This is a genomic window from Pseudarthrobacter enclensis (genome assembly GCF_030811655.1).
GTDB lineage: Bacteria > Actinomycetota > Actinomycetes > Actinomycetales > Micrococcaceae > Arthrobacter > Arthrobacter enclensis_A.
In genome coordinates this window covers 1-336,947 of sequence record NZ_JAUSRE010000002.1, presented here as the reverse complement: position 1 = coordinate 336,947, position 336,947 = coordinate 1, and the positions used below count along the sequence as shown (strand labels likewise).

Below are 336,947 nucleotides of genomic sequence, written 5' to 3'. Positions count from 1 at the left end.
GCCGGTTCCACCCCGCCAACGCCTGGGCAGCGGGCAGGTACGCGGACAGCCAGGCCATCCCGTCCCGATCCGCCCGGAACTCCACCCGCCGGTCCGCCACCCCCTTGGCGTGCCGGGCTTCGATGCTCTCGGCGTGGTGGCGTTCCCGCCAGGTGCGGGCCTTGGCCCTGAACCGGTGCGCCGGCATCTGCCCGGCCGGGCAGCCCCGCGCCGCGTCCGGTGCATCCGGGTCCAGGAAATGCGCCTCCAACGCCGACGCCCCCACAGCATCAAGACACGCGCCCTCGTCCGCCATGGCCACCGCGTGGCCCCAGGACAGGGTCCCGGCCTGCAGCGCCGACAGGGTCCGCGGCAACTCCTTGACCAAAGCGTGCGACGTGGCCAGGAACGACGACGCCGCCCGCGGCCCAAGCACCAACACACACCCGATCTCCGCCGCGACCGCCATCTCCTGCCCCTGCACCGGCACCTCCGGCCCCGCAACAGCACACGCAGCATCCGCGTACACCACCGCCGCCTTGGCCTTCAACGCCGCAATCCCGGCCTCCACCCCACGGGCACCAGCCAGAATATCCAGGCAACCATCCGCCAAACCAGCCAACGGATCAGCCACCGAAAACGGCTCCGAACCAGAGCCCTCCACCTCCGCAACCAGCACGGCAAGGGCAGCACGCATCTCCGCCAACGCACTCACCACCGCCGCTTTCCCCATAAACCCATCATGACAAGGGGGTACGACAATCAAGAGCGGCCACAGAGAATTCAGCTCAGGCCGGCATCCCGCCCGCCAGCAGCTGCTCCAGCCCCTGTTTGAAGCCGGATCTGCCACCGTGGGCGGGATGCCGGATCTTTGGTACAGACAGGCCGCTGCGCTGCAGGCTGTGCTTGGCAACGTTGCCAACTGCCACGATGGAGCTGATCCCGAACATCTCCGCCAGCTCCTGCCAGAAGGGGGTGCCGAGCTTGGTTTCGGAGGGCCGGGGAGTGCGGTTGGACAAGGGCTTGCCGGGTTGGTGCGGGTGCCAGGGGAAAGCACTCCACAGCAGGGGCAGAAGCCCCACTTCTTCCAGGACCTGCCACAGCACCGTTGCCGTCGGCTCGGCAGCTACCCCTGCAGCTTCGGGCGGCAGCACGTACCCCTTGCCGGGGCCAAACAGTCCAAAGCTGTTGGCAGGTCCGCCGAGGATGACCCGGTTGGTGAAGGGCACACCGGTGATCCGCATGCCACGGAAGCCGGGGGCCTCCCCCACCAGCAGGACCGAGGGGCGCCGGTCCAGCATCTCCTGCAGGTAGAGTTCCAAGTTGTGCCGGCGCAGCGCATTCTCCGGAACGGCGTGATTGAAGAAATTGTTGGCGGCAGCTCCCGCGTCAACGGCCGCGAGCCGCTCAACAAAGTCGTGGACGGATTCAGTCACCCGAGTGCTCCCAGGCTGCGGACGCTACCAGCGCGGGTGGATGGCTTCCCGGAAGTAGTGGTCGTAGATCCAGCGGACGCCATCGTCGAACTCCTTGCCAATGCTGACGGCGGCTGCGGCGGCGTTGGCGCGCGCCTGTTCCACATTGCGCGCGCCCGGAATAACGGTGGTGACGCCGTCCTGCGCGGCGATCCAGGCGATGGCCGCCTGCGCAGTGGTGGCACCGGACGGCACCAGCTGTTCGAACTCTTTCACTGCCTTGAGGCCCAGCTCGTAGTCCACACCGGAGAAGGTCTCTCCGACGTCGAACGCTTCGCCCTTGCGGTTGTAGTTCCGGTGGTCGTTCTCCGCGAACGTGGTGTCCTTGGAGTACTTTCCGGACAGCAGTCCGGACGCCAGCGGCACGCGGGCGATAATGCCCACGCCTGCAGCCTTGGCGGCAGGAAGCACCTCGTCCAGCGGCTTGAGCCGGAAGGCGTTCAGGATGATCTGCACGGAGGCGGTTCCCTCGTGCCGGATGGCCTCAAGGGCCTCGTCGGTCCGCTCCACGCTGACACCGTAGTTCCGGATGGCGCCTTCGGACACCAGGGTGTCCAAAGCGTCGTACACCTCGTTGCTGCTGTACACAGGCGTGGGCGGGCAGTGCAGCTGGACCAGGTCCAGAGTGTCAGTGCCCAGGTTCTTCCGGGAACGGTCCACCCACTGGCGGAAGTTGGCCAGGTTGTAGTTTTCGGGGCGCTGCTCCATGCGCCGGCCCATCTTGGTGGCAACCGTGACGCCGAGGCCAGGCTGGTCCGCGAGGAACTTCCCGATTGCCTGCTCGCTCCTGCCGTCGCCGTACACATCGGCGGTGTCAAAGAAGGTGACTCCCGCTTCCACCGAGGCTGCGAGGATGGCCTGCGCCTGTGCCGGATCCACATTGCCCCAGTCCGCGCCGAGCTGCCAGGTACCGAGCCCCACGATGGAGACGTTCCGTCCGGTCTTGCCTAAAATCCGCTGTTCCATCCCCCGACTATATGCAACGATGCAACCCGGGGTCAGATCCGACTCCGGGTTGTTCCCGCACAAGCGGAAGTATGACCCTCGGGTGCCCTAGGAAGGAACCCGCTCCAGCTTGGGCACCAACCCCGCTTCCTTGAGCCCCAGGTAGATCCGGTCCCGCGCGATGGGCAGGGATGCAAACCGCACGCCCGTCGCGTTCCGAATCGCGTTGGCCAGCGCCGGAGCCACGGGGTTGAACGGGCTTTCACTCATCGACTTGGCACCCAGCGGCCCAAGCTTGTCATTGGTGTCCGCGAAGTACACCTCGCTGCGCGGCACATCCGCAAAAGTAGGAACGTGGTACTGCCGCAGGATGTCCGTGGTGACCTTCCCGGCGTCGTCCACCACCACCTCCTCATAAAGTGTGGCGCCGATGGCCTGCGCGATGCCGCCCTCGATCTGTCCGCGGCACTGGCGCGGGTTGACCACCACGCCGGCGTCGGCCGCCTGCACGCTCTGCAGGATCTTCAGCTCGCCGGTGCCGCGGTTCGCCGCCACCCGGAAGCCGTGCACGTTGAACGCCACGGAGCGCGGAGTGCCGCCCCAGCGCCCTTCCGCGGAAAGTTCGACGCCGGCATCCGCGGCAGCCTGCGCCAGCTCAGCCAATGCCACGGACTTCCCGTCGATCACCACGGCGTCGCCGTCGAGGACACATGCGGAGGCTTGCGTCTGCCGGATGCCCGCGGCAAAGGCCCGGATGCGGACAGCAAGTTCCTCCGCCGCGGCGAGGGTGGCCTTGCCGGCCACCACCGTGCCCGCGGAACCAAAGGCTCCGGTGTCGTGCTCCACCAGGTCCGTGTCCGACTGCCGCACCGCAACCTTGGCAGCCTCCGTGCACAGTGCCGTGGCAGCAAGCTGGGCATGGACGGTGGTGGTGCCGTTGCCGAACTCGGCGGTTCCGACATCGGCCTGGTACGTTCCGTCCGGCAGGAGCCGGACGTGGGAGTGGGCAAAGTGGCCACGCGGCGGCACCGTGTCGATCATCGACAGTGCAGCGCCCTCGCCCACCATCCAGTCGGGCCCCAGGTCATCAAGGCCCGCTTCCCGGTACCTCGCCTTCCCCCTGTCCAGCGCATCCCGGACCAGGTCCAGGCACTGGTCCAGCCCGTAGCTGCCGTAGTGGACATCCTCCTCCGGATCGGGCTGGGTGGACAGCATGTGGTCGCCCTCCCGGACCATGTTCCGCCGACGGAACTCCAGCGGATCCATCCCGATCCCGACGGCCAGCTCATCCATGGCGGACTCGATGGCGAAGATCATCTGGCTCAGCCCATACCCACGGAACGCGCCGGCCGGCACGGTGTTCGTATATACGGAGCGCGCGTCCACCTTTTTGTTGACGCAGTTGTACACCGCCAGCGATTCGCCGCAGCCGTGGAACATGACGCCGGGGCCGTGGATGCCGTAGGCGCCGGTGTTGGTAACCACGTCCAGCTCCAGGGCCGTCAGTTTCCCGTCCTTGCCGGCTCCGGCCTTGAGCTTGATGGTGAACGGGTGCCGGGTGGTGGTGGCGGTGAACTGTTCGGTGCGGGTCAGTTCCAGCTGGACCGGCCGCTGCAGTTTCAGGGCCGCGAGCGCCACGAGGTCCTCGGTAAGGACCTCCTGCTTCCCGCCGAATCCGCCGCCCACGCGTCCGGCCACCACGTGGACTTTGTCCTCGTCGAGCCCGAAGACCCGGCACAGTGTGCGGCGCACCAGGAACGGCACCTGGCTGGAGGTACGGACCCGGAGGCGTCCCTCGGCATCCACGGAGGCGACGGCGGCATGGGTTTCGAGGGCGACGTGCTGCACCCGCTGGGTTTGGTACGTCTGTTCGTGGATGAAGTCGGCGGCCGCGAAGCCGTTGGCCACGTTTCCCAGTTCAGAGTGCAGCTCAGCCACCACGTTCCGGTCCGGATGGGCGATTCGGGAGCGGGCAGCATCCTTGTCCCCATGGACCAGTGGAGCGCCAGATACCAGTGCGTCCTGTGGAGAAAAGACCGCCGGAAGTTCCTGGTACTCCACCTGCAGTGCGCGGACGCCTGCTTCAGCGGCGGCCACCGATTCGGCCACGACGGCGGCCACGCGCTGGCCGCGGAACCGCACCACGTCGTCAAGCACGCGGGTATCGTCCGGGTCGTCGGTGAAGAGCTCGTGCTGGGCCGTGGAGAACAGCTGGGCCGGGGCATCCTCATGGGTGAAGACTGCAACCACGCCCGGGACCTCCAGCGCCGCATCTGCATTGATGGACACCACCCGGGCGTGGGCGTGCGGCGAGCGCAGGACCTTCAGGTGCAGCAGTGCCTGCTGCTGGTCTTTCGGGACGTCCAGTGTGTAGCGGGCGGCCCCGGTGACCACGGCGCGGCTGGCCGGGGCCGGGACGTCATCACCCAGCCGGCCCGGCTCCGGACCCGGCTGTCCTTCCCCTGCGATGCCTGACCCTTGCCCGGCAGGATCGGGATGGCCGGCGCTCCCGCAGACGGCGTCGGCGATGGCGCGGTACCCGGTGCAGCGGCAGAGGTTGCCTTTGAGGTTCCGGGGAAGGTTCTCCTTCTGGTCGTCGTCGAAGGTCGCCGCCGTCATCACCATGCCGGCCGTGCAGAAGCCGCACTGGAAGCCCTGCCGTTCCATGAACTGCTGCTGGATCGGATGCAGCTGCCCATCGGCACCGTCCGGGGCGGCCAGGCCCTCGATGGTGGTGACCGCGCGCCCTTCGGCCCGGACCGCGGGGTAGATGCAGCTATGCACGGGCGTTCCGTCCACGTGGACGGTGCAGGCGCCGCAGTCGCCGCCGTCGCAGCCCTTCTTGACACCGGTGTTGCCCTGCTCACGCAGGAACGTGCGCAGGCACTGTCCGGGGCGCGGAGCAGCGTCAGCCGCAGCGCCATTGATCTCGATGGCCATGCTCAGGCCCCTTTCGAAAGTGTCGTGGCCCCGGATCCCGGCATCCTGGCGCTCCGTGGCGGCCAGAAGTCGCCGGACACAGCCAGGCCGGGCGTCCCTTCGGGCGATTCCAGCTCGGTGCGGATTTCCTCGGCAAGCCGGTAGGTCATGTCCCGGCGCCAGGCGGGCAGGCCGTGAACGTCGTCGTGGTAGAGCGCCGCCGGGATGGCGTCCTGCAGCGCGGAGGCCAGCCGGTCCGCGTCGGGGACTGTGTCAAAGCGCAGCTGCACGGGCCTCTTGGTGGCCGCGGTGACGGTCAGCACCAGGGAGGTGCCGCCGTCGAGCCGTCCAATCAGCAATGCCCCGGACCTTCCCAGGTTGCTCAGCGACAGGCGGCGGAACGCCACGCGGGCGGAAAGGGACGACGCCGGGAGCTGGACACTGCGGAGCAGCTCGCCGGGTGCCAGGCAGTTTGCCGCATCCCCGGTGATGAAGTCGGCCACGGGGACCGTGCGACTGCGGCCGCCGGGAGCGAGGATGGTGGCCACACCGTCCAGCCCGGCGCAGAGGGAGATAACAGGCCCCGCTGGCAACGACGTGCAGAGGTTCCCGCCCACGGTGGACATGTTCCATACCTTGAACGAGGCGACGAAGGAATCGCAGCATGCCCGGACCAGGGCCAGGGCTGGCCAAGTGTGGCCGGAGACCTGGGCTGAATCGGGAAGGCTGTACAACTCGGCGATGGTGCAGGTGGCGGCGAGCTCGATGCCGTCGCCGCTGACGGTGATGGGGGTCCAGCCGGCGTCGCCGAGGTCCAGCAGGCGTGTGAGCGGCCGGGGTCCGAAGGCGTAGCTGCCGTAGGAGAAGAGGACCGTTCCGCCGGCAAGCCACGCGTCGCCGTCGTGCCAATCTGCGGGGTCGGTGGTGCGGACCACCGCCTCGATGGTGTTCATGTCCATGCGATCTCCTGCGTGATGAAGTCTGTTGTCTTGAGGTCTTGGGGCGCCGTTGCCGGCGCGCTGTGGTGGATGGTGCCGGTGGTGTCGCGCAGCGGCAGGCAGCTGGCGGCGCGGTTGCGGGTGGCGATCAGTTCGGCGGTGACGGACACTGCCACTTCGGCAGGGGTGATGGCACCAAGGTCAAGTCCGATGGGTGAGTGCAGCCGGGCAATCCGTTCCGCCGGGACGCCTGCGTTGAGGAGTTCGTCGACCCTTTGCAGGTGGCTGCGGCGGGATCCCATGGCGCCCACATACGCGAGGTCCAGGGCCAGGGCGGTTTCCAGCAGGGGGACATCGAACTTGGGGTCATGGGTCAGGACGGCCGCAACGGTGCGGCTGTCCGTCCGTCCGCCGGCCGCTTCCGCTGCCAGGTAGCGGTGCGGCCAGTCCGTGACCACCTGGTCCGCCGCGGCGAACCGGGGCTGCGCCGTGAACGCCGGGCGGGCGTCCACGAGGGTCACGTGGTAGCCCAGCAGTTTGGCGGCCGGGACCAGGGCCGCGCCGAAATCGTTGGCCCCGAAAACCAGCATGCGGGGCGGGGCCAGGCGGGACTCCACCAGGATGGCCGGCCCCGCAAGCTGGCCGCCGCTCCGGTCCGAAGCGCACTGCCCTGGTTGCGGGAGCTGGACCAGGCCGGCCCCGCCGCTGCGCACAAGGGACTCCACCTGAAGCGCAGGTTCCCCACCCAGCAGCGATGCCAGCTTCGGCTCGGCGGCCAGGCGGAACGCCTCCGGATGGGGAAGTACGACGGCGGTGCCCCCCAGGCTGCCCAACCCGCGTACCAGCGCCACGGGTTGGTCCGGATCAAGTCCGGCGAGCTGCAGCAGGGCCGTCCGCAGTGGGTGGGCGGCATCGGCGGGCACGGGCTGGATATCGATGGCGAGCTCTCCCCCACAGCTGAGTCCGGCTGCGAACGCATCGGCGGAGCTGAAGCCGAAGATCCCGTGGCGCGGAACGTCGTCGTCCATTGCCTCCTGCGCGAGCGCCACCACAGCGCCCTCAACGCAACCGCCGGACAGGCTGCCCAGCACATCGCCGGACTGCGTGACCAGCATGGAGGTCCCCACCGGCCGGGGGACCGACCCGGATGCCCCCACGACGGTGGCCACGGCGAACCGCCGACCTTCGAGCCGGAGGACCCAGGGGCCCAGCGAAGGGATCAGGTCAAGCATGGCGGCGCTCCTTCTTCCGCAGCGGTGGTGTCCATTGTCGGTCCTGCCAGCCTGTCCTGCCAGGGGCCGGACCAGGTGTTGGTCCGGCCCCTGGCGCGGGGCTGTTGTTGATGATGCTCAGCTGCCCAGCAGGGTGTTGATGGGTCCGCGGGCGAAGTACACCAGGAACCCGGCGCTCACCACCCACATCAGCGGATGGATCTTCTTCGCCTTGCCCGATGCCGCCCCGATCACGGCCCAGCTCACAAAGCCGACGCCAATGCCGTTGGCGATCGAGTAGCTCAGCGGCATGGTCACGATGGTGAGGAAAGCCGGCAGCGCCACGGTGAACTTGGTGAACTTGATCTCGCGGATCTGGGCCATCATCATGGCGCCCACCACCACCAGGGCGGCGGCGGCAACCTCGAGCGGCACCACGCTGGTAAGCGGGGTGAGGAACATCGAGCCGAGGAACAGCAGTCCAGTGACCACGGAGGCCAGGCCGGTCCGGGCGCCCTCCCCGATTCCCGCTGCGGAGTCGATGTACACCGTGTTGGACGACCCGGAGGTGGCGCCGCCCGCCACCGCGCCGAAGCCTTCCACGATGAAGGCTGATTTCAGCCGCGGGAACGTGCCGTCCTTGTGGGCGACGCCGGCGCTCTTGGCCAGGCCGGTCATGGTGCCCATGGCGTCAAAGAAGTTGGTGAACACCAGCGTGAACACCAGCATGGTGGCGGCGAGCCCGCCGATCCGGCTGAACGAACCGAACAGGTCGAAGTGGCCTACGAGGCCCAGGTCCGGCGCCGATACCAGCCGGCCGGACAGGACGGGGGTGTTCAGGTGCCAGCCGCCGGGGTTGGTGGCGCTGGCTGGCCCCAGTTTCATGACGGCTTCGACGACGGCGGCGAGCACGGTGGTGCCGACGATGCCGATGAGCAGGCCGCCTTGGACCTTCCGGGCCACGAGGATGCCCATGGCAAGGAGGCCGACGACGAACACGAGCGTGGGCACGGAGGTGATGGAGCCGCCGTCGCCCAGTTGGACGGGCGGCCCGCCGGTGGTGGGGCGCACGAAGCCGGAGTCAACGAAGCCGATGAAGGCGATGAACAGGCCGATGCCCACGGTGATGGCGGCCTTCAGTTCCTTGGGAACGGCCCGGAAGATGGCGGTCCGGGCGCCGGTGACGCCGAACAGGACGATAAGGATGCCGTTGATGACCACCAGCCCCATGGCCTCGGGCCAGGTGACCTCGTGGATCACGGAGACAGCCAGGAAGGAGTTGATGCCCAGTCCGGCGGCGAGCCCGAAGGGCAGGTTGGCGATGAGGCCGAAGAGGATGGTCATGACGCCGGCGGTGAGGCCGGTGACCGCACCCACTTGGGATGCGGACAGCCAGCCGCCAGCGACGTCGGTGGGCGCATTGTCAGCGCTGAACCCGCCCAGGATGAGGGGGTTCAGGATGACGATATACGCCATGGTGAAGAAGGTGACCAAACCACCGCGGAATTCGCGCGCCAGGGTTGAGCCGCGACGGGTGATGTGGAAGAAACGGTCAAGGAAGGAGTTTGACGCCGGCAGTTTGGGCGTGCCGGGGGCCGGCCGGAGGGCGGGCGTACGTGGAGCCGCATGCTCCTCGTGGGAACGGTCCAGGATGGTCATCGAAGCCGCCGGGCCTAGTAGTCGATCCTGGATTCGAGCGTGTTCCAGGTGTTGAACGGCTCCAGCGGGGCCGGGGCCTGGGGATCGCCCAGCACCAGCTTGGAGACCGGCATCAGGGAATCCCTGTCCTGGTTTTCAAAGTATTCGTAGAAGACGGCGTCATCGAAGCCGACCGACGCGGCGTCGTGCCGGTCGGCGGCGTACACCACGCAGCTGACCCGCGCCCAGAGCGCCGAAGCCAGGCACATGGGGCACGGCTCGCAGCTGGTGTAGAGAGTGGCGCCGCTGAGGTCGAAGGTGCCCAGTTCGCGGCAGGCGGCGCGGATCGCCGTGACTTCGGCATGCGCGGTGGGATCGTTGTCCGCCGTGACGCGGTTGACGCCGTCGAACGTTTGTCCGTCCGCCGTGACGATCATGGCCCCGAAGGGGCCGCCGCTGTTGAGGACGTTGGCTGTTGCCAGCCGGATGGAGCGGGCCAAAAACTGTTCGGCCGTGACGGTGGTACTCATGATGCGACTTCCTTTTGCCGGGAAGCCTGACGCCGCGCAATACCAGTAGAACCAGGTGCGAACGGTTACCAGGCTTCAGCATGTGCTGTGAAGGTTAAGTTGCGCCTGGTAGATAGCCTCCCGTGCCCGGGTGCCCGCCTTTGGCAGAATCGAGATTAGCACCGCTTTGTGGCCAGCGCCATAGTTTTCTGGAAACTTAATTTCGCTATGTGAAATCCAGGTTTCGCGTTCTTCACGGCCGCCACTCTGGGCGCCGCAAACAGCGGCGTTGACGCAGGTGCGGAACGGCTGACAGCCGCGCTGGCCGCTGCTAGCGTGGCCGCATGACCCCGTCAAAGACGCCGCCCGAGGTTCTCGATATTGGTGGAATCGAAGTCCGGATTTCCAGCCCGGACAAGGTGGTATTCCCGGGGCCGGGGCTGACCAAGCTCGATTTGGTGCGGTACTACCTGGCAGTGGCTGACGGTGCCCTGCGTGGCGCGGGCGGCCGGCCCATGGTGCTCAAGCGCTTCCCGAAGGGCATCGACGCCGAGCCATTCTTCCAAAAACGCGTGCCGGAAAACCACCCTGCCTTCATCGATACCACCACGCTGCACTATGCATCAGGGACCTCGGCAGAGGAGGCCGTGATCCGGGATGCCGCCGGCCTCGCCTGGGTCATCAACCTTGGCTGCCTGGACCTGAACCCGCATCCGGTCCGGGCGGAGGACCTTGAGCACCCGGACGAGCTGCGGGTGGACCTCGACCCCATGCCCGGCGTGGACTGGCCGCAAATCGTGGATGCGGCGTACGTAACGCAGGAGGTCCTGGACAACGTAGGCCTGGTGGGATGGCCCAAGACCAGCGGGTCGCGCGGCCTGCACATCCTGGTCCGCATCGCGCCGGAATGGTCCTACCGTGATGTCCGCCTTGCCGCGGAAACCCTGGCGCGGGAAGTCGAAAACCGCGCCCCGGGCCTGGCCACGGCGCGCTGGTGGAAGGAGGAACGCGGCGAGAGCGTTTTCGTGGACTTCAACCAGAACGCCAAGGACCGAACAGTCGCGTCCGCTTATTCCGTGAGGCCCCTCCCGGATGCCCGGGTTTCAACACCGTTGACGTGGGAAGAGATGCGGACTGCCCGGCCTGGCCAATTCACGGTACCCACGGTGCTGCAGCGGTACGCGGACATCGGCGACCCCCACGACGGCATTGACGGCGCGGCGGGCAGGCTGGACGCGCTCCTGTCCCTGGCCGAAAGGCTCGGGCCCGCGGAAAAGGCCCCACGCAGCGGCAACGGATCGGGTCGGCGGCAGTCGCTGATGCCGCTGATCGAGGTTGCCAGGACCAGGACAAAGCCGGAAGCGCTGGCGGCGCTGGACGAATGGAAGTCGCGGCACGCCGACGTCGTACCGTCCCTCCGTCCGGCAGATGTCCTGGTTGACGGCATGCGGGGGTCCAGCTCACTCTGGTACCGGGTGCGGGTTAACCTGCAGCACGTTCCCGAAGCGGGGCGGCCGCCGCAGGAGGAGCTCATAGCGGACTACGACCCGTGGGCAGGCAGGCAATGGCCGGGGCGCCCCGGCTCCTGACGCGTTACTCCCACGCCCGTACCCAGTCCACGCGGACGGCACTGTCCTCGCCAAAGATCCGCTTCTGCGGATAGACCCCGACATTGAGAAGCAGATAATGGGGTGCGTTATTGTCCTGGGTAGGGTAGGACGAGACGCGGCGCCCATCGAAATAGATGTCATTCACGCCCGCCTTCCGGTGCACGCCATAGGTATGGTAGCCACCGGCCCAGCACCCCAGGACGCCTTTTGCCATCGCGGTTACCGGCGAGTGGTAGACGGTCGACATGTCCCCCGCCAGCGGTTCAGCGATGTCAATCTCGCCAGTGGCCGGAAAATTTTGTCCCACGGTCCACCAGGCAGGCCAGTTATTGATCCCGCCGGAGCAGGTTCCGGGGAAGAAGATCCGGGCCTCGACGTAGCCGGTGGTGTACTGGAAGCCCACGTGCCCCGGGACACCGTCCTTCGGATTAGTCGACAGCAGCGCGCCGGACTCAGCGTCCGACAGCTTAAGGACGGCGTTGCCGTTTTCGACCTTCACATTGCTGGCGCAGGTCTTGACCCCGTTCTTCATCGAGTCCGAAGCGCAATCCTTGAACCAGTACGGGGTCCAGACGGCGGTGTTCAGTACGTCGAATTCCTCATCGAAGACGAGCTTCCACGAGCCGGGAGGTCCTGCCGGGGCCGGCTCCGTACTGGCAACCACCGGCGCACCTTTGACGGAAGCGTCGCTTCCTGCGTCCCCGGCCTTCAGCCCATCGGGCTGGCCTGCTCCACCCGTTTGATCCTGGGCAGCGGAGGCAGCCGAACCGTCCTTCCCGGCGGTCACTTCCGGCGCCGGCCCAATTGCGCTGGAGCCCGGAGAGGGCGGCACCGCCCCGGCACCCGGCACCGGAGCGCTTTGTTCGCTGCCGGGCCCTGCAGAAGAGTCATCAACGGAACCCTGGCCCCGGATGGCGCTGGCCGACAGGCCTGCGAGGACCAAGAGACAGCAGAGGAACTGCAGCAAGCGGTCTCTGGCTTGGTGCATGGCTTTCCTTCCCTGCTCTTAGCGGAGGCCGGCCGGCCCCGGACTAAGCGCCAGGACATGGCTTGCTGCCTATCGTGCAAGGGTAAGGAGAACCACCGGCAGGCGTCGTGAGTAGCAACTACTCGCCTTTGTGGCTGCCGCCACCCGGGATGCTTTTCATGTACTCACATCCACAGGACGCGGACAGGGAGGGCTATTGCCCGGCCGCCCGGCCCCCAAAGACCGGAAGGGACTGGATCCAGCGGGAGAAACGGCCGCTGGAAGGACGGCGCTCCTCCGGCACGTGCAGGTCGGGATCAATTCCACCGCCAAGCGGGAGGTAGAACTCCGGGGCGGCGGCTCCTGCAGACGGCGCTGCCTGAGCGGGACGGCTGTCCTGCTGGTACATCGATACCTCCTAATTTCGCAATACGGAAAGCAATTTTTGCTTAGTGAAATTCTATTCCGCCTTTGGAATGACGGTCAATAGTCCCACCCGAGGATCTTCCGCCGTCGGCGGTCACAAAGCGGATTTTGAACCTGTGATGTACACCACCGGCATTCGGCGGTACGCTGTTATCCAACTCGTGGCGCACGTCACGTAACCTGGGAGCAGCAGGCAGGGTCGTAATGAGCTGGCATCAACGGATGCCGGCTCTTTTTTATTGGGTCGGCTCCATCGGAAACGCGCATGAAACGCGCGCTTAATTTCAGTGATGGAACCTAGGTTCCACCTACCGGAAGTTGGGAAAAGACCATGAGCAGCAAGATCATTCTCGGCAGCAACCAGTTCGGCAAGGCCGAGGTCCGGGTAGTCAAGATCACCCGCGACACGGACCGCCACCAGATCGAAGACCTCAACGTCACCTCGCAGCTGCGCGGCGACTTCGAGGCCGCCCACCTGGAGGGCGACAACAGCCACGTTGTGCCCACCGACACCCAGAAGAACACCGTCTATGCGTTTGCCCGTGAGGGCATCGGCTCCCCGGAAGCCTTCCTGCTTCGCCTCGGCGAGCACTTCACCTCGAGCTTTAGCTGGGTGGACGGCGGCCGCTGGGAAGCGGAGGCGTACAGCTGGAACCGCATCCAGGCCCACGGCAGCGAACACGACCACTCGTTCGTCCGCAATGGCCAGGAAGTCCGCACGGCAGTGCTGGTTCGCGACGGCGCTGCCGAGCACCTCATCTCCGGCCTGAAGGACCTGACCGTCCTGAAGTCCACCCAGTCCGGCTTCGTTGGCTACCCCAAGGACAAGTACACCACCTTGGCGGAAACCACCGACCGGATCCTTGCCACCGATGTCTCAGCCCGCTGGCGGTTCAAGGCCGGCACCGACTTCACGTCCTTCGATTTCAACAAGAACTACGACGACGTGAAGAGCCTGCTGCTCGAAGGGTTCACGGAAAACTACTCGCACGCCCTGCAGCAGACCCTTTTCGACATGGGCACCAAGGTCCTTGAGGCCCACCCCGAGATCGACGAGATCAAGTTCTCCATGCCCAACAAGCACCACTTCCTCGTGGACCTCTCGCCGTTCGGCCTCGACAACCCCAACGAGGTCTTCTACGCGGCGGACCGCCCCTACGGCCTGATCGAGGCCACGGTCCTGCGCGAGGACGCCGTAACCGCCGAAAACGCCTGGACGGGCATCGCCGGCTTCTGCTGAGCCAAAGCGGGGCGGCCGGCCTGCCGAAATCGAGGCTTCGGCAGGCCGGCCCACCCGCAAACCACCCCGCAGTTCCGCAACGCACAAGCAGTTCCGCAAAACAGCGCTACAGCAAAACTTCGACGTTAGCCAGACAAAGTTAGCCAGACGATGACGTCTGCCATGAACCAGGAAAGTCTGCCATGAACATCAGGAACAACCCGTCCCTTGACACCAACACAACAACCGGGGACGCCAAGCAACGGACCAAGCGCCCCATCACAGGACGGCCGGAAGACGAACGGCTGTCAATTGGCAGCAGCTTCGCCTACGGCTTCCAGCATGTCCTCACAATGTACGGAGGGATGATCGCGGTCCCACTCATCATCGGACAGGCAGCAGGCCTTGCCCCCGCCGACATCGGCATCCTCGTAACCGCGGCCCTCTTCATGGGCGGGTTGGCAACGCTCATCCAGACCCTTGGACTCCCGTTCTTCGGCTCACAGTTGCCGCTGGTCCAAGGCGTTTCCTTCGCCAGCGTCGCCACCATGCTCTCGATTGTCAGCAGCGGCGGTGGCCTCCCCGCCGTCTTTGGCGCCATTATTGCCTCTGCCGCCATCGGCCTGCTGATTGCCCCGGTTTTCTCCAAGATCGTCCGGTTCTTCCCACCGGTGGTGACGGGCACCGTCATCACCACCATCGGGCTGACACTGCTGCCCGTTGCCGCAAACTGGGCCATGGGAGGCAACAGCAAGGCACCCACCTACGGCAGCACGGCCAACATCGGCCTTGCAGCGGTAACCCTTGTCCTGGTCCTGGTCCTTAGCAAGGTGGGAAGCGCCACCCTGTCCCGCCTCTCCATCCTGCTCGCCATGGTTGGCGGAACCATCGTGGCGGTGGTCACGGGAATGGCGGACTTCTCGAAGATCGCCGACGGACCTATCGCCGCATTCCCCACCCCCTTCCATCTGGGTGCACCCACCTTTGAACTGGCAGCAATCGTCTCGATGGTGATCGTGGTCCTGGTCATCATGACCGAGACCATGGCGGACATCCTTGCCGTGGGCGAAATTGTGGGCACCAAGGTCGACTCCAAGCGCATCGCGGCAGGGCTGCGGGCTGACATGGTCTCGTCCCTTGTCGCGCCTGTATTCGGCTCCTTCCCACAAACCGCATTCGCCCAGAACGTTGGACTGGTGGCGGTCACCAAAATCAAGAGCCGGTACGTTGTGGCCGCCGGCGGCGTGATCCTGGTGCTGCTGGGCCTGCTCCCGGTCCTTGGCCGCGTGGTCGCCGCCGTACCCACCGCCGTCCTGGGCGGCGCCGGCATCGTCCTCTTCGGAACCGTTGCTGCCAGCGGCATCCGTACGCTGGCCAAGGTGGAATACCGCAACAACATGAACCTGATCATCGTGGCCGCCTCGCTGGGCTTCGGGATGATCCCGATCGTGGCCCCCACCTTCTATGACCAGTTCCCCTCCTGGTTCAGCACCATCTTCCACTCCGGCATCAGCTCTGCAGCCGTCATGGCCATTTTGCTGAACCTGCTGTTCAACCACCTCAAGGCCGGCAATTCCGACAACCAGTCCGTTTTCGTGGCCGGAACAGGCCGCGTGGTCAGGGCGGAGGACCTCCACTGCCTGGCCGAGGGCGACCGGTTTGAAAATGGCAAGCTCATCGACTGTGACGGCAACGAAGTCCCCATCCAGTCATCAGAGAAGGCATCAGAACACTGACTCTGCCCCCATGGGCCCACGCCGCCACGGTGCGGGTGTGGACGACGGCGGCCCCTCCCGAAAGGGAGGGGCCGCCGTCATGAGTGGTTGGGTCAGCCGATGCAGCGTGGCCGGGTCAGGTGCGGTTCAACTCGCGGGAGATGGCATCGGCGGCTTCCCGGAGGATGGGCACAGCTTTGTCGGCAAAATTCCCGTCGACGCGGGACACGGGGCCCGACACGGAAATAGCGGTGGGGGTAGGAGCGTTGGGCACCGCCATGGCGAAGCAGCGCACGCCAAGCTCCTGCTCCTCCTCATCGATAGCGTAGCCACGCTCGCGGATGAGCTTGAGGTCTGCCAGGAGTTCCTCCACGTCGCCGATGCTCTTGGAAGTGGGGGTGGGCATCCCGGCGCGGGCCACGATGCCGCGGACAGTGTCGTCGTCAAGCTGCGCCAGGATGGCCTTGCCGACGCCTGTTGCGTGGGTATGGGCGCGGCGGCCGACCTCCGTGAACATGCGCATGGAGTGCAGCGAGGGCACCTGGGCCACGTAGATCACCATGTCCGAGTCCAGCACCGCCATGTTGGAGGTCTCCCCCAGCCGGTCCACCAGGACCTTGAGCTGCGGCTGGGCCAAGGCGCCGAGCTGCTTGTTGGCACCTTCCCCCAAACGGATCAGGCGTGGGCCCAGGGCGTAGCGCCTGTTGGGCAGCTGGCGGATGTATCCGAGCGACACCAACGTGCGGAGCAGGCGGTGGATGGTGGGCAGCGGAAGGTCAGTCGAGGACGACAGCTCGCTAAGCGTGACGTCTCCGCCGGCATCGGTGATGAGCTCCAGCAGTTCGAAGACGCGCTCCACCGACTGCACCCCACCAGAGGCTTTTTCTGCCATTCCGTTGTCTCCTACGGCTCGGAATCCGACAACTCTTATCCGCATCGTGAAAAGAGTTGCTTAGAACCCCAACATACATCACGGGCCTTCCTGCCGCGCGACGGGGCGGTGCAGTCGCATTCGGAGGGGTTGTGTTTCCATAAGGTAGATAATAATATCCATAATACGAAAAACTTCGGAATCAGAGCAGCAGCCGGACAAGGCCTAAACAGGAGGACATTCAATGGCGAACCCCAGCCCCGGAAATTCGATCACCCTGCGCGTGGAAGCGCCGTCAAGCTTCAGCGCCACCAGCGAGCTTGCCGCAGCCGTCGGAGCCGCCGGCGCCGCCATCACCGCACTGGATGTCACCGAGTCCCACCACGAGACCCTGGTTGTCGACGTCACCTGCAACACGACGGACGATGCCCACGCAGCACGCGTCAAGGACGCCCTCAACGCCCTCGACGGCGTGACCGTCCAGCACGTCTCGGACCGCACCTTCCTGATGCACCTCGGCGGCAAGCTCGAAGTCGTCCCCAAGGTCCCCCTGCGCAACCGCGACGACCTCTCCCGCGCCTACACTCCCGGCGTCGCCCGCGTTTGCCTGGCCATTGCCGAGGACCCCGCCGCAGCCCGCAACCTTACCGTCAAGCGCAACACGGTCGCCGTGGTCACGGACGGCTCCGCCGTGCTGGGCCTGGGCAACATCGGCCCCGCCGCAGCCCTGCCGGTCATGGAGGGCAAGGCCGCCCTCTTCAAGCAGTTCGCCAACGTGGACGCGTGGCCCGTGTGCCTGGATACCCAGGACACCGAGGAAATCATCCGCACCGTCAAGCTCCTGGCACCCGTCTTTGGCGGCGTGAACCTCGAGGACATCGCCGCTCCCCGCTGCTTCGAAATTGAGGCCCGCCTGCGTGAGGAATTGGATATCCCCGTCTTCCACGATGACCAGCACGGCACAGCCATCGTGACCCTGGCCGCCCTGGTCAACGCCCTGCGCGTGGTGGACAAAAAGATTGAGGACGTCAGGATCGTGGTCTCCGGGGTCGGCGCTGCCGGCTCCGCCATCATCCAGTTACTCAAGGCCCAGGGCGCCCGGCACATCGTTGCCGCAGGCCGTTCCGGCGCCATCCACAAGGGCGAGGCGTACAACGATCAGCACCGCACCTGGATCGCCGAGAACACCAACCAGGAAGGCTTCTCCGGCAGCCTGCACGAGGCCCTGGTGGGTGCCGACGTCTTCATCGGCGTCTCCGCCCCAAACATCCTCGGCGAGGAGCATGTCGCCTCCATGGCGAAGGAGGCCATCGTGTTCGCAATGGCCAACCCCACCCCGGAGGTGGATCCGGCCATCGCCTCCCGGCACGCCGCAGTCGTGGCCACCGGGCGCAGCGACTTCCCCAACCAGATCAACAACGTCCTGGCCTTCCCGGGCCTCTTCCGCGGGCTCCTGGACGTCGGGGCCAGTGACATCACCCCTGACATGCTGGTGGCCGCGGCAGAGGCAATCGCAAACCGCGTGAATGATAATGAGCTCAATGCGAGCTACATCATCCCCAGCATCTTCGACCCGCACGTGACCGCGGACGTCGCGGCCGCCGTCGCGGCCGCAGCCCACGCCTCCAACGTTGCTACGGCTGCCGAACCGGCCGAATCCGCCGCGGAGCCGGCACTCGCCTCCGCCTGACCGACTGACTTCCAGCCAAAGGAAAGGACCAGAAATGGCCATCACCGTCACAGATCCCCGGCCGATCCCCCGCGCGGAGGAGATCCTCACACCCAAGGCTCTGGCCTTCGTGGAAGAACTCCACAACCGGTTCGCCGGCACCCGCAACGAACTCCTGGCGGCACGCGCCGCCAAGCGGCAGCGGGTTGCCGAGACCGGCAAGCTGGACTTCCTGCCGGAGACCCAGGACGTGCGCGACGGCGACTGGAAAGTCGCGCCCGCGCCCGCAGCTTTGCAGGACCGCCGGGTGGAGATGACCGGGCCGGCCTCGCCGGCGAAGATGGCCATCAACGCCCTCAACAGCGGTGCGAAGGTGTGGCTGGCGGACCTTGAGGACGCCAGCACACCCACCTGGGCCAACGTCATCGACGCCATCCTGAACCTCCGGGACGCCGCCCAGGGCACCCTCAGCTACACCTCGGATGAGGGCAAGGAGTACCGCCTGCGCACCGACGCTCCGCTCGCCGTCGTTGTGGCCCGCCCGCGGGGCTGGCACATGCAGGAAAAGCACCTCCTCATCAACGGCGAACCCGCCGTGGGCGCCCTGGTGGACTTCGGCCTGCACTTCTTCCACATCGCCAAGCAACTGGTGCTGAACGGACAGGGCCCGTACTACTACCTGCCCAAGATGGAAAGCCACCTCGAGGCCCGGCTGTGGAACGACGTCTTCGTCTTCGCGCAGGACTACCTCGGCCTTCACCAGGGCACCATCCGGGCCACCGTGCTGATCGAGACCATCCCGGCCGCCTTCGAGATGGACGAGATCCTCTACGAGCTGCGGGACCACGCTTCAGGCCTGAACGCCGGCCGCTGGGACTACCTCTTCAGCATCATCAAGTACTTCCGTGACGCGGGCGAGGAGTTCGTCCTGCCGGACCGCGCCTCCGTTGTGATGACCGCCCCCTTCATGCGCGCCTACACCGAGCTCCTGGTCAAGACCTGCCACAAGCGCGGCGCCTTCGCCATGGGCGGCATGGCTGCGGTCATCCCCAACCGCCGCCACCCGGAAGTCACCGCAGCCGCCTTTGAAAAGGTGCGTGCTGACAAGACCCGCGAGGCGAACGACGGCTTCGACGGTTCCTGGGTTGCCCACCCGGACCTGGTCCCCACCTGCCGCGAAGTCTTCGACTCTGTCCTCGGCGAGAAGCCCAACCAGGTGGACAAGCAGCGCCCGGAGGTTTCCGTCACCGCCGCGCAGCTGCTCGATGTCCAGTCCGCCGACGGCCAGGTCACCGAGGCCGGCCTGCGCCTGAACCTCTACGTGGCCGTCGCCTACACGGCAGTGTGGCTGTCCGGGAACGGCGCCGTGGCCATCCACAACCTGATGGAGGACGCCGCCACCGCGGAAATCTCCCGATCCCAGGTGTGGCAGCAGATCCGCAACAAGTCCATCCTCGCGGACACCGGCAACACGGTGACCAAGGAGCTGGTGGAGCGGATCCTCGGCGAGGAAACGGAGCGGCTGCGCACCGAGTTCGGCGACGAGGCCTTCCGCCGCTACTACCAGCCGGCCGGCGAACTGATCGCCGACATCTGCCTCTCGGACGACTACACGGACTTCCTCACCACCCCTGCCTACGAGCTGGTGGACTGAGATGGCTGCACCCAAACCCTCGCTCTCCGCAAGGGACCTCGCCTCCATTGACGGGCAGCTTGCCGCCACCGACCGGCTGCTGGAGCAGAACTACCCGGGCGACGACGGCTCCCGCCAGCCCGTGCACACGGTGTACGTGCCGGCGGACCGTTTCACGCCGTCGCTCGCTGCCGACTGGGGCGCCCAGGCAACGGCGGCCGTGAAGGCGCACGGCGGGTTCGGGAGACTCTGCGGACTGCTGGGCCAGGATGCCACGCTGGCACAGGCTGTTGCCCCGCGCGTGGATGCGAAGCTTTCCAGCGAGCCCATTGAGGACCTGCGCCTGGACTTTGAGGACGGCTTCGGGGACAGGGGCGACGACGCCGAGGATGCCGCCGCGGTTGCCGCCGCTTCCGCGGTGGCCACGGCAGTCGCTGCGGGGTCCGCTCCCCCGTTCATCGGCATCCGCTTCAAATGCTTCGAGGCTCCCACCCGGGCGCGGGGGCTGCGGACGCTGGACCTGTTCGTCTCAGGTCTCGCCGCCGCCGGTGAGTTGCCGGACGGCCTGGTCCTGACGCTGCCCAAGGTCACCACGGTGGCCCAGGTGCAGGCCATGGACTACGCCGTGTCCCGGCTCGAGGAAGTCCACTCGCTGCCCGCGGGCCGGTTGCGGTTCGAGGTGCAGGTGGAGACGCCGCAGCTGATCCTCGGCCCGGACGGCACGTCGCCGGTGGCCCAGCTGCCGCACGCCGTCCCCGGCAGGATCAGCGGGCTGCACTACGGAACCTACGACTACTCCGCGTCCCTGCAGATCTCCGCTGAATACCAGTCCATGGAGCACCCGGTGGCGGACTTCGCCAAGGAGGTCATGCAGCTGGCAGTGGCCGGCACGGGCATCCGGCTCTCCGACGGGTCCACCAACATCATCCCGGTGGGCGACAACGTGGAGAACGCCTGGCAGCTGCACGGCCGCCTGGTCCGCCGGTCACTGGAACGCGGCTACTACCAGGGCTGGGACCTGCACCCGGCCCAGCTGCCCAGCCGGTTCGCCGCCACCTACGCCTTCTACCGCCAAGGCCTGCCGGCCGCTGCCGCCCGCCTGCGCAACTACGTGGAACGGACCGAAGGCGGGGTCATGGACGAGCCGGCAACCGCCCGAGCCTTGGCCGCGTTCGTGCTCCGTGGCGTCCAGTGCGGCGCTGTGGGTGCCGAGGAAGTCCAGGCGCTTGCCGGCGTCGGAATTCCGCAGCTCACCGCACTGGCGCACCCGCGGCTGGCCATCACTTCCAACCCGTAAGCAAAGGATTCCTTCCATGGGCAAGTACTACTCCCCCAGCGGCGGACTGCCGCCGCAGACGCACCTCACCACCGAACGGGCCATCGTCACCGAGGCGTACACGGTGATCCCCAAGGGCGTGATGACGGACATCGTCACGTCCAACCTGCCGGGCTTCTCCAACACCCGGTCGTGGATCATCGCCCGTCCCATCTCAGGATTCGCCACCACTTTCTCCCAGCTGATCGTCGAAATCGGTCCCGGCGGCGGCGCGCCGAAGGCCGAGTTCGAGGCAGGGGTGGAAGGCGTCGTCTTCGTCACCAGGGGCAAGGTCAACCTCACGCTCGACGGCGAGCTCCACCAGCTGGAGGAGGGCGGCTACGCCTACCTGGCCGCCGGCGCGCAGTGGGGCCTGGAAAACGTCTCGGACGACGTCGTGTCCTTCCATTGGATCCGCAAGGCCTATGAGCGCCTCGAGGGTTATGAAGCCAAGTCCTTCGTCACCAACGAGAAGGACGTGGAGCCCACGTCCATGCCGGACACCAACGACGTCTGGAAGACCACCCGCTTCACGGACTCCGGTGACCTGGCGCATGACATGCAGGTCAACATCGTGACGTTCCAGCCCGGCGGCGTGATCCCGTTCCCCGAAACCCACGTGATGGAGCACGGCCTGTACGTCCTGGAGGGCAAGGCCATGTACCTGCTGAACAACGACTGGGTGGAGGTGGAGGCCGGCGACTTCATGTGGCTGCGCGCCTTCTGCCCGCAGGCCTGCTACGCCGGCGGCCCGGGCGAGTTCCGCTACCTGCTGTACAAGGACATGAACCGCCAGGTGAAGCTCACCTAGCCCTTTCCCCTTCGGGGACTGGCAGGGGCCGTTATGGAATTCCATAACGGCCCCTGCTTTTTGTGCTGCTGGTGCGGCTCAGGCGCCGGGGTTGAGGACCACCTTGATGCAGCCGTCTTCCTTCTTCTGGAACTTCTCGTACAGGGCCGGGGCACCGTCCAGGCCCGAACGGTGGGTGACCAGGTCCATGACACCCAGCGGATCGGCGTCGTCCTCCACGAGGGGAAGGATGTCATCGGTCCAGCGCCGCACGTTGCACTGGCCCATGCGTACCTGCAACTGCTTGTCGAACATCGTGAGCATCGGCATGGGGCTGGCAGTGCCGCCGTATACGCCGCTCAGGGACAGCGTGCCGCCCCGGCGCACCGCGTCGATGGAGGCGTGCAGGGCAGCCAGCCGGTCCACACCGCCGGTTTCCATGGCCTTCTGCGCCAGCTTGTCCGGCAGCAGCCCCAGCGCCTGGTGCGCGAACCCCGCCACCGGGGAGCCATGGGCTTCCATGCCGACGGCGTCAACCACGGCATCCGGGCCGCGACCGCCCGTCATCTCCCGGAGTTCATCACCGATCGCCTTGCTGTAATCGAGCGTTTCCACGCCGTGCCGCGCCGCCATCTCCCGGCGTTCCGGGACGGGATCGATGCCGATCACGCGGAAGCCGCGGTGCACGCCGATGCGGCCGGCGAACTGTCCCACGGGTCCGAGGCCGAACACGGCAAGAGTGCCGCCGGCCGGTACGTCCGCATACTCCACGGCCTGCCAGGCGGTGGGAAGGATGTCGGAGAGGAACAGGTAGCGCTCGTCCGGGAGTTCGCTGCCCACCTTGACGGGGCCGTAGTCGGCGTGCGGGACGCGGAGGAATTCGGCCTGGCCGCCGGGAACGGACCCGTACAGCTCGGAGTAGCCGAAGAGGGCAGCGCCGGATCCCTTTTCCTTGACCTGGGTGGTTTCGCACTGGGACTGCAGGCCCTGCTTGCACATGTAGCAGGAGCCGCACGAGATGTTGAACGGGACCACCACGCGGTCGCCCTTGCGGAGGTTTGTGACGCCGCTGCCCACCTCCTCCACAATGCCCATGGGCTCGTGGCCGATGACGTCGCCTTTGTGCATGTAGGGGCCCAGGACTTCGTAAAGGTGGAGGTCGGAGCCGCAGATGGCGGTGGAGGTGATGCGGACAATCGCGTCCGTCGGTTCCTGGATGACGGGATCGGGAACTTCTTCCACGCTTACCGACCGTTTTCCTTGCCACGTCAGTGCTTTCACAGTCTCCCTTTCGTCTGCTTTGCGCGGGGGGTTCTCCCCCGGCGGGGAAGGGCACCCGCGGGCACCCTTTCTTCGACGCTATCGGTTTTAAGGGAAAAAAGTAAGCATGCTGATCAAAAGCTTGTGGCACGCGCCGGCTGCTCCTAGCGTAGGAAGAGTCCAGAACGATCAGGAAAAGCACGTGAAAGAGGAACGCATGTCGCTGTACCAGCCGGAACCGGTCGAGATCTCCACCCGCATGCGCCCGGGTGAGTGGACAGAGGAAAGCCTGGCCCAACTGGTCAGCACCTACCGGACACGGGTGGAGGAAATGGGCGCGCCCGCGGCGGAGGTAGCCACCGACGTCGAACGGAACGACGACGGTTCCGTCAAGGTGACGGTGTCCTGGACCAAGCCCGCCATTGCCGGCAATGAGGACTCAGTGCCGGGCGGCCGGCCGCTGTGAGCGGAGGCTGACCTCAGGAGTCCGGCTGCAGAGCCAGCAGCCGGCCAATGGCACTTGAGGCCAGGTTTTGCAGCAGATCGCGCGGTCCTTGGTAGACCTCGACGGCGCCCGCCTCACGCAGTTGCCCGGCCTGGATGCCGCCGCAGGTAACCCCTATGGCCGGGATGCCCAGCGCCGCGGCGGCCTTCATATCCCAGACGGCGTCACCGACGTAGACGGCATTTCCGGCCTCCACCCCCACGGCTTCGAGGGCAGCTTCGAGGATGTCCGGCGCCGGCTTGCTTTCCTCCGCATCGTTTGCGCTGGTGGCAGCATCGAGGAACGCGTCGGCGTCCAGGACAGACCGCATGACCTGCAGGTCCCTTTCCCTTGCGGAGGAGGCGAGTGCGACGGCAAGGCCACCGGCGTGGCACTGGCCCAACAGGTTCTTGGCGCCGTCAAGGGCGCGCAGCGAGGGCCAGTGCGAGGCATAAAGCGCTCCATGGCTGGCCATGATGTCCTCGTCTTCATCACGGTCACGATCGGACGGCAGCAGATTGTCCACCAGCCGGGCGCCGCCCATTCCGACAAGTTGATGGATGGCCGCCATGGGCACGTCATGCCCGTACTGGCGGAACGCGCCCCACCAGGCGACGGTGTGGATGTAGGACGAGTCGATCAGCGTCCCGTCAACGTCAAAGAGGACCCCCGGCGAGGACCGCCAGGGGGTGTCGTAGCCTCGGACATCAGCCCACCGCTGCCCGTCGCACGTCAGGGGCCTTCTTGCGCCTGGCGGCCTCCTCCTTAGGGGAGTTGACCGGGCGTACACGTTCACGGATAACCGTGCCGGCGCCGTCCAGGCTCTTGTCCCGGATTAGGCCCGTACCGGCAATCTCGCGGGCCATCGCCACGCCGGCCACAGCTGCCCTTTTGGTGGGGAAGGTGACCGAGATGGCCATCAGGTTCCCGCTTCCGTCCATCATCCTGATCCGATAACCGCCGTCAGGGGCATCCACGAGCTCGAAAAATCCGGCCATAACTATCACTCCTCCGTCAATCACGGCATTGTGCTTGGGAGCACTCCATGAGGTTTTAGTAAGTATACTTATCTATCCTGCGAAGGAGAAGTTCGGCCCCTGGCCCGCGCCGCCTCAGCGCGAGTCCGCCCGTGCGGACGGAAGGGGGGTGTCACTTCGCCGTACCGTATCCTGATGGAGCTCCAGGGCGCTAGTCACAAGCGCGAAATGGCTGAATGCCTGCGGTGTGTTGCCCAGTTGGCGGCCTGACTTGACTCCCCATTCCTCACTCAGCAGCCCTACATCGTTGCGCAGTTCCAGCAGCCGCTCGAAGAGTTCACGGGATTCCTCATGGCGCCCGGCGCCCAGGAGCGCCTCCACCATCCAGAATGAACAGGCCAGGAAGACGCCCTCGTCGCCGGGCAGTCCGTCATCGCTCTCTTCCGGCTTGTACCGCAGCACGAACCCGTCCTGGGTCAGCTCCCGCTGGATGGCCTCGATGGTGCCGATGACCTTGGGGTCGTCGTTGGGCAGGAATCCCACCCTGGGAATCAACAGCAGGCTGGCATCCAGCTCGGGGCGGCCGTAGGACTGCACGAACGTGTTGCGCTTGGCGTCATACCCGTTGGCCATGATGTCTTCGCGGATCCGGTCCCGGAGCGCCTCCCAGCGTTCCACCGGGCCCGGCAGCCCGGATTCGCGGACGCCCTTCACCATCCGGTCCGCCGCCACCCAGGCCATGACCTTGGAGTGGGTGAAGTGGCGGCGGGGACCGCGCATTTCCCAGAGCCCGTTGTCCGGCTGGTCCCAAATGGTCTCCAGGTGTTCCATCAGTGCGATCTGCACATCCCAGGCCTCGTCCGTGTGCTTCAACAGCGAGTTCCGCGTCAGGGCAAGGCAGTCAAGGACCTCACCCCACACATCCAGCTGGAACTGCTCCGCCGCCGCATTGCCGATCCGCACGGGGACCGAGTTCTCGTAGCCTTTCAGCCACGGCAGTTCCATTTCCGGCAGCCGCCGTTCGCCGTGGATCCCATACATGATCTGCAGGTCGGCAGGGTCCCCTGCAACCGCACGGAGCAGCCAGTCCCGCCAGGCAGCCGCCTCCGCGGTGTAGCCTGCGGCGAGCAGCGCCTGGAGGGTCATGGCGGCGTCCCGGAGCCAGCAGTAGCGGTAGTCCCAGTTGCGCTGGCCGCCCGGCTGCTCGGGAAGCGAGGTGGTAATGGCCGCGACGATCCCCCCTGTGGGGGCGTAGGTCAGCGCCTTGAGCGTCACCAGAGAGCGGACCACCGCGTCCTGGTACTTCCCCCTGACGGTGCATTGCGAGGACCACCCCCGCCAAAACTCAAAGGTGCTGTCCAGTACTTCTTCTGCGTCCACCGTGACCGGGCGCCCCACGTGGCTGGGCGCCCACGTCAGCACGAACGGCACTTTCTCGCCTGCCTTCACGGTGAAGTCACTGATGGTGTGCATGTTCTCACCGTGCAGCGGTGCCGGCGTCACCAGGTAGACGGCGTCAGGACCCGCGATGGCGTGCAGGCCGCGCTTATCCTTGCGCACCCACGGAACGATGTGCCCATAGTCAAAACGCATGATCAGTTCACCGTGCATCCGAACGCTGCCGCTTAGGCCCTCCACGATCCGGACGATGTCCGCCACCGAATCGCGGGGCGGCATGAAATCGGTGACCCGCACCGTCCCCTCCGGGGTTTCCCACTCGGTGTCGAGGACCAGGCTGCCGTCCCGGTAGCTCCGGCGCGTGCAGGCACCTCCTCCTTCCGGGGCCAGCAGCCAGCGCCCGGCGTCGGGCGTGTCCAGGAGGGCGTTGAAGCACGCGGGGGAATCGAACCTGGGAAGGCAGAGCCAGTCGATGGAACCTTCCTTGCTGATCAGGCCCCCGGTATGGAGGTCGCCTACCACCGCATAATCTTCAATTCGCGCCATGACATTACCCTGCCACACGGTGCCCGGAACGGAAGGGGAAATGTGCGGGTGTAGCCTGAGCAAAATGGCAATCCATGTTGGCACCTCCGGTTGGAGCTACGACCACTGGGAGAACGTGCTGTACCCGCCGGGCCTGCCCGTCCGGGACCGTCTCCAGTGCTACGTGGCCGCGTTCAGCACGGTCGAGTTGAACGCGAGTTTCTACCGGTGGCCCCGCGATACCACCTTCGCTGGCTGGAACCGGCGCCTTCCACCCGGTTTCAGCATGTCCGTCAAGGCTCCCCGGGGGCTGACGCACGCCCGCAAGCTGTATTCGCCGGAAGTCTGGATAGAGCGGATCGCCACGTGCTGGCATGAACTGGGGGACAAACGTGCCGTGCTCCTGGTCCAGCTTCCTCCCCAGCTGGAGCGGGATGATGCCAGGCTGGACTACTTCCTGGCAGCGCTTCCGTCCTGGATCAGGGTGGCGGTTGAGTTCCGGCACCCCAGCTGGGACTGCCCGGAGGTGTTTTCCCTGTTGGAGCGGCACCGGGCGGCCTACTGCATCATGAGCGGCGCCAACCTTCCCTGTATCCTGCGCACCACCGCACCCTTCACCTACGTCCGGCTGCACGGGCCCGATCAGCAGCACCTGTATGGCGGCTCTTACTCGGACGAGGACATGCAATGGTGGGCTGACCGGATCAGGGAGTGGGACGGCGCGGGCATCGACGTTTACGCCTACTTCAACAACGACGGCGGCGGGAACGCAGTGCGGAATGCCCGGACCCTGCGGGGGATCCTGGGCACCGGCTGATCGCTGCGGCCGCCCTGTGGCAGAGTGGTCCCATGGACACGGCTCCGCAGAACCCAGCCCAGGACACGGCACGCCCAGCCCGGCAGAACGCGAAGGGCCACTACGCCCTTTCCGGAAGCCAGTTCTTCCGGCTGGCGCACCGATTGTCGGATGCGGTCAACGACGTGCGGATCCACCTCGCCAAGCGGTGGAAGTTCATGCCGCAGACCATCGCCTACCAAGGCTACGGTTCCACCACCCGGGTACGGGTGCTGGGGAGGGTACTGCTGACCCAGAAACCCCTGCCCGGGAGCAAAGCGGAGCACGAAGCGAAGAACGGCAACCAGAACATCCGGGGCTGGCGGGCCTTCACGGGCGTCCCGCTGCAGTATTCCGACGTCGAAATCACCATCGGGGGCATAGTCACCCACGTCACGGCGGACCGGGGCGGCCTGATCGATACCGAGGTGGAAGTGGAGCTGACCCCTGGCTGGCACACCGCCGTCCTGTGCGCCGAGGGGACCGAGCCGGCCGAGGCACTCATCCAGGTGATCGCCCCCGGCGTGGAATTCGGCATTGTCTCCGACATTGACGACACCGTGATGGTCACCGCCTTGCCCCGGCCCTTCCTGGCACTGTGGAACACGTTTGTGCTCAGCGAACGGGCGCGCATGGCCACCCCGGGCATGGCCGTGCTGCTGGACCGCCTGACTATTGAACACCCTGATGCCCCGGTGATCTACCTGTCCACCGGGCCCTGGAACGCCGCCCCCACCCTGGCACGTTTCCTGACGCGGAACATGTACCCGAAGGGCGCCCTGCTGCTGACCGACTGGGGGCTCACCCAGGACCGCTGGTTCCGCAGCGGCCAGGACCACAAGCACCGTAACCTCGAACGGCTGGCCAAGGAATTCCCGGACATGCGGTGGCTCCTGATTGGCGACAACGGCCAGCACGACGAAGCCATCTACTCCGCATTCGCGGCCGAAAACCCGGAGAAGGTTGCCGCGATTGCCATCCGGCAACTGTCAGTCAGCGAGTCGGTGTTCGCCGGCGGACACTCGGAGGACGGTGACCACACCACCTCCCGGGTGCCGTGGATCTACTCCCCGGACGGTGCCGGCATCGCAAAACAGCTCGCCATGCTGGACCTCCTCCGGGGCTGATCCGGCCGCGCTGGTTTGCTGCATTCCGCCAGCGCGCCCGGAGCCCGCAGCCCAGGCCCTACTAGGCGCTGGCGCCCAAGGCCGCGTCGTCGTCGGGCGCTTCAGTGCCCTCCGCACCTTCCTCGACCGGAAGATCCGGGACCACCGCCTGGGCGATGGCAAGGTCAGCCGCTGCGGCGAGGTCACGTTCTTCAATGAGCTCCTGGAACCAGAAGTAGGACGCCTTGGGCGTGCGCTCCAGCGTTTCGAAGTCCACGTGCAGGAGTCCGAACGGCTGGTTGTAGCCGGCGGACCACTCAAAGTTGTCCAGGAAGGACCAAACGTAGTATCCGAGCAGCTCCACGGACTCCGCCACCCCGCCGGGCGCCGTGGCGCGCAATGCCGTTTCGAGGTGGTCGGAGAGGTACTTCAGCCGGCGCTCATCCGGGATGAACCGGGTGTTGGTGGACTTGTCGCGGACGATGATGTCCTCGAAACTTGCCCCGCCCTCGGTGATGATCACGGGAGGCAGGTTGGGATACCGCTCCGCCATCTCCTTCAGGGCCACGGCCATGTACTCGGGCTTGACCGGCCAGCCGTACGCGGTGATGTCCGCTTCGGGCCAGGTCTCCACATGGAACGGTGTTGCGCCGCTGCCCGTTGCGCTGAGGTCGCTGCCCATGGCCTCCGCCATGCTTGACGGTACGGTGCCGCCGCCCGGTCCCGCCGCCACCTTGGTGGGCATGTAGTAGTTGAGCCCGTAGAAATCCAGGGGCTGGGAGATGATCTCCATGTCCTCTTCGGGGTGCTCGAAGGAACTGAAGAACTTGGCGGCACGGATCAGGTCGGGGTATTTGCCCGTGAGGACCGGGTCCGCGTAGAGCCGGTTCTGGCCAAGGTCCATGATTCCGGCGCTGATCTTATCCAGGGGGTTGATTGAATTCGGCACCATGGGTGAGTAGACGTTGGTCATCCCGATCTCCCCCGGCACCTTCGCGGCGCGCAGGGCCTGGACGGCGAGGCCGTGGCCCAGAAGCTGGTGGTGGACGGTGGGAAAGGCGCCCAGGGCCAGCTCCCTGCCGGGCGAATGCAGGCCAAACGCGTAGCCGTTCGCGCTCACGGTTGCCGGTTCGTTGATGGTGACCCAGCGGGCCACCCTGTCCCCGAAGGCCTCGGCCACCAGCGCGGCGTATTCGCCCAGCCGGTATGCCGTATCGCGGTTCATCCAGCCGCCCGCTTCATCGAGCTCCAGGGGTGTGTCCCAGTGATAGATGGTGGCCATGGGCGAGATTCCGTTGGCGAGGAGCTCATCCAGGAGCCGGTCATAGAAAGCCAGGCCGGCGCGGTTGGCCGGTCCCGTGCCGCCAGGCTGGATCCGCGGCCAGGCAAAGGAGAATCGGTAGGAGTCCACGCCCAGCTGTTTCAGGAGCGCCACGTCCTGCGGCATCCGGTGGTAGTGGTCCGTTGCCACCACCGGACTGTGGCCCTCCACGATGGCGCCCGGCCGGGCAGCGAATGTGTCCCACCCCGCGGGCCCGCGGCCGTCCTCATCCAGTGCTCCTTCGATCTGGAATGCTGCGGTTGCGACACCAAGAGTGAACCCCGCGGGGATGAGCGCTGCGAGGTCCTTGGCGGTGATGTGCATTGGGGTCCAGCCTTTGGTCACGGTGGTTAGGGTACGTCCCAGAATGTCACAGCGGAGCACTGCTGACGAGCAGCCGCTCCCAGCCCCGAATGCCGTGCACTACTGGGTCCCGAAAAGGAACTCCTTTGCGTGCCCCACTGCCTTGCGAAAGGCGTCATTGCGCAAGGTCACCAAGTGTTCGGTGTCTCCGTCGGACGGCTCCAGGTAACCGGTGAACCCGGGCCGCAGGACCCAGATGTCCCCTGCCGGCGGCAGGTAAAACACGCCAAAGGAACGCTGCTGCCGCTCATCTGCCGTCCACACGGGGACCACCGCCAGGGCCGCACCCGTGGCCGGGTTGATCCACTGTGCCCGCGGCAGCGGCTGTTCATGAGCCTCAGGGTCCAGGAAGGGCGCAGTTCCGGCACCCCACCGCTGCTCAAAACGCTCATGGAATGCCGGAATCAAGTGTGAATCGTAGCGCCGCCAGTCGCTCATGCAGTTTTCCGCCTCCTTGGATGAATGGCCGTGGTTTGGCCCTTGCCTTGTGGAGCGGTCCCGGACCGTTCAGGACCAGGGGCCGCTTTCCCACCGCACCGGAGTGACGCGAATGGGAGGTCCGGAGTGTCCGCCGGTGCTTCGGACTTTCCGGACCGGAATGACGGTGGGTTCCGCGGCCGCCAGCCTCCTGTCGTAATCGGCACGGCGGCTCGGGTCCCGGAGGACATTGAACGCCTGCATGATCCGGAGGAGTTCGTCGCCGTAACCGGGCTTGCCCTTTCCCGCCGGACCATCCGCTTTCGGTTCCGTGTCCATGTACGCCTGGCCGCCGTCCATGTCCGGGTGGTGGCTGCGCATGAGGGCCCGGTATGCATGGGAGATTTCCTGCCGGGTGGCCTCCCGGCCTACGCCCAGGATGGCGTAGTAATCGGGAACTTCGTTCATCCCAGCCTCCTGCTCCGTCCGCGCCCTTGCCGGAAGTCCGGGGGCGCGGACGGGAAAGCATACGGTCCTAGGTGCTGATCTGTTGCCGCTCGCCCTGCTGGGTCTGAATCTCAATCTTGCGCGGCTTGGCCTGCTCTGCAACCGGAATCCGCAGGGTCAGGACGCCCTGGTCGTAGCTGGCCTTGATCTTGTCGGTGTCCAGGGTGTCGCCCAGGATCAGTTGACGGCTGAACACGCCACGGGGGCGCTCCGAGGCCACCAGCTCGACATTGGGCTGGGTCGGGTCCTGGCGCTCGGCACGGACGGTCAGGACGTTCCGTTCGATGTTCAGGTCCAGCGAGTCCATCTTCACGCCGGGGAGGTCGAACGCCACGACGAATTCGCTTTCCTCCTGCCAGGCGTCCATGGGCATGGCAGCCGGGCGGGCTGCGGTTCCAAAGACCTGCTGCGTGAGCCGGTCAAGCTCACGGAACGGGTCAGTACGCATCAACATCATTTCCCACTCCTTCAGCTTCCAGGTGTTGGATCTGCGCTATCCACCTCCGCTAAATCTATGGTGGTGGATATAGATTTTTTATAGCACCTGTGGGAAACTGAAGCAAGACACCGGACGGAACGATTTTTGGGAGTCGACATGGCAGATCCCGCTGCAGGACGGGCGCCCCGCTCCCCCGGTTCACGGGCCCTTTACGCCATCTCGGTGGCAGCGGAGCTCACGGGGACGGGCCAGCAAAACATCAGGCTTTACGAAACAAGGGGACTGCTCACCCCGTCCCGGACGGCGGGCGGTACCCGGCAGTACAGCGACCACGACATCGCCGTGCTGCAAAGGATCGGCGAACTCCTTGAGGAGGGGTTAAACCTGGCCGGCGTTGCCAAGGTCCTGGAACTCGAGGCAGCGAACGTCAAACTGCACCGGGCCCTGGAACGCGCCAGGTCCCGTCCCCAGTGACCCGGGTTGCTGCCACAACCCGGGTCACCGCAGGCCTTCGTCCTGCGGAGCTCCTTCCTCTGACAGCTCTCCCGTGACCGGCTCACCGGGAATCCTCGCCGTCCGCCAGGTGTCCAGCGCGATGACTCCGCCCAGGATGAGCAGCGACAGGGAGAACGAGGCAAGGGTATCGGTGGGCCAGTGGTAGCCGAGGTAAAGGCGGCTTGTGATAGCAAGGGTGATCCCGATGCCGGCTCCAATGAATCCGAAGACGGCCGCGCGCGGGTTCCGGCGCCGCGAGAAGATCAGGTAGGCGCCGACCAACAGGAAGTCGCAGGCGCCCAGCACGTGGCCGGACGGGAACGAGAACGTCTGGTCCGCGCCGAACAGCATCTGGTCCACGGGCGGCCGGGAACGCTGGACGATATGGAGGATGATCTGCGAGACGATCACCCCGGTCAGCATCGCGGCGGCCAGCAGGATGGGGCGCCAGGCGTGCTTCGCCGCGAATCCCCAGATGAGGATCACCACCAGCACGATGATGGGCAGGGCGATGGGACCAAAGAACACCGCCAGGAATATCATGAAGGCGGTAGCTGCCGCTGAACGCGTGGTCAGCAGCCAGTTGTGCACGGGGGCGTCTGCGGCGGACAGGCCGCCGCCCTGGACAACGCTCACCAGCGTGGCGATAAAGAGTGCCAGTCCCACCACAGCCAGGATGATTGATGCGCGGTAGAGCCGGCGCCGGTCGGCAGGATCTATGTAGCGCTCCTCCACCACGAACTTCTCGTGGAAGGTATGCCACCTGCCGGTGCCACGCCGTGTGAGTGCGGACCCTGCTGATTTCTGTGCCAATGTGCTGCCCGTCCCTGCGCCCTGTTGTCGGCATGCAGTGTATGCGTGCCATGGTAAATGCCTAGGCTGAAGATTATCCCCGCCACGGGCCAATCACTCCATCGGGCGGCGGGAAACCCCAGAGTGCGCCCCGGGCGGGGGGCGCCTGCCTCCACCGACAGCACTTTGCCGGACTTGGCGACGGGCGGGGCAGCGGGCCGCGGGACGGGGAATCCGCCCAGCAATCGGCCAAAGCTTGCAGCAAAAGGATAGGAGCCGGAAGCGCACTGCTCCCGGCTCCTTGGATGATCCTTGGCGACTCCTGCGCCGCCCGCTTTATCCCTGGTTTGCCCCGGTGCCGGAGGCAGCGTCCACGTGGTTCCGCCAGCTGTGTTCGGGTTCAAACCCCAGCAGGCGCCGCGCCTTGTCAATGGACAGCATCGTTTCGTGCTCGCCCAGGTCCTTGGTCACCTTGACGTCAGGAAAGACCTCGGCCGCCAGTTCGGCGCTCGAGCGGCTCATGACGGTATCGGCATTGGCGATGATGAAGGCTTCGAATCCCGGCTTGGCGTTCTCCAGCGCCCGTGCCACGGCCTGGGCCCCGTCCCTGCCGTCGATGTAGCCCCACAGGTTCCACTTCCGCAGCGTTGCGTCCGCGTCGAATGAGGGGAATTTCTCGTAGTCGGCCTCGTCCATGACGTTGGAGAACCGCAGGCCCGTAATGCTCAGTTCAGGGTCCCACCGCGTCATCTCCACGGCCATTTGCTCCTCGAGGCGCTTAACCAGGGAGTAGGTACTCTCCGGCCGCGGCGGGTATTCCTCGTCCACCGGGATGTAGGGCGGGTCGATGTCGAACGGCAGCCCCAGCACCGTCTCGCTGGACGCGTACACCACGTTTTTGATGCCGGCGCGGCGGGCTGCCTGGAACACGTTGTATGTGGAGAGCATGTTGTTCTCGAAGGTGGCCGCGTCCGGAAGGATGCCCGGGGCGGGGATGGCACCCAGGTGCACTATGGCGTCGAACCCGTCATGCCGGTCATCGACGCCCAGCAGCGCGTCCACTACCTGCCCGTAGTTGCGCAGGTCCACCAGCAGCAGTTCCGGGCTGCGGGTTCCCTCGCGGTCCAAGGTGAGGACCTGGTGGCCATCGTCCGTGAGCCGGCGCACCACGGGCCGCCCCAGTTTTCCGTTTCCGCCTGTAACGGCAATTCTCATCAGTTTTTCCTTCTGTTGGAGTGCGTTCACGCTGGGATGTTTCGGTCAGGACGGGGGACGCGGGGCTGTTAGGAACTGTTCGACGGCGGCGATCGCCAGTGCAGTAATTCCTACTGGGTCACCGCTGCCGTTGACGGACACCAGGATGCCCCGGCCCGCGTACACCGAGACTACTTCATGCGTCTGCCGGTGGTAGAGGTCCAGGCGGCGCCGGAAGACGTCGATGGTGTCATCCGTGCGTCCCTGCTCGCGGGCACGCTGGTGCATCCGCTCCTCCAGTTCAGCATCCGGCGCCCGCAGTTCGATGACCGCGTCCAGTGCGTGTCCCTGTTCTGCCAGCATGGCGTCAAGTTCAGTGGCCTGTGTTGCTGTGCGCGGATAGCCGTCCAGCAGAAAGCCGTGCCGGGCGTCGCGTTCGAGGAGCCGGTCTTTTACCAGTGCATTGGTGAGGTGGTCCGGGACGAACCGGCCGCCGTCGAGGTACCTGGCAGCCTGGTTTCCCAGTTCCGTCTGCCGGTCGACGTTGCTCCGGAAGATGTCCCCGGTGGAAACTGCGGGGACGCCGAAGTGCCGGGCCAGTTGCCCGGCCTGGGTCCCCTTGCCGGAGCCCGGCGGCCCGATGATGAGAAGCCTGGTCATGTTCGCGTCCTTCCCAAGGCGGTCCCGCTTCATTGTGCCGCTTAGCCCCTCGCGGCGCCAGCATGCAGCGGTGCAGGCAGCGGCGGATATGACGCCGTGCCCCCGGCCTGGGATGTATATACTCTGGTTATCGGTTTAGCAGCAGGCCGTTGGAAAGTTCGTCGATCCAGCGACCATCACCGACTCCCCGCCCAGTTGCGGGGCGTTTGTGTGTTGCAGGCTCGTTTTGACCTGAACGAATGGCACCAAGAAACCGTGGCCAGCGAGTCAACAGCAAAAACCGATACATCCGTTACCGAGCACCTGCATGAGCTGGTGCTCAACAGCTCCGACGTGGAGGACTTCCTCACCGAACTGGCGCAGGTGTCCGCGCGCAACCTCTCCGAGCCCGGCGACGAAATGCTGTGCGCGATCACGCTGCAGAGGCAGCGGAAAGCAGCCACAATCGCCAGCAGCAGCCAGGAAGCCAAATCCCTTGGGCGGCTGGAGCACAGGTTCACCAAAACCCCCGGCCTGTTGGCCTCCATTGACCAGGAGACCGTCCACGCCCCGGACCTTGCGGAAGACGGCCGCTGGCCCGACTACGCAACAGCCGTCGTTGCCCAGGGCATCCGCTCGGTGGCGGCCCTTCCATTCCGGCTCGAAGGGGAAACCAAGGCTGCCCTGCTTCTGTATTCGCGCCGCGCCCACCGCTTCGAAGGACGCCTTTTGAAGTTTGCGGAGGATTTCGTCAGCCAGACGTCCCTGGCGCTCCGACTGGCGGTCCGGTTTGCGCACTACAGCGAGACGGCCGCAAACCTCCGCGCCACGCTGGAGTCCCGTACAGTCATCGACATGGCGGTCGGAATCATCATGGCCCAGAACCGGTGCAGCCAGCAGGATGCGTTCGGCATCCTTCGTGCGGCGTCGAGCACCCGCAACACCAAGCTGCACGACGTGGCGGCCGCTGTGGTGAATGCGCTGGGCCAGGGGCCGGCCCGGACACACTACGACGGCTAGGAGTGGCGGTCTCCGGCAGCGCGTCCCGCCGCCGGTAGACTGGGGCCAACTTTCGCCGGGGGGCTTGATGGAACAGCAGCGTGTTTGCCTTGTCGTAGAGGATAACGATGATATCCGCGGACTGATCGCAGTGGTCCTCTCGCGTGCCGGGTTCGCGGTGCGGGCAGTGGGCACGGGGGCGGAGGGCATTGCCGCCGCCGCTGACCCTGCCATTTCACTGGTCACCCTGGACCTGGGGCTGCCGGACATGGACGGGCACGTGGTGGCCCGCGCTATCCGCGCCCTCAGCGCAGCACCGCTGCTCTTCCTTACGGCCCGTTCGGAGCACGACGACGTCCTGGCCGGGATGGCCTCCGGGGCCGCCGGCTACCTCACCAAGCCCTTCCACCCACGCGAACTCACAGAGCTCGCGGAACAGCTCGTGGAGCCTGTCCCGCGTTCCCAGGCGCAGCATACAGCGGAGAATTCCCCCCGCTAGCGTCCGACGGCGGCGCGTGCCGCCGTCGGACGTTTTGCGTTTCCTACTTGGCCAGGAAGCCGAGCAGCGCTTCGTTGACCTCTGCCGCGTGGGTCCACAACAGACCGTGCGGAGCACCCTCGATTTCCACGTATTCAGCGCTGGGCGGCGCCTTGGCGAACAGCTGGCCCGTGGAGTCGATGGGCAGGATGTTGTCCGCGGTGCCGTGCACAATCAGGGCGGGCACGTCGATTTTGGGGATGTCCTGCCGGAAGTCCGTCAGCCAGGTGGGCTGGGCGGCAACAGAGGCAATGGGTGACGAGCTGACGGCCAAGTTCCAGCCCGCACTCATCACTTCCTGGCTCAGGCGGGGAGTGCCAAGGAAGGTATCGGAGTTGTAGAAGTTCTTGAAGAATTCGGTGAAGAAGGCGTAGCGGTCCGCCGTGACAGCTTCCATCAGGCCGCCCAACACGTCCTGCGGGACACCGCCGGGGTTGTCGCCGGCCTTCAGCAGGCAGGGCTCCAGTGAGCCGAGGAACGCCGGACGCGCCACCCTGGCGGAGCCGTAGGCGCCAAGGTAGCGGCCTACCTCGCCGGTGCCCATGGAGAAGCCCACCAGCACCACGCCGTTCAGGTCCAGTGTGGTGAGCAGGGAGTTGAGGTCTGCGGCAAAGGTGTCGTAGTCGTAGCCTCCGGCAGGCTTGCTTGATTTGCCGAAGCCGCGGCGGTCATAGGTAATAACGCGGTAGCCTGCGCCCAGGAGGGCCGCCGTCTGCTTTTCCCAGGATGATCCATCCAGGGGGTAGCCATGGATCAGCACGACGGGCCGGCCCGAGCCGTGGTCCTCATAGTAGAGCTCGATATCACTGCTGTTCTCTGTACCTACGGTGATGAAAGCCATCGGGGGCAAATTCCTTTCGAGACTTACCAATCCGGCAGGCAGAGCGCCATGCCCGTGCACTCCTACTCCAGGCGCGCCGGCTTCAGGGGAGCAGCCCTTTGAGCGACGACGGCGGCGCCCGACGAGGTGCGTCACTGCGGCAGATGTGACACTATATGCGCATGAATGCAGATAAGAATGCTTGCGCCCTTGGCGCGGACAGCCAGTATGTGGAGCTGGCGGTGGAGGTCTTCGCCATGCTGGCTGACGCCACCAGGGTGCGCATCATCCTGGCGCTCCGTGACGGGGAGATGGCCGTAGGCGCCCTCGCGGACGTGGTGGGCAAGTCCCCCGCCGCCGTCTCCCAGCATCTGGCGAAGATGCGGCTGGCCCGCATGGTGTCCACTCGGCAGGAGGGAACGCGGGTGCTGTACCGGCTGGAAAATGAGCACGCCCGGCAATTGGTGGCAGACGCCATCTTCCAGGCAGAACACGCCCTGGGCGGGGAGCCCGCCCACCACCGCCTCCTCGTCCACGAAGCCCAGCCTGCCCAGCCTGCCCAGAGGAGCGCCTCATGACCGGGTCACACCACGACGCAACGCACACGCATAGCCATCCCCATGGAGAGGACCACGGGCACGACCACGACCACGGGCACGCGCACGACCACGGGCACGACCACGGGCACGCGCACGACCACGGGCACGCGCACGACCAGGACCACGGGCACGGGCACGGGCACGACCACCCGCATGACCACGACCACCATCACCATTCAGGCTTCAAGGGGTGGCTGTTCGAGCTGTTCGTTCCGCATACCCACGACGCCGCCGATTCCATCGACGATGCCATGGAGGCCAGTACCGAGGGCGTCCGGGCGCTGAAGATCAGCATGTTCGTCCTGCTGGCCACCACGGTGCTGCAGTTCCTGGTAGTCCTGTTCAGCAGTTCCGTGGCCCTGCTCGCGGACACCATCCACAACTTCTCGGATGCCCTGACCGCGGTGCCGTTGTGGGTTGCGTTCATCCTGGGGCGCCGGCAGGCCACCCGCCGCTACACGTATGGCTACGGAAGGGCGGAGGACCTGGCAGGCCTGTTCATTGTGGCCGTAGTGGCACTGTCCGCCATCGTGGCGGGCTGGCAGTCTGTGGACAGGCTGATCAATCCCCAGCCGCTGCAGAACCTGGGCTGGGTGATGGCCGCGGGCCTTATTGGTTTCGCCGGGAACGAGGCCGTGGCCATCTACCGCATCCGGGTGGGCCGCAGGATCGGTTCGGCAGCGCTCGTGGCGGACGGCGTGCACGCCCGGACAGACGGCTTCACGTCGCTGGCCGTGGTGGTCGGTGCCGTGGGCGTCATGCTCGGCTTTCCCCTGGCAGACCCGATCGTGGGGCTGGTCATTTCCGCGGCCATCATGATTCTGCTGTGGGGCACAGTGCGCAGCATTGGGCGGCGGCTCATGGACGGGATCGAACCGGACCTCGTGGCCCGGGCCGAAGCCGCGCTTGGGCAAACCCCGGGCGTGCTTGCGGTCCAGCACCTGCAGCTGCGGTGGTCCGGCCACCGGCTGCAGGGCTCCGCGCGCATCGAGCTTGCTGACACCGGATTGTCGCAGGCGGAAGAGGTCCTTCACCGCGCCGAACACAGGCTCCGGCACGCACTGCCCAAGCTGGACCACATCCTCCTGGCTCCCGTCGTCAGCAGGCGGTAAAGCAGGAAGTGGCCCGCTGGTCCAGGACCAGCGGGCCACTTTCCGCCATTCGGGCAGCCTGCGCGGTTCAGGCTGTCGGGCTAGGCCCGGGCAGTCTTTCCGGGCAGCGCCAACTTGAAGACCTTGGCCCAGGACGAACCCACCTGCTTCAGCAGGGGACCGGTGGTGTACTTCAGGCCATAGCGCTGGCAGATCTCGCGAACCCTGGGCGCCACTTCGGCGTACCGGTTGGAGGGCAGATCCGGGAAGAGGTGGTGCTCGATCTGGTGGGAGAGGTTTCCGGTCATCAGGTGCATGAACTTGGAGCCGGAGATATTGGCCGAACCGATCATCTGGCGCACGTACCAGTCGCCGCGGGTCTCGCCATCCACCATCTCCTCCGTGAAGGTGTCGGTTCCTTCGGGGAAGTGGCCACAGAAGATCACGGCGTGCGCCCAGACGTTGCGGATGGCGTTGGCTGCGATCGTGCCGAAAAGGGCCTGCTTCGCCGACCCGGTGAGCATGGCGACCGCAGGGGTTGCCGCGTAGTCCTTGGTGAACTGAGTGATCACCTTCTTGCCCAGGGCCTTGAGGTCCTTGAGCAGGGCTTCCTTGGACTTGGTGCCTTCTTTATACTCGGTCAGTTCGAGGTCGTAGATGGCGATGCCCCATTCGAAGACTGGGGCCAGGATGGCGTTAAACAGCGGGTTGGCCAGGTTGATGGGCTTCCAGGGCTGCTGCTCGTCCATGCGCAGGAGGTTGTATCCGACGTCGTTGTCCTTGCCCACCACGTTGGTCCAGCGGTGGTGCAGGTCGTTGTGCGTGTGCTGCCAGGACCGCGAGGGGGTGACAAAGTCCCATTCCCACGTGGTCGAGTGGATGTCCGGATCGCGCATCCAGTCCCACTGGCCGTGCAGGATGTTGTGGCCCAGCTCCATGTTCTCCAGGATCTTGGCCAGGCTCAGCAAGGTGGTGCCGGTAACCCAGGCAGCTTTGTTCTTGCTGACCAGGAGGGCGGCCCGGCCGGAGATCTCGAGTCCGCGCTGGATCTTGATCATCCGGCGGATGTAGGCGGCATCTTCGGCGCCCCGCTTGGCAAGGACCTCGTCCCGGATGGCGTCGAGCTCGCGGCCCAGCTCCGCCACCTGCTCATCGCTGAGGTGTGCGGCAGCCGGCGGCCGCACCGTTGGGCTGCCCGATTCGGCGAGCTTCCCGGGCCGGGTTCTTGAGCTTCCCGCGGGGGTGACTTTGCTTGGGGTGATTACAGACATTCCGTGGTGCTCCTCAGATTTCGAGGTTTACGGGTCCGGCGGCTGCCGAGACACACGTTTGGATCAGTTGGCCGGGTTCGCCATGGATTTCCCCAGTCCGCAGGTCCCGGACCTGCCCGGCGAGCAGCGGCGTGAGGCAGCTGTGGCAGATGCCCATCCGGCAGCCGCTGGGCATCAGCACCCCGGCGTCCTCGCCGATGTCCAGAATGGGGGTGTCGCCGTCGGCCTGCACCTCACGGTCCGAGGCTTCGAAGGTGACCAGGCCGCCGTCGTGCCCTACGCCGGCGTTGAAGGTGGTGTTGAAGCGCTCGATCATCAGGTTGCCCGGGTCGCCGGCCACGGCGACCTCGGACCCCGGAGCCTTGGCAGCCAGCGCCCGCTTCCACAGCGCCTCCGCGTCATCCAGGAAACTGTCGGGACCGCACGCGTAAGCCGCCCGTTCCTTCCAGTCAGGGCAGATCGTGTCCAGCTCTTTGGTGCTGGAGAAGTCCATGCGGCCCTGCTCGCCGGTGTACCAATGTGCCAGCCGGAAGTTGGGGAACTGGTCCGCAAGCTCGGCCAGCTCCTCACGGAACAGGCTGTCCGCGGCGGTGCGGGCTGAGTGGACCAGCACGACGTCGGCATCCGGACGCCGCGGCACAAGCGTGCGGATCATGGACATCACCGGAGTGATCCCGCTGCCGGCGGTGATCATGAGGAGGGGGCGTGGATGTTCGGGGAGCACGAAATCACCCTGCGGCGGGGCCAGGAAGAGGACATCACCGGGCTTTGTGGTGCGTACCAGGGTGCCGGAGACCGCGCCGACGTCGGTCACCGTGATGGCCGGGTCCTTGCCGGCAGGGGCGCTGAGCGAGTAGGAGCGCCAGTGGCGTACGCCGTCGAGTTCGACGCCAATTCGCGCCCATTGTCCCGCCAGGTGCGCCTTCCATCCGCGGCCGGGGCGGAAGAAGATCGTTGCGGACTGGGCGGTCTCCTGGACCACCCGGGTGACCACGCCGCGCAACTGCCGGGCCGAGTAGACAGGGTTGAACAGCGCCAGGATGTCTTCCGGCGCCAAAGGGGTGGTAAGCACTGAGGCCGCCTGGGCCAGCTGACGTAGCCGGATCATACGGTTAAGCCTAAGGCGGTGTGAGCCATATTTCTCTCTCTCCGTCATATGACCGTTCCGCAGTCACACGCTAGTTGGTGGGCGCGAAGCCCCCACGCCGCACTCCTAAGAGTAACGGTTGGGTCTCACAAAAAGTTCCCGGCGTCGTTTCGGTTCCATCCCAGGGCGGGGGCCACGTACTGGGCGATGCTGCCCAGGAGCTTGGCGTTGAACTCCACGCCCAGCTGATTGGGAACGGTCAGGAGGAGCGTGTCCGCAGCCTGCACCGCGGTGTCGGCTGCGAGCTGTTCCGCCAGGACGTCCGGCGGGCCCACGTAGCTCTTCCCGAACCTGGCGGTCAGCCCGTCAATGACGCCCACCTGGTCGCGGCCGTCCCGGAGTGCGCTGCCGGCGAAGTAGTATTTGTCCTCTTCATCCACGATGGGCAGGACGCTGCGGCTGACCGAAACACGCGGCGTATGGGCATGGCCGGCCGCAGCCCACGCATCCCGGAACAGCTGGATCTGCTCAGCCTGGAGCTCATGGAACGGAACGCCGGTGTCCTCGGTAAGCAGCGTGGAGCTCATCAGGTTCATGCCGAGCTCCGCTGCCCACACCGCTGTCTTCCTGCTGCCGGCGCCCCACCAGATCCGTTCCGCCAGTCCCCGGGACTGGGGCTGGATGGGGAGGAGCCCGGTGCCGCCGCCGGCGTATCTTGGGTCCGCTTGGGCCACGCCGGCCCCGGTGATGGCTCTGCGGAAGACTTCGGTGTGGCGCCGCGCCATGTCCACGTCGGTCTCCCCCGGCCGGGGACGGTGGCCAAAGACCGCTGCACCCTCGCGGGCCGGTTCCGGTGAACCACGGCTGATGCCCAGTTGCAGCCTGCCGCCGCTGATGAGGTCCGCGGCCGCGGCCTCTTCGGCCATGTACAGAGGGTTCTCGTAGCGCATGTCGATGACGCCCGTGCCGATTTCGATGCGGCTGGTCCGGGCGGCAATGGCGGACAGGAGTGGGAACGGGGATGCCTGCTGGCGGGCGAAATGGTGAACACGGAAGAACGCGCCGTCCACGCCCAGCTCTTCAGCGGCAACGGCAAGTTCGATCCCCTGGAGCAGGGCATCCGCCGCCGTCCTGGTGCGGGAACCCTGGCCGGGACCCCAGTGGCCGAATGAGAGGAATCCGATGCGCTCCATACCTGCGCCAACTCTCCCGGGGGCGGCTACATTCCCGGCTGGCATGATGGCTGCGTGGGTATTCCGGGTGAAACGGTCAGCGTTTTCAAGACCATCGTGTTGTTCGTGCTGGCCGCTGCCGCAGAAATCGGCGGCGCCTGGCTTGTGTGGCAGGCCGTCCGTGAAGGAAAGGAGTGGTGGTGGGCAGGACTCGGCGTGGTTGCGCTGGGGGCCTACGGGTTCGTCGCCACCTTCCAGCCCGACGCCCATTTCGGCCGGATCCTCGCGGCGTACGGCGGCGTGTTCGTGGCCGGCTCCCTGGCGTGGGGCGTGGTTTTTGACGGTTTCCGGCCGGACAGGTGGGATATCGCGGGGTCCCTGGTCTGCCTGCTGGGCGTCGCCGTGATCATGTTCGCGCCCCGAAGTGGCAGTTAGCCGGCTGCCCTCCTGCTCCTGCTGGGCATGATGCCCAGCGGCTCCGCCGCCCTGCGGTGCCTGCCGGCGGAGCGAAGCATGCACAAAGCAGCTAGAACATCGGCAGGACGAAACCTCCCAATAGCGCCACCGCCCCGATCGCGGTCAGGCAACGGCCCAGCACCGCGGCTGTCCTGCCGGCTTCCTCCGGGACGGTGGTCTGCCACTGGGTTGGGCGCTTGGGGTGGTAGTAGACGGACAGGGTGTCCCCCACGGCCATATCCCTGATGTCATAAGGGGACATGGGAGCGTTGTGCACCTGGTGCTTCCGGTCGAACCAGCGGAACCCCACCCCGGTGGAGTCGGAGTACACCACGGCCTCAGCCACATCCCACGGGTGCACGAAGCGGCGGAGGAACCCGGCATAGAACAGCAGCCCGAGCCCCGCAGGCAGGCACAACCACGTGAGCACTTCCAGGATGGGACCTGCCATATCAAGCGCAGTGGGCATGACGTTGATGGTACATCGCAGGGACTGGTGGCTTCGGCACCTACTACGTACGCTGAAGGAGACCGGACCGGAGTAAGGGGAAGCCATGAATGACCAGGACATTTTGACGCACATCCAGGCCCTTGTTGAGGAGGAACACTCGCTGCGCGAGGGCTCGGGCGACGGACAGGCGCCGGACCAGGCGCGGCTCAAGTACGTTGAGGAAAGCCTGGACCAGTGCTGGGACCTCCTGCGCCAACGCCGGGCCAAGAAAGATTCAGGCGAAAACCCTAACGACGCCGAAGCCCGCCCCATCAGCGAGGTTGAGGGCTACCGGCAGTAGCTTCAGGGCCTGAGAGGGTTCCGCCGTCCCGGTCGGGGCAGCGGAACCCTCTTTGACCCTATGAACGCCGCTTTGCGCCTCCTTTAGCCGATGGGCTGCGGCATTTGCTCCACTACGTACTGCACGTCCAGCGACTCTCCCGTCACCGGATCCGTCATCTCCACCTTCCAGCTTCGGGCGAACTGGTTGACCCCGCCAGTCATCGCCACGGTGCCGGAAATCAGCACCGTGCCCGGGTGGTTGAGCCCGCGTTCAGCCAGCACCTCCAGCCAGTAGTCCGGCGTCAGCAGGGCCTCGAGGGAGCTGTCTTGGATGAGGGTATCTGGGGTGTCCCCCTGCCCTACCCAGCCCCGCAGCGAAATGCGGTCCAGATGGTCCCGCACATCCTCAAGCCGCCAGGCCTTGCGGCCCAGGACATCGGGGCTGGCGTTCTTGCTCCACGCAACGCCGTGTACTTCCAGCTCACGATCCGTGTGGTCGCAGGCGACCGTGAGGAGGACGTCGTGGTCAGTGATGACCAGCGCCCATTCCGCCTCACCGGACGTCCGTGCATGCTGGACAAAGACCTCGGACACCTGCTGCGCCAGATAGGGCGAGACGGGGTACATGGCGGGCGTCGTGGTGGGGCCGGGGACGCCAAGCTCCGCGAGTTCAGCGATGTGCGCCTGCACCTCATCCTGCTCACGTCCTGCGTACCCGGCGTTCAGGAGGTGCCGGACTTGCACGTTCTTGATGGTGCCGTCAGGAAGTTCAAAGCTGAGAGCCGTCATGGAGCCGTCCTTTTCGAGGGCCGCGGAGCCGGTGCACCGCGGGAAATTTAACAAACCGGAAACCGGAAACAGTCGCCAATGTACATCCAGTATGCGTAATGTATACATTTAACGCCAGCGTGACAGGCGTCACCTAGACAAATCCACTGTGGAGGACACAATGAGCAATTCTCCGGTTTCGGCTGCGGGCGCGGCGTCACAGCCAGGGCCGCCAATTCATCCCAAGGGCCTGTTCAAAGCCTTTGCGGCAAGCCTGACCGGCACGGCCCTGGAGTGGTATGACTTCGCCGTCTACTCCGCCGCGGCCGCGGTCGTTTTTCCCGTCGTTTTCTTTCCGTCCTCAGATCCCCTGACCGGCACCATCCTGGCCTTCTCCACCTACGCCGTCGGCTATGTCTCACGGCCCGTGGGCGGGGTGGTCTTCGGAAGGCTCGGCGACCGGATCGGGCGCAAGAAGGTCCTTGTTACCACTCTGATGATCATTGGCGTGGCCACAGTGCTGATCGGAGTCCTTCCGGGCTACGACAGCATTGGCGTTGCCGCCCCGATGATCCTGGTACTCCTGCGCTTCGCACAGGGCGTGGGCGTGGGCGGCGAGTGGGGCGGAGCGGTGCTGCTCTCCAGCGAGTACGGTGACCCGCAGCGGCGGGGTTTTTGGGCCTCGGCAGCGCAGGTAGGTCCGCCTGCCGGCAACCTGTTGGCCAACGGCGCCTTGGCGGTCCTGACCCTGATGCTCAACGAGGAGCAGTTCATCAGCTTTGGGTGGCGCATCGCATTACGTGGTGTCCGCGCTGCTGGTCGGATTCGGTCTGTGGATCCGGCTCAAGCTGGAGGACACTCCCATCTTCAAAGCGATCGAAGCCCACGGAGAACAGCCGGCCGCGCCAGTCCGGGAAGTGCTCACCAAGGAACTCCGACCCCTCATCGCTGCCATCCTCTGCCGGGTGGGCCCGGATGTGTTGTACGCACTGTTCACCGTCTTCACCCTTACCTACGGAATCCAGGTGCTCGGCTACGAACGCAATCAGGTGCTCACCGCCGTGCTGGTCGGCTCGGCCATCCAGCTGTTCATGATCCCCCTGGCGGGCGCAGTCTCGGACCGTTTCAACCGTCGACTGGTCTATGGCGTGGGCGCAGTGGCCGGAGCCGTGTGGACGTTCGTATTCTTCGGCACCCTCGGCGGCAACAACGAGCCAGTGCTGATCGTGGGCATCGTTCTGGGGCTGGCGGCACACTCCTTTATGTACGGGCCGCAGGCAGCCTTCATCGTGGAGCAGTTCTCACCGCGGTTGCGCTCAACGGGAAGCTCACTCGCCTACACGTTCGCGGGTGTCATCGGCGGAGCCATCGCACCATTGCTGTTCACCGTCCTGCTTTCACAGTTCGGTACTTGGATTCCGGTGGCAATTTACGTGGCGGTCGCGGCGGTCGTGACCCTCGTCGGCCTGACCTTGGGCCGGGACAACAACACAGTGGAGGACCAGGACTACCGCCTGCTGCTGGAAGGGACTGCGAAGTCCCTTGCGCCCGGCGAAGCAGCGCGCGTGTCCGGCGTGGGCGAAGCCCGATGATCAGGTGCGAAGGAGGATGTCCCGCGTCACCGCGAGGTGATGATCTATAGCCTCCTTGGCACCGGCGGAGTCGCCGGCCACCAGGGCATCGAGAATGTCCTGGTGTTCGGCGCACACCGCCTGGCGCCTGCTTCCCGTGCGGAACAGGGCAGAAACGCCCACGAGGATCTGCCGCACATGGAGCCTGCTGTACGTTCGTGAAATGAGTTCGTTTCCGGCAGCGTCGATAAGCTGCTGATGGAAGAGCGTGTCCAGGCGGATAAACTCGCGAGCGTCTTCCTGATCCACGTTGTTCGGAATTTGCGCCTGCTTCTGCAGGGTTTCCTGCATTTGCCTGGCGGGCACGCGATGCTCTTCAATGACAAGCTTGGCAGCATGGCTTTCCAGCACGCCACGAAGTTCCATGAGCTCGGAAATCTCCCGGCCGGTGACGACGGGGACGTATGCGCCCCGCTGCGGGATAAGCTCCACAAGACCGTCGGAGACCAGCAGCAGCAGCGCCTCACGAACCGGAGTGCGGGACACCCCGATGTCGGCGGCCAACTCCTGCTCATTCAGGAAGCGGCCCTGCAGTTCCGGGTCAGTCAGGACGTTTTCGCGCAAGTAGTCGTACGCCTTTTCGCGGCCGGATGCGGCCGAACCGGAAATTTTTACCATACATTATGTATACAACAGATCGGAGATCTTCCATGCGTATCGCAGTAGCCCAGATCATCAGCAGCGCCGACACCGCCGCCAACCTCGAGCTGGTCTGGGACTACGCTGCCCAGGCAAAGAATGCCGGCGCACAGCTGGTGGTGTTCCCCGAGGCGACGATGCGCGCCTTCGGCCACCCGCTCAAAGATATTGCCGAGCCTCTTGATGGCCCGTGGGCCGGCGAGGTCCGCAGGATCGCCAAGGAGCTGGAGATCACCATCGTGGCGGGTATGTTCACCCCCGGGAGGGACGGCCGCGTCCGCAACACGCTGCTGGTGACCGGCCCCGGAGTGGACACGTCCTACGACAAGGTCCACCTTTTTGACGCCTTCGGCTTTACCGAATCCAGGACGGTCGAAGCGGGGAAAGCCCCGGTGACGTTCGAGCTCGACGGCACCGTGTTCGGCCTGGCCACCTGCTACGACGTCCGTTTTCCCGCGCTGTTCACGGCCAACGCCAATGCCGGCGCACAGGTGAACATTGTGTGCGCATCGTGGGGCGCCGGCGAAGGCAAAGCCGAGCAGTGGGATCTGCTGGTCCGCGCCCGGGCGCTGGACAGCACCACGTTCGTCGTCGCCTGCGGGCAGGGCGACCCCGAAACCACGGGTGCAGGGCCCGCAGGAACAGCACCTACCGGGATCGGCCACAGCGCTGTCGTCACGCCCCTGGGAAAGACCGTGGTGGCCCTTGGTGGGAAGCCCGAGCTCGCCGTCGTCGACATCGATCCCTCGGCCGTGGAGGACGTCCGGGCCAAGCTGCCGGTGTTGGCCAACGCTCGCCGGTTCTAGGCCGGTGAGGCGCCGTTCATGGCGCGGAAACAGAAGGCAGAAGAGCGTACGACGGCGGATTTCACCTTTGGAAGGTCCTTCGCCCCGTCATTCCGGGGCAGTAGAGGGCACGACGGGCCTTGCCCTCGGCCGGCAGGAAGAAGCCGTTTACATTCCCGAAACATAGGCGATACGTGAACTTCACGCAGGAGCGATTTGTGTAACGTGCGCGCAACTTTAAGGGGCATTGGCTGAAACACATGGCGCCAAAAATGGAACCCGGGGGAAATGCCAAGGGGCCACACGGGCCCCGCACCTAATTCACGTTGCGAAGGGACCCACCGGTGGAGATCACTGCCCAACACGTCTGGCTGATGATTTCGGCCGCCATGGTACTGCTGATGACTCCTGGACTCGGCCTCTTCTACGGCGGTATGACCCGCGCCAAAGCTGCGCTCAACATGATCATGATGAGCTTCATCTCAGCGGGGATCGTCGGCGTCGTCTGGGTCCTCTGGGGCTACTCGATGACAACCGGCAACGGCGTCCTGGGGCTCTTCGGCAATCCCTTCACCAGTTTCGGCCTGCAGAACCTGATTGGCTCACCGGATCTCCTCAAAGCCGGTTACAGCGCTACCTTCGCCATTATCACGGTGGCCCTGATCAGCGGAGCCATTGCCGACCGCGCTAAATTCAGCGCCTGGGCCCTCTTCGTTCCCGTTTGGATTACCGCCATCTACTGCCCCCTCGCATACATGATCTGGGGTGGCGGCCTGATGAGCGCCGGCGGCGCTGTCACGGCAATGTTTGGCCAGGTCATCGACTTCGCCGGCGGCGCAGTGGTGGAAATCAGCTCAGGCACCGCGGCGCTGGTGCTCGCGGTCATCGTCGGGCAGCGTCACGGCTTTGCCAAGGACCCCAACCACCGGCCCCACAACATTCCGTTCATCATGCTCGGTGCGGCAATCCTCTGGTTCGGCTGGTTTGGTTTCAACGGCGGTGCCGCAACAAGCGTGGAACAGGCTGGGCTGATCTGGATCAACACCCTGGTTGCACCCGCCGCGGCCATGCTGACCTGGCTGATCACCGAGAAGATCCGCCACGGCCACCCCACCTCCCTTGGAGCTGCCTCCGGCGTCGTCGCCGGTCTGGTGGCCATCACCCCATCGTGCGCAAACATCAGCCCCCTGGCCGCCGTCGGCCTTGGCCTGGTGGCTGGCGCCGCATGCTGCATCTTCGTCGACCTCAAGTACCGGTTTGGCCTCGACGACTCGCTTGACGTAGTGGGCGTCCACCTTGGCGCCGGCCTTATCGGCACCCTGTCGCTGGGCCTCATCGCCCTTCCTGTCAACGGCCAGGGCGGCGGTCTCTTCTACGGCGGCGGCGTCCAGCAGCTCATCGCCCAGACAGCCGCCGTCGTCATCACCCTGCTGCTGTCCGGCCTCGGCACGGCTGTCATTGCCGGAATCATCCACAAGACAGTTGGGTTCCGAGTCAGCCGCGAGGCGGAAAGCGCAGGCGTGGACCTGTCCGAGCACGCAGAAACCGCCTACGCGTTCGGCGAGATGGGTTCCGGTTTCAGCACCCTGGGCCACATGCTGACACACCACACTGCAGCCTCCGCCCCGGCTGCTGCGGTCCGGGCCGAACAGCACGCCAAGGAAGACTCCTTCGCGTAAGTTACGGCCCTCCAGGTTCCGGTTGGACGGCGCCGGACAGCAAGGCCCGTCCAACCGGAGTCCACGGAGCCATTAGTCGCCAAGGATCTTGTAGAGGGCGCGGCGCGTTTCGTCCATCTTCTCCATGGCAGCCGCACGCTGCTCCTCCGTAACGCCCGCGCGGAACTGATGGATGGCGCCCATCAGCTTGACGATGCTCTGGTGGAAGTCCCTGTCCGCGCTGTCCGGTTCAGCATTCCAGGCGCTCTCCATCTCCTCGCCATGTTCCGCCACGTAGGCTTTGCCGGCGTCCGTCAGTGCGAACTCCGTCCCCCGGCCTTCACTGAGGGCCTCGATCAGGCCCTCGTCGACCAACTGCTGCAGGGTGGGGTAAATGGACCCCGGGCTGGGGCGCCACATTCCGCCGGTCTTGGCGGCGATGGTCTTGATCAGTCCGTAACCATTGGATGGCGCCCCCGCCAGGAGCGACAGGATAGCCGCGCGCACATCACCCCGGCCGGCGCGCCGGCCGCCCCTGCCGAAGCCGGGACCGAAACCCGGACCAAACCCCGGCCCGAAGCCCGGGCCAAAACCTGGTCCGAAACCAGGTCCAAAACCAGCGCCCCTGTGCCCGTGCGGTCCCCTGCGGCCCCTAGCCCGCTCAAACCGGCCCTTGCCGGACTCCGGGCCGTGATTCTTGTCGCCAAACATGCCGTTCATGGTGGCATCGTCCTTTCATCGCTCGTCTCGTCGCTGCTTCTTCAGCGATAGTTAACGATATGTCGGTAACTATCGCTTGTCTATGCCTTTGCGTGACCAAATCATGACCCTTCCGCATCTGGCCAGCCCCTCGGCAGGAGCGTATTCTGATCCCCTTCGAGGACGAGGGCCGAGGGATGGCGAAGAAGCGGAAGCGCAGGCGTCGCTTCAGCGCGGTCCTGGGCAGCATCCTGGGATTCGTGGCGGCAAGTGTGATGTGCGGGGTGTTGGTGGCCAGCCTGGTGGTTCCCGCCGTAGCCGCCGCGGGGATGGGCGTCAGTTCGTCCATTGGTTTCTTTGAGAGCCTGCCAGGGGACTTGACGGTCGCGCCCCCGTCCCAGGCCACGAAGGTCCTCACCTCCGACGGGCAGCAGATCGCCACCTTTTATGCGGAGAACCGCGTGAAGGTGCCACTTGACCAGATGTCGCCGTTTATCAAGGAAGCCATCGTTGCCATCGAGGACGGCAGGTTCTATGAACACGCGGGTGTCGATCCCCAAGGGATACTGCGGGCGCTGGTGTCCAACCTGACCAAGGGCGGCGAGCAGGGCGCGTCCACCATCACCCAGCAGTACGTCACGAATGTGCTGAACGAGGCGCAACTCTCCCAGGACCGGCCTGATGCAGTGGTCCTGAACGGGCAGAAGAACATTGGCGACAAGATCCGCGAGATGAAGCTGGCCATCAGTTTGGAGAAGAAGTACACCAAGGACCAGATCCTCGAGGGCTATCTCAACATTGTGTTCTTCAGCAACAACGCCTATGGGATTGAATCCGCTGCCCGCTACTTCTTCAGCATCAGCGCCAAAGACCTTACCCTTCCGCAGGCGGCCCTGCTGGCAGGTGTGGTCAACAGCCCCACCCTGTACAACCCGGTCACGAATCCGGACAAGTCCATCGGGCGGCGCAACCTGGTCCTGTCCGAGATGCTGCGCCTGGGAAAGATCACGCAGGCCCAGCACGATGAGGCGGTTGCCACCCCCATCCAGCTGAAGATCACGCCCCAGCAACAGGGCTGCGCCTATGCGTCCATGGCACCCTACTTCTGCGACTACATCTCGCATCTGATCCTGAACAACCCCGCTTACGGGCCCACGGAAACGGATCGGGAGCGGCTGCTGTACCGTGGCGGCCTCACCATCGCCACCACCCTGGACAGCAGGCTGCAGGCCGCCGCCCAGGCCCAGGTGGACGGGACCGCGGGCGCAAATCCGGACCGGTGGGCGGCCTCGCTGCTAAGCATCCAGCCCGGCAGCGGCAAGATCCTGGCGATGGCCCAGAACACGGTGTTCCTTCCACAACCGGGAAAGTTCGATACCAACCTGAACTTCAACGTGGATGCGAAAGACGCCCAAGGCAATGACCTGAACGGCGCCGGCGGGTTCCAGCCGGGGTCCACTATGAAGCCCTTCACATTCGCGGAATGGCTGAACGAGGGCAAGACCCTCACCGCAGAAGTTGATGCCTCACGCCGGGTCTACCCGTTGGGGTTCCCCTGGAAGGACAGCTGCGGAAAGGTACTGGGCGCCTACAGCACCGCGCAGGCGAACCCTGCCCTTGGTGCCGCCGACGACCTGCAGAATGCGGAGGACGGCTTCTATCGGCCCATGCCCGTCAACTACGGCCTGTACAACTCGATCAACACCGCCACTTTCGCGTCCGCCTCACAACTGGACTTCTGTGGCATCCAAAAGATGGTGGACGCTGTTGGCCTGCACAGCGGCCTGGACAGCAGCCCGGTCAACATGCACCAACTTGGCAACCTGCTGGGCGGCACGGGCGTCGCTCCCCTCACCCTGGCCAATGCCTTTGCCACCTTCGCCACCGACGGCCGCTACTGCGCTCCCATCGCGTTGGTCAGCATTACGGATGCAGCCGGGGCCAAGCTGCCGGCCCAGGCTTCCGACTGCCACGACGCCGTCAAACCGGACGTGGCCCGTGGCGTCAACTCGGTCCTGCAGGACGTCCTGAAGAAGGGCTCGGGCGTCTGGATCAATCCAAAGGTGCAGGACAAGCTTCCCACCGCAGCCAAGACCGGTACCTCCAATAACAACGGTTCCACCTGGGTGGTGGGATACACCACCGGCCTGGTCACCGCCTCCTTCTTTGGAGATGCACTGGAAGGCCAAAAACGGGCAGGGCAGAACGTGACCATCAACGGCACCTTCTACCCGAGCCTGGACGGATACATGATTGCCGGCCCGCAGTGGGCCAACTACATGCTCAAGGTGGCACCGCTTTATCCTGCGGCCCCGTTCGCGCCGCCTCCCGCTTCAATGATTGGTCCGAACCCCAATTACAGGCCGTAGTCCCCGCGCCTGCGCACGCCTGGCACGCCTCGCCGGAACCTTGCTCCTCAAGTCCATCCCGGCGTCGGGCGCTGACATGTACTGCAACGCATCGAGCGAACTCTTCGAGAAGGACAACGCCTAGCCGGCGCCCCTCCACAACCGTTTCCACCAGGTGCGCCCGTGCTCCGGCTCCGGCTCCGGCTCCGGAGGAACGTCCTCGACCCGGGTTGCCCGCCGGGTGCGCCAGCGTTCCACTTCTTCTTCCACGTCACGGGTTTTGGTGATGACGGGCGGGCCGCCCTGAAGCTGCCGTCGGGCATCGACAACGCGTCGGTTGAAGTCCTGCAGGATGTCGCGAACCTGCTGTTCCGTGTACTGCGCGTCCAGCTTTGCGTCGAGTTCGGCGTCCTCGCCACGGAGCAGGATGGCGGCCGGCCCGAGCCCACTGATGTTCTCCCGCTGGATCAGCCCCTTGACCCACCAGTCCGGATCGTAGCTCTCGCCGAGGCCGGGAATCGGTTTGCCGGCGTACTTGAGGTTGTCGAACTTGCCCTGGGCCATGGCATCCCGGACCAGGTATTCGGCACGGGCGGCGTCGCTGACCTTCCGGCGCTTCTCCCGCTCCTGCGCGTCCAGGGCGTCCAGCGCCGCTTCTTCCTCAGCGCTGATGCCGGCACCGCGGTATGACCGCACCTCGGCCGCCCGTTCGAGACGCTTTCGGAAATCCCCAGCGCCGGTGCCCATAGCCGCCACCGCCTTTCCTCGCTTGAACCCACCTTCCAGTATTCAGCGGCGGCCCGGCGGGTTCAACGCGCAAGGTGGGCGGACGACGGCGGGATGTCCCGCCGTCGTCCGCCCACCTGACGCTGTGGCAAAGGTTAGTGGATTGTGCGCCGTCAGGCGTTGGCGTGCTCGGCGAGGATGCGGTCGATCTGGCCGACCGCTTCCTTGAGGCCTTCCTCCATGCCCATTTGCATCATTTGTTCCAACTGCTCCTCCGACTCGAAGGTGGAAAGGATCGTCATCCGGGTCCGGCCGCCTACGGGCTCGAGGGTGACGGTGGCGTGGCTGACGCCGAGCTCCCCGGTGGGGTTGCCATCGCTGTCCGCGAAGCCGTCATTGAACTGCAGCTCCCGCGGGGGCTCCAGGGAGGTGAATTGCCACCAGCCGTGCGCTTTCTCCCCGTCGGGCCCGGTCATGTAATAGCCGGCGCGGCCGCCCGGGACGAAGTCGTGCTTGTAGAAGGTGGCGGGCCACGTTGGCGGGCCCCACCAGCGCTCCAGCTGCCGCGGATCTTCGAAGAGTTGCCAGACGCGTTCCACGCCGGCGTCGAATTCAGCAATGAGCGTGAGGGTCAGCGCCTCCGGATTCTTGTCCGTACTGATGACTGCCATGGCAATGCCTTCCTAATCTTCAGCGAGAATGCCGGCTATCCTAACGGCGCGCTGCCGCCAGATGTGTTCGTATTCGTCGAGCAGGCGGCGGGCTTTCTGCAGTCCTTCGTGGTTGCCGCGCACGATCTGCCCCCTTCCGCGCTTTTCCTTGGTGACCAGGGATGCGCGCTCCAACACCGCCACGTGCTTTTGGACGGCGGCGAAACTCATGGCGTAAAGGGCTGCAAGACCAGAGACGGAGTACTCACCTACAGTGACCCGGCGGACGATGTCCCGCCGGGTGGAGTCGGCGAATGCCTGGAAAAGGCGGTCCAGTTCGGTCTCGCTAAGCTTTTCTACAACCATTTGGTTGCACGTTATTCCGCGACTGCGTCCGTGTCAAGGGGGAACAGCTGGGACATTCGCAGGTCCGGCGCCGCCGTCGTTTCCGTCCGGCGGCCCTGCAGCGCTGCGGGCGGCAAGGAAACGCCCGATGCTAGGAGTCGAAGTGCGTCTGGACGGGCGTGCCTGACAGCTGCTCGATCAGGTCTTTGGCCACGTCCCGCAGTTTGCGGTTCCGGTTGCTGGACACCTTGGTGAGGATTTCCATGGCCTCCTCCTGGGAGCAGCGGTTCTGCGCCATGATCACGCCGCAGGCGAGATTAATGGCAGTCCTGCTCTCAAGGGCGGCTTCCAGGTCATCGGCGCGGTTTTGGGCGGTGTTGATACGCACGGAGAGGTGCAGCGTGTTGTGGGCGGCCGCAGCGAACCCCACCGCTTTGTCATAGACGTCTGCCGTGAAGGCCCGGGGCCTGGTGGCGAAAAAGTTCAAAGCGGCGCTGGCCTCAGGCGTGATTTCCAGTGGCACGCCCAACGTACTGCGGACGTCGTTTTCCATGAGTTTCCGGTTGTATGTAGTCCACCGCGGATCCGTAGAGACATCGTCAATCACCACAGGGGTCATCTCGCGAAGGGAGCGGATGCAGGGGCCGTCACCCAGGGCCTGCTCAACAAGGTCCAGTTCCACAGCCCTGGCACTGCTGCCGGCCGCAGTGGCGGGGCGACGCCGGAGTTTCAGGGTCACCGCGCACTCGATGTCATCCCCCGCGGCTTCAGAAACTGCTGCTGCCGCCAGCCCCGAGAGACCTGACAGAAACTGCACGGCATCCTCAGCGCCCACCAGAACCTCCTGAAGGTGCTGGACGGTCTCATTGTTGGCAGGATTCAGCATGGGCTTCACTATACGGACCGCCGGCCGTCCGAGTCAGCGCTGCGCTCCCGGAGATGAATTATTCGGGAGCCCTTGACCGCCTCCATACCGTAAACGCCCGCAGAAGCGTAGTGTCAAAGGTAGGAGATTTCGGGATTGCGTCACGTCCAGGGGTTGAATGCACCGGGCCACCCGCGCCAAGAGCGGCGGCCGCCAGCCGGGAATGGAACACCAGGCGCAATCAGGGATCGAGGCCCCATGGCCAGCCACCGTCCACAACATGGCGCCGGCAAGTACGCGGAGCTTCCAGCCGAAGCGGACTTAGTCCCGCCCGGCTCCTCGTTCCGCTCCCCAACTGTGCCCGTGCGGGGGAGCAGAGGCAGGCAATGAACGCCGAGTGGACCGGCGGCCCCGACCAACTCCTGGAGGCCGACGAGCAACGGAAGGACGTAGCCCGTCGTTTCCGTGCCTGCCAAATCCCCATGATCAAGCTGTGGACGTATTACTACGGCCTCGGCGGTGACGCGGACGAGGTATCCCTGGACGCCTACCTCAACGAGGCACTGCACCTTCCGGCCGCCCAGGTCGGGCTGATTGCCACCGCCATAAGGGAACTGTCTGCGGGTGGGGACGAGTGACCAAAGAAGATCCCTCCCGGGAGCCGGAGGGACCGATTCCGGAAGCAACGGAACTGTCGCTCCAGCAGCTGGTACTGGAAAGCCAGGACATCAGGGCCTTCCTCGCGGAACTGGCAATCCTGGCCAGTACGCGGTTGTCCGGCCCGGGGAACACCATCCACAGCGGCGTTACGGTCCTCCGCCATAAAAGGCCAGAGGCAATAGCGGCCAGCGATGGTGCCGCCAGGGCCCTGGACGAGCTGCAGAACGGATTCGGCCAGGGCCCGTGCCTCACCGCACTCCGCCAGGGGACGACCCTCCTTGTGCCGGACCTGGCCGTCGAAACGCGATGGGCCCCCTACATCCGGACGGCCGCACAGCACGGCGTGTCCTCGATTCTTGCCATTCCACTGGACCTCGCGGGTGACGCGGAAGCGGTACTGAACCTCTACTCCGGCCGGAGCAACGGGTTCGCAGGGGAAGACATTGCCACCGTGGAGACCTTTGCCATACAGGCCGCCAGTTCGCTGCGGCTGATCCTTCGGATCTCTCAGCTGAGCGAAGCGAGGAATGACCTGACCGCCGCCATGCAGTCACGCACAGTGATCGACATGGCCGTGGGCGCAATCATGGCCCAGAACCGCTGCGGTCGCGAGACCGCCTTCAGCATCCTCACGCGGGCCTCGAGCACCAGGAACGTCAAGCTCAGGGAAGTGGCCGCAACCGTTATCACCTCGATCTCCGGGGAAGACAGGATTACGGCCTACTTTGATGATTAGCGCCCCGGAGTGCGTGGCCCCGGTCACACGTGATGAGATTCACTCGCAATAAATGCCGTATTTGGTTGAGCGGGCTTATCCGCCACGGGCACTATGGATACGCAGGGCAACACCCGCCCTTGACATCCTGGTGACGCAACGAGGCCCACCGGTGAGCGCAGGCCACCGACCCCCGGAGCGGACAGGCCACCGCCGGACGTAAAGCCGGCTTGATACAGGAAAGTACTGAACAATGACGTTTAACACTGCCGAATCCGTGACGCTGAAGATCTGGGACCGCGCTTCCCTCCACGAGACCCTCGATTCCGCGGTCTCCGACCTCTCCTCGCGCCACAACACCACCACTTCCCGCATTGCAGTCCACTGCAGCGGGCCGAACACCTTCACGCTGAGCGTGCGCGGCGACGAGCCCGCACTGGCGCTGTAAGCAGCCCCCGCCAAAGGACGCGGACGACGGCGGGATCCACCCGGCGTCGTCCGCGTCCTTTTTGCTGCCCCGAAAGAAAAGTGACGACGATCATAGAAGTTACTGCGTGACGTTTCCCTTCCTGCCTGCGTCTTTACCTGGAGGAACTGTGACCAATACCTTGCAGGCAGCCATCCTGGCGGTCGACGGCGTCACCGACGTCTATCCCGCACGGAACCTGTGGCAGCGCCTTCCGGGTCAGGTGGCCTCACTGGTGCAGCCCAGCAACGGCGCCCCCGGGGACGCACAGCTCTTGGCCCCTGTTTGTCCCTCAACGGCGTATGTAGCGGACGAACCCATCGTGCGGATGCAGGAAAGGGCACGCCTACAGACCCGTGAGACCCTAAAGCTCCTGGTGGAAGCCGGATCACGCTGACCGTGGCGGCCGTCCCCTGCGCCTCGAACGGGAGCGTGGACCGGCGTAGCATTCGTCAGGTACGTACCGAACAGCGGAGGGCAGATGGGTACCCAGCAGAAGGCCACCAGGTTCCGTTTCGAGTCGCTGGCCCTGCCGGTGATCCAGGCACCCATGGCCGGCGGGCCCTCCACGCCGCAGCTGGCCGTAGCGGTCAGCGCCGCCGGAGGCCTTGGTTTCCTTGCGGCCGGATACCGGACGGCTGCAGCGATGCGGACAGACATCGAGGCTGTCAGATCGCAGACCAAGCACCCATTCGGCGTCAACCTGTTCGTACCGCAGCCCCCGGTTATCAGTCACGACGACCTGCAGCGATATGCCGCATCACTGGCTCCGGACGCTGAGCGGTTCGGCGTCAAACTGGGAGAGCCAAAGCATGATGATGACGACTGGGACGGGAAGCTCGAAGCATTGCTGGACCTGGCACCCCCGGTCGTTTCGTTCACCTTCGACTTTCCCGAATCCGGCGTGGTGGAATCGCTGAAACAGCGCGGCGTATATGTGATAGCCACTGTCACGGACCGCGAAGAAGCGCTCCGGGCACTTGCCGCCGGAGCGGATGCCCTGTGCGTGCAGGGCCCCGAAGCCGGTGGCCACCGGGGAACGTTCAAGCCGGACGGGCCTCCCCCGCTGGTGCCCCTCCACGGGATCCTCGGCGAGCTTTCCGACCTGGAGGTCCCCCTCATCGGGGCTGGGGGCATCGCAACTGCTGACCACACCCGGACTGCGCTGGCCGTCGGCGCCGTGGCGGTCCAGGCCGGGACGGCATTCCTGCGCGCCGCCGAAGCGGGAACCAAGCCGGTGCACCGGGCTGCCCTGGCGGCGCCGGACCACTTCACCACCACGGACGTCACCCGCGTCTTCTCCGGCCGCAATGCCCGCGGCCTGCACAACGAATTCATGCGCAGACATGATGGCGACGCCCCTTACGGCTACCCGGAAATCCACCACCTCACCACTCCCCTGCGTGCCGCGGCCGCGGCCGCAGGAGAGCCTGAGTGGCTGAACCTGTGGGCCGGCATCAACTACAGGCAAACCATGGAGGGCTCCGCGGTTTCAATCCTGAAAAGCCTCGCGCCCTAAGGCCTGGCCTAAATAGCTTGTCCCGCCGTCGCCGGTTCCTTAAAGCGCGACGGCGGGCCGACCCCTTGTGGGGGGCCGGCCCGCCGTGTGAGTTGGAAGCGCGGGTGGTGCTTTAGAGGGTGGCGGTGTCGATCACGAACCGGTACCGGACGTCCGAGGCAAGGACACGTTCGTAGGCTTCGTTGATCTTCTCGGCCGGGATGACCTCGATTTCGGCGCCCAGGTGGTGCTCGGCGCAGAAGTTGAGCATCTCCTGGGTTTCGCGGATGCCGCCGATCATGGAACCGGCGAAGGAACGGCGTCCGCCAATCAACGCGAAGGCGTTGACCGGAAGGGGCTCCGCGGGTGCGCCGACGTTTACCAGGGCGCCGTCGAGCTTGAGCAGGCCCAGGTAGGAGCTGATGTCAATCGAGGCGCTGACCGTGTTGATGATCAGGTCGAAGGAGCCGGCGAGCTCGGAGAAGGTGTTCTCGTCACTGGTCGCGTAGTAGTGGTCGGCGCCCAGCTTCAGGCCGTCTTCCTGCTTTTTCAGCGACTGGGACAGCACGGTCACCTCAGCGCCCATGGCGTGGGCCAGCTTGACGGCCATGTGGCCCAGTCCGCCGAGGCCGACGACGGCAACGTTCTTGCCGGGGCCGGCACCCCAGTGGCGCAGGGGTGAGTAGGTGGTGATGCCGGCGCACAGCAGCGGTGCGGCGACGTCGAGTTCGATGCCCTCGGGGATGGTCACGACGAAGTCCTCGGTGACCACCACGTGGGTGGAGTAGCCGCCCTGCGTGATGGTGCCGTCGCGGTCGACGGCGCCGTAGGTGCCAATGTTGCCCTTGAGGCAGTATTGTTCCTCGCCCTTCTGGCAGTTTGCGCATTCCTTGCAGGAATTGACCATGCAGCCAACACCGACGCGGTCGCCGACTTTGTGCTTGCTTACTTCTGCGCCGACCTCGGTGACGATGCCGGCGATCTCGTGGCCGGGCACCAGCGGGTACTGCTGCGGGCCCCAGTCACCGCGGACGGTGTGGATGTCCGAGTGGCAGATGCCGGCGAACTTGATGTCGATCATGACGTCGTGGGGACCCACTTCGCGGCGCTCGATGGTGGTAGCCACCAGGTCCTCCGTGGCGGACGGGGATGCATAAGCCTTGACGGTAGTCATGGTTCTCCTGTGATCTGTTGGGGGGACTTCTTAATGCTACCGGGGTTGTTCGGAACAGATCCGGGAAATGCTTGTTCCAAGGTGGCCCTGTTGTGCCTGGTCTTGCGAGTCCTACCCTCAGCAGGCCCAGTTGCCACAAGGCGCATGGCGGCAGAAAGCGGCTATGGCCGGAGCAGGACCTTGACGGCCCGGCGTTCATCCATGGCCCTGTACGCCTCGGCTGCCTGGTCCAGCGGGAGTTCGAGGTCGAAGACTTTTCCGGGTTCGATGTCACCGGCCAGGATGAGGTCGATCAGCTCGGGCAGGTACTGCCGGACCGGAGCGGGGCCGCCGTGAAGGTGCACGAGCGAGGAGAACAGCTCGCGGCCAGGCAGCGCCACGTCATGGGATACGCCCACGAAACCGACGTGGCCGCCGGCACGGGTGGCCTGGATGGCCTGCATCATCGATTCCTGCGTTCCCACGGCTTCGATGACAGAGTGCGCCCCCAGCCCGTCGGTGAGCTCCCTGATTTTCTGTACGCCCGCATCGCCGCGCTCCTCCACGATGTCGGTGGCGCCGAACTCGCGGGCCAGGGCCTGCCGGTCGGCATGCCGGGACATGGCGATGATCCGTTCGGCACCCATCTGCTTTGCCGCCAGGACCCCCAAAAGGCCCACGGCGCCGTCGCCCACCACCGCCACCGTCTTGCCGGGGCCCACCTCGGCCGCCTTGGCGGCGAACCATCCGGTGCCCAGGACATCGGATGCCGTAAGCAGCGATGGGATCTTATCGTCGTCAGGCGTGCCCGGGGTGGCCACCAAGGTGCCGTCCGCCAGCGGGACGCGCAGGTATTCGGCCTGGGCGCCGCCGACGCCCTGCCTGTGCACGCAGCCGGTCTGGTAGCCGGAGCGGCAGATCTCACAGGTGTTGTCCGAGGCAAAGAAGGACCCCACAACGAATTGGCCCGGCTGCACGTTCTTCACGTCAGCGCCCACGTCTTCGACGATCCCCACGTACTCGTGGCCCATGGGCCTGGGCTCGTGCAGGGTGTCGGCGCCACGGTAGGGCCACAGGTCCGACCCGCACACGCAGGCGGCAACAACCTTGATGACGGCATCCGTGGGCTGTTGGATGGCGGGCTTGCCACGGTCCTCGACGCGGACGTCGCCGGGGGCATGCATGATGGTTGCGCGCATGCTGGGTCCTCCAAAGGGTGAAAGGCTGAAAGCGGACTATCCCATCAAACCCGGCCCGGGAACCGTTAGCGAGGGTTCTGCTGAAACTGGTTCTGCTGAAACTGGTTCTGGCAGAACCTCCTTTGCGTTCTTCGCACCGACGTAACGTGTTCCCTATGGATAACCGAGCCGAGGTCCGGCAGTTCCTGTCCTCCCGCCGTGCGCGCATCACCCCGGAGCAGGCAGGCATCGAACCCTACGGCGGCCGCCGCCGGGTGCCGGGGCTGCGGCGCGATGAAGTGGCCCGCCTGGCAGGCGTCAGCGTGGACTACTACACGCGGCTGGAACGGGGAAACCTGAGCGGCGTTTCGGACAGCGTCCTGGATGCCATCGCCGGCGCCCTGGAACTGGACCGCGCCGAGCATGACCACCTCTACGACCTGGCCCGGGCGGCCAACACCTCGGGACGCAAGCGTGCGGCTGGTGCCGGTGCTTCGGCGGCCTCCAAGGTCCGGCCGGAACTGCAGTACCTCCTGGATGCCATCACGGAGGCGCCGGCCTTCATCGGCAACAACCGGCTGGACATCGTTGCCGCCAACACCTTGGGCTACGCCCTGTATTCGGACATGTACCGCAGCCCGTCCCGGCCGGCCAACCACTCCCGGTTCATCTTCCTGGACCCGCGTGCCCACAATTTTTATACGGACTGGGACCGGGCCGCCAACACCAATGTGGCCATCCTCCGCCGCGAAGCCGGGCGCAACCCCCATGACAAGGGCATCGCCGAACTCATCGGAGAGCTGTCGATGCGCAGCGACGAATTCCGCACGCTCTGGGCCGCGCACAACGTCCGCCGCCACTACGCGGGGACCAAGGTTTTCCGCCACCCCGTGGTGGGGCTGCTCGAGCTGAACTACCAGGTTCTGGGGCTGGAAGAGGACCCCGGCCATACCCTTACCGTTTATCCCGCAACCCCGGGCAGCCCCTCCGCCGAAGCCCTCAAGCTCCTGGCTTCCTGGGCGGCCACTGAAAACATCGCGGAGTCGGCGCAGGGACAGGTCCGCGCGTAAGGCTGCGCACCTGGGCCTGCCCATGCCGGCTCCACACGGCTGTGATACCGGGGCTCCGGGCGGGTAGTCCCTAGACTGGCAGATGGACGTTGATGCCAGGACTATTGCGAAGGAGCGAAAAGATGAGTGGAGTAGTTGTTGTAGGCGTGGATGCCAGCCCGTCGGCACGGAAAGCTGCGGAGGTGGCGCTGGGCCTGGCGGAATCCCTGGGCGCGTCACTCCATGTGGTCACCGCGTTTGAGAGCGAAAACTCCGAAACTTACGGTGTGGGCTCGGACAAGGTGAGGATCTCGAACGCTGACAGCTCGGAGATCGTGGCCAAGGATCTGGCCAACTCCAGGCCCGGGGTGGAAGTCACCCACTTCGCCGCCCGCGGCAAGCCGGCAGACTCCCTGATCAAGGAAGCCATCCGCCTGAACGCCCGGCTGATCGTTGTGGGCAACCGGAGGATGCGCGGCATCGGCCGGCTGCTGGGCAGCGTGGCCAACAGCGTGGCGCACAACGCCCCGTGCGACGTCTACATCGCGAACACCTACGAGGACTGACCCTCCCCCCTTCAAAGGTGGGCGGACGACGGCCGGAGGTCCCGCCGTCGTCCGCCCACCTTTTTGCCCAAGGGCTTTTCAGGCCCCGTATTCCTCGTCGGTGACATGGTCGAGCCAGGTGACCACCTGGCCGTTACTGTCCGCTTCCTGCATGGCCACGTGCGCCATGAAGCGGTCCGCCGTGGCACCGTGCCAGTGCTCTTCCCCGGGTTCGATGTACACCACGTCGCCCGGGCGGATCTCCTGGACTTCGCCGCCGCGGCGGGCCACCAGGCCGATCCCATCGGTCACGTAGAGGGTCTGGCCCTTGGGGTGGTGGTGCCAGGCGGTGCGGGCGCCGGGAGCGAACCGGACATGCGCGCAGCCGATGGCCGACTGCCCGTCAGGGTTCCGGATCCCATCGATCTGCACTGTCCCGGTGAACCATTCCTTGGGCCCGGCGCCCGTTTGGCCGCCGCTTTCGATGTATTTCATGCTCTCCTCCTGTTGGGTGGGTTCAGGGTCTAATGGGCCGGATGGTCATTGGGTTTGTCCCGTCCGGGCAAGCGTGGCCCGGGCGGTCTGGAACGCCAGGACCGCAGCGACGCCAAGGATGCCGGCGCCGGCGAGGAAGGTCCCGCGGTAGCCGGCGGAGTCGTACAGCACGCCGCCCACTGTTGACCCGACAGCGATTGAGGTCTGGACCACGGCCACCATCAGGCCGCCACCGGCCTCGGCGTCATGGGGCATGGCCTTCGCGATCCAGCTCCACCAGCCCACGGGCGCGGACGTGCCCAGCAGGCCCCATATCGCCAGAAGGACCACGACGACGGCGAACCAGTCGCCGGAGGGCACGAGGCCTGCCGCGATGGCCGCCATGAGCGCCGGAATGACTGCCAGCGTCCGGTACAGGCCCTTTCCGATGAAGCGGCCGATCAGCAGGGTACCCACGAATCCGGCCACCCCGATGACCAGGAGGACCAGGGACACCGAGGCCGCGCCCGCGCCTGTCACGGTCTCCAGGAACGGGCGGATGTAGGTGAACAGCACGAACTGTCCCATGAAGAAGGAACCGCAAGCAGCCATGCCCCAGGCGACAGGCGGGCTCCTGAAAGCGGCGAAAATGGTGAAGACGTTTCCGGCCGCCCCGGTGGGCCGTTCCGCTTTCATGGCAGGCAGGCTTCTCCACTGCCAAGCAAGGGCCAGCAGCGCCACCGGCACCAGGCAGAAGAACGCACCGCGCCATCCGATGATGGAGCCCAGGTAGCTGCCCAGTGGTGCAGCCACCACCGTGGCCAGGGCGTTGCCGCCATTGAAGATGGCCAGGGCGCGCGGCACCTGGTGGGCCGGTACCAGACGCATTGCGGTGGCGGCGGACATGGACCAGAATCCGCCGATGACCACGCCGATCAGTGCACGGCCGATCATGAAGACCAGGTATCCCGGTGCCAGCGCAACCAGGGCTCCGGAGACTGCCATGAGCGTGGTCAGTCCCAGCAGGAGCGTCTTGCGGTTCATACTGCCGGCAAGGGTGGACACCGACAGGCTGGTCGTCACAGCGAACAGCCCGGAAATCGCTATGCCCTGCCCCACCATCCCCTCTGAAACCTGCAACTCGGCGGCCATGGGCGTGAGCAGGCTGACGGGCATGAACTCGGAGGCGATCAGGGCGAACACGCACAGGGACATCGCGAAGACCCCTCCCCAATGCGCAGGGTGCTGCACTTCCGGTTTTGGTGGCGCGCTGGTAATGGTGACAGTTGTTTCGGTGGCCATGCCTCCATGAAACAGGGTGGTGGGAACACTAGCGAGGGCCCTGCTGAAACCGGTCTTGGCAGAACCCCTTTACGGACGCCTTAGAGCGACGGGGCCGCGGGCCTAGGCAGTGGTCCCCTGCTGCTGCATGTTCTGCGGGCTCTTTCGCAGGTCCTTTTCAAGTTCGGCCAGGCAGTAGTCCTTGAACCAGTGCCTGATGCGCAGCGGGAGAACCGGATAGGCAACGGCAAGGACGCGCCACGTGCGGTCGAACCTGCGCTGGTGGCGGTCGCTCCACGCAAGGCCGAAGTCCTGCCGCAACTGCCCCGGCAGGAGCCCTGCGGTGAGGAACCTGGCAGAGGGCATGATGGCGCGGTACCAGAGTGCGGTGTGCGTGGGAAACAGCAGGCCGCGTCCCACGCGCACGCCTTCTTCTTCCGCGCGGAGGGTTGAAAGCTGCTCCTCCCAGTAGCGGCGGAAGGCCGCGCGGTCCTCCGGCCACATCTCCGGTGGCAGCTGCAAAGCGGTGCCGATCCGCGCGTAGTCGCGGTACATTGCGTCGGCTGCGTCGTCGTCCAGCGGGCCGCGGATCTTCTCGACGATGGTCTGCGCGGTGTCATAAAGAGTGGCCGCCACCCAGAGCTGCAGTGCGGGGTCGTAGGCGCTGTAGCCGGCAGAGGACTCGTCTGCGGGACGGCGTACCGGCATATGTGCCTGGTTGACCCTGCGGCGGACTTCCCTGACCTGCTCCTCGGTTCCATAGACGATGCCGTAGACGTAGGTGAGTGTGCCCTTGAGCCGGTCTACAGGGCGCTGGGTGAAGGTACTGTGGGCAGCCACCCCGCGGCCGATTGCGGGTTGGGCGAGCTGCAGCAGGATGGCCCGTCCTGCCCCGGCAAGCAGGATGCCTTCGGCCCGGAAGTCGGCATCGCCCTGAACCATGTGAAAAGGGTACCGGAGGCAAAGGACGTGAGGACGGGCCCTTTGGCCCGTCCTGAGGTCCCGCACACCCCTCTGTTACAAGTGAGCCGGCTTACCGCTCCAGCAGGGACACGTCCCGGACCGCGCCCTTGTCCGCGGACAGTGCCATGGCGGCATAGGCGCGCAGGGCTGCGGACACCTGGCGGTCCCGGTCCTTGGGCTTGTACCCGCCGTTGACTTCCAGTTTCTCGCGGCGTTCGGCGAGGACCTCGTCGGAGACCTCCAGCTGCATGGACCGCTGGCTGATGTCGATGCTGATAATGTCGCCGTCCTCCACCAGGGCGATGGCACCGCCGGAGGCAGCCTCCGGAGAGATGTGGCCGATCGAGAGGCCGGAGGTGCCGCCGGAGAAGCGGCCGTCCGTGATGAGGGCGCACTTCTTGCCCAGGCCGCGGCCCTTGAGGAAGGACGTGGGGTACAGCATTTCCTGCATGCCAGGGCCACCGCGGGGGCCCTCGTAGCGGATAACCACAACGTCGCCCTCCTTGACCTGCTTGTTCAGGATCTTCTCCACGGCCTCGTCCTGGGACTCGCAGACCACTGCCGGCCCGGAGAAGGTCCAGATGGATTCGTCCACGCCCGCGGTCTTCACCACGGCGCCGTCAATGGCCACGTTGCCCCGGAGCACGGCCAGGCCGCCGTCCTTGGAGTAGGCGTGCTCCACGGAGCGGATGCAGCCTTCCGCGGCGTCGGTGTCGAGCGAGGTCCACTCGTTCGACTGGGAGAACGCGGTGGAGGACCGGACGCCGCCGGGGGCCGCGTGCCACAGGGCCTTGGCTTCCTCGGTGGCCTTGCCGCCGCGGATGTCCCAGTCGTCCAGCCAGCCGTCCAGGTCATTGGAGTGCACGGAGTGGACGTCCTTGTGCAGGAGGCCGCCGCGGTTCAGCTCGCCCAGCAGGGCCGGGATGCCGCCGGCGCGGTGCACGTCCTCCATGTAGTAGGTCTTGTCCTTGGCGACGTTCGGGGCCACCTTGGCCAGGCACGGTACCTGGCGGGACTTGGCGTCCATCTCGGCCAGGCCGTAGTCCACGCCGGCCTCCTGGGCCGCCGCGAGCAGGTGCAGGATGGTGTTGGTGGAGCCGCCCATGGAGATGTCCAGGGCCATGGCGTTGTCGAAGGCCTTCGCGGTGGCGATGGAGCGGGGCAGCACGGAGTCGTCGTCGCCGTCGTAGTAGCGCTTCACCAGCTCGACGACGGTGGCGCCGGCCTTCTCGTACAGCGCCTTGCGTGCGGTGTGGGTGGCCAGCACGGAGCCGTTGCCGGGCAGGGACAGGCCGATGGCCTCGGTGAGGCAGTTCATGGAGTTGGCGGTGAACATGCCGGAGCAGGAACCGCAGGTGGGGCAGGCGTTCTCTTCGATGAGGTTGATGTCGGCGTCGGAGATGGACTCGTCCACGGCGTCGGCAATCGCGTTCACCAGGTCCAGGGAGCGGACGGAACCGTCGGTCAGGGTCACCCGGCCGGCTTCCATGGGGCCGCCGGAGACGAAGACCACGGGGATGTTCAGGCGCAGTGCTGCCATCAGCATGCCCGGGGTGATCTTGTCGCAGTTGGAGATGCACACTAGGGCGTCGGCGCAGTGCGCGTTGACCATGTATTCGACGGAATCGGCGATCAGGTCGCGGGACGGCAGCGAGTAGAGCATGCCGGCGTGGCCCATGGCAATGCCGTCGTCAACGGCGATGGTGTTGAACTCGCGCGGCACGGCGCCGGCGGCAAGGATCGCGTCGGAGACGATCCGTCCCACAGGCGCGAGGTGGGTGTGGCCGGGAACGAATTCGGTGAAGGAGTTGGCCACTGCGATGATCGGCTTCCCGATATCGGAGTTGGCGACGCCGGAGGCGCGCAGCAGTGCGCGGGCGCCCGCCATGTTGCGGCCATGGGTGACTGTTTTAGAGCGGAGTGCAGGCATGCTTACCATCCTCTTGCCTTGGCGACGCGGACGGAAGACAGCGCTGCTACTAGTAGTGGGAGTACCAGAGTAATAGTATTTTACGATGAGTGATCCTGGGCGCCGAAAAGAACTTGGCCTTTTCCTACGGGCCCGGCGCGACCAGGCGCTCCGGGCCGACTATGGGTTGCCGCCGATCGGCCGTGCGCGCGACCGCGGGCTGCGCCGCGAGGAGGTGGCCTTCCTCTCCGGCGTCAGTGTCACCTGGTACACGTGGCTTGAACAGGGACGGGACATCAACCCGTCCCGCCAGGTCCTGGAGGCTGTGAGCCGCGCCCTGCATCTGTCGGGAACGGGCCTGGGCTATGTGCTCTCCCTCGGCGGGTACGCGTCCGCCGCGCCTGCCGGACCTGCCGCCGATACCGCCCCGCCCCACATCCAGCGGCTGATGGACGCGCTGGATCCCAACCCCTCCTTTGCACTGTTCCCGGACTGGCGGGTAGCCGGCTGGAACAAGGCCTATGCGGCGCTCTACCCCAACATCGCCACCGTGGCACCCGCGGACCGGAACCTGCTGTGGCTGGTGTTCACCGACCCCTACGTCCGCAACCTGCTGCCGGACTGGGAAACAACCAGCAAGAGGTTCCTTGCCGAGTTCCGGGCCGAGACCGGACAGCGCCTGGGTGACCCGGACATCCAGTACCAGGTGGAGCGGCTCAAGGAAGCAAGCCCCGAATTCCGGCAAGGCTGGGACCTTTACGACATCCTGGGCTTTGAGTCCCGCGAGCGCCTTTTCCACCACCCGGCGGTGGGAGTGCTGCAGCTGGAACACCACCAGGTGTCCCCTTCGGACCGGCCGGACCTGCACATCGTGGTGTACACCCCGTCCCCGGGCAGCGACGCGGCGGCACAGATGACGTCACTCATGGCGGCAAACGCCTAACCGGCGTCGGTGCCAAGATAAGCCAACGCCGCGGTAGCCTGCGCCTGCGTGGCCGTGCGAAGGGTGGGGTCCACGGCCGGCAGGAAGAACGGGGAGTGGTTGGCGGGGATGTCCGTGTCCACGGTCCCCGCTTCCACGGCCCGGCGGTAGACGTCGCGGGGCACGGAGCCGACAATCCAGTACACGTATGGAGTGCCGAAGGCGTCGGGGATGCGGCTGAAATCCTCGGAGGCCGTCTGCGGGGCGGTGCGGTAGACGGCATCCGCCCCGAAGGACCTGGTGAAGGCCGCCGTGACCCGGGCGTTGGCCTCCGGATCGTTGCTGGTCAAAGGGTATTGGTCGTAGTACTCGAACTCCGGTTCCTGCGGGGAGCCCGCTGCAGCGCACTCGCCCCGCACGATCCGCTCGATGGCGGCAATCATCTGGCTGCGGGTCGCGATGCTGTAGGTCCGCAGGTTGAGCAGCAGCTCCGCCCGGTCCGGGATGATGTTGGCCGTTGCACCGGCGTTCACCGAGCCCACTGTCAGCACCGCGAACTCCCCCGGAGTCGTTTCACGGGACACCACGGTTTGCAGGCGGAGGACGATCAAGGCAGCCAGCACCACCGGATCGACCGACTTATGCGGCATTGATCCGTGGGCGCCCCGCCCGTGGACGGTGATCCGGATCGAGTCACCGGCCGACAGCACCGGACCCGGCGTGGTGCCGATGGTTCCCGCCTCGGTGGGCATGACGTGCTGGGCCAGCGCAATGTCCGGCCGGGGGATTCCGGCGGCCAGGCCGTCGTCGAGCATTGCCTGCGAGCCTGCCGCCGTCTCCTCGGCCGGCTGGAACAGGGCAACGTAGGTGCCCTGCCAGGTGTCCCGGTGGTCGGCAAGGTATTTTGCGGCGCCGAGCAGGGCCACCACATGCATGTCGTGCGCGCAGGCGTGCATCACGCCCGGTTTGGCGGAGGCGTAGCGTGCCCCCGTCGCCTCAGCGACGGGAAGGGCATCCATGTCCGCCCGCGCCAGCACGCACGGACCGGCGCCGTTGGCAAGAACGCCAACGACGCCGGTGCCGCCGAAGTGCCGGACGTCAAAGCCCCAGCGGGCCAGGTTGTCCGCTGCCGCGGCGGACGTTTCGTGTTCGGCAAGGCCTAGCTCCGGGTTCCGGTGGAGCTGCTCGTAGAGCGGTATCTGCCAGGCCAGTTCCTGCCCGACGCCGTCCTGAAGGCTGTCCATAAGGTCCATGCGGGCGCTCCTCCCGGCCGGCGGCACCGGCCCTTGGGGTCACTTTAGGCCAGCACCCCCTGCCGCACCATGGCCGGCTCAAACTGCGCACCCGCGCCCGGGAATACCGGCACCTCGATCCGCGCGTGGGTGTGGACCTCGGTCACCGTGGCCTTGGTGTGGCGGGCGATCTGCTCCATGGTGGTCACCCACATGCCGTCCATGCCCTTCACCCGCTCGATCAGCTGCTCCAAGGCCACTGCCTTGGACGGCCGGCCGGAGATGAACGGGTGGTTGGTCAACACGAAGCAGCTGCCTTGGGAGTGGTGGGCCTCGGCCTCAAGCGTCCACATTTCCAGGACCTTGGCCGGACTCTCGATCACGCCGCTGCCGGTCACTCCCGGGTAGAAGGCGTACTGCTCCCAGTCGTCCAGGGTCCAGTCCACGGGGATCTCCACGATGTCCCGGGGATCATCGGCGGCGACGGCGAACCGGTAGGGGGCGTCGCCGTCGAGCAGGCTGGAATCGTAGAGGAAGCCGCGGTCTGCCAGCAGGCCCGGGGAGTGCCAGTTCAGCTCCCACCAGGGTGCCCTGTAGCCCACGGGACGGATACCGGCCACTTTGGCCAGCGCTTCCAGGCCGCGGTCAATGTAACCGGCCTCGGTGGCTGCGTCGATAGCCTGCATAGGTTCGTGCAGGTATCCGTGGTGGGCTACCTCGTGCCCGCCGTCCACAATGCGCCGCACGATGTCCGGGTAGGACTCGGCGGTAAAGCCGGGGATGAAGAAGGTGGCCTTGATGTCCTGGCGCTCCAGGATCTTCAGGAGCCGTGGTACCGCGATCCTGGGGCCGTAGGACTGGTGGGTCATCAGGGACATGCGCCGTGTGCTGGTGGGGTCGTGGGCGATGGTGCAGGACTCGGCGTCCACGTCGAAGGTGAAGGAGGCGGCGGCTTTGGCGCCGTCGGGCCAGATGACGGTGTGCAGGGGGTCCGCGATGGCGGGCTGGTTCACGGGAAATCCTTTCGGCGGGCGCAGGGCGCCCGCCAGGTTTCTGCAGGGAAGAGGAGTTGTGCCGCTTAGAGGGCGGGAAGGGCGGGCGTGGTGCCGGCCGGCTGGCCCTCGGTTTCAGCTGCCGCCCGGGGCTCGAGTGCGAGGTAGCGGATGTGCTGCCGCGGCCCGAGGATGGCGTACACGCCGGCGCTGGTCAGACCGCCGGCCAGCCAGGAGAGGTCCCAGCCGCCCAGGGCTACCGCGATGGGTCCCTGCATGATGGGGATCAGGCCGTACATGAACAGCCAGGTGGCGACGATGCCGGCCACGAGGGAGACGACGCCCGCCCAGTTGACACCGGGGAGCCGCTTGGTACCCACGGCGTCGAACAGGCGCTCGGGCTCGCCCGGCCAGCGCTTGTCCAGCCAGAAGTAGTGCACCAGCATGATCCCGCCCCAGGCGGCCACCCAGGCCACCAGGCCGATCAGCCAGGCGTCGAGCACCGCGGCGAAGTCCTCCTGGAAGATGAAGAAGACGACGGCGGCGAGCGAGAAGACGCCGACGAACAGGTTGAGCTTGCGGCGGCTGATGGAGATGTCCAGGGCCTGGGTGGCGACGGAGAAGGTGTAGATGTTCAGGATATTGGTGGCGATGGGGCCGTGGAGCACCATCAGCAGCACGGGCAGCGCCATGGCGCCGAAGTTGAGGACGATCAGCTTGCCGGGATCGATCTGCCCGCTGTTGGTGGCCAGGCTGGCACCAAGGACACCCAGCCACACCACGGGGATGAACTGGCCCAGCACGGAGGCCAGGTAGACCTTCTTCTTGGGGACGCTGGTGCTGACGAACCGGGAGTAGTCCGCGGCGTAGGTGAACCAGGTGATGCCCCAGCCGATGCCGATGGCGGTCATGACGGCGCTCATGGCCGCGATGCGCTCGGAGCCTTCCAGGATGGCGCCGGCAGGTCCGGCGTAGCCCCAGTCGATGTCCATGCCGAACCAGGCGACGGCGGACATGACGGCGAGGATAAGGATAGTGGGCGGCACGGTCCATTTCTCGAAGGCCGCGATGGCCTTGTAGCCGAACCAGGCAATGGCCACCTGGAGGGCCATGATGAAGGTGGCGACGCCGATCTTCCAGCCGTAGTTGGGGGCTTCGGGGTCAACCCAGCCGAGGGTTCCGAAGAGTGCCATGACAAGGTCCAGGATGATCCAGGTGTTGACTGCGCACCATCCGATGACCAGCAGGGCCTGGATGGCTGCCGGCAGGTAGTTGCCGCGGCGTCCGAACGCCGCCCGGGCCAGGACCATGCCCGTGGCTCCGGTCTTCTGGCCGAGGAGGACGAAGCAGCCAAAGAGCAGCATGCCGATCAGGTTGCCCAGCACCAGGACGGTGACAGTGTCCGCGAGCCCTAGTCCCAGCTGGATACCGAGTGCCCCCAGCACCCAGTTGATGGGTGCCAGGTTGGCGCCCGCCCAGATCCAGAACTGGCCGGATACCTTGCGTGTTCGTGCTGACTCGGGGATGGGCTGCAGCCAGGCTTCGTGGTCCACAACGCTGTGGTCCTGTACCGCCTGGCCAGGTTGGCCGTGCGTGGCTGTTGAAAGCTTTTCTTGCATGGGGGCCTCCGTGAGGTGGATAAGTACCAAAAGGCTATGTGGCCCTCATCACAAGGAACAAGATACGATCTGTCGAACAGATCCTCCTACTACGTTACGGAATGTCGTGTCAGTGTTTCTTGGCGAAATACTCGCCCATCCCGCCCTCGCCGCCGCCGATCCCGTAGTCCACCCCTTGGGCGCGGTGGCGGATGCGCAGCCCGTCCGCTGGGTCCATTCCAGCGAAGTCCTGGACATCGCTCCCCTGCTCCGGGGCGGGGAGCTGCTGCTGTGCGGCGGCATCACCCTGGCCACGGCCACGCCGGCCAAACGTGAAGACTATGTGCGCGAACTGGCCCAGCGCGGCATCGCCGCGCTCGCGATTGAAACCGGAGGCGCGTTGCCGGAGATCCCTGCCGACATGCTGCAGAAGGCGGAGGAGTTCGGCCTGCCCGTGGTGGAACTGCGCAAGGTGGTTCCGTTTGTGGGCGTGATGCAGGCCATCAACTCCATGCTGGTGAGCGAGTCGGTGGGGCACCTGCAGCAGGCAGACGCCGCCACGCGGGCCATGGCCGCGGAGCTGGCCCACGGCGCCTCGCTGGACAAGATCCTGGGCGTCCTTGCGGGCATCACCGGATCCGGCGTGAAGCTCACGTCGCCATGGGGAGTCACCATGGGCAGCGCCGTCCCCGAGGGCTGGCTTGGGAAACAAGGGGCGCGGGAGGATGACGCGCAGCCGGAAGAAGGAGCAGCGGACGACGGCGCCCCGGGCCGGGGCGGGCACCGCATCCCTTTTCCGGCGGCCGCCGGAGCGGTGATCAGCGTGGACATCCCGGTGCGGGGCGTCCTGATGGGCCGGTTGGAGGTGCAGGTCCCGGAGGACGCAGACACCGCGCTGGCGCGGGTGGCCGGTGAGCGTGCCGTGGACATCCTTGGGCTGGCACTGCTGCAGCACACGCCTCCCGGGCTGCACGCCCTGGCTGGGGCTGAACTGATGCGCGCCGTACTCAACGCGGCACCGGAGTGGCGGCTCGAGCAGCTGGCACCGGGCGCCGGCTTCCCCACGGATTCCCCCGTGGTGGTGGCGGCAATCCACGCGGCGTCCCCGCAGGAGCTGCGTGGCGCCGTCGAAAACTTCCTGAGTTTGCGGCGGATACCCTGCGCCGCCTACCTGGACGACGCCGAACTGGTGGTGATGATTGGGCTGCCCTGCGCCGATACCGCCGGTGAAAGGCGGCGGCTGTTGGAATCGCTGCAGGCCCTGGAGGGGGACCGGGATGCCGTGATCGCCGTCGGGCCGCTGGCCGGCGGAGTGGCGGAGGCGGCCTGGTCGCTGGCGGAAGCCCGCCGTGCCCTGGAGATTCGGCAGATCCGGCGCCGGAACGCATCGGCCCGCAGGCGGTACCCCGCCCGTGGGCTGGTGGTGATTGATGCTGGGGACGCCGCGGTGGAAAGCCTCGCCCTGACCTGCCTGGACGCCTCGGCACGCGATGCGTTCGTCAACCGGCAGCTTCGGGCCGTGCTGGAGCATGATGCGCAGCGCCAATCCCAACTCCTGGAAACCCTTCAGGTGTGGCTGGACTCCGGCTGTAACACAGCCCAGTCAGCCCGCGAACTGCATCTGGAACGGCAGTCCATGCATCACCGGCTGCAACGGATTTTCGAGTTGTGCGGCGGCGACCCGCGCGGCACGGGCCGGCTGGCGGCGCTGCACCTGGCGGCTCGGATGGCAGGGCTGCCCTGACGTCCCACCCGCCGCAGGGAGGGACGAAGGCCGTGCATTAGGCGCGGCCGTTCCCTACCGGGAAACGCCAGCCGCGGATCGAGGGTCAGTCAGAATTCGACGGTTTCGAACTCAAGCAGGTCGGCGCCGGTGGCCACCGGCTTGCGGTCGCCACCGTGCTGTTCGCCGGATTGGCGGTTGCGCCAGTTCTGGTAATCCTCTTCCGTGGACCAGGTGGTGACGACGAAGTAGCGGCTCTCGCCCTTGACCGGTCGGAGCAACTGAAAGCCCTCGAATCCCGGCTGGCCGTCGACGGCGTGCGCACGGCCCGCAAAACGCTGTTCCAGTTCGGGGCCCTTTCCCTCCGGGACGTGGATTGCGTTGATCTTTACAACAGACATGGTCGATGTTCCTTTCTGGGGCGGTTCGGTGCGGGGACAGGGCGGAAAGCAGCGGCTAAGGCAGGTCAGTCAGGCCGATCCCGGCGTCGTCGAGGCAGGGTGACCGTTTGCCGGCCGGGACTCCGGTTGAACGGAGGCAGGTGCATTGAGGCCCTTTCACGCCGGGGAGGGACCGCCATACGAAGCGCTGCATCTTGTTGTACAGGCCGAAGTCCAGGACCGCTCCATCCAGCTTGGGAGCGAGATCGTGGCTTACGCTGATGTCCAATTCGGGCTCCCCGGGCCCCGATTGGGTTTGGTCCCGCTCCCCAGGCATGATGCGGCAGCGCAGGGGCTTACGGGGCAGGGTCCGGGAAAAGTAGAGGCCCTGCTTCCGGCAGCCACCGCCGCCCAGGTAGCAATGAAGCGCCCCACCGAACACGCCCACCATTTCCAGGGCGGAGTCCGTCACGTAGAAGCGGCCGTGCCCCGGGATCTGGACGGTGGACAGGGTGGACAGGGTGGACAGGCCAGGGTCCTCCCGATTCAAGCCACGGGCCTTATCTGCATGCACCCGAACATTATCGCAAGGGATTGTTGGCCCCAAGGGGATTACGGTCCCCGCCGGCCGTGCGCCTGAAACCCGCTGCGCGGGTCCTACGATGGGCGCGGGGGCAAACGGATGGAACGGGGCGGGTGGAATTGTGCAGTCTGTGGAACTGGTTCTAACCCTTGTCCCGGTACTTGCTGCGGGCGCGGCCGGCATATCAGCCACCCTGCGCGCTCCGGGGCCGCGGGCCACCAGCGGACTGCAGCATTTCGCGGCCGGTGTGGTCATCGCGGCCGCAGCCCTGGAACTGCTGCCGGACGTGGTGCGCGAAAGCGGACTGGTCTCAATCGTCGGTTTCGCCGCCGGCATTGCCGTGATGTTCGGCATGCGCGCCCTCACTGGACGTCTTGAAAGACGGACCGGGGCCCGGCAGGCCTCCGGCCTTCCATGGGGGATGATCGGCGCGACAGCCGTTGACTTCTTTATCGACGGGCTCATCCTCGGGGCCGGCTTCACCGCCGGCGGCCATACCGGGGTGCTGCTGTCGATTGCCCTGGCCATCGAGTACCTCTTTGTCGGCTTGTCGTTGGCAGGGGCCCTCGGTACGGAAGCCCGGAGCGCAGTGGTTATTGCGGTCCCCGTACTCCTGTCGCTCCTCACCGTCGCCGGCACATTCCTTGGCCTGTGGCTGCTCGCCGGGGCCACGCCGGTAATACTGGCCGCAGTGCTGGCTTTTGGGGCCGTGGCGTTCATGTACCTGGCCACGGAAGAGCTCCTCGTCGAGGCGCACGCCCAGGGTGAAACCGCCGTCGGCTCAAGCGCTTTCTACATCGGCTTCCTCGCGGTGCTCATGATTGAACAAGCGCTACGCTGACCAGCCCCCATGGAGCGGGGAAAGCCTTGGCCTTCGAGCGTCAGTTTGCCGGCCTGCCACCGAGCCGGGTGGTCACCTTGGCGGCGGCGGCCACGCAGGCGTCGCCCAGGCTCTCGAACTGTTCCCTGGACACCCGGAATCGGGGCGCCGGAATGAGGACGGCGGCCACTACGTCACCGCGGTGGTCGCGGACGGGTGCGGCGACGCCCACCTCGTCCATGGACGATTCGCCGTAGTTCCCCGCCCATCCCCGCTGCGCAACATCCTGGAGCCGGGCTTCGTAAGCCGCCAGTCCGGCGTCGTCCAGTCCCGGGAAGGTGATGGTCCCGCTCCGCAGCAATTCGCGCACCCGCTCGGCCGGCAGCGTGGACAGGAACACCTGGACGGAGGCGCTCATGGCGTCCCGGTAGCGGGCGCCCAGCGGCGTGGTGTGCTTGATCTGGTGGTGGCTGGCGATCTGCTCCACGCAGATGGCTTCGTCCCCGTTCCACAGCATGAGGGCGCTGGTTTCCCCCGTCTGCTCGGTCAATTGCCGCAGCACGGGGTACGCCACCCGGCGTTCCTCCATCTCCGCCAGCAGCGGTCCGGCGACGGCGATGAGTCCCAGGCCCAGGCGGAACCGCTTGGTTTCCGGGTCCCGCTCCACCAGGTTTTCCTGCTCGAAGGTTGCCAGGATCCGGGAGACGCTGCTCTTGTGCATGCCCACGCGATTGGCGATTTCCGTGACCCCCAGCAAGGGTTCGTCCGCGGTGAAGGTGCGCAGGACGGCGATGGCGTTGACGACGACGGAGGCGCCTTTCGCGTCCTGCCCGCCGTTGGTGCCGGATCCGTTGCCGTTGCTGTCGGAGGTCTTTGCAGGAGTCATGGTGGACACCATCTTTCCCTATCGTCTGCGATAGACGCCGAAGGCGGCGCCGTTGTCCACGGCGCCGCCCCGGCTGTTCAGTTGCTTATGCCTCGATGATGTTGTGCTCGGGGCCGAACGGGAACTTGGTGATGTTCTCCACCGAGTTGTCCTCGCCGATGACCAGGATGTCGTGCTCGCGGTAGCCGCCGGCGCCGGGCAGGCCGTCGGCAACGGTAATCATGGGTTCCATGGAGACCACCATGCCGGGCTCAAGGACGGTGTCGATGTCCTCGCGCAGTTCCAGCCCGGCTTCGCGGCCGTAGTAGTGGCTGAGGACGCCGAAGGAGTGGCCGTAACCGAAGGTGCGGTTTGCCAGGAGGCCGTGGCTGATGTAGATCTCGTTGAGCTCGGCGGCGATGTCCTTGCAGACGGCACCGGGCTTGATAAGTTCCAGGCCGCGGCGGTGCACCTCGACGTTGATGTTCCACAGTTCCAGCGAACGCTCGTCCGGCTGGCCCAGGAAGAGGGTGCGCTCCAGGGCCGTGTAGTAGCCGGAGGTCATGGGGAAGCAGTTCAGGGAGAGGATGTCGCCCTGCTGCAGCTTGCGGGTGGTGGCCCAGTTGTGGGCGCCGTCGGTGTTGATGCCGGACTGGAACCACACCCAGGTGTCGCGGACTTCGCGGTGGGGGAACGTCCTGGCGATCTCGTGCACCATCGCCTCGGTGCCGATCAGGGCCACTTCGTATTCGCTGATGCCCTCACGGATCGCGTTGCGGATGGCTTCGCCGCCCAGGTCGCCGATGCGGGCGCCGTGCTTGATGACCTCGATTTCCTCGGCAGACTTGATCATGCGCTGGCGCATGGCATCCTGCGATACGTCGAGCAGCTGGGCGCCCGGGAAGGCTGCGGAGATCTTCTCGCGGGTCAGGCCGGGGAGGAAGTCGTCCTCGACGCCGATCCGGTTGGCCCTGACCCCGCGCTGGCGCAGGGCCTCCTGCAGGCCAAAGTAGAAGTTGTCGCGGCGCCAGTCGGTGTACACGATGTTCTCGCCGTAGGAGGTGCGCCACGGCATGCCGGCGTCGATGTTGGCGGTGACCGTGACCGAGTCGTCGGCGGTGACCACCAGGGCGTAGTTCCGGCCGAACGTGGTGTAGAGGAAGTCGGAGTAGTACTTGATGCCGTGGTAGCTGGTGAGGATGACGGCGTCCAGGTCCTTTGCGGCCATGATCCGGCGCAGGCCGCCCAGGCGGCGCTCGAACTCCGCGTCGGAGAACGTCAGCTTGCCCTTGGAGCCGATGTGGAGGACCTTGAGGCGCTCGAGTTCGGCGATGGAGGACGCGTTGTCAGCGGTGATGGTCACGGGTGTGCCTTTCTAATGGGTGCCGGCTGCTGTTGTGCAGCCGGTGTTGGTTTGCGTAGTGAGGTTGGCTTGTGGAGACCCCTTGGTCAGAGGTGCCTGAGTGGCTTCCGCGAGGTTTCGGCGGCAAACAGCACGGCCATCAGGGAGACAGCGGAGGCGGCGACGAGGTACCAGCCGGGGGCCAGCTTGCTCTGGGTCATGCCGATGAGCAGGGTGGCCATGAACGGCGCGGTCCCGCCGAACAGCGCGTTGGAGAGGTTGAAGCTGACGGCAAAGCCGCTGTACCGGACCTTGGTGGGGAACAGTTCGGCCAGGAAGCTGGGCAGCGTGCCGTCGTTGAGGGTGAGCATGCCGCCCAGCAGGATCTGGACCAGGACAATCACCAGGAAGTTGCCGGTGTCCAGCAGCATGAACGCCGGGACTGTCAGGAGCATGAACAGCACTGACGCGGTGATCAGCATCCGCTTGCGGCCGAAGCGGTCGGATGCGATGCCGGTCAGGAAGATGAAGCCGATGTAGCTGGCCAGGGCGATGGTGGTGGCGAGGAAGGACTCGGTGGGCCCAAAGCCCAGTTCCTCGGACAGGTAGGTGGTCATGAAGCTGAGGATGACGTAGAAGCCGACGGCGTTGAGCAGCACCGCCCCGCAGGCGATGATGAGCTGCTTCCGGTAGGTCCGGAACATGTCCAGCGCCGGCGCTTTGGGGGCGGACTCTTCCTGCTCAGCGAGTGCGCGGAAGGCCGGGGTGTCTTCGAGCTTGGTACGGATGTAGCGGCCGATCAGGCCCATGGGAGCAGCCAGGAGGAACGGCAGCCGCCAGCCCCACTCGTGCAGCTGGTCCGTGCTGAGCACCGAGCTGAGGAGTGCCGCGATCAGTGAGCCAAGGAGCAGGCCGGCAGCAGTGCTGGCAGGAACGACGGCGGCGTAGAGGCCGCGGCGGTTGGCCGGCGCGTATTCCACCAGGAAGGCAGAGGCCCCGGCGTACTCCCCTGCCGCGGAGAAGCCCTGGACCACGCGGACCAAGAGCAAGAGGACCGGGGCCAGCATGCCGATGGTTCCGTAGCCGGGAATGAGGGCGATGCAGAACGTGGAGACGGACATGATGACGATTGACAGGGACAGGGCCTTGCGCCGGCCCAGCTTGTCGCCGATATGGCCCCAGAAGAAGCCGCCCAGGGGACGGACGAAGAACGAGATGGCAAAGACGGCGAAGGTAGCCAGCAGCGCGGTCTGACGGTCCGCTTCGGGGAAGAAGACTGAGGAAATGACTGCGGCCAGGTAGCCGTACACCGCGTAATCGAACCATTCGACGAAGTTGCCGATGAAGCTGGCAGTGACCACCCGGCGTCGTAGGTCTTTGCTGGCCACAGCGCTGTCCGTGCCCTGGCCTGCCCGGCCCGAAGGGTTGGCGTCAGCGGCAACCACTCCTGCCCCGGGTGAGTTTTGTTCGGTACTCATGAAACCACCAATAAAAGTTGGAGTTGCACTGCTTGCAACGTGGTTGTTTCAAGATAGGCCGTGACGCGCAACACAGTCAAGAGTTTTCCGAAACGCTCTACAGCGCTATTTCCAACAGAAGGGCTCATGGCAGCGACCGGGCAGCATCCATCGAACGGCACGAAGTAGTTGCGTTTGAAGCAACGAGGTTGCTTTTTTCAGCAACGCGCGTCGTCTCTGCGGGTGGCGCTGTACCTTGCGAATTTCCGTGTGCAGTCCCCGGCCTTCCCACATACGGGCCAAAAGACACGGGCGAACACCCCCTGCATGCCCCATACTTCCCCCATGGACGACACCACGGCGGCGGACCGCCGAAGACCCGACAGAATCCTGCTCGCTCTGGTGGGCGTGGTGGTGGTGCTGGTGGTGGTGGCCCTGGCAGTGGTCTTCACCCGGGGCGGGCCTGCCCCGCTGGATGAGTCAAGCCCCGCCGGCGTGGTCCAGCGGTACAGCAAAGCAGTGATCGACGGCGACCTGACCGCCGCCGGGTCCTACCTCACCGAGGGTGCCAGGAGCCGGTGCAGTGGGAACTACCCGGGCGAGCCGAGGCCAGCCCGCGTGGTCCTGGTTTCGACGACGGAACGCACCGATTCAGCCACCGTGAGGGTTTCGATCGTGCATTCGTCCCAGGGCGGACCGTTCGGCCCGTCCGAGTACGAGACAGAAGACGCCTTCTCGCTCCTCAAAGTTAATGGGAAATGGATGATCGACCAGCCGCCCTACCCGCTGGTGGCCTGCGCCGTAGCGCCGGTGAAGCAATGAGCTCCCCCGCAGCCACCACAGCCCCCGCCCCGGCCGGCGGACTGGCAACCCTCCGCCGCTTGATCCTGTATGTCCTGCTGTTTGCCCTGGTGGTGATCGCAGCGTCGGGACTCAGCGGCCTGCTGGAGCGCCTCTTCCGCACCACGTCCACGCTGGTCTCCGGCGACGTCGCCGGACTGGCCCTGTCGCTGGCCTTCACCCTGATCGGCGGCCCGCTGGCGTTGCTGCTGTGGTGGTTCGTTTGGCGGCGGCTTGACGACGAGGCAGAGCGCAGGGCGCCAGGCTGGGGCCTCTACCTGACCGGAATGTACGCGGTCTCGCTCATCATCGCCACCACGTCGCTCCTGGATCTTGCCTCCTCTTTCATTGGCACGCAGGAAAGCCAGTGGCCGTCCCCACTGGCCAACGGAATAGTCTGGGCGGCGATCTGGTGGTGGCACCGGTGGATGTGGAAGCACCCCCGCAAGCCGTCATCGCACCTCGAGGACGTGAGGGCCGTCATCGGCTCCGTCTTTGGGCTGCTGCTGGGCGCCGGCGCTGCCATCGCCGCACTGAGCGTCCTCCTGGACATTGCGATCCGCGGTTTTACGGCAACGGCCGCCTTTGAACCCTGGTGGTTCGACGTCATCAGGTCCCTCATCTGGGCGGCCGGCGGAGCGGTGGTGTGGTGGTGGCACTGGTTCCGGGAGGGCGGCCGCAGGTTCCAGACCGGACTGGTGGACGTAACGATCATTGGCGTGGGCGTCTTCATGGCCGGCATCACCGCCCTGGGAGGGCTGGGCGTGATCCTGTTTGTCCTCCTGCGGCTGGCATTCGACCGCAGCGCCCCCATCAACGACCTGCTGGAGCCACTCGCCCCGGCCATCGCCGCCGTGGCCATCGGGGCACTGGTGTGGCGCTTCCACCGCACCGCCTCCGTCCACCGCTCCACCCGGACCCGGCGTGCCAGCCTCCTGGTCACGTCCGCGGCGGCACTGGCCGCAGCGGCCTCCGGTGTAGGGGTGGTGGTGAATGCGCTGCTGGCGGCCGCTGTCTCCCCGCTGGCCGGAGGTGCCACCCGGACCCTGCTCCTTGGCGGCCTCAGTTCACTGGCGGTGGGGGCACCGGTCTGGTGGCTGGCGTGGAAGCCCCGCCACCAGCCGCGGACCGCCGGGGACATTCCGCCGGGCCGCCGCGTCTACCTGGTGGCATTCTTTGGCGTCAGTGCCGTGGTGGCGCTCATTACCCTGCTCGTCATCGGCTACCGGCTCTTCGAGTACCTGCTGGGCGACGTTTCCGGCGGCAGCCTGCTGGACCGCGTCCGCGCACCGCTGGGCCTCCTGGTGGCGGCGGGGCTGGTGGCGGGCTACCACTTTGCCCTGTGGCGGCACGACCGCGCCCTGCTCGCAGCCGCAGCCCCCATCCGCAAGAGGGTCATCGAACGGATCACCCTGGTCAGTGGTTATCCGGCCGGCATCGTGAACCCCGAGGCCTTCGCGCGCGGGATCACGGAAGCCACCGGGGGCGCCAAGGTGACCACCTGGCTAAGGGCGGACGACGGCGGCCCCGGACTTCCGCCGTCGTCCGCCCCTTTGCCGGGGGTTGCGGAGGCCGTCACGCAGGTTGCGGCTGCCTTGGAGGGGGTCGCAGCGCAATACGTGCTGGTGCTCGCGGGACCTGGATCCCGGGTGGAGGTCATTCCGCTGGCGGCGGCCGGCAGCGCTGCCGTTAGCGGCAGCCCGGCACCTGGCCGGGTCCTCCGCCCCTAGCCGGCTGGCGGAGCCCCACCTAGCGTTGGTCCTGGCAAAGGAGGCAAGGAAACCTACCCGGCGCTGGCCGTTCTTCCCAGAGGTCCCGCCATCACGCTCTGCGGCTCCACGAACAGCCACTCTCTGGCCCGAAATTCAGGGCAAGGCCGACGCTCTCGCCACCTTCTTCAGTACTGTTTTCCCGCGTGCCGGAAGGTAGATCGAAAGGTGGCAGTGGGCCAGAGCAGCGCCGTTGCTCAAGATTTGCGAAGTTTATCCCGCCAGTGGATTAACCCTCTTCCCTGCGCCTCAGGCGGTCCCTAGGGTTGGCACACAGGTTTTGCCAAGGGGGACATATGAAAAGCTCGGCCGAAGGTCTTCAGGACACCACCAACCCGGATGCCCAGCAGGTTGCTGCGCCTGACCCGCTGGAGGGCCACAACGTGGCGGAGTGGACCTCGGACTGCCTTCTGACGCTGCGAAGCCCCATCCGCTTCACCCGCGCCGACTGGCCCTGAAGCCACGGCTGGCAGGGATCCGGCCTCCGGAACCCGGTGTCACTCGGCCGGTTCGATCAGTTCCGGCCCGTCATTCCGTACGCTGTTGACCCTGGTGCTGACCACCCGGGGCGTCAGGACGGGCTCGGGCAATGAGTCCAGCAGGTGCTGGATGTCGTTCTTGTCCGTCAGGTCCGGGTTCAGCCAGTCAGCAAAGCGGTCGCGGGGAATGATCACCGGCGACCTGTCGTGGACGTGCCCCAGCGCGTCCTGTGCGGTGGTGGTCAGGATGGTGCAGCTGAGAAGCCACCTGCCCGGGTCATCCTGGGGCACGGACGGGTCGGCCCACCACTCGTACAGGCCTGCGAAGCCCAGCACCGGTTCCTTCTCGGAGTACAGGTAGTTGGGAATCTTCTTGCCGTCCTCCGTCTTCTGCCACTCGTAGTAGCCGTCAGCGGGAAGAATGGCGCGCCTTTTCACGGCCGCCTTGCGGAACGAGGGCTTCTCCAGAATGCTCTCGCTGCGGGCGTTGATCAGTTTGTTGCCGATCTTGATGTCCTTGGCCCAGGACGGGACCAGGCCCCAGTGGGCCACGAGCAGGTGCCGCTCGATGGCGCCTTCGTCCAGCCGCTCGGCCACTATCGGAACCGGCTCCGTGGGGGCCACATTCCAACTGGGCGGGGGCGGGGTACCCTCGACTTCCTTGGCATCAAAGTAGCTCAGAAGGTCGCCGGTGGCCTTGGACATTACGTATCTGCCGCACATACGGCCATTCTGCCGGACGCGGCCCTGGTCAGCGGTTACCCCGGCCCGGCAGCATCATCCTGGGTGCAAAGGGGCGGGCCACCTGGACCACCGGTATGACCCCTGGGGGCCATGCGCCCAACACGGCCAGCGCACTGGTCCAGGTCGTTACCCGCCGTTTCAGGCCCGCCCGGCTCAGGGGTTAGCTGGAGGCTTCGCGCTCGATTTCCTCGGCGAGGTCGTCCACTTCTTCGGGCCGGACCTGGATGCCCGCTTCCTCGAAGCGTTCCTCAAGGACATGGCTGACGTCGTCCTGGACATGGCCCAGCTGAATGTCGTGCCGGACATCCTCGGCGATGGCCTCAGGCGTCTCCTCGTGGTCGGTTCCGGCCACGATCCCGTCGTTGCCGTCAAAGGGGTCGTTGGCGCCGCCGGCTTCGGAATCAGTCATACTCCATCGTTACCCTTCACCGTCCTTCAGTAAACGGGCGGAAGGAGCCTGGGTGGGCGTTCGACGGCGGCCGCTTCCCCCCGTCGTACACCCACCCACTGCCTCAGGAGACTTGGGCGAGGATGCCGTCGAGGCGGCCGAGGAGTCCCGTCCAGCCGTTGCCCATGCCCTCGATCGCGTGGCGGCCCATGGGGGTGTCGAGCTGGAAGCCTGCGTGCTCGAAGTGGAGGATGGTGGCGCCGTCCACCGGTTCCAGGCGCCAGGTGATGGTGGTGTCCAGCTGGCCTTCGGAGAAGAGGAAGCTGATGGAGGTGCCGGGGTCCACGGTGAGGACTTCGCACTGCTGCCGGCCCCAGGCGTCCATGTCCATGGTGAAGCGGTGGCCCACTACGGGGGCGATGTTGCCCGGCGCCCACCAGCGTGCCAGCAGCTCTGGCGTGGTCAGCGCCGCCCAGACCGCCTCCATGGGGTGGGCGTAGCGGCGTTCCAGCCGGATGGCGTTCTCGGTCATGATGGTTTCTCCTCGTCCAAAAGGTCTGCCAGGGCGTCCAGCCGCTGGTTCCAGTAGTGCTCGAAGTGCTTTACCCAGCCGCCGATCTCGGCCAGACCGGCGGGCTGGAGGTGGTACACCCTGTTCCTGCCCTGACGCTCTTCCCGGACCAGTCCTGCTTCGCGGAGCACTGCGAGGTGTTCGGATGCTGCCGGCCGGCTGAGGTCCAGCAGGCCGGTGAGTGCGCCGGCCGTCCTGGGACCGTGCCGGAGCTCGTCCAGGATGACGCGCCGGGCCGGGTTGGACACGGCGGCGAAGACATCGGGAAGCACCCCTAAAGTATACGTCGGATATTTCCGACGTATCAATCGTTGGCTGTTCAGGTATTGTTCTCGCGCTATGCAGGCGGGTCTAGCGGGGCCGCATCTGCCGGGTTTAGGCTGGCCCGATGTTGACTATCGGAACCCTTGTCCTCGGCGTCAACGACATTGCCGCCGCCACCAGCTTCTGGCATGACGCTCTCGGCTATGTCCCCCGGGAAGAAGGTGACGATACGTGGGTGACCCTTGCGCCGGCGTCGGGCCCTGGCGCGGTACTGTCCCTGATGCTCAGCGAAACCCCTGTGCAGGAGCACCCGCGGATCCACTTGGACCTGTATGCGGATGACCAGGAGGCGGAGGTGGAACGGCTCGTCTCGCTCGGCGCCAAGCGCGTCGACTGGGACATGTACCCCGAGGATCCCGACTTCGTGGTCCTCGAGGATCCGGACGGAAACCGGTTCTGCGTCATCGACAAGAGCCCGGAGTAGGGCGCCGCGGGAACACGGCCGCCGACCCCGCCGTTGGGATCCGTACCGTCACGATTCTGTGGCGGCAGCGACGGAAGGAACCTCATGGTCAGGGCTATCTGGAACGGGAAAGTCATCGCCGAGTCCGCGGACACCGTGGTGGTGGAAGGGAACCATTACTTTCCGCGCGACGCCGTCAACGCGGCCTACCTTCGGGAGAGCACCAAGAACACCTTTTGTCCCTGGAAGGGGACGGCCAGCTACCACACGCTGGAAGTGGACGGCGAGCTGAACGATGCCGCGGCCTGGTACTACCCGGAGCCCAAGGCGCGCGCCAGGCACATCGAGGACCGGATCGCGTTCTGGCGCGGCGTCACCATCGAGGAATAGCTGGACTGAAGCGGGCGACGGCGGGTGGGGACGGGGCGTCGTCCGCTTCAGTTTGCGGGGTACCGGCCGCGTTAAGCGCGGGGTAACGTGACGATCAGGTGAGCACCCATTCGAGGAGGAATTGGGACATGGAAGTCGTCACGATCGAAACGCCCCAGCTTGGTGACCGCACATACCTGGTCCACGACGGGGAGGTGGGTGTGGTCATCGATCCCCAACGCGACACCGACCGGGTAGACAAGGCTGTGGCGGATGCCGGGGTGAGGATCACGCACGTCGCGGAAACCCACATCCACAATGACTATGTGACGGGCGGCCTGCAGCTGGCCACCGCGCACAACGCTGCCTACCTGGTCAGCGCGGAGGACGACGTCCCGTACCAACGGCAGCCGGTTTCGGACGGTGACACCGTGCACGTCGGGCGGCTGGTCCTCAGAGCGGTGGCGACGCCCGGCCACACGCACCACCACCTTTCCTACATCATCACCGACGGTGACCGGCAGGCCGTGTTTTCCGGCGGCAGCCTGCTCTACGGCTCCGTGGGACGCACCGACCTGGTAAGCGCGGAAGACACCGAGCCGCTGACCCACCACCAGTACGCCTCGGTACGCCGCCTGGTGGAGGAAGCCGGAAAGGACGCTGGCCTCTACCCCACCCATGGCTTCGGTTCCTTCTGTTCATCAGGACCGGCCAGTGGAGCGGAAGCCTCCACCATCGGCGAGCAGCTGGCGGAAAACCATGCCCTCACAGACCCCGACGAAGAGCACTTTGTCCGCGAACTCATCCACAACCTCACGGCATACCCCTCCTACTACGCGCACATGGCTCCCATCAATATGGCCGGGCCCGCGGCGCCGGACCTGGAGTTGCCGGACTCGCTGGACGGGGATGAGCTGGCCTCCCGGCTGGGGCGCGGTGAGTGGGTGGTGGACCTGCGGAACCGCATCGCGTTTGCCGGCAACCACCTCAGCGGGAGCGTCAGCTTTGAATATGGCGACGGTACCCAGTTCACCGCTTTCCTGGGCTGGGTGCTCCCATGGAACGAGAAGCTGACCCTCGTGGGCGAGCGGCAGGACGTGGAGGACGCCATCCGGGATCTATCCCGCATTGGCATCGACAACCCGGACGCAGCCATCGGCGCCGGCCCCGCGGAAGTGGCACCGGGGGCGGCCACCTCCTGGTACGAGAGCGTGGGCTGGAAGGAAGTCCTGCAGAAGCCCGGGGATGACACCGTTTTGGACGTCCGGCGCACCGATGAGTTCCAGGACTCCCACATCCGGGACGCCGTGAACATCCCTGTTCACGAGCTGCTCCGGCGAATGGACGAAGTCCCTCCGGGGCGGCTCTGGGTGCACTGCGGCTCGGGATACCGCTCGGCTGTGGCGGCAAGCCTCCTCCAGCGCGCCGGCCGCGACGTGGTCCACATTGACGGGAACTTCCACAGGGCAGAGAAAGCCGGCCTTCCGGTGGTATACCCGAAGGGAGACTGACGACGACGGGTGGGCGCCCGCCGTCGTCAGCTTTGCCCGGCGCCCCCTTGTGGTCAGCACCAAAATTGCGAGAGGTGTCCGGTCAGGGCCTTGCCTTGGTTGTAGCCGGCCTGTGCAGCAGCCGGGCGCAGGGACAGGTTCATCGCGTTGGGCCCGAACATGTGCTCAGCTTCGCTGTCCGGGAAGATGGTTTCCACCCTGCTGCCGGCTGCCCGCAGTTCCTCCACCTGCGCTGACAGCTGCATGCCCCATTCCAGCGGCATCCGCGTTCTCCCCCCGAAGGGTGACAGCACCAGCACGCGTCCGCAGCCGGCAGCCAGGTCGGCGTTCTCGTTGCGCCGGTAGCCGCCGTCGATGTAGCTGTTGGTCCCAATCCGGTAGGCGGAGGCGCTGGAACAGCTCGCCGCCACGGCGTCCACCAGGGCCACGCCGCTGTGACAGTCAAAGACCACCGGTTTACCGGTCTTTGCGTCGACCGCAGTGATGAGCAGCTCGTGATCCGGCCATTCGGGTTTCGGCAGCCGTGCCGCGACGGCGGAGCGCCACCGCTCCGAGGCGTCAAAACCTTCGGCCAGGTCCAGGGCGGCCGCACCCATCCTCCGGCGCATGTCGGGCGCGTTCTCGGAGGCGGCGATGATCCTGCCGGTCCGCTCCAAATGGCTTGGGACCGGATTGCCGGCAGCTGCCGCTGCCGCCGGGTGGGGCCGTTGCGGGAGCGGTGCGTTAAGAATGGCGGCATAGAGTTTGGCCGGGGTGGCACCAGCGATCTGGGCGGCCGCGGTGGATCCGGCGGAGGTTCCGATGACGCGATCGGCGCCCGTCACGTCCAGGCCGGCATCGGCCAGGCCGGCGAGGATGCCGATCAGCCATGCGTTGCCTGTTGATCCGCCGCCGCCAAGGACGAGGGCGCGTTGGGAGGAGGCCTGTGAAGATGGTGTTGAGTTCATTGGGAGTCGCCTTTCGCGAATAGCCTGTTCGGCGCTCCCGGTGGCGGCTAGTTCAGTCGCGCGATCGTGGGCTGCGAGGGAGCACCCATTGCGGACACTGCGTTCATGGGTCTCACCTCCTGGGGACGGGTCACGATCAGGGGAATCCTGACACACCGGCCACGGGGTCCGCAACAGGTACAGGAAGGGGACGACGGCGGGTACCCGCCGTCGTCCGCCCACCCTGGCTTCTTTCCTAGACTTCGCCGCGCCAGCCGCCCGTTTCAGTGCCGCGGGACTCAAGGAAATCCTTGAACTTCCGCATGTCGGCCTTCACCTGCATCTCGTCGATCTTGAGTGCCGCGCCGGCCTTTTCAGTAACGGTTTCCGGCGCCCATTCGAAGTGGACCTTAACCTTCGTGTGGTTGGCATCCAGCGGCGTGAACCTGATGATGCCGGCGTGCGACTTGCCGTCGATGCTGCGCCAGGCGATCCGGTCGTCAGGCTCCTGGTCGACGATTTCCGTATCGAACTCCCGCCTGACGCCGCCCACGTTGGTGATCCAGTGGTTGGTGGTGTCCGTCAGTTGCGTAATCGACTCCACGCCGGACATGAATTTCGGAAAGGATTCGAACTGGGTCCACTGGTTGTACGCGGTCCGCACCGGGACGGCGACTTCAACGGTCTCTTCTACCTCTTGAACGTGTGCCATCTGCTGCCTCCTTCTATTGGACGGCCGCATCAGCGGACCGGCAAGGCTTGCCATCCTGCCGGTCAGGCAGCCGCCACCCTTGCACGATAAGTCCGCCCATCATCAGTGTCCAGACCTAAAAGCGGGAAGGGGTCGACGCCGGGCGGGTACCCGCCGTCGACCCCTTCCCGTTGGGTGCCTACTGGCTGAAGGGGATCTTTTCCCAGCTCAGGACGGCGCCTCCCTTGGCGTTGTTGCCGGCCACAGAGAAGCGGACGTAGTCCACGGCGTTGTTGGCGCCGTCCACGGTGATGCGCTTCAGGTTGTCCGCGGCGGGTGCGCCGTAGATATCCAGCCAGGGCGAGCCGGCGGCGAGGGGCTGGTTTGCCGTGAAGATGTGGCTGTCGCCGTTGATGAGGTAGACGGGAGCGTCGAAGCTATTGGTCTCCTCGACGATGGCCTGCACGACTTCCCGGAAGCCGGAGACGGTCTCCGGGTTGGCGGTGGCGTCGGCGAGGAGCGACGGATCGAACATGTCGGCCTGCTGCATCAGCACCACGGCGCGGTCGTTGCTGCGCCTGGCGTCCTCGAACGTCTGGTGGATCTGCGCGATGACGGCGTCCGTCCGGTGCTGCACCTCGGCCAACTGTTCCGGCGTCGGGGTGCTCTTGCCCAGCCCGGTCCACGGCAGGAGCGAATTGTTGCTGCCCTGGACGTTCAGGGCGGAGAAGGCCACCCGGTTCTTCTCGAAGCGGACATCCTCGGGGAGCCCCAGGTTCTCCTGCGACTTCACCGGCATGGTGGCGCCGAGGGTCTTGCCGGGTTGGTTGAAGAAGACCTCCCGGATCTTGGCCAGGCGTTCCAGGGGGTTGTAGGCGCCATTGTTGGTGCGGTGGCAGTCCACCCACTCGTTGTCCCCGGGCGTGTAGACCAGCGGGTGGGTGAAGGTGTCGAACTGGGCGCGGATGTAGGAGAAGTACTCGTCAGAGCAGAGGGAGGAGCCGTTCTTGATATCGCCCACGTGTGCTACAAACTTGAGGTCCTTGTCCGCGTTGAGGTCCTGGATGTGCGAGGGGAACTTGGCGATCTCGGCGGCGCCGTACGGGATGTCGCCGATGGCGGCGAAGGTGAAAGCCTGGTTGCTGTCGCTGGTGTTGTCCGCCGCGTGGGCTGATCCGGCGAAGGCGGGCTGGAACGCGAGGAGGCCGAACGCCAGGGTGAGTGCCGCCGTCGTGGTTTTCATTGTCTTTGAGGGCATGGGATGGTCCTGTTTCTCGTGGGCTCTGGGCTGGCGGTGAACTGGGCTGGGCCGGACCCGTATGTGCCGGGCTGGACTGTTCCCGGCAGGACCGGGGTGTAGGCGCAGCGGGCTGAGGCGTCGCGGGCGGCAAGGAGTCGCGGGCGTTAAGGAACTGTTGGAGGGCGGAAGGGTGCGTGAAAAGAATGCTCTGCCTGCCGTAACGGTTTGCGGCGCCACGGTGGCTGGCGGGTGAACGGGAAGGGACAACGAGCTCGCGCGTCAGCTGGGCAGAGCTCGTGCGTCTGCTGGGCGCGCCTGCGGTTCCGAACGTCAGCCGGCATGCCGACAGCGCCGGCACGTCGGCACGTCGGCACGTCGGCAGGACACACAGGACCGCCCCCGCGTGCCGCGGGCAACGCAGCTACTGGCTGCTTACGGGCGTCAATTTGCCACGCGCGGGTTTGATGCAGCGGCTACGAGGCCACGAGGAAGTCGACGATGACTGCCTCCAGCGGACTGCCTTCTTTTGGCAGGCAGCCGGTTTCGGGCAGGCAGCCCGGGGGCCAGAGTGTTGGTTCCCGGTCCGGTTGTTCGGCGTTGTAGTGACGGCCGGCTGGCGAGATCCAACCGGGTGGCTCATTCATGGCAGCCGGACCGGGGCTCCAGCCGCTCCAATGCTTGAGTCGATGGTGTTTGGGACACACCTGTCCGAGGTTGCTGATGCCGGTGGCGCCTCCGTGCTCCCAGGCTAAGAGGTGGTCCGCCTCATTGTCCTGGCTGGGGTTGCTGCAGCCGGGGAAGGTGCACTTTCCGTCGCGCATGCGCAACCACCGCTTGAGTGCCTCCGGGAGCCGGTAGCTGATCCGGCCAATTTCAAGCGGCGCCCCGTCGCGGGGGTCCACCAGGACGCGGTAGAACGAGCTGGCGCCTTCCGAAACGAGTGCGCGCGCCATCGATGCCGGGATGGGACCGTAGTTGTCGAGTTCGGCGGGTTCGTCCGTGGCACCGAGGAGGGAAAAGACCGGAACCGTGACCAGCACATCTGCCCTGAGGGATGGCACAGACCCGGCCAGCTCACCCGAATTCCCCAGCAGCAAACCGGCGGCCACATCGGCCCTGAGCTGGGTCAGGGTGCGCGGTTCATCAGGTCCCTGCAGTCCACGCGCCATGGCAGACGTCTTGTTCCAAATGGCAGACGCCGTGTCCGCAGCCAGGCAGAGCGAGATCCATGCCATCCCATCGCGGTCCGGCGAGTACTCCATCCGCCGGTCTTCAACCGACTTCGCGTGCCTGCTTTGGAGGGATTCCGGATGATGGCGCTCCCGCCAGGCACGCACCTTCCGGCGGAAGCGGGCCGGTGCCAGCTCCCCCGCGGCGGCACCCCTGGCCGCATTCGGTGCGTCCGGGTCCAGGAAGTGCGCCTCGAGTGCGGCAGCGGCGGGAGTGCCGAGACCGCTGGTTTCGTCGACGATGATCCGGGCGTGCTGCCATGAAATCTCCCCGGCCTGCAAGGCATCCAGTGCCGCCGGCAAGGCTGTGGTCAGCGCGTGGGCCTCCCCCAGCAGTGCTGCTGCGGCGCGTTCCCCAACAGTCAGCACGCAGGCGATTTCCGCGACCAGGCTCACTTCGCGCGCCGACGACTCATACGCGCTTTCCGCCGGCGCTTCCATGGCAGCCGCTGCTTCCGCATACTCGGCGAGCAGGCGCATTTTGACGGCTGCAGTGGCAGCTTCGATCCGGGCCACGACGCCCAGGCCGTCCAGGCGGGACCCGGTAAGTTCCCGCAGCGGATCATGACTGTCGACGCCGTGAGCACTATCCGCAGCTTCCGAAGAAACGCGCAGGACTCCGGTCAGTTCGTCCACCATCGCAGTCAGGGACGTGACGGCATCGGCCAGACCGGCCCCGCCTTTCGCATCCACAATCGCCCTGGTTTCCATAAGCACAGCCTGACACGAGGGTCTGACATTTTGAGTTCGCCGCCTATGGCCCCCGCACATGGGGTCCTCGAATCCGTGCTTCGTAGCGTTGGCAACGAATCCCGTCCGAGCGCTCTCGATGAGTCTTTCGGCTCTACCAGCCGCTCGAAGAAGATTTCGTGAGATGGTCTGGACTCTGGCCGTCTCAGAAATCCGAATTGAAAGCAGGAAGCGATGATGATTTCGGCTAAGACCCTCACCCGCTCGGCGACCGCCCTTGGTATCAGCGGAGCCCTTGCGCTAATCGCATCACCTGCTATGGCAGCCAGTGGAGGTGCGAAAGACAGGGGTTAGACCTCTGCCACAGGCGCCGCGAACTGGGCCTCATACAGCCGCGCATAAGCCCCACCGGCGGCGAGCAGTGATGCATGGTTCCCCTGCTCCACGATCTGCCCGTTCTCCATCACCAGGATGAGGTCGGCGTCGCGGATCGTGGACAGGCGGTGCGCGATCACAAAGGACGTCCGGTCGGATCGCAGGGCACTCATCGCTTTCTGCACCAGCACCTCCGTCCGGGTATCCACCGAGGACGTCGCCTCATCGAGAATCAAAACAGACGGCTGGGCCAGGAACGCCCGGGCAATCGTCAGCAGCTGCTTCTCGCCAGCGGACACGTTGGACCCTTCATCGTCCAGCACGGTGTCGTACCCCTCGGGCAGGGACTTCACGAACCGGTCCACATACGTCGCCCGGGCAGCCTCCAACACATCCGAGGAGGAAGCAGTAGGCCGCCCGTACGCGATGTTGTCCCGGATGGTCCCGCCGAACAGCCACGTATCCTGCAGCACCATCCCCATACGCGAGCGCAGGTCGTGCCGGGTCATGGTGGTGATGTCCACGCCGTCCAGCGTGATCCGGCCGCCGTCCAGCTCGTAGAACCGCATCATCAGGTTCACCAGCGTGGTCTTGCCCGCCCCGGTGGGCCCGACAATGGCAACTGTCTGCCCCGGCTCCGCCACCAGGGACAACCCCGAAATCAGCGGCTTGTCTGGCGAGTACGAGAAGGACACATCCTCAAACACCAGCCGCCCCCGCCCTGCACCATCCGGGCTCTGCAACGCGGCACCCACAGGATCCGCGGACTGCTCCTCCGTATCCAGCAGCTCGAACACACGCTCGGCTGAGGCAACCCCGGACTGCAGCAGGTTCGCCATGGACCCCAACTGCGCCAGCGGCTGCGTGAACTGCCGCGAGTACTGGATGAAGGCCTGCACATCGCCGAGCTGCATCGCCCCGGACGCCACCTGCAGGCCGCCCACCACGGCGATCCCCACGTACACCAGGTTCCCGATGAACGTCATGGCGGGCATGATCAGGCCGGAAATGAACTGCGCCCCGAAGCTCGCCTCATACAGCTCCGCGTTCTTCTGCCGGAACCGCTCCCCCACCTCGCGCTGCCGCCCGAAGACCTTCACCAGCGCGTGCCCGGTGTAGGTCTCCTCGATCTGCCCGTTCAGCTCCCCCGTGTTGGTCCACTGCTGCACGAACAGCTTTTGCGAGCGCTTGGCGATCAGCGTGGTGATCCCCAGGGTCAGCGGAATGGTCACCAGCGCGATCAGCGCCAGCGTGGGTGACAGGATGAACATCATCACCAGCACGCCCACCACGGTCAGCACCGACGTCACCGCCTGGCTGATGGACTGCTGAAGGCTTTGCGAGATGTTGTCCACGTCGTTGGTCACCCGGCTGAGCAGCTCGCCGCGCTGGATCGAATCGAAATACCGCAGCGGCAGGCGGTTGATCTTCGCCTCAATCTGCTCGCGCAGCCCGAACACCGTCCGCTGCACCACGCCGTTGAGCACATACGCCGTCCCCCACATGAACGCCGACCCCAGCACATACAGCACCAGCGCCCACGTCAGCACGCTGGCGAGCGCAGCAAAATCAATGCCCGCGCCCGGCGTCAGCGTCATGGCGCTGAGCATGTCCGCCTTCTGGTTATCCCCCGACGCCCGCAGCATCGCAACCAGCTGTGCCTGCGTCATCCCCGGCGGCAACTGCTTGGACACCACGCCTGAGAAGATCAGGTTGGTGCCCTCGCCCAGCAGCCGCGGCCCGATCACCTGCAACACCACCCCCGCCACGGCCATGAGCAGCACCAGCAGCAGCCAGAACCGTTCCGGCCGCAGCGTGGCCAGCAGGCGTTTGGCGGAGCCGCTGAAGTTCATCGCCTTCTCCGCGGGCACATTCATCCCGGCAAACGGCCCGCCGTGACCGGGGCCGCCGCGCGGCCTGGGGATGCGTACGACGGCGGCCTGGCCGGGTCCGGAGGCGCCCGTGGCTTTGGTGCCGCGCGGAGTGGGTCCGTGGCTCATACCGTCTCCTCCGCTGCCAGCTGGGACGAGACAATCTCGCGGTAGGTCCCGGATGTCTCCAGCAAATCATGGTGCGTTCCCTGCGCAACGATCCTGCCGTCGTCGAGCACCAGGATCTGGTCCGCATCAACGATGCTGGACACGCGCTGGGCGATGATCACCATGGTGGCTCCCGCAATGTTGCGCTTGAGCGCCTGGCGCAGCCGGGCGTCGGTGCCCGTATCCAGGGATGAAAACGAGTCGTCAAAGATGTAGAGCTCGGGCCGCTTCACCAGGGCCCGGGCGATGGCCAGCCGCTGCCGCTGCCCACCGGAGACGTTGGTGCCGCCCTGCGAGATGGGCGCATCCAGCCCCTCCTCCATCAGTTCCACGAAGTCTTTGGCCTGGGCAATGTCCAGCGCGTCCCACAGTTCGTCCTCGGTGGCGTCCGGGTTTCCGTACAGCAGGTTGCTGCGAACGGTCCCGGAAAACAGGTAGGGCTTCTGCGGGACCAGGCCGATGTGTCCCCACAGGAGGTCCGGGTCCAGGTCCCTGACATCCACGCCGTCCATGAGCACCGCTCCGGAGGTGACGTCGAAGAGCCGCGGCATCAGGTTCACCAGGGTGGTCTTGCCGGAGCCGGTACTGCCGATGATCGCCGTGGTCTGCCCAGCACGCGCGGTGAAGCTGATCCCGGAAAGGACGGGCTGGTCGGCACCCGGGTAGGCGAATCCGACGTCGCGCATTTCCAACTCACCGCGCCGGACCGCACTGGTTACCGGCCGCTCGGGCGGCATCACACTGGAACTGGTCCCCAGCACCTCGCCGATGCGGTCCGCCGATACGGACGCACGCGGAATCATCACCGCCATGAACGTGGCCATCATGACCGACATCAGGATCTGCATCAGGTAGCTCAGGAATGCGATCAGGGTGCCCACCTGCATGGAGCCGTCCTCGATCCGGAACGCGCCGAACCAGATCACCGCCACGCTGGAAACGTTCAGGATCAGCATGACCGTGGGGAACATAAGGGCCATCAGACGGCCTGCGCGGAGGGCAACGTCGGTGACGTCCGTGTTGGCGCCGGCGAACCGTTCAGTTTCCATGTCCTCGCGCACGAACGCCCGCACCACCCGGATGCCGGTGAGCTGCTCGCGCAGCACCCGGTTCACGGTGTCGATCCGGGCCTGCATCTTGCGGAACAGCGGCACCATCCGCGTGACAATCAGGCCGACGGCGATGAGCAGCACCGGGACGCACACGGCAATGAGCCAGGACAGCTGGGCGTCCTGCCGGATGGCCATAATCACCCCGCCAATGCTGAGCATGGGGGCCGCCACCATCAGCGTGGCCGACATCAGCACCAGCTGCTGCACCTGCTGCACATCGTTGGTGGAGCGGGTAATGAGGCTTGGCGCACCGAACCGGCTGACCTCCTGCTCGGAGAACTGCCCCACCCGCTCGAAGATGGCGCCGCGCAGGTCCCGGCCCAGCCCCATGGCCGCCTTGGCACCGAAGTACACGGCAACCACTGCACACACGATCTGCGCCAGCGTGATCAGCAGCATGACGCTGCCGGTCGACAGGATATAGCCGGTATCGCCCCGGGCAACGCCCTGGTCGATGATGTCGGCATTCATCGTGGGCAAGTACAGCGACGCGATGGACTGAGCCAGCTGGAAAACCACGACCGCGGCCAGCAGCGGCCGGTGCGGCCGCAGGTATTCGACAAGCAACTTCCAGAGCATACGCAAAAGCCCTCACCCGACGGAGTGTCCACAAACGTGGTGCGAAGGTCAGTGTACGTCCGGGTACTGGGGTTTGACCGGGCGTTCTTCAGCTAATCATGCAGGTTCGCTGGAGGCGTACGGGGGTCCTGCGCTGTCGCCGGTCCATGGTCAAATAGGAGGGTTGCACCGGCTGCCCGAGTCCAACCGCGGCCTCGGCCCAACGGAAGGAATAAGCACATGACCGAACCCCAAGACCATCCCCCGGTCCCAGCCCCCGGGAGCGCGCAGGGCCTGGACCAGAAGGTTGAGGGCGGGTGCCCGGTGGCCCACGGCAGTGCCACCGCCCAAGGCAGTGAAAGTGAAAACCCTGCCATTGATACCCCGCAGCCCAAGGGCACGCGCCCCCGGACCCTCCAGGACTGGTGGCCGAACCAGCTGGACCTCTCGGTGCTGCACGCCCACGGCCAGGCCAGCAACCCGCTCGCCCCCTCCTTCAACTACCGTGAGGAATTCCAGAAGCTCGACGTCGAGGCCCTCAAGCGGGACATCACGGACGTCCTCACCACTTCCCAGGACTGGTGGCCGGCGGACTTCGGCCACTACGGCGGCCTGATGATCCGCATGAGCTGGCATGCGGCCGGCACCTACCGCGTCCATGACGGCCGTGGCGGGGCAGGCGACGGCGGCCAGCGGTTCGCGCCGCTGAACAGCTGGCCGGACAACGCCAACCTGGACAAGGCCCGGCGCCTGCTGTGGCCCGTCAAGCAGAAGTACGGCCAGAAAGTCTCCTGGGCAGACCTGCTGGTCCTCGCCGGGAACGTCGCCCTGGAGTCCATGGGCTTCAAGACCTTCGGCTTCGCCTTTGGCCGCGAGGACGTATGGGAGCCCGAAGAGATCTTCTGGGGTCCCGAGGACGCGTGGCTGGGCGACGAACGCTACGTTGGCGAAGGCCAGATGGCTGAAGACGTCGGCGCCACCGAGATGGGCCTGATCTACGTCAACCCTGAAGGCCCCAAGGGCAACCCGGACCCCGTGGCCGCTGCGGCGTTCATCCGCGAAACCTTCAAGCGGATGGCCATGAACGACGAGGAGACGTTCGCGTTGATCGCCGGCGGCCACACGTTCGGCAAAACGCACGGCGCCGGTCCGGCGGATGCACACGTAGGCCCCGAGCCGGAGGCCGCCAACCTCGAGGCGCAGGGACTGGGCTGGCTGAGCACCTACGGTTCCGGCAAGGCCGGCGACACCATCACCTCCGGCCTTGAGGTCACTTGGACGGACAAGCCGACGCAGTGGAGCAACCGCTTCCTGGAGATCCTGTTCGAGTACGAATGGGAACTGGTCAAGAGCCCCGGCGGGGCGCACCAGTGGGTTGCGAAGGACGCTCCGGAGATCATCCCGGACGCGCACGACCCCAACAAAAAGCAGCGCCCCACCATGCTCACCACGGACCTGTCGCTGCGGTTCGACCCCACCTACGAGAAGATCGGACGCCGGTTCCTGGAGAACCCGGACGAGTTCGCCCTGGCATTCGCCAAGGCCTGGTACAAGCTGCTGCACCGTGACATGGGCCCCGTTGGCCCGCACATGCTGGGCCCGTGGGTTCCGGAAGCGCAGCTGTGGCAGGATCCCGTTCCCGCCGTCGACCATGAACTGATTGACGACCAGGACATCGCGTCCCTGAAGGACAGGCTGCTTGGCTCCGGGCTGACCATCCCGCAGCTCGCGGGAACGGCCTGGGCCTCGGCTGCCACATACCGTAAGACGGACCGCCGCGGCGGCGCCAACGGTGCGCGCATCCGGCTGGAGCCGCAGCGCAGTTGGGAGGCCCACGAACCGGACCAGCTGGACACCGTCCTGCCGGTGCTGGAGCGCATCCAGGAAGAGTTCAACTCGGCACAGACCGGCGGCAAGAAGGTCTCGCTGGCGGACCTGATTGTCCTTGGCGGCGCGGCTGCCGTGGAAAAGGCAGCGGCCGACGGCGGATTCCCCGTCACAGTGCCCTTCCGCCCGGGCCGCACGGACGCCTCGCAGGAACAAACCGATGTGGAGTCCTTTGGCTACCTGCAGCCGCGCGCCGACGGGTTCCGCAACTACGTGCGCCCCGGCGTGAAGTTGCAGCCGGAGACCCTGCTGCTGGACAAGGCATACATGCTGGACCTTTCTGCACCGGAGATGACGGCGCTCGTTGGCGGCATGCGCGCCTTGGGCACCAACGTGGGCGGCTCCGACCATGGCGTGCTGACTGACAAGCCACAGGTCCTGACGAACGATTTCTTCGTCAACCTGCTCTCGCCCGGCACCAAATGGAAGGCCTCCGGGTCCGGGGAGAACGTCTACGAGATCACTGACGTTGCCACCGGTGAACTGAAGTGGACGGCCACCCCGGTGGACCTGGTCTTCGGTTCCAATTCGCAGTTGCGGGCGCTGGCCGAGGTCTATGCCAGCGAGGACGCCAGGGAGAAGTTCGTCAACGACTTCGTGGCCGCCTGGACCAAGGTCATGGAGCTGGACCGCTTCGACCTGAACTGATGCCGGTCAACTGACTGAAGGGGTCCGGACTGGCTGCACGCGCAGCCGGTCCGGGCCCCTCTTACTGTTCGGCCGGCAGACTGATCGCAGCGGTGGTGCCGCCGCCCGGCGTCTCCTTCAGAGCCAGCTCTCCACCGTGGGCTTCGACGATCCGCCGCGAGATGGCCAGGCCCAGGCCGGAGCCGTGTCCGTCGCCCTTCCGGTGCAGCCGGACCAGCGGTTCCAGCACCCGCTGCCGGTCCTGCGGGGCAATTCCCTTGCCGTTGTCCTCCACCAGCAGCGTGGGTCCCTGGTAGTTGGCGATGCCGCTGATGCGCACCTTGAGGTCCCGGTCCGGGCTCCGGTAATTCACCGCATTCGCCACCAGGTTCTGCAGCAGGGTGCGCAGCTGGCCACGGTCCACGTGGAGCGTCATGTCGTCGCTGTCCAGGACGGCGCCGGGACCGAAGGACAGGCCGAGATCTTTGGCAACCTCTGCCGCCACGGCGTGGAGGGAAACCCGCTGCCGCTGGATGCTGCCGCCCATCCGGGAGTACGTCAGGACGTCCTCAAGCATGGCGAGCATCCGGTGGCCGCTGGCGCCGATGATCTGGAGATACTCCGCTGCCGGGTGGTCCCCATCCACTTCGTCTCCGGCCATCTCCACCTAGCCCAGCATGGTGGTAAGGGGCCCGCGCAGGTCGTGGCTGACGCGGCCGGCAAACTCTGCAAGCTTCGCGTTGCTTTCCCTGACCTCAGTAAGGGCGCGCTTCAGCTGCAGGGTACGCCGCTGGAGTTCCAGGAGCTGGACTGCCTGGCGGGCCAGGATCTCCAGCATGTCCAGCTGGTCCTTCGCAGGCGTCCCCGGCGAGTTCGAAAAGACGCACAGGGACCCCAGCACAAACCCCGACGACGTCTCCAGCGGCACCGACGCGTAGAACCGGACGGAGGCGATTTCCCCGGTCACGAACGGGTTCGATGCGAGGCGGGGGTCCAGCGATGCATCCGGGACAACAGTTGTCTTCCCTGACAGGAACACCTCTGAGCACATCGAGTCTTTTCGGGCGCAGACTGCGGCTTCAAAGCCGACGGCGGCCACCTGCTGTTGCTCGTCTTCGGTGACGACATTGATCACGCCGAAGGGGACTCCGCAGAGTTTAGCGGCCAGCTGGACCAGGTTCTGGAGGGGCTCCATCGACAGCGCCACGTCAACGCCGGACTGCCGCCCCTCGCCGGCGGGAAGCGCCAAACCGTATTCCTGCAATAAGTCATCCCGGGCGGCTGAATCCCCGGGAGCTGCCGTTACCGAGTGAGTGGCCGCCACTGTTCGTCCCTTTCCAGACCGCAAAACGGGTCCTCGGGTGATGCTACAACCCGGCACCAATATCCCGGGAACCGATTCCCCCTGTCGGAGGCGAAAAGCCTGGGACCCCGCGGCGCCGGAGGGACGTCGCGAACGCACCGCTGGATTGATACTTTGGCCAAGTGATTACTGAACATGCCGTGCTACCGGTCATCCCGGGCCAGGAAGAGGAGTTCGAGGCAGCCTTCCATCAGGCCCGGACGATTATTGCTTCCATGCCCGGCTTCATATCGCTGTCTTTGTCCCGCTCAATCGAAAGCCCCAACACCTACCTGTTGTTGGTGGAGTGGGAGACGCTGGAAGACCACACCGTCGGTTTCCGCGGTTCCGCGGAATATCAGCAATGGCGGGACCTTCTCCACCGGTTCTACGAGCCCTTTCCCGAGGTTGGGCACTTCGATCCGGTCCTTCCCAGGAAACCGTGAATTGGGATTGGGAGAAGTCCCCGCGCGAGTCAGGCTCCAGCGCGGGGACTTCCAACGCTTCCTGCCGGGGAACTGACGTGGAAGCTACTAAGAAATTACCGGCCGGTAGGTAGGGGCTACACCCAAAACCAGCCTCTTGGGGCAATCTTGAGCCAACCTTGAGCAGCCGGGCCCCGTCATTTGATCGGCTTCAGTCGTCGTCGGCGCCTGCGGCTGCGTCCGGATCCTCTTCGGGCTCAAAGGTGTTGGGTGCGGCGCCATCAGAAATCCCTACGCCGTCCTTCCCGCCGGGGATCCCGCCGTCGGCGGCCCGCTGCTGCCTCAGGATGTAGCGCTGCAGCTTTCCTGACGGCGTCTTGGGCAGGTCCTGGACGAAGTGGATGCGGCGCGGGTAGGCGTGTGCGGCGAACTGCGTCTTGACCATGGCCTGGAGTTCGGCCACCAGGGCATCGCTGCCCGTGGTCCCGTCCGCCAGCACGACATAGGCTTCGAGGACTTCTCCGCGCAGTTCGTCGGGCGCGCCCACCACGGCGCTTTCCAGAACCGCCGGATGGGTGGACAAAACACTTTCCACATCGAACGGGCCAATCCGGTATCCGGCCATGATGATCACGTCGTCATCGCGGGAGGAGAAGTAGTAGTAGCCGTCCTGGTCCACCATGCCCGCGTCGCCGGTCAGGTACCACTTGCCGTCCGTGCTGAACCTTTCGGCCGTCTTCTCCGGCGCGTCCTGGTACCCCGTGAACCACATCATGGGGCTCCCCGCCACGTTGACGGCGACGCGCCCCAGTTCACCCGGCGCAGCGGGCTCGTCGGCGTTGTCCTTGAGGACCGCGCAACTCCACCCCGGCAGGGGCCGGCCCATGGAACCTGGCCTCAGCTCCGTCCGCACGTCGTCATGCCAGGCATTGATGATCATCATCCCGTGTTCGGTCTGTCCGTAGTGGTCCCGCACCGGAACGCCCAGCACCTCCCGGGCCCAGCCGATTACCTCCGGGGTCAGCGGTTCGCCGGCCGACGATGCACGGCGAAGGTGGAAAGGACCCGTCCCGGCGTCGGCTTTCGCCCGCATGGTGCGGTACACCGTCGGAGCTGCCGCGAAGTTGGTGACTGAAAAGGCCTCCAGCACCTTGAAGCTGAGTTCCGGGGAGAACCCCGGGCGCAGCAGGAGGTTCCGCCGTCCGGCCGCCATGGGCCCAAGGATCCCGTAGTACAGGCCGTACGCCCAGCCGGGGTCGGCGGCATTCCAGAAGACATCCTCTTCACTGACGTCCAGGCCCAGCCCGACGTACTGGCGGAAGGCGGCCAACGCCCTGACCGGCACCGGCACCCCCTTGGGGGCGCCTGTGGTTCCCGAAGTAAAGATCAGCACCAGGGCACCGTCACCTCCCACGGCTGCGGCTGCGATCCCGGGTTGCTGCCTGGCCAGGAGCGGCGTGAGCGCCAGGTCCGGTGGGGAGGCTTCGTCACCGGCAACCACCACAGCTGCCACGGTTTCCTGGATCTTCTCCCGCTGGTTGGCGTCAGTGATCACCACCTTGGCGCCGGACGCTGTGAGGCGGAGTTCGATGGCCGGCCACGCAAAGGCAGTGAACAGCGGCACGTGGACGGCCCCGCGCCGCCAGATGGCCAAAAGCATCACGACAAGGTCTGCCGATTTTCCCATCAGGGTGGCCACGGCGTCCCCGGGACCGACGCCAAGCTCTGCCAGGGCGGCGGCACCGCGTTCGGAGCGTTCCCGGAGCTCGCCGTAGGTAATGTCCTCCGCAGAAAGGTCGGCTTCAACCACGGTGAAGGCAACATCGCTGGGATTGTGGCTGTCGCACAGGAGCTCGGCCGCGCAGGCGTCCGGCGCACCGTAAATGGCGAGAAGGGCCTCGACGGCTGGAACCGGATGGGACATTCATTCTCCTTTGAACAACAGCACCTTGGAACACCGGCATGTGTAAACGCAGTGGAATCAACCTACTGCACTGGGATGGCCGTCACATGACGCGTCCTGCCGGCATGCGCCGACAGGTCACCCCATGGCGCCAGGCGGCCGGATGATCCGTGCCGCTGACGGACGTGGTGGGCAGCATGCGCGACGGCAGGCTCACGGCGCCGGCTGTCCCGGCATAAGGCCGTCAAGCGGAGAAATTGATGGGATCTTGAGGCAAACCTTGCCGTCCCTAGACGATGCAGGTCCACGCTGGAGCCATCGGAGAAAACCAGCTTGTGGGGGCAGGAAGTCATGGGAAGCAAGACAGCGGACAACGAAGTCACAGCCGTCGGCGGTGTGCTGACGGACCAACACCCGCTGGATTTCCATTCGTTGGGGCTCGCCGGGTGCATCGACCGGCTCACCGCGCCCCTCCGCGAGCGCGGGACCGTGGTCCGCTGGGACACCCCGCACTGGGGCATCGAGATCCCTTCGAACTCTGCATCCCTCCTGTACCAGGCCGCCCGGGAGGCGCTCAGCAACGCCTACAAGTACTCTGCCGCGCACACGCTCACCCTTCAGCTGGCGGCGGTTGACCACGGCATCCGCCTGGTAGTGTCCGACGACGGCACGGGCTTCGACAGCAACCTCGCCACTTGCGGGCGGCACCATGGGTATGGGTTGCGGCTGATGGCAGTGGCGGTGCATGAAGCGGGCGGCTCAGTCGCGGTCAGCTCGACCCCCGGCCAGGGCACCAGTGTCACGGTGACACTGCCACTGGACTGACAAAACCGGATTACCGGACTCGGATGCCCGCCGTTGCTGGGACGGCGGGCATCCATATGCCACTTGCGGGCAACCTAGCGGGAGAGCTTGGCGGAGTCCGGCTCCAGGTCACCGATGTGGCCAGGGGCGTTGGCGGCCAGGACCCGGGCCACGAACGCGGCGTACTCATCCATGTAGTGGCGCAGGAACTTGGCCGTGGACTCATCCTTCACGTCGCCGTCGGAGCCGAACACAGCGGGGTCGTACTTGACGTACGCCTCGGGGGCATTCAGCTGTGGCGCGTCGAGGAAGCTCAGGACTGCGCGCATGGAAGACTGCATGACCGCGGTGCCGATGCTGCCAGGGGACGCGCCGATGATGCCGGTGGGCTTGCGGGCAAAGGAGTTGGTTCCCCACGGACGGGAGCCCCAGTCGATGGCATTCTTCAAGGCACCGGGAATGGACCGGTTGTATTCGGGTGACACGAACAGAATCCCGTCAGCGGCCTCGATGGCGTCTTTGAGGGCGCGGCCCTCCGGCGGGAAGTCGGCGTCGTAGTCGTAGCTGTAGAGCGGGAGGTCCCTGATGGGGATCTCCGTGAATTCGAGTTCTTCGGGTGCGAGTGTGATCAGGGCCCGGGCCAGGACCCGGTTAATGGAGCCGGTGGCCAGGCTGCCCACGAAGTAGCCGATCTTGTACGTTGCCATGAGTGTTCCTTTCCAACAGCCGGCCTGCGCCGGCTGGCTGGGTTCGGTTGGAAGCGGCGGGTGGTGCTCATTGCTCCACCAGTCCAGCACACACCGGTAAGTTCCGGCCAGGGTGCCGGGACACTCCCCACCCAGCCAAAGGAACGGGCCGGGACGACTCTGGAAACATGCCGGACCAGAAGGTACATTGGTAAGCATGCTGATGATTATGACCGAGTCATCAGCTCCCGGTGACACAGCAAAGGAGACGTTATGAGCACGAAGGTGGAAAAACGCATTCTGGTGAACGTACCGGTGAGCACGGCTTATAACCAGTGGACCCAGTTCGAGGACTTCCCGCACTTCATGGGCGGCGTCAAGAGCGTGACGCAGCTCAGCGACGACCGGCTGGAGTGGGTGGCCGAAATCGGCGGCGTCCGCCGGCAGTGGGAGGCCAGGATCCTTGAGCAGGTCCCGGACCGCAAGGTTGCCTGGGCAGCAACGGAAGGCGCCACCAACGCGGGCGCCGTGGAGTTCGAGGACGTGGGCGGCGGTCAGACCTCCCTGCAGCTGACGCTCGAATACGAGCCCGAAGGACTGATCGAGAAGGTGGGCGACAAGCTCAATGTGGTTGACCGGCAGGCCGAAGCCGACCTGCAGCGGTTCAAGGAATTCATTGAGGACGAGGGCTATGCCAGCGGCGCCTGGCGCGGTGCAGTCAACCCCGGCACCACGGTTGGCACCCCGGGCGTTGAGCATGCAGGCGCTTCCCGTGGCGATTCCGGCAAGGCCGGCGTTTCCGGGAAGGTAGCTGCCGGTGTGGGCATTGCAGCGGCTGCGGGTGCAGCGGCGGCAATGGCGTCCGGTGGCAACAAGGACAAAACCGGGACAGCAGACGTGACGGTTGCGGACACCACTCCGGCGGTTCGGGCGGAACCTGTGGTTCCAGCAGAGCCACTCACCACTGGCTCCACTGCGGGCGCAGCGGACGCGGGCACGGTGCCTGCAGCGGGCACGGGCACGACGGCGGCAGCCGGGTCCACCGGTTCAGTCGCCGATCTGGGTGATGACAGGATCGGTCACGCCTTCGACCAGACCAACGGCCTGGTGGACACCACAGGCGAGTCCGACGACACCGTGGCGGGCGAAAACTTGAGCGCCGGCGAACGGCGTGAAGACGACCGCAATACCGACGGCGGCCTCCCGCCTGTGGGCGGCAACCTCGGCGGCCACTAAGCACCAATCAGGAACCAAGCGCCTGAACCATAAGCAAAGCGCCGGCCGCCTTCCCCCAAGGTGGCCGGCGCTTTGCTGTCCGGGGCAGCAAGGGCACCGGTTGGGCTACCGGATGCCGCGCAGCTTCACGCCCGCGGCGAGGGCTGCCAGGCTGATGACTGCGATGACCGCAAGGTAGTAACCGGGCGCCACGGCCTGGCCGGTCTGCTGCACCAGGTAGGCGGCGATCATGGGGGTAAACCCGCCGAAGGCAACCACCGCGGTGTTGTAGCTGAAGGACAGACCGGTGGCGCGGGCGCGGGGATCGAAGGAATCGGACATGACGGAGGGCAGCGCCCCGAAGTAGGCCGCCTTGAGCAGCCCCAGGACGGCCATCACCAGGGCAAGCACCAGGAACGAGTGGGCGCTGATCACCCACAGGAACAACGGGACCACCGCGACCAGCAGCACGATCACGGTGGGCACCATGATGGCCATCCGGCCGAACTTGTCGGAAAGGTGGCCCACCACCGGAGTCCCAAATGTCAGGATGACCCCGGTAATGATCAGCGACGTGAAGGAGATGCCCGGCTCGAGTCCGAGTTGCTTGATGGCGAAGGTGGGCATGTACTGCAGGATGAAGTTCAGTGCGGTGGAAACGGCAAGGGCGCCGGCGGCGATCAGCATTCCCGCCTTCTGGGTGGCGAACACCTCGCGGATGGGGGAATGCCTGGCGTCCCCCGGCTTATCCGGCAGCGGGACCTCCTTCATCTCCTTGCGGATCAGGAACCCGGCCGGACCCACCAGCAGCCCGAACAGGAATGGAATGCGCCAGCCCCAGTCAGTCATCTGGGCGTCAGTGAGGACCGTGGTGAGGATGGCCACGAGGATCGCCGCGAGCAGGCTGCCCAGGCCCTGGCTGGCGAACTGGAAACTGCCCAGGAACCCTTTCCGCTTGTCGTTTTGGGCAATGAGGTAGGCGGTGGCAGCGCCGAACTCGCCGCCGGCCGAAAAGCCCTGGATGAGGCGTGCCAGGACAATTCCGAGCGGGGCCATGATTCCGATGCTGTCGTAGCCCGGCATGAAGGCCAAGAGCGCGGTGCCCAGGACCATGAGCCGGATGGTGACGGTGAGGCCCTTCTTCAGCCCGTTCCGGTCAGCGTACGAGCCCAGGATCAGCCCTCCGAGTGGCCGGATGAGGTAGGAGACGCCAAACACGGCAAAGGCCTGGATAAGTTCGACGCCCGGATCGTGGTTTGGAAAGAAGTTCCGGCCGATGTAGATGGCCAGGAGCGCGTAAATGGCGACATCGAACCATTCGAGGGCGTTGCCGATGGTGGCGGCGACGATTCCCCGGGCAGCGGACTGCGCGCCTTCAGCACGGCCGGGAGCGGACTGGTGTTCTTGCTGCGGAATGGTCATGGGGACTCCAAGGGGATCAGGAAGCAGAGCTTGTGGATGCAGCGGCGCCGGCAAGGCCGCCGGCCGTTGGTGTCGCGGTGGTGGCGAGGTCGAAGAAGAGGCCAGCCGCGATCTGGAGCCCCTCCCGCGCCACCGATGTGAGGAGGTGTTCATCCGGGGCGTGCTGCTGGCACCCGGGATGGGAATGCGGAACCCACAAGGTAGGCAGGTTGAGGACTTCGGCGAAGACAAAGCTCGGCAATGAACCGCCAATGTTCGGCAGCAGCACCGGCGTCCTGCCCGTGGTGGCTTTCAGGGAGGCCAGGGCCCATGCAACCCAGGGGCTGCCGGGATCCAGCCGGCTGGCGGGGAAGGATTGGCCCACTTCAACATCCACCATGCCAAACCCGGCCGTGTCGAGGTGGCGGCGGACGGCAGGCTCCACTCTTGCAGTGTCTGTTCCCGGGACGAACCGGAGTTGGAGGCTGGCACTGGCCGAGCCGGGAATGGCATTGACTGGCTTGGCGGGGTTCCCAGCACCCAGGGCGAGGACCTCCAGGGTGTTCCAGGCGTACAGCCGCTCGGCGGGGCTTAGGGAACTGTCACCCCACGTGGGGTCGGAGGCGGGATCACCCGCGTTGGGGACCATGTCGATGACTTCCAGCGCGGCGGCAACGGTATCCGGGATTCCAGCGGGCAGCAGCTCCGGGAGCCTGATGATTCCATGGCCATCCACCAGGGAGGCCACGGCCGCGGCCACCGTGGTGGCCGGATTGCGCAGGAGCCCGCCCCAGTTTCCGGAGTGGTAGGAACTGCTGCGGAGGTCTGCCGTGAGATGAAGGGTGATTCCGCCGCGGGCCCCCAGGAACACGGTGGGACTGTCCGCGGCCAGGCGGGGTCCGTCTGAACCGATGAAGACGTCCGCCTGCAGGGAATCATGGTGCTCCCGCGCAAAATCCGCCAGGTCGGGGGACCCGATCTCCTCTGCGCCCTCCAATAGGAACACCAGGTTGAAGCCCAGGTTTCCGCGCTGTTCCAGGAGCAGCCGGAGCGCCACCATGTTGATCCAGTGCTGGCCCTTGTTGTCGGCAGAACCACGGCCGTACCAGCGGTCCCCCTCGTCGCTCAACGTCCAGGGGTCCCTGCCCCTGGACCAGGCAGCAGCCTGGCCGTCCACCACGTCCGCGTGTCCATAGCAAAGAACCGTTGGCAGCTCAGGCCCCTCCTGCCGGGTGGCCACCAGGAAGGAATTGTTGCCGCCCCGCCAGGAGTCGAACCGCTCTACCGAGCAGCCCAGGGAAGCAAACGCCGGCTCGATCACCTCATCAAGGTATGACTTCAGTGCAACGCGGCCCTCCGGCGTCGAGCTTTCGGAAGGGTAGGACACAATCCTTTCGAGGTCCGCCTTGAAGCGGCCGGAGTCCACGTAATCTCCTGCCGCCGCCGTCAACTGCTCGCGTTGGTGCATTGAATCCCGCCCTTTCCCGTTGAAACGTGAGTTCAAAACTAGGGCCAGCGCGACAAAACGACCAGTATCATTTTGTTGACAAGCTTTGACTTCAGTGCAAACCAGTGGGAGGAGGCCCTGTGGTGAACATGCTCACTCCGGCGCTGCTGTACTTCCACGCTGTCGCGCAGGAGGGCACCCTCACCGAGGCGGCGGAGAAGCTTCACGTCTCGGCGTCCGCCATCAGCAGGCAGATCAACAAACTTGAGTCCTCGCTGGGTACGCCATTGTTCAACCGGCACGCGCGCGGAGTGGAGCTGACCGAAGCCGGCAGGCTCCTGCTCGCGTATGTGCGCCGGGCCGAGGCGGAAGGAGCCGCGGTCCGCGAGGAACTGCTGGTGTCCATGCAGCGGAAGACCCGGACGCTTCGCGTGGCCTGCGCCGAAGGGTTCGCACGGGTCTGGGTTCCTGCAGCCATCGCCAACTTCAGCCGGCAGCATGACGACGTGGAATTCCACCTGGACGTGGTGTCCTCTTCCGAGGGAACCAGGCGGGTTGCCGAGGGCGAGGCGGACGTCGCCGCAGTGTTTTCATTGGGCCCCCAGTCCAGGGTGACTGTGGAACACCCCATGCCCACCCCCGTCGCCTTCGCCCTGGTGGCACCGGGCCATCCGCTGGCCGCCCAGCCCCGCGCCACCCTGCAGGACCTGTGCCGCTACAAACTGGCCATCACAGCCCCGGGCTCCAGCCAGCGCGAGCTCCTGGACCTGGCCATGCAGATTGAAGGCCTTACTCCGTCCATCACCCTGCAAAGCGACCACATCAACCCGGTGATCCAGTTCGCCCGCTCGGGCGTGGGGGTTTCCCTGGTCAGCGGACTTTCCCTGGACCGCCGGGACCGCGAGGACCTGGTGGCCGTCAACATCGACCACCCGGTGCTGCGCCAGCGGCAGGGCCAGGTCCAGACCATGACCGGCCGCACCCAGCCTGCCATCCTTACCGCCTTCGTGGACGCCCTCATCGACGCCTTGGAATTGTTCGCCTGAACAGCACCCGCTACTTGCGCGTCGCCGCCTGGAGCAGCGGCAGAGTGCGGGTGGGCATCACTTCCACCAGGGACATGGCGGTGCTGGTACGGACGACGCCGTCAATCGCCAGCATTGCGTTGGTGACGCGGTGGAGGTCGGCTGGGTCCTTGGCGGCCACCTTGGCGAGCAGGTCGGCATCTCCTGTGGTGGCGTGCATCTCGATGATCTCCGGGATGTTCTGCAGCGCGGCAACGGCCTTGTCGCTGACCGACTGGCTGATGGAAATCGAGATGAAGGCGATGAGGGGCAGGCCCAGCGCCTCCGTCCGCACGCGCTGGCTGAAGGGAGCAAGGCTGCCATCGTTGGCCAGGCGGCGGAGCCGGGCGTGGACGGTATTGCGGGCAACTCCCAGCGTCCTCGAGAGGGACAGCACCGTTGCCTGCGGGTCCCGGTCGAGTGTGAGGAGGATCTCTGCGTCAAGAGCATCAATGAGGTGCATAGTGAGCATTTTGCCACTATCGATGCTTCAGGGAAGCGGATCTGTCCTGCCGGATACGGCTCTGTTGCGCAGGTGTCCTGCACCCCCGCACCATGCTGTCCATGACAAGCACCCTTCCGGAAGCCGCGGCCCCCGAGGTCCGCGCCGCCGTCGCCCAACTCCCTGCTTACGTGGCCGGCAAGAGCGCCCAGTCTGACCTGACGGCAGCCCTTGCCTCGAACGAAAACCACTTTCCGCCCCTGCCCTCGGTCCTTGAAGCGATGTCTGCCCAGGCGGGCCGGATCCACCGGTACCCCAGCATGGGCGCGGTGGAGGCCCGGGATGCCATTGCCCGCCACTTCGATCTCACTGCCGACGAAGTAGCCTGCGGGCCGGGAAGCTCGGGCGTGCTGCAGCAGATCATTTCCGCCGTCTGCGGGCACGGTGACGAAGTGGTGTACGCCTGGCGGTCCTTCGAGGCCTACCCCATCCTGGTGGCCGTGGCGGGTGCCGTGTCCGTCCCCGTGCCGCTGCTGGCCACCGAGCACCACGACCTGGACGCCATGGCAGCAGCCATCACCGACCGGACCCGCTTGGTAATCCTCTGCTCGCCCAACAACCCCACGGGCGTGTCCATCAGCCCCGAGGCCCTGGAGGAGTTTCTCCGCTCGGTGCCGCCGCGGGTGCTGGTGGTGCTGGACGAGGCCTACATCGAGTTCCAGCGCGGCCGCGGCGTCGACTCCATGGACTTCTACCGCCGGTACCCCAACCTCTGCATCCTGAGGACCTTCTCCAAGGCGTACGGGCTGGCGGGGCTGCGGATCGGCTACGCCATCGCGCACCCCGATATTGCCGAAGGCCTGCGCCGGACCGCCGTCCCCTTCGGCGTGAACCGGATGGCCCAGGCCGCCGCGGTCGCTTCGCTGGCGGCCGGTGAGGAAATCCTCGAGCGGACCGAGACGGTGGCCCGGGAACGCCGCCGGGTTATCCAGGCCCTCCGCGGCTACGGCTGGGACACCCCGGACAGCCAGGCCAACTTCTACTGGATCCGGGCCTCCGACGAGCTGCGCGTGCAACTCCTGGACGCACTGTCCGGGGCCGACATCCTGGCGCGCGGCTATGCCGTGGACGGCGTCCGCATCACCCTCGCCGACGCCACCACCAACGATCGGGTCCTTGCCGTCCTGGCCGACCGCGGCCGGTTCGTGCCGGAAGGGGGTGCAGCCGAGTGAGCACCTCCACGGAAGCTCCCTACGTTTCCACTGCTGCGCCGGCCGCGCACGTGGAAGAGCCGACGGCGGGACCTTCCGCGCCGCCGTCGGCAGCCCGCCATTCCGTGGTTGAGGACGTCCTGGGCATCCTCACCGGCACCTTCGCGGCGTCGCTGGGGCTGTTCCTGCTCAAGTCGAGCGGAGCGGTGACGGGCGGGACAGCCGGACTCGCGCTGCTGCTCAGCTATTCCGTGGCACTTCCGTTCGGCGTCATCTTTTTCGCAGTGAACCTCCCGTTCTTCGGCCTGGCGGTCTGGAAGAAGGGCTGGAACTTCGCCCTCCGCACGGGCGGTGCCATCGCCCTTGTCTCGCTGATGGCCAGCCTGCACCCGGCTGCTCTGGGGTCGCTGCACCTTAACCCCGTCTACGGCGTGCTCGGCGGAAACCTGCTGGCCGGCGTCGGACTCCTGATCCTGTTCCGGCACAAATCCAGCCTGGGCGGTTTCAACATCCTGGCCCTGCTGCTGCAGGAGAAACTGGGGTGGCGGGCAGGATATGTGCAGATGGTGCTGGACGTGGCCATTGTCCTGGCATCACTCGTCCTCGTGTCTCCGTTGATGGTTTTGCTGTCCGCTGCCGGCGCCACCCTCCTGAACCTGGTCCTCGCCCTGAACCACCGGCCGGGCCGCTACCTGGGAAGGTAGGCACGCATCCTGCCTTTTATTCCCCGCAGCCGCGTGAAATATCTGTGCAGGGGCGGGTGTTGCCGCCCGTATGACAACAATCGGAATCATTGGCGCAGGACGTATTGGAAGCCAGGTTGCACGGAAGGCGGTGCAGTTGGGCTACGACGTGGTCATCAGCAACTCACGCGGCCCCGAGACCCTCCAGGACCTGGTGGCAGAGCTTGGCCCGACGGCCCGGGCAGCAACGGCAGCCGAGGCAGCAACTGCCGGCGACTTCGCCGTGGTCACGGTGCCGCTGAAGAACTACAAGGACGTCCCCGTGGAGCCACTGGCAGGCAAGGTTGTGATCGACACGAACAACTACTACTGGGAACGGGACGGCAGGATCCCCGCCCTCGACAATGGCGAAACCACCACCTCCGGGATGCTGCAGGAACACCTTCCGCAGTCAAAGGTAGCCAAGGGCTTCAACCACATCATGGCCAAGGACATCACCACTGACGGGGAGCCCGCCGGCACGGAAGGCCGCCGTGCCCTGGCCACCGCCAGCGACTACCCGGAAGCCGCCGAACTGGTCACCCGCCTCTACGACGAATTCGGCTTCGACACGGTCAACGTCGGCCCGCTCTCGGAGAGCTGGCGTGTGGAACGGGACCGCCCTGCCTATGTGGCCCGGCAAACCGCCGCGCAGCTGAAGGACAACCTGGCCAAGGCACAGCGGACCATCTAACGCGGCGTACCGTCCAGTACCCCGCCATACCCAAGGGGGACATCCCGCGGAACCGGCCGGCAGTTCATAACTGCCGGCCGGTTCCGTGTTACGGGACTGCTTCCAGGCGTTACTTTCAGGCAGGTGGAGGACCTGCGAAGGCATGGGGGTAGCCAATCTGCTTACAATCGAAACCTCTGACCACTACCGAGGGACCCATGAAGAAATTCGCCACAGCCCTGTTTGCCGCCGGCCTCGTTGCCTCTGCCACGGCCTGCACAGCCACACACCAACTGACCACCGCCGAAACGTGCGAGCGGATCCAGGCCGTCGTGTCGAACCCCGCCAACAACGCCGGCAAGACGGGCATGAACAACCTCGCCAACCAGATCCGGCCCATCCACGCGGTGGCCTCGGACGACCTCAAGCCCGCCCTTGCCCAGATCCTGGCGTACACGGACGAGCAGGCCAAGGAAAACCCGGACAAGGACAAGCTGGCCGATCTCCAGTCCGGCTACCAGCAAGCCGGCAGCACCTACACCAAGTTCTGCGGCCAGGCCGGCGGCCAGTAGTCAGCTGATCCAGCCCGGGCGTCCTGTTCGCCCGGGCTGCGTCAAAGCGTGGCCGGGTCCGTATTGGCACCGCAGAGGATGACGGCAACCCGCTCGGCCCCTGAGGGTACGTAAGCTCCGGCGGTCAACGCAGCGTAGGCCGCCGCAGCGCCGTGCTCCACCACTATCCTGTAGTCGTTCCAGAGTGCCGAGCGTGCCGCAATGATGTCCGCGTCGCTGACCAGGACGCTTTCGACGCCGCAGCGGACCGCGACCGCGAAGCCGATGTCGCCGACGCGGCGGGCACCCAGGGAGTCTGCGGCGACGCCGGACACGGCCACATCCACGGGTTTCCCGGCTGCGAGGGCGGCATGCAGGGTAGGTGCCGTTGCAGGTTCCACGGCCACCACTTTTGCTGATCCTTCGACGCCGGCAGCCACTCCCGCCATCAGGCCGCCTCCACCCACGGCCACCAGGACGGTATCCACGTCCGGCACCTGTTCCAGCAGCTCGATGCCGACGGTTCCGGCGCCGGCGGCGATTTCCGGCTGGTCATAGGCGTGGCAGTAGACGGCGCCGGTTTCTTCTGCATGAGCCACCGCGGCCTCGTAGGCTGCCGCATATTCCGCCCCGCCCTGGACCACCGTGGCGCCGATGGCCTTCAGTTTGGCCACTTTGACGGCAGGCGCGGCCTGGGGGACGAACACGGTAGCGGGCACGCCAAGCTGCCTGGCCGCATACGCGTTGGCCAGCCCGGCGTTACCGCCGGACGCCACCACTATGCCGACCCCTGCCTGCAGTTCCCCGCGTTCCTTACTGGCGAGGATGCGGTTCAGGGCGCCCCGGGCCTTGAAGGTCCCGGTGTGCTGCATGAACTCGCATTTGAACCATACGGAGCCGGGGAAGACATCCGTGTCCGCCGCCATGACGGGCGTCCTGCGGATGAGGCCTGCTGTGCGGCGCGCCGCCTGGTCAATATCAGCCCGGATGATCATCTCAGACTTCGTCGTCCCAGGTGCCTGGTTCCTCCAGCGCCTCTTCCGGCTTGGGTTCCGCGGCCGCTTCTTCGCCTCCCACGTATGACGCCGGCACGGTTCCGGCCGCATGGGCCTGCTGTTCCTCACGGATGTTCGCTACGCCGGGCTGTTCCGGATGCTGGCCCGACTGGGGCGCCTTAACGGCCTGGTCCTTGGCCTCGTCGGGGTCGCCGGGTCCCCGGAGGTCTGTGGTGTTCTGGGGATCGTCGCTGGAAACCGTCATGGTCCTGCCTTTCACCTGGGACTGTTGGGCCGGGCCAGGGAAGCTCCTGCCCGGCCTCCAGCCTAAGGGCTTTCCCGGACCCGGCCATGAAAACCACGGACAGTTTTGTTTTCCGGCGCCCCGGAAACTCCGGAGGGCGCACGCGCACACTTCCACCCGGCGTCGTATCCTGCTTGGACGGTGGCCGGCGTGGCCATCCCGGGTGTACTTGCCCTCGTTCTCCGCGGCGTGTTCAACCAGGCGGCCGCCCGGGCCCGGAGCCAACCATGACCGTCGTGCAGATCGTCCCGCTGGTAATCCTGGTGGCGATGTTCGTCATCGCCACCAGGTGGCCCCTCAACATCGGCCTGATGGCGCTGGTTGCCTCCTTCGGCGTCGGCTACTTCATGTTGGGGATGTCCGACCAGCAGATATTGGAAGAGTTTCCGGCCAGCATTGTGCTGACCATCATCGGCGTAACCTACTTCTTCAGCATGGCGCAGCGGAACGGCACCATCGACATCCTGGTCAAGGCCTGCGTGCGAATGGTCCGCGGAAGGACGCTGCTGCTGCCTTGGGTGTTCTTCCTGGCCGCTGCAGCCCTGACCTCGCTGGGCACGTTTTCCCCTGCCGCGATCGCGCTGCTGGCTCCCGCAGCCCTTGGGTTCGCGTACGAATCCCGCCTCCACCCCGTGGCCACGGGCGCGTTCATTATCAACGGTGCCCACGCCGGCGGTTTCTCCCCGCTCTCGGTCGCGGGGGTGCTGGTCCATGACATCGCCCTGCGGAACCATTTCCCCATCTCCCAGGGCGGCCTGTTCGCCGCAAGCTTCGCCCTGAACCTGATCCTCTCGGTGCTGACCATCATCCTGTTCGCCCTCACCGGCAGGCTCCGGGACAGAACCGGCGGCCAGCACGCGCACATCGGTACGCCGGCCACCGAACGGCCCCATGGTGAGCAGGTCCTGACGCTGGCACTGATCGCCGCGATGCTCGTGTGCACCCTCGGCTTCCACATGCCCATCGGATTCGTGGCCCTCTCCGCCGGCCTCCTGCTCGCCTTCATCAACATCAAGGAACACAGGACCTTCATCAGCGGCATCTCCTGGTCCACGGTCCTGCTGGTGGCCGGCATGATCACCTACGTCTCCCTGCTGCAGCACCTAGGGGTCATCGACACCCTGGCCAAGCAGGCCCTGGCCCTGGGTGCTCCGCTGCTGATCGCGCTGGTCCTCTGCTACGTCATCGGCGTTGGCTCGGCCTTCGCTTCCTCCACCGCGCTGCTGACAGCGTTCATCCCCATGGCCGGTCCCCTGCTCGCCACGAGCTCGCTCAGCGCCTCCGGAACCGTGGCCGCGCTGTCGATCGCGGCCACCGTCGTCGACGTCTCCCCTTTCTCCACGGACGGCGCCCTGGTGGTGGCCAACGCCCGCGAGGACGACAGGCAGCGGGTTTACCGGCAACTGATGTTCTACGCGGGGGGCGTGGTAGTGATCGCTCCTGCACTTGCCTGGGCGCTGCTGGTGCCGACCGGCATCATGTAGGGCTGGACGCCTGGGAGCCACTGGAGCGGGCGGTCACAAAGCGCGATTTACGTTCCATAATGCGGAAATCAGTTTTCCTCTTGCGGAATAAGTGTGACGAGGATTACTTTGGAAACAGCCCCGCAAACGGGTTGTTCCCAATTGATAGGCAAAGGTCAATGAAGATCCCAAACCCTGAGGCACTGAAGGCGAGTTCGGTGCCCGCGAAGAGGAAGCCACTGTACAAGTCGCTCTTCTTCCAGATTCTGATCGCCGTCGTGGCAGGTGTACTCATCGGGCATTTCTGGCCCGACCTCGGTTCCCAACTGAGGCCGCTTGGAGATGGCTTCATCAAACTCATCAAGATGATCATCGCGCCGCTGATCTTCCTGGTGATTGTTACCGGAATTTCGGCCGTAGGCGACGTCAAGGCGGTTGGAAGGGTTGGGGTCAAGGCCCTGCTCTACTTCACGGCAGCCACGCTGTTCGCCCTGGTCTTTGGACTGATCGTCGGAAACATCATCCAGCCGGGCGCCGGGCTGAACATCGACCCCTCAACACTGTCCCAGGCGGACCTGGACGCAAAGACCGGCACGGCGCCGCCCAAGGATGCCGCTTCATTCATCCTTGACATCATTCCAGCCAGCGTCATCGGCGCATTTGCCAGCAACAGCCTCCTGCAGGTCCTGTTCTTCTCCGTCTTCTTCGGCGCTGCAATCGTCGTCATCGGCCGGGAGAAATGCCTGCCGGTCATCAACGTCATGGAAACGGTCCTGGAACTGATCTTCAAGATCATGGCCTGGATCATGAAGGTGGCACCGCTTGGTGCGTTCGGAGCCATGGCGTTCATCATCGGCCAGTACGGGCTGGATACCCTGAGCACCTATGCGGTCCTGATCGCGGCCTGCTACGGCGCCGCAGTGATCTTCATCGGCCTGCTCTTCGTTGTGGCGTGGAGTTTTGCGCGGGTGCCGCTCTGGCAGTTCCTGAAGTACACCCGCGAGGAATTCCTCCTGGCCCTGGGCACGGCATCCACCGAAGCAGTAATGCCCAGGATCATGACCAAACTGACCAACGCCGGCTGCTCCCGCGCCACCACGGGCCTGGTGGTTCCCACCGGTTACTCCTTCAACCTGGACGGCGCAGCGATCTATCTTTCGATCTCGCTGCTCTTCCTGGCCCAGGCTTTTGGCCACCACCTTGACCTCGGCCAGCAGCTGGCAGCACTTGGGGTGCTGCTTCTGACATCCAAGGGCATGGCAGGCGTCCCGGGCTCGTCATTCCTAGCCCTCTCGGCAACCGCCGCAGCGCTCGGCATCTTCCCGGTGGCCGGCGTCGCGCTCCTCCTGGGCGCAGACCGGCTCATGGACTCAATGCGCGTGGTGGTCAACCTGCTGGGCAACTGCGTCGCCACGTTTGTTGTGTCCAAATGGGAAGGCCAGTTCGACCGCAGCGTCATGGTGCGGGCCTTCAGGGGCGAGATCACCAACCATGACTCCGCAATCCTCCTCGGCAAGGAGGAGGATTTCGAGGGGCAGGAACTGCAGCGCCTCACGGAAGGACAGGAGCCCTCACCCAAGTTCCGCGGCGCACCCACCCGCGAAGTGGTTTCCGAACTTCCCGTGAACACCGGCCCCGGCGTCCGCCTGGGCGGCAAAGCGAAGTAGACGATCACAGAGAAAAGGGTGCCGCCCGGGACTTCACATCCCGGGCGGCACCCTTCTTCTTTGCCGTGCTGCTTTTTGCCGTGCCGCGGCTACCGCGAGGATGTCGGGGAGGCCGATGACGACATGTCGCTGCCCGAGGACATCGTCGCCGAAGAGGTGGAAGACGAGGTGGGCGAGGCAGTGGAGGACGCCGAGCTGCCCGGCGAGGACATGCCTGCCGAACCGGACGAACCGGTGGAGCTGGGGCTTGAGGTTGCCCCGCCCTCAGCCTTCTTCAGGACATCGTTGATGAGGCCCTCAAGCTCCTTCTGGTCCTTGTCACCCAGGTCCTTGCCGCTCTTGGTGGCAACCACCAGCAGGCGTCCCTGGGCCGCGGAAACCTGCATCAGTTTCTGCTGGTTATCGCCGCTGCGGGTGCTGACGGTGGCGAACGTCTTGTCAGCGTCGGTCTTCGCCTGGAGTTCCTGGCTGGAGACGTCGTACTTCTGTCCCAGCGCGGACACGGAGAACTTGGCACACTGGTCCATCTTGCCGCTGATGTCATTCAGGGTCTTGACGGCATCCGGACCGTCGCTGCCGGACTGAGCGGACAGCGTGCGCGGCTGGTTACCTTCAGAAAGCGCGACGGCGACATTACCGTTCTCCACCTTGTCCAGCAGGCCGGCGGTTGCGATGTCCTTGCAGTCCTTGGGATCGATGGTGGCCGTGCTCATGAGCAGGTTGGCAATGTTGCCGCCCTGGGCAACCTGGTCCTTGGAGTACAGCTTGAGCTCATTGCCGTCGTCGTCCTTCATGCCGGAGATGAGGTTGCGCAACTCATCCTCGGAATACACCTTGGCTTCGGCAGTCGCACTGGCAGAGGCGGATGCGGTGGCGGTGCCCGACGGGCTGGCAGTACCACCGCCTCCTCCCGAGCAGCCGGCCAGCGCCAGCATCGCCGCAGCTACAACTCCAAGCGCAGAAACTTTTCGCATCAGGTCACCCTCCAAATAGACAGCATGCTTAGTACCTGTATTCTCAGAGGTTCCCACTGAGAACGCAAAATAACCGCTGGTTTGGTGTGGAATAATCCGAGGAAGTGGTCCTAACCGGACCGCTCCAGAATGAGGAGGGGCTGGATGTCGGCCACACCAGGCAGCACCGCACAGGTGGCCAACGCGGCCATCAACAATTCGCAGGTGCCCAAGCATGAGCAGCTCCGGCTCATTATCCTCAAGCTTGCCAAGGAGGAACTGGAGCCCGGCGCCCGGCTGCCCAGCGAGCGCTCCCTCATGGATTCGTACGGGGTCAGCCGCATCACCGTGCGCGCCGCGATCGGCCGCCTGGTCAACGAAGGTCACCTGGTGCGGGTTCCGGCCAAGGGCACATTCGTGGCGGACTCACCCGTCCAGTCCACGCTGCACCTGGCCTCGTTCACGCAGGAGATGGAAGCGATGGGCCACGTTCCCAGCACGGTGGTGCTGGTGGCCGAACAAGTCACAGCGCCGGAAGACACTGCAAACGCACTGAGCCTCGCTCCGGGCGCGGAGGCATTCCACCTCAAGCGGCTCCGCCTGGCGGACGGCCGGCCGGTGAGCGTGGACGACGCCTGGTACAACCCCCAGCACGCGCCCGGACTGCTGGGCATCGACCTCACCGGCTCGGTGTACAAGGCCCTGGCTGCGCAATTCGGGCACCAGATTGACAGGGCACGCCAGAGCGTGCGCTCCGAGGGCGCCCCGGCCGATGTCGGGGCGCTCCTCGGGACGGGAACGGGCGCGCCGGTGCTTGCGTTTGACAGGGTGTCCTATTCGGGCACCCTGGCCATCGAGCATTCGCGCTCCTGGTACCGATCGGACCGCTACTCCCTCACCATGGAAGTCCGCCTCTAGAAGGCGCTTCAGTGGAGCGTAAACAGCAGTTCGCCCGCGGTTACGGCGCCGCCATCCACAACGTTTGCGGTGTCCGGCTTGGTGTCCAGTACGACGACGGGACTCACCATCGAGTAGCCCGCGGCCAGGGCTGCGGTGGGATCCACGTGCATGACCGGCTCGCCGGCCTGGACCACGTCCCCTTGGGCCACCAGCACCTTGAAGCCTTCACCCTTGAGCTTCACCGTGTCGATGCCCACGTGCGTCAGGACACCGAGGCCTGACGCCTCAACCACCACGAAGGCGTGCGGCAGCATCTTGACCACTTTCCCCGCGACGGGGGAAACGACGTCGAACGCCACCCCGGCGGGCGGTTCCACCGCCGCGCCGGACCCCACCATCTGGCCAGCGAAGACAGGGTCCGGCACGTCGGCCAGCTGAATGACCGCGCCGCCGATCGGGGCATGGACGCGCAAGGATCCCGCCACTAGAGGAGGTCCTCGATGTCTTCGGCCAGCGTGTCCGCCTCGGGGCCCACAATGACCTGCACAGCGGTGCCGGCGGCCAGGACGCCGTGGGCTCCCGCAGCCTTGAGCGAGGCCTCGTTCACCAGCGAGGAGTCCTTCACCTCGGTGCGCAGCCGCGTGATGCACGCTTCCACTTCCACGATGTTGCCGGCTCCGCCCAGGCCTTCAATTATTTTTTCTGCTTTGGACATGGCTGCCCTTTCTGACGGTGCCCCGCGCGGAGCACATCCTCCAACCCTGGGCCGGCGGCCCTGGTACGACCAATGATGGCTTCTTTCGCCACGGGCGGCCCGTCGTGGAGGGAATCTTCCTTCCTTGACACCGGACCGTGGGATGAATCACACTGAACTGGTCATAACCAGACAGTACCGGCTGGAACCGTTTCTCCACAAGCCCCCATCAGAACCCGCAGAGGTGCAAACATGTCAACGTCCGAGACCACCGCCCTGGCTCCAGAGAAGAAGCCAAACCGGGCCTTCGCCACCCTTCAGCGGCTGGGCCGCTGCCTGATGCTCCCCATCGCAGTCTTGCCCGCTGCCGGCATCCTGCTGCGCATCGGCCAGGCCGACCTGCTCGGTGCCATCCCCGGTTTCGAGGGCGGCGCCGCGGTCATCTCCGCCGCCGGCAACGCAGTCTTTACCTGGCTGCCGCTCATCTTCGCCGTCGGCATCGCTGTCGGCTGGGCCAAGAAGGCAGACGGCTCCACCGCCCTCGCAGCAGTGGTGGGCTACATGGTGATCGACGGCGTCTTCAAGGCCATGTCCCCCCTGGTCCTCGACGGGCAGTTGGACCCCGCAGGAAAGCAGGCCATGATCAATTACGGCGTCCTCGCCGGAATCGTGGTGGGCCTGTTGTCCGCCGGACTGTGGCAGCGTTTCTACCGCACCAAGCTGCCTGACTTCCTCGGCTTCTTCAGCGGCCGGCGCCTGGTGCCCATCCTGACCTCCGTCACCAGCCTCGTGGCCGGCGTCGTCCTGGCCCTCCTGTACCCGCTCTTCAACGCAGGCCTCACCGCAGTAGGCCAGGCCGTGGCAGGCAACGCGGTACTTGGTGGCGGCATCTACGGCTTCGCCAACCGCATGCTGATCCCGGCCGGGCTCCACCACATCCTGAACTCCGGCGTCTGGTTCCTCATTGGCGACTACACCGATGGGTCCGGCCACCTGGTCCGCGGCGACCTCAACCGCTTCTTCGCCGGCGACCCCGCCGCGGGCACCTTCATGACCGGATTCTTCCCCATCATGATGTTCGGCCTGCCCGCCGCGGCCCTTGCCATCTGGCGCCACACCAAGCCTTCACAGAAGAAGATCGTGGGCGGCATCATGCTCTCCACCGCTCTCACGGCGTTCTTCACCGGCATCACCGAACCACTCGAGTACTCGTTCATGTTCGTCGCCTTCCCGCTCTACATCGTCCACGCAGCCCTGACCGGAACCTCCATGGCCCTGGTGAACGCACTGGGCATCCATGACGGCTTCACGTTCTCAGCCGGCCTGATCGACTTTGTCCTTAACTTCGGCAAGGCGCAGAACGCGTGGATGCTGATCCCGATTGGCCTGGGGTACGCGGCGATCTACTACTTCCTCTTCTCCTTCGTGATCAAGCGCTGGAACCTGCGCACGCCAGGCCGCGAAGACGACGAAGTAACGGTGGAAACCGAAGCCGCAAAGTAGTCCGCCAACACCAGCTCCAGCCGAAAGCATCAGACCGCATGGAAATCATCATTCTTCCCACCCCTGACGACGTTGCCCGCACGGCTGCGGACGCCATCGAGGACCAGGTCCGCCGTGGGCCGTCCGTCCTTGGACTGGCCACAGGCTCCACTCCCCTGGGCACGTACCGGGAACTCATCGACCGGCACCGCAATGGCGGGTTGAGCTTCGCAGCAGCCCAGGCCTTCCTGCTGGACGAGTACGTGGGCCTGCCTGCCAGCCATCCGCAGTCCTACCATTCCGTCATCCGGGCGGAATTCACGGCGAGCGTGGACTTCAATGCCGGTGCGGTCCATGGGCTGGATGGCATGGCCCGGGATCCGCAGGCGGAGGCCGCCGAGTATGAGGCCCGGATCGCCGCTGCCGGAGGGGTGGATGTCCAGATCCTGGGCATCGGGACGGACGGCCATGTGGGCTTCAATGAGCCTATGTCCTCGCTCGCCTCCCGCACCCGCATCAAGACGCTTACCCGGCAAACCCGCCTGGACAATGCACGCTTCTTTGACGCCGCGGAGGATGTGCCGGACCATGTGCTGACCCAGGGCCTGGGCACCATCCGGGATGCCCGGCACCTGCTGCTGCTGGCTATGGGCGAGGCCAAGGCAGAGGCCGTGGCGGCCGCCGTCGAAGGTCCCGTCGGGGCGTTTTGCCCGGCGTCGGCCCTCCAACTGCACCCGCACGTATCGGTACTGCTGGACGAGGCCGCCGCCTCGCGGCTCGCCCACCGCGGGTACTACCAGGACACCTTCAGCCGGAAGCCGGCATGGCAGGGACTCTGAGCTCCCGGCGGATTCCCGCGGCCCGGACCGTGCCGAAGCTGGAGTTGGCCGTGGAGAATGCCGACGGCGTCCGGCTGGCCGCCAAGGTCGGCGCGGCCCGCGTCGAACTGTGCGCAGCCCTGGCGGAAACAGAGGGCATCACGCCGAGCATCGGCACCATTGAGCAGGCATGCGGCCTTGGCTTTCCCGTCCACGTCCTGGTGCGTCCGCGGCCGGGCAACTTCTCCTATGCGCATGACGAACTGGATGTCATTGAGCGCGATGCCGTCGTGGCCCTGGCAGCCGGAGCCGCCGGAGTGGTGGTGGGTGTGCTGGCATCCGACGGCGGCCCGGATGTTCCCGCGATGCGCCGCATCGTGGCGGCAGCAAAAGCCGTGAAGCCGGATGCCGAGGTCACGTTCCACCGGGCGTTTGATGCCGCCCTGGCCGCCGGCATGGACCCGGCGGAAGCGCTCTCCCGGCTGGAGCAGGCCGGGGTCGACCGGGTCCTCACCAGCGGTGGCGGCCCCGACTGCGCCGCGGGGCTTGCCATGCTGGGCAGGATGGTGCAGGAGGGAGGCCGGAGCGCACCCTCGGTCCAGATCATGGCAGGCGGCGGTGTCACCCTGGCGCTGGTACCGTCGCTCATTGAAGCGGGAGTCCACGCAGTGCACACCTCGGCGCGCGCCCGGCGCTGGCGTGCTGAAGGCGGCGGGGAGAGGGCCGGCGGCGCCGCGGATCCGGACCTGGCCGCACGCATGGCTGCCGCAGTGGCCGCTGACGCAACCGAGGAACGAAGGACCTTCAATGATGGGCGATGACATTGTTCTCCGCGGCCGTATCGTCACCGCGTCGCTGGATATTGCCGACGGGGTGGTAGCGGCCGACGGCGGCCTGGTCACCTTCGCGGGGCCCGCGCAGGACTTCCCCGGAGAACTTCCGCCGGACGCACCCGCGGGCCAGGTCCTGGTGCCCGGCCTGGTGGACATCCACTGCCATGGCGCCTACGGTTCGGATTTCTCCGAGGGCGATCCGGACGGCGCCGAGCGGGCGGCACGCTACCTGCACAGCCGTGGAACCACAACGCTGCTGGCCAGCCTGGTCACCGGAGAGCCGGAGGACCTGGTCCGGAACCTTGGAATGCTGCGGGAGCTGGCAGGCCACGGGCTGATTGCAGGCTCGCATCTGGAAGGTCCGTTCCTCTCGGGGCAGCAGTGCGGCGCGCACGATCCCGGCCTGCTCCTGGAACCGGATCCGGTTTTAGTGGACCGCATGCTGGCCGCAGCAGGGCCAACCTTGGCGTCCATGACCCTGGCTGCCGAACTGCCCGGCGCCGCCGAACTCGCCGGCCGGCTTGGGGCCCGCGGCATCATCCCGTCCCTGGGACACACCGCCGCGGACCATGCGACCGCTGAGGGGTTCCTGGCGTGCGCGGCGGCGGCTTTAGACTCGGCCGGCAATCCCATCGGGAGGAAACGCCCAACGGTCACGCACCTGTTCAATGCCATGCCTCCACTTCACCACCGCTCCCCCGGGCCGATATCAGCGAGCCTGAGCGCTGCCCGGGCCGGGAAGGCGGTGGTGGAGCTGATCGCCGATGGCGTGCACCTGGCGCCGGAAACGGTGAAGCTGGTATTTGACCTGGTGGGGCCCCGGAACATCGCTTTGGTAACGGATTCCATGGCCGCTACCGGCCTGGCGGACGGACAGTACCGGCTCGGATCACTCTCCGTAACGGTGGCAGGCGGCGTAGCCCGCGTCGACGCTACGGGCGCCATTGCCGGCGGTACCAGCACGTTGCTGGACGTTGTCCGTTCCTGCGTGGCTGCCGGAGTTCCTTTCCGGGATGCGGTGACCTCAGCCTCGGCCGTCCCGGCATCTTTGTTGGGCCTCTCGTCGCACGTGGGCGACCTGCGGGCCGGGATGCAGGCCGACGTCGTCGTCCTTGGCCAGGACCTGAACCTCACAGCAGTGCTGCGAAGGGGCGAATGGGTCAGCGCACCCAGCTAGGGATTGGCCGTCAACTCCGGGGTGATCGTGCCCGGACCCGGCATAATCCGCAGACTGTCACCTGCGCCGGTTGCGGATCTATTGGTGCCGCTTAGTCCTTGTCGAGTTCCTCAAGCAGCGACTTTGCTGCCTTGGCGATGTCGTCGTGGTTGTTTTGGGCGGCCCGGCTTTCGATGGCCAGTATCGCGCACCTGTGCAGTCGGCGGAAATCCCCGAATGGGAAGCTGTAGCGGCCCTTCGTTTCGGGAGTCTTGTCGCTGTCTTCGCCCAGGTGCCAAGTGCCGTATTCCGCGTAGCCGTGCTTGTCTATGAACGCATTTTCCTGATCCGTGTCCGGGGCATGTTCGCTCCAGTCGTCGCGGGCATCGCGTGCGAATCTGGAGTCCTTGATCAGTTGCCGGGCGTGACGAAGTGCGGCGTCGTTCAGCTTGATGGCCATGAGGGGGGACCTCCGCCCTGTCGAAGTTTTCTTGGTCCAATGGATTTCAGGCTATTCAGCATGCTTTGGGATAGTCCAGCGGATACGGCGAGGACCAGGTTATCCGCCTTCTTCGGCGGCTTCCTCGATCCGGCGACGCTGTCGCTCGATTTCTTTCTCGCCTTCCTCTTCGGCCTCGTACAGCTTCGCGTTGCTGATCTTGAGTTCGAGCATTAAGGCATCGAGTTTCACATGCAAGGCTGCGGTGTCCCTGTTTTGGGTGTTCTGGATGATAAACACCATCAGGAACGTCACGATTGTGGTACTGGTATTGATGACCAGCTGCCAGGTGTCTGAAAAACCCAGCAGTGGCCCGGTCAACGCCCAGACGATCAGTACAGCGACGGCTAAGACAAACACCCAGGCGTGTCCTAGTATCTTGGCCGTCCTGGTGGTAAAGCGCGTAAAGACGTCCGGTCCGTTCTTGTCGATCGTCATGATGTTCTCCATTTGAGCACTCACTTTGTACGTACTCTGCTCATTGAGAACTCTAGACCCGAAAGCATCGTAGGAGTCGGACCCAGAATGGCAGCGGCACTTCGATAGCTGTGAGCTAGACAGCGCCGGGCGCTCCCGCGGCCCGGCGGCGAATCGCTATCCGCTGCTTTGGCTCCTTCGCGGCCAGGGCCCGCAACCGGGGAACGATCCCAAAAGCCAGGGGTTGCCCATGGCCGGGTGCCAGCAGGCGGGGTCCCAGTCCAGCCAGGCGGGTGACGGAGTCCTTGGCCAATTCCATGTTCCCCGTGGTGTACCAGGGCGGCCCGGACAGATCGGGCACCCCCAGCAGGAGTCCGCCTACCGAGTTCAAGTTCACGGTCACCACGGCATCACCGGTGATCAGGACAGCATCGCTGGATCGCCAGTAGGCAACGTGCCCTGGGGTGTGGCCCGGGGTAGGAACTGCAGCCCAGCCAGGCAGGCCCGGCAGCTCCCAGTCACCCGGCAGGCCGTGGACTACGTCGCTGATATCACCCGCCGCTTCAAGCCGACGGCGGGCACGCGCCGGGAGCGACCACAGGAACGGCGCAACGATCCAGCGGTCCAACGGCATTGAGAATTCAGGAACGTATTTGCCCGCCGCCATGGGCAACTCGGCCTTGTGGACGTACACCGGCACGTCCCACAGCCGGGCGAGGGCACCGGCAGCACCGGAATGGTCGGGATGGATGTGCGTCAGGAAGATGGCGTTGGGGACATTCCCAGGGCCGAGCACCCGTTCCACCGCCCGATGAACCGGTTCCGCGCTGCGGGCCCAGCCGCAATCAACAAGGGCCCAACTGGGACCGGACCTGATGAGATATAGATTCACGGCCAAGGGACCGGACCCTGCGGTCATCATCAGTACGCCGGAGGCAATCTCCCGCGGCTCGGTCAGGCGCATGATCGGGCCTTCACGCCACGGGATGGCGGATCAGTGTGCGCAGCTTGTCAGGCGCACTGCGGCGGGGGTCGCCCAAGTAGATCTCATGGTGTTTGCCATGGACCTTCAACCCGGCGGCCGTTATGGCCGCATCCAGCACGGCGATGGTGCCGGCCTCATCAGCATAAGGACCCACGTGGAGCGTCTGCGCGCAACGGCCTTCTTCCCACCGTTCGAAGCGCAGGCGGTCCAGTGCAGGGAGTTTTTTGCCGCGGGACTGCTCCCTGGCCTGCTCCAGCAAGGCTTCATCGATGGGATCGGGCTGCACCATCATGGCCTGCCACCGCCATGACCCGCGGCCGGTTCCCGGGAGGCCGCCGAAGCCAGCTGTCACGGCCTCCATGGAGTCCTCATCCCCGGCCCCATCCAACCACCACAACGCTTCCAGCGGCATCACTTTCGTGAGCTCGCCGGTCTGCTTCTTGAGCCCGAAATGCGCAGCGTAGCTCACCGTGAAGAGCGCCTGGAGCGCGTCGGCGAATTCCGGTCCTTCCGGGTCACCCTGGCCCGGCATGAGGGCGAAGAGCAGCGAAGGAACGTCGATGAAGTCGACCGACCCTTTCCGCCCCTTATAGAGGACCGACACGTCCTCGCGAAGATCGCTCACCTGGCATCCAACTCCCCTGGACCCCCACGGACAAAGTCTTCCGCCGCCCGGCCGTCCCCGGTAGGGCCGAACGGCCTCTACCCGTCCGCCCCGGGCAGGCAGACTTCCACGAGTCCGCTGGTGACGCGCGTCTGGAAGACGGGCTGCCGGGAGGTGGCGGGGCCGGCTTTCACCTCGCCGGTGCGCAGCGAGAAGGTGCTCCGGTGCCAAGGGCACACGACGCACGGGTCACCGCCGTCGTCCTTGATCTTGCCTTCGTGCAGCGGTCCGGAAAGGTGGCTGCAGACGTCGGAGAGCACGTTGACGGTGTCGCCGTCGCGGTGAACCAGCAGCGGAATGCCTGCCACGGTCTGCTTGTGAAGTCCGCCCTCGGGCAGTTCCGCCAGCGGGATGAGCGGGTGCCAACCCGACGGGAAGCGGTGCGGGATTTCCTCGCTGTGGTTGACCCCTGCCGCCTGCCGGTAGGAGAGGTGGCCGCCGAGGAAGCCGCCGGCACTGACCATGGCAAGCCCGAGGTAAGCGAGCACCTTGCCGCTGCCTTGGCTGCCCCTGGCCCGCTGGACCAGGGACGCGACGTAGAGGCCCGTCGCCGTAACGTTGGCGGCTGCGTGCACCAGGCCAACCCGCTGCTGCTGGGGGTGGAGTTGGGACCAGTCGGTGAACCCGGCGAGCGCGGGCGGGAGCACGCTGGCAGCGCCCACGCCAATCAGCAGCCTCGCTGCCTTCTCACCACCTGGGACAGCATCGAGCACACCGGCCGAAAGCCACGCACCGATGGGAACCTGGACAGCGAGGGGATGCACCGGGTGGCCGATGGGGACGCCGTGCAAGATATCGCGGGCCCATTGGGGCTTGATGACCTTTTTGACGGCTTTCCGGACGCTCTTGGCCAGCGGGTCAAGCCATTCGGCGTCCTCAAGGCGGGTGACAAGCTCAAGTGCGGGCAACGGTTTCATGTGTCCCCCTTACCCCGAATGAGGTCGAACACTCATCACGGAACCCCCATGTTTCGAGGCAGCACCAGGGGCGGACGAAGCGACGCCGGGTTCCGGGGTCACCGCAGCGGCGACCCCAGAACCGTGAACCGGTGGCCCGCTGTTTCCCCTGACAGCAACGGCATGGCTTCGTCGATGGCAGCGCGGGTACTGTCCAGCTGCAGCGACGCTTGGTGCGCCTCCGCCGATTCCCACAGTTCGGAGACGAACACCGCGTCCGGAACGTCCTCATTGACCCCCACTTCGTAGAGCAGGCAGCCTGCTTCCCTCAGCCCAGGCTTGGGCCGGAGCAGGATGGCCACGAGGGCGTCGCGCCGGCCGGGCTTGGTTCCGAGCATTCCCACGTTCGCAAAAGTCATAGGGACAGTGTGCAGCACGGACCAGACACCAGCACCGACCGGACCACGACGTGATGCACCTAGCGCGCCGCGGCGGGAGCGGCCGGCAGCGGGGCCACGGATGGCTGTTCTGCGTCGTCGGTGGCCGTGTCGCCACCGGTAAATGCCCGCAGCATCGCCTCGCGGTCGAACTGGCCTTCCCATTTGGCCACCACGAACGTGGCCACGCAGTTGCCCAGCAGGTTCACCACCACACGCATGGAGTCCATCAGCCGGTCGGCGCCCAGGAGCAGGGCTACTCCGGCCACGGGGAAGATCCCCAGCGCCCCTGCCGTGGCAGACAGGGCAAGGAAGGCCGATCCTGGAACTCCTGCCATGCCCTTGGATGTCAGCATCAGGATTCCCAGGGCCGCGAGTTGCTGTCCCAGGTCAAGGTTGTAGCCGAAAGCCTGGGCCAGGAAGAGCAAGGAGATGGACAGGTAGATTGCGGCGCCGTCCAGGTTGAAGGAGTAGCCGGTGGGGACCACCAGTCCGGTGGTGGCCCGGGAGCACCCGGCGTTGGTCAGCTTGGTCATGATCCGCGGCAGGACCGACTCGGTAGATGCCGTGCCCAGTGCCAGGAGGAACTCCTCCCGGGTGTACCTCAGGAACTGCCACAGCGGCACTCGGGGGTAAACCCACGCCACCACGAACAGCAGCCCGATGAACACCACCGCCGCGCCGTAGCAGGCGCCGACCAGCACCGCGTACGTCCCCAGGGAGTCGAGGCCGTACTGGCCAATGATGAAGGCCATGGCCCCGAACGCGCCGATCGGCGCCACGCGCATCACCCAGCCCATGATCTTGAAGAACAGTTCCAGCACGGTTTCCATCAGGGTGATCACCGGCAGGCAGCGCTCGCGGCCGACGACGACGATCGCCGCCCCGAAAAACACGGCGAAACAGAGGACCTGGAGGAGGTTGTTGCTGGCGAAGGCGCCCACGACGCTGGTAGGGATGATGCCGAGGACGAAAGCGCCGGCATCCTTGGGCGGGGCGGTGGCGGTCTTGGCGTTGAGGGCGTCCTGAGACAGGGTGGCAGGGTCGATGTTGAGCCCCGCTCCCGGCTGGACCAGGTTGGCCACCACCAGGCCGAAGGCCAGGGCGAACAGCGTGGCACCGGTGAAGTAGGCCAGCGCCTTGATCCCAACCCGGCCCACTGCCCTAACGTCACTGACGGCCGCGATGCCCGTGACGATCACCAGGAAGATCAGCGGGGCGATGATCATCTTGATGAGCTGGATGAACCCGTCGCCGAGCGGCCGGAGCCCTGCGCCGAGGGCCGGCCAGAAGTGCCCGACCAGCACACCCGCCACCACCGCCACGAGGATCTGGACGAAAAGGGAGGCGTACCACGGCTTCCTGCGGGCATCGGCGGTCGGTGGCGTCAAGGTAGCGGGCGGGAAGGTCTTCATGCTCTGTGCCTGTTCGTCAGGAGGCAGGCCGCCGGAGGCGGGAACTGCTTCGGGAGGCGGCGCAATGGACGCCGATGGTCGTCCCAAACTAGAAAACCCATGTTTCCGGAAAGATAAATCCGTAATGCGGAAGTATTAAGCTGGCGCCGAGAAGCATCTGCGCCGCCCGGCCTCGTCAGTCTGCGGCGCCCAGGCTTCCGGCGTGCACGACGGCGCCACTCGCCGTCGTATCTTGCTTAAGCATCCAGCCCACCCGCTTGACCGTCCGCAGCATCACCGCGCTTTCAACGATCTCTATGCCAGGGACCTTCTGCTGCAGCGCCAGTTCGGCGGACATAACATCGGCCAGCGTATGAAGCCACATGATGATCACGAAGTTTGTGGGTCCGGTGGTGGAGGCGCTGAGGCGGACATTGCTGATGGTGCGGATTTCGGCGGCTGCCGCCTCATGCTGGCCCGCCGGGACATTGACGAACCACTGGCACGTCACGGGGAACGACGAGTAGCGTTGGGCAATCTCGCAGCGGAACGACAGGATGCCGCTGGCCAGCACCCGGTTCAGCTGGCGCTGGACGGTGGCAGGATGCCGGCCAAGGGAGCGGGCAATGTCCGCGGCCGTGGCCCTGCCGTCACGGGCCAGGAACGGCAGCAGGTCAAGGTGGCTCTCCGGGAGCTGGGTCGCCTGGGCGGACTCCGGGCCCGCGGGGGATGCAAGCGTCCGGAGCGTTGCCAACTGGGAGCGGCTCAGGACGTTCAGCCGCCAGTCGTCGCCGCTGCTGTGCAGCCGGGTGCACAGGGCCACCTGGTATTTGGTCAGCCCCTCCACGGTTTTGAGCCGGGAGATGATCTTCTCGCTGAACTCCTCCAGCGAGCGCGTGATCACGGTCAGCATCAGATCCCGGTTGCTGGCCGCCTCTTCCACGGTAACGATCTCCGGAACAGCCGCAAGCTCCGCCGTGACACTGTCCCGCCGGTGCATCTCGCAGTCCACGGCCACAAAGGCGAGGAGCATCTGTTTGGGGTCGCCTGCCAGATGCGCCGTCACCCATGCGGCCCCGCTTGAGGTCAGCCTCTCCCAGCGTGCGGCCAGCGTGGTGGCATGCACGTCGAGCACCTTCGCCGCATCAGACCAGCCAAGCCTCGGCCACGCCTGCAGGACCTGGATGAGCGCCAGGTCCTCCTCACTGAGCTCCATCTGCCACCATTTCCTCCCGCTGCGCGAATCCTGCTCACACCCCGTGCCTGGTGGATAATTCCAGCGCTTTCGGGGGATGTGAACCACGCCACTTCAGAATAGTCCCCAAGCCCCTGATGCCTAATTCCAAGGAGTAGCCACGTGCCCATTACCGACGACGCCAAGGACCTGCAGGAAGACCTGGTCCGCCTCCGCCACGACCTGCATCGGCAGCCGGAAATAGGCCTCCACCTCCCCCGGACGCAGGAGCGGGTCCTTGAGGCGCTGGACGGCCTGCCCTACGAGATCACGCTGGGCAAGGAAACGACCTCCGTCACGGCAGTCCTTCGGGGTGGGAATGCCGGCGGACAGAGCCCGGCCGTCCTCCTCCGGGCGGACATGGACGGACTGCCCGTGCAGGAGAAAACCGGGGTGGCTTTCACCTCCCGGGCCGACGGAGCCATGCACGCCTGCGGCCACGACCTGCACACCTCCATGCTCGCCGGAGCCGCCACGCTCCTGGCGGAGAAGCGGCACCAGCTTCAGGGCGACGTCGTCCTCATGTTCCAGCCCGGCGAGGAAGGGTACGACGGCGCCAGCTACATGCTCCGTGAAGGCGTCCTCGACGCCGCCGGCGCCCGGGTCAGCGCGGCCTACGGCATGCATGTGTTTTCGTCACTGGAACCGCACGGCACCTTTTGCACCAAGCCCGGCGTCATGCTCAGCGCCTCTGACGGGCTGGAGGTCACAGTGCTCGGCGCCGGCGGCCACGGCTCCGCCCCGCACTCGGCGAAGGATCCCGTCACGGTGGCCGCGGAGATGGTGACGGCACTTCAGGTGATGGTCACCCGCCAGTTCAACATGTTCGATCCGGTGGTCTTGTCCGTCGGCGTGCTTCACGCCGGGACCAAACGCAATGTCATCCCCGAAACCGCCCGGATCGAGGCCACCATCAGGACGTTCTCGGACGCGTCGCGGCTGAAGATGATGGACACCGTACCGCGCCTGCTCAAGGGGATCGCGGCAGCGCACGGGCTGGAAGTCGCCGTCGACTACCTGCAGGAGTACCCGCTCACCATCACCAACGAGGACGAAACCCACACGGCCGAAAAGGTGATCACTGAGCTCTTTGGCGAGCGCCGCCTTTCACGCTGGGCCACCCCGCTGAGCGGTTCGGAGGACTTTTCCCGGGTGCTGGACGAGGTGCCCGGAACTTTCATCGGGCTCAGCGCCGTTGCCCCGGACGGCGACCACGACGCCTCGCCGTTCAACCACTCACCGTACGCAACCTTCGACGACGCCGTGCTGGCTGACGGGGCCGCGCTCTATGCGGAACTCGCCATCTCGCGGCTGGCCACACTCGCCAAAGCCTTCTGAACAACCGGCAGCAGCGCCGCTGCCGACCCCCCAGACCCAACCGACCAGGAAGAAGACCATGTCAGTTGCAGTAAGCAAGCCCCAGACTGGACGCATGTCCACCGCCAAGACCATCGTTGGCACCGGCATCGGCAACGCCGTCGAATGGTACGACTGGGCCATCTACGCCACCTTCACCCCATTCATCGCCAGCCAGCTGTTCAGCAAGGAGGACCCGGCGTCGGCCGTGCTGTCCACCCTGGCGATCTTCGCCGTTGGATTCGTCGCGCGGCCCTTCGGCGGCTTTCTCTTCGGATGGATTGGTGACCGCATTGGCCGCAAGTCCTCCATGACCCTCGCCGTTGGCCTCGCCTCGCTGGGCAGCCTGATGATCGGCGTTGCCCCCACCTTCACCAGCGTCGGAGCCTTCGCTTCGCTGATGCTGCTGGCGGCCCGCTTGGTCCAGGGCCTGGCGCACGGCGGTGAGCTGCCGTCGTCGCAAACGTACCTGTCCGAAATGGCCCCGCGGGAGCATCGCGGCTTCTGGGCCACCCTCATCTACACGTCCGGAACCGTGGGAATCCTGTTCGGTACCCTCCTGGGCGCCGTGCTCAATATGGCCCTGAGCACCGAGGCGATGAACGCCTGGGGCTGGCGCGTGCCGTTCCTGATCGGTGCCGCCATGGGCCTGTACGCGCTGATCATGCGTTCGCGGCTGCACGAAACCGAAGCCTTCCAGGGCGAGGCCGCCACCGCAAAGCGCGCCCCGATCTGGCCGCAGATTGTCCGCTACCGCAAGCAGGCTCTCCAGGTCATCGGGCTGACCGTTGGCCTCACCGTCATCTACTACATCTGGGGCGTAGTGGCACCGAGCTACGCCACCACCGCCCTGAAGATCGACCGCGGCGAGGCCCTGTGGGCAGGCGTGGTCGCCAACATTGTCTTCATCGCGGCCCTCCCGGTCTGGGGCAAGCTCTCCGATCGCATTGGCCGCAAGAAGGTTCTCTGGGCCGGAGCAATCGGTTCCGCGGTGCTGCACTTCCCCATGACCTGGCTGCTTAAGGATTCGGCCTGGCAGCTGGCGGTAAGCATGTCCGTCATGCTGGTCCTCGTCGCCGCGAGCGCCGCCATTGTTCCGGCCGTGTATGCCGAACTGTTCCCCACGTCCATCCGCACCGTGGGAGTAGGCGTTCCCTACTCCATCTGCGTGGCAGTGTTCGGCGGCACGGCTCCTTACCTGCAGCAGTGGCTGGGCTCTTCGCTGGGGGCGCCGCAGGTGTTCAACGTGTACGCGGTGCTGCTGCTGGTGATCAGCGCGGCATTCGTGTTCACCATCCCTGAAACCAGGGGCAAGGACCTGACCCACTAGGCCCAGCCCTTTCAAAAAGGTCCCCGGCGCGTGTTAGCCGGGGACCTTTTGCCGGTGCTGGAGTTTGGCCGCTGCTGGGCAGTGCCTGTCTTTGAGCGCCGCTTAGTGCCGCGGTGCCGCCACGGAGTCCCGGGTCACCACCGGGCAGCCCAGAATAGTGGGGGAAAGTGCGGTCCGCGAAAGGTCCACTTTGCCCTCGATGCCGTTAATGAGTTGTTCGGCGGCCCACGCACCCATCCCGTAATGGGGAAGCGCCACGGTGGTGAGGCCGGGATGGAGGTTGGCGGCAATCAGTTCCTGATCATCAAAACCGACAATCGACAGGTCTGCGGGAATGGCAAGGCCCAGCTCAGCGGCAGCGCGGTATGCGCCCATGGCCATCTCGTCGTTATAGCAGAAGAGGCCCGTGGGCCGGCGCTCCCGGGCCAGCATACGGCGGGCTGCCTCGTAGCCACCCGGCACGCCGGCGGTTTCCGTCTCGACAGGTGCGGCATCGCCGTCGAGCCCTGCTTCCGTGAGGGTCGCACGGAAAGCCCGGAGCCGCTGGCGTGTCGACGGTACATCGACGGTGTTGTTGATGAAGCCCACCCGGGTGTGGCCCGCATCGAGGAGCGCGCGAACAGCCGCCCGGGCGCCACCTTCCTCATCCGGAATGACGGCCGTGATGTTGCCGCCTGCGGCCACGGAGTCGACCAGGACGGAGGGCACGTTCCCCAGGTTGTCCGGCAGTTCCACGTTCCGGTGGTCCATCGTGGCGTAGAGGATTCCGTCCACGCGGCGGTCCAGGAGGGCCGCGACGTCTGCCTGCCGGGATTCAAGGCTGGCGGAGCCGGAGGTGTTGATAATCATGAGGTTGTAGCCGCGGGCTTTGGCGGCCTCGTCGGCACCCAGGATGATGCGGCCCGCGTGCGGCGTGGTGGCGATATCCTCGCTGACCAGGCCCAGCATGCCTGTCCGCTGGGTACGAAGGGCCTGGGCCAGCCGGTTTGGGCCGTACCCCAGCTGCTCCGCGGCGGACCGTACCTTGTTGCGCGTTTCCGCGCTCACCCTGGCGTAGGACACATCATTAAGTACGTGCGACACAGTCGTCACCGAGACACCGGCCGCTGCTGCCACGTCCTTGATGCCGACGTTCTTGTTACCCATCTGTGTACAAATTCCTCATGGTCGGCGATGCCCCTTGGGTTACCAGTAGGCTACTCGCTGCCGGTGCTCCGCCTGCAATGGCCCAGGGGCAGCGGCAAGGAACCTGATCAGGCGCCGACCGGCAGTACCAGCAGGTACCCGGCCGGCAGGGCACTGCTCCAGCGGCGCGGCTCGCGGACCACGAACTGCGTGGCCAACTGTTCCGGGGTGAGCAGGGCGTTGGGTGCGGGCGAAGGCCCCCACTGGCCGCTGCCGTAGGGGTACAGCGGATCCAGGACGCGGATGCCGGTCACCGAAAACGCGGGAAACTGGCGGGGGTCACCAGAGGACTCGAATCCGCTCATCACCCACGCGTGCCGCCCACTCCACATGACCAGCCCCACCGGCCGCCCTGTAACCGTCAGCGCGCTTGCCGCGGTGCGCAGCGCTTCCTCATAGCCTGGAATGCTCACCACGCGGTATGGTCCCATCCCGGCTTCGGTCAGCACCTGCGCCCAGCCGAAGGGGTTCGCGCCGTTGAACGAATCGGACGAGCGGGCACGGGCCATCTCCCACAGTTCATTCTGCTGGGCCCGGTCCGCCCACGTTCCACCCCCGGTTGCGTCGATAAGGTTGTGGGCCATCTGGATGCTCGCGGCGACACACCAGTCGAAGGTGTACTGGGGAACGAAGTCGCCTTCCCGGTAGAGGTCCAGGGCGAACGGCTGCGGCGCCGGCGCGGGAGTGGGTGCCGGAGCCAGTGACGGAGAGGGCGCGGGGGCGGCGGCCGGCGCGGGGGCCGAAGCTGCCGTTGGGACGGACGTCGGTAAAGGTGCAGGCGCGGTGCCATCCCCGGCGGGGTTTGCCCCGGGCGTGGAGGAGGCCGGGACAGCCGTGGCAGCATCCTGTGCTGGAGCGGTCACAGACTGCGGGAGGCCCGCCCCTTGGGTACAGCCGGCAAGGATTGCCGCCAAGGCCATCAGCCAGACCAGAAGACGCAGGCGGGCGCCGGCCATGATCGCTCCCATCCATTCCAGTAGAGCGGGCTTACTCCATACCAGTCTCATGCCCGCGGCTCCCCTTGACTACCCCACCCCATTTTCCCTACACTTTTCATAAAGCAGAATCTAAATTCCACAAAGCGGAAACGGTAAGGATGCCGGAAGCAACGGAAGATAGATCAAAGCCCCTCCCCCGGAAGGACCTACGATGACGTACACAGTGAACTGCTCCATCCTCCTCACGGAGCTTCCCCTGCTCGAGCGCCCCGCCGCCGCCAAGGCCGCCGGCTTCGACGCCGTCGAGTTCTGGTGGCCCTTCGAGACCTCCGTCCCGGCGGACAGCGAGGTCACCAAGTTCGAGAACGCCATCAAGGACGCCGGGGTCCAGCTCACCGGGCTGAACTTCAACGCGGGCAACATGCCCGGCGGCGACCGCGGCCTGGTTTCCTGGAAGGGCCGGTGCTCGGAGTTCAAGGACAACATCGACGTCGTGGCCGGCATCGGCGAGCGCCTGGGCTGCAAGGCCTTCAATGCCCTCTACGGCAACCGGCAGGATGAATTCGCCCCGGCAGAGCAGGATGAGCTGGCCGTCAAGAACCTGGCGGCAGCAGCCGAAGGCGTTGCCCGCATTGGTGGCACCGTCCTCCTCGAACCCGTCAGCGGCGCACCCAGGTACCCACTCCTCACTGCCGACGACGCACTGAAGGTCATCGCCCGCGTCAAGGCGGAGGCCGGCGTCGAGAACGTCAAGCTCCTCGCCGATTTCTACCACCTGGCCGTCAACGGCGACGACGTCGAATCCGTCATCGAAAACCATGCCAAGGACTTCGGCCACATCCAGATCGCCGACAACCCCGGCCGTGGCGCCCCCGGCACCGGCACCCTGCCGCTCGGCGAATGGATCGCCCGCAGCCGCGAACTTGGCTACGAAGGCTACATCGGTCTGGAGTACAAGGAACCGCAGGAGACGGCCTTCAGCTGGGCGATCCGCGAGCACTCCGCACGCTGACCACCGCCGTACACCGGCAAGACCATACAGACTTCAGAAAGAGAACCATCATGAGCAACGTTGCAGTCATCGGACTCGGAATCATGGGCCTGCCCATGGCCATCAACCTGGTCAAGGCCGGCCACACCGTCACCGGTTTCAACCGCAGCCAGGACAAGATCGACAAGCTGGTCTCCGAAGGGGGCAAGGGCGCCGCCAGCATCGCTGACGCCGTCAAGGACGCCGACGTCGTCATCACCATGGTGCCGGACTCCCCCGACGTTGAAGGGGTCGTCAGCGGCAAGGACGGCGTCTTCGCCAACGCCAGGCAGGGCGCCCTGTGGATCGACGCTTCCAGCATCCGCCCGGACGTCGCGGTCCGCCTCGCAGGAGAAGCCCGCGAAGCCGGCATCCGCCCCCTCGACGCCCCGGTTTCCGGCGGCGAACAGGGCGCCATCGACGCCGTCCTCTCCATCATGGTGGGCGGCGATAAGGCAGACTTCGACGACGCCCAGGACGTCCTGAACGCAGTGGGCAAGACCATCGTCCACGTCGGCCCCTCGGGCTCCGGCCAGACCGTCAAGGCAGCCAACCAGCTGATCGTCGCGGTCAACATTGAGGTCCTCGGCGAAGCCATCGCCTTCCTCGAGGCCTACGGCGTGGACACCGACGCCGCCCTCAAGGTCCTCGGCGGCGGCCTTGCCGGCTCCAAGGTCTTGGACCAGAAGGGCCAGAAGATGCTGGACCGCAACTTCGACCCCGGCTTCCGCCTCGCCCTGCACCACAAGGACCTCGGCATCGTCACCTCCGCCGCCCGCGAAGCCAACGTCGCCATCCCGCTCGGCGCCGTCGTCGCCCAGCTGGTCGCCGCCACCGTCAACCAGGGCGACGGCGGCCTGGACCACTCCGGACTCTTCAAGCAGGTCCTCCAGCTCAGCGGCAGGAAGTAACCACTGCCGGCGCAGCCGGGACAAAAAGCGCGGAAACAAGCACCTAGCAGGGAGCCCGCCGTCGTGAGTTACGACGGCGGTTCCCCCAGCACACCCAAAAACAGACTTTCAAGCTTTCAAGGAGCACCCCATGAGCAAGATGCGTACCGTTGATGCAGCGGTGGCCATCCTGGAAAAGGAAGGCGCCATCGAGGCGTTCGGCCTGCCAGGCGCCGCGATCAACCCCTTCTACTCCGCAATGCGCGCCCACGGCGGCATCCGCCACACCCTGGCCCGCCACGTTGAAGGTGCCAGCCACATGGCCGACGGTTTCAGCCGCGCCAAGGACGGCAACATCGGCATCTGCATCGGTACCTCCGGCCCAGCCGGCACCGACATGATCACCGGGCTCTACGCCGCCTGGGCAGACTCCATCCCCATGCTCTGCATCACCGGGCAGGCCCCCGTGGCCAAGCTGCACAAGGAAGACTTCCAGGCCGTGGACATCGAGTCCATCGCCGCCCCCGTGACCAAGATGGCCATGACCATCCTGGAGCCCGGCCAGGTCCCCGGCGCCTTCCAGAAGGCCTTCCAGCTGATGCGCTCCGGCCGCCCCGGCCCCGTGCTGCTGGACCTGCCCATCGACGTGCAGATGGCGGAAATCGAATTCGACATCGACGCGTACGAGCCGCTGCCCGTCGAAAAGCCCAAGGCCTCCCGCAAGCAGCTGGAGAAGGCCCTGGACATGCTCCTGGCTGCAAAGCACCCGCTGATCGTGGCCGGCGGCGGCATCATCAACGCCGGCGCCTCCGCGCAGCTGGTGGAACTGGCCGAGACCCTCAACGTTCCGGTCATCCCCACCCTGATGGGCTGGGGCACCATCCCGGACGACCACCAGCTGATGGCCGGCATGGTGGGGCTGCAGACCTCGCACCGCTACGGCAACGAGAACTACCTGCAGAGCGACTTCGTGATCGGCATCGGCAACCGCTGGGCCAACCGCCACACCGGCGGCCTGGAGACCTACACAGCCGGCCGCAAGTTCGTGCACATCGACATCGAACCCACGCAGATCGGCCGCGTGTTCTCCCCGGACCTGGGCATTGCGTCCGACGCCGGCGCAGCGCTGGCAGGGCTGGTTGAGCTCGCCAAAGAGCGCAAGGCGGCCGGGTCCCTGCCGGACTACAGCGCCTGGGTTGCCGAGTGCCAGGACCGCAAGGCCTCCCTGCACCGCAAGACGCACTTCGAGAACATCCCCATCAAGCCGCAGCGCGTGTACGAGGAAATGAACAAGTCCTTCGGCCGCGACACTACCTACGTCTCCACCATCGGCCTGTCGCAGATCGCCGGCGCCCAGATGCTGCACGTCTTCGGCCCGCGCAAGTGGATCAACGCCGGCCAGGCAGGACCGCTGGGCTGGACCGCCCCGGCCGCGCTCGGCGTCGCCCGTTCCAACCCGGACCAGACCGTGGTGGCTCTCTCCGGCGATTACGACTTCCAGTTCATGATCGAAGAACTGGCCGTGGGCGCGCAGTTCAACCTCCCGTACATCCACGTGGTGGTGAACAATTCCTACCTGGGCCTGATCCGCCAGTCCCAGCGCGGGTTCAACATGGAGCAGAACGTGTCCCTGGCGTTCGAGAACATCAACAGCGCGCACCTGTCCGAAGACACCCGCGGCTACGGTGTTGACCACCTGAAGGTGGCCGAGGGCCTGGGCTGCAAGGCCGTCCGCGTGGAGGATCCCAGCGACCTCGCTGCCGCCTTCGACAAGGCCAAGGCCCTGATGGGTGAGTTCCAGGTTCCCGTGGTGGTGGAAGTGATCCTGGAAAAGGTCACCAACATCTCCATGGGCGTGGAAATCAACGCCGTGAACGAGTTCGAGGAACTGGCCGAGACCGCAGCCGACGCCCCAACCGCCATCCTGGCACTGCAGGCCTAATCATGCGCATCGTGATCGCCCCGGACAAGTTCAAGGGATCGCTGTCCGCCCCGGAGGTGTGCAGCCATCTGGAAAAAGGCCTGCAGCGCGGCGCGGGCGGCAACCTTGACGTGGTCCGGATTCCGGTGGCCGACGGCGGCGAGGGCACCCTCGACGCCGCCGTCGGCTCCGGATTCATCCGCCGGACGGCAACGGTCACAGGCCCCACCGGACAACCGGTGGAAGCGGACTATGCCGTCCGTGGACACGAGGCCGTCATCGAAATGGCCACCGCGTCCGGGCTCGCCTTAGTCCCGAATGTCCGGAAGGGAGGCCGTCCCGTATCGGCGGACGCCTCCGCGGCCACCAGCCTTGGCACCGGCCAGCTCATCCGGGCAGCCCTCGACGCCGGCTGCCGGCGGATCGTGCTCGGCGTGGGCGGCAGTGCCAATACCGACGGCGGCGCGGGGCTCCTTCAGGCGCTCGGCGCCAGGTTCCTGGACAGCAGAAACAACGAACTTCCCCCGGGCGGGGCTGCGCTGGCAAACCTGCACAGCATCGACTTCACCGATTTCGAGCCCCGCCTGGTGGACACCCGCTTTGTGCTGGCGTCCGACGTGGACAACCCGCTGCTGGGCGCACAGGGCGCCGCAGCCGTGTTCGGTCCGCAAAAGGGCGCCACACAACAAGACGTCGGCATGCTCGACGCCGCCCTGGCCAGGTTTGTCGAAGTCCTGGCCAGGGAAATCGGATTTCGCGCGGTCAAGGCCGCGGAAGCACCTGGAGCCGGGGCAGCCGGCGGCGTGGGCTACGCCGCCATCGCCGTGCTGGCCGCAACGCGCCGGCCGGGCATCGACGTCGTCCTCGAATTCACGGGGCTGGCGGACCGCCTGGCCGGCGCCGACCTGGTGATCACCGGCGAAGGCAGCCTCGACGAACAAAGCCTCCTGGGCAAGACGCCCATGGGCGTTGCCCGCGCAGCGGCGGCCCAGGGTGTCCCGGTCGTCGCTGTCTGCGGACGGACCACCCTTGATCCGGAGCAGGCGGCCGCAGCAGGATTCGAGGACATCCATGCTTTGACGGCGCTCGAAACCGATGTAAACAGGTGCATAGCAGAGGCAGGGCCGCTCCTCGAGCAGCTGGGCACCCAAATGAGTGCGGGACTGGCGGCCAACAGGCCTGCCGCCGCAAGTACCAAGGAGGACCTCCGTGTCTGAAGAACGTTTTGACCTCGTCATCCGGGGCCGGCGCATCCTGACCACTGCCGGCCTCGCCCCCCGCGAGGTGGGGGTGCGCAACGGCAGGATCGTGGCCATCGAGCCGCTGGGCAACGGCCTGGCCGGCACCGAAGTGATCGAACTTGCCGACGATGAGACCCTGCTTCCCGGCCTGGTGGACACCCACGTCCACGTCAACGAGCCCGGCCGAACCGAGTGGGAGGGCTTCGCGTCCGCCACCCGCGCTGCAGCAGCAGGCGGCGTGACCACCATTATCGACATGCCGCTGAACTCCGTTCCGCCCACCACCACCGTTGAAAACCTGAAGCTCAAGCGCGAGGTGGCCGAGGACCAGGCGTTCATCGACGTCGGATTCTGGGGCGGTGCCATCCCCGGCAACAAGGCCGACCTCCGCCCCCTGCACGACGAGGGCGTCTTCGGCTTCAAGTGCTTCCTCCTGCACTCCGGCGTGGATGAATTCCCGCACCTGGACGCGGATGAGATGGAAGAGGACATGGCCGAGCTGAAGTCCTTCGACTCGCTCATGATCGTCCACGCCGAGGACTCGCACGCGATCGACCGTGCGCCGCACCCGGGCGGCGACCACTACTCCACGTTCCTGGCTTCCCGCCCCCGCGGCGCCGAGAACAAGGCCATCGCCGAGGTCATCGAGCGGGCCCGCTGGACCGGTGCGCGTGCGCACATCCTGCACCTGTCGTCGTCGGACGCGCTGCCCATGATTGCTTCGGCGAAGCGCGACGGCGTGAAGCTCACCGTGGAGACCTGCCCGCACTACCTCACGCTCATGGCGGAGGAAATCCCGGACGGCGCCACCGCGTACAAGTGCTGCCCGCCCATCCGCGAAGCCTCCAACCGCGAGCTGCTGTGGCAGGGCCTGCAGGACGGCACCATCGACTGCATCGTCTCGGACCACTCCCCTTCCACCCTGGACCTGAAGGACCTGGAGAACGGCGACTTCGCCGTCGCCTGGGGCGGTGTGTCCTCGCTGCAGCTGGGCCTGTCCCTGATCTGGACCGAGGCGCGGCAGCGCGGCATCCCGCTGGAACAGGTGGTGTCCTGGATGGCCGAAAAGCCCGCCAACCTGGCCCGGCTCGGCAACAAGGGCCAACTGGCCCTGGGCTATGACGCCGACTTCGCCGTCTTCGCCCCGGACGAGGCCTTCGTGGTGGACGTCTCCAAGCTCAAGCACAAGAACCCCATCACCCCGTACGACGGCAAGGCCCTGTCCGGTGTGGTGCGCAAGACCTTCCTCCGCGGCGCCGTAGTGGACGGCCAGACCCCAACGGGCAGGCTGATCCGCCGCGGCGGCGTATAAGGTCCGCCATGGCAGTGGAAGCCCACCATCCCCGGACCACTGTTCCGCACCGGGTTCCGCCGAGGCGCGCCACCGCGCATGGCCTGGCCGTCTGGGTGGTTCCGGCCGAAGGAACCAGTCCCGAAGTCCTGCGCCACGCCGCCCAAATGGTCCTTGCCAGGGCCCTCCAGACTGCTCCGGAGGCGGAAGTCCATTGGCCTGCCGCCGGAGCCCCCACGTCCGCCGCGGAGGAAGCAAAAGATGACTCCTCCCGCGCTTCCTCCGCGGCGGAGGCAACCGGCCCGGCACTTCCAAAGGCCGACGGCGGCACCCGCCTGCCGCCGTCGGCGGGCCCCGTCAGCCGGGTCGCCGTGGACCTCGCCGCCGATGCCGTCCTGCTGGACGGCAAACCGGTGGCCCTGACCGGCGTCGAGTACAAGGTGCTGCGGTACCTGGTGACACACCTGTCCCGCACGGTGGGCCGCGAGGAACTGCAGGAGTTCCTGGAATCACTGGATTTTCCCGGCGCCACCGCACGCTCCATCGACGTTTATGTGGGCAGGATCCGCAAGAAACTGGGCACTGCCCGCCATGCCGTGGCCACCGTCCGCGGCGGCGGGTACCAGTTCGTTCCGGGCCCGCACGCGGCCGTTCGGGGTCCTGCGGAATACTGCATATGACGCGCTGGTTTGAAACAGTAAGCGGTGACCCGCTTCACTGGATGTTTGGCCATCACTGACCGAGTCTTACAAAGGAACGCCATGAGCCCCACCCTGACCACCAAGCTTCAGCCCGGCACCCCGGCTCCTGAGTTCACCCTCCGGGACGCCCAGGGCCGCGAGACCTCTCTGGCCGATTACCGTGGCAAGAACGTCATCGTGTACTTCTACCCCAAGGCCGCCACCCCCGGCTGCACCACCGAGGCCTGCGACTTCCGCGACAGCCTTGCATCGCTGCAGGGCAAGGGCTACGAGGTTATCGGCATCTCCCCCGACGCCCAGGAAGCCCTGGCCGGCTTCAGCGGCGACTTCTCGCTGACCTTCCCGCTGCTCTCCGACCCCGACCACGCAGTTGCCCTGGCCTACGGCGCCTGGGGCGAGAAACTGGTCAACGGCGAAATCCACGAGGGAATTGTCCGCTCCACGGTTGTGGTGGACCCGCAAGGCAACGTCACCCTGGCCCAGTACCAGGTCCAGGCCGACGGCCACGTTGCCCGCCTGAAGGAAGCCCTGGGAGTCTAGAACCCTCCATCACTTCCTGCAGCATTCCCCGGACGCCCCAGCACATACTGCTTGGGCGTCCGGCGTTTAACCGGCGGTCTCTGCCGCGACCCGCGCATACGGTGGAAACTGGGCTGAACAGGCATTCAGCTCCACCGATGATGAGGAAAGGGACGGCTATGGACGACGGGATGGACAAGGAAGCGCCGGAGTACGGGGCGGACCCGCGCCTGGCGCTGGTATTGGACTCAGTCTTTGGGACAGGCCCCGACGCAACCCTGGAACTGACTGTCGTGGTTGCCGGCGCCGTCATCTCGGGGTCGGTGGTGTCGGAGCAGGCGTGGACGCAGCGGCAGAACGACCAGGTGCGGATCGGCAGCTGGGCCATCGCCGGAGTCCTCGATTCCTGGGAGCCGACGGCGGGTGGGGGCGGCACTGAAGCCGGACCACGGTACCTCCACTTCCTGGGACCCGTACTTCTCTCGGGCGGAACCAGGATGCCGCTGCAGGCAACCAGGGTTGATGTCCGCCGGGTTGCTGCCTGGAGCATCGGCCGGATCCCGGCAGACTAGGATGGCGGCATTGCCATCGAGGTGCGTCCCGGCCGGGGGCTGACCCTGGGTTCAAGGAGCGCTACTTGCGGCGCCAGTACTTGCCCCAATCGACTTCCATGGCCCACAACGCAAGCAGCATCGCATCCATGGTCATGAGTCCCGCCAACAGGTACGACCAGCCCAGCAACAAACTCACAGCAATCTCCTGACTATCCCCAGCCAATCGATTGCTGCTAAGTGTGGCACCTACAGAGCCGCTATGGAATGCCCTCCACCCGCAGTCTTGAATAGGACTTCGAGCCTGTGGTGCGCCTCGGTCTCCAGCTTCAGCCGCCGCGTCAGTTTCTCCACGTGCCTGGACATCTCCTCCCCTACGGGAAGCCTGTCTCCCGGCCAGCTGGAGACTTCCCGTGATTCCGCGAGGGCGTGTTCCAACTCCCTGGCGGCCGCCCTTACCTTTCGTGAGTGGAAGTAGAGGCGAAGCAGTGCCCTGGCCATGTCCGCTCCCCTCTTTTTTACTTGTTCCATTGGCTTCCCCGCCTTCCGCAAGCCGTCCAGCTTCCGTGCGGTTCGTCGTCGAACCTTGTGCCCGGGAAGCTGCTGCGTTTCCCTCGAGTGTGGCTGCCCCACCTCAACGTCCCGGCAAGCAGATGCCAAGATTGCCGCAAGATCTGCTGAGCCACTCCTGGGGCCGCAGGAGGCCTGTATCCGGCTGTCAGCGAAGTCACCGGAATCTGTGAACCCTACGACATGCTGTGTGCGGCTTAATACGGTAGAAGTAGAGCTATGCTCTCTCCCTCCGAATCCCGCCGTGCGGTGGTCATCGAAGATGACCCGGACATTCGCGGACTGCTGGTCCGTGTCCTGGCGAAGCAGGGCTTCGACGTCACCCAGGCCGGCGCCGGGCTGCCGGGTGTGGAGGAGGTGCGCCGGATCAAGCCGGACCTGGTGACCCTGGACCTTAATCTGCCGGACCTTGACGGGCTGGAGGTCTGCAAGCTCCTGCGCGAGTTCTCAGACGCGTTCATCGTGATGCTCACCGCCCGGGCCGACGAACTGGACAAGCTCACCGGCCTGGACAACGGTGCGGACGAATACATCAGCAAGCCCTTCAGCCCCAGGGAGCTGCAGTCACGCATCAATGCCCTGTTCCGCCGCCGGCCCTCCCCCGCTGCGGCTTCCGCGGCCCGCAAAGAACTTGAACGCGCCACGGAAGTGCAGCAAAGCCTCCTGCCCAAGGAGGACATCAGGGTGGACGGCTACGACGTCGCCGGCCTCTTCCGCCCTTCCCGCAGCGTGGGCGGTGACTTCTATGACTGGTACCAGACGCCCGAGGGGCTGCACCTGACCTTCGCCGACGCCATGGGCAAGGGAATGGGCGCCGCGCTCATCGCCGCGACAGTCCGCGCCGTCATGCGCTCCACGGGCCTGCGGCAGGATCTGGACGCCGGATTCGCGGCGGCCAGCAAGGCGATCGCCAGCGACCTGGATTCCTCCAATTCCTTCGTCACCCTGTTCCACGCCCGGCTGGACGCGGCGTCCGGCAGGGTGGGTTACGTCGACGCCGGCCATGGACTTGCGCTGCACGTCCAGCCTGAGGGACCTGCGGACCGTCTGCCCTCGGGCGGACCGCCTGTGGGCGCCTGGCCGGGGACGCAGTGGCCCCAGTCGGAGCTTGCGTTGGCCCCGGGCGATTCGCTGGTGGTGGTCAGCGACGGCGTGCTGGACGTGTTCGGGTCCGTGGAGGACTTCACGGACGCCGTCAGGCAGGCCACCCAGTACGCAGGATCCGCCCAGGAAGCCAGCAACGCCATCCTGGCCCTGGCGCCCGCGGAGACGGCCGAAGACGACGTCACGGTGGTCGTGGTCCGCCGGCTCCCCATGGAGCTAGCCGCGTGACCCGGTTCTGGACCCAGGTAGTGGTGGTGCTGACCGTCCTGACCGGCCTGAACTACATCGCGTGGCGCTGGATGGCGTCCCTCAACTGGGAGGCCTGGTGGATCGCCCTCCCCCTGGTGGTCGCTGAAACGTACAGCCTCATCGACGTGATGCTTTTCGGCATGACGGTGTGGAAGCTGAAGATCCGGAAAGGCGCTCCGCAGCCACCGCACGACGCCACCGTGGACGTCTTCATCACCACGTACAACGAGGACCTGGACATGGTCCTGACCACCGCGCTGGCGGCCCAGCGGATCCGGCACCCGCACAGCACCTGGATTTTGGACGACGGCGCACGCCCCGAACTCAAGGCCCTGTGCGAGCAGCATGGCCTGGGCTACGTCACGCGCAGCGGGGACTGGACCAAAGACCTCCCGCGGCACGCCAAGGCCGGCAACCTCAACAATGCCCTCATGGTGACCCACGGTGAGTTCCTGCTGATCCTGGACGCGGACCAGATCCCGGAGCCGGACATCCTGGAAAAGACCCTGGGCTACTTCAACAACCGCCGGGTGGCCCTGGTCCAGACACCCCAGTACTTCAGCAATGTCCCCGCCTCCGATCCGCTCGGCAGCCAGGCCCCCCTGTTCTACGGCCCCATCCAGCAGGGCAAGGACGGCTGGAACGCCGCCTTCTTCTGCGGCTCCAACGCCATCCTGCGCCGCGAGGCCCTGATGCAGCTGGGACTGGTGGGCTACGTCAAGGAAACTGAGAAGAGCATCCGCCGTGCGCTGGCCGCGTCCCGGGCAGCCATCAAGCAGGCCAGGAAGTCCGCCGACGTTGAGTCGCCCCTGGTGGCCGGGGTGCTCGACGAAGTAGAGGCCGCCACCCGCGAAGCCCAGGAGGAAGTGGACGCCGGCCGGCCCCTCAGCGAGGTCACCTACCGGGTCCGCCGCCGCGTGGACGCCGCCGTCCAGACCCTGGTGGAGGCCGACATCGCCGCCCTCCAGGCAGACCTTGAGGAAATCGCGGCCATGGAACTGGCGCACGTGGGTGAGGCCGGTGTTCCTGTGGTGGCAGACGACGCCGTCAGGCGCATGTCCGCCCGGGACTGGTCGCCGCTGGGCGCGCTGGAATCCGTCCAGGCGGTCCTGGATGCGCTGACCGTGGAGCGCAGTAATGAAGCCCAGCCGGTGATGCCGCTGGCCACCATTTCCGTGACGGAGGACATGGCCACCGCCATGCGCATGCACGCGATGGGCTGGGAGAGTGTCTACCACCACGAAATCCTGGCCTATGGCCTGGCGCCGGAGGACCTGAAGACCATGCTCACGCAGCGACTGCGCTGGGCCCAGGGCACCATCCAGGTGCTGCTGCGCGAAAACCCGCTGGTGCAGAAGGGCCTCAAGATGGGCCAGCGCCTGATGTACTTCGCCACCATGTGGACCTACCTGAGCGGGTTCGCTGCCGTCATCTACTTCGCCGCCCCGATCATCTACCTGCTGCTGGGCATCCTGCCGGTCAGCAGCCTGAGCTGGGACTTCTTCGTCCGGTTCATCCCCTTCATGGTGGTCAACCAGCTCCTGTTCGCGGTGGCCGGCCGCGGCATTCCCACCTGGCGCGGCCAGCAGTACAGCCTTGCCCTGTTCCCCACGTGGATCAAGGCATGCACGACGGCGGCCCGCAACGTGTGGTTCGGCCGTCCCCTCGGGTTTGCGGTCACCCCCAAGGCGCGCCAAAGCGGCGGACCCAGCTGGAGCCTGATCCGGCCCCAGATCGTGGTGTCCATCCTCCTGGCCGTCGCCGCCGTCGTCGGGATCATCCGCCTGGTGACGGGCCTGGCGGAACCGCTGGGCACCCTGGTCAACGTCGCCTGGGTGGTCTTTGACCTGGTGGTCATGAGCATCCTGGTCCGCGCCGTGCTCTATAAGGGGTACGAACCGGCCGCAGAACCTGTAAACAGAGAGGAATCCTGATGGAGTTCAGTTATGAGGTCAAAGATTCGTACGCGGAGGTCAAGGCGGACGGGCGGCTGAACATGGTTTCCGCCCCCAAGCTCCGTGAATTCGTCACCGACGTCATCGCCGGCGGGTCCAACCGGATCGTGGTGAACCTGGAAAACACCGCTTTCATGGATTCCTCGGGGCTGGGCGCACTGATCGGCTGCCTCAAGGCGGCGCGCCAGGCCGGGGGCGACCTCCGCATCGCCGCCGTGCAGCCACAGGTGAACATGGTCCTGAAGCTGACCAGCATGGACAAGGTCCTCACCGCCTACCCCACCGCCGAGGAGGCGTTCAGCAATGACTGAGGTGCTTGCCGCGCGCAGCTTCCGGGGACCAGCTGCCGAAGCCGCCATCGAAGCCGTCCACAACGACCTCGACAGCCTGTGGCTGGATGTTCCATTCGTCAACGACATGGACCAGATGACGTTCACCACGGCGGTGATCGAATCTGCGTCAAACATCGTCCAACATGCCGAGCCGGCCGGTGACCGTGAGGTTGAGCTGGGCGTGGAGACCACCGTGCAGCCGGCACTGCTGCAGGCCCGCGTCAGCGCCTACTACGCCAAGCCGCCGTACGGGCCCATGGACGCCTCCACCCCGGCTGACGACGCCGAGTCCGGGCGCGGCCTGGCCCTGATCGAGGCCCTGGTGACCACCGTGACCTTCGAACGCCAGGACGGGACCAACACCTGGGTTCTGTCCCGGAGCTCCTCACAGGAGCAGCCCAGCCCGTAACCGCTTGACACTGCTGTCCAGCTGTCCTTGAATATTACGTATGCTGAAATAACAGTTCCATGATGCGGAAGCCCGTGTTCCACTCGCGGGCGTCGGGCCCGTCCGGCATCCGCATAGCCGTCACCATGGATGCCAGCATGACCTCAAGGATTACGCCAGCATGAAGCTTGCCGAATTCAACAAAGCAGACCCCGCCGCGGCCCAGGCCACCCTCCGGCCCTGCATCGACGTCACCCGCTGGGTGGAGGCCGTGGCAGGGGCACGTCCGTTTGCCGGCCGCGCTGAGCTCCTGGAGTTCGCCGCCCAGGCGGCGGATCCTTTCACGCCCGCCGAGGTTGAAGCCGCCATGGCACACCACCCAAGGATCGGGGAACGCCCGACGGCGGCCAGCGCCGAGGCGTCCATGTCCCGTTCCGAGCAGGCGGGGGTCGATCCATCGGATACCGGGGTCGCGGAGGCCCTGGCGCGCGGCAACCGGGAGTACGAGGAGAAGTTCGGCCGGGTCTTCCTGATCCGGGCAGCCGGACGCACCGCACCGCAGATCCTGGAGTCGCTGAACCAGCGGCTCGGCAACGCGCCTGAAGAAGAAGACACCATTGTGGCGCAGCAGCTGCGCGAAATCGCCGTACTGCGGCTCGAAGGACTGATCAGCGAATGAGCGTTTCCCACGTCACCACACACATCCTCGACACCGGCGCGGGGCGCCCGGCGGCGGGGGTCGCCGTCGTCCTTTCAAAGAACGACGGCGGCACCTGGCGTGAGCTGGCTGCGTCCAGTACCGACGCCGACGGCCGCGCGAAGGACCTGGGGCCGGAGCATCTCGAACCGGGCCACTACAAACTGAATTTCGCCACGGGCAAGTACTATGCAGCCCTGGAGACGGTCACCTTCTTCCCGGAAGTTGACCTGGTTTTTGAAGTGACCGGGCCCGAGCACTACCATGTACCGCTGCTCCTGAGCCCGTTCGCGTACTCCACGTACCGGGGCAGCTAACGCCCTTCAGGAGCACTGGAACATCGCCGCCCGCTCCCCAATGTCACGGGCGTCACAGTTCCCGGCATAGGATCAGGAAGTATGGCCTCAAAAAATGAACCGGAATCCGATACCGACACCGATGCCGAGGGCGGCCAGTCCGGCGGGGTCCAGTCCGTGGAGCGTGCACTGACAGTCCTGGAGATTTTGGCCAGGGAAGGCAACGCCGGTGTCAGTGAGATCGCCGAGGAGATGGGCATCCACAAGTCCACGGTCTCCCGGCTGATGGGTTCGCTGGTAAGCCGTGACATGGTCCACCAGAACAGTGAGCGCGGCAAGTACCAACTCGGCTTTGGGATCCTGCGCCTCGCCAGCTCCATTCCCGGCCGGCTAAGCCTGGTCCACGAGGCAAGGCAGGTGCTGGAAAGCCTGGCCGAGGAATTCAAGGAGACGGTCAATCTCGCCGTCCTGCGTTCCAACTATGCCGTCAACGTGGACCAGGCCATGGGCCCCTCCACGCTGGCCACCTACGACTGGGTGGGCAGCCTGACTCCGCTGCACGCAACCTCCAGCGGCAAGGTGCTCCTGGCTGCCCTCGAGGCTGACGAGAGGGACCGCATCCTGAAGGAAACGGGCCTTGCTGCCCGCACTGCCCGCACCATCACAAGCCGCAAGGAGCTGGACGCACAGCTGCTCGAGGTGGCCGCCAAGGGGTACGCCGTGGTACGCGAGGAGTTCGAGATAGGCCTGAATGCCGTGGCGGTGCCCGTCTATAACCACCAGGGCACTGTTATTGGTTCCGTCAGCATTTCGGGGCCGGCGTTCCGGTTCGACCCGGAAAAGATTCCGGGACTGCTCGATTCCCTCAAGGAGGCCGGGCTCAAGGTCAGCGCCAATATGGGCTACCACCGGCGGTAAACGCGAAACCGGCGGTCGAGCGTGCCGGGAAACCAGGAAGCCACCCCTGGCATAGCTCCTGGAGGCCGTTCCAGGCCGGCACCGTTCGCAGGCATCGGAGTCCTGCGGGTTTGCGGTGCGCCCATGAGGCAGTAATGCCCACCGCCGATGGATGGTCAGCCGCCCGCTGGGATCCGGGGAGCGGGCGACTTTGGCGGCTGAAAGACACCCGCCTGCGAGGCTTCCGTGAGCCCTGGCGTCCGCACAACGCCCCTTCCAAAGTCGCTTTGCGCGCAACATGAATCGCTTCATGCAACACCGTGCGCCTGGATGCTGCCCGTGTCAAGACCCGTCCGGAGTTGTTATCGGCCGGCTCGTAATATCGGGACTTCCTGGGCAAAGCCTTGACAAGAAGAGTGGCATAAATCACTCTGTTGCGTAATACGAAGTCCGTTGCGTCTACCTCACTGGCAGACCAGCCCCGAAAAAAGAACGTCGTTTACCGGGCATGCAGCCCGCCCGCTTCGCCACCATGGCAGGTAAGGCACTTAGGAGCCGTGCCTTACCGGCCCTCGACCCCCCCACGAACCAGCACGGCCCGAATACCTCCCCAATGTCGGTACCAGTGCAACCCCGGACTCCCGAAGCACCGATACCTGGCACATCTTTGCCCACGGCCCAGCCATTGGTTACAGCCTCCACACAAGCAGGAGTACAGCAATGAACAACCCCGCCATCTCAGTTCGGAGCCTCTGGAAGGTCTTCGGACCAGGGGGAGAGAAGATTCCCGGCAACCGCGAACTTTCGGCCCTTGGCTCTGCCGAACTCCTCGAACGCACCAAGTGCGTGGCGGCCGTCCGCAACCTGAGCTTCGACGTTGCGAAGGGTGAGGTGTTTGTGGTCATGGGACTGTCAGGATCAGGCAAATCAACCCTCATACGTTGCCTCACCAGGCTGATTGAACCTACGTCCGGTCAGGTACTGGTTGACGGAAACGACGTCCTGAAGGCGGGCGTAGCCGAGCTCCGGGAACTCCGCCGGCGCAAGGTGTCCATGGTCTTCCAGCACTTCGGGCTGCTCCCGCACCGCACGGTGCTGGACAACGTGTCCTACGGCCTGCAGATACGCGGAACGGGCAGGAATGAACGCCACGCCAAGGCCCGCGAAATCATTGAACTTGTTGGCCTCAAAGGCTACGAACAGCATTACCCGGACCAGCTGTCCGGCGGCATGCAACAGCGTGTTGGCCTGGGCCGTGCCCTGGCCGGGGATCCGGACACCATCCTCTTTGACGAGCCCTTCTCAGCCCTGGACCCGCTCATCCGCCGGGACATGCAGGCAGAAGTCATCCGGCTGCACAAGGACATGGGCAAAACCATGGTCTTCGTGACGCACGACCTCTCGGAGGCGCTCAAGCTCGGAGACCGCATCCTGATCATGCGCAATGGCGAGCCGGTCCAGTGCGGCACTGGAGACGACCTTGTAGGGTCACCGGCGGACAAGTACATTGAGGACTTTGTCTCCGAAGTACCCCGCGCCGACGTTCTGACCCTCAAGTGGATCACCCGTCCCGTTGCAGACAGCACGCCGGGGGACGCCGCAGTCCTCAACTCCCGGATGATCATCCGGGACGCCATCCCGGCGGTAATGCACTCGTCCTGCCCGGTCCTGGTCGAAGAGGGTGGCCGGATCACCGGCCAGATCGACCGCGACAGCATTCTTTCGGTGCTGCAGCCGGCAGAGGCGGCGGCCTGATGTCAGCCCTCGTCCAGGAACGGCCAACGGCCCAGCCTGCCGCTGTCATTGTCTCCGAACCCCGCCGCAGGCCCAGCCGGCGCACCATCCTGCTGCTCAGCGCCGCCGCCGTCTGGATCCTTGGATTCCTTGTCCTGAACGGAACAGCAACGCTGGCGTTGCCCGCTTCAGAATTGACGGACCTGCACCGTTCACTCAACCAGTTCAACGCCTGGGTTGGGGCAAACCGGGCCGACAACCCCCTCTTCCTGTACGTCTTCACACCCCTGAGGTCCGCGGTGGACGCCGTGGCGAACCTTTTCACCACAACCTTTGCGGCCACTGCAACCGGCCTGCGCCTGCCGGAGATCGGATGGCTGGGCACCGTGGGCCTGCTGACCTGGATCGCGCTGGCCGTCGGAAACCTCCGGGTGGCACTGTTGACGGCCGCGGTCTTTGTCTTCTTCGGTATCCAGGGCCTGTTCGTGGAGGCCACCTACACCTTCGCCCTGGTCCTCACCTCTGTGCTGCTGACGCTGCTGCTGGGCATCCCCCTCGGCATCCTGGCCGGCATCTACACCCGGGTGGCCAAGGTGATCACCCCGGTGCTGGACTTCATGCAGACCCTTCCGACGTTCGTGTATCTCGCACCGCTGGCCCTGGTCTTCCTCATCGGGCCGGCTTCCGCGGTAATCGCTACGGTGATCTACGCTGCTCCACCCGTCATCCGGCTGACGGCACACGGCATCCGCCGCATCCCCGACAACACCCGCGAAGCATCCGATTCCCTGGGTACCACCGGCCTCCAGCGCCTGCTCACGTTGCAGCTGCCCATGGCGCGCCGGACCATTGTGATGGGAATTAACCAAGGGACGATGGCGGCCCTCTCCATGGTCACGATCGCGGCACTGATCGCAGCTCCGGGACTTGGCCAGACGGTTATCAGGGCTTTGCAGTCCCTGGACGTTGGCACAGCAGTCAATGCGGGCCTCTCCATCGTCCTGCTGGCCATCGTGCTGGACCGGGTGACCACGGCAGCGAGCCGCCGTGCGGAGCCAGGCGCAGCCCGCAGCCGCCGGCTGGGGCGCCGGACCCGCAACATCATTCTTGGCGTTGCCCTTGCCGTGGTCCTGGCCATGGTGCAGTTGTCCAGGACCATGCTGTGGGCCGCCGCCTTCCCGGCGGACCTCAACGTTGGCCCTCAGATCGTCCAGGCCGTGAATGCAGCCAGCCACTGGCTGCAGTCGAATCTGTCCCTCTTCACGGTTTCCCTCCGGGAAGGCGTCACCGGCGCAATCCTGAATCCGTTCCAGTCCCTGCTCACCGACACCCCCTTCTACATCCTCGTCATGGTGTTCGCCATCGTGGCCTATGCACTGGGTGGGTGGAAGCTCGCCGCGCTGACCACGGCCTGCCTTGCGGTCATCATCTTTCTCGGCCTCTGGAGCGACTCCATGGTCACCCTGGCCGGAACCCTCGTGGCCACGGCAGTGGTAATGGTGCTGGGCATCGTCTTTGGTGTGGCCATGGGCCGGTCCGACCGCGTGGACCAGCTCATGCGGCCGCTGCTTGACGCGGGCCAGACCATGCCTTCCTTCGTGTATCTGGTGCCATTCCTCGGCCTCTTCGGAGCTACCCGCTTCACCGCGATCATCGCCGGCATCATCTACGCCGCCCCTGTGGCCATCAAGATCACTGCCGATGGAATCAGCGGCATCTCCCCGACGGTTGTCGAGTCTGCTGTCGCCAGCGGTTCGACGCCCTGGCAGGTCATTACCAAGGTGCAGCTTCCCATGGCCAGGCAGTCCCTCGCCCTCGCGGCCAACCAGGGGCTGATCTACGTCCTGGCCATGGTGGTGGTAGGCGCCCTCGTAGGGGCCGGCGGCCTCGGCTACGACGTCGTCGCGGGCTTCGTCCAAAGCTCGATATTCGGCAAGGGCCTTGCAGCCGGCCTGGCCATCGTGTTCCTCGGAATCATGATGGACAGGATGACCCAGGCGGCCGCAGCCGCGCCGGCGCGCAGCATCCCGTCCAAGACCACCGCCTGACATGCCCGCCCTCTGCGGGCACCGGTTCAACCCCACAGGCCCGGCTTTCGCCGGGGCATTAGACCCTTACACCCCAACAAGGAGACCCAACATGAAGAAAGCTGAAAGGCTGATAAAACGCACCCTGCCGGCAATGGCTGGAGCCGCTGCGGCCGCCCTGTTCCTCGCGGGCTGTGGTGGCGCGTCGGTGAACCAGACGGCAGCGGCCGCCGGCGCCAGCGGAACCCCGTGCGGCACCGTAAATGTGGCCATGAACGCATGGGTGGGCTATACGGCAGACGCTGCCGTGTACAGCTATGTGGCAAAAAACAAGCTGGGCTGCACAGTGGTCCAGAAAGACCTTAACGAACAGGTCTCCTGGCAGGGGTTCGCTTCCGGTGAAGTGGACGTCATCATGGAAAACTGGGGCCACGCCGACTTGACCAAGCAGTACATAACGGACCAGAAGGTGGCTGTTGATGCCGGCCCCACCGGCAACGAAGGGCACATCGGCTGGTACGTTCCGCCATGGATGGCAGAAAAGTACCCGGACATCACCGACGGCAAGAACCTGAACAAATACGCGTCCCTGTTCACCACCTCGGAGTCCGGTGGAAAGGGACAGGTCCTTGACGGCGATCCCGCCTTTGTCACCAATGACGAGGCGCTGGTTAAAAACCTGAACCTGGACTACAAAGTGGTGTTCGCGGGTTCAGAGGCGGCACTGATCCAGTCGTTCCGGACCGCGCAGCAGAACAAGACCCCTCTGCTCGGCTACTTCTACGAACCGCAGTGGTTCCTTTCCGAGGTGCCCCTGAAGAAAGTGAACCTGCCCGCCTGGACCGAGGGCTGCGATTCGAACCCGGAAACCGTTGCATGCGACTACCCGACCTACAAGCTCAACAAGGTGATCTCCAAGAAGCTTGACGACAGCGGTTCGGCCGCGGCCAAGCTGGCCAAGGGCTTCACCTGGACGAACGAGGACCAGAACTCTGTGGCCACGGACATCCAGGGCGGCATGACTCCTGAAGCTGCGGCAAAGAAGTGGGTGGACGCCCACCAATCGGCTGTTGACAAGTGGCTCAGCTGACAGTCACTCCCTAACGGCCCACGACGATGGGAAAGGCTCCGGCCCCGGCGCATCAAGCGCCGGGGCCGGAGCCTTTTTATATAGGCTTTGCAGCATTCACGTCACGGGAATGACGCTGGCCCCCAGCCATGGACTCCCAGGACCATCTGCGTTGCGTACGCCAGGGACGGTTACAGCCAGACCTGGTAGCCCGATGACTTGTCGAAGATGCGACGGGTGCTGATCCCTTCGGCTGCTATCCAGAGCACGGAATTGTCTTCCGCCGCCTGGTCCACCACCCCGCGGGCCACCCGCTCCCCCTGCAGCCACACCTCGACACTGTGGCCGGGCAGTCGCGCCCAGTCCACGCGCAGGCCGAGCGGCTTGTCCGTCTTACCGGCGTCCGTCCCGTCGTGTTCGAGGTCGCTCGCGGCTCGTTGGGTTTCAATGGTTGCTTCGGAATTCACTGGTAGCTCCGTTCGCCGGCGCCATCGCCGCTCAAAAAATCCAACACTGATATTTGATTGATATATCAATATGGATTCAGAGTATGGGCCAGGTCACACCCCATGTCAACAGCGCGTCGGGAAGGCATCCCACCCTAGGCGTTAAAGAGCGCCTCGCGCACAGCATGCTCGAATCCACTCACATGGACCTTGGCAAGCTCGGACGCCCGCTCCTCGTCCCCGTCGATGACCGCGCGCAGCAGATCGAGGTGTTCGCGCACGTGGTGGGACAAGTCCGGCAGGCGGTCAATGACCATGCACCAGATCCGCGTCGCCAGGTTGTCATACCTGATCAGGATGTCCTCCAGATGCGGATTGGCAGCGGCGGCGTAAATACCCTGGTGCACCCGGGCGTCCAGCTGCAGCGTCTCGGTCACTGTTGCCGCGGCGACATCGAACGCCTCAACCTTCTCGAGCGTGGCACGCAGCTCGGCCCGGACCGCCGGGGAAGCAACCCGGGCGGCCCGCGCGGCAGCGAGGGGCTCAAGTTGCGCCCGGATCTCCGAGATGAAGGAAAGGTCGGTCACGTCCACCCTGGTGGCGAAGGTGCCCCGCCGTGGGTAGGTCTTCACCAGCCGGTCCAGCTCCAGCCGCTTCAGGGCTTCGCGCACTGGAGTCCTTCCCACACCCAGGCTCTTGGCAAGTAGCTCGTCGTTCAGCAGCTCGCCGGGCTTGATCTCCAGGGTCAGCAGCCAGTCGCGGATGCTCTCGTAGGCGACGTCTGCCAGCGACTTCCTGCCAGCTTCGTCCGCCACCGCCAAAGCTTCGAATGCCATGCTGAGCCCCTTCTTCCCAAACCAGAAAAAAACTATTGACCTCACCTATGGACGAGTATACGCTGGCACTCAATCTAATATATCAGTTTCGTGCTTTTGAATATATCTAGAAGGAGGAGGGACATGACCCTCATCGAAGCAACCGCAGCAACCAGCACCCTGCCGGCGCTCAAGGACGAGCAGGCGGAGAAGTTCGTGCTGACCCTGTCGTGCCAGGAGCAGGCCGGGATCGTCCAGGCCGTGACCACGTTCCTCTTCGAGCGTGGCTTCAACATCGACGAACACCAGCAGTTCGACGACAGCCTCCGCGAAATCCTGCACCTGCGCACCGCGTTCTCGGGATCCCCCAACTACACGCCGGCCATGCTCGAAGAAGAATTCGCAGCCATCGCCAGCCGGTTCGACATGAAGTTCAGCTTCCACGGCCAGACCAAGCAGCGGGTCCTGGTCATGGTCTCCAAGTTCGGCCACTGCCTGAACGACCTCATCTTCCGCTGGCGCGGCGGCAGCCTCGGTGGCGAACTGGTAGCGGTCGTTTCCAACCACGAGACCCACCGCGCCATGGCGGAAGCCGCCGGCCTGCCCTTCATTTACGTCCCCGTCACCCCGGACACCAAGGCCGACGCCGAGCGCAGGCTCCTGGAGCTCGTGGATGAGTACAACGCCGACCTGGTGGTCCTGGCCCGCTACATGCAGGTGCTTTCGGACGACCTCTGCCGCGCGCTGGAGGGCCGGGCCATTAATATCCACCATTCCTTCCTCCCTGGCTTCAAGGGCGCGCGCCCTTACCACCAGGCCTACGACCGCGGCGTAAAGCTGGTCGGTGCCACGGCCCACTACGTCACCGCTGACCTGGATGAGGGGCCAATCATCGAGCAGGAAGTCATCCGGGTGGACCACACCTACGGCCCGGCCCAGCTGTCCACCGTGGGCCAGGATGCCGAGGCACTCGCACTGTCCCGCGCCGTCCGCTGGCACTGCCAGCACCGGGTACTGCTGGATCAGACCAGCACCGTGGTGTTCCGGTAACCGCACGCCCGTCCGCAGACACAATACTTAAAGCAGCAGGAGAGACCTCTATGGAATCGTCGCCACGCATCGTCATCATCGGAGCCGGGATCGTCGGCACCAACCTGGCGGATGAACTCGTCACCCGGGGCTGGAACAACATCACCGTCCTGGACCAGGGCCCCCTGAATATGCCGGGCGGTTCCACATCCCACGCCCCCGGCCTGGTTTTCCAGACCAACCCCTCCAAGTCCATGGCGCTGTTCGCCAAGTACACAGTGGAGAAGCTTCTGTCCCTCACCGAGGACGGCGTCAGCTGCTTCAACCAGGTGGGCGGGCTGGAAGTTGCCACCACCGAAACCCGCCTCGCGGACCTGAAGCGCAAGCTTGGCTATGCCTCCTCATGGGGCATTGAGGGCTCCATCCTCTCCCCCGCCGAATGCAAGGAGCTCTACCCCCTCATTAACGAAGAGGACATTCTCGGTGGCCTCCACGTCCCCAGTGACGGCCTCGCTTTGGCCGCCCGCGCCGTACAGCTCCTGATCAAGCGCACCGAGGCCGCCGGCGTGAAGTACATCGGCAACACCGAAGTGACCGGCATCGAGCAGTCCGGCCGCCGGGTCACCGGCGTCCAGACGCCCGACGGCGTGATCCCGGCAGACATCGTCGTCTCCTGCGCCGGCTTCTGGGGTGCAAAGGTCGGCGAGCTGATCGGCATGTCCGTGCCGCTGCTGCCCCTGGCCCACCAGTACGTCAAGACCACCCCGGTTCCGGCACAGCAAGGCAAGAACGAGCTGCCCAACGGTGCGCGGCTGCCCATCCTCCGCCACCAGGACCAGGACCTCTACTACCGCGAACACGGCGACCGCTACGGCATCGGCTCCTACGCCCACAAGCCCATGCCCGTGGACCTGGACGAGCTCGGCAGCTTCAAGCCGAACGAGATCAGCGAACACAACATGCCCTCCCGCCTGGACTTCACCCTCGAGGACTTCCTGCCGGCCTGGGAAGCAACCAAGCAGATCCTGCCGGCCCTGGCCGAGAGTGAAATCGAGGACGGCTTCAACGGCATCTTCTCCTTCACCCCGGACGGCGGCTCGCTGGTGGGCGAGTCCAAGGAACTGGACGGCTTCTTCGTAGCCGAAGCCGTATGGGTCACCCACTCGGCAGGCATCGCCCGCGCCGTCGCCGAGCTCCTGGTGGACGGAAAGTCCTCCATCGACCTGGGCGACTGCGACATCCACCGCTTTGAGGAAGTCCAGCTGACCCCCGAGTACGTCAGCGAAACCTCCCAGCAGAACTTTGTGGAGATCTACGACGTCCTGCACCCGCTCCAGCCCAAGCTCTCCCCGCGCAACCTGCGGGTCAGCCCCTTCCACGCCCGGCACAAGCAGCTGGGCGGCTACTTCCTGGAAGGCGGCGGCTGGGAACGCCCATACTGGTTCGAGGCCAACGCCGAGCTCCTCAAGGAGATGCCCGCAGACTGGCAGCCGCCGGCCCGCGACTCCTGGTCCGGCATGTTCAGCTCGCCTATTGCCGCGGCCGAGGCATGGAAGACGCGCACCGCCGTCGCCATGTACGACATGACCCCGCTCAAGCGCCTGGAGATCTCCGGACCCGGCGCCCTGAAGCTGCTGCAGGAACTGACCACCGCGGACCTGAACAAGAAGCCCGGAGCCGTCACCTACACGCTCCTGCTGGACGAGCAGGGCGGCGTCCGAAGCGACATCACCGTAGCCCGCCTGGATGAGCAGACCTTCCAGCTCGGCGCCAACGGAAACATCGACACCGCCTACTTTGATCGGGCAGCCCGGCACCAGACCGAAAGCGGCAGCGCCGGGGACTGGGTCCAGGTCCGCGACACCACCGGCGGCACCTGCTGCATCGGCCTCTGGGGTCCGCTGGCCCGCGAGGTTGTCGGCGCGGTCAGCAGCGACGACTTCTCCACCGATGGCCTGAAGTACTTCCGCTCCAAGAAGGTCGTCATCGGCGGCGTACCGGTCACCGCCATGCGCCTGTCCTACGTCGGGGAACTCGGCTGGGAGCTGTACACCAGCGCCGACAACGGCCAGCGCCTCTGGGACGCGCTGTGGAAGGCCGGCCAGCCGTTCGGCATCATCGCGGCGGGCCGGGCCGCCTTCAGCTCGCTCCGCCTGGAAAAGGGCTACCGCTCCTGGGGCACCGACATGACCACCGAACACGACCCCTTCGAGGCCGGCCTCGGCTTCGCGGTGAAGATGGCCAAGGACAGCTTCGTCGGCAAGGCAGCCCTGGAGGGCCGCACCGAGGAAAACTCCGGACGCCGCCTGCGCTGCCTCACGGTCGACGACGGCCGCAGCCTGGTGCTGGGCAAGGAACCGGTGTTCTACAAGGACCAAGCGGTGGGTTACGTCACCAGCGCGGCCTACGGATACACCGTCCGCAAGCCCATTGCCTACTCCTACCTGCCCGCGGACGTTTCGGTCGGCGATTCGGTGGAGATCGAGTACTTCGGCCGCCGCATCGTGGCCACCGTCACCCAGGATCCGCTGTACGACCCCACCATGTCCCGGCTGCGCGGCTGACCATGGCGGAACAGCAAGCGAACAGCGCACTGCCGGCCGCCGGCACGGGGTCGATCGGTACCGAAACCATCGGCAGCTACCTCGCAAGGCTCGCCTCCCGGCAACCCACGCCGGGAGGCGGGGCGGCCGCCGCACTCCACGCCGCACAGGGGGCGGCCCTGGTGGCCATGGTGGCGCGCTACACCACCGGCCCCAAGTACGCAGAGCATGCAGCACTGGTAGAGCGGACCACGACGGTGGCCGATGAGCTCTCGTCGGAGGCACTGCGCCTGGCCGACTCCGATGAACAGGTCTTCCAGGCCGTCATCGACGCGTACCGGCTTGCCTCTGACACCGAAGAGCTCAAGGCCGCCAAATCGTCAGCCATCCAGGCAGCGCTGGTGCAGGCGGCACAGACCCCCGCCCAGCTGGTCAAGCTGGCCGGCGCAGTGGTGGAGCTCGCAACCGGGCTGGCCGATGCGGCCAATCCGAACGTGATCAGCGACGTGGCGGCAGCAGCAGACGCGGCCCGCGCTGCCGCCACCACGGCACGGGTCAACATCGACATCAACGTCGTGGCCATCAAGGACCGAACGATGCGCTCGCTGCTCAAGGACCAGACGGACGGCATCGAGGAAGAGGTCGTGGCGGCTGCGGACGCCCTGGTGGCGCGGGTACGGGAAAGGATCCTTCAATGAGCACCCAGTCGCTCTCCGGAAAGGAACTGGCCGGAAACATCCGGCGCCGCGCCCGGGAACAGGCCCGGGAACTCGGGCAGGGCGGCATCCATCCTGCCTTGGCGGTGGTCATCGCCACCGACGACGGGTCCACCCACTGGTACGTCCGCTCCATCGAGCGTGCCGCGGAGGCGGCCGGAATCGGGTGCCGGGTCATCGACCTGGGGCACGACGCAACGGAGCAGGTCCTGGCCGGCGTCCTGCGCGACCTGGGCGCCGAACCGTCGGTGCACGGCATCATCCTGCAGACGCCGCTGCCGGCCGGCGTCCACACCGATGCCCTGGTGGGCCTGATCCCGCCTGAAAAGGACATCGACGGGGCGAACCCGCTGAGCCTTGGCCGCCTGGCCGTGGGGCAGCCGGCCTTCGCGCCTGCCACGGCCCGGTCCGTCGTCGAGATCCTTGAGCACTACCGCATCCCGGTGGCGGGCCGCAGCGCCGTGGTTGTGGGCCGCTCGGCAGTGGTGGGAAAGCCGCTTGCCTTCCTGCTGCTGGAACGCGACGCTGCCGTGACGGTATGCCATTCGCGCTCCGGGCCGCTGGAGCGCTACACAGCCGGGGCTGACATCTTGGTGGTCGCGGCGGGAAGGACAGGCCTGCTCAACGGCCGCCACGTCTCCCCCGCCTCGGTGGTGATCGATGTGGGCACCAACGTCCTGGCTGACGGATCCCTGGTGGGCGACGTGGACGCGGACAGCGTCCGCGGGGTTGCAGCTGCGCTCAGTCCGGTTCCGGGCGGCGTCGGATCCGTCACCACCGCGCTGCTGCTGCTCCATACCGTGGAGGCGGCGCGCCGCCAATCGTCACCCCCGCCGCTGCCGGCCGGCGATCCAGGGGTCCCCGTCCTGGAGACGGCAAGCTAGGGCCCGGCGGTCGCAGCGGGACGTCCCGTTTTCCGTGAAAGGTGCTTCGATGGGCCTAAGACCTGGGGAGGTATTCCTCATCGAAGCACCGTTTTCGGAAAACGGGGCCCCGCCACCGGCATGGTGCCGGTGGCTTGGCAAGGAGGGGCCCGGATGCCGCCCAATGGACTGACAGCGGGCCCGTCCCCCTACCCCAGCGGGCAGGTCCTTCGGCTTGCCCCGGAACAATAGGCAAGGACGCTTACATACTCTGCCTTTCACAGGTCACGCTCTTGACATTGAGTGTGAGCTAGCGCACGATTTTGTTGCATACAGCGAACGTTGTTGATCATCACGGAACGAAGCTCGCCCGGATATGCTCCTCGCGTCCCCCGACTCCACCGTGATGGCCTTGGAAACGGACGAACGAATTCATGATGGCCGATCCGAAAGGGAGCCCTGGCTCTCGCATCGGCCGCACAGCGATGTCAGCACCTTCGCGGCAGCGCTGAATCACCAAAGGAAACTGTTTATGACTATCAAAGGTGGCAGCACCATCGATCAAAGCAGTACGGAGCGCCGCAAACTGGGGACGACGGCCTCCGCAACAAAAGACACCAGCTCCAAGTTCAAGCGCCGCTTCATGGTGCGGCTCGTCGCGGTCTTCATCGGCGGGATGTTCCTCGACGGTTACATCCTCGGAATCATCGGCCCCGTCACGGGCCCCATGCGGTCAGATCTCCATCTGGACGCACTGTCGCTGGGCATGATCGCCGCAGGCCCCCTGGCTGGTATCTTCGTCGGCTCCCCGCTGGCTGGCTGGGCAACTGACAAGTTCGGACGCAAGCCCATGTTCCTCGTGGACATGGGCCTGTTCCTGGTCGCCTCAGCGGCCCAGTTCTTCGTAACCTCCGGAGACGGCGCCGTGATCCAGCTGGCCATCATCCGGTTCATGATGGGCGTCGCGATCGGTGGCGAGTACTCAATCGGCGGCCCGCTGCTGTCAGAGTTCTCCCCTCCAAAGCTCCGCGGGCGGTTGCTCGGGCTGACCCTGATTGCCTGGTACGTCGGTTTCATGATGGCATTCATCATTGGCACGCTCCTGCACGACGCCGGCACCCCCTGGCGCCTTGTCATCGGCACGAGCACCGTACTGGCATTCGTTCTGTTCATCGCGCGCATAGGCCTCCCTGAATCGCCGAGCTGGCTCATCACGAAGGGACGGCGTGAGGAAGCACTCGCGATCGCCCACAAATACGTCGAATCGCCACAGATGCAGAACAGCATCACCGAGGAGATCGACCTGCGGATGATCCAGGAGGCCCAAGCAGCGCAGGGCAGGACCAAAATCAAGAACGCTTCCTTTGGAATGCTGTTCTCGAAGGAGCACTGGCGCACCACCCTCTTCACCGCCGGTTTTTGGTTCTGCGCAGTCACTCCGTACTTCGCGATCGCGACCTTCGCCGACGACGTGCTCAGCCAATTCGGCTTCGGCGGCGGCTGGGCCGGCGGAGTCGGCCTGTCCGCACTTGCGGCCGCGGGTGTTGTTACCACCGTGCTCCTGATCGACAAGCTGGGCCGCCGAATCCTCACCGTGCCCGGGCAGTGGCTCTGTGCAGGCATCCTGCTGGTCATCGGTATCTGGGCGGACGCACCAGCAATCCTCGTGCTCGCCCTGTTCCTCGCGTTCTCCTTCTTCAATGCCGGCTACACCACATTGACCCAGGTCTACCCGGCCGAGGTATTCCCGGCCCCCCTGCGCGGCATCGGCATGGGCTTTGCCGCGGCTTTCAGCCGCATCGGAGCCGCACTCGGCACCTTCGCCCTGCCGTGGGCAATCAGCAACATCGGCTTGGGCCCCAGCATGGTCGTGGCCGCCATCGTTGCATTGCTCGGCGCAGTCCTCTCGCAATGGCTCGCGCCTGAGACGAAGGGGCGTACCCTCGCGGAGATCTCAGCCAACGTCTCCCACTGACACCGGGACGCAGAGTCACTACAAGAGGCCTTCGCCGCACCAGCGGCGAGGGCCTCTTTGCTGCCTATCGACACAGATGCCGCCACCCCCGCAACAAAGCGGCAAACCCTTGACATCACCTGTGAGCTGCGCCACCCTGTTGCATATAGTGATGCGCGTTGCTCATAGCGAAGCAAGTCCCATCACCCGGTCAGGCGGATTCCAGCAGCAACCAGGAGAACCCAAAATCATGAGCGCATCACCCCGCGTCGTCATCATCGGAGCCGGCATTGTCGGAACCAACCTCGCCGACGAGCTGGCAAGCCGCGGCTGGAACAACATCACCGTCGTCGAGCAAGGCCCGCTGGAGCTGGCAGGCGGCTCCACGTCGCACGCCCCGGGCCTGGTGTTCCAGAACAATCCGTCAAGGACCATGACGGAGTTCGCCACCTACACCGTGAACAAGCTCCTCGCCCTGAGCAAGGACGGCCAGTCCTGCTTCAACCAGGTGGGCGGCCTGGAGCTGGCCACGACGCCGGAGCGGCTGGCCGACCTCAAGCGCAAGATGGGCGTGATGACCTCCTGGGGTGTCGAAAGCCGCATCATCGATGCCGACGAATGCGAAAAGATCTACCCGCTGTTGAACACCGGCAAGCTTTCCGGCGGCCGCCAGGTCCTGGGCGGCCTGCTCATCCCCACGGACGGGCTCGCCCTGGCGGCCCGGGCCGTGCAGCTGCTGATCGGGCGCACGCGCGAACGCGGCGTCACCTACCGCGGCTCCACCACCGTCACCGGCATCGCCCAGGAGGGCGGCAAGGTCACCGGTGTCGAGACCTCCTCCGGCGTGATCCCGGCGGACATCGTGGTGTCCTGCGCCGGGTTCTGGGGCCGTGAACTCGGCCGGATGGTGGGCCTGGAGGTGCCTCTGCTGCCGCTGGCCCACCAGTACGCCGTCACCACACCCCTTGCCGAACTCGAGAACGTCAACGAGCTTCCCAACGGCGCCGGCAAGCCCATTCTGCGCTACCAGGACAAGGACCTGTACTACCGCGAATGGGGCGACCGGATCGGCATCGGCAGCTACGCCCACCGTCCCATGCCCGTGGACATGTCAGCACTGCCCAAGGTCCCTGCCGAGGACATGTCGGACCACCGCATGCCCTCCCGCCTGGACTTCACCCTGGAAGACTTCCTTCCCGCCTGGGAGGACAGCCAGGAACTGCTGCCCGCACTGCGCAGCACCGAGATCCAGGACGGTTTCAACGGCATCTTCTCCTTCACCCCGGACGGCGGCCCGCTCATGGGCGAGGCACCGGACCTCGAGGGCTTCTTCGTGGCCGAGGCCGTCTGGGTCACGCACTCGGCCGGCGTTGCCAAGGCCATGGCAGAGCTGATCATCGACGGCCAGCCGCAGACCGACCTGCACGGCTGCGAGCTGACCCGCTTCGAGAAGGTGCAGACCTCCGACGCGTATGTCAGCGAGACCTCGCAGCAGAACTTCGTGGAGATCTACGATGTCATGCACCCGCTCCAGCCCCGGGAGTCCCCGCGGGACCTGCGTGTCAGCCCCTTTAACGTCCGGCAGAAGGAGCTCGGCGCCTTCTTCCTGGAGTCCGCCGCCTGGGAACGCCCGCACTGGTTCGAAGCCAATCGCGGACTCCTTGCCGAACTGCCGGAAGAATGGCAGGCCCCGGAGCGCGATGAGTGGTCCGCCATGTTCCACTCCCCCATTTCCGCCGCCGAAGCGTGGAAGACGCGCACCGCCGTCGGACTCTTCGACATGACGCCGCTGAAGCGGCTCGCCGTCACCGGACCCGGCGCCCAGGCACTCCTGCACCGGCTCAGCACGGGCAACATCGCCAAGAAGCCAGGTGCCGTGACATACTGCCTGCTGCTGGCGGACGACGGCGGCATCCGCAGCGACGTGACCGTGGCCAGGCTCGCGGAGGAAGAGTTCCAGCTGGGCGTGAACAGCAACGTGGACTTCGACTACCTCCGGGTGGAGGCCCGCCGGCAGTCAGCGGCCGATCCCACCCAGTGGGCGCACGTCACCGACATCACCGGCAGTACCTGCTGCATCGGACTGTGGGGTCCGCTGGCCCGGGAGGTCATTGGCAAGGTCAGCACGGACGACCTGAGCAACGAGGGCCTCAAGTACTTCCGCACCAAGCAGATCTCGGTGGGCGGCATCCCTGTTACGGCGATGCGGCTCTCCTACGTTGGCGAACTCGGCTGGGAGCTCTACACCACCGCCGAGTACGGGCTCAAGCTCTGGGACCTGCTCTTCGAGGCCGGCCAGGAGCACGGCATCATCGCCGCCGGACGCGGTGCCTTCAACAGCATGCGCCTTGAAAAGGGCTACCGGCTCTGGGGCACCGACATGAACTCCGAGCACCACCCGTACCAGGCCGGGCTGGGCTTCTCCGTGGCCAAGGACAAGACCGGGTTTGTCGGCTCCGAGGCGCTGGCCGTCCGCAAGGAACAGCCGGCCGCCAAGACGCTGCGCTGCCTGACGGTCGACGACGGCACGTCAGTGGTGCTGGGCAAGGAACCGGTGTACGTGGGCGGGGAAGCTGTTGGGTACGTCACCAGCGCGGCCTACGGCTTCACCGTCCGCAAGCCGATCGCCTACGCCTGGTTGCCCTCGTCCGTATCTGAAGGGGACGCCGTGGAGATCGAGTACTTCGGCCGCCGCGTAGCCGCCACGGTCAGCGCAGAGCCGCTCTTTGACCCGGGCATGGAACGCCTGCGCGGCTGATTTGCCCTAACCACACCAGGTGGTTGGGCCTGCTTGAGACCGGCAGGCCCAACCACCTTTTTGTTGCCCGCGGAGCGCGCACTGTCGGCAACGAAAAAGGAGCCAGTCCCAAGGTAGATCCTTGGGACTGGCTCCCATGCTCTTCAGAAACCGGGCTCCGGATATCAGTTGTTGAGGTAACCGTTCGGGTCCAGGACATACTTCGTGGCAGCTCCGGCGTCGAACTCCGCGTACCCGCGGGGGGCATCGTCGAGCGAAATGGCCGTAGCGTTGACCGCCTTGGCGATCTGGATCCTGTCATGCAGGATCGCCATCATCAGCTGCCGGTTGTACTTCATCACCGGGCACTGGCCCGTGGTGAAGGAGAGGGACTTGGCCCAGCCGGTGCCCAGTGACAGGGACAGGCTTCCCTTCCGGGCGGCCTCGTCCGCGGCTCCCGGGTCGCCCGTGACGTAGAGGCCGGGAATGCCCACAGAGCCGCCGGCCGTGGTGAGGTCCATCAGCGAGTTAAGCACCGTGGCCGGTGCTTCCTGGGCGCCGTGGCCGTGTCCGCGGGCCTCGAAGCCGACAGCGTCGATTCCGGAGTCGACCTCCCGGACACCGAGGATCTGCTCGATCTGGTCTGCGGGGTCGCCGTTGGCCACATTGACGGTTTCGCAGCCAAAGGACCGGGCCCGGGCCAGGCGGTCCTCGTTGAGGTCGCCCACGATGACCACCGCGGCTCCCAGCAGCTGGGCGCTGGCGGCCGCGGCAAGGCCTACGGGGCCGGCTCCGGCAACGTACACGGTGGACCCGACGCCGACGCCGGCCGTGACGGCGCCGTGGAAGCCTGTGGGCAGGATGTCCGAGAGCATGGTCAGGTCCATGATCTTCTCCAGCGCCTGGTCCCGGTCCGGGAACCGCAACAGGTTCCAGTCAGCGTACGGAACCAGGACGTACTCCGCCTGCCCACCGACCCAGCCGCCCATGTCCACATAGCCGTAGGCAGAGCCGGGACGATCCGGGTTCACGTTCAGGCAGATGCCGGTCTTGCGCTCTTTGCAGTTCCGGCAGCGCCCGCACGAAATGTTGAAGGGGACCGAGACGATGTCCCCGACCTTGATGAATTCGACGTCCGGCCCGGTCTCGATGACTTCGCCGGTGATCTCGTGCCCCAGGACGAGGCCGGCGGGGGCAGTGGTGCGGCCGCGGACCATGTGCTGGTCGGACCCGCAGATGTTGGTGCTCACGGTGCGCAGGATGACGCCGTGCGGGACCTTCCGGCCGACATTAGCGGGATTGACGCCGGGGCCGGCTTTCAGTTCAAACGAGGGATACGGGGTGTCGATGACCTCGACGACTCCGGGCTCCTTGTACGCAACAGCTTTGTTACCTGACATGGGCATGGCTCCTATGGTTGGCGTTCGGTTGCCACGGAAGGCCTGACGCTGGGTGCCTCAGGCCTTCCGTGGGGTCTTACTTTTCACTTGCGGTGAATCTTGGGGCTGCGCGGGGCGGCCGCCGGTTCGGGGAACGGCTAGGCGTCGATCACCATGTCGGTGCGCGCCGTGGAACAGCAGGGAAGGAACTTGCCGGCATCAATTTCCCGTTTGCGGATTCCGCCCTGGTGGTTCATGTCGATCTCCCCGGACAGCTTGACCACCTTGCAGGAGCCGCACATGCCCTCCTTGCAGTTGGCTCCAATCCGGACACCCGCACGTTGCGCCACCCCAAGGATGTGCTCCTCCGGGTCGATCCGGACATTGATCCCGGTGCGCATGAAGGACAGGGTGAGGCTGCCGGTACCCACGGTGTCGAAGCTTGAGGCGTCAGGGACCTGGGTCTCCGGGGCCGCAGCCTCCGTCCCCACAGCCGGGGTGCCGGCGGCGGGGGCTTCCGGCGTGGCGGCTTCCAGAGCCAGTCCGTTGGCCTGAAGGGTTCCATCGTCGTCATAGCCGGGCTCGTAGATCCCGAACGCTGCGGGCTGGCCTTCGAAGTAGTCCCCTGCGGACTCCGCGATCTCCTCAGCGATCTCCTCGGCGATGTCCGCGGCCAGTGCGAGCTCGGCCTGGTATTCAAGGAGGGTCTGCCGGTCGCCGGAGAAGAACTCCATGTAGATGGAAGTATCGTCGACGCCCACGTTCCTGAGCAGTTCAGTGGCGGTGTTCAGGTAACCCTCGGGTCCGCAGGCGTACACCTGCCGGCCGTTGGCGTCGGGCGCCACCTCGTCGATCATGGCTGAGGTCAGCCGCCCGCTGAAGCCTTCCCAGTCCTCGGGCCTGCCGCGGTCGCCCAGGGCGTAGAAGACCTTGACCCGCGAATCGACGGAAGCGATGTAGGCCAGCTCCCGGTGGAAGGCAAACCCGCCGGCCTCCGCGCCGTGGTAGAGCACCACCACGTCGGCGGTCCCCGGCAGGGAGTGGATGGTCCGCAGCATCGACATGATGGGGGTAATGCCGGCGCCGGCGGCCAGGAACAGGTACCGGGCCCGCCGGTCGGCGTCGGGCAGGTGGAACGCCCCCACGGGTCCCAGCATGTCCAGGACGGTGCCGGGCCTGACGTTCTGGTGCACCCAGGGGGAAACCAGTCCGCCAGCGTCGCGCTTGACGGTGACGCTGAAGGTCCACGGTTCCGTGGGTGAACTGGACAGCGAGTAGCTGCGGTCCACCGGCTCCTGGTCGTCTCCGTTCACCGGGAAGGCGATGTTCACGTATTGGCCCGCGCGGAACGCCAGGGGCGCGCCGTCGCAGCGGCGGAACACGAACGTCATCATGCCGCCCGCTTCGGGAACCGTCTCGACGCATTCGGCCATGAACTCCTGCGGATGCCACGGGCCCAGGGCCTTGGCTGCACTGGCCGGTCCTTCGTGACTGCCCATCACCCGGTTCCACGGCATTTCAAGGCCACGGATGCGCTGTGGTTCCTGGACGGCCGTCTCAGAGAGGACCTCAATCATGCCAAGTGCTCCTGCACACGCTGGACGTACCAGTTGATAAAGGCCTCCACCTGGTATTCGCTCTTCATGTAGGGGCCGGGCTCGTAGGCGGGGCTGGCGGCGCCCTGCTGGCACAGCTCCACGAACGCCTTGTCCTGCAGGTTGGTCTGCTTCCAGGTGTAGGTGAGCTTGTCGAGGTCGTAGTCAACGCCTTCCTCGGCGTCGTCAGCCACCAGCCAGGTGGTGCGGACCAGGGACTGGTGCTCGTTGATGGGGAAGACGCCGAACGTGATGACGTGGTCCCCCAGGAAGTGGAACCAGCTGTTGGGCTGCAGGTGCATCGAGCAGCGGCCCAGGCGGAAGTCCGGCAGGTCGCCGAGCAGCTTCTTGGAGAGCCGGCGGCCGTCGGCCGAGAACGATTCACCTTCGCCGTCCAGGGATTCGCGTGAGATACGGATACCGGCAACGCGGGTATCGAGTTCCTCAACCACCTCGTAGGGCAAGCCGTAGCGGCGGCAGCGCTCCTCAAGGGAGGACTGGGCTTGCTTGTTGCGGTCCCAGACCTCTTCGAGGTGGGTCGGGATCAGTCCCTCGGTCAGGCCCCACGTGGGGAAGAGCGAGCAGGCCAGCTCCGGGTGTCCGTCGCAGTGGTAGCACTCACGGTTGTTTTCCATGACGAGCTTCCAGTTGCCTTCTTCGATGATGTTCTGCTGGTAGGCAATCTTCGTCTTGGCCAGGTCGTGGGGCGCCAGGTAGGGCTCGAAGATCTTGGCGGTCTCGTCGAAGTCTGCGGGCGGAACGTCCGCGATGCAGACAAAGATGAGCCCGGCAACCTCGCGGCTGTGGGCGCGCTTGAGGGCAAAGCAGTTCTTGTCGAACTTCGCCTCGCCCGGGGCGGAGGCGTGGATCAGGTTGCCCTCGGGAGAGTAGGTCCAGGAGTGGTAGCCGCAGACCAGGTTTCCGGTGGAGCCGGCAGCCTCGGTCAGGACACGTGCACCGCGGTGGCGGCAGACGTTGTGCAGGACGTTGACGTCGCCCTCGTCGGTGCGCAGCACAATCAGGGAGTAGGGGCCGTAGTCCACCGTGATGTAGTCGCCCGGCTCCGGCAGCTCGGCAACGCTGCCGGCAAAGATCCAGTGCTGGCCGAAGATGGCCTCCATGTCGAGCTTGAAGATCGTGGGGTCGGTGTAGAAGGGGGCGTCCAGGGAGTAGCCGGTGCGCCGCAGAGCGAAGAGCTCGGTGATCTCAGCCAGCTGCTCGGCAGGCATTGTTGACGCGAGTTTTCCGCGTGCGCTGAGGGGCGCGTTCACTGAGGTAGTCATGTGTTTCCTCCCGAATAGGGCTGGGTAGTAAGCGAGTTGGGGTGATTACGGAGCAGGCGGGGCAACAGGGAATGTCCACGACATCCTGGTCCCGAACGTGGGGAGGTCCATCGGGAACAGAAACGATGACTCCAGCGAGATTCTGGAAGCATCCAACGCAACAGCGATCACCATATGCAACAGTGTGACTCCTGCCACGCCCACTGTCAATCAATTTCAGATATGACGAAAAAGCATTACGTGGGGTGCCGCGACAGCGCGCTTTGTAGCCCTGGCGCGCGCGCTCCAGGCCCGAAAACGGCGGCATTAAAACGACGGCACACCGGGCTGCCGGTGTGCCGTCGTCGCGGGCCTTATGTTGTGGATATAATGGCGCGCTAAGCCGGCGTCCCTGCCAGCTCGCCCGCGGATGCCTGGGCCGCCGCCACCTCTCCCTGATGCGGTTCGAAGCGGACGAACATGGCCTTGAAGCCGGGGGTATTGGACACCCGGGCAACGTTCTCCTTGTGGACCAGGGCGTTGGCCTCGGGGAAGTAGGCGGCGGCGCAGCCCTTTGCGGTGGGGTAGGCCACAAGGCGGAATCTATTGGCCCTGCGGTCCACGCCCTGGAAGGTGCTGATCACGTCCACCAGCTCCCGGTCCTGGAACCCGGACTCGGCCAGGTCTTCGGGGTGGATCAGGATCACGCGGCGCCCGTCGGAGATCCCCCGGTAGCGGTCGTCCAGGCCGTAGAAGGTGGTGTTGTACTGGTCGTGGCTGCGGATGGTCTGCAGCACCAGGTGTCCCGGCGGCGGCGTCAGGTACTCCAGTGGGCTGACGGTGAACCGGCCCCTGCCGATGTCGGTGGCGAAGGAGCGGGAGTCGCGCGGCGGATTGGGCAGCACGAACCCGTTCCTGGTCCGGACCCTGGCATTGAAGTCCTCAAAGCCGGGCAGCACGCGGGCGATGTGGTCGCGGATCACGTCGTAGTCCTCCGCCATGGCCTGCCAGTCCACCGGGTGCTCTGGGCCGAACGTGGCTTCCGCCATCCGGGCGACGATCACAGGCTCGGCCAGCAGGTGCTCCGAGACCGGGGTCAGGCGGCCCTGCGTGGAGTGGACCACGGACATGGAGTCCTCCACGGAGAGGAACTGGGCGCCTTTGGGGTGCTTGTCGTCTTTGTCCGTGCGGCCCAGGGTGGGCAGGATCAGCGAGGTGCGTCCGTGCACCACGTGCGAGCGGTTGGGCTTGGTGGAGATGTGGACGGTCAGCCCGATCCGCTGCATCCCCGCTTCCAGGGCCTCGGTGTCCGAGCAGGCGAGCGAGAAGTTGCCGCCCATCGAAACGAACACGTCCACTTCGTCCCGTTCGAAGGCTTCCATGGATTCGACTGCATCGTAGCCGTGGTGCCGCGGGGACGTGATGCCAAATTCGGCGTCGATAGCGGCGAGGAGCTTTTCGCTGGGCTTTTCCCAGATGCCCATGGTCCGGTCGCCCTGGACGTTGGAGTGGCCGCGGACAGGGCAGGCGCCCGCGCCCGGCTTGCCGAAGTTGCCCTGCAGCAGCAGGACGTTGACCATCTCCTTGATGGTGTCCACCGAGTGCGGCTGCTGGGTCACGCCCAGCGCCCAGCAGAAGATGGAGGCCTTGGATTTGATGAGCATGCCGGCGACCTTTTCGATCTGCTCCCGGGCCAGGCCCGTGGCGCGCTCTGTCTCATCCCAGTCCAGGGTGGCGCGGGCGTCACGGTAGGCGTCGAAGCCGTCCGTCTGCGCGGCGATGAAGGAATGGTCGACGACGGTCCCCGGGTTCTGCTCCTCGGCTTCCAGGAGCAGGTGGCCAAGCGCCTGGAACAATGCCAGGTCGCCGCCGACCTTGATCTGCAGGTATTCGTCGGCCAAGGGCGTGCCGCCGCCCACCACACCGGAGAGCGTCTGCGGGTCGCGGAAGTTGAACAGGCCGGCCTCGGGCAGGGGGTTCACGGCCACCACCTTGCCGCCCTTGTCCTTGCACTCCTTCAGCGCAGAGAGCATGCGCGGATGGTTGGTGCCGGGATTCTGCCCGACGACGAAGATCAGCTCAGCATCATGGATGTCATCCAGGGACACCGTGCCCTTGCCGATCCCGATGGTCGGGTTCAGCGCGGACCCCGAGGATTCGTGGCACATGTTGGAGCAGTCCGGCAGGTTGTTGGTCCCGATGGACCGGGCGAACAGTTGGTACAGGAACGCCGTCTCATTCGCGGTGCGCCCGGAGGTATAGAACACGCAGCGGTCAGGGGTGCTGGCCCGAATATGCTCACCGATCAACTCGAACGCGTCCGCCCAGGAAATCGGCGAATAGTGCGTCTCCCCTTCCCGGATGACCACCGGTTCGGCGAGGCGCCCCTGGTTGCCCAGCCAGTACTCGGTCTTCGTGGAAAGTTCAGCAATCGAGTGTGTGGCCCAGAAGTCGGCCCCCACGGTGCGCAGGGTGTTCTCTTCGGCCACCGCCTTGGCGCCGTTCTCGCAGAACTCGGCCGCTTTGCGCTTCTTGTCCGATTCGGGCCAGGCACAGCCCGGGCAGTCGAACCCGCCGCGCTGGTTCAACCGCAGCAGGGACTGGGCCGTACGCGTCACGCCCGCCTGCGCCACGGCGCGCTCCAGGGCCACCATCACGGCCTTGACCCCGGCGGCCTCGGTCTTTGGCTTGTGGACCTCGAGGTTGTCCTCGTTGATGTCCGCGATGGGGGCGGGCTGCTTACCGAACTTCATTGTTCCAACTTCCTTTACGGCTCTGCTGTTTGATGGTCAGTGAAAAGCGCGCCGGGGTTTCCCGGCGCGCTTTTCACTGGCGCATCAATGATTGCTGCAGGTTACTGCGGGACCTTTGCCAGCGTTTCCTGCTCCGCGGCGATGGTGGTGTCGTCCCCGTGGCCGGTGCGGACCACGGTATCGGCCGGCAGCGTCAGCAGCCGTTCGCGGATGGACTTCAGGATGGTGGGGTAGTCGCTGTAGGACCGGCCGGTGGCACCCGGGCCGCCGTTGAACAGGGTGTCGCCGGTGAACACCGTCCCCTCGCTTTCAAGGTAGAAGCAGGTGGATCCCGGCGAGTGGCCCGGGGTGTGGATCGCCCGCAGGGTTGCCCCGCCCACCTCGAAGACGTCCCCGTCCGAGTGGTAGTGGTCCGGCTTGGCGTCCGGGTAGACCTGTTCCCACAGCACCAGGTCCTCCTCGTTCAGGACGATCGGGGCGCCCAGCGCGTCGGCGGCTTCGCGGGCGGCGCCGATGTGGTCGTTGTGCGCGTGCGTCAGCAGGATGGCCTTGACCTTGCGGCTGCGGACCTGGTTGATGATCGCGGCGGCGTCGTGGGGCGCATCAATGATGACGCATTCCTCGTCGTTGCCCACGATCCAGACGTTGTTGTCCACGTCCCAGGTGCCGCCGTCGAGCGAGAACGTGCCCGAGGTGACCAGGTTCTCGATGCTGACCGCCATCAGATCTCCACCACGGAACGGAGGACCTTGCCCTCGTGCATCTTTTCGAAGGCCTCCTCCACCTGGTCGATGCTGATGCGTTCGGAGACAAAGGCGTCCAGGTCCAGGTTGCCCTGCTGGTAGTGCGAGACGAGCATGGGGAAGTCCCGGGAGGGCAGGCAGTCGCCGTACCAGGAGGACTTCAGCGACCCGCCGCGGCCAAAGACGTCCAGCAGCGGCAGTTCCAGCGTCATGTCCGGCGTTGGCACACCCACCAGGACCACGCGGCCGGCAAGGTCGCGGGCGTAGAACGCCTGCTTGTACGTTTCAGGACGGCCGACGGCGTCAATCACCACGTCGGCCCCGTGGCCTCCGGTCAGTGCACGGATGGCTTCCACGGCGTCCTCCTGCTTGGAGTTCACGCCGTGGGTGGCGCCGAGCGACTTGGCCATCCCGATCTTGTTGTCATCGATGTCCACCGCGATGATCGTCGTCGCACCCGCCAGCTTCGCGCCGGCGATCGCTGCGATGCCCACGCCGCCACAGCCGATCACCGCGACGGACTCGCCGCGCTTGACCTCGCCGGTGTTGATCGCCGCGCCGATGCCGGCCATGATGCCGCAACCCAGCAGCCCCACCGCGGCGGCGTCTGCCTCGGGGTCCACCTTGGTGCACTGCCCGGCGGCCACCAGGGTCTTTTCAGCGAAGGCACCGATGCCCAGCGCCGGGGACAGGACCGTGCCGTCCTCAAGCGTCATCTTCTGGGTGGCGTTGTGGGTGTTGAAGCAGTACTGCGGCTGGCCCTTGGCGCATGCCCGGCACTCACCGCACACGGCGCGCCAGTTCAGGATCACTTTGTCGCCCGGTGCCACGGACGTCACGTCCGGGCCCACAGCACTGACCACGCCGGTGGCCTCGTGGCCCAGCAGGTACGGGAAATCCTCGCCGATGCCGCCCTGCTTGTAATGCAGGTCCGTGTGGCAGACACCGCAGGTCAGGATGTCCACCAGAGCCTCACCCGGGCCCGGATCCGGCACCAGGATGGTCTCCAGCGACACCGGAGCGTTCTTCTCCTTGACCACTACTGCTTGAACTTTATGAACCATGAGTCTGTGTTCCTTTCCGGGATCCGGCCGGATCCCGCGGGAGTCGGCACCAAGAGCCAATCTAGCTGACCTGCCCTCCCCGGGAACCACGTCCCGGGTCGGCACACCAATACGGCACCATCGAGTGAATTGCGTATTGCGCAACCGGGCGCACCAGACGCTTCCTCACGAATATGACAGTGGCCACACCGCGTGTCAATAGATATATCAGTTGCCGGCCAGTGAAAGACGGGACGTACACAGGGCTGGAAGGTGCGCTGTGTCGACTCGGGCCGGGGCAGTAGGCTGGATGGCATGTCTTTTGAAGAACACCCTGCCGAGCGGCGCGAAGTGACCGTCCGCCGGGCACCCAAGTACGTTCCATTCCTGATCGTGGGCGCGCTGGTGGGTGTGGTGGCCGCCGCAATCGTGGCCTACGCGTTGCCGGGGGACGCCACTTTCGATCCCGGTTCAGTCTTCGGTTTCTTCATGGTGATGTTTGCCGCCGGCGGCGCTCTTTTGGGTGCCGCACTTGCGCTGGTCCTGGACCGCCGCAGCGTCAAACGGCAGGAACGGGCCGTGGTGGAGGCCGTTTCCGATTCTGAGCCGGACACTGATCCCTTGGCTTAGCGGGCCGCCCGCTGCGGGTCATAAACGGGCGGCGCAAAAGTCATACCCCATGTCGTGAGATAATCGACCAGTGGCACGCGGCGATGGAAAACTTTCCCATGATCTTCTCCCCGGCGAAAAAGGCCCGCAGGACGCTTGCGGCGTCTTCGGCGTCTGGGCCCCAGGCGAAGAAGTAGCAAAACTAACCTATTACGGGCTGTATGCACTGCAGCACCGCGGTCAGGAGTCGGCTGGCATAGCCACGAGCGACGGTAAACGGATCAACGTCTACAAGGACATGGGACTCGTGTCCCAGGTCTTCGACGAGACCACCCTGAACACCCTCACGGGGCACCTGGCAGTCGGCCACTGCCGTTACTCGACCACCGGCGCCAGCCACTGGGCCAATGCCCAGCCCACCCTCGGCGCTACCGCCACGGGCACCGTTGCCCTGGCCCATAATGGCAACCTCACCAACACGGCCGAGCTCAACGCCATGATCACCGAACGCAACGGCGGCCAGCTCACCGGCGAAATGAAGCAGGGCAACACCTCGGACACCGCCCTGGTCACCGCGCTGCTGGAAGGCGAACCGGGCAAGACCCTGGAGGAAACCGCCACCGAGCTCCTGCCCAAGATCAAGGGCGGATTCTGCTTCGTCTTCATGGACGAGGGCACCCTGTACGCGGCACGCGACACCTTCGGCATCCGCCCGCTGGTCCTGGGCCGGCTGGAGCGCGGCTGGGTTGTGGCTTCGGAACAGTCCGCCCTGGCCACCGTGGGCGCCAGCTTCATCCGCGAAATCGAACCGGGCGAGTTCATTGCCATCGACGAGCAGGGCGTGCGGTCCAAGCGCTTCGCCGAGCCGACGCCGGCCGGCTGCGTTTTCGAGTACGTGTACCTTGCACGCCCGGACGCCGCCATCGCAGGCCGTTCCGTGTACGAATCCCGAGTGGAGATGGGCCGCCAGCTGGCCCGGGAAAACACGCAGGCTGCAGACATCGTCATCCCCGTCCCGGAATCGGGCACCCCCGCAGCCGTGGGTTACGCCGAGGAATCCGGCATCCCCTTCGCCCACGGCTTCGTCAAGAACTCCTATGTGGGCCGCACGTTCATCCAGCCCTCCCAGACCCTGCGCCAGCTGGGCATCCGGCTCAAGCTGAACGCCCTTGAATCCGTGATCCGCGGCAAGCGCGTTGTGGTGGTGGATGACTCGATCGTCCGCGGCAACACCCAGCGGGCCATCGTCCGGATGCTCCGGGAAGCCGGCGCCGCCGCCGTCCACGTCAAAATTTCCTCCCCGCCGGTCCAGTGGCCATGCTTCTACGGCATCGACTTCGCATCGCGCGCGGAGCTGATCGCCAACGGCGCCACCATCGAGGAGATCTCCCAGGCCATCGGCGCCGACTCCCTGGCCTACATCTCCGAGGACGGCATGATCGGGGCAACCCGGCAGCCGCGCGAACGCCTCTGCACCGCCTGCTTCACCGGCAAGTACCCCATCAAGCTTCCGGACGCCGACAAGCTGGGCAAGAACCTGCTGGAGCGCACCGACCTGGGGAGCCTGAAGCCTTCGCCGTCGGCGCTTCCCGGCGAAACCGCCGCCCTGGCCGTGGACGCCACCGAGGATCCGGCGGAGAAGGCCGGTGCCACGGGCTGCGATCCGGGCCCGGACTCCGAATTCGAGAACCTGCTGACCGAAGCCGACCTCGTGCCCGACGTACACGCCGCCACCAGCGCCGACAAGAAGGACTCCGTATGACTTCCGCTAGCCCCGCCGCAGAAGACTCCGGCATCACCTACGCCTCCGCAGGCGTGGACGTTGAAGCCGGGGACCGCGCCGTTGAGCTCATGAAGGATGCCGTCAAGGCAACCCACAACTCCTCGGTGATCGGCGGGGTGGGCGGCTTCGCCGGCCTTTACGACGTTTCACAGCTGCTGACCTACAAGAAGCCCCTGCTGGCAACGTCCACCGACGGTGTGGGCACCAAGGTTGCCATCGCACAGGCAATGGACATCCACGACACCATCGGATTCGACCTAGTGGGCATGGTTGTCGACGACATCGTGGTGGTTGGCGCCGAACCGCTCTACATGACTGACTACATTGCCTGCGGCAAGGTGGTTCCGGAGCGTATCGCGGGAATCGTCCGCGGCATCGCCTCCGCCTGCTCTGTGGCGGGAACCGCCCTGGTGGGCGGCGAAACCGCTGAGCACCCTGGCCTGCTGGGCGAACACGAATACGACGTTGCGGGCGCAGCCACCGGCGTGGTGGAAGCGGACGCACTGCTGGGCCCGGACCGTGTCCGCGCCGGCGACGTTGTGATCGGCATGGCATCGTCCGGCCTGCACTCCAACGGTTACTCCCTGGTCCGCCGCGTCATCAACCACGCCGGCTGGGCCCTGGACCGGCAGGTCTCCGAACTCGGCCGTACCCTGGGCGAGGAACTCCTGGAACCCACCCGCGTCTACGCCGCCGACTGCCTGGACCTGGCCCGGACCTTCCCGGTCAGCGCCGGCGCCGCCGTCCACGGCTTCAGCCATGTCACCGGCGGCGGCCTCGCCGCGAACCTTGCCCGCGTCCTGCCGCAGGGCCTGGTGGCCACGGTGGACCGCGCCACCTGGGAACTGCCCGCCATCTTCAAGCTCGTATCTGAACTGGGCAACGTTCCCCTGGCAGACCTCGAGCGCACCCTGAACCTGGGCGTCGGCATGGTGGCCATCGTGTCCCCCGAAGCCGCCGATGCCGCCGTCGCACGGTTGAACGACCGCGGCCTGCCCTCCTGGGTCATGGGCACGGTTGCCGAAGATTCCGACTCCATCGTGAAATCCGGCCCCGACTACGTGCAGGGCGCCAAGGGCGTGGACGGCGGCGCTGTCCGCCTGGTCAACGCTTACGCCTAGCCAGCCAACAGGAGGCTCCCCACTGAACCGGTGGGGAGCCTCCGCTTTTAAGCAGAAACCTGTCTTAAGCAGAAACCTGGATGAGGTTCAGGACCCCGCCCTGCGGATCCTCAATGGTGGCCAGGGAGCCTTCCGCTGCTGGCTCATCCGGCTCCACAAGGACCTGGCCGCCTGCAGCGCGGGCGGCCGCTGCCGCCGCCCCCACCTCCGCCACGCCAAAGTAGATCTGCCAGTCCGCCTCGTCGCCCGGGTCCGCAGGAACGACGCCGGCCACCTCGTTGCCGCCGATGAGCAGGGTACTGTAGCTGCCGCCGTCGTCCTGGGGGTATTCGGTGACCTCATGCCCGAAAAGCTGCTGGAAGAAGCCGACGGCGGCCTGCGGCTCGGGTGTGATGAGCTCCGCCCAGGCCAGCGCGCCTGGCTCGTTGAAGAGGTGGCTGCCGAAGTGGGTACCGGCCTGCCAGATGCCCGTGGTGCCGCCGCCTGGAGGAGAAAGGAAGCCCAGGACGCCGGTGTCGCCCACCTGCTCCGGGCCGAACTGCGCGGTCCCCCCGGCGTGCTGTGACTCCTCGAGCAGGTCAGGGGCGTCCTTGGCTGCGAAATAGACATTCCACTTCGCTGCTGTGCCGGCCTGCAGCTGCAGAGGGCTTTGCGGGGCAATCGTGGCCACGAGGTGCCCGTGGGCAAACGCCTGCGCGTAGTTGCGGCCATCCGGGGTGGGAAAGTCCTGGTAGGTCCAGCCAAAGATCCGGCCGTAGAAGTCTTTAGCGGCGGGAACATCCGGGGTCTGCAGGTCTGCCCAGCAGGGCTCGCCGTTGGCGTAGGTTGTGCGAACAGTCATCCGGTCAGGTTACCAACGCGGTGCGCCGGCCAACACGGAAAGCCCGCTGCCGCACCGGTAATCCGGGCGTCAGCGGGCCCCGCAAAGTAAGCGGTCACCCGGAAACGGGTGGCAAGAGGAGATTCCGCACATTCGCTGGATCCGCGTAAAGAGTTGCCTGCGGAATCAGTATGTGCAGTGGCGCCACAGCAGCCGGGCCAGGGACCACGGCAGGCTTGCAACAACTAGCCGATGCGACGGTTGTCTACCTCGTCGTCATCGTCATCCAAATCATCCGCGTACTTGTCCACATAAGCCGAATAGTCCGGCTCAACCGGCTCATTCGAGTAATGGCTCGTTGACCGACTGCCTGGGCCCGTCAGCTCGCGCTGAAGTGCCGAGTAGTCAGTGTTCGGGGAGTAGTACTTAATATCCCGAGCCTGCTTGGTAGCTTTTGCCTTTTGACGGCCGCGCCCCATGGCGTGACCCCCTTTTGTACTTGGACCGGAGGTGGTCACCTTGGCGATCGGTGAGGCCCCGGAATGTTTGGTCAATTTGTCGTACACCTAGATTACATGCTTTCGGCGGGCCCCGCTCGCCGCCGATCGGCCACGAGCGGCCTGTCGGGTACCATGACGCACCTCCACCCGCGGGATTCCGGCATTTTTCTTCGGTAGAGTCACTTAACAACTGCAGATTTTGCCTGGCCGCCGGCGGGCCGTGGAACCAAAACCAGGAGGATGCGCACCCGTGAACCACCAGGACATCCCGCCCAAACCCGCGTCCCCGCCCAGCACCGGAAGCCTGCCAAAAATCCAAGCCGGCGGCCCTTTTTCGGCACCCGCCCCTGAATCAGTCACGTGGCCCCAACAGCACCATGATCCCGCACCGGATCAGCACGCCAACAGGAGACCGGCTTTGTGGAGAGCGTTCCTCATCGTCGTTATCGTGGCCGTTGCAGGCTCCCTGGCCTGGCTTGCCCTCTGGCTGAATTCTTCTTCCGGCGGCGACACGGAGAAGAACCAGGCGCCGGCCGTGCTGCAGACTGCCGCGACGCCGCCCGCCACCGCCCAGCCACTCCCCCGCGATGGCGTCGCGCCGGCGACCTACGCGGTAGGTGACTGCTTCAAGGATTTCGATCCCCAGGGACTGGCCTCCACCGTGGTTGCCTGCGACACTGGCCACTCGGCGCAGCTCGTGGCCACCCTCCGCTACCCGGACAGTGCTGCGTACCCGGGCGCCGATGCCCTCAAGGCCAAGGCCCTGGAGGTATGCCAGGCGGCCAAGCTCGGCCCCGCCGCAAAGCAGTTCCAGCTCAACTACCAGCGCAGCTACCCCAGCACCACCAGTTGGCAGTCGGGCGACCGCAGGGTGGACTGCTACGTCACGGCCGACGGAGGCAACGTCATTAACGCGAGCGTGCTGCCCTGACGGTCAACCCGCCGGGACAGCACGCCTACGGAGCTGCGGCCGCCTGTTAGCCCTTCCGCCGCACCGACAGCCCGGAGCTTGGGGCGCCGGTCAGCGTGTCCACCTTGTCGTTGGTGAGTTCGCCAAAGTCCGGCGCCGTGTCCACGAGGACGGTGTCGCCGTCACTGATTTCGCCCGCAAGGATGGCTTTGGCCAGCCGGTCCCCGATCTCGCGCTGCACCAGGCGGCGCAGCGGCCGGGCACCGTAGGCCGGGTCGTAGCCGGACAGCGCCAGCCATGCCTTGGCGCCGTCGGTGACGTCCAGGGTGAGCCGCCGCTCGTGCAGCCGCCGCCCCAGTTCCGCCACGTGCAGCTCCACAATGTGCGCCAGCTCCTCCACCGTGAGGGCGTCGAACAGCACCACCTCGTCGAGCCGGTTCAGGAACTCAGGCTTGAAGGACGCATTTACGGTCGCCATGACGGCATTGCGCTTGGCCTCGGCATCCATGGTCTGGTCCACCAGGAACTGGCTGCCCAGGTTGGAGGTGAGCACCAGGATTACGTTGCGGAAGTCCACGGTGCGGCCCTGGCCGTCGGTGAGGCGGCCGTCGTCGAGCACCTGCAGGAGGATGTCGAACACCTCAGGGTGCGCCTTCTCCACCTCGTCGAGCAGCACCACGGAGTACGGACGACGGCGTACCGCCTCGGTCAGCTGGCCGCCTTCCTCGTAGCCCACGTATCCCGGAGGCGCCCCGACCAGCCGGGCGACGCTGTGCTTCTCGCCGTACTCGGACATGTCGATGCGCACCATGGCGCGTTCGTCGTCGAACAGGAAGTCCGCCAGGGCCTTGGCCAGCTCAGTCTTGCCGACGCCGGTGGGGCCCAGGAACAGGAAGGAGCCGGTGGGGCGGTTGGGGTCGCTGATACCCGCACGGGCACGCCGGACGGCATCCGATACCGCGGTCACGGCCTTGGACTGGCCAATCAAACGGGTTCCCAGCTCCTCTTCCATGTGCAGCAGCTTCTGGCTTTCGCCCTGCAGCATGCGGCCGGCGGGGATGCCGGTCCAGGCGGAGATAACCTCGGCGATGTCTTCCGCGGTCACTTCCTCGGCCACCATCTGGGCGGACTTGTCGGTCACGGCGGCCTCAGCCTCGGCAGCGGCATTCAGCTCCCGCTCAAGGGCCGGAATTTCGCCGTAAAGGATCCTTGAGGCAGTTTCCAGGTCACCCTCGCGCTGGGCCTTGTCAGCGGCGGAGCGGAGCTCGTCGAGCTTGGCCTTCAGGTCACCCACCCGGTTGAGGCCGGCCTTCTCGGCTTCCCATCTGGCGTTCAGGGCGGAAAGCTCTTCTTCCTTGTCCGCCTTGTCAGCCCGAAGTGCGGCGAGGCGCTCCACGGACGCGGGATCCGATTCACCGGCCAGCGCCAGTTCCTCCATGGTGAGCCGGTCCACCTGGCGCCGCAGCTGGTCGATTTCCTCCGGAGCGGAGTCGATCTCCATCCGCAGGCGGGACGCGGCCTCGTCCACAAGGTCGATGGCCTTGTCCGGCAGCTGGCGGCCCGAGATGTAGCGGTTGGACAGGGTGGCGGCCGCTACCAGGGCGGAGTCGGCGATGGACACCTTGTGGTGCGCTTCGTACCGTTCCTTCAGGCCGCGGAGGATGCCGATAGTGTCCTCCACGCTGGGCTCGCCGACATAGACCTGCTGGAAGCGGCGTTCCAGCGCCGCGTCCTTTTCAATGTTTTCGCGGTACTCGTCCAGGGTGGTGGCACCGATCAGCCGCAACTCGCCGCGTGCCAGCATGGGCTTGAGCATGTTCCCGGCGTCCATCGAGGAGTCGCCGGTGGCACCGGCCCCCACCACCGTGTGGATCTCGTCGATGAAGGTGACGATCTGGCCCTCGGAGCCCTTGATCTCTTCGAGGACCGCCTTCAGCCGCTCCTCGAATTCACCGCGGTACTTGGCCCCGGCCACCATGGAGCCCAGGTCCAGGGAGATCAGGGTCTTGCCGCGCAGGCTTTCCGGGACGTCCTGCGCCACCATCCGCTGGGCCAGGCCTTCCACGACGGCGGTCTTGCCTACGCCGGGTTCGCCGATCAGTACAGGGTTGTTCTTGGTGCGCCGGGAGAGGACCTGGACAACGCGGCGGATTTCCGAGTCGCGGCCGATCACGGGGTCCAGCTTGCCGGCGCGGGCCATGGCGGTAAGGTCCGTGCCGTACTTCTCCAGCGCCTGGAAGGTGTTTTCCGGATCCGGGCTGTCCACTTTGCGGTCGTTGCGGATGCCGGGAAGGGCGGCAAGGAGGGCTTCGCGGGAGGCGCCGGCGTCACGCAGCGCGCGTGCCGCGGCATCATTGCCGGCGGACAGGCCCACCAGGAGCACCTCCGTGGAGACAAAGCTGTCGCCCAGGCGGTCAGCTTCCTCCTTGGCATGCTGGATCGCCTGCAGTGCGGGCCGGGACAGCTGCGCCTGCTGGCTGGAGCCGCCGGACGTGGCGGGCAGGGCCTTGATGGCGCTGCTGGCCTGGACGCTGACGGAATCGGGATCCGCGCCGGCGGCGCGGAGGAGCGCAACGGCCACGCCCTCCCGCTGGTCCATCAGCGCTTTGAGGAGGTGGGCAGGTTCCACCTGGGGGTTGCCGGCTGTTGAGGCATTCATTGCCGCGGCCGAAAGAGCCTCCTGGCTCTTGGTGGTGAATTTGACGTCCAAAGAGAGCTCCTTTCGGGGGCTTGTTGACTAAGTTGAGTCTACTACGCTCAACTTTGGACGGCGAGGTCCACTTGCCATGTTTGCCCACGGCGAAACAGCTGTCCAGAGCCGGAGGTCCCCCGCGGACAAGGCCGGCGGCGCGGCGTCACGCCCCGTACACGGCAACGGCAGCGGCTTTGACCACGAAATGCACCGTCATGCCGGGGACAAGTCCCAGGTCTGCGGAGGCGGCGGGCGTGATGTCTGCGGCGAGGCTGCCGGCGCGGACGCGGACCTGGTCCCCGTGCGGCTCCAGGTCCGTGATGGTGACGGCGAACGAGTTCCGTGGGCTGCCGTGCGCGTCATCCAGGAACACGGAAACGGCCGACGGCGGGAACACGGCAACGCCTGGACCGCCCGGCGTGCACAACCGGGCTGAATCCCGGGAACCACCGGGGTCCTCTCCGTGGCCGGCGATTTGCAGGCCCTCTTCGGTGCGCACGCCCGCCCCCTGCAGTGTTCCGGGAACGAAGTTCAGTCCGGCGAGGCCGGCGGCGAAGGAGCTGCGCGGCCGCTCCAGCACCTCCCGCGTGGGGCCTTCCTCGGCGATCCTGCCGTTTTCCAGGATGACCACCCGGTCCGCGAGGATCAGCGCGTCCAGGACGTCGTGCGTGACGATGATGGCCTGCCGCCCTGCAAGGACCCGTTTGAAGAGGCGGCGCAGCAGCGGGGCGGAGTGGATGTCCAGTGCAGCCAGCGGTTCATCGAGCAGCAGCAGCGCAGGATCGGCAGCAAGCGCCCGGGCCACGGCAACGCGCTGGGCCTGGCCACCGGAGAGCTCGGCAGGGCGGCGGAGGGCGAGGTCTTCGGCCTCCACCTCGCTGAGCCAGCGCAGGGCCTGCTGCTTGGCCTCCCGTTTAGGCACTCCGGCGCTGCGGAGACCAAAGGCGACGTTGTCCACGGCACTCAGGTGCGGAAAGAGCAGGGGTTCCTGGGCGAGCAGGGCGGTTCCCCGGGCATGGGGCGGCGTCCAGGTGCGCTTTCCGCCGTCGAGGTCGAACAGGGTCCTGCCGTTGAGTTCGGCGCGACCGCCGTCCGGACTCAGCAGGCCGGCGACGCCGGACAAGAGCGTGGATTTCCCGGCTCCGTTGGGTCCCATCACGGCCACGGTTTCGCCGGGCCGGACCGTCAGTGAAACGTCGAAACCACGCGCGGCCACGGCTGCGTGGAATGAAAGCGTCACGGGACGTCCGCTCCTGCCGGTGCTGGCGCCGTGGTCCGTGATGCCGGGGCAGGACGAACCAGGGCGGGGCGCCGGTACGCGAGGGCCACCACTGCGACGGCCACGGCCACCAGCACCAGTGACAGGGCGACGGCGGCATCAGGGTCCGTCTCGCGCTGGAGGTAGATCTCCAGCGGCAGGGTCCGGGTGACCCCCTGCAGGCTCCCGGCGAACGTCAGCGTGGCACCAAATTCGCCCAGGCTCCGGGCGAACGACAGGACGGCGCCCGACGCAAGGCCCGGCAGGACGAGCGGCAGCGTGACGCGCCGGAAGACGGTGCCAGGGCGGGCGCCCAAGGTGGCTGCCACTGCCTCGTACCGCGAGCCTGAGGTCCGCAGCGCACCTTCGAGGCTCACCACCAGGAAGGGCAGCGCCACGAATGTCTGGGCAAGGACTACCGCCGTGGTGGAGAAAGCGATCTGCAGGCCAAGCACATCCAGCGTCTTCCCCAGCAGCCCCTGCCGGCCGAACGTGTACAGCAGCGCGATCCCGCCCACCACCGGGGGCAGCACCAGGGGCAGGAGCACCAGGGACCGCAGCAGGCCCTGCAGGCGGAACGTGTCCCGGGCCAGGACCAGCGCCAGCGGGACGCCGAGCACGACGCACAGCAGGGTGCTGGCCGCCGAGGTCCGCAGGCTCAGGCCGAGCGCCGTCTGCGACGGTTCCGACGTCACCAGCGGGATGAAGTGCGCCCAATCCACCTTCAGCACCATGGCCAGCAGCGGAAGCACGACGACGACGGCCGCCAGGACTGCAAGGACGCGGACCCAGCCCGGGATGCCGGAGTACGCCGGGACCCGGGTGCGCGTCTTCACCCGCTGCCGAGTGGCCACCCCTTTCCTTATCATTTGCCGCTTCCGCCAGGGGTGGCGGGCGGCCCGAATCCTGCCGCGGCGAGGACCTTTTGGCCCTCCGCGCCCGTGACCATGTTGATGAAGGCCTGTGCCGTGGCGCGGTTCCGGCCGTTGGCGACTCCGACAATCGGGTAGGTGTTGACCGCGCTCCCCGCTTCGGGGAACGCGATGCCTGCAACCCTGGACCCGGCGCCCTTGATGTCCGTGCCGTAGACCAGCCCGGCGTCGGCCTCCCCGGAGATGACCTTGCCCAGGACATCGGTGACCGCGTTTTCCTCGCTGACGGGATTCAGCATGACACCCGCCGCGGCCGCCGCCTTGGCTGCGGCGGCCCCGCAGGGGACCTGCCTGGCGCAGATGACCAGCCTGGTGCCCGGCCGGGCCAGGTCCTTCAGCGATTGGATACCGGACGGGTTGCCAGGGGGTACTGCGATGGCCAGGGTGTTGGTGGCGAAGTCCTTTGGCGCGCCGTCCGCGAGCCGTGCGTCTTCCACCTTCTGCATGTTGGCGGCGTCTGCCGAGGCAAAAACGTCCGCAGGGGCGCCCTGGCTGATCTGGCCGGCAAGGTCTGAAGACCCCGCGAAGCTCAACGTGACAGTGGTTCCCGGATTTTCGGCTTCGAAGCTCTGGGCGAGCTGGGTGAAGGTGGCTTTGAGGGAGGCTGCCGCGAAGACGGTGATGGTGCCACCCGGTGGGGAGCCGGCGCCGGTATTCGGGGCGCCGGTATTGGGGGAGCCGGCATCCGCGGCACACCCGCCGAGTGCCGCCGGAAGGAAGATGCCCAGGGCAAGCATGGCCGCGGCAAACCGCGGCTTCAGGATGGAAACATGCCGGGTCATGCGGTGGCCCTGCCCTTCGGGGACTCGATGATAACGGTGGTTGCCTTGACCACGGCGGTGGCCACGGAGCCCGGCTCAAGGCCCAGCTCGCGCACGGCCTCGCTGCTCATCAGCGAAACCACCCGGAAGGGCCCGCACTGCAGTTCCACCTGCGCCATGACTTTGTCCGTGATGACATTTGTTACCAGCCCCACGAACCTGTTCCGGGCGGAACTGCTGCCGTTTTTAGGATCATCGGGAAGCTGGGCCAGTTTCTGCGCCTGGGCGGCCAACTCCAGGCCGTCGACGGCGAGCCGGCCGCTGGGGTCGCGGAGCGCGGTGAGCGTTCCGTGCTCTGTCCAGCGGCGCACCGTATCGTCACTGACACCCAGGAACCGGGCGGCTTCGGAAACGCGGATAAGGGTCATGAGGTGATACTAGTCCGCAGATGCGGCAGCGGACACTGCATTGAGACGCACATGAAGATGCGGGCCACCTGCGGATGCCCGGCCGGCGAAAAGACCGACGGCACTAGACTCCTTCCATGGCCATCTACATCGACCCGCCACTGTGGCCTGCACACGGAACGCACTTTTCGCACCTTGTCTCGGATGCATCGCTGGACGAGCTGCACATGTTCGCCGCCGCAGCGGGGATCCCCGAGCGGGCGTTCGACGGCGACCATTACGACGTGCCGGAACGACGCTTTGACGACCTGGTGGCGGCCGGCGCGGTCTCCGTGGAGGCACGGGTGCTGGTCCGCAAGCTCATTGCCAGTGGCCTGCGGATCCCGGCCCGCCGGCGGAACAAGTCTCTGAAGGTGCCCCTGCTGAACCGCTGGGAAGCCATCATGCCCGGCCACGACGCGCTCTTCCTGGACCTGCTGGACCGGTGGAGCGAACCCCACCGCCACTACCACGGGAGCACCCACCTGCTCTCCGTGCTGGAGGCGCTGGACCTGCTGGCGGAGCCGAATGAGCCACCGCGCACCGTCCTGCTGGCGGCCTGGTTCCACGACGCCGTGTACCGCGGCGCAGCCGGCCGCGACGAGGAGGAATCGGCCCGGCTTGCCGAAGAACGCCTCGCCGACGCCGGCCTGCCGGAGGCAGAAGTGGCGGAAACGGCGCGGCTGGTGCGCCTCACCTCGGACCACCGCGCCGGACCGGGCGACCACGACGGCGCGCTCCTGTGCGACGCGGACCTTTCAATCCTTGGCACCGGGCCGGACGAGTACGCCCGCTACGTAGCCGCGGTGCGGAAAGACTACGCGCACATCGGTGACGCCGACTTCGCGGCCGGCCGGGCCGCCGTCGTGCGCCACCTGCTGGAACTGGACCCGCTGTTCCACCACCGGCGCGCCCGGGAACTGTGGCTGGACGCCGCGCACCGCAACCTGAACGGCGAGCTTGCCTGAACGCCCGCGGGGCAAAGATTCAGGCAGCTGGCGCACACCCGATAGTGGCACCGATGGCAACGCGTTCCGGGCCCCGGGCGGACGGGCCTAGCGGTACGTCCTGACGGGGTAGGTCCTGGCAAACGGCGTATTGCTGGGCACGATCTGCTTGCCGAGCGGCATCAGGGACACCGGGATGAGCTTGAGGTTGGCGATGGCCAGCGGAATGCCAACGATCGTCACGGCCATGGCGAACGCTGTCACCACGTGCCCGATCGCGATCCAGATCCCGGCCACCAACAGCCAGATCACGTTGCCCAGCAACGAAAAGACTCCGGTGCCGCCGGGCTTGTCCACCACCATCCGGCCAAACGGCCACAGGGTGTAGGCGGCGATGCGGAACGAGGCAATGCCCCACGGAATGGTGACGATCAGCAGGCAGCACACCACGCCCGCCAGGAAATAGCCCAGTGCAAGCCACAGGCCGCCGAAAACCAGCCAGATGATGTTCAGGAGTGTCTTCATGCACCCATTCTGCCCCCACCCCTCCGACAAAAACGTGGGGGACTCCCCTGATCCTGCCCTGAACCTGCTCCCTTGCGCTGGTAAGGGCGGCAGGCGGCCCCTAGACTGTGGCGGCCGCTTTGGCGGCGTGCACGAAGGCACGGATCTTTGCCGGGTCCTTCACGCCGCGGGACGCTTCAACGCCCGAGGAAACGTCCACACCCCAGGCGTGTGCGGCGGCTGCTGCCGCTCCCACGTTGGCAGCGTCGAGGCCGCCGGCAAGCACCCAATGCCGCCCCTGGAGCACGGGCAGGGCTGCAACGGAGGCATAATCCCAGGACTCCCCCGAGCCCGGCACCGCGGCATCAATCAGGAGCAGGTCCTCGCCCCAGTCCTCGAACTCATCCTGGGCGGCACCCATGGTGATGGCCCTGACCAGCTTCATGCCGGCGTCGTGCACTGTTGCAACGTCGCCGCGGGACCGCGTGCCATGCAACTGGATCCAGTGCAAGCCCGCAGCCCGGGCGATGGCGATGGCGTCAGCCACGGGCTCGTCGCGGAACACTCCGATCGGGGAGACATCAGCGGGGACTGCCGCCAGCAGGGAGGCCGCCTGCGACGGCGAGACAACACGGGGGCTGGCGGTGAGGACAAACCCCACGGCGTCCGCCCCGGCATCCACGGCTTCGCGCACCGACTCGGGCGTGCTGAGACCACACACTTTGACGAACATTCCCGGCTCCTTCAGGCTGTTTTCGCGTTGACCCCCCGCAGGAGAGTAGCAGGGACTCGGCCCAACTGCGACGCCGGCCACACGGGGAACTAGGCTGGGCTGATGCAGATCATCCGCTTCGCAGAGCTCAAGGCCGAACCGTGGCGCAACGGCGGCGGCGTGACCCGGGAAATCGCACGCCAGGCATCCGAAGACGGCGGCTGGAACTGGCGGGTGAGCATCGCGGACGTGGCGAAGGCGGGTGACTTCTCTGTCTTCCCCGGCATGGAGCGCGTGCTGACGGTCATCGAAGGCGAACTGCTGGTCCTCACCGTGGACGGCGCCGGGCACGCGATGGAAAAGTACCGCCCGTTCCGGTTTGATGGCGGCGCCGCCACGTCAGCGGAGCTGCCTACGGGGGACATCAGGGACCTCAATGTCATTACCCGCGCGGCCGCATGCAAGGGCTACACCTCCATCATCGAGCTGTCCAAAAAGCGGGCCCACCCTCTCTTCGAAGGGCAGCTGGGGGTGCTGCTCCAGGGGCAGGCCGTGGCCAGCGAAGCCGGTGCGGAGCCGGTGGACCTGGGCCGGTACGACGCAGTGACCGGTTCGGACGAGGACTCCCCTGAGATCCTGGGGCGCGGCTTCCTGGCCGTCGTGTCGGTCGATCCGGTCGAATCCACGCCGTAGGCATCAGCGGGTGGTGAGGTTGGGCACCAACGCTGGCAGCCCGTCGCCGCGCCTTGCTATTTTGGAAACCAAGGCTCCGCACCCGAGCCTCCGGACGACGGTTCAGTACCCGGTACGCGACAAGACTGGCCAAAGGAACCGGTCATGTCGTGGTTAATCCTCGTTCTTTCGGGAGCGCTCGAGGCCGTGTGGGCAGCTGCCCTGCACCGGGCCTTCCAGGCCTCCGGACGCCGCCGCCTCGTTCCTGCCGCCGTGTTCCTCGTCGCCGTTGCGGCAAGCACGGGCGGCCTTGCCGCCGCAATGCAGTCAATTCCCACAGGGACCGCATACGCGGTGTGGGTGGGCGTGGGCGTTGTGCTCACCTCGGCCTACGCCATGGCCACCAGGGTGGAACGCCCGACGGCGGCGCGCCTGTTCCTGCTGTCCGGCATCGCCGCGTGCGTGGTTGGCCTGAAGGTGGTGGCGTGATGGTGCCGCGCACCCTTCCGTGGCTGGTGCTGTTGGCGTCCGCTGTCCTGGAGGCCGTCTGGGCCACGGCCCTGGGCCTGTCCGACGGTTTGAGCAGGCCGCTGCCCACCGCCGTCTTCGCCGTCACCGCCGCCCTCAGCATGCTGGGGCTGGGCATGGCCATCCGCAGGATTCCCCTGGGCACCGCCTACGCCATCTGGGTGGGCATCGGCGCCGCGCTGACGGTGGGCTGGGCCATGGCCACCGGGGCGGAACCTTTCAGCACCGTCAAACTGTTCTTCATCGCGGGCATCGTGGGCTGCGCGGCGGGACTCAAGGCACTGCCGGCCGGAGATAACGCTCCGGCTGCGCGCAGCAGTGACTAGGCTTTTGCCATGGACTCCCCCGAGATCACGCAGGCAGTGGACGCGCTGCGCCACCGGTTGGCGCCGGGGACGCGCGTGATCATCGGCATTGCCGGCGCGCCGGGGTCCGGAAAGTCCACCTTCGCCGCCTGGCTGCAGGGACAGTTCAGCCCCGGGGCATCCGTAATAGTACCGATGGACGGGTTCCACCTGGGCAACGCAATTATTGACGGCACCCCGCTGCGGCAACGCAAAGGTGCCATCGATACGTTCGACGGCGGCGGCTACCTTGCGCTGCTGCGCCGCCTGGTGCGTCGGGACGAGGACGTGGTGTACGCGCCGGAGTTCCGCCGCACCATTGATGAGCCCGTGGCGGCCTCCATCGCCGTCCCCGCCGACGTTCCGCTGGTAATCACGGAGGGCAATTACCTGCTGGCGGAGCAGGGGCCATGGAAGGAAGTGCGCGCCCAGCTGGACGAGGTGTGGTTCCTGGAAACCCCGCCTGCGCTCCGGCTGCAGAGGCTGGCAGACCGGCATGTGTCGTTCGGGATGGACCGGGAAGCAGCGGTCGCCTGGGCGAACGGACCGGATGAGGCCAACGCCCGGTTGATCCAGGCCACCCGGCCGGCAGCCCACCGCATCATCCCCTGGCTGTAATTTTCAAAGCAGGAATCGACACAGGAGCACCCATGGCAAACGCACCCACGGACCGCAGCGGCACCGGACCCGGCAGCACCGTCCAGCTCGGCGACGGATTCACCGTCAGCCGCCTCGGCTTTGGGGGCATGGCCCTCACCCCCGTTTACGGCGAGGTGGATCCCGCCGAAGCACTGCGCACGCTGCACCACGCCGTTGACGCCGGCGTCAGCTTCATCGACACTGCGGACATTTACGGCGGCGGCAGCAATGAGGAGCTGATCTCCCAACTGCTCAAGGAACGGCGGGACGAGGTGCAGCTCGCCACCAAGTTCGCGCTGGTGGGCACCCCAACAGACGGTTACACGGACATCCGCGGCGACGCCGGGTACGTCCGCCAGGCCGTGGAACGGAGCCTGCAGCGGCTCGGCACGGACGTGATCGACCTCTATTACATGCACCGCCGCGACGTCCGCGTGCCCATCGAGGAAACCGTGGGGGCCATGGCCGAACTGGTGAAGCAGGGAAAGGTCAAGCATCTTGGCCTGTCCGAAGTGACGGCGCAGGAACTGCAGGACGCGTCGGCGGTCCACCCGATCGCCGCCGTCCAGAGCGAATGGTCCATCTGGAGCCGCGACGTGGAACGCAACGTGGTACCCGCCGCAGCCGCACTGGGCGTGGGCTTCGTCCCCTACTCCCCGCTTGGCCGCGGTTTCCTCACGGGCACCGTTGACACGGCAAGCCTTGGCGCGAAGGACTTCCGCCGGAACATCCCGCGCTTCTCCCCCGACGCCGCCAGCGCCAACCAGGCCGTCGTGGATGCCGTCAGGTCCGTGGCGGACCAGCTCAACGCCACGCCGGCGCAGGTGGCCCTCGCCTGGCTGTTCGCCCAGGGCAGCCGGCTCGGCCTGCCGGTCGTCCCCATCCCGGGCACCCGCAAAGCCGCCCGCATCGACGAGAACCTCGGCGCGCTGGCCCTGGACCTCACCCCCGCCCACCTGGAGGTCCTCGACGCGGCCTCGGACGCCGTCGTCGGATCCCGTTCCGCGAACCCCACGTGGGTGTCCGAAGGACGGGAATAAGCGCATTGCCGACGCCCGACAGTTTCCACCCCAACCCAAGGAGCACCATGCCTGCCATCGTCCACTTCGAAGTCCGTGTCGATCCGGCCCGCCGCGACGACGCCGCCAAGTACCTCTCCGAAACCCTTGCCGCCACCCGGGCATGGCCCGGCAACCAGGGCATCGAAGCGCTGGTTGATGACGCGGACCCCTGCCACATCCTGGTGGTGGAAACCTGGGCAACCACGCAGGACCACGACGACTACGCGGCGTGGCGGAAGACGCCGGAAGGCAAAAGCGGGCTCCATGAGATCCTCGCCGCCCCGCCGTCCAAGCAGGTCTACTCGACCACCATGCCGCTCGACCTGCAGCCCTCCCTGGACTGAAGCCCATGGACTCACTTCTTTACGACCTGCCGGCGCTCACCATCCGCAGCATCTCCGTCAGCCAGATGGATAACAACGTGTACCTGCTGACCGCCAAGGAAAGCGGCGCGCAGCTGCTCATTGATGCCGCAGACGACCTTGCCGCCATCCGGCAGCTGCTGGCCGACGGTTCCGCGGACACCGGCGCCGAGGCACACCTTGCCCTGATCGCCACTACGCACCAGCACTGGGACCACGTGCGGGCGCTGAAGGAGCTGGTGGAGGCAACTTCCGCTCCAACCGCCGCCGGGGCCGACGACGCCGATGCGTTGCCTGTTCCGGTGGAACGGCGGCTTGGGCACGGGGACAAGGTAGCCGTGGACGGCTTTGAGCTGGCGGCCGTGCACCTGCGCGGCCACACCCCCGGCTCCATCGCCTTCGTCTACGAGGACCCGGAAGGCCCGGCGCACATCTTCTCCGGAGACTCGCTGTTCCCCGGCGGGGTGGGCAATACGCAGAAGGATCCGGGGCGGTTCACCCAGCTCCTGTCCGACGTCACCGGGCGGTTGTTCGACGCTTACCCGGACACCGCGATCGTGCATCCCGGCCACGGCAAGCCCACCACCCTGGGGGCCGAGCGGCCGCACCTTGGCGAATGGCGGGCCCGTGGCTGGTAGCCGGGGTCCGGAAGATTCATGAAGGACATTGCTGTCGGCACCGAACCCCAGGACAAGGGGCTGCCGGCTGCGGAGCCCATGCCGGATACCGCCCAACGTTATCGGCGGGGAATGCTTGTGGGAACGCTGGCCACGGCAGGGATCGCCATCGCGGTCCTCAGCTGGGCCAAGTGGTACCCCTATGCCCTCAAGATCCCGGTGGTGGCCGGCAGCCACTCGCTGGGCAACTCCATCCTGTCCGGCAAGGCAAGCGCGCCGCCGCCCCCGTCCTGGAACACTGCCCTTGAGTACAGCCTCGGTTACCTGGGGTCGATCTGGCAGGCGCTCGTGGCCGGCTTGCTCGTGGCCGCGGCGGTAGAGGCGTTCCTTCCGGCCCGTCGGCTGCTCGCGCTGTTCCAGGCCAGGCGCGGACCGGCGGCAAGCACGGTCTGCGGCGGACTTCTGTCGATGACGTCAATGATGTGCACGTGCTGCGCGGCACCTGTGGCTTTGAACGTCCGCCGCAGAGGGGTTCCAGTCAGCTCCGCGCTCGCGTACTGGCTGGGGAACCCGGTGCTTAATCCGGCTGCCCTGGCGTTCATGGCCTTTGTGCTGCCTTGGCAGTTCGTCGCGGTGCGTGTTGGCACGGGGGTGGTCCTTGTTTTCGGCGTCACGCTGCTGGTGGGCCGCCTGGCGAAAGAGACCCGGGTGGCCGAACCGGAGGAGGACGTCGCCGAAACCGGAACTGCCGCCGGCGCTGTTGGCAGGTTCACCAAGGCCCTGGCCAGGTTGGCGGTGCGCCTCCTGCCGGAGTATGCGGTGGTTGTGATGCTGCTTGGCGGCTTCCGGGGCTGGCTGTTCCCTGAGGCCGGCGCACTCGCCTCGTGGGGCGTCGCCGCAGCCGTCCTGCTCGCCGTCGGCGGAACCCTGTTCGTGATTCCGACCGCGGCGGAAATTCCAATCATCGGCGCCTTGATGGCCGCAGGGGTGGGAATGGGTCCCCTGGGAGCGCTGGTGCTGACCCTCCCGGCCCTCAGCCTGCCGTCCATGCTCATGGTCCGCAGGGCTTTCCCCGGCCGGGTGATCGTTGCCATCGGGTTCGCCGTCATGGGCATGGGCCTGGTGGGCGCGCTCGCCATGACCGCACTGACGTGATCAGGACCGGCCATGGCCACGACCGCGGCTGGCAGCTGTCAAAAAAATGAGTGGGCCCGCACCCGCGGGAAGCTGGTGTGGGCCCACTCTTTGCATCTTTGCCGGCGGCTACCGGCCGCGGCGCTCGTTGGATGCGGGAGCCGAAGCACGGCGCGGGCCGCTGCGGGCGGGCCGGCCGGAACCACCGGTACCTGAGCCGCCGTTACCGGAACCGTAGGAGCCGCCGGAGGTGCCGCCGGTGTTGGAGGACCATACGGCCTTGCTGCCGCCGGCGCCTGACGAACGCTGACCGGAGGCACCTGCCGCTGCACGCTGGCCGGTTGCCGGGCGCCCGCCGCGCTGGCCACCGCCGGACGCCGGGCGTCCGCCTGAGGCCGGACGGCCGGAGCCGCCGCGCGGGGCGTCGCTGCGGGTGATCCGGGAATCGCCCCGGCCCTCTGCTGCACGGCCGTCGGAACCGCGGCCGGCCGATGAGCGGCCACCTGCTGCGGGGACGTCGTTGCGGTGGGTCGAGGCGGTGCCGCGGCCGCGGGCATTGCGGCGGGCGGCCGCGGCTGCAACAGCGCGGTCCTCGTTCTGCTCTGCGTTGCGGTCGAAGGCGGCGCGGGCTTCGGTCCGGCCTTCGAAAGCTGCTGCGCGGCGTTCTGCGCGGGGGGCGTCACTGCGGGCGGGCTCGGCCGAAACCTTGCCACGGCCACCGCGGCCGCCACGGCCACCGGCACTCGGCGCAGCCTGGCGGCGTGCGCGCTTGCGCTCCGCGTTGGCGCCGGTGGAGGTGCCGCCGCCCTGCCTGGGTGCCTTGGCAGCCAGCAGTGCAGCGCGGGTGCGCGGATCAACCTTCTCAGCGATCTCGCCCACGAGCTCGGCAACGATCGGGGAGCTGGCGGTGACGCGCTCGAAGCTGACGTCCACGCCGGCAGCCTTCATGAGCTTCTTGACGTCGCTCTGCTGCTCAGGAAGGGTCAGCGTGACCACGGTGCCGTCGGAACCGGCACGCGCGGTGCGCCCGGAGCGGTGCAGGTACGCCTTGTGCTCGGTGGGCGGGTCCACGTGGATGACCAGTTCGACGTCGTCGACGTGCACACCGCGGGCGGCAACGTCGGTGGCCACCAGGACGCGGACGTCGCCGTTGGAGAACTCGGCGAGGTTCCTGTCACGGGCGTTCTGCGACAGGTTGCCGTGCAGGTCCACGGCGGGGATGCCGGCGTCGGTCAGCGTCTTGGCCAGCTTGCGGGCGTGGTGCTTGGTCCGCATGAACAGGACGCGGCGTCCGGCGCCGGAGGCGAGCTCCACGATCAGCTGCTTCTTGACCGTCTGGTCGTTGACCACCAGCACGTGGTGCTCCATGGTGGTCACCGCTGCCTGCGGGTCGTCCACGGAGTGCGTGAGCGGGTTGGACAGGTAGCGCTGGACGATCTTGTCCACGCCGTTGTCCAGGGTGGCGGAGAAGAGCAGGCGCTGGCCCTGGCTGGGGGTCATGTCCATGAGCTTCTTCACCACGGGCAGGAAGCCGAGGTCGGCCATGTGGTCGGCCTCGTCAAGGACTGTGATCTCGACGGCCTCAAGGGTGAGGATGCGCTGGCGGATCAGGTCCTCCAGGCGGCCGGGGCAGGCGATGACAATGTCGACGCCGGCGCGCAGCGCCTTCTCCTGCCGGGCCTGCGAAATGCCGCCGTAGATCACGGTGGTGTTCAGGCCGGCGGCCTTGGCCAGCGGCTCGATGGTGGCGTTGATCTGGGTTGCCAGTTCACGGGTGGGCGCCAGGACCAGGCCCATGGGGCGGCCGGGCTTGCGGAAGTGCTTGGCTTCCCGCTCAGCGAGTCTTGCTACAAGCGGGATGGCGAAAGCGATGGTCTTACCGGATCCGGTCCGGCCGCGGCCCAGGACGTCACGCCCGGACAGCGTGTCCGGAAGGGTCTTCACCTGGATGGGGAACGGTTCAACGATTCCCTGCGCGGAGAGTGTGTCTGCAAGTGCCTTGGGAGTACCGAGGGCAGCAAAAGTAGTCATGTAGTTTTTACGGTCTTTCTGGCGGTATCCGGGCGGATATCGGCCCCCGAATCCGGTTGGACCGGGGGTTTCGCCGAAGAAAAGTCAGGTGGTCAACCGGGCGCTGTAAATAGGACAGCCGGCCGGGACCAAATGGAACGCGTTCATCGACGCAGGATGTGCCTCTCACATGAAAAAAGCCCACTCCCTGGAAGGAACTCCAGATCCGGAGCAGGCGGCATCACTGCACATCAAGTTCCTCCAGTCTAGCATCCCGCAGCCGGGCACCGGTTTCCGCCGTTGCCTTCGACGGCCGGGCGGGGCAGTGTTGACGCATGAGCGAACACCCCGGGCAGCAACAGGACACGCAACAGCATGGACCACACGATGGACCGGACGGGCAACAGGCTCACGACGGCGGCGGCCAGGAAGGGGCCGGCGGCAGCATGGGCGCCGCAGCAGTCTGGGACGAGCGGTACCGCAGCAAGACCAGGCTCTGGAGCGGTAAGCCCAACCCCCAGCTGGTACGTGAAGCCGGCGGGCTGCGTCCGGGAAAGGCGCTCGACCTGGGCTGCGGCGAAGGTGCCGACGCCATCTGGCTTGCGCGGCAAGGCTGGTCGGTGACCGCCGTCGACGTGTCCGCCGTCGCCCTTGAACGGGCGCATTCGCATGAACTGGCGGAACTGGCGCGGGAACGCGTGCACGCCTCCAGCGCGGACATCGGCGGCCGGATCAGCTGGCAGCTGGCGGACCTGGCCCAGTGGCAGCCGAAGGCTTCCTACGACCTGGTCACGTCCCAGTTCCTGCACTCCCAGGAGCTCGACTGGCGGATCCCGCTGAGGGGGGCCGCGGGCGCCGTCAAGCCCGGCGGCACCCTGCTGGTGGTGGGCCATCACCCGGACCAGCTGCCGCCCTGGGGCGCCGACCTCCATCAGCATCGCAACATGCTTTACACGGGTGGGCAGCTGGTGCGCGAGCTCGGGCTGGACGGCGGCGACTGGCAGATCGAGGTCCTCACCAACCGGGAACGGCCGGTGACGGGGCCGGACGGCCAGGAAGCGGTCATCGCCGACGTCGTCCTGCGCGCCACCCGCCTCGCCTGACCGCCTCAGGCCTTGCCGGCGATGACCCTCGGCGCCACCAGTGCCGCGGCCACCCCGATGGCCGCGGTGAAGGCGAACACGCCGGCGAAGGACTGGACCGCCGTCGTAAATGCTGCGAAGACAATCCCGGTGGTGGCCAGGGACAGCGCCCCGCCCAGGGAGTCTGAAATGGACATGGCGGAGCTGTTGAAGCCCTCGTTTTCCTTGGTGGACAGCGCCAGGGTCATCACGCTCAGGCGCGGGTAGAGCAGGCCCATTCCGCCGCCGGCCAGCACCCACCCGGCGATCGCGACGGCCGCCGGCCAATGCAGCGCCGTGGTGGCAAGGGCCAGGAGCACTGCCGCGAGGACCATGAGCGCCCCGCCCTGCACTGCGCTCCGGTGCGGCAGCCGGGAACCCAGCCGGCCCTGCACCGCTGCGGCGCCGGCCCAGGCGAGCGCTCCCCCGGTCAGGGTCAGGCCCGCGAGTGTGGGCGGGAACGCGAACTGGTCAATCAGCAGGTACGGAAGGTACACCTCCGCACCGAAGAAGGACGCGGACGCGAGCCCGCGCGCCAGGATCACGCTGGGGAGCCCGCGGCGGGCGGCGAGGGTGCCGGCGGGAACCAGAGGCCGGACGGCCACCAGTGCAAGCACGACGGCGGCGCACGCCAGCAGCGCCGTGGCCGCCGGCATTGCCGGGATGCTGACATCCGCGGAGAGGTTGAGCCCCAGCACCGCGACCGCGGCGAGCGCCGCCCACCCGAGCCGGCGGATGGCCCAGGGCGGCTCAGCAGCCCGTGCCCGGCCAACGTCTTCAGGCTCATCCAGGCCGCGCAGGACCGGCACGACCATCACCAGCGCGGGAATGACCAGCCCCACCACGCCCAGGAACACCCAGTGCCAACTGAAGACCTGGGCCACCACGCCGGCGGCGAAGGGTCCCACGAGTGACGGAACCACCCAGGCGGCGGAAAACGCCGCAAAAATCCGGGGGTGCAGCGGTCCGGGAAAGAACCGGGCCACCAGCACGTAGAGCGCCACGGTGAGGGCGCCGCCGCCGAGCCCCTGGACCAGGCGGCCCGAGACGAGCATGGGCATGGAAACCGAAGTTCCAGCGATCAGCAGGCCCAGAACGAACAATGCCACCGAGGCGTACAGCGGCATGGCAGGCCCGCGCCGGTCGGACCAGTTCCCGGCGCCCACCATGCCGATGACCCCTGTGGCCATCGGCCCGGCGAAGGCCAGGGCATAGAGGCTTCCGCCGTTCAGTTCCCGGCTGACCAGGGGCATGATGGTGGTGACGGCAAGGGATTCGAAGGCGGAGAGGAATACCAGGGCGCAGGTCCCCACGGTCACCCAGATGTACGGGGGCCGGAAGATCCCGGTGGCCTGGTGCGCGGCCGGGAGCGTGGAGTCCTGCACGGCTTTTCCTAACCCACGAACCGGTCCCGGCCGGACCTGTAGCCGAAGACCGCAGCGAGCAGGCCCACCACCATGAACAGGACGCCCGCAGGAACGAACGACCCCGTGGCCTGGTGCAGCTGCCCCACCATGAGGGTGCCCGTGGAGCCCACCCCGTAGCCGACTCCCTGCATCATGCCGGACAGGTGGGCCGCAGTATGCCCGTCCCGGGTCCGCAGCATGATCAGGGTCAGGGCGCAGGCGGTGAGGCTGCCCTGGCCCAGGCCCAGCAGGCCGGCCCACACCCAGATCAGGTTGAGCGGACCGAGGATGCTGAGCACGAAGCCGCTACCGGTCATCAGCGCCACCACGGTGTTGATGGTGCGCTGGTCCTGGAACCTCGCGGCCAGCGCAGGCGCGAACAGCGAGCCCAGCATCTGAAGCACGATGCAGCCGGCAACGATCAGTCCGGCGGTGGCCCCGTCAACACCCCTTTCGCGGAGGATGGGTGCCAGCCAGGCGAAACCGCTGAAGGACATCATGGCCTGCAGCACCATGAAGATGGTCACCTGCCAGGCGACCGGTGAACGCCACACATTGACTCCGTCCCGGACGGACTGGCGCCGGACAGTCCCCTGCCGCACGGCGACGGGAAGGAACAGCACAAGCACGACGGCGGCGGGAAGCGCCCACACCCACAGCGCCTTGGTCCACTCCCCCGTGGCCGTGTAGACCGGGTAGGTGAATCCGGCCCCCAGCGCCGCGGAGGCGCAGATTGCGGTGGTGTAGAGGCCGCCCATGAGGCCCAGCCGGTGCGGGAAGTCGCGTTTGACCAGGCCCGGGAGTAGGACGTTGCATAAAGCGATAGCTGCACCGCAGGCCGCTGTTCCCATCAGCAGGGCCGGCAGGTGTCCGGCAGCGCCCATCACGACCCCGGCATCCACGGGCCGCAGCAGCAGCCCGGCGGTCAGTAATGCCATGGCGCCCAGCAGCACCCGTTCCGCGCCGAACCGGCGGGCAAGCACCGGGGCCAGCGGCGCGAACACGCCCAGGAGTGTCACGGGAACGGTGGTCAGCACCACCACGGACCAGCCGGGCAGCCCGGCCTGCGATGTTACTTCCGGCAGGACCGCGGACAGGCTGGAGAAGACGCTGCGCAGGTTCAGGCCGATCAGGACCAGGCACACGCCCAGGTAGGCCAGGGCGCGCCGGCCGCCCACCCGGGTGGGCTCCGCCGCCGGCAGTTCATCGATCTCGGCATCGACCAGGGTGCTGGGGTCCACCAGGCTGCTGCCCGTCCGGGTCCTGCCCCCGGCGGTCCCCGAGTCGGCCGTGCGCCGCTGCTTCCCCGCTTCGGCATTCGTTGCGTCCATCATGCGCCCATTCTCGCAGGAGAGCCGGGGTGCGAAGTTTTCCACATGCGGCAACTGCACCCTGCCGGACCTCCGCGCAGATCCGTAGCTTTGGGGAAAGCGGCCCGGGTGGCCCCGCAACCGCGCCGAAACCTGCCGCTCGGCAGACAGACTGACACCGGAAGTAGAGGATCTCCATGGATTCACAGGAAACCGTTCCAGTTGATGAAAGACGCCCGGTCCTTCAATCGCCGGCGCCCAACACGCAAGGGTCCGGGAAGGCCGTGGCCAGCCTTATCCTGACGCTCCTTGCGCCCCTGAGCCTGTTTGTTACCCGCTTCTTTGCCGCTTTCGCGTTGCTGCTGACCTTCCCATACAACGGTCCTTCAAAGCTCCCGTGGGTGGCGCCCCTGGTTTTGTGGAGCATGCCGCTGGTCCTGGGACCATTTCCACGGGGTTGGCCATCTCTGTAGTCCGCAGCCCGCATCAGCAGGGGTTTGCCAAGGGTATGGCAACAGCATCACTGTGCGTGTCGGGGGCGGTCTTTGCCATCGGCCTCCTTCTCTCGGTCGGCTTCATGCAGATGATGCGGTGACAGGACTTTCGCGTCATGCTGATGCCGCCGTGAGGGCGGTTCCACCGTGCCCGCTTGGGACCGTGACCACTTGGGAAGGCGCAGCGGCGCTATTCTGGAAGGGATGAGCGAATCCCCCGAAAACCCCCAGCAGCCGCATGTCCCCAGGCCTGTCACGCCCGGAACCCAGGCCTCCTTCGGCACCTACGGAGGCCGCCCGGTCAGCTTCGTACGCCGCGGCACCCGGCTGCAGGGCCGCCGTCAGGCGGCCTGGGCTGAGCACGCCGAGCGGTGGGCAATCAACGTTCCGCGGCATGTAGCCAACACCTCGGTGCACCCCGACTACACTTTTGACGCCACGGCAGAGTTCGGCCGCCACGCCCCGCTCATCGTCGAAATCGGCTCGGGCCTGGGCGACGCGATTTGCCATGCAGCTGAGCAGAACCCGGACACGAATTTCCTGGCAGTGGAGGTCTACACTCCGGGGCTGGCCAACACCATCATCAAGATCAACAGCCGGGGCCTGGACAACGTGCGCGTGGTGGAGGCAAACGCTCCGGAAGTGCTGGCAACCATGCTGCCCGAGGGCTCTGTCAGCGAACTGTGGGTCTTCTTCCCGGATCCGTGGCACAAGTCGCGGCACCACAAGCGGCGCCTCATCCAGCCTGAGTTCGCGGAACTGGCGGCCCGGGCGCTGAAGCCGGGCGGCCTGTTCCGGATCGCCACCGACTGGTCCAACTATGCGGTCCACGTCAGGGACGTCATGGCAGGCTCAGAGGACTTCGAGAACCTGCACACCGGTGAGCGCCGGGGGCCGGAAAGTCCGTTGACGCAGGTGTGGCAGTCCGGCGTCGAATCCGTTGTGGGCGGGGCTCCCGTCCGCGAGGGGCGCGCTCCGGTCAGCACGGAACACACCGGCCCCAATGAAGGGGTGGACGAAACCGGTGGCTGGGCCCCGCGGTTCGAAGGCAGGATCAGGACCAGCTTCGAGGCAAAGGCCCACGAGGCGGGCCGGATGATTTTCGACCTCTGCTACCGCCGCCGCTGACCCGCTGAACCGCGGGCCGCCCGACGGGTGGGCCGTGGGCGCTAGCCCACGTTGATGGCGGCCACGATCTCCTTGAGCATGTCCAGCCTGGGCTCCGCCTCAGGGTTCAGGTACGGCCAGATCACCACCACGCCGATGAACCGGCCGCTCGCCCACACGCCTACTGTGGCTGCCACCTTTGCCGACCCTTCGGCGTCGTCATAACCCACAACCACGCCGTACGCGGACTTGCCGGGCAGGTTCAGCTCCCCCTCGGCCAGCAGTGTCCCGCCGCGCTCCTCGCGATAGAAATCCGACATCAGATGTGCCCATCCGTTGGCCTGCGGAGCATCCTGCACGGATGTGTCGTCCTTGATCACAGTGACCAGGACGCCGCCGAGCAGTCCGTACTGCTCGCTGTTGGGGCCGGCCGTGGAGTCGTCCAGGACCTGGGTGTGCTCGGGAAAGTCTGCGGTGAAGCCCAGCGGGGATTCGATGTGCACTGACATGGTTTCAGAGCCTCTCGAGCTTGGTGTCGTTGGGGACTTTATAGTACGTGGAGACGTTGGTGGTGGCCTGGTTCTCGGTGCTGACCTTGACCTCGCCCACCTTGACATCGAACCCTGCCTCATTGGAGGCAGTCACCACGGAGTTCACCTGGACGGTGGCGGAGCCGGCCTCGTACAGCCTGGCGGCGTCACGGGCGGCACCGGCGTCATTGCCCAGCGCAACGTTGCGCAGGTAGCTGTCGATCATGGGCCGGTTCTCCGGGGAGTATTCGACATCGATCTTGACGGTGCCCTGGGTTCCTGCCGTCACGGTGGAATCGAACTTCGCGGCTTCAGACTTCACGCCTGATGCGACGCCCTGGGCCATGGTCCCGTCCATCGACACGGACACAGAATGGATAGTGTTGGCCTGGTCCATGTTGACCCGCAGCCCGGCCTTGCCGGAAGCTTCAAAGACCCGGCCGTCCAGCTTGAGCTGGCCCTGCGCGGAGACCTCCCCACTGGCAGTGGAGGTGCCGTCCGTCAGGTTCCGCTCGTAGGCCAGATCCAGCTTGGCGCCCCCGGATGCCGTGCCGGACTCGCCCGACGCATCCAGCGAGAACGTTCCCTTGGCCTTGTCCGTCTGCCCGGTGGAACCGTTGTCCCTGGCGGCGTCGTTGATGGTGTCCAGGACGTACCCGGGAGGATTTCCTGCCACACCCTTGATTTCACCGATGGTGTCCGGCGGAAGGTCACGGTACATCTGCCCGCGGGCGGCCATGGCCTCCGCCAGGCTGGCGAACGTGTACTCGCGGGAGACCTCCCCGGTCATCGTGGCCCCCACGGTGCCGCTGGTGTCGTTGACGCCCAGGCCCAGGTTTCCATACACCTTAACGGTGGCGGAGCCGTCGGCGTTTTCCACCACTTCAGTTCCTACCTCGGCGCCGCCGTGGACCCAGGCGACCCGGGCTTCGATGGAGGCTTTGCCCGTCTCCGTGTAGATCGGGGTATCCGCCCTGGCCAGCTCCTGCAGGTGCTTCTTGGCCAACTCCTGCGCGGCTGCGGGGATACCACTGTCCATGCGCATGAGGTCGTCGGCGAAGGGACCGTCGGCGCCCTCGCCCTCAATCAGGTAGGTTCGGTCGGCGTCGGACAATCCGGCCCACCACTTTGCCTGTTCTGCCGGGGTGGCGTCGAGCATCCGGCCCAGCCCCGCTTCCAGCTCCCGGCGGTGTTCAGCGGCAGCCCGGGCGGCTTCGGCCTTTTCCTGGAACCACTCCCTGGCCTGCGAGGCCAGGGAGGTGAGCCGCTCCCAGGTGCTGGTGCCGGAGCCGCCGGTGCCGGCACTGGAGGCCTTCTCCTGCTCGTCGGCTTGCTTCATCAGGATCTTTGAGTTTTCCCGCAGGCTGGCAACCACTTTGTCCAGGCTGGGCCGGTGGCTGCCGCTCCATTCCTGGCGGAAGCGTTCCCCGTCCCGGCCCTTCCACGGCGCCGACTGGATCTGGCTGTGCAGGGAGCCGGCGCGGCTGCTCAGCAGGGACGCTGCCTGGTCCGCCGCTTTGGCCAGCGCCCGCAACTGGCTGATGTCTGCGCCGTAAAAAGTCATTGTTCCCCCGGGAAATGTGCGTACATGTCAATCGCTGGTCCTTATGGTTGCACAGGTGGTGTATCCGGACGATGGGCATCCCTCCCCATGGCCTGGGGATTGCCCGCAAACTGTTACCCACCCGGCCGGCGTGGGACGATTGGCCTTGTAGGAAGGGCACGCACGCCAGCGCATTACCGCGCCTGTCCAAAGGAAAGACGATCAAAGAAGAACTGAAGCAGGTTGTTGACAAGGCCGAGGATGTCACCAATTCCCGGGTCCTTGAGTTCCTGGCCCGGGCCGGGTTCGCGGTCAGCGGCATCCTGCACCTGCTGGTGGGTGCCATCGCCGTCCGGCTGGCCATGGGCGGCACCGGGCACGCCGATTTCAGCGGCGCCGTGGCCGAGCTGGCCACCATGCCCGTGGGTCCGTTCCTGCTGTGGGGAAGCTTCGCGGCCTGCTCGGCATTGTCGCTGTGGCAGGCCGGTGACGCGATTTTCGACTTCAACCACCAGGCCACCAAGAAGAAGGTCAAGAACAAGGCCAAGGCAGCCCTGCAGGCGATCGTCTATGGTGTCCTTGCCCTGACCCTGTGGCACTTCGCCATGGGTACCGGCACGGGCAACGACAATGGGAAGGCCACCAGTGACTTCACCATCTCCATGATGGGCGCGCCGGGCGGGGTGGCGGTGCTGGTCGTGATCGGCCTGGCAGTCGCCGTCACGGGCGTGGCCTACGGCATGCGGGGCCCGAAGCGGAGCTTTGAAAAGCAATTGCGGATGCCGGCGGCCGCTGCAGCCAAAAAGGCAGTGCTCTCGCTGGGTATTGCCGGGTACCTGGCCAAAGGCCTGGTGCTGCTGCTGACCGGGCTGCTCATCGTCATCGCCACCATCAAGGCTCACCCGGAGGACTCCACCGGCCTGGACGGCGGCCTGCGGGCCCTCCGTGACCAGCCTATGGGACCCTACCTGCTGGCCGCGGTGGGAGCGGGGCTGGTCTGCTACGGCGCGTACATGATCATGCGCGCCCGGCTGGCCAAAATGACCAGGTAACCGCCGGCAGCATGGTTAGGTGGGGCCATGCCCCAGGTACGCGCCGAACGCTTCATCCGCATCGATCCGGAGACTGCCTTCGCCTTCTCCCAGACCACAGGGGATCTCCGGCTCAAGAGGGAGCTGATGGCGGAGTTCAAGGCCCTGTAGGGGCTACGGAACGGTAATGACCGCCACCGCGTGCTGGGCGCCGTCACGCAGCTCCACACTGGAGATACTGCCCAGCTGGATGGGCGTTGCCCCGGTCACCTTGACCTTCCCGCTGGGGGTTGCGCTCCAGGCGCAGGCACGGTCCTCGCCGCCCGCGCGGTCCCGGACCCACAGCGACAACGTTCCTTCCGCCGGAAGGCTGCTACCGCTGACGGCAAGTTCGGTCCCCCAGGCCTTCCGCGCCATGTCGATGTTCACCTGCAGCCCTCCCCCGGATGCCACGGAGTAGGTGGCATCCGGCTGCGGCGGCCTGACCAGCAGCGGGCCGGCCGCCAGCCCCACGGCCAGGCAGGCGGCAGCGACGGCGCCTGCCAGCGCAACCCACCGCCGTCGCAGGGTCCGACGGCGGCGCGCCAGTTCATCGAAAAGGCGGGCGGGGACGGAGGGTGCCGTGGCACCGGCGGAGACGGCCGTAAGCGCCACGGCGTCGGCGGCGGGGAGGGCGTCCAGGAGGGCCGGCACCTTCTCCAGCACCGCCAGCTCCCTCCGGCAGCCGGCGCAGCCGTGAAGATGGGTCTCGAACAAGGTGACGTCCGAGGGGTCAAGGCCGCCCAGGACGTAGGCGCCCAGCAGGTGGTGCGGGTTGGTGCTCACCGTTCCACTCCCATTTCGTCCAGGATGGTGCGCAGTGCGCGGAGGGCGTAGTAGGCGCGTGACTTCACGGTGCCGCTGGGGATGTTGAGCTGGATGGCTGCTTCGTTGACCGTGAAACGGCGGTAATGCAGGGCCACCAGGACATCCCGGTGTTCCTTGCTCAGCCGCAGCAGCGCTTCCTCCATCAGCACCCGGTTCAGCAGCTCGTCAACGCGGCCCATCACCTCGACTGGATCTGCGGGGCTGCCCTCGAGGGTCTCCGGCGGCCGTCGCTGGCTCCGGCGGTAGTTGTCAATCATGATGTTCCTGGCTGTGCGGTACAAGTAGCTGCGGACGCTTCCGTTGACGTCCGGCGCATGCTGCCAGACGCGCAGCACGGTTTCCTGCACCACGTCCTCGGCAAGCTGGGGGTCGCGGGTGGCACTGAGCACGAACCGGCGCAGGGCACTGCCGTGTTCACGGTAGATGGCCTCCACCACGCTGTCGTCGAGCGGCATCCCACCCCTCCCGTCACTGCCCTGTCGCGAAGCCACTGCACTGTCCCGCAGTAACCCGTCCCGGCTCCGCGGAACGCCGCTGTTCCTTGCGGCCCGTGCTCCTGGCTGTAACCACGCACGGAGACGCGGAACGGTTCAATGGCCGGATCCTACCCGGCCTGTGAACCATTCTTCCCCGGACGGCGTGGTACGGAATAGCGTCCGGTGTTCCGATGCCCGACGCCTCCCGGGAATCAACCAGCCACAGAGTCGCACAGCCAAGGAGCACACCATGAAGCATCATCTCGGGGCAGGCCTTGCCATCCTGGCCCTGGCAGCAGCCCTTTCCGGTTGCGGCAGCAGCGCCGGCACCACGCCGGCAGCCACCAGTCCGGGGACCGCGGGCACGGCGGGTTCCAGCGCCGCCTCACCCCCTGCGGCGTCATCGAAGGCAAGTACCGCCGTCGACCTCAAAACGGCGTCCTCATCCGCTGGCAGCATTGTGGTGGATGCGAAGGGAATGAGCCTGTACTTCTTCACCAAGGACACCAAGGACTCCGGGACCAGCGCCTGCACGGGTTCCTGCCTGGTCCAGTGGCCGCCACTGACCACTGCCTCGGGTTCGCCGGCCGCAGAGGGAGTCACCGGAAAGCTGGGCACCATCAGCACCCCGGACGGCAAGAAGCAGGTGACCCTGAACGGCATGCCGCTGTATTACTTCGCCAAGGACACGAAGCCGGGCGACATCCTGGGCCAGGGCGTGGGCGGCGTGTGGTACCTGTCGGATCCGTCCGGAGCAATGATCAAAGCGGCCAACCAGGCGTACTAGGGCAGCTGCCCCGGGCACACCTACTTCAGGGCTATTCCGGGGGACTTGCCCGGCAGCGGGATTTCCGTGGGAACGGGAACCGGCAGCTTGGGCGATTGTTCCAGGCCCTTCCTGACATCCTCTTGGACGTTGGCCGGGAGTGACGGGCCGGCGGGGGCTTCGGCCGGCTTCTGCGCGGCAGCGCCATGGGTGGGGGCGTTGTCCGGCCGCGCAGGAACTTCCGACGGCGCCACAGCGGAGGGTGCCGATGCGGGCGGGGATGCAGGCGGGACGGCATCCGCGCTGCTGGTTGCCGGCGGCCGGGTGGTTCCGGGCTGGGGAGCAGGGGCCTGGCCGGTGTTGCCTCCCGGCGTTGCAGCGGAGCCCGTCACGAAAGCGGTGACGGCATGGTTCAGCTGGGCAAAGGAATCGCGGAAGCCCTGGTCGGAAGCGGCGGCAACGGCACCGCCGGCCGCGAGGGACGCGGCAACCGAGAGCGTGGTCAGTGTGATGCGGCGCTTGGCCTTGCGGCGGGCGGCAAGTTCGTCGGCCGGCCGGGTTGCCGGCAGCGCAGTGGTAACCGTCGACGCGACGGCGGGAAGCGCGGTGGTGGGAGCGCCGGCCATCAAAGCGGCGATTTCGGCGGAGGGCGCCGGGGCGTCGGCTGCAAGGGCACGCAGGTCGAGCAGGGCGTCGCGGAGCTGGCCGTCGCCGCCCATGCCGGCCTCCAGCAGGAGCTGGTCAACGGCCCCTTCGGTGCGGGATCCTGCGGTGTCACTCATGATTCGCCTGGTTTCTCTTGAGCGTTTGTGCTTTCAGGTTCTGGAGGGCCCGTCGCTGGAGCTGTTTGATGGCTCCGGTGCTCTTGCCCATGATGGCGGCGACCTGTTCTATGGACAGGTCCGCCACGACGCGGAGGGCCAGGACTTCCTGGTGTTCGTCGCTGAGCCCTTCCAGCATGGCTGCGGCTCCGTCTGTGAGTTCCACTGCATGGTCCTCGGCGGAGGGGGTGGTCCGGCCGTCGAACTGGGGATCGTACGGTGTCAGCTGAGGCCTGCGTTCCAGTCGCCGGTAGTGGTCCACCATGCGGGCGTGGGCGATCGAGAAGATCAGCGACTTGGCCCCCTGGATTCCGCCAGTGAGGGAGCCAATCCGGCCGTAAAAGGCCATGAAGACGTCCTGGGTGACAGCCTCCGGATCATCGAGTCCGCGCGCTTTGAGATATCCCTGCACCGGGCCCGCGAAGGTTCGGTAAGCAGCAGCGAACAACGCGGCCGGATCTGCTCCGGCTGCGTTGTCGAATATGTCCATCTCTTTATGGGCCAAAGTGTCCGGCACCTGCGGCTCCTCCATCCCGGGATCCGGCTTACGCCTTTCCCCGGTTTCCGGTACGGACTGCCAGTCCCCCGGTCTTCCGGCTGCCCTTTACGGGCCTTCCAGGGGTACCTCCCCCAAGGGGCGCACCACCCGGCTGCCCGGACTGCGGCCGCAGCCGCAGTCCAGACTAGCCAATGTGCCTTAGCGGGTGGAAACCGACGGCGCGTGGACCGTGCCGCCGCCCACAGCGGGAACAGCCGGAACGGCGGGAACAGCGGTCTCGCCGCCGACAGCCGGAACGGCCGGAACTGCGGGCACTGCCGGAGCGGAGGGAACAGCCGGCTTTTCCAGCTGGACGGAAGCGGAGCCCTTGGCTTCGGCTCCGGCCTTGGCTGCGGCATCGGCCTTGGCCACGACGTCGGTGCAGTAGCTCTTGATGTTCGCATCACCGTGGGCCGCGATGGACAGTGAGGAGAACGCTTTGGAGGAAGCGTCCAGGCCACCGTGGGTGAAGGCGGTGCACAGGCCAAAGGCTGCCGGACCTGCGGCGTCAACGGCGGTGCCGGCCTTTGCCGATTCGGTTGCCTCTGCGCTGGCCTTGTCGTCCGAGGCCTCAGCCGTGGCGGAAGCCTTGTCGGTGGCGTCTGCCTTTGCCGCATCGGTGACCGCCGCGGTTGCGGTCGGGGCCGGGGTGGCCTGAGCGTCGGAAGCTGCGTCGGCTGCAATCTTGGGGGCGGGTGCACCGAAGAGTTCGTGGGCGGTCTGCTGGGCCTGGGTGGGGAGGACGCCCGAGATGGCGGCGGCGCCGGTGCCTCCTACGGCCAGGGTTCCGGCGGCCAGGACTCCGGCGGCGACTTTGCTGGTGGCGAGAACGGTGAACACAGACATATGACTTCTCCAAACCTAGACAACACATCGGATTGGGCCCGCCGGGCGGGCCCATCACGGACTACATCGCCTGTGGTAGCGGAAAAGTTACGGACGTCCCGAATTTATTATTTCCGCTGGCTTGTCCCGGGTGGCGCCCTGGTCTGCCGGGTCCGCGAAAAGGACCGCCAGCCGCTGGATGTACGGGCCAACCTCCTCGTCGTCGAGCACCAGCAGGTCGGGCTGGCCGCGCAGCCAGCGGGCATTGAGGGCGGTAATGTTTTCGCGTTCCAGCAGCTCCTCAAATTCGCGGTCAAGCTCCCCGATGCGCAGGGCGTCTTTCGGTGCGTCGCACGCGTCTACCGCGCGCTCGAAAAGTTCCAGATGTGCTGTGGCGCCCATGGCCGCCATCCCTTCGCGGACCAGCCTGTCAGTGCCCAGCCTGCCGCCGGCCATCGCGGTGTACTGCGCGAATCCACCCTCAAGCGCCTGCGAAAGGTAGAAATCCACGAAGTAGCTGCGGACAGCCACCGGGGACAGCTCCGCGCCGGGGAGGGCATGGTGGAGGGCGTCGACGATGGCCGCGTTCACCTCCACCACCTCCTCGTCCCTGCCTTCGACGCTGCTGCTGGTGAGGATGACGGGCTGGTGGATGGGGTTCATGGGAATCCTTGCCGGGTGGTGGTGCGCGGGACGCTTTCACGCTACGGCCACAGGTTCACGCGGGCAGCGTGGAGGACATGAACGGCAAGCGAAGTTTTCGGGGCTGTCCTGGGAGGCTCCGGCAGGGGCGTGCCGTACGGCGAACTAAGATGGATCAGATAACCACCCACCGGACCCGGCTCCGCCGTGGCCTGCCGAAAGTAGCGCTCACCATGCCATCCCAACCGGACGAAAGTGCGGACCTGGCAATACAGACACCCGCCATCAACGACCGCTCCCTGGCGGCCGGGCTGGCGTACGCCATGGCGGGCAGGGTCTCGGGCATATCGTTCGACGGCGGCACCGGGCTCCTGCTGGGAAAGGTCCGGGGCGGAGCGGAGCTGCCGTACTCCACCACGGCCAAGCTGGTCCGAAGGGGGGCCGGCTGGAGCTGCACCGTGGGCGTGTGCAGCTGCCCCGTGCGCAAGGACTGCAAGCACGTGGCCGCCCTGCTCTTCGCAGCCGAGGACAGCCCGTCAGTAAGGGTGCAACTGCTGGCACCGTCCGCCGCAACGCAGGTTTCCCGTGCCCCTGCGGCCGCACTTTCCGACTGGGAGCAGGCCCTGGGTCCGCTCATCTCCCAGCCCGGTTCCCCCTCCTCGACCAGCGGCGTTCCCCTGGCACTGCAGTTCGAAATTGAGGAACCGCCACCCCACTTCTCCTATACGGGACGCCGGGATCCGGTCCGCGGTGTCCGGCAGCTCAAGGTCCGGCCCGTCATCATGGGTGCCAAAGGTAAGTGGATCCGTGGCGACGTTTCGTGGAACACCCTCAGCTACGTGAATTTCCGGCGCGAATCGAACCAGGCCCACGTGGAATGGCTGCAGGAGTTCCTGGCCGCCCATTCCTCTTCCGCCAGCCGGATGCACAACTCCGCGGGTTTGTGGCTGAGCCTGAACTCCTACGCCGGCAGGAACCTGTGGAGCCTGCTGTCCGATGCCCGGAAGATAGGCCTCGCGCTGGTCCACTCGCGGGGCACCGAACCGGTCCGCGTTGCCGGGGCCCCGGCCGCCGTCGGGCTGTCCCTGCGACGATACGGCGCTCCCGTAGCTGACCAGGCTGCACCCACAAGCGCGGAAGGCGGGGCCGCAACTTCCGACGGCGGCCTGGAACTTTCACCAACCATCACCGTGGAGGGTGAAGAGGTTGATCCGGCTGCGGTGGGCACGATTGGGCGCCCCGCGCACGGAATCTTCCTCACCTCAGGCGAGGCGGCGCTGCCCGGAGTCCCCGACCCCAACGGGGCCATCACGCTGGCACCCCTGGAGAACGGGCTGAGCGAGGAACTGCTGGCGTTCGTCACCGCCGGCAGCACCCTGCACATCCCGTCCAGGGACGAATCCCGGTTCCTGACCGGCTTCTACCCCAAGCTGAAGCAGACGGCCCGGGTCACGGCGCGCGACGAATCCGTGGAACTGCCCGAACTGGCCGTCCCCACCCTGTCGCTGCTGGCCAACTACGGGGCAGACCACCGGGTGCGGCTGCACTGGGAGTGGCACTACCGGGCCGGGAAGCTGGTCACGGCGCAGCCGCTGTGGCGGCATCCGGGCGACCAGGGCTACCGCGACGACACCGCCGAGTCGCGGATCCTGGAAGGCATCGGCCACCCGTGGGACGTGGTTCCGGCACTGGGTGAATCCGCCACGGGCGGCTGGGGCACTCCCCGCCTGGCCGCCTCTGCCGAGCTGGCCGGCCTGGACACCCTGGCCTTCACCGAAGAAGTGCTGCCCCGGCTGCGCGAAGCCCCGGACGTTGAGGTGGAGACGGCGGGCGACATCGCCGACTACCGCGAAGCCGAGGAAGCACCCGTGGTCTCGATCTCCACCAAGGCAACGGAGCAGCGGGACTGGTTCGACCTGGGGATCCAGATTTCGCTGGAAGGCCAGCCGGTGTCCTTCGCTGCCGTATTTTCCGCCTTGGCCGCCGGCCAGACCAAGATGCTGCTGCCCAGCGGCGCGTACTTCTCCCTGGACCTGCCCGAGCTGCACCAGCTGCGGGCCCTGATTGAAGAAGCGCGGTCGCTGCAGGACAACAAGGACGCACCGCTGCAGATCAGCCGGTTCCAGGCCGGGCTGTGGGACGAACTGGCACAGCTGGGAATCGTCGACGAACAGGCCGCCGCCTGGCGGTCCGCGGTGGGCGGACTTTTGGAGGGCGGAACGGACGGGCTTCCGCTGCCCGCGACGTTGAATGCGGAGCTGCGCCCGTACCAGCTGGAGGGCTACAACTGGCTCAGCTTCCTGTACAAGCACGGGCTGGGCGGCATCCTCGCGGACGACATGGGCCTGGGCAAGACCGTGCAGGCGCTGGCTTTGATGTGCGCGGCGAAGGAGCTGGCTGTCGCGGCTGCTGCGTCCCTGGAGACGCCCGACGACGGTGCTGCCGCTGCCTCTGGAACCCGGGCGGCCGGCGTCGCGCCTTTCCTGGTGGTGGCGCCCACCAGCGTGGTGGGCAACTGGGCGGCGGAAGCGGCGCGGTTCGCGCCCTGGCTGACCGTGCGGACCGTCGGCGAAACCTTTGCCAAGAACGGCCAGGATGTGGCGGAGGCTCTGGGCGGGGCAGATATCGTGATCACCTCCTATGCCCTGTTCCGCATCGACTACGAGTCCTACGCCTCCCGTTCGTGGAACGGGCTGGTGCTGGACGAGGCGCAGTTCGTGAAGAACCACCAGTCCAAGGCCTACCAGTGCGCCCGGAAGCTGCCTGCCGCGTTCAAGCTGGCCATCACGGGAACCCCGCTGGAGAACAACCTGATGGAGTTCTGGGCGCTGACGTCCATCGTGGCGCCCGGCCTGTTCTCCAGCCCCAAGCGCTTCGCCGAGTACTACCAGAAGCCCGTGGAGAAGAATGGGGACAAGGGGCAGCTGGAGAAGCTCCGCCGCCGCGTGCGGCCGCTGATGATGCGCCGCACCAAGGACCAGGTGATCAAGGACCTGCCGCCCAAGCAGGAGCAGGTCCTGGAAGTGGTGCTCAACCCGCGCCACCAGAAGGTGTACCAGACCCACCTGCAGCGTGAGCGGCAGAAGATCCTGGGTCTGATCGAGGACGTCAACAAGAACCGGTTCACCATCTTCCAGTCGCTGACCCTGCTGCGGCAGCTGAGCCTGGACGTTTCGCTGGTGGACCCCTCGCTCTCGGCTGTTCGCTCCAGCAAGCTGGATGTCCTGTTCGAGCAGCTCGAGGACCTGGTGGCAGAGGGGCACCGGGCACTGATCTTCAGCCAGTTCACCGGTTTCCTCGGCAAGGTCCGGGAGCGGCTGGACCAGGAGGAGATCGAGTACTGCTACCTCGACGGCGGCACGCGGAACCGCGCCGATGTGGTGAGCGAGTTCAAGAACGGCACGGCACCGGTGTTCCTGATCTCGTTGAAGGCCGGCGGTTTCGGGCTCAACCTGACGGAGGCCGACTACGTCTTCCTGCTCGATCCTTGGTGGAACCCGGCATCCGAAGCGCAGGCCGTGGACCGGACCCACCGGATCGGCCAGGCGCGCAACGTGATGGTGTACCGGCTGGTGGCCAAGGACACCATCGAGGAAAAGGTCATGGCGCTGAAGACCCGGAAGTCGCAGCTGTTCGCGGACGTGATGGAGGGCGATGCCCTGACCGGCGGCGCCATCACCGCCGAGGACCTGGCGGGGCTCTTCAAGGAGTAGTGCCGGCTGGGCGTCCGGATTCGACGCCCGCATGTCCGCTCTCGACGCGCGTCTGCAGTTTCGACGCACACCTTCCGCTCCGCGGCGCACATCTGCGCAGCGCGGGATAATACGCGCCGCGCCTCTTCATATGCGCGTCGATCGTCCCTGCGGGATAAGGGTGCGGGGGAACAACGAAGGGCCAAACCCTGGAACTATAAGCCGGCTGCTGCCGGCACCGGTCCAAGGTTTGGCCCTGTTCGTGCGCTGGGACTGGTAAATCAGGTGCCGTGCGCCGCCCCCAGCAGGCGGGCGCCCGGCAGTGTGTGGTGGTTCCTGCCTGAGCTAGACCCGCTGGGGCGAGCCCAGTTCCACCGGGTCCTCGTCCATCAGGTAGGCCAGCTCGGAGTGGGCTGCGAGGTCGATGCCGCGCAGTTCGTCCTCGGGCTTGATGCGCAGGCCGCCCATGGCCTTGTCCAGGACCTTCGCAAGGACCCAGGTGACACCGAAGGAGTAGGCCAGGACGCTGACGGTGGCGATCGCCTGGACGCCGAGCAGGTTGAAGCCGCCGCCGTACAACAGGCCGCTGACGCCGTTCGGGGCCTTGTCCGTGGCGAAGAGGCCGATCAAAAGGGTGCCAAGGATGCCGCCGACGAGGTGGACGCCCACGACATCAAGCGAATCGTCGAAGCCCAGCCGGAACTTCCACTCGATGGCCAGGGAGCAGACGGCCCCGGCGATGGCGCCGATGGCCAGGGCGCCCAGCGGGCTGACGGCGCCACAGGCCGGTGTGATGGCCACCAGCGCGGCGATCAGGCCGGACGCGGCGCCCATGCTGGTGGCGGCGCCGTGGCGGACCCGCTCCACGAGGGCCCAGGCAAGCAGGCCGGCGGAGGCTGCGACGGCGGTGTTGAGGAAGACCACGGCCGCGGACTGGCCGGCGGCGAGCGCGGAGCCGGCGTTGAAGCCGAACCAGCCCACCCACAGCAGGCCTGCGCCCACCAGGACCAGGGGACGGCTGTGCGGCTTGGCGTGTTCAACCTTGGGCCAGCCGGAGCTCTTGCCCAGGACCAGTGCCAGGGCCAGGGCGGCGGCGCCGGCGTTCATGTGCACCGCGGTGCCGCCGGCGAAGTCGATGGCCTTGATGCCGTTGGCGATCCAGCCGCCCACCGTGCTGCCGTCCGCAGAGTCGAACGCGAACACCCAGTGCGCGATAGGGAAGTAGACCACGGTGGCCCAGATGCCGGCGAACACCATCCAGGCGCCGAACTTCATGCGGCCGGCTGCCGCCCCGGCAACCAGCGCCGTAGTGACGCAGGCGAAGAACAGCTGGAATGCGGCGAACAGGATGAGCGGGATGGACGCCGAATCGTCCTTGGCGAGCATCTGCCCCATGCCGGGGAATTCGGTGACGTCACCGATCAGGCCCAGGCCGCCCACGGAGTTGCCGAAGGCCATGGAGTAGCCGAACAGTGCCCAGAGGACGGCCACCAGGCTGGCGCCGCCGAAGCACATCATCATCATGTTGAGAATGCGGCGTGACCCCACCATGCCCCCGTAAAACAGGGCCAGGGCGGGGATCATCATGCATACCAGCGCGGAGCTGGCCAAAATCCAAGCGACATTTCCCGAATCCATGGGAAACCCCTTTCGTGATGCGAAGAGAGAACGGTCGTTTGCCGTCAGAGCCGCTCTGCGGAGGGACGTGGCCGGAGAAACCACGTTCAGCGGGAGGGGCGGCTGTTGCCGTCTGATTCCAACTGTATGGCGGCAATTCCCGGGTGGGTTTCCGGTGTGTTAAATGATCGTTTCGGTCATCCGCAGGCGAGTTTCAGGAGTCCCGCAGCACGCAGGAAGTTACTGCAGGAGCCACCCGTTACGGGCGGCGCTATTTGGCGGAGACCGCTAGGAACTGGATGGGAAGGTCCAGCAGCTCCAGCGGGCCGTGCGGGCCTTCGCCATCGAGCAGCAGTGAGTCTCCGGGCTCCATGGCGTACTCGTAGGAGCCGTGGCCGTACACCATCTTCCCGGCGAGCATGTAGATGAATTCGGTGCCGGGGTGCTGGAACAGTGGAAACACGTCGCTGGCGTCCGTGAGGGTCACCAGCGTGGGCTCCAGCGCGTCCGTGCGGCCTTTGAGGGTGCCCAGCACGCGGTATTCGTGGCCGTGCTGGGTGCCGCTGCGGACGGTGAGGCTGCCCTGCCCGCTCTTGGTGAACGTAGCGTCCCGGTCCGTGTCAGCCCCGCGGAACAGTGCCGTAACGGGAACCTTCAGGCCGTCCGCCAGCCGCTGCAGCGTAGTCAGGGAACAGGAGGTGGTGGCGGTTTCGACGCGGGAAATCATCGCTTTGGAGATGCCTGTGCGGGCCGCGAGTTCGGCCGAGGAAAAACCCTGCGTGGTGCGGTAGTGCCGCACCTGCGCCGCGATGACCTGCTCCAGCCGGCCGGCCGGCTGTCCGGTTTCCTGGTCGCGGCTCACGTCGTCGCCGCGGTCTCCGGCCTGTTCGGTCATGTCAGCCATCTTAGGCGGCCCGCGGGAGGTGCCGCGTACGACGACGGCGCTAGCCAAGGGTCCCCGCCTCACCAAGCAGCCCGGCGAGGGAGTCCGCCAGGGCGAGTGCCCCGGCTTCGGCGTCCCTGTCCTCGACGAGTTCGTCCGGCGAGTGCGAGATGCCGGTGGGGTTGCGGACGAACAGCATGGCGGTGGGCAGGTGCGCCGCGAGCACCCCGGCGTCGTGGCCTGCTCCGGTGTCCAGCACCGGCGCGGAAGGCAGCAGCTTTTGCAGACGGTCCCGGAGGCCGGCGTCGAAATGCACTGTGGGGCTGAGCGACTCCGCGCCCAGGACCGCCGTGCAGCCTTCCTCGGCGGCGAGGACCTGGGCGTTCAACCCGATGGCCTCCACGAGAGCCGCAGTCACCGAGTCTTCCGGGTGCCGGACGTCGATCCACAGGTCCACCCGGGAGGCGATGACGTTGGTGCCACCGGGAACTGGCTGCACGCGGCCCACAGTGGCACGGGCGTCCTTGTACTTGCGGGCCGTGTCCCGGATGGACACCACCACCTTGGCGGCCGCGATCATCGGGTCCCGGCGGTCCTTCATAAGCGTGGTGCCGGCGTGGTTCCCCTCCCCCGCGATGCCCAGCTTCCAGCGGCCGTGCCCCAGGATGGACGAGCCGATGGCCACGGGCTGGTTGAGGTCGATCAGCCCCCTCCCCTGCTCCACGTGCAGTTCCACGAACATCCCCAGCTGCTGCAGGGCCTCATAGTCGGCGCCGATGAATCGCGGGTCCTGGCCGTTCGCGGCGGCAACGTCCGCATAGGTGTTGCCGTCGGGATCCTTGAGGTTGCGGGCCTTGTCGGCGTTCAGTTCCCCGGTCAGGAGCCTGGAGCCGAGGCAGGCCACACCGAACCGGGAACCCTCCTCTTCAGGGAACACGGCGAGCGCCAACGGGCGCCGCGGCCGGAAATTCCTGGCCTTGAGGAGGTCGACGGCGACCAGCGCCGACGCGACGCCGAGCGGGCCGTCGTACTCGCCGCCGCCGGGGACGGAATCGAGGTGGCTGCCGGTGGCGACGGCGTCCGTCCGCACTCCGGCGGCAGTGTCCCACCAGGCCCAGATGATCCCGTTGGCGTCCGTGTGCACGTCCAGCCCGCGCCGGCCGGCCTGTTCGATGAACCAGGTGCGAAGGTCCGCCTCGGCTGTGGAGAACACCGGGCGGGAGTATCCCCCGCGGCTGGTGTCGCGCCCGACGTCGGAAATGTCCTTGAGGAGGCCGGCAACGGTAGGTGCGCCGGCGGGTACCACGGGCAGCACGGGTGCTGTCTGGGAAAAGCTCACGGGGATCCGTTCTATGAGGTCAATGCTGCGGTCGATGCGCTGCGGAACCTGCCCGGAACTGTCGCGTTGCCGGTGGCCAGGTCCGCGGCCCACTGCCCGATCAGGGGCGCGAACTTGGCCCCATGACCGGAGCACGGCGAGACGATGGTGAGGTTGTCGGCCCGGTCGATGAGGAAGTCCTCGTTGGGGGTGTTGGTGAACAGGCACGTGGTTTCGGCGTAGGGTTCCGGGTCCAGGCCTGGCAGGTGGCGGCGGACGTAGTCCACCACGCGGGTGCGGTTGGCCGGATCCACCACACCGGTTTGGGCTGCCGCGGAACGGATCCGCGGGCCGCCGTTGTATTCGGCCACCTTCTGGCCGGCGAAGCCCGCGTCGCGGCCGCCGGGAAGCCCGTAGGCCTGGATATCCGGAGCTTTATGGATGAAGGTGGGCCAGCTGGCGCCGGAAAAGCCGGAGTCCTCCCGGTAGCGGAAGTGGAAGGCCTGCTCCTGGCGCACAGTGAATTCCGGGAGGGCGGCCAGGAACCCGGCCGGGAGCGGCAGGGACTCCAGCAGCTGCGGCAGCCAGCCGCCGGCGCTGACCACCAGGTTGCCGGCGTCGAGCGTTTCCCTGGTGGAGGAATGCAGCCGGTAGCCGGCGCCCCCCAGCCGTTCCACCCGCTCCAGGCGCCAGCCGGTCAGGACCTTCGCACCGTTCCGGACCGCGAGCGCCACCATGGCATTGACGGACGTTTCGGCCTCGATCACGCCTGCACCGGGGTGCCAGAGGACCTCGGTGTCGAATGCGATCTGGGGCCAGCGGGACCGGGCCTCGGCGGCGGACAGCAGCTCGTGGTCCACGCCGGCGCCGGCCAATACGTCAGCGAGCTGCGCCGGGTTGCGCTTCGGGCCATAGTCAACGGCGCCGACGGGGGTGATCAGATCCTTGCCGGCTTCCAGGGCGAGCCCGTCCCAGAGCGCCTTCGAATCCTGGACCGCCTGGGTGTAGAAGGGGTCCGGGTAGGCGTAGCGGAAGATCCGGGCGGAGCCGTGCGAGCTGCCGTCGTGCGCCGCCGGGATGTCACGTTCCAGGAGGGTGACCTGGTGGCCGCCGGCGGCGAGCTGCCAGGCTGTGGCGGCACCGGCCAGGCCGGCGCCCACCACCACATAGTCCGAGGACTCCGCCATCAGAAGCTCCCCCGCACTCCGGGGATCCAGCTGGTCCCGGCCAGCGGCACCCGGGCCATGGCGGAGGCCTCGATGGTCAGCGCCACCAGGTCTTCCGGCTCGAGGTTGTGCAGGTGCGACTTTCCGCAGGCCCGGGCGATGGTCTGGGCTTCCATAGTGAGTACGCGGAGGTAGTTGGCCAGGCGGCGTCCCGCCGCCACCGGGTCCAGGCGGGAGGAGAGTTCGGGGTCCTGGGTGGTGATGCCGGCGGGGTCGCGGCCGTCCTGGAAGTCGTCGTAGAAACCGGCGGCGGAGCCCAGGGCCGAGTATTCGGCGGCGTAGCGGGGGTCGTTGTCGCCCAGGGCGATCAGCGCGGCGGTTCCGATGGCGACGGCGTCCGCGCCCAGGGCCATGGCCTTGGCGACGTCGGCGCCGGTGCGGATTCCGCCGGAGACGATGAGCTGGACCTTGCGGTGCATTCCGAGTTCCTGCAGCGCCTGGACGGCCTGCGGGATGGCGGCGAGGGTGGGGATGCCGACGTTCTCGATGAACACCTGCTGGGTGGCCGCGGTGCCCCCCTGCATGCCGTCCAGCACCACCACGTCGGCGCCGGACTTCACGGCCAGGGCGGTGTCGTAGTACGGGCGTGAGGCACCGATTTTGACGTAGATGGGGGTCTTCCAGTCGGTGATTTCGCGCAGTTCGCCGATCTTGATCTCGAGGTCGTCCGGGCCGGTCCAGTCCGGGTGCCGGCTGGCGGAGCGCTGGTCGATGCCCACCGGCAGGGTGCGCATCCCGGCCACCCGTTCGGTGATTTTCTGGCCCAGCAGCATGCCGCCGCCGCCGGGTTTGGCGCCCTGGCCCAGCACGATTTCAATGGCGTCCGCCTTGCGGAGGTCGTCCGGGTTCATGCCGTAGCGGGAGGGCAGGTACTGGTACACCAGGTGCTTGGACTGGCCGCGCTCCTCAGGGGTCATGCCGCCGTCGCCCGTGGTGGTGGAGGTGCCCACCTCTGACGCGCCGCGGCCCAGCGCTTCCTTGGCGTTGGCTGACAGCGCGCCGAAGCTCATGCCGGCGATGGTCACCGGCGTGGCCAGGTGCAGCGGCCTGCTGGCATACCGGTCGCCGAGGACGACGTCGGTATCGCACTTTTCGCGGTAGCCCTCCAGCGGGTAGCGGGACATGGAGGCGCCGAGGAAGAGCAGGTCATCAAAGTGCGGGACCTTGCGCTTGGCGCCCCAGCCGCGGATGTCGTAGACACCGGTGGCCGCGGCGCGCTGGATGTCGGCGATGGTGGCGCGGTCGAAGGTGGCTGACTCGCGCAGGCCCAGCTCAGCGATGTTTGCGGGTGCTGCGGCGGGAGCCTGGGCAGGAACCGGAATGGAGGTGATGGTCATTGGGGGCCTCCTAGTAGGCAGTCGAGTTGTCGACGTGGAAGTGGTAGAGGTTCCGGGCGGAGCCGTAGCGCTTGAAATCGGCCGGGTTGTCGGTGCGGCCCGCGGCGGCCAGCAGGTCCGCGAGCTCGGCCAGGTGCTCGGCTTTCAGCGGCTTTTCGATGCAGTCGGCGCCCAACGAAGCGACACTGCCCTTGACGTAGATGCGGGCCTCGTAGATGGAGTCGCCCAGGGCATCACCCGCATCGCCGCAGACCACCAGCCGCCCGGCCTGGGCCATGAACGCGGACATGTGGCCGATGTTGCCGCCCACCACGATGTCCACGCCCTTCATGGAGATCCCGCAGCGGGCGCCCGCGTTGCCGTCGATGACCACCAGGCCGCCGTGGCCGGTGGCGGCCGCGGACTGGGAGGCGTCGCCCTCGACGTGGACGGTGCCGGACATGATGTTCTCGGCGAGCCCGACGCCGGCGTTTCCGGTGATCTTCACTGTCCCTTTTTGGTGCATCCCGGCTGCGTAGTAGCCGGCATGGCCTTCGATGGTGACCGAGACGTCGGAGTTGATGCCGACGGCCAGGCTGTGCTTGCCGCCGGGGTTGGTGATGGTCCAGGACTGGCCGTCGGCGGCCTGGTGCAGGGCCTGGTTCAGGTCGCGGACCGGGGCTCCGGCGAGGTCGACGACGGTGGGGCCGTCCAGTGCGCGGGCAGTGGCTTCGGGGGCTGTCAGAGTGACCATGTGTAGACCTTTCCGGGTTCCGGTTCAAAGATGCGGGCGTTGTCAATGCCGGGCAGGGCCGCCAGGGCACGGTATTCGGAGGCCATGGCCACGTAGTCGTCGGTTTCGGCGATGATGGCGGGCTTGCAGGCGATGGGGTCGCGGACCACGGCCATGCTGTCGGCGGTGGTGACCACCAGGGTGTAGAAGCCGTCCAGGACCTTGCCCAGGTTCACCAGGGCCTCTTCGAGGGTGTCGCCCAGCTGCAGGCGGGAGGCGACGTAGCGGGCACCCACCTCGGTGTCGTTCTCGGAGTCGAAGACCACGCCTTCGCGCTTGAGGTTCCGCCGGACCGTGGCGTGGTTGGAGAAGGAGCCGTTGTGCACCAGGCAGAGGTCGTCGGCCACGGAGAAGGGGTGCGAGCCTCCGGCAGTAACGGCCGATTCGGTGGCCATCCGGGTGTGGGACAGGCCCTGGCTGCCGGCCATGGCCTCCAGTCCGTGCCCTGCGGCGATCTCCATCGGGTGGCCCACGCTCTTCATCACCGCCACATGTTCGCCGCGGCCAATGATGGTGGATCCGGGCAGCGTTTCGCTGACGGCCTTCACCAGTAGGTCGGTACCGACGGCGGCGCTCACCAGTGTGGTGTCCCCCACCACCTGCGCGGCTGCCTGGGCATCAGACGGAAGGAGCGCCGCGACGCCCGAGGTGATGTCCGCCGTCGTAATTCCCTGGTCTTTGCCGACCAGGCTCAGGGTGGACGTGCCCGGGGAGACCAGGCCGGGGGTGTTGTAGACGGCGAGGCCGGCGGAGTCGGGTCCGCGGTCCACGATCTGGCAGAGCATCGAGGACAGCAGGCTGCCCATCCGGGGGTGCAGCGAGGGGTTGCGCAGCTGCAGCGCGGCGATTCCGCACATGGTGGGAGTCCTTTACTTTCGCAGGGATCAGATGGAGGTCAAATAGGTTCGGATTTCCCAGTCGCTGACCTGGTTGTGCCAGCTGAGGAATTCCTCTTCTTTGGCGTCCGAGTAGTAGGTCCCGATGTCGGGGTCGCCGCTGAGGCTGGCCAGGATCACGGGGTCCTTCCGGAGCGCCTCAACGGCGTGCAGCAGCGTGGCGGGAAGCAGGTGCGCGTCCGGCTTGGACTCCCCCGGCCCGGACGGCGGCCCCGGGTCGAGGGACTTCTCCACCCCATCCAGGCCGGCCGTGATGGCGGTGGCGATGGCAAGGTACGGGTTGGCCGACCCGTCGCCGGAGCGCAGCTCGATCCGCTTGCTGTCCGGCACGCGGATCATGTGGGTGCGGTCGTTGCCGCCAAAGGATGCCTTCCGCGGCGACCAGGTGGCACCGGAGGAGCTGGTGGTGGCGCCGGAGCGCTTGTAGGAGTTGACTGTCGGAGCCAGGAAGGCCTGGAGCGCCGGTGCGTGGTCCAGGATGCCGCCAATGAAGGAATAGGCGAGGCTGGAGAGCCCAAGGCCGCGTTCGTCGTCGTCCGTTCCCTCCCCCGCCGGGAACAGCGCATCCGCACCCGACCACAGGGACAAGTGGAAGTGCAGCCCGGTGCCTGTGCGGTCCGTGAACGGCTTGGGCATGAACGTGGCCGTCATCCCGCGCTGCTCGGCCAGGATGTTCAGGATGTAGCGGAGCGAGACAACCCGGTCCGCGGTGGTGAGGGCGTCCGCGTAGTTGAAGTTCTGCTCGAACTGGCCGGCGGCGTCCTCATGGTCGTTGGCGTAGTTGCCCCATCCCAGCGAATTCATCGCGTCGCTGATGGACGTGAGGTGTTCGTACATCCGGGTGACGCCGCGGGCGTCGTAGCAGGGGCGGGGCGAATCGTCCCGGGTATCGGCGGTACTCAGCGTCCCGTCGTCGTTCTTCTTTACCAGGAAGTACTCCACCTCGGCGCCGACCTTTGCCTGCATACCCTTGTCCGCCAGGCGGGCCAGCGCATTCTTGAGGATGACGCGCGGGGCGTAGGGCCACGGTTTGCCGTCCACGTGCGGGTCGCAGTGGATGATGGCCAGGCCCTCCCTGATGAAGGGGACCGGGGTGAACGAGGAGAGGTCGGGGACAGCGATCAGGTCCCCGTCCTGCGGCTTCTGGCCGATGAGGCCGGCGGCGTAGCCTGCGAAGCCCATGGCGCCTGCTTCGAGTTCGCCGGCGGCTTCGACGGGGACCAGCTTGGCGCAGGGCTTGCCGGTCATGTCCACGAAGGTGGCCAGGAGGAAGCGGACGTCATGGGCCCGGGCGATGTCCGCCAGGGTGATGCTTTCCGCCAGCGATGACGGCGCCTGCCCGGCAAGGCCGGGGGCGGGGGTTACAGCAGGGGTTGCGACACTGGTCATCGAAACATTCCTGTCCGGGTGGGCGTTAGCTATGAGTAAACCTTGTTGCATCAGATTAGCCAAAAACACATTTCCGTTGTCCGGCGCGCAGGTTAATTGCATGTTTCGCGGAATGCCGGGTACGGATCCGTCACGCCAGGCATGCTTTTGCGGGAGCGCCCGGGACGGAACCGCGGGTTCGCGCGGGCGGCGTGCAGAGGCCTGGCGGAAAGAATGCTCCACGTGACGACGCCGACGGACCAGCCTGCAAGGAAGAGGTAGCCCTTTGACCAGCGATCAGTTCCGCGGCCAGCAGCCGCCCACGCCAGGAGAGTCCCCTGACCAGGAGTTACGGGTGGGCGTCGTGGGCATCGGGTGGGCCGGGCAGCAGCACCTGAAGGCCTACTCCGGCCTTCCCGGCGTTCGGATTGCCTCAGTGGCAGGAATGGAGCAGGAACTCCGGAACTCCCTGCAGGCCGAGTATTCCATCCCGAATGCCTTCGCCGACTGGCAGGACATGCTGGACCACGGCGGCCTGGATGCGGTGAGCGTGGCAGTGCCTACCTTCCTGCATGCACCCATCGCCATCGCCGCCCTGGAACGGGGAATCCACGTCCTCAGCGAGAAGCCCATTGCACGCAACGCCGCGGAGGGCCGGGCCATGGTGGACGCTGCCCGCAAGGCCGGCCGCGTCCTGGACGTTGCCTTCAACCACCGCCGCCGCGGCGATATCAAGGCGCTCAAGGAAGTGATCGACGGCGGCGGACTGGGCCGGCCCTACTATGCGAAGGCTTCGTGGCTGCGGCGTTCCGGCATTCCCACGCTGGGCAGTTGGTTCACCAACCCGGAGCTGGCCGGCGGCGGCCCGCTGGCTGACATCGGCGTCCACGTGCTCGACTTCGCCCTGTACCTCCTGGGCGAGCCCAGGGTGGTGGCAGTTTCCGCGGCCACCCACTCCGAGCTGGGGCCTCGCGGACGGGGCGGCGGAAGCCGGTTCACGGCCCAGGCGTCCAGTCACGCGTTCGAAGTGGAAGACTTTGCCTCGGCGTTCCTCCGGCTGGAGGGGGGCGCCACACTCCTGGTGGAGGCCAGCTGGGCCGCCTACCGGGAGACAGACGACCAGCTGGACTTCACGGTGTACGGGACCGACGGCGGAGCCGAACTCAGGGCGCACGGGGCACCATTCCCCCCGGTGGGCCAGCTGCGGGTGTTCACCGACCGGGATGGTGAATCCGCGGACTACCTGCCCCCTGTCCTGCCGGGCCGTGCGCATGATGCGGTGGTGGAGGATTTTGTCACCGCAGTCCGCGGCGGCCCACCGGAATGGGCCAGGCATGACGGATCCCTGGCGTTCTACCGGGCACAGATCATCGACGCGTGCTACCAGTCGGCTGTGGAGCAAAGGGAGGTTCGGCTGTGACAAACGGCAAACCCAGGATCCTGGTCTGGAATGAGGGCGTCCACGAGGCCAACAACGAACCGCCCCACATCGGGGATATGTACCCTGACGGCATCCATGGAGCCATCGCTGCAGGGCTTCGCTCCCACCTTCCGGACGCGGACATCACGACGGCGGTCCTCGCCACCGATGACGAGCACGGACTGGGTGAGGAGGTGCTCGCCCAGACGGACGTCCTGCTCTGGTGGGGCCATGTGGCGCACGCCGAGGTGGGCGACGCCGTCGTCGAGCGCATCCACCGCCACGTGCTGGGCGGGATGGGGCTGATCGTGCTCCACTCCGGGCACTTTTCGAAGATCTTCACCAAGCTGCTGGGCACCAGCTGCTCGCTGGCGTGGCGGAACGACGGCCAGCGGGAGCTGGTGTGGACCGTGAAACCCTCGCACCCCATCGCAGAAGGCGTGGACAGTCCCATCGTCATCCCGGAACAGGAGATGTACGGGGAACTGTTCGACATTCCTGACCCTGACGACCTGATCTTCATCAGCTCCTTCGCCGGGGGCGAGGTGTTCCGTTCCGGTGTCACGTTCACCCGCGGCAAGGGCCGCATCTTCTACTTCAGCCCCGGCGACCAGGAGTACCCCGTGTACCACCATCCGCAGATCCAGCGGGTCCTGGCGAACGGGGTACGCTGGGCCGCGCAGCCCGGGCTCGACCGCGCAGCCCCAAGCGTCAGCAACCCTCCGCGGGAATGGTTCCAGGAAGAAAAGCATCATTGACATGCACTGCGCCTGGGAGCAGATTGAGATCGTCGCATGTGGGGTTCGGCAGGTTCTGTAGGGGCACCACCCACCCTGCCGGCCCTATTCTCCCGGGGCCCCACCCTGGACGAACTCAATAACCACTCCTTTTCAGGAGCCAGCAATGCCTGCAGTAACGGTCACGAACCTCGAATCCAAATCCTTCAACGAACCCGACGAAAAGCGCCGCCCGCCCAAGACGCAGGTGGATGTGGTCAACATTGGCGGCGCCACGCTTGGCCGGTTCACCTTCGAGCCCGGCTGGCGGTGGTCCGAGACAGTCAAAACCGTCGTCCACACCGACAGCTGCCAGAACAACCACCTCGGCTTCTGCACGGCCGGAACCCTCACGGTTGAACTGACCGACGGAACCCGGAAGACCATCCACGCGGGGGACGCCTACTCAATTCCTGCCGGCCACGACGCCTGGGTGGAAAACGACGAGACGTTCGTTGGCTATGAAGTCATGAGTGCGGCCGAGTACGCGAAGCCCGCCTGACCTTGGGGTTCAGCGCCAAGAACCAGGAAAGGGAGGTCCGCAAGGGCCTCCCTTTCCCGCTGCCGCGGCCCTACGGTTGAGGGGACACAACGATCGGAGAGCAATGAGAGTCACCGTCATCGGCGGCAGCGGCCACATCGGTTCGTTCCTGGTCCCCCGGCTGGTCCGGGCGGGCCACGACGTCACCAACATCAGCCGCGGCACCAGCAAGCCCTACACGGACGCCCCGGAATGGCAGCAGGTGCACCACGTCACCGCAGATCGGGAGGCGGAAGACAGGGGCGGGACCTTCGGGGACCGGGTGGCAGCGCTGAAGCCCGACGCCGTGGTGGACCTGGTTTGCTTCACCCTGGACTCGGCAATGTCGCTGGTTCAGCGGCTGCGCGGGGAGGTGGGGCACCTGCTGCACTGCGGCTCCGTCTGGCGCTACGGGCACAGCCTCAAGCTGCCCATCAGGGAGGGATCAGACTCGGCTGCTGCGCCGTTTGGCGAGTATGGAATCCAGAAGAACAGGATCGCCCTGATGCTGAAGGAGGAAACGGCGCGGGGCGGCCTGCCCACCACCTCCCTGCACCCGGGCCACATCGTAGGCCCAGGATGGCACCCCATCGGCCCACTCGGAAACCTCGACCCCCGTGTCTGGCAGACCATCTCCGCCGGCCAGCCCCTCCGGGTTCCCGGCAGCGGTGCGGAGCTGATGCACCACGTTCACGCCGACGACGTAGCCCAGGCCTTCGAAAAGGCCATCGCCCGGCGGGACGCGGCAACCGGTGAGGACTTCAACATTGTCGCGACCACCGCCCTCACGGTCCGCGGCTACGCAGACATTGCGGCGGCCTGGTTTGGGCACGCCGCCGTGCTGGAGACTGTTTCCTGGGAGCGGTTCCGCGAGGACACCTCCAGGGAGTACGCGGAATCGAGCTGGGGCCACCTCTATCGGAGCCAGTGCTTCAGCATCGACAAGGCCGCCACGGTGCTGGGCTATGCGCCGCGGTACGAGCCCGAGCAGGCCATCTTCGAATCCATCCAATGGCTTGTCGAGCACGAACAGCTGCACGTCGCCCGCGCCTTGGGAGTCCCCGCCGGCTTATCCGGCGTACCTACACAGCCAGCCGCCTGACCCGCGCCACCAGAGTGGCGGCGAGCAGCGCCGTCGCCAGTTCCAGGCCGATCACCAGCAGCAGCTGTGCGCTGCCTCCCGGGCCGGCAACAGCTGACGACGTCGATGCGCCGCCATGTACGTGCCCGGCACCACCGCCGAGCAGCAGGACGGCGTGCAGTGCGGCCATGGCTACGGCGGCAGTGGTGACCTGGCGCAGGGCGCCTGCCCGGCTGTGCCGCCAGATATGGACGGTGCACGGAAGACAGACGGCGGCGAGGGCCACCATCAGGACGCCCAGCCATACTGCGTGGTGACCGGACACGGCCAGCCACACGTGGGCCGCGCAGGAAACGGCGGTGACCACAGCGACCAGCCTGGGATGCAGGACCGGACCGTTGGCACGGAACCGTCCTGCCGCCGTCGTACTCCCCGCCGTGGCTGCAGCGAGGCTAGTGGCAGCCACCGCTGCCGCCCTCACTGTGGCAGGACGACGCCTGCTGGTTGGGGTTGGCGGGCACGTCCAGGACCGGGCTGCGGTCGAAGAAGCCCTCGGGCCGCAGTTTGAAGCCCACCGTGTCCACCGGCATGATCGGCCAGTCCTCCATCCGCGGGAAGTGGGTCAGGCCGAATGTGTGCCACACGACGATGTCCTGGCCGTCGATGTCCCGGTCCTGCGCCACGTAGGCGGGCAGCCCCGCGCCACCGGCGTGCTGGTTGACGAAGTCGCCTGTGGGGTACTTCTCGTCCTCGGCGTACCGGGTGACCCACAGGTCCTTGGTGGCAAAGGCGGCACGTCGGGCAATGGAGGAGCCCGGGTCCGCCAGCAGCGTGGGCTGGTTGTGCGAGTGGAGCTTGTAGCCCACGGGCTCGCCCAGTCGGTTGCGTGATTCCGGGTTGGAGATGATCCAGGTACGCCCGGCCCTTGCGTCGGCTTCCCGGACGGCTTCCGATTCCCGGGCCAGCAGGGTGCGCTTGCGGGAGAAGGCGTTGCCTCGTTCATTGCCGGGCCCCATTGCCTGCCGGACCACGTCCTCTTCCTCCACCCGGTTCGTGAACCCGTCGATGGCCATGTCCAGCCGGGCGCTGAAAAGGTGCTGGTGGAAGGGCGCGCCCAGGCCCGGGGCGAGCTGGGAGATGTTGTCCGAGCCACCCTCGGGGAACGCCGAGGTGAAGACGATGCCGGTTGCCTTGGCTTCGAACTCGATGGTGCCGTCAAGGTAGAGGTACCAGTAGAAGCCGTAGTCGTAGTTGCCAATGGTGGTGAAGAAGGAGATCACCAGGCGGCGGTTGCGGCGGGTGTAGGTGACGCCGCTCCACAGATCGGAGTGCTTGGAGAGGATGCTCCAGTCCTCCTCGTGCATGCAGATGCCGTTGCGGATCTCCCGCGGGTTGCCGAACGCGTCGCTGATCACCGGGCTCAGGTACGTAATCTCGCCAAGGCAATCGCACCCGAGCTCCAGCGAGTTGGCGTACTGGCCCACCAGGTATTCACCGGTGTCGAAGTAGTTCTGCCAGGACCGGATGGGTGACGGGTCGCCGTAGGGCACCACCATTTCGGCAATGGACGCGCGGTTGATGATGGGCCGCTTCCGGCCGCCGTCCTGGAAAGCCAGGTTGTGCAGGACCACCCCTTCGCGGACATCGAACCCCACGTCCACGCTCCACTTTTCCCACTCCACATGGTTGCCGCCCGTGACGGTGAAGCTGGGCCCCTCGGGCTGGGTGATGCTGATGGGCTTCTGGGTTTCGCGTACCGGGCCGGTCAGTTCGGGATCGGTGTAGTTGCCGTGCTCGGCCGGGATGGGCATGGCGCCGAGGTCGATCACCTGGGTGACTTCCTTGCTGACCACATCCACATAGGCCACCAGGCCGTCCACCGGATGTGCCCACGCACTGTCCCCCGGGAAGTCCTGGACGAACGCGAGCCCACGCAGGATGCGGCGTCCCTTCTCCTCCGTGTACTCGAAGACGCCCGCCGACAGCGGGGCAACACGGACCTTTTCGACCTGGAGGCCCCGCGCAGCAAGCGCGGCGAGCCAGCGCTCATCGGTGGCCAGAAGCGACTCCACCACTTCGAACTCCTCCTCCAGGACCGGGAGTTCGCCGGTCATGGCAGTGTCGAGTTCGACGGCGGAGAGCACTTTCTGCTGCGTGGTGGAGACCACCACGTCGCGCGGCGCAGCCCCGGAGACGTCGTGGATGAAGGCCCGGAACCGGCGGTCCGCCGCCTGCGGGTCCGCTTCCCGGGACGGGTCCAACAGCCCGAGATAGGCGATCCGATGCCCGGGGCCCAGGTGGCCTGCCGACTGCAGGATGGAGCGGACGTCCAGGATTTCCTCCGCGGAGGCCAGGCGGAAGGCTGAGGCGGTTTCGGTGGGTGCAAGAGTCATGGGTGAACCTTTGTCCGGGCCGTATCCGGCCACTGGTTTATTTTCTATAGTTGTAGAGAATAAGCTTTAAGTAAGATGGCTCACAAGGGCTTGAGCAAATATTTCCGGGGAGTGGCCGCGGTGCCGAAGATTGTTGACCATGACGAGCGCCGCTTGGAACTCGTGGACGCGACGTGGCGGATCATCGCCCGGCACGGCCTTGAAAGTGCCACCATGCGGGAGATTGCCATGGAGGCCGGCTTTGCCAACGGCGCACTGAAACCCTACTTCCCCACCAAGGACACGCTGCTGGAATTCGCCTTTGGCCACGTCTTCAACCGGACCAACCAGCGGATTGCCCAGGTCACCAAGGGCAAGTCCGGAGTCGACGCCCTGCGGGCCTTCTGCCTGGAGGTCCTTCCCCTGGACGAGGAGCGCATCAACGAGGCGCGGATCGTCATCCCCTTCTGGCAGAAGGCGGTCAACGATCCACAGAAGGCCGCCATCCACCAGCAGTCCATGGATGAGTGGCTGGCTGCGATCCGCCGCTTCCTCGCAGAGGCGAGGGACAGCGGCGACGTCCGTGCCGCCGTCGACGATTCAATCCTTGCCGGCCAGCTGCTGAATATGCTGCTCGGAGCCCAGATCGAGGCCGCCCTTGCGGCGGAGGGCCACACGGACTTTGGCCACGCGGAACAACTGGAGGGCTACTTGGCCCTGTTGGGCAAAAATACGACGGCGGATGGGCGCCAAAGTGGAAAGCATGCTTAGTATGGAGGGGTCAGGCTCTGGCGTTGGCCAGGGAGAGCACCAATTGTAAGGAGCAGCTCCATGGGTTTGGATGACAAGATCGGCAATGCAGCAGAGAAGCTTGGCGGCAAGGGCAAAGAAGCTGCCGGCAGCGCTACGGGCGATGAGAGCCTGAAGGCCGAAGGCCAGGCAGACCAGGCCAAATCGGACCTGAAGCAGGCGGGCGAGAACGTCAAGGACGCCTTCAAGAAGGACTGATCGACGCCGCAAGAATGGGTGCGACTCCGCATGGAGTTGCACCCATTGGCGTTTCTTAGGACTTCTCCCTCATCTCCCGCAGTTCCTGCAGCAGCTTCAGCTGCTCGGCATTCATATTCATGAGCATTTCCACCTGCGCCGCGGCCCGGACATCCGTTTCATAGTCATGCTGGGCCATTGCCGAGGCAATGGCGTCCTGGCGCTTTGCGGCAATCAGCAGGATGGCACCCTGCAGCCCGGCCAGCATGGACAGGAACAGATTCAGCAGGATGTAGGGGTAGGGGTCCCAGGCGCTGTTCGCCAGGACGTAGGAATTCACCGCGGCCCACAGTGCCATGAACCCGATGAAGATGCCCACGAAGGGCCAGCTGCCCATACCGTTGCGCAGGGTGTCCGCGGCCCTGTCGCCAGCGGTCAGGCCCTCTTTGTGCCGCCGGTGCCAATTAACTCTCATGTCAACCATGCGCCCAGAATAGGCTTCCGCCGGCGCACCGGCACCACCGACTGTTCGGCGCGCCTAGTGGATGAGTCCGGACACCAGGTTGATGGTGGTGGCCAGGACGATGGCCCCCAGGAGGTAGGACAGGAGCGCCTGCCGCAGCACCGTGGCACGGATGGCGTTGGTCTTGAGGTCGGTGTCCGATACCTGGAATGTCATCCCGACGGTGAAGGCCAGGTACGCGAAGTCCGAGTAGCGGGGCTGGCCCTCCTCATGGAAGTCGACGCCCGTCCCGTCCCGGTAGTAGATGGCGGCATACCGGAGGGTGAACAGGGTGTGCACCAGGAACCATGAAAGGGCGATGCTGCCCAGGGCCATGGCCACAGTAGCGTCCTTGGCGCCTCCCTGCTCGTTGGAGGCATCAAGCAGGATAAGGGCTACGCCCGCGAAGCTGGCCATCGTGGCAGTGAGGACCAGGGCATCCGAGAACACCCGGCCGGGGTCTTCCCTCCTGGCGTGGGCAGCCGTTGCTGCAGGGCCCAGGCGGCCGATGACGCTCCACACCCAGATGAGGTAGGTGGCCGAGGCGGCGGCCCAGCCAAGGGCCGGGGCATAGGCCCAGTTTCCCAGCGAGCCGGTGGCCAGGGCGGCGAGGAGCCCGACGGCAAGCATTACGATCATCCGGAGCCGCGAGTGGTGCGCGCGGGAGTTGAAGTTCCGATGGTGGTCTACGGCGACCGGCATGGAGTTCATTGGCCGATTTTTCCACGGGAGCCTTGGACTTGGCTGGAAGAAAAGAAGGACTTTTTATTTTCGCCAACCGTTGAAAAAAGATTCCGCCAGCGTTAGCCTGAATGCATTGTGTCGCAGGACACAGAACCGGGGGAAGTCGTCGAGTGGCCGTCCGTCGCGAGGAACATCATGCCAGCAGCTACACCCGCCCAGGCCCAGCGCCGGGACGTCACCTCCAGCGTTGCCACGTCATTTGACCACTGGAAGCACCTGGTGGCGGAATCGTTTGTTCCCCTCACAGCCCGGACGGTCGATGTTGACGGCTTCCAGGGCCGGATGCGCTCCCGGGTGCTGGACCGGATGTCCATCGTGGAAGTGACCGCCAGCTCGCACGAGGTCCACCGCACTCCAGCCCTGATCGCCCAGGCCCACGAGCGCTACTTCAAATTGAACCTGCAACTGGAGGGCACAGGGCTGCTGATCCAGGACAACCGCGAAGCGGTCCTGCAGCCCGGTGACCTGGCCATCTACGACACCAACCGGCCCTACACGCTCGCCTTTGAAGAGAACACCAGGATCATGGTCCTGATGTTCCCCTGCGACACCCTGTCCCTGCCCCCGGATTACGTGGGACAGCTCGCAGCGGTACGCCTGGGAAGCGGAGGCCTCAGCGGGATCGTAGGACAGTTCATCCGGCAGCTCTCGTCAAACCTGGACGTCCTGAACGGACCCAGTGGCGCCAGGCTTGCCACCAACGCCCTGGACCTGGTGTCCACCATGCTGCACGCCGAAATGGACATCACCCCGGACCGGATGAAGCCGCAGGCGCTGCTGGCAGTCTCGATCCGCGAGTACATTGAGGCTAACCTCGCCGATCCGATGCTGTCCCCCGCGAGTATCGCCGCGGCCCACTTCATCTCCACCCGGCACCTGCACAATGTCTTCCACGAGTCGGGAAGCACCGTGGCCAGCTGGATCCGGACCCAGCGGCTTGAGGGCGCCCGCCGCGACCTCCGGGACCCGTTGCATGCCGGGCAGTCCGTCGGCACGGTGGCTGCCCGCTGGGGATTCCTGGATGCGGCGCATTTCAGCCGGACTTTCCGGGATGCTTTCGGCATCTCACCCACGGAGTGGCGCAGGGGCAGCTAGCGCAGGACCTCACACAAGCTATCGGATTGCGACTGAGGGGCAGTAGGCGCCGGCGGCGCTCCCGGCTAAAATCCGTATTGTGATAGCACTATTCCACCAAGCGATAACCGCGGGGGTTCTTTTCAGCAACCGGCGGACGCCCTGATGCCCTACGTCTGCCTGCTCCTCTCGGGCGCCGCGCTGCTGGTCAACGGCCTGGCTGGCCTGGGGCACCTTCCCCGCCGGGACGCTGCCGCCTTCAGCCTGGTGCTGGGCGGCACCCAGTTGGTGCTCGGCGTCGTGCATCTCTCCGCCGCCGGGAATGGTCCGGAAGCGCTGATGACCGCCGCGGGCATGTTCCTGTTCGGGCTGACATACGTGTATGGCGGAATGGACGTCCTGCTGGGGCTGGGCTCCAGGGGGCTCGGGTGGTTCTGCGGCATGGTGGCGTTCGTTGGCCTTCTGCTGGCCGCGGCGTGGCTCGCCGTCGACCCGCTGCTCGCCGTCCTTTGGGTCTGCTGGGCGGTCCTGTGGGGGCTTTTGTTTGCGTCCAACGTTATGGGTGCCGCGCGGCTGGAACCGTTCACGGGTTGGGCCCTGGTCCTTGCCAGCCAGGTGACCGCCACCGTCCCGGCTTTCCTGGGCCTGGCTGGCCTGTGGCCCCGCACCTCCTTGGCAGCGCTGGTGGCGGCTGTGCTCCTGGCAGGACTCTTCGTGGCAGCACGCGCGCTGGCCCGGCGCGGACATGATGGTCCGCGCCGGGCCGGTATAAGCGTTGAGGGGCAGGCAGTAGGGCCGGAGCGCCTTACTGCCGGCTGAGCACAGGCCTGCCGGCGGCGACGTGGTGCCGGCGCTCGATCCCCGACTCGACCAGCAGCCCGGCCAGGAAGACCACAGGAACGGCCGCCAGCAGGGCGATGGCTGTCTCGGCGCTGCCTCCGATCAGGGCCGTGAAGTTGCTGACCACCAGGGACAGGACCCAGGCGAGCAGCACGGTGGCCAGGACAGGCGCAATCCGCGTCTGCCACAGCTTGGCCCCTTCCCGTTCCCGCCGGAAGAAGCTCACCACGGCCACCGAGCACAGCATGTACAGCACCAGCAGGGCGGCCACGGCCAGGCCGCTGAACCAGGAGAAAAGGGTGAGGACCGGGTCCATGGCAAGGATGGCGAACGGAAGCACCAGGACGACGGCGGTTGCGGACTGGACCCAGGCGGCAATGGCTGGTGCGCGGTGCCGGTTGGTCCGGGCCAGGACTGCGGGCATGGAACCGCGCAGGGCCAGGGAGTGCAGGTAGCGGTTGATGCCGTTATGGAAGGCGATGATCCCGGCGAGCAGTGACGTGACCAGCAGGATGCCTGCCACAATGCCGGCCCAGGGGCCGAAAAGTTCAACCAGGGGTCCCAGGACGAAGGAGGTTGCGTCCCCTGACTGGAGGGCGGCGCCTGCGGCATCCATCACCCGGGACGGACCGTAGTAGCTGACCAGCATCCAGGAGATAAAGGAGAAGAAGATGGAGATGACGCCGACAGACAGGTAGGTGGCCCGGGCAACCGTGCGGTGCGGGTCCTTGGCCTCAGCCGAGTAGATGGCGGTGGATTCGAAGCCGAACATGGAGGCCACGGCGAACATGATGGCCACGCCGGGCGCCCCGGCGCCGATGGCTTCGGGCGAGAAGGACGCGGCCACGCTGATGCCTTCGGGACCACCGCCGCTGAACAGGACCGTGAAGCCGAACAGCAGGAGGATGGCCACCTCGAGACCCACCAGGAGGGCCAGGACGCGGGCGCCGAGTTCGATGTTCAGCGAGCCGAGCACCTGGACGCCGGCCATGGTGGCCACTGCCAGCAGCCACCACGGGACTTCAAGCCCGACGGAGGCGAGCAGCCCGGAGAAGGCTGCACCGTACAGGCCGTACATCGCGGCCTGGACAGTGTTGTATGCAAGCAGGGCCAGCCACGCAGCCCCGGCGCCGGTCTTCCTGCCAAAGGCCGCGGTGACGTAGGCGTAAAACGCGCCGTTGGCCTGGATCCTGCGGCTCATGGCCACGAAGCCAACGGCGAAGATCACGATGACGATGCCCACGATGAGGTAGGCGCCGGGGGCGCCGGCCCCGTTGCCCAGGGCTGCGGCCAGCGGCGAGGCGCCCACAATACCCGTCAGGGGCGCCTGGGCCGAGAGGACGAAGAAGAGGATGCCAAGGACGCCGATGCTGCCGGCACGGAGGGCAGTTGAGTGCTCCTTGGCCGGAGCGTCAGTGGTCCGGGGTTCGGAATTCGAAATACTCATTTGATCCTTCTTAACGGTCATGAGTTGGGGAAAATTGCTGTGGGATCCAGCTTGGCAGCGGGCAGCAGAAGGGCTTTGTCCACCAGCGACCAGTTGTTGATTGTCAGCGCAATGCGGGTTCCTGCAGGACGCGTTCCTGCAGTGCGGGGCGGGCGGCGGCCAGCGACACGGCTTCCAGCGCCGCTTCCATGCCGCTTTCAATGGCACCGTCAATGAACCCGCCCCAGCCGTTGGCGATGTCAGAGCCGGCGAAGAGCACGTTGCCGTGGGCCGACTGCATCACGGCCAGGTGGTTGGCCAGGAAACCCGTCCGGTGCATGGGCCAGGTCTCGCCCGCGAGCGGATCCGCCACCCAGTCGTGGGTGGCCACGCCGGCCACCTCCACGCCCGGCACCAGGCGGTTCTCCTGCGGCGGGACGGGTCCTGAGCGGCAAAGACATCCGGGCGCAGAAAAGCGCGGCCGGCCGCCCAAGGCAGCCAGCCGCGCTTTCGATATGAAGTTGTCGTTTGTTACCGGAGCACCACAGTGCGGTTGCCCTGCAGGATGACACGGCCCTCACAGTGCCACTTCACCGCGTTGGAGAGGGCTTTGCATTCGGTATCGCGGCCGGCAGCCACCAGGTCCTCGGGCCCGTAGGTGTGGTCCACGTCCACCACCTGCTGGGAGATGATGGGCCCCTCGTCCAGTTCGGCGTTGACGTAGTGGGCGGTGGCGCCCACGGTCTTCACGCCCCGGGCGTACGCCTGGTGGTACGGCTTGGCGCCCTTGAAGCTGGGCAGGAACGAGTGGTGGATGTTAATGGCGCGGCCGTCCAGCTTGCGGGTGAGGTCGTCGCTGAGCACCTGCATGTAGCGGGCCAGCACCACCAGTTCCACATCCAGCCCATCCACCAGTGCCATCAGCGCAGCCTCGGCGGCAGGTTTGGTCTCGGCGGTGACGGGGACGTGGTGGAACGGGATGCCATGCCACTCCACCAGCGCCTGGTGGTCCCGGTGGTTCGACACCACCGCCACCACATCCACCGGCAGTTCGCCGATCCTGGCGCGGAAGAGCAGGTCGTTGAGGCAGTGGCCGAACTTGGAGACCATGATCAGCACCTTGCGCTTGGATCCCTGGCGTTCCAGCTGCCAGCGCATGCCGAACTTTTCGGCGACAGGGGCGAAGTAGGACCGCAGGGTGTCCAGCGTGGATTCGTCCCCTTCGGAGACAAAGTGCACGCGCATGAAGAAATGGCCCTCGGTGCGCTCACCGAACTGCTTGTTGTCGATGATGTCGCAGCCGTGCTCCAGCAGGAACCCGGAGACGGCGTGGACAATCCCGGGGCCTTCCGGGCAGTCGAGGGTCAGGACGTGTGCCACGGTGGTGGGCACCTTCGGTGCGGGGATCTGGGTTTCAGTAACGGTCATGGCTCAGCACTCGATCACGTTCACGGCGAGTCCTCCTCGGGAGGTTTCCTTGTACTTGGTTTTCATGTCGGCCCCTGTGTCGCGCATGGTCTTGATGGCCTTGTCCAGCGAGACCTTGTGGCTCCCGTCCCCGTGCAGGGCCAGCCGGGCCGCGTTGATCGCCTTGACGCTGGCGATCGCATTCCGTTCGATGCAGGGGATCTGCACCAGGCCGCCCACGGGGTCGCAGGTCAGGCCCAGATTGTGCTCGATCCCCACCTCGGCGGCGTTTTCCACCTGCGCGGGCGTCCCGCCGAGCACTTCACAGAGCCCTGCGGCGGCCATCGAGCAGGCGGAGCCCACCTCACCCTGGCAGCCCACTTCGGCACCTGAGATGGAGGCATTCGTTTTGAACAGGATTCCGACGGCGGCCGCCGCCAGCAGGAAGCGGACCACGCCGTCGTCGTCAGCTCCTGGAACAAACTTCATGTAGTAGTGCAGGACGGCAGGCACGATTCCCGCGGCCCCGTTGGTGGGGGCGGTGACGATTCGCCCGCCGGCGGCATTTTCCTCGTTCACGGCGAGGGCGAACAGGTTGACCCATTCCATGGCGTGGAGCGCGTCCGTGCTGGCCGAGTCTGCTGAAAGTGTCTTGTGGAGCGCGGGCGCCCGCCGGGTTACCTTCAGGCCGCCGGGCAGGATGCCTTCGGCGTTGCAGCCGTTCTGCACGCATTCCTTCATCACGGCCCACAGCCCCAGGAGCTGCTCCCGGAGTTCGGCTTCGCTGCGCCAGGTCAGCTCGTTGGCCAGCATGACATCGGAGATGGACATGCCTTCCCGGCTGCAGATCTGCAGGAGTTCATCCGCCGTGGAAAACGGATACGGCAGCACGGTGTCATCCGCCACCACCTTGTCCGCGCCCCGGGCGTCGCCGTCCACCACGAAGCCGCCGCCGATTGAGTAGAAGCTCCGCTCGCTCAGCACTGCTCCGGTGTGGTCGAAGGCCCGGAAGGTCATGCCGTTGGGGTGCGCGGGAAGGGATTTGCGGCGGTGGAGCACCACGTCCTCTTCCCAGTTGAAGTCCACCCGGTGGGTGCCCGCGACGTGCAGTTCTGCGTTGAGCGCGGCGGCGGCCACCTGGTCATCCGCCGTGAACGTGTTGACGGTTTCGGGTTCCAGGCCCTGCAGCCCCAGGACCACGGCCTTGTCTGAGCCGTGGCCGCGGCCCGTGGCGCCCAGGGAACCGAAGAGTTCCGACTGGACGCGCACGGTGGAGGCCAGCTGCCCGTCGCCCTTCAGCCCGTCAGCGAAGAGCTTGGCCGCCCGCATCGGGCCCACCGTGTGTGACGACGAGGGCCCGATGCCAACAGAGAAGAGGTCCAGGACGCTGAGCGCCATCAGGGGACCTCTGGCGAGGCGTACTCCCGCATGGCGTCCAGGAGCCACCGGCCCAGGAACTCGGCGAAAGAGGCGCGCGGGAAGATCCGGAAAGATTCCTCACCGGTCTTCCACAGGATGGCGGGGATGTTCGCAATCTCCGTGGAGAAGGCGGTGCCGGCCTTGAACACCCGCGGGTGCAGGTCCAGCGAGCAGCCTTTTTCCAGGACGGCACGGGCGCGGGGTCCCGTCAGCTCGAACGTGGTGCGGTTGGCGGAGAGGTCCACCACCTGGCCCGAGTCGCCGCCAAGGGCCTCCCGGAGAGCGGGGATCAGGTCCCCGCCCAGGGACTCGTGGGCCTCGGTGGGTGCCACCACCAGGAACTCGGAGGGGCCCAGCCACAGCACGGAGGCGTCACCTTTGGTGGCCACCGATCCGGAGCCGGCAGGCAGGCCGCCGGTGACGGCGGCCAGCCGGGTTGCGGTTTCCGAGCCGGCGTCCGCCCGGAGCCCCACCATGGTCAGGAAGGGCACTTCGGACAGCTCAACGGTGCCGGCCAGGGAACCGGCGGCGAACGCTTCAGCCAGCTGCTTGGCCGGGCTGACGCGGGCGGCGAGGTTCTTGTCTGCTGAGGTCGGGGATGCTGCTGTTTCAGCCATCTTTACGGGTCCCTTCGGGGTCAAAAAGCACTGTCTCTGCCACAACCACGTCCACCAGCTGGTCGCCGGCGGCTGCAACGAGCGTTTCGCCGATGCGGTTGCGTCCGTTCTTGATGAGGGCCAGGCCGAATGAGCGGCCCAGCGCGGCGCTGTGGTAGCTGGAGGTGACGAAGCCTTCCATCGGCACCGGGCCATAGGCCGGATTGGTGGAGCGGCCCTTTTCCACGAGCTGGGTGCCTTCGGGCAGCCGGAGCGTGCCGTCCACGGGCAGGACGCTGACCAGGTGCTTGCGGTCCTCGCGCTGGGCGTCCAGGCGGGAGTAGGAGCGCTTGCCGATGAAGTCCTTGGCCTTGGAGACGATCCACTCCATGCCGGCGTCCTGGGGGGTGACGGTGCCGTCCGTGTCCTGCCCGACGATCGGGTACCCCTTTTCGGCGCGGAGCACGTGCATGGTTTCGGTGCCATACGGGGTGATGTTGAATTCCGCACCGGCAGCCGCCACAGCCTCCCAGGTGTTCAGCCCGTACCAGGCCGGGACGTTGATCTCGTAGGCCAGTTCGCCGGAGAACGAGATGCGGCAGATCCGCGCGCGGACACCCGAGGCGAGGGTGGTTTCGCGGAAGGTCATGAAGGGGAAGGCCTCGGCGTCCAGGCCGCCGTTGGCAGCCAGTTCCGGCGCCACCTTGGCGATGACTTCACGGGACTTGGGGCCGACGACGGCAATGGTGCTCCACTGCTCGGTCACCGAGGTGCACTTGACGTCCAGCCCAGGCCATTCGGTCTGCAGCCATTCCTCCAGCCAGTCCAGCACCTTGGCGGCGCCGCCGGTGGTGGTGGTCATGAAGTAGGTTTCGTCGTCCACGCGGAGGGTCACGCCGTCGTCGAAAATCATGCCGTCCGGGGTGCACATGACGCCGTAGCGTGCGGAGCCGGGGGCGAGCTTCTTGAACGCGTTGGTGTAGATCCGGTTCAGGAACTCCCCTGCGTCCTTGCCGCGGATCTCGATCTTGCCCAGGGTGGTGGCGTCCATGAAGCCCACGGACTCGCGGACTGCAGCGCATTCGCGCAGCACGGCGGCGTCCATGTCCTCCCCGTCCTGCGGGTAGTACCAGGGGCGCTTCCACTGTCCAACGTCCTCGAACAGCGCGCCCTTGGCGACATGCCAGGGGTGGATCGAGGTGACGCGGGCGGGATCGAACAGCTCGCCGCGCTGGCGTCCGGCCAGTGCAGCAAAAGCCACCGGGGTGAACGGCGCACGATAGGTGGTGGTGCCGATGTCACCGATGCCGCGCGAGGCCTCGCCGGCCGTGCGCAGGGCCGCGGCGATGACACCGATGGCGTTGACGCCCGAGGTCTTGCCCTGGTCGTTGGCGGTGCTGATGGAGGTGTACCGCTTGATGTGCTCCACGGAGCGCATGCCTGCGCCGGTAGAGCGGAGCACGTCCGCCACGGACTGGTCGCGCTGGAAGTCCACGAAGTGGTGGTGCCAGTCGTCAGGCGTGCCGCTCTCGCCCGGCACCAGCCAGAGCTGGCGGGTGGGGGCGGAGGCCTTCGGCTCACCAAACACGGAAGGCTCGACGGCGGACGCGAACCCGGCGGCGATGGCCGCCCTCGCGCCGGCGGAGACGCCCTCGGCGACGCAGTCTTCGGTGGCGAAGGACCCGCGGCCGGAGCCGATGGTCTGCTGGTTGGGCACTTCGGTGCTGGGCACGAAGGCTGCCAGGTCGTCGTCCCAGCGCAGCTTGCCCTGCCGCTGCGAGTGCAGGTGGACCAGCGGGCTCCAGCCGCCGGACACTGCCAGGAGGTCTGCGGAGATCTGTTCGACGCCCGAGGTGAGCTCGCCGTCGTCGTTGATGCTGCGGACCGTGACCCCGTCCAGGCGGCCGTCGGCGCCTGCCGAGGTGTTGGCCACCGCGCTGCCGATCAGCACCCGGATGCCGGATTCGACGGCGGCCGTCGCCACGGCGGTGAGCTTGGGACGGGCGTCCACCACGGCTGCGACCTTGACGCCGGCGGCGGCGAGGTCGGCGGCGACGTCATAGGCGCTGTCATTGGTGGTGCCGATGACCACGCGCTTGCCGGCGGCAACGCCGTAACGGTTGAGGTAGCTGCGCACGGCAGAGGCCAGCATGATGCCCGGACGGTCATTGTTCTCGAACACCAGGGGACGCTCGTGCGCGCCGGGCGCCAGCACCACCTGGTTGGCACGGATGTGCCAAATCCGCTGGCGGGAGACGCCGGGGGCAGCGGGACTGGAGAGGTGGTCGGTGCGGTTCTGGACGGCGATGACGTAGTTGGCGTCGTAGGCGCCGAACGCGGTAGTGCGGTTCAGGACGGTGGATTCCGCGCCGGAAACCAGCTCGGCTTCGACGTCGGCAACCCATTCCAGGGCCGGCTTGCCTTCGATCGTCTCGGCCAGTCCCTCAGCGGTGGAGCCGGAGAGCAGGGAGCCGCCGAGTTCGGGCTGGTCGTCCAGCAGCATGACGCGGGCTCCGGTGCGGACGGCCTCGCGGGCTGCGGCGAGTCCGGCGGGGCCGCCGCCGACAACCAGGACGTCGGTGTGGACGTACTTTTTGTCGTATTCGGCGCGGTCGTCCTCCGGGTCAAGCTTGCCCAAGCCGTTCAGCAGCGTGGCCTTGAGCCCGTCGACCAGGGAGACGGTAGTGGCGGGGAGCATGGATTCGGCGACGTGGCCGGGGAAGCGGGCTTCCACGCGGACCAGGGCGTTGGCCTCTTCCACGCCTGCGGACATGATGCCGCGGGGCCGGTCCTCGTAGAGCGAGTTCCCGGCAGCGATGTGGCCGTTGGCCAGCAGGGCCGAGGCCAGGGTGTCACCCGGGTGGCCGCTGAACTCCTCGCCGTCCACGGTGAAGCGCCAGGAGATGGTGCGGTCGATGCGGCCGCCGGTAGCCAGGCGGGCGTTCTGGGAAGTCACTTGGTCGCTCCTTCCGGGGCGGTGGTGCTGAGGATGCTCGTGGTGGAGGTGCTGGGTGCGGCACTTCCCGTGGTGGTGCTGTCAGGGCCGGTGCTGGCGGTCCCGGTCTCGGGCGTGGCCCTCGAGGAACTGTCGGGCCGCGGCGTGCCCATCTTGTAGACGGCCTTGATGTCGTAGCTCACGGTGTCGCGGAGCATGTTGAACCACTGGCGGCATCCGGTGCTGTGGACCCAGCGCTCGGCGAAGATGCCTTTGGGGTTCTCCCGGTAGAAGAGGTAGCGGGACCACTCCGTGTCGGTCAGCTCGTTCGGGTTCTCCGGGTACGGGACGTGGGCCTGGCCGCCGTAGTGGAATTCGGTTTCGTCCCGCGGGCCGCAGTTGGGGCATGGGATCAGCAGCATGTGCGTTGGTCCTTTCTGGTGGCGGGGCTAGTGGGCCACGGCGGCGGCGCCGTGTTCGTCGATGAGGGCGCCGGTTTCGAAGCGTTCCAGCGAGAACGGCTTGTTCAGCGCGTGCGGTGCGCCGGTGGCGATGGTGTGCGCGAAGGTCATGCCCGCGGCGGGCGTGCCCTTGAATCCGCCGGTTCCCCAGCCGCAGTTCACGAACATGTTCTCCACCGGGGTGGTGCCCACGATCGGCGAGGCGTCCATGGTGGTGTCCACGATGCCGCCCCAGGTCCGGAGTACGTGCGCCCGGGCAAAGATGGGGAAGAGCTCGACGGCGGCCGCCATCTGCTGCTCGATCACGTGGAAAGAGCCGCGCTGGCCGTAGCCGTTGTAGGAGTCAACACCGGCGCCCATGACCAGTTCGCCCTTGTGTGCCTGCGAGACGTAGACGTGGACGTGGTTGGACATGACCACCGTGGGGTGGACGGGCTCGTGCAGCTCAGAAACCAGGGCCTGCAGCGGGTGGGACTGGATGGGCAACTGGAAACCGGCCATCTCTGCCAGGACCGAGCTGTGGCCGGCGGCGCAGAGGCCCACCTTTTCGGTGTTGATGGTGCCGCGGTTGGTCTTGACGCCCACCACGCGGTCGCCGTCCTTGAGGAAGCCGGTGACTTCGCAGTTCTGGATGATGTCCACGCCCATTTCATCGCATTTGCGGGCGAAGGCCCAGGCCACGTGGTCGTGCTTAGCGATGCCGGCGCGGGGCTGGTAGGTGGCGCCCATGACGGGGTAGCGGATGTTGTCCCGGATGTTCAGGATGGGGCAGAGTTCCTTGACCTGCTGCGGGTCCAGCCACTCGGCGTCCACACCGTTGAGCTTGTTGGCGCCCACGCGGCGGATGCTTTCGCGGACGTCGCCCAGGGTGTGGGCCAGGTTCATCACGCCACGCTGGCTGAACAGGAAGTCGTACTCAAGTTCCTCGGGCAGGATTTCCCAGAGCTTGAGCGCGTGCTCGTAGATGGCGGCGCTCTCGTCCCAGAGGTAGTTGGAGCGGATGATGGTGGTGTTGCGGGCCATGTTGCCGCCGGCCAGCCAGCCCTTTTCCAGGACGGCAATGTTGGTCATGCCGTGGTTCTTCGCCAGGAAGTACGCGGTGGCCAGGCCGTGCCCGCCACCGCCGACAACCACGGCGTCGTAAGAGGACTTGGGTTCCGGGTTCCGCCAGAGGAAATCCGGGTGCTCCGGAAGGTGCTGGGTGCTCACTGGGCGGCTCCAATCAGGTCTGCCTCGATGCCGGCCAGGTTGGCGTCGGCGGAGAGGTGCGGATAGAGGGGGAACTTGGCGGCCAGGGCCGTCACGCGTTCCCGGAGTTCGACGGCGGTGTCCCCGGGGAGGCTGCCCGTGCCGGCGGAGGCAATCAGCGCAGTGGCGATGATGTCCGCAACCTCGGTGAATTCCGCGGCGCCGAAGCCGCGGGCGGCCAGGGCGGGGGTGCCGATCCGGAGTCCGGAGGAGACCATCGGCGGGCGGGGGTCGAAGGGGACGGCGTTGCGGTTGACGGTGATGCCGATCTGGTGGAGGGCGTCCTCGCCCTGCTGGCCGTCGAGCTCCGAGTTGCGCAGGTCCACCAGGACCAGGTGGACGTCGGTACCGCCGTTGACCACGGAGATGCCGGCGGCTGCCACGTCGTCCTTGAGGAGGCGTTCAGCCAGGAGCTTGGCTCCCTGCAGGACGCGCTCCTGGCGTTCCTTGAATTCGGGGGCTGCGGCGAGCTTGAAGGCCACGGCCTTGGCAGCGACCACGTGCTCCAGCGGTCCACCCTGCTGGCCGGGGAACACCGCGCTGTTGATCTTCTTGGCGTACTCCTCCTTGGCCAGGATGACGCCGCCGCGGGGTCCGCCCAGTGTCTTGTGGGTGGTGGTGGTGACCACGTCCGCGTAGGGGACGGGGTTGGGGTGCAGGCCTGCGGCGACGAGGCCGGCGAAGTGGGCCATGTCCACCATCAGGTAGGCGCCAACCAGGTCGGCGATGCGGCGGAACTCGGCGAAGTCCAGCTGGCGGGAGTAGGCGGACCAGCCGGCAACGATCAGCTTGGGCTTGTGCTCCAGGGCCAGGGCTTCCACCTCGGCCATGTCGATCCGGAGGTCATCTTCGCGGACATGGTACGGAACCACGTTGTACAGCTTGCCGGAGAAGTTGATCTTCATGCCGTGGGTCAGGTGGCCGCCGTGGGCCAGGGACAGGCCAAGGATGGTGTCGCCCGGGTTCAGCAGGGCGAACATGGCGGCGGCATTGGCCTGCGCGCCGGAGTGCGGCTGGACGTTGGCGAACTCTGCGCCAAAGAGGGCCTTCACGCGGTCGATGGCCAGCTGCTCGATGACGTCGACGTGCTCGCAGCCGCCGTAGTAGCGCTTGCCCGGGTAGCCCTCGGCGTACTTGTTGGTGAGGACCGAGCCCTGGGCCTCCATCACGGCGGACGGAGCGAAGTTCTCCGACGCGATCATTTCAAGGGTGGACTGCTGGCGGTGCAGTTCCCGTGCCACAGCGGCGGCGACGTCGGCGTCTACCGTGGCGAGCGAGGCATTCAGTACATCCTGCATGGTTCTCCTTCTAAGCCCTTCGGAGTTACTGACCTATAACTGATCTGTAACTGATATATTAGAACTGTCGTAATAGTATGTTCCAGATCACTTGGACGTCAATAGCACTCCTGGGAAGGCTCGAGATGAGCGTCACATTAGAGAACCACCTCGCTGGGGAGGGAGACCTCTCGCTCTCCGAACAGGCCTACCGGCACCTCCGCGACCGGCTCATCATGCTGGACATCCGGCCGGGCGAGGCGATCAACGACGGCAAGCTGGCGGCCGAGCTCGGGATTGGCCGGACGCCGGTCCGGGAAGCACTCAAACGCCTGGAAAGCGACCACCTCGTGGTCTCCTACCCCCGCCGCGGAACGTTCGCCACCATCGTCGACATCACCGAACTCGCCGACGTCTCCGAGCTGCGCGAATCCCTGGAGCCCCTGGCGGCGCGCCGGGCCGCCAAGCTGGCAACGCCGGCACTGCGCGCGGAAATCAGGGAGACTGCAGCGGCAATCTCCACCATGGGCGATGACGACGACCCCTACGACCTCATGCGGTACGACATCAAAGTCCACCGGCTGATCTACCGGGCCGCGGCCAACTCGCACCTCGAGGACGTGCTGATCCGCTACGACAACCTGGCCACGCGCATCTGGTGCATGGTGCTGGAAAAGGTGCCCTCCGTCGCGTCCCACATCGCCGAGCACGTGGAGCTGCTGGAGGCAGTGGCCGACGGCGACGCGGAGCGGGCGGGCAAGCTCGCCCTGGAGCACGTCACCAGTTTCGAACAGGCCATCCGCAACGTGCTTTAGCGGTGGTGCTTCACGCTCTGTTACCGCAGCCGGCTGCGCACTTCCCTGGCAAACTCCAGCGTGGTGGCTGAGCCGCCAAGATCCGGCGTCGCAATTCCTTCCGCAAGCGTGGACTCGAACGCCGCGGTCAGGGATCGGGCCGCCGCCTCCTCCCCCAGGTGGTCCAGCATCATGGCCGCAGCCCACAGCGCGCCCACGGGATTCGCGATGCCCTTGCCCGCAATGTCCGGGGCAGAACCGTGGACCGGCTCGAACATTGACGGGTACCGGCGTTCAGGGTTCAGGTTGGCGCTGGGAGCGATGCCGATGGAGCCGGCCACTCCGGCCACCAGGTCGGACAGGATGTCGCCGAACAAATTCGACGCCACAATGGTGCGGACGCTCGTGGGCTTCATGACCAGCCGTGCCGCGAGGGCATCGATAAGCACCTTGTCCACCGTGACGTCCGGGAACTGTTCCACCGTCCGGGCCACTACCTCGTCCCAGAACGGCATGGTGTGGATGATGCCGTTGGATTTGGTGGCGGAGACCAGCGTGCCGCCCCGTCCGGCGGCGGTCTTTGCGGCGTAGCGCGCCACGCGGGTAATGCCCGCCTTGGTGAACACGCTCTCCTGGACGGCAAATTCCGCGTCCGTCCCGGCGCCGAAGCGGCCGCCGATCTGCGAGTATTCGCCTTCAACGTTTTCGCGCACCACCACGATGTCCAGGTCCTCGATCTCCGGCATCGCACCGGTCACTCCGGGCAGCAGCTTCATGGGGCGAAGGTTGACGTACTGGTCGAACTCCCGCCGGATGGGAATCAGCAGCCCCCACAGGGTCACGTCATCCGGAACGTCAGGCGTGCCCACTGCTCCCAAATAGATCCCGTCGCCGCTGCTGAGCTGCTCGATACCGTCAACGGGCATCATGCGGCCCGTTTTGACGTAAAAATCGCTGTTCCAGTCGCGGACCCGCCACGACACGCCAAAGCCGTGCAGCCCGGCCACCGCGTCCACGCACTCCATGGCCACGTCCGTGACATCAACGCCGATGCCGTCACCGGGAATGGAATCGATGGTGTAGGTGCGGGTCATGTTGTTCCAATCGCTCGTTCATTCCTGTGTGCCTAAATCGTAAAGGCAGCAGCCAGGGCTCCAAGGTGTGACGTGGCATACTTCCCTAGAGGTGCCCGGCCGGGAGGGCCGGCGGAAGCGCGAAAGGCCGGTCAAGATGCAGGAAACCGTAAACGAGGACCAGGAAGCGCACCGGCATGTGCTGTCTGCATTGTCCCGGGAGCGGCAGCTTGGGCTGCGCCCGGACCAGGATTTTGACCGGCGCCTCGACGGACACTTTCCCACCCTCCGCAGCCTGTTCCACTCCCTGTACGGCGACCGCAATGACTGGCTGGACCAGCTGACGGACCTGGTCCTCCAGTGCGCCCGGTCCTGGCAGGAGCGGCCACCGGAGCTGAAGGCAACGGACGCGGAGCGCGAAGGCGCCCCGGACTGGTTCCAGTCCAACCGGATGCTGGGCGGCGTCTGCTACGTGGACCGCTACGCCGAAAGCCTGGAAGGAGTCCGGGCCCGGATCCCCTACTTCAAGGAACTGGGCCTGACGTACCTGCACCTCATGCCGCTGTTCCTGGCACCCGAGCCGCACTCCGACGGTGGGTACGCGGTGTCCAGCTACCGGGAGGTCAATCCCAAGCTGGGCACCATGGAGCAACTGCGGTCCCTGGCAGCGGAACTGAAGGACAACGGCATCAGCCTGGTGGTGGACTTCATCTTCAACCACACCTCCGACGAACACGAGTGGGCGCGGAAGGCAGCCGCGGGGGACCCGGAGTACAGCGATTACTACTGGATCTTTCCGGACCGCACCATCCCGGACGCGTTCGAGGCGAACGTCCGCGAGATCTTCCCGGAGAACCACCCCGGGTCCTTCATCCGGATGGAGGACGGCCGCTGGGTGTGGGCCACGTTCCACACCTACCAGTGGGACCTGAACTACTCCAACCCCGACGTCTTCCGTGCCATGGCAGGCGAGATGCTGTTCCTGGCCAACCAGGGCGTGGACATCCTGCGCATGGATGCCGTGGCCTTCATCTGGAAGCAGCTGGGGACACCATGCGAGAACCTGCCCCAGGCGCACACGCTGCTGCGGGCCTTCAACGCGGTGTGCCGCTTGGCGGCGCCGTCGCTGCTGTTCAAGTCCGAGGCGATCGTGCACCCGGACGAAGTCGCCCTCTACATCGACCCCAAGGAATGCCAGCTTTCGTACAACCCCCTGCAGATGGCACTGATCTGGGAGTCCCTGGCCACCCGTGACGTCTCGCTCCTGGCCCAGGCCCTGGAACGCAGGCACAACATCCCGGACGGCACGGCCTGGGTGAACTACGTCCGCAGCCATGATGACATCGGCTGGACCTTCGCCGACGAGGACGCCGCCGAGCTGGGCATCAACGGCTTCGACCACCGCCGCTTCCTGAACTCCTTCTACGTCAACAGGTTCCCCGGCAGCTTCGCCCGCGGCGTCCCCTTCCAGGACAACCCCAAGACCGGTGACTGCCGGATTTCCGGCACGACGGCGTCCCTGTGCGGCATGGAGGTGAACCCGGCTGAGGCGGTGGAGCGGATCCTCCTGGCCCATTCGGTGCCGTTCAGCACCGGCGGTATCCCCCTGCTGTACCTGGGAGACGAGGTGGGTCAGGTCAATGACTACGGCTACGCGTCCGAGCCCGGCCACGGGGAGGACAGCCGATGGGTGCACCGGCCGCACTTCCCGGCGGAGCAGTACGCCCGGCGCTTGGACCCGGACACGCCGGAGGGCGCCGTGTACGCGGGATTGAAGAGGATGGTCGAGGTGCGCGCCGGCACCCCCGAATTTGCCGGGACCACGCTCATCGACTTCGGCACCAACAACCGCTCCGTGCTCGGGTACCAGCGGCCGGGGGACGCGGAAGGCGGCAGCACCATCCTCGCGCTGGCCAATTTCAGCGACTCACCCCAGACCCTGGCCGGGGAGACCTTCGGCGGGTACTCCCCTGCCGCCGTCGACCTTCTCTCCGAAGCAGCCCTGCGGCTGGACGGCGGCGTCACCCTCCTGCCCCGTCAGTATCTCTGGCTGCGCGTTACGCCGCAGTAATTGGGAGCTGGCGCCGGGCCGTGAAAGCATACGGATCATGGCCTCCAAGATTGCGTACCAGGGTGAGCCCGGCGCCAACTCCAACATCGCGTGTCAGCAAATGTTCCCGGACATGGAAAGCGTCCCGTGTGCCAGCTTCGAGGATGCCTTTGAGCTGGTAAGCAGCGGTGAGGCGGAGCTGGCCATGATCCCGATCGAGAACTCGATCGCCGGCCGCGTGGCGGATATCCATATCCTGCTGCCGCAGTCCAACCTGCAGATCGTGGGCGAATACTTCCTGCCCATCCACTTCGACCTGCTGGGCATCCCGGGCAGCACCATCGAGGCCGCCACCGAGGTGCACAGCCACATCCATGCGCTGGGCCAGTGCCGGAAGCTGATCCGCGAACATGGCCTCAAGCCGGTCATCGCCGGTGACACCGCCGGGTCCGCCCGGGAGGTGGCCGAGTGGAACGATCCCCGCAAGCTCTCCCTCGCTCCCCCGCTGGCCGCGCAAATCTACGGCCTGGATGTCCTGGCGTCCGGCGTGGAGGACGACCCCTCCAACACCACCCGCTTCGTGGTGCTGGCCCGGGAAACGGCACTGCCGGCCCGGGAAGAACTTCCCGGACCGGCAGTGACGAGTTTCCTGTTCCGCGTCCGCAATGTCCCCTCCGCCCTCTACAAGGCGCTGGGCGGTTTCGCCACCAACGGCGTGAACATGACCCGGCTGGAGAGCTACATGGTGGGCAACGAGTTCGCGGCCACCATGTTCATGGCGGACGTCGAAGGCCACCCCGAGGACCTGCCGCTGAAGCTGGCCCTCGAGGAACTGGACTTTTTCACCACCGAGGTGCGGATCCTCGGCGTGTACCCGGCCGCGGACTACCGGGCGGCGGCAGCCACCGCCTGACGCGGCTTTGCGGGGGCGGCCTGCAGGAGCGGGGTGAAGAACGCGCCCAGTTCCGCCGTTGCGGTCAGGGGCAGGACATTGGCAACGTACTGGTCCGGACGGACCACCACCACAACGCCGTTGCGGTCCAGGCCGCGCAGGTCGAAGATGTCCGCCTTGGGATCGGTGGCGTAGACCTTTTCGTAGTCGGTCAGCTTGAAGGGGCCCACCTGGGGCTTGAAGACGGCCGGCACAGCGCTGATGTCGACGGCGGTGTGCGGCTGCTGGTAGACCACCTTCAGGTCGAACCACGCATCCGGGTCGGCGCTGGCAGGCGTCGAGGCCAAGGGGGACTCCGGCGAATTGGCGAACCACTCGGCGAGCATGTCCGTGGCGGAGTTGGTGCCGGGAAGCGCGCCATCCGCGAAGACGTAGATCCGCCAGCGGCCGTCAGCGGTGGCGTGGTGGCCCAGGTGGATGGGGTTGGTGTCCCCCACCCGCACCACCGGGGCTGATTTGAAGCGCTTGCCCACGGGGAAGCCGGCGGCCAGCTCCTGGTGGTCCGCGGAGCCAACGATCAGGGACGGCGTGTACTGGGTCATGAACCCGGCCGGGAATTCGGCGGTCTGCACATAGAAGTCCTCGAGGTCCGAGGGGTGCTCGAACTCCTCCGGCTTCTTGGCCATCATGGTTGACCACTCCTTGTCGAAGTCGATCAGGTTCCTCGCCACCACCTGGCGTTCCGCCGAGTATGTGGCCAGCAGGCTCTCCGGGCTGCGCCCTTCCAGCACGTGCCCCAGCTTCCAGGCAATGTTGAAGCCGTCCTGCATGGAGACGTTCATGCCCTGGCCGGCCTTTGCACTGTGCGTGTGGCACGCATCGCCGGTGATGAAGACCCGCGGGGTCCGGGTGCCGCGTTCCTCCGGCAGGACGTCGTCGAACCTGTCCGTCAACCGGTGGCCCACCTCGTACACGCTGTGCCAGGCGATGTTCCGCACGTCCAGGGTGTAGGGGTGGAGGATCTCGTTGGCCTTGGCGATGATCTCTTCGATGGAGGTGTCGCGGACCGAGTGGTGGCTGTTGGGGTCAACCTCGCCCAGGTCCACGTACATGCGGAACAGGTGGCCACCTTCGCGGGGAATGAGCAGGATGCTGCCCTTTTCGCCCTGGATGGCGCACTTGGTGCGGATGTCCGGGAAGTCGGTGACGGCGAGCGCGTCCATGACGCCCCAGGCGTGGTTGGCCTGGTCGCCGGCGAGCGTGCAGCCGATGGCCTGGCGCACCTTGCTGCGCGCGCCGTCCGCGCCCACCACGTACTTGGCACGGACCACCCGTTCCCGGCCCTCGTTGGGTCCGTCGGTGTGGCGGAGCGTGACGGTCACCGGGTAGTCACCGCCGCCGGCCACCTCCAGTCCCTGGAAGTCGTAGCCGTAGTCGGGCTTCATGCGCGTGGGCGCGTTGGCCATGTATTCCGCGAAGTAATCCAGCACGCGCGCCTGGTTGACGATCAGGTGCGGGAATTCGCTGATGCCCATTTCGTCGTCCACGGCACGGGCGGTGCGGATGATGTTGGCGTGGTTGGCGGGGTCCGGCTTCCAGAACGCCATTTCGGTGATCCGGTAGGCCTCCGCGATGATCCGCTCCGCGAACCCAAAAGCCTGGAAGGTCTCCACACTGCGGGCCTGGATGCCGTCCGCCTGGCCGATGGCCAGCCTTCCCGGGCGCCGCTCGATGATGCGGGTGGTGATGTTGGGGAACATGGACAGCTGGGCCGCGGCGAGCATTCCGGCAGGACCGGTGCCCACGATGAGCACGTCCACTTCCTCCGGAAGCTCCTCGGGGCGGTTAAGGCCGACGCCGGCCGCCGGCTGGACACGCGGGTCACCGGATACGTATCCGTGGTGGTGGAACTGCACGGGCTTTCCTCACTTCGTCGTGGATGATTATCTAGCGAGCTTCGTTCTATATCAGAACAAGCAATTCGATAATCGAAACTATAAATCTCGCTTCCACTGTACGCCCGATGTGATCCGGGCGACAAGTGCCCCTTAGCCGGCCCCCAAAATCCGCTCAAATCAAGGGGTTGACGAAGCCGCGGCGATGGGTGATAGTGATCGTATACGATTTCGTACCTGATGAGGAGAAGGCTTTGGAGCAGGTCAACGGCGATACCCTGGCAGCAGCACGCAAGGTGATCGCGGTGCACATCAACTACCCCAGCCGGGCTGCCCAGCGGGGCCGCACCCCGGCGCAGCCGTCCTACTTCCTCAAGCCTTCCAGTTCCCTGGCCCTTGGCGGTAGCCCCGTGGAGCGCCCGGCCGGCTGCGAACTGCTCGGCTATGAGGGCGAGATCGCCCTGGTCATCGGCAAGGCGGCGCGCCGCGTTTCGCTGGATGACGCCTGGAGCCACGTTGCGGCCATTACCGCCAGCAACGACCTCGGCGTGTACGACCTGCGCTGGGCGGACAAGGGCTCCAATCTCCGGTCCAAGGGCGGCGACGGATTCACCCCGGTGGGCCCGGAACTGATCCCGGCAGACGCCGTCGACCCTTCACAACTGCGGATCCGTACCTGGCACAACGGTGAGCTGGTCCAGGACGACACCACCGAAGACCTGCTCTTCCCCTTTGCGCGGCTCGTCGCGGACCTGTCCCAGCTGCTCACCCTGGAGGAGGGCGACATCATCCTCACCGGTACCCCCGCCGGCGCCTCGGTCGCGACGCCGGGCGACGTCCTGGAAGTGGAAGTGGAGACGGTGGACGGCAGCCTCAGCACCGGGCGGCTGATCACCACAGTGGAGGAAGGCACGACGGCGTTCGCCGACTTTGGTGCCCAGCCCAAGGTTGATGACCTGCAGCGGGAGGAAGCCTACGGATCCCGGAAAGCTGCAGGTTTGGCGGCCCCTGCGAGTGTTCTGACCCCTGAGCTGAAGGCCAAGCTGGAGTCGGTTGCCACCGCCACGCTGTCCTCCCAGATGCGCAAGCGCGGCCTTAATAACGTCAGCATCGACGGGCTGCAGGCCACCCGCCCGGACCGGCGCGTGGTGGGGCTGGCCCGGACCCTGCGCTACGTGCCCAACCGCGAGGATCTCTTCAAGACCCACGGCGGCGGCTTCAACGCCCAGAAACGCGCCATCGACTCCGTGGACGAAGGCGAGATCCTGGTGATGGAAGCCCGCGGCGAAAAAGGAACCGGCACTGTTGGTGACATCCTGGCCCTCCGTGCCCAGGTCCGCGGCGCAGCAGCGATCATCACCGACGGCGGCGTCCGCGACTACTCGGCTGTCGCCGACCTTGAGATGCCAACGTACTTCTCCAATCCGCACCCCGCCGTGCTGGGCCGCCGCCACATCCCATGGGACACGGACATCACCATCGCATGCGGCGGAGCCACCGTTCAGCCCGGCGACATCATCGTGGCCGACTCCGACGGCATCCTGGTGATCCCGCCGGCCATCGCCGAGGAACTGGTGGAGGACTCCATCCAGCAGGAAAGGGAAGAGACCTTCATCTTCGAGATGGTCAAGCAGGGCAACAGCGTGGACGGCCTTTACCCCATGAACTCGGAGTGGCAGGCGCGGTACAAGGAATGGGAAGCGAAGGCCAATGACTGAGACCACAATGGCTGTCGGAAGCAAGTCCGAACAGGCCTACCAGGCCGTCAAGGCCCGGATCGTCGAAGGCACCTACACCCCCGGCTACCGCCTGGTACTGGGCTCCATCGCCAAGGACCTTGGTTTCAGCGTGGTCCCGGTCCGCGAGGCCATCCGGCGGCTCGAGGCCGAAGGGCTGGTGACGTTTGAACGGAACGTCGGCGCCACCGTCGCGGGGATCGACCCCACCGAGTATCTCTACACCATGCAGACCCTCAGCATTGTGGAGGGTGCCGCCACCGCCATGTCCGCCCCGCTGATCGGTCCCGCCGCCGTGGCCCGGGCCCGCGCCGTGAATGAAGAGATGCGGGAGTGCCTGGACCACTTCGATCCCGTCCGGTTCACGCAGCTCAACCAGGACTTCCACAGTGTCCTGTTTGAGCACTGCCCCAACCCGCACATCCTGGACCTGGTGCACCGCGGCTGGAACCGGCTCGCATCCCTCCGGTCCTCCACCTTCCGCTTTGTCCCCGGCCGCGCCCGCGACTCGGTGGAGGAACACGAAAACCTGCTGAAGCTCATCGAAAGCGGAGCCGACGCAGAACAGATCGAAAAAGCCGCCAGGCTCCACCGCTCCGCCACCCTGGACGCGTACCTGGCCCAGACCAACCACTGACACGCAGTTAGGACTTCAACGATGACGACCTCAGTAGAAACCAGCAAGCACTACATTCCCGAGGACCTGCCCACCCACATCCAGCACTACATCAACGGCCAGTTCGTTGACTCCGTGGGCGGCAAGACCTTCGACGTCCTGGACCCGGTTTCCAACCGGAACTACGCCACCGCCGCGGCCGGCCAGAAGGAGGACATTGACCTCGCCGTAGCCGCCGCCCGCGAAGCGTTCGTAAACGGCCCCTGGCCGAAGATGAAGCCGCGCGAACGCGCCCGCATCCTGAACCGGATCGCCGACGCCGTCGAGGCCCAGGAAGCGCGCCTCGCCGAACTCGAAACCTTCGACACCGGCCTGCCCATCACCCAGGCCAAGGGCCAGGCCCTCCGTGCTGCCGAGAACTTCCGGTTCTTCGCGGACCTGATCGTGGCCCAGTTCGACGACGCCATGAAGGTCCCCGGCTCGCAGATCAACTACGTCAATCGCAAGCCGATCGGCGTCGCAGGGCTCATCACCCCGTGGAACACCCCGTTCATGCTCGAGTCCTGGAAGCTCGCCCCGGCCTTGGCCACCGGCAACACCGTGGTCCTCAAGCCGGCCGAGTTCACCCCGCTCTCGGCCTCGCTCTGGGCCCAAATCTTCAAGGACGCCGGGCTGCCGGACGGCGTCTTCAACCTGGTCAACGGCCTGGGCGAGGAAGCAGGGGACGCCCTGGTCAAGCATCCGGACGTCCCGCTGATCTCCTTCACCGGCGAGACCACCACCGGCCAGACGATCTTCCGCAACGCCGCCGCCAACCTCAAGGGCCTGTCCATGGAGCTCGGCGGCAAGTCCCCCTGTGTCGTCTTCGCGGACGCAGACCTGGACGCCGCCATCGATTCGGCCCTGTTCGGTGTGTTCTCCCTCAACGGCGAACGCTGCACCGCCGGGTCCCGCATCCTGGTGGAGCGCGCCATCTACGACGAGTTCTGCGAGAAGTACGCCGCCCGGGCCAGGAACATCGTGGTGGGCGATCCCCACGACCCCAAGACCCAGGTGGGCGCCCTGGTCCACCCCGAGCACTACGAGAAGGTGGCCTCCTACGTGGAGATCGGCAAGTCCGAGGGCCGGCTCCTGGCCGGCGGCGGCCGCCCCGGCCACCTGCCCGAAGGCAACTACATCGCACCCACGGTGTTCGCCGACGTCGCGCCGGACGCCCGGATCTTCCAGGAGGAAATCTTCGGACCCGTCGTGGCCATCACCCCGTTCGAGAACGACGACGAGGCCCTCGCCCTGGCGAACAACACCAAGTACGGCCTGGCCGCCTACATCTGGACCCAGAACCTGACCCGCGCCCACAACTTCTCGCAGAACGTCGAGGCCGGCATGGTGTGGCTGAACAGCCACAACGTCCGCGACCTGCGCACCCCGTTCGGCGGCGTCAAGGCCTCCGGGCTGGGCCACGAGGGCGGGTACCGCTCCATCGACTTCTACACCGACCAGCAGGCCGTGCACATCACGCTCGGCACCGTCCACACCCCCAAGTTCGGCGCGTAAGCGCACCTACCCACCTTTCAAAGAAGAGAGCATCCAATGACTAACTTCGTTCCCACCCCCACCGTCCCGGCACCGGACATCGTCCGCTGCGCCTACATGGAAATCGTGGTCACCGACCTCGCCAAGTCCCGCGAGTTCTACGTGGACGTCCTGGGCCTGCACGTGACCGAGGAAGACGAGAACGCGATCTACCTCCGCTCACTGGAGGAGTTCATCCACCACAACCTGGTCCTCCGCAAGGGCCCCGTCGCCGCCGTCGCTGCCTTCGCCTACCGGGTGAAGTCCCCCGCCGAGGTGGACGCCGCCGAGGCCTACTACCGCGAGCTTGGCTGCCGGGTGGAGCGCCGCAAGGAAGGCTTCACCAAAGGCATCGGCGACTCCGTCCGCGTGGAGGACCCGCTGGGCTTCCCCTACGAATTCTTCTACGACGTGGAGCACGTGGAGCGCCTCACCCAGCGCTACGATCTCTACTCCGCCGGTGAACTGGTCCGCCTGGACCACTTCAACCAGGTCACCCCGGACGTCCCCAAAGGCCGCAAGTACCTGGAGGACCTGGGCTTCCGTGTCTCCGAGGACATCAAGGACTCCGACGGCGTCACCTACGCCGCGTGGATGCACCGCAAGCAGACCGTCCATGACACCGCCCTGACCGGCGGCAACGGCCCGCGCATGCACCACGTTGCGTTCGCCACGCACGAGAAGCACAACATCATCCAGATCTGCGACAAGATGGGCGCCCTGCGCATCAGCGACCGGATCGAACGCGGCCCCGGCCGGCACGGCGTCTCCAACGCCTTCTACCTCTACATCCTGGACCCGGACGGGCACCGCATCGAGATCTACACCCAGGACTACTACACCGGCGACCCGGACAACCCCACCATCACGTGGGACGTCCACGACAACCAGCGCCGCGACTGGTGGGGCAACCCCGTGGTCCCGTCCTGGTACACCGAGGCCTCCCTGGTCCTGGACCTGGACGGCAACCCGCAGCCGGTCATCGTCCGCGAAGAAAAGTCCGAGATGGCCGTGACCGTGGGCGCCGACGGCTTCTCCTACACCCGCAAGGACGGCGCGCCGGAAGGTGACCGGACCGGCTTCAAGCTGGGAGTCCAGGTCTAACCATGCTGGAGCCGACGACGATTGAGGCCATCGCGGACGAACTGGTGCAAGCCGGCCGGACCCGCACCCCTGTCCCCCGCCTGACCGCCCGCTACCCCGAGATGACGGTGGAGGACTCCTACGCGGTGCAGCAGCTGTGGCGCCGCCGGAACGAGGACGCAGGCCGGACCCTGGTGGGGCGCAAGATCGGCCTCACGTCCAAGGCCATGCAGGCCGCCACCGGCATCACCGAACCGGACTACGGCGCCATCTTCGACGACATGGTGCTGGAAACCGGCTGCTCCGTGGAGTGGGACCGGTACACGCATCCGCGGGTGGAGGTGGAACTGGCGTTCGTCCTGAAAGACGGGCTGAAGGGCCCGGGCGTCACCATCTTCGATGTCCTGAAGGCCACCGACTACGTGGTTCCGGCCCTCGAAATCCTGGACTCCAGGATCGAGATGGAGGGCCGGACCATCGTGGACACCATCTCGGACAACGCCGCGATGGGTGCCATGGTGATCGGCGGCAACCCGGTCAAGCCGGACGCGGTGGACCTCCGCTGGGTCTCCGCCATCCTCTACAAGAACCAGACCGTGGAGGAAACCGGTGTGGCCGCCGGAGTCCTGGACCACCCTGCCAACGGGGTCCACTGGCTGGCCAACAAGATCGCCGCCCATGGTGACTCTTTGAAGGCCGGGGATATCATCCTGGCGGGGTCCTTCACCCGTCCCCTGTGGGTCTACAAGGGCGACACCGTGCACGCTGACTACGGCCCCCTGGGCGTTGTGACATGCCGTTTCGAGTAGAGGACACTTTCCGCTCCGCCTTGGCTGAAGCGGGCCGTCCGCTCGCCGGGATGTGGGTCTGCTCCGGCAGCCCGCTGATCGCCGAACTCTGCGCCGGCGCCGGCCTGGACTGGCTCCTGGTGGACGCCGAGCACAGCCCCAACGGACTCGAATCCATCCTCGCCCAGCTGCAGGCCGTCCACGGCTACCCGGTCCACACCCTGGTCCGGCCGCCGGTCAACGACACCGTGGTGATCAAGCAGTACCTGGACCTTGGGGTGCAGAACCTGCTGATCCCCATGGTCAACTCCGTGGCCGAGGCTGAAGCCGCGGTGGCCGCGACCCGCTACCCCCCGCAGGGTGTCCGCGGAGTGGGCTCCGCACTGGCCCGCGCCGCCCGCTGGAACCGGGTACCCGATTACCTGGCCCGGGCCAATGAGTCCATCAGCGTCACCGTCCAGATCGAGTCCGCCGCCGCAGTGGAGTCAGTGGAGGACATCCTCAAGGTCGACGGCGTGGATGCTGTCTTCGTCGGGCCGTCCGACCTTGCCGCCTCAATGGGCCTGCTGGGACAGCAGGAACACCCTGAGGTGCGCTCCGCCGTCGACCACTGCCTCGCTGCCGCCAAGGCGGCCGGCAAACCCGCCGGCGTGAATGCCTTCAATCCCGCCACCGCAGAGCATTACCTCGCAAACGGTGCGGACTTCATCCTGGTGGGCGCCGACGTCGCCCTCCTGGCCCGCGGCTCCGAAGCCCTCGCCGCCAAATACATCAAGCCCGCCGGCGGCGCAGCCCCTGCCAGCTACTGACCTTCCCTTCCTAAGGATTTCCCATGACTGTTACTACTGCGCTGCCCCCTGCCGTCACGCCGGCGCGGGAGGCTTCCCTGCTGGCGTCGGTGCCCACCGGCTTGTTGATCAACGGGGAGTGGGTGGACGCGTCCGACGGCGGGACGTTCGACGTGCACGATCCGGCCACCGGGGAGGTCCTCGCTACGCTCGCGTCGGCCACGAGCGCGGATGCTCTTGCTGCGTTGGACGCGGCCGACGCCGCGCAGGCGTCGTGGGCGCGGACCGCGCCCAGGACCCGGGCGGAGATCCTGCGCCGCGCCTTTGACCTGGTGGTTGAACGTGCGGAGGACTTCGCCCTGCTCATGACCCTGGAAATGGGCAAACCGTTGGCCGAGGCCCGCGGCGAAGTCACCTACGGGGCGGAGTTCCTGCGCTGGTTCGCCGAGGAAACCGTCCGCGACTACGGCCGCTACCTCACCACCCCCGAGGGCAGGAACAAGATCCTGGTCCAGCACAAACCCGTCGGACCCTGCCTGCTGATCACCCCCTGGAACTTCCCGCTCGCGATGGCCACCCGCAAGGTCGCCCCCGCCATCGCCGCCGGCTGCACCATGGTCCTCAAACCCGCCAAACTCACACCCCTGACCGCGCAGTACTTCGCGCAGACCATGCTCGACGCCGGACTCCCGCCCGGGGTCCTGAACGTCGTCGCCTCCTCGTCCGCGTCCGGGATTTCCGGGCCGCTGCTGCAGGACTCCCGGCTGCGGAAGGTCTCCTTCACCGGCTCCACCCCGGTCGGTAAGCGGCTGATGGCCGACGCCGCCCAGAACGTCCTGCGCACCTCGATGGAACTCGGCGGGAACGCCCCCTTCATCGTCTTCGAAGACGCCGACCTCGACGCCGCAGTTGACGGGGCCATGGCGGCGAAAATGCGGAACATGGGCGAAGCCTGCACCGCAGCCAACCGCTTCCTCGTCCACGAAACCGTCGCGGCCGAGTTCACCGCCAAATTCGCCAAAGCCATGGCAGCCCTCACCACCGGCCGCGGCACCGACCCCGACACCACCGTCGGGCCGCTCATCGACGGCGGGGCCCGGGACGACGTCCATGCCTGGTCTCTGCCGCCATCGAGGCCGGAGCAACCGCGGTAACCGGCGGCGCCCCCGTGGACGGGCCCGGCTACTTCTACCAGCCCACCGTCCTGGCCAACGTCCCCAACGACGCCGCCATCCTGGGCCAGGAAATCTTCGGACCCGTCGCCCCCATCACCACCTTCACCACCGAAGAAGACGCCATCACACTCGCCAACAGCACCGAGTACGGGCTCGCGTCCTACCTCTACTCCCGCGACTTCAACAAACTCCTGCGCGTCGCGGAACAGATCGAGTTCGGCATGGTCGGGTTCAACGCCGGAATCATCTCCAACGCCGCAGCACCCTTCGGCGGCGTCAAACACTCAGGACTCGGCCGCGAAGGCGGCACCGAAGGCATCACCGAATACACCACCACCCAATACATCGGCATCAACAACCCCTACGCCGGCTGACAGCCCGGAAAAGCACCTCCCACCCTGCTCCAAAGGGGTGGCAGGTGCTTTAAGGTTGGTCAGCCAACGGGGGCAGCCGGCCTTAGTCTCCTTCGCCGGCCGCGGGAAGTGTCACGTACGTCCCCTGGGCCCTGCTGCCGTTTCCGGGAAGGGCCCCTGGCAGCGAGACGTAGCTGCCCCTCAGCTGCGGCGACACTTCCTGGCCGGCGGGCAGGGTGACGTAGCTGCCCTCCGGGTGCGGCGACACTTCCGAGCCGGCGGGTAACGTAACGTAGCTGCCCCCTCGGGAGATATCGGCAGCTGCTGGTGCGGGGGCTTCAGTGCGCTCGGCCTCTAAAGTCATGATGTTCTCCTGCTTGCGGGGGCGACGGCGCGCAACCCGGACACCTGTGCCCGCGGCGGCGCACTAAGAGCCGTGGTATCCGCTGCTGGGGTGGTTGGAGGGGTCGTTTGCCTGGATCCGGGGAGGAGTTGCCCGGCGTTTCTCGAGGCTTCGCCGGCCTGACGTCGATTCTAGGGTTAATCTGACAAGTTCACAATAAGGTTGTGCAGTTTTTTGTGCCGTTCCCTCCAGGCCAAAGGTCCTGCGCACAAAGACAAGAGCCGTGGACCGGCCCTAACCCACACTGGGGAGTAACCCGCTACGCCGACCGGCTGGCGTCCTTGCCTACTCGAAGTGGAGTATCCCTTGGAAACCTATGATGCGCTCCTCGCGTCCATTGCCCCCGACTCCGGCACAGGCCGGACCATCTTTGACCCGGCAACCGGTGAAGCCGTGGGCGAAGCCCCCATCCACGACCTCGATTACCTGGAAAATGCCGTGGCCGCAGCCGTCGCTGCCCAGCCCGCCTGGGCTGCCCTGGGCCACGACGCCCGGTCAGCCGCGCTCCTGAAAGCAGCCGACGCCGTCGAACGCTCCGCCGAGGAACTGGCCCAACTGCTCTCCCGCGAGCAGGGCAAGCCGCTCAACGGCCCCAATGCCCGGTTCGAAGTCGGCGCCTGCGTCGCGTGGCTGCGTGCCACCGCCGGCCTGCCGCTGGAACCGGAAACCATCGTGGACGACGGCGAGACCCGGGCCGAACTGCACTACCGGCCCATCGGCGTCGTCGGCGCCATCGGCCCCTGGAACTGGCCCATGATGATCGCCGTCTGGCAGCTGGCCCCGGCCCTGCGCATGGGCAACGCCGTAGTCGTCAAGCCCTCCGGCAACACCCCGCTGTCCGTCCTGGCCCTGGTCAAAGTCCTCAATGAGGAACTCCCGGAAGGCATCCTTTCGGTGGTCTCCTGCGGCCGCGACGTGGGCGCGCGACTGACCGACCACCCCGCGATCGGCAAGATCATGTTCACCGGTTCCACCGCCGGCGGCCGCGCCATCATCAAGTCCTCCGCCGACACCGTCAAGCGCCTCACCCTGGAACTGGGCGGCAACGACGCCGGCATCGTCCTGCCGGATGCCGACCCCAAAGCCATCGCGCAGGACATCTTCTGGGGTGCGTTCCTGAACACCGGCCAGACCTGCGCCGCCTTGAAGCGCCTCTACGTCCACGATAGCATCTACGACGCCGTCTGCGAGGAGCTCGTATCGGTGGCCAGGCAGATGCCCATGGGCAACGGCCTGGACGAGAACAACGTCCTGGGTCCGCTGCAGAACAAGGCACAGTACGACGTCGTAGCGAACCTCGTAGAGGCGCCCAGGGCCTCCGGAGCACGCGTCCTCCTCGGCGGAAACCCGGACACCAGCCAGCCCGGCTACTTCTACCCCACCACTCTCGTGGCCGACATCGACAACGACAACCCGCTGGTGGCAGAGGAACAGTTCGGGCCCGCCCTGCCCATCATCCGCTACAGCACCATCGACGAAGCAGTGGAAAAAGCGAACGGGCTCGACGTCGGCCTGGGCGCCTCCGTCTGGTCCCGCGACCTGAAGGCCGCCCGTGAGGTCGCCGCCCGCATCCAGGCAGGCACCGTCTGGATCAACCGGCACGGCGCCGTGGACCCCCGTATCCCCTTCGGGGGCGCCAAGCAGTCCGGCTACGGGGTGGAGTTCGGCGTCGAAGGACTCAAGGCGCTGGGCGTGCCGCAGGTCATCAACGGCTGAGAGGTCCTGGAAACGGGAGCCCCGCATGCCAACCGGCGTGCGGGGCTCCCGGGCTTTTGGTCCTGGCTACCCCATGGCCGGGGCGGTGGACGTGCGCCCGGCGAACTGCCGGCGGGCCCACCGGGCAAGCTTCTTGCCCTTGCCCTTCCACCAGTTGTCCTCGTCCTGGTTGTGGTGGAACCGGAAAACAATGGCCACCAGCACGAACATTCCCATCACCACATCCACCCAGGACGACATCACCAGGGCCACGAAGACCGTCATGGCGTTGGCCATGACCGACGGGATCGCCAGCGTGCGGAACACGGTGCTGGCCACGTAGCGGCGGTGCGATCTCGGGACGGACAATTCACGGACCATGTCGAAGCAGACGCACACCACCACTATGGTCTGCCCGAGGGCCAGCAGGATCTGGCCCGGCATTGAGCTGCTGAAGGCAGCCACGGACTGCATTCCCGGACTCATGGCCGGGCCTTGCGGTTGAAACCTTTGCTGAGAACCTTAAGCACGAAAACCCCCGGAACTTGTGGAACCACCGCCGCTGATCCGGCGATGGTTCCATTCAAGTTCCGGGGGTTCGTCCGGACACGAGTAGTGGGTACTCTAATTTTCCCGGCTGCCGGAGAGCGGTACTTGCTGTCCCGGGCTTCTACTGGCCTGGGTTCTACTGGCCGATCGCCCTGGGGCGCCACAGCACCACGGCCTGTGACCGCGGACGGGGCCGCTGTCCCCGGGCCAGGCTCACCACGTCACCGGCTGCGCCGGCGGCGAAGATCCGGGAGTCCACGGACCGGGGGCGCCGCCCGAGTTCCTCGGTGAGTTCCGAGATGCGGCTTTGGAGGGCGGCCACCTGGTTTTCGAGCTCCAGGATGCGCTTGATCCCCTCCAGCGATACGCCTTCCTGGGACAGCCGCTGCACTTCCCGCAGCATGTTCACGTCACGCTGTGAGTAGCGCCGGGACTTGCCGGGCGCACGGCTGGGCTTGACGATGCCAAGCCTGTCGTACTGCCGCAGGGTCTGCGGGTGCATGTCCGCCAGTTCGGCCGCCACGGAGATCACGAAGATCGGCTGGTCAGCACTGATGTCCACGGCTCACCTCCGACCCTAGAGCCGGGCCTTGGCTGCCAGGCCCTCGCGGACGTCCGCCGACGCCGTGGCTTCGGCGAACGCCTTGACCGCAGCTTCGGCGTCCTTGTTGAGGTTCTTGGGGACGGCGACGTCGATGGTCACCAGGAGGTCGCCGGTGCCCTTGGAGGTCTTCACGCCTTTGCCCTTCACCCGCAGGGTACGGCCCGACGGCGTTCCCGCCGGCACGCGCACCTTCACTTTGTCGCCGTCGATGGTGGGAACTTCGATGTCCGCTCCCAAGGCAGCTTCCGGGAAGGTGACGGGAACGTGGATACGCAGGTTGTCGCCGTCGCGCGTGTAAAAGGCGTGCGGCTGGACGGAAACGGACACCACAAGGTCACCGTTGCCGGCCGCACCGGGCTGGCCCTTGCCGCGCACGCGGACCTTCTGGCCGTCCTTGATGCCGGCGGGAACACGGACGTCAATGACCTCGCCGCTGGGTTCACGCAGGCCGATGGTGGTGCCGCGGATGGAACCGGCGAAGGAAATGCTGGTGGAGGCGGTCCGGTCGGCGCCCTTCTGCGGCGTGCGCTGGAACCCGGGGGACCCGCCGAATCCGCCAAAGAGGTCGGCGAACTCAGGCGGGATACCGCCGCCGGCGGGGTTGAACCCACCAGCGTGACGTCCGGTGTTGCCGGTGAAGAGGCCACCGAACATGTCCTCGAACCCGCCGTTGGGGGCCCCGGCGCCGCCGGGGGCAAAGCGGGCACCGCTGCCCATGGCCCGGATGGCGTCATACTGCTGGCGCTCATCGGGGTCCGAGAGCACCGAATAGGCCTCCGAGATGTCCTTGAACTTCTTCTCGGAAGCAGCGTTTCCTGCGTTCGTATCAGGGTGGTGCTGCCGCGCCAGCTTCCGGTAGGCCTTCTTGATATCGGCATCGGAAGCGTCCTTGGCAACACCAAGGATCTTGTAAAAGTCCTTGTCCACCCAATCCTGGCTAGCCAATGGCGTTTCCTTTCAAGTCTCTTAACTAATAGCTCTCCGCGGTACAGGGGCCCCCGCCCCTACGCGTGGTGGCTCGGTCCTGACGGACCAAGCCACCACGCTCCGGCAGGCCCGATGCCACTCCCGGGGCCCCTGTACCGCTGCGAGCTTCGTGGTTACCTCACCTTAGGCGAGGTGACCGTTGGCGCGGAGGCCGGATATGGGGCGGCGGTGTGGAGGGCACCGCGAAGCGGGCACCGCCCCATATCCGGCGTAGCGCCTGGTGACCGACTACGCAGGGACCGCGACGATGACCTGGGCTGCGCGGAGGACGCGTTCTCCTGATTTGTAGCCTGAGCGGAGGACCTGGCTGACGGTGTCAACCTCGATGTCTTCGCCGGGCTGCTGGATCAGGGCCTCGTGGATCGTGGGATCGAACTCCACGCCGGTCTCGTTGATGCGGACCAGGCCGTAGGTCTTCAGCGCGTTCTCCAGTTTGTTGGCGATCGCGGCGAAGGGCCCGTCGGTGAGGTCGCCGTGCTGCCGGGCGGCGTCGACGTCGTCCAGGACCGGGAGCAGGGAGTTCAGGACGCCGATGACGGCCATTTCCCCTGCCACGGCGCGGTCGCGTTCAACGCGCTTGCGGTAATTGACGTACTCAGCCTGGAGGCGGAGGAGGTCGTTGCGCAGTTCGGCCGCCTCGGCGTTGCCGGAGCCGGCCGGGACGCCCTGGGCCACGGAGTCCTCCGCCGGCACGTCCACGCCGTTGAGAATCTCCTCGGCCTGGGCCAGGGCGTCGCCGTCGGAATCCGCCGGGGAACCGGTCCCGTGGGCGGACTGGCCGCCCTCGGGGTGCCGGGCCTGGCCGGTCACCGGGTCAACCTTGCGGTTGTCCCGGATGACCGGTTCCTGGCCGTTGCCCTGATTGGCGTCATGGTTCGCGGATGAGTTGTGCTCTTCCTCGTTACCGTGGTGCGGCATGGCTACTTCTTCGCTTCGTCTTCGTCGATGATCTCGGCGTCGACGATGTCCTCATCGGCCTTGCTGCCCGCAGAGGCACCTGAGGCACCCTGGGCACCGGCAGCGCCGGCACCGTCCGGCGAACCGGCCTGGGAGTAGATGGCTTCGCCGAGCTTGGTCTGGGAAGCCTGCAGCTTCTCGAATGCGGACTTCACAGCGGCGTCGTCGGTGCCTTCGAGGGCCTTCTTGAGGCTGTCGACGTCGCCCTGGACCTCGGTCTTGACCTCTTCGGGCAGCTTGTCCGCGTTGTCGGCGATCAGCTTGTCCACGGAGTAGGCCAGCTGCTCGGCCGTGTTGCGGGTGTCGGTCGCCTCGCGGCGGGCCTTGTCCTCGGCTGCGTGCTCTTCAGCGTCACGGACCATCCGGTCGATGTCCTCCTTGGAGAGGCTGGAGCCGCCCGTGATGGTCATGGACTGTTCCTTGCCGGTGCCCTTGTCCTTCGCGGACACGTGGACAATGCCGTTGGCGTCGATGTCGAAGGTGACCTCGATCTGCGGGATGCCGCGCGGTGCCGGGGCGATGCCGGTGAGCTCGAACGTGCCCAGCGGCTTGTTGTCCCGGGTGAACTCACGTTCGCCCTGGAAGACCTGGATGGCCACGGACGGCTGGTTGTCGTCGGCCGTGGTGAAGGTCTCGGACCGCTTGGTGGGGATGGCGGTGTTGCGTTCGATCAGGTGCGTCATCACGCCACCCTTGGTCTCGATGCCGAGGGACAGCGGGGTGACGTCGATCAGCAGGACGTCCTTGCGCTCACCCTTCAGCACACCGGCCTGCAGGGCTGCGCCGACTGCCACGACCTCGTCCGGGTTGACGCCCTTGTTGGGCTCCTTGCCGCCGGCCAGTTCCTTCACCAGCTCGGAGACCGCGGGCATACGGGTTGAACCGCCCACCAGTACGATGTGGTTGATGTCGGAAAGCTTGATGCCGGCTTCCTTGATGACATCGTGGAACGGCTTCTTGGTGCGCTCCAGCAGGTCCTTGGTGAGGTCCTGGAACTTGGCGCGGGTCAGCTGCTCGTCCAGGTGGACCGGGCCGTCGGGGGTGACGGAGAGGTACTGGAGCGAGACGTTGGTGCTGGAGGAGGAGGACAGTTCCTTCTTGGCCTGCTCGGCAGCTTCACGAAGGCGCTGCAGGGCGATCTTGTCCTTGGAGAGGTCGATGCCCTTGACCTTGAGCTGGTTCAGCAGGTAGTCAACGACGCGCTGGTCCCAGTCGTCGCCGCCCAGGCGGTTGTCACCGGCGGTGGCGCGGACCTGGATGGTGGAGAAGTTGTCTTCATCCTTGCCGACCTCCAGCAGCGAGACGTCGAACGTACCGCCACCGAGGTCGAAGACCAGGATGAGTTCGTCTTCCTTGCCCTTGTCCAGGCCGTAGGCGAGTGCCGCGGCGGTGGGTTCGTTGACGATGCGCAGGACGTTCAGGCCGGCAATTTCGCCGGCTTCCTTGGTGGCCTGGCGCTCGGCGTCGTTGAAGTAGGCCGGGACGGTGATGACGGCGTCGGTGACCTTTTCGCCCAGGTACGACTCGGCGTCGTTCTTGAGCTTCATGAGGATGCGGGCGGAGATTTCCTGCGGGGTGTACTTCTTGCCATCGATGTCCACCTTCCAGTCAGTGCCCATGTGGCGCTTGACCGAAGCGATGGTGCGCTCGATGTTGTTGACGGCCTGGCGCTTGGCGATTTCACCAACCAGAACCTCGCCGGACTTGGAGAATGCAACGACCGACGGCGTGGTGCGGCCACCCTCGGCGTTGGCAATAACGGTGGGCTCGCCACCTTCGAGAACGGAGACGACGGAGTTGGTGGTTCCGAGGTCGATACCTACTGCACGTGACATGTGTTGCTTCCTTCTTTCCTTGGAAACTGGTTGGCGCCCTAAGCATTGAGCGTTCTGCACTCAACTCTACTCAGGGCGCCAGCGATGTCAATCCAAAGTTGAGCGAAGGACGCTCAACTTTGGGGGCTACGCACAGATTCAGCCTTCACGTTCCGCGGATTTTCGCCGCCACAGCCGCAAAAGTTCGACGGCGGCGGGCAGGTTCGCTTTCGGAGAACGGCTGTGCGGAGGTGCTCAGCGCTCCGTGCCGCGGTCTCCGTGCAGGGGGCCGCGCTCGTCGTCCGTTGCCTGGACCTGGCCTGCCGTGAGCCCTTCGCGGATGGCTTGCTCGGTGCGGGCGCCACCGGTCGAGCCGGCATCGCCGTAGTCGCCTTCCTCGTATTCACCGTCAGCGGCACCCCGTTCGGGCTCATTGATCGTGCCGGCATCGCCATAGTCGCCGTCCACATACTGCCCGCCCTCACCCTCCAGCCCCGGTGCACTGCTGGCCCTGCGGGGCACCTCGGCGGCAACTTCAGGATTCTCAGTCATGGTGCATCTCTCCTTCGAGGCTCGGCGTCCTTGGGGGGCGCACTTGGCAGTCTATCGACGGAGCGGGCGCACCAACAGGGCTGCGACGGCCCCGCCTCAGCCGACCGCCGGCGGCAGGCCCGCGACGCCGGCCAGGACTGAAAGATGGTGCTCGAAGAGCTCCGCCGGGGCCGTGAAGGTGTCCGGCCCGTACTGGTTGAACACCTCGAAGCTCACCGCACCGAAGAGTGAACTCCACACCAGGACGCCACGGGCCACAAGCTCCTCCGGCATCGCCAACCCGAACTGCTTCCGGATGGCGGCCAGGTTCCCTGCCAGCGTGGGCGGCAATTGCGGGGACGGTCCCGCAGCCGCAAGACATCCCGCCCTGGAGGCGGACTCCAGGATGCCGATCAGGCTCACAATGACACGGGTGCCCGGTGCGGTGGTGCGGTCGGCCGGCGCGTTGTAGCCCGGAACCGGGCTGCCGAACAGGAGTGAGTAACAGGCAGGTTCCCGGAGGGCCCACGTCCGGACCGCCCGGCCCAGCGCTGCGAAGCGGCCAAAGTGATCCCCTTCCGGGGCCTCGCCCACAGCCGCATCCACCTCATCCCCCAGCTCATCGAAGGCATCGATGAGCAGAAGCGTCAGCAGTTCATCCCGGCTCTCCACGTAGCGGTAGACGGCGGAGGACACCACCCCCAAGTCCCTTGCCACGGCGCGCAGGGAGAGCGCAGCCGCCCCGTCAGTGGCCAGGTGCTGCCGGCCCAGCCGGACAATGTCCGCCACGGTCTGCACCCTTGCCCGCTGCCGCGGCGTCAGCGGGCGGGACTTGCCGGCAGTGCTGTCGATGTCATCCACAGCTTCAGCATGCCACGAAAGAGAGCAACAGCACCAAAAGAGAGCACCGCTCTTGACTTTTCCTTCAGGCAGCTCCATGCTGGCCTCTAGAGAGCAGTGCTCTCGCTAACTCAAGAGGAGACCAAAGTGTCGGATATGTATGTGGTGACAGGCGCGGGCCCGGTGGGCTGGACGGTCGCAAAGCAGCTGGTGCAGCAGGGGCGCCAGGTCCGCATCCTCACGCGATCAGGAAGTGGGCCGGAGCACCCGCTGATCGAGCGGATCAGCGGGGATGCGATGGATCCGGCGGTTGTGGGGGGCGCCCTTGCCGGCGCGAAAGCGGTCTTCCACTGCATCCACGGGTCGGCCTACACCGCCCAGGCCTGGCGGGCCGAACTCCCGGCCGCCGAGCAGGCGGTACTCAAGGCAGCCCGGGAGGCGGGCGCCGTCGTCGTCTTTCCCGAAGGCCTCTACTCCTACAGCGAGCCGGACCGCGTGATGACCGAGGACAGCCCCCGCCGGGCAGTCGGGGGCAAGCGCGGCGTACGGACGGAGCTGCTGCAGGCCCGCGAGGCCTCACCCACGCCAACGGTGAGCGTGGTGTCGGGCGACTTCTTTGGTCCCCGCGTCCGGATGGCCCACGGCGGCGAACGCATGGTGGCTCCCATCATGGCGGGGAAGAACGTCAGCGTGGTCGGAAGCTCCCGGCAGCCCCACTCGTTCACGTTCGTTCCTGACCTTGCCCGCGCCATGATCGCTGCGGCCGACAGTCCGTCTGCCTGGAACGCCGTATGGCATGCACCCACGGGCCCTGCCATCACCCAGAAGGAACTTGCATCCGCCTTCGCCGCCGCTGCGGGACAGCCCGCCCCCAAGGTTCGCGTCCTCCCCGGCTGGACGCTCCGGGCGGCGGCCCTCATCTCGGCGGATACGCGGGAGCTCGCCGAGATGCTGTACCAGTTTGAACGTCCGTTCGTCATGGACTCAGCGGCGTCCGAGGCAATGCTGGGCGTCAGCCACACCCCATTGGAAACGGCTGCTGCCGCCACCGTGGAATGGTGGCGGCAACAGGGTTAGCCTCCGGCAAAGGCCGGCCTAGCGGCTGGGAACCTCTTCAAGGGGCTCGACGCCGGGCTCCCGCCTGGGGACGGCATTGCCGGCATCCGTCCGGCCCAGTTTGCTGGGCCACCAGATCTTCGGGCCAATGTCGTATGCCAGGGCCGGCACCAGCAGCGAGCGCACCAGGACCGTATCCAGCAGGACGCCGAAGGCCACGATGAAGGCCAGCTGCACCAGGAACATGATGGGAATGACACCCAGTGCAGCGAACGTGGCGGCCAGGACTACGCCGGCCGAGGTGATCACGCCGCCGGTCACCACCAGGCCGCGCAGGATGCCGGGCCTGGTGCCGTGCTTGAGCGATTCCTCGCGGACGCGGCTCATCAGGAAGATGTTGTAGTCCACGCCCAGGGCCACCAGGAAGACGAAGCCGAAGAGCGGAACGGTGGCGTCGGCTCCCGGGAATCCGAAGAGGTTGTTGAACACGAAGGCCGAGACTCCCAGTGCGGCCGCGTAGGACACCACCACCGAGAGCACCAGCAGGACCGGGGCCACGACGGAGCGCAGCAGCAGCATCAGGATGAAGAGGATCACCACCAGGACCACCGGGATGATGACCACCAGGTCGTGCTGGGCGGTGGTGTTGGTGTCCAGTGCCGTAGCAGTCACGCCACCCACCAGGGCACCGGGATCAACGGCCTTCACCTCGGCACGCACGGCCTTGATGGTCTCCTCCGCCTCAAGCGAGTCAGCGGCATTCTTCAGCGTGGCGTTGATGAGGACCTTTCCGTCCCGGACGTCCGGTGCGGTGGGAGCGCCCGGGGCTCCGGTGACGGGCACGCTGCCGCGCCCCAGCAGGTAAGCGTCGCCCACGCCGCCGTCCGCTTTCACCTTGTCCAGCACCTCGGCCGCCTTGCCCTGGTCCGCAACCACGACGGCGGGGCTGCCGCTGCCGGCGTCGAAGTGGCGGGCCAGCGCGTCCTGGCCGTCCACTGCGTTGGAGGCGGTGAGGATGACATCGGTCTGCGGCACGCCGTTGGCTTTCAGCTGGAACAGTCCGCCCGCGGCAACCAGCAGCAGGAGGACCGAGGCCACCCAGATGGTCCTGGGGCGCCGCGACACGAGGGAACCCGTAGCCCGCCAGAGGCCCTTTTGGCCTTCCAGGCCGGTGACCAGGTCCGGTTCGCGCTGGTCCGCAGGAAGGAGCTTGGGCCGGAAGGGCCAGAAGGCGGCCCGGCCCAGCAGTGCCATCAGGGCCGGCAGCAGGGTCAGCGCGGCGAACAGGGCACAGAGGATGCCTGCGGCCGCAACCGGGCCCAGGGCCTTGTTGGAGTTGAGGTCGGAGAAGAGCAGGCACAGCAGCGCGATGATCACGGTGGCCCCGGACGCGAGGATTGGCTCGAAGGATGCCTTCCAGGCCGTGAGGACGGCTGCCGTCCGGTTGGTGGTGTGGGTGAGGGCCTCCCGGAACCGCGCCACGAAGAGGAGGGCGTAGTCCGTGGCGGCGCCGATCACCAGGATGGAGAGGATCCCCTGGCTTTGGCCGTTGAGCTGGATCCAGCCCGCCTTTGCCATGCCGAACACCAGCAGGATGGCGGCGCAGAGGGCGAACACCGAGGTGAGCAGGACCATGATGGGCAGCAGCAGGGACCGGTAGACGATCAGGAGGATGACGAACACCGCGGAGAGTGCCACGAGCAGGAGGATCCCGTCAATGCCGCCGAACGCTGCAGTGAGGTCCGCCGCCAGGCCGGCGGGCCCGGTAACGAAGGTCCGGGCACCCTCCGGGGCCGCCGCCGTGACGGTGTCGCGGAGTTCCTTCACTGCGTCCTTGATCTCGCCCGAGGACCCGATGGGAACCACGAACTGGACTGCCTTGGCGTCCTTCGACGGTATCGGGCCAATCACGGTGCTGCCCAGCTTGAGGTCTTCAAGGGTGGTCTTCAGCTTGGCCAGCTCCCCGAGCTGCTGGGGAGTGAAAGCCTCGTTCTTCTCGATGACGATGATGCCGGGAACCTCGTCCGAGTCCCGGAACTTCGACTGCCAGTCCTGGGCCTCGGTGGCCTCCGCGCTTGCGGGGAGGAAGGACGCCTGGTCATTGGATGAGACCTCCTCCAGGCGCCCGAACGTGGGGCCGCCAACCCCGGCGAGTCCCAGCCAGGTCAGCACCAGGACCACCGGTACCAGCCAGCGAAGCCAGAACGGAACACGTTCCCTGGCGACTTTTGTGCGATTCATGATGCCTTCCGTCCACGAGCAGGGGGAGTAATATTTGTTTCCAGCATAGATTATCTCCACCATAGAGATAAGTGCCAGTCAAGCTTTATGCGGATTGTGTGATCCGGTCAGCAGCAACGTCAGCAGGCGATGTCCCGCGCTGGAGTAATATCCGTCAGGACGCCGGCTCAGAAAGTGGCCCGGCACGGAACGACAGGGAGGTGGAGATGGAAGGAAAGAGCGCTCCCCCGCCATCCCCCTTCGAGCGGTCGGGCCCGGAGTTCGGCCATCCCCTGCTCAGGATCCTGCAGGAGTTCACCATTGAAGCGAACCGCTACGTCGATGCCGCCGGGGAGCGCAAGGACATGCACCGCACTGACATGAACGCCCTGGCTGTGATCATGCGGCATACGGCACGGGGCAACGTGGTGACGCCGGGCCTGCTGCGGAAGGAACTCAACCTGAGTTCGCCGGCCACCACGGCGCTGATCGACCGGCTGGACAGCTCCGGACACGTGGTCCGTGAGCGGCACAGTACGGACCGGCGGCAGGTCCAGCTGAAGATGACTCCAAAGGCCTTCCAGGAGGGCGGGGCCATCTTCGCCCCGCTGGCGCAGCACATGGGCACCGCCATGGCAGGGTTCTCCGAAGCGGAACTGGAAACCGTCACGCGCTTCATGACGGCCATGATCGATGCCACCGTGGCGGCCAGGACGGAATCCGGGTAGCGGGCCCCCGCAAGGGGTAGCGTTTGGTTATGAGTGCGCAGCAGCCTGAAGAAGACGTTTACACGCACGGCCACCACGAGTCCGTGGTCCGGGCCCATGCCGCCCGCACCGCCGAGAACTCGGCCGCCTTCGTTCTCCCGTACCTCACACCCGGGTCAACCCTGCTCGACGTCGGCTGCGGGCCCGGAACCATCACCTGCGATTTCGCCGCCCTTGTCAGCCCGGGCCATGTCACCGGCCTGGACCGCTCGCCTGACGTCATCGCCCAGGCACAGGCACTCGCCGTAGAGCGGGAAGTGCGCAACGTCGAGTTCGTGGCGGGCAACATCTACGACCTGGACTTCCCCGACGAAACGTTCGACGTCGTCCACGCACACCAGGTGCTCCAGCACCTCACGGACCCAGTGGAGGCACTCCGGGAGATGCGGCGGGTGGCCAAGCCTGGCGGCATCGTGGCGGTCCGCGACGCCGACTTCCACGGGATGAGCTGGTACCCGGAAATTCCGGAACTGGACGAATGGATGGATCTGTACCAGCGGATCGCCCGGCGCAACGGAGCAGAGCCCGACGCCGGGCGGCGGCTGGTCAGCTGGGCCCAGTCAGCGGGTTTCACCGACGTCGCTCCCACCAGCAGCAACTGGCTGTACGCCACAGCCCAGCAGCGCCGCTGGCAGGCGCGCGTCTGGGGCGAACGGGTCCTGCATTCCGCCTTCGCTGAGCAGGCACTGGAGTACGGATTCGCCAACGCGGCGGACCTTGCCCGGATTTCGGCCGGCTGGCACCGCTGGGGTTCCACGGACGACGGCTGGTTCCTGATCCCGAACGGCGAGGTGATTGCCCGGGCCTGATCCCTGGTTGTCCACATAGCCGGAACTTCCTTCCCTGCGCAGGATTGGCCGCACGTAGCCTCGGGACATGACGTACTTCGGCGACAACGGCTACTGGTCCGAACCTACTGCGGTGGAGGTTGACCAAGTAGACTTGGTCAACATGGGGCAATACAACGTCCAAGAAGCCAAGACCCGCCTTTCCGAGCTGTTGAACCTTGTGGAGCGCGGTGAGGACGTGGTCATAGCCAAGTCCGGCAGGCCCGTTGCGCGGCTGGTCAAAATAGAGCGGCCCCTCAAGCGGGAGCTGGGCTTCCTTGCTCCGCTCCACATACCCGACGACTTTTACGAGCCTTGGACTGACGAGGAAATGGGAGTTGCCGAGTGACGCAGCTGCTGCTGGATACCCATGTGTTCCTGTGGGCGATCGCCGAGCCCAGGAAACTCTCATCCAAAGCCCGGAATGCGATCACGAAACTCGAAAACCAGGTCTTCGTCTCACCGGTGACAGCCTATGAGCTGTCCTATAAGCACCGGCAGGGAAAGCTCCCCTCCGGAGCTGCGATCGTCACCAGCTTCGGGCGCCAGGTTGCCCACCTTTACGCCTCCGAGATCGGGGTAAGCTCGCCACACGCACTTGCCGCAGGGCAGCTGGACTGGGATCACAAGGACCCGTTCGACCGGATGCTGGCGGCCCAGGCCATGGTGGAAGGGTTCACGCTTGTCACCGCCGACGATCATCTGAGGGCCTTCGAGCCGGTTTCCACGCTCTGGTAAGGGTTCCCCGCCATGGACAACCGGCCTTGGCCATAAGATTGATCAGTGCAATTTTCCCTGTGGCTGGCCCTGGCGGGTGCCGGCGCCCTCATCAGCTTCACCCCCGGAGCCGGGGCCATCAACACCATGAGCAACTCCCTGAATGCCGGATTCCGGCGCTCCATCTGGGGGATCCTCGGGCAGCAGGCAGCCCTCATCGTCCACGTGCTGATTGTGGCCCTGGGCGTCGGCGTGCTCGTGGCCAGCTCGCCCCTCGCCTTCAACGTGATCCGCTACGCCGGGGCGGCCTACCTCGTCTACCTGGGCATCCGCCAGTTCCTCAGCAAGCCATCCGCCGCACAGGAGCAGGCCGCCGCGCTCAGCAACGAGCCCGCCTGGTCCATCTTCCGGCGCGGCTTTTGGGTGAACCTGCTCAATCCCAAAGCGATCGTATTCTTCCTCGCCTTCACGCCGCAGTTCATCCGCCCGGACCAGCCACTGGTCACGCAGTATGCGGTTCTGACGGCCACCATCGTGGCCATCGACATCCTGGTCATGTGGTTCTTCTTTGCCGCCGCGGCGAAGTCATTCCAGCGCTTCACCACCACGGACCAGGGGCAAATGGTCCTCAGCAGGGTGTTCGGCGTCCTGTTCGTGGCTGTCGGCATCCTGCTGGCCCTGATCCACTGACCGAGGCCCCGGCTGGAGCTGCTCAACCACCAAGCAAACGGAGCTGCTGACGCCGACCACGGGCACCATCGTGGGACGTACCCATGCCGGCGCCCGTCATGCATCTTTACAAGGCTGTAAAGCAATGTGAACCGACGGCTAGCCAAGAGCGATCGGATGCGCGCATGCTTGGGGGCATGGACTCAACGTCGAGCGCATACCGCGTCATCACCGTCTGCACGGGCAATATCTGCCGGTCCCCCATGGCCGAGCTCATGCTCAAGGCAGCACTGGAACGCGAGGGCCTTGACGGGTTGGTGGAGGTGGACTCCGCCGGAATCACCGGCTACGAGGCCGGGCGTCCCATCGATCCCCGGGCAGCGCGCCGGCTCGCTGCAACCCAGCTGGCCTCGGAACACCACATCGCGCGCGAATGGGAGCCGGACTGGTTCCACGAGCGAGACCTGATCCTGGCCCTCGACATCGACCACTTTGCCTGGCTGAGCCAAGCGGCGCCGGACCAGGATTCCCTGGGCAAGATACACATGCTCCGCAGTTTCGATCCCGCCATGGCGGAGCGGGACCGGCTGGACCAAGGCATTGAGGACCCCTGGTACGGCGGCCACGCGGACTTCGATGCCGTGTGGCACCAGATCCACGCCGCCCTGCCCGGCCTGGTCCGGCACATCAAGGCAGCTGTCCTGCAGAACACCCAGCTTCAGCCGCACTAGCTGGGTCCCGTCGCAGGAAAGAACCGGTGCAACCCGGCAGGAGGAATGCCTCCCGGCAAAGCGCCGTTCATGGATGAAAGCTGCCAAGGGAAAACGGTACGCTCTAGTCCATGAGCCCAGCCCCCGTCATCATCGCCGTCGACGGGCGTTCCGGCGCAGGGAAGACCACCCTCGCCGTCGAGCTTGCGGCCAGGCTCCGCGCCCACCATAAGGTCTCACTGTTCCACCTTGAAGACATCTACCCCGGCTGGAACGGCCTGGCGGCCGGCGTCGAACGCTATGTCACAACAGTCCTTACACCGCTGAGCCGCGGCGAGGCCGCCACCTGGACAAGCTGGGACTGGAAGAACCATTACGACGGCGACACCAGGGTGACGCTGCCCGCGGAGATCGTGATTATCGAGGGAGTGGGGGCAGCGGCAGAGGCAGCCCGGCCGATGCTCCAAGCAGTGATCTGGGCGGAGTCTCCCGACGACATCCGCAGGACGCGGGCGCTGGACCGCGACGGGGCGGCGTATGAGCCGTACTGGGACCAGTGGGCAGCGCAGGAGGACGAGTGGCTGGGCCGCGACGACGTCCCCGGCCATGCGGACCTCCGGGTCCACAGCCTTGCCGACGGCTCCGCTCCGGCCGAGCTGCTGCAGCTCCTCCCCTATCTGCCCGCCCTGGCACCCGCGCTGGCGCCTGAACTGTCCGCACGCCGCGGCCTGCGCCTGCATGCCGAGCGCCTGACAGCCATCCCCGATGCGCCCGCGCTGTTCCACGCCCTGTACGGCCGCTCTGCCAATGCCGTCTGGCTGGATTCCTCGAATGCGGCTGCCGGCAAGGACGACGCTGGACAGGACGCGGGGGACCAGGCAGCACGGACGGCAGCGGAGCGCAGCCGGTTCAGCATCATGGCGGACGACGGCGGAACGTTCGGCCAGTTGGTGACGCACCGGGCAGGCGTAAGCCGGATCAAGGCGGGCTCGTGCACGGCCACCGTTCCGGGCCCGTTCTTCCGCTGGCTGGACACTGTGTGGGGCCGGCGGGCGGTGGCCGTCCCGGACGGATACCCCGGCGAGTTCACCTTGGGCTGGCTCGGCTGCCTCGGCTACGAGCTCAAGCGTGAAACCGGCGGCAGCGACGTTTCGGCGCCCACGCCGGATGCCGCCCTGATCTTTGCCGGCCGGGCGCTGGTCCTGGACCACGCCGATGGTGCCGTCTGGCTCCTGGCCCTGGAAGCTCCCGACGCCGGCGAGTGGCTGGCTCAGGCACGCGCGGCTGTTGAGAATGCCGCGATCCGCGCCGATCCTGGCCGAGCAGCGGAAGCCGGCGCCAGCACCGGCGTCGTACTTCCTGAACCGCCTGTCTTCCGGAGCCGGGACACGGGCAAACGGTACCGGGAGAAGATCACCGCCGCCCAGCACCAGATCGCCGAGGGAAACACCTACGAGGTCTGCCTGACCACCACCCTCGAGGCCCGGATCCCGGCCGCCTCGCTGGATCCCTGGACCACCTACCTGGCCTTGCGCCGGAGGAACCCGGCCCCGTTCGCCAGCTACCTGCGGCTGGGAGAACTCTCTGTGGCCAGCACCTCGCCCGAGCGGTTCCTGAAGATAGCGTCCGACGGCGGGATGCGCGCCGAGCCGATCAAGGGCACCCGGCGCCGGGCTGCCGACCCGGAAGAGGACCGGCAATTGCGCACCGACCTGGCCACGTCCCTGAAGGACAGGGCCGAGAACATCATGATCGTGGACCTGCTGCGCAACGACCTGAGCCACTTTGCCGAGCCCGGATCGGTGACCGTCAGCAGGCTGTGTGCGATCGAAACCTACGCCACGGTCCATCAAATGGTCAGCACCATCGACGCCCGCCTCCTTCCCGGTGCCCTGCGGGCGGAGGCGGTGGCAGCGTGCTTCCCGGCCGGTTCCATGACCGGTGCCCCGAAGATCAGCACCATGGCCATCCTGGACCAGCTCGAAGCCGGGCCCCGCGGCCTCTACTCGGGCGCCATCGGCTACTTTTCGCTCAACGGGGCGGCGGACCTCGCCGTCGCCATCCGGACCCTGGTGGTCAGCACGACGGGTGACGCAACGGCTGAACTGTCCCTCGGCGTCGGGGGCGCCATCACGTCGGATTCCGTACCGGACGATGAATATGAGGAGATCCGTACAAAGGCCCACGGGGTGCTCTCCACCCTCGGTGCGGACTTCCCCGACGACTGATTCCAGGTGACCGGTTCCCCTATCCACAGTGCGGACGACCGTTTAGGAGGAACCAGCCGGGGGTAGGCACCTGATGGTCAGCTGACCCGCCCAAGCCATGCGGCGGACCCAAGCGCCCACACAAGGTAGGTTGCCGCATGACGGAACCATCCCATCCCCAAAACTCCAGCAGGCAGGCACCGCGCAGTTTCAAGTATGTGCTCATGCTCGGGGCCCTGGCGGCGCTTCCGGCGCTCACCACGGACATGTACCTGCCCTCCCTGCCCGCCGTGGAGGCGGACCTCCACACCACGCAGGCGGCCGCCCAGCTGACGTTGTCCGGAACGCTCGTGGGCGCCGGCATCGGCCAGCTGGTCATCGGCCCCTTCTCGGACCGGTTTGGGCGGCGGCTGCCGCTGCTCATCGGCATCTCACTTCACGTCGCCATCTCGCTGTTGTGCTCCATGACGCCAAACATCGAAACGCTCACAGGGCTGCGCGTGCTGCAGGGCTTTTTCAACGCGGCCGCCGCCGTGGTGGCCCTCGCCGTCATCCGCGACCGGTTCGTCGGCTCCGCCGCAGCCCGGCTGCTGTCCCGGCTGATGCTGGTGATCGGGGTGGCACCGCTCCTGGCCCCGACCGTGGGGCAAGCCATCGCCGGAGCCTGGAACTGGCGCGCCGTCTTCTATGCGCTGGCTCTCATCGGGCTGGTTCTAGTGGCGGTTGTCGTGAAGTTCATGCCGGAAACGCTGCCGGAGGACCGGCGCAGTTCCGGCCACCCCAGGCATGTGGCCCGTGCATACTGGACGCTGCTGCGGGACCGGCACTTCATGGCCCTGGCAGTCATCCCGGGCCTGGGCCTGGCCCTGATCATGAGCTACGTGGTGGGCTCGCCCTTTGTCTTCCAGAACGAATACGGCCTCAGCCCCCAGCAGTTCGCCCTGGTCTTCGCCCTCAACGGCGCGGCATTGGTGCTGTCAGCCCAGCTCAACGCCGCCCTGGTCCGAAAATTTCCGCCGTCACGCCTCCTGCGCGCCGCCCTCCTGGTCCAGCTGGGCTTCGCCCTGCTGCTGCTCCTGGTGGTGGCAACCGGTGCCGGCGGCGCATTTGGAGTGGTCGCCGGGCTGTGGCTGGTCCTGTCAATGCAGGGAATGATCCCGGCCAACGCTTCCGTCCTGGCCCTCCACAACTACGGGCATATGGCAGGGACGGCGGCGGCCGTCATCGGAGCCCTCCAGTCCGGCGTGGCGGGGCTCGTCAGTCCCCTGGTAGGGGTCCTGGGCGGAAACTCGCTGTCCATGGTCTGCGTCATGATCGGCAGCTGCGCCCTGGCGGTCCTGGTGCTGGCCCTGGCAACTCCTGCGTACCGGAAGGGCGGCTGGCCCGAGCACGCAGGGAACGACGGCGGCCAACGGGTAGGTGCCGACGGGTAAGTACGTGCCTTCCGCCCTATTGGACCGTGGCTGTCAACCGGGCCACGTTGTCCACATACCGTGCAGCGAGCGGCCGGGTTAGCCAGTCCGCGAGTTTGAGCTCGTGCGAGATGTCCCGGTAGGTGTCCTCCACCGCCCGCATCTTGTTGACGATGTCCTCGCCCAGGAGCATCACCGAGACCTCCAGGTTCAGGGAGAAGGACCGCATGTCCATGTTGCTGGAGCCCAGGACGGCCACCTCGTCGTCGATGGTGAAGTGCTTGGCGTGCAGTACGAACGGGGCCTTGTACAGATAGATGCGCACGCCGGCTTCCAGGAGCGCCTCGTAGTAGGACCGCTGGGCGTGGTGGACCAGGAACTGGTCCCCCTTCTCCGAGACGAAAAGCTCTACGTCGACGCCGCGCTGGGCCGCGGTGGTGATCGCATACAGCAGCGAATCGTCCGGAACGAAGTAGGGGCTGCAGATCGAGATCCGGTGCTGGGCGGAGTAGATGAGCGTGTTGAACAGACGGAGGTTGTTCTCGGTGATGAAGCCGGGCCCGCTGGGTACTACCTGGGCCGTGACGCCGCCGGGCTCGGGATCCGCCGGAAGCTGCAGCTGTTGTTCCAGTGACTCGTTCGTTTCGCTCAGCCAGTCGGTGGCGAAGACCACGTTCAGGGTGGTGACGATGGGTCCCCGCAGGCATGCCATCAGCTCCACCCACTCACGGCCCGCTTTGCGGTGCCGGGGGTTGTTATAGGAGGGCTCGATCAGGTTTTGCGACCCCGTGAAGGCGACCTCGCCGTCCACCACCATGATCTTGCGGTGGTTGCGCAGGTCCGGCCGGCGCCACTGGCCGTGGATGGGCAGGAGCGGGAGCATCCGCTTCCACTGGATCTTGCCCGCCCTCAAGCGCTTGAGCAGCTTCCTGTAGCCCTTGATGCGCAGCGTGCCGATGTGGTCGAACAGGACGCGCACTTCCACGCCCCGCTCCGCGGCTTCCTCCATGGCAGTGAGCAGATCATTGGTCACGTGGTCCGAGCTCATGATGTAGAACTCGGCGTTGACGAATTTCTTCGCCTTCCGCACGGCCTGCGTCATGGCCAGGATGGAGTCCGGGTACCCGGGGATAAGGTCCACGGTGTTGCCGTCCACCATGGGCAGCGACCCCAGGGTGCGGTTGAGTTCAGCGGCGGACTTGACCCACTCCGGGCCCGGGTAGTCGCTTTCGGCGTCCGAGAGCGCAGTGATGCCGGCCTGCACCCGGTCGTTGACCAGCTGCTGCTGCGCGCGGCGGCGGCTGGACAGCTGGAAGTTGCCGAACAGCAGGAAAAGGACGATGCCCACAAACGGGATGAAGAAGATGCCCAGCAGCCAGGCCATGGCCGTGGTGGGGCGCCTGTTGCCGGGGATGATGCCCAGGGCGAGTACCCTGATGGCCAGGTCGATGAAGCCCAGGAGCACCACTACCCATGTCGGCGCGGTGCCGGCAAGCGAAAAAGGCCACAACACGTCTATAACTCCCGGGAGATTGGGCTCCGGGGAACGGCTTCCGGCCGGTGCACTCCGCCCAGCTTAGCCGCGGCGCCGCACTAAGCTGGTGCCATGACCTCTCCAGCACCCGTGGTTCTCCTTTTCCTCGACCCCGATTTCCCCGACGGCCGGGTGGCCGATGCGTCCAAGCCCCAGCTGCTGGTCACGGACCTGGGGGTTACCAGGGGCGATGGCATCTTTGAAACCATGCTGGCTGTGGGTGGGTCGGTGCGGAAAATGCAGGCCCACCTGGACCGGCTTGCCGGCTCTGCGGGGGCACTGGACCTGGCCATTCCGGAGCAGGACGTGTGGCGCCGGGCCATCACTGCTGCCGTGTCCCGGCACCGGACGGAAAACCCGCCGGCAGACCCCGCGGCTGATGAACTGGTAGTCAAGCTGGTGGTGACCCGCGGGGTGGAGGGCGCCCCGGCTCCCACGGCCTGGGTGCAGGCGTCCCCGGCGGGTGCGTCCGGCCGCCGCCAGCGGGAAACAGGCATCGACGTGATCTTCCTTGACCGTGGCTATGACAGCGATGTGGCCGAACGGGCACCCTGGCTGCTCCTTGGCGCCAAGACGCTTTCCTACGCCGTCAACATGGCGGCACTCCGCTATGCCCACAAGCAGGGTGCGGACGATGTCATCTTCCTGTCCTCCGACGGCCGCGTCCTGGAAGGCCCAACCTCCACCGTGCTGCTCGCGCACGTGAAGTCCGACGACGGCACTCCGGTTAAGCGGCTCATCACACCTCAGTTGGACAGCGGCATCCTGCCCGGAACGTCCCAGGGCGCACTCTTTGCCGCCGCCAGGGCGGCAGGCTGGGAACTGGGGTACGGCCCCCTGGAGCCACAGGATCTGCTGGACGCCGACGCTGTCTGGCTGATATCCAGCGTCCGCCTGCTGGCACCCGTGAACACGATCGACGGCAAGCAAATCGGCACCCCGGCAGTCCAGAAGGAACTGACAGCGGAATTGAGCGGACTTTTCGCCGGCATCCACTAGACCTGCGCCCGGCGCCGCGGTCCCTTTTCCCGCCCACTGATCACCCGTAAGGTGTGGATCATGGACTCGCGAAACCTGCCGATCGAAAAACTGTCCTTCGACGACTGCTGGGAACTGCTCGACACCGACACGGTGGGCAGGCTGGCCATTGTGGTGGATGAACATCCGGAGATCTTCCCGGTGAACTACGTTGTCCATCTGCGCAGCATCGTCTTCCGCACGGCTCCGGGCTCAAAGCTGTGGGGCGCACGGATGGAACGGCCGGCAGCCCTGGAAATCGATGGCTATGATCCCTCCAGTGAGCAGGCCTGGAGCGTAGTGGTCCGGGGCGACACGGAAATCATCGAGGACCAGGCCGTCAGGGATGCTGTGGACGGCCTTGGCCTGGAGCCGTGGCAGCCCGGCGAGAAGGCCAATTACGTCAGGCTCAACGCCAAAGCGCTGACAGGGCGCCGGTTCAAAGTCAACAGGCCTGATGTCTGGAACACCCGCCTCCAGGACCGGCGCCGGGCCTCGTTCGAGTAGCCGTCGTCAGCGACCGGAACGGGCAGCCTGCCTGGAAAGCTGTGCCTCCAGCCCGGAAAGCAGGATGGTAAGTCCCTGGTCAAGCTCCGTGGCGCCATCGTACTCCGCCAGCGCCGGGGCCAGGGCGCGCAGCTTTGGAAACTCCTTGGCGGGGAGGCGGTGCAGGCCAAGCCGCAGCAGGACTTCGTTCTCTTCGGGGTCCACCACGTACTCCTGCAGTTCGTTGAGGATGTGCCCGTAGAGGAAGCCGTAGTAGGCGCGGTAGACGTGCAGCCCATCGGCCGGTTCGAATCCTGCGGCCACCAGCAGGGACAGGATCTGCTCCAGGGGCCGCAGCGTGCCCAGCGGGCGCAGGCCCAGCGGGGTGGAAAGGGGCCGGGTGACCAGCAGCGGCACCACGTTGGGGTGCCTAAGTGCCAGCATGCGCAAATTGTGCGCGATTTTCCGGAGCTGCTCTTTCCAGTCCGGGTCCTCGGGATGGATGTTGAGCTGGTTGAGGACCAGTTCCGAGACTCCATCCAGGAGGGCGGCCCGGTTCTCGGCGTACCGGTAAAGGCTCATCGGATCCCGGCCAAGCTCCATGCCCAGGCGGCGCATGGTCAACGCATCCAGCCCTTCGGCATCCACGATTTCCAAGGCCTTGGCCAGCACCACCTCCCGGCTGAGCGGGGCCTTGCGGCCGGCTGTTGTCACCGTTTTTGGGGAAGCCATTTTGTCCGTCCTGAGTGCCGGCGCTTCATGCGACCAGTTACTCCAGTCGCTTGCCGTATCTGTAGTCTACGAGTAAAGTCTACATCGTAGATACGGAGTTAGCGCCGCTTCTGGGCCAGGGGTATAAAGGCCCAATTCACCCTTCTTTGCCCCCGTGCAGGGCATCGAGGTCCGCTGCTGTAGCCGAATGGCGGCACCGAGCACCGAGCGAAGGGACGCCGTCATGGCACATTCGCAGTTCGACATTTTCCTCAACGAAGCCACTTACTTCGACCAGGCGTCTGAAACCACCCTGGATGCGGACCGCCTTTACGGGCTCTACACGAGCTGGTGCTTCATCAACCAGCAGGCCCCCCGCCCGGAATCAAAGTTCTGGGCCGCGATGAAGACCAAGGTGTCACCCGGCCACCGGGGCCTTCGCATGAAGGGCCCAGCTGCCGCGGACTACATCCTGAGCAGCTATCCGGGACTCGTGTAAGGGCAACAAGCAGTAGACGATCAATGCTGCGGCACGCACAGGTGCCGCAGCATTTTTCATGTGGGGATGATCCGGAAAAGGAACCTGGTACGGACCATGACCCACAACAGCCCCAGGACCACGGCATAGGCCGCTGTGTTGAGAAAGATGCTTTGCTGCTGGAGCGCGGGAATATTGGCGACGACGGCGATCAGCACCACGTGCATGATGAAGACGTTAAGCGTTGCCCTGCCCAGCGGGATCAGGAACCAGCCAAGTAGACGCTGCACCGGTTTCCAATAGGCGCTGAGGAACGCATAGGCCGCCACCACCAGGACCAGGACGTTGAGCAGCCGGCCGGGGGCCAGGTACGTCCGGCCGAAGAGTGCGTCATACATGGGGCGGTAGGCGGCATCCGGTACGAGCGCCAGGCGGACGTCGTAGGTGTTGGCCAGGTAGGGATTGCCCCGGGACAGGAAGGCCAGCGCGAACGCGGCTGCCGTTCGTATCCAGCAGGGCGAAACCTTCGCTTCCGGGCTGCGGCGCATTCCGGCTCCGGTCGAAGGGGTAGCCCGTGCCCAGGTACGGCGCCCACACCATGGTGGCCCTGCCGCCGTCGTACTTCCTGAACGCCGCCGCCACGTTCCGGAATGCCTTCCGGTAGTCGGCCGGCTGCTGGCAGGGCGTGCGCCCCTTTGGCTGCGGCCTGCTGGAGGAAGCCGTCGAAGTCATTTTGTTCTGAATCCCGGTAGGGAACGGTGATGTCATGCCCGAAGACGGCAGGACTGGCCCGAGCCGGTCGCTGAAGCCGGCGGCGGTATCCTCACCCCACGCGAGCACGGCCCCCAGCCACGGCTTTCCCTTGTCCGGGGCCGTGCCTGCCGCCCGGGCCGGCACTGCCGGGACTAACAGGGCCACGAGGGCGATCAGTGCGGCTGCCAGGAAGGTTCCGGCGGAACACGGACGGTTCCGCCTGCCGGCGGCGTGGTGGTGCGATACGTGTGCCCGCATGCTGACAAGGACCCCCGTACTCATTGCTCTGGAGACGGGGCGGCGCCCCCGGTAAGAACTTTATCGCCCTGCCGCCCGCTCAATTACGGAACATGACGACGGCGGCGGTGCGGGTTGGCGCCTCAGGTGTTATTTTTTTGGGGAGTAATGAGTACCGGTGTTAAGCCCTGACTGGCCGGTCGGCAACCCTCCCTTTCGCGGCGGGGTGCCTCAGGTGAATACTCGGCATATCGACCGATTCGAGCTGCAAGCGTGAAAGAAGGAGATCCGTCGTGTCTGACGCACCCGCCCCTGACGAAAGACTGTCCTACCGCCTGATTACCGGCGCGGACAACCGTGAATTCTGTGAACGGATCTCGGCTGCGCTGGCGGACGGCTACGTGCTGCACGGCAGCCCGGCAGCAACCTTCAACGGCACCAGCGTGATCGTGGCGCAGGCCATCGTCCTTCCGGCCGCAATCGCATCCGCGGATGCCGCAGTGGCCACTGCCGTGGACGAACTGGAGGGCGAGTTCGACGGCGAGGGCCACGCATGAGCTACGCAGGGGACCTGACGCCCCAGGAGGCCTGGGCCAAACTGGAGCAGGGCGCCGTCCTGGTGGATGTCCGCACCGAGGGTGAATGGGCCCACATTGGCATTCCGGACACCAAAGCCACCGACAACGACCCCCTCTTCATCCAGTGGACCTTCCCGGGCGGCATCCCCAACCCCGACTTCGTGAAGGACCTCAAGGAGCAGGCACCCCAGGACCCTGCCACGGAACTGGTGTTCCTGTGCCGTTCCGGCCAGCGTTCCATCGCCGCAGCCACCGCAGCCACGCAGGCGGGCTTCACGGCCTACAGCGTCCTGGAGGGTTTCGAAGGCGACCCCGACCGGTACGGCGAACGCACCCTCAATGGCTGGAAGAACCGCGGCCTGCCCACCAACCTCGGGAAGAACTAAGTGACTTTCAACCAAGACGCCTCCGGCTGGAGCCCCGATACCCAGGCTGTCCGCGGCGGCCTGGACCGCACCAACTTCCAGGAAACCTCGGAAGCCCTCTTCCTCAACTCCGGGTTCGTCTATGAGTCCGCGGCCGCGGCCGAACGAGCCTTTACCGGGGAAGACGAGCGGTTCGTGTACTCCCGCTACGGCAACCCGTCGGTGGCCACGTTCCAGGAGCGGCTCAGGCTGCTGGAAGGCACCGAAGCCTGCTTTGCGACGGCGTCGGGCATGTCCGCCGTGTTCACTGCGCTGGGTGCATTGCTGGCTGCCGGCGACCGGGTGGTAGCTGCCCGTTCCCTTTTCGGTTCCTGCTTCGTGATCCTGAACGAAATCCTTCCGCGGTGGGGCGTGGAGACCGTGTTCGTCGACGGGCCGGACCTGGACCAATGGCGTGAAGCCCTTTCCAAGCCCACCACCGCCGTCTTCTTCGAGTCCCCGTCCAACCCGATGCAGGAAATCGTGGACATCGCCGCGGTCAGCGAACTGGCGCACGCCGCGGGCGCCACTGTGGTGGCCGACAACGTCTTTGCCACTCCCCTGCTGCAGCGCTGCGGTGACCTGGGCGCGGACGTGATCGTCTACTCCGGCACCAAGCACATCGACGGCCAGGGCAGGGTCATGGGCGGTGCGATCCTGGGCACCAAGGAATTCATCGACGGGCCGGTGAAGCAGCTGATGCGCCACACCGGCCCCGCGCTTTCCCCGTTCAATGCCTGGGTCCTGACCAAGGGCCTGGAGACGATGGGCCTGCGGGTGAAGCACTCCTCCGCGACCGCCCTCCGCCTCGCCGAGTGGCTTGAACAGCAGCCTGCCGTCAGCTGGGTGAAGTATCCGCTGTTGAAGTCGCATCCGCAGTACACCCTGGCGGCGAAGCAGATGAGCGCCGGCGGCACGGTACTGACCCTCGAGCTCGCCCCTTCCGGTGGACGCTCCGGGAAGGAAGCCGCCTTCGCACTGCTGGATGGGCTGCGCATCATCGACATCTCCAACAACCTGGGCGATTCCAAGTCCCTGATCACCCACCCAGCCACCACCACGCACCGCGCCATGGGCCCGGAGGGGCGGGCGGCGATTGGACTGAGCGACGGCGTGGTCCGGCTCTCTGTTGGGCTCGAGGACCCGGAGGACCTCATCCGCGACCTGGAACAGGCGCTGAAGCAGATCTAGGTTTCGACGCGCCTTCGCATTATCGACGCGCACGATCCCCTTCGCGGCCCGAATGTGAGCCGCGAAGGGGAATCTGCGCGTCGAAAAGGAAACGGTGCGTCGCCCATGAATTGTCGCGGGCTGGCCGTCAGGCCTGGCGGACGCGCAGGAGCTCGGGCGTTGTCTCCACCTCTGCCAGGTCCAGCGAACCGCGCATGGTCACGTACACGGCCTGCCGGACCACCGCGCCGAACCCCATGTCTTCCGGCGGCGGTCCGGCAAGGGCCTTATCGCGGGCGCGGCGCTGTTCAGCGGCCCCCGTTCCGCGTGCAATGATGTCCTCCACTCCACGCCGGGCCAGGGCCAGTTCCCCCTGCTCTTCCAGCACGGGGGCAAGGTAGTCCACCAGGGAACGGGCCACGTCCGCGGCCGGGGCGGGGCGGAAGTTGCCAAAATCAAGGAGCTCACCGCTCAGCCCTTCACTGCTTGCCTGCCATGAGGCCATCCGCAGCAGGACGGTGGGAACGGGTGCCGGGTCCACGTCCCCACGCCATTCCCGGCTTGCCGACTCCACCAGCGCCCGGACCAGCACAGCGATGAGCGCGGCGTCCTCGGCCCGAAGGCAGACATCCGCGACGCGAACCTCCACGGTGGGGTGGTTGCGGGACAGACGGGCATCGAAGTAGAGCATGCCTTCGTCCAGCATGACCCCGGTGTCCAGCAGCCGGGTCACTACGCGGCGGTAGGCAGGATAGGTACTGTAGATGCCCGCCGGACCCGCCGTCGGCCAGCGGTTCCACGCCTGCGTCCGGTAGCTTTCGAACCCGGTGGGGACCCCGTTCCAGAACGGCGAATTGGCACTCAGGGCTGTGAGCACTGCCAGTTTGTCGCGGATGCGGTCCAGGACCGCCACGCCCTCTTCCGGCGATTCGATGTAGGTGTGGACGTGGAAGCCGCAGGTCAGCTGCTCCTGGGCGGTGAGGCCAAAGCGTTCCAGCATCCTCGCGTAGCGGGGATCGGGTGTCGTGTGGCTGGGGGAGGCCACCGGCGACGTGGCGAGCGCCGCCACCCGGGCCCCGTGCTTCCTTGCTGCCTGGTCCGCCAAGGCACGGCCGGCACGGATTTGTTCCAGCAGGCTGCCGTACTCCAGGCACGGCCGGGTCTGCGTCTCGATCTGCTCAAGCTTCAGCTCGGCACTCAAGCCCATTTCGTCGTCGTAATCCGCTTGGTTCCCGATGTGGTGGACATCCCGGTCCACGGGAAGATCGTCAGCTGCCACGTTGTGGCCTGCAAGGAGGGCGTCAGCCAGGGCAAGCGGCTCTCCGGACTCCGGATCAACAATCAGGAGTTCTTCTTCTACGCCGAATGTACGCATACGAACATTCTGCGGGCAGCAGCCGGGCATAGGAACTGTCACACGCGGTTCATGACGAACCGTGAATGCTTAGCCCTGGAAGTACTCCACCCTGGCGCCGATGGTGTTCAGCCTCTCCGCCAGGTCCTCGTAACCGCGCTCGATGACATAGATGTTCCGCAGTTCCGATACCCCCCGCGCGGCGAGCATGGCCAACAGCAGGCAGGCGGCCGGACGGAGCGCGGGCGGGCAGCCCACCTCGGCGGCACGCCACTTGGTGGGTCCATTGACGTAGATCCGGTGGGGGTCCAGCAGCTGCACCTGGGCACCGAGCCGGTTGAGTTCCGTCAGGTAGATCGCCCGGTTCTCATAGACCCAGTCGTGGATCATGGTCTGGCCGTGGGCGTTGGCGGCAATGACGGCAAAGAAGGGCAGGTTGTCGATGTTCAGCCCGGGGAAGGGCATGGGGTGGATCTTGTCCTCGGGGGCGCGCAGCTCGGAGGGCTTGGTGGTCACGTCCACCAGCCGGGTGCGGCCGTTGCGGGCCATGTACTCGCCGGAGATCTCCAGCTTCTGCCCCATCTGGCCCAGGGTAGCCAGCTCGATTTCCATGAACTCGATGGGGACCCGCCGCACGGTGACCTCGGAGTTGGTGACAATGCCGGCGGTGATGAGGCTCATGGCCTCAATGGGATCCTCAGAGGGGAAGTATTCGATCTCGGCATCGATTTCCGGCTTGCCCGTGATTTTCAGGGTGGTGGTGCCTACGCCTTCAATACTGACGCCCAGCATCTGGAGGTAGAAGCACAGGTCCTGGACCATGTAGTTGGGGCTGGCGTTGCGGATCACGGTTGTGCCCGGCCGGTGTGCGGCGGCCATGATGGCATTCTCGGTGACGGTGTCGCCGCGCTCGGTGAGGACGAAGGAGCGGTCGCGGGTATCGGCAGGGGGCGCCTGGACCGTGTAGAAACCGGCCGTGGCCTCCACGGACAGGCCGAACTCGCGCAGCGCCTGCATGTGGGGCTCCACGGTGCGGGTGCCAAGGTCGCAGCCTCCGGCGTAGGGCAGCCGGTACTCGCGCGACTCGTCCAGCATGGGGCCGAGCAGCATGATGACGCTTCGCGTCCTGCGTGCCGCGTCCACATCCATGGCTTCCAGGTCCAGGACAGCGGGGCGGCGCAGGCGCAGGTCCGTGTCGTTAAGCCAGGTGCACTCCACGCCGATGCTGGACAGCACCTCGACGATGCGGTTGACTTCCTCGATCCGCGCCAGGCGGCGGAGCACAGTGGTTCCGCGGTTGATGAGGCTGGCGCACAGCAGGGCCACACCGGCGTTCTTGCTGCTGTTCACGTCAACGGCACCGGACAGGGTGCGGCCGCCCTCCACCCGCAGGTGCGTCATCTGCGGCTTGCCCACGTTGACGATGCTGCGGTCGAAGATGTTCTCCAGCCGCTGGATCATCTTCAGGCTCAGGTTCTGCTTGCCCTGTTCCATCCGGGCAACAGCACTCTGGCTGGTGCCGAGTTCGGCGGCCAACTGGCCTTGCGTCCAGCCCTTTTCGCTCCGGGCATTCCTCAACATGGCGGCAACGTGTTCGGCGGTTTCCTGCGTCATACCCGAAAATATATCATAAATGAGTTACTGCGCCGGTCTTGAGGGTGCTACGGGCTCCATATGGGGGCGGGCCCTCCACTCCTACCCAGCAGATGCGATAGGGGCTCCCACAGCACAAGTCAGCTGCCCAGCCACACCATGTTCCAGGTCCCCGCGGTGACCGCCGCAACCAGGGCGAGCGCGGCCACGAGGACACCGCCGGCCACCACCCAGAGGTCCAGCACGCTGAACGTGGATGCGCGTGCCCAGGTCCGCTTGCCGCCGCCAAAGCCCCGCGCTTCCATGGTCACGGCCAGCCGTGACGCGCGCCGGATTGCCTGCACCAGGAGCCCGAAGCTCTGTCCCAGTGTCGCCTTTACCCGCTGTGCCAGGTTGCCGCGCGAGCCCACGCCCCGCGCCCGGCGCGCCATGCCGATGGTCTGCCACTCCTCGGCCATCAGGCCCACCAGGCGCATCGCGGCCAGGGTCCCCAGGACGAACCGGTGCGGCAGGCGTGCTTTCTGCGCCAGCGCGTCTGCCAGGTCCGTCGGGTCGGTGCAGCTCATCAGGAGCACTGCCGGCAGGGCGATGGCAAAGCCGCGCAGGAGGAAGCCGATGCCCAACTGGAGGGAGCCTTGGCTCATGGTCCAAATGCCGGCGTCGAGCAGGATCCTTCCACTGTCCGGTGCCAGGATGGACGTGCTCCAGCCTCCGATGGCGGCCGCAACAATCAGCGGCCAGCCGCGCTGCCACAGCAGGGACAGGGTGAGCCCAGCCAGGGGAAACAGGAAAAGTTCAAAGACCAGGGCCACTGATGCAGACACCCAGTCGATGGACAGTGCCAGGACCGCCGTGATCAGCAGCACTGCCACGAATTTGCTCAGCGGGTTGGCGCGGGCCAGGAGCGCATGGTTGCCGTGCAGCGTCAGTTCCTGCCTCATGGGGCCACCACTTCCGCCGCAGCCATCCGCAGCTCCACCCCGCCCAGGGCGGCCGTGAACTCGGCATCGTGGGTGACGGACACCACCGCTGTGCCGGCGTCCAGGAGCTCGGACAGGAACGAGGCCAGCTCAGCCCAGGTGTTGGCGTCCTGCCCGAACGTGGGCTCATCGAGGACCAGGACCTGGGGGCTGGCGGCAAGGACGGTGGCTACGGACAACCGCCTCTTTTCACCCCCGGAGAGCGTGTAGGGGTTGGCGTCCACCACGTGCGTGAGGCGCAGGCGCTCCAGCAGTTCGTCAACCCGTTCCTCGCCGTGGCCCAGGTGCCGCGGGCCAAACAGCAGCTCATCAAGCACCTTGCCGGTCACGAACTGGTGCTCCGGCTCCTGGAACACTGTCCCCACGCGGGAAATCAACTGCTCGGCCTTCCACTTGTACGGGTCGATACCCGCGCCCTGGCTGAGGTCCAGGCTCGCGGAAACCTTTCCGGATACGGGCTCCAGCAGCCCGGCGAGGGTCAGCGCGAAGGTGGATTTTCCTGCTCCATTGGGACCGGTAACAGCCAGGGCCTGCCCGGCGCGGACCTGGGCGGCCACCCCGTCCTGGACGGGGACCGGCGGTATCCTGCGGAAACCCTTGCGGCGGGGACGTTCGCGGGAAACTGCCAATTGTTCGGCGGCCAGCAGGAGGTTTCCCGTTCCGGGTGCCGGTACCAAATCCCTGGTCCGGGTGGCCGGCACATAGCCGGGGACCCACACCCCCGCGGCGGCGAGCATGGTCCGCGCCTCGCGGAGCACCCGGTCCGGCGGGCCGTCCAGGAGCACGGCGGATTCGCTGCTGCTGCCCGGCTGCAGGACGACGATCCGGTCCACCAGGTCCTTCCAGACAGACACCCGGTGTTCCACCACCACCAGCGTGGCCCCGGTCTTGTCCAGGCAGCGGGCAACGGCGTCCCGGACTTCCAGCACGCCGTCCGGGTCCAGGTTGGCGGTGGGTTCGTCCAGCAGGATCAGGCCGGGACGCATGGCAAGGATGCCGGCCAGCGCGAGGCGCTGCTTCTGGCCGCCGGACAGGGCCGAGGTCGGGTGGTCCAGCGGGAGGTGGGCGAGCCCGACGTCGGCAAGCGCCTCGTGCACGCGCGCCCAGATGGCGTCGCGGGGTACGGCGAGGTTTTCGGCACCAAAGGCGACGTCGTCCCCAACGCGCGACAGCACCACCTGCGTTTCCGGGTCCTGCTGCATGAGCCCGGCCCGCCCGCGCTGGGCGCGGGGCACGGCGCCGTCAACCAGCAGCGAACCGGACTCGTCGGCGTCCCCGGACTCGCCGTCGTCGTTGATGTCCCCCAGCACGCCGGCGAGCGCATGCAGCAGCGTGGATTTCCCGGCGCCGGAAGGTCCGAGGAGGAGCACGCGCTCACCGGGAGCGATGTCCAGGTCGAGGGCATGGACGGCGGGCCTGGATCGGCCGGCATGCCGCCACCCCCATCCGCGGGCGCTGACGGCGGCGGGGCGGACCGCGCCGCCGGCGTCCTGGGAGGGGACCATCAGGAGAAGACTGGCTCCGTGGCGGCCTTGCGGGACGCGAAGGAGCTCAGCACCCCGGTGCGGGCCAGGCCGCGGGTGGCAAGCCAGCACAGGGCACCGGCCAGGATGGCCCCGGAGACCGTGGTGAGGACGATGTAGGCGAGCTTGTCCGCGCCCGAGTAGGCGATGTTCCAGCCCCAAGGGGCGAAGGAGTCATTCAGGCCGCAGAAGAACCCGGCCGCCGCGCCTGCCAGCAGGGAGACGGGCAGGTTGAACTTGCGGTAGACGAAGATGGCGAAGATGATTTCCGCGCCCAAGCCCTGGATCAAGCCGGAGAAGAGGACGGACGCGCCGTACTGCGAGCCCATGAGGAGTTCCCCGGTAGCGGCAACCGTTTCGCAGAAGATAGCGGCGCCGGGCTTTCGGATGATGAGCATGCCCAGCACGCCGGGAATCATCCAGCCGCCGGCCAGCAGCCCGGTGAGGGGTGGGTAGGCGGCGTTCATGGGGGCGGACAGCGCGGCGGCACCCTGGTCCCATGCCCAGAAGATGACGCCACCCGCGATGGCCACCAGGGCCGCCACGACGATGTCCACGACGCGCCAGGACTTGCCGGCGCTTTTCTTGATTGCTGCAGTGCTCATGTAATCCTCCTGGGAAACAGGAGGGGAAAGTGGACCCGGCCCACGGCCGTTGCCGTAGGGCCGCGACACCCCGAGAACTCGACTCCCTTGCGCCGGTACTAACCGGATCAGGTTCGAGGGTCTGCGGCTGTCCGCACTCTCAGCGCCCACCTGCGGTGCCCGGCTTCTGCCAGGATGCCCGACGGCGGCGCTCCCCTGTCGTTTTTAGTGATGCTTTTTGGGTTGGGTAAGGCTTCAATATCCGCCCAGCTGGGCGTGGTCAAGTTTACACCGGACAGGGGTAGATTGAGGGCCATGACCGCCAATACACCGGTTGTGACCGGGTTCGATCCCGATTCCGGCGACGCGCAGCCCGAAGGCTCCCTGGAAGCATTGATCCTCCGGGTCGAGGCTGAAGTCCGGGAACTCCAATTCCCCGGTTTCTCGCCGGATGACTCCTTGAATCTGGGCCTGCTGTTGGTGGAGCTTGGCAAGGAGCGGGCCCTGCCCGTTGCCATCGACATCACCAAGGGCGAGCAGGTCCTGTTCCACGTTGCGCTGCCGGGTGCCACTCCGGACAACGAATACTGGATCCGCGCCAAGCAACGCACTGCCGCCCGGTACGAGGTGCCGTCCCTATTGGTGGGCCTGCGGGGCCGGCTTGGCGGCGGCCGGATCGAGGACAACGCCTGGTTTGACCAATCCCGGTATGCGGCACACGGAGGTGCATTTCCAATCTATGTCACCGGAGTGGGCGCAGTGGCTACGGTCGCGGTCTCCGGGCTGCCGCAACTGCAGGACCATGACCTGGTGGTGGAGGCGCTGCGGGACATCCTGGGGTCGGCCCTGCGGGACTAGGAACCCGCATGCCTGGGCCGTGTCCCGGTCCATCAACCCGCCCCGGCTTGCCACGCCCTTGCCCTGACCGGGACGCGCGTGCGGCTAGGCTGGAGGCAGTCCGTTTTCCGCCCGCAAGGAGTAATAGGAATGAACCTTCTCATCAAGCTGCTCGGGACCGGGGTGAGCCTGGGTGCAGGCCTGGCCGGCACCAAACTGGTCAACACCATCTGGGAAAAGACCACCGGGCAGAAAGCGCCCACGGGCAAACACGAGGACGTCCCCACCAGCCTGCGTTCGGCGCTGACCTTCGCGCTGATCTCGGCGTCCGTCAGTGCCATCATCCAGGTCCTGGCCAACCGGGGCACGCAGCGCGCCATTGCCCGGTTCGCCAAGACGCAGGACATCGTCTGAGCGCAGCGCTACCGGCCGCCGCCGGGGTCGTCCTTCAGGGCAGCCTCGGCGGCGGCTTTTTGCACTACGGCCTCCAGCTCATCCGCAGTGAGCAGTTCCCGGTGCAGATGCTTGGTGCGGTAACCGGCACGGCCCACCATATGTGCGGACACGGGCACCGTGAGCAGCTGGAAGATCCACGCCACCGCCAGGACCGGCCACACCCACCACGTCCGCAGCTGGAGCCCAATGGCGGCCAGCAGCAGGAACAGGCCCAGGACCTGCGGCTTGGTGGCGGCGTGCATGCGGCTCAGCAGGTCCGGAAAGCGGAGCAGGCCGATCGCAGCGCCCAGGGACATGATCGCCCCCACCACCATGAACACCGCGGAGAGGGTGTCGATCCAGGCGTCCGGGCCGGAGAAGTCAGGATTCATTGGGCTTCACCCTCCGGTCCGCCACGAACCGGGCCACCGTCACGGAGCCGATGAACCCGATGATGGAGATGGCCACCACCAGCATCAGGTTGTTCAGGTGCCGGTTCACGGCCATGTCGACGCAGAGCGCGCCGCCCAGGATTGCCAGCAGCACGTCGGCCGCGAGCACCCGGTCCAGCAGCGAAGGGCCGCGGGCAATCCTGATGATGGCTCCGGCCGCGGCCAGCGAGAAAATGACGGCTGTAACAGCCAGGACAACGTGCATCACGTGGCGGCCTCCAATCGGACGGCTTCAAGTTCTTCCGCGGTGCCCATGATGCGGATCAGGCCGGCCTCGATGGACCTCACCTCGTTCCGCAGGCCCTCCACGTCCCGCTTGGACGTGATGTTGAGCGCGTGCAGGTAGAGGGTGGAGGTGGAGCGGTCCACCTCCACCACCAATGACCCCGGGATCAGGGAAATGACGTGCCCGGTGGCGGTGACGATCAGGTCCTGGTGGCTGCGCAGCCGCACGGCGACGACGGCGTTGGTCACCTTGGGTCCGCGGACGGCGGCCAGGTACAGGACCTGGGCGCTGGCCACCACCACTTTCCACAGGAACGCCATGGCGAACGGGACGGCGTAGAGGATGTTGAAGCGCCCGCTGAGCTCGACGGGCGGAAGGTAGAAGAGCCGGGCGACGCCGACTGCCAGCAGCGCACCGAACAGGAGGTTGCCGGGGCTGAAGTCCTGCCACAGCGCGCCCCAGACGATCACCAGCCAGACCAGAAGCGGCAGCTCCTGACGCAGGGATATGCGTTTGCGGCTCATCGCGTTCCTCCCGCGGCAGTGGTCCCCGGAACGGCGGCGGCATCACCCAGCACCGCGTGGATGTAAGGGCCGCGGTCCAGCATGTCGCGGGCGGCCCGGTCCGATAGGCCGAACAGCGGCCCGGCGAAGACGGTCAGCGCAACCCCAACCATCACCAGGGCCGCCGTGGAGCCCACCATGGTGCGCGGCAGCAGCGTCACGGTGCTGTTGAGCTTGGCACCAGGCCCGGCAACCCGCACCGGCTGCGGGGCAAGCAGCACCGGGTCGGGATGCTCCGCGTCCGTGGGCCGGCGCCAGAATGCGCGGTTCCATACCCTGGCGATGGCCAGGAGGGTCAGCAGGCTGGTCACCACCCCGCCGGTCACCAGCGCGTACGCCAGCGGCGTGCCGAGTTCAACGCCGGCCTGCAGGAGCCCCACCTTGCCCAGGAAACCGGAGAACGGCGGGATGCCGGCCAGGTTCATCCCGGGGATGAAGAACAGCAGCGCCAGCATCGGCGAGAGTTTGGCCAGTCCGCCCAGCCGGTCCACCGAGGAACTGCCGCCGCGGCGTTCGATGAGGCCGGTCACCAGGAAGAGGCTGGTCTGGATGGTGATGTGGTGGGCCACGTAGAAGACCGCCGCCGCGAGCCCCGCCGCGGAGGACATGGCAAGACCGAACACCATGTAGCCGATGTGGCTGACCAGCGTGAACGAGAGCAGTCGCTTGATGTCGCTCTGGGCCAGCGCGCCAAGGATGCCCACCACCATGGTCAGCAGCGCAGCCACCATCAGGGGCGTGTTCAAAGTGTCGCCGGGAAAGAGCAGGGTCTCCGTCCGGACCATGGCGTACACGCCCACCTTGGTCAGCAGCCCGGCGAACACGGCCGTGACGGGCGCCGGGGCCGTGGGGTAGGAGTCGGGCAGCCAGAAGGACAACGGAAAGACGGCGGCCTTGATGCCGAACGCCACCAGCAGCATCACGTGCAGGAGGGTCCTGGTGCCCTGGTCCAGGTCACCGAGCTTGAGGGCCAGGTCCGCCATGTTGACGGTGCCGGTGGCCCCGTACACCATGGCGATGGCAATCAGGAACAGCACAGATGACACGACGGACACCACCACATAGGTGACACCGGCGCGGATGCGCGGGCCGGTGCCGCCCAGGGTCATCAGCACGTAGCTTGCCGTCAGCAGGATCTCAAAGCCCACATAAAGGTTGAAGAGGTCGCCGGACAGGAAGGCGTTGGAGACCCCCGCCACCAGGATCAGGTAGGTGGGGTGGAAGATCGAGACGGGGGCGTCGTGGTCGCCGTCGGCCATGCCCTGCCCCGTGGCATACACCAGCACTGCCAGGCTCACCGCGGAGGACACCACCAGCATCAGCGAGGAGAACTGGTCCACCACCATGACGATGCCGAAGGGCGGTAGCCAGCCGCCGATGGTTACCGCCGCGGTGCCGCCGTTCCAGGCAGACGCCAGCAGGAGGCATTCGAGCGCCAGGGTCAGCGACAGCAGGGCGATGCTCACCCCGCGCTGGGCACGGGTGTGCCGGATCAGCAGGAACGTGAGGGCGGCCCCCAGGATGGGAAGTACGACGGCGAGCGGTGCCAGGCTGGCGATGGTCACTTGCCGCCTCCTTCCGGGCTGGGGTCAATGTTGAGTGAGCCGGGCTTTTCTTCCGCGGCGGCATGTTCCGCGGACATCTCCCGGCCGCCGGCCAGGACCGTGGCCGGCGGCTGGTCCGCTTGCAGCCCGGCGTCGGCGCCGGAAGCCCCGCGGTCGGAGACGTCCATGCCATCAGAGCCGAGCATGGTGAGCGGAAACTCGGAGGTTTCTGCGGGCACTTCGGCATCGTCCTCGGCGTCGAAGCTGGGGGTGGCTGCCACGCGGCGGTCTTCCGCGTCGTCCTGGATCTCATCCTGGCGGGCCAGTAGCCAGGTGCGGTAGATGATGCCCAGCATGAAGGCCGTGACCGCGAATGAAATCACGATCGACGTCAGGATCAGCGCCTGCGGCAGGGGGTCGTTGTAGTCCTTGGCGGCGATGTCCTTGGCGAACAATGGGGCCAGCCCTGCGTACCCCCCGGTCGCCAGGATCAGCAGGTTGGTTGCGTTGGCCAGTAGCATCAGGCCCAGCAGCACCCGGGTCAGGCTGCGCTCCAGGATCAGGTAGATGCCGCAGGCATACAGCGCGCCCATGACGATCAGCAGGGTCAGGTTGACGCTCATGCATGGCCCTTTGCGGTGGTCTCGGCAGGAACCCTGTCCGGTTCCTGATCCTGCTCCGGTTGGTCCTGGCCCGCCTCCCGGGCCTCGTCCAATTCCTGGCCCGCAGCCAGGGACCGCTCCTCCAGGTGCTCGTCAATCTCGGCGCCGAGGCTGCGCAGGACATCCAGCACCAGGCCCACCACCACGACGTACACGCCAATATCGAAGATGGTTGAGGTGACGAACTTGATGTCCCCGAACACAGGCAGCCATACCTGGATGATGGCGGACTGGAACACCTGGCCGCCCAGCAGCAGGGGCATCACGGCGGAGACGGCAGCCAGCGCCAGGCCGATGCCCAGCAGCGCGCCGGCGCTAAGCGGCGCCGCTTCCCGCAGTTCGAACCGGCCGCCGGCCAGGTAGCGGATGGTCAGCGCCAGGCCGGCGGTGAGGCCGCCCGCGAAACCGCCGCCGGGCAGGTTGTGCCCGGCCAGCAGCAGGTAGAGCGAGAAAATGATCATGGAGTGGAAGATCAGCCGGGTGACCACCTCGAAGATGATGGAGCGGCGCTCGGGGGCGAGCGTCCGGCCCGCCACGATCCAGGGGTCACGGGCAGCAGCGGCGAACTTCCGGCTGATGGCCAGGGCCGCACCGTCACGGGAGCCGGGATCCACACCGTGGTAGCGCCCCACCGTTCCCTCCGCCACCGACGCGGAGGCCTGCAGCCTGTCACCGCGGCCCCGGACGAAGATCAGGCTGGCCACGCCGGTGGCGGCGAGCGCCAGGACGCTGATCTCGCCGAACGTGTCCCAGGCGCGGATGTCCACCAGGGTCACATTGACCACGTTCAGGCCGCCGCCGCCTTCATAGGCAAGCTGCGGGAACTGCAGCGATACCGGAATGGCGGTCCGCGCCCCCATGGCGAAGATCGCGGCGAACACCATGGTCACGCCGAATCCCAGCCCGATGATGACCCTCAGCACGCGGTACTTGCCGCCGGTGCGGTCCCGCAGTTCCGGCGGCAGGCTGCGCATGGCCAGGACGAACGCCACCAGGATGATGGTCTCCACCAGCATCTGGGTCAGCGCCAGGTCCGGGGCACCCTGCAGCGCGAACACCAGCGCAATGCCGTACCCGGTCACGGAGACCATGAGCACCGCAAGGAACCGCTTGTTGGCCCTGACGGCGGCCAGGGCGCCGATCACGATGCCTGCACCTGCCACCAACTGCAGCGGGGAGTTGGGATCCACGAGGTAGATGCCCTGCGGCAGGGGGTTGCCGCCAAGCAGGATTGCCGCGAGCGGGAGGACGAAAGCCACGCTGAGGATCACGGCAAGGTAGAAGTACAGTGATCCGCGCTGGGTCCGGCCGGTGAGCCAGACCGCGGCGTCGTCGAGCGCACCGATGGTCAGCTGGTAGGCGCGGTCGCCGTCCACCCACGCAGGCAACAGTGTCTGGGCACGGGCCACGGCGTTGCGGCCAACGTACATCGCAAGGCCCAGCGCGAAGGTGACGGCCGTCAGCCCAAGCGCCGGCGTCAGGCCATGCCACAGCGCAAGGTGACCTGCCTGTTCGGCTGGGGTGCCGGCGTCGGGCGCCTTGGACGCGAACAACGCCGCGTACGGCTGGATCCAGGCGTCCACCGGGGCCGGCCAGAGACCGTAGGCGACGGTCAGGAGGCTCAGGACCGCAGGTGCAGCCAGGAACGAGGGCCTGATGGCCTTGAACGGAATTGGTTCCACGCCGGGCTTGGCCGCGAACGCGCCCCACATGAAGCGGACACTGTAGGCGAACGTCAGGATGGACCCCACCACCAGTCCCACCAGGACCACCACATCCCACGCGCCGGAATGCGCGTCCCCGGCGTGGTGCACGAAGGCTTCAAGCACCGACTCCTTGGCGACGAAGCCGCCGAGCAGCGGAACACCGGCCATGGAGGCGGCGCCGATGGCGGCCACGATGCCCAACGCGCGCGAAGAGCGGAAAACGCCGGAGAGTTTGCGCACGTCACGGGTTCCCGATTGGTGGTCGATGATGCCCACCACCAGGAAGAGCGTTGCCTTGAACAGGCCGTGGGCCAGCAGCATGGCCAGGCCCGCCAGTGCGGCGTCGGGCGTGCCGAGGCCCACCACCATGGTGAGGAAGCCCAGTTGGCTGACGGTGCCGTAGGCGAGGATCAGCTTGATGTCCGTCTGCCGCAGCGCCCGGTAGCCGCCCACCAGCATGGTGGACAGGCCCAGCCCCAGGACCGCCGGCTGCCAGTAGGCGGTGTCCGAGAACCCAGGGGCAAGCCTCGCTACCAGGTAGATGCCGGCCTTCACCATCGCCGCGGCGTGCAGGTACGCGCTGACGGGGGTCGGCGCGGCCATGGCGCCGGGAAGCCAGAAGTGGAAGGGGACCAGCGCGGACTTGGTGATGGCACCCACTAGGATGAGGACGACGGCGGCGCTCACCGTGGGCGCCGTGGCTCCGCCTGCCAGTGCGGGGGCTTGCTCGAGGATGGCGGAGACGCGGTACGTCCCCGCCGAGTAGCCAAGCATGATCAGGCCCACCAGCATGGCCAGGCCGCCTGCGGTGGTGACCATCAGCGCCTGGAGGGCGGAGCGGCGCGCGGCAAGCCGGGTCCGCGCGAAGCCGATCAGCAGGTAGGACAGGATGGTGGTCAATTCCCAGAAAATGAACAGCAGCAGGAGGTCATCCGCCGTGACCAGGCCGAACATGGCGCCCGCGAACGCCAGCAGCTGGGCGCCGAACGCCCCGAGGTCCTGGTCTTTCCTCTTGAAGTACCGCGCACAGTAGACCAGCACCAGGGAACCAACACCCAGCACCAGCAGGGACATCACCCAGGCCAGGGCGCCCATACGGAAAGCCAGTTCAAGATGGAGGCTGGGGATCCACTCGAAGGTTTCGGTGACTGCCCCGGGACCCGCATAAATGGGTGCATGCTGGAACATCAGCCAGGCGAAGGAACCCGCGGGGACTGCGGCCAGCGCGTAGAAGGCGTTGCGGCCCCATAGCCTGAAGAGGAAGGGCGCGAGGACAGCCACCGAAAAGTGCACGGCAAGGACTGTGATCACTGGATTCTCCGCAACGTCAGGAATTCGATTGTCAAAAGTTGGAGCAGGCGGCAAAAAAGTAAGGTCCGGGAGGGTTCAGTTTACCAAGGCGGCTCTGCCGCCTTCCCCGCCCTGCGGGCTCACGTGGGCGGAATCCCCGCGGGACAGGGGCCACGGTCCCGCGGGTGTTCGCCAGGGGCGGATACGATGCATCGTATGAACAGCGCCAGCGCGCCGGGAGCAATGCAGCCTGCCTCGGAACTTGAATCCGGAACCCGGTCCTCCAGCAAAGGCCGGGTACTGGCCTGGGCGTCCTGGGACTGGGGCTCGGCGGCCTTCAACGCGGTCATGACCACGTTCGTCTTCACCGTCTACCTGACGTCAAAGGCGTTCGGTGGTGAGGACAACGCCTCGGCAGTCCTGGGTGCGGCCCTGGCGGTCGGCGGGTTTGCCATCGCACTGCTGGCACCCGTGACGGGCCAGCGCTCGGACGCGGGCGGCAGGCGCAAGCTGTGGCTGGGAGTGAACTCGGCCGCCGTCGCCATCCTCACGGCCCTGTGCTTCTTTGTGTTCCCGCGCCCGGAATTCCTGCTCCTCGGTGTCTCCCTGATCGCACTGGGCAACGTCTTCTTCGAATTTGCCGGCGTCAACTACAACGCCATGCTGGCCCAGGTGTCCACGCCGCAGAATATCGGCAAGGTCAGCGGCTTCGGCTGGGGCGCCGGCTACCTTGGCGGGATCGTGGCTCTCCTGATCGTCCTGCAGCTGTTCGTCCAGCCTGCCTTCGACTGGTTCGGATCCTCCACGCAGGACAGCCTCAATATCCGGCTGGTGGCCGTCTTCTCCGCGGTGTGGTTCTTCGTCTTCGCCCTGCCCGTCCTGTTCGCCGTCCCGGAGCTTCCCCGGGACGCCCAATCCACGCGGCTCGGATTCCTTGCCAGCTACGGGCTGCTGTTCCGCCGGATCAAGGCCATCTACGCCACCAGCCCGCACACCATCTACTTCCTGCTCGCCAGCGCCGTATTCCGCGACGGCCTGGCGGCTGTCTTTACCTTTGGCGGCGTCATCGCCGCCGGTACCTTCGGGTTCGCTCTCCCCCAGGTGATCTTCTTCGCCATCTTTGGGAACGTGGTGGCTGCCGTGGGCGCGGTGATCGGCGGGTTCCTGGATGACAAGGTGGGTCCCAAGGCGATCATCACCGGCTCACTCGTTGGGCTCCTGGTTGCCGGGACCGCCATCCTGGTCCTGGGCAACGGAAACTATTCCTTCTTCGGCATGCGATGGGCCGGCACCACCACCTTCTGGGTCTTCGGCCTGTTCCTCTGCCTCTTCGTCGGGCCGGCCCAGTCCTCGTCCCGCGCCTACCTGGCCCGGCTCGCGCCGCACGGGGAATCCGGCGAGCTCTTCGGCCTCTACGCCACCACCGGCAGGGCCGTCAGCTTCCTGGCGCCCGCGCTGTTCACGCTCTGCATCACCCTTGCCACGCCGTTGGTTCCCGCCGGCCAGGCCCAGCGGTGGGGCATCCTGGGCATCATGGTGGTCCTCCTCGCAGGGCTCCTGGTGCTGCTGCCGGTGAAGTCACCGGCCAAGGCTCCCATCGCCGTCGTACCCGCCACCTGAGCACCCCGTCGGAGCCCGCGCCGCCTCTCCGGCCGGGTGTTGCCAGGCGGACTAGGCTGGATTCATGAACGTGGACGAAACCAACCTTCCGGGCCTTGGCCTCAGGAAGGATTTCATGACCGCCTCCGGACGCCGCATCGGCGTGGTGGAGCGGCGGGAAGGCCAAACGGAACTCATCGTTTCCACCTGGGACGATCCCGACACCTGCCAGGCCTCCATTCCGCTCACCAGCGACGAGGCGGCAACGCTCGGCAACCTGCTGGGCGGCACCCACCTGGCCATGAAGCTCGCGGAGGAGCACAAGGACGTTCCGGGCATCGTCACCCGGCAGTTCTCCATCGCCGCGGACTCCCCGTTCCAAAACCAGCCCATGGGCAAGGCCTGCATCCGCACCCGGTGCGGCGTCTCCATTGTTGCCATCATGCGCGAGGGTGAGGTGCTGCCTTCGCCCGGGCCCGACGTCGTCCTGCACGCCGGTGACCTGCTGGTGGCCGTCGGCACCCAGCAGGGCCTTGACTCAGCGGCCGATATCCTGCGCAACGGTTAGTCCACATGGACCCGCTGGCCCTGACCCTCATTGAACTGGGGGCCGTTGTGTTCTGCCTCGGCCTGCTGGCCAGGCTGGCGGGACGGATCGGGATGTCGCCCATCCCGCTTTACCTGCTGGGCGGCCTCGCTTTCGGAGCCGGCGGCATCATCAAGCTGGAAGGCATGCACGAGTTCGCCCACCTCTCGGGTGAGATCGGCGTCATCCTGCTGCTGCTTATGCTCGGACTGGAATATACAGCGGCCGAACTCTTCACGGGCCTCCGCCGCTCATGGCAGGCGGGCGTTCTGGACCTTGTCCTGAACTTCGTGCCCGGGGCTGCGCTTGCCCTCCTCCTCGGCTGGGGCGGCGTGGGCGCCATGGTCATGGGCGGGGTGACCTACATTTCCTCGTCCGGCATCGCCGCCAAAGTCATCACGGACCTCGGCCGGCTCGGAAACCGTGAAACGCCCGTGGTCCTGTCCATCCTGGTGTTCGAGGACCTCGCCATGGCCGTCTACCTGCCCATCCTGACAGCCACCCTGGCCGGCGTGGGTTTCCTTGGCGGCCTCACCACAGTAGGCATTGCCCTGGCCGTGGTCACCATGGTCCTCATGGTGGCCCTGCGGCACGGGCATCACGTCTCCAAGGCGGTCCACAGCGAGAACTCCGAGGTCTTCCTGCTCAACGTCCTCGGGGCTGCCCTGCTGGTGGCCGGCGCGGCGTCCGCCATGCAGGTCTCCGCCGCTGTGGGGGCCTTCATGCTGGGCATCGCCATCTCAGGCTCCACCGCCCACAACGCCACCCGCATCCTGGAGCCGCTGCGGGACCTGTTCGCCGCCATCTTCTTTGTGGCCTTCGGCCTCAATACGGATCCCACATCCATTCCGCCCGTGCTGGCATGGGCGCTGGTCCTGGCCGTGGCCACGGCAGCCACCAAGATGGCCACCGGGATCTGGGCAGCGAGACGGTCAGGGATAGCCCGGCCCGGCCGCTTCCGTGCCGGAGCCGCGCTGGTGGCCCGCGGTGAGTTCTCGATCGTCATTGCCGGCCTGGCCGTTGCCTCGGGCGCTGTTCCCCATGACCTCGCGGCACTGGCCACCGCCTACGTGCTGCTGATGGCCGTGATGGGCCCCCTGGCGGCGCGCTACGTGGAACCGCTGGCCAGGCCGTTCATCCGGCCTCGGGCGGTCGCACCGCAGGTCTAGGCGCAGGGGCAGCCGCCAGCCGCCCCCGATGCGGCTAGAGCCGGGTTTTGTGGAAGTTCAAGTGGCTGCGGCTGGCAGTGGGCCCACGCTGGCCCTGGTACCGGTTGCCGTACTCCCCCTGCCCGTACGGGTACTCCGCAGCGGAGCTGAGCCGGAAGAAGCAGAGCTGGCCGATCTTCATCCCGGGCCACAGCTTGATGGGCAGGGTGGCCATGTTGGACAGCTCAAGGGTGACGTGGCCGGAAAACCCGGGGTCGATGAAGCCGGCAGTGGAGTGCGTCAGCAGGCCCAGCCGGCCCAGCGACGACTTACCTTCCAGGCGGGCCGCAATGTCGTCCGGCAGTGTCACGGTCTCATAGGTGGAACCCAGGACGAACTCCCCCGGGTGCAGGATGAAGGCCTCGTCCTGCTCGACTTCAACCAGCCGCGTCAGTTCGGGCTGCTCCTGCGCCGGATCGATGTGTGCGTACTTGTGGTTGTCGAACAACCGGAAGAACTTATCTATCCGGACATCCACGGACGACGGCTGGACCATCGCCGGATCGTACGGTTCCAGCACGATCCGTTCGGAATCAATTTCGGCACGAATGTCGCGGTCAGAGATCAGCACCGTCCCAAATTACCGTATCGGTTATCCACACCTGCATTTTCCCGTTGTTGCTGTGGCCCAGTGGGGCTAATGTTGCGAATGATAGCCGCCGGAATGGTCTCCCGGATGGCGTAACAGAGCTGGGGATGTTGTGAATAAATTAGTGGCACCGTCTGTCGTCGGCGTGCTCTGTGCGTTTGCGCTGGTCTCTTCGAACGCTGCTGCACCCCCTGCTGCGCTGCCCACCGGCGCGGCAGGACCGGCCAGCATCACGCTTGCCGCTCCCCTGGTGCGCAACAACGGGGGGTCCGCCGCCGTGTCCGGGCCCACCGGCGCCCTCACCCCTGCCGTGGACCCTGACATCCGTGCCGCTTCACCCCTGACGGGTGCCGCCCCCGTGCCGGCGCCCACCACTGCGGCGCCTGCTCCTGCAGGCAGCGGGGCAGCCTCCGCGGTAACGTCGCCGGCACCGGCTGCCGCCTCCACGGGGCCCACCCCGCAAACGGCTTCCATCCCGCCGCTGTGGGCGCCGGACCTGGAACTGGCGTCACCGCCTCCTGCGCAACCGGCCGTACCCGAGTCCGCTGCCGCCCTTCCGTCAACGGAGGCCCTCGTGCCGGACAGCAACTCCGCTGCCATCCTCACGGTGTTCACCAAGATCAACGAGTACCGGGTAGCCAACGGGCTGAACACGGTGAAGTACCACCCCACTGTGGCCGGGTTGGCCCAGGACTGGTCGGATAACATCGCCACGCGCGAGGTGATCGAGCACCGGGCCAGCTTCTGGACCGACCCCCGCGCCCTGAGCCCCAGCAGCGCCGGCGAGGTCATTGCCATCCGGACCGACCGCGACGCCGCACAGCTCGTCGAGTGGTGGAAGGGTTCGCCGGGGCACAACGCCATGCTCCTCGATCCACGGTTCAACGTGATGGGCATCGGCATTTCGTACACCAACTCCACGTACCAGATCTGGGGAGTGGTGGACTTCTTCGGTTACGCCACGCTTCCGGCCGGCACCATCGATTCCCCGGGCGGCTCAGGGTCCGCCAGCTCAGGGTCGGGCGGCGCCTTTCCGCCACCGCCGCCAAGCCTGTGCGACGCCCCCGTACGCCACATGCCGCCCACCCTGAACCTGGCAGCGGCAGCCATCAAGGGACCGGGTGACCTCGTTTCCGTCGACTCAGCCGGCCAACTGCTTGACCGGGCGTCCACCGGCCCCCGCACCTATGCGCCGGCCAGGGTGATCGGCTCGGGCTTCGGCGGGGCCAAGGAAGTCTTCGTCACCGACTGGGACCGCGACGGCACCTATGACGTCCTGGCCCAATGGACCAACGGCAACCTGACGCTGTACCGCGGCATTGCCGCCGGGGGGTTCCAGGCCCCCATCACTCTCGGCACGGGCGGCTGGGACACGCTGACCCTCGCGGTGGGAGGCTGGTGCGCCAACAACCGGATGCCCCAGATCCTGGCCCTGGACAGCGCCGGCAACCTCTACCTGTACGGCAACAAGGGGACCGGCGACATAGCGCAGCGGGTCACGGTCGCCACGGGCATCTACGCCTCCCGGCTCTCCATGGTGGACTACGACAGCGACGGCTTCCAGGATGTCCTGGCACTGGGGGCGGATGGAAGCGTACAGCTCTACCGCGGCTGGGGCACCGCTTCGCTTCGCACGGAAACCCGGCCCACGGTAGCCACCGGATGGTCAGACGTCACGGGAATCCGGGCGCTGCGCAACGTGACCGGACTGAACTCCACGGGCGTCGCGCTCCGGCGCGCCAATGACACCGTGCAGTACTGGGACCTGAGCGCCGGAAGCCTCGCCTCGCCGTCGAACATTGCCGGACCCTGGACGGGGCAGCGACTGGCGCAGTGACTGGGCGGTGAAGCGGCCGCCTCAGACGGCCGGTTCGAGTTCCAGCACGTGCTTCAGCCGGGCCAGCTGGGCCACATCGGCGCTGACCCGCCGCTGCAGCATTCCGTCAAGGAACCCCAACTTGCTGAGGAATCCAAAGCGTCCCTGGCGTTTCGCTTCCATGGCGAAACGCACCCGCGTTCCGGCCCCTTCAGTGCTGAGGTAGTAACCGCCCCACCGGGTTGCCGGACCGGACACGATGTGGAACTCGATTTCGGCCCCGGGGCGCACATTGGTGATCTCAAGCTCCGCCGGGATGCTCAGGCCGGAGCGGCCGGCCACCATTTTGCGGTACACCGCTCCCTTGGCGTCCGCGGGGCCCTGCATGAGTTTCACGCTGCGCACATCGGTCCGCCATGACGGGAGGTTGGTCGTGTCAAGGAGGTATTGGTACACGGCCGTGGCGTCGCGTTCTATGAGGACCTCGTGCTCTGCCATTGCCATGAAAGAAATTCCTGTGGTTGACGTCGGCTGCCGCAATAGCAGCCTCCCCCAACTCGGCCGCTACCCGGATCAGGTTAGCCAGCGCCTGCGCCCGGACCTAGCGGGCACCGCGGACGTTATTGAAGAGTTACTGGATGACGCGGGGTGAAGGACACGGACCCGCCGCGCGCCGTGGTCACGGGGAGCCCCCAAATCTGCGCTAAGCTAAGTCCTGCCCCGCGCAGGCGGCGGCACTGCGGCTGTAGCTCAATGGTAGAGCGCTAGCTTCCCAAGCTTGATACGCGGGTTCGATTCCCGTCAGCCGCTCCAGTTTTCCCTGCCGGACCTAGGCAGCCGCCCGGCGGGCAATCCGCACCGGATGCCGGCGGTCCCGCCAGTCCACTTTCAGCCGCAGTGAGCCCTTCCGCGCCAGGATTGTGCCTACGGTCATCGCGGCAAGGGCCGGGACGCCGCCCGAGACCAGCAGGGCAGCATGCGGGTTGGCATGTTCGGCGATCGAGCCCAGCATGGGGCCGCCCAGTGCCTGGCCCCCGATCTGCACCATGATGTACAGGCTCATCACGCGGCCGCGGATGCCCAGGTTGGAACTGACCTGCACCAGCTGGTTGCAGCCGGTCAGGAACATGAGGCACCAGAATCCGGACAACACCATTACCGCTCCGAAGGACACCATGGATGGGGCAAGCGCGGCAAGGCAGAGCATCAGGCCGTACATGCCCGCGCAGAACACCACGGACCGAAGACGCAGTTGACGACGGCGGGTGGACGCCACTGCGCCGGACAGCGCGCCGAGTGCCACCAGCGCGTTGAGCACGCCGTAGCCGCCGGCACCCACCTGGAAGACGTGGTCCGCGAACGCAGCAAGGATGACGGGAAGGCTCATGGCGAAGACTGAAACAAAGCCGGCCATCAGCCACGGCCAGTAGATGGTGGGCTTACTCAAGGCGTAGCGCAGCCCCTCCCGCAGCATCCCCTTGCTCTTCGGGGCAGGCGCGTTGACGTACAGCTGGTCCTTGCGCAGGATCAGGAGCATCGCCACCGTGGAGCAGCAGGCCACGGCATTGGCGGCAAAGGCCCAGCCCGCCCCCACAGCGGTCAGGAGCAGGCCGGCGATGGCGGGTCCGATCAGGCCGCCCAGCTGGAAGGTGGTGGAGTTGACGCTGATGGCATTCCGCAAATAGGTGGGACCCACCAGTTCGTTGACGAACACCTGACGGGCAGGCTGGTCGAGGACGGTCACCAGGCCAAGGACCAATGCGATGCCGTAGACATGCCACACCATGATGACACCGGTGAGCGCAAGGGTGGCCAGCGTTGCAGCCAGGACGGCGGCCACGCTCTGGCACAGGATGAGGATCTTCCGTTTGGCGAACCGGTCAGCGACCATGCCGCCCCAGGGGCCGAGCAGCAGGGAGGGCAGGAACTGCAGCGCTACGGTTACGCCGACGGCGGTCACGGAACCGGAGAGTTGCAGCACCAGCCAGTCCTGGGAGATCCGCTGCATCCAGACGGCAATGACCGCGATGAAGTGGCCGGCGGCGAAAATCCGGAAGTTGGGCACCTTGAGGGAGATGAAAGTGTGCTTCCAGGGGAGACGCTCCGCAATGACGGGAATCGGCTGGGTTTGGTTGCCAGGAGGCGCTGAACCCGCCGCGTCGATGAAGGGTTGGGAGACGGAGGCCGACGAAGGCGGTGGGGGTGCCACAGGTATGTCCTCAAGATTGCGGGCGGTCTGGGATGCCCTTAACGCTAGGCTGGCAGAACAGATTATGGACACCTATGGTCCCTATAACTCCTATTGCAAAGCGCAATAGGTCGGCCGGGACCTTGGACCACGGGAGCCCCCATGTTTGAACCAGCCCAGCTGCGGTCCTTCCTTGCAGTGGCGGACACCCTCAGCTTCACCAAGGCCGCCGAACGCCTGGGACTGGCGCAGCCCACCATCAGCCAGCACATCCGCAAACTGGAGGCGGCCGCCAAGCGCACCCTGATCACCCGGGACACGCGGGACGTACGGCTGACCGACAACGGCGACGCCATGGCCGGTTTCGCACGGACCATCCTGTCCGCGCATGACGCCGCAGCCCGCTACTTCTCCGGTTCGGCGATGCGCGGGCGGTTGCGGTTCGGTACGGCCGATGACCTCGCCATCACCGGACTGCCGCGGATCCTGCGCGAGTTCCGGCAGATCTACCCCCAGATCAACCTGGAACTGACAGTGGGGCAAAGCGACCAGCTCTACCGCAAGCTCAACGCCGGCCAGCTGGATCTCGTCTTCGTGAAATGGGTGGCGGGGGCGAAGGACGGCACAGTGGTCCAGCACGACTCGTTTTCCTGGGTAGGCCTGGAGCAGACCCTGCTGGAACCCGGCACGCCCGTGCCGCTGATCGCCTACCCGGCCCCCAGCCTCAGCCGCAAACTGGCCATCGATGCGCTGGAAGCCCACGGCCGGACCTGGCGGATCACCTGCACCACCCGGCAGATCAGCGGGGTACTTGCGGCGGTCCGGGCCGGCATCGGTGTGGCTGTCATGCCAACTTCGCTGGTGCCCGAAGACTTGAAGATCATCACCCGACGCTTCGACCTGCCCGCAGTAGGGGATGTGGACTTCACCCTGATCCGCAACCCACTGGCCAACCCTGAGGTGATCGATGCCCTCACCCAGTCGATTGTCGGCCGGACCATTAACAGGCAAACCTAACTCTCTTCGGGCCCGATTTCCAGCATTTAGGGGAGATAGGGGGCCCGTGTCCATTGATAGGGGAACTGGCTTAACCTATGCTGGTTTTCCAAGGTCAAGCAGCAGGCCAGTTCACCGAAACAAGCGCGTATCCGCATGCCGGAAAAGCGCTGGGGACAGGCAGCCAATGACGACAGCCAGGAACATCCATCTCGATTCTGCGCACGCACGCCAGCACTCCACTGCACGGCCGACCACGCGCCAGAACACCCTCGGAACCGGACGCGCCTCCGTAGACTCCGGATACGTGGGAAAGCCCACCTGCGACAAATGCCGAACAGACGAGTTCGTCTATCTTGAGTCGTATATTCCGCCTACGTACCGACGTGACGGAAGTGTGGCCACGCTCGGCGAAGTGGCCTACACCTGCACCCGCTGCGAGGATTTCTCAGCCCACAACGTCCCGGTCACCTGGACGCCGCCCGGCTGGTATCTGGGCTAGCGGACACGCAAAAGGTCCGGTGGTTGAGCTTGTGGAAACAAGCCAACCACCGGACCTTTTTGTGTCTGCCGGTGCTAGATCAGCGCGTCCGAAAGATGGTTCGGGGTGCCGAAGCGGTGGGCGGTGATGCTGACCGCCTGCTCGTGCAGGAACGGCAGCAGTTCCACGCGGCCGGCCTCGGTGACGGGGTGGGCGTAGATGGCCACATCGGGGCGCCCGCCGGTCGCCTCAGCCAGCGCGGAGGCGTCGCCGCCGATCAGCCGGATCCGGGCGTTGGACAGCTTGCCTGCCGATGCGAGGCGTTCCGCCGAAGCCAGCCAGCCGGCGTCGGACTCCACCGTCACCTCGATGTCCTGCGCGGTGAGCACGGAGCGCAGCTGGGCGGGAAGTTCGACGGCGGTGGACACGGTCAGCGCCGAGCCCGCCAGCACGCCGGCGGCCACAGTCCGGACTAGGTGGGCCAGCGGCGCGCCTTCCGCAAGGCGGACGGTAACCGGCAGGCTGCGGTAGCGGAAGATGTTGCGTTCCGCGCTCAGGCCGGAGACGTCCTTGGCGGTGCCGAATTCGTCAGTCCAGGCCTGGGCGTCGGACGCCAAGGCGCGCTGGACCGACTCAAGCTCGGCCGGGGCCAGGGCGGGGCCGGCTGCGTCGAGGATGCGGCGGACACCCCGGTGGCTGACGGCTGCCGTGGCGGTGCTGGTTGCGGGGATCCAGTCGCCCAGGCCGGCCAGGTAGTTGGGGCCACCGGCCTTGGTACCGGCGCCGACCGCTGACTTCTTCCAGCCACCGAACGGCTGGCGCTGCACGATTGCTCCCGTGATGCCGCGGTTGACGTAGAGGTTGCCGGCCTGGATGGAGTCCAGCCAGATACCGAGCTCCTCGGAGTTGAGGGAGTGCAGTCCGGCGGTGAGGCCGTACTCGATCTGGTTCTGGATGGCAATGGCTTCTTCGAGGGTCTCGGCTGTCATGACGCCCAGCACGGGGCCGAAGAACTCGGTCAGGTGGAAGTAGGAACCACGCTTGACGCCGTAGCGCACACCCGGGCTCCAAAGCCGCCCGGTCTCATCAAGCTTCTTCGGTTCCACGGCCCAGTCTTCCCCCTCGCCCAGCGTGGTGAGGGCGTTGAGGAGCTTGCCGTTGGCCGGCTCGATGATGGGACCCATCTGGCTGGTGGGATCCTGCGGGTAGCCCACCTTGAGGGAGGTCACTGCGTCGATCAGCTGGTTGTGGAACCGCTTGGACTTGGCCACGGAGCCCACCAGGATCACCAGTGAGGCAGCGGAGCACTTCTGGCCGGCGTGGCCGAACGCGGAGTAGGCAACGTCCTTGGCCGCGAGGTCCAGGTCGGCGCTGGGGGTGACGATGATGGCGTTCTTGCCGCTGGTCTCGGCCAGCAGCGGCAGGTCCTTCCGGAAGGAGCGGAACAGCTCGGCGGTCTCGTAGCCGCCGGTGAGGATGACGCGGTCCACGGACGGGTGGCTGATGAGCTGCGTTCCCAGCTCGCGCTCCCCCAGCTGGACCATGGTCAGCACGCCCTTGGGCACGCCGGCTTCCCAGAGTGCTTCCACCATGACGGCGCCGCTGCGGGCGGCCTGCTTGGCGGGCTTGATGACGACGGCGGAGCCGGCGGCGAGTGCCGCAAGGGTGGACCCTGCCGGGATGGCGACGGGGAAGTTCCACGGCGGGGTGACGACGGTGAGCTTGGCAGGGACGAACGTGGCGCCGTCGACCGTGTCCAGCCTGCGCGCCGACTCGGCGTAGTAGTGCGCGAAGTCCACGGCCTCACTGACCTCGGGGTCGCCTTGGTCGATGGTCTTGCCGGTCTCGCTGGCCATGACCTCGAGCAGGTCGGCGCGGCGCGCTTCCAGGATCTCGCCGGCGCGGTGCAGGATTTCGGCGCGCTCGTTGCCGGAGAGCCCGCCCCAGGCCTTGCCCTTGTCCAGCGCGTTGCCGATGGCGGCGTTGAGCTTGGTTTCGTCATCGATGAAGGCGGCCTTCACGGCGGCGCTGCCCAGGGTGGAGGACGGCACGCGCTCCAGGATGGCCCGGCCCCAGTCGCGGTTGGCGGGCAGGGACGGGTCGGTGTCCGGCGTGTTGCCGAAGCCCTCGTGCGGCCTCGGAACCGGCGGCAGGCTGCGGTCCTGGCGGCGGTTCGGCAGCGGGACCGTGTTGTCCAGGGCCTCCAGCGAAGCGAGGAAGCGCTGCTTTTCGCGTTCGAACAGGCCCTCGTTTTCGCTCAGCTCAAAGACGGCGGACATGAAGTTGTCCTGGCTGGCGCCCTCTTCGAGGCGGCGGATCAGGTAGGCAATGGCGACGTCGAACTCGGACGGGTGGACCACCGGCGTGTACAGCAGGAGGGAGCCCACGTCCTTCTTGACGGCCTCGGCCTGGCCCTGTGCCATGCCCAGCAGCATTTCGAACTCGATGCCGGACTCCACGCCGCGCTGCTTGGCCAGGAGCCAGGCGAAGGCGATGTCGAACAGGTTGTGGCCGGCGACGCCGATCCGGATGTTCCTGATCCGCTCCGGGTGCAGGGCGTAGTTGATGACGCTCTTGTAGCTGGTGTCGGAGTCCTGCTTGGAGCCCCAGGTGGCCAGCGGCCAGTCGTGCAGGGAGGCTTCCACCTGTTCCATGGGCAGGTTGGCGCCCTTGACCACGCGGACCTTGATGCCCGCGCCCCCGTTGGCGCGGCGGGCAGCGGCCCAGTCCTGCAGGCGGATCATGGCGGACAGGGCGTCCGGGAGGTAGGCCTGGAGGACGATGCCGGCTTCGAGGTTCTTGAACTCGGGCTTGTCCAGGATCCGGGTGAAGACCGCGATGGTCATGTCCAGGTCCTTGTACTCCTCCATGTCCAGGTTGATGAACTTGGCCTTGGGGAAGGATGCGGCGCGCTGGAACAGCGGGGTGAGCTTTTCGACGACGTGCTCCACGGCCTCGTCGAAGGCCCAGGCGGAGTGCGGGGCCACGGTGGAGGAGACCTTGATGGAGACGTAGTCGACGTCGGGGCGGGCCAGCAGCGTGTGCGTGCCCTCGAGCCGGCGGGAGGCCTCGTGCTCGCCGAGGACAGCCTCGCCCAGGAGGTTGACGTTGAGCTTGATGCCGTCCTTCCTGATCTTGGCGATGGCAGGACCCAGCTTGGCGTCGGTGGCGTCAACGATCAGGTGGCCCACCATCTCGCGCAGGACCTTGCGGGCGACGGGGATGACCACCTGGGGCAGGACGGGGGCCATGGTGCCGCCCAGCGCCACGGCGCTGCGCATGTACCAGGGCAGGAAGGCCGGAACCTTCGGCGCCAGCTTGGCGAGGTTGCGCGCGGCAACATTCAGGTCTTCGGGGCGGACCACGCCGTCCACGAACCCAACGGTGAATTCCAGGCCGTTGGGGTCCTTCAGGACGCCGGCGAGCTGCTGCGCCGAGGCGTCAACGGGAACCTTTGAGGCCTCCGTCAGCCAGCGGCGGACAAGGGCGACCGTCTCATCGGCGAGGGCCTTTGCCTGGGGGACGTCGACGTCGACCGTCTGCGGGGTGGCCGCTTTGGCGACTGCCGGTTCCATTGCAACGTGGGTCATGGTTTTCCCGATCTTTCTTAGTGTGGGAGGGGTCTTTCCACCAGTATGAGCTTCTCCTCACATAAGATAAAGCGATCTTTTCCAACCTATACAGGTTAGAAAAACCAATGCTTTTCGCATCTTGAAACGCCCCACCACCTGATACCCCCAAACCACCAACGCCCCACCACCTGATACCCCCAAACCACCAACGCCCCACCACCTGATACCCCCAAACCACCAACGCCCCACCACCCTTTATGGAAAGCAGCGAACCCTCCCCCACGGAATGTGGGAGAGGGTTCGGCAGGACGCTTCACCTGATAACGCGTTGGGGGAAAACGCGCAGTAGGTGATGGGGCGTTGGAGGAAAACGCGCAGTAGGTGATGGCGCGTCGGGTGTGGGATTAGGTGAGCGGGCCGTGGAGGTCCGCGAGTTCCTGGTGGCGCGGGCTGTTGGGGTTCATCAGGGAGTGCTTCCGGCCATAGCCGAAGTAGATCACCAGGCCGATGATCAGCCACACCACGAACCGCAGCCACGTTTCCCAGTGCAGCTGGAGCATCAGGAAGGCCGAGGCCAGAACGCCGAAGGCAGGGATCACGGGCATCAGGGGCAGGCGGAACGTGCGGGGCGCATCCGGCCGCTTGTAACGGAAGATGATCACGGACAGGCAGACGACGACGAACGCGGCCAGGATGCCGATGTTGGTGAGATCCGCGACCGCCTTGATGGGGAAGACGCCGGCCAGGAAAGCGGAAGCGATGCCGGCGATCCAGGTAACGCGCTGCGGGGTGCCGTGGCGGTCAGTCTTGGCGAACCAGCCGGGGAGCAGGCCGTCGCGGCTCATGGAGAACCACACGCGGGTCACGCCGAGCAGGAAGGTGAGCATCACGGTGAGGATGGACAGCACCGCGAACACCGAAATGATGGTGGCAATGACGGGCAGGCCCACGGAAGTGAACGCGGAAGCGAAACCGGCCTTGGGGTCGATGTCCTTGTAGTTCTGCATGCCCGTGAGGACCAGGGTGGCGGCAACGTAGAGCAGCATGGCGATGATGAGCGAGAGCACGATGGCCTTGGGCATGTGCTTCTTGCCGTCCTTGGCTTCCTCTGCGGCGGTACTCATGGCGTCGTACCCAAAGACCGCGAAGAAGACGGTGGCGGATCCTGCCACGACCGGGCCGAAGCCGCTGGGCATGAACGGGTTGTAGTTGTCGGTGTTGATGTAGAAGACACCCAGCCCGATGATGAAGAGGATCAGCACCACCTTGATGGCCACGGCGACGAGCTCGAACCTGCCGAAGGCCTTGGTGCCGCGGGACAGGATCCAGGTGACCAGGAGGCAGACCAGGATGGCAGGAATATTGACGATGCCGCCCTTGCCTTCGTCAAACGTGGAGGTCATCCAGGCCGGCAGGTGGATGCCAATGCCGGCCAGGAAGGCGTCCAGGTAGCCGGAGATGCCGATGGCCACCACCGCCACAATGGCGATGTATTCCAGCAGCAGGTCCCAGCCAATGAACCAGCCGATCACCTCGCCGAGTGCCACGTAGCCATAGGTGTAGGCAGACCCTGCGCGTGGGATCATGCCCGCGAATTCCGCGTAGGACAGGGCCGCGGCCGCTGAGGCCAGGCCTGCGATCAGGAAGGAGATCAGTACCGCGGGCCCCACTCCCGGGTTGCCTTCGCTGCCGGCGGCCACCAATCCCGCAAGGGAAAAGATGCCGACGCCGATAATGCCGCCAACACCAATGGCGGTGAGCTGCCACAGCCCGAGGGACTTGAACAGCCCGCTGTGCTTGCTCTCTTCTTCGATGTCATCGATCGGCTTGCGCCGCATGATCGACTGGCTCAAATCTTTACTGCTCATCAGGAACTCCTGCTTTGGGGTCTACCCCGCCGCGGCACGCCAAGGAAACTGGCTGTGACGGGGGTAACTCGGTTCCAACAGTATGCGTGCGGGGTTGCGTTAGATAAAGTGACTACTTCTAACCTATATTCATTAGTTTCAGTTAGGAATCCATCATGCTTGACGTCCGCAGGCTCCGGCTGCTCCGCGAGTTAAGCATCCGCGGCACGCTTGCCGAGGTGGCCGAAGCACTGCAGTACAGCCCGTCGTCGGTCTCCCAGCAGCTGGCGCTCCTGGAAAAGGAAGTGGGCGTGGAGCTGCTCCGCAAAACCGGACGGCGGGTGCAGCTGACGCCCCAGGCGGAAGTTCTGGTGGCGCATACGGCGCAGCTGCTGGAAACCATGGAACAGGCCGAAGCGGACCTGGCTGCGTCCCTGACCACGGTGACCGGAACCGTGCGGATCGCCGTTTTCCAGTCCGCCGCCCTGGCGCTGATGCCCGATACCTTGACCAGGATGGCCGCCAGGTATCCGGAGGTGCGGATCGAGATGATCCAGCGTGAGCCGGAAACGGCACTGCATGAGACGTGGGCGCGGGACTTTGACCTGGTGATCGCCGAGCAGTATCCGGGCCACGCGGCCCCGCGCTACCCCGAACTGGACAAGGTGAAGCTGACCACCGATGCCATCCGCCTGGCTGTTCCCCCACCATCCCCGGGCAGGCCGGCCATCCGTTCCCTGGCGGACACGGCGGAGCTGTCCTGGGTCATGGAGCCGCGGGGGGCCGCGTCACGGCATTGGGCCGAACAGGCCTGCCGCAGCGAAGGGTTCGAGCCCGACGTCCGCTTTGAAACGGCCGACCTCCAGGCCCAGGCGCGGCTGATCGAGTCCGGAAACGCGGTGGCCCTGATGCCGGACCTCGTCTGGACCGGCCGCGGGACAACGGCCCAGCTGCTGGAGCTTCCCGGAAAGCCGCACCGCACCATCTTTACCTCGGTCCGCCGCTCCAGCGCCCAGCGGCCGGCGATCCTTGCGGCCCGGGAGACGCTTGCCGCAGCAGCCGCCGCCGTGGCGACGGACGACGCCGGGTGACCGGCCGCCGTCGTACCTGTCCCTGAGTGCGCTGCCAGACAGCACGTCGTTGAGCGCCAGCACCCCTGCGCAACGACGGCACACATCACTGCGCGCGAGCGTCATCCGGAGTCGCCGTGTTTCGTGCGTCACTGCGGTCAGGGGGCCGCAGGTCTAGACTTGAGCCGTTATGAATCGAACAATGTTCAAGTCCAAAATCCACCGGGCCACCGTCACGCACGCCGACCTGCACTACGTAGGATCGGTCACCGTCGACCTGGACCTGCTCGAGGCCGCCGACATCCTCCCCGGCGAACTGGTGTCCATCGTGGACGTCACCAACGGCGCGCGGCTTGAAACGTACACCATCGCCGGTGAACGCGGCTCCGGCGTGATCGGCATCAACGGTGCAGCGGCGCACCTGATGCACGAGAACGACATTGTCATCCTGATTACCTACGCCCAGATGACCACCGAAGAGGCCAAGTCCTTCGAGCCGCGCGTGGTCCACGTGGACGAAAACAACCGGGTCATCCAGCTGGGCAACGACCCCGCCGAGGGCATCACGCCCGGCATGATGCGCCCGCCCTTCGCGCTTAACAACGCCGCCCTGTAACCGGAGCGTGGACTCCGGCAGACACCTGACCCATGCCCGGGGAGGCATCCTTTGCTAGGGGTGCTGGCAGGGTTCTTCGTGGTCTGGTGCATCATCCTGGTGGGATGGTTCGTGGGCCGGCGGCGGATCCTCGGGGATAACGCGCGGCCTGTCCTGAGCGGCCTCACCTTCTTCGTGGCCAGCCCGGCCCTTCTCTTTGAGACGTTAAGCAAGGCCCACCTGCAGGAAGTATTCGCCGAGCCCCTGCTGGTCACCGCCGTCGCGGCCATCACCACGGCCACCATTTTCTTCACCATCGCGCGGTTTTGGCTGCGGCGGGCGCTTCCCGAGGCGCTGATGTCCGCCATGTCCGCTTCCCTTGCCAACTCGGCCAACCTGGGTATTCCGATCGCGGTATATGTCCTGGGCGACGCCAGCTATGTGGCGCCGCTGCTGATCTTCCAGCTGGCGTTCTTCACCCCGATGTTCCTCATGATCCTGGACTCGAGCACCAGCACGCACCGCACCACGGTGGTGGGGTTCTTCCTGATGATCCTGCGCAATCCCATGATCGTGGGTTCCGGCCTGGGGTTGCTGGTGGCCGGCACCGGCTTCCAGGTCCCGGCGCTGGTGATGGAGCCGATCCACCTGATCGGCGGGGCGGCGATTCCTGCCATGCTCATCGCGTTCGGGATGAGCCTGAACGGCACCCGGCCGCTGCAGGCCGCTGCAGGCAGACGGGTGGACACCGTGCTGGCGAGCGGTTTCAAGCTCGCCGTCCAGCCGGCCCTTGCCTATACTTTTGCCCGCTTCGCGCTGGGGATGGACGGCCATGCGCTGTTCGCCGTGGTGGTCACGTCGGCGCTCCCCACCGCACAGAACGTCTTCGTGGCGGCAAGCCGGTACCAGACGGGACTCACCGTCGCCAAGGACACCGTCCTGATCACCACCGTGGTGGCAGTGCCGGCGATGATTGGCGTGGCACTGCTGCTGGCATAGGCACCGACCAAAGGCATGACCGCAGCTTGGAGGGCTGATGAATACTGTGTTGGACACCGTGGTGATCGGCGGCGGGGCCATGGGCTCTGCGGCTGCCTGGGCCCTGTCTCGACGGGGGCGGCAGGTGACGCTGGTGGAGCAGTTCGGCCCCGCGCACAAGATTGGCGCGTCCCACGGCGCCACCCGGAACCTCAACCCTGGCTACCACCAGCCCGACTACGTGGACATGCTGGCCGAGGGCCTGGCCCTGTGGGAGGAGCTGGAGCAGGAAAGCGGCGAGCAGCTGCTGGCGCGCACGGGGATTGTCACCCATGGCCCGGGCGGAGACCTGCCCAAAGTCTTTGACTCGCTGTCGGCTGCGGGCATCGAGGCCGAGTTCCTGGAGCCGGCGGAGGCCACCGAGCGGTGGCGCGGCATCCGGTTCGACCGGCAGGTCCTGCACATGCCCGACGGCGGCCAGCTGAACCCGGAAGCCGCCCTCCCGGCGTTCCAGCGGCTGGCCATTTCCCGGGGTGCCGAGATCAGGCACGACACCAAGGTGGTGGACTTCAAAGTGTTCGACGACGGCGTGCGGCTCACGCTCGAAGGGGCGGCGGGCACGGAGGTGGTCACCGCAGCCCAGGCCGTCGTGACGGCTGGCGGCTGGACGGAGAAGCTGCTGGCCAAGGTCAGGGGCAACGACGCAGCAGCCTTCCGGATTCCCAGGCTGAGGGTCACCCAGGAGCAGCCGGCGCACTTCCGTGTGGCGGATGCCGGCGCGGTGTGGCCTGGTTTCAACCACTACCCGGGCCCGGATTACCGGGGCTGGTACTCCCCTGTGTACGGGATGCTGACCCCGGGCGAGGGCGTCAAGGCCGGGTGGCACGGCGTGGGGCCCGAGGTGGACCCGGACCACCGCGACTTCCTGCCCGAACCCAGGCAGCTCGCGGCCCTGCAGGACTATGCGCGGCAGTGGCTTCCCGGCGTCGACGCGGATTCCTTCGAGGCCATCAGCTGCACCTACACCACCACCCCGGATGAGGACTTCGTCCTGGACCGCATAGGGCCGGTGGTGATCGGGGCAGGCTTTTCCGGCCACGGCTTCAAGTTCACCCCGGTGATCGGGCGGATCCTGGCAGACCTTGCCACCGGGACCCGGCCCGCACCAGAGATCTTCCGGGCCTCCCGTTAGCTGCTGCGCTCCTCTGCAGGGCTGGCGACAGCCTCATCCCCGGACTGCTCAACCGTCTCGGCCTTGACCGCGGGCATCGCCAGCACGGCCGCGACCGTCAGCAGCCCGGCCACCAGCGCCGCCAGGAACACGGCGCCGGAGGCGCTGATCACCGTGGCGGGTGCGGCATTGCCCCCGTCGCTGCCGCCGTAGATGGCGTTGGCCACGGCGCCGAACACGGCCACGCCCAGGGCGCTGCCGATGGAGCGGGCGAACATGTTGGTGCTGGTCACCACGCCGCGTTCATGCCAGGGCACGCTGGACTGGGCGGCGATCAGGGTGGGGGTTGCCAGCAGGCCCAGGCCGAGCCCGACGACGAAGCAGCTGACGGCGATCAGTGCCACGTTGGGCGAGGAGGCGGTCAGGGACAGGATCAGCAGGCCCGCCACCGAGATAGTGATGCCGATCAGGGCGGTGGATTTGAACCCGATCCGGAGGTAGAACTTTCCTGCCTGCGAGGCGCTGAGCGGCCATCCGAGGGTCAGGGCGGCGAGCGCCAGGCCGGCCACCAGGGGCGAGGATGAGAGGGCGCCCTCCAGGAAGGTGGGCACGTAGGAGGTCAGGCCGATCATCACCGTTCCGACGCCGAAGGAGACCAGCGCGGTGGTGGCCAGGAGCCGCCGGGACACTACCCAGGCGGGCAGGATGGGTTCCGCTGCACGCCGCTCCACCAGCAGGAACGCGCCGAGCAGGACTGCGCCCACCACAAACACGCCAATGCTGATGGGGGAGTTCCACGCCCACGCCTGGCCACCCTGCAGGGCGCCCAGGATGAGCAGGCCGAGCGATCCGGCCAGCAGCACGGCTCCGGCGTAGTCCACCTTGTGGGTGGCGCGTTCCACGTTCTCGTGGAGGGTGCGGATCAGCATCCACCCGGCCAGGAGGCAGAGCGGGACGTTGACCAGGAAGATGCCGCGCCAGATGCCCAGCGCGGAGAAGATGCCGCCCAGGCTGGGGCCGACCACCGAGGAAACAGCCCAGACGCTGGCCAGGTAGCCCTGGACCTTGGCCCGCTCCTGCAGGGTGTAGATGTCGCCGGCGATGGTGACCGAGACAGGCAGCACGGCGCCGGCACCCAGTCCCTGCAGGGCGCGGAACGCGATCAGCGAGGGCATGCTCCACGCCATCCCGCACAGCACCGAACCGAGCAGGAACAGGCCAATCCCGGTCAGGATAAGGGGCTTGCGGCCTGCCATGTCGGAGAGTTTGCCGTAGATGGGCACGGACACCGCCTGCGCAAGCAGGTAGGCGGAAAACAGCCAAGGGAAGGACGCGAACCCGCCCACGTCCCGGACGATGGAGGGGACCGCCGTGGCCACGATGGTGGAGTCGATGGCCACGAGCCCCGTGGAGAGCATCAGGGCAATAAGGATGGGCCCGCGTTCGGAGCGGAACCCGACGCCGTCTTTTGCGTTTGCCATGTCAGACCCGCACCAGTCCGGCGGCCTCGGCCAGCAGCTCGACGGAGCGCAGGCGCCCCCTGGTGCCGGGGCTCTGGTGGGCCACGATCAGTTCGTCGGCGTCGGCGTGCTTGCCGAAGCTGTCCAGGTACTCGATGACGGCGTCCGGCGTCCCCACTGCGGAGTAGGTCATCATCTGGGCCATGTGCCGCCCCTGGGGCGAGTCGAGGATCATGTCCGCCTCATCGTCGGTGAATTCACGGGTACCGCCACCAAAGAACAGGGAGACGCGGGCGCGCTTGGTGGCCTGCAGCATCTCCTGTGCCTCGGATGCGGAGTCGGCCGCGATCACGTTGACGCCGGCAATGACGTGCGGCGCATCGAGCTGTGCGGAGGGCTTGAACTCGCGCCGGTAGGTGGCCACCGCATCCTGCAGCGCGGCCGGGGCAAAGTGGGAGGCAAAGGCGTAGGGCAGGCCCAGCTGCGCGGCCAGGCGGGCGCCGAACAGGGACGAGCCCAGGATGTACAGCGGGACGTTGGTGCCCTTGCCCGGGGTGGCTTCGACGCCCTGGATCCGGGTGGGCCCGGTCAGGTAGCCCTGCAGCTCCAGCACGTCCTGCGGGAAGCTGTCCGCGGACATGGGGTCGCGGCGCAGGGCGCGCATGGTGTTCTGGTCGCTGCCCGGCGCGCGCCCAAGGCCCAGGTCGATCCGGCCTGGATGCAGGGTTTCCAGGGTGCCGAACTGTTCGGCGATGGTCAGCGGGGAGTGGTTGGGCAGCATGATTCCGCCGGCTCCCAGGCGGATGCTGTCCGTCTGCGCGGCCACGTGCGCGATCAGCACGCTGGTGGCGGAGGACGCGATGGAGGACATGTTGTGGTGCTCGGCGTACCAGATGCGCCGGTAGCCCAGCTTCTCGGCGCTTTGCGCCATGGCCACGCTGCCCGCGAAGCTCTCCGCCGCCGTCTGGCCTTTGCCGATGGTCGCCAGGTCAAGGATGGAAAGGGGAAGAGTCACGTAAGGTGCGGCCTTTCAGGAACGTTTCGTAAGAGTGGCCGGCCGGATCACGGCGGGCACTTGAGGCATAACCACGGCAGGGCCCGGCTTATTTCGTGATTTCCGGAATACTCAGCACACTGATGAGGTTGCCGCCCCTATGAGCCATGATTCAACGAAGCAGCTGGAACTGTCCGCAACGATCGACCTCAAGGACCTGGGAACCGTGCACCGGCTCGGTTTCGGTGCCATGCGCATCGTGGGTGACGGCGTCTGGGGCGAGCCCGCAGACCGCCAGGCCGCCCTGGCCGTGGTGCGCCGCGCCGTCGAACTCGGCGTTGACTTCATCGACACCGCCGACTCCTACGGCCCCAACATCAGCGAGGAAATCATCGCCGAGGCCCTCCACCCGTATAAGGAGGGGCTGAAGATCGCCACCAAGGTGGGCTTCACGCGCACCGGGCCCAACAAGTGGATCCCGGTGGGCCGGCCGGAATACCTGCGCCAGCAGACGGAGCTGAGCCTGCGCAAGCTGAAGGTGGACACCCTGGACCTGCTGCAGCTGCACCGGATCGATCCGAAAGTGGACGCCGAGGAGCAGTTCGGTGTGCTGCGCGAGCTCCAGGACGAGGGCAAGGTGCGTGCCCTCGGCCTGTCACAGGTGAGCGTGGCGGAGCTCGAAGCGGCCGGAAAGCACTTCACCGTGTCCACCGTGCAGAACCGCTACAACCTGACCGACCGCAGCTCCGAGGACGTGCTGCGCTACTCGGAGGAGAACGGCATCGGTTTCATCCCGTGGGCACCGATTTCCGCCGGTGAGCTCGCGCAGCCGGGTGGCCCGCTGGACGAGGCAGCGAAGCGTCTGGGCGCCACCACCTCCCAGGTGGCACTGGCCTGGCTGCTGCGCCGCTCCCCCGTCATGATGCCCATCCCGGGCACGGGATCCGTGCAGCACCTGGAAGAAAACATGGCCGCCGCCGGCATCACGCTCGACGACGACACGTACGCTGAGCTGGAAGCAGCCGGCAAGTAGCAAGCGGCTTCGGCCACTCACGTCAGCAAAGACATTCACGTCAGCAACGACAGGAGAAACACCATGGCAAACATCCTGATGGTCGTATCGGCCGCAGATTCCCTCACCATGAAGGACGGCAGCGAACACCCCACGGGCTACTGGGCTGAGGAACTGGTGGTGTCGCATCAGTCCCTCACGGGGGCAGGAAACACTGTCCACATCGCCACCCCCGGCGGCAGGAAGCCCACCGTGGACCAGGTGAGCCTTGCCGCAGAGTCGGCCGGCGGCGAGGACCGTGCGCAGGGCTTTAAGGACTACCTGGCCAAGATCGACGCCGAGCTCGCCCACCCGCTGGTCCTGGCCGACGTCGACGTCGCCTCCTACGATGCCGTGGTGATGCCCGGTGGGCATGGCCCCATGGCGGACCTGTACAAGGACGCCGATCTGGGCCGCATCCTGGTGGCAGCCAACAAGGCCGGCAAGATCATTGCCCCGTTCTGCCACGGACCCGCCGGGCTGCTGAGCGCAACGGACGACGACGGCGCGTTCGCCTTCAAGGGCCGGCGCCTCACGGTCTTCACCAACGAGGAAGAGCTGGGCGGCGGCACCGGCGAGAACACGCCATGGCTGGTGGAGGACGCCCTCAAGGAGAAGGGCGCCGTGATCGAAAACGGCGCCGCCTGGTCCTCCAACGTGGTGCGGGACGGCAACCTGATCACCGGCCAGAACCCGCAGTCCAGCGGGGACGTGGCCAAGGAAGTCCTGGCGGCGCTGTCGTAGGCACCCGCGCCGACCCTGACGCGGCAAGAGGGGACCAGTTCAATGCGGACCGGTCCCCTCTTGCCGTCTCCCGGCCTTGTTGCCCTGCCGGGAATATGTCCCCGCCGGTCCTCCGGTGAACCGCCGTTACTCCCTGTATCTCCGGGTTTCGCGGGCCTTTGATTCCTTCGAAGGGGCTGCCGGATAGTTGCTGCAACGCGCACTCCCGCCGCATCTTTCGGCCCTTCCTAGGAGGAACCATGCCCATCACAACCAAGCCGGCCGCCGTCGCAGCCCTTGCCGTCTCAGCACTGCTGGGACTGGCCGCCTGCTCCGATCCCGGCGCCTCGGCGGCGACAGCGCCGTCGCCGTCCGCCACCAACTCGGTCGGCAAAACCTTCAACCTGTCCCCCGAACAGGACCGCTTCAAAGTCTCAACAGACCCTGCCGCCGCGGCCCTGGTGCCTGAGTCCATCAAGGCCGACGGCAAGCTCACTGTGGTGACCACGGGCGGAGCGGCGCCGCTCAGCCTGTTCGCCACGGACAACAAGACCCTGATCGGGAGCGAGGTGGATATCGCCTACGCCGTGGGTGAGTCCCTCGGCCTGCAGGTGGAGGTCCTGCCCGTCGCCTGGGCGGACTGGCCACTGGGCATTGAATCGTCCAAGTACGAGGCGGTGCTGTCCAACGTGACCGTCACCGAGGCGCGCAAGGAAAAGTTCGACTTCGCCACCTACCGCAACGACCTCCTGGGCTTCTACGCCAAGAGCGACTCCAGCATCGGGGAGATCAAGGAAGCCAAGGACGTGGCGGGCAAGAGGATCATCGTGGGCTCCGGCACCAACCAGGAAGCCATCCTGGTGCGCTGGGATGAGGAGAACAGGAAGAACGGCTTGGCGCCGGTTCAGTTCCAGTATTACGACGACGACTCCGCCTCAAGCCTGGCCCTCCAGTCAGGCCGCGCGGACCTGACGTTCGGCCCCAACGCCGCTGCCGCGTACAAGGCGGCGCAGGACGGAAAGACGAAGGAAGTGGGCACGCTGAACGGCGGCTGGCCGCTGACGGCACAGATCGCCTTCACCACCAAGAAGGGCAACGGCCTGGCGGTCGCGGCGCAGGCTGCGCTGAACCACCTGATTGACGACGGCACCTACGCCCGGATCCTGGACCGCTGGGGCCTCTCCTCGGAGGCCATCCAGAAGTCCGAACTGAACCCGGCGGGCCTGCCGAAAACATAGGGGCCCACCGACGAAGGAATCCCCTCAACTGATGCTGGACCCCCGTCCGCGTACCGATGGAGCCGGCGAGGAAGTAGTTTATGACTACGTCCTGGCCAAGCAGGGCCAGAAGAAGTAGCACGCAAACCGGGAGACACCCCCGAACGGAGGCGCTCCGGAGCTATGCTTCGGAGCGCCTCCGGCTTTCCGCGCCAGCCAGGAGTTCCGATGAGCCACCCCCGCCCCGACCCGCCAGCCACATCCGTCGGGTCGGCCCCGCCCGCGCCCGCGCGGGAACCCCTGCTGGAACGCCCGGGGGTCAGGCCCGCGGGCCCGCGCACGATTCTTCGCGACCTGGGCCTCTCCTATGTTTCCAACGGGGCAATCGGACTCATTTTCGCGGCCTCCGGACCCATAGCCGTCACCCTGGCCGTAGGGACGGCGGGCGGCCTGACCCAGGGCCAGCTGTCGTCCTGGGTTTTTGGCATTCTCTTTTCCGGCGGGGCGGCCACGCTCCTGATGTCGCTCCTTTACCGGCAGCCCCTGGGCTTCGCCTGGTCCATCCCCGGAACGGTTCTCCTGGGACCGTCCCTGCAGCACCTGTCCTTCCCCGAAGTCGTCGGGGCCTTCTTCACCTCCGGCGTGCTGATCCTCGCCCTGGGCGCCACCGGGGTGGTGCGCCGGGCTATGGCGTTAGTGCCCATGCCACTCGTGATGGCCATGGTGGCCGCGGTGTTCCTGAAGTTCGGCACAGACATCGTTGCCTCCACCCAGGACAACCCGGCCGTGGCTGCTCCGATGGTGGCCGCATTCCTGGTGCTCACCGCAGTCCCCAGGCTGGGCAGGTTCCTGCCGCCGGTCCTGGGCACCCTGGTGGCAGGCTGCATTGCCGTGGCGGCCAGCGGCCAGTTCAACCTCCCGGCAGGCGGCCCACTCCTGGCCACCCCGGTTTTCACCGCCCCTGAGTTCACTTGGGCCGCCCAGCTTGAGCTGGTTGTTCCCCTGGCCCTGACAGTGTTGTTCGTGCAAAACGGCCAGGGCATCGCCGTCCTCCGCGCCGCCGGCCATCGCCCGCCCGTGAATGCCTTCGCCATCGCCTCCGGGGCGTTTTCTGTGCTGAACGCCGGCTTCGGCGCCGTCTCGGCGTGCGTGACCGGTCCCACCAACGCCCTCTTGACGTCGTCGGGAAGCCGGCAGCGCCAATACACGGCTGCCGTGGCTTACGGCCTGCTGGCCCTGGTGTTCGCGCTGTTTGCCCCCACGCTGACCCGGCTGATGCTGGCCGCGCCCAAGGAGTTTGTGCTGGCACTGGGCGGCATAGCGATGTTGCGGGCCCTCCAGCAAGCCTTCGTCACTGCCTTCGCAACCAGCTTCACCCTTGGATCGCTGGTGACTTTCGTGGTGACCATTTCCGGCATGAACCTCTTCAATATCCATGCGGCCTTCTGGGGCCTGGTCATTGGGTACGCGGTGTCCCGCCTGCTTGAACGTGCGGACCACGCCCAGTCCTGACGGACCGGGCCCCCAACAGGGCCGTCGGAGCCCGGCAAAGTGCGCTCCGGGCTGGTTAGGCAATAGTGTGGCGGCATGGGGACCAGTGCCGTGAACTCCGGCGAACAATCCGACAGGCAATCCCGCATCCTCGAGGCGGCGATGGACCTGCTCTCCCGTCATGGCATTTCAGGGGTGAGCATGCGCTCCGTGGCGCGCGAGGCCGGCGTGGCTCTGGGCCTGGTCAACTACTACTACGACGACAAGGCCACGCTGATCAGGGCCGCCCTGGGCCGGGTTGATGAGCACGACCTCCGGCTCGTTGCCCCGGACCCGTCGCTGGCCCCGGATGAACAGCTGCGCAGGGCCCTCCGCCGGGTGGCGGCCGCTGACCTGCTGACCACCCGCTACCTGTCCCTGCGCCTGCACCTGTGGGCCCTCGCCCAGGCCGACGAGGACTACGCCCAGATCAACGCCGCCGCGTTCGACCGGTACATCGACGGTGTCGCAGCGCTGGTGTCCAGCGCCAAGCCGGAGCTGCCGTGGGAGGTGTGCAGGGAGCGGGCGTCGGACATTGTGGTGATCCAGAACGGCGTGTGGCTCACCGCGTTGCTCGGCGTCGACAAGGCGTCAATCGAGCGAAGCATCGAGCGGACGGAGCAGATCGCGTTCGCGCCGCTGGATGGCACAGCCGGCCAGGACCAGGAACCCGGCCAGCCCTAACAATCCTGCAGCAAGGCAACAACAGTCACCCTTGCGTAGCATTGAACAACTGTTCAAGAAAAGTATTGAACAGTTGTTCAATCTCCATTACTGTGCTCGGTATGACTTACGCCACACCCGACGGGGACGCCGCCGCACGCGCCCTCCCCGAGACGCCCCGCACCCTGTTCATCAACGGCCGCTGGGAACCGGCAGCCTCCGGCGCCGCCCGGGAGATCCGCAATCCCGCCGACGGCGAAGTAGTCGCCATGGTGTCCGAAGGCGGCCGTGAGGACGCCGAACGCGCCATTGCCGCGGCCCGGGCAGCCTTCGACTCCGGAGTCTGGTCTTCCGTCCCGGCCCCCGAGCGCGGCACGTTCCTGCTCAAGGTCGCCGCCGGCCTGCGGGAGCACCGGGAAAAGTTTGCCCGCGCCGAATCGCTGGACACTGGTAAGCGCATCGTGGAAAGCCGCATCGACATCGATGACATCGCCGCCTGCTTCGAGTACTTCGGCAGGCTCGCGGGCCAACAGCCGGGCCGTGTGGTGGACGCCGGGAATCCGGACGTCGTCAGCCGGATTGTCTATGAACCGGTCGGCGTCTGCGGCCTCATCACACCGTGGAACTACCCCCTCCTCCAGGCCGCCTGGAAGATCGCACCCGCCCTGGCAGCCGGCTGCACCTTCGTCCTCAAGCCGGCCGAATTAACCCCGTCCACCAGCATCCTGTGCATGCAGCTCATGCAGGACCTGGGCCTGCCCGACGGCGTCGCGAACCTTCTCACCGGGCCCGGCACCAAGGTTGGGGCACCGCTGTCCGAACACCCCGACGTCGACCTCATCTCGTTCACCGGCGGGCTGGAAACCGGCAAGCGCATCGCGGCCACCGCTGCCGCCACCGTCAAGAAAATTGCGCTTGAACTGGGCGGCAAGAATCCGAACGTCATCTTCGCGGACGCCGACTTCGATGCCGCAGTGGACAACGCGCTCAACGGTGCCTTCGTCCACTCCGGCCAGGTCTGCTCCGCGGGCGCCCGACTGGTGGTCGAGGAATCCATCGCCGAACGCTTCGTGGATGAACTGGTGCGCCGCGCTGAAGGCATCCGCCTGGGCGGCCCCTTCGACGACGACGCCGAGACCGGCCCGCTGATCTCGGCAGGACACCGCGACAGTGTCCACGAGTACGTCCAGCGCGGCATCGCCGAAGGCGCCCGGCTGAGGACCGGCGGCTCGGCGCCTTCCGGGGAGAAGTACGACGCCGGGTTCTACTACCTGCCCACCATCCTGGACCAGGTGCAGCGCGGCATGTCCGTGGTCACCGACGAGGCGTTCGGCCCGGTGGTCACGGTGGAAACTTTCCGCACCGAGGACGAGGCCGTGGCGATCGCCAACGACACCATCTACGGGCTGGCCGGGGCCGTCTGGACGCAGGACGCCGGGAAGGCCCAGCGGGTGGCGGGCAGGCTTCGGCACGGCACCATCTGGATCAACGACTACCACCCCTACCTCCCGCAGGCCGAGTGGGGCGGCTTTGGCCAGTCCGGCGTCGGCCGCGAGCTGGGCCCCACCGGCCTGGCCGAATACCAGGAAGCCAAGCACATCTACCAGAACACCAGGCCGCAGGTCACCGGCTGGTTCGCTGACCACAGCAAGGAGAACTAGATGCACTACGACAACATTGAGGACGTGAGCGACCGCGGATTCGACTACGTCGTGATCGGCGGCGGGTCCGCCGGCGCCGCCGTGGCCGCACGGCTCAGCGAGGACCCGGAGGTCACCGTCGCCCTCGTCGAAGCGGGCCCGGACGACCGCAACATCCCTGAAATCCTGCAGCTGGACCGCTGGATGGAACTGCTGGAATCCGGCTACGACTGGGACTACCCCATCGAGCCGCAGGAGAACGGCAACTCCTTCATGCGGCACGCCCGCGCCAAGGTGATGGGCGGCTGCTCCAGCCACAATTCCTGCATCGCCTTCTGGGCTCCGCGCGAGGACCTGGACGAGTGGGAGTCCAAGTACGGCGCCACCGGCTGGAACGCGGACGCCGCGTGGCCGCTGTACAAGCGCCTGGAAACCAACGAGGACGCCGGACCTGACGCACCCCACCACGGGGACTCAGGCCCCGTGCACCTGATGAACGTGCCCCCGGCGGACCCTGCCGGCGTCGCCCTCCTCGATGCCTGCGAGCAGGCAGGCATCCCACGCGCCAGGTTCAACACCGGCACCACCGTGGTCAACGGCGCCAACTTCTTCCAGATCAACCGGCAGGCGGACGGCACCCGCGCCTCCAGCTCGGTCTCCTACATCCACCCCATCGTGGACCGCCCCAACTTCACCCTGCTGACCGGGCTGCGTGCCCGCCAGCTGGTGTTCGACGCGGACAAGCGCTGCACCGGCGTGGACGTGGTGGACGGAGCCTTCGGCCGCACCCACCGGCTCACCGCCCACCGGGAAGTCATCGTGTCCACCGGCGCCATCGACTCCCCCAAGCTGCTCATGCTCTCCGGCATCGGCCCGGCTGAACACCTCGCCGCGCACGGCATCGAGGTGCTGGTGGACTCCCCCGGCGTGGGCGAGCATCTGCAGGACCACCCCGAAGGCGTGGTGCAGTTCGAGGCGAAGCAGCCCATGGTGCAGACCTCCACGCAGTGGTGGGAAATCGGCATCTTCACCCCCACCGAGGACGGCCTGGACCGCCCCGACCTGATGATGCACTACGGGTCCGTCCCGTTCGACATGAACACGCTGCGGCACGGCTACCCCACCACCGAGAACGGCTTCAGCCTGACCCCGAACGTCACCCACGCCCGCTCCCGCGGCACCGTCCGGCTGCGCAGCCGCGACTTCCGCGACAAGCCCATGGTGGACCCGCGCTACTTCACCGATCCGGAGGGCCACGACATGCGCGTCATGGTGGCCGGCATCCGCAAGGCCCGCGAGATCGCCGCCCAGCCCGCCATGGCGGAATGGACCGGCCGCGAACTCTCGCCCGGCATCGAGGCGCAGACGGATGAGGAACTGCAGGACTACATCCGCAAGACCCACAACACCGTGTACCACCCCGTCGGGACCGTCCGCCTGGGCCCGGCCGACGACAACATGTCGCCGCTGGACCCCGAGCTGCGGGTCAAGGGCGTCACCGGGCTCCGGGTGGCGGATGCGTCCGTCATGCCCGAACACGTCACCGTGAACCCCAACATCACCGTCATGATGATCGGCGAGCGCTGTGCCGACCTGATCCGAGCCGGACGCACCGGCGTCGATGGAACGAACGAGTTGGAGCTGACGTCAGCCCTCGCCTGAGCGGCAGGCCTTAGGGCCCGCATTCCCGACAGCCACGGCCCCAAGCGTTAATCCGCCGCACCCCAGGGCGGCCTGTCCCATCGTGCTTTCTGATCCAGGAGTCCAATTTGGAACCCAGCAAGAGTATTGATTCCAGCGGCATGGACGAATTCGGCTACACCCAGACCTTGGACCGAAGCATCGGCAAGTTTGCCAGCTTCGCCGCAGGTGTCAGCTACATATCCATCCTCACCGGTGTTTTCCAACTGTTTTACTTTGGCTTTTCCATGGCCGGTCCGGCGTATGCCTGGTCCTGGCCCATCGTGTTCGTCGGCCAGCTGATGGTGGCCCTGTGCTTCGCCGAACTGGCCGGCCGCTACCCGGTAGCCGGCTCCGTCTACAACTGGGCCAAGCGGCTGGCGTCCGGGACCTCGTCCTGGCTCGCCGGCTGGCTGCTGCTGCTGTCCTCCATCATGGCGCTGGGCTCCGTGGCCCTGGCGCTGCAGATCACCCTGCCGCAGCTCTGGTCCGGCTTCCAGTTCATCGGTGACGGCACCGGCCCCTACGACTTCGCCATGAACGGGGTGGTGCTGGCCACCATCATGATCACCATCTCCACCCTCATCAACGCGTTCGGCGTGAAGCTGATGACCAGGATCAACAGCATCGGCGTCTTCGTTGAACTCATCGCTGCCGTGCTGCTGATCCTCGCCCTGGGCTGGCACGTGGTCCGCGGGCCGGAGGTGTTCTTCCAGACCAACGGCTTCGGCGAGGGCAACGACCTGGGCTTCTTCGGCGTCTTCCTGATCGGCGCCATGGCCTCCGGCTACGTCATGTACGGCTTCGACACGGCCAGCTCCCTGGGCGAGGAAACCAAGGACCCCAAGCGCACGGCGCCCAAGGCCATCCTCCGCGCCGTCACGGCGTCGTTCCTGCTGGGCGGGGGAATCCTGCTGTTCGGCATCCTGGCGGCACCGGACCTCACGGACCCGCAGATCGGCTCCCCCGACGGCGGCCTGCAGCACATTGTGCTCTCCGTCCTGGGTGGGCCCTTCGGCAAGGCCTTCCTGGCCTGCATCGTGGTGGCCGTGGTGGTCTGCACCCTGGCTGTCCACGCCGCCGCGATCCGGATGATGTTCGCCATGGCCCGGGACAACAACCTGCCCTTCAGCCGGCAGCTCAGCAAGGTGGATCCCGTCCGCCGCACCCCCACGGTGGCCGCCATCGTGATCGGCGTCCTGGCCATCCTGCCACTGCTGGTCAACGTCACCCAGCCGGCCATCTTCACCATCCTCTCCAGCATCAGCATTGTGCTGATCTACCTCTCCTACCTCCTGGTCACGGTTCCCCTGCTCCGCAAACGGCTGGCCAGGAAGTGGCCCCTCGTCGGGGACGGTTCCGAGCCCGGATTCCGCATGGGCAAGTGGGGACTTCCGGTGAACATCCTCGCGGTCCTTTGGGGCGCCGCCATGACCATCAACCTCGTTTGGCCCCGCCCCGAGATCTACAACTCGGTGCCGCCCTTTGAGTGGTACCTGCAGTGGGGCGGCGTGATGTTCGTGGCCGCAGTGATCATTGGCGGGACGCTGCTCTACCGGCTCAAGATCCGGCACCACACCGGAGTGCTGGCCGAGCACGCGGCAGCAGTGGCAGCCCACCCGTCGTCCCACGCCGGCCAGGGGGAACGGCTCGGATCGGCCCACGAGGCGGTGCCGGTCAACGCCGCCATGGCAACCGAAAGCTAGGAAAGCAAGGCCAACGGGGCCGACGGCGGCACTTACCAAAAAGTGCCGCCGTCGGCCCTTTTTGGTGCCACCAGCCCGGCGGATGTGGAGCGGGAACGTCATACAAGGAGACCGCCTCTGGATCCTCGCGCACAACGCCCTACCCTTGACACGTGACTTTGACTAAAACCCGCACCGCCGCCGCGAGTTCCCTCGCCGCCGCAGGCCTCCTGCTTACCCTCGCCGCCTGCTCCACGCCGGCCGCCAACCAGCCCAGCTCCTCCGCTCCCGCCTCCTCAGCATCCGCTTCAGCCAGCGCCTCCGGGTCCTGCAGCAACGGCGTGCAGGTCGTGGTCGATTCCGGCGCCCTGAAGCAGGCCGCGGCCGACACGTCCGTATGCGTGCCGGTGAACGGACCTACCGCAGCCACCAAGGTGCTGGAAGAGGCAAAGGTGAAGACCGAGGGCACCACGCAGTACCCCAACGAAGTGGTGTGCCGGGTGAACGGCGTGCCCGCCGCCGATTTCGACATCAAGCACAAGGACGGCACCTACCGCGAGGACTGCAGCAAGATGCCTGCGGCTTTTGCCTACTGGGGCCTTTGGGTCAAGCCGGTCTCCGGTGACTGGGCCTTCGCGCAGGAGGGCCTGGCCACCCTGCAGCTGAAGCCGGGAGAAAGCTTCGAGCTGCTCTTCACCGTGGACGACCAGCCGGCCTCACCCGCGGCATGATTTTCCGGCCCGCGCCGTTACGCGCAGCGGCGGCCCTCGCCGCCGTGTTCGTTGCGGCGCGGGTCCTCTACCGCGCCCTCTTCAATGGAGCGGGCACCGGCACCCCGGTCCTGCTCAACCTGCCGCCGCTGCGGCTTCCCGCCCCGTACGCCCACGTGGTGTTCCTCGGCCCGGTATCAGCTCCCGGGCTCTGGGAAGCGGTGCTGTCCGCCCTCCCGATCGCCGGAATGATCCTCGCGTTCGGCCTGCTCAACGCCTGGGTGGACGTGTCCCGCGGCTTCGTGAAGCTGGCCCGAGGCGGCCCCCTGCAGGGCATCGCCCGCATGCTCGTGGTGGCGTGGGCGGCGCTCCCCGCACTGTCCGACGCCGCGGCCTCCGTGCGCCTGGCGTTCCGGCTCCGGGGCGAGCGGTTCGGACCCCGCGCCCTGGTCCCGATCCTGGAGCGCACCCTCGAACATGCCGCCCGGGTGGCTGCTGCCCTGGAGCTGCGCGGCTTCGGCGGCCGGGGCGGCGACGGAAAGGGGCCCGACGGCGGCACCCCACTTGTGGTCCGCGGCGCAGAGTTCCGCGTGGCGGACACGTGCATCAGGGTTGACAGCTTTGCGCCGCCCCGTGGCTCGGTCGCGGTGGTCACCGGCCCCACAGGCTCCGGCAAGTCCACCGTCCTGCGCGGCCTCGCCGGGCTTCTGTCGCACGTTGACGGCGGGGACATCTCCGGCACCGTGCAGGTCGGTGGGCTGGACCGTGCCGCCGCCCCGCCGCGGGAGACCGCCCGGCTGGTCGGCGTCGTCCTGCAGAACCCGCGGGCCGGTTTCGCCACCAGCCGGGTCCGGGACGAGATCGCCCTGGCACTCGAGCTGCGCGGCATGGCGCCCGCCGGCGCCAAGGACCGGGTGCTGGACGTCGCGGAACGTATCGGGGTCACGGCACTGCTGGACCGGGCCGTGACTACCCTCTCGGCGGGTGAGGCCACGCTCGTGGCCATCGCGGCCGCCGTCGTGGACCATCCGCAGCTGCTCCTGGTGGATGAGCCCCTGGCCGACCTCGACGCAACCGCACGCACCCGCGTCATCAGCGTCCTGGATGCCCTGGCCCATGCGGAGGGCGTCTGCGTGGTCGTGGCCGAACACCGGGCGCACACGCTGGTACCCGTGGCTGATTCCTGGTGGACCATCGATGGCGCATCCCTGGTGCCGGGTGCTGCGCCGTCCGCTCCCGCCCACGAGGCTGTGGGAGCGGCGGCCAATGCCGTCCCCGACCATCCGGCCGTCCTGACCGCAACGAACCTTTCCGTGCACCGCGACGGCAAACCGCTGGTGCGTGACGCCTCCCTGGCCCTGCACCGCGGGGAGATCGTTGCCCTGGTGGGGCCGAACGGAGCCGGGAAGTCGTCCCTCCTGGTGGCCCTCGCCCTGGGCACAGAGCGCGGGCGCAGTGCAGGCACCGACGGCGGCACGGTCGACGGCGGCCGGGTCACCCTGGTGCCGGATGCCTCGGACGACCTCTTCACCCGGGACACGGTGGCAGGAGAACTGCAGGCGGCGGAACGGCGGCTGCAGCGCCGCAGGAACGGTGCGCGGTTCGAGTCCGGTTCCGCAGCGGCACGCCTGACCCGGCTGCGCGGGGCCGCCCGGATGCCCATCGGCCACGAGCATCCCCGGGACCTGTCCGCCGGGGAGCGCAGGATCCTTGCCATCGCCCTGCAGACCATGGACGCCCCTGACGTTCTCCTGATCGATGAGCCCACGCGGGGGCTGGATCCTTCGGCCCGGGCGGCTGTCTCGTCAGCCCTGTGCGCGGCGGCGGAGGATGGCGCGGCCGTCCTGATCGCCACGCACGACCTTGATTTCGTCCATGGCCTGGGCGCCCGGATCCTCCCCATGCGGGATGGCGTGGCGCCTGCAACGGAGGCGCCTCCCCTCCCCGAGCCGTTCGTCCCGCGTCCCCGGCCTGCGCTTCCCGCCCCTCCCTCACCTGTTGTCAGGGAACCGTCCGGGACTGGGGATGGGCAAAAGCAGCGCCGGCCCCGGATGCACCGGGCCGCGGAGCTCACGGTGCTGGCAGCGGCCAACCTGATCGCCCTGGCCGCGTTCTGCTGGCCGCTGCTCGCCGCGGCCCTCCCCCAGGACGCCACCGCTGCCCTCCCGTACGCGGCGCTGGCCATCGCGCCCGTGGCCGCGGTCGCCGTCGTGGTATCCCTTGACGGCTCCGTCCGCTCCGCGCACACCGTGGCGTTGCTCGGCGTGCTTGCTGCCGTCGGTTCCGCCGTCCGGGTGGCGAGCACCGGCGTCGGCGGCGTGGAGGCCGTCTTCATCCTGCTGATCCTGGCCGGCCGCGCATTCGGCCCCCGGTTCGGCCTGCTCCTGGGCGCCGCCACCATCGCCCTCTCCAGCACGCTGTGGGGCGGCATCGGCCCGTGGACGCCGTTCCAGATCTTCGCCTGCGGGTGGGTGGGCGCGGGGGCCGGACTGCTCCCCCGCCGGGTGCGCGGCAGGGCGGAGCTGTGGATGCTGGCGGGCTACTGCGTCGTCTCGTCGTACCTGTTCGGGCTGCTGCTGAACTTGTGGTTCTGGCCCTTCGCGGTGGGCGCCGGCACGGGCATCTCATACGTTCCGGGCGCGCCGCTGGGCACCAACCTCAGCAGCTTCCTGCTGTATTCACTGCTGACGTCGACGGCGGGCTGGGACACCCTGCGGGCGGTCACCACGGTGATCGGCATCGCCGTGGTGGGGCGCGCCGTCCTGGCCTCGCTGCGGCGGGTGAAGCCGGTGTCCGGCAGCGTTCCGGGACCCGGCGGCCAGGCCGGACACTCCGTTTGGGCCCATGCCCCCTCCGCATCGGCCAGGAAGCGGCGCCAGCTCACACCTTGAAGTACTTGGCCTCCGGGTGGTGGAACACGAACGCGTCGGTGGACTGCTCGGGGTGCAGCATGAGCTCATCGCTCAGGACCACGCCCATGCGCTCGGGCTTGAGCAGTTCGGTGACCTTGCGGCGGTCCTCCATGTCCGGGCAGGCCGGGTAGCCGAGCGAGAAGCGGGCACCGCGGTAGTCCAGCTTGAACAGGCCGGCCTTGTCCTTGGGCTCCTCGGCCGCGAAGCCGAGCTCCTTGCGGATCCGGGAGTGCCAGAACTCGGCGAGCGCCTCGGTGAGCTGCATGACCAGGCCGTTGAGCTCGTAGTAGTCGCGGTACTGGTTGGCCGCGAACATCTTGGACGTGAACTCTTCGATCTTGGAACCGGCGGTGACCAGCTGCACGGGGAGCACGTCAATCTGCCCTGACTCGCGGGACTTTACGAAGTCGGCCAGGCACAGGTGCCGGTCGCGGCGCTGGCGCGGGAAATCGAACCGGAGGCGGTCGGTGCCGATGGGGCCGCCTGAACCACCGTCGGGGGCGAGCAGGCCCGCCTGGCCCAGGACGCCGTCGTGGTCCTCGCCGTGGTGGAGCACCACCACCTGTTCGCCTTCGGAGACCACGGGGAAGTAGCCGTAGGCCACGGAGGCGTCCAGCATCCCTTCGCCCAGGATGCGGTCCAGCCAGTAGCGCAGGCGCGGGCGGCCTTCGCGTTCCACGAGTTCCTCGTAGGAGGCCCCGTCTTCTCCGCGGCCGGGCTTGAGGCCCCATTGCCCCATGAAGGTGGCGCGTTCGTCGAGGAAGGCGGAGTAGTCGTGGAGCGAGACGCCGCGGACGATGCGGGTGCCCCAGAACGGCGGCACGGGGACGGGGTTGTCGGTGGCGACGTCGGAGCGGCCGGGCATGGCTTCGGGCTCGGTCACCGTGAACTTCGCCCCGCCCTTGTGGATGCGCTTCTTCAGCGGCGGCAGGCCGACGTCGTCCGGCGATTCGCCGCGGGCAACGCGCACCAGCGGCTCCATGAGGGACAGGCCCTCGAAGGCGTCCTTGGCGTAGCGGACCACGCCGTCGAACTGCTCGGCCAGGTCCTGTTCCACATAGGCGCGGGTGAGGGCTGCGCCGCCCAGGATGACCGGCCACTTCTTGGCCAGGCCGCGGGACTGCAGCTCGGCGAGGTTTTCCTTCATCACCACGGTGGACTTCACCAGCAGCCCGGACATGCCGATCACGTCGGCGTTGTGCTCCTCCGCCGCGGCGATGATCTCGGCGATGCCCTGCTTGATGCCGATGTTGACCACTTTGTAGCCGTTGTTGGTGAGGATGATGTCCACCAGGTTCTTACCGATATCGTGGACGTCGCCGCGCACGGTGGCGATCACCATGGTGCCCTTGCCGGAGGAGTCCGACTTTTCCATGTGCGGCTCCAGCAGGGCCACGGCGTTCTTCATGACCTCGGCGGACTGCAGCACGAAGGGCAGCTGCATTTCACCGGCGCCGAAGCGTTCGCCCACCACCTTCATGCCTTCGAGCAGGTGGTCGTTGATGATGCCGAGCGGGGTCATGCCTTCGCTGCGGGCCAGGTCCAGGTCCTCTTCCAGGCCCTTGCCTTCGCCGTCGATGATGCGGCGTTCCAGGCGCGCGCCCGTGGGCAGCGCAGCGAGTTCGGCGGCGCGCTGGTCCTTGAGCGCCGCGGTGTCGACGCCGGCGAACATGTCCAGCATGCTGGCCAGGGGGTCATAGGTGGTGTTGCCGTCGGCGTCGTATTCGCGGCGGTCCCAGACCAGGTCCAGGGCCACCTTGCGCTGCTCCTCCGGGAGGGACGCGAGCGGGACGATCTTGGCGGCGTCGATGATGCCGCTGGTCAGGCCGGCCTGGACGGCTTCGTGCAGGAATACGGAGTTCAGCACGATGCGGGCGGCCGGGTTGAGGCCGAAGGAGACGTTGGAGACGCCGAGGGTGGTGTTGATGCCCGGGTACTTGGCAGTGATCTGGCGGATGGCCTCGATGGTTTCGATGCCGTCGCGGCGGGTTTCCTCCTGGCCGGTGGCGACGGGGAAGGTGAGGCAGTCCACGATGATGTCCTCGACCCGCATGCCCCATTCGCCCACCAGGGCGTCGACGAGGCGGGAGGCGATGGCCACCTTGCCGTCGGTGGTGCGGGCCTGGCCCTGTTCGTCGATGGTCAGGGCGATGACGGCCGTGCCGTGTTCCTTGACCAGCGGCATGATGCGGGCGAAGCGGCTGTCCGGGCCGTCCCCGTCCTCATAGTTGACGGAGTTGACCACGGGGCGGCCGCCGATGAGTTCCAGGCCGGCCCGCAGCACGGGCGGTTCGGTGGAGTCGATGACCAGCGGGAGGGTGGAGGCGGAGGCGAAGCGGCTCACCACCTCCTTGATGTCGGCGACGCCGTCGCGGCCCACGTAGTCGATGCAGACGTCCAGCAGGTGGGCGCCGACGCGGATCTGTTCGCGGGCGATGTCCACGCAGTCGTCCCAGCGCTCTTCGAGCATGGCCAGGCGGAAGGCTTTGGAGCCGTTGGCGTTGGTGCGCTCACCGATAGCCAGGTAGGCGGACTCCTGGTCGAAGTTCACGTGCTGGTAGAGGGAGGCGACGCCGGCCTCGCGCTCTTCGGGGATTCTTGCCGGCTTTCCGCTGTTGGTGGCCACGGCTTTGGCACGGAAGGGCGCAAGACGTTCGACGACGGCGGCCATGTGTTCCGGCGTCGTACCGCAGCAGCCGCCCACCAGGCCCAGGCCGAATTCGCGGACGAATTGCTCGTGCGCGGTGGCGAGTTCGGCGGGGGTGAGCGGGTAGTGCGCGCCGTTGGCGCCGAGGACGGGCAGGCCGGCGTTGGGCATGCAGGCGATGGCGACGGAGGACTGCTTGGAGAGGTGGCGGAGGTGTTCGCTCATCTCGTCCGGGCCGGTGGCGCAGTTGAGGCCGATGGCGTCGACGCCGAGCGGTTCCAGGGCGGTGAGTGCGGCGCCGATTTCCGAGCCCATGAGCATGGTGCCGGTGGTCTCCACCGTGACCTCGACGAAGATGGGGAGGCGGATGCCCTTGGAGACGATGGCCTGCTTGCAGCCGTTGACGGCGGCCTTGGTCTGCAGGAGGTCCTGGCTGGTTTCGATGAGGAACGCATCCGCCCCGCCGTCGATCAGCCCCTCAGCCTGGAGGGCGAAGGTCTGCTTGAGCCAGCCGTAGCTGGTGTGGCCGAGGCTGGGGAGCTTGGTGCCCGGGCCCATGGAGCCGAGGACCCAGCGCATGCGCCCGTCTGTTTCTTCTGCCGCCTCGGCACGTTCGCGGGCGATCTTTGCGCCCTTGAGCGCGAGCTCTTCGATGCGGTCATCGATGCCGTAGTCGGAGAGGTTGGACCAGTTGGCGCCGAAGGTGTTGGTTTCCACGGCGTCGATGCCGGTGGCGAAGTAGGCGTCGTGGATGTCGGCGATGACATCCGGCCGGGTGTCGTTGAGGATCTCGTTGCAGCCCTCGAGGTTCTGGAAGTCCGTGTCGAGCTGCAGGTCACGGCCCTGGAGCATGGTGCCCATGGCGCCGTCGGCGATGACCACCCGGTGGTTCACGGCGTCCAGGAGTTCCTGCGAACGGGCGGGACGGGGGACGGACTCGATGTCCAGTGCGAAACGAGGCATTTAAACAGGTTACGGGCGGGGGCGCCTGCGTTGCGCTGTGTGTCTGGATGCTACGGGGGTGGTGTGGCTGGGGCTTCTGCGTCGGATCGCCCTGTACCCACTGCAGGGAGGATCAAGTACCGGGTACTCGTGCGCTTCGCACCAAAGTGGCTTGTACTGATGCTGGATAGCCCTTGCTGCGGCCCCACGTATTGCGACGCAGTGGCAGGAAATTTCGAAGGAGAACGGTCAGTATGAGCCCTCACAAATCACAAAACCCCGATATCCGGGACGGGGAGCACGTCTTCGAGCTGGCGCAGTACGAAGCTTCAGCGCGCTTGAGGCCGCGCCCATGGCCTGTTGGTCCGAGTGGGAGCTACGGAAAAGTGGACTTTGACGATGGTGAGGGAAACACCGTCCTCACCGTCTATATACAGCGCGGGCCCGGCGAAGGTTACGTCCTGCACGTCGAGCACCTGGCCGCGCCGCTGCGGGTGGACGGTACGCTCCTTCGCCTGAATCCGGCACCTCACGCTGAGAGGGATGCTCCGGACTTCCGCCGGATCACCGCTGCCCGTAACGCTGCCGCCAAGGCCGAGGCCGAGCTACACGCTGCCATCAGAACCGCACGGGCGAACGGAGACTCGTGGGAGGTTATCGGTGCGGCCCTCGGTACGTCCGCTCGAACTGCGCGGGAGCGCTTTGGACATACGTCGGAACGACCGCGAAATCCCCTGCCGCCGAGGTGACGAACGTGGACGTGGTTGCCGCCCTGGGACTGTGGAGTTCGACGGTGGGCGGCAAGCCTGGCCCAAGTACCAGGAGGTACGCCCGCATTCGCATTGGCATGATGCAATACCGCCTTCAGCTTTGCATATTGCCTTGGGCTGAACTTGAGAGCGGGGGATTACTTCGGTTGGATGCCGGGCGAAACCTTGCGCCGGCAGACGTTCCCACGGGAAACTCGAGGAACGCATGCTGAATTGATGAAGATTTGAACGCGGGATCAACCATGGAAACGGAGGCAATGATGCCTCCTGCGTGGCTGGCTGCAAGGACGCAGCCTCATGATCCCGCAGACGAAAGGATCACAATGGCAGGAATGTTCGAACTATTCGTCGACGCGGAATCAACGTTTAGGTTCCGATTGACGGCGCCTGACGGCACCATCATGGCAGTTTCCAAACCCTTCGACACCAAGACCGACGCCGTTGCCGGCATCGCCGCTGTGCGAGAGTACGCCGGCATGGGCCTGATCACCGACCACTGCACAACATCCACAAATGCCCCACCGTCGACAGCCTTGAGCGATACGGATGGCCAAACCAAGGATTCTCCGCGCATGCCGAAGATCGACTTCCACGGGCGTGCCAGGGCGGTCCGCCGGGCCGTCACCGGCCCGCGGTGGGCGGGGGCAATCCACAACCTTTCTTGAGCAGCCGGTGAGGAGTCTCTCTTCCCTGTCTGCCTACTGGCATCCCTGCGGATTGAGTCTTGGCGTATTCCTTGATCAGACCCCGGCGTCAGGGGTGACGAGGGAAGCCAAAACACCCACTTGGTCATG

At 66.5% G+C, this 336,947-nt stretch carries 314 protein-coding genes, 1 tRNA gene, 5 pseudogenes and 3 riboswitches; of the genes and pseudogenes, 157 read left to right on the top strand and 163 right to left on the bottom strand.

Annotation, left to right across the window (positions count from 1 at the left end; genetic code table 11):
• The 8 genes and pseudogenes from J2X98_RS03310 to J2X98_RS03275 all read right to left on the bottom strand — a co-directional run.
• Positions 1-712 (bottom strand): annotated as a pseudogene (locus J2X98_RS03310) (HNH endonuclease signature motif containing protein); the annotation flags it as partial.
• Positions 713-767: 55 nt separating this feature from the next.
• Positions 768-1,415: a uracil-DNA glycosylase gene (locus tag J2X98_RS03305; RefSeq protein WP_307304181.1), complete on the bottom strand. Its 648-nt coding sequence runs from the start codon at positions 1,413-1,415 to the stop codon at positions 768-770.
• A 24-nt stretch (positions 1,416-1,439) separates the two neighbouring features.
• Positions 1,440-2,420 (bottom strand): aldo/keto reductase, encoded by a 981-nt coding sequence (locus J2X98_RS03300; RefSeq protein ID WP_141945911.1) that lies wholly within the window; start codon positions 2,418-2,420, stop codon positions 1,440-1,442.
• 87 nt (positions 2,421-2,507) lie between these two features.
• Positions 2,508-5,339 carry a molybdopterin-dependent oxidoreductase gene (locus J2X98_RS03295; protein ID WP_307304178.1) on the bottom strand — a complete coding sequence of 944 codons (2,832 nt, stop codon included), beginning with the start codon at positions 5,337-5,339 and terminating at the stop codon, positions 2,508-2,510.
• Positions 5,340-5,341: 2 nt separating this feature from the next.
• The gene (locus tag J2X98_RS03290) at positions 5,342-6,277 is read right to left on the bottom strand and encodes an FAD binding domain-containing protein (protein WP_307304176.1); all 936 of its coding nucleotides are present in this window, start codon (positions 6,275-6,277) and stop codon (positions 5,342-5,344) included.
• Positions 6,268-7,488 carry an XdhC family protein gene (locus J2X98_RS03285; protein ID WP_307304173.1) on the bottom strand — a complete coding sequence of 407 codons (1,221 nt, stop codon included), beginning with the start codon at positions 7,486-7,488 and terminating at the stop codon, positions 6,268-6,270. The genes J2X98_RS03290 and J2X98_RS03285 overlap by 10 nt, the downstream gene beginning before the upstream one ends.
• Positions 7,489-7,605: 117 nt before the next feature.
• Complete coding sequence (locus J2X98_RS03280) at positions 7,606-9,126, bottom strand: NCS2 family permease (protein ID WP_307304171.1); 1,521 nt, start codon at positions 9,124-9,126, stop codon at positions 7,606-7,608.
• A 14-nt stretch (positions 9,127-9,140) separates the two neighbouring features.
• On the bottom strand, positions 9,141-9,635 hold the full coding sequence (locus J2X98_RS03275) for a nucleoside deaminase (protein WP_307304168.1): 495 nt from the start codon (positions 9,633-9,635) through the stop codon (positions 9,141-9,143).
• Between the two features lie 323 nt (positions 9,636-9,958).
• On the opposite strand from J2X98_RS03275, the gene ligD reads away from it, so the two are divergent.
• Complete coding sequence (gene ligD, locus J2X98_RS03270) at positions 9,959-11,203, top strand: non-homologous end-joining DNA ligase (RefSeq protein WP_307304165.1); 1,245 nt, start codon at positions 9,959-9,961, stop codon at positions 11,201-11,203.
• A gap of 4 nt (positions 11,204-11,207) precedes the next feature.
• Here ligD and J2X98_RS03265 read toward each other — a convergent pair whose 3' ends face one another.
• Both J2X98_RS03265 and J2X98_RS03260 read right to left on the bottom strand, forming a co-directional pair.
• A complete protein-coding gene (locus J2X98_RS03265; protein WP_307304163.1) occupies positions 11,208-12,212 on the bottom strand; it encodes a glycoside hydrolase family 16 protein in 1,005 nt (334 codons plus the stop codon).
• Between the two features lie 193 nt (positions 12,213-12,405).
• On the bottom strand, positions 12,406-12,600 hold the full coding sequence (locus tag J2X98_RS03260) for a hypothetical protein (protein WP_141945896.1): 195 nt from the start codon (positions 12,598-12,600) through the stop codon (positions 12,406-12,408).
• A 348-nt stretch (positions 12,601-12,948) separates the two neighbouring features.
• Here J2X98_RS03260 and pucL point away from each other — a divergent pair, with 348 nt between their 5' ends.
• A complete protein-coding gene (gene pucL, locus J2X98_RS03255) occupies positions 12,949-13,857 on the top strand; it encodes a factor-independent urate hydroxylase (RefSeq protein ID WP_307304160.1) in 909 nt (302 codons plus the stop codon).
• A gap of 182 nt (positions 13,858-14,039) precedes the next feature.
• Positions 14,040-15,572, top strand: coding sequence for a nucleobase:cation symporter-2 family protein (locus tag J2X98_RS03250; RefSeq protein ID WP_307304157.1), 1,533 nt, complete (start codon positions 14,040-14,042; stop codon positions 15,570-15,572).
• A gap of 115 nt (positions 15,573-15,687) precedes the next feature.
• On the opposite strand, the gene J2X98_RS03245 is transcribed toward J2X98_RS03250, so the two are convergent.
• Positions 15,688-16,443 carry an IclR family transcriptional regulator gene (locus J2X98_RS03245; protein ID WP_141945890.1) on the bottom strand — a complete coding sequence of 252 codons (756 nt, stop codon included), beginning with the start codon at positions 16,441-16,443 and terminating at the stop codon, positions 15,688-15,690.
• 223 nt (positions 16,444-16,666) lie between these two features.
• Here J2X98_RS03245 and J2X98_RS03240 point away from each other — a divergent pair, with 223 nt between their 5' ends.
• The 4 genes from J2X98_RS03240 to J2X98_RS03225 are packed head-to-tail and all read left to right on the top strand — an operon-like array spanning position 16,667 to position 21,850.
• Positions 16,667-18,112 (top strand): NAD-dependent malic enzyme, encoded by a 1,446-nt coding sequence (locus tag J2X98_RS03240; RefSeq protein WP_141945888.1) that lies wholly within the window; start codon positions 16,667-16,669, stop codon positions 18,110-18,112.
• 34 nt (positions 18,113-18,146) lie between these two features.
• Positions 18,147-19,745, top strand: a complete 1,599-nt coding sequence (gene aceB, locus J2X98_RS03235; RefSeq protein WP_141945886.1) for a malate synthase A — start codon at positions 18,147-18,149, stop codon at positions 19,743-19,745.
• Position 19,746: 1 nt separating this feature from the next.
• On the top strand, positions 19,747-21,021 hold the full coding sequence (locus J2X98_RS03230) for a DUF6986 family protein (RefSeq protein ID WP_307304145.1): 1,275 nt from the start codon (positions 19,747-19,749) through the stop codon (positions 21,019-21,021).
• A gap of 16 nt (positions 21,022-21,037) precedes the next feature.
• The gene (locus J2X98_RS03225; RefSeq protein ID WP_307304143.1) at positions 21,038-21,850 is read left to right on the top strand and encodes a bifunctional allantoicase/(S)-ureidoglycine aminohydrolase; all 813 of its coding nucleotides are present in this window, start codon (positions 21,038-21,040) and stop codon (positions 21,848-21,850) included.
• Between the two features lie 78 nt (positions 21,851-21,928).
• Here the strand turns inward: J2X98_RS03225 and J2X98_RS03220 are convergent, their stop codons facing one another.
• Positions 21,929-23,110 (bottom strand): zinc-dependent alcohol dehydrogenase, encoded by a 1,182-nt coding sequence (locus tag J2X98_RS03220; RefSeq protein WP_307304140.1) that lies wholly within the window; start codon positions 23,108-23,110, stop codon positions 21,929-21,931.
• 181 nt (positions 23,111-23,291) lie between these two features.
• Here J2X98_RS03220 and J2X98_RS03215 point away from each other — a divergent pair, with 181 nt between their 5' ends.
• Positions 23,292-23,555 carry a hypothetical protein gene (locus J2X98_RS03215; protein WP_307304139.1) on the top strand — a complete coding sequence of 88 codons (264 nt, stop codon included), beginning with the start codon at positions 23,292-23,294 and terminating at the stop codon, positions 23,553-23,555.
• Positions 23,556-23,568: 13 nt separating this feature from the next.
• Here J2X98_RS03215 and J2X98_RS03210 read toward each other — a convergent pair whose 3' ends face one another.
• The 3 genes from J2X98_RS03210 to J2X98_RS03200 all read right to left on the bottom strand — a co-directional run bounded on the left by J2X98_RS03210 (position 23,569) and on the right by J2X98_RS03200 (position 26,494).
• Positions 23,569-24,198 carry an HAD family hydrolase gene (locus J2X98_RS03210; RefSeq protein ID WP_373460824.1) on the bottom strand — a complete coding sequence of 210 codons (630 nt, stop codon included), beginning with the start codon at positions 24,196-24,198 and terminating at the stop codon, positions 23,569-23,571.
• 82 nt (positions 24,199-24,280) lie between these two features.
• Complete coding sequence (locus tag J2X98_RS03205) at positions 24,281-24,571, bottom strand: hypothetical protein (protein WP_141945877.1); 291 nt, start codon at positions 24,569-24,571, stop codon at positions 24,281-24,283.
• Positions 24,572-24,685: 114 nt separating this feature from the next.
• Entirely contained in the window at positions 24,686-26,494 is a 1,809-nt protein-coding gene (locus J2X98_RS03200) for a glycoside hydrolase family 15 protein (RefSeq protein ID WP_307304137.1), read from the bottom strand.
• Positions 26,495-26,558: 64 nt separating this feature from the next.
• Here J2X98_RS03200 and J2X98_RS03195 point away from each other — a divergent pair, with 64 nt between their 5' ends.
• Together J2X98_RS03195 and J2X98_RS03190 are read left to right on the top strand one after the other, a co-directional pair.
• Complete coding sequence (locus J2X98_RS03195) at positions 26,559-27,290, top strand: DUF72 domain-containing protein (RefSeq protein ID WP_141945873.1); 732 nt, start codon at positions 26,559-26,561, stop codon at positions 27,288-27,290.
• A gap of 32 nt (positions 27,291-27,322) precedes the next feature.
• A complete protein-coding gene (locus J2X98_RS03190) occupies positions 27,323-28,435 on the top strand; it encodes an App1 family protein (protein WP_307304132.1) in 1,113 nt (370 codons plus the stop codon).
• Between the two features lie 61 nt (positions 28,436-28,496).
• On the opposite strand, the gene J2X98_RS03185 is transcribed toward J2X98_RS03190, so the two are convergent.
• From J2X98_RS03185 to J2X98_RS03170, 4 genes are all read right to left on the bottom strand, one after another.
• Entirely contained in the window at positions 28,497-30,059 is a 1,563-nt protein-coding gene (locus J2X98_RS03185) for a glycoside hydrolase family 1 protein (protein ID WP_141946760.1), read from the bottom strand.
• Positions 30,060-30,158: 99 nt separating this feature from the next.
• Positions 30,159-30,536, bottom strand: a complete 378-nt coding sequence (locus J2X98_RS03180) for a hypothetical protein (protein WP_141945871.1) — start codon at positions 30,534-30,536, stop codon at positions 30,159-30,161.
• A 69-nt stretch (positions 30,537-30,605) separates the two neighbouring features.
• Entirely contained in the window at positions 30,606-30,983 is a 378-nt protein-coding gene (locus J2X98_RS03175) for a J domain-containing protein (RefSeq protein ID WP_141945869.1), read from the bottom strand.
• Positions 30,984-31,050: 67 nt separating this feature from the next.
• Positions 31,051-31,476, bottom strand: a complete 426-nt coding sequence (locus J2X98_RS03170) for an Hsp20/alpha crystallin family protein (RefSeq protein WP_307304218.1) — start codon at positions 31,474-31,476, stop codon at positions 31,051-31,053.
• Positions 31,477-31,617: 141 nt separating this feature from the next.
• On the opposite strand from J2X98_RS03170, the gene J2X98_RS03165 reads away from it, so the two are divergent.
• Complete coding sequence (locus J2X98_RS03165) at positions 31,618-31,935, top strand: MerR family transcriptional regulator (RefSeq protein WP_307304129.1); 318 nt, start codon at positions 31,618-31,620, stop codon at positions 31,933-31,935.
• Between the two features lie 24 nt (positions 31,936-31,959).
• Here the strand turns inward: J2X98_RS03165 and J2X98_RS03160 are convergent, their stop codons facing one another.
• The 3 genes from J2X98_RS03160 to J2X98_RS03150 form a co-directional block, all read right to left on the bottom strand.
• Positions 31,960-32,769 (bottom strand): phosphatase PAP2 family protein, encoded by an 810-nt coding sequence (locus J2X98_RS03160; protein WP_307304127.1) that lies wholly within the window; start codon positions 32,767-32,769, stop codon positions 31,960-31,962.
• A gap of 315 nt (positions 32,770-33,084) precedes the next feature.
• Entirely contained in the window at positions 33,085-33,963 is an 879-nt protein-coding gene (locus J2X98_RS03155) for an NAD-dependent epimerase/dehydratase family protein (protein ID WP_307304125.1), read from the bottom strand.
• Positions 33,964-34,008: 45 nt separating this feature from the next.
• Positions 34,009-34,602 (bottom strand): adenylate kinase, encoded by a 594-nt coding sequence (locus J2X98_RS03150; RefSeq protein ID WP_141945861.1) that lies wholly within the window; start codon positions 34,600-34,602, stop codon positions 34,009-34,011.
• A gap of 255 nt (positions 34,603-34,857) precedes the next feature.
• On the opposite strand from J2X98_RS03150, the gene J2X98_RS03145 reads away from it, so the two are divergent.
• Positions 34,858-35,601 (top strand): GAF and ANTAR domain-containing protein, encoded by a 744-nt coding sequence (locus J2X98_RS03145; protein ID WP_141945859.1) that lies wholly within the window; start codon positions 34,858-34,860, stop codon positions 35,599-35,601.
• Positions 35,602-35,668: 67 nt separating this feature from the next.
• Positions 35,669-36,079 carry a response regulator transcription factor gene (locus J2X98_RS03140; protein WP_307304123.1) on the top strand — a complete coding sequence of 137 codons (411 nt, stop codon included), beginning with the start codon at positions 35,669-35,671 and terminating at the stop codon, positions 36,077-36,079.
• 43 nt (positions 36,080-36,122) lie between these two features.
• Here J2X98_RS03140 and J2X98_RS03135 read toward each other — a convergent pair whose 3' ends face one another.
• On the bottom strand, positions 36,123-36,959 hold the full coding sequence (locus J2X98_RS03135; protein WP_307304122.1) for an alpha/beta fold hydrolase: 837 nt from the start codon (positions 36,957-36,959) through the stop codon (positions 36,123-36,125).
• Positions 36,960-37,120: 161 nt separating this feature from the next.
• On the opposite strand from J2X98_RS03135, the gene J2X98_RS03130 reads away from it, so the two are divergent.
• Both J2X98_RS03130 and J2X98_RS03125 read left to right on the top strand, forming a co-directional pair.
• A complete protein-coding gene (locus J2X98_RS03130; RefSeq protein WP_307304120.1) occupies positions 37,121-37,516 on the top strand; it encodes an ArsR/SmtB family transcription factor in 396 nt (131 codons plus the stop codon).
• Positions 37,513-38,649 carry a cation diffusion facilitator family transporter gene (locus J2X98_RS03125; protein ID WP_307304118.1) on the top strand — a complete coding sequence of 379 codons (1,137 nt, stop codon included), beginning with the start codon at positions 37,513-37,515 and terminating at the stop codon, positions 38,647-38,649. The genes J2X98_RS03130 and J2X98_RS03125 overlap by 4 nt, the downstream gene beginning before the upstream one ends.
• An 80-nt stretch (positions 38,650-38,729) precedes the next feature.
• Here the strand turns inward: J2X98_RS03125 and J2X98_RS03120 are convergent, their stop codons facing one another.
• The 3 genes from J2X98_RS03120 to J2X98_RS03110 form a co-directional block, all read right to left on the bottom strand.
• A complete protein-coding gene (locus J2X98_RS03120; RefSeq protein WP_141945851.1) occupies positions 38,730-39,899 on the bottom strand; it encodes a fatty acid desaturase family protein in 1,170 nt (389 codons plus the stop codon).
• Between the two features lie 13 nt (positions 39,900-39,912).
• Positions 39,913-41,007, bottom strand: coding sequence for a ferredoxin reductase (locus J2X98_RS03115; RefSeq protein ID WP_141945849.1), 1,095 nt, complete (start codon positions 41,005-41,007; stop codon positions 39,913-39,915).
• 125 nt (positions 41,008-41,132) lie between these two features.
• Positions 41,133-42,179, bottom strand: a complete 1,047-nt coding sequence (locus tag J2X98_RS03110) for an LLM class flavin-dependent oxidoreductase (protein ID WP_307304116.1) — start codon at positions 42,177-42,179, stop codon at positions 41,133-41,135.
• A 54-nt stretch (positions 42,180-42,233) separates the two neighbouring features.
• Between J2X98_RS03110 and J2X98_RS03105 the strand changes: the two genes are divergently transcribed.
• A complete protein-coding gene (locus J2X98_RS03105) occupies positions 42,234-42,593 on the top strand; it encodes a YnfA family protein (RefSeq protein WP_307304114.1) in 360 nt (119 codons plus the stop codon).
• A gap of 91 nt (positions 42,594-42,684) precedes the next feature.
• Here J2X98_RS03105 and J2X98_RS03100 read toward each other — a convergent pair whose 3' ends face one another.
• Positions 42,685-43,083, bottom strand: a complete 399-nt coding sequence (locus J2X98_RS03100; protein WP_141945844.1) for a hypothetical protein — start codon at positions 43,081-43,083, stop codon at positions 42,685-42,687.
• Positions 43,084-43,168: 85 nt separating this feature from the next.
• Here J2X98_RS03100 and J2X98_RS03095 point away from each other — a divergent pair, with 85 nt between their 5' ends.
• Positions 43,169-43,405 (top strand): DUF2630 family protein, encoded by a 237-nt coding sequence (locus tag J2X98_RS03095; protein WP_141945842.1) that lies wholly within the window; start codon positions 43,169-43,171, stop codon positions 43,403-43,405.
• Positions 43,406-43,488: 83 nt separating this feature from the next.
• Here J2X98_RS03095 and J2X98_RS03090 read toward each other — a convergent pair whose 3' ends face one another.
• A complete protein-coding gene (locus J2X98_RS03090; RefSeq protein WP_307304113.1) occupies positions 43,489-44,175 on the bottom strand; it encodes a DUF2848 domain-containing protein in 687 nt (228 codons plus the stop codon).
• A gap of 160 nt (positions 44,176-44,335) precedes the next feature.
• Between J2X98_RS03090 and J2X98_RS03085 the strand changes: the two are divergent.
• Positions 44,336-45,746: pseudogene (locus J2X98_RS03085) on the top strand (MFS transporter).
• On the opposite strand, the gene J2X98_RS03080 reads toward J2X98_RS03085, so the two are convergent.
• A complete protein-coding gene (locus J2X98_RS03080) occupies positions 45,747-46,403 on the bottom strand; it encodes a GntR family transcriptional regulator (RefSeq protein WP_307304112.1) in 657 nt (218 codons plus the stop codon).
• Positions 46,404-46,435: 32 nt separating this feature from the next.
• Between J2X98_RS03080 and J2X98_RS03075 the strand changes: the two genes are divergently transcribed.
• Both J2X98_RS03075 and J2X98_RS03070 read left to right on the top strand, forming a co-directional pair.
• The gene (locus J2X98_RS03075) at positions 46,436-47,230 is read left to right on the top strand and encodes a carbon-nitrogen hydrolase family protein (RefSeq protein ID WP_307304110.1); all 795 of its coding nucleotides are present in this window, start codon (positions 46,436-46,438) and stop codon (positions 47,228-47,230) included.
• A gap of 323 nt (positions 47,231-47,553) precedes the next feature.
• Positions 47,554-48,888, top strand: coding sequence for an ammonium transporter (locus J2X98_RS03070; RefSeq protein WP_307304108.1), 1,335 nt, complete (start codon positions 47,554-47,556; stop codon positions 48,886-48,888).
• A gap of 72 nt (positions 48,889-48,960) precedes the next feature.
• Here J2X98_RS03070 and J2X98_RS03065 read toward each other — a convergent pair whose 3' ends face one another.
• Entirely contained in the window at positions 48,961-49,587 is a 627-nt protein-coding gene (locus J2X98_RS03065) for a PadR family transcriptional regulator (protein WP_307304107.1), read from the bottom strand.
• 176 nt (positions 49,588-49,763) lie between these two features.
• Between J2X98_RS03065 and J2X98_RS03060 the strand changes: the two genes are divergently transcribed.
• Entirely contained in the window at positions 49,764-51,935 is a 2,172-nt protein-coding gene (locus J2X98_RS03060) for a transglycosylase domain-containing protein (RefSeq protein WP_307304106.1), read from the top strand.
• A 120-nt stretch (positions 51,936-52,055) separates the two neighbouring features.
• On the opposite strand, the gene J2X98_RS03055 is transcribed toward J2X98_RS03060, so the two are convergent.
• From J2X98_RS03055 to J2X98_RS03040, 4 genes are all read right to left on the bottom strand, one after another.
• A complete protein-coding gene (locus J2X98_RS03055) occupies positions 52,056-52,661 on the bottom strand; it encodes a DnaJ family domain-containing protein (RefSeq protein ID WP_307304104.1) in 606 nt (201 codons plus the stop codon).
• A gap of 152 nt (positions 52,662-52,813) precedes the next feature.
• A complete protein-coding gene (locus J2X98_RS03050; protein WP_307304101.1) occupies positions 52,814-53,311 on the bottom strand; it encodes an SRPBCC family protein in 498 nt (165 codons plus the stop codon).
• Positions 53,312-53,323: 12 nt separating this feature from the next.
• Positions 53,324-53,656: an ArsR/SmtB family transcription factor gene (locus J2X98_RS03045; RefSeq protein WP_307304100.1), complete on the bottom strand. Its 333-nt coding sequence runs from the start codon at positions 53,654-53,656 to the stop codon at positions 53,324-53,326.
• A gap of 130 nt (positions 53,657-53,786) precedes the next feature.
• A complete protein-coding gene (locus J2X98_RS03040; protein WP_141945822.1) occupies positions 53,787-54,521 on the bottom strand; it encodes a GAF and ANTAR domain-containing protein in 735 nt (244 codons plus the stop codon).
• Between the two features lie 365 nt (positions 54,522-54,886).
• Here J2X98_RS03040 and J2X98_RS03035 point away from each other — a divergent pair, with 365 nt between their 5' ends.
• From J2X98_RS03035 to J2X98_RS03015, 5 genes are all read left to right on the top strand, one after another.
• Positions 54,887-55,138 (top strand): hypothetical protein, encoded by a 252-nt coding sequence (locus J2X98_RS03035; RefSeq protein ID WP_307304097.1) that lies wholly within the window; start codon positions 54,887-54,889, stop codon positions 55,136-55,138.
• The gene (locus J2X98_RS03030) at positions 55,135-55,896 is read left to right on the top strand and encodes a GAF and ANTAR domain-containing protein (RefSeq protein WP_307304095.1); all 762 of its coding nucleotides are present in this window, start codon (positions 55,135-55,137) and stop codon (positions 55,894-55,896) included. Before J2X98_RS03035 ends, J2X98_RS03030 begins: the two co-directional genes overlap by 4 nt.
• Before the next feature lie 232 nt (positions 55,897-56,128).
• Positions 56,129-56,323, top strand: a complete 195-nt coding sequence (locus J2X98_RS03025) for a hypothetical protein (protein ID WP_141945811.1) — start codon at positions 56,129-56,131, stop codon at positions 56,321-56,323.
• A gap of 148 nt (positions 56,324-56,471) precedes the next feature.
• On the top strand, positions 56,472-56,738 hold the full coding sequence (locus J2X98_RS03020; RefSeq protein WP_307304093.1) for a hypothetical protein: 267 nt from the start codon (positions 56,472-56,474) through the stop codon (positions 56,736-56,738).
• Between the two features lie 84 nt (positions 56,739-56,822).
• Entirely contained in the window at positions 56,823-57,860 is a 1,038-nt protein-coding gene (locus tag J2X98_RS03015; RefSeq protein WP_307304091.1) for a nitronate monooxygenase, read from the top strand.
• A gap of 112 nt (positions 57,861-57,972) precedes the next feature.
• Here the strand turns inward: J2X98_RS03015 and J2X98_RS03010 are convergent, their stop codons facing one another.
• Entirely contained in the window at positions 57,973-59,013 is a 1,041-nt protein-coding gene (locus tag J2X98_RS03010) for an NAD(P)-dependent alcohol dehydrogenase (RefSeq protein WP_141945802.1), read from the bottom strand.
• 161 nt (positions 59,014-59,174) lie between these two features.
• Positions 59,175-60,191 carry a zinc-dependent alcohol dehydrogenase family protein gene (locus J2X98_RS03005; RefSeq protein ID WP_307304089.1) on the bottom strand — a complete coding sequence of 339 codons (1,017 nt, stop codon included), beginning with the start codon at positions 60,189-60,191 and terminating at the stop codon, positions 59,175-59,177.
• Positions 60,192-60,346: 155 nt separating this feature from the next.
• On the opposite strand from J2X98_RS03005, the gene J2X98_RS03000 reads away from it, so the two are divergent.
• Entirely contained in the window at positions 60,347-61,240 is an 894-nt protein-coding gene (locus tag J2X98_RS03000) for a helix-turn-helix transcriptional regulator (RefSeq protein ID WP_307304087.1), read from the top strand.
• A gap of 122 nt (positions 61,241-61,362) precedes the next feature.
• Positions 61,363-61,785 (top strand): universal stress protein, encoded by a 423-nt coding sequence (locus tag J2X98_RS02995; protein WP_141945791.1) that lies wholly within the window; start codon positions 61,363-61,365, stop codon positions 61,783-61,785.
• 78 nt (positions 61,786-61,863) lie between these two features.
• On the opposite strand, the gene J2X98_RS02990 is transcribed toward J2X98_RS02995, so the two are convergent.
• The 4 genes from J2X98_RS02990 to ilvD form a co-directional block, all read right to left on the bottom strand.
• Entirely contained in the window at positions 61,864-62,259 is a 396-nt protein-coding gene (locus tag J2X98_RS02990; RefSeq protein ID WP_307304085.1) for a (R)-mandelonitrile lyase, read from the bottom strand.
• 45 nt (positions 62,260-62,304) lie between these two features.
• The gene (locus J2X98_RS02985) at positions 62,305-63,540 is read right to left on the bottom strand and encodes an MFS transporter (RefSeq protein ID WP_307304083.1); all 1,236 of its coding nucleotides are present in this window, start codon (positions 63,538-63,540) and stop codon (positions 62,305-62,307) included.
• Positions 63,541-63,642: 102 nt separating this feature from the next.
• A complete protein-coding gene (locus J2X98_RS02980; RefSeq protein WP_141945781.1) occupies positions 63,643-64,461 on the bottom strand; it encodes an oxygenase MpaB family protein in 819 nt (272 codons plus the stop codon).
• Between the two features lie 91 nt (positions 64,462-64,552).
• On the bottom strand, positions 64,553-66,412 hold the full coding sequence (ilvD, locus tag J2X98_RS02975) for a dihydroxy-acid dehydratase (protein WP_141945778.1): 1,860 nt from the start codon (positions 66,410-66,412) through the stop codon (positions 64,553-64,555).
• 85 nt (positions 66,413-66,497) lie between these two features.
• Here ilvD and J2X98_RS02970 point away from each other — a divergent pair, with 85 nt between their 5' ends.
• Positions 66,498-67,334, top strand: a complete 837-nt coding sequence (locus J2X98_RS02970) for a helix-turn-helix transcriptional regulator (protein ID WP_307304080.1) — start codon at positions 66,498-66,500, stop codon at positions 67,332-67,334.
• On the opposite strand, the gene J2X98_RS02965 is transcribed toward J2X98_RS02970, so the two are convergent.
• The 3 genes from J2X98_RS02965 to J2X98_RS02955 all read right to left on the bottom strand — a co-directional run bounded on the left by J2X98_RS02965 (position 67,331) and on the right by J2X98_RS02955 (position 71,156).
• Positions 67,331-68,566: an amidohydrolase gene (locus J2X98_RS02965; RefSeq protein ID WP_307304078.1), complete on the bottom strand. Its 1,236-nt coding sequence runs from the start codon at positions 68,564-68,566 to the stop codon at positions 67,331-67,333. The two genes, J2X98_RS02970 and J2X98_RS02965, sit on opposite strands and share 4 nt — an antisense overlap.
• A 44-nt stretch (positions 68,567-68,610) precedes the next feature.
• Positions 68,611-69,558, bottom strand: a complete 948-nt coding sequence (locus tag J2X98_RS02960; protein WP_307304076.1) for a polysaccharide deacetylase family protein — start codon at positions 69,556-69,558, stop codon at positions 68,611-68,613.
• Positions 69,559-69,623: 65 nt separating this feature from the next.
• Positions 69,624-71,156, bottom strand: a complete 1,533-nt coding sequence (locus J2X98_RS02955) for a purine-cytosine permease family protein (RefSeq protein WP_307304074.1) — start codon at positions 71,154-71,156, stop codon at positions 69,624-69,626.
• Between the two features lie 106 nt (positions 71,157-71,262).
• Between J2X98_RS02955 and J2X98_RS02950 the strand changes: the two genes are divergently transcribed.
• Positions 71,263-72,879: a PucR family transcriptional regulator gene (locus J2X98_RS02950; RefSeq protein ID WP_141945767.1), complete on the top strand. Its 1,617-nt coding sequence runs from the start codon at positions 71,263-71,265 to the stop codon at positions 72,877-72,879.
• Positions 72,880-72,968: 89 nt separating this feature from the next.
• Here J2X98_RS02950 and J2X98_RS02945 read toward each other — a convergent pair whose 3' ends face one another.
• Positions 72,969-73,259, bottom strand: a complete 291-nt coding sequence (locus tag J2X98_RS02945) for an antibiotic biosynthesis monooxygenase family protein (RefSeq protein ID WP_141945765.1) — start codon at positions 73,257-73,259, stop codon at positions 72,969-72,971.
• Between the two features lie 55 nt (positions 73,260-73,314).
• On the bottom strand, positions 73,315-73,788 hold the full coding sequence (locus J2X98_RS02940) for a peptidase (protein WP_307304070.1): 474 nt from the start codon (positions 73,786-73,788) through the stop codon (positions 73,315-73,317).
• Positions 73,789-73,951: 163 nt separating this feature from the next.
• Between J2X98_RS02940 and J2X98_RS02935 the strand changes: the two genes are divergently transcribed.
• A complete protein-coding gene (locus J2X98_RS02935; protein ID WP_141945763.1) occupies positions 73,952-74,662 on the top strand; it encodes a ZIP family metal transporter in 711 nt (236 codons plus the stop codon).
• A gap of 40 nt (positions 74,663-74,702) precedes the next feature.
• Here J2X98_RS02935 and J2X98_RS02930 read toward each other — a convergent pair whose 3' ends face one another.
• The 3 genes from J2X98_RS02930 to J2X98_RS02920 all read right to left on the bottom strand — a co-directional run bounded on the left by J2X98_RS02930 (position 74,703) and on the right by J2X98_RS02920 (position 78,326).
• Positions 74,703-75,539, bottom strand: a complete 837-nt coding sequence (locus J2X98_RS02930; RefSeq protein ID WP_141945761.1) for an IclR family transcriptional regulator — start codon at positions 75,537-75,539, stop codon at positions 74,703-74,705.
• 73 nt (positions 75,540-75,612) lie between these two features.
• The gene (locus J2X98_RS02925; protein ID WP_141945759.1) at positions 75,613-76,869 is read right to left on the bottom strand and encodes an aminopeptidase P family protein; all 1,257 of its coding nucleotides are present in this window, start codon (positions 76,867-76,869) and stop codon (positions 75,613-75,615) included.
• 86 nt (positions 76,870-76,955) lie between these two features.
• A complete protein-coding gene (locus J2X98_RS02920) occupies positions 76,956-78,326 on the bottom strand; it encodes an MFS transporter (RefSeq protein WP_307304066.1) in 1,371 nt (456 codons plus the stop codon).
• A 324-nt stretch (positions 78,327-78,650) separates the two neighbouring features.
• Between J2X98_RS02920 and J2X98_RS02915 the strand changes: the two genes are divergently transcribed.
• From J2X98_RS02915 to J2X98_RS02905, 3 genes are all read left to right on the top strand, one after another.
• On the top strand, positions 78,651-79,127 hold the full coding sequence (locus J2X98_RS02915) for a hypothetical protein (RefSeq protein ID WP_307304064.1): 477 nt from the start codon (positions 78,651-78,653) through the stop codon (positions 79,125-79,127).
• Positions 79,124-80,875 (top strand): DUF5671 domain-containing protein, encoded by a 1,752-nt coding sequence (locus J2X98_RS02910; RefSeq protein WP_307304062.1) that lies wholly within the window; start codon positions 79,124-79,126, stop codon positions 80,873-80,875. Before J2X98_RS02915 ends, J2X98_RS02910 begins: the two co-directional genes overlap by 4 nt.
• A gap of 335 nt (positions 80,876-81,210) precedes the next feature.
• Positions 81,211-81,372, top strand: coding sequence for a hypothetical protein (locus tag J2X98_RS02905; protein WP_160147597.1), 162 nt, complete (start codon positions 81,211-81,213; stop codon positions 81,370-81,372).
• A 39-nt stretch (positions 81,373-81,411) separates the two neighbouring features.
• On the opposite strand, the gene J2X98_RS02900 is transcribed toward J2X98_RS02905, so the two are convergent.
• The 4 genes from J2X98_RS02900 to J2X98_RS02885 all read right to left on the bottom strand — a co-directional run bounded on the left by J2X98_RS02900 (position 81,412) and on the right by J2X98_RS02885 (position 83,368).
• Positions 81,412-82,116 carry an SOS response-associated peptidase gene (locus J2X98_RS02900; RefSeq protein ID WP_141945749.1) on the bottom strand — a complete coding sequence of 235 codons (705 nt, stop codon included), beginning with the start codon at positions 82,114-82,116 and terminating at the stop codon, positions 81,412-81,414.
• Between the two features lie 181 nt (positions 82,117-82,297).
• Entirely contained in the window at positions 82,298-82,546 is a 249-nt protein-coding gene (locus J2X98_RS02895) for a hypothetical protein (protein ID WP_141945747.1), read from the bottom strand.
• A 103-nt stretch (positions 82,547-82,649) separates the two neighbouring features.
• On the bottom strand, positions 82,650-83,057 hold the full coding sequence (locus J2X98_RS02890) for an SRPBCC family protein (protein WP_307304058.1): 408 nt from the start codon (positions 83,055-83,057) through the stop codon (positions 82,650-82,652).
• Complete coding sequence (locus J2X98_RS02885) at positions 83,054-83,368, bottom strand: ArsR/SmtB family transcription factor (RefSeq protein ID WP_141945743.1); 315 nt, start codon at positions 83,366-83,368, stop codon at positions 83,054-83,056. Before J2X98_RS02885 ends, J2X98_RS02890 begins: the two co-directional genes overlap by 4 nt.
• A 116-nt stretch (positions 83,369-83,484) precedes the next feature.
• Between J2X98_RS02885 and J2X98_RS02880 the strand changes: the two genes are divergently transcribed.
• The 3 genes from J2X98_RS02880 (at position 83,485) to J2X98_RS02870 (ending at position 85,703) form a co-directional block, all read left to right on the top strand.
• A complete protein-coding gene (locus J2X98_RS02880; RefSeq protein WP_141945740.1) occupies positions 83,485-83,844 on the top strand; it encodes a VOC family protein in 360 nt (119 codons plus the stop codon).
• Between the two features lie 84 nt (positions 83,845-83,928).
• Positions 83,929-84,213, top strand: a complete 285-nt coding sequence (locus J2X98_RS02875; RefSeq protein ID WP_307304055.1) for a DUF427 domain-containing protein — start codon at positions 83,929-83,931, stop codon at positions 84,211-84,213.
• Positions 84,214-84,341: 128 nt separating this feature from the next.
• Positions 84,342-85,703: an MBL fold metallo-hydrolase gene (locus tag J2X98_RS02870; protein ID WP_307304053.1), complete on the top strand. Its 1,362-nt coding sequence runs from the start codon at positions 84,342-84,344 to the stop codon at positions 85,701-85,703.
• Positions 85,704-85,756: 53 nt separating this feature from the next.
• Here J2X98_RS02870 and J2X98_RS02865 read toward each other — a convergent pair whose 3' ends face one another.
• The 6 genes from J2X98_RS02865 to J2X98_RS02840 all read right to left on the bottom strand — a co-directional run bounded on the left by J2X98_RS02865 (position 85,757) and on the right by J2X98_RS02840 (position 94,584).
• On the bottom strand, positions 85,757-86,650 hold the full coding sequence (locus J2X98_RS02865; protein WP_307304051.1) for a patatin-like phospholipase family protein: 894 nt from the start codon (positions 86,648-86,650) through the stop codon (positions 85,757-85,759).
• 235 nt (positions 86,651-86,885) lie between these two features.
• Positions 86,886-87,341 carry an SRPBCC family protein gene (locus J2X98_RS02860; RefSeq protein ID WP_141945734.1) on the bottom strand — a complete coding sequence of 152 codons (456 nt, stop codon included), beginning with the start codon at positions 87,339-87,341 and terminating at the stop codon, positions 86,886-86,888.
• A gap of 178 nt (positions 87,342-87,519) precedes the next feature.
• The gene (locus tag J2X98_RS02855) at positions 87,520-88,578 is read right to left on the bottom strand and encodes a metallophosphoesterase (protein ID WP_307304049.1); all 1,059 of its coding nucleotides are present in this window, start codon (positions 88,576-88,578) and stop codon (positions 87,520-87,522) included.
• A 455-nt stretch (positions 88,579-89,033) separates the two neighbouring features.
• Positions 89,034-90,500 (bottom strand): HNH endonuclease signature motif containing protein, encoded by a 1,467-nt coding sequence (locus tag J2X98_RS02850; RefSeq protein ID WP_307304047.1) that lies wholly within the window; start codon positions 90,498-90,500, stop codon positions 89,034-89,036.
• Between the two features lie 329 nt (positions 90,501-90,829).
• On the bottom strand, positions 90,830-92,854 hold the full coding sequence (locus J2X98_RS02845) for an ABC transporter ATP-binding protein (RefSeq protein ID WP_307304045.1): 2,025 nt from the start codon (positions 92,852-92,854) through the stop codon (positions 90,830-90,832).
• Positions 92,851-94,584 (bottom strand): ABC transporter ATP-binding protein, encoded by a 1,734-nt coding sequence (locus J2X98_RS02840; RefSeq protein ID WP_307304043.1) that lies wholly within the window; start codon positions 94,582-94,584, stop codon positions 92,851-92,853. The genes J2X98_RS02845 and J2X98_RS02840 overlap by 4 nt, the downstream gene beginning before the upstream one ends.
• A 219-nt stretch (positions 94,585-94,803) precedes the next feature.
• Between J2X98_RS02840 and katG the strand changes: the two genes are divergently transcribed.
• Positions 94,804-97,098: a catalase/peroxidase HPI gene (gene katG / locus J2X98_RS02835; protein WP_307304041.1), complete on the top strand. Its 2,295-nt coding sequence runs from the start codon at positions 94,804-94,806 to the stop codon at positions 97,096-97,098.
• Between the two features lie 61 nt (positions 97,099-97,159).
• Here katG and J2X98_RS02830 read toward each other — a convergent pair whose 3' ends face one another.
• Positions 97,160-97,738 (bottom strand): sensor histidine kinase, encoded by a 579-nt coding sequence (locus tag J2X98_RS02830; RefSeq protein WP_307304215.1) that lies wholly within the window; start codon positions 97,736-97,738, stop codon positions 97,160-97,162.
• Between the two features lie 6 nt (positions 97,739-97,744).
• Positions 97,745-98,401, bottom strand: coding sequence for a GAF domain-containing protein (locus J2X98_RS02825; protein ID WP_307304039.1), 657 nt, complete (start codon positions 98,399-98,401; stop codon positions 97,745-97,747).
• Between the two features lie 161 nt (positions 98,402-98,562).
• Here J2X98_RS02825 and J2X98_RS02820 point away from each other — a divergent pair, with 161 nt between their 5' ends.
• Positions 98,563-98,865 (top strand): antibiotic biosynthesis monooxygenase family protein, encoded by a 303-nt coding sequence (locus J2X98_RS02820; protein WP_141945701.1) that lies wholly within the window; start codon positions 98,563-98,565, stop codon positions 98,863-98,865.
• Positions 98,866-99,055: 190 nt separating this feature from the next.
• Here the strand turns inward: J2X98_RS02820 and J2X98_RS02815 are convergent, their stop codons facing one another.
• Complete coding sequence (locus J2X98_RS02815) at positions 99,056-100,768, bottom strand: AMP-binding protein (protein WP_307304037.1); 1,713 nt, start codon at positions 100,766-100,768, stop codon at positions 99,056-99,058.
• A 330-nt stretch (positions 100,769-101,098) separates the two neighbouring features.
• Here J2X98_RS02815 and J2X98_RS02810 point away from each other — a divergent pair, with 330 nt between their 5' ends.
• Entirely contained in the window at positions 101,099-101,572 is a 474-nt protein-coding gene (locus tag J2X98_RS02810) for a sensor histidine kinase (RefSeq protein ID WP_307304035.1), read from the top strand.
• 74 nt (positions 101,573-101,646) lie between these two features.
• Here J2X98_RS02810 and J2X98_RS02805 read toward each other — a convergent pair whose 3' ends face one another.
• Positions 101,647-102,258, bottom strand: a complete 612-nt coding sequence (locus J2X98_RS02805; RefSeq protein WP_307304033.1) for an NADPH-dependent FMN reductase — start codon at positions 102,256-102,258, stop codon at positions 101,647-101,649.
• 252 nt (positions 102,259-102,510) lie between these two features.
• Between J2X98_RS02805 and J2X98_RS02800 the strand changes: the two genes are divergently transcribed.
• Complete coding sequence (locus J2X98_RS02800; RefSeq protein WP_307304032.1) at positions 102,511-103,473, top strand: SRPBCC family protein; 963 nt, start codon at positions 102,511-102,513, stop codon at positions 103,471-103,473.
• Positions 103,474-103,578: 105 nt separating this feature from the next.
• On the opposite strand, the gene J2X98_RS02795 is transcribed toward J2X98_RS02800, so the two are convergent.
• Both J2X98_RS02795 and J2X98_RS02790 read right to left on the bottom strand, forming a co-directional pair.
• Positions 103,579-104,874 (bottom strand): MFS transporter, encoded by a 1,296-nt coding sequence (locus tag J2X98_RS02795; RefSeq protein WP_307304030.1) that lies wholly within the window; start codon positions 104,872-104,874, stop codon positions 103,579-103,581.
• Between the two features lie 16 nt (positions 104,875-104,890).
• Positions 104,891-106,321, bottom strand: a complete 1,431-nt coding sequence (locus J2X98_RS02790; RefSeq protein WP_307304029.1) for a M20 family metallopeptidase — start codon at positions 106,319-106,321, stop codon at positions 104,891-104,893.
• Positions 106,322-106,449: 128 nt separating this feature from the next.
• Between J2X98_RS02790 and J2X98_RS02785 the strand changes: the two genes are divergently transcribed.
• The gene (locus J2X98_RS02785; protein WP_307304212.1) at positions 106,450-107,346 is read left to right on the top strand and encodes a LysR family transcriptional regulator; all 897 of its coding nucleotides are present in this window, start codon (positions 106,450-106,452) and stop codon (positions 107,344-107,346) included.
• A gap of 10 nt (positions 107,347-107,356) precedes the next feature.
• Here J2X98_RS02785 and J2X98_RS02780 read toward each other — a convergent pair whose 3' ends face one another.
• Positions 107,357-107,836: an Lrp/AsnC family transcriptional regulator gene (locus J2X98_RS02780; RefSeq protein ID WP_307304027.1), complete on the bottom strand. Its 480-nt coding sequence runs from the start codon at positions 107,834-107,836 to the stop codon at positions 107,357-107,359.
• Positions 107,837-107,919: 83 nt separating this feature from the next.
• On the opposite strand from J2X98_RS02780, the gene hisC reads away from it, so the two are divergent.
• From hisC to J2X98_RS02760, 4 genes are all read left to right on the top strand, one after another.
• Complete coding sequence (gene hisC, locus J2X98_RS02775; protein WP_307304025.1) at positions 107,920-109,038, top strand: histidinol-phosphate transaminase; 1,119 nt, start codon at positions 107,920-107,922, stop codon at positions 109,036-109,038.
• Positions 109,035-109,721, top strand: a complete 687-nt coding sequence (locus tag J2X98_RS02770) for a YitT family protein (RefSeq protein ID WP_373460821.1) — start codon at positions 109,035-109,037, stop codon at positions 109,719-109,721. The genes hisC and J2X98_RS02770 overlap by 4 nt, the downstream gene beginning before the upstream one ends.
• Before the next feature lie 70 nt (positions 109,722-109,791).
• Complete coding sequence (locus tag J2X98_RS02765; protein ID WP_307304024.1) at positions 109,792-110,433, top strand: NADPH-dependent F420 reductase; 642 nt, start codon at positions 109,792-109,794, stop codon at positions 110,431-110,433.
• Between the two features lie 197 nt (positions 110,434-110,630).
• A complete protein-coding gene (locus J2X98_RS02760) occupies positions 110,631-110,984 on the top strand; it encodes a hypothetical protein (protein WP_307304022.1) in 354 nt (117 codons plus the stop codon).
• A gap of 41 nt (positions 110,985-111,025) precedes the next feature.
• Here J2X98_RS02760 and J2X98_RS02755 read toward each other — a convergent pair whose 3' ends face one another.
• Positions 111,026-111,958, bottom strand: coding sequence for a threonine/serine dehydratase (locus J2X98_RS02755; RefSeq protein WP_307304021.1), 933 nt, complete (start codon positions 111,956-111,958; stop codon positions 111,026-111,028).
• Between the two features lies 1 nt (position 111,959).
• A complete protein-coding gene (locus J2X98_RS02750) occupies positions 111,960-112,223 on the bottom strand; it encodes a hypothetical protein (RefSeq protein ID WP_307304019.1) in 264 nt (87 codons plus the stop codon).
• A 266-nt stretch (positions 112,224-112,489) separates the two neighbouring features.
• On the opposite strand from J2X98_RS02750, the gene J2X98_RS02745 reads away from it, so the two are divergent.
• Positions 112,490-113,746, top strand: coding sequence for an SLC13 family permease (locus tag J2X98_RS02745; protein ID WP_307304017.1), 1,257 nt, complete (start codon positions 112,490-112,492; stop codon positions 113,744-113,746).
• Between the two features lie 158 nt (positions 113,747-113,904).
• Positions 113,905-115,392 (top strand): cation:dicarboxylate symporter family transporter, encoded by a 1,488-nt coding sequence (locus J2X98_RS02740; protein WP_307304015.1) that lies wholly within the window; start codon positions 113,905-113,907, stop codon positions 115,390-115,392.
• 89 nt (positions 115,393-115,481) lie between these two features.
• On the opposite strand, the gene J2X98_RS02735 is transcribed toward J2X98_RS02740, so the two are convergent.
• Positions 115,482-116,366 carry a hypothetical protein gene (locus J2X98_RS02735; RefSeq protein ID WP_307304013.1) on the bottom strand — a complete coding sequence of 295 codons (885 nt, stop codon included), beginning with the start codon at positions 116,364-116,366 and terminating at the stop codon, positions 115,482-115,484.
• A 144-nt stretch (positions 116,367-116,510) separates the two neighbouring features.
• Between J2X98_RS02735 and J2X98_RS02730 the strand changes: the two genes are divergently transcribed.
• A complete protein-coding gene (locus J2X98_RS02730; protein WP_141945671.1) occupies positions 116,511-117,263 on the top strand; it encodes a GntR family transcriptional regulator in 753 nt (250 codons plus the stop codon).
• Between the two features lie 8 nt (positions 117,264-117,271).
• Here J2X98_RS02730 and J2X98_RS02725 read toward each other — a convergent pair whose 3' ends face one another.
• Positions 117,272-117,730 (bottom strand): PTS sugar transporter subunit IIA, encoded by a 459-nt coding sequence (locus tag J2X98_RS02725; RefSeq protein WP_307304010.1) that lies wholly within the window; start codon positions 117,728-117,730, stop codon positions 117,272-117,274.
• Entirely contained in the window at positions 117,730-117,960 is a 231-nt protein-coding gene (locus J2X98_RS02720; RefSeq protein WP_018760887.1) for a glucose PTS transporter subunit EIIB, read from the bottom strand. Before J2X98_RS02720 ends, J2X98_RS02725 begins: the two co-directional genes overlap by 1 nt.
• Positions 117,961-118,191: 231 nt before the next feature.
• Between J2X98_RS02720 and J2X98_RS02715 the strand changes: the two genes are divergently transcribed.
• From J2X98_RS02715 to J2X98_RS02700, 4 genes are read left to right on the top strand one after another with little or no spacing between them, the layout of a single operon-like run.
• The gene (locus tag J2X98_RS02715; protein ID WP_307304005.1) at positions 118,192-119,442 is read left to right on the top strand and encodes a PTS transporter subunit EIIC; all 1,251 of its coding nucleotides are present in this window, start codon (positions 118,192-118,194) and stop codon (positions 119,440-119,442) included.
• Between the two features lie 38 nt (positions 119,443-119,480).
• Positions 119,481-120,260, top strand: coding sequence for a glucosamine-6-phosphate deaminase (nagB, locus tag J2X98_RS02710; RefSeq protein ID WP_307304003.1), 780 nt, complete (start codon positions 119,481-119,483; stop codon positions 120,258-120,260).
• Positions 120,245-121,060, top strand: coding sequence for a copper homeostasis protein CutC (locus J2X98_RS02705; RefSeq protein WP_307304001.1), 816 nt, complete (start codon positions 120,245-120,247; stop codon positions 121,058-121,060). The genes nagB and J2X98_RS02705 overlap by 16 nt, the downstream gene beginning before the upstream one ends.
• Complete coding sequence (locus J2X98_RS02700) at positions 121,050-122,249, top strand: N-acetylglucosamine-6-phosphate deacetylase (RefSeq protein ID WP_307304207.1); 1,200 nt, start codon at positions 121,050-121,052, stop codon at positions 122,247-122,249. The genes J2X98_RS02705 and J2X98_RS02700 overlap by 11 nt, the downstream gene beginning before the upstream one ends.
• Before the next feature lie 91 nt (positions 122,250-122,340).
• On the opposite strand, the gene J2X98_RS02695 is transcribed toward J2X98_RS02700, so the two are convergent.
• The 8 genes from J2X98_RS02695 to J2X98_RS02660 form a co-directional block, all read right to left on the bottom strand.
• On the bottom strand, positions 122,341-122,688 hold the full coding sequence (locus tag J2X98_RS02695) for a hypothetical protein (protein ID WP_307303999.1): 348 nt from the start codon (positions 122,686-122,688) through the stop codon (positions 122,341-122,343).
• A 99-nt stretch (positions 122,689-122,787) separates the two neighbouring features.
• Positions 122,788-123,165, bottom strand: coding sequence for a low affinity iron permease family protein (locus tag J2X98_RS02690; protein ID WP_307303997.1), 378 nt, complete (start codon positions 123,163-123,165; stop codon positions 122,788-122,790).
• Positions 123,166-123,280: 115 nt separating this feature from the next.
• Positions 123,281-124,108: an MBL fold metallo-hydrolase gene (locus tag J2X98_RS02685; RefSeq protein WP_307303995.1), complete on the bottom strand. Its 828-nt coding sequence runs from the start codon at positions 124,106-124,108 to the stop codon at positions 123,281-123,283.
• Between the two features lie 10 nt (positions 124,109-124,118).
• Positions 124,119-124,754: a GyrI-like domain-containing protein gene (locus tag J2X98_RS02680; RefSeq protein ID WP_307303992.1), complete on the bottom strand. Its 636-nt coding sequence runs from the start codon at positions 124,752-124,754 to the stop codon at positions 124,119-124,121.
• A 77-nt stretch (positions 124,755-124,831) separates the two neighbouring features.
• Positions 124,832-125,710 carry a Rieske 2Fe-2S domain-containing protein gene (locus J2X98_RS02675; RefSeq protein WP_307303990.1) on the bottom strand — a complete coding sequence of 293 codons (879 nt, stop codon included), beginning with the start codon at positions 125,708-125,710 and terminating at the stop codon, positions 124,832-124,834.
• Between the two features lie 98 nt (positions 125,711-125,808).
• The gene (locus tag J2X98_RS02670) at positions 125,809-126,108 is read right to left on the bottom strand and encodes a putative quinol monooxygenase (RefSeq protein ID WP_307303989.1); all 300 of its coding nucleotides are present in this window, start codon (positions 126,106-126,108) and stop codon (positions 125,809-125,811) included.
• Positions 126,109-126,167: 59 nt separating this feature from the next.
• A complete protein-coding gene (locus tag J2X98_RS02665; protein ID WP_307303987.1) occupies positions 126,168-127,541 on the bottom strand; it encodes a cation:dicarboxylate symporter family transporter in 1,374 nt (457 codons plus the stop codon).
• 175 nt (positions 127,542-127,716) lie between these two features.
• Positions 127,717-128,736, bottom strand: coding sequence for an Lrp/AsnC family transcriptional regulator (locus J2X98_RS02660; protein ID WP_307303986.1), 1,020 nt, complete (start codon positions 128,734-128,736; stop codon positions 127,717-127,719).
• A 141-nt stretch (positions 128,737-128,877) separates the two neighbouring features.
• Between J2X98_RS02660 and J2X98_RS02655 the strand changes: the two genes are divergently transcribed.
• Both J2X98_RS02655 and J2X98_RS02650 read left to right on the top strand, forming a co-directional pair.
• Positions 128,878-130,092, top strand: coding sequence for a M20 metallopeptidase family protein (locus tag J2X98_RS02655; RefSeq protein ID WP_307303984.1), 1,215 nt, complete (start codon positions 128,878-128,880; stop codon positions 130,090-130,092).
• Positions 130,093-130,150: 58 nt separating this feature from the next.
• Positions 130,151-131,440 (top strand): MFS transporter, encoded by a 1,290-nt coding sequence (locus tag J2X98_RS02650; protein WP_307303983.1) that lies wholly within the window; start codon positions 130,151-130,153, stop codon positions 131,438-131,440.
• Between the two features lie 102 nt (positions 131,441-131,542).
• Here J2X98_RS02650 and J2X98_RS02645 read toward each other — a convergent pair whose 3' ends face one another.
• A complete protein-coding gene (locus J2X98_RS02645; protein WP_307303981.1) occupies positions 131,543-132,586 on the bottom strand; it encodes a LacI family DNA-binding transcriptional regulator in 1,044 nt (347 codons plus the stop codon).
• A gap of 107 nt (positions 132,587-132,693) precedes the next feature.
• Positions 132,694-133,581: a hypothetical protein gene (locus J2X98_RS02640; RefSeq protein WP_307304205.1), complete on the bottom strand. Its 888-nt coding sequence runs from the start codon at positions 133,579-133,581 to the stop codon at positions 132,694-132,696.
• A gap of 193 nt (positions 133,582-133,774) precedes the next feature.
• On the opposite strand from J2X98_RS02640, the gene J2X98_RS02635 reads away from it, so the two are divergent.
• From J2X98_RS02635 to J2X98_RS02600, 8 genes are all read left to right on the top strand, one after another.
• Positions 133,775-134,575: a hydroxypyruvate isomerase family protein gene (locus J2X98_RS02635; protein ID WP_307303979.1), complete on the top strand. Its 801-nt coding sequence runs from the start codon at positions 133,775-133,777 to the stop codon at positions 134,573-134,575.
• Between the two features lie 50 nt (positions 134,576-134,625).
• A complete protein-coding gene (locus tag J2X98_RS02630) occupies positions 134,626-135,504 on the top strand; it encodes a 2-hydroxy-3-oxopropionate reductase (RefSeq protein WP_307303977.1) in 879 nt (292 codons plus the stop codon).
• A 130-nt stretch (positions 135,505-135,634) separates the two neighbouring features.
• A complete protein-coding gene (gcl, locus tag J2X98_RS02625) occupies positions 135,635-137,425 on the top strand; it encodes a glyoxylate carboligase (RefSeq protein ID WP_141945640.1) in 1,791 nt (596 codons plus the stop codon).
• A gap of 2 nt (positions 137,426-137,427) precedes the next feature.
• Positions 137,428-138,621, top strand: a complete 1,194-nt coding sequence (locus J2X98_RS02620) for a glycerate kinase (protein ID WP_307303975.1) — start codon at positions 137,428-137,430, stop codon at positions 138,619-138,621.
• Positions 138,614-139,957 carry an allantoinase AllB gene (allB, locus tag J2X98_RS02615; RefSeq protein WP_307303974.1) on the top strand — a complete coding sequence of 448 codons (1,344 nt, stop codon included), beginning with the start codon at positions 138,614-138,616 and terminating at the stop codon, positions 139,955-139,957. Before J2X98_RS02620 ends, allB begins: the two co-directional genes overlap by 8 nt.
• An 8-nt stretch (positions 139,958-139,965) precedes the next feature.
• A complete protein-coding gene (locus J2X98_RS02610) occupies positions 139,966-140,616 on the top strand; it encodes a winged helix-turn-helix domain-containing protein (RefSeq protein WP_307303973.1) in 651 nt (216 codons plus the stop codon).
• An 81-nt stretch (positions 140,617-140,697) separates the two neighbouring features.
• Complete coding sequence (gene bcp, locus J2X98_RS02605; RefSeq protein WP_141945632.1) at positions 140,698-141,177, top strand: thioredoxin-dependent thiol peroxidase; 480 nt, start codon at positions 140,698-140,700, stop codon at positions 141,175-141,177.
• A gap of 158 nt (positions 141,178-141,335) precedes the next feature.
• Positions 141,336-141,728: a hypothetical protein gene (locus tag J2X98_RS02600; RefSeq protein WP_141945630.1), complete on the top strand. Its 393-nt coding sequence runs from the start codon at positions 141,336-141,338 to the stop codon at positions 141,726-141,728.
• A gap of 228 nt (positions 141,729-141,956) precedes the next feature.
• Here J2X98_RS02600 and J2X98_RS02595 read toward each other — a convergent pair whose 3' ends face one another.
• Positions 141,957-142,238 carry a hypothetical protein gene (locus J2X98_RS02595; RefSeq protein ID WP_307303971.1) on the bottom strand — a complete coding sequence of 94 codons (282 nt, stop codon included), beginning with the start codon at positions 142,236-142,238 and terminating at the stop codon, positions 141,957-141,959.
• A gap of 258 nt (positions 142,239-142,496) precedes the next feature.
• Here J2X98_RS02595 and J2X98_RS02590 point away from each other — a divergent pair, with 258 nt between their 5' ends.
• From J2X98_RS02590 to J2X98_RS02545, 10 genes are all read left to right on the top strand, one after another.
• Entirely contained in the window at positions 142,497-143,609 is a 1,113-nt protein-coding gene (locus J2X98_RS02590) for a PP2C family protein-serine/threonine phosphatase (RefSeq protein WP_307303969.1), read from the top strand.
• Entirely contained in the window at positions 143,606-145,564 is a 1,959-nt protein-coding gene (locus J2X98_RS02585; protein WP_307303968.1) for a glycosyltransferase family 2 protein, read from the top strand. Before J2X98_RS02590 ends, J2X98_RS02585 begins: the two co-directional genes overlap by 4 nt.
• Entirely contained in the window at positions 145,564-145,896 is a 333-nt protein-coding gene (locus J2X98_RS02580; RefSeq protein ID WP_141945622.1) for an STAS domain-containing protein, read from the top strand. Before J2X98_RS02585 ends, J2X98_RS02580 begins: the two co-directional genes overlap by 1 nt.
• A complete protein-coding gene (locus tag J2X98_RS02575; protein ID WP_307303966.1) occupies positions 145,889-146,326 on the top strand; it encodes an ATP-binding protein in 438 nt (145 codons plus the stop codon). The genes J2X98_RS02580 and J2X98_RS02575 overlap by 8 nt, the downstream gene beginning before the upstream one ends.
• A gap of 160 nt (positions 146,327-146,486) precedes the next feature.
• Positions 146,487-146,984 carry a 2-oxo-4-hydroxy-4-carboxy-5-ureidoimidazoline decarboxylase gene (gene uraD / locus J2X98_RS02570; RefSeq protein ID WP_141945618.1) on the top strand — a complete coding sequence of 166 codons (498 nt, stop codon included), beginning with the start codon at positions 146,487-146,489 and terminating at the stop codon, positions 146,982-146,984.
• A complete protein-coding gene (gene uraH, locus J2X98_RS02565; protein WP_307303962.1) occupies positions 146,981-147,319 on the top strand; it encodes a hydroxyisourate hydrolase in 339 nt (112 codons plus the stop codon). Before uraD ends, uraH begins: the two co-directional genes overlap by 4 nt.
• A gap of 81 nt (positions 147,320-147,400) precedes the next feature.
• A complete protein-coding gene (locus J2X98_RS02560) occupies positions 147,401-148,216 on the top strand; it encodes an IclR family transcriptional regulator (RefSeq protein ID WP_141945614.1) in 816 nt (271 codons plus the stop codon).
• Between the two features lie 699 nt (positions 148,217-148,915).
• Positions 148,916-149,950 (top strand): quaternary amine ABC transporter ATP-binding protein, encoded by a 1,035-nt coding sequence (locus tag J2X98_RS02555; protein ID WP_307303960.1) that lies wholly within the window; start codon positions 148,916-148,918, stop codon positions 149,948-149,950.
• On the top strand, positions 149,950-151,977 hold the full coding sequence (locus J2X98_RS02550) for an ABC transporter permease (RefSeq protein ID WP_307303958.1): 2,028 nt from the start codon (positions 149,950-149,952) through the stop codon (positions 151,975-151,977). Before J2X98_RS02555 ends, J2X98_RS02550 begins: the two co-directional genes overlap by 1 nt.
• Before the next feature lie 91 nt (positions 151,978-152,068).
• Positions 152,069-153,046 carry an ABC transporter substrate-binding protein gene (locus J2X98_RS02545; protein WP_222116091.1) on the top strand — a complete coding sequence of 326 codons (978 nt, stop codon included), beginning with the start codon at positions 152,069-152,071 and terminating at the stop codon, positions 153,044-153,046.
• A gap of 170 nt (positions 153,047-153,216) precedes the next feature.
• Here J2X98_RS02545 and J2X98_RS02540 read toward each other — a convergent pair whose 3' ends face one another.
• Together J2X98_RS02540 and J2X98_RS02535 are read right to left on the bottom strand one after the other, a co-directional pair.
• Positions 153,217-153,492: a hypothetical protein gene (locus J2X98_RS02540; protein WP_307303955.1), complete on the bottom strand. Its 276-nt coding sequence runs from the start codon at positions 153,490-153,492 to the stop codon at positions 153,217-153,219.
• A gap of 134 nt (positions 153,493-153,626) precedes the next feature.
• Positions 153,627-154,307, bottom strand: a complete 681-nt coding sequence (locus J2X98_RS02535; RefSeq protein ID WP_141945605.1) for a GntR family transcriptional regulator — start codon at positions 154,305-154,307, stop codon at positions 153,627-153,629.
• A 123-nt stretch (positions 154,308-154,430) separates the two neighbouring features.
• Between J2X98_RS02535 and purU (J2X98_RS02530) the strand changes: the two genes are divergently transcribed.
• From purU (J2X98_RS02530) to J2X98_RS02505, 6 genes are all read left to right on the top strand, one after another.
• Positions 154,431-155,336 carry a formyltetrahydrofolate deformylase gene (gene purU / locus J2X98_RS02530; RefSeq protein ID WP_307303953.1) on the top strand — a complete coding sequence of 302 codons (906 nt, stop codon included), beginning with the start codon at positions 154,431-154,433 and terminating at the stop codon, positions 155,334-155,336.
• Between the two features lie 50 nt (positions 155,337-155,386).
• Positions 155,387-157,879: a GcvT family protein gene (locus tag J2X98_RS02525; RefSeq protein WP_307303951.1), complete on the top strand. Its 2,493-nt coding sequence runs from the start codon at positions 155,387-155,389 to the stop codon at positions 157,877-157,879.
• Positions 157,880-157,881: 2 nt separating this feature from the next.
• Positions 157,882-158,556 carry a cyclodeaminase/cyclohydrolase family protein gene (locus tag J2X98_RS02520; protein ID WP_307303949.1) on the top strand — a complete coding sequence of 225 codons (675 nt, stop codon included), beginning with the start codon at positions 157,882-157,884 and terminating at the stop codon, positions 158,554-158,556.
• Complete coding sequence (locus tag J2X98_RS02515) at positions 158,553-159,458, top strand: bifunctional 5,10-methylenetetrahydrofolate dehydrogenase/5,10-methenyltetrahydrofolate cyclohydrolase (RefSeq protein WP_307303948.1); 906 nt, start codon at positions 158,553-158,555, stop codon at positions 159,456-159,458. The genes J2X98_RS02520 and J2X98_RS02515 overlap by 4 nt, the downstream gene beginning before the upstream one ends.
• A gap of 511 nt (positions 159,459-159,969) precedes the next feature.
• Positions 159,970-161,412 carry an MFS transporter gene (locus J2X98_RS02510; protein ID WP_307303946.1) on the top strand — a complete coding sequence of 481 codons (1,443 nt, stop codon included), beginning with the start codon at positions 159,970-159,972 and terminating at the stop codon, positions 161,410-161,412.
• A 229-nt stretch (positions 161,413-161,641) separates the two neighbouring features.
• Positions 161,642-164,149 (top strand): GcvT family protein, encoded by a 2,508-nt coding sequence (locus J2X98_RS02505; protein ID WP_307303945.1) that lies wholly within the window; start codon positions 161,642-161,644, stop codon positions 164,147-164,149.
• Positions 164,150-164,313: 164 nt separating this feature from the next.
• Here the strand turns inward: J2X98_RS02505 and fdhA are convergent, their stop codons facing one another.
• From fdhA to J2X98_RS02475, 6 genes are all read right to left on the bottom strand, one after another.
• Entirely contained in the window at positions 164,314-165,528 is a 1,215-nt protein-coding gene (fdhA, locus tag J2X98_RS02500) for a formaldehyde dehydrogenase, glutathione-independent (RefSeq protein ID WP_141945583.1), read from the bottom strand.
• A 137-nt stretch (positions 165,529-165,665) separates the two neighbouring features.
• Entirely contained in the window at positions 165,666-167,084 is a 1,419-nt protein-coding gene (locus J2X98_RS02495; RefSeq protein ID WP_141945579.1) for a ferredoxin reductase, read from the bottom strand.
• Positions 167,081-168,385 carry an aromatic ring-hydroxylating oxygenase subunit alpha gene (locus tag J2X98_RS02490; RefSeq protein WP_307303942.1) on the bottom strand — a complete coding sequence of 435 codons (1,305 nt, stop codon included), beginning with the start codon at positions 168,383-168,385 and terminating at the stop codon, positions 167,081-167,083. The genes J2X98_RS02495 and J2X98_RS02490 overlap by 4 nt, the downstream gene beginning before the upstream one ends.
• A gap of 377 nt (positions 168,386-168,762) precedes the next feature.
• Complete coding sequence (locus tag J2X98_RS02485) at positions 168,763-171,117, bottom strand: FdhF/YdeP family oxidoreductase (RefSeq protein WP_307303940.1); 2,355 nt, start codon at positions 171,115-171,117, stop codon at positions 168,763-168,765.
• A 101-nt stretch (positions 171,118-171,218) separates the two neighbouring features.
• Positions 171,219-171,839: an MBL fold metallo-hydrolase gene (locus tag J2X98_RS02480; RefSeq protein ID WP_307303938.1), complete on the bottom strand. Its 621-nt coding sequence runs from the start codon at positions 171,837-171,839 to the stop codon at positions 171,219-171,221.
• Complete coding sequence (locus J2X98_RS02475) at positions 171,839-172,924, bottom strand: S-(hydroxymethyl)mycothiol dehydrogenase (protein ID WP_307303936.1); 1,086 nt, start codon at positions 172,922-172,924, stop codon at positions 171,839-171,841. The genes J2X98_RS02480 and J2X98_RS02475 overlap by 1 nt, the downstream gene beginning before the upstream one ends.
• A gap of 294 nt (positions 172,925-173,218) precedes the next feature.
• Between J2X98_RS02475 and J2X98_RS02470 the strand changes: the two genes are divergently transcribed.
• The 3 genes from J2X98_RS02470 (at position 173,219) to purM (ending at position 176,416) form a co-directional block, all read left to right on the top strand.
• Positions 173,219-173,533 carry a hypothetical protein gene (locus tag J2X98_RS02470; RefSeq protein ID WP_141945568.1) on the top strand — a complete coding sequence of 105 codons (315 nt, stop codon included), beginning with the start codon at positions 173,219-173,221 and terminating at the stop codon, positions 173,531-173,533.
• Between the two features lie 70 nt (positions 173,534-173,603).
• Complete coding sequence (gene purF / locus J2X98_RS02465) at positions 173,604-175,274, top strand: amidophosphoribosyltransferase (protein ID WP_141945566.1); 1,671 nt, start codon at positions 173,604-173,606, stop codon at positions 175,272-175,274.
• Positions 175,271-176,416 carry a phosphoribosylformylglycinamidine cyclo-ligase gene (gene purM / locus J2X98_RS02460; protein WP_307303933.1) on the top strand — a complete coding sequence of 382 codons (1,146 nt, stop codon included), beginning with the start codon at positions 175,271-175,273 and terminating at the stop codon, positions 176,414-176,416. Before purF ends, purM begins: the two co-directional genes overlap by 4 nt.
• Before the next feature lie 64 nt (positions 176,417-176,480).
• Here the strand turns inward: purM and J2X98_RS02455 are convergent, their stop codons facing one another.
• Both J2X98_RS02455 and J2X98_RS02450 read right to left on the bottom strand, forming a co-directional pair.
• On the bottom strand, positions 176,481-177,257 hold the full coding sequence (locus J2X98_RS02455; RefSeq protein WP_307303930.1) for a VOC family protein: 777 nt from the start codon (positions 177,255-177,257) through the stop codon (positions 176,481-176,483).
• 224 nt (positions 177,258-177,481) lie between these two features.
• Positions 177,482-177,715 carry a DUF3073 domain-containing protein gene (locus J2X98_RS02450; RefSeq protein WP_018772127.1) on the bottom strand — a complete coding sequence of 78 codons (234 nt, stop codon included), beginning with the start codon at positions 177,713-177,715 and terminating at the stop codon, positions 177,482-177,484.
• 439 nt (positions 177,716-178,154) lie between these two features.
• Between J2X98_RS02450 and J2X98_RS02445 the strand changes: the two genes are divergently transcribed.
• The gene (locus tag J2X98_RS02445; protein ID WP_307303928.1) at positions 178,155-178,667 is read left to right on the top strand and encodes a septum formation family protein; all 513 of its coding nucleotides are present in this window, start codon (positions 178,155-178,157) and stop codon (positions 178,665-178,667) included.
• Between the two features lie 46 nt (positions 178,668-178,713).
• On the opposite strand, the gene clpB is transcribed toward J2X98_RS02445, so the two are convergent.
• The 5 genes from clpB to J2X98_RS02420 form a co-directional block, all read right to left on the bottom strand.
• A complete protein-coding gene (gene clpB / locus J2X98_RS02440; protein ID WP_307303926.1) occupies positions 178,714-181,356 on the bottom strand; it encodes an ATP-dependent chaperone ClpB in 2,643 nt (880 codons plus the stop codon).
• A gap of 145 nt (positions 181,357-181,501) precedes the next feature.
• Positions 181,502-182,578 carry a sulfate/molybdate ABC transporter ATP-binding protein gene (locus tag J2X98_RS02435; protein ID WP_307303924.1) on the bottom strand — a complete coding sequence of 359 codons (1,077 nt, stop codon included), beginning with the start codon at positions 182,576-182,578 and terminating at the stop codon, positions 181,502-181,504.
• Positions 182,575-183,465 carry an ABC transporter permease gene (locus tag J2X98_RS02430; protein ID WP_307303922.1) on the bottom strand — a complete coding sequence of 297 codons (891 nt, stop codon included), beginning with the start codon at positions 183,463-183,465 and terminating at the stop codon, positions 182,575-182,577. Before J2X98_RS02430 ends, J2X98_RS02435 begins: the two co-directional genes overlap by 4 nt.
• Positions 183,462-184,310 carry a molybdate ABC transporter substrate-binding protein gene (gene modA / locus J2X98_RS02425; RefSeq protein WP_307303920.1) on the bottom strand — a complete coding sequence of 283 codons (849 nt, stop codon included), beginning with the start codon at positions 184,308-184,310 and terminating at the stop codon, positions 183,462-183,464. Before modA ends, J2X98_RS02430 begins: the two co-directional genes overlap by 4 nt.
• The gene (locus J2X98_RS02420; RefSeq protein WP_307303918.1) at positions 184,307-184,717 is read right to left on the bottom strand and encodes a TOBE domain-containing protein; all 411 of its coding nucleotides are present in this window, start codon (positions 184,715-184,717) and stop codon (positions 184,307-184,309) included. The genes modA and J2X98_RS02420 overlap by 4 nt, the downstream gene beginning before the upstream one ends.
• A gap of 116 nt (positions 184,718-184,833) precedes the next feature.
• On the opposite strand from J2X98_RS02420, the gene J2X98_RS02415 reads away from it, so the two are divergent.
• On the top strand, positions 184,834-185,703 hold the full coding sequence (locus tag J2X98_RS02415; protein ID WP_307303916.1) for a DUF4031 domain-containing protein: 870 nt from the start codon (positions 184,834-184,836) through the stop codon (positions 185,701-185,703).
• An 87-nt stretch (positions 185,704-185,790) separates the two neighbouring features.
• Here J2X98_RS02415 and J2X98_RS02410 read toward each other — a convergent pair whose 3' ends face one another.
• Positions 185,791-186,207, bottom strand: a complete 417-nt coding sequence (locus J2X98_RS02410) for a YccF domain-containing protein (protein WP_141945546.1) — start codon at positions 186,205-186,207, stop codon at positions 185,791-185,793.
• A gap of 100 nt (positions 186,208-186,307) precedes the next feature.
• A complete protein-coding gene (locus J2X98_RS02405; RefSeq protein ID WP_307303914.1) occupies positions 186,308-186,919 on the bottom strand; it encodes a phosphoribosylanthranilate isomerase in 612 nt (203 codons plus the stop codon).
• Between the two features lie 102 nt (positions 186,920-187,021).
• On the opposite strand from J2X98_RS02405, the gene J2X98_RS02400 reads away from it, so the two are divergent.
• The 8 genes from J2X98_RS02400 to J2X98_RS02365 all read left to right on the top strand — a co-directional run bounded on the left by J2X98_RS02400 (position 187,022) and on the right by J2X98_RS02365 (position 192,276).
• Complete coding sequence (locus tag J2X98_RS02400) at positions 187,022-187,591, top strand: HutD/Ves family protein (protein WP_141945542.1); 570 nt, start codon at positions 187,022-187,024, stop codon at positions 187,589-187,591.
• A gap of 68 nt (positions 187,592-187,659) precedes the next feature.
• A riboswitch (guanidine-III (ykkC-III) riboswitch) is annotated at positions 187,660-187,725 on the top strand.
• Positions 187,726-187,735: 10 nt separating this feature from the next.
• Positions 187,736-188,059: a DMT family transporter gene (locus J2X98_RS02395; protein WP_307303911.1), complete on the top strand. Its 324-nt coding sequence runs from the start codon at positions 187,736-187,738 to the stop codon at positions 188,057-188,059.
• Positions 188,059-188,424: a DMT family transporter gene (locus J2X98_RS02390; protein ID WP_307303909.1), complete on the top strand. Its 366-nt coding sequence runs from the start codon at positions 188,059-188,061 to the stop codon at positions 188,422-188,424. The genes J2X98_RS02395 and J2X98_RS02390 overlap by 1 nt, the downstream gene beginning before the upstream one ends.
• A 9-nt stretch (positions 188,425-188,433) precedes the next feature.
• The gene (locus J2X98_RS02385) at positions 188,434-189,060 is read left to right on the top strand and encodes a nucleoside/nucleotide kinase family protein (RefSeq protein ID WP_307303907.1); all 627 of its coding nucleotides are present in this window, start codon (positions 188,434-188,436) and stop codon (positions 189,058-189,060) included.
• Between the two features lie 32 nt (positions 189,061-189,092).
• A complete protein-coding gene (locus tag J2X98_RS02380) occupies positions 189,093-190,121 on the top strand; it encodes an aldo/keto reductase (RefSeq protein ID WP_307303905.1) in 1,029 nt (342 codons plus the stop codon).
• A gap of 47 nt (positions 190,122-190,168) precedes the next feature.
• Positions 190,169-190,486, top strand: a complete 318-nt coding sequence (locus J2X98_RS02375) for a putative quinol monooxygenase (RefSeq protein WP_141945531.1) — start codon at positions 190,169-190,171, stop codon at positions 190,484-190,486.
• 5 nt (positions 190,487-190,491) lie between these two features.
• Positions 190,492-191,142, top strand: coding sequence for an MBL fold metallo-hydrolase (locus J2X98_RS02370; RefSeq protein ID WP_141945529.1), 651 nt, complete (start codon positions 190,492-190,494; stop codon positions 191,140-191,142).
• A gap of 18 nt (positions 191,143-191,160) precedes the next feature.
• Complete coding sequence (locus J2X98_RS02365) at positions 191,161-192,276, top strand: permease (RefSeq protein WP_307303903.1); 1,116 nt, start codon at positions 191,161-191,163, stop codon at positions 192,274-192,276.
• A gap of 108 nt (positions 192,277-192,384) precedes the next feature.
• Here J2X98_RS02365 and J2X98_RS02360 read toward each other — a convergent pair whose 3' ends face one another.
• Positions 192,385-194,286 carry a DEAD/DEAH box helicase gene (locus J2X98_RS02360; protein ID WP_307303901.1) on the bottom strand — a complete coding sequence of 634 codons (1,902 nt, stop codon included), beginning with the start codon at positions 194,284-194,286 and terminating at the stop codon, positions 192,385-192,387.
• Positions 194,287-194,600: 314 nt separating this feature from the next.
• On the opposite strand from J2X98_RS02360, the gene J2X98_RS02355 reads away from it, so the two are divergent.
• The gene (locus J2X98_RS02355; RefSeq protein WP_307303900.1) at positions 194,601-195,368 is read left to right on the top strand and encodes an SAM-dependent methyltransferase; all 768 of its coding nucleotides are present in this window, start codon (positions 194,601-194,603) and stop codon (positions 195,366-195,368) included.
• 5 nt (positions 195,369-195,373) lie between these two features.
• Here the strand turns inward: J2X98_RS02355 and J2X98_RS02350 are convergent, their stop codons facing one another.
• A complete protein-coding gene (locus J2X98_RS02350) occupies positions 195,374-196,771 on the bottom strand; it encodes an MFS transporter (RefSeq protein ID WP_307303899.1) in 1,398 nt (465 codons plus the stop codon).
• 8 nt (positions 196,772-196,779) lie between these two features.
• Complete coding sequence (locus J2X98_RS02345; protein WP_307303897.1) at positions 196,780-198,126, bottom strand: MFS transporter; 1,347 nt, start codon at positions 198,124-198,126, stop codon at positions 196,780-196,782.
• A gap of 674 nt (positions 198,127-198,800) precedes the next feature.
• Between J2X98_RS02345 and trmB the strand changes: the two genes are divergently transcribed.
• Positions 198,801-199,724 (top strand): tRNA (guanosine(46)-N7)-methyltransferase TrmB, encoded by a 924-nt coding sequence (trmB, locus tag J2X98_RS02340; protein ID WP_307303895.1) that lies wholly within the window; start codon positions 198,801-198,803, stop codon positions 199,722-199,724.
• 41 nt (positions 199,725-199,765) lie between these two features.
• Here trmB and J2X98_RS02335 read toward each other — a convergent pair whose 3' ends face one another.
• On the bottom strand, positions 199,766-200,212 hold the full coding sequence (locus tag J2X98_RS02335; RefSeq protein WP_141945508.1) for a hypothetical protein: 447 nt from the start codon (positions 200,210-200,212) through the stop codon (positions 199,766-199,768).
• Positions 200,213-200,216: 4 nt separating this feature from the next.
• Positions 200,217-201,797, bottom strand: a complete 1,581-nt coding sequence (locus J2X98_RS02330) for a hypothetical protein (RefSeq protein ID WP_307303891.1) — start codon at positions 201,795-201,797, stop codon at positions 200,217-200,219.
• Between the two features lie 212 nt (positions 201,798-202,009).
• On the opposite strand from J2X98_RS02330, the gene J2X98_RS02325 reads away from it, so the two are divergent.
• Both J2X98_RS02325 and J2X98_RS02320 read left to right on the top strand, forming a co-directional pair.
• On the top strand, positions 202,010-202,828 hold the full coding sequence (locus J2X98_RS02325) for a DUF1206 domain-containing protein (protein WP_307304201.1): 819 nt from the start codon (positions 202,010-202,012) through the stop codon (positions 202,826-202,828).
• Positions 202,829-202,855: 27 nt separating this feature from the next.
• Positions 202,856-202,945, top strand: a pseudogene (locus J2X98_RS02320) (SRPBCC family protein); the annotation flags it as partial.
• 36 nt (positions 202,946-202,981) lie between these two features.
• On the opposite strand, the gene J2X98_RS02315 reads toward J2X98_RS02320, so the two are convergent.
• Complete coding sequence (locus J2X98_RS02315; RefSeq protein ID WP_141945498.1) at positions 202,982-203,632, bottom strand: anti-sigma factor family protein; 651 nt, start codon at positions 203,630-203,632, stop codon at positions 202,982-202,984.
• Positions 203,629-204,129 (bottom strand): sigma-70 family RNA polymerase sigma factor, encoded by a 501-nt coding sequence (locus J2X98_RS02310; protein ID WP_141945494.1) that lies wholly within the window; start codon positions 204,127-204,129, stop codon positions 203,629-203,631. The genes J2X98_RS02315 and J2X98_RS02310 overlap by 4 nt, the downstream gene beginning before the upstream one ends.
• A 271-nt stretch (positions 204,130-204,400) precedes the next feature.
• On the opposite strand from J2X98_RS02310, the gene J2X98_RS02305 reads away from it, so the two are divergent.
• Positions 204,401-204,937, top strand: a complete 537-nt coding sequence (locus J2X98_RS02305; RefSeq protein ID WP_141945491.1) for a COG4315 family predicted lipoprotein — start codon at positions 204,401-204,403, stop codon at positions 204,935-204,937.
• A 20-nt stretch (positions 204,938-204,957) separates the two neighbouring features.
• Here J2X98_RS02305 and J2X98_RS02300 read toward each other — a convergent pair whose 3' ends face one another.
• From J2X98_RS02300 to J2X98_RS02285, 4 genes are all read right to left on the bottom strand, one after another.
• Positions 204,958-205,698: a hypothetical protein gene (locus tag J2X98_RS02300; RefSeq protein ID WP_307303886.1), complete on the bottom strand. Its 741-nt coding sequence runs from the start codon at positions 205,696-205,698 to the stop codon at positions 204,958-204,960.
• Complete coding sequence (locus tag J2X98_RS02295; RefSeq protein WP_141945486.1) at positions 205,691-206,269, bottom strand: RNA polymerase sigma factor; 579 nt, start codon at positions 206,267-206,269, stop codon at positions 205,691-205,693. Before J2X98_RS02295 ends, J2X98_RS02300 begins: the two co-directional genes overlap by 8 nt.
• Positions 206,270-206,434: 165 nt before the next feature.
• On the bottom strand, positions 206,435-207,121 hold the full coding sequence (locus J2X98_RS02290) for a protein tyrosine phosphatase (protein ID WP_307303884.1): 687 nt from the start codon (positions 207,119-207,121) through the stop codon (positions 206,435-206,437).
• Between the two features lie 87 nt (positions 207,122-207,208).
• Positions 207,209-207,763: a DMP19 family protein gene (locus tag J2X98_RS02285; RefSeq protein ID WP_141945481.1), complete on the bottom strand. Its 555-nt coding sequence runs from the start codon at positions 207,761-207,763 to the stop codon at positions 207,209-207,211.
• Positions 207,764-207,975: 212 nt separating this feature from the next.
• Between J2X98_RS02285 and J2X98_RS02280 the strand changes: the two genes are divergently transcribed.
• Positions 207,976-211,455 carry a DEAD/DEAH box helicase gene (locus J2X98_RS02280; RefSeq protein WP_307304198.1) on the top strand — a complete coding sequence of 1,160 codons (3,480 nt, stop codon included), beginning with the start codon at positions 207,976-207,978 and terminating at the stop codon, positions 211,453-211,455.
• Between the two features lie 324 nt (positions 211,456-211,779).
• On the opposite strand, the gene J2X98_RS02275 is transcribed toward J2X98_RS02280, so the two are convergent.
• From J2X98_RS02275 to glnT, 8 genes are all read right to left on the bottom strand, one after another.
• On the bottom strand, positions 211,780-213,072 hold the full coding sequence (locus J2X98_RS02275) for an ammonium transporter (RefSeq protein WP_141945477.1): 1,293 nt from the start codon (positions 213,070-213,072) through the stop codon (positions 211,780-211,782).
• A gap of 250 nt (positions 213,073-213,322) precedes the next feature.
• A complete protein-coding gene (locus J2X98_RS02270) occupies positions 213,323-213,946 on the bottom strand; it encodes a helix-turn-helix domain-containing protein (RefSeq protein WP_307303881.1) in 624 nt (207 codons plus the stop codon).
• Positions 213,947-213,995: 49 nt separating this feature from the next.
• The gene (locus J2X98_RS02265; RefSeq protein WP_307303879.1) at positions 213,996-215,273 is read right to left on the bottom strand and encodes an allantoate amidohydrolase; all 1,278 of its coding nucleotides are present in this window, start codon (positions 215,271-215,273) and stop codon (positions 213,996-213,998) included.
• An 11-nt stretch (positions 215,274-215,284) separates the two neighbouring features.
• Positions 215,285-216,439, bottom strand: coding sequence for an FAD-dependent oxidoreductase (locus tag J2X98_RS02260; RefSeq protein WP_307303878.1), 1,155 nt, complete (start codon positions 216,437-216,439; stop codon positions 215,285-215,287).
• Positions 216,439-217,815, bottom strand: a complete 1,377-nt coding sequence (locus tag J2X98_RS02255) for an FMN-binding glutamate synthase family protein (protein ID WP_307303876.1) — start codon at positions 217,813-217,815, stop codon at positions 216,439-216,441. Before J2X98_RS02255 ends, J2X98_RS02260 begins: the two co-directional genes overlap by 1 nt.
• Positions 217,816-217,825: 10 nt before the next feature.
• Positions 217,826-218,548, bottom strand: a complete 723-nt coding sequence (locus J2X98_RS02250; protein WP_307303874.1) for a protein glxC — start codon at positions 218,546-218,548, stop codon at positions 217,826-217,828.
• Positions 218,536-219,444 (bottom strand): glutamine amidotransferase, encoded by a 909-nt coding sequence (locus J2X98_RS02245; RefSeq protein WP_307303872.1) that lies wholly within the window; start codon positions 219,442-219,444, stop codon positions 218,536-218,538. The genes J2X98_RS02250 and J2X98_RS02245 overlap by 13 nt, the downstream gene beginning before the upstream one ends.
• A 27-nt stretch (positions 219,445-219,471) precedes the next feature.
• On the bottom strand, positions 219,472-220,872 hold the full coding sequence (gene glnT, locus J2X98_RS02240; RefSeq protein WP_307303870.1) for a type III glutamate--ammonia ligase: 1,401 nt from the start codon (positions 220,870-220,872) through the stop codon (positions 219,472-219,474).
• Between the two features lie 265 nt (positions 220,873-221,137).
• Between glnT and J2X98_RS02235 the strand changes: the two genes are divergently transcribed.
• From J2X98_RS02235 to J2X98_RS02220, 4 genes are all read left to right on the top strand, one after another.
• The gene (locus J2X98_RS02235) at positions 221,138-222,271 is read left to right on the top strand and encodes a Gfo/Idh/MocA family protein (RefSeq protein ID WP_307303868.1); all 1,134 of its coding nucleotides are present in this window, start codon (positions 221,138-221,140) and stop codon (positions 222,269-222,271) included.
• The gene (locus J2X98_RS02230; protein ID WP_307303866.1) at positions 222,268-223,029 is read left to right on the top strand and encodes a ThuA domain-containing protein; all 762 of its coding nucleotides are present in this window, start codon (positions 222,268-222,270) and stop codon (positions 223,027-223,029) included. Before J2X98_RS02235 ends, J2X98_RS02230 begins: the two co-directional genes overlap by 4 nt.
• A 145-nt stretch (positions 223,030-223,174) precedes the next feature.
• Positions 223,175-223,549, top strand: a complete 375-nt coding sequence (locus tag J2X98_RS02225) for a cupin domain-containing protein (protein ID WP_141945458.1) — start codon at positions 223,175-223,177, stop codon at positions 223,547-223,549.
• A gap of 103 nt (positions 223,550-223,652) precedes the next feature.
• Positions 223,653-224,669, top strand: coding sequence for an NAD-dependent epimerase/dehydratase family protein (locus J2X98_RS02220; RefSeq protein WP_307303864.1), 1,017 nt, complete (start codon positions 223,653-223,655; stop codon positions 224,667-224,669).
• On the opposite strand, the gene J2X98_RS02215 is transcribed toward J2X98_RS02220, so the two are convergent.
• Both J2X98_RS02215 and J2X98_RS02210 read right to left on the bottom strand, forming a co-directional pair.
• Positions 224,650-225,114, bottom strand: coding sequence for a hypothetical protein (locus tag J2X98_RS02215; RefSeq protein ID WP_307303862.1), 465 nt, complete (start codon positions 225,112-225,114; stop codon positions 224,650-224,652). The genes J2X98_RS02220 and J2X98_RS02215 overlap by 20 nt on opposite strands.
• Positions 225,101-227,041: a primary-amine oxidase gene (locus J2X98_RS02210; RefSeq protein WP_307303860.1), complete on the bottom strand. Its 1,941-nt coding sequence runs from the start codon at positions 227,039-227,041 to the stop codon at positions 225,101-225,103. The genes J2X98_RS02215 and J2X98_RS02210 overlap by 14 nt, the downstream gene beginning before the upstream one ends.
• A 120-nt stretch (positions 227,042-227,161) precedes the next feature.
• On the opposite strand from J2X98_RS02210, the gene J2X98_RS02205 reads away from it, so the two are divergent.
• Together J2X98_RS02205 and J2X98_RS02200 are read left to right on the top strand one after the other, a co-directional pair.
• On the top strand, positions 227,162-227,791 hold the full coding sequence (locus J2X98_RS02205) for a TetR/AcrR family transcriptional regulator (protein WP_141946728.1): 630 nt from the start codon (positions 227,162-227,164) through the stop codon (positions 227,789-227,791).
• Between the two features lie 60 nt (positions 227,792-227,851).
• Positions 227,852-228,028 (top strand): CsbD family protein, encoded by a 177-nt coding sequence (locus J2X98_RS02200; protein ID WP_141945450.1) that lies wholly within the window; start codon positions 227,852-227,854, stop codon positions 228,026-228,028.
• Between the two features lie 55 nt (positions 228,029-228,083).
• On the opposite strand, the gene J2X98_RS02195 is transcribed toward J2X98_RS02200, so the two are convergent.
• The gene (locus J2X98_RS02195) at positions 228,084-228,491 is read right to left on the bottom strand and encodes a DUF1003 domain-containing protein (protein ID WP_307303858.1); all 408 of its coding nucleotides are present in this window, start codon (positions 228,489-228,491) and stop codon (positions 228,084-228,086) included.
• Between the two features lie 54 nt (positions 228,492-228,545).
• Entirely contained in the window at positions 228,546-229,220 is a 675-nt protein-coding gene (locus tag J2X98_RS02190; protein ID WP_307303856.1) for a DUF1345 domain-containing protein, read from the bottom strand.
• A 168-nt stretch (positions 229,221-229,388) separates the two neighbouring features.
• Here J2X98_RS02190 and J2X98_RS02185 point away from each other — a divergent pair, with 168 nt between their 5' ends.
• Together J2X98_RS02185 and J2X98_RS02180 are read left to right on the top strand one after the other, a co-directional pair.
• Entirely contained in the window at positions 229,389-230,348 is a 960-nt protein-coding gene (locus tag J2X98_RS02185; protein WP_141945444.1) for an AraC-like ligand-binding domain-containing protein, read from the top strand.
• Between the two features lie 144 nt (positions 230,349-230,492).
• A complete protein-coding gene (locus J2X98_RS02180) occupies positions 230,493-231,146 on the top strand; it encodes an AmiS/UreI family transporter (RefSeq protein ID WP_307303852.1) in 654 nt (217 codons plus the stop codon).
• On the opposite strand, the gene J2X98_RS02175 is transcribed toward J2X98_RS02180, so the two are convergent.
• The 9 genes from J2X98_RS02175 to glyA form a co-directional block, all read right to left on the bottom strand.
• Positions 231,133-232,614 carry an APC family permease gene (locus J2X98_RS02175; RefSeq protein WP_307303851.1) on the bottom strand — a complete coding sequence of 494 codons (1,482 nt, stop codon included), beginning with the start codon at positions 232,612-232,614 and terminating at the stop codon, positions 231,133-231,135. The two genes, J2X98_RS02180 and J2X98_RS02175, sit on opposite strands and share 14 nt — an antisense overlap.
• A gap of 103 nt (positions 232,615-232,717) precedes the next feature.
• Positions 232,718-233,008 carry an FAD-dependent oxidoreductase gene (locus J2X98_RS02170; protein WP_307303849.1) on the bottom strand — a complete coding sequence of 97 codons (291 nt, stop codon included), beginning with the start codon at positions 233,006-233,008 and terminating at the stop codon, positions 232,718-232,720.
• 116 nt (positions 233,009-233,124) lie between these two features.
• Positions 233,125-234,021 (bottom strand): formyltetrahydrofolate deformylase, encoded by an 897-nt coding sequence (gene purU / locus J2X98_RS02165; RefSeq protein WP_307303847.1) that lies wholly within the window; start codon positions 234,019-234,021, stop codon positions 233,125-233,127.
• 3 nt (positions 234,022-234,024) lie between these two features.
• Complete coding sequence (locus J2X98_RS02160) at positions 234,025-235,398, bottom strand: L-serine ammonia-lyase (RefSeq protein ID WP_307303845.1); 1,374 nt, start codon at positions 235,396-235,398, stop codon at positions 234,025-234,027.
• Entirely contained in the window at positions 235,398-236,036 is a 639-nt protein-coding gene (locus tag J2X98_RS02155) for a sarcosine oxidase subunit gamma (RefSeq protein WP_307303842.1), read from the bottom strand. The genes J2X98_RS02160 and J2X98_RS02155 overlap by 1 nt, the downstream gene beginning before the upstream one ends.
• Positions 236,029-238,971, bottom strand: a complete 2,943-nt coding sequence (locus J2X98_RS02150) for a sarcosine oxidase subunit alpha family protein (protein WP_307303839.1) — start codon at positions 238,969-238,971, stop codon at positions 236,029-236,031. Before J2X98_RS02150 ends, J2X98_RS02155 begins: the two co-directional genes overlap by 8 nt.
• Positions 238,968-239,372, bottom strand: coding sequence for a sarcosine oxidase subunit delta (locus J2X98_RS02145; RefSeq protein ID WP_141945424.1), 405 nt, complete (start codon positions 239,370-239,372; stop codon positions 238,968-238,970). Before J2X98_RS02145 ends, J2X98_RS02150 begins: the two co-directional genes overlap by 4 nt.
• 27 nt (positions 239,373-239,399) lie before the next feature.
• Positions 239,400-240,620, bottom strand: a complete 1,221-nt coding sequence (locus J2X98_RS02140) for a sarcosine oxidase subunit beta family protein (protein ID WP_307303835.1) — start codon at positions 240,618-240,620, stop codon at positions 239,400-239,402.
• Positions 240,617-241,957, bottom strand: coding sequence for a serine hydroxymethyltransferase (gene glyA, locus J2X98_RS02135; protein WP_141945420.1), 1,341 nt, complete (start codon positions 241,955-241,957; stop codon positions 240,617-240,619). Before glyA ends, J2X98_RS02140 begins: the two co-directional genes overlap by 4 nt.
• A 125-nt stretch (positions 241,958-242,082) precedes the next feature.
• Here glyA and J2X98_RS02130 point away from each other — a divergent pair, with 125 nt between their 5' ends.
• Positions 242,083-242,751 carry a GntR family transcriptional regulator gene (locus tag J2X98_RS02130; RefSeq protein WP_307303831.1) on the top strand — a complete coding sequence of 223 codons (669 nt, stop codon included), beginning with the start codon at positions 242,083-242,085 and terminating at the stop codon, positions 242,749-242,751.
• Between the two features lie 20 nt (positions 242,752-242,771).
• On the opposite strand, the gene J2X98_RS02125 is transcribed toward J2X98_RS02130, so the two are convergent.
• Positions 242,772-243,824, bottom strand: a complete 1,053-nt coding sequence (locus tag J2X98_RS02125; protein WP_307303828.1) for a tartrate dehydrogenase — start codon at positions 243,822-243,824, stop codon at positions 242,772-242,774.
• Between the two features lie 136 nt (positions 243,825-243,960).
• Here J2X98_RS02125 and J2X98_RS02120 point away from each other — a divergent pair, with 136 nt between their 5' ends.
• Positions 243,961-245,874 carry an amylosucrase gene (locus tag J2X98_RS02120; protein ID WP_307303825.1) on the top strand — a complete coding sequence of 638 codons (1,914 nt, stop codon included), beginning with the start codon at positions 243,961-243,963 and terminating at the stop codon, positions 245,872-245,874.
• 37 nt (positions 245,875-245,911) lie between these two features.
• Positions 245,912-246,766 (top strand): prephenate dehydratase, encoded by an 855-nt coding sequence (locus J2X98_RS02115; RefSeq protein WP_141945411.1) that lies wholly within the window; start codon positions 245,912-245,914, stop codon positions 246,764-246,766.
• On the opposite strand, the gene J2X98_RS02110 is transcribed toward J2X98_RS02115, so the two are convergent.
• A complete protein-coding gene (locus J2X98_RS02110; RefSeq protein WP_307303819.1) occupies positions 246,739-248,661 on the bottom strand; it encodes an FAD-binding monooxygenase in 1,923 nt (640 codons plus the stop codon). The two genes, J2X98_RS02115 and J2X98_RS02110, sit on opposite strands and share 28 nt — an antisense overlap.
• A gap of 233 nt (positions 248,662-248,894) precedes the next feature.
• Between J2X98_RS02110 and J2X98_RS02105 the strand changes: the two genes are divergently transcribed.
• From J2X98_RS02105 to J2X98_RS02075, 7 genes and pseudogenes are all read left to right on the top strand, one after another.
• A complete protein-coding gene (locus J2X98_RS02105; RefSeq protein ID WP_307304194.1) occupies positions 248,895-250,358 on the top strand; it encodes a fumarylacetoacetate hydrolase family protein in 1,464 nt (487 codons plus the stop codon).
• Complete coding sequence (locus tag J2X98_RS02100; protein ID WP_141945407.1) at positions 250,351-251,013, top strand: GntR family transcriptional regulator; 663 nt, start codon at positions 250,351-250,353, stop codon at positions 251,011-251,013. Before J2X98_RS02105 ends, J2X98_RS02100 begins: the two co-directional genes overlap by 8 nt.
• A gap of 21 nt (positions 251,014-251,034) precedes the next feature.
• Positions 251,035-252,546: a 5-carboxymethyl-2-hydroxymuconate semialdehyde dehydrogenase gene (hpaE, locus tag J2X98_RS02095; protein ID WP_141945406.1), complete on the top strand. Its 1,512-nt coding sequence runs from the start codon at positions 251,035-251,037 to the stop codon at positions 252,544-252,546.
• Positions 252,547-252,582: 36 nt separating this feature from the next.
• Complete coding sequence (hpaD, locus tag J2X98_RS02090; RefSeq protein WP_141945404.1) at positions 252,583-253,668, top strand: 3,4-dihydroxyphenylacetate 2,3-dioxygenase; 1,086 nt, start codon at positions 252,583-252,585, stop codon at positions 253,666-253,668.
• Positions 253,669-253,670: 2 nt separating this feature from the next.
• Entirely contained in the window at positions 253,671-254,456 is a 786-nt protein-coding gene (gene hpaH, locus J2X98_RS02085; protein WP_255173516.1) for a 2-oxo-hept-4-ene-1,7-dioate hydratase, read from the top strand.
• Entirely contained in the window at positions 254,441-255,244 is an 804-nt protein-coding gene (locus J2X98_RS02080; protein ID WP_307303814.1) for an HpcH/HpaI aldolase/citrate lyase family protein, read from the top strand. The genes hpaH and J2X98_RS02080 overlap by 16 nt, the downstream gene beginning before the upstream one ends.
• Before the next feature lie 23 nt (positions 255,245-255,267).
• Positions 255,268-256,772, top strand: a pseudogene (locus J2X98_RS02075) (NAD-dependent succinate-semialdehyde dehydrogenase).
• Between the two features lie 82 nt (positions 256,773-256,854).
• Here the strand turns inward: J2X98_RS02075 and J2X98_RS02070 are convergent.
• Positions 256,855-257,115 carry a hypothetical protein gene (locus J2X98_RS02070; protein WP_141945397.1) on the bottom strand — a complete coding sequence of 87 codons (261 nt, stop codon included), beginning with the start codon at positions 257,113-257,115 and terminating at the stop codon, positions 256,855-256,857.
• A 345-nt stretch (positions 257,116-257,460) separates the two neighbouring features.
• On the opposite strand from J2X98_RS02070, the gene J2X98_RS02065 reads away from it, so the two are divergent.
• On the top strand, positions 257,461-258,870 hold the full coding sequence (locus J2X98_RS02065; RefSeq protein ID WP_307303811.1) for an aldehyde dehydrogenase family protein: 1,410 nt from the start codon (positions 257,461-257,463) through the stop codon (positions 258,868-258,870).
• Between the two features lie 66 nt (positions 258,871-258,936).
• Here J2X98_RS02065 and J2X98_RS02060 read toward each other — a convergent pair whose 3' ends face one another.
• From J2X98_RS02060 to J2X98_RS02030, 7 genes are all read right to left on the bottom strand, one after another.
• Complete coding sequence (locus J2X98_RS02060; protein WP_141946723.1) at positions 258,937-259,323, bottom strand: hypothetical protein; 387 nt, start codon at positions 259,321-259,323, stop codon at positions 258,937-258,939.
• A gap of 211 nt (positions 259,324-259,534) precedes the next feature.
• The gene (locus J2X98_RS02055) at positions 259,535-259,960 is read right to left on the bottom strand and encodes a heat shock protein transcriptional repressor HspR (RefSeq protein WP_141945393.1); all 426 of its coding nucleotides are present in this window, start codon (positions 259,958-259,960) and stop codon (positions 259,535-259,537) included.
• Positions 259,961-259,975: 15 nt separating this feature from the next.
• Positions 259,976-260,947: a DnaJ C-terminal domain-containing protein gene (locus J2X98_RS02050; protein ID WP_174237565.1), complete on the bottom strand. Its 972-nt coding sequence runs from the start codon at positions 260,945-260,947 to the stop codon at positions 259,976-259,978.
• Positions 260,948-261,217: 270 nt separating this feature from the next.
• Positions 261,218-261,907 (bottom strand): nucleotide exchange factor GrpE, encoded by a 690-nt coding sequence (locus J2X98_RS02045; RefSeq protein ID WP_307303807.1) that lies wholly within the window; start codon positions 261,905-261,907, stop codon positions 261,218-261,220.
• Between the two features lie 2 nt (positions 261,908-261,909).
• Complete coding sequence (gene dnaK / locus J2X98_RS02040; protein WP_307303806.1) at positions 261,910-263,781, bottom strand: molecular chaperone DnaK; 1,872 nt, start codon at positions 263,779-263,781, stop codon at positions 261,910-261,912.
• A gap of 234 nt (positions 263,782-264,015) precedes the next feature.
• Complete coding sequence (locus J2X98_RS02035; RefSeq protein WP_307303804.1) at positions 264,016-264,312, bottom strand: hypothetical protein; 297 nt, start codon at positions 264,310-264,312, stop codon at positions 264,016-264,018.
• A 96-nt stretch (positions 264,313-264,408) separates the two neighbouring features.
• On the bottom strand, positions 264,409-265,152 hold the full coding sequence (locus J2X98_RS02030) for a TetR/AcrR family transcriptional regulator (protein WP_307303802.1): 744 nt from the start codon (positions 265,150-265,152) through the stop codon (positions 264,409-264,411).
• A gap of 135 nt (positions 265,153-265,287) precedes the next feature.
• Here J2X98_RS02030 and J2X98_RS02025 point away from each other — a divergent pair, with 135 nt between their 5' ends.
• Entirely contained in the window at positions 265,288-266,208 is a 921-nt protein-coding gene (locus J2X98_RS02025; RefSeq protein WP_307304192.1) for an NAD-dependent epimerase/dehydratase family protein, read from the top strand.
• An 18-nt stretch (positions 266,209-266,226) separates the two neighbouring features.
• Here the strand turns inward: J2X98_RS02025 and J2X98_RS02020 are convergent, their stop codons facing one another.
• On the bottom strand, positions 266,227-268,428 hold the full coding sequence (locus tag J2X98_RS02020) for an MMPL family transporter (RefSeq protein ID WP_307303800.1): 2,202 nt from the start codon (positions 268,426-268,428) through the stop codon (positions 266,227-266,229).
• A 206-nt stretch (positions 268,429-268,634) separates the two neighbouring features.
• Between J2X98_RS02020 and J2X98_RS02015 the strand changes: the two genes are divergently transcribed.
• The 8 genes from J2X98_RS02015 to J2X98_RS01980 all read left to right on the top strand — a co-directional run bounded on the left by J2X98_RS02015 (position 268,635) and on the right by J2X98_RS01980 (position 275,737).
• Positions 268,635-269,135, top strand: coding sequence for a MarR family winged helix-turn-helix transcriptional regulator (locus J2X98_RS02015; protein WP_141945381.1), 501 nt, complete (start codon positions 268,635-268,637; stop codon positions 269,133-269,135).
• A gap of 29 nt (positions 269,136-269,164) precedes the next feature.
• The gene (locus J2X98_RS02010; protein ID WP_307303797.1) at positions 269,165-269,983 is read left to right on the top strand and encodes a methyltransferase domain-containing protein; all 819 of its coding nucleotides are present in this window, start codon (positions 269,165-269,167) and stop codon (positions 269,981-269,983) included.
• Between the two features lie 67 nt (positions 269,984-270,050).
• The gene (locus J2X98_RS02005) at positions 270,051-270,350 is read left to right on the top strand and encodes a type II toxin-antitoxin system Phd/YefM family antitoxin (RefSeq protein ID WP_307303795.1); all 300 of its coding nucleotides are present in this window, start codon (positions 270,051-270,053) and stop codon (positions 270,348-270,350) included.
• A complete protein-coding gene (locus J2X98_RS02000; RefSeq protein ID WP_307303793.1) occupies positions 270,347-270,739 on the top strand; it encodes a type II toxin-antitoxin system VapC family toxin in 393 nt (130 codons plus the stop codon). Before J2X98_RS02005 ends, J2X98_RS02000 begins: the two co-directional genes overlap by 4 nt.
• Positions 270,740-270,784: 45 nt before the next feature.
• Positions 270,785-271,408 (top strand): LysE family transporter, encoded by a 624-nt coding sequence (locus J2X98_RS01995; RefSeq protein ID WP_141945375.1) that lies wholly within the window; start codon positions 270,785-270,787, stop codon positions 271,406-271,408.
• Positions 271,409-271,584: 176 nt separating this feature from the next.
• Positions 271,585-272,118, top strand: a complete 534-nt coding sequence (locus J2X98_RS01990; RefSeq protein WP_307303790.1) for a low molecular weight protein-tyrosine-phosphatase — start codon at positions 271,585-271,587, stop codon at positions 272,116-272,118.
• Positions 272,119-272,228: 110 nt separating this feature from the next.
• On the top strand, positions 272,229-274,325 hold the full coding sequence (pabB, locus tag J2X98_RS01985) for an aminodeoxychorismate synthase component I (RefSeq protein WP_307303789.1): 2,097 nt from the start codon (positions 272,229-272,231) through the stop codon (positions 274,323-274,325).
• A 137-nt stretch (positions 274,326-274,462) separates the two neighbouring features.
• On the top strand, positions 274,463-275,737 hold the full coding sequence (locus J2X98_RS01980) for a multidrug effflux MFS transporter (RefSeq protein WP_307303788.1): 1,275 nt from the start codon (positions 274,463-274,465) through the stop codon (positions 275,735-275,737).
• Between the two features lie 16 nt (positions 275,738-275,753).
• Here J2X98_RS01980 and cls read toward each other — a convergent pair whose 3' ends face one another.
• Positions 275,754-277,229: a cardiolipin synthase gene (gene cls / locus J2X98_RS01975; RefSeq protein WP_373460817.1), complete on the bottom strand. Its 1,476-nt coding sequence runs from the start codon at positions 277,227-277,229 to the stop codon at positions 275,754-275,756.
• A gap of 93 nt (positions 277,230-277,322) precedes the next feature.
• Here cls and J2X98_RS01970 point away from each other — a divergent pair, with 93 nt between their 5' ends.
• Entirely contained in the window at positions 277,323-278,249 is a 927-nt protein-coding gene (locus J2X98_RS01970) for an aminodeoxychorismate lyase (protein ID WP_307303787.1), read from the top strand.
• A 60-nt stretch (positions 278,250-278,309) separates the two neighbouring features.
• Entirely contained in the window at positions 278,310-278,774 is a 465-nt protein-coding gene (locus tag J2X98_RS01965; RefSeq protein ID WP_141945363.1) for a pyridoxamine 5'-phosphate oxidase family protein, read from the top strand.
• A 6-nt stretch (positions 278,775-278,780) separates the two neighbouring features.
• On the opposite strand, the gene J2X98_RS01960 is transcribed toward J2X98_RS01965, so the two are convergent.
• A complete protein-coding gene (locus J2X98_RS01960; protein WP_141945360.1) occupies positions 278,781-279,485 on the bottom strand; it encodes a TetR/AcrR family transcriptional regulator C-terminal domain-containing protein in 705 nt (234 codons plus the stop codon).
• Positions 279,486-279,708: 223 nt separating this feature from the next.
• Here J2X98_RS01960 and J2X98_RS01955 point away from each other — a divergent pair, with 223 nt between their 5' ends.
• Complete coding sequence (locus tag J2X98_RS01955; RefSeq protein WP_307303784.1) at positions 279,709-279,963, top strand: hypothetical protein; 255 nt, start codon at positions 279,709-279,711, stop codon at positions 279,961-279,963.
• A gap of 56 nt (positions 279,964-280,019) precedes the next feature.
• Here J2X98_RS01955 and opgC read toward each other — a convergent pair.
• Positions 280,020-280,445, bottom strand: a pseudogene (gene opgC / locus J2X98_RS01950) (OpgC domain-containing protein); the annotation flags it as partial.
• A gap of 651 nt (positions 280,446-281,096) precedes the next feature.
• Positions 281,097-281,212, top strand: a riboswitch (SAM riboswitch).
• Positions 281,213-281,225: 13 nt separating this feature from the next.
• Between opgC and J2X98_RS01945 the strand changes: the two are divergent.
• From J2X98_RS01945 to J2X98_RS01935, 3 genes are read left to right on the top strand one after another with little or no spacing between them, the layout of a single operon-like run.
• A complete protein-coding gene (locus tag J2X98_RS01945; protein WP_141945355.1) occupies positions 281,226-281,489 on the top strand; it encodes a DUF1737 domain-containing protein in 264 nt (87 codons plus the stop codon).
• Positions 281,486-281,896, top strand: a complete 411-nt coding sequence (locus tag J2X98_RS01940; RefSeq protein ID WP_141945352.1) for a rhodanese-like domain-containing protein — start codon at positions 281,486-281,488, stop codon at positions 281,894-281,896. Before J2X98_RS01945 ends, J2X98_RS01940 begins: the two co-directional genes overlap by 4 nt.
• A complete protein-coding gene (locus tag J2X98_RS01935) occupies positions 281,897-283,105 on the top strand; it encodes an O-succinylhomoserine sulfhydrylase (RefSeq protein ID WP_141945350.1) in 1,209 nt (402 codons plus the stop codon).
• Positions 283,106-283,232: 127 nt separating this feature from the next.
• Here the strand turns inward: J2X98_RS01935 and J2X98_RS01930 are convergent, their stop codons facing one another.
• From J2X98_RS01930 to J2X98_RS01910, 5 genes are all read right to left on the bottom strand, one after another.
• A complete protein-coding gene (locus tag J2X98_RS01930) occupies positions 283,233-284,459 on the bottom strand; it encodes a glutamate--cysteine ligase 2 (protein ID WP_141945348.1) in 1,227 nt (408 codons plus the stop codon).
• A 69-nt stretch (positions 284,460-284,528) separates the two neighbouring features.
• Complete coding sequence (locus J2X98_RS01925; RefSeq protein WP_141945346.1) at positions 284,529-286,052, bottom strand: UDP-N-acetylglucosamine 1-carboxyvinyltransferase; 1,524 nt, start codon at positions 286,050-286,052, stop codon at positions 284,529-284,531.
• Positions 286,053-286,171: 119 nt separating this feature from the next.
• Positions 286,172-286,972, bottom strand: coding sequence for an energy-coupling factor transporter transmembrane component T family protein (locus tag J2X98_RS01920; protein WP_141945344.1), 801 nt, complete (start codon positions 286,970-286,972; stop codon positions 286,172-286,174).
• The gene (locus tag J2X98_RS01915; RefSeq protein ID WP_307303776.1) at positions 286,969-288,516 is read right to left on the bottom strand and encodes an ABC transporter ATP-binding protein; all 1,548 of its coding nucleotides are present in this window, start codon (positions 288,514-288,516) and stop codon (positions 286,969-286,971) included. The genes J2X98_RS01920 and J2X98_RS01915 overlap by 4 nt, the downstream gene beginning before the upstream one ends.
• Positions 288,516-289,139, bottom strand: coding sequence for an ECF transporter S component (locus J2X98_RS01910; RefSeq protein WP_141945340.1), 624 nt, complete (start codon positions 289,137-289,139; stop codon positions 288,516-288,518). Before J2X98_RS01910 ends, J2X98_RS01915 begins: the two co-directional genes overlap by 1 nt.
• A 66-nt stretch (positions 289,140-289,205) precedes the next feature.
• Positions 289,206-289,346: riboswitch (TPP riboswitch) on the bottom strand.
• A gap of 87 nt (positions 289,347-289,433) precedes the next feature.
• On the opposite strand from J2X98_RS01910, the gene J2X98_RS01905 reads away from it, so the two are divergent.
• Together J2X98_RS01905 and J2X98_RS01900 are read left to right on the top strand one after the other, a co-directional pair.
• Positions 289,434-289,976 carry a heme-degrading domain-containing protein gene (locus J2X98_RS01905; RefSeq protein WP_141945338.1) on the top strand — a complete coding sequence of 181 codons (543 nt, stop codon included), beginning with the start codon at positions 289,434-289,436 and terminating at the stop codon, positions 289,974-289,976.
• Positions 289,977-290,105: 129 nt separating this feature from the next.
• Entirely contained in the window at positions 290,106-290,369 is a 264-nt protein-coding gene (locus J2X98_RS01900; protein WP_141945336.1) for a DUF4235 domain-containing protein, read from the top strand.
• Between the two features lie 8 nt (positions 290,370-290,377).
• Here J2X98_RS01900 and mnhG read toward each other — a convergent pair whose 3' ends face one another.
• From mnhG to J2X98_RS01870, 6 genes are read right to left on the bottom strand one after another with little or no spacing between them, the layout of a single operon-like run.
• Positions 290,378-290,782, bottom strand: a complete 405-nt coding sequence (gene mnhG / locus J2X98_RS01895; protein ID WP_307303773.1) for a monovalent cation/H(+) antiporter subunit G — start codon at positions 290,780-290,782, stop codon at positions 290,378-290,380.
• Positions 290,772-291,047 carry a monovalent cation/H+ antiporter complex subunit F gene (locus J2X98_RS01890; RefSeq protein ID WP_307304187.1) on the bottom strand — a complete coding sequence of 92 codons (276 nt, stop codon included), beginning with the start codon at positions 291,045-291,047 and terminating at the stop codon, positions 290,772-290,774. The genes mnhG and J2X98_RS01890 overlap by 11 nt, the downstream gene beginning before the upstream one ends.
• Positions 291,047-291,592: a Na+/H+ antiporter subunit E gene (locus tag J2X98_RS01885; RefSeq protein WP_141945329.1), complete on the bottom strand. Its 546-nt coding sequence runs from the start codon at positions 291,590-291,592 to the stop codon at positions 291,047-291,049. The genes J2X98_RS01890 and J2X98_RS01885 overlap by 1 nt, the downstream gene beginning before the upstream one ends.
• Positions 291,589-293,196: a Na+/H+ antiporter subunit D gene (locus J2X98_RS01880; protein ID WP_307303771.1), complete on the bottom strand. Its 1,608-nt coding sequence runs from the start codon at positions 293,194-293,196 to the stop codon at positions 291,589-291,591. The genes J2X98_RS01885 and J2X98_RS01880 overlap by 4 nt, the downstream gene beginning before the upstream one ends.
• Positions 293,193-293,798 carry a Na(+)/H(+) antiporter subunit C gene (locus J2X98_RS01875; RefSeq protein WP_307303769.1) on the bottom strand — a complete coding sequence of 202 codons (606 nt, stop codon included), beginning with the start codon at positions 293,796-293,798 and terminating at the stop codon, positions 293,193-293,195. Before J2X98_RS01875 ends, J2X98_RS01880 begins: the two co-directional genes overlap by 4 nt.
• Complete coding sequence (locus J2X98_RS01870; RefSeq protein WP_307303768.1) at positions 293,795-296,854, bottom strand: Na+/H+ antiporter subunit A; 3,060 nt, start codon at positions 296,852-296,854, stop codon at positions 293,795-293,797. Before J2X98_RS01870 ends, J2X98_RS01875 begins: the two co-directional genes overlap by 4 nt.
• Positions 296,855-297,049: 195 nt before the next feature.
• Here J2X98_RS01870 and J2X98_RS01865 point away from each other — a divergent pair, with 195 nt between their 5' ends.
• The 3 genes from J2X98_RS01865 to J2X98_RS01855 all read left to right on the top strand — a co-directional run bounded on the left by J2X98_RS01865 (position 297,050) and on the right by J2X98_RS01855 (position 300,187).
• Positions 297,050-298,453, top strand: coding sequence for an MFS transporter (locus J2X98_RS01865; RefSeq protein WP_307303766.1), 1,404 nt, complete (start codon positions 297,050-297,052; stop codon positions 298,451-298,453).
• 64 nt (positions 298,454-298,517) lie between these two features.
• Positions 298,518-299,000: a cation:proton antiporter regulatory subunit gene (locus J2X98_RS01860; RefSeq protein ID WP_141945318.1), complete on the top strand. Its 483-nt coding sequence runs from the start codon at positions 298,518-298,520 to the stop codon at positions 298,998-299,000.
• Between the two features lie 5 nt (positions 299,001-299,005).
• A complete protein-coding gene (locus J2X98_RS01855) occupies positions 299,006-300,187 on the top strand; it encodes a cation:proton antiporter (RefSeq protein ID WP_141945316.1) in 1,182 nt (393 codons plus the stop codon).
• Positions 300,188-300,221: 34 nt separating this feature from the next.
• On the opposite strand, the gene dcd is transcribed toward J2X98_RS01855, so the two are convergent.
• Entirely contained in the window at positions 300,222-300,797 is a 576-nt protein-coding gene (gene dcd / locus J2X98_RS01850; RefSeq protein ID WP_307303762.1) for a dCTP deaminase, read from the bottom strand.
• Positions 300,798-300,939: 142 nt separating this feature from the next.
• On the opposite strand from dcd, the gene J2X98_RS01845 reads away from it, so the two are divergent.
• Positions 300,940-302,652 (top strand): CAP domain-containing protein, encoded by a 1,713-nt coding sequence (locus tag J2X98_RS01845; protein WP_307303760.1) that lies wholly within the window; start codon positions 300,940-300,942, stop codon positions 302,650-302,652.
• A gap of 21 nt (positions 302,653-302,673) precedes the next feature.
• On the opposite strand, the gene J2X98_RS01840 is transcribed toward J2X98_RS01845, so the two are convergent.
• Positions 302,674-303,135, bottom strand: a complete 462-nt coding sequence (locus J2X98_RS01840) for an SRPBCC family protein (protein WP_307303758.1) — start codon at positions 303,133-303,135, stop codon at positions 302,674-302,676.
• A 235-nt stretch (positions 303,136-303,370) separates the two neighbouring features.
• Between J2X98_RS01840 and J2X98_RS01835 the strand changes: the two genes are divergently transcribed.
• Positions 303,371-303,444: transfer RNA gene (locus tag J2X98_RS01835), tRNA-Gly, on the top strand.
• Between the two features lie 16 nt (positions 303,445-303,460).
• Here J2X98_RS01835 and J2X98_RS01830 read toward each other — a convergent pair.
• Entirely contained in the window at positions 303,461-304,840 is a 1,380-nt protein-coding gene (locus J2X98_RS01830; protein WP_141945310.1) for an MFS transporter, read from the bottom strand.
• 141 nt (positions 304,841-304,981) lie between these two features.
• Between J2X98_RS01830 and J2X98_RS01825 the strand changes: the two genes are divergently transcribed.
• Together J2X98_RS01825 and J2X98_RS01820 are read left to right on the top strand one after the other, a co-directional pair.
• Positions 304,982-305,836, top strand: coding sequence for a LysR substrate-binding domain-containing protein (locus tag J2X98_RS01825; RefSeq protein ID WP_141945308.1), 855 nt, complete (start codon positions 304,982-304,984; stop codon positions 305,834-305,836).
• Positions 305,837-306,002: 166 nt separating this feature from the next.
• Positions 306,003-306,317: a hypothetical protein gene (locus tag J2X98_RS01820; RefSeq protein ID WP_141945306.1), complete on the top strand. Its 315-nt coding sequence runs from the start codon at positions 306,003-306,005 to the stop codon at positions 306,315-306,317.
• A gap of 74 nt (positions 306,318-306,391) precedes the next feature.
• Here the strand turns inward: J2X98_RS01820 and J2X98_RS01815 are convergent, their stop codons facing one another.
• Both J2X98_RS01815 and J2X98_RS01810 read right to left on the bottom strand, forming a co-directional pair.
• A complete protein-coding gene (locus J2X98_RS01815; protein WP_307303753.1) occupies positions 306,392-309,886 on the bottom strand; it encodes a bifunctional proline dehydrogenase/L-glutamate gamma-semialdehyde dehydrogenase in 3,495 nt (1,164 codons plus the stop codon).
• Between the two features lie 386 nt (positions 309,887-310,272).
• Complete coding sequence (locus tag J2X98_RS01810; protein ID WP_307303751.1) at positions 310,273-311,736, bottom strand: amino acid permease; 1,464 nt, start codon at positions 311,734-311,736, stop codon at positions 310,273-310,275.
• 155 nt (positions 311,737-311,891) lie between these two features.
• On the opposite strand from J2X98_RS01810, the gene J2X98_RS01805 reads away from it, so the two are divergent.
• The 4 genes from J2X98_RS01805 to J2X98_RS01790 all read left to right on the top strand — a co-directional run bounded on the left by J2X98_RS01805 (position 311,892) and on the right by J2X98_RS01790 (position 315,550).
• The gene (locus tag J2X98_RS01805) at positions 311,892-312,806 is read left to right on the top strand and encodes a LysR substrate-binding domain-containing protein (RefSeq protein ID WP_307303749.1); all 915 of its coding nucleotides are present in this window, start codon (positions 311,892-311,894) and stop codon (positions 312,804-312,806) included.
• 169 nt (positions 312,807-312,975) lie between these two features.
• On the top strand, positions 312,976-313,401 hold the full coding sequence (panD, locus tag J2X98_RS01800) for an aspartate 1-decarboxylase (RefSeq protein ID WP_174237563.1): 426 nt from the start codon (positions 312,976-312,978) through the stop codon (positions 313,399-313,401).
• A gap of 51 nt (positions 313,402-313,452) precedes the next feature.
• Positions 313,453-314,379, top strand: a complete 927-nt coding sequence (locus J2X98_RS01795) for an AEC family transporter (protein WP_307303746.1) — start codon at positions 313,453-313,455, stop codon at positions 314,377-314,379.
• A gap of 37 nt (positions 314,380-314,416) precedes the next feature.
• The gene (locus tag J2X98_RS01790) at positions 314,417-315,550 is read left to right on the top strand and encodes an FAD-dependent oxidoreductase (protein WP_307303745.1); all 1,134 of its coding nucleotides are present in this window, start codon (positions 314,417-314,419) and stop codon (positions 315,548-315,550) included.
• Here the strand turns inward: J2X98_RS01790 and J2X98_RS01785 are convergent.
• Positions 315,547-317,010, bottom strand: a complete 1,464-nt coding sequence (locus tag J2X98_RS01785; RefSeq protein WP_141945292.1) for an MFS transporter — start codon at positions 317,008-317,010, stop codon at positions 315,547-315,549. The genes J2X98_RS01790 and J2X98_RS01785 overlap by 4 nt on opposite strands.
• Position 317,011: 1 nt before the next feature.
• The gene (locus tag J2X98_RS01780; RefSeq protein WP_307303744.1) at positions 317,012-318,004 is read right to left on the bottom strand and encodes an LLM class flavin-dependent oxidoreductase; all 993 of its coding nucleotides are present in this window, start codon (positions 318,002-318,004) and stop codon (positions 317,012-317,014) included.
• A gap of 139 nt (positions 318,005-318,143) precedes the next feature.
• Between J2X98_RS01780 and J2X98_RS01775 the strand changes: the two genes are divergently transcribed.
• The 10 genes from J2X98_RS01775 (at position 318,144) to J2X98_RS01730 (ending at position 331,773) form a co-directional block, all read left to right on the top strand.
• Positions 318,144-319,016, top strand: a complete 873-nt coding sequence (locus J2X98_RS01775; RefSeq protein WP_141945286.1) for an aldo/keto reductase — start codon at positions 318,144-318,146, stop codon at positions 319,014-319,016.
• A gap of 63 nt (positions 319,017-319,079) precedes the next feature.
• A complete protein-coding gene (locus J2X98_RS01770; protein WP_307303740.1) occupies positions 319,080-319,778 on the top strand; it encodes a type 1 glutamine amidotransferase domain-containing protein in 699 nt (232 codons plus the stop codon).
• Between the two features lie 239 nt (positions 319,779-320,017).
• Positions 320,018-320,995, top strand: a complete 978-nt coding sequence (locus J2X98_RS01765) for an ABC transporter substrate-binding protein (protein WP_307303738.1) — start codon at positions 320,018-320,020, stop codon at positions 320,993-320,995.
• A 207-nt stretch (positions 320,996-321,202) separates the two neighbouring features.
• Positions 321,203-322,486 carry a benzoate/H(+) symporter BenE family transporter gene (locus tag J2X98_RS01760; RefSeq protein WP_307303735.1) on the top strand — a complete coding sequence of 428 codons (1,284 nt, stop codon included), beginning with the start codon at positions 321,203-321,205 and terminating at the stop codon, positions 322,484-322,486.
• 75 nt (positions 322,487-322,561) lie between these two features.
• On the top strand, positions 322,562-323,188 hold the full coding sequence (locus tag J2X98_RS01755; RefSeq protein ID WP_307303734.1) for a TetR/AcrR family transcriptional regulator: 627 nt from the start codon (positions 322,562-322,564) through the stop codon (positions 323,186-323,188).
• A gap of 101 nt (positions 323,189-323,289) precedes the next feature.
• Complete coding sequence (locus J2X98_RS01750) at positions 323,290-324,828, top strand: aldehyde dehydrogenase family protein (RefSeq protein ID WP_307303732.1); 1,539 nt, start codon at positions 323,290-323,292, stop codon at positions 324,826-324,828.
• Positions 324,829-326,469 (top strand): GMC family oxidoreductase, encoded by a 1,641-nt coding sequence (locus tag J2X98_RS01745; protein WP_307303730.1) that lies wholly within the window; start codon positions 324,829-324,831, stop codon positions 326,467-326,469.
• 140 nt (positions 326,470-326,609) lie between these two features.
• Complete coding sequence (locus tag J2X98_RS01740; RefSeq protein ID WP_307304184.1) at positions 326,610-328,193, top strand: APC family permease; 1,584 nt, start codon at positions 326,610-326,612, stop codon at positions 328,191-328,193.
• Between the two features lie 152 nt (positions 328,194-328,345).
• Complete coding sequence (locus tag J2X98_RS01735; RefSeq protein WP_141945235.1) at positions 328,346-328,903, top strand: hypothetical protein; 558 nt, start codon at positions 328,346-328,348, stop codon at positions 328,901-328,903.
• On the top strand, positions 328,900-331,773 hold the full coding sequence (locus tag J2X98_RS01730; protein WP_307303728.1) for an ATP-binding cassette domain-containing protein: 2,874 nt from the start codon (positions 328,900-328,902) through the stop codon (positions 331,771-331,773). The genes J2X98_RS01735 and J2X98_RS01730 overlap by 4 nt, the downstream gene beginning before the upstream one ends.
• Here the strand turns inward: J2X98_RS01730 and metH are convergent.
• Positions 331,763-335,404 (bottom strand): methionine synthase, encoded by a 3,642-nt coding sequence (gene metH / locus J2X98_RS01725; RefSeq protein WP_307303727.1) that lies wholly within the window; start codon positions 335,402-335,404, stop codon positions 331,763-331,765. The two genes, J2X98_RS01730 and metH, sit on opposite strands and share 11 nt — an antisense overlap.
• Positions 335,405-335,637: 233 nt before the next feature.
• Here metH and J2X98_RS01720 point away from each other — a divergent pair, with 233 nt between their 5' ends.
• Positions 335,638-336,132, top strand: a complete 495-nt coding sequence (locus J2X98_RS01720) for a hypothetical protein (RefSeq protein ID WP_307303725.1) — start codon at positions 335,638-335,640, stop codon at positions 336,130-336,132.
• Positions 336,133-336,476: 344 nt separating this feature from the next.
• Positions 336,477-336,818, top strand: coding sequence for a YegP family protein (locus J2X98_RS01715; RefSeq protein ID WP_141945227.1), 342 nt, complete (start codon positions 336,477-336,479; stop codon positions 336,816-336,818).
• The last annotated feature ends 129 nt before the right edge of the window (positions 336,819-336,947 follow it).

Coding starts and splice junctions, on each gene's coding strand:
- J2X98_RS03300 (WP_141945911.1), bottom strand. CDS start 2,420: ATGGAACAGCGGATTTTAGGCAAGACCGGACGGAACGTCTCCATCGTG.
- J2X98_RS03295 (WP_307304178.1), bottom strand. CDS start 5,339: ATGGCCATCGAGATCAATGGCGCTGCGGCTGACGCTGCTCCGCGCCCC.
- J2X98_RS03290 (WP_307304176.1), bottom strand. CDS start 6,277: ATGGACATGAACACCATCGAGGCGGTGGTCCGCACCACCGACCCCGCA.
- J2X98_RS03285 (WP_307304173.1), bottom strand. CDS start 7,488: ATGCTTGACCTGATCCCTTCGCTGGGCCCCTGGGTCCTCCGGCTCGAA.
- J2X98_RS03280 (WP_307304171.1), bottom strand. CDS start 9,126: ATGACCATCCTGGACCGTTCCCACGAGGAGCATGCGGCTCCACGTACG.
- J2X98_RS03275 (WP_307304168.1), bottom strand. CDS start 9,635: ATGAGTACCACCGTCACGGCCGAACAGTTTTTGGCCCGCTCCATCCGG.
- ligD (WP_307304165.1), top strand. CDS start 9,959: ATGACCCCGTCAAAGACGCCGCCCGAGGTTCTCGATATTGGTGGAATC.
- J2X98_RS03265 (WP_307304163.1), bottom strand. CDS start 12,212: ATGCACCAAGCCAGAGACCGCTTGCTGCAGTTCCTCTGCTGTCTCTTG.
- J2X98_RS03260 (WP_141945896.1), bottom strand. CDS start 12,600: ATGTACCAGCAGGACAGCCGTCCCGCTCAGGCAGCGCCGTCTGCAGGA.
- pucL (WP_307304160.1), top strand. CDS start 12,949: ATGAGCAGCAAGATCATTCTCGGCAGCAACCAGTTCGGCAAGGCCGAG.
- J2X98_RS03250 (WP_307304157.1), top strand. CDS start 14,040: ATGAACATCAGGAACAACCCGTCCCTTGACACCAACACAACAACCGGG.
- J2X98_RS03245 (WP_141945890.1), bottom strand. CDS start 16,443: ATGGCAGAAAAAGCCTCTGGTGGGGTGCAGTCGGTGGAGCGCGTCTTC.
- J2X98_RS03240 (WP_141945888.1), top strand. CDS start 16,667: ATGGCGAACCCCAGCCCCGGAAATTCGATCACCCTGCGCGTGGAAGCG.
- aceB (WP_141945886.1), top strand. CDS start 18,147: ATGGCCATCACCGTCACAGATCCCCGGCCGATCCCCCGCGCGGAGGAG.
- J2X98_RS03230 (WP_307304145.1), top strand. CDS start 19,747: ATGGCTGCACCCAAACCCTCGCTCTCCGCAAGGGACCTCGCCTCCATT.
- J2X98_RS03225 (WP_307304143.1), top strand. CDS start 21,038: ATGGGCAAGTACTACTCCCCCAGCGGCGGACTGCCGCCGCAGACGCAC.
- J2X98_RS03205 (WP_141945877.1), bottom strand. CDS start 24,571: ATGGCCGGATTTTTCGAGCTCGTGGATGCCCCTGACGGCGGTTATCGG.
- J2X98_RS03200 (WP_307304137.1), bottom strand. CDS start 26,494: ATGGCGCGAATTGAAGATTATGCGGTGGTAGGCGACCTCCATACCGGG.
- J2X98_RS03195 (WP_141945873.1), top strand. CDS start 26,559: ATGGCAATCCATGTTGGCACCTCCGGTTGGAGCTACGACCACTGGGAG.
- J2X98_RS03190 (WP_307304132.1), top strand. CDS start 27,323: ATGGACACGGCTCCGCAGAACCCAGCCCAGGACACGGCACGCCCAGCC.
- J2X98_RS03185 (WP_141946760.1), bottom strand. CDS start 30,059: ATGCACATCACCGCCAAGGACCTCGCAGCGCTCATCCCCGCGGGGTTC.
- J2X98_RS03180 (WP_141945871.1), bottom strand. CDS start 30,536: ATGAGCGACTGGCGGCGCTACGATTCACACTTGATTCCGGCATTCCAT.
- J2X98_RS03175 (WP_141945869.1), bottom strand. CDS start 30,983: ATGAACGAAGTTCCCGATTACTACGCCATCCTGGGCGTAGGCCGGGAG.
- J2X98_RS03170 (WP_307304218.1), bottom strand. CDS start 31,476: ATGTTGATGCGTACTGACCCGTTCCGTGAGCTTGACCGGCTCACGCAG.
- J2X98_RS03165 (WP_307304129.1), top strand. CDS start 31,618: ATGGCAGATCCCGCTGCAGGACGGGCGCCCCGCTCCCCCGGTTCACGG.
- J2X98_RS03155 (WP_307304125.1), bottom strand. CDS start 33,963: ATGAGAATTGCCGTTACAGGCGGAAACGGAAAACTGGGGCGGCCCGTG.
- J2X98_RS03150 (WP_141945861.1), bottom strand. CDS start 34,602: ATGACCAGGCTTCTCATCATCGGGCCGCCGGGCTCCGGCAAGGGGACC.
- J2X98_RS03140 (WP_307304123.1), top strand. CDS start 35,669: ATGGAACAGCAGCGTGTTTGCCTTGTCGTAGAGGATAACGATGATATC.
- J2X98_RS03135 (WP_307304122.1), bottom strand. CDS start 36,959: ATGGCTTTCATCACCGTAGGTACAGAGAACAGCAGTGATATCGAGCTC.
- J2X98_RS03130 (WP_307304120.1), top strand. CDS start 37,121: ATGAATGCAGATAAGAATGCTTGCGCCCTTGGCGCGGACAGCCAGTAT.
- J2X98_RS03125 (WP_307304118.1), top strand. CDS start 37,513: ATGACCGGGTCACACCACGACGCAACGCACACGCATAGCCATCCCCAT.
- J2X98_RS03120 (WP_141945851.1), bottom strand. CDS start 39,899: ATGTCTGTAATCACCCCAAGCAAAGTCACCCCCGCGGGAAGCTCAAGA.
- J2X98_RS03115 (WP_141945849.1), bottom strand. CDS start 41,007: ATGATCCGGCTACGTCAGCTGGCCCAGGCGGCCTCAGTGCTTACCACC.
- J2X98_RS03110 (WP_307304116.1), bottom strand. CDS start 42,179: ATGGAGCGCATCGGATTCCTCTCATTCGGCCACTGGGGTCCCGGCCAG.
- J2X98_RS03100 (WP_141945844.1), bottom strand. CDS start 43,083: ATGCCCACTGCGCTTGATATGGCAGGTCCCATCCTGGAAGTGCTCACG.
- J2X98_RS03095 (WP_141945842.1), top strand. CDS start 43,169: ATGAATGACCAGGACATTTTGACGCACATCCAGGCCCTTGTTGAGGAG.
- J2X98_RS03090 (WP_307304113.1), bottom strand. CDS start 44,175: ATGACGGCTCTCAGCTTTGAACTTCCTGACGGCACCATCAAGAACGTG.
- J2X98_RS03080 (WP_307304112.1), bottom strand. CDS start 46,403: ATGGTAAAAATTTCCGGTTCGGCCGCATCCGGCCGCGAAAAGGCGTAC.
- J2X98_RS03075 (WP_307304110.1), top strand. CDS start 46,436: ATGCGTATCGCAGTAGCCCAGATCATCAGCAGCGCCGACACCGCCGCC.
- J2X98_RS03065 (WP_307304107.1), bottom strand. CDS start 49,587: ATGAACGGCATGTTTGGCGACAAGAATCACGGCCCGGAGTCCGGCAAG.
- J2X98_RS03060 (WP_307304106.1), top strand. CDS start 49,764: ATGGCGAAGAAGCGGAAGCGCAGGCGTCGCTTCAGCGCGGTCCTGGGC.
- J2X98_RS03055 (WP_307304104.1), bottom strand. CDS start 52,661: ATGGGCACCGGCGCTGGGGATTTCCGAAAGCGTCTCGAACGGGCGGCC.
- J2X98_RS03050 (WP_307304101.1), bottom strand. CDS start 53,311: ATGGCAGTCATCAGTACGGACAAGAATCCGGAGGCGCTGACCCTCACG.
- J2X98_RS03045 (WP_307304100.1), bottom strand. CDS start 53,656: ATGGTTGTAGAAAAGCTTAGCGAGACCGAACTGGACCGCCTTTTCCAG.
- J2X98_RS03040 (WP_141945822.1), bottom strand. CDS start 54,521: ATGCTGAATCCTGCCAACAATGAGACCGTCCAGCACCTTCAGGAGGTT.
- J2X98_RS03035 (WP_307304097.1), top strand. CDS start 54,887: ATGAACGCCGAGTGGACCGGCGGCCCCGACCAACTCCTGGAGGCCGAC.
- J2X98_RS03025 (WP_141945811.1), top strand. CDS start 56,129: ATGACGTTTAACACTGCCGAATCCGTGACGCTGAAGATCTGGGACCGC.
- J2X98_RS03015 (WP_307304091.1), top strand. CDS start 56,823: ATGGGTACCCAGCAGAAGGCCACCAGGTTCCGTTTCGAGTCGCTGGCC.
- J2X98_RS03010 (WP_141945802.1), bottom strand. CDS start 59,013: ATGACTACCGTCAAGGCTTATGCATCCCCGTCCGCCACGGAGGACCTG.
- J2X98_RS03005 (WP_307304089.1), bottom strand. CDS start 60,191: ATGCGCGCAACCATCATGCATGCCCCCGGCGACGTCCGCGTCGAGGAC.
- J2X98_RS03000 (WP_307304087.1), top strand. CDS start 60,347: ATGGATAACCGAGCCGAGGTCCGGCAGTTCCTGTCCTCCCGCCGTGCG.
- J2X98_RS02995 (WP_141945791.1), top strand. CDS start 61,363: ATGAGTGGAGTAGTTGTTGTAGGCGTGGATGCCAGCCCGTCGGCACGG.
- J2X98_RS02990 (WP_307304085.1), bottom strand. CDS start 62,259: ATGAAATACATCGAAAGCGGCGGCCAAACGGGCGCCGGGCCCAAGGAA.
- J2X98_RS02985 (WP_307304083.1), bottom strand. CDS start 63,540: ATGGCCACCGAAACAACTGTCACCATTACCAGCGCGCCACCAAAACCG.
- J2X98_RS02980 (WP_141945781.1), bottom strand. CDS start 64,461: ATGGTTCAGGGCGATGCCGACTTCCGGGCCGAAGGCATCCTGCTTGCC.
- ilvD (WP_141945778.1), bottom strand. CDS start 66,412: ATGCCTGCACTCCGCTCTAAAACAGTCACCCATGGCCGCAACATGGCG.
- J2X98_RS02970 (WP_307304080.1), top strand. CDS start 66,498: ATGAGTGATCCTGGGCGCCGAAAAGAACTTGGCCTTTTCCTACGGGCC.
- J2X98_RS02965 (WP_307304078.1), bottom strand. CDS start 68,566: ATGGACCTTATGGACAGCCTTCAGGACGGCGTCGGGCAGGAACTGGCC.
- J2X98_RS02955 (WP_307304074.1), bottom strand. CDS start 71,156: ATGCAAGAAAAGCTTTCAACAGCCACGCACGGCCAACCTGGCCAGGCG.
- J2X98_RS02945 (WP_141945765.1), bottom strand. CDS start 73,259: ATGTCTGTTGTAAAGATCAACGCAATCCACGTCCCGGAGGGAAAGGGC.
- J2X98_RS02930 (WP_141945761.1), bottom strand. CDS start 75,539: ATGGTGTCCACCATGACTCCTGCAAAGACCTCCGACAGCAACGGCAAC.
- J2X98_RS02920 (WP_307304066.1), bottom strand. CDS start 78,326: ATGAGTACCGAACAAAACTCACCCGGGGCAGGAGTGGTTGCCGCTGAC.
- J2X98_RS02915 (WP_307304064.1), top strand. CDS start 78,651: ATGGACGACACCACGGCGGCGGACCGCCGAAGACCCGACAGAATCCTG.
- J2X98_RS02910 (WP_307304062.1), top strand. CDS start 79,124: ATGAGCTCCCCCGCAGCCACCACAGCCCCCGCCCCGGCCGGCGGACTG.
- J2X98_RS02905 (WP_160147597.1), top strand. CDS start 81,211: ATGAAAAGCTCGGCCGAAGGTCTTCAGGACACCACCAACCCGGATGCC.
- J2X98_RS02900 (WP_141945749.1), bottom strand. CDS start 82,116: ATGTGCGGCAGATACGTAATGTCCAAGGCCACCGGCGACCTTCTGAGC.
- J2X98_RS02895 (WP_141945747.1), bottom strand. CDS start 82,546: ATGACTGATTCCGAAGCCGGCGGCGCCAACGACCCCTTTGACGGCAAC.
- J2X98_RS02890 (WP_307304058.1), bottom strand. CDS start 83,057: ATGACCGAGAACGCCATCCGGCTGGAACGCCGCTACGCCCACCCCATG.
- J2X98_RS02880 (WP_141945740.1), top strand. CDS start 83,485: ATGTTGACTATCGGAACCCTTGTCCTCGGCGTCAACGACATTGCCGCC.
- J2X98_RS02875 (WP_307304055.1), top strand. CDS start 83,929: ATGGTCAGGGCTATCTGGAACGGGAAAGTCATCGCCGAGTCCGCGGAC.
- J2X98_RS02870 (WP_307304053.1), top strand. CDS start 84,342: ATGGAAGTCGTCACGATCGAAACGCCCCAGCTTGGTGACCGCACATAC.
- J2X98_RS02865 (WP_307304051.1), bottom strand. CDS start 86,650: ATGAACTCAACACCATCTTCACAGGCCTCCTCCCAACGCGCCCTCGTC.
- J2X98_RS02860 (WP_141945734.1), bottom strand. CDS start 87,341: ATGGCACACGTTCAAGAGGTAGAAGAGACCGTTGAAGTCGCCGTCCCG.
- J2X98_RS02855 (WP_307304049.1), bottom strand. CDS start 88,578: ATGCCCTCAAAGACAATGAAAACCACGACGGCGGCACTCACCCTGGCG.
- J2X98_RS02850 (WP_307304047.1), bottom strand. CDS start 90,500: ATGGAAACCAGGGCGATTGTGGATGCGAAAGGCGGGGCCGGTCTGGCC.
- J2X98_RS02845 (WP_307304045.1), bottom strand. CDS start 92,854: ATGAGCCACGGACCCACTCCGCGCGGCACCAAAGCCACGGGCGCCTCC.
- J2X98_RS02840 (WP_307304043.1), bottom strand. CDS start 94,584: ATGCTCTGGAAGTTGCTTGTCGAATACCTGCGGCCGCACCGGCCGCTG.
- katG (WP_307304041.1), top strand. CDS start 94,804: ATGACCGAACCCCAAGACCATCCCCCGGTCCCAGCCCCCGGGAGCGCG.
- J2X98_RS02830 (WP_307304215.1), bottom strand. CDS start 97,738: ATGGCCGGAGACGAAGTGGATGGGGACCACCCGGCAGCGGAGTATCTC.
- J2X98_RS02815 (WP_307304037.1), bottom strand. CDS start 100,768: ATGTCCCATCCGGTTCCAGCCGTCGAGGCCCTTCTCGCCATTTACGGT.
- J2X98_RS02810 (WP_307304035.1), top strand. CDS start 101,099: ATGGGAAGCAAGACAGCGGACAACGAAGTCACAGCCGTCGGCGGTGTG.
- J2X98_RS02805 (WP_307304033.1), bottom strand. CDS start 102,258: ATGGCAACGTACAAGATCGGCTACTTCGTGGGCAGCCTGGCCACCGGC.
- J2X98_RS02800 (WP_307304032.1), top strand. CDS start 102,511: ATGAGCACGAAGGTGGAAAAACGCATTCTGGTGAACGTACCGGTGAGC.
- J2X98_RS02795 (WP_307304030.1), bottom strand. CDS start 104,874: ATGACCATTCCGCAGCAAGAACACCAGTCCGCTCCCGGCCGTGCTGAA.
- J2X98_RS02790 (WP_307304029.1), bottom strand. CDS start 106,321: ATGCACCAACGCGAGCAGTTGACGGCGGCGGCAGGAGATTACGTGGAC.
- J2X98_RS02785 (WP_307304212.1), top strand. CDS start 106,450: ATGCTCACTCCGGCGCTGCTGTACTTCCACGCTGTCGCGCAGGAGGGC.
- J2X98_RS02780 (WP_307304027.1), bottom strand. CDS start 107,836: ATGCTCACTATGCACCTCATTGATGCTCTTGACGCAGAGATCCTCCTC.
- hisC (WP_307304025.1), top strand. CDS start 107,920: ATGCTGTCCATGACAAGCACCCTTCCGGAAGCCGCGGCCCCCGAGGTC.
- J2X98_RS02765 (WP_307304024.1), top strand. CDS start 109,792: ATGACAACAATCGGAATCATTGGCGCAGGACGTATTGGAAGCCAGGTT.
- J2X98_RS02760 (WP_307304022.1), top strand. CDS start 110,631: ATGAAGAAATTCGCCACAGCCCTGTTTGCCGCCGGCCTCGTTGCCTCT.
- J2X98_RS02755 (WP_307304021.1), bottom strand. CDS start 111,958: ATGATCATCCGGGCTGATATTGACCAGGCGGCGCGCCGCACAGCAGGC.
- J2X98_RS02750 (WP_307304019.1), bottom strand. CDS start 112,223: ATGACGGTTTCCAGCGACGATCCCCAGAACACCACAGACCTCCGGGGA.
- J2X98_RS02745 (WP_307304017.1), top strand. CDS start 112,490: ATGACCGTCGTGCAGATCGTCCCGCTGGTAATCCTGGTGGCGATGTTC.
- J2X98_RS02740 (WP_307304015.1), top strand. CDS start 113,905: ATGAAGATCCCAAACCCTGAGGCACTGAAGGCGAGTTCGGTGCCCGCG.
- J2X98_RS02735 (WP_307304013.1), bottom strand. CDS start 116,366: ATGCGAAAAGTTTCTGCGCTTGGAGTTGTAGCTGCGGCGATGCTGGCG.
- J2X98_RS02730 (WP_141945671.1), top strand. CDS start 116,511: ATGTCGGCCACACCAGGCAGCACCGCACAGGTGGCCAACGCGGCCATC.
- J2X98_RS02720 (WP_018760887.1), bottom strand. CDS start 117,960: ATGTCCAAAGCAGAAAAAATAATTGAAGGCCTGGGCGGAGCCGGCAAC.
- J2X98_RS02715 (WP_307304005.1), top strand. CDS start 118,192: ATGTCAACGTCCGAGACCACCGCCCTGGCTCCAGAGAAGAAGCCAAAC.
- nagB (WP_307304003.1), top strand. CDS start 119,481: ATGGAAATCATCATTCTTCCCACCCCTGACGACGTTGCCCGCACGGCT.
- J2X98_RS02705 (WP_307304001.1), top strand. CDS start 120,245: ATGGCAGGGACTCTGAGCTCCCGGCGGATTCCCGCGGCCCGGACCGTG.
- J2X98_RS02700 (WP_307304207.1), top strand. CDS start 121,050: ATGGGCGATGACATTGTTCTCCGCGGCCGTATCGTCACCGCGTCGCTG.
- J2X98_RS02695 (WP_307303999.1), bottom strand. CDS start 122,688: ATGGCCATCAAGCTGAACGACGCCGCACTTCGTCACGCCCGGCAACTG.
- J2X98_RS02690 (WP_307303997.1), bottom strand. CDS start 123,165: ATGACGATCGACAAGAACGGACCGGACGTCTTTACGCGCTTTACCACC.
- J2X98_RS02685 (WP_307303995.1), bottom strand. CDS start 124,108: ATGCGCCTGACCGAGCCGCGGGAGATTGCCTCCGGCGTACTGATGATG.
- J2X98_RS02675 (WP_307303990.1), bottom strand. CDS start 125,710: ATGAAACCGTTGCCCGCACTTGAGCTTGTCACCCGCCTTGAGGACGCC.
- J2X98_RS02670 (WP_307303989.1), bottom strand. CDS start 126,108: ATGACTTTTGCGAACGTGGGAATGCTCGGAACCAAGCCCGGCCGGCGC.
- J2X98_RS02665 (WP_307303987.1), bottom strand. CDS start 127,541: ATGAAGACCTTCCCGCCCGCTACCTTGACGCCACCGACCGCCGATGCC.
- J2X98_RS02660 (WP_307303986.1), bottom strand. CDS start 128,736: ATGGAGCTCAGTGAGGAGGACCTGGCGCTCATCCAGGTCCTGCAGGCG.
- J2X98_RS02650 (WP_307303983.1), top strand. CDS start 130,151: ATGTCAGTTGCAGTAAGCAAGCCCCAGACTGGACGCATGTCCACCGCC.
- J2X98_RS02645 (WP_307303981.1), bottom strand. CDS start 132,586: ATGGGTAACAAGAACGTCGGCATCAAGGACGTGGCAGCAGCGGCCGGT.
- J2X98_RS02640 (WP_307304205.1), bottom strand. CDS start 133,581: ATGGCCGGCGCCCGCCTGCGTCTTCTGGTCTGGCTGATGGCCTTGGCG.
- J2X98_RS02635 (WP_307303979.1), top strand. CDS start 133,775: ATGACGTACACAGTGAACTGCTCCATCCTCCTCACGGAGCTTCCCCTG.
- J2X98_RS02630 (WP_307303977.1), top strand. CDS start 134,626: ATGAGCAACGTTGCAGTCATCGGACTCGGAATCATGGGCCTGCCCATG.
- gcl (WP_141945640.1), top strand. CDS start 135,635: ATGAGCAAGATGCGTACCGTTGATGCAGCGGTGGCCATCCTGGAAAAG.
- J2X98_RS02620 (WP_307303975.1), top strand. CDS start 137,428: ATGCGCATCGTGATCGCCCCGGACAAGTTCAAGGGATCGCTGTCCGCC.
- J2X98_RS02610 (WP_307303973.1), top strand. CDS start 139,966: ATGGCAGTGGAAGCCCACCATCCCCGGACCACTGTTCCGCACCGGGTT.
- bcp (WP_141945632.1), top strand. CDS start 140,698: ATGAGCCCCACCCTGACCACCAAGCTTCAGCCCGGCACCCCGGCTCCT.
- J2X98_RS02600 (WP_141945630.1), top strand. CDS start 141,336: ATGGACGACGGGATGGACAAGGAAGCGCCGGAGTACGGGGCGGACCCG.
- J2X98_RS02595 (WP_307303971.1), bottom strand. CDS start 142,238: ATGGAACAAGTAAAAAAGAGGGGAGCGGACATGGCCAGGGCACTGCTT.
- J2X98_RS02590 (WP_307303969.1), top strand. CDS start 142,497: ATGCTCTCTCCCTCCGAATCCCGCCGTGCGGTGGTCATCGAAGATGAC.
- J2X98_RS02580 (WP_141945622.1), top strand. CDS start 145,564: ATGGAGTTCAGTTATGAGGTCAAAGATTCGTACGCGGAGGTCAAGGCG.
- J2X98_RS02575 (WP_307303966.1), top strand. CDS start 145,889: ATGACTGAGGTGCTTGCCGCGCGCAGCTTCCGGGGACCAGCTGCCGAA.
- uraD (WP_141945618.1), top strand. CDS start 146,487: ATGAAGCTTGCCGAATTCAACAAAGCAGACCCCGCCGCGGCCCAGGCC.
- uraH (WP_307303962.1), top strand. CDS start 146,981: ATGAGCGTTTCCCACGTCACCACACACATCCTCGACACCGGCGCGGGG.
- J2X98_RS02560 (WP_141945614.1), top strand. CDS start 147,401: ATGGCCTCAAAAAATGAACCGGAATCCGATACCGACACCGATGCCGAG.
- J2X98_RS02555 (WP_307303960.1), top strand. CDS start 148,916: ATGAACAACCCCGCCATCTCAGTTCGGAGCCTCTGGAAGGTCTTCGGA.
- J2X98_RS02550 (WP_307303958.1), top strand. CDS start 149,950: ATGTCAGCCCTCGTCCAGGAACGGCCAACGGCCCAGCCTGCCGCTGTC.
- J2X98_RS02545 (WP_222116091.1), top strand. CDS start 152,069: ATGAAGAAAGCTGAAAGGCTGATAAAACGCACCCTGCCGGCAATGGCT.
- J2X98_RS02535 (WP_141945605.1), bottom strand. CDS start 154,307: ATGGCATTCGAAGCTTTGGCGGTGGCGGACGAAGCTGGCAGGAAGTCG.
- purU (WP_307303953.1), top strand. CDS start 154,431: ATGACCCTCATCGAAGCAACCGCAGCAACCAGCACCCTGCCGGCGCTC.
- J2X98_RS02525 (WP_307303951.1), top strand. CDS start 155,387: ATGGAATCGTCGCCACGCATCGTCATCATCGGAGCCGGGATCGTCGGC.
- J2X98_RS02520 (WP_307303949.1), top strand. CDS start 157,882: ATGGCGGAACAGCAAGCGAACAGCGCACTGCCGGCCGCCGGCACGGGG.
- J2X98_RS02515 (WP_307303948.1), top strand. CDS start 158,553: ATGAGCACCCAGTCGCTCTCCGGAAAGGAACTGGCCGGAAACATCCGG.
- J2X98_RS02510 (WP_307303946.1), top strand. CDS start 159,970: ATGACTATCAAAGGTGGCAGCACCATCGATCAAAGCAGTACGGAGCGC.
- J2X98_RS02505 (WP_307303945.1), top strand. CDS start 161,642: ATGAGCGCATCACCCCGCGTCGTCATCATCGGAGCCGGCATTGTCGGA.
- fdhA (WP_141945583.1), bottom strand. CDS start 165,528: ATGTCAGGTAACAAAGCTGTTGCGTACAAGGAGCCCGGAGTCGTCGAG.
- J2X98_RS02495 (WP_141945579.1), bottom strand. CDS start 167,084: ATGATTGAGGTCCTCTCTGAGACGGCCGTCCAGGAACCACAGCGCATC.
- J2X98_RS02490 (WP_307303942.1), bottom strand. CDS start 168,385: ATGACTACCTCAGTGAACGCGCCCCTCAGCGCACGCGGAAAACTCGCG.
- J2X98_RS02485 (WP_307303940.1), bottom strand. CDS start 171,117: ATGAAGTTCGGTAAGCAGCCCGCCCCCATCGCGGACATCAACGAGGAC.
- J2X98_RS02480 (WP_307303938.1), bottom strand. CDS start 171,839: ATGGCGGTCAGCATCGAGAACCTGGTCACCTCGGGCACGTTCTCGCTC.
- J2X98_RS02475 (WP_307303936.1), bottom strand. CDS start 172,924: ATGGTTCATAAAGTTCAAGCAGTAGTGGTCAAGGAGAAGAACGCTCCG.
- J2X98_RS02470 (WP_141945568.1), top strand. CDS start 173,219: ATGTCTTTTGAAGAACACCCTGCCGAGCGGCGCGAAGTGACCGTCCGC.
- purM (WP_307303933.1), top strand. CDS start 175,271: ATGACTTCCGCTAGCCCCGCCGCAGAAGACTCCGGCATCACCTACGCC.
- J2X98_RS02455 (WP_307303930.1), bottom strand. CDS start 177,257: ATGACTGTTCGCACAACCTACGCCAACGGCGAGCCCTGCTGGGCAGAC.
- J2X98_RS02450 (WP_018772127.1), bottom strand. CDS start 177,715: ATGGGGCGCGGCCGTCAAAAGGCAAAAGCTACCAAGCAGGCTCGGGAT.
- J2X98_RS02430 (WP_307303922.1), bottom strand. CDS start 183,465: ATGATAAGGAAAGGGGTGGCCACTCGGCAGCGGGTGAAGACGCGCACC.
- modA (WP_307303920.1), bottom strand. CDS start 184,310: ATGACCCGGCATGTTTCCATCCTGAAGCCGCGGTTTGCCGCGGCCATG.
- J2X98_RS02420 (WP_307303918.1), bottom strand. CDS start 184,717: ATGACCCTTATCCGCGTTTCCGAAGCCGCCCGGTTCCTGGGTGTCAGT.
- J2X98_RS02415 (WP_307303916.1), top strand. CDS start 184,834: ATGGCCATCTACATCGACCCGCCACTGTGGCCTGCACACGGAACGCAC.
- J2X98_RS02410 (WP_141945546.1), bottom strand. CDS start 186,207: ATGAAGACACTCCTGAACATCATCTGGCTGGTTTTCGGCGGCCTGTGG.
- J2X98_RS02405 (WP_307303914.1), bottom strand. CDS start 186,919: ATGTTCGTCAAAGTGTGTGGTCTCAGCACGCCCGAGTCGGTGCGCGAA.
- J2X98_RS02400 (WP_141945542.1), top strand. CDS start 187,022: ATGCAGATCATCCGCTTCGCAGAGCTCAAGGCCGAACCGTGGCGCAAC.
- J2X98_RS02395 (WP_307303911.1), top strand. CDS start 187,736: ATGTCGTGGTTAATCCTCGTTCTTTCGGGAGCGCTCGAGGCCGTGTGG.
- J2X98_RS02390 (WP_307303909.1), top strand. CDS start 188,059: ATGGTGCCGCGCACCCTTCCGTGGCTGGTGCTGTTGGCGTCCGCTGTC.
- J2X98_RS02385 (WP_307303907.1), top strand. CDS start 188,434: ATGGACTCCCCCGAGATCACGCAGGCAGTGGACGCGCTGCGCCACCGG.
- J2X98_RS02380 (WP_307303905.1), top strand. CDS start 189,093: ATGGCAAACGCACCCACGGACCGCAGCGGCACCGGACCCGGCAGCACC.
- J2X98_RS02375 (WP_141945531.1), top strand. CDS start 190,169: ATGCCTGCCATCGTCCACTTCGAAGTCCGTGTCGATCCGGCCCGCCGC.
- J2X98_RS02370 (WP_141945529.1), top strand. CDS start 190,492: ATGGACTCACTTCTTTACGACCTGCCGGCGCTCACCATCCGCAGCATC.
- J2X98_RS02365 (WP_307303903.1), top strand. CDS start 191,161: ATGAAGGACATTGCTGTCGGCACCGAACCCCAGGACAAGGGGCTGCCG.
- J2X98_RS02360 (WP_307303901.1), bottom strand. CDS start 194,286: ATGACTACTTTTGCTGCCCTCGGTACTCCCAAGGCACTTGCAGACACA.
- J2X98_RS02355 (WP_307303900.1), top strand. CDS start 194,601: ATGAGCGAACACCCCGGGCAGCAACAGGACACGCAACAGCATGGACCA.
- J2X98_RS02345 (WP_307303897.1), bottom strand. CDS start 198,126: ATGATGGACGCAACGAATGCCGAAGCGGGGAAGCAGCGGCGCACGGCC.
- trmB (WP_307303895.1), top strand. CDS start 198,801: ATGAGCGAATCCCCCGAAAACCCCCAGCAGCCGCATGTCCCCAGGCCT.
- J2X98_RS02335 (WP_141945508.1), bottom strand. CDS start 200,212: ATGTCAGTGCACATCGAATCCCCGCTGGGCTTCACCGCAGACTTTCCC.
- J2X98_RS02330 (WP_307303891.1), bottom strand. CDS start 201,797: ATGACTTTTTACGGCGCAGACATCAGCCAGTTGCGGGCGCTGGCCAAA.
- J2X98_RS02310 (WP_141945494.1), bottom strand. CDS start 204,129: ATGCCGCTCGACGACAGCGTGGTGGAGGCCATCTACCGTGAACACGGC.
- J2X98_RS02305 (WP_141945491.1), top strand. CDS start 204,401: ATGAAGCATCATCTCGGGGCAGGCCTTGCCATCCTGGCCCTGGCAGCA.
- J2X98_RS02300 (WP_307303886.1), bottom strand. CDS start 205,698: ATGAGTGACACCGCAGGATCCCGCACCGAAGGGGCCGTTGACCAGCTC.
- J2X98_RS02295 (WP_141945486.1), bottom strand. CDS start 206,269: ATGGAGGAGCCGCAGGTGCCGGACACTTTGGCCCATAAAGAGATGGAC.
- J2X98_RS02290 (WP_307303884.1), bottom strand. CDS start 207,121: ATGTCTGTGTTCACCGTTCTCGCCACCAGCAAAGTCGCCGCCGGAGTC.
- J2X98_RS02285 (WP_141945481.1), bottom strand. CDS start 207,763: ATGAACCCCATCCACCAGCCCGTCATCCTCACCAGCAGCAGCGTCGAA.
- J2X98_RS02280 (WP_307304198.1), top strand. CDS start 207,976: ATGCCATCCCAACCGGACGAAAGTGCGGACCTGGCAATACAGACACCC.
- J2X98_RS02275 (WP_141945477.1), bottom strand. CDS start 213,072: ATGGATTCGGGAAATGTCGCTTGGATTTTGGCCAGCTCCGCGCTGGTA.
- J2X98_RS02270 (WP_307303881.1), bottom strand. CDS start 213,946: ATGACCGAACAGGCCGGAGACCGCGGCGACGACGTGAGCCGCGACCAG.
- J2X98_RS02260 (WP_307303878.1), bottom strand. CDS start 216,439: ATGGCGGAGTCCTCGGACTATGTGGTGGTGGGCGCCGGCCTGGCCGGT.
- J2X98_RS02255 (WP_307303876.1), bottom strand. CDS start 217,815: ATGACCATCACCTCCATTCCGGTTCCTGCCCAGGCTCCCGCCGCAGCA.
- J2X98_RS02250 (WP_307303874.1), bottom strand. CDS start 218,548: ATGGTCACTCTGACAGCCCCCGAAGCCACTGCCCGCGCACTGGACGGC.
- J2X98_RS02245 (WP_307303872.1), bottom strand. CDS start 219,444: ATGTGCGGAATCGCCGCGCTGCAGCTGCGCAACCCCTCGCTGCACCCC.
- glnT (WP_307303870.1), bottom strand. CDS start 220,872: ATGACCAGTGTCGCAACCCCTGCTGTAACCCCCGCCCCCGGCCTTGCC.
- J2X98_RS02225 (WP_141945458.1), top strand. CDS start 223,175: ATGCCTGCAGTAACGGTCACGAACCTCGAATCCAAATCCTTCAACGAA.
- J2X98_RS02220 (WP_307303864.1), top strand. CDS start 223,653: ATGAGAGTCACCGTCATCGGCGGCAGCGGCCACATCGGTTCGTTCCTG.
- J2X98_RS02210 (WP_307303860.1), bottom strand. CDS start 227,041: ATGACTCTTGCACCCACCGAAACCGCCTCAGCCTTCCGCCTGGCCTCC.
- J2X98_RS02200 (WP_141945450.1), top strand. CDS start 227,852: ATGGGTTTGGATGACAAGATCGGCAATGCAGCAGAGAAGCTTGGCGGC.
- J2X98_RS02195 (WP_307303858.1), bottom strand. CDS start 228,491: ATGGTTGACATGAGAGTTAATTGGCACCGGCGGCACAAAGAGGGCCTG.
- J2X98_RS02190 (WP_307303856.1), bottom strand. CDS start 229,220: ATGAACTCCATGCCGGTCGCCGTAGACCACCATCGGAACTTCAACTCC.
- J2X98_RS02185 (WP_141945444.1), top strand. CDS start 229,389: ATGCCAGCAGCTACACCCGCCCAGGCCCAGCGCCGGGACGTCACCTCC.
- J2X98_RS02180 (WP_307303852.1), top strand. CDS start 230,493: ATGCCCTACGTCTGCCTGCTCCTCTCGGGCGCCGCGCTGCTGGTCAAC.
- J2X98_RS02175 (WP_307303851.1), bottom strand. CDS start 232,614: ATGAGTATTTCGAATTCCGAACCCCGGACCACTGACGCTCCGGCCAAG.
- purU (WP_307303847.1), bottom strand. CDS start 234,021: ATGACCGTTACTGAAACCCAGATCCCCGCACCGAAGGTGCCCACCACC.
- J2X98_RS02160 (WP_307303845.1), bottom strand. CDS start 235,398: ATGGCGCTCAGCGTCCTGGACCTCTTCTCTGTTGGCATCGGGCCCTCG.
- J2X98_RS02155 (WP_307303842.1), bottom strand. CDS start 236,036: ATGGCTGAAACAGCAGCATCCCCGACCTCAGCAGACAAGAACCTCGCC.
- J2X98_RS02145 (WP_141945424.1), bottom strand. CDS start 239,372: ATGCTGCTGATCCCATGCCCCAACTGCGGCCCGCGGGACGAAACCGAA.
- glyA (WP_141945420.1), bottom strand. CDS start 241,957: ATGCAGGATGTACTGAATGCCTCGCTCGCCACGGTAGACGCCGACGTC.
- J2X98_RS02130 (WP_307303831.1), top strand. CDS start 242,083: ATGAGCGTCACATTAGAGAACCACCTCGCTGGGGAGGGAGACCTCTCG.
- J2X98_RS02125 (WP_307303828.1), bottom strand. CDS start 243,824: ATGACCCGCACCTACACCATCGATTCCATTCCCGGTGACGGCATCGGC.
- J2X98_RS02120 (WP_307303825.1), top strand. CDS start 243,961: ATGCAGGAAACCGTAAACGAGGACCAGGAAGCGCACCGGCATGTGCTG.
- J2X98_RS02115 (WP_141945411.1), top strand. CDS start 245,912: ATGGCCTCCAAGATTGCGTACCAGGGTGAGCCCGGCGCCAACTCCAAC.
- J2X98_RS02100 (WP_141945407.1), top strand. CDS start 250,351: ATGACTGAGACCACAATGGCTGTCGGAAGCAAGTCCGAACAGGCCTAC.
- hpaE (WP_141945406.1), top strand. CDS start 251,035: ATGACGACCTCAGTAGAAACCAGCAAGCACTACATTCCCGAGGACCTG.
- hpaD (WP_141945404.1), top strand. CDS start 252,583: ATGACTAACTTCGTTCCCACCCCCACCGTCCCGGCACCGGACATCGTC.
- hpaH (WP_255173516.1), top strand. CDS start 253,671: ATGCTGGAGCCGACGACGATTGAGGCCATCGCGGACGAACTGGTGCAA.
- J2X98_RS02080 (WP_307303814.1), top strand. CDS start 254,441: ATGCCGTTTCGAGTAGAGGACACTTTCCGCTCCGCCTTGGCTGAAGCG.
- J2X98_RS02070 (WP_141945397.1), bottom strand. CDS start 257,115: ATGACTTTAGAGGCCGAGCGCACTGAAGCCCCCGCACCAGCAGCTGCC.
- J2X98_RS02060 (WP_141946723.1), bottom strand. CDS start 259,323: ATGCAGTCCGTGGCTGCCTTCAGCAGCTCAATGCCGGGCCAGATCCTG.
- J2X98_RS02045 (WP_307303807.1), bottom strand. CDS start 261,907: ATGCCGCACCACGGTAACGAGGAAGAGCACAACTCATCCGCGAACCAT.
- dnaK (WP_307303806.1), bottom strand. CDS start 263,781: ATGTCACGTGCAGTAGGTATCGACCTCGGAACCACCAACTCCGTCGTC.
- J2X98_RS02035 (WP_307303804.1), bottom strand. CDS start 264,312: ATGACTGAGAATCCTGAAGTTGCCGCCGAGGTGCCCCGCAGGGCCAGC.
- J2X98_RS02025 (WP_307304192.1), top strand. CDS start 265,288: ATGTATGTGGTGACAGGCGCGGGCCCGGTGGGCTGGACGGTCGCAAAG.
- J2X98_RS02020 (WP_307303800.1), bottom strand. CDS start 268,428: ATGAATCGCACAAAAGTCGCCAGGGAACGTGTTCCGTTCTGGCTTCGC.
- J2X98_RS02015 (WP_141945381.1), top strand. CDS start 268,635: ATGGAAGGAAAGAGCGCTCCCCCGCCATCCCCCTTCGAGCGGTCGGGC.
- J2X98_RS02010 (WP_307303797.1), top strand. CDS start 269,165: ATGAGTGCGCAGCAGCCTGAAGAAGACGTTTACACGCACGGCCACCAC.
- J2X98_RS02005 (WP_307303795.1), top strand. CDS start 270,051: ATGACGTACTTCGGCGACAACGGCTACTGGTCCGAACCTACTGCGGTG.
- J2X98_RS01990 (WP_307303790.1), top strand. CDS start 271,585: ATGGACTCAACGTCGAGCGCATACCGCGTCATCACCGTCTGCACGGGC.
- pabB (WP_307303789.1), top strand. CDS start 272,229: ATGAGCCCAGCCCCCGTCATCATCGCCGTCGACGGGCGTTCCGGCGCA.
- J2X98_RS01980 (WP_307303788.1), top strand. CDS start 274,463: ATGACGGAACCATCCCATCCCCAAAACTCCAGCAGGCAGGCACCGCGC.
- J2X98_RS01970 (WP_307303787.1), top strand. CDS start 277,323: ATGACCTCTCCAGCACCCGTGGTTCTCCTTTTCCTCGACCCCGATTTC.
- J2X98_RS01965 (WP_141945363.1), top strand. CDS start 278,310: ATGGACTCGCGAAACCTGCCGATCGAAAAACTGTCCTTCGACGACTGC.
- J2X98_RS01960 (WP_141945360.1), bottom strand. CDS start 279,485: ATGGCTTCCCCAAAAACGGTGACAACAGCCGGCCGCAAGGCCCCGCTC.
- J2X98_RS01955 (WP_307303784.1), top strand. CDS start 279,709: ATGGCACATTCGCAGTTCGACATTTTCCTCAACGAAGCCACTTACTTC.
- J2X98_RS01940 (WP_141945352.1), top strand. CDS start 281,486: ATGAGCTACGCAGGGGACCTGACGCCCCAGGAGGCCTGGGCCAAACTG.
- J2X98_RS01930 (WP_141945348.1), bottom strand. CDS start 284,459: ATGCGTACATTCGGCGTAGAAGAAGAACTCCTGATTGTTGATCCGGAG.
- J2X98_RS01925 (WP_141945346.1), bottom strand. CDS start 286,052: ATGACGCAGGAAACCGCCGAACACGTTGCCGCCATGTTGAGGAATGCC.
- J2X98_RS01920 (WP_141945344.1), bottom strand. CDS start 286,972: ATGAGGCAGGAACTGACGCTGCACGGCAACCATGCGCTCCTGGCCCGC.
- J2X98_RS01915 (WP_307303776.1), bottom strand. CDS start 288,516: ATGGTCCCCTCCCAGGACGCCGGCGGCGCGGTCCGCCCCGCCGCCGTC.
- J2X98_RS01910 (WP_141945340.1), bottom strand. CDS start 289,139: ATGAGCACTGCAGCAATCAAGAAAAGCGCCGGCAAGTCCTGGCGCGTC.
- J2X98_RS01905 (WP_141945338.1), top strand. CDS start 289,434: ATGACCGCCAATACACCGGTTGTGACCGGGTTCGATCCCGATTCCGGC.
- J2X98_RS01900 (WP_141945336.1), top strand. CDS start 290,106: ATGAACCTTCTCATCAAGCTGCTCGGGACCGGGGTGAGCCTGGGTGCA.
- mnhG (WP_307303773.1), bottom strand. CDS start 290,782: ATGAATCCTGACTTCTCCGGCCCGGACGCCTGGATCGACACCCTCTCC.
- J2X98_RS01890 (WP_307304187.1), bottom strand. CDS start 291,047: ATGCACGTTGTCCTGGCTGTTACAGCCGTCATTTTCTCGCTGGCCGCG.
- J2X98_RS01885 (WP_141945329.1), bottom strand. CDS start 291,592: ATGAGCCGCAAACGCATATCCCTGCGTCAGGAGCTGCCGCTTCTGGTC.
- J2X98_RS01875 (WP_307303769.1), bottom strand. CDS start 293,798: ATGAGCGTCAACCTGACCCTGCTGATCGTCATGGGCGCGCTGTATGCC.
- J2X98_RS01865 (WP_307303766.1), top strand. CDS start 297,050: ATGAACAGCGCCAGCGCGCCGGGAGCAATGCAGCCTGCCTCGGAACTT.
- J2X98_RS01860 (WP_141945318.1), top strand. CDS start 298,518: ATGAACGTGGACGAAACCAACCTTCCGGGCCTTGGCCTCAGGAAGGAT.
- J2X98_RS01855 (WP_141945316.1), top strand. CDS start 299,006: ATGGACCCGCTGGCCCTGACCCTCATTGAACTGGGGGCCGTTGTGTTC.
- J2X98_RS01840 (WP_307303758.1), bottom strand. CDS start 303,135: ATGGCAATGGCAGAGCACGAGGTCCTCATAGAACGCGACGCCACGGCC.
- J2X98_RS01825 (WP_141945308.1), top strand. CDS start 304,982: ATGTTTGAACCAGCCCAGCTGCGGTCCTTCCTTGCAGTGGCGGACACC.
- J2X98_RS01820 (WP_141945306.1), top strand. CDS start 306,003: ATGACGACAGCCAGGAACATCCATCTCGATTCTGCGCACGCACGCCAG.
- J2X98_RS01815 (WP_307303753.1), bottom strand. CDS start 309,886: ATGACCCACGTTGCAATGGAACCGGCAGTCGCCAAAGCGGCCACCCCG.
- J2X98_RS01810 (WP_307303751.1), bottom strand. CDS start 311,736: ATGAGCAGTAAAGATTTGAGCCAGTCGATCATGCGGCGCAAGCCGATC.
- J2X98_RS01805 (WP_307303749.1), top strand. CDS start 311,892: ATGCTTGACGTCCGCAGGCTCCGGCTGCTCCGCGAGTTAAGCATCCGC.
- panD (WP_174237563.1), top strand. CDS start 312,976: ATGAATCGAACAATGTTCAAGTCCAAAATCCACCGGGCCACCGTCACG.
- J2X98_RS01790 (WP_307303745.1), top strand. CDS start 314,417: ATGAATACTGTGTTGGACACCGTGGTGATCGGCGGCGGGGCCATGGGC.
- J2X98_RS01785 (WP_141945292.1), bottom strand. CDS start 317,010: ATGGCAAACGCAAAAGACGGCGTCGGGTTCCGCTCCGAACGCGGGCCC.
- J2X98_RS01775 (WP_141945286.1), top strand. CDS start 318,144: ATGAGCCATGATTCAACGAAGCAGCTGGAACTGTCCGCAACGATCGAC.
- J2X98_RS01770 (WP_307303740.1), top strand. CDS start 319,080: ATGGCAAACATCCTGATGGTCGTATCGGCCGCAGATTCCCTCACCATG.
- J2X98_RS01765 (WP_307303738.1), top strand. CDS start 320,018: ATGCCCATCACAACCAAGCCGGCCGCCGTCGCAGCCCTTGCCGTCTCA.
- J2X98_RS01760 (WP_307303735.1), top strand. CDS start 321,203: ATGAGCCACCCCCGCCCCGACCCGCCAGCCACATCCGTCGGGTCGGCC.
- J2X98_RS01755 (WP_307303734.1), top strand. CDS start 322,562: ATGGGGACCAGTGCCGTGAACTCCGGCGAACAATCCGACAGGCAATCC.
- J2X98_RS01750 (WP_307303732.1), top strand. CDS start 323,290: ATGACTTACGCCACACCCGACGGGGACGCCGCCGCACGCGCCCTCCCC.
- J2X98_RS01745 (WP_307303730.1), top strand. CDS start 324,829: ATGCACTACGACAACATTGAGGACGTGAGCGACCGCGGATTCGACTAC.
- J2X98_RS01740 (WP_307304184.1), top strand. CDS start 326,610: ATGGACGAATTCGGCTACACCCAGACCTTGGACCGAAGCATCGGCAAG.
- J2X98_RS01730 (WP_307303728.1), top strand. CDS start 328,900: ATGATTTTCCGGCCCGCGCCGTTACGCGCAGCGGCGGCCCTCGCCGCC.
- metH (WP_307303727.1), bottom strand. CDS start 335,404: ATGCCTCGTTTCGCACTGGACATCGAGTCCGTCCCCCGTCCCGCCCGT.
- J2X98_RS01720 (WP_307303725.1), top strand. CDS start 335,638: ATGAGCCCTCACAAATCACAAAACCCCGATATCCGGGACGGGGAGCAC.
- J2X98_RS01715 (WP_141945227.1), top strand. CDS start 336,477: ATGGCAGGAATGTTCGAACTATTCGTCGACGCGGAATCAACGTTTAGG.